The following is a 368,943-nucleotide window of genomic DNA, read 5'->3' as shown; positions in this document are numbered from 1 at the left end:
CGCAAGCCGTTTTAGCCGATCTCCACAGGCCAGCTGCGCTTAGAATCTTCCTTCACATTATGATCTGCTGCTGATTACTGGAGGTGTTGAGCGAGGACAATCGGGCCATCGTGCGTGCGGCGTCGCAGGCGAGCAAGGCCGCGGATTATCTGCTCGGCTTCGTCGGCGATTTCGTGTCAGCAGCAGCCGCGGAAGTGAGGGTGGGTGACCACGAAGCCGCGTGACGTCGACCATCCTTCCGGGAGGCCTTCGCGAGAGTGAGAGGAGCGCTGGTTTTTCGCGACGGGTTGGAAGCTGAGAGAGAGCCTCCCGGCGGCCCGTCGTGGAGAGTGCAAATGACGAAAGTCCAGAAGATCACGCTGTCGCCTTCGCGCGACATTCCCTTCAACAAGCTGGTCCTGAGCCAGGCCAACGTGCGGCGGGTGAAGGCCGGAATCTCGATCGAGCAACTCGCCGAGAGCATCGCGCGGCGCACCCTGCTACAGAGCTTGAGCGTTCGAGCGGTCCTTGACGGTGAGGGCAACGAGACCGGTATGTTCGAGGTGCCTGCCGGCGGCAGGCGTTATCGCGCCCTGGAGCTTCTGGTGAAGCAGAAGCGCATGGCGAAGACGCAGGCCGTGCCTTGCGTCGTACGTGAGGGCGGCATCCCGGAGGATGACTCGCTCGCTGAGAATGACGAACGGGTCGGCCTGCATCCACTGGACCAGTTCCGGGCGTTCAAGACTCTGAGCGATGCTGGCCTCAGCGAGGAAGACATCGCGGCACGCCATTTCGTGACACCGGCAATCGTCAAGCAACGGCTCCGGCTCGCGTCGGTGTCGCCGAAGCTGCACGAGGTCTATGCCGAGGACGGCATGACGCTCGAACAGCTCATGGCGTTCTCCGTCACGGGCGATCAGGCACGCCAGGAGCAGGTCTGGGATAATGCGTGTCGCTCAAGCCATGATGAGCCGTACCAAATCCGGCGAGCGTTGACGGAAAATACTGTCCGTGCCTCCGATCGTCGTGCCCGCTTCGTTGGCGTTGACGCTTACGAGCAGGCCGGCGGCGCCGTCGAGCGTGACCTCTTTCAGCACGATGACGGCGGTTGGTTCCAGGATGTCGCCTTGCTCGATCGTCTTGCAATCGAAAAGCTCACCGCCCAGGCCGAGACGGTCGCCAAAGAAGACTGGAAGTGGATCACGGTCGCCGTGGACTTCCCGTTCGGCCATGCCACGGGTCTTCGAGAACTCGACGGTAGACCTGCCGATCTCACCGCGGAGGAGCAGGCGACCGTCGACGCCCTCAACGCCGAACATGCCAAGCTGGAGTCCGACTACCAGGACGCAGACGAACTGCCGGACGACGTCGATCAGCGCCTTGGCGAAATCGAAGCTGCCCTGATGGTGTTCGAAGAGCGCTCGATCATCTATGATCCCGTCGACATCTCCCGCGCCGGCGTCTTCGTCAGCATTGATTCCGAAGGGCGGCTCCTGGTGGACCGGGGTTATGTTCGCCCTGAGGATGAAGCGCCGCGGGAAGATCCGGCTGTGGGGCAGGGCGCCGATACATCGTCGAGCGACGGCCAAGGGTCTGGTGGTCCCGGAGTGCAGCGGACGGCTATCTCGGTTGCTGGCGGTGCCGCTGATACCGAGGATGATGACGACGATGCCGCGCGACCGCTGCCAGATCGTCTCATCATCGAGCTGACGGCGCATCGGACGCTGGCATTGCGCGATGCGCTTGCGGAAAACCCCGCGATCGCCTTCCAGGCGGTGCTGCACAACTTCGCCCTGACTGCCTTCTACCGCTTCGCCAGCTCCGGGAGCTCTCTCGAGATCGGACTGCGTACGCCAACGTTTCCTGCTCAGGCTCCCGGTTTGAGGGACAGCGCGTCCGCGAAAGCCGTCGAGGCGCGGCATGAGACCTGGAAAGCCCGACTGCCCAAGGACGAGAAGGACCTTTGGGATGCACTCACGGCGTTGGACGGCACGGCCCAGGCGTCGCTATTCGCCCACTGTGCGTCGTTTGCCGTGAACGCTGTGTATGAGCCGGCCAACCGCTATAATGAAGGCCGGGTATCCGCGCACGGAGTCCGCACTCGGCTCGACCAGGCCGACGTGCTGGCGCGGGCTGTCGGTCTCGACATGGTCCATGCCGGTTGGAAGCCCACGGTCGACAACTATCTCGGCCGTGTCACCAAGCCACGCATCCTCGAGGCGGTTCGGGAAGCGAAGGGCGAGCCGTCGGCTCAGCTCATCGACCATCTGAAGAAGGGCGAGATGGCCAAGGAGGCCGAGCGTCTTCTCGACGGTTCCGGTTGGCTGCCGGAGCCCTTGCGCCTGGTCGATGTTGCATCGCAGCCGGCCGAGCCGGAGGGGCAAGCGGGAGCGTTGCCCGAATTTCTCTCCGATGACGAGGAGCGGGAGCCTGCGGCCGACGAAGACCGGCCGCAACAACTGGACGCTGCCGAATAGCGTCCGGTCTGGGGACGGCGGTAGTCGTCCTGCGTTCAAGACAGTGCATGGGGATCGGCGCGCGGCGCCGGTCCCCATTTTTGTTGGCGAGACCGAAGAGGAAGAGTGGGGCCGGGAAGGGTTTGGGTCGCCGCGGTCGTGAGAGCGCCGGGCGGTTCAGCCCATTCCCGCTCTCCGAAAGCAATCCCCATGACCGAGTCTTTCCTCGGCGCCGCAAGTGGCGCGCCGCTCTCGATGCGTGCCACCGCGGCTGTCACCTCCGCCGTTGTCAGGGCGGCGCGGCACATCATCATCGATCTCGAGCGCGGCCGCCGCATCGATGCGGCTGGCTTGCGCCAGGCCATGGAGGCGGCGTTTGGCGCCTCCGACGCAAGTGGCGCGTGGAATTGGAAGACGGCCTATGGCGCCTGCGAGGCCGCCACCGTCCTGTTCCTGCGACGGTATGGCACCGCCATGCGTACCAAGGCGGCTTCGCCTGCCGCCATGCTGCCGATGCTGACCAGGATTACGAATCTCCTTCCGACCCACACGCGCAGGTCCGAGGAAAGTGAAGCGTTCCAGCAGTTCTCGACACCCGTCGGGCTGGCATTCGTGGCCAGCGTCGCTGCAGCGACCACTCCTGGCGACGTCGTTCTGGAACCGTCCGCTGGCACCGGCCTTCTCGCCATCTTCGCTGAACTGGCTGGCACCTCCTTGGTGCTAAACGAGCTGGCTGACGGCCGCGCCGGCATGCTTCGTCAGCTCTTTGCCGGCGTTGCCACGACCCAGTTTGATGCTGCCCAAATCGATGATCATCTCGATGCCGGCATCGTGCCGAGCGTCGTGCTGATGAACCCGCCATTCTCGGTCGCGATTCATGTCGAGCAAAAGGTGGCGGATGCAGCTTTACGACACATTGCCTCGGCCCTCGCACGCCTTGGCGAAGGTGGGCGGCTGGTGGTTATCACGGGCGCGAACCTCGCGCCGCACAACCAGGTGTGGGCAGAGTCCTTCAGGCGGTTGCAAGAACGCGGGCGGGTCGTGTTCTCGGCGGCGATCGACGGCGCCGTCTATGCCAAGCACGGCACGACCATCGACACCCGCCTGACAGTCATCGACAAGGTACCGGCCGACGACGTCGCGTCTTTCCCGCCATCCCCTGGCATTGCACCTGACCTGCCGACTCTGCTCGCCTGGGTCATAAATCGCGTGCCGCCGCGCCGCCCACTTGCCGGCAAACCGACCGCTGTAGTGCCGGCAATTGCCAGCTCACGAACCGTCCACGCCCATGTTAGCCAGCCTCTGCCGGCGGCCGCGCCGGCGATCGTCGTGGCGACTGAAGTCGCCTACGAGCGGCTGGATTGGACGCCCACGAATGCCAGCCAGATCAGCGACGCGCTTTATGAAAGCTATGCGCTGCAGTCGATTCGCATCCCACGCGCGCAGACGCATCCGACCAAGCTCGTGCAGTCGGCTGCGATGGCATCAGTCGCCCCGCCGAAGCCGTCCTATCTGCCGCACCTGCCAGCCAATGTTGTAGCTGGCGGCATCCTGTCGGATGCGCAGCTCGAGAGCATCATTTATGCCGGCGAGGCGCACTCGGAGCTTCTGAACGGATCGTGGACGGTCGATGCGACCTTTGACGTCGTGGCGGCAGCGCGTGACGACGCGGAAAATGCCGTTCGGTTTCGTCGGGGTTGGTTCCTGGGTGATGGGACCGGGGCTGGCAAGGGGCGGCAGGTTGCCGGCATCCTGCTGGACAATTGGTCGAAGGGGCGGCGCCGTGCGGTCTGGATCAGCAAATCCGACAAGCTGATCGAGGATGCGCAGCGCGATTGGTCGGCGCTTGGCATGGAGCGACTGCTTGTTACGCCGCTTTCGCGTTACCGGCAGGGTGCGCCCATCAGGCTCGCGCAAGGCGTCCTATTTGCCACCTACGCTACGCTGCGCACCGACGAGCGCGGAGAAAAGCTTTCACGCGTCCGGCAGATCGTTGAATGGTTGGGCTCCGACTTCGACGGAGTGATCGTCTTCGACGAGAGCCACGCCATGCAAAACGCGGTTGGCGGCAAGGGCGAGCGGGGTGACCAGGCAGCCTCTCAGCAGGGGCGCGCCGGCCTGCGGCTCCAGCACGCCCTGCCGAATGCCCGTGTGGTCTACGTCTCGGCGACGGGTGCCACGACGGTGCATAACCTGGCCTATGCGCAAAGGTTGGGATTGTGGGGCGGCGACGACTTTCCCTTCGCCACCCGGGCCGAATTCGTCGAGGCGATCGAGGAGGGCGGTGTTGCTGCAATGGAGGTGTTGGCGCGCGACCTCAAGGCGCTCGGCCTCTACGCTGCGCGGTCCCTGTCCTACGAGGGCATCGAATACGAGCTCGTCGAGCATCAGCTGACGCCTGAACAGGTTCGCATCTACGACGCTTACGCCGGCGCATTCGGGATCATTCACAACAATCTCGATGCGGCCATGCGGGCGGCCAACATCACGGGCTTGACGGGGACACTGAACGGACAGGCAAAGTCCGCGGCACGATCCGCGTTCGAGAGCGCCAAGCAGCGCTTCTTCGGTCACCTGCTGACCTCGATGAAGACGCCGTCGCTGATCCGCTCAATCGAGCGCGATCTTGACGCAGGACACGCCGCCGTCATCCAGATCGTTTCAACCGGCGAGGCATTGATGCAGCGCCGATTGGCCGAGATCCCGACCGAGGAATGGGGTGACGTCCAAGTCGACATCACGCCGCGCGAGTACGTTCTCGATTACCTCGCCCATTCCTTCCCGGTCCAACTCTACGAGCCCTTCACCGATTCGGAGGGCAACCTCTGTTCCCGTCCCGTCTACCGCGATGGCCAGCCAGTCGAAAGTAGGGAGGCCGTCGCGCGCCGAGACCGCCTCATCGAAAAGCTGGCGTCGTTGTCGCCGGTGCCGGGCGCCTTGGATCAGATCGTCCAGCGATTTGGTACCGACGTGGTCGCTGAGGTCACTGGCCGCTCCCGCCGTATCATCAGAAAGGGCAGCCGCCTCGTCGTCGAGAATCGCGCAGCGTCGGCAAACCTCGCCGAGACCGCGGCGTTCATGGATGACGCCAAGCAGATCCTTGTCTTCAGCGACGCCGGCGGCACCGGACGTTCGTACCATGCCGAACTGTCGGCAAGGAACCGTCGTTTGCGGGTTCATTATCTTCTCGAACCCGGCTGGAAGGCCGACGCCGCCATCCAGGGGCTCGGCCGCACCAACCGGACCAACCAGGCACAGCCGCCGCTGTTTCGGCCGATCGCAACGGACGTGAAGGCGGAGAAGCGCTTCCTCTCCACGATCGCTCGCCGGCTGGATACGCTGGGCGCCATCACCCGTGGTCAGCGGCAGACCGGAGGGCAGGGCCTATTCCGGCCCGAGGATAACCTCGAAAGCCAGTATGGCCGTGACGCGTTGCGCCAGCTCTACATGCTTCTTGCGCGGGGCAAGGTCGAGGACTGCTCGCTTGAGCTCTTCGAAGGCGCCACGGGTCTGAAGCTGGTTGATACCAATGGGCTGAAGGATGAGCTTCCGCCCATCACGACCTTCCTCAACAGGTTGCTCGCCCTCACCATCGAGCTGCAGAACGTCCTCTTCACGGCGTTCGAGCAGCTGCTGACCGCCCGTATCGAAGGCGCCATCACGTCCGGCACCTACGATATCGGGCTGGAAACGCTCTGCGCCGAAAGCTTTGTGGTCACCGACCGTCGCGCGATTTACGTTCATCCGGCGACGGGCGCCGAGACAAAGCTTCTCACGATTACCCAGCGCGAGCGCAATCGTCCCTTGAGCCTTGAGGACGCGCTGGGCCGTCTCGGGGATCATCGTGCCGTCCTGCTGCTCAACGAGCGCTCGGGCCGGCCCGCTCTGCAGATCCCTGCGCCGAGCGTCATGCTCGATGACGGCGAGATCGAGGCTCGTGTTCGCCTGATCCGCCCGATGGAGCAGCACTGCATTCCCCTGAAGATGATGGCGGAAAGCCATTGGCTCGAAGCCGAACGCGAGCGCTTCTCTGCCGCGTGGCTGGCGGAACTAGCAGTCATTCCAGAGTTCTCGGAAAGTACAATCCATATCGTGGCGGGCCTGCTGTTGCCGATCTGGAAGCGGCTTCCGAACGAGTCAACGCGGGTCTACTGCCTTCAGACCGACGCCGGCGAGAGAATCATCGGTCGGAAGGTTTCGGCGACCTGGGTCGCAAGCGTTCTTGCGGGCGATGCGCCCGAACTGGCTCCGGATGCAGCCTTTGCCGCGCTGGTCGAGGGGAAGACCGTCCTCGAACTCGCCGAAGGCCTCCAGCTTCGCCGGGTCCGTGTCATGGGCGCACACCGCATCGAGCTGTCCGGATTTAGCGATACGATGCGCGATCGCCTCAGAACCTACGGCCTCTTCGGCGAGATCATCTCCTGGAAGCTGCGTATGTTCGTGCCGCTCAATGCCAGCGGCATCGCAGTGCTGACAAAGGTCCTTGAGCACTACGCGATCGAGCGCGTCGCCGAACGGGAGGCCGCGTGATGAGTCGCGACGCCTCCGAACTGGCACAACGCCTCGCGCGCGAGGCCGAGGCGGTGTGCCGCCACTACCTCTCCAACGGGAAGCGAGAGGGGCGATACTGGCTCGTCGGCGACGTGCACAACATGCCGGGCCGTTCCATGTTCGTACGCCTCCAGGACTCGACGAAGGGACCAGCCGGCAAGTGGACTGATGCGGCGACCGGCGAGCATGGCGATCTCCTCGACATCATCCGCGAAAGTCTCGGACTTCGCGAGTTCCGCGAGGTCGCCGAGGAGGCGAGGCGGTTTCTGAAGCTGCCCCGCCCTGAACTTGAAATCGTCCCGAAAGTCACCCGTTCTGCTGCACCTGCCGGCTCGCAAGAGGCCGCACGGCGACTGTTTGCTATCTCGGGGCCGATCGAAGGCACCGTCGTTCAGACTTACTTGCAGCATCGCGGAATAGCGCACGTGCATCATGGCGGTAGCCTGCGCTTCCATCCGCGTTGCTACTACCGGCCAGAGGAGCACCTGCCGACCGAGACCTGGCCTGCGATGATCGCTCGCGTCACCGATCTCGATGGCAAAATCACCGGCGTGCACCGCACCTGGCTCGATCCGAACGGCTTTGACCGGGTGCGATTGGGCAAGGCCCCGATCGATACCCCACGACGAGCCATGGGCGATCTGCTCGGCAACGCCGTGCGTTTTGGTGCGGTCGACGACGACGTTCTTGTCGCCGGCGAAGGCATCGAGACCATGCTGTCGCTGCGCTACGTGCTTCCAACCTTGCCGATGGCTGCTGCACTGTCGGCCAACCATCTCGCAGCCATGGCACTGTCGTCGAGTTTGCGTCGGCTCTATATCGCGCGCGATGACGATGCAGCTGGAGACAATGTGCAAGCCGTTCTGCTGCAACGCGCCGAAGCTGCCGGCATCGAAGCGATCCCGTTATCGCCCCGCCTTGGCGACTTCAACGAGGACCTGCACGTCTTCGGCCTCGACACCCTCCGAGCAGCGATACGGATCCAGCTGGCACCGGAGGACGTCTCCCGCTTCTTGTTCTTGCCGGCCACTGTCGACTAGGCGCGGGCGGCTTCCATCAAAGTCGACAGCTCGCTCGCGCGACGGTCCAGTGCCAGAGAGGCGCGACCAGGGCCTTCTAGAGGGCGATCGGACGGCAAGCGGCTCGGGCCGGCAATGGCTGCGGCCAGCTATTTTCCGCCGCGCGCCAGCGAAAGGAAGCTCACATTATATATGGGTGCCAGCGCGCTTTGCATCGCGAAGCAAAATAGCCGGCCTCCACCATCCTCCGCTGGCGCTGCGGCCCTCCGCGTTGCTCCGGGTGCGGGCCCGTCCCGCCCGCCGTCTGGTGATCGCCACGAAGGCCGCGATGGACGCGGCCGATCCGGCAAAGGACACCTCCCTATGAGCGATCACGACGACATCGAACCGCCGCACGCCTCGTCTTCCACCGACATCGTCCTCAACGAATTGCAGCTCTTTGGCTACCGTCCCTTCGACGACCAGCCCGATCCCAGACCACTGCCCGAAGGAAAGATGATCGCGGCCGCAGTTGCCGACATATTCGATGCGCTGGTCGCCACGCTGAACGACACCCGGCTCGAGCCGGACCTGCCGGACCTGCTCTGGTCGACGGTCAACCTTTTCCACCGGGCAACAGACCGGATTGGTCGTCAGCTCGACGACAACGAACAGGCTCAGCGCAAGAGCCAGCGCGAGCAGAATGGCTCGGAGGTGCGATCGGTCGAACTCGAGCGCTTGACGGCAGAAGGCATCACACTGATCGAACGACGCAATTGCCTTGAGCTCTTTCGCGATCAGGCCATCGAACGCTTTCAGGTCCACACTGGCTCGGCCTGGCATCCTCGATCGGGATCGATCGTGAACCACCGCACGCTTACCGCGGCCATGATCGATTCCCGGGACTTTATCGCCGCCAAGCGCCGCACTGAGGCGGAGGTCATGTTGCCAGCCGGGCCGAAAATTGCACTCACCGGCGGCCTCGACTTCAACGACCACGTCCTGATCTGGGATCGCCTCGACAAGGTTCATGCCAAGCATTCCGACATGGTCCTGATCCACGGCGGCTCGCCGAAGGGTGCGGAACTCATTGCCTCGAAATGGGCGACCACTCGGAAGGTACCACAGATCGCATTCAAGCCGGACTGGACCAAGCACGCCAAGTCAGCACCGTTCAAGCGCAACGACGCCATGCTCGAACTGCTGCCCATCGGCGTCATGCATTTTCCGGGCACGGGGATCCAGGACAACCTCGCCGACAAGGCAAGGCGCCTCGGCATCGCCGTCTGGAAATTCGGCGCCTCGTAGGCGCCGACCTGCCATCTTCCACCACCGAGGCTGAGTTGCATCGCCGCAACTCCGCCTCGTTTCGATTGCATCCTCGAATTTGCGCCGCGGTGGTGGTGGAAGGCGCAACCATACCCCTTTGCATATGGAGCCACCACCATGCTCGCCCTCGGACTTCTTCTGAACATCGCTTGCATCGGCTTGTTCTGCTGGTTGATCGTCACGCTGGCGGTATACGCCTTGCCATTCTTTGTCGGTCTCAACGTCTTCATGCTTGCATTGCACGGCGGCGCCGGCCTCCTTGGAGCGCCGATTATCGGCATTGCCGCCGGCGGCATAACTCTTGCGATCGGTCAAACGGCCTTCGCAATGATACGCCCCGTGACCACCCGCGCCGTCATTGCCGCCCTGTTTACGTTTCCGGCGACACTTGCTGGCTATCAGGTCGTATTTGCGATGTCGCAAATCGGCGTGCCGTCATTGCTATGGCGCGAGATCTTCGCCTGTGTCGGCGCGGTCTTTATTGGTGGCTCGGCGTGGATGAGGTTGACCGTCTTCACCGAAACCCGCCCGCGCGATTCGGGCAGGTCGCTGGAGAGCGATGCTCAACCGGTTCTCACAGCCGCAGCGCATCAGCAATAATCTTGCGCCGCCTGTCGGTCGAACTGGTCAGCTCAAGCGGCGCACCGAACGCGGGTCCACGCATTTGAACGAGAGATAGTCGCGGCCTTCCCTGGAGCGCTTCGACGAGGTGGTATTGATCGCGTCCAGCGCACATAGATGCGGCGGCTGAAGCCGTTGTTTCGCGGTTGGCTTTGTGCCGACGACTACCGCTTTTGCCTTCCTTCGCTTCTTTTCCTACGCCCAATCGTTTCGACCTCTTGCCTGACTGAACCGAGACCCGCCATCTTCTCCCGGACTTGTGGTTCAGCACGCGACGCACGTGGCCTCTGTGATGGCTCGATCTGGCCGAAGATCGGCTGCGCCTCGATCGTCTGAGCCGCAACGCCGTCGCTCAAGACTTTCTTCCCCTGGGCTGAAGCCCATTCCTCGCGAGGCAAGAAAGTCTCTACGACGGCGTCCTCCGCTGCGCTGCGGCCCAAGCGGGTGCGTCGCCGATCGTCTTCTGCCTTCAGGTCGCCATCGAGGCCGCGGTGGTCGCGGGCTCGAAACACAACAGGAGAAGTAGCATGGCTAACATCGGTTCTTTCAAGAAGGTCGGCAACGATTTCCAGGGCGAGATCGTCACCCTCAGCCTGCAGGCCAAAGGCGTCCGCATCGTCGCAGAATCCAGCCCCTCCAACGACAAGGCTCCAAGCCACCGCATCTTCGTCGGCCGGGCCGATTATGCGAAGCGTGGCGTTATGCGGAGTGGTGGCGTCTGAGTGCAGGTTTTCCGCGGGTTTCGGGCTCGCCGCGCTCCACATAATCCCGAGGGAAGAGCCGCGACGGCTCGGCGGGCGAACCGTCGCGGTAGCGGTCGGTCAGCGTGACCAGACGAGGGTGTAGTCGGTCTCGCCCTTGAAGAGGTTGGCGTAGATCGGCGCCGGGAAGGACGGATCGTCGAGCTTGACCGAGTGGTACTCGGTGTTCTCCTTCGAGGTGCGGTGCCACGCGGCACCTATCTCGACGTTGCCCACCAGCACCCGCAGGTCCGGGGCCTTGTCGTTGGTGGATTCGTCGGCTGGGACGAGGCGCGCTTTGACGTTGAGCGAGAGGGTCTTGATGGTGCCGGCGAACACGCCGTCTTCGCCGCGGGTGAAGGTACCGATCTGGGCCATGATAATCTCCGTTTTCTGTTTCAAGCCCGCGACCATCGCGGCCTTGATGGCGATCCGAAGCCCCGGGACGGCCGACCCGCAGCCGTAAGGCCCGCAGCGCAGCGCAGGACGGCTGAAGGCAACTTGTTTGTCGCGCGAGGAAGCTGCGCAGCAGCGGGGAAAGAAGTTGCTGCAAGCGTTGCGGGGATCAGGCCGGGAAGCGCAGCGACCGCATCCCGGGGCGTGATCCGACATCAAAAGGTCCGCGTGTTCGCAGGCTGCGCACAGCAACGGAGATGATGGCCCAGTATACCAACACCACGGCGATGATGGCGCTGCCGCATCGTCAACGATCACGCACGGCTCAAGGCATTCGCTCGCCGGTTTGCGATCGAACGACAACTGCCGGAACTGGGTGGGCAATGCAAGCGAGCAAGGGCTGCACCGAGGATATCGACGGACCGCGACCACTCGGTGAAGCTCGGCTTTTTCACGCCGGCGGCGGCGATGTGTCCGCTAACAGAGAGGCGATCAACGCATCCGGCGCTCTGAACCGTCCGCGCCGCAGCTCCGGCGGAACGACCGCTTCAACCGCCTCCAGCTTTTCGGAGGGATCCATCCGCAGGTAGACCTCCGTGGTGCGGATATCGGCATGGCCCAGCCACAAGGCGACCTTTCGGATGTCGTGTGTGGCCTGCAACATGATCACCGCGCAACTGTGGCGCAGCTGATGAGGCGATATCGAACGGTTGCATAGGGACGGACACGTCTCGGCCGCCGCCCGAGCATGCTTCTCCAGCACGTACTCGAAGCCGGCCCGCGTCATCGGCGCTCCTTCGGCATTGACGAAGAGCTCGGGCACACGAACCGAGCCCCGCAGGGTCAACCACGCCCGCAGATCGGCTGCGGTTTCTTTCCAAAGCGGAAGACATCGCTCCTTGCGACCTTTGCCCAGGACCAGAAGGCTCGGCGGCCGCTGCAGGGATAGATTCGCCATCATGGCCCCAACCAGTTCCGAGACACGCAGTCCGGCCGCGAAGCAAAGATGCATCATCGCCCGATCGCGTACGCCCAGACGTGTCGTGAGGTCCGGCGCATTCAGGATCGCGCGCACCTCCACCATGACCAGGTGACGGATAAGCTTCTGATCGTGGCGCTTGACGGGGATGGCGTGGATCTGACCGATCTGCTCCAGAGCCGAAGGCACCTGGTATTCAACGTAGCGCATGAACGTCTTGATCGAGGCAAGGCGCAGATTGCGGGTGGCGGCTCCATTGCCGCGCTCGCGCTCGATGTGACCAAGAAAGTCCAGGATCAATGCCGCGTCGAGCTGTTCGATAAGAAGCTGCGAGGGTTTTGTCTGGATGCGCTTCGCCGCGAAGGCGAACAAGAGCCGGAAGCTGTAGGCATAAGCCTCGCAGCTATGCGGACTATAGCCCCGCTGACGGGGCATGTAGTCGCGCAGGAAGCCGGTGATCAGAGGAGCAAGGAGGGTCATATGGGCTCCCCCATGATCAACGTTTCGGCCGCGGCGGCGATGTCGGTCATCAGTTCCGGTGTCGCCTGTAGGTACCAGTAAGTGTGCTTGATATCGACGTGGCCCAGATAGGTCGCCAGCGCGACGAAGTGTCGGGCGACCGCGTCGCGCTCGGTGTTGCATTGCTCCAGAACATGCGTCGCGAAGCTATGGCGAAGGTCATGAATGCGCGGCCGCCGGGGCCGCTCCGGAGCAATATTCGCAAACCGCAGGACACAGCGGAATGTATAGTTCACCGTGCTGGAGGCGAGTCTCTTGCCCTTCGCCGAGGGGAACAGGTGATCGTCCGATCCCGCGACAAGGCGGCGCCTGTCGAGATAGCGGTCGAGAGCCTCCACCACGGTCGGGTGCAACGGCACGAGCCGGCTTTTGCCGAACTTGGTGTCGCGGATATGCAAGACACCGTCGGCCAGTAAGTCGTCGAACCGAAGGTCGAGCGCCTCGGATACGCGCAGCCCCGTGGCGGCGATCAATCCGAACAGCATCACATAGAGCTGCCGACGTAAGGGGTTGGGCTTTTGCCGGCGGAGTTGGCCGGCGCCCTCAAGGATCCGAGTCAATTCATCCGGCGTGTAGATATAGGGAACGGGCCGCGATGCGCGTTCGGCAAAGAGAATGACCGGCACCTCATGAGCGGTATTCTCGGCCCGCAAAAAGCGCGCGAACCGCACCACGTCACCGAGGCGGCGATGCCGGGTGCACCGAGTTGGCGCCATCGTCGCCCATTCCAGCGCTGTGGCGGCGCTGACATAACTCTCGCCCTTTTCCGTCGCAAAGCGCGCAAAGGATTGAAGGTGTCGCGACGGCTTTCGGAGCTTGAAGCCAAGAGTCCGGCGAAGCTCGATGTAACGTTCCGCGTCATCGCTCAGCATGGCAGCCTCCCGATCCAGGGCTGCGTGATCTCCGACAAGAGGGCGAAGTCCACCTTGGCGTAGTGCATCGTCATTGCCGGCGATCGGTGACGCAGGACGGCGCCGACGCCTGTCAAACTGACGCCATGCCGAAGCATCGTCGTGGCTGCGGAATGGCGCAACACATGGGCTCCTTGATGGGCACTTTTGATCCCGGCTCGGAGCAGCGTGCGACGCACGATGCATTTGATGGCGATGCGGGTCAGCGGTCGAACCGGGGCGGCTTCGGTGATGAACAAACGGGGCGTCGACAACGGTGGCCTGACTCGCTCGATGTAGGCAATCATCGCATCGCCGACCTCCTGGGTCAGCGGAAGCCACTCCTCGCGTCTGGATTTGCCGGCGACGGTAATGCGCCCATTCCGCCAGTCGACGTCGGCCAATTTCAGATCGGCCACCTCGCTGGCCCGTAACCCGAGACGGGCAAGCAGCAGAACGATCGCCTTGTCGCGCAACCGCCCTTCGCCCTCGCAAGCTGCGATGGCGCGGGCGATATCGTCTGCGGCAAGGAATCTCGGAACCGACGCCAATTGCCAGTTGGCGAAGCCGGGGACGGCATAATCGCGTCCTACCGGGCTTTGTCCAGTCGCCACCAGGAAGCGGAGGAACGCCCGTGTTGCAGCGGCAATCGATTTAGCGCGCCCGCGGCTGTGCGGCTTGGCACGTTCAAGGACAAAGGCTCGGATTGCATGGGCGGTAAAGGCTGTTGGATTGTCGCCGAGCGCTTCGAGAAGATCGACCAGGGTCGACTGATAGGTATCGAGCGTTGAGTTGACCACACCACGCTGGTCGCGCATCCAGCGCCGGAATGCCGCAAGGAGCGGCCAGATCTCTGTCGGCGATGGCGGTGGTGCCGATCTGGGAAGGGTTTCTCGATCTTGAAGATAGCGGATGAACAGCCGACCTGCGCCGGCGTAGGCGCGGATGCTCTTCTTCCCTTTGAAGGCAGCCGCGGATGCAGTGAGCCCGTCCAAAACATTGTCGAGCGCAAAACCCGCCGCATGCATCCAGTCGGTCCAGCCTGCGAGTAGTCTCACCTTCTCTTCAATGGTGCTCGGCGTGTATCCATGGTCTTGAAGCCAGTTCTCGAAGCCATCGACATACGGTTTCGCAAAGTGCAGCCGACTCTCTACGCTGTTCCAATGCTTGCGTTTCTGCTTCGACATGATTGCCTCCTTTGTTGCTTGGAGGCCACAGCATGCGGCGTTCTGCGACGGTCCGAGCGCTTGGCGTCACGACAAGGCCGTCTGTCCACAGAAGATCGGGGCTGTTTGGACCGAGTCGGCGCACCTCACTCGGCGGCGTCATTTTGTCCTGCGCGTGCCGCATTCTCGCTGTTGCTGCCAGCGCGCATAGGCCGGTTCTTCGCGTTCTTACGGGTGAGGCTTAATGGCGCTCAATTGCACCGGGAGAGCGGAATGCTGCCGTGACGCCGCCGTCATTGCCGCAGTTGTGAAGTGCCTTTGAGCCGATGCTCTCCTGTGGGGCTGCTTCCGCCTAAACCATAGCGGCCTTTTGCTGGCAGATCACGCGCCACAATACGCTCGCTGCGCTCGCCGACCTTTACCCGCAATGGCTCGTTCGCGATCTTCTTCCCCTGCCGCCAAGCGGCGGCATTCCTCGCGAGGCAACAAGATCGCTCAGCCCGCCATCCTCCGCTTCGCTGCGGGCCAAGGCTGCGGGCCGGTCGTTGCGGCGCTCAAAGATCGCCATCAAGGCCGCGATGGTCGCGGGCTTGGATACAACAACAGGAGATCACCATGGCTCAGATTGGCACCTTCACCCGCGCCGAAGATGGATCCTACAGCGGCACCATCAAGACGCTCTCGCTCAACATCAAGGCGCGCTTCCTTCCGGCCGAACCGTCCGAGAACGAGAAGGCTCCGAGCCTGCGCGTGATGGCCGGCAACGTCGAGATAGGTGCCGCGTGGCAGCGGACCTCCAAGGAGAACACCGTCTATCATTCGGTGAAGCTCGACGACCCGTCCTTCTCAGCGCCGATCTACGCCAACCTCGTCGCGGTCGATGACGGCTACGCGCTGGTCTGGTCGCGCTGACCCGCAAGCTTGCGGCGCCTCGCCCTGCGCGAGGCGCCGCTGCTTCTCTCACGATATTATGCGGAGCGCGGCGGTCCCGAAACCCGCGGAAAACCTGCACTCAGACGCCACCACTCCGCATAACGCCACGCTTCGCATAATCGGCCTTATGTGGTGCACCACATAACACCGAGATCGGCGCCGCCTGGTCGAAGCGCTCCGAGGAAGGTCGCGACTATCTCTCGCTCAAGCTCGACGATCCCTCCTTCAACGCACCGATCTACGCCAACCTGTTCGACGACGAGGGTGGCGAAGGCTACACCCTGCTGTGGTCGCGGCCGCGGAAGAACGGCGAGTAAGTCTCGCCGCGAGGCCCCGCCCGAGCGAATCGGGCGGGGCTTCGACGAATCTTCCCCCAACGCGCCGCCCCCTTACAGACGACCGTATCGTCGTCATAAACCCGCAAAAACGGGCTAGACACGGGACCAAGGCGACTATTATAGTCGTTTCCATAGCGCTTGATCGGCTTGCTGTGGATGTGATCATGCATGATCACATCCCGCCAAGTGCGGGCCGCACGCGCGCTTCTCGGTTGGACACAAGAGACGCTCGCTGACAAGGCCTTGGTCGCGTTAACGGCGCTGAAGCGCTTCGAGTCCGAGAACGGACTTCAGGTGCGCGAGGATACGCGCGACCGCGTTCGCGCTGCCCTTGAAACATCTGGAATCATGTTCCTGGTCTCGGAGCGCGGCGAGGGAGTAATGCTGGTGAGCAATCGGGGAGACACTCGCAAGCCAATTCGGAAGCGGCCTTAGACAGATCGTAGAGAGCAACGCTCGGGAATTCTGCTGACAGCGGCAAAAGAAGGGCTACAATCGGTCCGCATTTTGTTTTCTGGCAAGTTAGAATTATTCGTTCTATGATTTTCTCATGAAGAAACCACCTCGAGATCCAGACGTCGCCGACGCTGCGCCCACGGATCCCGTGCTCACTGTCTATGACGAAGAGCACGTCATAACTTATTTGCGCATACTTGATGCAGACGCGGAGGGAGCCGACTGGCGGGAGGTGGCGCAAATCGTGCTGCACATCAACCCAGACCTCGAGCATGATCGCGCGAAACGTGCTTTTGACACGCACCTGACCCGCGCGAAATGGATGACTGAGCACGGTTATCGACATTTGCTGCGCGGCGGAGCGTCGAATCCAAATCTTTAGCTCTGATTTTCATTTTCAGTAGCAAAACTTTCTACGGCTTGGACCGATCGATCCGCTGCATCACGCGATGCGCGATCTGGGGCTTCCTGCAACCATGACTGCTCAGGATTATCGCGCCGCAATTTTGCAGTGCGACGGGGACGCGTATGTCGAAGTTCAACTGGAGGTCGTCGGATGACTACTATAACCGCGTTGAAGAGGGGCTTCTGACTGGCCTTGCCTGGGAGTGTCTGCGCCGCAACCCCGATTTCCAAAGCGATTGCCGAGCTCGTCCGCCCTCGGCCGGCATCCGACATCATTGGGGGTTAGTTTTTCGTAGCTGATCCCGCTCGACCTTTCTTTGAACAAACAATCTTCTGGGCGCCCGAGGTTCTTCCGACGGTCATCCCAGTAAGACCCGTTGAGTTGTCGCCCGGCGTGGATTCCCACGTCAGTCTCGATCTCAAAGATCTCAATGAAGCTCAGCTGCGAGAAGGCCCTGATGGCTGGCACGCTGTGCTGCATCTGCACGGTATCGAGCACCGCGTGTGGTTGAAAGAGGCGCCCATCATCGCCGCGACCTATCGTGTCGAAATTTCGTTCGATCAAGACTACGAGTATCGAGCAGATGCTGGCCGCCGCCTGTTTCGGGCACTTAATGGCAAACCGGTTGGGAAGCCTCTCCATGCGCTTTCTGCTGCTCAGCGGCGCCGAATGACGCTGGCTCTGCGCGTGCTAGACGGACGAATGGACGGAGCCACGTACCGGGAAATTGCCGAAGTCCTGTATGGCCCCCAACGGATTTCCGAACGCGACTGGAAAACCCATGATCTACGCAATCGGATCATCCGCTTGGCTCAGAGCGGCTTTGCGCTGATGCGTGGCGGCTATCGCAGAATACTGCGTCCGCCGTCCCGAAAAAAATAGGAGTATGCTGGGGGTATCGAAATTAGCCCCCCTTAACTTCGGCATCCCCCTTCGCGGATCGACTCCGCCAATGTGCTCGTGGATGCGCGACCTACGCCGGTTGCGCGCCAATGCACACGGAGTCTCCCAAATGTCCGATCCCGGCGCCGGCATACCGCAGCGATACTTGCGGACGGCCGAAGCAGCACGATTTCTCAGCCTTTCCGGCCGAACGCTCGAAAAGCACCGGACCTATGGCACCGGTCCCGCGTACCGCAAGATTGGCGGACGGGTGGTCTATGCGCTCGACGATCTCAAGGCCTGGGCCGACCGTGGCACCAAGTCATCAACCAGCGATCCCGGGGCCGGGACCGTTCTGCCTGCGAAACGCCATCCGCCTGCGCCGTATGCCGGAAAGGAGCGCCGCTGACGATGTCGGACAATCAATTCACTCCGCATCGGCGCCGACGTTCTGAACGGGATCAACTCGAATTGTTTCGAGCGCTGCCCGGCGATTTGGCTGCACGCGATGCGCAAGACCTCATGGCATATCCGTTCTTCTCGCTGGCGAAGACCAAACGCATTGTGCCGATCGACTTTCGTGCCGGCACCATCACAATCCGTGTCGAAGCCGTTGCCGAGCATGGCATGGCAACGATTTGGGACGCGGACGTTCTGATCTGGGCTGCGTCTCAGATTGTTGAGGCGCGTGACGGAGGTTTGAAGACCTCGCGCCTGATGGCGACCACGCCATATGAGATTTTGACCTTCATTGGCCGCAGCACCAGCATTCGCGACTATGACCGCCTCAAGGCTGCGCTCGACAGGTTACAGGCGACGACCGTCATGACGTCGATTCGACAACCGACAGAGCGTCGACGGCATCGCTTTTCCTGGATCAACGAATGGAAGGAAACGTCCGACACGCACGGGAAGCCCCGCGGACTTGAGCTGATCCTGCCGGATTGGTTCTACTCAGGTGTTTTGAACGATGCGCTCGTCCTGACAATCGACCGCAGATATTTTGATCTGACAGGCGGCCTCGAGCGTTGGCTTTATCGCCTCGTCCGCAAGCACGGCGGTCGTCAGAACGGCGGTTGGAGCTTCGAAATTGTGCATCTCCACGCCAAGTCGGGCAGCTTATCTCCCGTCAAACACTTCGCTTACGACCTGCGCCAGATCGTCCGTCGGCAAACACTGCCGGGCTACGAGCTCGTCATTACACAAGATCCGACCGGTGCAGAGCGTCTGAATTTTGCGCCAACCCTCATCGATCCGTTTGAAGCGCGCCTGCGACGACGCGGCCTCATTCCTGACGCGGGGGACAAGCTGTGAATTCTCTCGTGCTATCGGGGACCAGAATTATCGTGCCATCGGGGACCGGATCCTCGTGCTATCGGGGACCGAAATCGCGCTTAAACCTTTGGTGCGCGGCATGTTTCTCCTCCCGTAACTCTACTAACAGGGAATCCTTCGGATTCCCTCTAACGGACCACATCCGTTCAGCGCCGGCGACACGGCTCCCGTCGAGCGCCCACCTTTCCTTCCCGGAAAGGCGAAGAGCGTTTGGGCTGCGTCTAGTCGCGCAGACTCAATCCGATCCATCACCTCGAGGTGTGTCATGAGCGAACTCACGACAGTTGAGATCCTGTGGGTCGAAAAGCGCATTGAGAACCGGATTCGGTTCGGTCGTCACGCCTCCGAGCGCATCCTCGACCATAGTCGTCGCGTATTGTCTTTCGAACCAGGCAGCATCTTCGCGTTCGTACGTTGGTCGTCAAACGACTTCGGAACAGTTCTGTCTCGCATCGACATCCTGCGTGCGGTCATGCCCGGGCAACGCTACGCGACCGTTCCATGGGTAAGCCCTGGCGGCGAAATCTTGCTGCGCCTGTCTGGCTGGCCGAAAGTCGAGCGAGTGCTGCAATTGGTCGATGCTGTCGAGGCTCTCGACATCGATCCCGCAGACGCAGCACCAGACTACTGGCACCACGTCCACAACCGTTTGTCGGTCAACGAGACGCCCAAGCCATACACCCGATCGCGACACCAGGCTTGGCTCCATCGCCGGAGAATAACCTCATGAGCGCACGCTGCCCAACGATCTTGAGCACATTCGGAGCCGTAGCTCTCCTGCTTTCAACGCTTGGTGAGACGTCGCCCCGTTATATTTGGAACGCATCAAGCAGCGTGCCGATCGGTCTCTATCGGATTCAGTCGGCCGGCCCGCTGACTGTCACTGAACTCGTCGCCATTCGTCCGCCCGACATGCTTGCCGCATTCCTCGATCTGAACGGCTACTTGCCCGTGGGCGTTCCCATGCTCAAACGCGTCCTTGCCCTTCCCGGGCAGACCGTATGCCGGACCGGACCGTTGATCGTCGTCGACGGCATTGAGATTGGGCAGGCTCGCGAGCGCGACGGTCGCAATCGCCCCTTGCCCACCTGGCAGGGATGCCGCGTACTCGACGAGGGGCAAATCTTTCTGATGAACTGGCAATCGGAAGACTCGCTCGATAGCCGGTACTTTGGACCGCTACCCATCTCCGCGGTCATTGGACAGGCCGTACCTCTGTGGACCGCGGAGGAGTAGACATGCACGCCGTTTGCTTCCGATCCACCGTCTGCGGCTCCGCTGATACACCGTCCGACCTTCCGTCCCGGCCTGCTCAACAGGCCCTGGACTCGCCTTTTTCAGCATTTCCTCCGCTTTCGCCAATGCTCCGCGTCCTCGTTGCGCTACTAGCGTTCGCGATAGCGCTTCTACAGTCAGCCCTGTGCGACACAGCGTTCGCCGCGGATACGCCGCGTTCCGAACCGGCATCTCAGTACACTGAATTCATCACCGAAGCGGCACAGCGCTTCGCCATCTCGGAGCGATGGATTCGCGCCGTGATGAAGATCGAGAGCGGGGGTGAACGACGTGCAACGTCGCCTCGCGGCGCACTAGGCCTGATGCAACTCATGCCCGGCACTTGGGTCGAGCTCAGCGCCCGCTATCGTCTCGGTCTGGATCCGTTTGACGCCCGCGACAACATACTGGCAGGCGCCGCCTACCTCAAGGAGCTGCAGGATCGCTTTGGATCGGCGGGTTTCCTTGCTGCCTATCACGCCGGTCCGGCGCGGTACGAACAACACCTGGCGACGGGTCGGCCGCTTCCTCCGGAAACTACGGCCTACGTTGCGGCGGTCACACCATTGCTGGACAACGAGCAGCGTGAACATGCCGCAGCTGACGGCAGGCGTGCACTTCCTTGGCGGGAGGCTCCCCTGTTTGTTGACCGGATAGGCGCACCGTGACGGACATTCGGTTTGCATTCGAAACGCTGCAACACGATCGTGATGTTGAGACTTTCGGGTTTGGTGCTGAGGGAGCCTGGCTCGCACGGCAAGGGTTCGCGGAGGGGTGCGATCTTTACGGGCTGCCGGCGTACGGGCGATGCCTTCGGCCCGCGCTCTACTCGTCGCTTCGCTCCTCACCGAGCCACCCTACGGGTGTCTCGGCCCTCCGGGTAACGATCGCTATCGCAAGCGCTCGCTTCGCTCGCACCGCATCTTGTCGCAAATCGCCGCGCGTACCGAGACACTGTTGGCCTGGAAGTTGGGCGCTCGGAACCAGCGACAGAGGAGGGCAGGATAAAAGCCGCAAGGTGCGGCCGGTCGGTCGGTTGGGAAATGTTAGCAAATTCAAGCATGCGCTAAACATTGCGAGGGTACCGCGCAATTTGTCATTCGCGATAGGCCATTGTTCTTTCTCAGTTTTCGACACCTTGCGGCGGGCACAATGAGCCGCAACGACGATTTCCGCATCCGTCCAGGCCGTATCCGCTCGACCCGCGCGCCCAAAGCAAAGTCGTTTCTCGCGCAGGCCCTCAAAGCCGCTCAGAAAGCAGGCGGTCTCCCAGGCGGCCGAGCCAAGAGAGGCGGCTCGTTCGGTCGCGGCCGGGCGGCGAGCCTTGCCGCAGCGCGGCTCCTCAACAACCGCGCTCGCGGCGCTATGGTCAAGGCGCGTGTGGTACGCCGGATGCGCTCGCCCGGAGCACTGCGAGCCCATATCGGTTATCTCAAGCGCGACGGCGTCACCCGCGACGGATCGCCGGGTAAACTCTTTGATGCTGCTGGCGATGATGCGGATGGCCGGGCTTTTGTGGAGCGATGCGACGGGGACCGGCATCATTTCCGGTTCATCGTTTCGCCGGATGATGCCGACGAACTGGAAAGCTTGCGGAGTTGTACCCGCGAACTGATGGACCAGGCATCGCGCGATCTCGGTACGCGGCTAGACTGGGTCGCCGTCGATCATTGGAATACCGAACACCCCCATATTCATATCCTCGTGCGAGGCCGCACTGATGATGGTTCAGATCTCGTCATCAGCCGCGATTACATCGGGATCGGCTTGCGGGCGCGTGCCGGAGATCTTGTTACCCGGGAACTCGGCCCGCGATCGGAGCTCGAGATCCGGCGCGGCCTTGAAGCGGAGGTCACAAGCGAACGCTGGACCAAGCTTGATCGGGTGTTGGGCCGGGAAGCGGGAACGGCGGAAGGGGTTATCGATCTTCGGCCAGGAGGCGATGGCGGACGCGATCCGCTGCGGGAGATTCGGATCGGCCGCATGCGGACCCTCGAGCGGCTCGGGCTTGCGGAGCCGGCCGGTCCCGCGCGCTGGGTTCTGGCCGCCGACGCGGAACAGCGCTTGCGGGCGCTTGGGGAACGCGGCGATATCATTAAGCGGCTGCACAAGACTCTTACCAAGGACGGCGTATCTCGCGCGCCATCAGCCTGGGCGCTTGAGGGCGAAGCCCACGGCGAACCCGTGATCGGCCGTCTCATCGCCCGCGGGCTTGATGACGAGTTGAGGGGAACCGCGTTCGCTGTTGTCGACGGAGTTGACGGGCGTGTGCATCATCTCAAACTCCCCGACCTCGATACGGCCGGCGACGGTCCGATCGGCGGCATTGTGGAGTTGCGCCGGTTTGAGGATGCGAAAGGCCGCCAACGCATTGCGCTTGCCGTCCGCTCGGACTTCAATCTCGACCAGCAAGTAGCGGCGGACGGGGCGACCTGGCTCGACCGGCGCTTGGTTGCCCGCGAACCCGCCGATCTCTCGCACTCTGGATTCGGCGCCGAAGTCCGCACCGCGCTTGATCGGCGGATCGACGTGTTGGCGGAGAGGGGTCTGGTCCGCCGCGATGGAGACAAGGTTGTTGTCGGCCGCAATCTGATCGGGACCTTGCGCAACCGAGAACTCGACAGCGTGGGTCGGCGCTTGGCGGAGGAAACGGGGTTGGCGCATATGCCGGCTGAGTCCGGCGAGGCCGTTTCAGGGGTCTATCGCCGAAGACTGTCGCTGGCCTCCGGCCGGTTTGCGATGATCGACAACGGCCTGGGCTTCCAACTCGTGCCCTGGATACCGTCCCTTGAGCGTGAACTTGGCAAGCATGTAAACGGCATCGCCGGTCCCGGCGGCGTCGACTGGAGTTTTGGACGCAAGCGCGACCTTTCCCTTTGACCGACCGATCTCTGCGCCAGGATGCGAGCGCCTGCTACACGAAGAATATGATCGTTGCACGGGTCCGAATTGCGGAGCATGTGCCCTCCCATGTCCGCGACCAAAATTCTCTGGGGGCAGTTATTTCTCGTCTCCATCGTCGTGCTTGTATTCCTCTGGGGTGCCACCGAGTGGACGGCCTGGCGTCTCGCCTTCCAGCCGCAACTCGGCCCAGCCTGGTTCACGGTTGGGCACTGGCCAGTGTATCAGCCGGTTGCGTTTTTCATCTGGTGGTTCCAGTTCGACGCCTACGCGCCCAGAATATTCATCGAGGGCGCCTGCATTGCCGCAGGCGGCGGATTCTCTGCTGTCATCATCGCCATCGCGCTGTCGGTCTGGCGCGCGAGGGAAGCCCAACAGGTCACGACATACGGCTCGGCGCGCTGGGCCGATACACGGGAGGTCAAGAGAGCCGGCCTTTTGGGACATGACGGGGTTGTGCTCGGCCGCTTCGATGGCAGATATCTCCGACACGCCGGCCCCGAGCACGTCCTGTGCTTTGCGCCGACCCGTTCGGGCAAGGGCGTAGGTCTGGTCATTCCGACGCTCCTGACTTGGCCGTTCTCGACGATCGTCCACGATATCAAGGGCGAAAACTTTCAGTTGACCTCCGGTTGGCGGGCCCGCTTTGGACCGGTGCTGCTGTTCGATCCGACCAATCAAGCGAGCGCGACCTATAATCCGCTCCTTGAGATCCGCAAGGGCGACTGCGAGGTCCGGGACGCCCAAAATATCGCCGACATTCTCGTCGATCCCGAAGGCGCGCTCGAGCGCCGGAACCATTGGGAGAAAACCAGTCACTCCCTGCTCGTTGGCGCAATCCTGCATGTTCTCTATGCGGAAGCCGACAAGACGCTCGCCGGCGTCGCCAACTTCCTGTCCGACCCGTTGCGCCCCATCGAGACGACGCTGAATGCAATGCTGGCGACACCGCATCTCGGAGAGCGCGTCCATCCCGTGGTGGCTTCGGCGGCACGGGAACTTCTCAACAAGAGCGAGAACGAGCGCTCCGGGGTGCTGTCGACCACGATGAGTTTCTTGGGGTTATATCGCGATCCCGTTGTCGCCAAGGTCACGGGACGGAGCGATTGGCGCATTCGCGATCTCGTCGACGGGTCCCGTCCCATCTCGCTCTACCTGGTGGTGCCGCCATCCGACATCGCCCGCACGAAGCCCCTCATGAGACTGGTCCTGAACCAGATAGGGCGGCGACTGACAGAGAGCCTGAACGTCGACGGAAAGCGACAAAAGTTGCTCCTGATGCTCGATGAGTTCGCTGCCCTCGGACGACTCGACTTCTTTGAAAGCCAGTTGGCATTCATGGCAGGTTATGGAATCCGCAGCTTCCTGATTACTCAGAGCCTCAACCAGCTTGAACGCGCATATGGGCCAAACCACGCGATCCTCGACAACTGCCACATCCGCATCGCGTTCTCGACCAACGACGAGCGCACGGCCAAGCGGGTATCCGACGCGCTTGGGACCGCGACCGAAATGCGTGCGATGAAGAACTATGCCGGGCATCGCTTGAGTCCGTGGCTTGGGCATCTCATGGTCAGCCGTCAGGAAACATCCCGGCCGTTACTTACGCCCGGGGAAGTCATGCAGCTCCCGCAAAACGATGCGATCGTGATGATCTCGGGGGTGCATCCGGTGCGCGCCAACAAGGTGCGATACTACGAGGATGCACAGCTTAAGAGTCGGATCATGAAGCCGTCCCACGGTAGCTCGCTCGCTTTGGTCGCGCAGCCGGACGATTGGTCCGGCCGGACGAAAATTGCGCCTTCATTCGAACTGCTAGGGAAAGCGAAGCGGAGAGGCAATATTCCCGAAGGGGGCATTCGCCGCGAGCCGGAACTGCCGCAACACGAGGATGTCGTGATCAGCGCACCGCTTGTCGAGAACGAATTTGATGCTGATCCGGATGATGGCGACGCCGATGCCGTGCAAGCGAGGACTCTGAGCCGTTCAATGCAGGGTGTTGCGCGTTCCGTCAGTATCGATCCGGACGATCCGATGGATCTCTAGGCTCGTCGACATGAAAAAGACCCAACTCAGCATCTACCTTGATCCTGAAACGTATGCCAGCCTTGAGGCCTTCGCAAAGCGTCAGGGCAAGCCCAAATCGCTGATTGCGGAAGCTGCGATCGCGTCGTTTCTTTCTCCCGACGACGCCGACCGCCGAGAAGCCGCCATCGCGAAGCGGCTAGACCGGATCGTGCGATTGCTTGAACGGCTTGAGCGCAACGATACAGTCTCACTCGAGACGACCGCGCTGTTCATCCGCTTTTGGCTAACGTCGACGCCGGCGCTGCCGGAGCATTCAAGCGCTGCGGCGCGCGCGAAAGGCGCTGAACGCTACGATCGTTTTGTCGAAGCGCTCGGGCGGCGGCTATCCAGCGGATCGACCATGCTCAAGGAAGTGAGCGCCGATTCCCAGGATCTCGAAATCGCGCTCCGAAGCAAAGGCGACGCCGAGGGGAATTGATCGACCCGCCAATCCCTTCTTTCGCTACGCCAGAGTACGATCGAGGTCGTCGAAGGTTGCGACCTCCATGTTGCTGCTCTTCTGTACTCTCCATCGGAATCAATCACCCCATGGCAAACCTTTGCGATCGTCGTCGCGGTGCCGATCGGTGCGCCTGAGCACGGAGAAGAGCGAAATGCAGTTCGACGGTGAAGTCGATCTAGAAGCAGCGGGCCGAGCCGCGGGGCCCGCGCCATCGCTTCGCAAACGCATTTCCTCGGGAACGCGCAAAGTGACTATCCGGCTCAGCGAGAATATTCATTCGCAACTCGAAGCTGCGACCGAACGTCCAGGCGTGGGCAAAAGCATGGTCGTGGAGGCGGCGCTAGCGCAGTTCATGAACCCGCAGCCATCCGTCGAAAATGCAGCGCAGAAAAGCTTTGAAGCTATCCATGCCCGATTTGATTCTCTGGAGCGCGATTTGCGAACAATCGCAGAGACGGTCGCGCTGCATGCGCGATATCACCTCGCAGTGATGCCACCTCTGCCTCAACAGCAACAGCATGAAGCCTGCCAGCTCGGTGATGAGCGCTTCAAGGTCTTGGCAGAGCAAGTCGATCGGCGTGTCCGGCAAAGCCGTCCGCTTTTGCAGGAGACGATCGATCGTCTCAACGCCACGCCCAACCAACCTGAATCCATAGTCGGCCGGCAAGGACAGCGCGGTCCCGAGCCGGCGCAGATTCGCCGGGACATTGGTTCGAACGCAGATATCGGCCACGAAATGCCCGCTGCCGCCGGGGAGGGCGGCAGCAATCCCAACTTTCGACACCTGCCGAACTCGTTTTGCTGACCGACTTGAACTTGCTGAGGTAAAAGACCCGTACGCCAAACGACCGGCGAATGGGCCGCCGCATACAGTTGAACAGCAGGATCGCGGCGACCGCCACCCCAAAGGTTGGCGCCTGGTCCTTGCCGTCTTCCTGCCATTTGCCGCTGGCTACTATCTCTCTTTCCTCTTCCGAACAATCAATGCCGCAATCTCTCCGACCCTGGCTTCCGAATTTGGGCTAGATGCCGCGAAGATCGGGCTGTTGGCATCGGTGTACTTCCTCGTCTTCGCAGGCGCCCAAATACCCATTGGCGTTCTTCTCGACCGCTTTGGCCCGAGACGCGTCCAAGGCGTGTTGCTGGTTATGGCCGCTGGCGGGACCTCTCTGTTTGGTACCGCGACGGGGTTTTCGGAATTGCTTGCTGGCCGTGCCTTGATAGGACTTGGTGTTGCAGCCTCATTGATGGCAGGGCTCAAGGCGATTGTGATCTGGTTTCCAAAGGAACGTATTGCGCTCGTCAACGGCTGCATGATCATGCTGGGGTCGCTTGGCGCAGTCACCGCAACGGCACCAACTGATTGGATGCTGGAGTGGGTCGGTTGGCGCAGCCTCTTCGAATTGCTGACGTTGGCAACGGTGACATTCGCCGGCGTGGTTTATTTCACGGTGCCGGAAAAAGCTGCTGCCTCTGCAGGCTCCACCACCTTCCGTCGGCAGCTTACGGTATGGTCTGTCTTTGCTGATGCTCGGTTCCTAAGACTTGCTCCGCTTTCTGCTGCCTGTATCGGCTCATCTTGGGCTCTTCAGTCGCTATGGGCTGCGCCTTGGCTTACGGATGTCGAAGGGTTGGATCGGCCAAGTCTCATAAAGCAGCTGCTTATCATGGCCCTTGGGCTGAGTTTCGGAGCTTTGGTGCTGGGTGTAATAGCCGATCGACTGCGCAAACGCGGCGTAACGGCCGACGTACTGGTGGCAGTCCTGGGAGGGCTATTCATTGCGGCTGAATTTGCACTTGTACTCCGCGTACCGCTGCCATCACTGCTGCCCTGGTGTATCGTGTCAGTTACCGGAGCGGCAACGGTCCTCAGCTATGCGATGATCGCGGAGTACTTTCCGCAGGAACTTGCCGCGCGTGCGAACGGCGCCTTGAACCTTGTGCATTTCGGTTGGGCGTTCGCGATCCAATATGGGGTGGGGCTCGTCGTCGGACAATGGTTGCCTCAGGACGGTCACTATCCGGTTGTGGCGTACCAAGTGGCGTTTGGTCTCAGTGCGGCCTTTCAAGCTGTCGCATTACTCTGGTTCGCCGGGCCTTGGATCCGAAATTTGAGCATGAATCTGTACGCTTGGTTTGCGCGTCCGCGTACAGATCGCGAAATAGCATTTGTTGCGATTCCGATCCAGGGCGCGATGTTCGATACTCACGAGGCGACAGAATGGTGATCAAGTAGCGAACAGTAATCTCTAACTCCTTCGGCGCATTTGCGCCATTTTCACCTTTCGCAGGCTTCGGCGGAAAAGTGGTCCGAGTGAGAATAGATCGCTGTCGTGCCTCTGACGCCCCCCAAAAGAGCGTCGGCATCATTCACACGGGACGATTCTCAGGAAGTATCATCCACCCATTTGAAGCACCTCTGGGTTGATGCTTGCCTCAGTCTTCTGCGAGGAACAGGAATCCGCGACAAACGACTCATCCCGACATTTCCTTTTCTGCGCCAGGCTACGACCGCCCTACGTCAGTTGTTGCGTTGAGCCGGGCTCTGGCATTTCTAGTCAACCCACTGAGAGCGCTTGAGGCGACCTCAGTTGGGGGGCAGCGGTGGCAATCCATTCCTATCAGTCCGAGGCGATCTCTCGCGGGGCGCGAATGCTGCGCACTGCGCTTGTCCCCGCTATCGCGCGTTTCCTCGAAGATGAGTCGGTTGTCGAGGTGATGCTCAACCCCGACGGCCGGTTGTGGATTGACCGGCTGTCGAGTGGTCTGATGGATACGGGTGAAACCCTGTCCGCTTCCGACGGCGAGCGCATCGTACGGCTGGTCGCCCATCATGTGGGTGCCGAAGTCCATGCCGGCGCGCCCCGAGTGTCGGCCGAACTGCCAGAGACCGGCGAACGCTTCGAAGGTCTATTGCCTCCGGTCGTCGCTGCTCCGGCATTTGCAATCCGCAAGCCGGCCGTTGCTGTGTTCACCCTCGACGACTATGTCGCGGCGGGAATCATGACGCCGAAGCAGGCTGTAGAACTGCGACAAGCTGTTAGCTCACGCAAGAACATCCTGGTCGCCGGCGGAACGTCAACCGGAAAAACCACCCTCACAAACGCCTTGCTCGCGGAAATCGCGAAAACGTCGGATCGCGTCGTCCTTATCGAAGACACCAGAGAACTCCAGTGCAAGGCGCCGAATGTTGTGGCCCTGCGAACACGGGATGGCGTGGTCTCGCTTTCGGATCTTGTCCGCTCATCTCTTCGTCTCCGTCCCGATCGCATCCCGATCGGCGAGGTGCGCGGGGCAGAGGCTCTCGACCTGCTTAAGGCTTGGGGCACGGGCCATCCCGGAGGAATCGGTACCATCCACGCAGGCAGCGCGCTCGGAGCTTTACGTCGGCTCGAGCAACTCATTCAGGAGGCCGTCATCACGGTGCCGCGCGCTCTGATCGCCGAGACCGTGAACGTCATAGCCGTTCTCAATGGTCGTGGCGCCGATCGCCGTCTTTCCGAACTTGCTCACGTCACCGGGCTCGGGACGTCGGGTGACTACAGCCTTTCAGCATTAGGAGACCAACCATGAACCACCGATTACCTCTCGGCCGCAGTGCCGTTTCGAGCGCGACATTTGCGATATTCTGCCTGCTTTCTGGGCCGGCCTGGTCCGCGGGCTCGAATATGCCATGGGAGCAGCCGCTCAACCAGATCCTGCAGTCGGTCGAGGGGCCGGTCGCCAAGATCGTCGCCGTTATCATCATCATCGTGACCGGGCTATCGCTGGCATTCGGTGACACATCGGGCGGTTTTCGTCGGCTCATACAGATCGTATTCGGTTTGTCGATCGCGTTTGCCGCATCCAGCTTCTTTCTGTCGTTCTTCTCGTTTGGCGGCGGAGTGGTGATCTGATGGATGAGCAGATCACAGGATTTGTCGCCCCCGTGCACCGAGCGTTGACCGAACCGATTCTCATGGGCGGCGCGCCGCGAGCCGTTGCCATCATAAACGGCACATTGGCCGCGGCACTCGGCCTCGGTCTACGCCTTTGGCTCGCCGGTCTTCTCCTCTGGTTCATCGGTCATATGGCGGCTGTCTGGGCCGCCAAGCGCGATCCAGAGTTCGTCGAGGTCGCGCGCCGACACGTACGTATTCCCGGTCACTTGTCTATGTGAGTTCTCCCATGATGAATCTTGCCGAGTATCGCTCCTCGAATGCGCGCTTAGCCGACTTTCTGCCCTGGGCCGCCCTGGTCGACGAGGGCATTATCCTCAACAAGGACGGCTCGTTTCAGCGGACCGCAAAATTTCGAGGACCTGATCTCGACAGCGCTGTACCTGCCGAGCTTGTTGCTGTCGCAGCACGTTTGAACAACGCCTTGCGTCGCCTTGGGTCCGGTTGGGCGCTCTTTGTCGAGGCCCAACGCCATGCCGCAGGGCCCTATCCTCCGAATACGTTCCCGGATGTAGCATCCGCCCTGGTCGACGCCGAGCGCAGGGCACAGTTCGAGGAAGCCGGCGCCCACTACGAATCAAGCTACTTCCTGACCTTGGTCTACCTGCCTCCCGCGGAAGGAGCCGCCCTAGCGGAACGGTTTCTCTACGAGGGAGGCAACCAGACCATTGGTGCGGACGCGCGAGAGCTTTTGGCCGGATTTGTCGATCGCTGCAACCGCGTCCTGCAACTCATCGAAACCTTTATGCCGGAATGTGCCTGGCTCGATGATCAGGAGACGTTGACCTACCTGCACTCAACGATCTCGACTAAACGCCAACGCGTCCGGGTACCTGAGATACCTATGTATCTCGATGCACTGCTTGCCGATCAGCCATTGACCGGCGGCCTGGAGCCGATGTTGGGCACGGCCCACCTGCGTGTGCTGACGGTCGTCGGATTTCCAACGGCGACAGTGCCTGGAATTCTGGATGACCTGAACCGTCTGGCATTCCCATATCGCTGGTCGACGCGAGCGCTCATGCTCGACCGGACCGACGCCGTGAAGCTTGTAACGAGGATCCGGCGTCAGTGGTTCGCCAAGCGCAAGTCAGTCGCCGCGATCCTGAAGGAAGTGATGACCAACGAGGCGTCGGCGCTTCTGGATACCGACGCCCATAACAAGGCCCTCGATGCCGATGCTGCTCTGCAGGAACTTGGCACCGATCAAATTGGAGAAGCTTTTGTAACCGCAACGTTCACGGTCTGGGACGGTGATCCCCGCGCGGCGGATGAAAAACTACGGTTGGTCGAAAAGGTCATCCAAGGGCGCGATTTCACCTGCATGATTGAAACCGTGAATGCGGTCGAGGCGTGGCTCGGCAGCCTGCCAGGACACGTCTACGCCAACGTCAGACAGCCGCCGATCTCGACTCTCAACCTCGCGCACATGATTCCCTTGTCGGCGGTATGGGCTGGTGAAGTGAGGGATCATCATTTCAAAGCGCCCCCTCTATTCTTTGCCAAAACGGAGGGAGCGACGCCATTCCGCTTCTCGCTTCATATCGGCGATGTCGGACATACCCTGATCGTGGGACCGACCGGCGCCGGCAAATCCGTGCTCCTGGCGCTAATGGCCCTGCAGTTCCGCCGCTACCCGGAGGCACAGGTTTTCGCCTTTGATTTCGGTCGGTCCATGCGAGCGGCTGCGTTGGCCATGGAGGGCGACTGGCATGACCTCGGCGGTGCGATCGCGGGCGAATCTGCCGATTTCGTTTCGCTGCAACCTCTTGCAGAAATCGATGACATTTCCGAACGGGGCTGGGCGGCAGAATGGGTCGCCTCGATTCTATCCCGCGAAAAGATCGACGTTACCCCCGAGACCAAGGAGCATGTCTGGACCGCGCTGACTTCGCTGGCATCGGCACCGGTCGAGGAGCGGACCCTCACCGGCCTTTCTGTGCTGCTCCAATCAAACGTCTTGAAGCGGGCGCTACAACCCTATTGCCTCGGTGGTCCATATGAGCGACTGCTCGATGCCGAAAATGAGCGCCTCGGCACCTCATCGATTCAAGTCTTTGAAACAGACGGATTGATCGGAACCGCGGTCGCTCCGGCCGTCCTGTCTTATCTCTTCCACCGGATCGAAGCCCGCTTCGATGGCCGGCCAACGCTGCTCATCATTGACGAGGGCTGGCTCGCTCTCGATGATGCAGACTTTGCCGGCAAACTCCGCGAATGGCTGAAGACGCTGCGTAAGAAGAATGCGTCTGTCGTGTTTGCGACTCAATCGCTTGCCGATATCGATGGCTCGGCGATCGCGCCGGCCATCATCGAAAGTTGCCCAACCCGGATCTTGCTGCCCAACGATCGCGCCATTGAGCCGCAGATCATGGCGATCTATCGGCGGTTTGGGCTCAACGACCGTCAGATCGAAATCCTGGCCAGGGCGATCCCTAAACGAGACTATTATTGCCAGTCGCGCCGGGGCAACCGCCTGTTCGAGCTCGGTCTTGGCGAGGTTGCTCTCGCTTTCACGGCGGCTTCCTCGAAGGCCGACCAGGCCTTGATCGACCGAGTTCTGACCGAGCACGGACAATTAGGTTTTGTGACTGGTCTGCTCAAGGCCCGGGAACTCGCCTGGGCGTGTGACCTCATCCCGCAACTGGCAAAGCAGGAGGTCCTCCCGTGAGGCGTCTTACAGTATTTGTCGCAGCTAGTCTGATTGCTCTCACCGCGGCCCAGACACCTCGAGCCGCGGTCGCGCAATCGATTGTGTTTGATCCCAACAACTATGCTCAGAACGTTCTGACGGCGGCGCGTGCGCTACAGCAGATCAATAACCAGATCACATCGCTGCAAAATCAAGCGTTAATGTTGATCAATCAGGCGAAGAATCTTGCGAGCCTGCCGTATTCATCGCTGCAGCAGTTGGAGCAATCGTTCCAGCGTACGCAGCAATTGCTCACCCAGGCTCAGCGTATTGCGTACGACATCCAGCAGATCGACCGCGCATTCTCGACCACGTACGCGCCGGCGGCATCGAACGTCTCGGACCAGGCACTGATCGCCAATGCACAATCACGCTGGCAGAACTCGGTCGCCGGCTTCCAGGACACCATGCGAGTGCAGGCTACCGTCGTCGGTAACCTCGACAGCAATCGTGTCCAGATGTCCGCGCTCGTCAATGCGAGCCAGGGCGCGACGGGCGCACTGCAAGCGAGCCAGGCGGGTAATCAGCTTCTCGGGCTTCAGGCACAGCAACTTGCCGATCTCACGGCAACGGTCGCCGCCCAGGGACGTGCTCAGAGCTTGGACTTGGCTCAGCGAACGGCCGCTCAAGATCAGGGCAGGGAACAACTCCGGCGCTTCCTGACGCAGAGCCAAGGCTATCAACCCTCGACAGTGCAGATGTTCCACTAATGCGCGAAGTCAACGCATTCAAGGCGCTGTCTCTGTGCACGACAATCTGTGTCGGGATATTGGCCGTTGCCGCCTGCACGATCCACCTACGCGGCGATGAAGATCACCCCGAGTCCGCCACATCGGTCGTTCGGGATTCCAATCCCGTGGCGGCAGAACTCGAGCGATGCCGCACGATCAGCTACGAGCAAAAAGAAAGACTCGCCGAGTGCCGTAAGCTGTGGGCCGACAAACGTCGCCAATTCTTGGGGTTCGACAGAGGGTCACCAAGCAATCCCGAGCAGTCCGATTCAGGGACCCGGCCGCCTGCGTCCGCAAAGGATCAGAGTCGGATGCCGTCAGGTTTGTTCCCGGCACCATTGGAAAGCGAGCGATAGATGGGCGGTACAGGCATCATCGACCAGTTTCTGGAGACCTTTACCCGCTATATCGACTCCGGGTTCGGCCTGGTTGGAGGGGACGTTGGTTATCTTGCGACCACGCTCGCGGCTATCGACATCACGCTCGCAGGCCTTTTCTGGGCTTGGGGCACCGATGAGGACATTATCGCGCGGCTGGTCAAAAAAACCCTGTTTGTCGGAGTCTTCGCCTTCCTGATCGGCAACTGGAATAACCTTGCCCGTGTCGTGTTCGAGAGCTTTACCAGCCTAGCATTACAGTTGCCCTTTATGGAAATTTCTGAATCCATGGGCAACCATGATTCGAAGATCGTGGACGCAGGCTGCGTCGATTGAAGAGACGCTTGCGTTATGGGCGGTGTCGCTTCGTGAGATCAAGAAGCGGATACGTCCGTTGTTCAATCAAGATCGCGTTGCGAGGAACGCGGGTTTGTTCCTGGAAGGTCTGCTGGGCGCAGAGCAACGCAAGACCGGGTGGATGCGGGCGGAGGCGGCTGGCGATCCCGGCCCTTGGCGGCAACAGGCAATCCTGGGGCGCAGGGATTGGGATGCGGATGGCTTGCGGGATATTGTTCGCGACTATGTCATCGAGCATTTGGCGGACGACGACGCGGTCCTCGTCATCGACGAGACCGGTTTTCTCAAGCAGGGCAAGGCGTCATGCGGCGTGGCGCGGCAATACACCGGTTCGGCAGGCAAGATCACGAACTGCCAGATCGGCGTCTTCGCCAGCTACGTTTCGCGCCACGGTCATGCGTTCATCGATCGCGCGCTGTATCTTCCGAAGCAATGGACCGACGATCCCGATCGTCTGGAAGCCACATACGTGCCTGCCGACACAGGTTTTGCGACCAAACCGAAGCTTGCGACGAGAATGATCGCACGCGCGATAGCAGCGTCCGTCCCATTCAAGTGGGTTGCCGGCGATACGGTCTACGGTGTTGGCGACATCGAACAGCAACTACGCCAGGCAGGAAAAGGCTATGTCCTCGGAGTCAACAGCGCTCACGTATTCAATTCCTGGGGCAAGCGGCGATCAATCTCTGGCACCGCCGCGGACATCGCCGCGACGCGGCGCTCGTCCGACTGGAAACGACTGTCGGCAGGGGACGGAACCAAAGGACCGCGGCTGCATGATTGGTGCTATCGCGAACTGGCCGATCTCGATGCCGGGCAGTTCAACAGCGCCAATGACGGTTTGTGGACACGCGGCCTGCTGATCCGTCGCCGCATCGCCGATGGCGATCTTGCCTTCTTCACGACCTGGTGCCCGGCAGGGACAACCATCGAAACGCTGGTCGCAGTCGAAGGCCATCGCTGGGCGATCGAGGACAGCTTTGAGACCGCCAAAAACGAGTTCGGGCTCGACCACAATGAGAGCCGGTCCTGGCATGGCTGGCATCGCCACGTTTCCATGGCCATGCTCGCCTTCGCCATGATGGCGGTGATCCGCCATCATGCCAATCCGCCGCAGCCCAAAAAAACACAACGCCGGACCACGGCAAAAGCAAAGCCAGTGCCGCCCCGTCGTTGATCCGATGGTCAATCCAGGAAATTCGGCGCATCGCCATCAGGCTCGCGCGAAAGCGGATCAAGCCCGCCCACATCATCGCATGGTCACTCTGGCGCAGAGCTCATCAGGCGATCGCTCGGCGCGCCCACCTCAAAACAAAACGGCAACTGTAATGCTAGGGCTCAAGGCCTCGGGAACGGGTCTGTCGTCAGCCGACTTCCTGAGGCCCGGGAGGATCGCTCAGGTCGGCCTCGATGCTGGTCGGCCGATCCTCGACTCCATTTCCGGGCTGATGGGCTACGTCAGCTTTTTCGAAAATTTCGTTCAGATCGTGGTGCTGCTGTTTGCCTGGATCGTGGTGCTGCTCGCATTCTTCATCGTCGCCATACAGCTCTTCATCACCCTGATCGAGTTCAAGCTGACGACGCTGGCAGGCTTCGTTCTGATCCCTTTCGGTCTGTTCGGAAAGACCACCTTCGCCGCTGAACGGGTTCTCGGGAACGTCATCTCGTCGGGCATCAAGGTCTTGGTGCTCGCGATCATCGTAGGCATCGGATCGACCCTGTTCTCCCAGTTCACGTCTGGGTTCGGTGGCAATCAGCCCACCATCGAAAATGCGATGGCGCTGGTGCTGGCGGCCCTCTCTATGTTGGGCCTTGGCATCTTTGGCCCCGGTATTGCCAATGGCATTGTGTCCGGCGGACCACAGCTTGGCGCTGGTGCTGCGGTCGGTACGGCGATGGCGGCAGGTGGCGTGGTTGCTGCCGGCGCCGCTCTCGCGGCAGGCGGGGCCGGCCTCGCCGCCGGCGCAGTCGGGGGAGCGGCTCGGGGAGGGAGTGCTTTGGCTGGCGGCGCCGCGTCCGCAATCCGATCGGGCGGGCTATCCGGTGAGGCGAGCGCCTCCAGCGCGGCCAGTCCCTTGCGAGGGGCCGCGGCTCAATCTGGAAAGGAAAGCGGTGCCTCGGGCGATGCCGGCAATGCCGATGCGCCTGCCTGGGTACGTCGCATGAAGCGCGCACAAACGATCAGTCATGGGGTCTCAACGGCCACACAAGCGGTTCGCTCGGGCGATCACGGCGGAGGCGGCGCCTCCGTCGATCTCTCAAATCCTGATCATTGAAATCGAGGTTTTGAAGCTGCCGCCCGAAACGCATCACCGGCCCGCCGGCAATCACTCTTCTTTCTTTCAAGAGGTCAAGCATGTTCAAACGATCGGCTGTTCATTATGGCCGCACACCAGAGCCGACTACTCCTTATCAAAGAGCCGCTCAGGTCTGGGACGATCGGATCGGCTCTGCCCGCGTCCAGGCCAAGAACTGGCGCTTGATGGCCTTTGCGTGTCTGGCGCTTGCCGCAGGATTCGCCGCTGCTCTCGCCTGGGAGTCGTCGCAAGGGACGATTACTCCATGGGTGGTTGAGGTTGATCGTCTTGGGGAAGCTAGGGCGGTCGAGCCGGCGAGTTCAACCTATCAGGCGTCCGATTCTCAGATCGCCTTCTACCTCGCTCGCTTTATCGAGCACGTTCGCGGCCTTCCCATGGACGCCATCGTCCTGCGCGAAGATTGGCTCCGCGCCTACGATTTTACAACGAATCGGGGCGCCGCTGCGCTGAACGATTTCGCGCGTAACAACGATCCGTTCGCGAAGCTTGGCAAAACCCAGGTCGCGGTTGAAGTGTCCAGCGTCATCAGAGCATCACCCGACAGCTTTCGCCTGGCCTGGACGGAACGTCGCTACGAGAACGGCCAGCTTGCCGCGACCGATCGCTGGAGCGCGATCCTCGCCGTCGTCATCCAACCGCCGCGCGATGTCGACCGACTGCGGAAAAATCCACTCGGCATCTACGTCAACGCCATCAATTGGTCAAAGGAGCTTGGACAGTGATACTGACAGCCCTCATGTCACCGCCAAAGAAAACTGGAAAGAGGCTCTCAGCTCTTCTGATCTGCGCCTATACTCTCTCGGGCTGCACAACATTCAAGCCGCCGCAAATCAGTTATGACGACGAAATCCCGGCGCCTCCCGATCAGCCGCAGTTGGCGGACGATCGTCCGCGATCACTTCACGTGCCGCCCGCCTGGACACCCGCGCGCGGCGGCAAGGAAAAGGAAGCCAGGGAGCCGATTGAGCGGATTGACAGCGCCAATGATGCGGCTCGCGTTCAGCCCAGGAAGGCAGGCTACTTCAACGCCGTTCAGGTATTTCCATATAGCTCCGGCGCGCTTTATCAAGTTTATGCCGCACCAGGACAGATTACCGATATTGCGTTGGAGCCGGGAGAGCAGTTGATCGGCTCGGGACCTGTTGCTGCCGGCGACACAGTGCGTTGGGTCGTCGGCGATACCGAGAGTGGGAGCGGGGACACACGGCGGGTCCATATCATGGTCAAGCCGACCCGGGCGGCCATCGAAACCAACCTAATTCTCAACACAGATCGGCGGACCTATCTGATCGAACTCCGCTCCCGTGAAAAGCCATACATGCCTTCAGTCTCCTGGTTCTATCCTGAGGATCGAGCTGCGCGCGATCGTGCTCTCTCGCTGAAGCCGTTTATTCCGGGTCCTGCCCAGCGGCGCTATCGCTATCGCTTCGAAGGAGACAACCCGCCCTGGCGCCCTGTCAATGCCTATGACGATGGACGCAAAGTCTACATCGAATTGTCGCCTGGTATTGGCCAAGGCGAGATGCCGCCGCTGTTCGTCATCAACTCGGACGGCAAAACGGCGCTCGTCAATTACCGAGCGTTCGGAAATGCACTCATCGTCGATCGGCTATTTGCAGCCGCCGAACTGCGGCTAGGCGGTGAAGATCAACAAAAGGTGCGCATCATCCGAACAGATGGGAGGCCTCAATGACTGATGCTGAGGGCAAGGTCGCAAGCCGCACCAATGATAAGCCGCAGCCCGAGGTGGAGGTTGAGAACTCCTTCCGGCTTCGGCCCGATCGTGCTCGGGTTTCGCGCCTCTCGCGCAAAGCTCTGGTCGGAGGCACGGCTGTGGCGCTTACCTTCATCTCTGGTGCTATCTTCTGGGCCCTGCAAACCGGTCAAAGGCGTGCGCCTGCCTCGGATGATTCCTACTCGACCGATCACCACAACGTAGCAGATCAACTCTCCAGCCTGCCAAAAGACTACGCCGGAATGCCCCGGGAAGCTCCGCGACTCGGACCGCCGCTGCCGGGTGATCTCGGCCGTCCGATTGTCGCTGCACAAAACCAATCCGGTCCGCTCGCAGTTGATTCAGAACAGCAACGAGTGAACCAAGAGTCGGAGGCGGCTCGTACTAGCAAAGTATTCGCCGCCACGAATATTCGGCCATCGGGCGCGAACTCTACGTCCAATGAAGCATCAGCAAACGCAGCGTCGTCGTCGGACGAGGTTTTCTCTCAGAACGGTCAGGATCGGAAGCTCGCATTCGTCAACGCGCCTGTCGATCGCCGAACCACCAGTCCCGATCGCTTGGCGAGGCCGGCGTCCCCCTTCGTGGTCCAAGCCGGCACAATCATTCCGGGCGCTCTCATCACCGGGATCCGCTCAGATATGCCGGGCCAAATCACCGCGCAGGTTACAGAAAATGTTTATGACACGCCGACCGGGCGAGCGCGGTTGATCCCACAAGGCGCCCGATTGATCGGGATCTACGACAGCCAAGTCGCCTTCGGGCAGTCACGCGTCCTCCTGGTTTGGACCCGGCTCTTAATGCCAAATGGTCGCTCTATTGTGCTCGAACGCCAACCCGGAGCCGATGCTGGTGGTTACGCTGGCCTTCAGGATGAGGTCGACAATCACTGGCTCGAACTGTTCAAAGGCGCGGCGCTCTCGACTTTGTTGAGCGTTGGCACCGAACTCGGTTCTAGCGGTAACGACAGCAATATTATTCAGGCGCTGCGTCGTGGGGCAGGAGACTCCCTAAATCAAACGGGACAACAGGTGGTTCGGCGAAATCTCAATATCCAGCCTACCCTCGCTATTCGGGCGGGTTTCCCAGTCCGTGTGATCGTGAACCGCGATTTGGTGCTTGAGCCGTATAAAGGATAGGGAGATGGCAAAACTTAAACTCGGCTCGATCGTAGACGACAAACCAGTAAAGTTAGCGGTAGAACTTCCGGCGGCCGTGCACCGTGACCTGCTCGCTTACGCCGATGCCCTTGGAAGAGAAACCGGACGGTCGATTGCTGACCCGGGCAAACTGATCGCGCCCATGCTCGCGCGATTTATGGCGACCGATCGCGCGTTTGCAAAGACCCGCCGAGCGACCCAGCAACTGGCGGGTACCGGATAGCGCACGCTCGGCAGCGTGAGAAAACTGCTGGTTTGGACTCGCCTGGTTATGCCGAACGGTCGTTTCATCGTGTTGGAGCGTCAGCCTGGCGCTGATGCAGCCGGTTATGCGGGTCTCGAGGATGAGGTCGACAATCACTGGGACGCTTTGTTCAGAGCGGCACTTCTCTCCACGTTGCTCCGCGTTGGATGTGCAATGGGTGCGGGCTCGGATACGGCAACAACGGCGATATTATCCAGGCGCTTCGCCGCGGCCCCAGCGAGAGCTCGCCCGCCGTGCATCGCGATCTGAGTGCCTATGCCACCGTGCCAGCTCGTGAAAGCGAGCAGCCAATCGCCGATCCCTCCAAACTCATCGCACCGATGCTGGTGCGGCTCATGGCCGTTGACCGCGCCTTCGGAAAAGCTCGGCGCATGAATCAAACGGCTTAGGACGGTGAAGGATAGCGCTCTCCGAGAAATCTAAGAAAACTCGCCAGCGCCGGGTTGTCGTTATCTGACCTCCAATGAGCAGAATAGCCGATTCGGCTCGCTCCGGCGCCATCGCGTAGGTCCCGATAAATCAGTCCCGAAAAGCTTGCGCCAATGTCAGATTCAGTCACTAGGCTGATGCCGAACCCCACACTCACGAGGCTCTTAATGATCGCACGGCTGACGTCATGGCGTTCGATTTTAGGGCGGTCCTCAGGGGAGACGAGCTTCGACATCAGAAGGTCCTCAAGTTCTCGGCCCGGATCGTATTGACTCAGCAGAACGATCTTACTCCGAAGGTCGGTCCAATAAATTGTGTCTCGGTCTGCCAGGGAATGATTTTCCGGCAATGCGACCAAGACACGTTCGCTCCATAGCGGCAAGACGTTGTTACTTTCGAGAGCCGCCTCGCCGGTGACGATCGCAATATCCAATGCGCCATGCCGCAACGAGGTGACGAGTTGCATCCGTGATCTCTCGACTGTTCCAAGTTCGACCTGCGGAAACCGCTGTTTGAAATCCAGTAGGGTCGCGCGCAGGTTCCCGGCCGAGAGTGATGTATAGAAACCGATCGTGAGTCGCCCTGCCTCGCCACGCCCGCTGGTTTGTGTGGCCGCGATCAATGCGTCCAGTTGTCCCAGGATCGATCGGGCCTCTCGAAGAAAAGTACGACCGGTTTCAGTGGCTCGAACGCCACCGCTTGACCGGTCGAAGACCACAATACCAATTGAGCCTTCGAGCTGGCGAATACAGCGACTCAAGGTTGATTGCCGGAGCAGCAACGCATCCGCCGCTCGCCGAAAACTGCCGTGATCTGCGGCCGCTACGGCATATCGGAGATGTTGGAGACCGACGGTCGATGCTCGCGCAACAAAGGGTGTGCTTGGTAGTCTCGAGTCATTGTCCATGCTCTACCATCACCTCTGCCTTCGAAGGGAAGTGCACAACGTTTGAGTTAGCTCTCAGTTGTCTTCTACCCTTGCCGATTGACGCCGCCAAGTATTGATGATGGGTACGGCAAAACGCTTCGGCATGGATTACTAACCCTCGCTGGAGAAAGATGGCCAGGTCTGACGGCGCCGACGTGTAAAGGATCTTTGCAGGGCGCTCGCATAGCCGCCGCCAATCAGATGTAAATTATCTTTGCTGTGAAGAGCGTAAGCGAAAGTCGGGATTGGATTGCGGCGCTCGTTCTCTTCGCGTAACTGCCTGATGGTTCAGCCAGATAGGTTGTCAATACATCTGCGTGGCCCGCTCTCGAACATACCTGACGGAGGCTGCGTTAGTCGTAAAGCGAATACGTTTACCCAAACAGCTAACAGCCCTTGTGACCGCATTCAAATGTGCCGCTCTTGCTGAACAGGTCGCTCCGTTGTGAATACCTTGAATTCGGTTAGAGATAATTCGTATAACGTCGCCTATGACGCTAGTCTCTAGTGGGCGAAAATTCTGCAGTTCGACCTTTGAAGGCTGGCACATGCGCCTGCGCTACCAACGGTGGCCGAACGCTAGCAGCGGGAAACGGTAACGCTTGATGAATTGTTTTATGCGATGGCATTCGAAATCGTATAGCGGAACGCCGTTGTGAGTGACGTTGTCTCTATTGGCGATAACAATGCCGTCGGCTTAACGACCCATCCGTTGCGCGCGGCGGTTTTAAGTGAGTTGCACGCTCGGCCGTTCACATCGATTTCTGTTCCGAGCCGAATCCTTCACTTTGCGTTCGATACCTCGGGCGGACGTGCGCAGACAGATAGAGCGAATTTTGTTGAATTTTGCGTAGTGCACGGCATCGCCGCACCGTCGCCAGAAGAAAAATACCATCGCGTGTCGTTCGGAGAGCTTCGCTTGCGCTGGGAGCAGCATTCCGAATTCACGACCTATAGCTGGGAAATCTCGTCTGAAGCCGATACGAGACCATTCGAGCCGAGTGCTGCATCGCTTGCATCGCCGATGGCGCTTGTTCCTCAGCCCGGCCCCTTGTTGGTGGCGGTCAATCTGCACCTTCTGTCCGAAAATGCCGAACGCACTATCCCGCAGCAATTGTTTCAGCGTACAAGCCTTGCAGTTGCCGAGAATTCTGACGGTAAGGCTGTTTATGCCACGGATTTTCAAACTGAAACTTCGGGCTTCGTGCGTATCCTTATCATCGACCGCGGGATGAGTCCGGAGCGCGCGGGAGCGCTCGTTCAGCGCGTCATCGAGATTGAAACCTATCGCACACTTGCCTTTCTTGGTTTGCCGGAAGCTCGACGGCTCGCGCCTTCGATCAGTATGATCGAACGGCGGCTCGCCGAGGTGACCGATGAGATGCGCAATGCAAATGATCTTTCCAGTAATCGCCATTTGCTGAACGAATTGACTGAACTCGCTGCGGAAGTTGAAGCAGGTGCTGCGGCGAGCGTGTTTCGTTTTGGTGCCAGCCGGGCCTATGAGGAAATCGTCCAACAGCGGCTAGTAACGATCGGCGAGCGGAAGCTCGGTGAATTCCCGACATGGTCCTCGTTCCTGGCGCGCCGAATGGCGCCGGCCATGCGTACATGCGTCACGCTGGAGGCGCGGCAGGCCAATCTCTCGGCCAAGCTATCGCGTGCCGCCAATCTTCTGCGAACCCGCGTCGATGTTGAACTTGAGCAGCAGAATCAGGAATTACTGCAATCGATGAACGCCCGCACCCGCCTGCAGTTGCGCTTGCAGACCACGGTCGAGGGGTTGTCGGTCGCTGCGATCACATATTATGTCGTGGGACTATTCGGATATCTCGCCAAGGCTGCACACGACACCGGAAAGCTTCCGGTCGAGCCGAATCTTGTCATCGCCACCTTTGTGCCGATTGCGGCGTTGACGATCTGGTCCGTGGTGCGGCGTATCCGCCGGAAGCATATAGGCGGCGAGGGATGATCGCGCGACGGGAGCCGGAAGTTTTCCCGTCGTCGCGCGAACACCGAGGCATAGGGTTGGCCGGACATCAGCGGTGCCGATGGTTACTTGCTTTGCGAGTTGAGGCGGTCTTCTTGCCATCCTCGGTCGGTATCATCACCAGCCGGCCGTAACGCACACCGCGCTCGGCGATGATGTGTTCGGCGAAATGCTGAACTTCTGAGCCAATACCCTTCAAGGCAGTTACCTCCATGCAGTTGTCGTCGTCGAGGTGAACGTGAAGTGTCGCCATCGAGAGATCGTGGTGCCCGTGGTAATTCTCCACCAGGCGGCGCGACAGATCGCGCGCGGCATGGTCGTAGACGTAGACCAATGCGGCGACGCATTCTCCGGAGTTTCCCATCTTTTGCGCGGCCTGCTGCATGCCGGCGCGGGTGAAATCGCGGATCGCCTCGGAACGGTTCTGATAGCCGTGTTCGGCGATCATGCGATCAAGGTCGTCCATCAGGTCGTCGTCGAGAGTGATCGTGATGCGCTGCAATTCGATTCTCCTGCCGGTTGCAAAGAGTATGCTGAAGTATTGACAATATCATACTCGCTATGTCAGCGTGCGGTTCGTGTCGGGCCAGAACACGGGCCTGACATCGAGGATTCATACATCAAGTCGGCCATTGTCACGCAAATAAGACGCCGATCCTTGTGTGTTTCTCGTTACGGGAGGCTACGATTGGGGACGGCTATGCGGGCATCTTCGAGCGGGTTCACTTCGGTTGGGGAGCCGATCCGTTCATCGCGCCGGTCGCCGACGGCGCTTCAAGTGATCCATCGGTGTGCATGCGGGTGCGGCGCAGTGTTGATGGCTTGTCTGGCTGACGTCGTATCGAGCGCATCGGCACAGAACGCCAGACCCACTGAGCTTCCTGCCATTGAGGTCAACGCACCTCGGTGGCGCCAGGACACCAATCTTAAACGAAAGAACGACGCCGCTAAACGCGGGCAATCAAAGCGTAACCCGATCCAAAGCCCGGTCGCCGCTGTCTCCAACGCCGTTCCTGTCGCGAACGGCCTGGGGGCTGCGGCGCCGCCGATCACATCGTCGAGCGCAAAAAATGTCAGCGGCGAGGAGGTCAATGCGCGGCCGTTTTCTCGGCCTGTCGAAGCGCTTGAAGTCGTGCCCGGCCTGATCGTCACGCAGCACAGCGGCGACGGCAAGGCCAACCAGTATTTCCTGCGCGGCTTCAACCTCGATCATGGCACCGATCTGGCGATTTCGATCGACGGCATGCCCGTCAACATGCGTACACACGCGCACGGGCAGGGCTATGCCGACCTCAACTTTCTGATTCCGGAATTGATCCGCTCGGTCGATATCCGGAAAGGCCCTTATTTCGCCGACGAAGGCGATTTCTCTTCAGTCGGCTCGGTTCACATCAACCTACTCGACAGCATCAGGACCATGGCGTCGATGACCATTGGCAGCTTCGGCTATCGCCGGGGTCTTGGCGTCACCTCCGCCAAAGTGGGTGAGGGCACCCTGCTGGTCGCGGGTGAGGTCAACACCTACAACGGCCCGTGGGACAATCCGGACAATCTGCGCAAGCTGAACGGCGTGATGCGCTACAGCCAGGGCACTTTCGAGGACGGCTTCTCGCTGACCGGCATGGCCTATGCGAACAAGTGGAATTCCACCGACCAGATACCATCGCGCGCGGTGGCATCCGGGCAGATCGGCCTCTATGGCGCGTTCGATCCCAGCGACGGCGGCAATTCCGACCGCTTCTCGCTGTCGGGGCGCTGGGCGCAAACCGACGCCGGGGGGGCATCGAAAGCTAATTTCTACGTCATTAAGAGTTCGCTCAATCTCTGGAACAACTTCACGTATTTTCTCGCCGATCCCGTCAACGGCGATCAATTTCATCAGCACGATGACCGCATCCTGGGCGGCATCAACGCGTCGCACACCTTCAAGAACCAGTTTGCCGGCCTGCCGATGGAAACTGAATTCGGCGTGCAGAGCCGCTACGACGATATCAGGCTGGACCTGAATAACACCGTGCAGCGCCAATTCCTGTCGCCGATTCGCAGCGATGCGGTGCGCGAGGGCAGCGTCGGCGTGTTTGTGCAGAACACGCTGCACTGGACCGACTGGCTGCGAACCAATGTCGGCTGGCGCGGCGACTTCTACCAGACCTCGGTCAATTCCTATTTCGCCCCGGCCAATTCCGGCAATGCCAGTGCGGCGATCGGCAGCCCAAAATTCGGTGTCGTGCTGGGCCCATTCGCCAAGACCGAATTCTTCGTCAACGCCGGCGAGGGATTTCACAGCAACGACGCCCGCGGAGTGACGATCACGGAATCGCCCACCGATGGTTCTGCGTTGCAGGCCTCGCCGTTTCTGGTCAAGACCCGTGGCGCGGAAGTCGGCCTGCGCACCAAGGCCATCCCAGGCCTGACCAGCGCGGTCAGCCTGTTCATGCTCGACTCGGCATCTGAAATCCTGTTTTCCGGCGACGCCGGCGACACTGAGGCCAGCCGGCCGAGCCGCCGCTATGGGATCGAATGGACCAACGATTTTCGGCCGGTGTCGTGGCTCAGCCTGGAGGGGGACATTGCCATGACGCATGCGCGCTTCCGGGGCGACGATCCGGATCAAGCCGCCCTGTATGCATCGCTGGCCGGCTTCCCCGCGGCGCAGATTGGCAACGCGCCCGGCAACTACATTCCCGGCGCTCCCAGCATGATCGCTTCTGCGGGTATCACGCTCGGCGAGAAAACCGGGTGGTTTTCCGGCCTACGCTATCGTTATTTCGGACCACGACCTCTTACGGAGGACCGAGCCTTTGTATCTCCGGCAACCGGGCTCCTTAACGGAAGGCTGGGCTACCGCTTCGAGAACGGATGGCGCGTGCAACTCGACGGTTTCAATTTGCTCAATAGCCGATCCGACCAGATCACTTATGCCTATGGTTCGCTGATCAAATCGGATTCGTTATTTGCAATGTGCTTTCCTGCCGCGGGGGCGCCGACGGCGCCGGCTGTGGTTTGCCAGACCGGGGTGATGGACCGCGTGCTGCATCCGGTCGAACCGCTGGCGATTCGCCTGACGCTCGCCGGACAATTCTGAGGGCGTTATGCTGCGGTTCCCTTCTCGGCCATCGCACTTCTAGTCTAAAGCGCTTTTCCCGGCATCCCGGGAAGAAAGCGCGAGCCTTCAGCTCTCAGAAAATCAAGCATAGCTTGTGCCGGAGGTAGCAGCACCTTGTCTTGCCTCCTGACCACAAACCATTGCCGAACGACGGGCAAGCCAGCGACATCAAGAGCCACCAACCGTCCGTCTTCAAGTTCAGTCGCGACGGTATGCGCGGAGATGAACGCAATCCCGAGACCGGCGATCACCGCCTGCTTAATTGTCTCATTACTGCTCATCTCCATACCGACAGTCGGCTGAAGCTCCGTGTCAGAAAACAGTTGTTCCATGAGCATCCTCGTCCCCGAACCCTGTTCGCGCGTGAGGAAGGTTTCGTGGGTGAGATCTACTGCGGCCAGACCGAAATCCTGCGCGAGCCAGTGCCCCCTCGGCGCAACGATGATGTGGGGGTGATCGCCGATCAGATGAGTTTCCACCTCAACGTCCGGCGGCGGGCGGCCCATGATCGCGAAATCGAGTTCGTAGCCGCGCAGCGCTTGACGGATCTCCTGACGATTGCCGATCGACAGGCTAATATCGATCTTGGGATGAAGTTTTGAAAATGCGGCGATGGCAAAAGGGACGAAATATTTCGCAGTGCTAACCGCGCCAATCGATACGCGACCACCGGTTCGGCCTGCAATCATATCCAGTGAGGTCGCACAGGACGACATGGCAGCCTCTATGCGTCCATGCAACGCAAGGACCTCTCGCCCTGCTCCGGTGAGCAACATTCCGTCGCTGGTACGTTGAAGCAACGGCAGTCCCGCCAGATCTTGAAGTTTGCGCAACTGCAGCGTCACCGCAGGCTGCGTGAGATTGAGCTTGTTGGCAGCCGCCGTGATGCTGCCGTTGGCCGATAGTGCCGCAAGCGCCCGCAATTGCCTGATCGTTAGGTCGAGCAGCCCAGACATATATTAAAAACTTTGCTCACACCAAACATAATGAAATTTTACTTATTTAGCTGACGCAGTCAACCTCGATCTACGGCTTCAACGAGGGACGGGCACCCGATTCCCTCAGTTGCAGCGTCGGAAGGGGAGGCGAACTAATGAATCCGGGCCTGAGTTTGCGCCGATCATTAAATGATTACGCCGGCATGGACCCGCTTCGCCGAGCCGTGACCGAAGTTATCGATGCTCTCGCGCAGGCCTCGATCGAGATTTCCAATCTGACGGGTTGCGGTGCGCTGGCCGGCATTACTGGGCAGCCTCAGGGACGCAACACCGACGGAGACGTCCAGAAGGATCTCGATATCCGCGCTGACCGGATCATCCGCGCAGCCCTTGAGCCGCTTCCGATCGCAGCTTTGGCATCAGAAGAAGCGACGGACCCAGAGATATTGTACCCGGCTGCACCCATCAGCATTGCCATCGATCCGTTGGATGGTTCATCGAATATCGACACCAACATGTCGGTCGGCACGATTTTCTCGATTCTACCGACACCGCGAGACATTCGCTCCACCTTCCTTCAGCGTGGCGACGCTCAGCTTGGTGCAGGCTTTTTTGTCTACGGTCCGCAAACATCACTCGTTCTCACGCTCGGCTGCGGCGTCGATATCTTTACGCTGGATCGCGGTGAGAACGAATTCAAGCTGATCAGATCGGCCGTACAGATCCCAGCGGATACCGCGGAATTTGCGATCAACGCGTCGAACCAGCGGCATTGGGAGCCACCGGTGCAGGCCTTTATTGAGGATTGCCTGGCTGGCGCCAACGGAGAACGAGGCAAGGATTTCAACATGCGCTGGATTGGATCGCTGGTGGCGGAAGCCTACCGCATCCTGACGCGCGGCGGGATATTCCTCTACCCTGCAGACGCGCGAGAAGGCTACGGCGAAGGCCGCTTGCGCCTCGTCTACGAAGCCAACCCAATGGCGTTGATCATGGAGCAAGCCGGAGGCGCCGCCTCTACGGGCCGTAAGCGGATACTTGATCTCTCGCCAAACACGCTTCATCAGCGCGTGCCGTTGATCATGGGCTCCCGAGACAAGGTGCGGCGCCTCGATCGCCTACACATGAGCCCGGATATCAAATCCGAGAAAAATGCTCCGCTCTTCGCCCACCGTGGGCTGTTTCGCAGCTGACCCGAAGGACTGACCTATCGTGTCCAGGAAGCATCCCATCATATCGATTACCGGCTCCTCCGGGGCAGGTACGACATCCGTCAAACGAACCTTCGAGCAGATATTCCGCCGCGAGAATGTGGCGGCCGCCTATATCGAGGGAGATGCTTTCCATCGCTACAACCGCCTAGAAATGCGCAACCGCATGGCCGAAGAAACCGAGCGCGGCAACAAGCATTTCAGTCACTTCAGCCCCGAGACCAATCTGTTCGAGGAACTGGAGGCCGTCTTCAAGGCCTATGGTGAAACCGGATCGGGCACGACACGGTACTACGTCCACGACGACGAGGAAGCCGCGCTCCACGGAAGTTCTCCTGGGACCTTCACCGATTGGCGCCCTCTCCCGGATGCTTCCGATCTGCTTTTCTACGAAGGACTCCACGGCGCTGTCGTGACCGAAAAGGTCAATGTTGCGCAGCATGCTGATCTCAAGATCGGAGTCGTTCCCGTCATCAATCTTGAATGGATCCAGAAGCTGCACCGTGACCGCAGCGCGCGCGGCTATTCCACCGAGGCGGTGACCGACACGATTCTTCGCCGCATGCCGGATTACGTCAATTATATCTGTCCGCAATTTGCGGAGACCGACATCAATTTCCAACGCGTCCCGACCGTCGATACCTCAAACCCGTTTATTGCGCGATGGATCCCAACACCGGACGAGTCGATGGTCGTGATCCGGCTCAAGAACCCGCGTGGCATCGATTTTCCTTACCTGCTGTCGATGATCCCAAATAGCTTCATGTCGCGGGCGAATTCGATCGTAATTCACGGATCGAAGCTGGATCTCGCGATGCAGCTAATCTTGACGCCATTAATCCTGCAACTGATCGACCGAAAGAGACGTGCATGACGAGCGATCTTATTGCCTTTCCGCAAAGAGCAACGTTGGATATGTCAAGCCGTATCGAAGCGAGGGACCTCAATGTCTCGCACCGGCAGATGGCCAATGCCATCCGTTTCCTTGCAATCGACGCGGTAGAAAAGGCGAACTCTGGGCACCCAGGTATGCCAATGGGCATGGCCGACGTCGCAACTGTTCTGTTCTCGCGCTTTCTGAAGTTCGACCCGAAGAATCCGGATTGGCCCGATCGCGACCGGTTCGTTTTATCCGCAGGTCACGGTTCGATGCTTCTCTATGCGGTCCTGTTCCTGACTGGCTATGAAGACGTCACGCTCGAGGAGCTCAAGGCGTTTCGGCAATGGGGATCGAAAACCCCTGGCCATCCCGAATACGGTCACACGGCAGGGGTCGAAACAACGACCGGGCCGCTTGGTCAGGGAGTTGCGACCGCCGTTGGCATGGCGCTTTCCGAGCGACTGCTGAATTACCGATTTGGCAATGACCTCGTCGATCATTTCACTTATGTGATTTGTGGAGACGGCTGCTTGATGGAAGGCCTCAGTCATGAGGCGATATCGCTGGCGGGCCACCTGAAGCTCGGTCGGTTGATCGTTCTCTATGACGACAATGAAATATCGATCGATGGACCCACGTCTCTTTCGTGTTCCGACGATCAGATCGTGCGTTTTGCCGCGTCCGGTTGGTCAGTCCGCCGCATTGACGGTCATGATCCTCAAGCTATCGCCAAGGCCATCGAAGAGGAGCGGCTAATTGACCGTCCATCCCTGATCGCCTGTCGAACCGTGATCGGTTTCGGCGCGCCGAAGCGGCAGGGCACTGAGAAGGCGCATGGTGCCCCACTTGGTGCTGAAGAACTTGAAGCAACGCGCGCTGCCCTGCACTGGCCGCATCCGCCATTCGAAATCCCGGCAGCCGTGCTGTCCGCGTGGCGGGCGGTCGGCGCTTGGGGACAAGTGGCCTATGAGGCGTGGGCCCAACGTGCTCTGCAGCCCGATGCTATCGCTCGCTGTCGTTTGCTGGATGTCTTGGCAGGAAAACTGTCGAACGAATACGATGAAGCCTACCGATCGATCCGCGCTCGTTTTGGAACCGAGCGTCCTATGATTGCCACGCGGCAGGCCTCGCAACTGGTTATCGACGCGCTCGCTATGGCGCTGCCCAATCTGCTTGGCGGATCGGCCGACTTGACGCATTCCAACCTGACCCAAGCGAAGACACAGAAGCCCATCAAGCCTGGGTGCTTTCAAGGCAACTATGTGCATTACGGCATCCGCGAGCACGGGATGGCCGCCGCAATGAATGGCATCGCCCTCCACGGTGGCTTCATTCCTTATGGCGGGACCTTCCTGACGTTCTCAGATTACAGCCGGCCCGCGATCAGGATGGCCGCACTGATGGGCTTGCGCGTTATTCACGTGATGACGCATGACTCGATCGGCCTCGGCGAAGATGGTCCGACCCACCAGCCGGTTGAGCATTTGGCGTCGCTGCGAGCGATTCCGAACTTGCTTGTATTCCGCCCTGCCGATTCGGTTGAAACCGCCGAGGCCTGGGACTGCGCCCTGCGGGCTGAACATAGTCCGTCCGTTTTGTGTCTTTCGCGCCAGGCGCTGCCGACTTTCCGCAGCGATGCGAGAGGCGTGAACAAGGTCGCTCTCGGCGCCTATCTAGTGACTGATCCCGAGGGCCCGCGTGACGTGACTTTGATAGCAACGGGATCCGAAGTCGCCATCGCGATCGATGCCGCTCGCCTGCTCGCAAAGGACGATGTCCGTGCCGCAGTGGTTTCGGCTCCATGCTTCGAGCTTTTTGAGAAGCAGACTAGCGAGTATCGATCAACTGTTCTTGGCCGCTGCCCACGCGTCGGCGTTGAAGCGGCTGTTCAGGGAGGTTGGGCTCGCTGGATCGATGCAAACGGTGAATTTGTAGGGATGACCGGATTCGGCGCATCCGCCCCGGCAAGCGTGCTCTACCGCGAGTTCGGCGTGACACCGGAAGCTGTTGCGGTGGCGGCGATGCGCTCGATCGCGCGTTCTCGAATGGAAGGACTGAGATAGTGCCGGTCAAAGTAGCTATCAACGGATTCGGGCGTATAGGTCGAAATGTGCTGCGCGCAATCGTGGAGTCCGGGCGCCGCGATATCGTAGTCGTCGCCATAAATGATCTTGGATCAGTCGAGGCGAACGCTCACCTGCTGCGCTTTGACTCCATACATGGCCGCTTCCCGCACGAAGTGAGGGTTGCTGGAAACACCATCGATGTGGGCCGAGGGCTAATAGAGGTGACGTGCGTAAAGGATCCCGCGACGCTGCCCCATACAGCGTTGGAAGTCGATATAGCGCTCGAATGCACGGGTGTCTTCACAACACGCGACAAAGCTGCGGCGCATTTGAGGGCAGGAGCCAAACGCGTTATCGTTTCGGCACCCGCTGATGGCGCCGATTTCACAGTCGTCTACGGGGTGAATCACCAAAATCTGAACGACAAACATTTGGTGGTTTCGAATGCGTCCTGCACTACGAACTGCCTTGCGCCGGTCGCCAAAGTCCTGAACGACGCCGTCGGAATCGATCGGGGGTTCATGACGACAATCCACTCGTACACCGGAGACCAGCCGACGCTGGATACCTTGCACAAAGACCTCTATCGCGCGCGCGCCGCTGCGACTTCGATGATTCCGACCTCCACAGGAGCGGCGAAGGCCGTCGGTCTTGTACTACCTGAGCTGAATGGCCGCCTTGACGGGGTTGCTATCCGTGTACCGACGCCGAATGTTTCGGTCGTCGACTTCAAGTTCATTGCCAAAAGGTCGACATCGATCGCAGAGATCAACGCAGCGATCGATGAGGCGGCGAATGGCCACTTGAAGGGCGTCCTCGGCGTCACATACGCTCCAAACGTCTCAGTTGATTTCAATCACGATTCAAATTCGGCTGTGTTCCATATGGACCAGACCAAGGTCATCGATGGCAACTTCGTGCGTGTGATGAGTTGGTACGATAACGAGTGGGGCTTCTCTAGCCGCATGAGCGACACCGCGGTGGCGCTGGGGAGGCTTCTTTGACAGCATCTCTGCGAACACTCGATGGAATTGACGTGGCCGGAAAACGGGTCGTCGTTCGTGTCGATCTTAATGTGCCGATGAAAAACGGGCGTGTGACTGACGATCTGCGTATAAGGCACATTGCTCCGACGCTCGCGGAGCTGGCAGACAAGCGGGCGATTGTCATCGTGCTCTCCCACTTTGAGCGGCCACGAGGCAGGGTCATTGCCGAGTACTCGCTTGCCCCGCTACGCCCGGCTCTCGAACGATGCTTGCAGAGGCCCGTACAGTTCGTGGCCACAGACTGGAGAAACGGCCCGCATCGCGCCGCAGTGGCTGCGGCGGAGCCGGGCGACATACTGCTGATGGACAATACGCGATTTCATCCTGGCGAGGAGAGCAATGATCCGGCGTTCATCCGGACCCTTGCAGGCCTCGGCGACATCTTCGTCAACGACGCGTTTTCCGCCGCCCACCGTGCCCACGCCTCCACCGAGGGTATTGCTCATTTGCTGCCGTCTTTCGCCGGTCGCGGAATGCAGGCCGAGCTGTCGGCGTTGGATCGCGCACTCGGCAGTCCACTTCGGCCGGTAGGGGCGATCGTTGGAGGCGCCAAGGTTTCCACGAAGATTACCCTGCTCGAAAATCTCGTCAAACACGTCGATGACCTCATCATTGGCGGTGGCATGGCAAATACGTTCTTGCATGCGCAGGGGATTTCGGTTGGTCGGTCGATTTGCGAACCCCAGTTAGGCGACCTCGCCGAACGCATTCTTCGCCAGGCCGAAAAGCACAGCTGCAACATCGTCCTGCCACGCGACGCGGTTGTTGCCCGCGAGTTTGCGGCAAACACGGAGCATCAGACCGTAGACATTAGAGAGGTCCCGGAAGACGCGATGATTCTCGACATCGGTCCAGAGACCGTCGCCGACATCAAGGAACTCTTCGGCGATCTAAAGACGCTGCTGTGGAACGGTCCGGTCGGCGCATTCGAAACTGAGCCATTCGACCGCGGTACGAGCGCGCTGGCGAAGGCGGCCGCAAGATGGACTCTGTCCGGAACGCTTCAAACGATTGCCGGCGGCGGGGACACAGTCGCTGCGCTTTCGGCTGCGGGCGTCAGCAACAGCTTCACCTACGTCTCAACGGCCGGCGGGGCGTTTCTTGAATGGCTAGAAGGACGCGTGCTTCCGGGCGTGAATGTTCTCAAGACCAGTAAAATGTGAGGTAGCCGATATGGCGCGAATTACGCTGAGACAACTACTCGATCACGCGGCCGAGCACGGCTACGGCGTGCCGGCGTTCAACATCAACAATATGGAGCAGGGGCTGGCGATCATGGACGCGGCGGCGTCGGTCGACGCGCCCGTCATCATCCAGGCCTCGCGTGGCGCGCGCTCCTACGCCAACGACATCATGCTGGCGAAAATGATTGATGCGCTGGAGCAGATGTACCCGCAGATTCCGCTCTGCATGCACCAAGACCACGGCAACGAGGAGTCGACCTGCGCCACCGCGCTCCAGCACGGTTTTACCTCGGTCATGATGGACGGTTCGCTGAAGGCCGACGCCAAGACGGCAGCGGATTACGACTACAATGTCGATATCACCCGCCGCGTGGTCGACATGGCGCACTGGATCGGCGCCTCGGTGGAAGGCGAGCTCGGCGTGCTCGGCTCGCTCGAACATGGCGGCGGCGAACAGGAAGACGGCCACGGTGTTGAGGGCAAGGTCAGCCACGATCAGCTCCTGACCGATCCGGACCAGGCGGTCGATTTCGTCCGCGCCACCAGGGTCGATGCGCTAGCGATCGCGATGGGCACCTCGCACGGCGCCTACAAATTCTCGCGCAAGCCGGATGGCGACATCCTGGCGATGAATGTGGTGGAAGAAATCCATCGCCGGCTGCCGAACACCCATCTGGTGATGCACGGCTCGTCCTCGGTGCCGCAGCCGCTACAGGACATGTTCAACGCGTTCGGCGGTGAGATGCCGCAGACCTGGGGCGTGCCGGTCGAGGAGATTGCCCGCGGCATCAAGCACGGTGTCCGCAAGGTCAACATCGATACCGATTGCCGGCTGGCGATGACGGCGGCTTTTCGCAAGGTAGCTACCCAGACGAAGAGCGAATTCGATCCGAGAAAATTCCTGAAGCCGGCGATGGATGCGATGCGCGACCTCTGCCGCGAGCGTTTCGAGCAGTTCGGCACCGCGGGAAACGCAACGAAGATCAAGGTGTTGCCGCTCGCGGAAATGGCGAAACGTTACCGTAGCGGCAGCCTCGATCCCCGGATCGGATCGATGGCCGATGCTGCCGAATGAGATGAGACCTTTTCGATCACTTGAGCCGCGCCGCCAAACCGAACCTGAGGAGACCAGCATGAACGAGATCTCGATGACCGTCCGCGGCAAGGATCGCTACAAGTCCGGCGTGATGGAATACAAGAAGATGGGCTATTGGGAGCCGGACTATGAGCCCAAGGACACCGACATTATCGCACTGTTCCGGGTGACGCCGCAGGATGGCGTCGATCCGATCGAGGCGTCGGCAGCGGTCGCCGGTGAATCCTCGACCGCGACCTGGACCGTGGTGTGGACCGACCGGTTGACAGCCGCGGAGAAATACCGCGCCAAGTGCTACCGCGTCGATCCCGTGCCGAACTCGCCGGGGCAATACTTCGCCTATATCGCCTATGACCTTGATTTGTTCGAGAACGGCTCAATCGCCAACCTCTCGGCCTCGATCATCGGCAATGTGTTCGGGTTCAAGCCGCTGAAGGCGCTGCGGCTCGAGGACATGCGGCTGCCGGTGGCCTACGTGAAGACGTTCCAGGGACCGGCGACCGGCATCGTGGTCGAACGCGAGCGGATGGACAAGTTCGGCCGGCCGCTGCTCGGCGCCACCGTGAAGCCGAAACTCGGATTGTCCGGCCGCAACTACGGCCGCGTGGTCTACGAGGCGCTGAAGGGCGGTCTCGACTTCACCAAGGACGACGAGAACATCAACTCGCAACCCTTCATGCACTGGCGCGAGCGCTTCCTCTATTGCATGGAAGCCGTCAACAAGGCGCAGGCCGCCACGGGCGAGATCAAGGGCACCTATCTCAACGTAACCGCCGGCACCATGGAGGACATGTACGAGCGCGCCGAATTTGCAAAGGAGCTCGGCTCCGTCGTCATCATGATCGACCTCGTGATCGGCTACACCGCGATCCAGTCGATGGCGAAATGGGCGCGCCGCAACGACATGATCCTGCATCTGCACCGGGCAGGGCACTCGACCTATACAAGGCAGCGCAACCACGGCGTCTCGTTCCGCGTGATCGCAAAATGGATGCGGCTTGCGGGTGTCGATCATATCCATGCCGGCACGGTGGTCGGCAAGCTGGAGGGCGACCCCGCCACCACGCGCGGTTATTACGACATCTGCCGCGAGGATCATAACCCGATGCGGCTCGAACACGGCGTGTTCTTCGAGCAGAATTGGGCGAGCCTCAACAAGTTGATGCCGGTGGCGTCCGGCGGCATTCACGCCGGCCAGATGCACCAGTTGCTCGACCATTTGGGAGAAGACGTCGTGCTGCAGTTCGGCGGCGGCACCATCGGCCATCCCATGGGTATCCAGGCAGGCGCCACCGCCAACCGCGTCGCGCTGGAAGCGATGATCCTGGCCCGTAACGAAGGCCGCGACTATCTGCACGAGGGACCGGATATCCTCGCCAGGGCAGCGCAGACCTGTACGCCGCTGAAAGCCGCGCTCGAGGTCTGGAAGGACGTCACCTTCAATTACGAATCGACCGACATGCCCGACTACGCCCCCACCGCCAGCGTCTCGATATAAGGAGCAGGACCATGCGCGTTACCCAAGGCTGTTTCTCTTTCCTGCCCGATCTCACCGATGCGCAGATCTCGGCGCAGGTGCAGTATTGTCTCGGCAAGGGCTGGGCGGTGAACATCGAATTCACCGACGATCCGCATCCTCGCAACACGTTTTGGGAAATGTGGGGCCTGCCGATGTTCGACCTGCGCGATGCTGCCGGCGTGCTGATGGAGCTCAACGAATGCCGCAAGGTTTACGGTGATCGCTACATCCGGATGTCGGCGTTCGATTCCAGCCATGGCTGGGAGTCGGTGCGGATGTCCTTCATCGTCAACCGGCCGAAGGACGAACCCGGCTTCCGGCTTGAACGGCACGAGGTTGAGGGCCGCAACATCCGCTACACAACCAAATCCTACGCCGCTGATCGCCCTGAAGGCCGACGCTATGGTGCGTAATACCATCCGGACCGGAACGCACCATTTACCTCCCTGGTCGCGGTTTCTCCCGGGTGTACTGCTCCGTCACCGCCGAAGCGGTGACGGAGCTTCCTTGTTCTTGCCGAAACCTGCACGCGAGACGTGCGCGTCGGAATTTGTGCGATGCTACTAGACGGTAAGCGATGACAGATAGCGTCAGTCTTCGAGAGGAACTTGAGGTCGTCGGCATCGACGAGATTCTTGAGCAGCTCAATCGCGAGCTGATTGGTCTCCAGCCCGTCAAGACCCGCATTCGAGAGATTTCGTCACTGCTGCTGATCGAGCGTATCCGCAAACGAATGGGGCTGAGTTCGGAGACGCCCACGCTGCATATGTCGTTCACCGGCAATCCCGGTACTGGCAAAACGACCGTGGCGCTGAGGATCGCGGGAATTCTTCACAAACTTGGTTTCGTGCGCCGGGGACAAGTGGTGTCAGTCACGCGCGACGAGCTGGTGGGCCAGTACATCGGGCATACGGCTCCCAAGACCAAAGAGATTCTCAAGAAGGCGATGGGTGGCGTCCTGTTCATCGACGAAGCCTACTATTTGCATCGGCCAGACAACGAGCGCGACTACGGACAAGAGGCGATCGAGATATTGCTGCAGGTCATGGAGTCACAACGTGAGGATCTTGTTGTGATCCTCGCAGGGTACGGCGACCGCATGGACAAGTTCTTTGCCAGCAATCCCGGCTTCCGGTCCCGCATCGCGCATCACATCGATTTCCCGGACTACTCCGAGGACGAGCTACTCGTGATCGCCGAGCTAATGCTGGACGGTATGAATTACAAATTCAGTGTGGATGCGCGCGCGGCATTCATTAGCTACATAGCGCTGCGCAAGACGCAGCCATTGTTTTCCAATGCACGATCGATCCGCAATGCGCTCGACCGAATGCGGTTACGTCAGGCGAACCGTCTCGTTGCCGATATTGATCGAGTCCTCGTTGTCGATGACATCAAATCGATCGAAGCGTCTGACGTGTTGGCGAGTCGAGTGTTTGCGAAATCCCGCCCCGCATCCGTCGAGCGTCTAAAAGTCGAGAGGAAATCCTGAGCCGATGCCTAAACCTATCGTTATCGCTCCGTCGATCCTCTCCGCCGATTTTGCGCGCCTGGGCGGCGAAATCAATTCCATTGACGCAGCTGGCGCGGACTGGATCCATTGCGATGTGATGGATGGACATTTTGTTCCTAACATCAGTTTTGGTCCCGACGTTATCAAGGCCGTACGTTCACGTACCACCAAGATCTTCGACGTCCATCTGATGATTGCGCCGGTCGATCAGTATTTGGAAGCCTTCGCTAAGGCTGGAGCTGATATCATTACGGTGCATGCGGAAGCCGGCGCGCATCTGGACCGTTCACTCCAGGCGATCCGGGGGTTGGGCAAGAAGGCGGGTGTCACGATTTGCCCGGCTACGTCCGAGCAGGTACTCGTGCATGTCCTTGACCGGGTCGACCTCATCCTCGTAATGACGGTGAATCCTGGATTTGGCGGGCAATCGTTTATTCAGTCGCAACTGGATAAGATCCGCTGCATTCGGGGAATGATTGGTGAGCGGTCGATCCGATTGGAGGTTGATGGAGGCGTCAACGTCGAGACCGCGGCTCAGGTTGTGGCAGCCGGCGCCGACACGATTGTCGCGGGGTCGGCCGTGTTCCGCGGCGGTACGGAGGAAGCGTATCGGGCAAACATTTCAGCGATTCGGGGTGCCGCTGAGGCCGGACGGCGATGCTGACGGCTGGTGATAAGCACTATCGGAGAGGGAAGGGGCGGTGGCCCGGCGCTGTTGTCTTCGATCTTGACGGTACGGTCGTGGACAGCGTCGGGGACATCACTTCCTCGATTAACAGCCTCTTGGTCGCCAGGGATCTGTCGCCATTCTCGGAGGGATCAATTCGCACATTCATAGGCGACGGTCTTGATGTCCTTGTCGAGCGCGCCTTTCACGCGCGGGGAATCGTCTTCGGCGTAGAAGAATTGCGGGCCATCGTCGAATCCTACGAGGTGATATACGGGGCTCGGCTTACCGAGACGACCAGAGCTTACGCCGGGGTCGTTTCTGTTCTTTCCGAGCTGAAAGCGTACGGCGCTGCTATTGGTATTTGCACGAACAAGGTGGAGGACAAGGCTGTCGGCGTGGTCGAGGGTCTGGGGTTGGACAGATATGTTGACGTGATCGTCGGAGCCCGCAGTGGAAGGCCTGCAAAGCCGTCACCTATTCCGCTGTTTGATACGCTCGGGTACCTGGGCATCAACACAGAGGATGCGATCATGGTAGGCGACAGCATTGTCGACGTGCAATGCGCGCGGGCCGCTGGTGTCGCGGTGATTGGCGTTTCATTTGGCTACTCTAAAATTCCTATGCGCGAGCTTTGTCCCGACGTGACCATCGATGGTTATGCCGAATTCCGAGCGGCGTGCGCGACACTTAGCTTGAATTTGCCATGAAACGATTCCGTGCCCTCATCTTCGATGTTGACGGCACGCTGGCTGAAACCGAAGAGCTGCACCGCCGTGCCTTCAACGAGACTTTTGCGTATTTTGATTTGGATTGGGAGTGGAGCGTTCCGGTCTACACGAATCTTCTGCAGGTTGCGGGCGGCAAGGAGAGAATTCGCCACTTTACCCGTCTTACCTCAGGTCGGATCGACATCTCGTCCGACGAGCTCGCAGAACTCCATCGCTTTAAAACTGCACGTTACGCACAGCTCATGGCCTCCGGAGCGTGTTCGCTACGGCCAGGTGTAGTTGAGGCAATTCACGCGGCCACTCTCCGTGGGCAGCGTCTTGCAATCGCGACGACGACATCGCGGCACAATGTGGAGGCGCTATTTTCAGCGACGCTTGGCGAAAACGGAATAAAGCTATTCAGCGCCATCGTCGCAGGTGACGAAGTCGAAAGGAAGAAGCCAGCGCCCGATGCTTATCTGAAAGTCCTAAACCTGCTCGGATTTCGGAACTGTGACTGCCTGGCTATCGAGGACTCGCGCAATGGATTGTTGGCGGCATCTCGCGCTGGGATCCCGGTCCTGATTACCCGAAGCGCGTATTTCTGGGGAGAGCAGTTCGACGGCGCTTTTGCAGTCATCGACGGGCTGGATGAGCTCGTAGATTTCGATGTTCCTGTGGAACCGAGACAACGCGGGCGCGCGAGATAAAAGAGCAGGCGTCGTCGGTCTTGCTCCATCGCGCGTGCGCCGATCGTCTTGGAAGGGAATGCCGGCCCGCGACGGCGTTCGGCATCGTTTCGATCAGCTCTGCGGCCGCGCGCGAAAAAGGAGTTGAATGGTCTCCGCGGTGCTGCTAAGTAGGTTTTCAATTTGAAAAGAATATTGCATGGAAACGCTCGGAACGGTCCTCATCTTGGCGCGAGGTGGTCCGCAATGGTCCGCTACAGCCGATGTCTTGTCCGGAGAGTATGATTACCGGGTCCTAACTGCTCGTTCGACTGAAGATGCGGCCAGCGCACTGTCCGATGCCCATATCGATATCGTTTTGGCGGAACATGGCCCAAGTGGCGACGGATTGAGTTTTCTCGCCAATCTGCGTGTTACCCATCCCGACGTCATTCGCGTGCTGGCGCTTGACGCCAAGACCGAGCTGACCCAGCAGGCCATTTTGCCCGCGGCTATCTACCAATTTGTGCGCAAGCCACTCGATGCGAAGCAAATAGGTTTGGTCGTTGAACGCGGTCTGGAATCACGCGAACTTGCACGCCGCCATCGAATGCTGACACGTGAGTTCAAAATTCCAGCAGACTCGATGAGACTCCATGTACGCAGCGGGATATCTTTGCATCCCGAGAGCCAGCGGTTCGAGAAACTCGTCTACGTCAGCGAAAAACTAAGCGAGCTTTGTGATCTCTCTCGTAAGGCTGCCCGGACGGAACTACCGATCCTGATCCAGGGCGAAACCGGGACTGGCAAGGAGTTGCTAGCACGCGCGATACATTATAGCTCGAACCGCAAGGCCAGCCCCTTGATGGTTCAGAATTGCGGCGGTATGTCCGATGAATTGCTTCAATCGGAATTGTTCGGGCATAAGCGCGGAGCGTTCACGGGTGCAATTTCCGACCGCCTTGGTCTATTTCGCGCCGGGGATGGTGGAACAGTTTTCCTTGATGAAATCTCCGAAGTGTCGGCGTCTTTCCAGGTGAGTCTCCTCCGTTTCCTTCAGGAAGGCGAGGTCAAGCCACTCGGTTCCGACAAGACACAGACATGCAACGTTCGTATCATTGCGGCGTCCAATCGACCGCTAAAGACACTCGTTGCTGAGGGAAAATACAGACAGGACCTGTATTTTCGCCTCAAGGGTTTCGAGCTAGAAGTGCCGCCGCTTCGAGACCGTCCTGACGACATTCCAGCGCTCGCGGAATTTTTTGCCGCCAAGCATAGTGATGCGATCGGTCGGAAAATTCTCGGCATATCTGCGGGAGTCCTCGAGAAGCTGTCCGCATTCGAATTTCCCGGCAACGTTCGTGAACTCGAAAATGAAATCCGTCGCATGGTCGCCTTGGCTGAGGACGGCGAATATCTGACAACAAAATACATATCGCCCGCAATACTCGCGGCCGCCCCCCGGCAGCATTCTGGTGTGGCCAACACCTATATGCCTCAGGGAGCGACTTTAAAGGACAAGGTCGAGAGTCTCGAGAAATACATTCTCCATGAGGCTTTGGTGCGCCATCGATGGAACCAGAGCCGTGCGGCGAACGAATTAGGCCTTTCGCGCGTTGGTTTAGCCAACAAGATCAAGCGATATAGTCTTAACGAACCCAACTAGGGTGTAGCGATGGCTGACGATGCGGATTCAAACGATGACCTAGGTTCTGGCGAGGCTAATTCGCCGGCGGAGGTCGTTCGTTTTCCCCAATCGCGCGTTTCACCTGCGGGAAGTTCTGAGCCGTTCCGAGAACTCGGCATGAGCACGCTTTCGAAGAGTCTCGGCTTTCCCGAGCGTCAGGCGACCGGGCATTGGTGTAGCCGCTGTCGCGGAATCTGGTTCGGATATCTGCTCGAGGTATCTTGCCCGGTTTGCGGAAATCGTCACGGTTAGTGCCGCGCGGCCCGACGTTGCAATTTGGCTTTGGCCCTCCGTCGTGGAAGTCATTTTCCCTTCTGATTGGCATCTTTTGGCCGCCGTAGCAGCCCTTCCGGAACAGACAGCCTGGGTTGGAATGGATAGAGCCAGGTGGTTTGCGAACCTCGTCATAGGCACGCGCCCAATAGTTTCTGCTGCCATTCTCGGCGGCGAGCTGCGCTATCTCAACGTGCCTTTCGGAAGCCGGTCGAAATCGATACTTCGATGCTGCTCGCTCCTGTCGCGCCCCGATCGCGCTAGTCTGTCATTTGATGCTCCAATATCTGCGCGATACCCGGCGTGGTGGTGAATCTTCCAACCGCAGAAGGACGTCAGCTGACAACGTAGTTTGCTGCTACAAGGTAGGTTTGCTCGATCTAGCGCTCCTGTACTCGGCACCAAAAATCGTAAATTGTTCTAAGCCACTCGAGCAAATGAATTTTTTTCCTTTTCTAGATTAGGCACGCTAGTTGCAACGCTCGATCAAAAGAAAAAGAAGACGTTTGGCAGCGCAGCCAATTCGGCTTGCGTCGAGGAAACAGATATTGGATGGGGACGTCATGAAAAGATTCTATCTTGCAGTCGCAATGGTACTCAACGCTGTTGCCGGCTTGCCTGCCGAGGCTTCTGCAGCCGACCTTACGTATCCGGTCAAGGCCCCCGCTCCCGTGCTCTATGAGGAGAGTCCGTGGATGCTTCGCGTTCGCGCCATCGCCGTTGTCCCTGACGCGTCGGCGACTTTGAGCGCGGCCGGCGCGCCGATCGCTGGGGCTTCCGTTGACGTGAGCACTTCGGTCGTGCCGGAGGTCGATGTGACCTACTTCTTTACGAAAAACATTGCTCTTGAGGTCGTTGCAGCCTTCTCGCCGCACACCGTGACTGGGTCGGGTACGATTGCTCCGTTGGGACAACTGGCACACTCGGTTCTGTTGCCTCCGGTCGCAACCCTGCAGTACCACTTTACCAACTTCGGCGCATTCAGGCCTTATATTGGCGTTGGCGCGAACTACACTTGGTTTTTGGACCAAAGCCTGAGGCAGCCCGCTCTGCTGAATGTTCACATCAGCGATTCCGCAGGCATCGTTGGAAATGTCGGGTTTGACTACATGCTTGACAAGCACTGGGGCTTCAATGTTGACGTCAAATATGTCGACATGCAGCCGAGTGTCAGTTTTGCCAACGGCAATATTGTCGGCAAGGTAAGAATTAACCCCTGGATCGTCGGGACGGGTGTGAGCTATCGCTTCTAGAACCGGAGGCTTACTTTCCGCCTCCAAGGTTCCTCGTTTACTTCAACGGGTGAAGCAATACCTTCTACTATTGCACCTTCCGGTCGACGAAATGTTTGTCGGCCGGCACCGCATTTCGATCTATCCTAAAACGCGATGACGCAACGACAACATGTCGGCTTGGAGCGTACCAACATGCGAAACGAGCGATTTCGCCAACCCAGATAGGTCGCCGGCGCTCTTTTTGGCGTGGCTGTTCATCGCCTCCATCGATCCAATCGATTCAGTAACCGCCTGTGCGAACCTAGCGGCGTCGGAGATGTTCCGGTTAATTCTGCGCGTAGCGTCCCCTTGCTCCTCGACCGCTGCGTTTATGGCGTGCCCGACGGCTGCGATCTCGCCGATTGTTCGGCACGTCAATTCTCCGTCTTCGACTGAAAGTGAGGTTGCTTGCTCCACGGCGTTGATTTGCGCTGCGATCTCTGTGGTCGCGGTCGATGTCTGAACCGCTAGAGCCTTCACCTCCGTCGCAATGACCGCGAAACCATTGCCCAAAGCGCCAGCTCGACTGGCTTCGATTCGGGCGTTCAAGGCAAGCAAGTTTGTTTGCGCAGCGATCTTGGAGATCGTCCCGACGATTGATCCGATTTGTCCAACGGCATTAGCTATCGTTTGCGACGTGCTCCGGTTGCGTTCGACTGCTTCGGCTGCCACGTCCTGGGTGCTGACGCCTTGTCGAGCGATTCCGGACATTGAAGTCAGTACCTCCTTGATGACTTCTGCGCCCTTCTCGATCCGTTTGACGATTAATCCAGACACCTCGTTGGCATAGCTCGCCTTCTCAATGGTAATCCCTGCTTCATCGTCGAGAACTTCAGCAATGTTTTTGAGCATAGTCGATGCCTCCAAAAAAGCACCCGTCGCCGGTGCAACGCGGTCTTCGAAGTCCGTGATAGCTGCCTCGATTTCGAGCTTCCGTTGCTGTTCGAGCTCCCGCTGACATGCGAGGTAGTCGGACATAGCAATATCCACGTCGAAGATGATCGTCTTTATCAGCGCATGTATGGCTCGATCCCGTCGAGCATGCGCGAACCGGTGCTTGCCTGCAAGGATCGCAGCAAATCCTTGTTGGCAAAAATTTGCGACGGTCATGGGCCAGTGGGACGAGAGCCCGGCCTCCATGACCGCCAACGTCATCCTGCGTGTGCTTTCAAGATACTCGTCACGAAGGTTGGCGGTAAAAACGAGCTGCCAGTGCGCAAGCTGTTCGGCAACCAAAGCGGTCTTTTGATCAGAGCCGATCCGTGCGAACGCTGGTTCGTCGACGCAGTGTGTCAAAAATTCTACCAGTATGCGTTCTGCGTGGGGTTCGATGGCAGGCCATGCTTGCTGGAGGCAATGCCAGGTCTCTGCGTTCAATGTGTGCAGTTGCGCCACTCGCTTAATATCTTCGATCATTTGTTGAGTGCCCCGCGGTCATGGAATGCCTTGCTTCTATCAAGCCTTGATAAAAAATATCTTAGTACGTGCCGCAGCCAAATACGGGCTTTGATGCGGCCGCTTTCGCGCGTATTTCTGAATACCAACTTTGCACCGCTAACTTCGTTTGCATTCACGTTCAGCCATGGTGTGCGGTGCCAAAAGTACCCCGTGACGGTTAAGCTGCTGAGATACCGTAGTCATTTAGCTCTCGACCAAACCGGCACGCGATTTGCTAATCAGTATGCGACGCCCTTCTGGTTGGCGACAAAACAATGTTGGAGGAAACTGATGGCTAATCTTCTTTGGCTCCAGGGCGGAGCGTGCTCCGGAAATACGATGTCGTTTCTCAATGCGGAGGAGCCGAGCGCCTGCGATCTTGTGACGGACTTTGGCATCAATGTGCTCTGGCATCCGTCACTTGGCATGGAGCTGGGAGACAATCTGAAGAAGTTGTTGAACTCGCTGACTTCCGGCGAACTCGCGCTCGATATCTTTGTGTTTGAGGGCACTGTCGTCAACGCACCAAATGGCACCGGTGAATGGAATCGATTTGCAGGCCGTCCGATGAAGGATTGGGTCGCGGACCTCGCAAAAGTGGCGAGCTATACCGTGGCCATCGGGGACTGCGCGACATGGGGCGGTATTCCAGCAACGGCGCCCAATCCGTCGGATAGCGAGGGCTTGCAGTTCTTGAAGCGCAAGCATGGCGGTTTCCTGGGGGCAGGGTACAAGTCCAAGGCTGGCTTGCCCGTCATCAACGTACCTGGATGTCCCGCACACCCCGACTGGATCACGCAAATCGTGGTCGCGGTGGCTACGGGGCGTGGCGGCGATCTGTCGCTCGACGAATTCCAGCGGCCGAAAACCTTCTTCACTAGTTTCACGCAGACGGGTTGCACCCGCAACATGCACTTCGCCTACAAGGTTTCGGCGACTGAATATGGGCAGCGCAAAGGTTGCTTGTTCTATGATCTCGGATGCCGAGGTCCTATGACGCACTCGCCCTGCAACCGCATCTTGTGGAATCGGCAGTCGTCGAAAACGCGTGCGGGCATGCCGTGCATGGGATGTACGGAGCCAGAATTCCCGTTCTTCGATCTTATGCCAGGTACCGTCTTCAAGACTCAGACCGTCATGGGCGTTCCGAAGGACATGCCGTCGGGGGTCGATAAGGCAGGTTACATCAAGCTCACCGCGGCCGCAAAAGCTGCATCTCCGGCCTGGGCCGAAGAAGACATGTTCGTCGTTTGACGGAAATACTCGCCAGACCAATTACGAATGCATCTTCGCGCCTTCATGCCAAATAGGATAAATTATCATGCCATCAGCAGTCCAAACCCTCGATATCTCACCCGTCGGTCGAGTAGAAGGGGACCTTGACGTTCGTGTTAACATTCAGGACGGCGTCGTCGTTGACGCCTGGACCCAGGCCGAGTTGTTTCGCGGCTTCGAGGTCATTTTACGGGACAAGGATCCGCAAGCCGGCCTCGTCGTCACGCCGCGCGCTTGCGGCATCTGCGGTGCCTCGCATCTGACATGCGCTGCGTGGGCCCTCGATACCGCGTGGCAAACCGAAGTGCCCCGTAATGCGATCCTGGCGCGCAATCTCGGACAGCTCGTCGAAAGTCTCCAGAGCTTGCCGCGCCATCACTACGGCCTCTTCATGATCGACTACACCCACAAAAATTATGCGAAGTCCAAGTATTATGAGGAGGCCGTGAAGCGATGGTCGCCGTACACGGGCAGCAATTACGAAATCGGCGTCACCATCTCCGGCAAGCCGGTTGAGATCTACGCGCTGTTGGGGGGGCAATGGCCGCATTCGAGCTACATGGTGCCTGGCGGTGTGATGTGCGCCCCGACTTTGACCGACGTCACCCGTGCATGGTCGATTCTCGAATATTTCCGCCGTGATTGGATGGAGAAGATCTGGCTGGGTTGTTCGTTGGAGCGTTACGAGGAAATCAAAACCCTCGACGACTTCATGGCTTGGCTGGACGAGAAGCCGGAGCATGCGAATTCGGATCTTGGCATGTTCTGGCGCATGAGCCTCGATTGCGGAATGGACAAGTTCGGCAAAGGCCATGGTCGTTTCGTTTCGTGGGGTTACTTGCCGCACGAGGACAAATACCAAAAGCCGACGATCGAAGGCCGCAATGCGGCGTTGATTATGAAAAGTGGCGTTTACGACGGCAAGACTGATCAGTTCAAGTTGATGGACCAGAAGTTTACGCGCGAAGACACGATGCATTCCTGGTACGACGAGCCGGGCGGCTTGCATCCGTTTGACCGCAAGACCGTGCCGACACAGAAAAACACCGTGAACATGGACGGTCAGTATTCTTGGTCGACTGCCGTGCGCCATGATGAAAGCGGCCGCCTTGAGGCCGGACCACTATCGCGTCAGTTGATCGCGGGCGGCAAGCACGGCGAATCTTGGCAGCACTACGATCCGCTGGTTCTCGATATGTACAAGAAGCTCGGCGGCGCCAGCGTGATGCTGCGTCACTTTGCGCGCATGCATGAGGGCGTAAAGTTGTATCGCCAGGCTGAACACGCGTTGCGCGAATTCAAGTTGAACGATCCTTGGTACATCAAGCCGACCGAGAGGGACGGCCGCGGCTGGGGCGCGACTGAGGCGATCCGCGGCGCGCTGTGTCATTGGATTGAAGTTAAGGAGGGCAAGATCAAGAATTACCAGATTATTGCCCCGACAACGTGGAACGTCGGACCGAGGTCGTCGGACGGTATTCGCGGGCCGATGGAGCAAGCCCTGATCGGAGCCCCCATCAAGGACCCGCACGATCCCGTTGAGGTCGGTCACGTCTGTCGTTCCTATGATTCCTGTCTCGTTTGCACCGTCCATGCCCACGATGCAAAGACGGGTGAGGAATTGGCTCGCTTTCGGACGGCCTAAGCAGTCATTGTCAATCTAAAGTCGTTGGCCCATCGTGGGGAAGGTGGGCTTGCGACTCCAAGGCCTTGAACTGAAATATTCATCGCGAAAGGCGGTCGCATATGGCGTCCGATAACGGGGTTTTGCTCAAGACGATCGCCGACATGCTTGAGAAAGGGCTTGAGACGCAAGTCGAGCCTTTTCCCGAGACCGATAAAGAGTTCGCCGACATTCTTCTCCAGCTTCGCCAGCTTGATCCGAAGGATCTTAAGGGCAAGCTCGTTGTCGGTGGCTTTGTGAATCATCCATACGGACCGGAAAGACAGCGTTGCCTGGAGTGCATGTACTACCTCGTGCATCGAAAATGGTGCGACCTGCCTGAACTTGCAGTTCCGGTCGAACCGGAATGGTGGTGCCGATTGTGGCGAATCTGACGTTCCAGTTCGACGGACGGTGACCCGGGAAGATGGGGTCTATGAGCGACGAAGAGCTTCGCGATGAGATTAGATGTCTCCTTGAGGGCGGCTTCAAGACCGAAGTGTTTCCTCGTGCCGACACACATGAGGAAGTTCAGTCAATCGTGTTCCGGCTCAAGGCAGCAGGCCTTGATCTGAAGGCAAAGCTCGCAATCGGAGGGTTTACACTCGCACCGATTGAGCACGCGGAGATCGAGCAGTTGTGCGAAACCTGCATGTATTACAAGGTTCACCGGCAATATTGCGAGTTGCCTGAACTCGATATACCGGTTGAACCTAAGTGGTCATGCAGGCTCTGGCGTATCTGAGGCCTGCTCACGAAGTCCTACGGCTCCCGCGGCATGGCTAACGCCTTCTAGACCGTGTATCCCGCCAGGTGGCCGAAGAGGATGCCGGCGAGGACGGCTGGCTCGAAGTGCCCTCTATCGGGTATCGGATGTCTCAGACCGATCCCGGATGATGCAATGCGACATCGATTGGTGAGTGCAATCCGGCTGCAGAATGGTAATGCTTCGAATCCGGGAGGCTCCTCATGATTGTGGTTGTCGGGTGCGGAAACCCAAATCGCCTCGACGATGGAGCGGGCATCGAGGTTCTGCGGATGCTGGAAGCTCGCGGCGTCTGCCGCGACGCGCAAAATGTTCGGCTGCTTGCTGCAGGTACCGACGGAATGGCGACAATGTTTGCGGCCCGTGGTTGCCGCACATTGATCGTTGTCGATGCTTGCCGCTCCGGTTCGGAGCCGGGCGCAGTCTTCGAGGTGCCGGGCAACGAACTCGAGCAAAGTTACAAAGCGTCTCTCAACCTGCATGACTTCCGTTGGGATCACGCGCTGTTCGCGGGTAAAAAGATCTTTCGTGAAGACTTTCCTTCTGACGTAATGGTGCTGCTGATCGAGGCGGCGACGGTGGATCTAGGGATGGGTTTGTCGCCAGCCGTCTCAGCCGCAGTCGCGAAAGTCGCTGACCGCATCAGCGGACTGATCCAAGCGCGCCTGTTCGAGCGGCGGGCAACGTCGTGACGGCGGCTGCGACCGTCACACTCAGGCGCGGGGCGCTCTACCTGAGTTGCGAGATTTACGATCGCTATTTCACGGCGCTAGAGGCCGTCATTTTAATCCGCCGCGAACGCGACCTTTGCGTCTTGCCCGTCCGGCACGCGGCCGCGGGCGGCTATCTTCTCAAACTCCGCAACAAGCTTGGTGATCGCGTTGTTCATGCCCCCGATTTCTTCCGTGAACATCGCGTCAACGAAGATATCGCGCTGCAACTGTCCGTCGTCTGGTCGGCAGAACAGGGCGCGCTGGTCGCGGCTGACACATTCGACATGTAAAGTAAGTTTGCAATTAGAAAAACAACTAGACATTTGCGACTCGTTCCGGTTAGCATGGATCGCGAAATAAAAACATGCAGCCGAAAAGGCGCGATTGGGGGAAACGAGTGAATACAAGTCTTGTCGGAGATGAAGTGCGTGCAGCACTCGCGGCTGCAGAGGATGCGGACGCGAGTCCTTCCGAGCGCGCTGAAATGCTCATGGAAATCGCGATGGGTCTGCAGCAGCAACCCAAATCACCCGATCAATTGCGCGCCTCGGTTACGCTCTATGACAAGGCGCTTTCAATCTGTCCGGAAGAGATGCAGCTTCTGGCGGCGCGAATCCTGGCGCGCAAAGGCACTGCGCTGCAGGCCATTCCCGAAGAGGGAACGGCGTCGCTTGAGCAAGCGCGCGCGACGTTCGAGCAAGCCATCCCGACGTTGATCGATTTTGGAAAACCGGAAGAACTAGCTGAGGCCGAAATGAACCTTGGCCTTGCGCTGCAAAATCTGGCTGGCGTTGGGCGGGCGCGTATCACCGACGCGATTTCGGCCTACCAGCGTGCCCTTCGAACTTTCACCCGGGCCAAGTATCCGCATGAATTCGTGATCCTGCAGAATAATCTTGCGACTGCATTTCTTTCAATACCGATGACCGACGAGCGTGGAAAGATGCGCGAAGCGCTTGCGGTGCAGGCTTTCGAGGAAGGTCTCAAGGTTGTCACGCTGATCGACAACCCGACCGAATACGCGATGTTGCAGAACAATCTCGGCAATGCGCTGCAATACGTTTCATCGAGTCACACTCTTGAGAACAACATTCGCGCGATCGAGGCCTACGACGAAGCCTTGAAAGTACGTACACGGCAGACGACCCCGCTGGAATACGCGAACACCATCTCGAATAAGGCAAATTGCTTATGGAATTTGCCCGATGATCCCGCGGATCCGGAGAGCGGAAATCGGATCAATCTCGCGCAGGCGCGCGCCTATTACGCCGAAGCGCGCGAGATATTCGTGGCGCACAGCGAACCTGAAAAGGCGCGTCTCGTTGCGGAAGCATTCAACCAGATCGAGCGCGAGATGTTAGCTTTACCACCGACCAACGGCCATGATGGCCGCCAATCCATGCGATCCCGAACCAAGTAAAGAGGAGTTTGTTGAGCGATGAATCTACCCTATTCCCCCGAAATGCTGGCCATTTCCTTTGTGTTCGGCGCGGTTGCGTCGATTGTGGGCGGAGCCGTCGGTGGCATTGCCGTCGGCGGCAAGGTACTGGGAAATGAACTCGCCGCAATGTTGGGAGGATTTTACGGTCCGCTCGCCGGCGTCGCCGGCGTCGTCATCGGACTCTTCGTCCTTACGGTCACTGGTTGAGGAAAATCTCATGTTCGCTATGGCTCAAAATTCAATCGTTTTGTTTTTTCGCGGCAAGTTATTCGCGGAACCAGGCAAGGCCTTTCAGAAGATTCTGATCGGTATTGCCGTTACGGCATTGTTACTGATCGCAATCGCGAAGGTGGGCGCGCCGCTGTGGATAGCGGCGCTCGTGGCCGCGCTGCTAGGAGGCGGATTGCAGCCGTATTTGTTTCGGAATCTCCGCTATCGATGAGGCATGCGGATCGTGCAAGTGAGAACAAAATGAACGCTCACGATCAGGATATGGTATCGACCACGCGTGACGATCTTGCCGGCTTCGTCGGTGATATTGAGCGGCTGGAGGCCTTATTCGCGACATGGGAGGAGACACACCGGGCCGCCGTTGGAGCCTACAAGCTCTCGATTGAGGCCCTTAATGCCGAGGCCTTGCGTCGTCTGGTCCGGTCCTTGAAAACGGATCCTGCGGCATTCGCCGCCATGAAGAGCGCTATTGCAGACGAAGTGGTCTATGCCGTCCTGCGGCGGCACGACATCGTCAAGCCGAGCTTGAATGAGCGCGTTGAAGTTGCACTTGAAAGCATTCGCCCCATGTTGGCTTCGCACGGTGGAAACGTCGAACTCGTCAAGGTGAAGCCGCCCGCCGTCGAAGTTCGGTTTATTGGGGCCTGCGATGGCTGTCCGGCTTCAGCACTGACTTTCCACGCCGGCGTGAAAAAGGCGGTTCAGGAGGCATGTCCCGAGATTACCAACATCGTGCAGGTCAAGGGTCTCGCCGGCTCAGAAGATAGCGGCGTCCGCTTCGTTAGTCCGTTCGCGCTCGGTGCAAAAGGTAATTGGCTCGCTGCTGGCTTGCTGTCAGAAATACCCGAAGGGTCGATCCGCTCAATGGAGCTGGGCGGCGAAAAGGTTCTGCTGTCGCGTAATGGCGCCACCGTTACCTGTTTCCAGAACGCTTGCGCGCATCTTGGTTTCCCGATCCATGACGGCGATATCGAGAATGGCATTATCACCTGCCCGCATCACGGCTTCAGGTACGATCTCTCCAGCGGGGAATGCCTCACTGCGCCGGAAGTTCAGTTGCAGTCGCATGCCGTGCGCGTCGTCGGCCAGCGCGTCGAAGTCAGGATGTCGAAATAGCCATGCAGGTCTCGTTTGCCGCCAGACGGTTGCAAAAGGCTCTACCCCGGGCCGGCGACAACCATGTGGCGCTGCCGCTGCTGTCTGCCGCAGGCGCGCGCGTGGTGCTTGGCGGCGAGGCGCTCGCGAACGGGCTGGCCCGATCGATCGTACCCGGCGCGGATACGTTGTTCGGCCCGCGCGGCGCCTGCCTTGCAAGCGAGCGTGGCCCGCTGTTTGTTTGCGACACCGGGCATCACCGGCTGATGATCTGGCGCAAGCCTCCATTGGACGATCAGGTGGGGGCCGACATCGTGATCGGCCAGCCGGATTTTTCGCGCGAAGGCCGCAACGCCAAGGGCGAGGTTGGCGCCGCTACGCTCAACATGCCGACCGGTGTCGCGGCTTGCGACGGCATTCTCGCGGTGGCCGATGCCTGGAATCACCGCGTGCTGATCTGGCACAGCTATCCCGAGACGTCCAACCAACCTGCCGACGTCGTACTCGGTCAGGCTGATTTCACCGGCGGGATCGCCAACCGCGGAGCAAGCCTGCCCACCGCGGACACTTTGAACTGGAGCTATGGCGTCGCCGTCGCCGACGGCAAGCTCGTTGTCGCCGACACCGGCAATCGCCGTGTGCTGATCTGGAATACGATTCCGCACGCGAACGGCACGCCGGCCGATGTGGTTCTCGGCCAGCGCGATTTCGTCACCCGAGACGACAATGCGGGGCAGGCCGGTGGCGCATTGGGAATGCGATGGCCTCATGGCATCGCAGTGGCGCGCGGCATGTTGTTCGTGTCCGACGCCGGGAACAACCGCATCATGGCGTGGCGGAATTTTCCGCAATCGACCGGCCGCGCTTGCGACTTCGTGCTCGGGCAGACCGATTTCATCGGGCTCGATCATAACCGCGCCTCCTATTATCCGAACTCGAGTGCGCTCAACATGCCCTACGGGCTGACCGTTCAAGGCGGTATGCTCGTCGTGGCAGACACCGCCAATTCCCGGCTGCTCGGCTTCGAGCTCGACGGCCTTGGAATGGATTCGCCCGCGATCGCGCTTGCCGGGCAGCCGCTGTTTTCCGACAAAGGCGACAACCGTTGGCGTGCCGCCAGCCGCGATAGCGTGTGCTGGCCCTACAGCGCCGCGGCGTCTGGCAAGCTGCTTGCGATTGCCGATGCCGGCAATAACCGAGTTCTGCTCTGGGAGGCCGCGTCGTGAGCCGTCGCAGCAACATCGTCGAACTGGACGAGCGGGTCTCGGTCGAAATCCGGGTGCGCGGTCGCGTGCAAGGGGTCGGCTTCCGGCCGACGGTCTGGCGCTACGCGCGTGAGCTCGGCCTGGCTGGCGAGGTGCTCAACGATTCCAACGGTGTTCTGATCCGTGTCTTCGGCAACGTAGCCGCCATATCCGAGTTGACCAGTCGCATTGAGCGCGAGCCGCCACCGCTCGCCCGCATTGATGCCATGGCGTCGCACCCCTATTTCGGCGATCTGCCGGCCGAGTTTGCGATTGTCGATAGCCTTGGTGGCGCTGCGCATACGCAGGTTGCGCCGGATGCCGCGATCTGCGGGGCCTGCGCGGAGGAAATCGCCAGTCCGTTCGAGCGGCGATACCGTTATCCCTTCACTAATTGCACCCATTGCGGGCCGCGGCTGAGCATCGTTACGGGCATTCCCTATGATCGCGCCAATACCGAGATGGCGCCGTTCGCGATGTGCCCGATATGCCGCGCGGAATACGACGATCCGGCCGACCGTCGCTTTCACGCCGAAGCCATTGCCTGTCACGTCTGCGGTCCCAAAGCGAAGCTGATCCGCTTCGATCGTCTTCCGTTCAGCTTCGATCAGTTTTCGATGATGGACGATGTCGATGCCGCCTGCGGACTTATGAAGAACGGCGAGATTGTCGCCATCAAGGGAATCGGTGGCTATCAGCTGGCGTGCGATGCCAGCAAGGCCGAAGTGGTTGCCCGGCTACGGCATCTGAAGAAGCGCGACGCCAAGCCGTTCGCACTGATGGCGCGCGACCTGGATGTGATCGGGCGTTATTGCAGCGTCTGCCCAGAGGAGGTGGCGTTGCTGACCGGTCCGTCTGCGCCGATCGTGCTGCTGCGCGCCGATGGCGGCGAGAAGCTGCCGGATGCGATCGCGCCGGGTCTTAGGACGCTGGGCTTCATGCTACCGACCACGCCGATGCATCAGATCATGCTGCGGCGGATGAGCCGGCCGGTGGTGATGACGAGTGGCAATCTGTCCGACGAACCACAGGTGATCGACGATTCAGAGGCGGGCGAGAGGCTCGGCGGCATCGCGACCTATGCGCTGATGCACAACCGCGAGATCGCCAACCGGATCGATGATTCCGTGGCGCGTGTCGTGATGGGACGCCCGCGCGTGATGCGACGCGCCCGGGGTTATGCGCCCGGCTCCATCCGGTTGCCTGGGGGATTCGAGACCGCGCCGGAACTTCTGGCGATGGGCGGCGAATTGAAATCGACGTTTTGCCTCGTCAAGGATGGTGCGGCGATCCTGTCGCAGCATCAGGGCGACCTCGAGGAGCTCAGGACCTTCGACGATTACCGCAAGAACCTCGCGCTGTATCAAAAGCTGTTCGATCACAATCCGGTCGCGCTGGTCGCTGATCTGCACCCGGAATATCTGTCGTCGAAACTGGCGCGCGCGCGCGCCGCCGCCGATACGATCCCCTTGCTGGAGGTCCAGCACCATCACGCCCACGTTGCCTCGTGTCTCGCCGAGAACGGTCATCCACTGGACGGCCCCCCGGTTCTCGGTATCGTGCTCGACGGCTTGGGATGGGGCGGCGACGATTCGCTGTGGGGCGGCGAGTTCCTGCTTGCCGACTATCGCCGTTATCAGCGGCTCGGCACCTTCAAGCCGGTTGCGATGCCGGGCGGCGCGCAAGCGGCACGCGAACCGTGGCGCAATCTCTACGCCCATCTGATGGCTGAAATGGCCTGGCCGGCGTTTGCGATGAATTTCGAGGAGCTGGAACTGCACGGCTATTTCGAACGAAAGCCGCGCGCCACGCTCGACGCCATGATCAGGAACCGCGTCAACGCGCCGCAAGCCACCTCATGCGGGCGGCTGTTCGATGCGGTTGCGGCCGCGCTGGATGTCTGCCGGGAACGGCAGGGTTATGAAGGCGAAGCGGCGGCGCGGCTGGAAGCCATCGTCGACGAGGACACGCTGCGGCACGAGGACGATACGCTCGGCTACCCCCTCAGCATCCCCAATCTCAGGGGTTCCGGACTACCCTATATCGAGCCGCTGGCGATGTGGCACGCGGTGCTCGGCGATCTCATCCTGAAGACGCCGGCCCCTGTCATGGCGGCGCGGTTTCACAAGGGGTTGGCAAAATCGATCGTCGCCATGACGAAGAAGTTGGCCAGCGGCGAGGACGAAACCGGCCCGCGGCGGTTCGACACTGTGGCGTTGTCCGGCGGCTGCTTCCAGAACCGAATCCTGTTCGAGGAGGTCGGCCACCGACTCGAAAGCGATCATTACACGGTGCTGTCGCACGCGCTGGTGCCCGCCAATGACGGCGGCCTGGCACTCGGTCAGGCGGCGATCGCCGCCGCGCATCTCATCGATTCCAATAGCCAACAGATAAGAAACCAGTCGGAAGGAAACGCGTCATGTGTCTTGGCATTCCCGGACGGATCGTAGAGATCAACGACGTTACCAGGAAGCTTGCGACCGTCGATGTCGGCGGCGTCAAGCGGCTGATCAACATCGCCTGCATCGTCAATGACGAGCACTTGGTGGAGTCTTGCGTCGGCGACTGGGTGCTGGTGCATGTCGGATTTGCCATGAGCCGGATCAACGAGGAAGAGGCCGCGCTGACACTGCAAATTCTCACCGAACTCGGCGAAGCCCAGGCCGAGATCGAAGCGATGCGGTTATCGGCGGCCGAATAGGGAGGTTCGTGTCATGTCCAACGATGGTGACCTCAAGGCGCTCTATCCGTTCCTGCACGGCCAACCGCAGGCCCCGGCGCGGCTCGACGCCGCACTGCTGCATTCCGTCGAGGAGAAGGCCCGAGATTCCCGCGAGACCAATACGCGCTTTTTCGGCGAAAACGCCGCGGTCCTTGTCGCCGCGGCCAAATCGCTCGCTGAGGTCTATCGCCGCGGCGGCCGGCTGTTCTCAATGGGTAATGGCGGTTCGAGCTGCGATGCGTCCCACGTCGCGGTGGAGTTCGTCCATCCGATCACCGCGGGGCGTCCGGCGCTGGCCGCTACCAATCTGGTGGCGGATCTCGCGATGATTTCCGCCGTCGGTAACGATCTCGGCTTCGACCATGTGTTCGTGCGCCAGTTGTTGGCGCAAGGCAGGGCGGGGGACGCCTTGATCGGTATCTCCACCAGCGGCAATTCGGCGAATCTGATGTCGGCGTTCACCAAGGCCAGGGAAATGAACATTGTCACCATCGGCCTGGCCGGTGGCGACGGCGGTAAAATGAAGTCGTCGGGCGTGGTGGATTTCTGTCTGGTGGTGCCGACTTCGTCGATCCACCGTACCCAGGAATGTCACGTCGCCGCCTATCACATCCTGTGGGATCTCGTTCACACGCTGCTAGCCGATGACCGTGGATCGGCAACGACCAAGGGAGCTGCGGCATGAAATATCTCGACGAATTTCGCGACGGCGACAAGGCGCGCGTCCTGATCAAGGAGATCGAGGCGCTGGTCGCGACCATGACGATTCCGGCGGAGCGCCCGCTATACATCATGGAGGTCTGTGGCGGCCACACCCATTCAATATTCCGCTACGGCCTCGAAGGCATGCTGCCGAAGGAAATCGAACTGATCCACGGACCGGGCTGTCCGGTCTGCGTGCTGCCGATGGGACGGGTCGACGACTGCGTGTCGATCGCCGAGAATCCGAACGTGATATTCACGACCTTCGGCGACGCAATGCGTGTGCCCGGCTCAAAGAAGAGCCTGTTGCAGGCCAAGGCTGAAGGTGCGGACGTGCGGATGGTGTATTCGCCGATGGATGCGCTGGCGCTGGCGCGCAAGAACCCAGATCGCGAGGTGGTGTTCTTCGGACTCGGCTTTGAAACCACGATGCCGTCGACGGCACTCACTATCCTCCAGGCGGAAGCCGAAGGTATCCGTAATTTTTCTGTGTTCTGCAATCACATCACGATTGTGCCGACCATCAAGGCGATCCTCGATAGCCCAGGGCTGCAGCTCGATGGCTTCCTGGGTCCGGGGCATGTCTCGATGGTGATTGGCACCGCGCCTTACGAGTTCATCGCGAACTTTTACAGAAAGCCGATGGTGGTCGCCGGTTTCGAGCCGCTCGATATTCTGCAGTCGATTTGGATGGTGCTGAAGCAAATCAAGGAGGGGCGCGCTGACATCGAGAACCAGTATGCGCGCATTGTCCCAGACGGTGGCAATGCGCCCGCACTGCAGGCCGTATCGCGCGTCTACGAACTACGTGAGTTCTTTGAGTGGCGCGGGCTCGGTTCGATCGACCATTCCGGCGTCAGGCTGCGTGATGAATACTTGCATTTCGATGCCGAGCAGAAGTTCGCAATTCCGAACCTGAAAATCGCCGATCCGAAATCGTGCCAGTGCGGCGAAGTTCTCAAAGGCGTGATCAAGCCATGGCAATGCAAGGTTTTCGGGTCGGCCTGCACACCGGAAACTCCACTGGGCGCACTCATGGTGTCGTCAGAGGGCGCATGCGCGGCCTATTATCAATATGGCGGCGTCAAGCGCTACAAGGAGGCGGTATGAACGTCGCGCCCTTTATCCGTACAAGGCGGCTCGGCAAGGTCAGTGTCGGCACCGTGACGCTTGCTCATGGCGGCGGCGGCAAAGCGATGAAAGACCTGATCGACGACGTGTTCGTTGCCGCGTTCGATAATCATGTGTTGGCGCCGCTGGAAGACCAGGCGCGCTTCGATCTGGCCGAACTGGCACGCCATGGCGACCGGCTGGCGTTCACTACGGATTCCTTTGTGGTCGATCCGCTGTTCTTCCCCGGAGGTGACATCGGTGAACTCGCGGTATGCGGTACCGTCAACGACCTTGCGGTCGGCGGCGCGATCCCGCTCTATCTGTCCTGTGCCGTGATTGTCGAAGAGGGCATGAGCGTCGATATGCTGCGGCGGATTGCCCGCTCGATGGCGAAAACCGCTGGAGATGCAGGAGTCCGGATTGTCACCGGCGACACCAAGGTGGTGCAGCGGGGCGCTTGCGACAAGTTGTTCATTACCACGACCGGCATTGGCGTGATCCGCAACGGAAGCACGCTCGGTGTCGACGCCGCGCGACCTGGCGACCTGGTACTTGTCAATGGCCTGCTCGGTGATCACGGCGCGGCGATCCTGTGCGCGCGGGGCGATATGGCGCTCGACACCCTGATTGAAAGCGACTGCGCTTGTCTTCACGGGCTGATCGAAACGCTGCTGGCGGCGGCGCCCGGGGTGCGGTTCATCCGCGACGCCACTCGCGGCGGTCTTGCGACAGTACTCAACGAGATTGCAGATGCATCGCAGATCGCGATCGAGATCGACGAGGGGGCCACGCCGATCCGCGAGGAGGTCAAGGCGTTTTGTGAGATCCTTGGGCTCGATCCGCTTTATCTGGCGAATGAAGGTAAGATCGTCGTGATCGTGCCGCCCGAGCAAGCCGAGGCGGCGCTTGGCGCAATGCGTTCCCATCCGCTGGGCGGGGGCGCCGGCATCATCGGGCGCGTCAATCAGGGCGAGGCCGGGCGCGTGACCATGCGCACGGTGTTTGGCGGGCGGCGGATCGTCGACATGCTGGTCGGCGAACAGCTGCCCCGGATCTGTTGAGGGCGTTGTTATGCATGAGCTCGGCATTGTCAGGAATATTGTCGCAATCGTCGGCGATGCCGCAAAAGGGCGCAGGGTCCGCCGCGTCACGCTCGAGGTCGGAAACCTGTCCGGCGTGATGCCGGACGCCATCGCCTTCTGCTTCGACACGGTCGCGCGGGGGACGGCGCTCGACGGTGCGACTCTGGAGATCAGGCCGATCGTCGGGCGCGCTCGCTGCGACGCATGCGGCACCGAGTTCGTCGCCGACACCCTGTTTACGCCATGCGGCTGCGGTTCGCGGCAGTTCAAGCGGCTGCAGGGAGAGGAATTGAACATCAAGAACATGGAACTCGAAACGGAGGTCGCCTGATGTGCGGACATTGCGGGTGCGGAGACAAAACCGGCGCCACCATTCTCAATCTCCAGACCGGAAAGGAAACGACGATGGGCGGCCATTCCCACGACCATGATCACGTCCACGCCGACGGCACCCGTCACAATCACGGTCATGACCACGGCCATGACCATCATCACGGCCATTCGCACGAGCATGAGCACGTTCACGCCGATGGAACGCGCCATCGCCACGGACATGGTCATGATGACGGTGCGCACGACCACGGCCACGATCCCGCGCACCATCATTCGCATGACCATGTCCATGCCGACGGTACCGATCACTGCCACGAGCACGATCACGGCCATGATCACCAGCATGGTCATACCCACGAACATGACCATGTCCATGCCGACGGTACCAGGCACAGCCATGCCCACGATGACGGGCATCATGATCACAGCCATGGCCACGATCACGGGCCGCGCACGACGGACGCCGTGATCGAGCTGGAAACGCGCATCCTGGCCAAGAACGATGCCCTGGCGGCCAAAAACCGGGCCTGGTTCGCTGGGCGAGACATTCTGGCGCTCAACCTCGTCAGCTCGCCGGGCTCCGGCAAGACCACGCTGCTGGAGCGCACCATTCGCGACCTGAAGGGCGAACTGAAACTCTATGTGGTCGAGGGTGACCAGGCGACGGCCAATGACGGCGAGCGTATCCGAGCGGCGGGTGCGCCCGCGGTACAGGTCAACACCGGCACGGGATGCCACCTCGAAGCCGACATGGTGGCGCGCGGTCTTGCAGAACTAAAGCCGGCTGCCGGCTCCGTCGTCATGATCGAGAATGTCGGCAACCTCGTCTGTCCGGCGATGTTCGATCTCGGCGAGCGCGCCAAAGTGGTCATCCTCTCGGTGACTGAGGGGGAAGACAAGCCGCTGAAATATCCGCACATGTTTCGCGCCGCGGAAATCATGATCCTCAACAAGACCGATTTGCTGCCGCACGTCGATTTCGACGTCGCGCGGGCCGTTGCAAATGCGCGCGAGGTCAATCCGAATATCGGCGTCCTGCAGGTCTCGGCGCGGAGCGGCGAGGGGCTGGCCGGCTGGTATGCCTGGCTCCGAAATGAAGCCGCCAAAGCCCGCGAATCTGCTTTTGCTTGAGATTTGGTGACGGTAAATGAAACCGGGGAAAGCATGTTTGGGATCGTGGGGTTGGGCTTTCTGCTCGGAATGCAGCACGCTCTTGAAGCCGATCATATAGCGGCGGTATCCAGCATTGCTGCGCGACGGACTAACGTCGGCGATATCGTCAGGCACGGCCTGACTTGGGGGCTCGGTCATACGGTCACGCTTTTCGTGTTTGCCGGTGCGGCGATCCTATTCGGCCAGGCGATTCCCGAACATCTTTCGCGGCCGTTGGAAACGGCGGTCGGCATCATGCTGGTTGGGCTTGGCTCGCACGTGCTATGGCGATTGTGGCGCGACCGAGTGCACTTCCATCAGCATCGGCACGACGACGGCTCCGAGCACCTCCATCTCCACGGCCATGCTGGGGACAACATTGCCCATCGGCGCAGTAGTCATGCGCACTATCACGGCTTTCGGTGGAAATCCTTGCTCGTGGGCCTGATGCACGGAATGGCGGGGTCGGCTGCGCTTCTAGTGCTCGCAGTTACACAGGTCGCGGATCCAGTGTATGGCGTTCTCTACGTTTTGTTGTTCGGATTAGGTTCGATGCTGGGCATGGGTGCGTTGTCAGCCGTGATCGCGGTGCCGCTCGTGGCGTCAGCGCGTTGGCTGACCTGGGCCAATCGCGGTCTTCAGGGGTCTGTAGGGGTTATCACGATCGCGATCGGTGCAACGACGATCTATTCGACATCGCTTATATAGAACCGGTATAGATCCGGGTTGCATTTGTTCGTTAATTTATTGATTTTGCTTGATTTTTTGTGATTTATGATTCTCATAAATCATCACTTAGCGGTAGGTAAGTCATGTGTTGCGTAACGTACCAAAACCGGTTCTCGGACCAAGGCAGCGTACTCGCCGCCGAGGTGTCCGGATTTGAACTGGGCGGGGGGCGAGCGCCTCTCTCGACTAGAAGCCTCGACCCCTCGCGGGCTAGCTTGAACTAGGAATGGACCCAGGCTGCCTCGTGGAAGAAATCAGGATGAGAGCCGGCGCCAGCACACCCCGGCTTTTGGGCTGGTAAGGCCGCGACGTGTTCTGCCCAACGTTCGAGCGCCTCGCGCATCTCGGCCGCGTACCGCGCGCGGTTATAGACACCAGCTACGCCAGCCCGGTGGCCGCTGACGTGGTTTAGGATCGCCTCCACGATGTGTGGCAGCACGCCAAGCCGGTCGGCCATCACAGTGGACGCCGATCTGCGAAGATCATGAACGGTCCAATGGGGTAGGGATTCACCCAGGGCTTCCGCAATGCGCGCATCAAGCGCCGACTTCGACTTTGACCAGCCTGAAAACCCGCGATGCGGGTCACCGCTGCGTCGGGGTCCGTCACCAAAGAGGAAGTCTCGACCATCTCGGCGGGGTGGGAGTAGGGCCAGGGCGGCGGGAACCAATGGCAGCAAATGCTCGCGATGGTTCTTGGTCCGGGTGCCTGGCAGCGTCCATAGCCCCGAACTGGTGTCAAGTTCGGCCCATTGCATACTGCCCACTTCATCACGGCGTTGGGCTGTGAGCAGCAACAAACGCACGATGCGTCCGTAGTCGTCATCTTCACAGGCGTGCCAGATGGCTGATAGCTCCGTCTCCGTTAGGACCCGTTCGCGGCTTCCCGGCTGCGCCGGTCGGTTAGTGCCGAGAACCGGGTTCGCAGCGATCTCAAGGCCCTCGCGTATTGCCCAGTTGAACATTGAGGACAGGGCTGTACGGGCGCGGGCTGCTGAGACCGCTCCATGAACTGATGCGAAGTCAGCGATACGAGCCGAGATATGGCGGCGAGTGATCTGGAAGACCGAGACCGAATGCAGGGGTTTCCAACTGACCAACAGGTAGCGTTCTATTTCCGAATAGGTCCTGGGCTTCAGCCTTTGTTTGGCGGTCCGCAGATATTGATCCGCAATGGTTCGGAGGGTGTCGGCCGCCTGTAGGCGCGCCTTGGCTTTCTCGTCCGCCGGGTCTTTGCCATTGGCAACCACGCCCAGAAGCCGCTTGGCCTCCTTGCGTGCGAGCTCCGGCGTCCAAGGGGCGCCGTGAGCACCGATGGTGACGAAGCGCTGCCGACCGAACACTCGATATTTGAGAACGTAGGTCGCCCGGTCGCGTTGGCGGCGAACGCCAAAGCCCCGCACCGCCTCGCGGTGGTCTGCGTCCCAAATTGTCTCGCCTGGCTTGAGTGCTTGCACTGCGCGGATCGTGATACTCGAAACAGCCATCGATCGCCTCTGTAGCTACCACGTAGCTACCACCATAGCGCAAATTGCAGCGCACGTAAGGCGGGGGGCGGCGATCTTACTAATTGATAAGACTATGATTTTCGTACAAAAGGCGGGAGTTGCGTAGCATCGGCGGAGCCCGTGCGGTGTCTGTGGAACAGGAGGTCGGTGGTTCGAGCCCACCCAACTGTACCATTACAACCAACCCTTAGCTGCGCCCGCCGTCCCCCCAAAAATCAAATAGCTACGGCCTCGCTACCAAGCGCCGTGCTATTGGTTGCAGCCAGTCATGGCTTTCTTATGCCCTCATCGAATGACGGAGGCCATATGCAAGTTTCTGCCAAGAACCTGAATTTCATTTGGCTGATGAGACGAACGGTAGTGGCGGCCGTTGTCGCCGCGGGTATCGTGTCGGCCAATCCTGTTTCCGCTTATGAGCGTCCGGCCCAGAGCATCAAGCCGGCCGGTGTGACGATCAACCTCGCGCAGGTCCTCGGCTGGATCGGTGATGGCGTCTTTGCAGTGGGACGTTGGGATGGGACGATCTCGGTGTTCAGAACTCCGGTGCAGAACGAGTACGGTCCAGCAATCCTGCAGGCGATGTCAACTCCCTCTGGACGTGGGATCGAAATGCTTGCATCAACTGACGATTCGAGTTTCTTCACGTCCGACGGTCCAAGCCGTTTGGCACTCTGGAGGCGCAAGGGCGCCGGCGCTCCGTTCGAACTCGCGGCCAATCCCGGCTATGATCTGGCGGTCGGTACTGCTAACAGTGGCTTGGCTCTGACAGCGAATGGGGCCGAATACTTTGTTTCAGGTCACGAGAGCGGGCGCGTGCTGATATGGCGCCGGGAGTCCGACGGACAATATCGGCTTACTAACACGGTCGATGTGAGTTCGCCCGATAAGCCGGCTAATCCATGGGATTTGCGTAACATCCGCGGCTTGGCTGCTTGGCGGGGGGATCGTGTGATTAGCGGCTCCGAGGACGGTGACCTGGTCGCGATCAGTGTTCCAGATGGCAAGTTGTTGTTCCGACATCGCTACAATGCCAGCGCACAACGCGGTATCAACGCGCTTTCGCTTGCAGGAGAAATATTAGCCGTTGCAAACTGTGCAGTCGGAGCAGCCGACAAGAACATCTGGCTGTTCGACCTGAGTGCCGGCAGTCCGAAACTGGTCGATGCCGAAAACTTGGCAATCGATCCAGGCCGGTCGCAGACCTTTAATTTCGACGTGGACCTGATTTCCGTTCCAGGAAAGACTGGCGCACCGGCCGTGAGTTTCTTTAGTAGCACCGAAGAAGGGTTGATCTGGGGCGGGCGCATCGACGACAACCAACTGATCGTAACGGGAGTTACCAAAGTTTCGCCTGAGGGTGGTGCTGTAATGGCCGTCGCGCCGAAGGGCGGCTTTGTCGCCGTAGCTGCCTATGCGATCCGCCTTTTCAAGACGGACTGATCGTTCCAGCTGTTGCACGATCGATAAACATCGCCAGATCATCTTGAAGCTCGTAGGATGGGTTGAGCCGCTCGCGAAACCCATATTTCCTTCGCAACCGGTCCTCGTAGGCGCGGCGATGAATAAGCAGCATCCGCGCGGCCGAAGTCACGACGGTAGGCTGCGCGATGTGATGTTACCAACAAAATTGGCTAGATGGGTTCGCAAGGGCTCAACCCATGCTACGCGGCTGATGGCTGTGAAGAGTCTTGCCTTAGGGTTCGCCGGGGCCGGCACGTCCTTTGACGCGGCTTAGCGTCCGCCTGGCAGCATTGCGGCGGTGAACCCGAGTGCGAACATACTTGAATACATCCGTGCATGTGCTTAGATGCCAACTGGCCAAGTCAGCTGGGCATTTGGCATAACGGTCGCCGGATGTAATCTCATGGGTAAGAACCAGCGTAGTGGCAAAGGTATTGCTCGAGCCTCTTCGGGTGGCGGCCGCGTCCACGACTCGTTGAGCACCAAGCAGATCAAGGCCATTGCAGCGTCGGCCCTTACTCAGCGGCCTGACCAGAAACAGTCGTTGAGTGCGTCTCGCAAATCTCCTTTAGACAAACCCCGCAAGTCGGCTGCGGCTGAGTTCCTGTCCGCCGCCGAGCCGGACCAGACTTATCAACCGCACCCTGGCGCGGTTGTCGTGCGGGGGCATTTCGATGCGGTCACGGGGCTCTCCACCGTCACCGATGCGCCGTCGCTCGGGGTCGGCAGGACGGCGGATGAAGCGCAGGCCTCGGTCGAGCTGTTCGATGTCGTGATCGACGGCAACAGTCTGTTTCGCATCGAACCCGCTGCGCTCAAGCGCCTCTCGAATTACAGCGACGACGAAATCCATGCCCTCGTCGTGCCGAAACGCACGCTGGCGCGGCGGCTGTCGGATGGCGAGCCGCTGACGGTCGAGGAGACCGACAAGGCGGTGAGACTGGCCCGGGTCGACCGGCTCGCTGCAAAGGTGTTCGGCGATGCCGCGAAGGCGCACCGCTGGCTGCGCAAGTCGAAGAAGGCGCTGGGCGGGGAGACGCCGCTCGCATACCTCGCGACGGAGGCGGGCGCGCGCGTGGTCGAGGAGATGTTGCATCGGATCGATCACGGCATCCTCGCTTGAGGATTCGGCGTGAGGATCTGGCGCATCTCCAACTTTGACGATCTTTCCGGCATTGGCGGTCTGAAGACCGACGGCCGGTGGCATGATCGCGGCCGGCACGTGGTCTACGCCGCGGATCATCCGGCTTCGGCGCTGCTCGAAGTGATGGTGCATCTGGAGATCGATGTGGAGGACTTGCCGACCAGCTATCAGCTGCTTTGTATTGACGTGCCTGATAACCTCGCTGTCGAAAAGGTAAGCTTGAGCGACTTCGAAAAAATGTCGCCGAATTGGGCCGGCGATCCCAGGGTGACACGTGATATGTTGAGGCCATGGTTTGACGAGAAACGCACCGCTGTGGTGTCGGTGCCGTCTGTCATCGTGCCGTTTGCGCAAAATTATCTCATCAATCCGAGACACGTGAATGCGGCGCGCATCCGCGTGTCGCATGTCGGGCGCTACCCTCACGACGAGCGGCTGTTTGGGATACGGACGGGATCACGGTGACGGTGTATGAAATTCTACCGTCGCGTCCTCACGCAATCATCATCTTCACCTGCGCCGTATCCGCAAACTCGATCAACTCGACGATCTTGCCGTCCTGAAACTTGAACAGGTCCAGGATCTCGGTGCTGAAAACCTTTCCGGTCGGACGATACCGAACATCGACACGGGAATGGATGGCGATCCTGTCTCCATCAACCAGCTCGGCCAGGATCTCGCGGCCTTCGAAGCCGAAGTCTTCAATGAATTTGCTGAAGGCACCACGCAGGCTTGCGTGTCCCTCCACGCTTCCAGTCAATTCGAGTGCGGCCTTGTCGCCCATCAGGGCGAACTGACCCCTCGGATGAAAAGCGGCGACCAGACCCTCGGCGTCATCGTTGTCGCGTGCGGCATAGGCGCGCCGGACCAGTGCGAGCATCTCTTCGCGTTGTGCCATGTTACCCTCCCTGAACGTATCAGGAGAGACTAGCGACCTTTGCGTGCAAAGGCAAAATGATCGCGCGGCTCCCGCCCGGCGAACAGGATGGTCGGTTTTCGTTCCCGGCTCCCGGCGGAAAACCGCGGGATGTCGGCGGCGAACCTTTCACGACCCCGGGTGTTTGTAGCTGCGGCAGGACTGACAACGCTGAGGAGCTGAGCTATGAACGGTATCATCTATATCATCGGGTTGATCGTCGTGATTGCTGCGGTGCTCTCGTTCTTCGGCCTGCGCTGATCGGCAATTGGGCGCGGGGAGGCCGTGCAGCGTCGCTGGTCGACACCTCACCGCCACCCAGACCATTACCGGCAAACGACACCGCCGCCAGCATCGTCCCCGGCGCCATTACGCTTGACACCGGGTTGACAGCCTTTGACCGTTGCCGGGCTTTCAGCGTGAAGCGGGGCAGGTTGATGCCAAACGATCGGTGCGCTCGAAGCGGCCAATCCGCCGATTCCCAAAGCCAGCTTTGTCCGCCGCCCGTAGCTCCTCCGTTGGCAATGCGCTATCGGTAGCGAGCCGATGACGTGTGATGGACAAGCAAGCAGGCGGACAAGATCGTGAGTTTTTTCGAGCGTCTCAAGGCAGCCGCGGCCAGTGAGTGGCGGGCCTATACGGAGCATCCCTTCACGAACGGATTGGCGGACGGCTCGCTCCCCGAAGCTGCGTTTCGTCACTACCTCGTTCAGGACTATCTTTTCCTCATCGAGTTTGCGCGCGCCTACGCGCTCGCGGTCTACAAGTCGCCGAGGCTTGCCGACATGCGTGAAGCCGCGACCGGCCTGTCGGCCATCCTCGATGTCGAGATGAACCTGCATGTGAAGCTTTGTGCCGATTGGGGCCTGTCCCCGGACGACCTTGAACAAGCTCCTCCGGCGGCCGAGATGCTGGCCTATACGCGCTACGTGTTAGATGCGGGAATGCGCGGCGATCTGCTGGCGCTCAAGGTGGCGCTTGCGCCTTGCGTGATCGGATACGCGGAGATCGCAACGCGGCTCGCCGCGGATGCCGCGACGAACGCCTATCGCGTCTGGATCGACGAATATGCCGGCGCGCCATACCAGGAGGTCGCCGCCAGGGCGCAGGCGCATATGGAGCATCTCGCCGGTCGCTACGCCACGCCGGCCCGCGAGGCCGAGCTGATTGCGATCTTCAAGGAAGCCACCCGCCTGGAGGCAGACTTCTGGGAGATGGCCTGGCGCGCCGGCCAGGCTGTTGCATAGCGGTGTCTGCAATCGACGGGCCGCCTACTTCCCTCCCGCCACCATCCACACCACCACGGGCAACGTGATCGCCGCCAGCAGCGTCCCTAGCGCCACCGCACCCGACACCGGGTTGACCAGCCGCTGATACTGCACCGCGAAGATGTAGGCGTTCGCGCCGGTCGGCATCGCCGCAAACAGCACGATGACGCCGGCCGCCACCGGCGGCAGGTCGAGCAGTCTGGCCAGCACGAACGCGGCTGCCGGCATGGCCGCGAGCTTGAGCGCGCACATCACGAGGATGCTCAGCTTCTCGCCCTTCACCTCGAAGCGGAACAGGTTGATGCCGAGCGCGATCAGCGCCGTCGGCGAGCCCGCTTGCGCCAGCAGCTCGATGGTGCGGTCGACGACGGGGGTGAGGCCAAGTCCGGTAAGGCGCCAGATCACGCCGAAGCCGATCGCCAGCATCAGCGGGTTGCGCGCGAGGTCGGCGAGCACGGGGCGGATCACCGTGAGCGGCGAGCCGGTGCGCTTCTGGTTGACCAGCTCCATCTGCAGGATGCCGCAGAGCCAGAGCAGCGGCGTGTTCACCGACAAGATCAGCGCCATCGGGCCTGCCGCCTCGTTTCCCAGCGCGGAGAGCACGAGGGGGATGCCGAGCATCACGATGTTGCCGTAGACCGAGCCGATCGCGAACACGACGCCGTCCTCGCGGCTGCCGCGCGGGGTTCGCAGCAGCGCCGAGACCGCCATCGCCGCGATCCAGGTCAGCGCCAGCGCGCCGTAATAGGCGCCCCACATCCGGTAGGGGCTGACATCGGGGAATTCCGAGACGACGATGGTGCGGAACAGAAGCGCAGGGATCGCAATGCTGAAGGCGAATTCCGAGATGCCCTTGTGCGCGCCCTCCGAGACGAAGCGAAACATGACTGCGGCATAGCCGGCCGCGATCAGCGCGAACACCGGCGCGACGATCAGCAAGGTTGCCATGCGCGCTCAAGACTCCAGGGTGATCGCATTTGAGAGCTATTCCTGCGGCCATCCTTCGAGACGCCCGCTTTAAGCGGGCTCCTCAGGATGAGGACGGAGTGCGTGGTTGCAGTATTATAAAGGCACCGACGCTGATTAGCCTCATCCTGAGGAGGCGCTTCAGCGCCGTCTCGAAGGACGAGGCGTGCGCACCGGCCGCTACAAGTCATATGCGAGAACCTTGCGCTACGTCCCCAGCTCGATGATCCGCCTCGCCATCCGCACATTGGCGTAGTCGATCATCTTGCCGTCGAGCGTCACCGCGCCCTGGCCTTGCGCCTCGGCCTGCTCCATCGCCTCGACCACGCGCCGCGCCTGGGCCAGCTCCTCGGCCGAGGGCGTGAATGCGCGCAGCGTCGGTTCGATCTGGTCGGGATGGATCACCTGCTTGCCGTCAAAGCCCATCGCTGCGGCCTTCTGCGCGCTGGCTTCGGTCAGCCTGATATCGCGGAACGCGCCGCAGGGGCCGTCGATCGCGCGCAGGCCGCATGCGCGGGCGGCGACGAGCAGGCGCATCATGGGATAGGCGAACAGGTCGAGCGGCGCGGAAGCGTAGCCGCTCTGCGCGGAGCCGACGTGGCGGTAGCCGTCCGGCGAGATGCCGACGTCGGAGGTGCGGGCACCCAGCGAGGCCGCGAGATCGCCGACGCCGAGATGCAGCGCGGCGATGCTGGCGTGGCAGGCGGCGAGGGCGTCGACATTGACGAGGCCGAGTGCGGTCTCGATCAGAAGTTCGAGCACAACAGGCGCGGCGCGCTCCGGCGCGGCCGCACGCAATTGCTCGGCGATGGCGACGATGTCGCCGGTGCGCTCCGCCTTCGGCACGATCACGGCATTCAGGCGCGGCAGGGACGCCAGCGCGCGAATCTCGACTGCGATGAACGGGCTGTCGACGGCGTTGAGCCGCACCGTGACATGCTTGTTGCCCCAGTCGAGCGAGCCCAGCGCAGCGGCGGCTTCCGTCAGCGCAAGAGCCTTCTCGGCGGGCGGCACCGCGTCCTCGAGATCCATGAACACCGCATCCGCGCTAGAAGCCGCGGCCTTGGCGACGAGGCGGGCGCGATGCGCGGGGACGGCGAGGTAGGCCCGGGTGGGCCGCTGCAAGCCCATCATCACGCGTCCTTCGCCAGGCCGAGTTCACCGAGGATGGCCTCATTGTGCTGCCCCACGTCCGGCACCGGATCCATCCGCGGCGTCACGCCGGGAATGGTCAGCGCCGGCAGGAAGCTCATCACGGGGCCGCAGGGCGATCCCAAGCTTTGCACCCGGCCTCGCGCATGCAGCTGCTCGTGCTTCAGGAAAGCTTCGACCGAGTTCAGACGCGCGTTCGCGATCGCGGCCTCGTCCAGCAGCCGCAGCACCTCCTCGCCGCTCATCGATGCAAAGTGCTGCTCGATATGCGTCTGCAACTCGTCGCGGTTCTCCATGCGCAGCGGATTGGTGCGGAATCTCGGATCGTCGGCGAAGCCGGCGTCGCCGAGCACGATGCGGCACAGCGCGCGCCATTCCCGATCGTTCTGGATTCCGAAGAAGATCGTGTTGCCGTCGCCGACCCGGAACGGGCCGTAGGGCGCGATCGTCGCGTGCTTCGCGCCGGTGCGCGGCAGCGGCCGGCCGGTGCTCTCGGTGTAGAACGCGGGATAGCTCATCCAGTCCGTGATGGAATCGAACAGCGAGGCCTGAAACGCCGTGCCCTTGCCGGTGCGCTCGCGCCGAAACAGCGCCATCAGCACGCCGTTGAGGATGTACATGCCGGTGGCGATGTCGACCACGGATAGCCCGACCTTGGCCGGCTCCGCCTCGGTGCCGTTGATCGCGAGCACGCCGGCCTCGCATTGCACCAGGAGATCATAGGCTTTCTTGTCGCTGTAGGGACCGCCCGTGCCATAGCCCGAGACGTCGCAGGCGATCAGGCGCGGAAATTTGCGCAGCAGCGACGCGGCATCGAGCCCGAGCCGCTCCGCCGCGCCGGGCGCGAGATTCTGGATGAACACATCCGCCTTCGGCAGCAGGGCGTCGAGCACCTTGCGGCCGTCCTCGCTCTTGATGTCGATGGCGAGGCTCTCCTTGGAGCGGTTGGTCCAGACGAACTGGCTCGACATTCCGTTCATCACGTGGTCGTAGTCGCGGCAGAAGTCGCCCGCGCCCGGCCGCTCGATCTTGATCACCCGCGCGCCCCAGTCCGCGAGGTGCCGGCTGGCCAGCGGCGCCGCGATCGCCTGCTCCAGCGAAACCACCGTCACGCCCGCAAGCGGCAGCTCCGCCTCATTCCCACCCATGTCGCCTCCACGCCCGCTGCTTCTTCTGATCAAGCGCAGGAGAACGAGCCCGCCATCCCGCGCATTTTGATGGTGCCATCATGCCCCTGTTTTGCCCGACAAGTCAAATTCGACTTCGAAAAATCCTAAGATTTGGCGACGTGAGTGTTTGCAATGACTTGGCTACTGTGCATGGGGTTGTTTTCGCAGTTTGTGTTTTGGAGGGCTTGGAAGCGTGGGCTTCCATGACCGCTCGACGGGAGGAAGCGCGGCAGGGTCCTCGCCTGCGGCCATCCTTCGAGACGCCCGCCTCCGGCGGGCCCTCAGGATGAGGACCGAGTTCGTGGCACTTGTTCCAATTGGCACCAATGCTGCCTAGCCTCACCCTGAGGAGACCGCGGAGCGGTCGTCTCGAAGGGCGAGGCGTGCGCTCAGCCGCGCCAAGGTTTTGCTCAATCACCGCCCCTGTTGCCGAGACCGCACAGCGCCGACCTTTCGCATTCCCCCTCGGTTGCCAACGAACGCCCGTTCACCCACTATTCCCTCCTGTTCGACATTTGGGGGAATCGATGCCGGCGTTCCGCTTCAAGACATCCTTGGCCGTTGCTGGCCTCTCGCTGGCCCTGGCCGTCCTGGTGCTGCCGCGCGCCGGCCTCGCCTACACCCAGGAGGAGCAGCAGGCCTGCACGCCCGACGCGATGCGGCTGTGCAACGAGTTCATCCCGAACGTCGATGCCATCACCGCCTGCATGATCAAGAAGAAGGCGCAGCTGTCGCCGCAATGCGCGGTGTTCTTCCGCCGCGGACCGGCGGCGGGCGAGCAGCGCGCCGGCAAGCCGACCCAGATCGCCCCCAAAGCCGCGAAGAAGACCGCCAAGCCCGCCCCGAAGAAGAAATCCACCCAAGGCTAGGCGCGCCGCAAAGCGCGTTCCCGTCCTGAAACTCCGGCCGTGCCGGACGGCGTGCGTCGCGCGGCAGCCAGGCTGCGGGCCAAGCATCAGCCTCGCGACAGCCACCGGACTCGTTTTGTTCGCGGGCATTGCCCCGAGCAGACGCGCGGAGAGGGGTCGGCCGACATGACCTGAGACGCTGAGGATTTACGCGGGCAGGTTGCGTTCCGTTTTCTCCCGTCCGTTGCTCAAAAAATGCACGATCGGCAGGGCCCCAAACGTCTTGTCGCGATTTGTGCGCGGCGTCACAGCTTGCAGTGTGACTCAAAAGCCAACACGACTTGTTATTTCGTGGCGTCGGCGCAACCTTCGATAAATTTATCTTTCACGAATCAGCGCGCTGATTCATTTTCGCGGCCTGGGGTCAATCTGGAGGCCGAAGGTATGAACGTTATTGTTTTTGCATCACGTAAAGGCGGTTCGGGCAAGAGTACCCTCGCCGCGCATCTTGCCGCGCAGATCAAGGCGAGCAAGCAGGTCATGCTGGTGGACGCGGACCCGCAGGGCTCGCTGACGCTGTGGCACAAGCTGCGCGGCACCAACGAGCCGCCGATCAAGTCTGCCGTCAACTCCGTCAGCGGCATCGTCTCCGCGGCCAAGCGCGACGGTTATGAATGGGTGTTGATCGACACGCCGCCGAACCTGTCGGCCGTCGTCGACGACGCGATCAAGAATGCCACCATGGTGGTCATCCCGGCGCGTCCCGGCGTGTTCGACGTCAACGCCGTGCAGGAAACGATTCAGATGTGCCGCGCGGCGCGCAAGCCCTACGCGGTCGTGCTCAACGGCGCCCCGGCCAAGCGTGACGAATCCGAAAGCCCGATCGTCACCATCGCCCGCGAGGCGCTGGCGAAGTTCCGTGCTCCGGTGTGGGGCGGCCAGATCACCAACCGTTCGGATCTCTTGATGGCGCTGAGCCACGGCGAGGGCGCGCGCGAGTATCAGGCCGAGAGTCGTGCGGCTCAGGAAATTGCGAGACTGTGGGCGGCGATCGAACGTTCGGTGAAGGCTATTCGCGGCACGGCGTCGGCGTCGGGAGCAATGCACAAGCAGGCGGCTTGATTTTCATCATTCGTTCCCCGGACGACAAACGCGCGGAAGAGCCGCGCGTTTTGCGTTTCCGGGGTCCCGCGTCATTCCGGGATGGCGCGCAAGCGCCAGACCCGGAATCTCGAGATTCCGGATTCGCCCTTCGGGCGCTCCGGAATGACGGGATGAAACCTCACGCCACCATCAGCATGTAGAACACGATGACCGGCGACAGAGTGAGGATCACCGACCAGATGCCGACGGCCCAGAGAATGTCCTCGGTGGTAAAGGCCTGCTGCCCGGCGTCGTAATGCGACGCCAGTTCATTATGATTGTTCACAAACGCCTCCGCGATTTCTTCGCTTATGGGCGTCGGTGATAGCAGCGATGTTTTAAGATCCGGATCGCAGCCGTCGGTGCTTTTTGAACACAGGTGCTACCACGGATTAACCATCCCGCGGTGTCCTGGCTCAGCCGGCGAGCCAGACGCGAAGCAGCAGCACCGGCATCAGGCCGAGCATCACCGCCCAGAACCCGAACGACGAAACGACGAGAATTCCCTGCAAGAGATCGGCCGGCGCGAATTGCCGCGCAGCCGTCGGCTGGATGCGATGCCCCATGGTTGTTCCCTCTGTGGAAGCCTTTGAAGAAGAACGATAGGCGCGGTCGCGTAAACGAGGCGTGGATGCGGATCGCGGCGCGCGCGAAGGCCGTTGGGGCGATGTTAACCACGGGCGCGCGGTGCACCGCCTCTCCATCGTCATTCCGGGGCGCGACGAAGTCGCGAGCCCTGAATCGATTCATCCACCAACTCCGCTGCCCGATGGATTCCGGGCTCGCGCTCCGCGCGCCCCGGAATAACATTGTGGGGAAGGAAGCCCGCTACGCCGCGACCCTCGTCCGCCGCTCGATCTCGCGATCGATCGTCGCGGCAAGCTCGCTGCTCACCTCGACCATCGGCAGGCGCACTTCGGGACTGTCGATCAGGCCGCATCGCCACAGCCAGTACTTTGCCGGGGCGGGACTGGGCTCGGCGAACAGGAGGCGCGTCAGCTCCGCGACGTCCTGCCAGCGTGCCTGCGCGGCGTCGAGGTTGCCGCGCTTCAGCTCGGCATGGACGGCGGCGAAGGTCGCGGTCTCGACATGGGCCGACAGCACGATGCCGCCGTCGGCGCCGTCACCGAGCGCCTCGAAATAATTGGCGTCCTCCCCGGTGAGCACGCGAAAGCCCTTCGGCCGGTCGCGCAGCAGCGCGATCGACTGCTCGCGGCTGGCGCCGCAATCCTTCAGGCCGACGATGTTGCTGTGCGCGGCAAGCCGCAACATGGTCTGGTTGCTGATGTTGACCGCGCAGCGATAGGGAATGTTGTAGAGCGCCAGCGGCCAGGCGGCGTGGTCGGCGAGGGCCTCGAAATGCGCCAGCAGCCCGCGCTGCGACGGTCGCACATAATAGGGACTGGCGATCAGGTAACCGTCGATCGGCCAGTCCGCGGTTTCGTCGAGGCGCTCCTTGAGACGCGAGGTGTCCGCGCCGGAGAGCCCGAGGCTAACAGGCAAGGTGCGGCCGCCGGCCGCCATCTCCTCGCGCACGACGGCGACGAGGCGTTCGAGCTCGGCCTCGCGCAGCGTCATGCCTTCGCCCGACGTCGCCCCCAGAATGAAGCCGTCGACGGCCTGTCCGCAATAGTGCCGCGTCAGCCGCCGCAGCGAGGTCTCGTCGAGGCGCCCGTCGCGAAACGGCGTCACCAGCGGCAGCCACAGTCCGTGCAGATGATCTCGTAGTCCGGTCATGTTTCCATCTCCTTCTCGGGAAAAATGCCTGAGACGGAGGGCACATGAAAAAACCCCGTCCAGGCGGCGGGGTTTTCGGGATTTTGTACGCGATGACGAAGTCAGCTTAGTGCGCGCAAAAATCCGAGGCCCCGGGATGGGGACCTTTTTTCGAAACGATGGCGCACGACTTCGTGATCATTGCCAAATGATGCGGGGTATGCGTGGAACTGTCAATACACGCGCAAGGCGAAGCGCGTCGTGACGAAAAAAAGCCGGACCCGAAGGGCCCGGCTTAGGTATTGGCCACGTGAGGCCGACACAATCACCTTCCAAGAGGGATTACTGAACTCCCGCGCCACTGGAGGAGGGGGACAAATGCGCAACGCGAAGGCTCAGCGTGCAAACATTATGGGCTTGCCGAGCGCCTTGCAGCAACAGCCGAGGCCGCATGTCAGTCATGCGGAAATCAGGACGGCCAGCGTTGTGCCTTGCTCACCACGAAGTCGCGGAACACCTGCACGCGCGCGACCGTCTTCAGCTCCTCGGGATAAACAAAGTAGGTGTCGAGCTGGATCGAATCCGACTCGCCGAACAGCTGCACGAGTTTGCTCTGTTCCTCCACGAGGTAGTCCGGCAGCGCGGCGATGCCGAGACCCTGCTGGCACGCGCGCACCAGACCGAGGATGTTGTTCACCCTGAAATAGGCCTCGCGCGGACCCGAGCCGTTGCGGCCCGCTTCGACCAGCCAGTTGCGGTTCTGCAGATGCGGCGCGAAATTGCCGTCCGAGAGCGTGATGATGCGGTGGGAGTCGAGCTCCTCCAGCGTGCGGGGCGTGCCGAAGCGTTTGATGTATTCCGGCGAGCAATAGGCGTGGAAGCCCATCGCGAACAGCTTGCGCTGGATCAGGTCCGGCTGCGTCGGCTTGCGGGTGCGGATCGCAACGTCGGCCTCGCGCATCGAAAGATCGAGCTCCTCGTCGGTGACGATCAGTGAGATGCGGATCTCCGGATAGAGCCCGGTGAACTCACCGAGCCGCGGGATCAGCCAGTTGATGCCGACGCCGGGGGTGGTGGTGATCTTGAGGTCGCCGCTGGGCCGCTCGCGGCTGTCGGTGAGCTTGGCGCGCGCCGCCTGCAGCTGCATGAACACGTCATGCGCGGTGCGGAACAAGAGGTCGCCCTGTTCGGTAAGGATCAGGCCGCGCGCGTGGCGGTGGAACAGCGAGACCGAAAGCTCCTGCTCCAGCGCCGAGACCTGGCGCGACACCGCCGATTGCGACAAGCCGAGCTGCTCGCCCGCATGCGTGAAGCTGCCCGCTTCCGCTGCTGCGTGAAACACCTTCAGCTTGTCCCAATCCATATCCGTAAATCCGTCGCGTGTTCGAGGCATGATTCTATTCCGCTGCCGCGCGCTCGCTGGCGCGAAGGGCCAAGAAACGTTCGGCTTCGAGTGCGGCCATGCAGCCGAGGCCTGCGGCCGTCACGGCCTGGCGATAGGTCTCGTCGGCGACGTCGCCGGCGGCGAACAGGCCGGGCACCGAGGTTGCGGTCGAGTTGGGCGCGACTTCGACATAGCCCGAGGGTTTGAGCTTGACCTGGTCTTTCACGAGTTCGGTCGCCGGCGCGTGGCCGATGGCGATGAAGACGCCGTCGGTCTTGACGTCCGTCAGCGCGCCGGTCTTGACGTTCTTGAGCCGGACATGGGTGACCTTGTTCGGGCTCTCGGTGCCGCAGATCTCATCCACGGCGGAGTCCCAGATCACCTTGATCTTCGGGTGCTTGAACAGGCGCTCCTGCAGGATGCGCTCGGCGCGGAAGTGATCGCGACGATGCACGATCGTGACCTGCGAGGCATGGTTGGTGAGGTACAGGGCTTCCTCGACCGCCGTATTGCCGCCGCCGACCACGATGACGTCCTTGCCCCGGTAGAAGAAGCCGTCGCAGGTGGCGCAGGCCGACACGCCCCCGCCCTGGAACTTGGCTTCGGACGGCAGCCCGAGCCAGCGCGCTTGCGCGCCGGTGGCGAGGATGACGACGTCGGCGAGATAGACGTCGCCGCTGTCGCAAGTGAGGCGGAACGGCCGCTGCGACGTATCAAGCCGGGTGACCAGGTCGGTGACGATTTTGGTGCCGACATGGACCGCCTGCTTCTCCATCTGCTCCATCAGCCAGGGACCCTGGATCACGTCGGCGAAGCCGGGATAGTTCTCGACGTCGGTGGTGATGGTGAGCTGGCCGCCCGGCTGGATGCCTTGGATCAGGATCGGCTCCAGCATCGCGCGCGCCGCGTAGATCGCCGCCGTGTACCCGGCGGGGCCGGAGCCGATGATGACGACCTTTGCATGAACAGGAGCGGACATTTCGATGGACGCCTTTCACGGGGGATTTGCAGCGCGGGCGCGGAAAGTGCCGGGAGGCCTCGCGGAGGCGCTGAAATGTCAGAGCTAATCTAAGCCTTCTGGTGAGCTATGCAAGAATTGCATTCCCTCTCGGCGGATTTTTCCAACAGGGAACAAAACTTGGTTGTGCTGTTCGCGCAATAAAATTGCGCTGCCGGTGCGTACTGGGCTATGAGGATTTCGACAAATCACCCAATACCGCCGCAAAGGCCAGGAGTTCCAATCACGTGTCGCGGAACCTAGACGAGATCGACCTGAAGATTCTCACCGAGATCCAGGCCGACGGTCGAATCACCAATGTCGAGCTGGCCAAGCGCGTCGGCATCTCGCCACCGCCTTGCCTGCGCCGTGTCCGGGCGCTGGAGGAGGAGGGCTATATCCAAGGCTATCGGGGCCTCCTGGATGCCCGCAAGCTCGGTTTCGACGTCACCGTGTTCGCCGCCGTTCACCTGTCCAGCCAAGCCGAGGCGGATCTGCGCGCCTTCGAGGCGTTCGTCCGCGCCGAGCCCCTGGTACGCGAATGCTGGATGCTGTCGGGCGAGGTCGATTTCATCCTGAAATGCGTCGCTCCTGACATGGCAACCTTCCAGGATTTCGTCACGCACCTCACCGCCGCGCCCCATGTGCGGAATGTGCGCACGTCATTGGTGCTGCATAATTCCAAATACGAGGCGGCCGTGCCGCTCGAGGTGAAGGGAAGAAGGTAGGCGGGCCAAGCGGTCTATCAGCTCCCTCACTCCGGGACTTGGACGCGCCGTCCCCAATGACGCGTGGTGAGAGTGTGCCTCCACCACAAGCCCAGCAATCCGCAGAAGCAAAAAAGGCCGCGCATGCGCGGCCTTTTCAAAACGTCTCAACGCGACGGCGAATCCTTACCGCCACTCCACCTTGGTGATCTCGTACGCCTTGGCGCCGCCCGGTGCGTTGACCTCGACGGTCGATCCCTTCTTCTTGCCGATCAGCGCGCGCGCGAGCGGCGAGGTGATGGAGATGCGGCCCTTCTTGGCGTCCGCCTCGACCTCGCCGACGATCTGCCACACCGTCTTCTTCTCGGTATCCTCGTCGACCAGCGTTACGGTGGCGCCGAACTTGATGGTGTCGCCTGAAAGCTTGGAGATGTCGATGATGTCGGCGCGCGCGAGCTTGTCCTCGAGCTCGGCGATGCGGCCCTCATTGTGGGACTGCTCTTCCTTCGCGGCATGATATTCCGCGTTTTCCGACAGGTCTCCGTGCGAGCGCGCCTCCGCGATATGCTCGATGATCCGCGGACGGTCCACGGACTGGCGCTGCTTCAATTCTTCCCCGAGCGCGACAAAGCCGGCCTGGGTCATCGGAACCTTTTCCATCGTCTCTCTCGTCCTTCGATCGTGCGCCCCGGAACACGGTGGGGCGACCAACCTTGATTCGTTGTGCTTCCGGAGCCCGATCCCGAGCGGCCGGAACTTTGACAGATATGGGCTTGGCGCCGGAACAGAACAACCGTCTGGCCGGACAGTTCCTCCGGCCATTGTACCTTCATCGCCAACCACTTAGCGGAAGCTTCGCCGCCTCCAGCGATCAGGTTTCCGAAAAGTAGCTCTGCAGGGTCCGAACCTCAAGGTCCCCGCCCAGATAGGCGCGGATGCCCTGCGCGGCCGCCACGGCCCCGGAAAGAGTGGTGTAATACGGTACTTTATGCAAGAGGGCCGCGCGCCGCAGCGAACGGCTGTCGGCCAGCGCCTGCGGCCCTTCGGTGGTGTTGAAGACGAGCTGGACGTCGCCGTTGGTGATGGCATCCACGATGTGCGGTCGCCCCTCCAGCACCTTGTTGACCTTCTCGGTGGGGATGCCCTGATCGGTCAGGAAGCGCTGGGTGCCCGACGTCGCCAGCACCTTGAAGCCGAGCGAGTGCAGTTCGCGCACGGCTTCTGCAATGCGGGTCTTGTCGCTTTCGCGCACAGAGACGAACACCGTGCCCTTGCGCGGCACCCGCGTGCCGCCACCGAGCTGGCTCTTGGCGAACGCGATCGCGAACGAACGGTCGATCCCCATGACCTCGCCGGTGGAACGCATCTCGGGTCCGAGCACGGTGTCGACACCGGGAAAGCGCGCGAACGGGAAGACCGATTCCTTGACGCCGACGTGTTTGAGCTGTGCCTTCTTCAGCTTGAAATCGGCGAGCTTCTCGCCGGCCATGATTCGCGCGGCAATCTTTGCGACCGGCGTGCCGACCACCTTGGCGACGAACGGCACGGTGCGTGAAGCGCGCGGATTGACCTCGAGCACGTAGATCTCGCCGTCCTTGATGGCGTATTGCACGTTCATCAGGCCAATGACGTCGAGGCCGAGCGCGAGGTCGCGGGTCTGCCGTTCCAGCTCCTCGATCATCTCAGGCTCAAGCGAGTGTGGCGGCAGCGAGCAGGCGCTGTCGCCGGAATGGATGCCGGCTTCCTCGATGTGCTCCATGATGCCGACGATGAAAGTGTCCTTGCCGTCGGAGAGGCAGTCGACGTCGATTTCGGTCGCGTCGGACAGATAACGGTCGAACAGCAGCGGATTCTTGCCAAGTACGGTGTTGATCTGCCCGGTCTTGTCGTTGGGATAGCGCGCCTTGACGTCGGCCGGCACCAGTTCCGGCAGCGTGCCGAGCAGATAGTCGTTGAGCTGGTTCTCCTCGCGGATGATCTGCATCGCGCGACCGCCGAGCACGTAGGACGGGCGCACCACCAGCGGCAGCCCGAGATCGGCGGCGACGAGACGAGCCTGCTCGACCGAATAGGCGATGCCATTCTTCGGTTGCTTGAGACGAAGCTTGTCGAGCACGCGCTTGAAGCGGTCGCGGTCCTCGGCGAGGTCGATGGCGTCGGGCGAGGTGCCGAGGATCGGCACTTCGGCGGCTTCCAGTGCGCGCGCCAGCTTCAGCGGCGTCTGCCCGCCGAACTGCACGATCACGCCGTGCAGCGTGCCGTTGCTGCGCTCCTTGGCGATGATCTCCAGCACGTCCTCCGCGGTGAGCGGCTCGAAATAGAGCCGGTCGGCGGTGTCGTAATCGGTCGACACCGTCTCGGGATTGCAGTTGACCATGATGGATTCGTAGCCGGCATCGTGCAGCGCGAAGCAGGCGTGGCAGCAGCAATAGTCGAACTCGATGCCCTGGCCGATGCGATTCGGCCCGCCGCCGAGAATGATGACCTTCTTCTTGTCCGACGGGGTGCTCTCGTCCGCGGGCAGGCCTGCGAACGGCGCCTCGTAGGTCGAGTACATGTAGGCGGTGGGCGAGGCGAATTCGGCCGCGCAGGTGTCGATGCGCTTGTAGACCGGGCGAACGCCGAGCGCGTGGCGCTTCGCCGTCACCTCGGCTTCCGTGGTCTCGGCGAGCACGGCGAGACGTGCGTCCGAGAAGCCCATGCTCTTGAGGGTGCGCATGCCGAACGCGTTGCCGGGCAGGCCGTTCTTGCGGACCTTCTCCTCCATGTCGATGATGCCGCGCATTTCGCCGAGGAACCAGGGATCGATCTTGCAGGACTTGAAGATGTCATCGTTCGACCAGCCGAGCCGCATGGCCTGGGCGACCTGGAGAATGCGGTTCGGCGTCGGCGTGCCGAGCGCGGCACGGATCGCGTTCTTGTCGTCGTCGCGGCCGAGGCCCTCGATCTCGATCTCGTCGAGGCCGGTCAATCCGGTCTCGAGGCCCCGCAGCGCCTTTTGCAGGCTTTCCTGGAAGGTACGGCCGATCGCCATGACCTCGCCGACCGACTTCATCGAGGTGGTCAGCGTGGTCGAGGCGCCAGGGAATTTCTCGAAAGCAAAACGCGGCACCTTGGTGACGACGTAGTCGATCGTCGGCTCGAACGAGGCCGGCGTGGCACCGCCCGTGATGTCGTTGGCGATCTCGTCGAGCGTGTAGCCGACCGCGAGCTTGGCGGCGACCTTGGCGATCGGAAAGCCGGTGGCCTTGGAGGCCAAAGCGGAAGAGCGCGACACGCGCGGGTTCATCTCGATCACGACCATTCGGCCGTCCTCGGGATTGACGCCGAACTGCACGTTGGAGCCGCCGGTCTCCACCCCGATCTCGCGCAGCACCGCCAGCGAGGCGTCGCGCATGATCTGGTATTCCTTGTCGGTGAGCGTCAGGGCCGGCGCAACCGTGATGGAGTCGCCGGTGTGAACGCCCATCGGATCGAGGTTCTCGATCGAGCAGACGATGATGCAATTGTCATTCTTGTCGCGCACCACCTCCATCTCGTACTCTTTCCAGCCGAGCACGGATTCTTCGATCAGCACTTCGTTGGTGGGAGAGGCGTCCAGGCCGCGCTCGATGATGTCGAGGAACTCTTCCTTATTGTAGGCGATGCCGCCGCCGGTGCCGCCCATGGTGAAGGAGGGGCGGATGATCGCGGGCAGGCCGATCTCGGACAGCGCCATCATCGCCTGTCCAAGCGCATATTCCTGGTAGCGCTTGCGGCGCTCGCTCTCGCCCAGCACCCATTGCCGGTCGAGTTCTTCGAGCTCGGCGCCCGAAGCTTTGGCGCGCGCGGCCTGATACTTGTCGCGGAACGACTTCTTCAGCTCGGAGGCATTGGCGAGCCGCGATCTCGGCGTTTCGAGCCCGATCTTGGTCATCGCCTCGCGGAACAGCTGGCGGTCCTCCGCCTTGTCGATCGCATCGGCGGTGGCGCCGATCATCTCGACGTCGAACTTCTCCAGCGTGCCTTGGCGGCGCAGCGACAATGCGCAGTTCAGCGCGGTCTGGCCGCCCATGGTCGGCAGCAACGCGAAGCCGCCGGGAATGACGTGACGTTCCTTCTCGATGATCTTGGCGACGATCTCGGGCGTGATCGGCTCGATATAGGTCGCATCGGCCAATTCCGGATCGGTCATGATCGTCGCCGGGTTGGAATTGACGAGGACGATGCGATAGCCCTCTTCCTTCAACGTCTTCACCGCCTGGGTGCCCGAATAGTCGAACTCGCAGGCCTGGCCGATCACGATGGGACCGGCGCCGATGATGAGGATGGTCGAGATGTCGGTTCGTTTGGGCATCACCGCTCACGGGCTGGGATCTGGGCACAAAAAAAGGGCGCGCTTGCCGCGCGTCCCCATTTGGCGAGAGCGCGGGGTCTCCCTCGCGCGCGGGTGGGTCTTAAACCAGTTTTTGGGGCGGCGAAACCCCGAAAACGCCCATCAACCGGCAATTTTGGCGGGTTTTGGCGTGGTCGGCTACCGCGCGTGCCCGGCTTCGCCCCTTCGAGCTTCGCCGCGGCAGCCTTCGCCACGAAAGGGCTTGCCGAGCCGACGCTGGCGGAGGCAGCGAAGGCTGGAGACCCGGCCTGGACTTGAACCAGGATGAAGAGCGATGCATCGCCCCCGCGTAGACACTTCCGCCACCGGGCCGTCGAGATTATTCCCGATCAGCCTGCGACAGGCCACCACAGCTGGCCGTTATGCTTAACGGTCCAGAGGCGGCCGGGCGATGAAGGTCATTCGCCAGCGATTATGGCCGATATTGCCGTGGGCGCGCTGCGCCGCGAAGCCGGCAGCCTTCAGCTTGGCCGTGATCTCGTCCTCGCTGTAGCGCTGCAACCCGATCTTCGAGCGCAACTGCCGGTAATCCGACAGTGCGGTGCTGATCAGCCCGATCAGCGCGTCCTTCAAGAAACCGTGACGAAGGCCGAAGCTGAGCAGCGCCGTCACGTCCCTGACCATGCCGACATGGGGCTGGAGAATGTCGCCCAGCACCAGCTTGCCGGAAGGCTTCAGGATGCGGCGGATGTTCAGCAGCGCGGCATCGAGCTCCTCTGGCGTCATGTATTGCGCGACCGAGTTCATCACGACGAGGTCGATCGACTGGTCCTGCATCTTGCGGACGTCGTCGAGCGAGCGGACGCGGATCTTCGTGTTCGGGGCAAATCGGGCGATCAGCCGGCCACGCACGCCGGGCGCGGGCTCGGCCAGGATCAGCTGGCCGCAGGCGGCTGCCACCTGGTTCGCCGACAGCGCTTCTCCGCAGGCATAGTCCAGCACGACCGCCTCGGGCGAGGGGATGTAGCCGATGATGTCCCGTGCAATGATCTGGAAGTGCAAGTCGCGATGCAGCTTGCTGACATAGATCGTATGCGTGGAGTCGTAATAATCGATCCAATCGTCCATGGTATCCCGCCCAGCGGTTCCTATCTAGGAACCGCGCTGCCCACCCTTGCGTTAGGGGTGCGACGGCGCGCCGTCAATGTCCCGCGTCCTAACAGGAAGGTTTCCCGTGAGCAAAACCAACAAGGTCTCGCCCGATCTCGATACCCCCACTGATCTGTCGCCCGATGGGGTCAAGAAGGTCTCGGAGGCGCTCAACGTGCTGCTGGCCGACGCGTTCGCGCTGTATCTGAAGACCAAGAATTTCCACTGGCACATCAGCGGCCGGCATTTCCGCGACTACCACCTGCTGCTCGACGAGCAGTCCGACCAGATCTTCGCCACCACCGATCAGCTTGCCGAGCGCGTCCGCAAGATCGGCGGCACCACGCTGAAGTCGATCGGCCAGGTCGCAAAGCTCCAGACCATCAAGGACAACAACGAGGACTACGTCCCGCCGCGTGAGATGCTGCGCGAACTGATGCAGGACAACAAGCATGTCGCGGCCGCGATGCGCAAGGCGCACGACGTCTGCGACGAGGCCGGCGATGTCGCCAGCGCCAGCATCCTCGAAAACTTCATCGACGAGACCGAGCGCCGCACCTGGTTCCTGTTCGAGGCGACGAGGCCGGAAGGCGGTAACGAGGCGTAAGGCCCGGGTAAGGCCCGGCTGCATCATCCGGGACAGGTCCCGTAGGATGGGCAAAGGCGCGCTCTTCGCGCGCCCTGCCCACAACCTTTCGCTACGGCTTGAACTTATTGGTGGGCACGCTGTCGCTTTGCCACCCTAGGGCACTGCGCTTGCGGCTACCGCCACAACCGCATCAATGCGCCGTTCCTCCCCGTCACGGGATCAGCGGGCGGCAACGCCACTTGCGGAATCGTCTTCAGCGCCTCCGCGTGATTCTCCGGCGTCGCCCGCGTAATCTCCATCTTTGCTCCGGGTGGATAGGCGCCGATCACGCAGAAATCGTGGCTGGCCTCGATGCATTGATGCCCAGTGCCGGCGGGCAGAATCGCGACGTCGCCCTCCTTGATGTCCAGCTCCCGGCCGTGGTCGCCGCCGAAACGGACGCGCGCGCTGCCGCGCGCGACGCCGAGCACTTCATGCACCGTCGCGTGATAGTGCAGATAGTCGTAGATGCCGTTGCGCCACGTCCCGCCCCAGCCGTTTGCCTCGAACAGTTCTTCGATGGTCTCCTCGGCTCGTTTCGGATCGAGCTTCACCGCGCCCTGGTAGGCCACGAACGGAAGGATGTTGTTCGGCACGAGCCCGTCATCCTCGAACACGATGGCGAGCGGTTCGGCATTGTCGCGGACGGCTGGCATGGCAGGGCTCCGGGTCACAATTGTCCGGGAATCAAGAAGGCGCTCGCCGCCTTGTTCCAGCACCAGTCGATACGCCGGCTTGACGGAGATCAAGGCGCGGGCGGCCGAGGGCGGGCACGCACATCAAAGCGAAAGAGAGGGAACGCCATGTCCGCATCCGAGGTAGCGCAGCGTCATTTTTCGGCAGCCGTCGACGAGGCGGAGACGTCCGGCCTCGGGCACGAAGCCGTCTGCCGCGCCTTGCTCAACCTGGTGATCTCGAAATATCTCGAGACGAGGTCGGTGCCCGACATCCAGGCGGAGCTGCGCTTCATCGCCGAAAATTGCGACCCCGACACGGACTTCATGTTCATGCGTCCGTGACGGCGCAGCCCGGCGGGCTCCCGCCGGGCCGCCGAGTGCTTACGCGCTCTTCTTCTGCCGCATCAGATCGGCGAAGCGCTGAAACAGATAGTGCGAGTCGCGCGGGCCCGGTGAGGCCTCGGGATGGTACTGCACCGAGAACACGGGCTTGCCGTCGAGCTGGATGCCGCAATTGGACCCATCGAACAAGGAAATGTGGGTCTGCGTCGCGCCCTTCGGCAGCGTCGTCTCGTCCACGGCAAAGCCGTGGTTCATCGAGGTGATCTCGACCTTGCCTGTGGTCTCGTCCTTGACGGGATGATTGGCGCCGTGGTGGCCCTGATGCATCTTCTTGGTCCTGGCGCCGACGGCAAGGCCGAGCATCTGGTGGCCGAGGCAGATGCCGAAGGTCGGCGTACCCGACTTGATGACGTCCTGGATCACCGGCACGGCATATTTGCCGGTCGCAGCCGGATCTCCCGGACCGTTGGACAGGAACACGCCGTCAGGCTTCATCGCCAGGATGTCCTCGGCCGAGGTCGTCGCCGGCACCACCGTCACCTTGCAGCCGACGCCTGCGAGCAGGCGCAGGATGTTGCGCTTGATGCCGTAATCGATGGCGACGACGTTGAACTCCGGCTTCTCCTGGCGGCCAAAGCCCTTGTCCCACAACCAGGGCGTCTCGTCCCAGGTGAAACGCTGGCCGGACGTGACCATCGGTACGAGGTCCATGCCTTCGAGGCCCGGCCATTCGCGCGCCTCTTCCTTGAGGCCGTGCAGGTCGAACTCGCCGGTCCTGGAATGCGCGATCACGGCGTTGGGCATGCCCTTGCTGCGGATCAGCGCGGTCAGGGCGCGGGTGTCGATGCCGGAGAGACCGATGATGCCGCGGGCCTTGAGCCAGGCGTCAAGGTGCTTGGTGGCGCGGTAGTTCGAGGGATCGGTGATCGCGGTGCGCAGGATCACGCCGCGCGCGCCCGGCGTCGCGGCCATGTTCACCGTCTCGATGTCGTCGTCGTTGGTGCCGACATTGCCGATATGCGGGAAGGTGAAGGTGATGAGCTGGCCGGCATAGGATGGATCGGTGAGGATCTCCTCATAGCCGGTCATCGCGGTGTTGAAGCAGACCTCGCCGACGGCGTGGCCTTCGGCGCCGAGACCGAAGCCTTCGAGCACCGTGCCGTCGGCAAGCACGAGTAGCGCGGTCGGTTTGTGGTCCGGCCAGGCGGGATCGTTATCATGTTGTGTCATGAGCGCGTTTCATAGTCCCCCCGCGCGCGCCCGTCAAAGCGGGAGAGGCCGGATTCACATGCGTTTTTGCATATTTGACAGGCCTCCTCCCGCCCTTAAGCTCCGCCGCACAATTTCCGGCAATTTCCTGGGCTTGCGAGGCAATAATGGACCAGACGACCCCGATTCTCCTGGTTCCAGGGCTGGCGTCCTCGGCACGGATCTATGCCACCGTGATCCCCGCGCTGTGGCGGTTCGGCCCTGTGATGGTCGCCAACCATATCCGCGACGACAGCATGGCCGATATCGCCGCCCGCGTGCTGCGCGAGGCTCCGCCGCGTTTCGCGCTCGCCGGCCATTCCATGGGCGGCTACATCGCGCTCGAGATCATGCGCCAGGCGCCCGGGCGGGTGGCTAGGCTCGCGCTGATCAACACCCAGGCGCGGCCCGATACGCCGGAGGCGACTGCGCGCCGGCTGGGCCTGATGGCGCGCGCCAGGCGCGGCGAGCTTCGCGCCATTCGCGACGAGAGCTTTCCGGAGCTCGTGCATCCGTCGCGGCGCAACGATGCCGAGATCCTGAAGCTCGTGCATGCGCAGGACGAGGATGTCGGCGTCGACGGCTATCTGCGGCAGCAGACCGCGATCATCGCGCGGGTGGATTCGCGGCCGACCCTGGCGACGATCAAATGCCCCACGATGGTGCTGACGGGCGATACCGACAACACCATCCCCAATACGCTCTCGAAGGAGATGGCTGAGGGCATCGCCGGCGCAAGGCTCGTGGTCCTCGATCGCTGCGGGCACCTGCCGCAAGCCGAGCAGCCGGAAGCGACCGTGCGGGCGCTCACCGAATGGCTCGGAACCGAGGTTGTCTGAAGGCCACGAACGGCCTAGATCAGGCCTTGGATATGCGAAGGGATCAAGATCATGCTGCGCGACGACATCAACAATGCGGTCAAGGAGGCCATGAAGGCCAAGGACGAGCGCAAGCTGTCCACGCTGCGCATGGTCAACTCCACCATCAAGAACGCCGACATCGACGCGCGCGGACAGGGCAAGCCGCCGCTGTCGGACGCCGACCTGCTCGCCGTGCTGCAGAAGATGATCAAGCAGCGCCAGGAGTCGGTCGAGCTTTACGACAAGGGCGGCCGCGCCGAGCTCGCCGCCCAGGAGCGCGAGGAGATCGCGGTGATCTCGGCGTACCTGCCGAAGCAGATGGCGGATGACGAGGTGAAGAAGGCGATCGCGGATGCGATCGGCGAGACCGGCGCTGCCGGCATGAAGGACATGGGCAAGGTGATTGCCGTGCTGCGCGCGAAATATGCCGGGCAGATGGATTTCGGCAAAGCGTCGGGCCTAGTGAAGGCTGCGCTGTCTGGCTGAGCCGTCATTCCGGGGCGTGCGAAGCACGAGCCCGGAATCCATCGGGCCGCCAACTCTGCTGATCAATGGATTCCGGGTTCGTGCTCCGCACGCCCCGGAATGACAAGAAGAACAAGGGGAGGCACGATGACCGCCATCAAGCCGTTTCGCATCGCCGTCAGCGACGACATCCTCGCCGACCTCAAGTCACGCCTCGCCCGCACGCGCTGGCCGGAGGCCGAACTGGTCGACGACTGGAGCCAGGGCGCGCCGCTCAAATGGATCCAGGAGATCTGCGCATACTGGGCCAACGGCTACGACTGGCGGGCACGCGAAGCAAAACTCAATCGCTTCGCGCAGTTCACCACCGAGATCGACGGGCTCGACATCCATTTCATCCATGCGCGCTCGAAGGAGCCGTCAGCGCTGCCGCTGATCATCACCCATGGCTGGCCGGGCTCGATCGTCGAATTCCAGAAAGTGATCGCGCCGCTCATCGACCCCGCTGCGCATGGCGGCAATCCCGCCGACGCGTTCCACGTGATCTGTCCCTCGCTGCCGGGCTTCGGCTTCTCGGAGAAGCCGAGGACCACCGGCTGGGGCGTCGACCGCATCGCCGCGACCTGGGCCAAGCTGATGGAGCGGCTCGGCTATGCGCGCTACGGCGCGCAAGGCGGCGACTGGGGTTCGGCGGTGACGACCTCGCTCGGCGCGCAGGACGCGGAGCATTGCGCCGGCATCCACATCACGCTCGCCTTCAGCGCGGCGCCGAAGGTCGAGGGCGAGCCGACGGCGGAGGAGAAGCGTGCGCTCGCTGGCCTCAAGCACTATGCCGATCTCGACTCCGGTTATTCCAAGCAGCAATCGACGCGGCCGCAGACGCTCGGCTATGGCCTGACGGATTCCCCGAGCGGGCAGGCCGCCTGGATCCTGGAAAAATTCTGGGCCTGGACCGATTGCAACGGCCATCCCGAGAACATCTTCAGCAAGGACGAACTGCTCGACAACGTCATGCTGTATTGGGCAACGGAGACCGCGACCTCCTCGGCGCGGCTCTACTGGGAGAGTTTTGGCAAACGCCGCACCACGCCGGTGGTGAAGGTGCCGACGGGTGTCGCGGTGTTTCCCAAGGAGATCATCACGCCAGTGCGGCGCTGGATGGAGCCGAACTTCCACGATATCACGCATTGGAGCGAGATGGAGAAGGGCGGCCATTTCGCCGCCTTCGAGCAGCCGGAGCTGTTCGTGCGCGATGTCAGGAAGTTCTTTGCAACGGTGCGGTAACTCACTCGCTGTCATTCCGGGGCGCCCGCAGGGCGAACCCGGAATCCATCGAGCCGCAGGAAATGCCGTCCGATGGATTCCGGGCTCGATGCTTCGCATCGCCCCGGAATGACGAGAGGGACTTGTCCCAGCATTGGCCGCCCTAGACTGGTGATAACAACGAGACATCGTGGAAACGCCTTACATGCTGACCGAAGCCGCGACCTACGACGAGCTCTATCGCAACTTCCGCTGGGACATCCCTGCGCGCTTCAACATCGCCGAGGCGTGCTGCGATCGTCATGCCGACGGCACGGGCCGGCTGGCATTGATCTATGTCGACGAGCACGGCGCCACCAGCCGCACCTCCTTCGACGAGATCGCCGAGATGTCGCGCCGCTTTGCCAATGTGCTGAAGGCGGACGGGCTTGTCCGCGGCGACCGCGTCGCCGTGTTCCTGTCGCAGTCGCTGGAATTGCCGATTGTGCATATGGCGGCCTTCCGGTCCGGCCTGATCTCGATCCCGCTGTTCGCGCTGTTTGGCGAGGACGCGCTGGAGTTCCGCCTGTCGAATTCGCAAGCCAAGGCGATCGTGACCGATGAGGGCGGCTGGGAGAAGCTCGCCAGGATGCGCGACCGCCTGCCTGACCTGAAGACTGTCTATGTCGTCGGCGGGCGTGTGCCGTCGGGCGCGACATCGTTTTGGGGTGCGGTGAAGGCGGCTTCGCCCGACTTCACGCGCGTGGATACCTCATGCGACGATCCCGCGCTGATCATCTACACCTCGGGCACCACGGGCAATCCGAAGGGCGCGCTGCACGCGCACCGCGTCGTGCTCGGTCACCTCCCGAACGTGGAGATGTGCCACGACTTCCTGCCGAGGCCTGGCGATCTCATGTGGACGCCGGCCGACTGGGCCTGGATCGGCGGGCTCATCAACGGGCTGTTCGCGTTCTGGTACCACGGCATTCCTCTCGTCGGCCACCGCGCACGAAAATTCGAGCCGCTGGCGGCGATGCAGATGATGGCCGATCTTTCCGTGCGCAACGTCTTCCTGCCGCCGACCGCGCTGAAGCTGATGCGGCAGGCCGGCGTGAAGCATCCGGGCGTCAGGCTGCGCAGCATCTTCACCGGTGGCGAGTCGCTCGGCGGCGAGTTGCTCGGCTGGGTGCGCGAGACCTTCGGCATCGACGCGCACGAGGTGTTCGGCCAGACCGAGTGCAATCTCGTGATCGGCAGCAACTCCAATCTGTTTCCGATCCGCCCGGGTTCGATGGGCAAGGCGACGCCGGGGTTCGACGTCCGCATCGTCGACGATAAGGGCGAGGAATTGCCGCGCGGCCAGCGCGGCATCATCGGCGTGCGCCAGCCATGCCCCGTCACCATGCTCGAATATTGGCGCAACGAGGAGGCGACCGCGAAGAAATATGCCGGCGACTTCCTGCTCACCGGCGATCTCGGCGTGCAGGACGAGGACGGCTATTTCTGGTATGTCAGCCGCGAGGACGACGTCATCACCACCGCGGGCTATCGGGTCGGCCCGTCCGAGATCGAGCACACCTTGATGAAGCATCCGTCGGTGGCGATGGCCGCGGTGGTCGGCATCCCCGATCCGATCCGCACCGAGTCGATCAAGGCCTGGATCGTGCTGCGGCCCGGCTTTACCGGCACCGACGCGCTCGCCCGCGAGATCCAGGACTTCGTCAAGGTGCAGCTCGCCGCCCACGAATATCCGCGCATCGTCGCATTCACAGAGACGCTGCCGATGACGGCGACCGGCAAGGTGCTGCGCCGCGAGCTGCGCGCGAGGGGATAGCTTCGCATCCTGATCTTGGCTGAAGGGCCAGACCAGGGCAGCAGGAGGATACCAGAGTCATGCTAGCTTGTCGGCCACGATAGTTCGACACATTTTGGTTTTGCGTTGATCACGCCGCTCAATCCCATTCCATCCCGCCAATGACGCCAAGAAACCAGCCGCCGAGGAATGCGGCAGTAAACGCCGCGAGATCGAGTGTCACAGAGGGACCGAATTCCTGCTTATCTTGAATATGATGAAATGCGAGCAGCCCGAGCCCAAAAATAGCCGCGCAGAGCGCCGGCCAAAGCGCCCGCCGCCGCGCTGCGAGCCTTTGGGCCGGGCCGGCCCCCCGAGAGTTGCTCGATAGATTCCTTGATCGACGAAGCGATACCACCGTGCTCAAGACTATTACGATCAGAAAGGCAGTAAAGTACACCAGGCATGTCCTTTTGTACCAATCGTTACCACCGTGAAGGTCGGACGAACCAATAGCGTCGATCGGTTGCCTCGACCTAAGGAGAGATCAAAATGCGGCCGTATCGGAGCGCTGTTCCAAACACGTGTCCACGTCCTACCGCTCCGGCTCCGAAAGCGCGGCGCGCAGCATCGCGGCGAGATCCTTACGGCGGAACGGCTTGGTAAGAATCCGGGCATCGCCAATTCCGTCGGACGCCTTGACGGGATCTTGGCTGTAGCCGGAGGTGAAGAGCACCTTGAGACCAGGCCGCAATTGCATGGCCTGCTTCGCCAGCTCTGGCCCGAACATGCCGCCGGGCATCACGACATCGGTGAACAGCAGCTGGATGTCCCCCGCTTGGCGCAGCACGTCCAGCGCGGCGGGCCCGTTCGACGTCGCGATGACGCGGTAGCCGAGCGCCTTCAGCTCGTTCTCGACATAGGCGCGCACCATGTCGTCGTCCTCGACGACGAGAATGGTCTCGTGCCCGTCGGGTGCGGTGGCACGCTCTTGCGGCAGCAGCTCTTCGCTCGGCGGTGTCGCGAGGCGGGGAAAGAAAAGCCTGACGACGCTGCCTTTCCCCGGTTCGGACTGGATCTGCACCAGCCCGCCGGATTGTTGCGCAAACCCGTAGACCATGCTGAGGCCAAGGCCCGTCCCCTTGCCGACCTCCTTGGTGGTGAAGAAAGGCTCGAACGCGCGCCCCAACACTTCGCTGCTCATCCCGGTTCCGGTATCCGTCACGGCCAGCATGACGTAGTCGCCAGGCCGCGGCTCGCCATTGACGTCGAGGTCGGATTCACCGAGCGATACGTTGTGCACCTCGACCGTCAGCTTGCCGCCGTCGGGCATCGCATCGCGCGCGTTGAGCACGAGGTTGAGCACGGCCGTCGCCAGTTGGCCGGGATCGACGCTGGCGAGCCATAGATCCGGCGCGAACTCGAAGCTGGACTCGATGTGCTCGCCCAGGCTCCGCCGCAGCAGCTGCGTCATGCCGGTCACCTGCTCGGCAATGTCGATCTCCCGCGGCCGCAGCGGCTGCTTGCGGGCGAAGGCCAACAGGCTCCGCGTCAGGTCGGAACCGCGCTCGGCGGCAGTCGCGACGTCGTTCGCTATCCGGTGCAATTCCTTGTCGCCCGCAAGCCTGTCGGCGAGGTGTTCCGCATTGCCGAGAATGACGGTCAGGAGATTGTTGAAATCATGCGCCACGCCGCCGGTGAGCTGGCCCATGGCTTCCATCTTCTGGGACTGGCTGAGCTTGTGGCTGAGATCGGCGATGGCGGCGCGTTGCTGCTCGAGCGATGCGGCCGTGTTGTTGAGCAAACTCATCAATCCGCCGAGTTCGCCGCTTGGATGGGGCTCCGGAATGCGCGCACGGAGATCGCCGTGTCCGAGGCTCTTTGCCATGGCGGCGAGCCGCCCGACCTGCCGTCCGATGCTCACGGTCGTGAGCATCCACAGGCCGGCGAGCAGCAGCAGCGAGGCGACCGCGAGGATCGCCATGTCCTCGTAAAGCCGTCGGCTGGCCGCCGCGACAAGTCCGTCCTTGGATCGCCCGACCAGGATGTAGAGGCCGGCCTTGCGGATCGCGGGCGAGCGCGCAACGCCCCAGATCTGCGTGCGGCCGTCGCGGTCGGTGATTTCCCGAAATGGCATGCCGTCGGGCGACGCCGCAAAGCGGAACAGCTCGGAGCTGGCGATGGACCCGCCGACGGGCTCGCTCCAGCCGCCGCCTTTGGGAGCCGCCAGGACCGTGCCCTTGGCGTCGACAAACAGGATGTCCTTCTCGGCGGGTAGCCGCTTGTCGTGAACTTCCGCGAACTTGTTCAGGTTGAAAGACGCCAGCAGCACGAATTTCAGCGCACCCGCCTCCGATCGCACGGGATAGGCGATCTGGAGCACCGACAATCCGGTGAGGCGGCCGAACACCGGCTCCACTGCGACGACGCCTTGAAGGTTCTTGACCTCTTTGAAATAGGCGCGGTCGTTCAGGTCGAGTGTGCGGTTGGTCCGCAGCGAGTCACAGAACAGGCGGCCGTCCGGATCGATGGTCAGGATACCCGTGAACTGCGGATATTCTTCGCGGACATCCGACAGGAAGGCCGAGCAAGCCGCCTTGTCGCGCGTGTCGAGATCGCGGGCGCGGGCGAGACCATAGTGAAGTTGGGCGGTGCCCTGGATCTTCTCGTTCAGATCGCTGGCGATGTCGTCGGCGGAGGCGGCCAGATTGGCCAGCGCCGCGTCGATCTCGCTCGTCCGGTTCTGCACGAAGCGCAGCCCGACCAGAATTGCCGGCACGAGCATGGCCGCAATGACGAGGATCAGTAACCGGGTACGCAGGCTCATCGGTGAACGATCCGCTCTGGGGCGACGGTGCTCGGAGGTACAATTTGAGGCACGATCATGTGCCTCGTCCATAAACATCGGCGCAAAAATCGCAACAAACGCTAAAGATTTCGCATTGCGAGCATAGTCGTGCCGCCGCCACGCGTTGTGCCGGCCGGCGTCAAGTTGCGCCTCGGCGCGGCGGCGCTAATATCGCCGCATGCGCGCGACGAACGATCGCGTCGGAATACGGAGGAAGCTGATGTCCATCTCGGGCAAGGTCGATCCGGTGGTGCGTCGCGTGGCGGCGGTCGACATCGCCGAGTCGCTGGTCGAAGGTCTGCGCGATTTCCAGGCTCTGCCGCTCTACGGCCTCTGCTTCGGTGCGCTCTACGCCGCCGGCGGCATCGTCATCATGCTCTGTCTCACTGCCTTCGGCATGGTCTATCTGGTCTATCCGCTTGCCGCCGGCTTCGCCCTGATCGGCCCCTTCGTGGCGATCGGTCTGTACGAAATCAGCCGCCGCCGCGAGCGCGGCGAGCCGGTCTCATTCGGGGCCATCTGGTCGGCGATACGCTCGCGTAGCGAGATCGGCTGGATGGCTTTCGTCACGCTGTTCGTGTTCGTGGTCTGGATGTATCAGGTGCGGCTCCTGATCGCGCTGCTGCTCGGCCTCAACGCCTCGTTCTCGAGCCTGCAGGAATTCATGACGGTGGTGCTGACGACCAGCGAGGGCCTGCTGTTCCTCGGCATCGGCAATGCCGTCGGCGCCGTGCTGTCGCTGATCCTGTTCTCGCTGACCGTAGTGTCGTTCCCGCTGCTGCTCGACCGCGACGTCGATTTCGTCACGGCCATGGTGACGAGCGTGCGCGCGGTGGTGACGAGCCCGCTGCCGATGATCGGTTGGGCCGCCGTCATCGTGATGCTGCTGATCGTCTCGGCGCTGCCCTATTTTCTCGGGCTGGTCGTGACGCTGCCGGTGCTCGGGCACGCGACGTGGCATCTGTACCGACGGCTGGTGGCGCCGGTGCCCGTCTAGTCGTCATTCCGGGGCGCCCGAAGGCGAACCCGGAATCCATTGATCCGCCAACTCTGCCGCGAAATGGATTCCGGGCTCGCGCGACGGGCGCCCCGGAATGACACGGCGTCTACGGCGTCTCGATCCCCATCGCCTTCAGCGCTTCCAGCAGCTTCACCGGCGGAGCCATCTCGATCTTCGGCGCCTTGCCGGTTTCCAGCAGGCTCTTTAATCCGGACAGGATCGCGGGCCAGCCGGTGCGGCCGCCGGAAAGGATGTCGTCGCTTAGCTCGCGGTCGTGCCGCTGACTCAGGGTGAGGCGGACGGCTTCGCCGGCCGGCTCGATCTCGTAGGTGACGACGGTGATGCCGAGTTTTTCGACGAGACCCGGCCAGTTCACGTTCCACGTCACCGTCAGCTTCCTGGGCGGATCGTATTCGAACACTTCGCCACGGATGTGCTCCGAGCCATCGGGGGCGCGCACGATGAAGCTGCCGCCGAGCTTCGGCTGCATCTCCACCGCGAAGCCGGAAAAATACGCGCGGCTGAACTCGGCCGAGGTCAGCGCCTCCCACACCTTCTCCGGCGTCGAGGCAATGTAGATGGTGTAGACGGTGAGAGGCTTGAACTGGTCGAGGTTCATCGTGCATCAAATCCTTCGTTGAGCGGGCTTACTCGTCGCCCTTCTCCAACTGCCTTTTCAGCTCGCCGAGTGCGGCGAGCTTGCCGCGCTCGAATTTTCTGATCCAGCGTTCGCCGATCTGATGGATCGGCACCGGGTTGAGGTAGTGCAGCTTCTCGCGGCCGTGCCTGATGGTGGTGATGAGGTTCGCGTCCTCCAGGATGGCAAGGTGCTTGGTGACGGCCTGTCGCGTCATCGCGAGCCCCTCGCAGAGCTCATTCAGCGTCTGGCCGTTCCTGGCGTGAAGCCTGTCGAGCAACGAACGTCGCGAGCCGTCCGCGAGCGCCTTGAAGACCTCATCCATGGCGGCGATAATAGGCAACTAAATGGTTGCATGTCAACAAGCGCCTCAATGCCTGGAACGACTCACGTGGCTTTCGTTCCAGGCGTCGCCATGCATTAATGCGCTTGAACCGCAGTGAGTCTTTCCATGATGTCCATGCAAGCCTTTCTTGCCTTCGTCGCCGCCTGCATTGCGCTGGCGCTGCTGCCGGGGCCGATCGTCACCCTCGTTATCGCCAATGGCCTGCGCCACGGCACGCGTGCGGCGCTCATCAACGTTGCCGGCGCGCAAGCCGGGCTTGCCATCGTCATCGGCATCGTCGCGGTCGGCCTGACCTCGCTGATGGCGACCATGGGCTACTGGTTCGACTGGGTGCGCTTTGCCGGTGCCGCCTATCTGATCTGGCTCGGCATCAAGCTGATCTGGGCGCCGGTCGAGGGCGTCGATGTCGACGCCCCGCCTCCGCCGCCGCGCGGCGGCTTCTTCCTGCAGGGATTTCTGGTGCTGCTGTCGAACCCGAAGGTGCTGGTGTTCTTCGGCGCCTTCATCCCGCAATTCATGGACATGAACCAGCCGCACTTTCCGCAGGTCGCGCTGCTGGGCGCCACCTTCATGGTGACGGCAGTGATGACGGATGCGCTCTATGCCATCGCCGCCGGCCGCGCCCGAAAATTCTTCTCGGCGCGCCGCACCCGCATGATATCGCGCATCTCCGGCGGCTTCATGATCGGCGGCGGCATCTGGCTGGCGCTGACCCGGGCGAAGTGAGCCTTACGGCAACAGCCTCGGCCGCAGCTCGCCCTCGATCTCGCGCAGGATCCGCGCCAGCCGCTCGGCCCATTGCTGCTGGCCCGTAGGGTCCGCGATCAGATCCTGCCGAATCTCGATGCCGGTGCTGACGAGGCCGCGCCCTTCGCCGTGGACGGGAATGGTGTAGTCGGTCAGGTCGCTTACGGCATAAGGCTCGTTGTCGCCGACGACGAGATCGCCTTCCCCGTGCAGGTGCTTGAGCAGCAGATGCGGCAGCACGGCGTCGCGATTGTAGAGCGCCCCGACGTGCCAGGGCCGCGCGACGCCGGCATAGACCGGCGTGAAACTGTGCAGCGACACCAGCACGGTCGGCCGCTTCGCGTGCAGGCGGGCGTCGATCGCAGCGTCGATGCGATCATGATAGGGCTCGAAGATCTCGCGCCGACGCGCCTCGCGCTCCCGCTCCGAAATGTTCTCGTTGCGCGGGATCGCGGTCGCCTCGGAGATGACGGGGACCGCGCTTACTGACGCGGGCGGGCGGTTGCAGTCGATCACGAGCCGGGAGTAGCGCTGCGCGATCAGATGCGCGTCGAGCAGGTCGGCAAGCCGGTCGGCGACGCCGGCGATGCCGATGTCCCAGCCGATGTGCCTGGCAAGCTCGCTTTCCGCGATGCCGAGATCGCCGAGCGCGCGGGGCAGCGCCCGTCCGTAGTGATCCGAGGTGAGCAGGAAGTGCGAGCTCCCGCTCGCATTCACCTCATGAACGGGCGGACTATCCCCCTCGCCGAGCAGGTGTTCGGTCGTCTCGGCCGTGTGAAGGTCCATCCGGATTGCCTATGAAAGGATAATTTGGCTAAACGGAGTAACGCTATTGCACCGACGTCGCAACATCAGGGCAGCATGACCACAGATCGCCTCTTCGTCTACGGCACCTTGATGCGCGGCTTCGACCATCCGATGGCGCGGCTGCTGGCGGGCCATGCGGAATTTCTCGGTGAAGCCACCTGCCGCGGCCGGCTCGTTCTGGTGAAGCACTATCCGGGATTGCTGCTCTCCGACGCGCCGTCGGACGTCGTCCACGGCGAACTGTTTCAACTGCGTGTGCCGGACGAGCTGTTGCGCGAGCTCGACATGTACGAAGCCTGCGGCGAGGGCTTTCCGGAGCCGACCGAATATCTGCGGCTGCTGGTCGACGTAGCGCGCGCGGATGGCGCCACGCAAAAGGCCTGGACCTACGTCTACAATTGGCCCGTCACCGATCTGCCGCGCATCGCGTCCGGGCGCTTCCTGGATGGCTAAGCCGACAACACTTCCTTCACCACGCGCACGTCGACCTCGCGCTCTACATAGGTCCACTCCTCGGTTCGCCGCAGCATCGCCACCAGCTCCTCGAACAGCGAGGCGTCGGCGGGGGCGTATTCGAACCAGGTCAGGAAATCGAAGGGCTCGCCGAGGTCGCGGCAGTGATAAAGCTGGCGCGCGACCGCGGGCAGGAAGCGCAGGCTGCTCGCGATGTGGTGCGACTTGTCCTCGAAAATCTTGCGGCGCTCCTCCTGGGTCAGCTCCCACCAAGCCTGCGACTTGCGGATCGGGATCAGCGCCGCTGACGTCGCCTCCGGACGGCCCAGGCCCGCCTGCACCGCCACGAGTTGCTGCTTCTCGGCCCGCTCGGTGTAACGCAGGCTGCTTGCGACCCCCACCAGCCGCCATCCACTCCGCGAGGGGACAAGCGGCAATGACACGGCGTCGCTGTCGGTCACCGACAGCGCCGGCATGAAGGGCAGGGGCTCGCCCGTCACGGCTGAAATCGAGATCACGCGCCAGCCCCCGCTCTGGCCGCCTCGAAAGGTCCTGAACATGGGGAGCTATGGAAGCGTGGAACCGGGCGGGGTGCAAGTGGCTCGTCATTCCGGGGCGCGCCCCTTGGCGCGAGCCCGGAATCCATCGCGCCGCCGGAATGCTGTGAGCAATAGATTCCGGGCTCGCGCTACGCGCGCCCCGGAATGACGGAGCAATGACTGTCGGGCCTGTGCATAGGTCGAATAACCCGGATAACCCTCCCAAACCTGGCCTTTGGCAGCGCCGCACCTATATCCCTGATCCTTCGCCCGTTTCACGCTGATTCGCGCTAGACCCCGAGCCCCATGCGCTTCACGCCCCAGTTCCTCGACGAGCTTCGTGCCCGGCTTTCGGTCTCCGAAGTCGTGGGCAAGCGCGTCAAGCTGAAGAAGGCGGGGCGGGAGTGGAAGGGGCTGTCCCCGTTCCAGCAGGAGAAGACGCCGTCCTTCTACGTCAACGACCAGAAGGGCTTTTACCACGACTTCTCCTCCGGCAAGCATGGCGACATCATCACCTTCGTGATGGAGACCGACGGCCTGCCGTTCGCCGAAGCCGTCGAGCGGCTCGCGGGCATGGCGGGCCTGCCGCTGCCGGCGGTGACGCCGGATGCCGCGCGGCACGAGCAGCGGCGCAAATCGCTGCATGACGTCATGGATCTCGCGGCCAAGTTCTTCGCGGAGACGCTGGCCTCGCGGGTCGGCGCCAAAGCGCGCGGCTATCTCGCCGACCGCGCCATTTCACCGGCGACTCAATTGCAGTTTCGCCTCGGCTATGCCTCGCCCGATCGCTTCGCGCTGAAGGAGCATCTCGGCAAGCTCGGCGTTTCCGTCGAGGACATGGTCGAAACCGGGCTGCTCGTGGCCGGCGACGACATCCCGGTGCCGTACGATCGCTTCCGCGACCGCGTGATGTTTCCGATCACCGATTTGCGCGGCCGCGTCATCGCCTTCGGCGGGCGCGCGTTGGAGAAGGACGTACCGGCAAAATACCTGAATTCGCCGGAGACGCCGCTCTTCCACAAGGGCGACAATCTCTACAATCACCAGACCGCGCGCAAAGCCACGTATGACGGCAGCCCGCTGATCGTGGTCGAAGGCTATGTCGACGTCATCGCCATGGTCACCGCGGGCTTTGCCGGCGCCGTGGCGCCGCTCGGCACTGCGCTCACCGAGAGCCAGCTCGCGCTGCTCTGGAAGATGGCGGACGAGCCGATCCTCTGCTTCGACGGCGACCGCGCCGGCCAGAAGGCGGCCTATCGCGCCGCGGACCTGGCCTTGCCCTTCCTCGCGCCCGGCAAGAGCCTGCGTTTCGCGCTGTTGCCGGAAGGGCAGGATCCCGACGATCTCGTCCGCTCGGGCGGGCGCGGCGCGGTCGAGGAGGTGATCGCTGCGGCCCGTCCGCTCGCCGACATGATCTGGTCGCGCGAGCTCGAGGGCGGAAATTTTGCGACGCCCGAGCGCCGCGCCGCGCTGGAGGCGCGCATCAGGGAGCTCACCAACGGCATCCGCGACGAGGTGGTGCGGCGCTATTATCGCGACGAGTTCGTCGAGCGGCTGCAGCGCACCTTCGCGCCCGAGGGCGGGCGCGGCGGCTTCGGCGGCCGGGGCAATTTCCGCCCGGGCGGTGGCCGCTCGTTCCAGCCGCGGGCAGGCGCGAATCGATTCGGCGGCCAGGGATTCGGCGGAGGCCGCCGCGGCACGCCCGGTTCCATCCCGCTTCCCTCCGGCCCCTACCAAGCGGCGAGCCCCCAGCTGGCGGCGAGCCCGATCATGCGGGGACAGCGCAGCGCGATCTCCCGCCGGGAAGCCCTGATCCTGCAATGCCTGATCAACCACCCCTGGCTGCTGCATGAGCATCTGGAGGAGGTCGCCGCCCTGGAACTCGCCCATCCCGAGGCGCACAAGCTCAGGGCCGGCATCATCGCCGCCTTCGCCAACGACCATCACCACTCGCCGGACCCCGGCGAGCTCGCCGAAAAGATGCGCAGTGATCTCGATCGGGGCGGTTTTTCCCAGGCCCTTCAACGGGTTGAGGGCGCCATCACGACCCAGGCGGTGTGGGCCGCTCTGGAGGGCGCGGCACGGGACGACGTTCTTGCCACCTGGCACCAGCTCGTTGCCTTGCATCGGCAGTGGCATTCACTACTTAGAGAGCTGAAAGACGCCGAGCTGGCCTTGGGGGAGGACCCCAGCGAGGCCAATCTGGCATGGCTGCGTGATGTCAAGGCTCGGATCAGCGAAGTCGACGGCACCGAGGCCCTGATCGAGGGTTTTGGCGAGCTGTCGGGCCGGCTCCAGAAGAGCACGTGATGAAAGAATCATGCGGACGGCCGCGGCCGGAACCGCTAAAAGACTCGCCAAATCCTAGGTTTGGCGGCAAAAACAGGGTTAATCGAGGCTTAACGGTCTTGTAGCACTTTGGCCCAGAGGCGGCCGCAGGCAGAACAGACGCGTCAGGAATGAATCCGCGCAATCACTGTTGGCAATATACCTGCATCCGCCGCGACAAAGAGGCTGACGAAGCGTTAGGCAATTCCGGCGAGAGAAAGTTGGGGGTGGCGAGAGGTTTGTGCGCCGCCCTTTCCGTGTCGAGAGCTGCCGAAGCGAGAGCGTCGAGCAACAGGTTCATGTGAATTCACGCGAAGGCGCGGCGGGCGTCTCGCATGAAGCGCGTTTAGGAGCAATGGATGGCCACCAAGGCAAAGACGCTGCAGGCGAAGGACAAGGAAAAGGACGACAAGGCAGCGGATGCGCCGGAGAAGGACTCCCAGGACGCGCCGTCTCCCTTGCTCGACCTGTCCGACGCGGCCGTCAAGAAGATGATCAAGCAGGCCAAGAAGCGCGGCTTCGTGACCTTCGATCAGCTCAACGAAGTCCTGCCGTCCGACCAGACCTCGCCCGAACAGATCGAGGACATCATGTCGATGCTCTCGGACATGGGCATCAACGTCACCGAAGCCGACGACAGCGAAGGCGAAGAGGAGAAGGACGAGGGCGAGGACGAGACCGACAACGAGCTCGTCGAGGTCACCCAGAAGGCTGTCACCGAGGTCAAGAAGAGCGAGCCGGGCGAGCGCACCGACGATCCCGTTCGCATGTATCTGCGCGAGATGGGCACGGTCGAGCTGCTCTCCCGCGAAGGCGAAATCGCGATCGCCAAGCGCATCGAGGCGGGCCGCGAGGCGATGATCGCGGGCCTGTGCGAAAGCCCGCTGACCTTCCAGGCCATCATCATCTGGCGCGACGAGCTCAACGAAGGCAAGATCTTCCTCCGCGACATCATCGATCTCGAAGCCACCTATGCCGGCCCCGACGCCAAGGCCGGCATGAACACGGCGATGATCGCAGGTCCCAATGGCGAGAACGGCGAAGCCTCGGCCGAGGGCGGCGAAGCCACGGCATCCGGCGCCGCGCCCGCGCATGTCGCACCGCCTGCAGCGCCGCCGGCGCCGACCCCGTTCCGCGCGGCCCCCGCGGCCGCCCCCGAGGGCGAAGAGAAGGATCCGGGCGAGGCCGCGGCCGAGTCCGACATGGACGACGACGAGTTCGAGAACCAGATGTCGCTCGCGGCAATCGAGGCCGAGCTCAAGCCGAAGGTGGTCGAGATCTTCGACCGCATCGCCGACAGCTACAAGAAGCTGCGTAAGCTTCAGGAGCAGGACATCCAGAACCAGCTCCAGAACGAGTCGCTCTCGCCGCACCAGGAGCGCAAGTACAAGAAGCTGAAGGACGAGATCATCGTCGAGGTGAAGTCGCTGCGCCTCAACCAGGCGCGCATCGACAGCCTCGTCGAGCAGCTCTACGACATCAACAAGCGCCTCGTCTCGCACGAGGGCCGCCTGATGCGCCTCGCCGACAGCCACGGCGTCGCCCGCGAGGACTTTTTGCGCAACTACACGGGTTCTGAATTGGATCCGCGCTGGCTCAACCGCGTCTCGAAACTCTCGGCCAAGGGCTGGAAGAACTTCGTCCACCACGAGAAGGACCGCATCAAGGACCTCCGCCACGAGGTGCATCAGCTCGCCGCGCTGACCGGCCTCGAGATCGTCGAGTTCCGCAAGATCGTGCACTCCGTGCAGAAGGGCGAGCGCGAGGCCCGCCAGGCCAAGAAGGAGATGGTGGAAGCCAACCTCCGCTTGGTGATCTCGATCGCCAAGAAATACACCAACCGCGGCCTGCAGTTCCTTGACCTGATTCAGGAAGGCAACATCGGCCTGATGAAGGCGGTCGACAAGTTCGAGTACCGCCGCGGCTACAAGTTCTCGACCTACGCCACTTGGTGGATCCGGCAGGCGATCACGCGCAGCATTGCGGATCAGGCCCGCACCATCCGCATCCCCGTGCACATGATCGAGACGATCAACAAGATCGTGCGCACGTCCCGCCAGATGCTCAACGAGATCGGCCGCGAGCCGACCCCGGAAGAGCTCGCCGAGAAGCTCGGCATGCCCCTGGAGAAGGTCCGCAAGGTCCTCAAGATCGCCAAGGAGCCGCTGTCGCTGGAGACGCCGGTCGGCGACGAGGAGGATTCACACCTCGGCGATTTCATCGAGGACAAGAACGCGATCCTCCCGATCGACGCCGCGATCCAGTCCAACCTGCGCGAGACCACCACGCGCGTTTTGGCCTCGCTCACCCCGCGCGAAGAGCGCGTGCTCCGCATGCGCTTCGGTATCGGCATGAACACCGACCACACGCTGGAAGAAGTGGGACAGCAGTTCAGCGTGACGCGCGAGCGTATCAGGCAGATCGAAGCCAAGGCGCTGCGGAAGCTGAAGCATCCGTCGCGGTCGCGGAAGCTGCGGAGCTTCTTGGATAATTGATCGCATGCAGCGATCCAAAGCAAAACGGCGGGCCTTGGCCCGCCGTTTTTTGCTGTGCCGTGCTTGCTAGCGCGCCGAAACAATCCAGAGTGTTTCCGCGGAGGCATTGCTGGACTGCTTCGCGGCGCTCGCAACGACGTGGAGCAGTCACACCCTACTTCTTCTTCACCCCCACCCGTTCGATCCGCTTGATCTCCAGCGGCGGTCTCCCGCTCTTCTCGGCGATCTCACGGTCCTGTTCCCTGATGAAGCTGCGCGCGGGTTCGTCGCCGTCGAGGCCGCCGAGGAGCTCGGCGGGCACGCGGCGGTTGGAGCGTTGGGAATCGTCTTCGTAGACGACGTTGAAGAAGGCGAATTCGCCTTTCGGGTTGGTTCCGGGTTTTTTGGCCATGGCGGCTTGTCCACGATCAGGACGCCGCAGTCAAATGACTTTCGGGCTTATGGCTTTCGGGCTCGTCGCCATGCCCTTAAATACATGCCCTTCAAGACATGCCCTGCAATAAACGGCGGGCCGAAGCCCGCCGTTTATCTCTTCAGCGTCGCCCGGGGCTGGCGGGGCGACAACCTAAAATAGAAGGCTATAGAAGGCGTCCTGCGATGGCAAGCAAATCGTGACGGCGCTGATGTCGCAGCGAGCGCATCAGATATGCGCTGGTTGCGACAGGCGGTGCCTACACGCATCGAAGCAATTGTTTCGGTTCGTTGAACCACATTATTCGTCCTCGCAATTGCACAACGCAGCGCGGGCAGCGCGCTGCGCAGGAAGGTGCGCCAAGCTGCAAATCTTCCCGACTGCGTGCAGATGATGTGATCCGGTATGTGCGGCGGCTGGCTTTGCCCGTCGCGGCGGGCGCGTCACTGCGCGCGCGGGCGTTGCACTTCCTGCAATGCCAGCGGCGATCCGTGACCGCTGTCCCTGTCGCCGTCTTTGCCGCTGTCCTCCTTGCGCCCCTGCGCCATGATCGCGCTGCCCATCGCGGCCGAGCCGAACGTGATGAGGAAGGAGGCCAGCAGCACGGCGAGCGCGATGCCGGGGGAACTGTCGGCGAAGATCAGCTCGCGCAGACGGCCGGGGTTGAGCCAGAGCAACCCGCCGACGAGGATCGCCGCGGCGCAGGCACCGATCGCGAGGTTGATGGCGAGCAGGCGGAACAGGGGGATGCGGAGCAGGGAGGGGCGAGGCTGCTGATGGCTCGACATGGCTGGTCGTTTCATACGGGCTTAATGGAGTTACCGATCGCGCGGAGGTGCGGCGCACGCAAGGTTATCATGGCGCCCCAGCTCTCCCATCCGTCATTCCGGGGCGCGACGAAGTTGCGAGCCCGGAATCCATCGGGCGGCAGAGACGGTGGAGGAATGGATTCCGGGTTCGCGCGTTGCGCGCCCCGCAATGACGAGGGGAGGGCTTGGCGATACCATCCGCCTCACGCCGCCGGCGCCGCCCGGCTGTCCGCCACGCGCGCCGCCTGCTGCCGCTCCATCATGGTCTGCCATAGCGTCGCGATGCTCGCTTGCGTCTGCGGTGCGATCAGGCAGTGGCCTTCATTGTCGAAACCGCAGAACCGCACGGACGGATCCTTCTTCACCTCGATCAGCGCCTGGTTGATCATCTCCAGGCAGGTGAGGACGCTGCCGATATCCGGCAGGCGGGTGTGATGCAGGATGTCCATCAGGCGGAAGGTCATCACCGCGGGCCGGCCGATGCTGATGCCGGGGCGGCCGAGCTCGAGCAGCACGTTCACGGCCGGAAGCACGCCCCTGATATGTTCCAGCACGCCGGCGACGTCCTCCACGCTGCAGGCGACGAGGTGGGCGGCCTGCGGCGGGATCGTCGCGGGCGCGCGCGGGCTGAGGCCGAGCGAATGGATCACCTCCTGCTCGATCCATTGCCGCACCGCTGCAGGAGCATTGCGGATCTGCTCGGTGCTCAGGGTAATTCCGGTCATGGATTCATCTCCTCGGCGGCTCGCCTGTTGGCGTCCCAATCTAGAAAGCAGGCGCGTGAGACAGTTTGATGCGGATCAAGCCCTCTTCTGATTCAAGTCTTGCGCTTTGACGCTCGCTGCTTTCCCGGGCATGATCGCGCTGCTTCCAGGGATTTTCGGGGATTGCTCCACATGCTGAGACTGCTGCTCGCCGCCGCCTTCGTCGTCTCTCTGGCCGGCGGATCGGCGCAGGCCGCGCGCTGCGGCGGCGACTTCAACAGCTTCATCGCCAGCATGACGCAGGAGGCGCAGTCGGCCGGCGTCTCGGCCAGCGTGACCAGCGCCGCGCTCGGCGGCGTCACTCCCGACCCTGCGGTGCTCGCCTTCGACCGGCGCCAGCGCTACACCTTCAACAAGACCTTCGAGCAATATGTCTCGACCCGCGTCGGCCCCGGCCGCATCAATGCCGGCCGCGCGATGCTCCAGCGCCATGCCGCGCTGCTCTCGCGCGTCGAGCAGAAGTTCGGCGTGCCGCGTTACATCCTCGTCGCGATCTGGGGGCTGGAGAGCGATTTCGGCAAGGGCGACACCGGCAAGCTGCCGGTGGTCCGCACGCTGGCGACGCTGGCGCATGACTGCCGCCGCACCGATCTGTTCCAGGGCGAGCTGCTCGCCGCGCTCAAGATCGTGCAGCGCGGCGACCTGCAGCTGCGCGACATGATCGGCGCCTTTGCCGGCGAGATCGGCCAGACCCAGTTCCTGCCGTCGTCTTACATCAAGTACGGGGTCGATTTCGACGGCGACGGCCATGTCGACCTCCGCCACAGCATCCCCGACGTGCTCGCCTCGACCGCGAATTTGCTCCACACCAGCGGCTTCAAGATGGGCCAGCCCTATGGCGAGGGCACGCCGAATTTCGAGGCGATGCGCGAGTGGAACAGGGCGGTGGTCTATCGCAAGACCATCGGCTATTTCGCGGACCGGCTGGCGGGGCAGTGACTTCACCCTCCCCTGGAGGGGGAGGGTCGATCGCGCGAAGCGCGAGCGGGGTGGGGTGATCTCTCCAAGCGGGCAGTGTCGGATGTGGAGAGACCGTCACCCCACCCCGCTACGCATTCCGCTTCGCTACATGCGTAGCGACCCTCCCCCTCCAGGGGAGGGCTATCGCATTTGGCTCGTTGCGCGAGCTGAGCGCGCGCCTCGTCCTTCGAGACGACCGCTTCGCGGTCTCCTCAGGATGAGGCTAAGCGGCATCGGAGCCCGTTGAAACAGGCTCAACGTCCTCGATCCTCATCCTGAGGGCCCGCCAACGGCGGGCGTCTCGAAGGATGGCCACAGGCGAGATCGCGCCACATGCGATTGCCCTGCCCTTCATGGGAGGGTGAAGCGAGCGCCACGCGCCTACGTCCCCTTCGCCATCTTCTCCAGTCGCCGCTGCAGCGGCGCCCAGTATGTCCCCGGGCGGAAGCGCTGCAGCAGGTCGATGAAGCGGGCGTCGTTGCCGATCAGGATGCGCGGCTCGTTTCGCTCGATGCCCCTGATGATGCGCAGCGCGGCTTGCTTCGGCGTCGTCTTCGCAGCGGTCTCGAACCGCTCGATCGATTGCGCGCGGCGGGCATTGTCGGTGACGCCGACGCCGGTGCGCGCGTTGCGCGCGATCGCGGTGGCCACGCCGCCGGGATGCACCACCGACAGCTTGACCGGGCTGTCCGCCACGCTGAGCTCGTGCCGCAGGCTCTCGGAAAAGCCGCGCACCGCGAACTTGGCCGCCGCATAGGCCGCCTGGCCCGGCGGCGCGATGATGCCGAAGATCGAGGAGAGGTTGACGATGTGCGCCTCGGGCCTCGTCTTCAGATGCGGCAGGAAGGCCCGCGTGCCGTGCACGACGCCCCAGAAATTGATGTCGAACAGCCAGTCCATCTGCGCCTGGTCGATCTCCTCGAACGAGCCCATCAGCGCCACGCCGGCATTGTTGACGACGATGTTCAGCGCCGGATGGGCCGCGACCGCCTCGCTCGCGAACTGCGCGATGTCATCAGCCTCACCGACGTCGACGCGGTGGACGCTGACCTTGCGGGCCGGGCCGATCTCCGCGGCCAGCGCCTTCAGTCCCGCCTCGTCTCGGTCGGCGAGCGCGAGATCGCAGCCGCGCTGTGCAAGTTCGATGGCCAGCGCGCGGCCGATGCCGCTGGCGGCTCCCGTGATGGCGGCGGCGCCGCGAATCGTCGTCATGATGCTCCCCGTCAAGCCTTGATGCGGGAACTATGCTTTACATTTTTTCAGAATGGAACCGAACCTCGGGCGCCCCAGGTTTTTAACATTCGTTACTAGGCATGCATTGGGAGCCGCCGATGGGACAATCGAAACCATTTCGCGCGACAGCGCTCATCGTTGAAGACGACATCATGCAGCGTGAGATGCTGTGCGTTCTCCTGGAAGAGAGCGGTTATCAGGTCATCCAGTGCGAAAGCGCCGAGGCCGCCGAGCGCGTCCTCGACAAGAACGCCGGCGTGCTCTCCCTGATGCTGACGGACGTGCAGCTTGCCGGCCGCATGAACGGGGTCGAGCTCGCTCACGTCGCCAAGGATCGCAATCCCAGGCTCGACGTCGTCGTCACCTCCGGCCGCCCCCTGATGCAGCCCTTGCCAGATGGCGCCAAATTCTGGGCCAAGCCCTGGGCGCCGCTCGACGTGCTGCGCGAGGCCGAGCTCGCGCAGCTGTCCTGAGACGAGAGCTTCGCCTGTTGCGAAGCAAATCCACTATCAATCCCGTCATCCTGAGGTGCTCCCACGCGACGCAACGCGTCGCGCGGGAGCCTCGAAGCATGCAGGGCCGAGATGCCGCGATAGCCGGGCCGTCGCCCTTCGAGGGCCGCTGAAGAAGCGGCCACCTCAGGGTGACGGTCTGGGATCGAAACCCGGCTTCCCCACCGCGAAGGGCGGTGATAGCGTCGGTCCATGACCTGGTCCTTCCTGCTCACCTCGCTCATCGTCGTCGCGTCGCCTGGTACCGGCGTGCTTTACACGCTGGCGGCGGCGCTGACCCGCGGCTCCCGCGCCAGCGTGGCGGCCGCCTTCGGCTGCACGCTCGGCATCGTGCCGCACATGGCGGCGGCGATGCTGGGGCTTGCCGCCGTGCTTCACACCAGCGCGCTCGCCTTCGCCGTGCTGAAATGGTGCGGCGTCGCCTATCTGCTCTACATGTCCTGGCAGGCGCTGCGCGAGACGGGGGCGCTGGCGGTCGACGGCGAAATCCGCGAGCGCTCGAACGGCCGCGTTGTCGTCACCGGTATCCTGATCAACATCCTCAATCCAAAACTGTCGATCTTCTTTCTCGCCTTCCTGCCGCAGTTCATCGCGGCGGACGAGGCCCATGTGCTGGCGCGCATGATGGAATTGAGCGGCGCGTTCATGGCGATGACGTTCGCGGTGTTCGTGGTCTACGGCCTTTGCGCCGCCGCGGTGCGCGAGCGCGTCATCTCCCGCCCGCAAGTCATGGCCTGGCTGCGCCGCAGCTTTGCCGCGGGCTTTGCCGCACTCGGCGCCAAGCTCGCTTTGTCGGAGCGGTAGGCTCTTCGTCAGCTCTCGAAAAGTCTCGTCATGCCCGGGGCCTTCGCCGCGCCGAAGCGGCTTCGGCCGCGCAGGCGGGACAAGCCCGGCCATGACGCCATCAGAGCGGGGGCGCCTCGAATACTCACTCAACAAAAAAGCGGGCCTTGCGCCCGCTACCTTCAAACTCTTCGACCCGACGCCCGGGCGGAGCTCAGTCCACCCGGGCAAAAGAAACAGAAGCCTCGTTACTTCTTCTTCGCCTTCTTGGCCTTTTTCGCCTTCTTCTTCACCGCCTTCTTCGCTTTCTTAGCCATAGTATCCTCTTAGGGGTTAATGGTGGAACGCGACACGAGGGATGCTCGGCGGAGGGCCAGCCTCGCAACATCCTCGACGACAAACTCAGCAGATTCGCAGGTCTCTGCCCCGCACCGTCATATCTCCGTCATCACGTTATCCACAGCTCAGATGCATTTTCGGGTGATTTTGCCGCGCGAATCCGCTTGGCGCGCGCCCGTTGCACCGCCCTCGCGCCCGTCGCAGGCTTGCTTAATGCTTCCGGAATCCGTCCGCAGGATTCATCAATCCAAAACCAATGCCCGAGTTTACGCGATCGCGGTGAGACTCCATTAAGCGCGTCGCGCGCATGATCCACCACAAGAACACGGGGGCGGGTATGTACGGGCAGTTGCCAAACGAAGAGGGCGGGATCATGCGCGTCCCGCAGTCGCCATGCTGAGCGTGCCGACACTCTGGACCGTCATCGTCATCAACTTCCTGGCGCTGGGCCTGATCTGGGCCTACGTGTCGCACGCCTATCCCAAATTCGAGGCGGCGCGGTACTGGACGGCGGCGGCGGTGCTGGCTGCGGCAGGCGCGGCGGTCTCGATGCTGCGCGACGTGATGGATCCGGGCTTTCCGCTGATCGGCGGCGGCGCCCTGATGATCTTTTCGTCGTGGCTCGCCTGCATGGGCGTCGCCCGGTTCTATCACCGGCCGGTGTCCTGGCCGGCGGCGGTCGCCAACTCCGTTCTGTGCAGCGCCGGTCTCGCCTTCTTCCTGCTCGTCACCGACAACATGCCGATGCGGGTCCTGATCTACTCGCTGGGTCAATCGACACCGATCGTGTTGACGCTGCCGCTGCTTCTCGGAAGGCAGAGCGGCCGGGAAAACCCGGGCGCGCGCCTCGCTGCGATCGTCGGTTTCCTGCTCCTGTTCATTCACGTGGTCCGCTCCGCCGCGGCGCTGCTCGGCTATGGCGGTCCCATCGTCGCCACCAGCTTCAACGGCTTGCAGGCGCTGATGATCCTGCTCCTGGTGTTCCTGGGCATGGGCTGGAACTTCGCCTGCCTGCTGATGGCGATCGAGCGGTTGCGCAACGAGGTCGCGGACCTTGCGCTGCTCGACGATCTCACCGGCGTCGCCAACCGGCGGCATCTCCTGCAGCGCCTGACCGAGGAATGTGCCCGCTCGGGACGCAGCGGCGCGCCGTTCTCGCTGCTGGTGATCGATCTCGACGGCTTCAAGGCCATCAACGACACTCACGGCCATGCCGCCGGCGATGCCTGCCTCAAGCACTTCACCCTGATGGCGCAGACGCGGCTGCGGCCCGGCGACATGCTCGCCCGCACCGGCGGCGACGAGTTCTGCGTCGTGCTGCCGTCCTCGTCGCTGCGCGAAGCTGCCACCATCGCCCGCCGCGTGCTCGAGGCCTGCCGTCAGGATGCCGAGGCTTGCACCCCCGGCGACATTCCGATCGCGATCTCGATCGGGGTCGCGGAGTGGGATCGCAGCATCGGCGATTTCCCCGACCGCCTGATGGCCAATGCCGACCACGCCCTGTATGCCGCCAAGAAGAACGGCAAGAACGATTTTGCGGTCTATGATCCGGCCCCGCCGCCGCTCTCGCCCGAGACGATCGAAGCGCTGCGCAAATTCGCGTAAAGTGGGCTTGCCTCGGTTGCATTGGACGTGCCTGATGATGTCTCGCCTGGCTGCGGCTGCGTTCGCCGCGCTCCTTCTTGTCGCTCCTGCCGCCGCTGACGATGCCGAGCTTGCAAGGCTCGCGCGCGCCTCCGGCACGCCCGACATTCCCGGCCTGAAGATGGTCTGGCTGGCGCCCTGGGGCGACGTCCGCAACGCCAACCCCTGGCGCAACATCATCGTGCACCAGACCGAGGGACCCGCGGGCTCGGCGCGCGGCGGCGCGCTGGCGCAGGCGAAGAACCCGACGCGGCGCGGCGTCACGGTGTGGGTCGAGACTGACGGCACGGTGTATTGGGCGGTCGCCGAAAACCTGGTGCCGACCCATGGCGACGGCGCCAACCGCAACGACAACAAGTACATCGACAACAAGTCGACCTATCGCCAGGTGGTGCGCGACAATTCGATCGGCGTCGAGTTCGCCGGCAACTATCCCGATGTCACGACGGCACCGACCGAGGCGCAGGTCGCGGCGTGGAAGATCCTCGTCAAGGTGCTGCGCACGCGCTACGGCATCCCGCTCGACCGCGTCTATGCGCACAACTGGATCGACTACAAGGACGCCCGCTATTGCGAAGGCTGCACGCTCGCGACCATGGCAAGGCAGTGGGGGGAGTAGTTGGTTGTCATTCCGGCGCGCCTCTTGGCGCGAACCCGGAATCCATCTTGTGTCAGAGTTGGTGGATAAATGGATTCCCGGCTCGCGCTGCGCGCGCCCCGGAATGACGGCGGAGTGCCCACCCTCCTCCTTCACGGCAACAAAAAAGCCGGCGTTGCCGCCGGCTTTTTCGCTCTTTCGATCCGCCAATCTCTCGTGCTGGACGTCGCTTAGTGCGCGGCTTCCAGCGCAGCCTGTTCGGCCCTTGCGATCGTGCCCTTCACCGCGGACTGCACCTTCTCGAAGGCGCGGACCTCGATCTGGCGGACGCGCTCGCGCGACACGCCGAACTCGGCGGCAAGGTCTTCCAGCGTCATCGGATCATCGGCGAGGCGGCGAGCCTCGAAGATGCGGCGTTCGCGCGGGTTGAGCACGCCCATGGCGCCGTTCAGCGCGTCACGGCGGTGATCATACTCCTCGTGCTCCGCCATCATGGCTTCCTGGTTGGGCGTATTGTCGACCAGCCAGTCCTGCCATTCGCCGGCTTCGCCGTCGTCGCGGATCGGAGCGTTCAGCGACGCGTCGCCGCCGAGGCGGCGGTTCATGTCGATGACGTCCTGATCGGTGACGCCGAGGCGCTTGGCGATCGTCTTCACCTGGTCGGGGCGGAGATCGCCCTCGTCCAGTGCGTTGATCTTGCTCTTCGCCTTGCGCAGGTTGAAGAACAGCTTCTTCTGGTTCGCGGTGGTGCCCATCTTCACGAGCGACCAGGAACGCAGGATGTACTCTTGAATCGACGCCTTGATCCACCACATGGCGTAAGTAGCGAGACGGAACCCCTTCTCGGGCTCGAATCGCTTCACCGCCTGCATCAGGCCGACATTGCCTTCCGAGACGACCTCGGAAATCGGCAGGCCGTAGCCGCGATAGCCCATGGCAATCTTGGCCACGAGCCGGAGATGGCTGGTGACGAGCTGATGCGCCGCGTCCCGATCGTCATGCTCGCGCCAACGCTTGGCGAGCATGTACTCTTGCTGGGGTTCCAGCATCGGGAACTTGCGGATCTCGGCGAGGTAGCGAGATAGGCCGGATTCTCCATTGAGGACCGGCAACGAAGCGGTACGGGCCATAGTGCGCCCTCCAAATGGTTCAGGCCCCCGATAGCGGCGGGCCAGGCAGACGACCGCTGTGTCAAAGCCGGCCGGGCTGCGATGTTCCGCGTTGGTCATTTCAACGCACGCGCAATATACCTCATTGGGGGTCAAAAAGGGAAGGATTGCTGACGTCACGTCCCCGTGTGGCAGCTATAACTTTTTGTAATGTAAAGCCTTTCTGAAGCCGGCTGCGTCATAGCGCCGCTTTGAGGGCGCTTTCCAGGAGAACCAAATCCTCCGGCAAAGGCGCCTCCCAGTGCAGAAGTTCTCCCGTCCTCGGGTGCTCCAGCACCAGCAGGTAAGCATGTAAGGCCTGCCGTCCCAGCGCCGCCAATGCTGATTGCGACTCAGGGCCCAGCTGGTTCGCCTTGGTCTTGAAATGCGGGCCATAGACCGCATCCCCCATCAGCGGATGGCCGATATGGGCAAGGTGGACGCGGATCTGGTGCGTGCGGCCGGTCTCGAGCTCGCAGGCGAGCAGGGCGGCCACCGGCTTGCCGTCGCGGCCGGCAAAGCTCTCCAGGATGTCCCAATGCGTCACCGCCTCGCGGCCGCCCTGGCGCACGGCCATCTTCTCGCGCGCATGCGGATGGCGGTCGATCGGCGCATCGACGGTGCCGCGGTGCCGGTGCGGCACCCCCCACACGAACGCCATGTAGCCGCGCCGCATCTCGCCGGTCCGGCCGTGGTCGGCGAATTGCGCCGACAGCGCGGCGTGGGCGAGGTCGTTCTTCGCCACCACCATCAGCCCCGTCGTGTCCTTGTCGAGCCGGTGCACGATGCCGGGCCGTCGCACCCCGCCGATGCCCGACAGCGAGCTGCCGCAATGGGCGATCAGCGCATTCACCAGCGTGCCGGTCTCGTGGCCCGCCGCGGGGTGCACCACGAGGCCCTTGGGCTTGTTGATGACGACGATGTCGTCGTCCTCGAACACGATATCGAGGGCGATCTCCTCCCCCTTGGGCTCGGCGGGCGCCGCCTCGGGCACGTCGATTATGATCGTATCGCCGGGACTGACGTGATAAGCGGGGTCGCGGACCGCGGCGGCCTTCAGCTGCACGGCGCCCGCCAGGATCAGGGCCTTCAGCCTCGATCGCGACAGGTCGGTGAGGCGCGCCGCCAGCACGCGGTCGAGCCGGGCCGAGCCCTCGTCGCCCCCGACCACGACCTCCAACCGCTGCGCTGACCCAGAGCTTTCCATGACGACGTCTGATACCGCTGTTCCCGAACCGACCCCCGAGCAGGCCGCGCTGTTCGCGCGGGTGCGGCGGATGATGCTGATCGCGGGGTTGACCACGGCGCTGGCGTTCTGCGCCGTGCTGATCGCGGTGGGCTACCGCCTTTTCAAGTCCGAGGGAAGGGCGGTGGAAGCCGGCGGCGACGTCATCGCCACCCTGCCGAAGGGGGCTCGAATCGTTTCCACCGGGGTCGCCGGAGACCGGGTGGTGGTCACGTTGGACCTCGGCGGCGTGACCGAGATCCGCACCTTCGACGCCCACACGCTCAAGCCGGCCGGAAAGCTGAAATTTGCCAACGAGCCGTAAAACGGCGGTTCGGGTCCTTGCGGCGGACAAATTTCGAGGCTATTGGCTAACCCTCACGCTCCCTTCGTCTAGCGGTTAGGAAGATAAATACCCCCCTCCGACCATACCATGTATGTAGGTGATAGGGTTTTTGCCTCGGTATATGTACCGAAAGGGAGTGTAGAGAGCCTATTTTGGTAGGTTCGCAAAGACTAGTAGAAGGCCCGCTTCGCGGACCTTGCTCCGTTCGTCTATCGGTTAGGACAGGGCCCTCTCAAGGCTCAAAGAAGGGTTCGATTCCCTTACGGAGCGCCACCGTTCAGCATCATCTCATCCGGGCGCAAGAGCGCCTATGCCGCGCCAAGCGGATGCCGCACTGTTCAATGCAGTGATCCTCGAAGCTGCTTGATGATCTCCCGCAGGTCATCTGCGTACTCCTCGATCATGCGAAGCATCTCTGCCGTGCGCCGCGACGCCGGGACAGGGAGCCTTTTGCCAGGCTGGCTCTCACTGGGTGATTTCATTCTTAAAGCATCGGCCGACGCCCGTGTCTGTCTGTTGATTCAGATCAACGGTCCCACGCGAGCCGACGAAGTCCCGGACTGCTCATTCCGGCAGTTCGTAGCTTTTCGAGATCTTCCGGAGTGCCGAGAGGAAGCCCGGGTCCGCGACCGCCTGCCCATCGACGGTGTGAACGCCGTCGTCCTTAGAGGGCTTCAGGTGTTTCGCCTTCATCTTCTTGGGGTTGATGAAATCACGGACAGCGTCGAGTTCGGCTGAGGTAAGAACAAGGTCTTCTCCGCCGGTCAGGCTTCGATGCTCCGGCCCCTCCGAGAGCCTGATTTCACGCTCCTTCAAGAGCTTTTTGAGGGTGTTAATCTCGTTGTACCGGCCCTTATTCTGAGCGAACACCAGCGTGATTTGGTGCCTCAGGACGGGGTCCTTGATGCTGTGGAGGTCGCTCTCGGTCAGTATCTGGACGCCCTTGCGCGGCGAGGGACGGTCGGCCGCGATAAAGGCATCGGCCACACGCTCCCATGCGCGAAATACGTGCATGTAGCGGTTGCCCTTGGCGCCTCCGTTGCGGATCGTCTGCTCGCTCAGGTCGTTGTGACGACGAGCAACCTCGGCGATGGTGAGCGGCTTTTCGCCAGGCGTGGTCGCGAGCCTCTCGCAGATGCCCGACAGCACGTCGAGCTTCCGCTTGACGCTTTCGTTGGAAGTCGTGGCTTTCTGGTCGGCAAGGCAGGCCTTCGCTGCCTCGGTCAACTGCGCAATCAACTGCTTGCTCACGATGTCCTCCTCAAATTCTCGATTTCAGAAGAATTCCGCTCGGGCTCACCAGGGATCAATCGAAGGATCCCGTCCGCCCTCTCGCTCAAGACCCTGCCGCCGCCGTGCTCACCTGCAAGGGACGCTTCGCTCTCCGCCCTTGCAGTTTGCGCGCGTCGTCGCCGGACGGGTCGCGCGAGGGCGGCTCCGGGGATCAATCGAACGAACGTCGGGAGCCCGGATGAATTCCTTGTTGTCACGGCCATTGCAGCCCCGTTTTCCTGAAGGTCGCAGCGGGAGGCTTCGCTACGGCGGTACCGAACACGTTCCTGTCGCCGATCAAGACGACCTGCTCCTCGGCGCGCGTGACCGCCGTGTAGAGCCAGGACCGGTCGAGCAGGCGGGTGCCGTAGATCGGAACGACGACGCGCCTGGCGCTCGATCCCTGACACTTGTGACAGGTGACCGCATAGGCCAGGTCGAGGTCGACGAGGTGTTCGTCCCCAAGCTTCTTCGGCTCGCCGTCGCCGTCGAACAGGACGCTGACAGCGCGACTCTCGAAGTCGAGCTCGATGACGTGCCCCAGCAGTCCGTTGAACAGGCCGGCGCGGTAGTCGTTGCGGCCGAAGATCACCGGCTCGCCTACCGAGAAACGCCGCCCGAAGAAGCCCCGAAGCTCCTCGCGACCAACAGCGACGTGGCGGGCGTGCCGGCGTTCGTTCACGGACTCCACGCCGGCCGCGCCGCCGATGGTGGCGGTCACCACGAGAACGTCGGCAGGACCGCCCAACCGCTCGATGACGTCGTCGAGGGCGCCAGCAAGGTTTTCTGAAGCTACGTCGACGAACGAGATGCCGTGGGTCGGACCGGCAAAGGGCGAGAAGTCGGGCAGACCGCCCGTCCGGATCGCCGAGGCGGCCGCGGGGATGCCGGTGGCGGCCGCTTGGCGATGAACCTGCGTCAGGCGGGAAGTGATAGAGGGGTCGCCGACGAGCTTGTGAAAAACCAAGCCAAAACCGATCGGCGGCAATTGAGCCTCGTCGCCGACGAGCAGCAGCCGGCTGCCGGGGCGGAGCCGCTTGGCCAGCTTGTCGAAAGTCGGGAGATCGACCATGGAAGCCTCGTCGACGACGACGAGCGTGCTGTCGGTGATCCGGCTGAGGCCGTCCAGCTTCAGCTTGGCCTTCTGCTTTTCGTCTTCGGACGCGTTTTCGTCGACGAGAAGGGCTTCGAGGTCGTCGCGCTCGGCGAGCTCCGCCAATGTCCTGGACAGGGTTTTCGCCAAACGGCCGGTCGAACGGGACAGCCGCAGCGCCGCCTTGCCGGCGAGGGCGCACAGGAGCACGTCTCCACCGAAGCGGATCCACAGGTCACAGATCAGCTTGCAGGTGAACGTCTTGCCCGTCCCCGCGCCGCCGACCAGGCACGCCAGAGGGCGGGACATGATCTGGACCGCAGCGGCGTTCTGTTCGGGCTGGAGAGCCCGCCCGGGACCCGCTAGGTCGGCCAGGATCTCGGCCCAGCGACTTGGCGCCATCGCCTTCAGGCGCGGCTCCAGCGGCCTGGAAGAGAGGGTCTTGAGGCGTTCGACGAGATCATCCTCGAGAGCCGCGGCCCCGGGAGCCCGCAGTTGGTCGCCGGCGCGCAGTGCCGCTCCGTTGCCGAGAGCGGCTTTCAGCGCCAAATCGCAGTCGGCCAGCGCCCCCAGCAGCGCGCCGAGTTCGGCAGTGAAGTCTGCGAGCGATGCGGCCGTATCGCCCCGACGGAGCATCCGTTTGACCGCCTCGTCGGCGGCGCCCACCCAGCGCCTGGCATTGCTTGAGGGTTCGCGCCCATCCTCGCGGAGAAGCCGCCTGCCTAGCTCGTCCATCTGCTTCCACGACAGCAGAGGGGTCATGACGTAGGGGTTCGCCGCGACAAGCTCCATGGCGGCATTTCCGAACACGCGATGGATTTGGCGGACCACCCGGAGGTCGTGTACTCCAAGCCGGTCCAGCCAGGCGACGAGCGCTGCTTCGCTGCTCGCAGTGCGCCAGGCAGAGACGGCCAGCACGGCGAGGCGCTTTCCGAGAACCGGCTTCTCCGGCGACATGGCCGCAGCGATCGCGTCCAGCATGTCGTCGGTGGAAAGCACTTCGGGCAGGTTCTCGCCGAAGGCGTTCCACAGCCGATCAGCGCGCTCAGTCCCGACGCCGGGCACGTGAGAGGCGAGAAATTGTTTGACCAGGCGGCCAGACGAGAGAAGACGACGACCCGTGCGGACCGACAGCTGGGGGCCGTAGGAAGTCTGCAGGACGTCTCCGTCGATCTCCCAGGTGTCCCCGACTGTCGGCACACCGAGCAGGTGCCGTAGCTCGGCCCGCACGCGCAGCCGCTGTCCATGCCGACGACTACCTTCCTCGGCCACCGTGGCGGAAAAAATTACCCCGTACGGCTTCTCCGAGACGATGCTGTCGACCATCACCCTCATGTGCGCACCGGTGCGGTCCTGAGCACCTGACCGGTCTCCTCGAAGATCCTGATCTGCTCACGCAAACCGTCGATGGTGCGGCGCTGCTTCTCGATGACGGAAGCCTGCTCCGCGACCGTCTTGGCCAGTTCGTTCGACCTAGCTTCCGTCCTTCGCATCCGGTCGGCGATGGCTTTCTCAACATCGCTCCGCGATCCGATCGGCTTCAGCCCCTGCTCGATGGCCACAGCGTTGATGGCCGATTTGAGCTCGGGCTTGTTGAAGAGATGCTGCTCCTGCGACTGCGCACGGCCGAGCGCCAGGATGATGGCGCGCACGTTGACCTTGCTGTCAGGGTTGGCAGGCAGGGTGGGCACGCGGTCGTGCTCGGGCTGCCGCTGCCACTCGATAGCCTGGCGGTCGAGGTAGAGCTCCAGGTCGCGGAGCAGTTCGGGGAGGATGGAACGCGTCACGTGGCTTCCTCTGCCGTTGCGTCGATGGTGGCCGGCGTTCCCGGGCGCGGCAGCGCCAGTCGTTCGATGGGGCGTCCGATCGCCTTTTGGGCGACGGCCTCCAGCCGCTCCCGTAAGCCGCCGTAGTCGGCAAGGCTCTTCCTGCCGTCGATCAGGTTCTGCGCCTCCGTTGCCTGCAGTTCGACGAGGATTAGGGCAGCAAGAGCATCCGCCGCCCGCCGGCGCTCCGCATCGCTCAGGGAGGAGAGGGTGATGGGAGCGTAACCATTCCGATAGAGTATCTTGTCGAGGGAGCTATCTCGCTCCATCTCGAGACCGTCGTCGGCGATCGAGGGAAACCAGCGGGAGGCCTGGACCACCGCGTCGACGAGCTCGAACCTGGTCGATTCCCGTCCGACGACCTCAGGCGACATGTCGTCGGCGAGCAACATGGGCAGCTTGCTGTCACCGTCGGCGGAGGCACCGTCGATCACCCGGATCTTCTCGATCAGGAGCATCGTCGCCTCGGCATCCGCCAGCGCCTGATCGCGCATGACCGCATCGGTCATCCAGGCCTCTTCAAGCTGCCGGATCCGCTGCCGCATGCTGCGCGGGGCCTGCTCGCCGGCGGCGTTCAGCCGCTTGCACTCGACCTTAAGCTTCTCGGTCTCCTTCTGGCAGGCGTCCATCTTCTTCGCGACGCGGTCGATCTTGGCGAAGATCGCGTTGGCGTGAGACCAGAGCGGGATGAGGAACGGCAGGCCGGTCACGAAGAACCGGCAGCGCACGCAATTGCGGTCCCCGCCGGGCACGCGGGCGTATTTAGACCTGTTCTTGCCCTTGTCGTTGCGCTGGACCACGACCGGACCGCCGACATGGCACTGAGTGCCCCCGTTCGGACAGATGCCGATGTCGAGCCTCGCCCAGATGCTGGCTTCGTCGTAGGGGCCCTTCATCTGCCGGACGCCGTCCTCGGTCAGTCGGGCCGTCATCTGCATGGCCTGCTCGAGCGAAGCGCTCTTGAGCAGGTCCGGGAATTCGTCCCGCGCGGTCGCGAGCGCCTGCATGCGGGCCTTGGTCAGGATCTCGTTGACGTGCACCGGCTCGAACTTGGTGTACTTCAGCGTCATCAGGATGGTCGCGTGTCCGGCGACGACCTTGCTCAAGATCTCGATCGGCACCCCCGCCATGTACAGCGAGGTCAGATTCGCCGAGCGCATGCCGTGGATGGTGAAGATGGCGGCCTTCGGAGAATCGCCCTCCCACTTGGTGATGATGTTGACCGGAAAGTCCGGATCTTCCTCCTTCAGGCGGCGCTCGAGCTCCGCCAGCGCATCGTGGAAGAACTGATAGAAAAGCTTGTAGCCTACCGGCGCCTCGTTGCCGCGCGGTCCGGAGTTGTCCGGGTAGCGGAAGAGGTAGAAGCGCGCCGGCAGCATGGTCTTGACCAATTGCGACGGGTCGTCGTCAAAGGCGTTGGAAGGCAGATTCTCGTGCTCCAGCGGCCCCTCGACGGGATTATACTTTTCCTGCCAGGCGCGCATCTCGGCGAGGTTGCGTAGCGCCTCTTCGTGCTGCCACGGGATTTCGTACCCGCTGTTCTCGCCGAACAGGCCGCCGCCGTCCTGGGTCTTGTTGCTGTTGACCCAGAAGCCGGTGATCTGCCCGGTCAGGGTCTGGATTTCCCGGAAGACGCCGCGGCGAGGATTCTTTGCCCCGACGCCTTCCCAATAGCCCGCATGCGGGCCGGTCGCCGCCTTCCAGCGACCAGTTGCGGGGTCCCACGCGCGGGAGTCGCCTTCGCCGCTGTCGAGGCGGCGAACCTGCACGTTGCGTAGCGGCAGATCGAGATGGACGAGCAGCATGCGAGGTAGAACCTCGCAGAACACGGGTTCGGTGGTGCCCTTTTCGGGGTTGAACCAGGTTATCCAGTGGACGCGTTTTTCTTGCCGCGTGAACTCCTTCGCCCACTTGAAGTCCTGCTCCCGGATGATCTCCTTCAGCATCTGGTGGTAGCGGGGCGGCATGGGACGGGCCCGGACGTCGCTATGCGCCGAACTCGGGCCCTTAACCGCCTGGCTCGACTTGAAACGGTCGAGGTCGGCCTCACGGAAACCAAGTTCAATCTTCTTGCCGCCGTTCGCGGCAATTTCGTCGGAAAGATACCTGCAGAAGTGATGGATCTTGGCCACCGCATTGATGCGCGCGGACGCCGCCGACCACTTCTTCGCGTACTCGAGGAGCGGGCGCAGCACCGGCTCGGAAAGAAGCTCCAGATGGTCGCGCGCAGGCTCCGAGGGCAGCCCAGCCAGGTAGGTCAAAAGCAGCCGCAGGCCGTCCCTGTAGTTGTCCTTGGTGAGCACGTTCTGCTGGTCGATCCAGAGTTCGAACTGCTCCTCGATCCACTTCAGGTGTGGTGCGTGGCGTAGGATGTCGGTCAGCCGCGCCGCCGCCTTGGACTTGCGCAGGTCCTGCCGAACTGCGACTGCAAACAGCGGATCGCCGCGAAGGTCGCCGAGCAAGCCTGCGAGGTAGCGCAAATGCTTCCGGGTGGCAGACGGCACCCACGATTTCCAGCCACCGTCGACCCTGAAAGCTTCGGCCATCTTGACCAGGTGAACTTCCTGGATCATCTCGATGCCGTCGATGCCCTCGCCGGCAAAGTGCAAGGCCGCGGCAAATTTCCAGAACACGAAGCTGCGATTGGCCTTCTCTTTCTCGGACCACTTCGATTCCTGGAAGTGCTTCGTTTCCAGGATGACGTTCCTGACGTCATAGAGGCCCGGATCATGGTCGAGGACGCTGCGCGCGAAGCGCTGCTCATTTACTTCGCCCATGGCTGACCGGCCCCACAGCGCGCCCAGCGGCCACAGGATGAGGCCCTGACGATGCAGGTCCATGAGTTCGGAAACGACCTCGTTCTTGGTGTCGAGATCGTCGGTTTCCGCGTGTTTGCGGATGTGAGCTTCCACGATCTGCTGCAATTCGAGGGGCTCGTCGGCCCGGCTCGGAATGAGCGCGAATCGGTCCTCGCTCGAATTGAAGTAGCGCCCCTCGATCAGCTCGTTCGTCATGAAGGTCAAATCGCTGTCAGCCAAAGGGACCTCCCGACATGAACTCGCGGATCTTGAGCAGCGCCTCGGCAGTGGAGCTCGCGAGCGGCGCAACCGCGCGGATTTCTCCTTTCAGTATCTTGTCCTGGGCCTCCCGAAGCTTCTGGCTGATCTTGTTGTTGTCCGGCACGGTGTAGGGCACCTGCGACAAGTAGTTGCGATGATGGAGTCCCTTCTTGATGACCTGCGGAGGGAGCCCCTGCGCTTCGAGCGTCTGGCCGTACAGGTGGCGCAGCGCATGCGTCGTGGTGCCTGCGTATTTCTTGTGTTCGAGACCGATACGCTCGACCGCAGCCGCGTGGCTGCGTTCGTACGCGCCTTCCGAGTACGGTTCTCCGGGGAAAGCTGACCCCTCGCCGTTCTCATCGCCCTTGATGGAGACAAACAGGAACGGATGGTCGCCGCCGCCGGCTTTGATCCGCTCCGCCATGATGGGCGTGCGCACGTAGTTGAGGTAGCCCCAGTAGAGCGCCCAGAACAGCCTGCCGGCGTCGGGGTCGATCCAGAAGACGCAGGACTGGTACCGCGGATCGAGGTCCATTCCCTTCCAACCGGCGTGGAAACCGCCCCGCGTAACGTCGTTGCGCGGCAGCAACCCATACTGCCGCTTCAGGAATTCGCGCCGCGTCATGGTCTCGACCCGGAGGCTGATCGGATCGGTGAATTCGACCTTGGACTCCGCGGGATGGTTGAGCACGACCAGCGCGTGGTCCAGGTTGTTGGGATCCTCGACGACGTCCTGAACCCAGAGATGCAGCCCCTCGGAGCGGCGGAGGCCGCCCCACCCGTCGAGGAGCGCGATCATCATGTTGCGCACGTTGTAGCGATGGAAGACGTTCGCCTCGAGCTCGGCCCCGGGGATCTTGTAGCCCTCCCAGATCAGGCGGGCGGCATGCTCCGGCGGGAAGAACTTGACCGGCTCGGCGCTTCGTCCGGCGGGCTCGCGCCCGTGCTCGACGATGCTCTTCGGCTGCGAGCGCGGAGCGTGAGCGATGTGCTTCAGCATCGATCCCTCGCGCAGCCGGCTCCAACGGATCATGGCAGCCACGTGCTCGCCCGTCTGCGGGATCAGCGGGACGTAGTCCGGAGCGAGCGGCGATCCGCTGCCGGCTTCGTAGTCGCACCAGCCGGCGAACTTCTCGATGGCCTTGATGAGCCCTTTGCAACGCGCGTACGGCGTCGAAGGCCAGTACAGTCCGGTGGGATCGGTGCAGTCGGTCGCGATGGTGCCTTTCGCCAGCGATAGCGCGAAATCGCGGAACAGGTCCCGCGCGCCGCGGTTCGGTCGAGTTTCCCGGGTCGCGACGCTGTAGTCCCAAAGGAGCCCGATGGCCTGCGCGGCAGTGTCTTGCCACGAACTGGACCGGGTCGGGTGCGCTTTGAAGTATTTCAGCAGCGGGCGGAAAACCTCGATCTCGCCGCCGGGATGCTGCAGACAAAGCACGCGTGCCGTCCAGCCTTCCATGCCTTCCACGGGCATTGGAACGGTGACGTGATAAAGCGGCTGCGGCGCCGTGGGGCACCGCACTGTGGCATTTCGAGCCATGTGACGGGCTGTACGGAACGACAAGGGCCGCTCCGCTCCTGATGAACTCTGAACTGCCGACAACATAAACGCACCGACTCTGAACAATACCTAAGCGCCCGCCACATCCTGAGGTGGCGGTAAACGAATCCTTGGAATAGAGATGCCGCTACAGTCTTGGCGGGGGCGGAAACTCCTCTCCCTCGAGAGCATCACGTAACGGCCCGAAGCCGTAGATTTCCTCGGAAAACGGCTCCGGCCAACGGTCCTGGATCATGCGCGCGGTCGTCGAGATGAGTTCGGTCGAAGTCTCGCGGCGGCCCACCGACATCTCGTCCATATCGAGCACGACACAGCGCAGGATCGCCCAGGCCCGCGGCTCCAGCACCGAGACGGAGGCGGCCCGTCCAGACCGGTCGATCACCACCGAGCGGATCGGCGTCTGCTCGGCAGCCCATCGCGGCGCCTGGCCGGCGGAATAGCTTTCGTAGTCGTCCACCATCCGATCGATCGAGGACGACGTGAACAGCCGGATCGTCAGGTTCTCCTCGGTCCGCAGTTCGGCGGCGTCCCGCCCCCGGGCGCGGCCCGGACGGACCGGGATCTTGGCCCGCCGCAGCACCGCGACGAGCTCGTCGATCGAGTCCACCGCGCGCACACCGGCGACCAGAAGGTCGAGACCCTCGTCCGGCAGAACCTCGCGGGGCAACTGGGATGTCATCTCGTTTTCGTAGGCGTAGACCGCAGCCTCGCCGACCAGCGTCACGTGGTCGATCAGGTCCGACGTGCCGATCGCCCGCAACACGCCGCCAACCTCGGAAGGAGCGCGCGACAGCCTGAGAGCTTTGGCCATCCTTGCCTGTTCGGCCATGGCAGGCCTGAGCTGGGCGATCCGGCCGTCGAGCTCGGCGCGCTCCTTCATGAACGCGTCGTGGATCTTCTCGGTCTCAGGGGTCCGACGGCCGAGCGAAACGGCCTTCTTGTCTCCGGAAACAGGGTCGTAGCGGTACCGCGTCAGGTATTCGCGGCCTTTCACCGTCAGCCACTGCATGCCGCCCGCGTACGCGTCCCGAGAGCGCAGCACGTCGCCGTAATCGCTCACGGTCGAGCGCATGGTCTCGACCAATCGACGCTGTTCTCGGCTCATCGCGGTATGCACGGCGGTTTATTCCCTTATTGGAAATGAACATCTGGTAGTATAAACTGCCAAATACAAGGCCGAGAGTCGAGGATCTTGTTCCACATGGTTAATTTGGACAGGCGGACCGGTGCCGTTGCGCCCGGCCGGGATGCGGCCGATATTGATGGAACGAGCGATTTCGCGATGGAGACGGTGATGGCTGCGCCGAGACGAAGTGCGGCAGTGATGACGGAGGTCGTTAGCGACCCGACGGTGATGAGCGGGGACCCCGTCGTTCGCGGCACACGTATCTTGGCAGAGACGATCCTGAGCTACCTGCGGGCGGACTGCTCGCCGGAAGAGATCTTCCGCGACTACCCCAGCCTTCCGGTGGACGGGATCGACGCAGTCGCGCGCTGGGCCGAGACCACCTACGGCCCCGGGTGGAGGTCCATGGACGCGCCGGCGCCCCAGCACTGATGGATCGCTTTCTGATCGACGAATGCCTGAACGCCGACCTCGTCGCCATCGCCAAGGCTCGGGGCTACGACGCTGACTACGTGCCGCACATCGGCAAGGCGGGCTGGCAGGACTGGAATCTGGTGCCTTTTGCGGTGGACAACGATTACATCGTCGTGACCCTGAACCGTCGCGATTTCCTGAAGCAGCACGCCGCGATCGAGATCCATCCCGGCCTGGTCATCTTGATCCCGCAAGCGCCGAACAACCGCGGACAGCACCACGCCGCCCTTTTCGAGAAAGCGCTCGACGCCTACGCCGCCATGAACGACGATCTGGTCAACAAGGTCATGGAAGTGTTAGCCGACGGCAGCGTGCATGTGCGCGACTGGGGCGCCGACGACCACGACATCGGCCATATCAACAATCCGAAGTGGCCTTGATGTTCACGGGAATTGCTCGCGCTGGCCTTTTGCACGGTGGCGATTCAAACTGCTGATCGAACACATTCGATCGCAGGTCGTCAGATGAGAGAGTTCGAGGCGAGACAAACAGCCATTACCGGGCTTCAGAAGGTGCGTCGGCTGGGCGGTAGCATCGTCGATGACATTCCGCCCGGCTCGTTGGCTGAAATCCTCGACGATGTTCGTCAAGGTCATCCCTACGAACATGCACTGGCCCGGTTTCTCGTTGAATTTCACACCGACCCCGACCCTGAAAGCCGGCGGCGCCGCATCGAGGACGAGCCGGATCTCGCACCCAATCCAGTGCTGAACGCGCTGCTCGGGGCCGCGGGAGAGCACCTCGCGAGGCGGTGGGATCTCGGCGAAGTGCCGGCCTGGACCAACCGGCCCGAACGCTATCTCGATCGGCCGTACTTCATGAACGTCGGCGTTCCGAAGAGCGAGCTCTTTCAGCAAAGCCCGCCCGCCTTCCGCCGCCGTCGGATCTACACGATCGCCGAACCGCTCCGCTGCTCCGACAGCAATCTCAGCCTCTGGACCTTCGATTACGTCGAGGCCGATCCAGAGATTGCGATGCAGCCGCGCTTCTGAACTACGGCGGTAAGCCTCGACCAGGCGCCGAACCGCTTCGATCATTCTAAAATTGGTATAGTAGATGAGGGGGGTATATCAGAAGCCCTTCCCATCTTTCCGCCCTCGATTCAGGTCAAAACCGGCCCTTGTTGGTATAGTTTGGTAGATGTCGAGAGGGGGGTATTTGGACGCGGCCCTCTCAAGGCTGAAACAGGGGTTCGATTCCCCTAGGGAGCGCCAAATCGCCGCCATTCAGAATGTGACTGCGAACTCGGGGCCTGGGATCGGCCCTCTCATTGCTCCACCCGCGTCTGTTTAGGCCGCTAAGCTCGGTTGGTTTGCTCGTAAGTGTTCTTAAGCAAGCCAATTCTCGACGTTCAGGCCGACGATACGTTTGAACTCGCTGGTATTGGCGGTCACAATCGTGGCGCCAGTCGCATAAGCATGGGCGGCGATCAGCAGGTCGTTGCCGCCGATCGGCTTTCCCGCCGCCTCCAGTTTGGCGCGAATTCCGCCGTATTCGGTGTCGGCTGGCACTTCGAACGGCAGCACATTTATCTCGCCGAGCAGGTCTTCGACAGCTTTGAGCAGTCGCTTCGATCCGCTCTTCGCGCAGCCGTAGCGCAGTTCGGCCGCCACGATAATGCTGATACAGATCTTGTCCTCGCCCAGTTTGGCGATCCGCCTTGCAACTTTGCCCTGCGGATTTCTTATCAGGTCGGAAACGATGTTCGTGTCCAGCATGTAGCGCGTCAAAACACGCTCTCCGGCGCGGGCGCGGGATCGTCGATTTCAGGAAAACTCTCGTCCAGCGGCTTCATTGTTTTGAGCAGGCCGACCAGTCCGCGCTTACGCACCGGCTCGATCACCAGACGATCGCCGTCGCGATGCATGATCGCTTCGTCGCCGGGCAACTCGAACTCGACGGGAATGCGAACCGCCTGATTGCGACCGTTGCGGAATAGTCTGACGTGTCTACGGTCAGGCACGGTTTATCTCCAAGGCATAGGCCTCAAGCATATGCCGATATATGCCAAATTTCAAGGGCTGCCCAAGCCGGATAGTTCCCTCGCAGCCTGATGCCAGGATCGCCCGTCTCTTGCCATTGGGTGCTCACCGCTTCGCGAACCCGTAGCTCCGAGGTCAGAGTCGACCGCGGTCATCAAAATACCCCATGCGATCCATGACGCTGCCCGCGAGGGCCACCTTGTAGACGGCTTCGGCGAAGCGCCTGTCGTCGACTATCCGGCTCAGCCTACTGTTGCCGAGGTTCTGCGGCAGCAGCCTGCAGACCGGATCGAGCATTTCAATTTCAAACGGGATGATTGCGCCGGCCGTCATCAAGAACGTCCCAGGTGCAAATCGTACGCCGCAACGCCGGGAGTTGCGCTTCAGCCGAAGCGGAGATCCCGGGATCGAGGCGTCATACCGGACACATCGGGTGTCGCCGCAACTCTCCGAGGCGAAGCGCGAACGCCTGGCGGAGAAGGCGAGCCGCGCCCCGGAACTGGTGGTGATCCAGCCGTTGAACCAGGAGTGGACATGCCATCGCTGCGGCGGCTCCGGTGGTCTCCTGATGATGGAGCCTCCTGGCCCGGCCTGTCTGCACTGCGTTGGCCTCGATGATCTCGAATTTCTGCCGGCCGGCGATGCCCTGCTCACGCGGCGCGCGAAGGCGAACAGTGCCCGATATGCGGTCGTCGTCCGCTTCAGCAGGACTCGCCGCCGTTACGAACGACAGGGCCTGCTCGTCGAGCCGCGCGCCCTTGCGGACGCGCTGTGATTGTGAATGGCGCGCACCCGCGGCGGGATCACGTCATTCGCCATATGACGAGCCAACCATTCGCTGAACGCGCGAAGCTCAGGCAACCCGCCCTCCGCTCATTGCCTCTCCCCTTGATAGAATCGAATCCGATAGTCATGCGGCAGCACGTTGAGGCGGCGGCGGAACGCGCGGCGCAGATGCTCCTCGTTTTGAAAGCCTGTGCGCGCGGCGATCTCCTTGATGGGAGCGGCGGACTCTTCCAGCGCGCGGCGGGCGGCCTCGACGCGAAGCTCTTCCACCGCCTTGCCGGGGGTGCGGCCGGTCTTCTGGCGAAAGACGCGCGCGAAGGTGCGGGGGCTCATGCCAGCTCGTTCGGCGAGACTTTCGACGCGCAGATCGCGGCCGAGATTTTCCTGCATCCAGTTCGAAATCTTCTCGAGCGCCCGATCTTCCGAGGCCTGCATTGACAGCGGCACGCTGAATTGCGCCTGCCCGCCGGGCCGCTTGAGGAAGACGACGAGGCGGCGCGCGATGCGCATGGCCTCGCGATGGCCGAGATCGTCTTCCAGCAGCGTGAGCGCCAGATCGATGCCGGCCGTCACGCCGGCGGATGTCCAGATGCCGCGATCATGCACGAAGACCGGATCGACCTGAACCGACACGTCGGGATGTTTTGCGCGAAGCAGGTCGCAGGAGCCCCAGTGGGTGACCGCGCGCCGCCCGTGCAGCAGCCCGGCCGCAGCCAGGACGAACGTCCCGGTGCAGACCGAGCAGACGCGCCTTGCCTTCGGCGCCGCCAGGCGAAACCAATCGACCAGCGCGGCGTCTGCAGCGGCGCGGTGGACGCCGGGACCGCCACCGACCATCAGCGTGTCGATGGACTTGCGGTCGCAGTCGGCGAGGGCGGTCGTCATGACCTCCAGGCCGGACGAGGTTTTGACCGGCCCGCCCTTCAACGAGCAGATCTGCCAGACATAGGGCGCGCGTCCGGCTTCGAACGTTTCGCAGGCCAGCTCGAAGGCCTGCAGCGGCCCTGCGAAGTCGAGCAGCAGGCAATCGTCGAACAGGACGAAGACCACACGGCGGGCGGCGGAACGGGCCATCGGCAGCGCCTTTTTGCCAGGGAAGGCTTGGCAGGAATTGCGTGTATTATGACATTTCGGCAAACAGCCTCCGCTGTCAACATCGGTCCGTCCAACGCAGGAGGGCCACATGACCGGCAAGCGGATCGAGATCGGAATTCTGTACTATCCCGGGATGACGCAACTGGACGTCACCGGCCCCTTCGAGGTGTTTGCCCGCCTGCCGAACGTTCGCATGCACCTGCTGTGGAAGCGGATCGAGCCCGTGGTCAGCGACGTCGGTCTGCCGTTGCTGCCGACCACGACCTTCGCCGATTGTCCGGATCTCGACGTGTTCTGCATCGGCGGCGGCCCGGGGCAGGTCGCCATCATGGACGATGACGAGGTGATTGCCTTCGTTCGCGACAAGGGCGGATCGGCGCGCTACATCACCTCGGTTTGCGCCGGTTGCCTGGTCCTCGGCGCCGCGGGCCTGATCGACGGCTACAGGTCGGCCTGCCATTGGCTGATGAGCGACCAGCTCGCCGCCTTCGGCGCAATCGCCGTCGATGAACGCGTCGTGGTCGACCGCAACCGTATTTCCGGCGGCGGCGTCACCGCCGGTATCGATTTCGGCTTCCAGGTCGCCGCCGAACTGTGCGGCGAAGACGTCGCGAAAAACCTGCAGCTGATGCTGGAATATCAGCCCCAGCCGCCGTTCGACATCACCGTGCAGAATGCGCCGGATGAGCTGATTTCCCGCATGCGCCGCGAGGCAGAACCCTGGCTGCAAAGGCGCGCGGCCGCGGTGCAGAAGGCGGTTTCGAAACTCAAGGCAAAAGCGACGGCGGCTTAAGCTCGTTCGCGACAGGGAGGAAGGCCACAAGCGTCATTATTGGAAAGGTGTTCGCATGATCTGGCACGGCCGTATCGCTACCCTTCTCGTCGTTTGGACTTTCATCGCATCCTTGCCAGCCGCTCGGGCCGCCGAACTCTCCGGCGGTGTGGTCCGGATCGGCATCATCAATGACCAGGCCGGGCCATTGTCCGATCTGTCGGGAGCGGGCTCCGTCGCGGCGGCCAGGATGGCGGCGGAAGACTTTCAGAAGCTGGCGCCGTCGATCAAGGTCGAGATTCTGACCGCCGACCACCAGAACAAGCCCGATATCGGCGTCGGCATCGTCCGCAAATGGTTCGACGTCGACGGCGTCGACATGGTCGCCGACGTGTCCAATTCCGCGGTGGGGCTGGCGATCCAGTCGCTGGCACGCGACAAGAACAAGATCGCGGTCTATTCGGCGGTGGCGACCACCGAGCTGACGGGCAAGCAGTGTTCGCGAACCGGTCTGGCCTGGTTGCACGATTCCTACAATCTGGTGTCGGGACCGATCCGCACCCTGGTCAGCCAGGGCTACGAAACCTGGTTCTTCATCGCGGCCGATTACGCGTTCGGCAAGAACATGGTGTTGGAATCGCAGCGCGTGCTGGCGGCGGCTGGCGGCAAGTCGCTGGGCGCGGTGTATCACCCGATCGGCAACGCGGACTACAGCTCGTTCATCCTGCAGGCGAAGGCGTCGGGCGCGAAGGCGATCGCCTTCGCCAATGCCGGCGACCAGCTCGTCAACCTGATGAAGCAGTGGAACGAGTTCGGCATGAACACGGGAAGCCAGAAGCCGGTGGCCGAACTGATGTTCGACACCGACGTTCATGCCATGGGCCCGAAAATCGCGAAGGGCCTGACCACGCTGACGGCATGGTACTGGGCGCTGGATGACGAGAGCAGGGCGTTCGGCCAGCGCTTCTTCAAGCTTCGCAACGCCATGCCCACGGCACCGCAAGCCGCGGTCTATTCCGGCGTCAGCCACTATCTGAAAGCGGTCGCCGCCATCGGCACGGATGCAACGGATCCGGTGCTGGAGAAGATGCGCGCGACGCCCGTCGACGATTTCTATGCACGCGGCGCGACCTTGCGCGAGGACGGTAAGCTCGTGCACGACTTCTACCTGGTGCAGGTCAAGGATCCGTCTGAGGTCAAGGCGCCCTGGGAGTACTACAACGTGCTCGAGAAAATCCCGAGCGGCGACGTCTATGCCTCGCTGTCCGACAGCGAATGCCCGCTGGTCAAGCGGGGCAATTGAGTTTCACCAGGGAGCACCATAGCCAAGCGCTTCCCCGCCAGCGCGATCGCATGTGATATGCAGACCGCCGCTATCGCATCACTCGTGATGCCATCACCTCCTACCGCGGCAGCAGATTCGACTTCGCGAGGTCCAGCACCTCGTCGCCGCGGCCGTTCATCACGGCACGCAGGACCCAGAGGCTGAAACCCTTGACCTGCTCGGCCGTGATGGTCGGCGGCATCGACAGCTCCTGCTTGGCGGTGACGACGTCGAGCAGCGCCGGCCCATTGTGCGCCAGTATTTCCTTCATCGCGCCGGGGAGCTCGCCGGGATCCTCGACGCGTTTGGCGAAGATACCCATCGCACGCGCCATTGCGGCGAAGTCCGGGTTCTCCAGGTCGACATTGGTGTCGACGAAGCCGGCCGCCTTCATCTCCAGCGCGACGAAGCCCAGCACGCCGTTGTTGAAGACGACCACCTTCACCGGCAGCTTCTCCTGCGTCAACGTGATGAGGTCGCCCATCAGCATGGTGAAGCCACCGTCGCCGGAGAGCGTGATGATTTGGCGGCCGGGCTGCGACGCTTGCGCCCCGATCGCCTGCGGCATCGCATTGGCCATCGAGCCATGCACGAAGGAGCCGATCAGGCGGCGGCGGCCGTTCATGTCGAGATAACGTGCGGCCCACACCGTCGGCGTGCCGACATCGGCGGTGAAGACCGCGTCGTCGGAGGCATGGTCGCTGATGACCTTGGCGAGATATTGCGGATGGATCGGCTTGCTGCCAGGTGTGCCCTTCGCCAGCGAGTCCAGCCCTTCGCGCGCCTTCTTGTAATGCGCGACGGCGTCGTCCAGATGCCTGCGCTGCGTCTTCGCCTTGAGCAGCGGCAGCAGCGCCTCGATGCTGAGCTTGACGTCGCCGACCAGGCCGAGATCGATCTTGCAGCGCCGCCCGAGATTCTCGGGTCGGATGTCGATCTGCACGATCTTGGCGTCGGTCGGGAAGAACTGCTTGTAGGGAAAGTCGGTGCCGAGCATCACCAGCGTATCGCAGGCGTGCATGGCGGCGTAACCCGAGGAGAAGCCGATGAAGCCGGTCATGCCGACGTCGTAGGGATTGTCGTATTCGACGTGCTCCTTGCCGCCGAGCGCATGCACGATCGGGCTCTTCAGCGTCTCGGCGAGCTGCATCAGGGGCGCATGCGCGCCGGCGCAGCCGCGGCCGCAGAACAGGGTGACGCGCTCGGCGCCGTTGAGGAGATCGGCCAGCGCCTGCAGCTCGTCCGCCTGCGGCACCACCTTCGGCGCCGCCACATGGATGCCGCGCGCCGTCGACAGCGCACGCTTCGGCGGACTGCGGAAGGCGACGTCGCCGGGCATGGCCACGACCGCGACGCCACGCAGGCCCACGGCCGCACGAATCGCGTTCTCCAGCACGAAAGGAAGCTGGCTTTCATCCGAAACCAGCTCGCAATAATGGCTACATTCACGGAACAGATTCTGCGGATGGGTCTCCTGGAAATAGCCGCCGCCGATCTCGGCGGACGGGATCTGCGCCGCGATTGCCAGCACCGGGACACGGCTGCGATGCGCGTCGAACAGGCCGTTGATCAGATGCAGATTGCCGGGACCGCAGGAGCCTGCGCACACCGCGAGGCTTCCCGTCATCTCGGCTTCGCCGGCGGCCGCGAACGCCGCGACCTCCTCATGGCGGACGTGAATCCATTCGATCGTGCCGCGGCGGCGCAGTGCCTCCGTCAGCGCGTTCAGGCTGTCGCCGACAATGCCGTAGATGCGCTTGACGCCGGCCTGTTCGAGGGTTGCCACGAACAGATCGGCCACGTTGTTGATCGCCATGTCGGTCTCCTGCTGCGCCAGTCAGAATATGCGATGCATCAACATCAGCATCGCGGCAATATGAGGCACAATAGGCTATGACAGGTTCACGGCTAGTTTATTACGGTCTCAGCCTTTCGCAATCGCCCGATCGTAGGCCGCAACCGTTGCTTTCGCGCGCGCCGCCACATCGGCAGCCGACATGCCGGGCTTGTAGAGGCTGGAGCCGAGCCCGAACGCGGTCACCCCGCCCTTGACGTACTCGGCAAAATTCTGGTCGGAGACGCCGCCGACGGCGGCGATCATCACGCCCGCCGGCAGCACGGCGCGGATCGCGGCGATGCCGGCGGCTCCCAGCACACTGGCCGGAAAGAACTTCAGGCCCGATGCGCCGGCACGCGCCGCCAGCAGCGCCTCGGTCGGGGAGAACACGCCGGGCAACGTCACCATGCCGTGCTGATGCGCGCGTGCCAGCACCTCGGTGTCGACATTGGGCGAGACCATCAGCCTGCCGCCGACATCGTCGAGACGATCGACATCCGCTGTGGTCAGCACCGTGCCGGCCCCGATCAGCACGCCCGATGGCGCCAGCTTCACGGCGGTTGCAATGGAGCGGAACGGATCGGGCGAGTTCAGGGGAATCTCGATCGCGGTCATGCCGGCCTCGATCAGGACGGCGGTGATCGCCTCGGTTTCCTCCGGCTTGACACCGCGCAGGATCGCGACCAGCGGCCGCTGCATCGGCGGAAAGGCAACGCTCATCTCAAAAATCCCTCTTCGTCCAGATTGCGGCGGCCGCCATGGACAGTCCGCGGCGGACGGCTTCATCCGCATCGAGCGGCCGTACCAGGACGGACAAGGCGTCGAAGGCGTACCGATACAGCACCGCAAGCCGCCCCGACGCAATCAGCGTCACACCGGCTCGCGGCACGTTGCCCGACAGGCCCGCCGCAAGCTCGGCGCCTATCAACGTGCCCGACAGCGTCTCGCGCGCGGCAGTCGGCGTGCCGCCGAACAGCAGCTGGCGCGAGCGTGCCGTGAACAGGAGGTTGGCGGCGAAGGCCGGCGCGTCATATGCGGCCTTCACCGCCGCCTTGAAGCCTGCAACATCCTCGGCCTCGTCGGCGCCGGCCACGGCGAGCGACAGGATCGTCTGACGAGAAACCACGCTGAACAGCTCGCCGGTCATGAAGGTTGAGAATCGCTCCACGGTACCGTCCTTCATCCGCACCCATTTCGAATGCGTGCCGGGCATGCAGACCAGCGCCTCGCCGGCGGCCTCGAGGCCGAGCGCGCCGAGCAGCTGCGTCTCCTCGCCGCGCATGACGTCCGGGGCCGCTGCATCGCGCTGCGCGATACCCGGCAGGATGCGAATGTCGCGCGCTTCACCCGGCACGCGCACCGCCTTTTTCAGGACGTCCGCAAGCGGCGCCGGCGTGTCGACATAGCCGGCCTCGACCCAGCCAGTCCTGGCGCCCGCCATGCCGCAGACGAGAACCGGCAGATGATCCGGCGCTTCGACCGCCGCGAGGTGCGCTTGCAGCACGGCGGGAAAGCCGTCTTCAGCGGCCGTCAGCATGCCTTCGCCGCTGCGGCGCTCGGCCAGCACCTCGCCGACGCGATCAACCAGCCAGAGCCGGAAGCTGCTGGTGCCCCAATCCACCGCGACATAGGCGGGCTCGGTCATCTCGACGTTATCCTCGTCTCATCGCCGGTTTTCGTCTCACCGACAAGACACCGTCTCGCAACAATGAGACGGCGATGCGGAAATTTGCCCCGGGATATCGACTAATGCCGCGGCAAACCAGCCTTTTCTCTCAGAAACGGACGCCCGTTTCGCTGGCACACCGCTTGCTGAAACCGTCCTACTCACATCCGTGAACCGCGCACAAGACGCGTCAATTGTGGAGAGGAAACCCATGGAGATCGGCTATTTCACGATGCCCTCGCATCCGCCGGAGTGCGGCCTGAAGGAGGGGCACGACTGGGACCTGCAGGTCCTGCGCTGGCTCGACGAGCTCGGCTACCAGGAGGCCTGGATCGGTGAGCACCACACCGCGCCCTGGGAACCAAATCCCACCCCGGATCTCTTGATCGCGCAGGCCTTGATGCAGACCAAGAAGCTGCGCATCGGGCCGGGCGGCTTCCTGCTGCCCTATCACCATCCGGCCGAACTCGCCAACCGCGTCGCGATGCTCGACCACCTTTCCGAGGGACGGCTCAACTTCGGCGTCGCGGCTTCAGGGCTGCCGAGCGACTGGGCGATGTTCAACGTCGACGGCATGAGCGGACAGAACCGCGACATGACCCGCGAGGCGCTTGAGATCATTCTCAAGCTATGGACCGAACCGGCGCCCTTCACCCACAAGGGCAAGTTCTGGACGGTGACGAAGCCCGACACGATGTTCGACTTCCTCAAGCCCCACATCAAGCCGCTGCAAGCTCCGCATCCGCCGATCGGCGTCGCCGGTCTCTCCAAGAACTCGGACACGCTGAAGCTCGCCGGCGAGCGCGGCTTCATTCCGATGAGCCTCAACCTCAATCCGGCCTATGTCTCCAGCCACTGGGATTCGGTCGAGATCGGCGCCGCCAAGACCGGGCGCAAGCCGAACCGGCAGGACTGGCGCCTGGTCCGCGAGGTCTTCGTCGCCGATACGGACGAGGAAGCCTGGAAGCTCTCGACCGGCGACATGATGGGGCGCATGATGAGCGAGTACTTCCTGCCTCTGCTCGGTCATTTCGGCTTCAAGGACTATTTGAAGCACGCCCCCGACGTGCCCGACAGCGACGTCACCGTCGAATATTGCGCCAAGCGGAACTGGATCGTCGGCTCGCCCGCGACGGTCGCCGAGAAGATCGAGAAGATCTACGACGAGGTCGGCGGCTTCGGCGTGCTTTGCGTGTTCGGCTTCGATTACAAGCACAAGCCGGAAGCCTGGCATCACTCGCTCGCGCTGCTGAAGAACGAGGTGATGCCGCGCCTTGCGCATCTCGGCTCCGCCAAGAAGGCGGCTTGACCGAATGCGGGTGCGGCGCAATCGTGCTGCACCCGCAATCATTCCGGAGATTTCTGCGTGACGGTCGACGCGAAGGATTTCAAGCAGGCGATGCGCCAATGCGCAGGCGCTGTGGCGCTGGTGACGGTCGGCGCCGAGCACGGCAAGCGCACGGGCCTGACGGTGACCTCGGCCTGCTCACTGTCCGACTCGCCGCCCTCGCTGATCGTCTGCGTCAACCGCAACGCCAGTGCGCACGGGCGCATCCGCGAGGAAGGCGCGTTTGCCATCAACTTCCTGCACGAGGACCACGCGGTGCTCGCGCTCACCTTCAGCGGCCAGAAGGGCATCAGCGGCGACGATCGCTTTGCGTTCGGTCAATGGAGGCGGGGCGTGACGGGCGCACCGGTCCTGACCGACGCGGTCGCCGCCTTCGACTGCACGCTGGCGAAAGAGTTCGAAACGACGACCCATTCGATTTTCGTGGGCGAGGTCCGCGGCGCCTCGCATTCCGCCGCGGCCACGCCGCTGGTGTACCTGCGCAGCAATTTCCACACGCCACGCGAGATGCGCGAGGGCGTGACGATCGGCGACCTCGACGCGCGGCATCTGAGCTGGACGGATTTTTCGTGAGGGACTTCTTCCCTTCTCCCTTGTCGGATAAGGGGTCTCTCTCCGCCTATCGAAACAAGTCTCGTAGGGTGGGCAAAGCGAAGCGTGCCCACGCACTGCGGCATTCGGTTGGAGATGGTGGGCACGGCGCAATGCGCCTTTGCCCACCCTACAATTCGCGCTCGCGGAGATAAAGAGCTCTCACCCGTCTCGCCCTACGATGCCGTCGCAATCTTCAGCAGCTTGATCTTCCGATACAGCGTGGCGCGACTGAGCTTCAGCGCTCGCGCCGCCTCCGTCACGCGGCCGCCGTGCTTGCGCAGAGCCTCGACGATGGTGGCGCGCTCGGCCGCCGCGAGGTCCGGCTCTGCCGCCCGTCCGCCGAACGGAGGTAGATCGAGATCGGCAGCCGCGATGACATCGTCTTCCGCGGTGCAGCCGGCGAGCCGCAGCACGTGGCGGAGCTGGCGCATGTTGCCGGGGAACGGATAGGCCGCGAGCTGTGACCACGCCTCGTCCGACAGGCGACAATTGGGCGCTTCTTCGCGCGCGATCTGGCGGATGATGTCGGCACGGTCGGTACGCTCGCGCAAAGCGGGGAGACGCACCTCCATGCCGCGCAGACGGAAGTAGAGATCGGCGCGGAAGGCGCCCTCTTCCGCCATACGGCCGAGATCGCGATGCGTGGCGCTGATCAAGCGGATGTCGACCGCGACGGGCTTGAGCGCGCCGAGCGGCCAGACCTCGCGATTCTCCAGGACGCGCAAGAGCCGCGTCTGCAAGCCGATCGGCATGTCGCCGATCTCGTCGAGGAACAGCGTGCCGCCGTCGGCCTGCACGATCAGGCCCTTCGAGCCGTCGCGCCGCGCGCCGGTGAAGGCACCGGCCTCGTAGCCGAACAGCTCGGCGTCGATCAGGCTCTCGGGCATGGCCGCGCAATTCAGCGCGACATAATTGTTGCGCGCGCGATTGCTCGCGGCGTGAATGGCGCGCGCGAACACGTCCTTGCCGACGCCGGTCTCGCCATGCAGCAGTACCGGCAGGTCGTGGTCAGTGACGCGCCTGAGCCGCTTCACGCTTCGGATCAACCCGGGATCGCGGCCGGCGAGTTGGTGCAGGGCATCGAAACGATCGACCGGCGCATCGCGGCGCGGCGCAGGCGACCTTGCCCGCAGTGGCGGAGCTACATGCCCCCGTCTCGACGGACCGCCGTCCGCGCGACGCAGCGCGACAACCTCATCCGCGCCACGGGTAGACTGACGATCGAAATCGACGTAGCGGGACAGATCAATCCCGGAGGCGATCATGCCGTCGGTGAAGCCAAGCAGTGCACGCGCGGAGCGGCAGGCGCCGACGACGCGGCGGTCATCGTCGTAGGCAATGAGCACGCTGCCGCCGTCACCGGGCACGGTGGCGATCCAGGCGTTGCGGAAGTGAGCACGGAAGATCGCGTTCTCGATCCGCCGGGCCGCCTGGATCGTCACCGCGAGTGCGAGCTGATGCGCGGCGCGCTCCAGATCTTCGCGGCAGGAAGTGATGTTGATCGCACCGGCGAGCCGGCCGGCCTGGTCGAACAGGGGCGCCACGGCACAGGAGAACATGTGCCATTGGGCGCGAAAATGCTCGTCGCGATGCACCAGGATCGGCTTCTGCTCCGCGAGGGCGGTGCCGAGCCCGTTGGTGCCCTCAAAGGTCTCGGCGAAGTTCGAGCCGGTGTAGATCTTCCAGTCCAGGAACATCTTTGCATCGGCTTCGCCCGGCAGGCGGCTGAACAGCATGGTCGCTTTCGCATCCGCGAGATTGACGCAGTAACCGGCCTCGCGCAGCACACGGGCGAGATCGTCGAGCTCGGGCGTTGCGAGCCTGATCATCTCCTCCATCGGCTCGGCGGCATGGCGGATTTCGGCTGCCGTGAGCGTCTGCGGCGGGCCGCGGCGGGCGGGATCGAGCTTGTGATCCACGAGGCATCGCCGCCAGGAACTGGCAATCCGCGAAGAGGCGTCGACGTCGGCCAAACGGTCCGCGACCTGGTTGGCGACGGACAAGACACGGGCGACATGATTCGAGGCCGAAAGGCTGGCCATCGCGGACGTCTCCACCCTGTATTATTGTGCAAAGTCTGGCACCACGGGCGGGGATGTCAATCGGGAACCGGCGAGGCGATACTCTCGCATCGTCGTCATGGCCGGGCTTGTCTCGGTCACCCACGCGTTGCCGCGATTGCGAAAGAACGTGGATGCCCGGGGCATCTAGCGCGAAGACGCGCTTCGCGCTTCTGCCCGGGCATGACGATGTGGATACAGACTGCCTCAGGCAAGGCCGATTTGCTGCACCGCCCTCACCACGTGTCGATGCATGGCCGCTTCTTCCCCGTCCGCGGCGGCGGCTTCGGCACCGTGCGGAGTCCCGCCATGATCCAGCGTCGGGTTTCGGCGGGGTCGATCACGTTGTCGATCTCGAACACGGAGGCGATCGAAACCGCCTTGCCGTTGGCGTAGAGCTCGGCGACCTTGTTGCGATAGTAGGTCTCGCGCTCCTCGGGGTCGGCGATCGCTTCCATCTCCTTGCGGAAGCCGAGGCGAACATAGCCTTCGAGGCCCATGCCGCCGAACTCACCGGTCGGCCAGGCCGCGGTGAAGAACGAGGCGTGGAAGCCGCCGCCGATCATCGACTGTGCGCCGAGCCCATAGCCCTTGCGCAGCACGATGCCGAACAGCGGCACGGTGAGGCTCGCCCCGGTCACGAACATGCGGGAAACGTGGCGCACGATCGCGGTCTTTTCGGCCTCGGGGCCGACCATGAAGCCGGGCGTATCGCACAGCGAGACAACAGGCAGATCGAAGGCATCGCAGAGCTGGAGGAAGCGCGCGGCCTTGTCGCCGGCATCGGCATCGATCGCGCCGCCGAGATGGCGCGGGTTGTTGGCGATCAGGCCGAACGGCTTGCCTTCGATGCGGATCAGCGCCGTGATCATGCCGACGCCGTAGTCACGGCGCAGCTCCAGCACGCTGTCCTTGTCGGCGACGAGGTCGATCACGCTGCGGATGTCGTAGACGCGCAGCCTGTTCTCCGGGATGGCGCGGCGCAGTAGGCGCTGATCGGCGGCCTCCCAGTCCGTCACCGCGCCCTGGAAATAGGACAGGTATTTCTGCGCGACTGACGTCGCCTCCTCCTCGTCCTCGACCAGGATGTCGATGACGCCGTTCGGCGACTGGAACGAGGCAGGGCCGACCTCGGCCGGGTGATAGACGCCGAGGCCGCCGCCTTCGATCATGGCAGGGCCGCCCATGCCGATGGAGGCGTTCTTGGTGGCGATGATCACGTCGCAGCAGCCGAGCATCGCCGCGTTACCAGCGAAGCAATAGCCGGAGACCACGCCAACCACCGGCACGAGGCCTGAGAGCCTTGCGAACTGCACGAAGGACGGCCCGTCGAGCCCGGTCATGCCGAGCCGGTCGGTGTCGCCCGGCCGCCCGCCGCCCCCTTCGGCATAGAACACCAGCGGCACGCGCCAATCTTCCGCCAGCGTCAGCATGCGGTCGATCTTCTTGTGGTTCATGTGGCCCTGCGTGCCCGCGAGCACGGTGTAGTCATAGGCCACGACGATGCAGCGTGCGCCCTCGGGGCCAAACTGCCCGGCGTTCACCGTGGCAACGCCCATGACGAGGCCGTCGGCGGGCGTGTTCTTGATGAGGTCGTCGAGCTTGCGCCGACGGCGCTGCGCCGCGATCGCGAGGCTGCCATACTCCATGAACGAGCCGTCGTCGACGAGCTGCGCGACATTCTCGCGCGCCGTGCGCTGGTTGGTGTTGCGGCGGCGCTCGACGGCGGCCGGACGGTTCTCGTCGCGCGTATTGGCCTGCCGCGCGATCAGCTCCGCGAGATCGGGACGGATGTGGTCGAGATCGATCTCGGCTTCCGAAGCCGTGCTATCGGCGGCAATGTCGAGCGGCTCCAGATACAGGATCGGCTCGCCATGCATCAGCGTGACGCCGTCGCCGGCAACGAGCTTCATGACTCGGCCGCCCTGCTCGGCCATCACTAGATGCTCCATCTTCATGGATTCGATCACGGCGAGTTGCTGGCCGGGGCGGACGATCTCGCCTTCCCTCACCTGGATGGTGACGATGGTGCCCTGCAAGGGCGCCGCGACCATCACCGCGCCTTCGGGCACCACTTGCGCGACATGTGTCTCAGCGCCGTGCGCGCCACTGCGTTCCGCCGCCGCGAAGTAAAGCGGCTTTGCCGCGCCGTCGGCGGCATCGACGAGCCTGGCGATGTTGCGATCGATGAAATCGGTCGCGATGCGGTTGGTCCTGAAATCGGGATGCGCGAGTACCGCCTGGAGGAAAGCGATGTTGGTGACGACGCCGTCGATCCGGAATTCGCGCAGGGCGCGCGAAGCCTTCGCAACCACGTCATGCCAGGCCTCGCCCGGCGTGTGCACGATGACCTTGGCCAGCAGCGAGTCGAAGGCCGCACTGGTCTTGTAGCCGGCATAGCCGAAACTGTCGACGCGCACCCCGGGGCCCGACGGCGGCTCGAACAATGCGAGCACGCCGCCTGTCGGATGCGTGGCGCCGGACACATCCAGCGTCTCCATGTTGACGCGTAGCTGCATGGCATGGCCGCGCGGCTTCGGGATCGATCCCTGCGCAAGACCGAGCGAAGCCAGCGTGCTGCCCGCGGCGACCGCGAGCTGGGCGCGGACCAGGTCGAGGCCGAGCACCTCTTCCGTGACGGTGTGCTCGACCTGGAGCCGCGGATTGGCCTCGATGAAGGCGAAGCTGTCCTCGGCCGTGCCGTCGACTAGAAACTCGAAGGTGCCGAGATTGTCGTAAGAGGCCGCAGCGGCCAGCTGCTTCGCGGCCTCGATGATGCGGCCGCGCAGCGCATCACTCAGCGAAGGGCTCGGCGCCACCTCGATCAGCTTCTGGTGACGGCGCTGGATGGTGCATTCGCGCTCCCAGAGATGGGAGATCGCGCCATGGCGGTCGCCGATGATCTGCACCTCGATATGGCGTGCCTGCCGGATCAGCCGCTCGGCATAGACGCCGTCGAAGCCGAACGCGGCCTTGGCTTCGGACTGGCAACGCGCATAGGCTTCGGAAAGATCGGACGCGTTCTCCACAACGCGCATGCCGCGGCCGCCGCCGCCCGCCATCGCCTTGATCACGATCGCCGCGTTGCTGCCGAGAGAGGTGAAGAACGCCGCAATCTCCTCCAGCGCGGACGGCCCGCTGGTGCCGGCGATGATGGGGACGCCGCAGCGTTTCGCCAGTTGCCGTGCCGCGACCTTGTCGCCGAACAGCTCGAGCGCCGTCGCCTTTGGACCGACGAAGGTGATACCTGCGTCGGAGCAGGCCTTTGCGAACGCGGCATTCTCGCTGAGGAAGCCGTAGCCGGGATGCACGGCATCGCAACCAGCGCTCTTTGCCGCCCTCACCACGGCTTCGATGTCGAGATAGGCCCGCGCGCCGCGGCCGGGGACTTCGACCGCCTCGTCCGCAACGCGCACATGAAGCGACAGCGCATCGTCCGCTGGATGGATCGCGACGGTCGCGATGCCCGCGTCGGCCGCCGCGCGTGCGATGCGAATGGCGATCTCGCCGCGATTGGCGATCAGGAGCTTCTTGAACGACATGCGGCGTCTCCATACCGCGCAACGACGCGCGGGTCGGCAGGTGAGATGACCCTGCTTCCGCACTTTAAGCGCAGTCGTCAAGAGTGAGGAGGCCGCTGCGCCGGTCGTTCCCGTCCGCCGGAATATGAGCCAGCCACGCGTGCCGTCATATGGCCGATCTTCCACGCGGCGGCAGACGGGATCCGAGCGATGGCCGGCACGTTGGAGAAAAGATTGCGCGCGGCCTCACCCAGCGCGATGACGGCCTCCGCGTGATCCTGCGACGCGGGACTCAGCCGCCACGCGTCGCACGCCGTCGCGCTCCCGCATCAGCTCTCGTCCATCGCCCTCAGCGAAGCGAACGGCGGTATGGATCGCAATCCCAACGGTTAGGACAGGGCGTCGATCTTCGCGACCAGCAACGGCGTCGTGGTCGCCACGTGCCTTTCGGGCAAGTTGCTCCCTCAGGCCGCGCGGACGGAGGACAGGAAAGAGGAGACCTTTTGCTTCAGGCTGCCGCTGTCGGCGGCAAGCGATTGGGCCGCGGACAAGACCTGCGACGAAGCGGCGCCTGTCTCCGACGCACCACGCTGAACGTCGGAAACGCCCGCGGACACCTGCTGGGTTCCGTGCGCAGCCTGCTGGACGTTGCGCGAGATTTCCTGGGTGGCCGTACCCTGCTCCTCGACCGCGGCGGCAATCGCGGATGCGATTTCCGAGAGGCCGCCGATCGTATCGCTGATCTCCTTGATCGCTGCGACGGATTCGCCGGTCGCTGTCTGCATTCCGTTGACTTGTTCGCTGATCTCGCCGGTGGCCTTGGCGGTCTGCTCCGCCAGCAGCTTCACCTCCGAAGCGACGACCGCGAAACCACGGCCTGCGTCGCCTGCGCGCGCAGCCTCGATCGTGGCGTTCAGCGCCAGCAGATTGGTCTGCGCGGCAATGCCGTTGATGAGCGCGACGATGTCGCCGATACTGCTCGCAGCTCGCGCCAGCTCGGTGACCCGCTCGTTGGTTTTGTTCGCCTGCGCGACCGCCTCGCCCGCCATACGGGCGGAGGTCTGCACTTGCCGGCTGATCTCCGTGATCGAGGAGCTCAGCTCTTCGGTCGCGGCGGCCACGGACTGGACGTTGGTCGAGGCTTCGCCGGAGGCGGCCGTCACCGTCCTGGCAAGCTCCTGGGACCTGTCGGCACTCGATGTCAGGGTCGCTGCGGAGTTCTCGAGGTTGCCGGCCGCCTGCGACACCGTTTCAATGATCGCACCGACCGCATGCTCGAAATCGTCGGCGAGCCGGTGCATGTCATGCCGTCGCTGGTCGGCGGTGTCCGATCGGAGCTTTTCCTGCTCGGCCCGCAGCTTCTCGCTCTCCACCATCCGATCGCGGAAATACATCGTGGCGCGCGCCATCTGCCCGACTTCGTCGGCCCGCTTCGCTTCGGGCAGCTCGATCGACAAATCGCCATCGGCCAGCGCCTGCATCGCAGCGCCGACGCCGCGAATGCTGCGGCTGACGGCGAACCCGACCAGCCCGACAAGACTGATGGCCGGAAGCGCGAGCAGCGCGATGATGCCGACGATCTTCCAGACCATGGCCATGAAGTCGGTCCAGATATCGTCGACGAAGACACCCGTACCGATGAAGATGTTCCAGGGTGCAAAGCCTTTGACGTAAGACAACTTCACCGCGGTGGTCGGATCGTCCTGCCGCAACGGCCAGTCGTAGGCATAGGTTCCCTCGTTCTTCTTGCGCACGATCTCGACCAGGGCCGGGATGACGGGAACGCCCTTGGCGTCCTTGATGCCCGAAACGTCCTTGCCCATCAATTTCGGACTGGGATGTGCGAAGCCCACCTGATCGTAGGTATGGGCAAACAGATATTCTTCACCGGAGTACCGGATCTTGAGCAGCGCATCCTTGAAGCGTGCCTGCGCCTCGTCCCGCGTCAGCTGGCCTGCCGCCGCAGCGGCCTCGTACTTTTGCGCAAGGCTATAGCCTGCCTCGACCATGGCTTTCAGGACATTGACCCTGTCCTGATACATCCGCTGGTACATCGACCACAGCGCGACGCCTGTCACGCAGCAGATCGCGACCGCCATGGCAAGCACGGCACTGAGAAGTTTGGAACGGATCGAAATCTGGTTCAGCACAGTCGTTCTCTCTGGAGATGGGGCGCGCAACACACGGATGGCGCATGCAATCAACTTGGGGGCGACTTGAGCATCGCTCGAATAGGCCTGATATGCCTCGATTCCGCTTAAGGTGTCGTAAACCGGATGCGCGCGCACCGGTTATGAGTGAATGTGCCGCAATATGGTACGGCCGCCCGCCGCATCCGCATGAACTGCCGCAGCAAAGAGCATGAGCCCGCTGCACATTCTTTGCGCACGTTTGAGCAGTACCGGCGTGTCCCCAACTCTAGAAGACCTCGATATCGGCCCTCGCAGCGTTGACTTGCGCGAGCCTGTGGCAGAACGATCGGCGCAGATCATCCGCGCCAGCTCTGGCGCGCTCGCAGCCAAAGGTCACAGGCTCAATGCATCATGCGACACATACCAGGCCCCTCGATCTCCCTACGCTGAGCGCGGCGGAGCGGCTCTTCATCTGGGGATTTCGGGCGAAGGCACGCAGCGGCGGCGCGGTCCCGACCGCCGCCGACATCCAGGAGGTGTACGACCATTTTCGCGTCGGCGACGCCGTGCTCTCGTTGGATTCCATCATCGAGGTCTTCGCGTGCACGGCGCATACGGCCATCGAAGTGCACTGCCCGACCTGCCCTCGGATGTCAGACAGCGAGCACGGGATCTTGCGGGCGATTGCCGCGGCCCAGCAGGACCGCGTCGATGTCGCGCGCGAGCAGTTCGAGCGCTGGCTGCCGCCGCTCGGCGCCGATTGGGCGCTCGCGCCGGTCCGGGGGCTTGCAACGATCTTCCGCATGGCCGGCCTCATCCTGCCCGACCGGCATGCGCAGTCTTTCGACCATCACCGGATCATGGCGATGAAGAGCTGGTTCGTGGGCAGTCCCACATTGCATTGACGAGATCGTTCATGATGCAGGATGCATGTGGGTCTGTGGCCGCGGACGCCGGCCAATCGCAGCCCTGTCCGCTCCAGGCCGCGCTGGCGACGCCACGGAGCGTCGAAGGCTGCGACGATTTCTGCCGCGTCGCGCTGTCGCTGCTCCGGTTCATCGGAGCAGCCTACGCGACCGGCGCCTCCGATTGCTGGGAGGCGGCCTATCGCTTTGCCGACGAAGCGCCCGGCATCGCCGACAGCCCACTGCTGGTCGCACGCGCCGCCGCTCTCGTCAGGATCCTGCGCGGCGGCCGGCCCTGCGAACTCTGCTTCATGCCGCCGTCCTGCAAGCGCCTGTCGAAGGACGAGGCGGAATTGATGCGGCTGCTGGCGATCGCACGCCGCCGGCAGCCGGGCGAGCTCGAATCCGTGGTCTGCCAGTTCGTCGGCTCCGGAAGCCAGGATGCGGCAACGCGCGCGGTCAACGCGCTTGCGCTGTGCTGATACCTATCCGCCTTTGCTGCCGAGCACGAGATCAATCGTGTGCGCGGCGATCTTGCGCAATTGGGGCTCGTCGTCGAACGCTCGCTCGAGCACGGCGAGGCCACGCGTCACGGTGACGATGTGCAGCGCCGCAGCCACGGGATTGCCGCTAAACTCGCCCCGCGCCGCGCCGGCCGTCAACGTGTTCTGAAGCAGTGCGGTGATGCGCGAGATCAGGCTCGCAAAAGCCAGGCGCGCCTTGTCATCGAGCCCCTCGCCCTCGGCGGCGCCGAGCTCCATGAGCCCGCGCGTCGTCGGACAGCCGCGCGGCGGCGTGCCCGAGCGGAAATTGGTGATGGTCAGATCGAAGAACGCGGTGAGGCGCTTGCGCAGAGAACCCGCCCCGAGCGCCTTTTCCAGCGCGGCGAGATAATCCCCCGCGTAGCGTTCATAGGCCTGCAGGAATAGCGCCTCCTTGCTGCCGAATGCGTTGTAGAGGCTTCCGCGCTGGACTTCCGCATCGCGGGCGATGTCGGACAGCGAGGTGCCGCGCACGCCCTTGCGCCAGAACTGGTCGAACGCGATGCGCAGCACCTCGTCATGATCGAATTCGCGCGGCCTCAAGCTTCCTCCACAAAGTATTTGACACGACGTCAAGAATCTGCTTTCTGGACATCGTGTCAAAAATTGATCGGGATTGATAGCCCTTTCCTCAATCGGCCAGCCGGCGGCGTTCACGGCGCCGTTCCGGTCGGGACCGCATGCAAAGGAACGCACGATGCCTCTCCTCCACATCTCGATGCGCGCCGGCAAGCCTCAGGCCTACCGGCAGGCGATTCTCGACGGGCTTTACCGCGCCATGCGCGAGGCCCTGAACGTGCCTCAGGACGACGCGTTCATGACCATTACCGAGCATGAGCCAGCGAATTTTCGCTGCGGCAATGCTTACGGCTTCGCGCGCAGCGACGACGCGTTGCTGATCCAGATCACCGTGTTCGCCTCGCGCACCACCGAGCAGAAAAAGGCGCTGTACCGGCGAATCGCCGACTTGCTCGGCGAGAGCCCGGGGATCCGGCCCGAGGACGTGTTCGTGAACGTGCTCGACGCGCCCAAGGAGAACTGGTCCGTCGGAAACGGCATCGCGCAATTCGCGTGAGCGTGCCGGGCGCGGAATTGCCGTGCCCTCTTGAGCATGACCGCTGGAAAGGTCTGACCCGGCCGGAAACCGCGCTGATCGGAGGGGGAGTGACATGGCCGCGTTCCGCGGGAGCTGGTACGCGTGCGATCGGTGCGGATCGCGCTACTCACCCACAACGCACGTCTCCATGATCGCATCGAGCTCCGCCTGCGACAGCACACCAAGCTCGGCAATGAAGACAATCCGCGTCCGCGGCACGTCTGTCACTGGCGCATCGCCGGGCGCCAGCGTGGCGCGGCCGGCGGCGAACTGAAATACCATCTGGCGGCCGGGCTGCTCGACGGTCTCGAACAGGCCTTTGGCGCGCGCGAGCTTCGGCGCAAGACGACTGATGGCCTGCTGCAAGCGGGGCAGCGACACCGGCTTGTCCGAGGTCCAGCTCAGTGTTTCGAAGCGCTCCTCCGCCGGCCGGCGAGGACCGGGATCACGTGGCGGCGCGCGATCGACGTTCCCAGGGAACAGCAGCGCGGCAGCAATCTCGCCGTGGTTCGCATCGACCACCACGGCAGGTACGCGCTGCGCGCGGATGGCATCGCGCATCCGCGCTCCTGCTCCATCGTCCGCCAGATCCAGCTTGCTCAGCGCCACGATATCGGCGACGCGGAGCTGCGACCGGTGCAGCGCATCCTCGAGGGCAGCCGGCGGCGCGGTCGCGTCCATCACGCAGAGCACCGTCTCCAGCGGCGCCTCGCGCAGGATCACCGGATCCATCAGGTTGCGCACGATGTCGGCGGGATCGGCGACGCCGCTGGTCTCGATGACGATGTATTCCGGCTTGGGATCACGCCGCAGCAATGTCGAGAGCGTGCGCAACAGATCGCCCTCGAGCGAGCAGCAGATGCATCCATTGGCGAGGCTGACCACGCCCTCGCTGGCGCCAGCGATCAGCTCCGCATCGATGTTGATGGCGCCGAAATCGTTGACCACGGCGGCGATGCGCCGTCCCTCTGCGTGCGCCAGCAGATGATTGACGACCGTGGTCTTGCCCGCCCCCAGAAAGCCGGTGACCAGCAGAATGGGGACCGGCATGGGTCAGCTCGCGACCACGGGACGGCGCACGGGTTTTCCCGGCCGCGCCTCGACGTCGAGAATGCCGTCGCGGATCAGCACCTGGCCGCTGACGACCAGATGCCGTACCCCTTCGGACGCACGGTTCATCGCAGTGAAGGTCGCGCGATCCGAGAGCTTCTCGTAGTCGAACACGACGATGTCGGCATCCGCGTCCTTTGCAAGCCGGCCCTTGGCGCGCATCGCGGGCGTGCTCTGTGACAGGATCTCCGCCGGGATCAGCGCGCATTTGCGCACGCCTTCCAGCAGCGACACGGCCTTGCGCTCGCGCACCCATTCGCGGATGAATTTCGTGAAGCAGCCGGCCGAGCGCGGATGCGAGGTGGCGTCATCCGGCAGCGGCCAGGCCTCGCCGGTGTAGGTGGTGCCGTCGGAGAGCGTCCACGGCATCGCGTCGGAGGCGATCGCGCCGCCGGGATAGAGCACCGACATGTCGAGCAGGTCGCGGTGATGCGCGTTGTTCTCGGTGTCGAGGATGTGCCAGAGCACCAGCGAGGACGGCTCCTCGGCCTGCGCCTTGAGCAGCTCCTCGCGATCGTGGAAGCGATAGCCGTCGGTGACGCGCTGCACGGAATCGTATCCGGTGCCGTTGCGCTCGACGAACTCCGGGTCGCTGAAGAAGGCGGCGGCCAGCACCGTCGAGCCGGTGCCGTAGGGGTAGGCCTCGACGGTGATCGGCAGGCCCTGTCCTTGCGCCTTTTCGATCAGCGCGCGGCAGCGCTCGACGTCGGTCTTGCTCGACGAATTGAAGTGGCAGATGTGCATGTGCGCGCCGGTGGCGCCGGCATAGCCGATCAGGCGGATATAGGCTTCCGCCGCGCTCTCGGGGTCGATGCGCGACATGAAGGCGACATGGGTGAAGGTCGGCACGTCCTTGGCTGCAGCCAGCTGGCACACCGCCGTCAGCTCCTGCACGCCGGCACCCGGCGCATACGCGTTGAGGATGCCGATGCCGATGCCGCCCTCGTTCAGGCCGCGCGATAGGCGCTCCAGGATACCGGCGACCTCCGAATCGGTCGCGACATTGTCGATCCAGCGGCGGTCGCGCATGGCAGCGCCGAATGCTTCCAGCGAGCTCTCCGCATTGGAGCCGGTCATCGCGCCGATGCGGGCAAAGGCCCAGTTGGTGGCGGCGCCGTAATTCAGCACGCGCCCCTTCCTGGCCTGCCGTTCATACCAGGACGCAACCGGCAGCACGCCTGCCTCGAGATCGAGCGTGGTGGTCACGCCGTCGAACGCCTGCATGCGGTCGGCCGGGACCGACTGGCCATGCGCATGCAGATCGATGAAGCCGGGCGCGACGACGAGCCCGGTTGCGTCGATCACCCGCTCTGCGCCGCCGAGCGAGGCGCCGACCGCGGCGATCCTGCCGTCTACCACCGCGACGTCGCCGATGGCATCCATCCCGCTGGCTGGATCCACCACCCGGCCGCCAGAGATCACCAAGCCGCTCATTTAGTCACTCCGAAAAGCTATTGCAAAAAGCCTCCAAAGGCCCGGCAGCAGCTCCGGAGGCCGAGACCGGCCGCTTGGCGCCCAGTCCCGGCGCGCATGATGCAGATTTTCAGGAAGCCGACCACCTCTGTCGATGCCGATGCATCATGCGTATTCGCGCGCGCGTCACAGCCCGTCGAACCAGGATTTCCATTTCGGCACCGCCGTGGCGAAGGTGCCGCGATGGCTGGTGCTGCCGGTCGAGACCGCCTCCACCGCCTGGTTGCCACTGCCGATTGCACGCTGATAGGTCATGGCGAGCTGACCCAGCCCGACGCTGATGGCTTCGTCGCTTTCACCGTAATAGTTGCGGACCGGGCTCTTGACGATCCAGCGATACGCCTGGGTCTGCGCGACCAGGCGCCCGTAGGCTGATGCGGCGAAGAACTGCGGATCGAAATAGTCTGCGCGGATCAGCTTGTGCAGGTCGGTGGGGACGTCGGCCGGATTGAAGGGTTCGCGCATATAAGCCTTGCGCGCCACGTCGTAATAAGCATCCGCGATCAGCGAGCGCGCGAGCCCCGGCACGCCGTAGTAATTCTCGAAGGAGAACGCCGTCAGGATGAACAGCGAATTCACCCAGCTCGCATCGTTCTTGCGCGGGAAACTGAGAAAGCCGTTGAGCGCGACGAACGCGTCGACCGGCGCGCTCGCGGTTGCGGCGGCGTCGACCTTGACGCCCGATTGCTCGAGCTTTTCGAGCATGGCCATGGTCACGAAACCGCCTTGCGACCAGCCGGCGAGGAACAGCTTGGTCGTGGTGAGCTTGAGGTGATCGAGCACGGCGCGGCTCGCCGTCAGCATGTCATAGGTCGCCTGCTGATGGCTCGCCTTCACCATGTAGCCTTCCGGCTCGGCCGACGTGCCGAGCCCGAAATAGTCGGCGCCGATCACGATATAGCCCTGGCCGGCGAACTGGGCGATCATCAACTGCGTTTCCGGCGATTGCTGCGGAAAGGACGGAACCTCCTGCTTTCCGTAGACCGTGCCGTGCTGGTACGACACCAGCGGCAACGAGGTGCCGCTGTCCTCGGGGATCGCCAGCAATCCGGACGCGATTGTCGGCTTGTTGCCGCGCTCGGGTATGACGGACGAATAGGTCACGCGATAGAGCCGAACGGCATTGCGCGCCGGGCTATAGGCTGTCGTGATCCCGGCGAAGGCGGGCGTATCGACCTTCAGAATCTTGTTGAGCTGATCGGCATCCCAGCGCGCAACGCGCTGATATGCGATACTGGCTGATAGTTTGACGACTTCGCCCTCCTGCGCCTGGGCGGAAACCCCCACGAGGAGTTGAAGGAGAAGCAGGAGAGAAAAACGCCAAGCCGATTTCATGCAAGCGACCCGTGGAACGAGACGGTAACAGGCCTACAGAGGTTAGGTTGAAATTGTGTTGCCTTGGGCGTCACGCAATTCGAAAACCAGCCCGTCCGTGCGGTATTGTCGAACTCGGTCGCGACACGCATCCGCGATCTCGCGACCTCGCTGCCCGAGTCTTGCTGGTCTCCAGGTAAGGCCGCGCGCCGGACTGGGTGACAGGAAATTGGTGTATCGCCTGCCGATCGATGCGTCGCCGATGACGGTGGGACGCGCTGATCTGTGTCGGGTCAGCCAGTTGACAGCCCTTTGCAAATAAAACTAGGGTGACTGCGACGGTTCTCCTTCGGGGGATCAATAGGGAATACGGTGCGGGGATTTCCCCAATGCCGTGGCTGCCCCCGCAACTGTAAGCGGTGAGCCTTCGCCAAACGCCACTGGGCCTGCGGGCTTGGGAAGGCGGCGACAGGCAACGACCCGCGAGCCAGGAGACCTGCCGTCAGTCGTGGTCACACGCGAGCACATTGGGCGGGGTGTCCTGGTGAGTGTTGAGCTGTCTTCTTGAGGCAGCGGCCAAACTGCGTTCGCGGTGACGTGCCACGTTATCGCGAGTCGATAGATGATCTCCCGCATAGTTTTCGCGCCACGACATCGCCGCGCGTTGCTCCGTTCAGTTGCATTCTCCTGCCTCATATTGTCGACGGACGGCTGGGCACAGTCGGAAAGGCCGGCCCAGACGCTCGATCCTGTCGTAGTGCAGCCGCCAGCGGCGCCGCCGAATGCTCGCAGCACCCGGCGTAGCGATGCAACGCGCCCCTCGCGCTCTCGTCATCAGCAGCGAAGCGTAGCTTCGGACACGCGTGCTCCGACGGCCGACCGGACGGGTCCCGCGTTCGCCGCACCCACGCTCAATCTCACCGGCGCGAGCACCGCCGGCAGCCGGCTCGGGCTGACGCGGCTGCAGACGCCGGCCAGCGTGGAGGTGATCTCTGCCGAAACCATCGCCGAACGCGGCCAGGAGGACATCTTGGACGCGGTGACGCAAAACGCCGTCGGCTTCACCGCGAGCCCGGCACCGGGCAACGGCGGGGTCTCGTTCAATACCCGCGGCTTCACGGGCCTTGGGTCCGTCATGACGCTCTATGACGGCACCCAGCTTTACATCGGCGCCGGCACGGTCACCTTTCCGTTCGACACATGGTCGACCGAGCGCATCGAGGTGCTGCGCGGCCCTGCATCGGTGATGTATGGCGCGGGTGCGGTCGGCGGCGCCATCAACATCGTGTCGAAACTGCCGTCCTGGATCCCTCGCAACCAGGCCGAAATCTCGCTGGACAGCAACATGAGACGGCGAATTGCGGTCGACAGTGGCGGTCCGATCAGCAAGGACGTCGCCTATCGCATCACCGCTACCGGCAACATGTCGGATGGATGGGTCGATCGTGACAACACCTCGAACGTCGCGCTTCATGCCGTGGTCCAGGTCAAACAGAACGAAGACGTCACTTGGACACTGTCCACAGACTACGGCGACCGCAACCCGTCGCGCTACTTCGGCACGCCGCTGATCAACGGCAGGCTCGAAGAGTCGCTACGCTTCAAGAACTACAATGTCAGCGACAGCCACATCCGCTACCAGGACAGCTGGAACCAGGTGAAGACCGATTGGCAGGTCGCCGATGGAATCTCGATCCACAACACGCTGTACTACTTGAACTCCAAGCGGCACTGGAAGGACGTCGAAAGCTACGCCTACAATCCCGCTACCGGCCTCATCAACCGAACCAGCTATATCGAGATCTTTCACGATCAGCAGCAGGTCGGCAACCGCATGGACGCGAAATTCCGCGGGCATGTCCTTGGGATGGCCAACGAGTTCCTGGCGGGCTTCGACGTCAACAGCATCGATTTCACCCACACCAACAATTCACCTTATGGCGGCTCGTCGTCCGTCAACCCCTACAGCTTCGATCCAGGCGTCTTCAACAGCCCGAACCCCACCATTCCCGGTTACGGCAGCGTGACCAATCAATACGCTTTGTTCGCCGAGAACCGGCTCTCGGTCACCGAGCAGCTATCCATCATCGCTGGCGTTCGACAGGATGAACCGACGATCACGCGCACCGACTATGTCACGCCCGCGAACAGTTTCGAAAAATCGTTCTCCTCGACGACATGGCGCGCCGGCGCGGTCTATACACCCGTCAAGGACCTCGCTTTCTATGGCCAGTATGCCACGGCGGTCGATCCGGTCGGAGGCCTGATCTCACTGTCGTCCGCCAACAAGAATTTCGACCTTGCCACCGGCAGACAGATCGAGATCGGCGTGAAGCAATCGTTCTGGGGCGGCCGCGGCGAATGGACCTTGGCCGGCTATGAGATCGTGAAGAACAACCTGCTGGCCCGCGATCCCAACATTCCCTCGCTGACGGTCCAGGTCGGCCAGCAATCATCGCGCGGCGTCGAAGCTTCAGTTGGTTTTCTGCTCGACTATGGCTGGCGGATCGATGCCAACACCGCGTTCCTGCGCGCGAGGTATGACGACTTCGTGCAGTCGGTCGGCGGCGTCGCGGTGAATTTTGCCGGCAATGTCCCGGTCAATGTCCCGCAGACCGTCTCCAACATCTGGGCGACCTGGGCCTTTGCGCCGAACTGGTCGGTCAATGCCGGCGTGCAGATCGTCGGCAAGACCTACGCGGACAATGCCAACACGATGACGCGCCCAGCCTACAACATCGTCAACGCCGGTGTGCAGTGGAAGCCCGATCTCAACACCACCGTGTCGTTCCGCGTGTACAATCTGTTCGATGAGGTCTACACCACGTCGGGCGGCACGACCCAGTGGCTGCTCGGCATGCCGCGCACGGCGCGAGTCGCAGTCAACGTGAAGTTCTGACCGTGTCGCGCGTGAAACGCACACTCCGGCGGTGGCTGTATATCGGCCACCGCTGGGTCGGAATCGTCACCTGCCTGTTCTTCGCCATGTGGTTCATCTCCGGCGTGGTGATGATGTACGTCGCGTTTCCAGGCCTTTCCGAAAAGGAGAAGCTGGCAGCGCTCCCTGACATTCAGTGGGCGAGAGTGACGCTGTCGCCGGACGACGCAATGAAGGCGGCGGGAGCGACGCAGTATCCACGCGACCTGCGGTTGTCCATGCTGGCGGACGAACCCGTGTATCGGATCACCGGCTGGGACGGCAGGCGGCAGGCGATCTCCGCCGCCGACGGCCGCGTCATCACGGGTGTTTCCGAACAGCAGGCGCTCGCGGTTGCGCAGCATCATCCCGCGAGCAGATCGCCGCACCTCGAAGAAATGGTCGACCGCGACCAATGGAGCGTAACGGCGCGTTACGATCCGCTGCGCCCGCTCTACCTCATCGGGCTCGGCGACGATGCCGGCACCAGGCTCTATGTGTCCTCGCGCTCCGGCGAGATCGTACTCGACACCAACCGCACCGAGCGTGTGTGGAACTGGCTCGGCTCGATCCCGCACTGGATTTACCCGACCGTCTTGCGCAAGGATGGCCCGTTGTGGCGGCTCGTCGTACTCTGGATCTCCGGCATCTGCCTCATCGTCGGTGTCACCGGAATCTGGATCGGCATCCTTCGCGTACGGCTGAAGCGGCGCTATGCGAGCGGCAGGATCACGCCCTATCGTGGCTGGATGGCGTGGCACCACGTCACGGGCCTGATCGCAGGCATCTTCGTGCTGACCTGGATGTTCTCCGGCTGGCTTTCGCTCAATCCCGGCGACTATTTCACGGGTCGCAACACGGGCCGCGAGGTGCTGCAACGCTATGCCGGTCATGATGCGCCGACGATTGCGACGAAGTCACCTACGCCGCAACTCTCCGTGGTCGAAGCGCGCTTCGTCTGGCTCGATGGCAGCCCGATGATGATCGCCGCATCGCGTGACGGCACGCAGAGGCCGCTGGACGTGGCGTCGGGCCAGACGACCGCAATTACGCAGGATCGCCTCTGGACCGCCGCAGCGAAACTGCTGCCGCTAGCCCGCGTGGCGGAGCGGACGGTCCTCGAAGAATACGATGCTTACTGGTATGCGCATCATCACCACCGCGAGTTGCCGGTTCTGCGCGTCGTGTTCGATGATGACGCGAAAACATGGTTTCACATCAGCCCCGTCACCGGCGACATCATTGGCCGCGCAGACAGCAGCCGTCGAACATATCGCTGGCTGTTCAACGCGCTGCACAGTTTGGATTTCGCCTGCTGCTGATGTATCGCCCGGCCTGGGACGTCGTGGTGTGGCTGCTCTCGATTCTTGGCACCATCGTCTCGGTGAGCGGTGTCGTCGTCGGCTGGCGCTATCTGCGCCGTTGAAGCAGATTGCCGGTCGCCGCAGGTTCCGGACGACTCACGCTGGCGCCGTGATCATGATCCACTGGAAGCAGCTCCGCCGTCTTCTCGCCCCCATTGTCATTCAGGAGCTGTGTGGGGCGGCGTTATGGTGGGCAAAGTTCCCGAAGGTTCCTTGTGATCGTCCGACCTCTTCTACGACGCGACTCCAACTTGATTTCGCGCCGGGCTCTCCTCGGCGGATTCCTGTCGGCAGGGAGCGCGCTTGCGCTCGGCGGATGCGCCGGGCTCGGCGCGACCGGCGCGCGCTACGACGCATCGTCCCTTTCCGCCGATCCCACGTTGCTCGTCACCACCACGCGCAAGCCCGTGAACGGCGGCCGCACCAAACCCTGGTTCGGCCCGGAGCGCGCGACCAGCATGACTGTCGCGCAGGTGAAGCTGTCGGCGCCGGACGAGAGCCGCCTTTCCCTGGCCTCTGTCGGGCTTGGCACCTGGCGACTCGATCGTGTCGAACCGGTGCCGGCCGATGCCGGCGATCTCGCGGCGCAGGCGGGCGAAGGAGACGTGCTGATCTACGTCCACGGCTTCAAGCAGACATTCGAGACGGCCGTGTTGGATGCCGCTCATCTCTCAGACGGCATCAGGTTCCGCGGCCGGACCATGGCGTTCTCCTGGCCCTCCAGGGCAGGATTGTTCGACTACGCCTACGACCGCGACAGCGCGATGTGGTCCCGCGACGCTTTCGAACGCGTGCTCTCCTCGCTCGTGTCGTCGCCCGGCGCCGGCCGCGTGCATATCGTCGCGCACAGCATGGGAACCATGCTGACGCTGGAAAGCCTGCGTCAGCTCTACGGCCGCTATGGCGATACGGTCACCAGCAAGATCGGCGGCGTCGTGTTTGCCGCGCCCGACATAGACATGGATGTGTTCTCGTCTGCGGTTCAGCGCATCGGCCCCCTCGCCGGCAAGATCACCGTGATCGCCTCGACCAACGATCGCGCTTTGGCGCTGTCGGGGCAGCTCGCAGGCGGCATGACCAGGGTCGGCGCCGCAGAGAAAGCCGCGATCGCGCGGCTCGGCGTGCGCGTGGTCGATGCCTCGGCGGAAGGCTGGGGCATCATCAACCACGACCTGTTCCTGTCGAATGCGGAAGTGCAGCGGGTGATCCGCCGTTCGATCGACGGCACGACGGCGTGAGAGAGCGGATGCGCTGCGTCAGGCGATCAAGCGCTGCACCAAGGACGACTCGTTCGAATAGGTCAGCAGCGCCTCGTGAGTCGCGCGGGTCACACCGACATAGGTCAGCCTGACGCATTCCTCGACGGTCTCGCCGTGGCGGCCGAGCGCGCCCAGGCCGGCAATGGCGACGCAAGGAAACTCCAGGCATTTCGCGCTGTGCATGCTCAGGAACCGCACGGCCACCCGCTTGACCGAGATCCTGTTGCGATTGTCCTTGGCGATGTCGATCGGCAATCGCTCGTCCCGCTCCAGCGTGCGCTCGACCTCGAACGTGTACCTGCGGGCCTGCTCGAGCGGATTGCTCTCGCGTACGACCCCACGATCCGTTAGCAGCTCGACCTTGGTCTTGTCCGCCGAGACGATCGTCTCCAGCCGCCAGTCCTTGACCTCGAGGACGAGCAGGCTGCTCGCGGGATGGACGATGATGAAGTCCGGATGCCGGTTGAGCGGGCCGACCGGGAGGTTGTGCCAGACGACGGCGTTCTCCTCGAGGAAGTCCTTCAGCCGTTCTGCCAGTCGTAGCTCGTCACGGCTGTCGAAGCGCGCGAAGCCGAGACTCGGGATCAGGATAGCCATGTGACGACAGCGAACGCCATTGTGGACCACGCCGTGCGCCAAGTCGGTCGCAGGGTGGTCGCTCCAGAACCCTCACCCGCGCGCGGGACGATGCTTCGCATCGCCCGGAACGCGCGACCTCTCCCGCAAGCAAGCGGGATAGGTGAAGGCGCCGCGGCAATGGGGTCAGACTTGAGCATTCTGTACTAGCCCGCTTCGGCGAAGGCGCGGGCAACTGCTCGTGGCGGCGCTGGAGCGGGCAGGGCGCCGAGCGCGATCAGGAAATGCGGCAGGCCCGTCGGCGAGACGAAGGCGATGGCGATGTCCGAGATCAGCCACAGCGCGGCGAATATCAGCGCGAAATCCAGCCGCGGGCAGTTGAAATAGTAGAACACGACGGTGACGAGGATCGCGGGCCCGATCGCAACTGCAATCATGACCGCGGTCAGCTCCTTCGGCGTGAAGGCGTCGAGCACCATCGATGCCAGCAGCCAGAGCGCGGCGAACATGGCGACGATGTCGAGCGGATGCCGCGATCCAATACCTCTCGTGGGGGCGCGCTATTCGTTGTGGCCGGGGACTGCGGCCGTCAAGTCGAGATGCGCTCATTCCTCGTCACTTCCTCGCGTCGGCCGCAGCATGAAATGGCCGAATGCGGTGGCGATCGGCTTGTCCGCATCGTCCTGCCAGGCCCGCGCCTCGAAGGCGACGATGCGCCGGCCCTGTTTCACGATCGAGACGTCGGCAAACGTGTCGAGCGCGCGCCCCGATCGCAAATAGTTGACGGTCAGTCCGATCGGCTTGGGTGGCGCGGCAGCGCCGAGTTCGCGCGCCACGCCGACGATCGCGGTGGTCTCGAGGAAGGCGCCCGTCATGCCGCCGTGGATCGCGGGCAGGATCGGATTGCCGATGATCTGGGGCGAGAAGGGCATCGTCAGCGTGCCGTCGTCGTTGACGCGGATGCCGAGCGCGCGGGCGAACGGGCTGCGTGCGAACGGCCCGTCCGGATGCTCCGGCGCCTCCAGCGTGGGGATGCTGCGCGCATCCATCAGGCGGTCGGCGAGCATATTGGTGCGGTTGGCGCCGATCATGAAGCAGGCGGTCGCGGTTGCGACCGGGTCGTCCTCGGACTCCTGATAGGCGGTGGAGCGCACGAAGGCGATCGAGCGCGTGGTGCGGTAGCACACCGAATGCGCCTTGATGTCGAGGCCGGGGGTCGCCGGCTTCTGGTAGTCGATGCGCAGGTCCAGCGTCGCAATCGCGCGTGTGCCGTCGAGCGCAAGTTGCACCGCCATGCCGCAGCTTTCGTCGAGCATCGCGGTGACGACGCCGCCATGCAGCACGCCGGTCTCGGTGTCCCCGACGAAGACGGGTCGGTAGGGCAGGCTGGACCAGGCCTCGCCAGGCGCGAATCGGTCGAGCTGCAGCCCGCTGATCTGGCCATAATCCGAGCGGCGGCCCTTGATGGCCTCGGCGAGTTCCTCGAACAGGTGCGTGGCAGGTGAAGTGGACATGGCGCTGTTCTAGACCAGTGCCCGCCGTCGCGCAAAACCCGGAATGGGCGCTGCCGGACGGCCCCGGGTGGTTGGCCCTCGACAGGGCGGACCGAAGCGACGATGGTGGGGCTTCGTTCGTTTGACTCGCAAGGAGTGCCCATGGCCGATTCCGAAATGCCCTCGACCGCCCAGGGGCCCGTCACCATTTCCACCTCCAGTGCCGAACGGGCGCCGATCATCTATTTCGACGGCGCATCCTGCTTCGGCCATCACAACGGCGCGATCCAGATCGAGCTCGCCGCGAACCTGTTGATGCCGGTCGGCGCCGCCGTCAGGGTCGACGTGGTCCAGACCGCGCACTTACGTTGCAGCGTCGCCGCAGCGCTGGCGCTGCGCGAAGCCCTCGAAAAGGCGCTGGCGATGTACCAGCAGGGTCAGAAGCAGCCGGTGGCGGAGGAGATACCGGCGGTAAAGAACTGAGGCGGTTGCGATCGCGTGTCGATGCGATCGCACTTTTGCTGAAGCGGAATGGCTTTGGCTTGAATCGATGCCACGGGCTCGGTGCAACCTCTCCCGTTTGCTTGCGGGAGAGGTCGCGCCGAAGCCGCGGGTGAGGGCTAGCTCCTCTTGGGGATTGTCTTACCGCGGAAAACACCCTCTCCTCAGCCCTCTCCCGTAAGCGGGCAGGGCAATCGCATCTGAAAGACCTGAGCGCGCGCCTCGCCCTTCGAGACGACCGCTTCGCGGTCCCTCAGGGTGAGGCTAAGCGGCACCGGTGCCTGTTGGAACCAGCGAAACGCATGCGGTCCTCATCCTGAGGGCCCGCCAACGGCGGGCGTCTCGAAGGATGGCCACAAGCGAGATCACTCCCGTATGCGATTGCCCTGCGCAAGCGGGGGAGGGAGTGCATCTGTCACGTGGAAAGCGATTAAACCCAATCGCATCGCGCTCTAAAGCAGGACGCAGCGATAGTTCACGCCTTCGCCACATGCACCTTCGCGGTCTTGCCGCCATTCCACTTGCCGTCGAGCGCGCGCTCGATCTGGGCGGCGAGCTGTAGCAGCAGGCCGTCATTGGCCTGCTTGGCGATGGCCTGGATGCCGAGCGGCAGGCCGTGATCCTGGCTCGCCATCGGCATCGAGATCGCCGGAATGCCGCAGAGATTGGCGAGCGGCGTGAAGGCGAAGAAGCGCCAGAGATTCTCGAACCAGTCGCGCACATCGGGATTGTCGGAGATGGTGAGATACTCCCTCGTGCCGACCTTCGGCGTCGGCAGCGCGGTGATCGGCGTCAGGATGACGTCCCACTGCTCGAAGAAGGCGCCGAAGCCGCGCGAGGTCGTGTTGAACACGGCCTGCATCTTCGCCCGCTCGGCGAAGCTGGTGTGCCGGCCGGCTTCCCAGATCCGGATGTTCATGGGCTCGATCAGGTCTTCCGGCGGGCTCGTGAGCCCGCGCGCGGCGAGCATGTTGGAGATCACCACTGCGAAATTCGAGATGTAGCAGGTGGTCTGCGCTTCGAACGCGGCGGGGAGGTCGATCTCCGGCAGCGCGTAGTCGACGTGATGCCCGAGACCTTCGAGGAAGCGTCCGGCCTTCTCCAGCTCGGCGGCGAGCTCGGGCGCCGCGGTGTAATTGCCCCAGGTGTGAGACAGCGCAATACGGAGCTTGCCGGGGTCGCGCTTGATCATCTCCGAATAGGGCTGCGCCGTGGTCCAGAACGGCATGAACTCGCCGGGCGCAGGCCCGCGCGCATGATCGACGAAGGCGGCGGTGTCGCGCACCGAGCGTGACTGGCAGCCCTGGATCGAGACGAGGCCGGTGAGGTCGGACATGTGCGGCGCCAGCGAGAACACGCCGCGCGAGACTTTCAGGCCGATATTGCCGTTGACGCCGGCGGGAATGCGGATCGAGCCGCCGCCGTCGGTCGCATGCGCGATCGGCACCACGCCCGCGGCGACCATCGCGGCGCTGCCCGCCGAGGAGCCGCAGGTGGTGTAGTCGGTATTCCAGGGATTGCGCGTGACGTAGACGGCGGGATTGTCGGCCGACGAGCACACGCCGAATTCCGGCGTCGTGGTGCGCCCGATCAAATTGAGCCCGGCCTGCCGGAATTTACCGGTGAGGAACGTATCGGCGCTCGCGCGATTGCCGCGCATCAAGAGCGAGCCCATCTCCTGCAGCCGGCCCTTCATGGTCGGCCCGAGATCCTTCATCAGGAACGGCAGGCCGGCGAACGGACCTGCCAGATTGGCGCCGTCCTTGGTGGGATCGGCGATCACGTCCTCGAACAGCTCGACCACACCGGACAGCGCCGGATTGACCTTGGCGACGCCCGCGGCGGCCTGGCGCGCCAGCTCCTTCGCCGTTAGCTCGCCCTTGCGGACGCGCCCGGCCAGCGCCACGCCATCGTGCTGCGCCCATTCGTTCCAGCTCATCGGCAAAGTCATGAAGTCAAATCCCCTTAAGGTCGCGGCGTCAGCTTTTTCGCAACGGCCCGTGTGAATCAACCGAGCCGCCGCGAGGGGCAGGGTTGCGTGGGGCGGACAGGTCGTACGATCGCGGCTGGGACTCGCTCATTCCGACAGTCGCGCGATTACCGCAACCGGCCCGCCGCCGGCCGGCCCCTGATGCTCGGCGCCGCCGGACACGTAGACTGCGCCGGTGCCGGCAAGGCCCGCGATCAGGCCACCGACCGCTGCGCGGGCGTGGCGTGTCGCGCTGATGTCGGTGTCCTCTAGCATGGTGTGGCGGAAGCCGCGCACGGCGCCGTCAGGCGAGGCCTCCGCCTTGGCGAAGATGTTGACGAGCGTGCGGCCCGCGGCGGTTTGCGGCGCCGCACTGAGCCCGACGCTGCTCAACGCCGATACCACCGCCGCGGCGTCGATGGCATCCTCCATGACAGCATGCCCGATCACATATTCGCTTGCCGATGACGCCGAATTGCCGAGCACGATGACGACATTGTGCATCAGCTCGATCCCCGACGAGGTCGAGGCCACCTTGGAGAAGAGATCGTAGCGTCGCAGCACGTCGTCGTCGCCGAGGTCGGAGCCGATCTCGCCGAGCGCGACGGCAACTCCCAACGCCGAAGCGCCGCGCGAATAGGCCATCGAGCTGTACGCGCTTGTCGTCGCCGTCTTGTTGCCGCGCGCGTTTGCCGCCGCAACGCGCTCGCTGGTCAGCAGCGGGCACTTGATCTGCACGAAATGGACGTCCGCGGGGTCGCTGATGCCGGCATCGGTCATCGCGGCTTGCACCGCCTTCGCCGTCTCGGTGATCTGCGCGGAGCGGCCGAGCTCCTCGGGCAGGAAATCCCGCGTGTGCGCCATGCCGATGCCGAGGCGCTTGCCGGACGGGCCCGGTCGTGCAGCCTCGCTGCGCGTGAACACCGTGATATGCGGGCTCAGCACGCCCTCGGTGCCGCCGGACATCACGAAGGCGATACGTTGCTCGACTGCCTCCGGCGACACACTGAGCTTGGGCGCCAGCGCCGTGCACAGCGCGGCCACCGCGTACTCCCGGGTAAAATCGTTGACGCCGCCATTGCCCTCGGTCTTGCCGAGAATGGCGAGGATCGAGTTGGGATCGATCGCGCCGGAGCCGATCAAGTCCATCAGGCCGGAGACGTCGCCGGGACCCGCGGTGGCGATCCTGAAGACGCCGACCGATGTCTTGGGCATGATTGGTCCTCGCGTGGAGTTCAGTGGTCCGGCGAAGCAAGCAGGCACGGAACGCAGGGTTGATGTCAAGCCGTCGCGCGCCTACGATTGTGGCGAGATCGCATCGGTCTGGCAAAAAAATCCTCTGTCGACGATGCTGCTTCGTACCTTGATGAATCAACCTTGGTTGGTCCATAAGCGGCGTCCCGCGACCGGTGGTTCGCCCCTGCGCCCGCGGACTTGAATAGAGGGAGTCTCGCGTGGCAAATATCAACCAGAAGATTGCGCAGGAGCTTGGGGTTCGCGCCGAGCAGGTCGAGGCGGCGGTGACGCTGCTCGACGGCGGCGCCACGGTTCCCTTCATCGCGCGCTACCGCAAGGAAGCGACCGGTGCGCTCGACGACGCGCAATTGCGCACCCTGGAGGAGCGCCTGGTTTACCTGCGCGAACTCGAGGATCGCCGCAAGGCCATTCTCGAATCGGTCCGCGAGCAGGGCAAGCTCGATGCCGCTCTTGAAGCCTCCATCATGGCCGCCGACAGCAAGGCCCGCCTCGAAGACATCTATCTGCCGTTCAAGCCGAAGCGTCGCACCAAGGCGGAGATCGCCAAGGAAGCTGGGCTCGAACCGCTCGCCAATCAGCTCATGGCTGAGCCCGGCAACGATCCGAAGGTCGTGGCCGAAGGCTTCATCAACGCGGAGAAGGGCGTCGCTGACGCCGCCGCCGCGCTGGACGGCGCCCGCGCCATCCTGGTCGAGCGCTTCGACGAGGACGCCGACCTGATCGGCGCATTGCGCGAGGAGGTGTGGAGCAATGCACGCATGGCCTCCAAGGTGCGCGACGGCAAGAAGACCGAGGGCGAGAAGTTCGCCGACTATTTCGATTTCTCGGAGCCGCTGACCAAGCTGCCCTCGCACCGCATCCTCGCGATGTTCCGCGGCGAGAAGGAAGAGATTCTCGATCTGCAAATCCAGGCCGAGGCCGAAGCGCCGCCGCCGGGCGTGCCGAGCGCCTATGAATTGAAGATCATGAAGCGGTTCGGCATCGCCGACCTCAAGCGCCCCGGCGACCGCTGGCTGGTCGACACCGTGCGCTGGGCCTGGCGCACCAAGATCCAGGTGCATCTCAATATCGATCTGCGCATGCGGCTGTGGAATTCGGCCGAGACCGAAGCCGTGCGCGTGTTCGCCTCGAATTTGCGCGATCTGCTGCTGGCCGCGCCCGCCGGCACCCGCGTCACCATGGGGCTCGATCCCGGCTACCGCACCGGCGTCAAGGTCGCGGTCGTCGACGCCACCGGCAAGGTGGTCGACACCATCGCGATCTATCCGCACGAGCCGCAGCGGCAGTGGAATGAATCGCTGGCGACGCTCGGCCGGCTCGCAATCAAGCACCGCGTCGAGCTGATCGCGATCGGCAACGGCACCGCCTCGCGCGAGACCGACAAGCTCGCGACCGAGCTGGTCAAGGGCCTGCCCGAGCTGAAGATGAACAAGATCGTGGTGTCGGAAGCCGGCGCCTCCGTCTATTCGGCCTCGGCCTTCGCCTCGGAGGAGCTGCCGGGCCTCGACGTCACCCTGCGCGGCGCGGTCTCGATCGCGCGACGGCTCCAAGATCCGCTCGCCGAGCTCGTCAAGATCGAGCCGAAGGCGATCGGCGTCGGCCAGTACCAGCACGACCTCGGCCAGGCCAAGCTCGCCAAATCGCTGGATGCGGTGGTCGAAGACTGCGTGAACGCGGTCGGCGTCGACGTCAACACCGCCTCGGCGCCGCTGCTCGCCCGCGTGTCGGGCGTCGGTTCTGGCCTGGCGCAGAGCATCGTCGCGCACCGCGACGCCAATGGCCCGTTCAAGTCGCGCAAGGCGCTCAAGGACGTGCCCCGGCTCGGGCCGAAGGCGTTCGAGCAGTGCGCGGGCTTCTTGCGCATCCTCGGCGGCGAGGACCCGCTCGATGCCTCCGGCGTGCATCCGGAAGCCTATCCGGTGGTGCGCCGGATTCTGTCGGCGACCAAGAGCGACATCAAGGCGCTGATCGGCAACAGCGAGATCGTGCGCACCCTGAAGCCGAAGGATTTTGTCGACGAGACCTTCGGCCTGCCGACCGTCACCGACATTTTGAAAGAATTGGAGAAGCCCGGCCGCGACCCGCGTCCGGCGTTCAAGGCCGCCGTGTTCAAGGAAGGCGTCGAGGAGATCAAGGATCTCAAGAAGGGCATGATCCTCGAGGGCACCGTCACCAACGTCGCCGCGTTCGGCGCCTTCGTCGATATCGGCGTGCACCAGGACGGCCTCGTGCACATTTCGGCGATGTCCAAGACCTATATCAAGGATCCGCGCGAGGTCGTGAAGCCCGGCGATATCGTCAAGGTCAAGGTGCTGGACTTCGAGGTCGCGCGCAAGCGCATCTCGCTGACGCTGCGCCTCGACGACGAGGTCGGCGCCAAGAAAGACGCCCCCGGTATGCAGCGCGACAGCGGGCCACGCAATCCCGCCCGCATGACCTCGTCGGCCCCGCGCAAGCAGGAGGCTTCTTCCGGCGGCGGCGCCCTCGCCGAAGCGCTGCGCCGCGCGGCGGAGAAGAACGGCGGCAAGCGGGCGTGACGTCTTTTGTCTCTCTCCGCTGTTTCGGCAGGGGAGTCGCATAGGGAAGCGATCTCGCCTGTGGCCATCCTTCGAGACGCCCGCCGTTGGCGGGCCCTCAGGATGAGGTCGGAGTGTGCGGCACCCGCTTCAACGAGCACCGACGCTGCTTAGCCTCATCCTGAGGAGACCGCGAAGCGGTTGTCTCGAAGGACGAGGCGCGCGCTCAGGGCCTGCGAAACGCCTTATGCGTTGACGAGGAGAGAGCAGCCTTCGTTCACAGCTCGATCACGCCGCGGCGCGCGGCGTGCGCGACCGCATCGGTGCGACCGGTGGCGTCGAGCTTGTCGAGCAGCGAGCCGACGTGGAATTTCACGGTGTGCACGGAGATGCCGAGCTGCCGGGCGATCATCTTGTTGGAGGCGCCCTCGGCCATCAGTGCCAGCACGTCGAGCTCGCGCTGGGTCAGTGCGATGTCATCAGGCATGTTGCGGGGGTCGCGCGCGACGATCGTCGCTGCGGCAGCTTCGCCAGGCGCGGCCAGCCGCAGCCCCGTGACGTTGCCGAGCAGCTTCGCCAGGCGCTCGGCGAGAGCGGGATCGTCGATCTCCAGGGCGAGCACGATTTCCGGGGAGCTGCCCTCGCTCACGTCTCCAGCCTCTCGCCGACGGTGACCTTGAAGCCGGCCGGCTCGCCGCCGCGGCGCACCGCGAGGTCGATCACGGCGCCGACGCTCGAAGGTCCGAGCGTCCGCGCCAGCGCGCGCACGCCGGAGAGCTTTTGGCCGTCGACCGCGACGATCACATCACCCTGGCGGATGCCAGCCGCCGCCGCAGGCCCGGCCTTGTCGACGTGCATCACCATGGCGCCGACGCCGTCGTCGAGCCGCACCGGCTGCAGCCCGAGGCCGAGATAGCCGCGCGCGACGCGCCCGCGTACCTCCAGCTGCGCCGCGACGCGCTCGATCGTCGTAGTCGGAATGACCAGCACGCGCCGCGGGCCGAGCACGGCCATGCCGAACGCTTGCCCCGAGGCATCGAGCGCGAGGCCGCCCTGCTGGGCGGGGCGCAGGCGGACGTCGAGCTCGATCCGTGCATCGATGTCGCCGCCGCGCAGGGATCGCCAGCTCTTGCCGGAGGTCGACACCATCCCGAGCGCTGCGCTCGGCGTGTCGCGGTCGGTGGCGACCACGATCGCCAATGCGCCCAGCGGCGGAACGGTTGCCGCGAGCGTGGCTGGCGCCGATGCGATGTCGGCACGCAGCAGCGCGATATCGGTGGTGTGGTCGCGGCCGGCGATGCTGGCCGGACACGTGCGGCCGTCGGGCAGGCCGATCTCGACCTCGCCCTCGTCGGCCAGCGCCTCGTCCGCCGTGACGATCAGGCCCGTGTTCCAGACGAAGCCGGTCGAGCGAAAGCGGTGCGAGTGCACGGAGACGATCGAGGGTGCAGTGCGCGCCACCGCCTCCGCGAGGGCGGACGACAGCGAAGACAGGGGACTGGGATCGGTCATGGCGTGCTCCTGGGGTTGCCCTCAATCTGGGATGTCAGGGGCGTTGGCGAAACTGGCCGGGTGGCCAGGACATGACGGATGGCCGAGCCCGTAGGACCACGGCCGACGAACATGTGATTGGGAGCGCCTCACGGCAACGTGTAGCAATCCCGCGATTGCGCCCCATGGCCCAAGGATTGCTGCAAGGATTGCGAGCCCTCATGACCATCGACCTCACCCGCCGCACCCTGCTGCAGCTCGCCGGCGCCACCTCGCTCGCGGCGGCGGCCGCCGCCGCGGCGCGCGCCGAGGGCACGCCGCAGGGCGGCGGCCCGACCTTTGCCAGTCGTACCCCGATGCGGGTCGGCATGGTGACGCTGCGGGTGAAGAGCCTCGACAAGGTCGCCGACTATTACCGCGACGTGATCGGGCTCACCGTGATGGAGCGCTCGGGCATCGCGGCAAAGCTCGGCACATCAGGCATCGCGCTGCTGGTGCTGGAAGCCCGCCCCGAGGCGGCCATCGAGCCGCGCAACGCCGCCGGCCTCTATCACACCGCCTTCCTGATGCCGACCCGCAAGGACCTGGCGCGCTGGCTGGTTCACGCCGCCTCGCACCGCGTGAAGCTGTCGGGCTTTGCCGATCATCTCGTCAGCGAATCCGTCTATCTCGACGACCCAGAAGGCAACGGCATCGAGGTCTATGCCGACCGCGATCCCTCGCAATGGCAGTGGAGCGAGGGCAGCGTGAAGATGGCGACCGACGAACTCAACATTCCCGACCTGCTGTCGCTGACCAATTCGCGCGTGCCCGATTATGCCGGGGCGCCGGAGGGCTTGCGCGTCGGTCACATGCACCTGCGGGTCGGCGATCTCGCGCAGGCCGGCAATTTCTATCATGGCGCGATCGGTCTCGATCCGACCCGCAGCCGCAGCGGCGCGGCGTTCCTGTCGTCGGGCCGCTATCATCATCACCTCGGCATCAACGTCTGGCAGAGCCAGGGCGCGGGCCAGCGTGACGATCAGATGACCGGCCTGGCCTGGTTCTCACTGGTGACGGAAAAGCCGGACATTCTCGCCGCGCAGGAGCAGCGCCTGCGCAAGGCCGGTGCGAAGGTGACGGCGCTCGCAGGCGGCCTCGAGGCCGTCGATCCCTGGGGTACGCGCGTGCGGCTGCTCAAGGCGTGATCGAAGGCGGCTGCTTCAGCCTGCCGCGCGAAGGTCGGCGTGCTCGTCCGACCAGACGCAACATCCGCCTCCCGCGCGCTTGGCCGTATAAAGCGCACGGTCGACCCGTTCCAGCAATTGCGAGGCCGAGCCCGCGCTGACGGCATCGGTACTGACGAGAATGCCGGCGCTTGCGCCAATGCATACCGGAATGTCCGTCAACAAGAAGGGCATCGACAGCTCGGCAATGGCCTGACGCGCCAGTGCGAGCGCCTCCTCACGACCGGCTTCGCCCGCTGTGACTGGTCGGAGCATCATGAACTCGTCGCCGCCAAAGCGTGCCGCGATGCCGCTGTCGCCGATGCAGGACGACAGACGCTGGGCCACCTGGCGCAGCAGATCGTCTCCGGCCTGATGGCCGTGACGGTCGTTGACCGGCTTGAAGCCGTCGAGATCGATGGCGACGATCGCGAAATCGCCGCTCGTCTCGGCCAAGGCCTGGAAGAACGCGGCGCGGTTCGGCAATCCCGTGAGAAAGTCGTGCGTGGCCTGCCGCGCCAGACGATGCTTGGCCTCGACGCGTTCGACGAACGCGGCCGACAGATGCTTCGAGGCCTCGCGCAGGGTCAGCCAGAAGAACACCAGCATGATCGCGCCGATCTTGTAGGCAAATTCGGGTCGGAGCAGGCCGCCGACGATCGTCGGCAGCAGGAGGATGGCGGCTGTGTTCAGGATGATCCACGGCCGGATCGCGGCGCGCGAGACCATGCCGACGCAGAACGACATCGAGAGGCCGAACGCGATCCACGCGCCGGGGTCGTCGTCGAGCGCGAGCGCGCGATAGGAGAGCAGGCCTAGCGCAAGGCCGAACGCCGAGGCCCCGGCGCCGTAAAGCCGCTCCCAGCGAACCACGTCTGCGTCGGACAACTGGGCCGCGCGAGCCTTGTAGCGAAGCAGGGAATAGACGCGGGCGGTCGCGGTGACGAAGATCAAACCCGAAATGACGGCATAGCCGGCGTCACCGCTCATGGCCGTCAGCGCCACGGCGCCCGTCACGGATGTCACGCCGATGGCAAACACTTGCGGCAATGACGTGTACAGGAGATCGACCAGCTCGCGCCGGATGCGCGGATCGGGATGCAGATACCTGGACAGCATTGTGAGAGGCATGCGGGCACCATCACCATCACTCCCTAAAACCGAGTAGGGGATGGGGCGCGTCATGATGGCCAGTTCGCAACATCCTTAAGGAGTCGTCAAAGCCCGGCTTGCTGGCGATTTTCTCACATGATAGCAGCAATCGACGGGGCCTTGCCGGGTTCCGATGCTGGGACCTTCGCGCACATGTCCGAATTCCACGGTGTCTTCCCCTATCTCGTCTCGCCCGTCGATGCCGGTGGCAATGTGCGCACCGAAGTCCTCGGCAAGCTCTGCGATGACCTGATCGGCGCCGGCGTGCACGGGTTGACGCCGCTGGGCTCGACCGGCGAATTCGCCTATCTCAATGCCGCGCAACGCAGCGCTGTCGTGCAGACCACGATCGAGGCCGCGAAGGGCCGGGTGCCTGTTGTGGCGGGCGTCGCCTCCACCTCGACCGCGGACGCGGTGACGCAGGCGAAAGCCTACCAGAAACTTGGTGCCGACGGTGTCCTCGCGATCCTGGAAGCCTATTTCCCGCTGGCCGATGCCCAGGTCGAATCCTACTTCCGCGCCATCGCGGATGCCGTCGACATTCCCGTCGTCATCTACACCAACCCGCAATTTCAGCGTTCCGATCTCACCCTCGACGTCGTTGCGCGCCTCGCCGAACATCCGCGCATCGGCTACATCAAGGATGCCTCGACCAATACCGGCCGGCTGCTCTCGATCATGAACCGCTGCGGCGATGGCTTGCGTGTGTTCTCGGCCTCCGCCCACATTCCGGCGGCGGTGATGCTGATCGGCGGCCGCGGCTGGATGGCGGGACCTGCCTGCATCATCCCACGCCAGAGCGTTGCGCTTTACGAGCTCTGCAAGGCCGGACGGTGGGACGAGGCCATGGCGCTGCAGCGCCGGCTGTGGCGCATCAACGAAGCCTTTGCCCGCTTCAACCTCGCCGCCTGCATCAAGGCCGGGCTTGCGATCCAGGGCTACGACGTCGGCGACCCCGTCCCGCCGCAGGCACCTTTGACCGCCGAGGCGCGCAAGGTCGTGGAGACGGCTCTGCGCGATCTGACATAATTGCTCGTTACGCGGCAATTCGTCCCGGCACCCGTGCACGGCAGCAAATGCCCCTTACCTGACCGAGAAACTTCCGCTCGTCTGCGACGTTTCTGCCTGAGCAAGGCCCTCCATGCATGTGCATCTCAGAGCCCCGCATTCAGCATAACAGATGGTGATCCCGATGAATCGTCGCTATGCGCTTGCCGCAGCAGCTTTCGCCGCCCTGCTGCTTGCCGTCACCGCCGCGAAGATCCTGCAGGTCCCCTGGACCACGCCCGCCGCGCGCGCCGTCGAGCAGCGGGGGCCGCTGTCCGAAGGCGAAAAGGCCACCATCGACATCTTCGAGCGCGTGTCACCTTCGGTCGTCCAGGTGGCAGCCAAATCGGCAGCCAGTCCCCTCATGGGTGAGGAGAGCCAGGGCAATGCGTCCGGCACGGGCTTCGTCTGGGACCGCGACGGTCATCTCGTGACGAACAATCACGTCATCGCCAATGGCGGCGAGATCGCGGTGAGGTTTGCGTCGGGAGAGGTGGCCCAGGTGGACCTGGTCGGCACGGCTCCCAATTACGATCTCGCCGTGCTGCGGATCCGCAGCGTGCGCGAGCTTCCGGCTCCGATCGCGCTCGGCAGCTCGAACGACCTGAAAGTCGGGCAATCCGCCTTCGCGATCGGCAATCCCTTCGGACTGGACCAGTCGATGACCTCCGGCATCATCAGTGCGCTCAAGCGCAGGTTGCCGACCCATGGCGGCCGGGAGATCGCCAACGTCATCCAGACCGATGCCGCGATCAACCCGGGCAATTCGGGCGGGCCGCTGCTGGATTCCGCGGGCCGGCTGATCGGCGTCACCACGGCGATTATCTCGCCGTCCGGCTCGAACGCCGGCATCGGCTTCGCGGTCCCGGTCGACGTCGTGAACCGGATCGTCCCGGAGCTCATCCGCAACGGCCGAGTGCCGACGCCGGGCATCGGCATCGTGGCCGCCGGCGAGGATGTTTCGACCCGGCTTGCTGTCGAGGGGGTGATCGTGGTGCGGACGGCCCCCGGTAGCCCTGCCGAGCGTGCCGGGATTCGCGGTGTCAATTTTTCCACGGGAGCGGTGGGAGACATCATCACTGCGGTGGAAGGCAAGCCGGTGCGGCGCCTTGCCGACCTGACCGATGCGCTGGAGCAGGCCGGGGCCGGAAAAACCGTTCGGCTCACGGTCAAGCGCGGCTCGGACACCCGTGACGTGAATGTGGGCATCGTCGATATCGACCGGTCCTAGGCAGCCCATCGGCGCCAGCAAGGGGTTCTGACGCGTATGGCCGATGTGCCGGAGCTCGGTTGTCTGGACCGCAAAATCCGCTAAAACCGCCACGGTCGCCTTTGCGGATTTCGAGGACATACGGAATGAACATTCTTCCCGGCAATTTGCGTTTCGGAGCGGGACAACCCGTCAAGCGTTTGGAAGACCAGCGGCTGCTCACCGGGAAGGGGCAATTCATCGACGACAAGCCGGAGGAGGGCGCGTTGTGGTTGCACGTGCTGCGCTCGCCGCACGCCCACGCGAAGATCGTCTCGATCGACACCGGCGCCGCGGCGTCGATGCCCGGCGTCACCGCGATCTACACCGGCGCCGATCTCGTCAAGGACGACATCGGGACGATCCCGACGCTGAACATCTTCAAGCGCCCCGACGGCAAGCCGATGACGGTGCCGCCGCGCCGGCTGCTGGCCCACGAGGTCGTGCGCTATGCCGGCGAGGCCGTGGCCGCAGTGGTGGCCTCCTCGCGGGTGGAGGCGCAGAGCGCGGCCGAGGCGATCGTGGTCGAATACGACGTGCAGCCCGCGGTGGTCGATCCGGTCGAGGCGGTAAAGCCCGGCGCGCCCGTCGTCTGGCCCGAGGCACCGGACAACATCGTCGGCGCCATGGCTTACGGCGATGCCGCCAAGGTCGACGAAGCCTTTGCCAAGGCCGCGCATACGGTCGAGCTCGACATCGTCAGCCAGCGCCTCGTTCCGTCCGCGATGGAGCCGCGCTCGACCATCGCGGAGATCGACAAGAAAACCGGCCGTCTCCTGCTGCACGTGCAGTCGCAGACGCCGGCCTCGACCCGCGACGTGCTGGCGGAAGCCGTGCTGAAGCGCCCGAAGGACAGCGTCCGCGTTCTGGTCGGCGACATCGGCGGCGGCTTTGGCCAGAAGACCAACCTTTATCCGGAAGACGGCATCGTCGCCTATGCCGCGACCAAGCTGAACAAGAAGATCCGCTGGCGCGGCGACCGCACCGACGAATTCGTCGGCGGCACCCACGGCCGCGATCTCACCTCGACCGCGTCCTTCGCGCTGGACGAGAAGGGCAAGGTGCTGGCCTATCGCGTCAAGTCGATCGGCTGCACCGGTGCGTATTCCTCGGGTGCGGCCAACATCATCCCGCTGGTGCTCGGGCCGTTCGTCCAGACCGGCGTTTACGATCTGCCGCTGGTGCATTTCGAGGTGAAGTCGGTGATGACCCACACCGCGCCGGTCGGCGCCTATCGCGGCGCCGGGCGGCCCGAGGCGGTGTTCATCGTCGAGCGCCTGTTCGACGCTGCTGCACGAAAGATCGGCATGGATCCGCGCGCGATCCGCAAGGCCAACTACATCAAGCCGGCGCAGCTGCCCTATACCAATGCCGCCGGCCAGGTCTACGATTCCGGCGCCTTCGCCCACATGCTCGACCGTGCCGTGAAGCTGGCCGACTGGGACGGGTTTGCCGCGCGCAAGAAGGCGGCCAAGAAGAAAGGCCTGCTCTACGGGCGCGGTCTCACCTCCTACATCGAATGGACCGGCGGCCGCGCGCATACCGAGAAGGTCAGCCTGCACGCGACCTCGCAAGGGCGCGTCGTGCTGCATTCCGGCACCATGGCGATGGGGCAGGGCCTGCAGACCACCTACACCCAGATGATCTCCGACACGCTCGGCATCCCCATGGACAAGATCGACGTCGTGCAGGGCGACACTGATCTTGCCACGGGTTTCGGCAGCGTCGGCTCGCGCTCGCTGTTCGTCGGCGGCACCGCGGTTGCGGTCTCCTCAAACGATCTGATCCAGAAGGCGCGCGAGAAGGCCGCGAACGTGCTGGAGACCTCGGTCGAGGACATCGAGTATCAGGGTGGCATGCTCACCGTGGTCGGCACCGACCGCCGCATCAGCCTGTTCGATCTCGCCGAGAAGGAGAACGGCGCCAAGCTCAGCGTCGATTCCGAAGGCGAGGTCGACGGTCCCAGCTGGCCGAACGGCACGCACATTTGCGAGGTCGAGATCGATCCGGAGACCGGCGTCTCCCGCGTCGTGCGTTACACCACAGTCGACGACGTCGGCGTCGCGGTGAACCCGATGCTGGTCTCGGGCCAGATCCATGGTGGCGTCGCGCAGGGCATCGGTCAGGCGCTGTACGAAGGCGTCTCCTACGATGCCGACGGCCAGCTGCTGACCGCGAGCTACCAGGACTACTGCATTCCGCGCGCAGACGACGTGCCGCCGATCGTGGTGACGCTGGACGATTCTGCGCCCTGCCGCACCAATCCGCTTGGTGCAAAAGGCTGCGGCGAATCCGGTGCCATCGGGGGCCCGCCTTGCGTTACCAACGGCGTGATGGACGCGCTCGCCGAGCTCGGCATCACCCAGCTGAACACGCCCCTGACGCCGCAGAAGATCTGGCAGGCGATCCGGGACGCGAAGGCGGCGGGGTAGTCCCCGCGTCACACTCGGCTGTCGTCCCGGGGCGCGCGAAGCGCGAGCCCGGGACCGATAACCACAGGGCGTGGTTGTGGCGCGAAGGTTGTGGCGCGAAGCTGGCAACTCCGAGTCCCCGTAACCACAGCCGCCTGTGGTTATGGGTCCCCGCCTTCGCGGGGACGACACCGATGATGTGGCGCCGGTTCGTCGTCAAATCCCCAGCATCATCTTCGCGATGATATCGCGCTGGATCTCCGACGTGCCGCCGAAGATGGTGTAGGCGCGGCCGTTGAGATATTCCGGCATCACGGTCAGCATTTCCTCAGGGATAACAGGCTCGTGGTTGAGCTTGTAGAGCGGTCGCATCGGCTCGACGTGAAGCGCGTCGTGGCCGATCACGTCGGCCCCTAACCGCGTCACGGCCTGGCGGATCTCGCTGTTGCGCAGCTTCAGGATCGACGACACCGCGCCGGGATTTTGCCCGGTCTGCAGCGCGGAGAGCACGCGCAGCTCGGTCATCTCCAGCGCGTCGATATCGACCTCGACCTCCGAGATGCGCGTTGCGATGTCGGGGCTGTCGATGGCGCGGCCGGTGAGGTCGGACTCGGCGAGATCCGAGATCGCCTTCAGCCCTTCGCGCAGCTTGGCCGAGGCGATGCCCGCGCCGCGCTCGAACTCGAGCAGATATTTGCCGTAGGTCCAGCCCTTGCCTTCCTCGCCGACGCGGTTGGCGACGGGCACGCGCACGTCGTCGAAGAACACCTGGTTGACCTCGTGGTCGCCGCCGATGGTCAGGATCGGGCGCGTGGTGATGCCCGGCGTCTTCATGTCGATCAGGATGAAGCTGATGCCGTCCTGCTGCCGCGGCCCGTCGCTGGTGCGCACCAGCGCGAACATGCGGTTGGCGTGATGGGCATGCGTGGTCCAGATCTTGGTGCCGTTGATGATATAGTCGTCGCCGTCGCGCACCGCGCGCGTCTTCAGCGAGGAGAGGTCGGACCCGGAGCCGGGCTCGGAATAGCCCTGGCACCAGTAATCCTCTCCGGAGAGAATCCGCGGCAGGTAGAAATTCTTCTGCTCCGGCGAGCCGAAGCCGATGATGACGGGCCCGACCATCTTCACGCCCATCACGTTGACATTGGGCACGCCGGCGCGTGCGCATTCGGTCTCGAAGATCCAGCGCTGTGCGGGCGTCCAGTCCGGCCCGCCATATTCGACCGGCCAGCCCGGCGCGCCCCAGCCTTGGGCGTGCAGCGCGCGCTGCCAGGCCATGCCGATATCGGGGTCGGAGAACACCGACGGCGTCAGCGCGGTCGCGCGCTTCATCTCCTCGGTGAGGTTTTTGGCGATGAAGCTGCGCACCTCATTCTGGAAAGCGCGCTCTTCTGCGTTGAACGACAGGTCCATGAGGCTCTCCCGGTGTCAGGCCATGCGGCCGAGTTCGGCGTGGCGGGCATAGTGATGCGCGCTGCCGCCGAACAGCGTGTCGAAGGCGACGAGGCGCTTGAAATAGGCGCCGACCTCGAGCTCCTCGGTGACGCCCATGCCGCCATGGAGCTGGATCGACTGCTCGCCGACGAAGCGCGCGCATTTGCCGATCTTGGCTTTTGCGCCGGACGCTGCCCGGGCCCGTTCGGTCGGCGCGCTATCTGCCTTCAACGCCGCCCGCAGCGCCATCGAGCGCGCCTCGTCGACCTGCATGGCCATGTCCGCGAGGCGGTGGCGGATGACCTGGTTGGCGGACAGCGGCCGGCCGAACTGTTGTCTGATCTTGGTGTAGTCGAGCGTGGTGTCGAGCAGCGTCTGCATGATGCCGACGGCCTCGGCGCCGAGCGCGGCCATGGCGCGGTCGACCGCCCATTCGATCGCGGGCAGCGCGTTGCCGCCGTCTCCGAGCAGCGCGTCTTCGGGCAGGTGCACGTCCGACAGCTCGATATTGCAGGCGCGCCCGCCGCCGAGGCGCGCATAGTCGGAGATCGTGACGCCCTCTGCCGTTGCCGGCATCACGAACAGTCCGATCCGCCCCGAAGGACCGTGATGATCGTGCAGGGTTGCGGAGACGATGATCTCGTCGGCGGCGTGGCCGTCGAGCACGGTGATCTTGCTGCCGGACAGGCGCCAGCCCTGCGCCGTCTTGGTCGCCGATGTCGCGACCTTGGCGAGATCGAAGCGGGCCGCGCGCTCGGAATGCGCGAACGCAAGCTTCAGCGATCCGTCCGCCACCTTGGGCAGGCTCGCCTGCTTCTGCTCCGCGGTGCCGCATCTGGCAATCAACGCGGCTCCCAGCACGACGGTGGCGACATAGGGCTCCGAAACCAGGCCCCGTCCGAAGGCTTCCATCAGGATGCCGACATCGACCGCGCCGCCGCCCAGCCCGCCGAACTCCTCGGGCAGCGGCAGCGCCAGCCAGCCGAGCTCGGCGAACTGCTTCCACACCGCGGGGCTGAAGCCGAGCGGATCGTTCGCCATCTTGCGGCGGTGAGCGGCATCGTAGCTGCCGGCTACGAAGCGCTCCGCGCTGTCGCGCAGCAGCTTTTGCTCGTCGCTGAGATCGAGGTCCATCGCGTCTACTCCGCCGCCGCAGGCGGCTTGCGCACGGAAGGATGCAGGCCGGAGGGATCAACGATCATGCCGAACTCCTGCAGATTGTGGGCGTGGCAAAGCTGATGCAGTGCGAAGGCCTGGTCGATGGCGGCGGGCTGGCCCATCACGTCGACCGAGCGGTTCACCGCCTCCTTGGTCATCTTCAGCGCGAAGGACGGTTTTGCCGCGATCCTGCGCGCCAGCTCCAGCACGCGTGAGGACAGCGCCGCGCGCGGCACCACCTGGTTGACCATGCCGAGCTGGTGCGCCTCCTGCGCGCTCCAATTGTCCGCGGTGAACAGGAACTCCTTGGCCTTGCGCGCGCCGAGTTCCCAGGGATGCACGAACCATTCGACGCCGCAGACCCCCATGGTGACGACGGGGTCGCAGAACTGCGCATCGTCGCTGGCGACGATGAGGTCGCAGGCCCAGGCCAGCATCAGACCGCCTGCGATGCACTTGCCGTGCACCTCGGCAATGGTCGGCTTGGCGAGATTGCGCCAGCGCCGGGTGATCTGGAGATATATTTCCTGCTCGCGGGCGAAGCGACCATGGGCATTGGGCTCGGCAAAGCCGCCCCAATTTCCGATCGGCGGAAAGTCGACGCCCGCGGTATTCTTGCCTCCGGGACGGAGGTCATGACCGGACGAAAAGTGCGGGCCGTTGCCGGCGAGGATGATGACCTTGACCGTATCGTCCTGCACGGCCGCGTCGAAGGCGGCGTTGAGGTCGTAGGTCATTTGCAGGTTCTGCGCGTTGCGCGCGTCGAGTCGGTTCATCACGACGCGGACGATCGCCGGCTCCGGCCGTTCCACGAGAATGGTCTCGAACGAGCTCATCGCGTTTCCCCTGGCGTTTCCGCTTTTGTTTCGCGGAGTTGACTATGTCAGCCTGCGATAGGCAAGAGGCTTGCGTCAGCCGGCTGCTTTTCTCGAGCGCGTAATCTGATAGCTTGCGCCCGATTCCACCGGGAGAAATTTGATGCGCAAGATCCTGACCGTGCTGGCCGCCCTGGCCTCGCTGAGCCTGACCAATTGCGGCTACAACGCGATCCAGAGCGAGGACGAGCAGATCAAGGCCGCCTGGTCCGAGGTCGTGAACCAGTATCAGCGCCGCGCCGATCTCGTGCCGAACCTCGTCAACTCGGTGAAGGGCTTTGCGCAGCAGGAGAAGGACGTGCTGCTCGGCGTCACCAATGCCCGCGCCAAGGTCGGCAGCATCCAGGCCACGCCGGAGGTGCTGAACGATCCCGCCGCGTTCCAGAAATTCCAGGCCGCCCAGGGCGAGCTCTCCAGCGCGCTGTCGCGGCTGCTGGTCGTCACCGAGAACTATCCGCAGCTGAAATCGGATGCCCTGTTCAAGGACCTGATGTCGCAGCTCGAAGGTACCGAGAACCGGATCACCGTGGCGCGTAACCGCTACATCAAGTCGGTGCAGGACTATAACGTCACCATCCGCTCGTTCCCGAGCAACCTCACGGCGATGATGTTCGGCTACAAGGAGAAACCGAACTTCTCGGTCGAGAACGAGAAGGCAATCTCGACCGCGCCGAAGGTCGATTTCAACCCGGCACCGGCGCCGTCGAAGTAAGCGCGCGCCGTTTTGCGAATGGTCTTCACCCCACCCACCACTGTCATTCCCCGCGAAAGCGGGGAATCCAGTACGCCGCGGCTTCTCGGTTCAGGCACGGCTGCCTCTGGGATACTGGATCGCCTGCCCCAGTGCGCAAAGCGCACAAGGCGGGCGATGAGACCGAGTGTGTGGCGGGCGTATTCCGTGGCGGCCTCATGCGTCCTCGCTATCGCCCTCTTCTTCACCTTCACGCTTCCCACCCACGCCGACGTCGCTGTCCCCGAGCTCACCGGCCGCGTGGTCGATCAGACCGGCACGCTCTCCAGCAGCGACGTCGCCGCGCTATCGCAGAAGCTGCAGGATTTCGAGAGCCGCAAGGGCAGTCAGATCGCCGTCCTGATCGTGCCGACCACCCAGCCGGAGACGATCGAGCAGTTCTCGATCCGTGTCGCGGAGGCCTGGAAGATCGGCCGCAAGAAGGTCGATGACGGCGCGATCCTCGTCGTCGCCAAGAACGACCGGCATCTGCGCATCGAGGTCGGCTATGGCCTCGAAGGCGCGCTGACCGACGTCATCTCGCGCCGGATCATCGACGAGATCATCACGCCGAAGTTCCGGACCGGCGATTTCGCGGGCGGCATTTCCGATGGCGTCGACCGCATGATCCGCGTGATCGACGGCGAGCCGCTGCCGGCGCCCTCGCGCACCGTCAACTTCGCCCACAATCTGGACGATCTCGCGCCACTCTTCATCGTGACGCTGTTCGCCTCGATCGGGGTGGGCGGATTCTTCCGGGCCGTGTTCGGGCGCCTGCTCGGCTCGCTCGCGGTCGGCGGCATCATCGCGGCGCTGACCTGGCTCATTCTCGGCTCCTTCGCGCTCGCCATGGCGCTCGGCGCCGTCGGCTTCGTCATCGGCTTCATCGCCGACCTGTTTTCGGCGATAGCGCCGGGCACCGGGCGCTCCCGCGGCGGCTCGTGGTCCAGCGGCTCGTCCGGAGGCGGCTGGAGCAGCGGATCGTCGAGCAGCGGCGGCTTCAGCGGCGGCGGGGGCAGTTTTGGCGGCGGCGGCGCCTCGGGGAGCTGGTAGCGGTCATGAGCATCAAGCGCATTGCCAGACATCTCGTGCAGCATCCTTGGCGGGCAAGGCAGATCTTTCCGCCTGACGTGCTCGCCCGCATCGAGCAGGCGATCAAACAGGGTGAGGCGACGCATTCCGGCCAGGTCCGTTTCGTTGTCGAAGGCGCGCTCGACGGCGCGCCGCTGTTTCGCAACCAGCCGGCGCGCGAACGCGCGCTCGACCTGTTCTCGCATTTGCGCATCTGGGACACCGCGCACAACAACGGCGTCCTGGTCTATCTCCTGCTGGCCGACCGCGACGTCGAGATCATCGCCGATCGCGGCATCGATGCCGTCGTCGGCGCAGCCGGCTGGGAAACGATCTGCCACGCCATGGAGGCCGAGTTCAGATCGGGCCAGTTCGAGCGCGGCGTCATCGCCGGCATCGAAGCGGTGTCGAAAGAGCTGGCAAGGCACTTTCAGCCGGGTACGTCGCATTCGAACGAGCTACCGGACGCGCCGGTCGTGATGTGAATGCCGCCCCCTAACTCTCTCACCGTCACCCTGAGGTGCTCGCCCTTTCGGCGAGCCTCGAGGGGCGACGGCCCGGGTGTTGTAGCTCGGCCGTTCATCCTTCGAGGCTCCCTGCGCGGTGCAGCGCACCGCGCCACTCGCGCCTCAGGATGACGGAAAGCTACAGAGACGGCATTCCGCCGCCGTTCATCTTCCCACGATTACGAATTGTTTCACGCCGCCACACCGGTTCCATTTTCCCGGCCCAATTCGGCCCCGGATAACTTCCTAAAATTTCGGTAAGCGGGTCCCGAAGTAAGGAATTCGCAAGCAATGAAAGTTACCAAAAAGTCAACCGAGACTGGAGTATTTGCGCCGTGAGCGAACCATTGTCCGAGCAGGCTGCCCAGGAGTCCGGTGCTGTCGACGTCGCAGCGCCGCACGACGTCGTGGCTGCCGCCGGTATTGACGCCCCCTCGATCGCCCCCGACCACGAGGCGCCGCCCAAGCCCGATCCGATTAAGGAGACCCCGAGGGTCGAGCCGCCCCGGATTGAGGCGCCGAAGTTCGACGCCAAGACAGAGGCCAAAACGGAGGCCAAATCCGAGGCCAGGCCCGAGCCGAAGCCCGGCAAGCTCATCGTCATGCCGCCCGCCGACCGCGCCTGGGAGCGCGAGGATTTTGCTCCGCATGTGAAGGCGGATGAGCCGCGCGAAACAGGCGGCAAGCGCCGCCTGTCGGCGATGGCCGCGGTGGTGGCGATTGCGGCGAGCGTCGGCGCGATCAGCGGCGCGCTCGCGACCGCGGGCATGATGCATTTCGCCGCACCCGCCCAGGCTCCGGTGCAGGTCGCCGACACCAGCGCGCTGGATGCGTCCGTGGCACGGATCGATGCCGATCTCGTCGCCCTGAAGGCCAATGTCGAGCAGAGCTCCAAGACCGGCATCACCCAGTCCAATCGCGCCAACGACCGCCTGGACAAGCTCGAGAAGGCGCAAGCCGAGCCGCTGGCGAAAATCGCAAAGCTGTCCGAGGCCGTCGACAAGCTTCGTGCCGCGCCTGCGCAGGCCGCCGCCGCTCCTGCCAAGGAGACCACCGGCTCGATTGCGCCGACCCAGGTGGCGACCGCCGCTGCGCCGGCCCCGGCACCTGCAGCGCCAAAGACCGAGGTCGGGCGTCTGCCGACGATCGACGGGTGGCGGCTGCGTAGCGCCGGCAATGGCGGTGCGCTGATCGAGGGCCGCGACGGCCTCTACGAGGTCTATCCCGGCGACCCCATTCCCGGCGTTGGCCGGGTCGATGCGATCCGTCGCCAGGACGGCCGCTGGGTCGTCGTCACCGGCAGGGGGCTGATCGTCGGGCGCTGACGGCTCAGATCCAACCATTCGAAGAGGCGCTTCACCACCATGTGAGGCGCCTTTTTACTTGAATAGGCGTCCCCACGCGGTGTTACCTCAGGCATGAGCCGCGCGTTGCGAATTTTCCTTGCTGCCGTCGCATTGCTGGGCGGTGACGTTTCGCTTGCGGCAGCGGAGAACGCGCCGCTGACGCGCGGCACGGCGATCATCGATCCCGCTCTCCTGCGCCAGCTCGACAGGGACAATACGCTAGCGATCTCGCGCCTTTTGTCGCCGGAGCAGAGTGCCGAGGTCCCGCTCACGACCGAGCTGATGTTCTCCTCGCTGCCGCAGCTGAAACACATTCCGCCCGCGATCGATAACGAATTCGACCGCTACATCGCGCGCTACAAGGCGACTTATCCGGGTGAGACCATCGGCGCCGGCGAAGGCTTTGACGTGCAGCTGTTCGACCTCGCCAATCTGAAATCCCGCGACACGCGCTTCGTGCTGGCGGGCATCGTCAACCGCATGGACCGCGCCTATGTCTTGCAAGAAGCCTGCGGCGAGATCCGGCTGATCTATCGTCTCGCGCGGTTCGACAACGGGCCGGATGGCGGCAAGACCGCCACGCGCCTGCCGATGACGCTCAATCTCGTGATGAAGGCGCGCGATCCGCGTCAGGCGGATGCGAGCCGCAAGCCGGTCGGCTGCGCCGAGATTGCGCGGCGCTGGCTCGACAACGGCGATTGGCAGGGGCTGCTGCTCGGTCGAGGCGACGCCATGCTCGACCGCATCGAGACCAACATCCAGGTCTCCGTCGCGCCGAAATCGGCGCTGCACGATTTCCGCTCCGACTATCTGCTCAAGGTCTTCAAGTACGACGCTGCCACGAAGACGTTCGAGGAGGCGGCGCTGGAGAACCAGATCGACCGCGACCGCATCCTGGGCGACGCTGCGCTTCGGCGCGACTTCAAGGCCTGGCTGCTTGCGTCCGAGAACTTGCGCGAATTCGATCGCGGCACCGTGTTGATCCCGGAGGAATTCCTGGCCAAGGCCGCTGTAGTGCCGACCCCCGCCGGCCTCGATGCTTCGGCATTGCAGCCGGAGTTCGGCTTGATGCAGGGGGAGGGCAAGGGCAACCCCGTCTTCACCGACAATGACGTGGTCGGCGCGCTGCAACAGGCCGCGGCGCGTGGCATCGACATGCATAACGTCCGTTCGGTTGCAGGCTTCCAGCGCCGTCTCAACGATATCACCTGCGCCGGCTGTCACCAGACCCGCGGCATCGGCGGCTTCCATTTCCCGGGGGTCGACTGGCTCGCGAACAAGCCGTCGAATTCCAGCATCGTGCCGGCCTCGCCGCATTTCTTCGGCGACCAGCTCCGCCGCCGCGACATCCTGGCCGCCTTCGCTGCCGGCAAAGATCCTGATTTCTCACGCGGATTTGCCAGCCGGCCGCAGACTCGCGGCAGACGCGAGCTCGCCGGCACCGAATACCAGGACGGCTGGGGCGCGCATTGTTCCCTGCCAATTCCTGGATCGGGAACGCCGGACAGGAGTTTTACGTCATGGAGCTGTGCTAACGGTCTCACCTGCCAGGCCGCCGCGGCCTCGCGCCGTATCGGCATGTGCTTCATCAAGACGCATTAGCGCATCAGGCCCACGAGCGATTTGGGGTGATTCATGACGAATACCGGCGAGGCCAATAAAGAGCGCAACCGCGAGATCGCGCGCAATGAGGAAGCCAAGCAGGTCGCCGGCAGCACCCGCGTCAGCATCTGGGCCATCGCGACGGCCGTGATTGTCGGCGGGCTCTTGTTCACGCTGGGCTGGCTGGCGCTGCGCTAGGCGGCGCTCTCACTTCGCGTAGTTCGTCATCCGCTGTCCCGGCAGCAGCTCATAGGCGGGCTTCCAGCCAGCCAGCGCGGCCATGCGGCCGAGCCAGGCATGAATGGCGGGATGGCTCGCCGCGAAATCGAAGCCGTGCTCGTCGCTCGGATAATGCAGATAGGCCATCATCGAGATGTCGGCGACGGTCGGCCTTGCTCCGATCGCGAAGGCGTTGTGTTGGAGGTGGCCGTCGAGAATGCCGAGGAAATCCTCGAGCCTGCGTCGGAAATACTTCAGCACCTGCGGATCGTTCTTCTCGGTGAAGGCGCGCATGAAGCGATACGTCGCCATGTACCCGGTGAGCTTGTGGTTGTCCCAGAACAGCCAGCGCAGCAGCTCGAACTTCTCGTCCTCCGTCTCGGCGCCGAAGCGGCCGTATTGCTCGGCCAGTTTCAGCAGCAGCGGCGCGGTCTGCGTCATCTTCACGCCGTCGATCTCGAGCACGGGAATCTCGCCCATCTCGTTCACGGCCTGGCGCCATTCCGCCGTGCGCGTGACGCCGCCGGCGAAATCGGTCCAGACCGGCTCGAACGTCTCGCCGCACAGCGTCAGCATCAGCGCCAGCTTGTAGCTGTTGCCTGACTCGGGGAAATAGTGGAGGCGGTAGCGGGGCATTGAACGCTCCTTGCCTTCGGGGAGGCGGACAGCGATATTACATATGATCCGCATAACGGAACATTTGTTCTGCCGTTGGTCAAGAGCTGGATGTTAGGCGCCGGATGAGCAGGGATTCAAAAACAGAGTCGGGCGAGCGCGAGCGGTCCCTGATGCAGGCGACGCTCCGCATCATCGGGCGACATGGACTGGACGGCGTGACTCACCGGGCGGTTGCGACCGAAGCCGGGGTTTCGCTCGGTGCGGTCACGCATCATTTCGGACCCCGTGACGCGCTGGTAGAGGCGGCGCTGCAGTTCGCCCTGGCGCGCGAGGTCGGTCGGCTGCGTGCGCTGGCCCTCAGCCTTCAGGACAAGGCATTCGAGGTCGAGGCCTGGATCGATGCGCTGGTCGACTTCTACGTCCGAGAGCTCGGCAGAGAAGCCGAGACGCATATCGCCTGCTATGAGGCCTTCCTGGCTGCCGCGAGGCAACCCCGCTATCGGCCCGTGGTCGCCGAGTGGTTTGACACGTGGCGACAGAGTGCGGAGCTTGCGCTGAAAGCCGCGAAGTCACCAAGCCCACGCCGCCACGCCGAGTTGTTCGTCTCGGCGTTGATCGGCTTGCTGTTTCGTCAACTCGCCGCGCCCAGAGCCGGCTTCCGCCGTGAGGCGAAGGCGGAGCTGTTGGAGTTGGTGGGCGGCTTGATCGCGCGGAAGTAACGCCGCCGCGCCGGCATCACCCCACCGCCCCCTTCGACCGCAACTGCTTGATCGCCGCTTCATCGTATCCCGCGCCGCGTAAAATCTCGTCACTGTGCTCGCCCACGGCCGGCGGCTTGCGCGGCTGTACCTTCTTGGCGCCGTCGATCCAGATCGGGCTGTTGATGGTGAGCATGGTGTCGTTCTCGAACGGCACCAGCACCTCGTTGTCGATCATCTGCTTGTCGTTCGGGATGTCGTCCAGGATGGCGACGACGCCGAACACGAGGCCGTTGCCGTCGAGGATTTTTCGCCATTCGGCGAGATCCTTCGTGGCGAAGGTTTCGTCCAGGATCTTGATCAACTCGACCGAGCGGGCGTGACGGTCGGCCTTGGTGACGAAGCGGGGGTCGTTGATCAGGTCCTCGCGGCCCAGGCATTTGGCCAGCGTCGGAAACTGCTTCTCCTCGTTCAGCAGCGACAGGATAAGCCAGCGGCCGTCCTTGCACTGATAGTGATTGGCAACTGCGTTCAGCGCGCGCTCGCGCGGGCGCCGCTCGCCGAATTTGGCGCCGCACAGCTTGGCTTGAGCCAGCACGCTCGCGGCCCACACCCCGTTCGCCATCAGGTTGGAGGCAACGTGCGAGCCCTTGCCCGTCTTCTCGCGCTGATACAGCGCGGTGACGATGGCGCCGTAGAACGCCATGGCGCAGGGATGGTCGCCCATGCCGGCGACCGAGCGGGCCGGTGTGGTATCGGTGTCGGCGCGGACGAGGTCCATCAGGCCGGAGCGCGCCCAATAGGCGTTGCTGTCGAAGCCGGGCTTGTTGGCTTCCTCGCCCTTCTCGCCGTAGCCGGTGAAGGAGGCGTAGATCAGCCGGTCGTTGAGATGGGCGAGGTGGTCATAGGTGATGCCGAGCTTGGCGCGCACCGGCGGCGGCATATTGGTGATGAAGACGTCGGCCTCCGCCACCAGCTTGTACAGCACCGCCTGCGCCTCGGGCTTGGCGAGGTCGAGCGCGATGCTCTTCTTGTTGCGCGCCTCGAGCAGCCAGGCGAAATTGTGCTCGCCGGTCGGGTATCCCGGCAAATTGGGCAGGTTGCGGTAGGGATCCCCAGTGCCGGGCGGCTCGATCTTGATCACGTCTGCGCCGAAATCCGACAGCACGGTCGCCGCCGCCGGTGCTGCGATGAAGCTGGCGCAGTCCAGAACCTTCAGCCCCGCAAAAATGCCCTTGTCCATCGCAGCGTCGCTCCCTCGCTTCAGTCGTTTCCCGCGCGCTGGAATTGGCGCGGGCCGGTCATGGAAGCATTAGATCGATGTTTTGCCGGGATGCAACGGCGCCTGACGCAGGGCCTCACTCCTCCCCCGCAAGCAACGCGGCATTGCCGCCGGCAGCCGCGGTGTTGATCGTCACCGTCTGCTCGGTGGCGAAGCGCGCGAGATAGTGCGGGCCGCCGGCCTTGGGGCCGGTTCCGGACAGGCCGCTGCCGCCGAACGGCTGCACGCCGACCACGGCGCCGATCATGTTGCGGTTGACGTAGATGTTGCCGACCTGGACGCGGTCGATGATGGCCTCGATGGTGTCGTCGATGCGGGAATGGATGCCGAGGGTGAGCCCGTAGCCGCTGCGCGCGATCGATTCCAGCACATGCGCAAGGTTCTCGGCGCGATAGCGCACGACATGAAGGATCGGGCCAAAGACCTCCTCGGTGAGCTGGCCCGCGTCCTTCAGCTCGAAGATGTGGGGTGCGACGAAGCAGCCGTCCGGCGCCTGGCCTGCAAAGTGCAGCCGCGCCTCGCGCTTCATCAGCGCGACGTGCGCATCGAGGCGCTGCTTAGCCTCCTCGTCGATCACCGGTCCAACATGGGTTGCGACGTCAGAGGGATCGCCGATCCTGAGTTCACGCGCCGCGCCCGCGATCATCTCGATCATGCGGTCGGCGACGTCCTCCTGCACGAACAACAGCCGCAATGCGGAGCAGCGCTGGCCGGCGGATCGGAACGCGGAGGTCACGACATCGTCGGCGACTTGCTCGGGCAGCGCGGTCGCATCGGCGATCATCGCGTTGATGCCGCCGGTCTCGGCAATAAGCGGCACGATCGGACCGTCCTTGGCGGCGAGCGTGCGGTTGATCAAGCGCGCCACCTCGGTCGAGCCGGTGAAGACCACGCCGGCAACATCGGGATGCGCGGTCAGCACCGCACCGATCCTGCCGTCGCCGGGCACGAGATGCAGCGCGCTTGTGGGGATGCCGGCCTCGTGCAGCAGCGCGACGGCCGCGCGCGCGATGCGCGGCGTCTGCTCGGCCGGCTTAGCGACCACGCTGTTGCCGGCCATCAGCGCCGCCGCGACCTGACCCAGGAAGATCGCGAGCGGAAAATTCCACGGCGAGATCGCGACGAACACGCCTCGGCCGCGCAGGGCGAGGGCATTGCTCTCGCCGGTCGGCCCCGGCATCGCGACCTCGACACCGAACAGCTTGCGGCCCTGCGCGGCGTAGTAGCGGCAGAAGTCCGTGGCCTCGCGCAGTTCCGAGAGCGCATCGTCGAGCGTCTTGCCGCCCTCGGCTTGCAGCAGCGCGATGAAATGCGCGCTGCGACTCTCCAGCAGATGCGCGGCCTGCTCCAGCGCCGCCGCGCGCGTGCCTGCAGGCGTTCGGCTCCAGGCCGCAAAGCCGGCGCGCGCAGCCGTCACAGCCGCGTTGGCCTGATCCGGTGTTCTATCTGTGACAGGCTCGAGATCGGCCGCCTCGGCCTTTACGTCCGTCAGGAGCTGGTCGAGTGCGGCGCGCTCACCGAACTCGACGCCGCGCGAGTTGCCTCGCTCCGGGGCGAACAGATCTGCCGGCAACGGAATCTTGGCATGAGCTGCCTGTGGCGGCCGGCCAATGGCATCCGCCGGGCGCTTCAGCAGCGCTGAAACCGGTACGCGATAATCGGCCGCCTGCGCCACGAAGGAGGAGTTGGCGCCGTTCTCGAGCAGCCGCCGCACCAGATAGGCGAGCAGGTCGCGGTGGCTGCCCACCGGCGCATAGGTGCGGTAGGCAATGTCCGGGTGATCCTTGGCGAGCTGCTCGTACAGCGCCTCGCCCATGCCATGCAGGCGCTGGAACTCGAAGCCGCCGTCATCAGCTGCGAGCTCCAGCACGGTCGCGACCGTCAGCGCGTTGTGGGTGGCGAATTGCGGGAAGACGCGCGGCCGCAGGGCGAGAAGCTTCGTCGCGCAGGCGATGTAGTTCAGATCCGTCATCGCCTTGCGCGTGAACACGGGATAGCCGTCGAGCCCCCGCTCCTGCGCGCGCTTGATCTCGGTGTCCCAATAGGCGCCCTTGACGAGGCGCACCATCAGCTTGCGGTCATGCGCGCGGGCGAGTTCATCGACATAGTCGATCACCGCGCCAGCGCGCTTCTGATAGGCCTGGATCGCGAGGCCAAATCCGTCCCAGCCGGCAAGCGAGGGATCGGCGAGCGTCGCAGCGATCACGTCGAGCGACAGCTCCAGCCGGTCGGCCTCCTCGGCGTCGACGGTGAAGTTGAGGTCATACGTCTTGGCCCGCTGTGCGAGGTCCAGCAGCAGCGGCACCAGTTCGCGCATGACGCGGCCGCGGCTGATCGCCTCGAAGCGCGGATGCAGCGCCGAGAGCTTGACCGAGATGCCGGGCCGGTCGGGCAGGGGATGGCGGCCTGCCGCCTTGCCGATCGTATCAATGGCACTGGCATAGGCATCGAAATAGCGTTTTGCATCCCCCGCGGTGCGCGCACCTTCGCCGAGCATGTCGAAGGAATAGCGCGGCTTCTGGCCGGAGCGCGGCTTACCCCGCTCCAGCGCCTGCTCAATGGTCTCCCCAAGCACGAAATGATTGCCCATTAGCCGCATCGCCTGGCGCGTGGCGGTGCGCACCGCCGGTGCGCCGAGCCGTTTGACCAGCCTGCCGATGGTGCCGTCGGGCGTCTCGCCGGGCTGGATCACCCGGGCCGACAGGCCGAGCGCCCAAGCCGAGGCGTTCACCAGGAACGCCGTGGACTTGGTCTCATGATGGATGAAATCGCCCTCGCCGAGCTTGTCCTCGATGAACTGGTCGGCGGTGCGCGCGTCGGGCACGCGCAGCAGCGCCTCGGCCAGCACCATCAGCGCCAGCCCCTCCTTGGTCGAGAGCGCGAACTCCCGCAGCATGTCCTCGACCCCGCCAAGACTACCTGCAAGCCGGTCGTCGCGCTTGCGGATCGCCTCGATCAGCCGCGTCGCGGTGCGGTCGATCCGCGCCTCCTGCGGCGGGGCGAGATGCGAGGCTGGCAACAGGCGCGCGGCGATCTCGCCGTCGTCGGGTGCGTAGGGGGCGGAAAAGGGTGGCGGGGTGCTCGGCATGGCATGTCCTGTGGTTGAAATCCAGGATAAGGCCCGCGTGACCGTAGTTCGATAGACAATTTAGCCTTTTTGCCTTAGAAAATGAAGTATCTTGGGCATTCGGTTAGATAAGATATGGAACTGGATCGAATAGACCGGAGAATCCTCTCTATCCTCCAGGAGGATGGCCGCATCGCCAATGTCGAGCTCGCCGAGCGCATCGGGTTGTCGCCGACCTCGATCGGCGAGCGGCTGAAGCGCCTGCAGCGCGAGGGGTTCGTCGAAGGCTATGGCGCGCGGCTCAACCCCCACCGGCTTGGCCTTGGCCTGCTGGTGTTCGTCGAGGTGCTGCTCGACAAGACCACGCCCGACAATTTCGAGCGCTTTGCCCGCGCGGTGAAGCTCGCCCCCGAAGTGCTGGAGTGTCACATGGTTGCCGGCGGCTTCGACTATCTTGTGAAGGCGCGGCTTGCGGACATGGCCGCGTATCGACGCTTTCTCGGCGAGACCCTGCTGTCGATGCCGGGCGTGCGCGAGACGCGGACCTATGCGGTGATGGAGGAGATCAAGCGCGACGCACCGTTGCCGGTGGGCTGACGACGTGCCGTCGCGATTGTCATTGCCGTGGCGTTGAATGAGCGGTCTTCAAAGGGAAAATAGCTATCCTCGTGCAATCGCAACGCCTGTCGTCGAGTGCACTGGCCATCTTCTGAAATTTTCTTGGCCCCGCTCCCGGACAGGTCCGGGAGGCAGCAAAGGCTGGCGCGGGCTTATACTTTGAGGTTCTCTGCGGAGGTCTTGCCCCGGTTTGCGATCTCTTCGTATTCCACCGTCTGTCCTTCGTTCAGCGTCGACAGACCGGCCTTCTGCACTGCCGAGATATGCACGAACACATCCTTGCCCCCCGACGCAGGCTGGATAAATCCATAACCCTTCGTCGGGTTGAACCACTTGACCGTACCTTTAGCCATCACGACTTCTCCGCGGGTCTTCCTCCGAAATCTCCGAGCCGCCAGTCCCCGCCAACCGGCCGGTTCGGTCCTAACAGGATACGCGGAATGTGGCGGGCTTGGTAGCGCAAACCACATCGGCATTTCGCCGAATTCCGCTCAACTTCGCGGCGTTCTTGCCGGTTTTGCCCGTTTCGCGGTCAGTTGACCCGCGCGCGTCGGGCCGGGTTCCTGCGTGACACCTATGCCGCAACGCGCTCGCTGCTCTCGACCAGCGCCGCCAGCTCCCGCGCGTCCGCCACCACGCGCACGGCAAGCGGCTCGTCGCGGCCGCGGATGGCGACCTCCTGATGCGGCAGGGCATCGTCGGCAAGGCCGGCGGTGTGGTGCACTTCCTCCGAGACGACGGCTTCGCAGGCCAGCGTCTTCGTCATGTCCTGGAGGCGGGCGGCGACGTTGACGGCATCGCCGAGCGCGGTGAAGACGACGTGATCGCGATAGCCGATGTCGCCGATGATGACTTCGCCGCCGTGAATGCCGATGCCGAAGCGGATCGGCTGCCGCAGATCGTGGCTCAGGAGTTCGTTGAGCTGGTCGATATGGGCCGCGATTCCCGAGGCGGCCTTCAGCGCCTGCCGGCAGGCTGTTTGCGGATCCGCAGACAACCCGAACAGCGCCAGCATGCCGTCGCCGACGAACTGGTTCGGCTGGCCGTCGTTCTCGATCACCGCCTGCGACACCGCGCCGAGGAAGCGGTTGACGATGAAAACCGTGTCGAACGGCAGCCGCTTTTCCGCCAGCTGGGTCGAACCGCGCATGTCCACGAACAGGCTGACGAGATAGCGCTCCTGGCCGATCGCGGCCGATGTCGAGGCTCCGTCCGCCGCATGCATGTGAGGCGTGAAGAGCTGGAAGAAGGAGAGGTCGGAGGTCGGCCGCAGTTGGCAGGCCAGCCGGATCGACGGATCGGCAGTGCCGACGCGGGTGAGAACGAAGGCTTCACGCTGTGACGGCGTCGGCAGCGCGTCATGATCGCCGATGACGCGGATGCGGCAGGTCGAGCAGCGGGCGCGGCCGCCGCAGACGCTGGCATGCGGCACATTGTGGCGCAGGCTTGCTTCCAGCACGGAGAGGCCCTTGGGGACCCGCACCGTCTTGCCGTTGCCGTAGGACAGCGCGATCATGCCGCCACGCCGTTCGCGCCAGGCCCGGACGCCGCGCGCCGCCAGCACCAGCCCCAGCAGTCCGAAATATCCCATGGTGAGACCACCGGCGATACGGTCGAGCGTATTGTTTTCCGCGACCGTGCCGACCTGGCGGCGGCCGAGATTTTGCGTACGCCAATCCCGATCGTCGCTCTCGATCTCGATGCTGCGGCCGCCCTGGTAGATGCCGAGCAGGGACAATGTCGGAACGAGGACTGCGGCCGCCAACAGATAAGGGGCTGCGCGCGGGAAGAACGGCTTGAGGCGGAGCCAGAAATAAATCCCGATGCAGCCGTGCACCCAGGCGATGAGGAGCAGGATCGTCATCTGCCACAGCACGCCGGGCGCTACGACGAAGAACAAGTAAAGCTCCTGCGGATAGAGCTTCTCGTGTCCGTACAGCGTGTAGCCGAGCCTCACCCCGATCACGTGTCCCATGACCAGAGCGGGGATGCTCAACCCCAGCACCAGCTGAAGCGGCTCGATCGCCCGCCAGCGGAACTGGCGGCGCTGATACAGCGCATAGATGCCGAGGCTCATATGGGTCAGCGCAGCCGCGTAGAACACGATCGAGACCGGCAGGAACTGCCAGAACAGGGTGTGGTAGATGACCCCCGCCTCCATGGCCTCGACCGAGATGTTGCCGAGCGCATGGTTGAGGAAATGGCTGACCACGTATGCGAACAGGATGATACCGCAGATGAGTCGCACCTGCCGCATGCCGGTGGCGCGGACGACGGACATCTGGATCGGAGCGGCGGCCATGATTCGATTGTATCAGTTCATGAAAGAGAACGGCCAGCCCAGCGTTCGATTCCCGATGTGGACAGGTTGCGGAGGTACCTGCCCGGGAAGGCGCCTGACACTCCGCTATCGTCCCGGACAAGGGCGCCCCTAGGCGCGCGCCGATCCGGGACGACAGCGCTGTTGCGTCACGATCCCCACATTGACTCCCCCTCCCAGTTTGGGGAAAAGCGCCGGCGTGACGATCGCTGCCGACATCTCTGCGAAGCCCGACGGCGCCGAACGCCGGCTCCTCCTTGTTGCGGTGCTCGTCGTCGCCGCGATGACGTTGCTGCGCATCGTCTACGCCTCCGCGATCGATCTGCGCACGGATGAGGCCTATTACTGGACGTGGTCGCAGGAAGCGGCGCTCAGCTACCTCGATCATCCGCCGGGCATCGCCTGGCTGATCCGTATCGGTACCGCGATCTTCGGCGATACCGCGCTCGGGGTCCGCTTCGGTGGCATCGTCGCGATGCTGGTGACGCAGCTGCTGCTCGCCGACATCGTCCGTCGCCTTACGCATGATGCGCGCGCGGTCGTGCTCGCGGTGCTGATGCCGGAGGCCGCGCTCTATTACGGCTTGCTGATGGCCAAGGTCGCGCCCGATGTCGCGATGATCCCCTTCGCAACGGCCATGGTGTGGTCGCTGGTGCGGCTCGCGCAAGGCGGCGACGGCCGCTGGTGGCTCGCGGCCGGCTTGTTCGCAGGCCTCGCGATGCTGTCGAAATTTACCGCGATCATGTTCGCGCCGGCAGTTGCCGCCTTCCTGCTGGTGCCGGATTGGCGCTGGCGTTGGCTGCGCAGTCCTTACCCCTATCTCGCGGTGCTGGTCGCGACCCTGGTGTTTTCGCCCGTGCTGATCTGGAACGCGCAGCATGACTGGGCCTCGTTCCGATTCCAGGGCGTGCGCGCCACTGCCAATTACGGCATCTCGCTGCGCACGATCGGCGATTACATCGGCCTGCAATTCGGCCTGGTCGGGTTCGTCATGCTGCCGGTGGTGTTGTCGGGATTGGTGATGACGGCGTGGCGCGGCTATCGCAGGCGCGAGCCGGTCGCGATCCTGCTGTCGACTGCGGTACTGGTGCCGTTCCTCTATTTCTTCTTCAAGTCGCTGACACTGCGGGTCGGCGACACCTGGCCGATGTTCATGTGGCCAGTCGGTTTCGCGGCTACTGCCGTGAACCTCGCCATCATGACGAAGGAGGGATGGTCGGCCCGGATGCTCAGATCGTCGCTGTTCTGGGCCAAGACGGCGATCGTCTCGGGCATCGCCTTCGTCGTGATCGTGTTTCTCTATTACGTCGCCGCGCCCTGGAATTTCCTTGGCAAGATCGATCCGATCGGCGCGGAGGCCGGCTATGACCAGGTCGCCGCGCGCGCGCAGGCGGCGCTCGACGAAACGGGTGCGACCTGGATCGCCACCACCGACTACCGTACCTACGCCATGATGCGCTGGCTATTCCGCGGCCGCGTGCCCGTGATCGAGATCAACGAACGCGGCCGCTTCCAGGATTTCGCCGATCCCGGCATGGACAGGATCAGGGGTCACGCCGGCATCTATGTCGGCCGCGAGCCGGATGATCGTTCACCATTGTGGGAGCATATCCCGGCGACGCGCGAGCGGCTCGGCCAAGCCGAGCGCCGCTGGCGCGGCCTCGTGATGGACACCTACGCGATTGAAAAGCTCACCGGCTGGACGCCGGAATTGTCACCGCCAAAGGACTCGCCGTTGTTCCAGTGGAAGGTGCTGGCGGGCGCTTACCCTCCTCTGGAGGGGCCCTCCAGGGAAGGGTAGGCACGGCGCCCGCTCCGACCTATTGCACCAGATCAGCCACCGTCGTCGCCGCCTTCAAGCCGGTGCCGGTGACGACCGCGACCGTGGTCTCGTTCGGCTTGATCGATCCTGCCGCCGCGAGCTTGTCCAGCGCCGCCGCTGCGCTGGCCGAGGTCGGCTCGGCAAACAGGCCCTGATGCGCGAGGCGGCGCAAGGCGGTGACGATCTCCTGCTCCGTGAGCGCGATGGTGCCGCCGCCGCTTTCCCGCAAGGCACCGATGATCTCGCGCAGGCGCAAAGGGTTCTTGATCGCGGTGCCCTCGGCGATGGTCTTGCTCACCTCGCGCGCGACGGGCGTATCGACACCGGCCTGAAAACTCGCATCGATCGGCGAGCAGTTTTGCGGCTGCGCAGCGAACAGGCGCGGCAGCTTCGCTATCTGCCCGGCCTTCAACAGCTCGCGGAAGCCGAAGGCGCAGCCGAGCAGGCTGCTGCCGGCACCGACGGGAACGATGACGTTGTCGGGCGCGCGAAAACCAAGATCTTCCCAGATCTCGTAGGCCAGTGATTTGGTGCCCTCGAGAAAGAACGGCTGCCAATTGTGGCTGGCATAGAAGGTCTGGCTCGACTGGCGGATGGCCTCGGCTTCGGATTCCTCGCGCGGGCCTTCGACGAGCTGCACCGTGGCGCCGTAAGCGCGGACCTGCGCGATCTTGGCCGGCGAGGTCGAGGCGGGCGCAAGGATCTTCACGCCCATGCCGCCGGCCGCACCCAACCCCGCCATCGACGAGCCGCCATTGCCGGAAGAGTCCTCCAGAATGGCCGAGATACCGATCTGGCGCAGGTAGGACAGCATCACCGCAGAGCCGCGATCCTTGAAGCTGCCGGTCGGGTTGAACCATTCGAGCTTGAACAGCGGGCGCAGCTCGCCCCAGCCCTGCTGCACCAGCGGCGTGCAGCCTTCGCCGAGCGTGATCGGGTTCATGATCTCGACCGGCAGCGCCGCCCGGTAGCGCCACAGCGAGCGCGTGCGCGTGTCGACATCGTCGCGCGAGATTCCGGCCCCCGGCGTCACCAGCAGCGGCGTTCGCTCGTCCGAGCACCAGCGCGGCTGGTCGAGCGGGTAGAGCCGTCCGTTGCGGGGGTCGACATAGCTGGCGGCGCGCATGGCAGTCTCCGGGCAAGGGGCGGTGCTTACGGACCTCGCCGTCCGCACGGCCAAACCAATCGCCCCCTTGAAAGCACGAGAACCGACAATATTTCAATCTCTTGAACTGGCCGCGCAGGCCGAGATGGGCCGGTGTATGAGCGCACGCGCTCAAGACGCGCCGCCGCGACGACCGCAATGCGGCACCCAAGCGCCCCTCCACGATTAACTTGTCTGTCGTCGTCGGCCGCTACAATATGTTGGATTGAGTTTGCGCCGCCGGTTCGGCGACGCAAGCGAGCCAGGCCCGTCCGAGCGGCGGGCCGTTGGCTTTTTGGGAGCCTGGACATGAGCCGCGCGAACCGTACCGACCACATCCGCCTGACCTCCCATCCGGAGCCGGGCCGGACCTCCGCCTTCCCGATCCATTGGGGCGCGGCGGATGCCCGCGCCCGCGGGCCCATCATCGGCACGGTGTCGCGCACTGGTGATCGCAACGTGATCGGCAGCCACGGCGGGTCCTACGCAATGTACCGCGCGCTCGCAGTGTCCGCCGGCGCGCTCGATCCGATTCGCAGGCCCGACCTCACCAACACCTTTCCGGCCGCGACCATCGGCCCGTTCGAGCAATGGCGCGATCCCGCCAAGATCGTCGCGCTCGATCCCTGGGGGCACCTCGTCGCGGAAGACTTCCGCCAGGAGATCGCCGAGGGCGCCGACATCCGCCCGAGCATCGCGGTGACGCGGGCGCGGCTCGACCTGCCGGAGATCCGCGAAGCACTCGCCGCAAAGCGGTTGCGCGCCGACGGCGAGGTCGTGCACGCCAATGGCAGCGTGTCCGTGGTGAAGATCGCGATCGATCCGGTCTGGTACCTGCCGGGCCTTGCGGCGCGCTTCGGCACCGGCGAGACCGAGCTGCGGCGCACGCTGTTCGAGCAGACCGCGGGCATGTTTCCCGAGCTGGTGACGCGGCCGGACATGAAGGTGTTCCTGCCGCCGATCGGCGGTACCACGGTCTATCTGTTCGGCGACGTGACGAAACTGCCTGATCATCGCACCAGGATCACCTGCCGCGTGCATGACGAGTGCAACGGCTCCGACGTGTTCGGCTCCGATATCTGCACCTGCCGGCCCTATCTGATCCACGGCATCGAGGAATCCGCGCGCGGCGCACAGGAAGGTGGGCTCGGGCTCGTGGTCTACAACCGCAAGGAAGGCCGCGCGCTCGGCGAGGTCACCAAATTCCTGGTCTACAATGCGCGCAAGCGGCAGGAGGATGGCGATGCCGCCGCCGCCTATTTCGAGCGCACCGAATGCGTCGCCGGCGTCCAGGACGCGCGCTTCCAGCAATTGATGCCGGATACGATCCATTGGCTTGGCCTCAAGCGCATCGACCGCTTCCTGTCGATGAGCGACATGAAATACGACGCGCTGACCTCGCAAGGCATCGACATCGTCGAGCGCGTGCCGATCCCGCTGGAGCTGATTCCCGCCGATGCCCATGTCGAGATCGCCGCGAAGAAGGCAGCCGGCTATTACTCCACCGACATCGCGCCGGAAAAGGACGTGAACGGCGTGGTCGGGCGTTCGCTGGAAAAATATTGATCGCGATGGCGGACGCTTCGGAACGACAAGCCCGCTCGCTGCTCGCCGCAAGCGCGGTGCGCGCGCGGGCGGAGCAGATGCTCGAGATCGGCCTCGCCGGCGCACTCACTCATTTCACGGTTGATCTCGGCCGCATCGACGGCGTCGCGGAGGCCGTACTTGCGGTGACACGCAAGGCCTACCCGGCGCTCGATATCCCCTTCCACGCGCGGTGGCGGCATTTCGTGCTTGGCGGCGTCGACCGCTGGGCGCGGCTTGCCGACGCTGCATCCTGGCCGGACCGCGCGGCGCGGGCGCGCGCGGAGTTCGACCTCGCCATCGTCAGCGTGCTGCTCGATGCCGGTGCAGGTGCGGCGTGGCGATACCGCGATGCGGCGACGGGACAGGCCATCGGCCGCTCGGAAGGGCTTGCGATCGCGAGCCTCGACATGTTCGCGAACGGGCTCTTCTCGCGCGATACGCACATGCCATTCAGGGCCGACGCGGAAGTGCTCGCAAAGCTGCCGCCCGCTGCGCTGAGTACATCTTTTCAGGTGACCGACGCCAATCCGCTGCTCGGCCTCGACGGGCGCACCGATCTGCTGCAGCGTCTAGGCCGGCTGGTCGCTGCGCGGCCGGAGATCTTCGGCGCGAATGACACGCCGCGGCCCGGCGGCTTGTTCGATCACATCGCGGCGCAGGCGGATGGCGATGTCATCGCCGCGCCCGCAATCCTGTCGGCGGTGCTGGACCAGCTCGGACCGATCTGGCCCTCACGGCTCGAGCTCGCAGGGATTCCTCTCGGCGATTGCTGGCGTCATCCGGCGATCAAGGCCGACGATGCGACCGCGGGCCTCGTGCCGCTGCACAAGCTGTCGCAATGGCTGAGCTATTCGCTGATCGAGCCGCTGCAGCGCGCCGGCTTTGCCGTCACCGACATCGACGGCCTGACCGGGCTCGCCGAATACCGCAATGGCGGCCTGTTCGTCGATCACGACGTGCTGCGCCTGCGCGATGCTGCCGATGCCGAGCGCGCACATGCGGTGGATTCACTGCTCGTCGTGGAGTGGCGCGCGCTGACGGTGGCGCTGCTGGATCGTCTTGCCGAACTGGTTCGCGCCAAGCTCGGTCGCACGCCGGAGACCTTGCCGCTAGCGAGCATTTTGGAAGGCGGCAGTTGGGCAGCAGGCCGCGCCATTGCATTTTCGCGTCGTCCCGATGGCTCGCCGCCGCTCAAGGTGATCAGCGACGGCACGGTGTTCTGACCCTCGCCCCTTGTGGGAGAGGGTGGCTTCGCGACAGCGAAGCCGGGTGAGGGGTTCTCTCCGCGAGCCCATCTCTCAGTTCGAGTTCGCGGAGACAACCCCTCATCCGGCGCTTCGCGCCACCTTCTCCCACCAGGGGAGGAGGGAAGAAGAGAGCATCCCATGGAAGGCGTCACGATCGTCGATCATCCACTGGTGCAGCACAAGCTGACGCTGGTGCGGGACAAGTCCATCTCGACCAAATCCTTTCGCGAACTGACGAAGGAGATCGGCATGCTCCTGTGTTACGAGGTGACGCGCGATCTGCCGCTCACCGACACCGTCATCGAGACGCCGCTGGCGACGATGCACTCGGCCAAGCTCGCCGGCAAGAAACTGGTGTTCGTGCCGATGCTGCGCGCCGGCACCACCTTCGTCGAGGGCATGATGGACCTGGTGCCGACCGCACGCGTTGCCCATATCGGGATCTACCGCGAGCCGCAGAGCTTTGCCGCGGTGGAATACTTCTTCAAGTCGCCGTCCGATCTCGGCGAGCGGCTGGCGATCGTGGTGACGCCGGTGGTGGCCACGGCCAACACCGCCGTCGCCGCCATCGACCGGCTGAAGGAACGCGGGGCCAGGGACATCCGCCTCGCCTGCCTGATCGCCGCGCCGGAAGGGCTCGAACGGCTGCGCGGTTTCCACCCGGACGTGCCGATCTGGACCGCGGCGGTGGACGAGGGCCTCGACGAGAACGGCTTCATCCTGCCCGGTCTCGGCGATGCCGGCGACCGCGCCTACGGAACGAGGTAGCATTTCGCGGCACAGCGGCCGCTCGTTCGGCTCCCGCCTCAGGCTCTTGGAACAGCTTGCGGCGCGCGAGGTTCTCCTCATTGCAATGGAGAGCAACAATGACCAATCAGAATGACGACCGCAGGAGTGACAGTGCGCGCCGCAATAGCCCGGTGGGCTGGGCGGTCGGAGCCCTCTTCGTGATTGCGGTAGTCGCGACCGTCTTCCTCTACAATGGACGCGAGTTCGGTCCCCAGACCACGACCCAGGATGCGAACACGGCGCCGAACGTCACCACCGGGTCGAATCCGCCTCAAGCCCCGGCGAAGTGACACGCTGAGGGTGGGTGGTCACACCTTACCGCTGCGGCAGATCCCCTTCAGCGCCTGCCACTCCTTGTCGGTCAGCAGCGGCGGGCCGCTGACGGGACGATCTTCCCTCGTCATGCGGGCGAGGCGATCTTCGGTAAGCGGGTGACTGGCGAGGATATTGGTCAGACCGGAACCGCCCTCCTTGCCGGTGATGCGGAACATCAATTCGGCTGCGGGCTTGGGCGAGCGGCCGAGCTTGTGCATGATCTCGATCGCGAAGGTGTCGGCGTCCGTCTCCGCTTCGCGCGAATAGGAGGCTTCGACCAGGCTGCGCGAGGCGAAGATCACGGCCGAGGACCCGGTGACGTCGCCGAACAACAGGCCGATCAGGAACGAGGTGCCGCCGTTGTAGATCAGGCCGCGCATGTTGTCGTGATGCTTGAGATGGCCGAGCTCGTGGGCGAGGATGCCGGCGAGTTCGTCGGGATTCTCGGCCTTGTCGAGCAGGCCTTTCAGCACGAACACCTTGCCGCCGGGCAGCGCGAAGGCGTTCGGTATAGACGTCGGCAGCACGCCCGCCGTGGTGGTGTCGTCGAGGCCGGCCGCATCGCGCAGCCGGTTGACGAGCTTGATGAAGGCGGCCTTGCCTGCGGGATCTTCGCACACGCTGCGGCCGAAGAGGGTCTTCATCTGCACTTCGGCGGCATCGCCGATGCGCCGCTCGACCGGCTTCGGCACCAGCGGCGCGAGACGATCGGCGGCAAGCGGCACGCCGAACAGCACGACGCAGACGATGGAGACGGCCGCCGCCACCGACCAGCCGACGATCCTGGCGACACCGCCGCGCGTGGTCCGATGCTCGTCCAGGCGCATGCAATGGGCGGTCACGTCGGCGGCGAGAGCCGCGTCGCGGATTTCCAGCCGAGCCAAGGGCGGCGCGGACGTCGCAGCCAAACGCAGGATTCCGGGCGGACTGTCGGCGCGGCGAATGTCGGCATAGGGCCACCGAAGGGGCGTTCCGCCCTCTTCGTAAATCTCGAGCGCATCGCCGAGGGTCAGCGTCACCGGCCGCCTGCGGCTTGAGACGCCGTCGAAGAAGATCGTCGGCTTGACGGACTGCGTTGGAGCGTCGGTCGACAACTCACTCACGGCTCAAAATCCTGCAACATCCAGTCCGTCGGCAAAACCTTCGCCGAGCGCGCCGGCGAGCTGGCCGCTGCCGCGCACATCCGCCGCAGCCGCGATGTCGTGCACCTCGACGGTCTCCAGCACCTTGGCCCAGAGATCGCGCTGGAGATAGACGCGCATGACGATGTTGATGGCAAGGGCGACCGCGAAATACCCGATCACCATCATGACCACCATGGGGATGCTCTTGCCGGCATTGTCACCCGCGAACATCTCCTCCGCTGAAAGGCCGCTCAGCGTGAGCACGAGCATCGTAGCACCGACCATATAGGCACCGAAAGCGCCCGATAGCAGCGTCCACCAGCCGATCACTTTCCAGTACAGGCCGTAGAACGCATCGTGCGGCAATTGCGAGGACAGGCTGACGCCGCCGATGCGGATGCCGTCGAGCCACCAGCGCCATTGGCGCGCCTTGAACTCGGCATACAGGAACGGGGCGAGCGGGAAGATGACGATAGCAACCGGGCTGAGCAGCCACAGCCACCAGCCGCGCTTGAAGAAGGTCCAGCCGTCGCCGTCGAAATCGCCGCGCAGATCGCCGTAATGGGTGTGCTGCATCTTGTAGCGTTCCAGCGCCGCCTCGCGCCAGGGCAGCGCCAGGCCGAGCGTCAGTAGCACGAGCAGGCCCCACAGCACGGCGCGGAGGGAATAGGCCCAGCCCGAGCCGTCCATCCAGAAGCGGACGCCGCGCCAGACCGTGCGCGTCAGGCGGTAGCGCCGCGCGCGAAAGATCGCGAACTGGCCGAAGGCGTAGAAGGCGAGGAACAGCGGCGTCGAGGCAAAGCCCTGCCAGCGCTCGAACTCGATGCCGACCAGGAAATAGGCGAGATAGATCGGCACCAGGATCGCGAGCGCGAACAGGAAGCCGACCAGAAGCTCCTTGGCCCGGCCGGTATATTCGGCGGCATCGCCGTCGATCGCGGTGTGTGTCCACAGGTGACGGCGGATGTCGGTGACGAGCCAGAACCGGTAGAAGCCGAAGGTGACGAGCTCCAGCAAGGCGCCCTTGGTGACCAGCTTGCGAAACTCGGAACGGTTGCCGGAGAAGTCGACCCGCGTCGGCGGCAGGGGCGGGGGTAAAGGTTCGGAGCCAATGGGGGCCCACTGCATGTTGTTCACGGCAACCTCGGGATGCGAATTTGTTCCGGGCAAACTATAGATCAGAGGTTAGTCGGTCCCCAAGATGGGCGGGTTCGATTTAGCGCGATTCCGGTCCGCTTTTGGCATGATTTCGCGACAATCGATGTGCGGAGGATCACGCGGGAGGTTCATGGCCAGTCCTGTAGCCCGGGTGAGCGGGAGCGATACCCGGGAACGCGAGCAAACTCCCGGATGTCGCTTCGCTCATCCGGGCTGCTCATTTCCCTTTCGCAAGGGTTGGATGTGGCAAAACTCTCCCTTGCCCCGGCGCACACAACCGGCTGTAATTGCGCATCAAATACCGTAGCGCAGAATTCAACGACGCGCGGTTCACGTACAGGGAGAGAGTGGTCATGCATGGGACCATCGAAAACGCGTCCAAGCTCGACGCGCTACGCGCACGTGCCAATTCGTTGCCGCTCGAGCAGTTCGATCCGGGCGACCCTGAATTGTTCAGGACCGATACGTTCTGGCCTTATTTCGATCGCCTGCGCCGGGAAGACCCCGTGCACTATTGCAAGGACTCCATGTTCGGCCCGTATTGGTCGGTGACGCGCTACAACGACATCATGGAGATCGAGACCAACCACGCGGTGTTCTCCTCGGCCTCCGCACTCGGCGGCATCACCATCCGCGACATCGATCCGGACCTGCGCCGCGAGAGCTTCATCTCCATGGACCCGCCCCGCCACGCGGCCCAGCGCAAGACCGTGGCACCGATGTTCACGCCGACGCATCTCGACAATCTCGCGATCAACATCCGCGAGCGCTCCGCTGAGTGCCTGGACAACCTGCCGCGCGGCGAGGTGTTCGACTGGGTCGACCGCGTCTCGATCGAACTCACGACGCAGATGCTGGCGGTGCTGTTCGATTTTCCCTGGGAGGACCGCCGCAAGCTGACGCGCTGGTCCGACGTCGCCACCACCATTCCGGGCCCCGACGGCCTCGTCGCGACCGAGGACGAGCGGATGGCCGAGCTGACGGAATGCGCAGCTTACTTCTCCCGGCTCTGGAAGGAGCGCATGGCCCAGCCGCCGAAGAGCGACCTGTTGTCGATGATGGCGCACAGCGCCGCGACGCGCGACATGGACGCCAAGAACTTCCTCGGCAATCTCATCCTTTTGATCGTCGGCGGCAACGACACCACGCGCAACACCATGTCGGGCTCGCTTCTCGCGCTGAGCCAGCATCCGGAACAGTATCGCAAGCTGCGCGAGAACCCCGCTCTGCTCGACAGCTTCGTGCCGGAGGTGATCCGCTGGCAGACCCCGCTGGCGCATATGCGCCGCACCGCGCTGTCCGACTTCGAGTTCCGCGGCAAGCAGATCAGGAAGGGTGACAAGGTCGTGATGTGGTACGTCTCGGGCAACCGCGACGAGGAGGTGATCGAGAAGCCCTACGAGTTCATCATCGACCGCGCCCGCCCGCGCACGCATCTCTCCTTCGGCTTCGGCATTCATCGCTGCGTGGGCCTGCGGCTTGCCGAACTCCAGCTCAAGATTATTTGGGAAGAGATTCTTAGGCGTTTCGACCATATTGACGTGGTCGGCGAGCCCAGGCGGGTCTATTCCAGCTTCGTGAAGGGCCTGGAAGAGCTGCCGGTGAAGATTGCGGCGTGAGTTTGAGCTATAACGGCAGGGACGCTGCGTTCCCTCTCCCGCGTGCGGGAGAGGGGTGGGGAGAGGGTCTCTCCGCAACGGGACAGCCCCCGAGAGGATAAAACCCTCACCCGCGCTTCGCGCGACCTCTCCCGCAAGCGGGAGAGGTGAGACAACAACTGGAGCAACCACGATGAACATCCAAGCGCCGGTTAAAGTGGACAAGGCCGAACGCATGCGCAGGGCCCGCGAGGAGGCCTATGCAACGCCGTTGGCGCAATTCCACCCCGGCGCGCCACGGCTGTTCCAGGACGACACGCTGTGGCCCTGGTTCGAGCGGCTGCGCAAGGAAGAGCCGGTGCACTACTGCACCAACGCGCCGATCGAGCCTTATTGGTCGGTGGTGAAGTACAACGACATCATGCATGTCGACACCAATCACGGCATCTTCTCCTCGGACTCCAAGCTCGGCGGCATCTCGATCCGCGACGTGCCGGAGGGCTACGACTATCCGAGCTTCATCGCGATGGACCAGCCCCGGCATTCGGCGCAGCGCAAGACGGTCTCGCCGATGTTCACGCCCCAGCATCTGGACGAACTGGCCAAGCTGATCCGCCAGCGCTCGCAGACGGTGCTGGACAATCTGCCGCGCAACGAGACCTTCAATTTCGTCGAACGCGTCTCGATCGAGCTGACCACGCAAATGCTGGCGACGCTGTTCGACTTCCCCTGGGAGGAGCGACGCAAGCTGACGCGCTGGTCCGACGTCTCGACCGCGCTGCCCAAGAGCGGCATCGTCGCCTCGGCCGAAGAGCGCCGCCGCGAGATGGACGAGTGCTATGCCTACATGTCGAAGCTCTGGAACGAGCGCGTCAACTCCGCGCCGCGCAACGACCTGCTGTCGCTGATGGCGCACAACGAGGCCACCCGCCATATGGACCCCGACAATCTCATGGGCAACATCATCCTGCTCATCGTCGGCGGCAACGACACCACGCGCAACACCATGACCGGCTCGGTGCTGGCGCTGAACGAGAACCCCGAGCAGTACGACAAGCTTCGCGCCAATCCTGCCATGATCGACTCCATGGTGCCCGAGGTGATCCGCTGGCAGACGCCACTGGCGCATATGCGCCGCACCGCGCTCCAGGACACCGAGATCGGCGGCAAGCCGATCCGCAAGGGCGACCGCGTCGTGATGTGGTACGTCTCCGGCAACCGCGACGAGGAGATGTTCGACAGGCCCAACGAGTTCATCATCGACCGACCGCGCCCGCGGACCCACCTGTCCTTCGGCTTCGGCATCCACCGCTGCGTCGGCATGCGCCTCGCCGAGTTGCAGCTCAAGATCGTTTGGGAGGAGATGCTGAAACGCTTCGACCGTATCGAGGTGGTCGGCGAGCCCAAGCGGATCTATTCGAGCTTCATCAAGGGGTATGAGACGCTGCCGGTGCGGATAGCGGGCTGATTACGCTTCCCCGGCAACTGATCTCTACATCCTCACCCTGAGGAGCCTGCGGAGCAGGCGTCTCGAAGGGCGAGGCCACCGGCCGGGCCTTCATCCTTCGAGACGCACGCAAGAGCGCGCTCCTCAGGATGAGGGCAGGCATCCCAGCTATAAAATTCCGGCATGACAGCTCGCGCCAGATGCGAAGGCACGATGGCGCCCGGCTGTTCTACCACACGCCGTCTAACTCAATTTGATGTCCCACACGCCGTCCTTGCGGCAGGCGGCGACCTCCTCGCGCAGGAGGGCGGTGACGGCGAGCGAAGCCGTCGAGACCGGCCGGTCGATTGGAGAAGCGAAGATGAGCTCGCGCGTCATCGGCCTGGATACGGGCGTGGTCTCCAGCCGTCCGTCCGCGACCTCGCCGTGGACCGAGGACGGCGGCAGCAGCGCGAAGCCGAGGCCCTCCTCAACGAGGCTCGTCAGCACGCGGAAGGAATCCGCCTCGAGCTGGACGTCGAGCTTGATCTTACGTTGGGCGGCCGCGTGCTCGATCAGCGCGCGAAGGCCGTGCGAGTGAGAAGGCAGCACCAAGCGTTGCCGCAGCAGCCAGCCGATATCGACGCTCTTCTTGCGCGCCAGGCCGCAGCCGCGCGGGCCGACCGCGACGATGTTGTCGCGCCCGAGGCTCTGGACGTTGAGGTGCAAATCGGCGGAGCGGCCATAGAGGATGGCGAGGTCCATCTCGCCGCGATGCAGCCATTCGACCAGATGGCCGCTGTAGCTCTCGACGATGCGCAGCGAGATGCCGGGAAACGTCTCGACGCAACGCCGCGCAAAGCGCGCCGACAGCACGCAGCTCACGGTCGGAACCAGGCCGAGCACGACCTGCCCGGACGGCGGCCCCTTGGACGACTGGATGTCGTCGCGGATCTGGTCGATCTGCCGCACGATGCCGGCGGTGCGCGCCAGCAGCAGGCGCCCGGCCTCAGTCAGCACCATGCCGCGGCCGTTGCGCGTGAACAGCTCGGTGCGCAGCTCGTGCTCCAGCAGCTTGATCTGCCGGCTCAGCGCCGGCTGCGCCACGCGCAGCGTGTCGGAGGCCTTGGACAGGCTGCCGAGCTCCGCCACGCAACTGAAGGTCCTGAGCTGCCGGAAATCCATGCTTGCCAATCCTGGAAGGCTACTCCATACGCTATAACAAATGAGCATAGGGGGAGGGCGTTGTTTTCACAACGCCTGGGGATCGGCCGGCGTTATCTTAACTGCCGCTACCAACGGGAAACGCCATGAGTGAAGATCACCACACCGAAGATTACGCCGACATCCGCGACGCCGTCGCCAAGCTGTGCGCGCAGTTCCCCGGCGAATATTGGCGCAAACTCGATCGCGAGATGGCCTATCCCAAGGCGTTCGTGGATGCGCTGACCGAGGCCGGCTATCTCTCGGTGCTGATCCCCGAGGAATATGGCGGCGCGGGCCTGAAGCTCTCGGCCGCCGCGGCGATCCTGGAAGAGATCCAGCGCGCGGGCTGCAACGGCGGCGGCTGCCATGCCCAGATGTACACGATGGGCACGGTGCTCAGGCACGGCAATGCCGAGCAGAAGGCAAAGTACCTGCCGAAGATCGCGAGCGGCGAACTGCGCCTGCAGGCGTTCGGCGTCACCGAGCCGACCAGCGGCACCGACACCTCCTCGCTGAAGACCTTCGCGCGCAAGGACGGCAACGACAGCTACATCGTCAACGGCCAGAAGATCTGGACCAGCCGCGCCGAACATTCCGACCTGATGGTGCTGCTGGCGCGCACCACGCCGAAGGACCAGGTCAAGAAGCGCACCGACGGCCTGTCGGTCTTCATCGTCGACATGCGCGAGGCCAAGAACAACGGCCTCGAGATCCGGCCGATCCGCACCATGATGAACCACGCCACCACCGAAGTGTTCTTCACCGACATGAAGGTGCCGGCGGAGAACCTGATCGGCGAGGAAGGCAAGGGCTTCCGCTACATCCTGTCCGGCATGAATGCCGAGCGCATCCTGATCGCCGCCGAATGTGTCGGCGACGCCAAGTGGTTCATCGCCAAAGCGACGAACTATGCCAAGGAGCGCAGCGTGTTCGGCCGGCCGATCGGCCAGAATCAGGGCATCCAGTTCCCGATCGCCAAGGCCTATGCTTCGATGCGGGCGGCCGAGCTGATGGTGAAGGAAGCCACACGCAAATACGAGGCCGGGCTCGATTGCGGCGCCGAGGCCAACATGGCCAAGATGCTGGCGGCCGACGCGTCCTGGGAAGCGGCAAATGCCTGCATCCAGACCCATGGCGGCTTCGGCTTTGCCGAGGAGTACGACGTCGAGCGCAAGTTCCGCGAGACGCGGCTCTATCAGGTGGCGCCGATCTCGACCAACCTCGTGCTCTCCTTCGTTGCCGAGCACGTGCTCGGCATGCCGCGCTCGTACTGAGGTCGCGGCCATGGGAGCACTTGACGGGATCAGGGTGATCGCGGTCGAGCAGGCGGTCGCGGCGCCGTTCTGCTCGTCGCGGCTGGCGGATGCCGGCGCGGAGGTGATCAAGATCGAACGGCCCGAGGGCGATTTCGCCCGCGGCTACGACGCGGCGGCCAAGGGCCAGAGCAGCTATTTCGTCTGGCTCAACCGCGGCAAGCAATCGGCGGTGGTCGATCTGACCACGAACGAAGGCCGCGCTGAGCTGGAAAAGCTGATCGCCAGTGCCGACGTGCTGATCCAGAACCTCAAGCCCGGCTCGATGGACAAGCTCGGCTTCTCGCGCGAACGGCTCTTGAAGGACTATCCCAAGCTGATCTCGTGCACCATCACCGGTTATGGCGACACGGGTCCCTACGCGCACCGCAAGGCCTATGACCTGCTGATCCAGGCCGAGAGCGGCCTCGCCTCGATCACCGGCAATCCCGACGGCGCCTCGCGGGTCGGCATGTCCATCGTCGACGTTGCGACCGGCGCCACCGCGCATGCGGCGATCCTGGAGGCGCTGATCGGGCGCGGGCGTACCGGCAAGGGTGCCGATATCCGCATCTCCATGTTCGACGTGATGGCGGACTGGTGCACCGTGCCGCTGCTCAACGCGGAAGCCGGCAATCCACCCAAGCGCATGGGCTTGCGCCATCCCTCGATCGCGCCCTATGGCGTGTTCACCTCGAGCGACGGCAAGGACATCCTGATCTCGATCCAGAGCGAGCGCGAATGGAAGACTCTGTGCGCGAATGTGCTCGATCAGCCCGACCTGCCTGCCGATCCCCGCGTCGCCAACATGGTCGAGCGCGTGCGCAACCGCGACTTCACCGACACGACGGTGGCCGATGCCTTCGCCGGGATGACGCGCAACGAGCTCTTGAAGCGGCTGTCGGATGCCGACATCGCCTTTGCCGAGGTCAACACCATGGCCGACCTCACCAACCATCCGCATCTGCGCCGCATCGAGGTCGACACGCCGAACGGCCGCGTCAGCTATCCCGCGCCGGCGCCGATCATCGTCGGCGAGACGCGCTCTTATGGCGCGGTGCCCGCGATCGGCGAAAAACCAAACTCCCGGACATAACAAGAGCGAGGCGTCATGACCGAGAAGCTCGACATCGACCATTTGCGGCAATGGATCGGCCGCAGCACGGAGGCGACCGACATCGTCACCGCGCAGCTCGTGATGGGGCTGCGCGCGACGCTGTTCCAGGAGGTCGGCGAGCCCAGGAAGGGCGACGCCGCGCCGTTCACGGTGCATTGGTGCCTGGCGCAGCCGGTGTTTCCGATGTCGATGCTCGGTCCTGACGGCCATCCGACCCGCGGCGGCTTCCTGCCGCCGGTGCCGCTGCCGCGCCGGATGTGGGCCGGCGGCGAGATCGAGTTCTTGCAGCCGCTTTGCGTCGGGGATGAATCGACGCGGACCTCGCGCATCGCCGATGTGCAGGTGAAGACAGGCTCGACCGGCACGCTCTGTTTCGTCTCGGTCGAGCACAGCATTTCCTCGCCGCGCGGCACCGCCATCCGCGAGAGGCAGGACATCGTCTACCGCGAGATGACGAGCAGTGCTCCTGCGACCGCCAAGGCCCCGCCGCCGCCGCCGAAGGCGCAGCACCGGGAGACCCACGTCTCCGATCCCGTGCTGCTGTTCCGCTACTCCGCGCTGACCTTCAACGGCCACCGCATCCATTACGACCGCGACTACGTCACCAAGGTCGAGGGCTATCCGGGCCTGATCTTCCACGGCCCGCTGCAGGCGGCGCTGATCATCGAGATGGCGGCCAAGCTTCACGGCGGCAAGGCGCCGAAGAAGTTCACCTATCGCGGGCTGCAGCCGCTGTTCGAGGGCAGCGAGTTCTCGGTCAATGCCAACGAGATAGAGGCAGGCATGGAGCTGTGGACCGCGAACGCGGAGGGCCAGCCGACGATGAAGGGCACGGCGGTGTGGTGAGCCACCGTTGTTAGACCCTCACCCTGAGGAGCCGCGCAGCGGCGTCTCGAAGGGCGAGGCCACCCGCCGGGCCTTCATCCTTCGAGACGCGCGAAGACGCGCTCCTCAGGATGAGGAATGAAGAGGGACGGAAACCAATGGCCAAGAACGGCAAGACCGGCAGCAAGTCCGTCACCGTCAAGCAGGCGACGCTCGACCTGCTGCGATCGTTCGGCATCACCAAAGTGTTCGGCAATCCCGGCTCGACCGAGCTGCCGTTCCTCAGCGACTGGCCCGACGACATCGACTACGTGCTGGCGCTGCAGGAGGCCTCCGCGGTCGGCATGGCCGACGGCTATGCGCAGGCAACGCGCAATGCCGGCTTCGTCAATCTGCATTCGGCCGCCGGCGTCGGTAACGCGCTCGGCAACATCTACACCGCGCACCGCAACCAGACACCGCTGGTGATCACCGCGGGCCAGCAGGCGCGCTCGATCCTGCCGCTGCAGGCGTTTCTCTACGCCGAGCGGGCTTCCGAATTTCCGCGGCCCTATGTCAAATACAGCGTCGAGCCGGCGCGGCCCGAGGATGTGCCGGCCGCGATCGCGCGGGCCTACTACACCGCGATGCAGCCGCCCTGTGGTCCCACATTCGTGTCGATCCCGGTCGACGACTGGGCGCATGCGTGTGCGCCGGTCGAGGCGCGCAAGGTGAGTCGCGAGATCGGCCCCGAGCCTGATACGATGAAAGCGCTGGCGGCGGCACTCGGCGCGGCAAAGCACCCGGCCCTCGTGGTCGGCCCCGGCATCGATCGCGCCGGCGCGGTCGAACTGATGGTGCGCGTCGCCGAGAAGGCGAAAGCGAGCGTCTGGGTCAGCCCGTTCTCGGCGCGCTGCTCGTTTCCCGAGCGGCATCCGCAATTCGCGGGCTTCCTGCATGCCTCGCCGGCGCAGCTCTCCGATGCGCTGCGCGCGCACGATCTCGTCGTCGTCATCGGCGCGCCGGTGTTCACATTCCATGTCGAAGGCCACGCCGCGATCTTCGACGGCGGCGCGACCATCTTCCAGATCACCGATGACCCCGACGCGGCCGCGGTCACGCCATCAGGTACCAGCATCATCGCGACGATGAAGCCGGCGCTGAGCCTGCTGCTCGACCTCTTGCCCGAAAGCAAGCGCGCGGCACCGAAGGGCCGCACGTTGCCGCCAGCGCCGCAGGCGGCCGATCCGCTGCCGGTGGAATTCCTTCTGCACGCGCTGTCGCGAGCGATGCCCGAGGGCGCCTCGCTGGTCGAGGAAGTGCCCTCGCACCGGCCGGCGATGCAGAAGTTCATGCCGATGCCGGGCCAGGATAGTTTCTACACGATGTCGAGCGGCGGCCTCGGCTACTCCCTGCCGGCTGCCGTCGGCATGGCGCTCGGCAAGCCGAAGCAGCGCACGGTTTGCCTGATCGGCGACGGCTCGGCGATGTATTCGATCCAGGCGCTCTGGACCGCCGCGCAGCGCAAGCTGCCGCTGACCGTCGTCGTCATCAACAATTCCGGCTACGGCGCGATGCGCTCATTCAGCCAGGTGATGCAGGTGCGCAACGTGCCCGGGCTGGAGCTGCCGGGGATCGATTTCGTACGGCTCGCCGAAGGCGTGGGATGCGATGCGGTGCGGGTGACGAAGGCGGCCGAGCTCGACGAGGCGCTGAGGCGCGGGATGGCGTTCGATGGCACCAGCCTCGTCGAGGTCGTCGTCGATTCGGCGGTGCCGGTGCTGTACGGCCAGAAGCATTGAGGCGCCACGGCACCATTAACTACGACGCCAGGAATCCCCCATCCGCCGCCAGCACGTGGCCGACGACGTAGGACGAGTCATCGGACGCCAGCCACACCACGGCCTCTGCCACCTCCTCCGGACTTCCCATCCGCCGTAGCGGCAGGCCGGCGCTGACGGTTGCGACGTCGCCGACGCCGGCGCGCAGCATCATGTCGGTGACGACGCGGCCGGGGGCGATGGCGTTGATGCGGATGCCGCGCGGCGCGTTCTCCATCGCCGCCGAGCGCGTCAGCGAGATCGCGGCAGCCTTGGAGGCCGAGTAGAGCGAAAAGCCGGGATTTGGATTGCGCACGCCGCTGACGGAGGCGTTGACCACGATGCTGCCGCGCCCCTGTGCCAGCATCGCCGGCAACTGATGACGCAGGCATAGGAACAGCGCGCGGACATTGGTGTCGAACACGCTGTCGTAGATCTCCGTGCCCTGTTCTTCCAGCGGTGCGCGGCGCTCCTGGAAGCCGGCATTGTTGAAGGCGACGTCGAGCCGGCCGCAACGCGTGACGGCTGTGCCGACGAGGCGCGCGACGTCGTCTTCCTTGGTGATGTCGGTCTGAATCGCGATCGCGTTCGCGCCGAGCTCGCGGCACGAGACGGCGGTTGCCTCGATCTCGGCCTCGCGCCGGCCCGCGACCAGGATCGCCTCGGCGCCCTCGGACGCCATGCGTAGCGCGGTGGCGCGGCCGATGCCGCTGCCGCCGCCGGTGACGAGGCAGACCTTGCCGCTCATCCGCTGACCTGCCGGCAAAGTCCCGCTCATCGCCCACTCCAGACACTTGCGCGCGGCGTTGCGCCCATATAGTTGTATGATACAACTATATGCCGGGAGTCAAGATGGCCGAGCTTTCGCTGATCGACGATATTCGCGCCGCCTCGCGCCTGATGGTGCGCGAGCTCGGCTTCATGGACGCGACGGTCGCGGCATCGGACTATCCGCCCTCGGCGGTGCACACCATCCTGGAGATCGGCATCCGCGGTCCCATGACGTCGGGCGAGCTCGGTGATTTCCTGCGTCTGGAGAAATCCAGCGTCAGCCGCATGGTGCGCAAGCTGATCGATTGCGGCGAGCTCAGGGAGACGCCGGACGAGGCGGATGCGCGCAGCAAGCTGTTGTCACTGACGGCGAAGGGCCGCCGCACGCTGGAAGCGCTGCATGCCTTCGGCCGGCAGCAGGTGCGCGGCGCGCTGGCGACACTGACGGGAGCCGAACAGCGCAAGGTGCGCGAGGGCATGATGCTTTATGCGCGGGCGCTGCGGCAGAGCCGGGTGGGGGACGAGGTGGAGTCAGCTGCTTGACCACCGCTGTCGTCCCCGCGAAGGCGGGGACCCATTCCGCGTGATCTATCGGCTAGACACCGGTATCAGTACCGAACAACTGCCAATCTTCGCCAAACGTCTCCCTGTGGCTATGGGGTCCCCGCCCCCCGTGCGCAATTGCGCACTAGGCGGGGACGACAGCGAGTGTTTGGCGCAAATGCGCTTCAACCGCCCCGGGATGACCTAGCCGTCACTTCCCGAACTCCTCCCGCATCTTCGCCTGGATCTTGGCCATGCCGCCGATCCAGCGATCATAGTTCTCGGTCTTCTTGCGCATGTAGCCGAGCACTTGCGGGTGCGGCAGGATCAGGAAGGTCTCCTGCTCGAGGCCGGCGAGCACGTCGTTCGCCACCTGCTCGGGCGTCAGGTCGCCGTCGCCGGATTGCGGACCCTTGGGGATCGAGCGCAGCATGTTGGTGTCGACGCCCTGCGGGCAGAGGATCGAGACCTTGATGTTGTGGGCCTTGTGCGAGATCGCGAGACTTTCGGCAAAACCGACCGCGGCGTGCTTGGTGGTGGAATAAGCGGGGCTGCCGACCTGCGACAACAGGCCGGCGGCCGATATGGTGTTCAGGAAATAGCCGCCGCCGCGCGCTCTCATGCGTGGCACGAGATGCCGCGCCGCATAGACATGGGCCATGACGTGGATCGCCCAGCTGCGCTGCCAGGGCTCGTCCGAGGCGCCGCCGGCGTTCTCCGACATCGGATCGAAGCCGCCGCCGATTCCGGCATTGGAGCAGAACAGCGCGATCGGCCCGAACTGCCGCTCGGTTTCCTCGATGACGTGGGCGATGTCCTTTTCCTGGGCGACGTCGCATTTGAAGGCCGCGCCGTCCACCGTGGCGGCGACCGCCCTTGCATTGGCGGCGTCCATGTCCGCGACAACGACCTTGGCTGCGCCCGCATTGTGAAAGGCTTCGCACATAGCCTTGCCGATGCCGTTTGCGCCGCCCGTGACGACCACGACCTTGCCGGTCACCTGCATGCGACGTCTCCTCTCGCCTTATACCGCTTCGCGGAAAACTTATGAGCTCAACACGAGGTCGAGCACCGCGGTATAATGGCATGCCGCCCCGGCCAAGACAAAGCCGTGCCAGATCGCGTTCTGAAAGCGCAGCCGCCGCCACGCGTGGAAGATCACGCCGAAGCTGTAGAGCAGACCGCCCGCCAGGATGAAGCCCAGAACCAGCGCGGGCAAGGCCTTGACGACCTGGCCATAGAGCATCACGCCGCTCCAGCCCATCGCGAGATAGATGCCGACCGAGACGCGGTCGAACCGGCCGGGATAGAACAGCTTCAGGACGATGCCGAGGATGGCCACGCACCAGACGCCGGCGAGCAGCACCAGCGCGAACACGCTGTCCTTCAGCTCGAGGATGAACGGCGTATAGGTCGCCGCGATCAGGAGATAGATCGCGGAATGATCGAAGCGGCGCAAGAGCCATTTGGCCGGCGACACCGGCCAGAGATTATAGGTCGCTGACAACACCAGCATCGACAGCAGGCCGGCGACATAGATCGAGACGCCGACGACGTCGGTGGCCTCGGCATAGATCGCCGTCAGCACCACCAGTACGGTCGCGGCGACGATGCCGGCCAGCACGCCGATCGCATGGATGACGGCGTCCGCGATCATTTCGGCGCGGTCGTAATTCCAGCCGATCACGTCGGCGGCGGCATGGACGGAGGTGGAGGCAAGCTGCTTCAGTTGGAAGACGGTCATTTCAATCCGCACACGCTGAGACGAGGTCCTCTTCGATGGGTCTTCCAGGGTCGGCACGTCGTTCAAACGGTTGATTTGCCGACAATGGCGGTGGAAGTATGAAAGCTTGATTTTCGGCACGCAATTGCCACTTTTGTGAACGGCCGCACATCCCGCCCGCCCGAGATCCGTTAACGTTCAGATGGCATTCAGTTTCCATGACATGGTCGAAGAAGCGCGGCTGTCGGCGCGGGCGCTGATTGACTATGGCGAGCATTTCTTCAATCCGACGGTGCGGCTTGGTGTCACCGGCCTGTCGCGTGCCGGTAAGACCGTGTTCATCACCGCCCTGGTCCATGGGCTGACGCGCGGTGGCCGGTTTCCGGTGTTCGAGGCCTATGCCTCGGGCCGGATCGCGCGAGCGCACCTCGCGCCGCAGCCCGATGACGCCGTGCCGCGCTTTGCCTATGAGACCCATCTGCGCGTGCTGACCGGGGAGCGGCGCTGGCCGAACTCGACGGTGGACATCAGCGAGCTCAGGCTCGTCATCGAGTACCAGCGCCCGAACGGCGCCGACCGCACGCTGACGCTCGACATCGTCGACTATCCCGGCGAATGGCTGCTCGACCTGCCGCTCCTCAACAAGAGCTACGAGCAATGGTCGGCGGAGAGCATCGCGCTGTCGCGCGAGGCGCCGCGCGCGCATCTCGCCGCCGACTGGCATGCGCATCTCGCAACGCTCGAGCCCGAAGCGCGCGAGGACGAGCAGGCGACGCTGACGGCCGCGAGGCTGTTCACGAATTATCTGCGCGCCTGCCGCGATGAACGGTTTGCGATGAGCCTGTTGCCGCCCGGCCGCTTCCTGATGCCTGGCAATCTCGCCGATACGCCGGCGCTGACCTTCGCTCCGCTCGACGTGCCTCCTGGGCGGCAGGCGCCAGATGGATCGCTGTGGGCGATGATGGTGCGCCGCTTCGAGGCCTACAAGGACGTCGTGGTGCGGCCGTTCTTCCGCGATCATTTCGCGCGGCTCGATCGCCAGATCGTGCTGGCCGATGCGCTGTCGGCGTTCAACGCCGGCCCCGAGGCGCTGCACGATCTCGAAGCCGCGCTGGCCGGCATCCTGGATTGCTTCAACATCGGCCGCAGCACGCTGCTGTCCAACCTGTTCCGCCCGCGCATCGACCGCATCCTGTTTGCGGCGACCAAGGCGGACCATCTGCATCATTCCAGCCACGACAGGCTCGAGGCCGTGCTGCGCCGCGCCGTCTCTGGCGCCGTTGCGCGCGCGGAGAATACCGGCGCTGTGATCGACGTCGTCGCGCTCGCCGCCGTACGCGCCACCCGCGAGGCGCAGGTGGCGCATGGCCGTGACAAGCTGCCGTCGATCCTGGGAACGCCGGCTGCGGGCGAAAGCGCGGGCGGCGAGTTCTTCGACGGCAACACGGAAGTGGCGACCTTTCCGGGTGACCTGCCGCTCGATCCCGAGCCGCTGTTCAACGGCACGGACGCGTTCCGCGGGCTCTCGACGCAAGCCGCCGGGAACAGCGATTTCCGCTTCCTGCGCTTCCGTCCGCCCAAGCTCGATCGTGAGGGAACGGACGAGCCGACGCTGCCACACATCCGCCTCGACCGTGCCTTGCAATTCCTGATCGGAGACAAGCTCGCATGAACGACCGATCGAAGCCACGGCGGCCGGCAACGTTCCGGCTCGACGATCCCGGCGTCGTCGTCACCGAGGCGGACGAGACGACACGGCTCGGCCGCGCCACCATCCAGATCACGCCGGAGCCGGATCCGGCGCTGCTGCCGGTGCCGATCGAAGCTGTCCGGCCGGCACGGCGGGGTTTTCCCTGGGGCACGCTGTTCTGGTCCGGGCTCGCCGGCCTGACGCTGCTGGGCACCGGCCTCGGCGTCGTCCATCTCGTCGAGGATTTGTTCGCGCGTAACGAAACTCTGGGCTTCGTCGGACTTGCCTTCGCTGTCGTCACCGCGGTGGCGCTCGCGGTGGTGATCGGACGCGAGGCGTTCGGGCTCGCGCGTCTAGCCACGATCGAGAAGCTGCATGCGCGCGCGGCAGCCGTGCTCGCCAGCGACGACCGCAAGGAAAGCCGCGTCATCGTGCAGGACCTGCTCAAGATCGCGCACCAGAACCCGCAGCTGGCGCGCGCCCGCGCCTCGCTGGAGAGCCACACCGATGAGATCATCGACGGCGCCGACATGATCCGGCTCGCCGAGCGCGAACTGATGTCCCCGCTGGATGCCGAGGCGCGGCGGCTGGTGTCGTCAGCTGCGCAAAAGGTCTCGATCGTCACGGCGGTGAGCCCGCGCGCGGCGATCGATGTGCTGTTCGTGTTTGTCGCCGCGCTGCGGCTGATCCGGCAGCTCGCTTTTCTCTATGGCGGTCGGCCCGGCGCGTTCGGCATGATCCGCCTGCTACGTCATGTCATCGCCCATCTCGCCATCACCGGCGGCATGGCCGCGAGCGACAGCCTGGTGCAGCAGATGCTCGGCCACGGCATCGCGGCGAAGCTGTCGCAGCGGCTCGGCGAAGGCGTGCTCAACGGATTGCTGACGGCGCGGCTGGGCCTCGCCGCGATCGACGTCACGAGGCCATTGCCGTTCGCCGCGCTGCCACCGCCGAAGCTGTCGGATCTGGCGACGGATCTGCTGCGGAAGAAGGACGGGGACGAGTAGCGGGTTTTGCGTGGCCTCCCCGCAGGCGGCAGGGCAATCGCACATGGGAGTGATCTCACCTGTGGCCATCCTTCGAGACGCCCGCCGTTGGCGGGCCCTCAGGATGAGGACCGCATGCGTTTCGCTGGTTTCAACGGGTGTCGGTGCTGCTGAGCCTCACCCTGAGGGACCGCGAAGCGGTCGTCTCGAAGGGCGAGGCGCGCGCTCAGGTCTTTCAAAAACCCGTATGCGATAGCCCTGCCGCAGGCGGGGGCCTGGAGAGGGAGGGCAAGACCGCCTCACTGCTTCAGGTCATTCACCCGCTTCACCCAGGCGCGGACGTCCTTGAGCACGGCGGGCAGCACCGCCTTGACCTCCGCCACGGTCATGCCCGCCTTGATGCGGGGGTCGTAGAGCAGGTTGAGAATGTATTGGTCGTAGACGTCGAAATAGCCCATCGAGACGTTGTCGTTGAACATCGTCCACGGCACGCTCGCGGTGTCGTTGATCGGCCCGAGCGCTTGCAGCAGCTCCTCATAGGCGCAGTCGAGGAAGGTGAAATCGCCGTTGTCGACGGTGAGGATGACGTCGGAATGCTCGATCTCGAAATTGTCGTTCTTGCGGAAGCCAGACAGGCATTGCGGATCGAGCGAGGAGCGGATCTCGCGCGCCTTCTCGGCGCCGTAGAAGCTTGTGAGGGTGCGGAAGAGGTCGCGGTCGCGCACCAGCTTCACCCGCACATTCGCCGCTTCATTGGTCTCGATCATGGCGATGTCGAGATGCTGCACGCGCCTGCCGATGTCGGCCACGACCTTCGAAAGCTGCGCCTTGCGATCGGCTCGGTCGCTCTCGGCGTAGACGCGCACCGGCCCGTCGAACTTGCGGATGCGGTCGACCCGGCCGGCGAGGTGATATTCGGCGCCGAACGCGGTCTTTAGGAAGCCTTCGACGATCTCGCCGTCGGTAAAGCTCTTCTTCTCCGCGCGCTGACGCGAGGTGATCGCAGGCAGTTCGCCCGCCCCGGCCGCGATAGCGGTGTCAGCCGCGCAGGCGAATGCCGTGTACGCCAGCAGTGCGACGCGAAGAACAGCCGAAGATTGATTCAATGCGCTCATCGTCGCGCGACGCTGCCGCATTCGCCTCTCGCGCACAAGACCGCAGATTCACGCGGCCTGCGAGGGTCCTGCGCCTTCACGCGCGGTGCCGTAGGGTGGGTAAAGGCGCGAAAGCGCCGTGCCCACGATCTCTCGACGACAGCCGACAATTCGTGGGCACGCTTCGCTTTGCCCACCCTACAAGAGTTCGCCGGGTCAGTTGTTCAGCACAACAACCGTGGTGCCGACGCCGACGCGGCCGTAGAGGTCGGTGACGTCGTCATTCGTCATGCGGAAGCAGCCCGAGGACACCGCCTGGCCGATCGTCTCCGGCTCGTTGGAGCCGTGGATCCGGTACAACGTCGAGCCCAGATACATCGCACGTGCGCCGAGCGGATTGTCGACGCCGCCCTTCATGTGGCGCGGCAGGTCGGGCCGGCGCGCCAGCATCTGCGATGGCGGGGTCCAGTCCGGCCATTCTTTCTTGGCGGTGATCCTGTGCACCCCGCCCCAGCGGAAGCCGTCGCGGCCGACGCCGATGCCGTAGCGCAGCGCCTGGCCGTTCGGGAGCACCAGATACAGCCGGCGCTCGCCGGTGTTCACCACGATCGTGCCGGGGGCGTAGTTGCCGTTGTACATGACGGTGGTGCGGGGAACGGGATTGGCGCCGGACCGGAAGAAGTTCGGGCCGCCGCCCATGACGTCGCGGCTGTCGAACTCTTCGGCGAAGGCGCCGCCCGCCATGGCCGACAGCAGTGCGATGGTGGCAATCGGCGCGGCAAAAAACCGGATCATTGGTCTCCCCAGCAAGAAATCGATTCAATGAACGTCACAGGCCATATTTGGGGGGATTCCGCAAGCCACGGCGCCGTGAGGCGGGTCATCTCAACCGATTGGCGTTACCAATTCGGCAACCACGATTGGCCGCGGACCATTAGCCAAACCGGCACATGCCCGCGCGGGGCAGGGCGGCGATGGCGGCTATTGCTTTGACGGGACGCGCGAACAATGATTGATCGGACGGATCACCCTCAAAAGACCGATTGCGGAGCAAAAAGAATGAACGGCGCGGAAAGCCTGGTGCGGACGATGGTCAAGGGTGGGGTGGACGTCTGCTTCACAATCCGGGCACCTCCGAGATGCATTTTGTCGCGGCACTCGACCGCGTCCCCGGCATGCGCTGCGTGCTCGGCCTGTTCGAAGGCGTGGTGACGGGCGCCGCCGACGGCTATTTCCGCATGAAGGGAACGCCGGCTTCGACCCTGCTGCATCTCGGCCCCGGCCTCGCCAACGGCCTGGCCAATCTGCACAATGCCAAGAAGGCCAATTCCGGCATCGTCAACATCGTCGGCCAGCACGCGGTCTACCACATCGGCTACAACGCGCCGCTGACCTCCGACATCGAGGGGCTGGCCCGGCCGATGTCGTCCTGGGTCCGCACCTCGCCGGACGCCAAATCGGTCGCCGCGGACGGCGCCGCCGCCATTGCCGCCGCGAAGAGCGCGCCGCCGCAGATCGCAACCCTGATCCTGCCCGCCGACACCGCCTGGAACGAGGCCGACGCCATTGCCGAGGTTCCGGCCGAGCAGCAGCGCGCCAGCTATTCGCCGCAGGCGGTCGAGCAGGCCGCGAAGATCCTGCATGGCGACGGCGAGGGCACGCTGCTCCTGATGACCGGCAGCGCGCTGAGCGAGCAGGGCCTGGCGCTGGCCGAGCGCATCGCCGGCAAGACCGGCTGCACCGTGATGGGCCCGACTTTCCGCCCGAAGATGGCGCGTGGCCGCGGCCGCTTCTCGATCGACCGCATCCATTACGTCATCGACCAGGCGCTGCCGATGCTGGCCAAGTTCCGCCACATCGTGCTGGTCGAGTCCGACGATCCGGTCGCGTTCTTCGCCTACCCGAACAAGCCGAGCGTGCTGCGGCCCGAAGGCTGCGACGTGCATCGCATGACCTCCTGGGGCGAGAACTCGGTCGCGGCGCTCGAGGCGCTTGCCGGCGCGGTCAAGGCCAGCGCCAACGACGTCAAGCCGCAGGCCTTGGCCGAGCTGCTCAAGCCGACCGGCGCGCTGACCCACGCCTCGATCGCGCAGGCGATTGCGTATGCGATCCCCGAGAATGCGATCCTGGTCGACGAATCCCTCACCACCGGCCGCGCCTTCTTCCCGCCAACGGCCGCCGCCGCGCCACACGACTGGCTGCAAAACATGGGCGGCTCGATCGGCTTCTCGACGCCGCTGTCGATTGGCGCTGCCATCGCCTGCCCGGACCGCAAGGTCATCACCATGGTCGGTGACGGCAGCGCGATGTACACGATCCAGTCGCTGTGGACGCAGGCGCGCGAGAACCTCGACATCGTCACCATCGTTTTCGCCAACCGCATCTACCAGATCCTGCGCGGCGAGTTCGACAATGTCGGCGCCGGCGAGCCCGGCCAGCGTGCCAACGACATGCTCCGGCTCGACCGCCCGACGCTGGATTTCGTGGCCCTCGCCAAAGGCATGGGCGTGCCCGGCCGCGCCGTCACCAACGCCGACGAGTTCAACAAGGCGCTGGCCGAAGCCGTTGCAGAGCCGGGCCCGCGCCTGATCGAAGTCCAGATGTAGGACGCCAGCAGCCAGAGCGCCGCGAGTTCGGAGGCACCATGCAGACCGAGCTGAACAAGGTGATCGCGGCTGTCAGGGACTTCTACGCCCAAGAGACTTTCCTGTTCGAGAAGGACGTCGGCGAGCGGGCGGTCACGCACCGTTTCGCCGTGCACCTGGAGAAGCATTTTCCAGGCTGGTCGACCGACTGCAATTACGACCGGCTCGGCGAACGCACGCTGCACCTGCCGCACGGCACCATCATCTCGACCGACGACCATCTCGGCAAATCCATCTATCCCGATGTCGTCGTGCATCAGCGCGAGATCCCGAACAACCTGCTCGCGGTCGAGATCCGCAAGGCCAGCAATCACACGCCGCTGGAGCACGACCAGCACAAGCTGAGGGCGCTCACCGACGTGCATGTCTGGTTTCCGTTCTGGATTGGCTTGCTGCTGGTGCTGGACCGACATTCGGTCACGATGTCGGAAGTCTATGTCAGCGCGGCCCTCGACGAGGCGCAGTCGCGCTGGTTCGCAAGCCGGCTGCGGGAGAGCGGCTTAGCGGCCTCTTAGACCCTTGCCTGCGTCGCTGTCTTCCCAATCCCGAACTCAGTGATCCTTCGGTCCGCGCAGGCCCTTAGGCGCATCTTCTCGTCATCGCGCATCAGACAGAAGTAATCCTCTTTCGACCGGCGCGCATTTGCAAAGTGGTTCCATTGCCGAGAGGGCGGCCGCATAGCATTTATTCAATGGTCTACCGCGGCAAGTTCCTGGGCGACGTGCAGCCAAACGGACGTGCGGGCTTGTCGAACTCAATGAGGATTCCTGCTGTGCGCTTCGTTCGATCTCTTGCCTTGCTGGCCGCATCCGTCCTGACCGCATCGGTACTCGTGAATGCGAGTGCTGCGAGCGCCAGCGCCTGGCCCAGCCGCACCATCAAATTGATCGTGCCGTTTCCTCCCGGGGGCGCCGCCGATACCGTCGCACGCATTTACGCGGACAAGCTGAGCGAGGCGCTCAAGCAGCCCGTCGTGATCGAGAACAAGGCAGGCGCCGGCACTGCGATTGCGGCCGAAGCCGCCGCCACTGCGGAGCCCGATGGCTACACCCTGTCCCTCGCTCCCGCCGGCCAGCTCACCATCCTGCCGCACATCAACAAGGAGATCAGGTACGATCCCTTCAAGAGCTTCGTTCCGGTGTCGAACCTGGCTACGGTTCCCTACGTGCTGGCGGTCAGCCCGGACACGCCGATCTCGAACGCCAAGGATCTCGTCGCCGCCGCGAGCAAGGATCCCGGCAAATTCACCTACTCGTCCTGCGGTCCTGGCACCCTCTGCCATCTGAGCGGCGAACTCTTCCAGCGCCAAACCGGCACGAAGCTTCTGCATGTGCCGTTCAAGGGTAGTGCCCCGGCGGTCAACGCACTGCTGGGCAACGTCGTTAACCTGTCGTTCGACACGCTGACCGTGCTCGCGCCACAGATCCGTGACGGCAAGGTCAAGGGCCTGCTCGTCACCAGCCGCGAGCGTTCGTCACAGCTGCCCGACGTCCCCACCGCAGCCGAAGCCGGCGTGTCGGACTTCGTCGTCGATTCCTGGTTCGGCCTGGTCGCGCCGGCAGGTACCCCGGCCGAGATCATCCAGCGCCTGAATGCGGAAGTCGTACGCATCGGAGCTCAAGCCGATGTTCGAGCCCGCCTGGAGACTCAGGGACTGCTCGTCACCACGTCGACGCCCGAGGGATTCACGGACATCATCAAGGCCGATTACGCCCGTTGGGGCAAGGTGATCAAGGATTCCGGCGTCGAGGTTTTCTAAAGCACGACTCATAAAGGCGCGCCACCTGGGACGCCAACCTTCACCGTCGGGAGAGTGAGTGCCGCGGGGTCGCTCGCAGCAGCGAGCGGTCCCTTCCGCCGAAGATGGCGCGGGGCCGTCGAGCTGCCTCGCTCAGAACTTGAAGCTGCTCTGGATGAAGGTGCCGTAGCGGTCGACCTGATAGGTCTGCGCCTGCCCCGGTGCTCCGCTCGCAGGCTCGGTGAAGTCGTTGATTCCTGTGTGCCAGTACCGGGCGCCAATACCCACGCTCGCGTTGGGCGTGACGGCATAGGACATCACTGTCTCGAGCTGGAAGCCATGGCCGTAGCCGCGAGACGGCTCGGTGCCGAAGGTGAAGTAGTGCGTGTCGAAAGCCCTCACGTCGGAATACGTGTAGGCGGCATCGACGGTGAGCTTGAGCGCCGGCGTAAACCAGAGATCGGCCACCGCGCCGGCGCGGACCGCGTGTAGGATGTCGCGCTCGGTGATGACCTTGACGCTGCCGGCGAGGACGCCGGCGCCTTCGCAGATCTGGCCGCCGGGCACCGTCTGCCGGCATCCCCATGCATCGGCCAGCTCGCCGCGGTAATGATAGCCGACGAAGCCGCCCAGGCGAAGGCGCGGCTCCGCATTGACGGGACGTGACTCGTAGAAGGAATAGCCGACATCGAGGTTGGCGTAGCCCAGGAAGCCGCGGGTCTGGCTCTCCGTCTTCGTGTACGGCCCGTTGAAGAAGGGCGGAAAATCCTCGTCGTTCATGGTGCCGCCGGTGATGCCGCCAAATCCTCCGTAGCCCTTGACGAAGAACTTCATCGGGCTGTCGAGCCGGAAGAAAACCTCTCCCGAATGCGTGCTCATGTTGTGATAGTCGAGCCGCGAGATGACCGGAGAGTATCGCGATCCGGTGCTGTGCAAGTCGTAGGCGGTGCGGCCGATGCTGTACCAGTACCGTGCGCCGACCTCGACCTGCCAAAGATTGAGCGGCTCGGGAGTCCTGACGGCCTTGATCGGCAGGTCGGCGGCGATTGCCGGTGCGGCGAGCATGAAGCAGCTGAATGCGATGAATGCGGCCTTGTGCACGATGTCCCCAACCAGCCTGTCCTGAAATGCGAATCGGAATGAGTACTTCGAGTCGAATTGTCGGGACTTGCTGCAGACGAGCAATCCGCATCTTCGCCCGCGCGGCGGATTTGCGGCCAGTTGTGGCAACTTGGCACCACACGCGAGAGTTCGGGGACGATGCAGCTGCAAGGCGCATGAATAAAATGCGGAGCCCCGGCGTTGATCCGCCGAGGCTAGACGTGCGCTGTCGCGCACGCCGCACTGTCTTCAGCCGCGCTCCCGTCAGTAATAGTAGGGCTGCGAATAGGCGTAGCGCGGGTTGATGCCGCAATAGGCCGACGTGCCGGAAGCCGTGGCGGCACATTGCTGATAGGTGGCGAACTGGCAGTTGCCGGGATAGCCCCAGCTGCGGCCTTGCAGGCAGAACCTGTCGTTCGCGGCCTGGGCCGGCGCCGCCGACAAGGACGCGGCGATCAGGGTTGCGAACGATGCAAGCGTGAGGATGGTGCGACGCATTTCAATCTCCTTCGATGGGGTCGAACCGCCGTGCCCAGGCGTTCCGGGCGACGGATGCACGGTCATGCCTGTTGGTGTCGGCATGGCGCGGTGCGTTCGAGGTGAGGCACATCATGACGCAGGCCCTGGTTTGCAATGTGATCCCCACCACAGTTCCGGCGTGGGATCGGACCTATCGTAGACGGACTTGCACGCGTCGATGCCGGAGGCCTAGGTTGGCCCATTCGGATCAAGCATTTTTTGGAGGTTCTGATGCAGAAATCATATTTGCTGGCCGCGGCGGCAGCGCTCGTGTTCGTGATGCAAACGCCGCTTGCCCTGGCGCAGGGAGCGCCGGCCGCCGGCGGAACCGCGGCGCCTGCCGCGACAACCACTGCGCCGGCTGCGACAGCGACCGCGCCAAGCGCCACCACCGACAGTTCCACGACCGACGCCAAGAAGGGCGCCGCGAAGAAGCCGGCCAAGAAGAAGATGACCCGGCAGCAGGAGATCGATCATTCGGTCGACACCGGAACCGTGCCTTCGCGCTACCGCAGCTCGGTCCCCAAGCAGTACCAGCAATACATCCCGTTCGATAAGCAATAAGGGCTGCATGGTGGGGCGGCGGTCGCACCGGCTGCGGCGCCGTTGCCCATTGAAGGATGGCCCTGGCCATGGGATCAAGCCACATACATTGTGGCGATCCGAAGCGTTATTGAGCGAGGCGAATGTCGCTTCGCTCCAAAGGCCAAAGTCCGGGGGAAGGAATGAGCGAGGACGGGAAGGATGCTGGTCTGGTGGCCATGATCACCAGCATCCTGGGCGGCAACAAGCGCGCAGACACCCCGCCGCCGCTCACTGAAGCGCCCCCGACGGCCCCGGCGAACGAGCCCGAGACGGTCGAGGCGCCCGCCGGCGACGCTGCGCCGGCTGAGCCCGAGATCAAGTCCGAGCCTCCACCCGTTACCGCGCCGGCCGAAACGAAGACGGTCGAGCCGCCGGCAAAGATCGCCACAACGCCGGATGGCCGTAAATTGCTTCCCGCCGAGGCCATCGCCGACCTCGTGCTCGGCGAGTTGCGCAAGATGGACGGTTTTCCGGCCTCCGGCGTCTCGGTCACGGTCTATGGCTACCGGAACTGGAACGCCATGCTGACCTTCGCGCCGTTCTCGACCAGTTTCCAGAACGCGACCCGGTTCCGCCAGGCCTTGCCGGATCTCGTCTTCAAGCTCCGTCGTTTCGTCGAACTTGAGATATAGTTCGATATTTCGCGGCGCCTGGCGCCGCCATCGAAACAGCTCGACAGGATCTTCAATTGAGCGTCGCCTTCACCAAGGAAGAGAGCGCCGAAACCGCGTCCGAGACGCTGTTGCCGGATCGCCCCATCTCGCCGCATCCCAACCTCGTGACGGAAGCCGGCCTTCATGCGTTGCAGGCGCAGCTCGCCGAGGCGCGCAAGGCCTATGAAGCCGCGCAGGCAATCGAGGACGTCAACGAGAAGCGCCGGCAGTCGGCCGTGCCCCTGCGCGATTCGCGCTATCTCACCGAACGCTTGCGCACGGCGCAGGTGATGCCCGACCCTGTCGCGACCGACACCGTCGCCTTCGGCAGCACCGTGACCTTCAGCCGCGCTGACGGCCGGGTGCAGACCTACCGCATCGTCGGCGAGGACGAAGCCGATCCCAAGGCAGGGACGATCTCGTACGTCTCGCCGGTGGCGCGTTCGCTGATGGGAAAGGCGGTCGGAGACGTCATCGGTTCGGGCGCGCAGGAGATCGAGATCCTGTCGATTGTGTAGGCGTGGTCAGGCCGATCGCGATGATGGCTATCGACAGGAGCGATGCCGTTCGCCTAAAGCATGCGCCACGGGTTTCCTCGATATCGATGGTCTGCGCCTTGTCCGCGAAACAAAGCTCGGTTGAATGAGACGGTTTCTGTCCGGCGCATTGCCATTCTACGCGCTGGCCGGACTGGCCATGTGCATGTACCTCGTCCTGTACAGGACGAACCTGTTCGACCTGAACGCAATCGTCCAGGGCGCGAGCGGCTCGTGGTGGTTTCCCGCCTTCATGTTCGTCTGCGTGCTCATGGAATCGGTCTTCCCCTATTTCGGCTATTTTCCCGGCACGGCGCTCATCCTGATGTCCGTGGCGCTCAATCCGCAGTCCGCCGACGTCTCGGTGTTTGTCGTGGCGTGGCTCGCCATCATCCTGGGCGCCGTCGTGAGTTACGGACAGGCGCGCTTTTTCAGGCCGCTCTTGCAGCGGGTCGCCTCGAAAGCGGCACTGCGCCGCTGCGAGTCGCTCCTCCACGCCTATGGTCGCTACGCGCGGATTGCCTTGTTCGTTCATCCCAACGCATGTGCGATGTATTTCACCGCACTCGGACTTCTCGGCGGCAAGCTGTGGCGCGAGCTCGCTTATCTCTGCGTGGGTGCAACGGCTGCCGTGGGCGTTCTGTTTGTCATCGTGACCCGGATCGTGTCGGCGGTCGGCCCCACCGACAACGGCGAGTTGCAGGTGCTGCTCGCGGCCGCGCTGGCCGCGATCGGGACCCTGGTCGGTCTCTACGCGGCGTGGCGGCCGGAGCGGGCGGCGTGAAGCCTGCTCCGTCATTGCGCCCTGTGCGCTACACCTCCGGTAGCGCGACGCCCGTCAGCTTGCTCAATCTGGCAATGAGCGCGTCCTGAAATGTCGGATCGGTTGCCTCGCTCGCCGGCTGCTCCTGCCGGAGATGATGCCAGTAGCGCCCGCTGACCATGGCGGCGGGATCATCGCTCACCGCCAGCCAGGTTTGCGTCCGTTGCCCGGTGTCGATATCGACCGGCGCGCCCGCGCCGCCCATCCTCGTGCGTACCCAGCCGGGATCGACGGCGTTGCAGAGAACGTTTGGCCAGCGTCGTGCCAGCGCAAAGGCGAGCGCGACGACATGCAGCTTGCTCTCGGCATAGGCCTTGGAAGCATTCCAGGCCCGCTTCGTCCAATCGAGATCGTCGAGCGAGCCTTCTCCTCCGCGGTGCAATCCGCTGCTGAGATACACCAGCCGGCCGGGCCGCGCGATCAGGGCCGTCAGCATGTACGGCGCAAGCGTGTTGATGGCGAGCGTCTCGGCATGGCCTTCCGGCGTCGCGCCGCGGCTCGGCCGCGTGTAGACGCCGGCATTGTGGATGACCGCGTCCATGCGCCCGATCGCATTGACCTGGTCCGCGATGCTTCTCGTCTCCGCGGCACTGCTGAGGTCGCCAACCACCAATCCCTGGGCACGCGAGGTGAGCCCGCCGAGCGATGCGGCACGATCGGCCGAACGCGCATGCAGCACCACGCCGTGGCCTTGATCGAGCAGCGATTGCGCTGCCGCGCGGCCGAGGCCGTCCGTGCTGCCGGTGATGAAGATGGTCGCCATGCGTTGCTCCTCCGGATGTTCAAGACGGACTCTCACGATCTGGCCACTTGATTACCTCCAATGGATAACCGGTTGCCAGAGCTTGGATCCTTCGCCCTCCCATCAGCGACGCACGCCGGCGCGGGGCGTTCCTGAGGCAATTGAATCCCAAGGGCTTTCCCAAAGGGCCATGCCGACGCTGCAACTGGCGCGCAACTTGCTCATGCGCGTATGACGATCGACTCGAATTGTCATACTAAGATATGATCATCTGACGGGATCGTCATACGGCGTGCAAGGGCTCATCAAGCGCCGTGACCGACGATGGGGGGTAAATTGCGTAGAAGTTCATGGCGCCTGGCGCTGGCAGGCATGACATTGTCCGGGTTTGCAGCCGGCGAATCCGTCAACGCGCAAACCGGCCCGGCCTCGACCGTGTCAGCCGCGTTGCCGCCGGTCACGGTGATTGCGCCGGAGCCGACGCCAAAGCGTGCGCGGCAATCCAGGCCGTCGCAAGCCCGGACTGCCGCGCCCGGCGCGCAGCGCACGCGCCCCGCGCAGCCGGCATCCTCTCCGGGGCTTTGGAATGCGAACGGCGCGACCGTCGGCCGCGGCGACGTGTCGAGTTCGGTCACCGCCCTGCCGGCGGGCGTGACGGTGGTCGACGCGCCGGCGATCAGCCGGCTCGCGGTGTCGACCTACGGCGATCTGTTCCGCTCGCTGCCCGGCTTCAACGTCGCAAATTACGGGCAGGGGGCCGTCGGCTACGGCTTGTCGCTGCGCGGCTACACCGACGCCGAGCACGGGCGCGACATCGCCTACTCAATCGACGGCGTGCCGCTCAACGAAGTCTCCTCGCTGCACACGCCGAACTATGCCGACCTGAACGTCCTGTTGCCGGAGACCGTCAAGAGCATCGAGATCGTGCGCGGGCCGTTCTCGGTCGAATACGGCGATTCCAACATGGGCGGCTCGGTCAACATCACGACCAAGCAGGCCGAGCCGTTCGCCAGCATCGGGGTGTCAGGCGGCACGCAAGGGACCGGCCGTGGCGTTGCGACCTACAGCACCACGCAGGGCGCGTGGTTGCCCTATCTCGCGCTCGAGGGCTATCACACCGACGGCTACCGCGATAACAGCTTCGTCAACCGCTACAACTCGTTCAACAAGGTCACGACGACGCTGCCGGACGGCGCCACCATCTCGTTCCGCGCGCAGGCTTACGGCACCGAATATGGCGCGCCCGGCTATGCCAGTCGCGATGCCATCGCCGCCGGCACGATCTCCGAGCGTTCGGCGACCAACCGGACCGACGGTGGCAACAAGCAGCTCGAAAACTTCGTCACCAACTACGCCTCCGGCGCACAGGACCAGGAACTGAAGGGCACGCTGTTCGTCAGCCATCAGTTCTCCAACCGCTTTGCCGACTTCGGGGGCGGCCAGCGCGTGCAGCACGACGACCGCACCATGGTGGGCGGCCGGCTCAGCAAGGTCTGGACCGGCGCCATCGGCGACGACATTCCCGTGCAGGTGCTGCTCGGCGGCAACTGGCGCACGGATGTCATCGAAGCCTTCCAGGCGCCGACCACCGCGCGTGCCGTCACCGGTCCGGCGGTCGTCAATGTCGGACTGACGCAGACCAACGTCGCCGGCTTCGGGCAGGTCCAGGTCAAGCCGCTGTCGTGGCTGAAATTCACGGCGGGCGGACGCTACGATCAATTTTACTACGACATCGACGACCGCATCACGCCGGGCGGCACGCCGAACATCTCGAACGGCATTGCCAGTCCGAAGCTCGGCGTCGCGATCACGCCCGTAAAATGGCTCGAGTTGTTCGCCAATTATGGCCAGGGCTTCCGCAGCATCGACGTCCCTGCAGAGCTGATCGGCAATCCCGGTATCCAGCCGTTCCGGATCGTCAGCCGCGAAGGCGGCGTCCAGTTCACCTTCGACCGCGTCAGGTTTCTTGCGAGCTACTGGACCACGGATTCCGCCAACGAGGCGTTCCAGGCGGCGCCCGGCCTGCCGGTCACCTTCCTCGGCAAGGCGCAGCGCGACGGCTACGATATCGATGCGCGGGTGTTCGTTGTCGCCGATCCCGTCAGCACCGTGTCGCTGTTCGCCAATTATGGCGGCGTCCGCGCACGCCTGGTCGATGCCGCGCCGTCCTACTTCGTGCCGAACGTGCCGAACTACGTCGCCAATGTCGGCATCGATTTCAATGTGGCGACCGGCAACGCGCAGATGCTTTCCGGCTCTGCCTACGTGACGTTCGTCGGCAAGAAGAACTTGACGCAGGACGGCCTGATCACGACCTCGCCCTACTCGCGCGTCACCGGCAAGCTGGCCTATAGCTGGCCGGAGGGCTGGACCGCGTTCAGCCAGGCGACGTGGTATCCCGGCGACCGCCTCAGCGAGATCGCCATCAATTTCGGCGATCCCACCGGCGCCAATTCCTCTGACATCTTCGTCAGCGCGCAACCAAGGCTGGCCGTGCTTGCGGGCCTCACTTACCGATTCCCGACCGCAACGGCTGTGGCAAACACTGGACTGGTGATCAAATGACTCCGTGCTTCCCGTTCGTCCAACGCGCTCTCGTCTCGGCCGCTCTGCTGTTCGGCTCGGCCGGCCCGTTGCTGGCCCACGACGTCTGGCTGAGCCTGTCGGGCCCGGCCAGTGCGCGCCGCGTCATCGTCAATTACGGTCATCCCGACGACCGGCCGCCTGCCTTTGCCGACAAGGTCGTGGACCTCGTCGCGATCACGGCGAGCGGACGCCGCTCGCTGCTCGACGGCTTGGCGGCGGCATCGGAAGGCGGCGTCCAGGTCGCGCGCTCGAAGCCGTTCGCAGACGGCGGACACACCCTGATCGCGGGGCGCTACGACAACGGAGTCTGGGTCAAGACCGCAAGCGGCCTCTACCGCAATGCCACGCGCCGGCTGGTGCCGGACGCTGCTGAAAGCCTATGGTCGGGAAAATTCGCGAAGGCGATCTCGGGCCCCGGTTCGCCCTGGCAGGAGGTGCTCGGACACGACCTCGAGATCGTACCTCTCTCCGATCCGGCCGAGGTGCAGCCGGGCAGTGCGTTGCGGGTCAAGGTGCTGTTCAAGGGCAAGCCGCTGTCCGGCGCCGAGGTCGAACGCGGAGACGCCAGAACCGCGCTTCCCGAGAAGGACATCCCCAAGTTCAAGACCGACGCCGACGGTGTCGCATCAGTCCCGATCGCGAAGCCAGGCCCATGCCTGCTCGTCGTCGATCACCGCGACGTGCCGCCGGCGACGCCGAACCAAGTGACCGCCGAGCTCACCAACGCGACCCTGTGGTTCGTCGTCGCGCGAACGCGCAAGCGGTGAGGGGACGATCCGGCCTGTGCTTCCCGGGTCCGTAACTCGTGACTGGTCCTGTCGCGCTCTACCGAGCGGCGCGGCCGCGCGTTGGATCTAGTTCTACTGATCATCTTTCCTTTGGAAGATCTCAGCAGATGGATCGACATCCGCAGACGAGAGGGACTCCTCTGCCGCAATTACGATGGCAGGCTCCAAGAGTCGGGGCTTGAACTTACGCGGCGGCACGAACAGCGAGGGCTTGTCTGGGCTGCGCTCGTCATTTGTCTGCCACGCTGCTCGGGATGGCGGCTGATCGATGCAGATCGGACAAATGGTCAACACATCGCCGACAATGCGCATTCTCAAGAAGTGCCGGTGAGTATCGAGTCGCATTGCACTGAAGGCATCGTTGTGACATCGGTTCAAGTGCAGGCAAGCAAGCTGTAGATATTTGCCAAAAATCCAGCCCCCAATGCGAGCGCCCAGAGGGAGCACGGGGAACGCCACGACCAGAGCCCAAAGAAGCCAGTGACTCCCGAGGATCAACAGGTTCTCTCGCACAAGCCAGAGAACGGTGCTCAAGATCACAATTGCAGCGAAGTGAACCAGCGCATGCGCGGCCGAGTACAGCATAGTTGCGGCGCTGAAACGACCCTCCTGGTATCCGAAATAGCCCCAGAACGCCAGGAAGAGCATAAGCCAGGTCCCGACAATGGTCTCTGGGATTGGCGCTTGTGTCAGCACAAAGCAACACATCGCGTAGAAACTGCCAAGAACGTACGAGAGTCCAGGATTTTTATGGAAAAACCTGCTCTGCTCGCGAAGAAGTCTTCTGCTCTCCTCCTTCGACGGATATTCGGCCTGCAACGAGAGAGTTGCGTCTCGCTCTTTCAGCCAGTCCGTACTGATTGAATCCTTCAGTTCGAGAGTGCCGTGGACAAACGCGCCGCCTCCACCCGATGTGATAAACTGACTGTTGGCACCCTGATAGCGAGCATAATGGTGTGAGTCACCCGATAGCACGAGCGGAATACGAAGGTGCTTGTCAGCGTTCTCCGCGATCTGCGAAGCATATCCAAGGGTCCGAAACGAGTCGCCTTCCTTCTCGGCTTCGTACCAACCAGGTTCTGCACTGCAGAGAATGATGTTGGCGCCGTCAGGCATGTTGTTTGCGGCATCAACGAAGTAGTCAGCCTGAGGCTGATCCATTTCGCGCACGAGCGCGATGTCTATACCCCAGATATACCAGTTGTTGGTGACTCGGGCGGAGAAGTAGCTCCTGCGCTGCCTCGTTGCCCAGTTTCCAATCCTTGTCGATTTAGATCGACAGAAGAGGGCTAGAAAAACCACAAGCCCGTCATACCAATCGTGGTTGCCGGGGAGTACGAGCAGGGGGCGCGGCTTCTCAGAATCACTTTTAGGCCACGCAAATTCGTAGGGGCGCCGTAGCCTGGCGATATACTCGTCGCGCGCAGCTGTAGGATAGACCTGGTCGCCGCCCATCACCAATACGTGGGCGCGAGGAAGCGGTCTTTCGAATTCGGGCAGCGTTAGCGAGGGCTGTGCAAGTGCATAAGCGACGGCATAGGTTGCATCGAACCCGTCACCCAGGTCGGCGACATAATCGATCAAGACCTCTCCTTGGTCATCACCGATATCTTTTCTCAAATCCGTGGTACTGCGGCTCTCTTCGAAAGTTTGCTTATCGAGGGCCGCATGTGTCAATCTGCGGTCCGCGTACTGCCCAAACAGTTTCGATATGATGACATTGAGAAGCAGTTTCAGAAGGAGTGTGGGCTCGAACCACCCGGTCATGGCCGGAAAGAACTTGAGGTGCTTCAGTTGGACTTCGGAGGCATCGAGTTTCAACACGTCTTTCAGGTCGCGCGGCTCTTTGGAATTTATCATCGACCGACCTCATTCGCTCAGCGATCACTTTATCGGAGCAGTGTCGTGCACGCTGGTATCGCAAAGAGTGGTAAGCCAAAAACTGTCGGCATCCTCCTTGCAGCTGATGCGGTGAATAGCTGGAAGACCTTGGCGATGAATGCGCAAATTGCGCAAAGACCCATTGCCCCCAATGAAGCTCTATCGCGAAAATTATAGTTCTCCGCTGCTCAGCTCAGCAGGGCCGAAACTCGCATAAGGCACGCTCTGGAGCTGTGAACTACTTCACAAGCGACGGCTTGTTCGTATGGCGCTGAAGCCCGAGCTTCGCGGTCCGCGCCGCAGCAATGTCAGCGCTCAAGGAACCCAGCCGCCAGAAGCGGGAAGATCGTTCCCACAACGAACTGCGAAGCGGCTCGGGGTTTTGCCCGACGCCTCAATCAAAATTCGGAAAAGTCGTGGTTTCTCGCTTTCGCTCGCGCCCGCTACTGTGCATGGGGTTGTTTTCGAGTTTCGACAGAGCGGAGGCAATACCCCCAGTCCGTCTACGCTCTTCGAGCGACGCCGGACACGCTTCGCGAAGATTGGGCGTGGCTGTGCCACGCGAAGCCTTTGGCGAAGCGTGGTGGGCGCACAAGGGATCGAACCTTGGACCTCTCCCGTGTGAAGGGAACGCTCTCCCGCTGAGCTATGCGCCCGGGACCATCATGCAGGCGGCCGGACCTTTCGGCCGGCCGGTGCCTTGGAGCCCGCGATTTAGAAGTGCGGGCTTGAGGTGTCAAGTTTCCCGGCGCCGCGAGGCCGGAAAACCTCGCCTCGGTGGCCTCATTCGCGGCGGAGGCGGCGATTTGGGCCGCTTACGCGCCCTGCTGGCGGGCGCGGGAGGCGTGGGCCTGGAGCGCGCGGATGCGCTCGGCCAGTGTTCCGCCGCCTTCGGGCAGGCGGGCCGCGGGTGCGCTGCCCGTCGCGGCATCGTTGGCCGGGCGTGGGGCCGGCTTCGGCGGTGCGCCGGCCTCGGCCGCGAGCAGCGCCTCGATCGGCGAGTTCGGGCCTTCGAGCTGCATGGCGAGCTTGGCGACTTCCGCCGCGATGTCGTTGATGCGCTCGCGCAGCAGCGCGTTCTCCATGCGCTCGGTGGCCCAGGAGCTTTCGGCCTGCTGCTGGATCGCGTTGACGTCGCGCTGGAGTTTCGCGCGCTCGTCGCGGGTGGCGCGGAGCTGCTCTTCCAGCGCGGCCTTTTCCGCGCGCAGCGTTTCCACGGCCGCCGACGACCTGCCGCCGCTGAGGCCAGCGATCTCGACGCGCAGCTCCTTGATGGTGTGTTCGGCCGCGTCGTTGGCCTGGCGCAATTGATTGTTCTCGTAGTCGCGCTCGGCGAGCAGCTTGCCCTGCGTGGCGAGGCGCCCCTCGAGGTCGGCGACGCGGGCCGACAGCATCTCGGCTTCCTTGACCTGCACCATGAGCTGGCGGTCGAGGTCGGTGACGCGCTGGCTCAGATTTTCGACGCGGCCGCGTGCCTCGGCGAGCTCGCGCGAGGCGGTCTCGGATTCTGTCCGCTCCTGTGCCAGGCGCGCCTGCGTCGCGGCAAACTCCTTCTCGGCATCGCCGACGCGGATCTTCAGCGCCTCGATCTGCGCGCGCACCGCGACCAGCTCGACCTGCCGGCTCTCCGCCATCATCGAGCGGTCGGAGAGCTCGGAGTTGATCTTGGCGAGCTCGGCCTGCTTGTCGGCCAACGCGATCTCGGCCTCGCGCAAGGCTGCGGTCTTGGCGTTGAACTCCTCCTCGGTGGCGCGGAGCTGCTCCTTGACCGCCTTCTCGCGGGCTTCGAGCGCGAAGATGGTGGCGTTCTTTTCGCCGAGCTCGATCTTCATCCGGTTGATGGCGTCGCTCTTCTTGCCGAGCTCGGCGAGCTGGCTCGTGGTCTTGTTCTTGAGCTGCTCGACGCTCATCTCGAGCCGCCGCGCCGACATGGCGAACTCGGCGCGGAGCTGGTCCTTGTCGGCCTGGATCTCGGCCATCGACAGCGGGGTGGCGGCCTCGAGCCGGCGCGTGGTCAGGCGCACCGCGCGGTTATGCACCAGCGGCACGATGGCAAGCCCGCACAGCATCGAGAGCAGGAAACCGATCGCCAGGTACATGATCGGTTCGACCATGGGCCAGAACTCCCAAGCTTAAGGAAAAATTCACCAACGACCATGCCATGGCGGGCCGGCAAAAAGCCAGCCCCGCTCTGCCGTTAACCTTGATCGCTAGCCGGTTGGGAGGAGGGGACCTAGAACGGGTTCCAGGTCGCGCGCGGCGTGTATTTGAGATAGCCGATATTGGCGCCCAGCCGCAGGCCGAGCCCGGAGCGGATCGGCACCAGCACGATGTTGTTGGCGGTGAGCGCCGTCATGCCGAAGCCGCCGATGATATAGGCCGAGCCGTCGAGACCGGCGAAGCGCTGGTAGATCGCGTTGGTGGCGGGAAGGTTGTAGACGAGCGTCATGGTGCGCGCGCCGTCGCCGCCCCAGTCGAAGCCGAGCGAGGGGCCCTGCCAGTAGACTCTGAGGTCGCCGGCATTCTTGGTGTAGAGCGTGCCTTCGCCATAGCGCAGGCCGGCGACGAAGGCGCCGGAGCCTTCCTCGCCCAGGATGTAGCCGTTGGGCAGGCCCCATTGGCTGACCGCCTTCTCGATGATCGAGGCGAGCCCGCGCGAGACGTTGCCGAAGAAGCGGTGGCCGGTCGTGACGAGCTCGTCCGGCCCATAGGTGTTCGGCGTCGGGGCACGCTGCGGCGGCGGCAGGTCCGGCGCCGGCGCCGGTTGGGCCGAGGCCGGCACGATCCAGCCGACCAATCCGGCAAGCGCGAGCGCAGCAAGGCGTGATGCGAAAGTCATAAAAAACCCCTGGTACCGAATCCGGTCGCTTCCTTAACCTGACGCCAACAGGCACGGCTCTAGGTTCGCCGGACGTCCCCTCGACTCGAATGTTATCCGCAGCAACTATGACGGCACAACGGCAGGAAGATAGCCCTTTGCGCCCCGGAATCGCCTTGATCGGCCTCCTCGTCTGCTTGCTGTCGGGCATGGGGCTCATCGGCGCGCGGCAGCCGGCGGCGGCTGCCACCACCGAACGGGTCGTCGTCAACCGCTTCAGCGGCGTCGCCATCGAGGGATTCGACCCCGTCGCCTATTTTGTCGACGGCCAGGCCGTGCAGGGCACGGCGGAGTTCGAGGCCAACCTCTGGGGCGCAGTCTGGCGCTTTCGCAACGAGGGCAACCGCGCGTCGTTCCTGGCCCATCCCGAGATCTATGGACCGCAATTCGGCGGCTATGATCCGGCCGATATCGCCCGCGGCGTCACCGTCGCAGGCAATCCCCGTTTCTTCGCGATCGTGGCGCAGCGGCTCTATCTGTTCAACCGGGAAGCCACGCGGGACGCTTTCGTCGCCGATCCCGACCGTATCCTCTATGAGGTGGGCAAGCGCTGGCCCGCCTTGCAGGAGAAGCTCGGCCAGTAGGGCGGCCGGTCAGTAGCCGCCTGCCGCCTGCGCGTCGCCGAAGGCGATGAACGCCGGGATGATGAACCCGGTGCCGCCGTGCTGGCCGAAGCGGAGCTCGCCGCCCTTGCCGTCGGTCACCTTGCCGCCGGCGGCGGTCACGACCGCGCAGCCGGCCCCGACGTCCCATTCGGAGGTCGGTCCGAAGCGGGGATAGATGTCGGCGCTGCCTTCCGCGATGCGGCCGAATTTCACCGCCGAGCCACAGGTCATCCTCACGGCGTTGGGCCTTTTGTCGATGAACGCCTCGGTCCCGGCATCGCCGTGTGAGCGGCTCACGGCCGCGACCCAGGGCTCGCCCCGCGCCGGCAGCTTGCGGGTGCGGATCGGCTCGGCGGCCCTGATGGTCGCCCCGTCGAACGTCACGCGCTCGGCACCGCGGCCGACGATGCCGCGCCAGAGCAGCCCGAGCGCGGGTGCGGACACGATGCCGAGCAGCGGCACGCCTTCCGTCACCAGGGCAAGATTGACGGTGAACTCGTCGCGGCCGGCGACGAACTCCTTGGTCCCGTCGAGCGGATCGACCAGGAAGAAGCTGCCCTGGAACGGCGGGGAGGCGAGCTGGGTCCGCTCCTCCGACAGCGTCGGCACCTCGCCCGCGAGCTGGGCGAGGCCGTCGGCGATGATGCGGTCGGCGGCAAGGTCGGCCTCGGTCACCGGCGAGCCGTCCTGCTTGCCGTCGACCCGCATGGCGGCGCGGTTGACGGCAAGGATCGCTTCGCCGGCCTTCACCACCAGCGCGGTGAGCGGCTCCATCAGGCCGGCTGCGGCCGCTCCGTCGATGATCCGCTTCACCTGGATGCCTCATTCGTCGGCAATTTGGTTCCTCCTCGACCGATTCGCCTCGGTTGATTCGCCTTGATCGTTTCGCCCGGGCTTATGGCCGCTTCGATCCGATCGCAAGCTAGCTGCCGCAGGCTTGCGAATGTTAGAAGTCGCGGCATCCGTCAAGCATGCGTGATTCGCGGCGTCCAGCGCCGTGCAATTCCAGGAACCCTCCAGGACCCCCTTTTATGTCTGACGCCTCGTCGCCCGCGCCTACCACTGCCCCCGACATGCTCGAACTCGCCGCGCTGCTGTGCTCGCGGGTCTGCCACGATCTCATCAGCCCGGTCGGCGCCATCGTCAACGGCCTCGAAGTGCTCGACGACGATCCCAAGCCCGAGGACCGCGAGTTCGCGCTCGACCTGATCCGCAAGAGCGCCAAGACCGCCTCCGCCCGGCTCCAGTTCTGCCGTCTGGCGTTCGGCGCCGCCGGCTCCTCCGGCGCCCAGATCGATCTCGGCGATGCCCAGACCATGGCGAAAGGCCATATCGAGGACGGCAAGTGCTCCATCACCTGGAATCTGCCGCGGCTGCTGCTGCCGAAGAATCGCGTCAAGCTGCTGCTCAACATGCTGGTCGTGGCGCAGCATACGATTCCGCGCGGCGGCATGCTGGTCGTCGATCCGATCGGCGAGGGTGAGACGATGAGCTTTCGCATCACCGCGACCGGGCATAATGCCCGCCTGCCGCAGAACATCTCCGAGCTCCTGAGCGGTGAGCGCGGTCCTGCTGCGGATGCGCATGCGATCCAGCCTTATTATACGCGGCTGCTGGCGCAGGCCTGCGGGCTCACCGTGACGCTCAAGCCGGAAGGCGAAGCCATCATCGTTACCGCTTCGTAAACGGCGCGTTGCGCCCAGCCTCTTAACCAATTCTTTACGAGGCGCTTCGGCTTGTCCGGAGCGCCTTATCTCTTTGTTGGTTCCGTTCTTTTGCACATACTCAACCAATATTAAACGCTTTGCGGTGAAGCTGGCTCCATTCCGAAATGGCGCATCACGCCTCGTGCGCGCCCTTCCTGTATGAAGGCCTGTTTTCATGGATGATCTGTTGCGGGAGTTTCTGACGGAGACCAGCGAGAGCCTGGACACCGTGGACAATCAGCTGGTGAAGTTCGAGCAGGAGCCGAACAACGCCAAGATTCTGGATAACATCTTCCGCCTGGTCCACACCATCAAGGGCACCTGCGGCTTCCTCGGGCTGCCGCGGCTGGAAGCGCTGGCGCATGCCGGCGAGACCCTGATGGGCAAATTCCGCGACGGCATGCCCGTGACCGCCGAGGCGGTGACGGTGATCCTGTCCTCGATCGACCGCATCAAGGAGATCCTCGCAGGGCTGGAGGCGACCGAAGCCGAGCCCGAGGGCAACGACCGCGACCTCATCGACAAGCTGGAGGCGATGGTCGAGCAGGGCATGGCCGCCATGGCTGCCGGCGCTGCTGCTGCTCCCGTTGCCGATGCGCCTCCGCTGGTGCCGGAAGCGCCGGCCGCTGCACCGGAGCCCGCCAAGGAGATGACCACGGGCACGCTGATCGATCAGACGCTGGAGCGTCCATTGCGTCCGGGCGAAGTCTCGCTCGACGAGCTCGAGCGCGCCTTCCGCGAGACCGCGATCGAACAGCCCGCGCCGGTTGCCGAAGCAAAGGCCGAGCCCGCGCCGGCTGCTGAAGCCCAAATTGCCAAGGACGCAAAACCCGCCAGGGAGAAGGCCGCGCCGAAGAGGGCGATGAGCGAGGAGATGGCGGGCGAAGGCGACCGCATCGCCAACCAGTCGATCCGCGTCAACGTGGATACGCTGGAGCACCTGATGACCATGGTCTCCGAGCTGGTGCTGACCCGCAACCAGCTGCTGGAGATCTCCCGCCGCAACGAGGACACCGAGTTCAAGGTGCCGCTGCAGCGCCTCTCCAACGTCACCGCCGAGCTGCAGGAAGGCGTCATGAAGACGCGCATGCAGCCGATCGGCAATGCCTGGCAGAAGCTGCCCCGCATCGTCCGCGATCTGTCGTCCGAACTCGGCAAGCAGATCGAACTGGAGATGCACGGCGCCGACACCGAGCTCGACCGCCAGGTGCTCGACCTGATCAAGGACCCGCTCACCCACATGGTGCGCAACTCCGCCGATCATGGCCTGGAGACCCCCGCCGAGCGCCTCGCCAGCGGCAAGGGCGAGCAGGGCACCATCCGCCTGTCCGCCTATCACGAGGGCGGCCACATCATCATCTGCATCGCCGACAACGGCCGCGGCCTCAACACCGAGAAGATCAAGGCCAAGGCGATCTCGTCAGGCCTCGTCACCGAGGCCGAACTCGAGAAGATGAGCGAAGCCCAGATCCACAAGTTCATCTTCGCGCCGGGCTTCTCGACCGCCGCCGCCATCACCTCGGTCTCGGGCCGCGGCGTCGGCATGGACGTGGTCCGCACCAATATCGACCAGATCGGCGGCACCATCGACATCAAGTCGGTCGCCGGTGAAGGCTCGTCCGTCACCATCAAGATCCCGCTGACGCTCGCCATCGTCTCCGCCCTGATCGTGGAAGCTGCCGGCGACCGCTTCGCCATCCCGCAGCTCTCGGTGGTCGAGCTGGTGCGCGCCCGCGCCAACAGCGAGCACCGCATCGAGCGGATCAAGGACACCGCCGTCCTCAGGCTCCGCAACAAGCTGCTGCCGCTGATCCACCTGAAGAAGCTGCTCAAGATCGACGACGGCGCGGCTTCCGATCCCGAGAACGGCTTCATCGTGGTCACCCAGGTCGGCAGCCAGACCTTCGGCATCGTGGTCGATGGCGTGTTCCACACCGAAGAAATCGTGGTCAAGCCGATGTCGACGAAGCTGCGTCACATCGACATGTTCTCCGGCAACACCATTCTGGGCGATGGCGCTGTCATCATGATCATCGATCCCAACGGCATTGCCAAGGCGCTCGGCGCCGCCGGCTCCTCGGCCCACGGCATGGGTGACGAGAACGGCGCCCATCACGTCGGCTCCGGCGAGCAGACCACCTCGCTGCTGGTGTTCCGTGCCGGCTCCTCGCAGCCCAAGGCGGTCCCGCTCGGCCTCGTCACGCGCCTGGAGGAGCTGCCCGCCGACAAGATCGAGTTCTCCAACGGCCGCTACATGGTGCAGTACCGCGAGCAGCTGATGCCGCTGGTCGCCATGGAGGGCGTCACCGTCGCGAGCCAGGGCGCCCAGCCGATCCTGGTGTTCGCCGACGACGGCCGCTCCATGGGCCTCGTCGTCGACGAGATCATCGACATCGTCGATGAACGGCTCAACATCGAGGTCGGCGGCTCCTCCTCCGGCATTCTGGGCTCGGCCGTGATCAAGGGCCAGGCCACCGAGGTGATCGACGTCGGCCACTTCCTGCCGATGGCGTTCTCCGACTGGTTCACCCGCAAGGAGATGAAGCCGTCGCTGCACTCGCAGTCGGTGCTGCTGGTCGACGACAGCGCCTTCTTCCGCAACATGCTGGCCCCCGTGCTGAAGGCGGCCGGATATCGCGTCCGCACCGCGCCGACCGCGCAGGAGGGCCTGGCCGCGCTGCGCGCCCAGAGCTTCGACGTGGTGCTGACCGACATCGAGATGCCCGACATGAACGGGTTCGAGTTCGCGGAAGTCATTCGCTCCGACAACAATCTCGGTTCGATGCCGATCATCGGCCTCTCGGCGCTGGTGTCGCCGGCGGCGATCGAGCGCGGCCGCCAGGCCGGCTTCCACGACTACGTCGCCAAGTTCGACCGTCCCGGTCTGATCGCGGCGCTGAAGGAGCAGACCGCGGGCGCCGCCGGCGCCTCCGAGCTGAACCGGGCCGCGGCATAGAGCAGGACAGGGAACAGGAGAGACACATGACCAGCAAGACCCAGTCCGCCGAAGGCGCCATGGTCGAATACGTCACCGCGATGATCGGCGGCCAGCTGTTCGGCCTGCCGATCTCGCGCGTGCAGGACGTGTTCATGCCCGAGCGCGTCACCCGCGTGCCGTTGTCCTCGCACGAGATCGCGGGCGTCCTCAACCTGCGCGGCCGCATCGTCACCGTGGTGGACATGCGCTCGCGTCTCGGCCTGCCCAGGGACGAGGACGACAAGACCGCGATGGCGGTCGGTGTCGACCTGCGCGGCGAATCCTACGGCCTCCTGATCGACCAGATCGGCGAAGTGCTGCGCCTGCCCGAGGCCGGCATGGAGGAGAATCCCGTCAACCTCGACCCCCGCATGGCCAAGCTCGCCGGCGGCGTGCATCGCCTCGACGGCCAGCTCATGGTCGTCCTCGACGTCGACCGCGTCCTCGAGCTCGCGCCCGAGATGATGGCGGCCTGATACGGCGGCAACGCCGACGACGTGCCAGTAATTGGAAGTGCCCCGCAAGGGGGAGGAAGCAGAGGTTCACATGCGGACTTGTCTCGTCGTCGATGATTCCAGCGTCATCCGCAAGGTTGCGCGCCGGATCCTGGAGGGGCTCGACTTTCAGATCCTCGAAGCCGAGGACGGGGAGAAGGCGCTCGAGGCCTGCAAGCGCGGTCTGCCCGACGCGGTGCTGCTCGACTGGAACATGCCTGTCATGGACGGCTACGAGTTCCTCGGCCATCTCCGGCGGATGCCCGGCGGCGACCAGCCCAAGGTGGTGTTCTGCACCACCGAGAACGACGTCGCGCATATCGCACGCGCTCTGCACGCGGGTGCCAACGAATACATCATGAAGCCGTTCGACAAGGATATCGTGACAGCCAAATTCCAGGAAGTCGGCCTTATCTGAGCGTTCGTCCGGAGGCTGAACGGATCCTTCGGCGCTTGTTTTCAACTGAACCGTTTCAGCTGAGTTGGTGAGTAATGAGTGTTGCATTCGCAGGTAATTCCACCACGAGCCCGTCGCGCGAAGCCGGACCGCTGCGGGTGATGATCGTCGACGACTCCGTCGTCATCCGCGGTCTGATCTCGCGCTGGGTCGGCGCCGAGCACGACATGGAAGTCGCGGCGTCGCTGCGCACCGGGCTCGAGGCGGTCAACCAGCTCGATCGCATCAACCCGGATGTCGCGGTGCTCGACATCGAAATGCCCGAGCTCGACGGCCTCTCGGCGCTGCCGCAGCTTCTGGCGAAGAAGCGCGATCTCGTCATCATCATGGCCTCGACACTGACCCGCCGCAACGCGGAGATCAGCTTCAAGGCGCTGTCGCTCGGCGCGGCCGATTACATCCCCAAGCCGGAATCGACGCGCGAGGCTTCGGCCGCGGACATCTTCCATCACGATCTGGTCCAGAAGATCCGCCATCTCGGCGCACGGGTGCGGCGCAAGCCCGCGGTCGCGAGTCCGCCGCTGGCGCCCGCGAGCCCGGCTCCGGCCGCGCGCGGCCCCGTTGCGCGGCCTGCGGCGCCTGCGCCCGCTCCGGCCGTGTCTGCCCTATCGTCGGGATCGACCTCGACGCGTCCGTTCTCGAGCCAGGCGCCGAAGGTGCTCCTGATCGGCTCCTCGACCGGCGGCCCTCAGGCGCTGATGGCGCTCGTCACCGAGCTCGGCTCGGTGATCGACCGCTTCCCGGTGCTCATCACCCAGCACATGCCGCCGACCTTCACCACCATTCTCGCCGAGCATCTGGCGCGTTCGAGCCGCCGCCCGGCAGCCGAGGCGGTCGACGGCGAGCCGGTGAAGCCGGGACGGATCTATCTTGCGCCCGGCGGCAAGCACATGCGCGTCGCGCGCAGCGGCGCGGACGTCGTGATCGCGCTCGATGACGGCCCCGCCGTCAATTTCTGCAAGCCCGCGGTCGATCCGCTCTTCACCTCGGCGATCGACATCTGGCACGGCAACATCCTCTCGGTCATCCTCACGGGCATGGGCTCGGACGGCATGCGCGGCGGCAAGGACATCGTCGCCGCCGGCGGCAGCGTGATCGCACAGGACGAAGCCTCCAGCGTGGTCTGGGGCATGCCGGGTGCGGCGGCCAATGCCGGCATCTGCGCGGCGATCCTGCCGCTCAATCAGATCGGCGCCAAGGTCAACCGCCTGTTCGCGGGAGACCGCTCGTGACGCCGACGGATTACGACTACCTGCGCAAGTTCCTGAAGGAGCGCTCCGGCCTCGATCTCTCGGCCGACAAGCAGTATTTGGTCGAGAGCCGGCTGCTGCCGCTCGCCCGCAAGGCAAGCCTTCCCGGCATCCCCGATCTCGTGCTGAAGATCAGGAACGGCGACGGACGGCTCGCGAGCGACGTGGTCGAGGCGATGACCACCAACGAGACCTTCTTCTACCGCGACAAGATCCCGTTCGATCATTTGCGCGACAGCATCCTTCCGGGCCTGATCCAGGCTCGCGCGGCGCGCAAGAGCCTGCGTATCTGGTCGGCCGCATCCTCGACCGGGCAGGAGCCCTATTCGATCGCCATGTGCGTGAAGGAGATGGGCGCGGCGCTCGCGGGCTGGCGCGTCGAGATCGTTGCCACCGACCTGTCGCAGGAGGTGCTGGAGAAATCGAAGGCCGGCCTCTACAGCCAGTTCGAGGTGCAGCGCGGCCTGCCGATCCAGCACCTGATGGAGTACTTCGCGCAAGCCGGCGAGCTCTGGCAGCTCAATGCCGACATCCGCGCGATGGTGCAGTTCCGCCAGCTCAATCTGCTCCAGGACTTCTCCCATCTCGGCACGTTCGACGTGATCTTCTGCCGCAACGTGCTGATCTATTTCGACCAGGACACCAAGGCGGTGATCTTCGAGCGCCTCGCCAAGGCGATGGAAGCCGACGGCACGCTGCTGCTCGGCGCCGCCGAATCCGTCGTCGGCATCACCGACGCATTCCGCCCGATCGCGGACCGCCGCGGCCTCTACCAGCTCAACCCCGCGCGCTCCGGCCGGCCCATGGGCGGATTGATGCCGCCGTCGCTGAAGATCGCCGCGGCAAAGTGAGCTCTCTCGTCATTCCGGGGCGGCGCATAAGCGCCGAGCCCGGAATCCATAACCACATGCCATCGTAACAGGCAGGCTGGGAGAGCCAGCTCCTTTGATCCGCATATGGTTATGGAGTCCGGGCTCACTCGCTTCGCGAGCGCCCCGGAATGACGACCTCACAAAATTGCATGCGGCAGAAACCGCGAGCGGTTGCCGGTGATCGGGCTCTCGTCCTCGCGGATCGACAGGCCGCAGGGCTCGTGGTTGACCAGCCAGCTTCCGATCACCGGATAGAAGCCCGAAAAATTCGGCAGCGGCGCCAGCGCCTGCCGCACGAAGCCTTCGGCGCCGTAGGGGCCTGTCTGCTCGTCGAGCGGCATGCCGCCGGACACCAGCGTAACATTGGCGCCTTCGCGCGACAGCAACGGCTTGCGCACATAGGACGTGCCGAGCTCCGCCGCCCGCGCGTCGTCCTCGAAGAAGGCCGGCAGCAAATGGGGATGGTTCGGAAACATCTCCCACAGCAGCGGCAGGATGCCCTTGTTGGAAAGCACGGCCTTCCACGGCGGCTCGATCCAGCGCGTGCTTGCGTCCTTCAGCTTTGCGCCGAAGGAATCGTGGAACATCCACTCCCAGGGATAGAGCTTGAAGGCGAGCGCGATGTCGGCATCGTCGAGATCGACGAATCCACGAGGCTCGTCGCGCCAGCCGACCTGCTCGATGTCGAGTAGCTTGGTCGAGAGCCCGGCCTGGCGCGCGGTGTCCTCGAGATAAGCGAGCGTGCCGGCGTCTTCCGCATTGCCGGTGATGCCGGTGAGATGGACGTGCCGGCCGCCGGCGATCTCCTTCCACGCCGCGATCAGCCGCTCATGGATGGAGTTGAACTGGTCGGCACGCGCGGGGATGACGCGACGCTCGATCGCCTGTTCGAGCCAGGTCCATTGGAATACGGCAGCCTCGAACAGCGAGGTCGGCGTATCCGCGTTGTATTCGAGCAGCTTGGCGGGTGACTTGCCGTCGTATTTCAGATCGAGCCGGCCATAGAGGCTGCGGTCGTCGCGCGTCCAGCTCTCGGCGATCAGGCCCCAGAACGCGTCCGGAATCTTCAGGCGGCGCAAATAGCGCTCGTCGCCGATGACGCGGCCGGCAAGCTCCAGGCACATGGCGTCGAGCTCGCCGGTCGGCGCCTCGATGCCGCGCTCGATCTCGTCGAGCGTGAAGCCGTAATAGGCACGCTCGTCCCAATAGCGTTCGCCGTCGATGGTGTGGAACACGAAGCCGCAGCGCGCCGCCGTCTCTCGCCAGTCGTCCCGCTCGAGGCATGTGATGCGCTGCATGGATCAGCCGCCGCCCGAGAAGCCGTGGCCGAACGAGCCGAAGCCGCCGCGGCTCACGCTGCTGTGGCTGACATTGGATGACGTGCTCGACGAGGAATGGCTCGAGGAATCGCCGCTGTAGAAGCTCGTCCGCGACGGCCAGCGCGAGCTGCCTCCAGACGAACTGCTGCTGCTTGTGCAGGTCGTGGTCGTCTGTCCCGGCACGGCGCCCGGCGTGGGTTCGCAATTCTGCCGCGGCATCAAGGTGTAGGCGGTGGTGCCGACCGCGAGCGTGCCCATCACCAGCAGCGCGACATGGCCGGAGCGCTTCGCCGGCGTGCGCGGCGGCGCCGGCTCGGCGACCGGCCGGCGCTTGCCGAATTCTGTCTTGGCGGGTTTGTCGGCCATATCACTTCGCTATCATGTCAGTAGATCATGCTGGCGGCGTTGAGCAGGCCCGCGGCGAGCGAGGACAGGCCGAGCCAGATCGCGGGGGCGAGCTCGCCGTCATCGATGCGCCTCGACAGGTCCGGCACCGGAACCTTGACGAGATAGAACACGACGACCTGCACGATCAGCGCGATGGTCGCCCAGATCAGGCAGTCCAGCACGTTGGCCGAATGCGCGATGGCGCTGACCAGCGGCGCCACGAAACCGAGCAGGCTGAGCCCGAGCGCGATCGCCGCGGCCGGCTGGTTGTCGCGGATCAGCTGGAATTCATTGTGCGCGGTGATGCGGGTGTAGACGAACAGATAGGCCACGATCGCGATCAGCCCGGTGCAGAAATAGACCAGGAAGGCGGGCAGGCCGGCGAGTGATTGCAGGATCATCGTTCCCCCATCGTGCAGCGACCATTCGTCGGCAGGGGAAGGCTAGTGGTTCAAAGGTTGGAGAGGGATGAAGTCGTATCGACCGGGTTGTTGCACCGATTTCGCTTGCGGCCATCCTTCGAGACGCCCGCCTTTGGCGGGCCCTCAGGATGAGGACCGCGCGAGTTGCGCCGGTTTCAACGGGCACGGCTGCCTCTTAGCCTCATCCTTAGGAGCGCGCCCTTGCGCGCGTCTCGAAGGACGAGGCGCGCGCTCAGCTCGCGCAAGGTGCCTGGTGCAAGGGAAGGCCCCAAAAAACGAAAACCCCGCCATTTGCGGCGGGGTCCAGGCTGGGAGGAGCGAGCCACCGGCTCGCGACGTAAACCCAGGAGATCAGGCGGGGATGCGCTCGTCGGCTTCGTGCGGCTCGCGCAGCACGTAGCCGCGGCCCCACACGGTCTCGATGAAGTTGCGGCCTTCGGAGGCGTTGGCGAGCTTCTTGCGCAGCTTGCAGATGAAGACGTCGATGATCTTCAACTCGGGCTCGTCCATGCCGCCATAGAGGTGGTTGAGGAACATTTCCTTGGTGAGGGTCGTGCCCTTGCGGAGCGAGAGCAGCTCCAGCATCTGGTATTCCTTGCCGGTCAGATGCACGCGCTGGCCGCCGACTTCCACCGTCTTGGTGTCGAGGTTGACGACGAGGTCGCCGGTCTGGATGACCGACTGGGCATGGCCCTTGGAGCGGCGCACGATCGCGTGGATGCGGGCCACCAGCTCGTCCTTGTGGAAGGGCTTGGTCATGTAGTCGTCGGCGCCGACGCCGAGACCCTTGACCTTGTCCTCGATGCCGGCGAGGCCGGAGAGGATCAGAATGGGTGTCTTGATCTTGGAGACCCGGAGCTGCTTGAGCACGTCGTAGCCGGACATGTCGGGCAGATTGAGGTCGAGAAGGATAATGTCGTAATCGTATAGTTTACCGAGGTCGACGCCTTCTTCCCCCAAATCGGTCGTGTAGACGTTGAAGCTCTCCGACTTCAACATCAGCTCGATCGACTGCGCGACGGCGCTGTCATCTTCAATCAGCAAAACGCGCATGCCAGTTCCCCATAGTCGCCGCTCCTGGGCGTCAGGTCGGCCGCATTCGCGGCACTCAACAAAACGCCTTTGAACAACTGATTCGGATCCTGACAACAGATGGTTAACAAACTCTGATTCTGGAGCGCAAGTCCTCCCGGTGCAATTTTTGTCGAATCGCCCTAAGGTGTTGCGCGTGAAGCAGCTTTCGTCACCCAGCTCCGTTCAAGTTCCACTTTAAGAGACGGGACTAACCGACTCCCGCGACTCAGCCTTCTTCTGAAGGGGAGCCACGCTCAGTCTCAAAGACAGTGACGCAATGATTAATGATGCGGGTAAACACGAAGTTAAGCGCCGTTCAGAAATATGGCGAAACTTAAGAGTTTCTCCGTGATGTCCCGGATGACGAGGGCGGCCCCCTGATGAAGGCTCTTGCCGAACAGATCGGCGACATCGACGGCATCAACATTTATGGCCGCGTGGTCGGCGTGCGCGGCCTGATGGTCGAGGTGGCCGGTCCGATCCACGCGATGTCCGTGGGCGCGCGGCTCGTGATCGAGACCGGCGCCAACCGGACTATCCCCTGCGAGGTGATCGGCTTTTCCGGCAACAACGCCGTCGTGATGCCGTTCGCCGGCCTCGACGGCGTCCGGCGCGGCTGCAAGGCGGTGATCGCCAATGCCGCCAATCAGGTGCGGCCCTCGGCGGCCTGGCTCGGCCGCGTCGTCAACGCGCTGGGCGAGCCGATCGACGGCAAGGGGCCGCTGCCGCAGGGCTCCTCGCCGATGCCGTTCCGCAACACGCCGCCGCCGGCGCATTCGCGCAAACGTGTCGGCGCGCCGCTCGATCTCGGCGTGCGCGCGATGAACACGTTCCTCACCTGCTGCCGCGGCCAGCGCATGGGCATCTTCGCAGGGTCCGGCGTCGGCAAGTCGGTGCTGCTCTCGATGCTGGCGCGCAACGTCGATGCCGCCGTCAGCGTCATCGGGCTGATCGGCGAACGCGGCCGCGAGGTGCAGGAATTCCTCCAGGACGATCTCGGCGAGGAGGGCCTCGCGCGCTCGGTCGTGGTGGTCGCGACCTCCGACGAGCCGGCGCTGATGCGGCGGCAGGCGGCCTATCTGACGCTCGCGGTCGCCGAATATTTTCGCGACGAGGACAAGGACGTACTCTGCCTGATGGATTCGGTGACGCGCTTTGCCATGGCCCAGCGCGAGATCGGCCTCTCCGCCGGCGAGCCGCCGACCGCCAAGGGCTACACGCCGACCGTGTTCACCGAATTGCCGAAGCTGCTGGAGCGCGCCGGGCCGGGCCTGGGGGAGGGTGCCATCACCGCGATCTTCACGGTGCTGGTCGACGGCGACGACCACAACGAGCCGATCGCGGATGCGGTCCGCGGCATCCTGGACGGCCACATCGTGATGCAGCGCTCGATCGCCGAGCGCGGCCGCTACCCCGCGATCAACATCCTCAAATCCGTCTCGCGCACCATGCCGAAATCCGCCGATCCGCAGTTCTGGCCGGTGATCCAGAAGGCGCGGGCGGTGATGGCCACCTATGCCGACATGGAGGAATTGATCCGGCTCGGCGCCTACCGGGCCGGTTCCAGCCCGGAGGTCGACGAGGCGATCCGCCTGCACGAGCCGCTGGAGGCGTTCCTGCGCCAGCGCAAGGACGAGAATGCCTCGCTCGCCGACGGCTACCGCCAGTTGTCGCAAATCCTCGGCAATTTGGAAACGGAACGCTAACTTTGTCCGGTCATCATCCGATCCCACAAAGTAGCAGAGCCGGTCTGGGCCCCCGTCGGGCCCGTGGGGCGACCGGTGTCGTCCCACGTGCAGCGGGGGGACTTCTGGGGAGTACGAGTCGATGAAGTCACGAGATACCCTGATCCGCCTGAAGAAGTTTCAGGTCGACGAGAAGCGCCGCCGGGTCACCCAGATCGAGACCATGATCGCCGACTTCCAGCGCATGTCGGTCGATCTCGAACGCGAGATCCATACCGAGCAGGAGCGCGCCGGGATCAACGATCCCTCGCACTTCGCCTATCCAACCTACGCCAAGGCCGCGATCCAGCGCCGCGAGAACCTGACCCGCTCGGCCGACGAGCTCAAGGGCCAGCTCGACGAGGCCAAGGCCGCGCTGGCCGAGGCCTTCGAGGAGCTGAAGAAGGTCGAGCTGCTCGACGAGCGCGACCAGGCCCGCGAGCGCGCCGAGGAAAACGCCCGCGAGCAGGCCGACCTCGACAGCATCGGCCTGATGCGCGCCCGCATCGGCGCCGTCGCCTGACCGGCGCGCGCGCGCCAGACCATCGGAAAAATCTGAAACCCGGACCCGCAAGGTCCGGGTTTTCGCATCTGCTGTCCACAACGTGGCGCCGCACCCCTTGGTGGTCGGCTTTGCCGCGCGCTATGGTGGTGGAAATGAATGCTGTGCCAGCGACGGCGGTGCCCACCTCTCCCTTGGGAGAGGTCGGCGCGGAGCGCCGGGTGAGGGGTGACGGTCGCCCGTTAATCCTGCGCCCCCTCACCCGATTTGCTGCGCAAATCGACCTCTCCCCGCTGGGGAGAGGTGAAGGGAAGCCGCAGGCCGCGTGTCGGGGGGCTGAATGCTGACGCCAGCAGAGCTGGTCGGGTTGATCGAGGCGGTGGCGAAGGGCGATCAGGCCGCGTTCGAGCGCCTCTACGCCGCCACGCGCGCGAAACTCTATGGCGTCGTGCTCCGTATCTTGCGCCGACAGGATCTCGCGGAGGAGGTCATTCAGGAGGCCTACGTCAAGATCTGGAACGGCGCCGGCCGGTTCGATCCGGCGCTGTCCTCGCCGATCACGTGGATGGTCTCGATCGCGCGGAACCGGGCGATCGACATCGTGCGCAAGAAGTCGGAAGCCTCCATCGAGGAAGAGCCTCAGGCGATGGAGGTCGCGGCCGAGAGCACCGATCCGCTCGCGCGCCGCGAGATGACCGAGGAGCTGAAGCGGCTCCTGGAATGCATCGGCCGGCTCGAGCCGGACCGTCAGAGGCTCGTGCTGCTCGCCTATTACAACGGCTGGAGCCGCGAGCAATTGGCGGAGAAGTTTGCCGCGCCCGTCAACACGGTGAAGACGTGGCTCAGGCGCAGCATGCTGGAGATCAGGGAGTGCCTCGGGCTGTAGAGGATGATGAGAGAGTGTCTATGCTAACGCGGCCTTCTTGCCTCACCTCTCCCGAAGGGAGAGGTCGGATTGCATCGCAAGATGCGATCCGGGTGAGGGATTGCGCACGCTCATGGGACCTGAACCCCTCACCCGATTTGCGCGGGACGATGCTTCGCATCTTCCGGGGCGCATCGACCTCTCCGTTCGGGAGAGGTGAAGGAGAGTGATGGCCTACACGGAGGACCATATCGCGCTCGCCGCTGAATACGCGCTCGGCACGCTCGACGCCGACGAGCGCGCGCAGGTCGAGACCATGATGGCGGTGGACGAGGCGTTCGCCGCGATCGTGCAGGCGTGGTCGTACCGGCTCGGCGCGCTCAATCAGATGGTCGGCTCGGTCGAGCCGCGTCCGGTCGTGTGGGAGAACATCAGGTCCGAGATCGCGCGCATCGCCGTGGCGCAAGAGCCGCCCGCGGCCGCAGAGGCGTCGCCGCCGCCGGTGTCGGAGCCGCCCTCGCCGGAGACGGTGGTATCCTCGAATGAAAGTGCGCCGCCGGCACCGCATTCCGACGCAGAGCAGGGCGAGCCGCCGCGTCCCGAGCCCGACGCCATCTCCGACATCGCGCCGCAATTCATCCCGCAGGTCCACGCTCCCGATCTCGACGTCGTTCGTGCGCCGCCGGCACCTGGGATCGACAACGGCAACGTGATCCGGCTCGAGAGCCGCGTGAAGCGCTGGCGCGCCGTCGCGTCCGTCGCCGGCGCGCTGGCCGCCGCACTGCTCGTGACGCTGTCGCTCCAGATCTTCAGGCCGGAGGCGCTGCCGGGCGCCTTGCGTCCGCCAACGCGCATCCAGACCGTCGAGGTGAAGACCCCGGCCGCGCCGCTCGCCGCCTCCGCGCAATATGTCGCGTTGCTGCAGGACCAGGGCGGCGGCCCCGCCTTCATCCTCACCGTCGACGGCGCGACGCGGAATTTCACCGTGCGCAAGGTCGGCGCGGCGCCGGAGCCCGGCAAGAGCTTCGAGCTCTGGCTGATCTCGGACAAGCTGCCGCGGCCACGCTCGCTCGGCGTGATCGGCGCCGGCGATTTCACCGCGCGCCCGCTGCTCGCCTCCTACGATGCCGACGTCGTCAACGGCGCCACCTATGCCGTCACCGTCGAGCAGGCCGGCGGCTCACCCGACGGCCGGCCGACCTCGGCGCCGATATTTTCCGGCAAGCTGATCGAGACCGTGCCGCCGTCCCAGCCGCAGGCGCCCGCGCAGAAGTAGGGCGCGTAGCCCGGATGAGCGAAGCGACATCCGGGGCGATGCTTCCCGCATGTCGGCCTCCGCCTTCGCTCGAGCTTCGGCGGACAAGCCGCTCATGCGGGGTCCGGCGTCGCCACCGTCCATCCCGGCGTCGCAGCCCGACAAATGCCCCCGAATCCGGCCCCGATTTGAACCTCCGCCCGATCCCGGGCGTCAAATCCCCGGAATTTGAAGTCGGCGATGCCGGAAAGGGCGAGAACATCAGATGGATGCAACGAGAACGCCAGGCATCTTCCGGCACCAATATGCGGGGCTGCCGCACGGTGCGGCATTCGAGCAGTGGCGCGAACGGGCCGTCGGTCCATGCGGCCTCGATATCGGGCCGAGCCATGGCGACAGCGTCGACTGCCGGCTCCAGATCAGCGTCGTCGACAACATCGCGCTCGGCATTGCCGAAGGCGCGTCCGCGCAATATTCCCGCAGCCAAAGCCACCTTTCCGACGGCAGCGACGATCTCATGCTGATCGCGGCCCATGCCGGGCTCGTCCGCGTCGGGCAGAACGGTCACACTGTGGAGCTCGCGCCGGCGCAGATGGTGCTCGTCGACATGGCCGCCACCGGCACCGTCGGCCACACCGCGGAGGACCGCTTCACCACCATCCGCATGCCGCGCCGCGCGCTGCTCGACATCAGTCCGCGCGCCGAGGACAAGCTCTCGCAGGTGTTGTCGGACGGCGCCGTCGCCGAGACCATCTTTCGCTATCACGCGCTCGCCGCCAACCACGCGCCGCATCTCGATGCGGTCGGCCAGCGCCTCACCGCGCAGCACATGGTCGATCTGGTCGGCCTCCTGCTCGGCACCGATGCCGAGCATGCAAGCCTTGCGCGCGGGCGGGGACATGCGGCGGCCCGCCTGGATCTCATGCGCGCCGACGTGATGGCTGCTCTCGGCCGCAACGATCTCTGCCTGTCCGAGGTCGCCGCCAGGTCGGGCCTCAGCCCGCGCCAGGCGCAACGGCTGTTCGAGCAGGCCGGCACCACCTTCACCGAATTCGTGCTGGAGCAGCGCCTGCTCCATGCGCGCAAGCTGCTCGGCGATCCCCGCGCCAGGGCGCGGAAGATCAGCGATATCGCGCATTCCTCGGGTTTTTCCGACCTGTCCTATTTCAACCGCGCCTTCCGCAAGCGCTTCGGCGCGACGCCCTCGGAACTGCGCGAGGCGTAGGGCGCTGCCGCATTTGGCCGGCGCCGCCTGTTGAGCTAGTCTGCCCGCGCGGGCAGACCGCGGGTTTGCTTCGGAAAGCGCGGCGGGCGGACATGGCGCGTATCATCGTGCTCGGCGGCGGATTTGCAGGCCTGTGGGCGGCCATCGGCGCTGCGCGCAAGCGTGAGGAGATCGGCGCGGACGGCGATATCGAGATCCGTCTCATCGACCGCAACCCCTATCACAACATCCGCGTACGCAACTACGAGGCCGATCTCGGCGAGGTCGCGCTGCCGTTGTCGCGATTGCTCGATCCGATCGGTGTCGATCATGGCCTCGGCGAGGTCGAGGCGATCGATCCGGTACGGCGCGAGATCTCGCTGGTCACGAGCGGCGGCGAGGAGAGGCTGGGCTACGACCGCCTCGTGCTGGCGCTCGGCAGCGAGGTGATGCGTCCCGATATTCCCGGACTTGCCGCGCACGCCTTCGACGTCGACACCTATGCCGCGGCGCTCCGCCTCGAGCATCACCTCTTCTCGCTCGGACGCAGCGAGGCATCGCCGGGGCGCTCGACCGTCGTCGTGGTCGGCGCCGGGTTTACCGGCATCGAGGTCGCGGCCGAGATGCCGGACAGGCTCACGCGTGCCGGCATCACCGGCGGCCGACGCATCATCCTGGTCGATCCCAATCCGGCGATCGGCGTCACCATCGGCGCGCATGCGCGTCCCGTCATCGAGACGGCGTTGTCGTCATTGCAGGTCGAGACCCGGCTTGGCGTGCGGGTCGCCTCGGTCGAGGCGGCCGGCGTGTACCTCGACTCGGGCGAGTTCATTGCGGCGCAGACCGTGATCTGGTGCGCCGGGATGCGTGCGAGCCGGCTGGCCGGGAGTTTCGGCAGCGCGCGCGATCGCCTCGGGCGGCTGCCGGTCTATCCCTTCATGCGCCTCGCGGATGTGCCTGGCGTGTTCGCGGCCGGCGATGTTGCCTCGAGCCTGATCGACGGGTTGCATCCGACCGTGATGTCCTGCCAGTTCGCCCGTCCCATGGGCCGCTTCGCCGGCCACAATGTGGTGGCCGATCTGGTCGGCCTGCCGATGCTGCCGCTGCGGATCGACTGGTACGTCACCGTGCTCGATCTCGGCGCCTGGGGTGCGCTCTACACCGAGGGGTGGGACCGCGAGGTCAAGACGACCGGTCAGGCCGCCAAGTCGACCAAGCAGACCATCAACCGCAAGCGCATCTATCCGCCGCTGTCGGGCAGCAAGGACGAATTGTTCGCCGCCGCCGCGCCGACCGTGCAGGCGCCCCCGCCGACATACGGGGCAAGATAGCTCTGAGCATGCGGTGTCATCGTCCGCGAAGGCGGACGATCCAGTATTCCAGAGACAGTAATTGGGACGGAGAAGCCGCGGGGCGCTGGATACCCGCCCGCACGGCAGATGACGACGGTGGTTTTGTTGGTCATCCCGGTACCCCTCTACAAGCCCTTGCGTTGCCCGACGGGCGAAACACCCAGCGCCCGGTCAACCCGCGCCGTGTAAAATATTCCACTTTACCGAAATTCGGAAACGGCGTAGGTGTTGCGGCAACCCGGCCCAAGGAAGAGGGGCGTATCGCGATCGTCACGAACGCGGGTCGGGCGGCGGTGGACGTGAGCAACACCGGCGCGAACGGCTTCGCAGGGCGGGCAACCGTGAGCGGAGACCTCGCGCCAACGACGGGTGCGGCTTGCGTACGGCAAAATCGTGTGGTCCTGGCGCCCGGGGTCTGTGCGCCAAGTGTTGCGGTGATGTGGCGGCCCGACCGGGCACGCGCATCAGCCATCCGCAAGGCGACGGGGGCAATAGTGCATCGCTCCCCGGGGAGAGCACGACATAAGCCGTCAAACCACTGCGCAGGGAAGGCCGGGATGTCCTGGCTACACCTGTATGCCGCTGTGCAGCTTCTCACCACGCAGATTCGCACAGTGGACCTCGGGTGCCTGCGGGCTCCCGGTCTTCCCTGCGCCCTCTTTCATTTCAGAGGGTGAGGCGACAAAACAAAGCTCGGGCAAGATGCGCCGCGAGGCCGCGAAGGCGTGTCTGCGACATGAGCTGCGTGCCACAAGCTCGATCTCGTAGGGTGGGCAAAGCGCAAGCGTGCCCACGCCCTGTGGCTCATCGAAGGAGATCGTGGGCACGGCGCTATGCGCCTTTGCCCACCTTACCCACCGCCGCTGGGATGTACACTGGAGCATCGCTAATGACGACGTGCAGACAGTATCCGCCATGACCCAACTATCGTGCCCCGGACGCAGCGCAGCGCTACTTCAGCGGTGCGCTGCAGAGCCGGGGCCCATGCATCAGCACGTGCCGCGGCTTGCTGGGTCCCGGCTCTGCGCAGCAACGCGAAGAGCGTTGCAGCGCGTCCGGGACACGAGAGCGTCATCTGGGAGTTCGGCAGGTGCTCGCGCAACGAGAAGCTACCCCCAGACATGAGAAAGCGCCCGTGGGGGGCGGGCGCTTTCTGTAGTCGACTTGGGGTTGGGGTCGTCTACATATCCACGTGGCGACTTTGGGGGGCTGGTAAAGAGCCGCGTGAATTCCTGAAACTCATGTCTCCTAGCGAACGACCGAGGTGTTCGCGCTGGTGATGGTGACCGGCTTGCCGGCCTTCATGACGCGTGCAGTCTGGGTGAGGCCTTCGTCCGAGCTGGTCGCGCGTGCAGTGATGCCGAGGCCCGCAACCGCGATGCCGGCAACGAGGGCGACGACCACGATTTTCAGATGGGTCGCGCGGTCTGCACTGTAGATCGAGTGGTTCATGGAAGCCTCCTGCCGCCATCTACCCGAAGTAGTCGCCGGCCGTTTCAGGCAGGTTCATGCTTCCGGTGCCCAACAACCTAGTATTGGGGGGATTCGTTCCCAAGAGGCCATCACAAGAGCGTGAATGGACGTGAAAAGTCGCGATCAGAAATGGGGGCTGATGGCTCGTTTCTATAATTATTTCAAAGCTGTAATGTGCCTTTCGGATGGTTTTTGAGCTTTAGCCTGCACGGCGCCGGGAACTCAAAAACCATTTGCCTGTGACTGAAAAACACACGGCTTCTTAAGGCAAATCAGATGCTTCCGACCGTTTTCAACCTCGCCCTGGGGTGGATTTCCGCCTGCGACAACACGGTCGTCTGAGCCCGGAACCGTTCCACCAGGGACCGCACGAAGGGACGAATTGCCGCAGAGGTGACCAGCACCGGTGCCTCCCCTTCGCGCGCGGCGCGCTCGAAGGCCTCGCGCACGGCAGTCATGAATTCCGACAGTTTCGAGGGCTGCATCGCAAGGCTCCGCTCCTCGCCCTGGCCGATGATGGATTCGGCAAAGGCCTGCTCCCATTTCGCCGACAGCGCGATCAGCGGCAGGTAGCCGGCATACGAGGTGTTCTGCGCGCAAATCTGCCGCGCCAGACGCGCGCGGACGTGCTCGACCATGGTGGCCGGATTGCGCGAAAAGGCGAGCGAGTCCGCGATGCCTTCGAGGATGGTCGAGAGGTCGCGGATCGAGATGCGCTCGGCCAGCAGCAGCTGCAGCACGCGCTGGATGCCGGAGACCGTGACCTGTCCGGGGACGATGTCCTTGACCAGCTCGCTCTGCTCCTTCGGCAGCTCCTTGAGCAGCTTCTGCACCTCGCCGTAGGAGAGCAGGTCCGACATGTTGGCCTTGAGCAGCTCGGTGAGGTGGGTCGAGAGCACGGTGGCGGCGTCGACGACGGTGTAGCCCTTGAGCGAGGCCTCCTCCTTGAGGCTGGCGTCGACCCACGTCGCGGGCAGGCCGAAGGTCGGCTCGGTGGTGTGGATGCCGGGCACCTGGACCTGGCTGCCGCCGGGATCCATCACCATGAACTGGTTCGGCCAGATCTTGCCGGTGCCGGCGTCGACCTCCTTGATCTTGATGATGTAGGTGTTGGCCTCGAGCTGGACGTTGTCGAGGATGCGCACCGCCGGCATCACGAAGCCCATCTCGATCGCGAGCGAGCGGCGCAGCGCCTTGATCTGCTCGGTGAGGCGGTCGGTGCCGTCGGGGCCGTTGACCAGCGGCAGCAGCGCATAGCCGAGCTCGATCTTGAGGTCGTCGATCTTGAGCGCGGCCGAGATCGGCTCCTCGGTCGCGGCGGCGCCCGGCGCACCCGGCGTTCCCGGAGCGGGCGCGGCGTGAACGGCTGCCTCGGCCTTGGCCGCCACCCGGTTGCGGTTGCGCGAGTTCCAGGCCAGCGCGCCGGCGCCGAGGCCAAGCGCCAGGAACGGCAGGGTCGGAATGCCCGGCAGCGCCGCCAGCACCAGCATCACCGCCGAGGACATCGCGAGCGCCTGCGGGTAGCCGGAGAACTGCTTCATCAGCGCCTTGTCGGCGGCGCCGGAGACGCCGGCCTTGGAGACGAGCAGGCCGGCCGCGGTCGAGACGATCAGCGCCGGCACCTGGGTGACGAGGCCGTCGCCGACGGTCAGCAGCGTGTAGGTGCGGCCGGCGTCGGCGAAGGACATGCCCTGCTGCGCCACGCCGATGATGATGCCGCCGACGACGTTGATGAAGACGACCAGGAGGCCGGCGATGGCGTCGCCCCGGACGAATTTGGAGGCGCCGTCCATTGCGCCGAAGAAGCCGCTCTCGTCCTCCAGCTCCTTGCGCCGCTCCTTGGCGATTTTCTCGTCGATCAGGCCGGCGGAGAGGTCGGCGTCGATCGCCATCTGCTTGCCGGGCATGGCGTCGAGGTGGAAGCGCGCGGCGACTTCGGCGATACGGCCCGAGCCCTTGGTGATGACGACGAAATTGACGATGATCAGGATGGCGAAGACGATGATGCCGATGACGAAATTGCCGCCCATCACGAAGTTGCCGAAGGCTTCGATGACGTGACCGGCGGCAGCCGTGCCCTCGTGCCCGTGCGACAGGATCAGGCGGGTCGAGGCCATGTTGAGCGACAGGCGCAGCATGGTCGAGATCAAGAGGACGGTCGGAAAGGCCGAGAATTCCAGCGGCGCCTGGATGAACAGCGAGGTCATCAGGATCAGGATCGAGAGCGTGATCGAGATCGCCAGGAACAGGTCCAGCACGATCGCGGGCAACGGCAGGATCAGCACCACCAGGATGGTGAGAACGCCGAGCGCCAGCGCGATGTCGCCGCGCTTGAGGACGGTGACGATGTCGTTCAGGGAGGGGATCGAGGGTCTTGCGCTGCCTACGCCCTGTCCTGCCGTGACGTCGACCATGGTAGCTGCTCCCCCGCGCGACTGCCGTGCGCGCGCCCCAGACGTCTGCGCGGCGGCCGACGGGCCGCCGTTCCGAAAGTGAGGCACCGCACTTGCGTCCACAGGGAGTCCCCCGTTCTACGCGGCCGACGACACTCGACTTCACCCGGCAATTCTTGCCGGGTGTATGGTTAGCAAAGGGTTAACGGAGGAGGGGGCGTAGGGGTGAAACGGGGGTGTTTGGGAGCCCAGCCGTCATTCCGGGGCGATGCGAAGCATCGAACCCGGAATCCATCGGGCCGCAGATGGCGTGGGGAAATGGATTCCGGGCTCGCGCTGCGCGCGCCCCGGAATGACGGCTCGGGGGAGGCCGCCGCTACTTCGCCTTCTGCATCCTGGTCACCGTGTACCCCGACGCGGCTTCCTCGGCCTCGAAGGTCACCTTGTCGCCGACCTTCACCTGCTTCAGCATCGCGGGATCCTTGACCCGGTACACCATGGTCATGGGCTCCTCCATGCCGAGACTCTTCGCCGGCCCATGCCTGAGCGTGATCTTGCCGGCGCCCTCGTCGATCTTCCTGACCTCGCCGCTGATCGCGGCGCCCTCGGCGGCGACAGTCCCGGTCGCAAGGCCGATGGTCAGTGCCAGCGCGGCAGCGATACGAATGGTGCGGTTCATGAGCTTCTCCATGCTTACTTCACGGTGACGTGGCCGACCATGCCGTACTCGCGGTGGTCGGGAATAAGGCACGAATATTCGAACGTGCCCCGCTTGCTGAACTTCCAGAGGATCTCGGCCGTCTTTTTGGGCGCAAGCCGCGCCGCATTGGGCTCGTCGTGCTCCATGTGCGGATGCTTCTTCATCTCCACCGCATGCGCGAGATTCTCCTTCGTGGTGGCGAGCAGGAATTCGTGGTCCTCCTTGCCGACATTGCGCAGCACGAAGCGGATTTGCTCGCCGCGCTTCACCTCGATCTTCGCAGGCGTGTAGTCCATCTCGTTCATCAGAATTTCGATGGTGCGTGCGGGCTTCTTGGGATCGCCAGGCTCGCCGGCCGAGAAGGTCGGGTGAGCGTGCTTGTCGTGGGCGAGGGCCGGCGCGGCCGAAAGCGCAGCCAGCGCGAGGCCGAGCTTGATCGTGGTCTTCATCGTGGTCTCCGGTTGGCGGTTCATCGAAACGCTCACATCTTGTGCTTCATCGGCCAACTGCCGGATTTCTGCCGCGCCGGCTCCGCGGCGGGGGCGGCCACTTCGTAGGCGACGGTGCCTTGCGGGAATTTGTACGGACCGGGATCGCGGTAATCGTCGCGCGCGAGGTCCTCGCGGATCTTCATCACGGTGAACATGCCGCCCATCTCGATCGGGCCGAACTGGCCGGTGCCCGTCATCATCGGCAGCGTGTTTTCAGGGGTGGGCATCTCCATGTTGCCCATCGCCATGCCGGTCGAGCCCATGGCCATGCCATCGGGCGCGAGCTTGCCGACGGCCTTGGCGAGATCCTTGCGCGACACGCCGATGAGATTGCGCACGTCGTGTCCCATCGCGTTCATGGTGTGATGCGACTTGTGGCAGTGAAACGCCCAGTCGCCGGGATTGTCGGCGAGCACGTCGAACACCCTGACGGCGCCGACCGGGACGTCGGTGGTCGTCTCCGGGATCTGCGCACTCTCCTGAATCCAGCCGCCGTCGGTGCAGGTGACTGCAAAGCTGTGGCCATGCAGATGGATCGGATGGTTGGTCATGCTGAGATTGCCGATGCGCACGCGCACTCTGTCGCCGAGCCTGACCGGCAGCGGATCGATGCCGGGAAACACCCGCGCGTTCCATGTCCACATGTTGAAATCCGTCATCTCGTTGACGTGCGGCAAGTAGGTGCCGGGGTCGACGCGATAGGTGCTCATCACGAAGACGAAGTCGCGGTCGACGGGCCGGAAGCTCTGGTCGCGCGGATGCACGACCACCATGCCCATCATCCCCATCGCCATCTGCACCATCTCGTCGGAATGCGGGTGGTACATGAAGGTCCCGCTCTTCCTCATCTCGAACTCGTAGACGAATGTCTTGCCCGGCTGGATGTGCGGTTGGGTCAATCCGCCCACCCCGTCCATGCCGCTCGGGATGATCATGCCGTGCCAGTGCACGGTGGTGTATTCGGGCAGGCGATTGGTGACGAAGATACGGAGCTTGTCGCCTTCGACGGCTTCGATGGTCGGGCCCGGCGATTGGCCGTTGTAGCCCCACAAATTCACCTTCATGCCCTCGGCGAACTCGCGCACCACGGGCTCGGCGACGAGATGGAATTCCTTCCAGTCTCCGTTCATGCGGAACGGCAGCGACCAGCCGTTCAGCGTGACCACGGGGCGATAGTCCGGGCCGCTGCTGGGATGCAGCGGCGGCTGCATCACCACCTTGTCCATGGTGATGGCTTCCGGAATCGAAGCAGCCTGCACGCGGCCGCTGATGGCCGACGCGCCGGCAAGCGCGGCGCTGCCTAAAAATCCTCGGCGGGAAAACATGCTGGCCTCCGTCTCAATGGCCGCCGGCGGCCGGCGCTGCCGCGGCGATGGTGGTGGGATTGTCGGTGCCGGCCGCCGGCGCGTAGCCACCATTGACGGCGGTCTGCAGATCGGCCTGCGCGAGAAAGAACCGCTGCCTGGCATCGATCGCGCCGCGCAGCGACGCCAGACGCTGCCGCGCCTCGGTGAGTAGCGCGAAGATGTCGACCTGCATGCTGGAGAAGCGCAGCTGCATCTCCTCGGTGATGATCTTTCGCAGCGGGATGATCTCGCGCTGGTAGTGGCCGGCGATGTCATAAGTGGAGCGATAGATCCGATAGGCGTCGCGCGCCTCGGAGCGCACATTCACGGCCCGCTCGGTCAGGCGGTTGAAGGCGAAATTGTAGGTCTCGGCGGCTTGGCGCACGCGCACCTCACCGCCGTCGAAGATCGGAATCTGGAACTGGACGTCGAAGCCGCGCTCGCTGAACGGCGGCCCCTCCGGATCCCTGGTGCGGCGGGAGATGCCGGCGAGATCGAACAGCGTCACGACGCGCGTCGCCTCGGTGAGGTTCAGCGCCTTCGCCAACGCGGCCAGCTCGAGCCGCGCGATCTGCAGGTCGAGGCGATGCGTCACCGCATCGACCTCGATCGTGGGCAGGGCCAGCGGCCGGCGCGGCAACGGCGGCAGTTGATCGGGCAAGCGGAAATCGAGACCTTCGTCCCATAGCCCCATGAGGCGCGCCAGCCTTTCGCGGGCGCTCGCAGCAGCCTGCCGCGCGGTGGCGAGGTCCGCGGTGGTCTCGGCATAGAACACCTGCTCGCGAGCCTGGTCGAGCTTGTTGAGCGAGCCGGTCTCGCCGAGCTTGAGCGCGAGCTGTGCGGTCGATTCCGCCGTCGCCTTCGCGTCGGTCAGCAGTCCCACCATCTCATTGGCGGCAACGGTGCGGATATAGGCACGGCGCACGTCCGCGGCGAGCCGCAGCGTTGCCAGTGCCGCGCGCAACTGGGCGCCGCGGAAACGGTCGCGGGCGATGTCGGAGCGAAACGGTAGGGTGGCGAGCGCGAGGATGTCGCCGACCACCTGGCGCTCGATCTCGCTCGCGCCGTTTCCGGTGATGCGCGAGACTGCGAACACGGGATTTGGCGGCAAGCTCTGCTCGACCAGATCGGTTTCCGCCAGCGCCAGCTCGTTGTAGGCGGCCTGCAGCCCCTTGTTGTTGAGCAGCGCGATCTGCACGGCGGCGTCGACGCTGAGCGTGCGCGAGAGCAACTGGCGGACGCGGGCGTCGACCGCGGCGGCGCCCTCGGCCGAGCGCACGAAGGCGACGTCCTTGTTGATGGTCCGGCTCGTCAGGTCCGAGACATCGGTCATGCCGCCGTCGGGCGAGAACGCGGCGCAACCGGACATGCCGAGCGCGGCGATGACGAGCAGGCCTCGCGCGAGATGGGGTGTCATGGCGCGCTCCTACCGCTCTTGCTTCGGCTGCGGCGTCACCGCCTCGTTGCGGCCACGCCATGGTGCCGGCGTCGCAGGCCGCAGGCTGGTGTAGGGCGCGATGGTCGAGCGATAGACGACGGGCGCAACCTTCGCAGCGGGATCAGCGGGATCTGCGCTGGCCATATGCGTCGTTGCCGGCATGCAGCCGGACAGTGCCACCGCAGCCAAAGCCAGCAGCGGCCAGGTGGAGAGAGCGTGCCGTTCACCCGCCGCGGATGCGGCAGGTTTCGCCCTTGAAAGCGCAAGCATGTCGTAATTCCTGATCTGGAGACCACAGGTTCGCACGCGCAAAAGCGCGCATCGAAACCGACGCCGTCGTGTCAGATCAGGCGATGGGGGGGCGGTAGTGCTGAGGCGGTGCGGCGCTGTGCAGGCTGGGCACGATCTCGGGCGCACAGGTCGATATCGGCCGGGCCGGTGTGGTGATGCTGGGCAGATCGGCCGGCAGCGCGCTGACGCACATCATCGCACAGCACGGGCCCACCGTGCCCTTGCCGTCGTGATGATGCGGAACGGATGCGTCCTGTGCGGCGGCGTGGTGATCAGCGTGGATTCCCGCATGTTCATGCGCGGCGTCGCCATGGCTCGTGGACATCTGGTGATGCACCGGAACGAGATCAGCCAGCACGGCCTCGTTACCGAGGCACGGCGCCGGCGCGCTGCCAAAGGCAAGGCTTGCGGCCGGCGCGAGCACGCAGAACAGATAGGCGAGGGCGATGATCCGTCCCACCTTGATCCGTACCGGTCGCGTCAATCGCAGCAACATTCCGCCGATATGCTCTCCGCGCGGCCAAGGTGCACACGCGGGATGCAAACTAGTGGCAAAACGCGCGTTCGCCAAGCTCCTTCTTACCGCAGTGCACCGCGCATGCCCAACATCGCAGCACGCTGCTTGACCTTGCGGCGACCGGCAGGCCATGTTCCAGCCCGTGCACGCGCCCCATCCTCCAGGACAGACGCCTCATTCATTCACCCCTGATTCGCGTCAGGCCTGGATGCGGCTGGTCATTGCGGTCCTGATCGGGTCGATCGGGGCCGTCGGCATGTGGGCGGTCGTGGTCGTGATTCCGATCGTGCAGGCCGAGTTCGGCGCCACGCGGGGCGCGGTGTCGCTGGCCTTCACGCTGATGATGTTCGGCTTCGGGCTCGGTGGCGTGATTGCCGGCAAGATCACCGACCGGTTCGGCATCGTGCCGGCGATGGCGATCAGCATCGCCTTCCTCGGCGTTGCCAACGTGCTCGCGGCCCTGTCGGGCCAGCTCTGGCAGTTCGTGGCGGCTTATTTCCTCATCGGCCTCGGGACGTCCGCGACCTTCGCGCCGCTGATGGCGGAGGTCTCGCATTGGTTCGAGCGCTATCGCGGACTTGCCGTGACCATCGTCGCCAGCGGCAATTATGTCGCCGGCACGATATGGCCGCCGCTCGTGAACTGGGGCACGCAGGAGATCGGCTGGCGCTATACCCATATCGGCATCGCCATCGTCTGCGTCGGCCTGATGACGGTGCTGGTTCTGGTCCTGCGCGCGCAGATGGGCAGCAACACGGTCCACGATCATGCCAACGCACCGCCGCCGCGAGTCGATCTCAGGCTCTCGACCAACACGCTGACAGTGCTGCTATCGATTGCCGCCATCGCCTGTTGCGTGGCGATGGCGATGCCCCAGGTGCATATCGTCGCCTATTGCGGCGATCTCGGCTATGGCGTGGCGCGTGGCGCAGAGATGCTGTCCTTGATGATGGCCTGCGGCATCGTCAGCCGGATTGGGTCGGGTTACCTCGCCGACAAGATCGGCGGAATTCCCACGCTGCTGGTCGGGTCGCTGGCGCAGGGCTTTGCGCTGGTATTCTATCTGTTCTTCGACAGCCTCACCTCGCTCTATCTGATCTCGGCGATGTTCGGCCTGTTCCAGGGCGGCATCGTGCCAAGCTACGCCATCATCGTGCGCGAGGCGATGCCGGCGAGCGAAGCCGCAACCCGCGTCGGCATCGTGATCTTTGCGTCCGTGTTCGGCATGTCCTTCGGCGGTTGGGTGTCCGGCGTCATCTTCGACGCCACAGGTTCCTATGCCGCGGCCTTCGCCAACGGCGTCGCCTGGAATGCGTTGAACATCAGCATCGTCGTGCTGCTGCTGATCCGCTCGTGGATGGGCGCGGTCAAGACCGGCCCGGGCCTCGCGACTTAAGCCGACTGCCCCGCCTTCAGCAGCGAGCAGCCGGTGATCTTGTAGCTCCCGTCCGCCTGCTGCTCGAGCGTGTAGAGCGCCTCCCAGGCCTCGCCATCGGCATCGATGATATGGACGCGCTGGGCGATCCAGCCGCCATCGGTCTTGCTCTCGCCGAACTCGAAACTCTTGTGGCGATAGACCGGCGCGTAGCCGCTCTGCACCATGGACATGAAAATGTCGGGTGCGGGGAAGATTTCCTTGATCGCCGGTGCGGCATAGGAATAGGCCGCCGCCGCATCGCCGCGAACGAAAGCCTGCTCCTGGGCGCGAATGACGCTTTGGGCTGCCGCGACATCGCCGGCAAACGCTGCATGATGACAGGCAACAATAAAGGCGACCAGCAAGGCTGCGATGCGCATGACAGGCTCCGCGTTGAGATCCCCGGCGGACGCGATCATAGCACATCTGCGGCGCCAGGGGGCCGATGAACCACGCGCCCGGTGTCTCGGAACGGCTCTGGGGCCGCTCCGAGACGATGGAAAGCCAAAAATCAGGCTTGGGCCTTGACCGGGAGCCGAAAGGGCGCCCCCAGCCGGTTGAACGCGTTCATCGCCGCAATCGTGATTGTGAGGTCCACCAAATCCTTTGGCCCGAAAGCCGCGCTTGCGGCCGCATAGGCCTCGTCGGACGCGTGCGTCTCGCTGACGAGCGTGACTTCCTCCGCCCACGCCAGCGCAGCGCGATACTTGTCGGGAAACAGATGGGGCACCTCGGCCCAGACCGGAACGAGGGCGACCTTCTCGAACGGCATCGTCTTCAGGAGGTCCCGGGTGTGCAGGTCGATGCAGTGCGCGCAGCCGTTGATCTGCGAAACCCTGAGTAAGACGAGGTGGATCAGTTCGTTCGGCAGGTCGGTGCCCGTGGTGACGTACTGGTGGACGCCGAAGAGGGCCTTTGCGCCCTGCGGCGCCACCTCGGCCCAGACCAGTCGTTTGTTCTCGCTCATGACGTGTCTCTATGTTCGGAACGCCGGAGATCGGCGCTCGAAGCCATGACGGGCCAAGAGGTCGGGGTGTGACATGCCACGCAGCATTTCCACGCGTAGCGGCCGATGTCACAACCAGGCACGCCCGATCGTCTTATCCTTGGGCCCGGGATGCGCGAGCGACGGGTAAGCGGATATGATTGCGAGGGAGCGGAGCAGATGGCGGCGATGAACGACTGGCGGACCACCGCGTTCGAGGCGGAGCGCAGGCGCCTGACACGCCTGGCCTATCGGATGATGGGCTCGCTCACCGAGGCGGAGGACGTCGTTCAGGACACATGGTTGCGGTGGGTCGGGGCGGAGAGTGTCGTCGATTCGCCTCCCGCCTATCTAACCCGCATCGTCACACGCCTGTGCATCGACCGACGCCGCTCCGCGCGCGCGCGCAGGGAAACCTATGTCGGACCTTGGCTGCCAGATCCACTTGTGGGTTCCGTGGAGTTGGACGAGACGGTCGCCGACGACGTCACGGTCACGTTGATGCTGGCGCTCGAGCGTTTGTCGCCTCTGGAGCGGGCCGCTTTCCTCCTCCACGACGTGTTCGACGTGCCGCTGACCGAAGTGGCCACCACCCTCGGCCGCGAGCCGGCCGCGGTTCGTCAGCTCGCGGCGCGCGCCCGCAAGCACGTGCAGTCCGCACGTCCTCGCTTTGACGTCGAACCCGCGGATGCAGACCGGATCAGCCGAGCCTTCTTCGCCGCGGCACGCGACGGGGACGTCGCGGCGCTTTCCGCGCTGCTGGCAAGCAATGTCGAGATCCATACCGATGGTGGCGGCAAGGTCCTTGCCTTCCGCAATGTTATTCGGGGCATCGAACGGGCCTTGCGACTTTTTGCCAGGCAGCGGCGCAAGCATGCCGTGCCGCCAACGCTGTTACGTGTCGCCACCATTGACGGACTGCCAGGCTACGTCAGCCTCGATGGAGGCGGCATGCTTCAGACAACCGCGCTCGACATCCGCGAGGACGGGATCGCCGCGATCTACATCGTCAAGAATCCGGACAAGCTGTCTCACTTGGCGGCGGAAACCGACTTTCAAAAACGTATCTCGCAGATACCACCAGCCTGATGAGCCTGACGAGGCAATAAGCCCCGTGCGATAGGCAGAATTCCACTCCGCCCTGCCGAGTTGGCATTCGCTCCACGAGTGCGCGCTGCCTACCGCTTGCGCTTCGTCGCCGGCTTCGTCGTCGGCTTCGCTGTTCTGGACGAACGCGCCTTGGCCTTGGCGGGCGGCTGCACCCGCAATCCATCGACAAACACGTCGAGCATCCGCAGCACCGAGGATTGCCAGCCGGGCTGGTCGTGCATGTAGCACATTCCGATGAGCGCCCGCAGCAGGTCCTCTGGGCTGATATCGCCGCGCATCTGGCCGGCGGCGACCGCGCGGTCGAGCAACGAGCCGATCGCCTTGGTCAGCCGCTCCATCGAGAACGCCGCGAGCTCCGACGAGCTTTGATAAGTCAGCGCCAGCGCTGCCGACATCCCCTTCTTGGTGGCAACAAACTCCACCGCTGAGCGCAGCCAGCGCCGCAGCGCCTCGACCGGATCCTTCGCATTCTTCAACTGCTCGGCCAGCTCGCTGAGCTGCTCGACTTCGCGGCGGTACACCGCCTCGAACAAGGCCTCGCGCGTCGGAAAATGCCGGTACAGCGTGCCGATGCCGACCCCGGCGCGCTTGGCCACGGCTTCCAGGCTCGCCTCCGAACCGCCCGCATTGAACACCAGCTTGGCGGCTTCGAGCACGCGCTCGCGATTGCGCACGGCGTCGGCGCGGGGCTTTCGGGTCTGGTCGGTGTGGTCGTCCATGACGCGCAATCTAGATCACGAATTGGTTAGATTGAACCCTCGCCGGACCCGCGCAGGGCTGCATCGCGTTGGGGACGCAGGCGCTTTCGACGAATTCCAGATTTTTCCGCACCGCCCTTGTTAAACGGAGGATGCCTCCGTATCTTCCTACAAGCGTCGGCCGCACCCTGTTCGGGCGGCGCAGTATCGGACGGCGGCCACGGCGGTGGCGCGCTGCACGATGACTCATGTCCAAATCTGATCGGAGCCTTGTATGAACCACTCCATCAGCCTCACCGTGAACGGTGCGCGGCGCGACTTCGTCCTCGACGATCCGCGCGTCACGCTGCTCGATCTCCTGCGTGAGCGCCTCCATCTCACCGGAACCAAGAAGGGATGCGACCGCGGCCAGTGCGGCGCCTGCACCATCCTCGTCGACGGCAAGCGCATCAATTCCTGCCTCGCCCTCGCCATCAGCCACGACGGCGCCGACATCCTCACCATCGAGGGCGTTGCGCGCGGCGATCAGCTCCATCCCGTGCAGGCCGCCTTCATCGCCCATGACGGCTTTCAATGCGGCTTCTGCACGCCGGGCCAGATCATGAGCGCGATCGGCATGATCAAGGAGGCACAGGCCGGCAACGATCCCGAGCGCATCCGCGAATGCATGAGCGGCAATCTCTGCCGTTGCGGCGCCTATGCCGGCATCGTCGATGCCGTGCTCGATGCGCAAGGACATATGGACGAATCCAACCAGAGGCGCTCGGCATGAAATCCTTCGATTACGTCAGGCCTGCGACGGTCGCTGAGGCCGTTGCCGCCGCTGCTCAGCCGGGTGCGGTCTATCTCGCCGCCGGCACCAATCTGCTCGACCTGATGAAGGGCGATGTCAGCCGCCCGGATCGTCTGGTCGACGTCACGCATCTCGACGGGCTCGATCGCATCGAGACTCTCGCCGACGGCTCTTTGCGTATCGGCGCGCTGGTGAGCAACGCAGATCTCGCGCATGACGTTGAATTCGCGAGATCATATCCCGCGGTGGCCGAAGCGCTGCTGTCCGGAGCGTCGGCGCAATTGCGCAATGCCGCGACCGTCGGCGGCAATCTCCTGCAACGAACGCGCTGCGCGTATTTCTACGACACCGCCAGCCGCTGCAACAAGCGCGAGCCGGGATCCGGCTGCGATGCGCGCGAGGGTGAGAACCGCGGCCATGCCGTGCTCGGCTGGAGCGAGAGCTGCATCGCTACGCACCCGTCCGACTTCTGCGTGCCGCTGGTCGCGCTCGATGCGGTCGTGGAGGTCGAGGGCAGGAGCGGCCGGCGCGAGATCGCGCTCGACGAGCTGCATCGCCTGCCAGGCGACGCGCCCGAGCGCGAGACCATGCTCGAGCCCGGCGATCTCATCGTCGCGGTGCGTCTGCCGCCGGCGGCGCGCGCGTTTGCATCGCATGCGCGCTATCTGAAGGTGCGCGAGAGAACGTCTTATGCTTTCGCCGTGGTCTCGGCCACGGCTGCGCTGCGGATCGAGAGCGGCAGGATCGCGGAGGCGCGACTTGCGCTCGGGGGCGTCGCCGCAAAGCCCTGGCGAGCCCGTGCCGCGGAGGACGTGCTCAGGAACGTCGCGCCCACGGTCGACGCGTTCCAGGAGGCGGCCTGGCGCGCGCTTGCCGACGCCAAGCCGTCCGGCGACAACGCCTTCAAGATCGAGCTTGCGCGCCGCATCGTCGTGCGCGCGCTGTTGCTCGCCGCTGCCGGCACGCCTGCGCGTATCCCGGCGCTGCCGGCTTCTCCCTTTGCCTCGACCTCCGGAGTCATCCATGCCTGAGCTCAATTTGACCAGCGCGCCCGCCCATCTCAGGCACGGCTCGAACATCGGCCAGCCGCTGACACGCCGTGACGGCCTCCTCAAGGTCACGGGGCGAGCAACCTATGCCGCGGACAACCATCCGCCCGGCATGCTGTTTGCGGTGATCGCCGCGTCCAGCATTGCGCGTGGTCGCGTCGTTTCGCTCGATGTCGCTGCGGCCAAGGGCCACCCCGGCGTCGTGGATGTGATGACGCCGGACCACAAGCCGCAGCTCGCGATCGATCCGGAGATCAAGACCAACCCGTTCGTGTTCCGGATGGACGCGTTGCACAGCAACGAGGTGCGCTACGCCAACCAGCCGATCGCAGTCGTGATTGCCGAGACGCTGGAGGCCGCGACGGAAGGCGCGAGGCTGCTCGCGCCGCGCTACGAGACGCTGCCTCCGCTGGTTGGTCTCGACGCCGGCGAGAGTTTCGTGCCGCCGGTCGTCGGTGTCGGTAATCCCGCGGAGCATCACCATGGCGATATCGAGGCGGGGCTCGCCTCCGCCGCGAAGCAGATCGATGCGACTTACGAGACGCCGCCGCAATATCACAACGCGATGGAGCCGCATGGGATCGTGGTTCAATGGGATGGCGACAGGCTGTCCGTGGACATGCCGACCCAGGGTCTGATGCTGTCGCTGGCGCGCATTGCCGAACTGTTCGGTATCGCGCACGACAAGATCCACATCCGCAGTCCCTTCCTCGGCGGCGGCTTCGGCTCGAAGGGGCTCATGGGCGGCCCGCCGGTTCTCGGCATCATGGCGGCGAAGCTGGTCGGCAAGCCGGTCAAGCTGGTGCTGCGCCGCGAGCAGATGTATGGCCCGGTCGGCCACCGCGCGCCGACGCGTCAGCGCCTGCGCATCGGCGCCGACGGTGAAGGACGCCTGACCGCGCTCGATCATCACGCGCGGACCGTGTCGAGCACGTTCGACGATTTCTACGAGCCCGCAGCCGATGCCTCGCACACGCTCTACGCGGCTCCCGCAATCCGCACCTCGCACGATGCCGTGCGCGTCAACACCGGCACGCCGCTGTTCATGCGCGCCCCGGGCGAAGCGACGGGCTCGATCGCGCTCGAAAGCGCGATCGACGAGATGGCCTTTGCCTGCGGCATGGATCCGCTGGCCTTCCGGCTAAAGAACTATGCCGAGGTCGAGCCGATCACCGGCAAGCCGTTCTCGTCCAAGGCGCTGCGTGCCTGCTACGAACAGGGCGCCGCGCGCTTCGGCTGGTCGAAGCGCTCGCTCCAGCCGCGGCAGATGCGTGACGATGGCGGCCTTCTGGTCGGCTGGGGCATGGGCACCGCGACCTTCCCGGCGCTGATGTTCCAGGCCGAAGCCCGCGCGGTGCTCCGGCGCGACGGCTCGGGCGCCATGGAGATCGGCGCGCACGACATGGGGCAGGGCGCCTGGACGGCGCTCGCCCAGATCGCGGCCGACGAGCTCGGGCTCGATATCGACCGCGTCGACTTCAAGTCCGGCACGTCCGACCTGCCTGATGCCGGCATCGCCGGCGGCTCGGCGCACACGGCAACCGCAGGTGCTGCGATCCATAGCGCCGGTGCGGCCGTGATCGCAAAGCTCGCTGATCTCGCCACCAATGACGAGCGTTCGCCGCTGTTCGGTGCCGGCAATGCCGGCGTGATTGCGCGCGATGGCAGGCTGATCCGCCGTGACGACGAGAGCCGTGGCGAGAGCTATGCCGACATTCTCGCGCGCGCCGGCGTTGCCGAGATCGAGGCGCGCGGCACCGGCGCGCCGAATCCGGCCGCGATGGAGCAATACGCGATGCATGCGCATGGTGCGGTGTTCGCCGAGGTCAAGGTCGATCCCGATCTCGGCCAGGTCCGCGTCACCCGCATGGTCGGCGCCTTTGCGGCAGGGCGCATCGTCAACCCGCGCATGGTGCAGAGCCAGCTGTTCGGCGGCATGATCTGGGGTATGTCGTTCGCGCTGCACGAGGAGGCCATCACCGACCGGCGCACCGGCCGGATCATGAATGCCAATCTCGGCGAGTATCATGTCCCCGTGAATGCCGATGTGCCGCCCCTCGACGTGATCACGGTCGAGGAGCACGACCCGCATGTGAATGCGCTCGGCATCAAGGGCGTCGGCGAGATCGGCATCACCGGCAGCGCCGGTGCGGTTGCGAACGCGGTCTGGCATGCGACCGGCGTGCGCGTCCGCCGCTTTCCGATCAGGATCGAGGATCTGGTGACGCAGCTCTGAAAAGCTTGATCGGCGCCGGGCGGGGTGCCCGGTGCCGATCAGCGGATCGAGCCGGAGAAATTGCTGATGTCGGGCGAGTCTCGGGCCGGAAACAGCCGTGCCGTCGAGGAACTGTCGAGCCGTCGTCGGCACTTTGCTTCGTCAGCGCTGTCCTTGCCGGAGCGACTCTTGGAGAAAACGTCGTCGAGCCGGTTGACGATCAGCATGGCGTGATCGCGCTCCAGCGTGTCCGGGTTCTTTCGCTGCTCGTCGGAGTGAAAGACGCCACTGACGGCCTTTCCGCTCATGTCGTAGTCGCAGCCGGCTTTCCAATCGCCCTGATCCCACTTCCAGCCTTTTGCCTTGAGGCGTCCGTCCTTGTCGACGGTGATCTTGATGATGGCGTTGTAGGCAAGCCAGACGCCGGCAAGGCCGGTGCGTTCGTCGTCGAAGCCTTCGAGCAGGGCTATGCGCTCGCGCTGGAGGCCGTCGACATGGGCACGCGCATCGGCCGTGGCGTGCATCTCCGAGTCGCGCTTGTCCCAGGCGGGATGTAGGAATTCCGGGAATTCCACGGCCTGGGCATGAACCCAGTTGCGCTGGTCCTCCGTCAGAGCGCGCCGCGTGGCATCGTCGAGCCGCGGCAGCAGCGTCTTCCAGGCGCGGTTCAGTCGCTGGTCATTCTGGGCAAGGTCGGGATCGGCGCAGATTTCCTCGTCCGTCGCGGTTTCCGGACGCGTGCAGTCGAAGGTCGGTGCGACGAAGGAGGTGTCGGCCCTGTCGGTGGTCTCGGCATTCCCGTTCGCGAAGTAGGTGCCGGTGATCTGCCAGAGATAATCGCAATCCTCGCGATCTCCTGTCATCTCGTCGCGCTCGGTTATGACGACACGAAGCGTCTCGCCCTGGCGTCGGAGCTTGACCTCCGGCGGCTTGGCTGGCCTGGTCATGGTCGAGGCGATCTGCCCGTTCAGCCAGCCGTTCGAACGCGTCACCGTCGTGCTCAGCTGGCATTGACGGCGCCGGTTGCTGCCGTAGTCGACCCGCATGTCGATGGCGAGGTGCCAGGCGTCGTCGCCGTCGGGCGTGAGGATGACGCTGCCGAACGCATTGCTCCATTTGCCGGCCAACCCGCTGCGACCAAACCCTGCTGCGATGCCTTCCAACGATACTGCGCGCAGGCGCAGCGTTGTCAGGAAGCTCTCGCGCAATTCGTCGTCGTCGATTTCCTCCACCGTGCCGGCAGCCTGCAGGATCATTTCGTTAAACCAGGCCTCGTCGCGCTTCAGCAGAGGGCGGACATTGGCGGGCGTTCGGGCAAGCGCCCCGCCGAAGGCCCTGTCGATCGCCGCGACCAGAAGATCGTAGCCCTTCTCCTTGCAGACCGCGGTCTTGATCTGGTTGCCGTCGTCGCCGCACAGCGTGATGGCCGTCGGCGCACTGCTGGCCGCACGGAGGTAGCCATCCAATGCGCGGGAGGACGTCGTGGCGAGCAGAAGGCTTCCGATGACGATCCCGATACGGAGGCGAACGAACATGGGCGGCCCCTGGTTAACGCGATGGTGCCTGCCTTTGTCGCCGACGGATTGATCGGGGTTCAGCGGTTATGGAGGGCGGCCGTAATGGCTCAGTTCAGCATCTTGCGGAGCGCCTTGAGCTGCTCTCGTTGCAGCTCGATGTATTCGGAGATGATTTTGCGAAGCTCGTGCGAAAGGAGCTTGTCGGCGTCGCGCTGGACTTCGTTGAGCGCGGCTTCTGCATTGGCGAGCGTGATCTTCATCTGCGAGCCCTGTTACGACGCGGCCCCGGAGTGCCTGGACTCCGGGCGATAACCTCAGCGCCGTTTGCGCCAGGCTGTTCGGCTATGGCTGGCAATATATAGCGGCGCGGCCCGGAGAAATTGAGATGGCTCAAGCTCCTTACGAAACCGGTGCCTCCGTAGGAGTCCGGATGCGCCGATCTCGCTTCAGAACGTCGGCGGCGTGCAGGCCGAGATCACTTCGCAGGGCTTGCCGCCGACGCAGCGGAAGCGATGCGGCCGGCGGCTCTCGAAATAATAGGCATCGCCGGGGTTGAGGATGCGGCGCTCGTCCTCGACAGTGACCTCGAGCTTGCCCGAGATCACGATGCCGCCTTCCTCGCCGTCATGAACGAGGTGCACGCGTCCGGTGTCGCTGCCGGGCTCGTAGCGCTCCTTCAGGATCTGCAGGCTGCGGCCGAACAGATTGTCGCCGATCTGCCGATACGAAATCGGCTTCTTGCCGACTTCGGTGAGCTCTTCGGCGCGGTAGAAGATCTTGCGTCGGCTTTCCGGCTCCAGCGCGAAGAACTCCGCGAGTCCCATCGGGATGCCGTCGAGGATGCGCTTGAGCGCCCCGACCGACGGGTTCATCTGGTTGGATTCGATCAGCGAGATCGTCGAATTGGTGACGCCGGCGCGCTTGGCCAGTTCGCGCTGCGACAGCTTGTGGCGCGCCCGGATGAATCGCAGCCGTCCACCGATGTCGACGCTCATGCCCAAATCCTGTGTTGCAGGTGTTGCGGATCGCGCAAATATGGACCGGCGGCCCCATTGAAATCAATGGGTTGCGGCGCAACAGAAAAGGACTTGTTGCTCATTCCAAACCGTGGCTCTGCTATGGCCTCAGCAAAGGAGCGCGGCCGTGACCCTTCATCAGATTCCGAACACTATCAAGACCGACTCGTTCTGGATGCCGTTCACGGCCAACCGGCAGTTCAAGAAGGCGCCGCGCCTGTTCTCCTCGGCCGAGGGCATGCACTACACGACGGTCGATGGCCGCAAGGTGATCGACGGCTCCGCCGGGCTCTGGTGCGTCAACGCCGGCCACGGCCGCAAGCAGATCGCTGCTGCGGTCGAGCGCCAGCTGTTGACGCTGGATTTCGCGCCGTCCTTCCAGATGGGCCATCCGCTGGCGTTCGACTTCGCCGAGCGTCTCGCCGAGATCGCGCCAAAGGGCCTCGATCGCATCTTCTTCACCAATTCCGGCTCCGAGTCGGTCGACACCGCGTTGAAGATCGCTCTCGCCTATCACCGCGCCAACGGCCAGGCGAGCCGTACCCGCCTGATCGGCCGCGAGCGCGGCTATCACGGCGTTGGCTTCGGCGGCACCTCGGTCGGCGGCATGGTCGCCAACCGCCGCGCCTTCGCCACGCTGCTGCCGGGCGTCGACCACATCCGCCACACCCACGATCTCACCCGCAACGCCTTCGCCAAGGACCAGCCCGAGCACGGCGCCGAGCTCGCCGACGATCTCGAGCGTCTTGTGGCCCTGCACGGCGCCGAGACCATCGCCGCCGTCATCGTCGAGCCGGTGCCGGGCTCCACCGCGGTGCTGCCGCCGCCGAAGGGCTATCTGCAACGCCTGCGCGAGATCTGCGACAAGCACGGCATCCTCCTGATCTTCGACGAGGTCATCACCGGCTTCGGCCGCCTCGGCACGCCGTTCGCCGCCAATTTCTTCGGCGTCACGCCTGATCTGATGACCACCGCCAAGGGCATCACCAACGGTACCATCCCCTGCGGCGCGGTGTTCGCGCATCGCAAGGTGCACGACGCCATGATGATCGGCCCGGAAAACGTCATGGAGCTGTTCCACGGCTACACCTACTCGGCGCATCCGACCGCCTGCGCCGCGGGCATCGCCACGCTCGACATCTACAAGGACGAAGGCCTGCTCACGCGCGGTGCCTCGATTGCCGACTATTGGCGCGATGCGCTGCACTCGCTGAAGGGCCTGCCCAACGTCATCGACATCCGCAATTGCGGCCTGATGGGCGCGGTCGAGCTGTCGCCGCGCGATGGCGCGGTCGGCGCGCGTGGTTATGACGTCATGGTCGACTGCTTCAATCGCGGACTGTACTTCCGCATGAGCGGCGATAGCTTTGCGCTGTCGCCCCCGCTCATCGTCGAGAAGAGCCACATCGACGATATCGTCTCGATCCTGGGCGATGCCATCAAGCGGGTGGCCTGATAATTGCTCTCGCCGTTGCGGGTTGTGTCCTTGCAGCGGCGAGCGCCGCGGGAGTTTGACGAAGCGTGAAAGTTCTGATCCTCGGCAGCGGTGTCATCGGTGTCACCTCTGCCTACTATCTTGCGCGTGCCGGCCACGAAGTGACGGTCGTCGATCGTCAGCCCGAGCCGGCACTGGAGACCTCTTTCGCCAATGCCGGCGAGGTGTCGCCCGGCTATTCCTCGCCCTGGGCCGGTCCCGGCGTGCCGGTGAAGGCGATCAAGTGGCTTCTGATGAAGCACGGCCCGTTGGTGATCCGGCCGAAGCTCGATCCGGTGATGTGGGTCTGGCTGCTCAAGATGCTGCGCAACTGCACCAGTGAGCGATACGCGGTCAACAAGAGCCGGATGATTCCGATCGCGGAATACAGCCGCGATCGCTTGCGCGATCTGCGCCGCGACATCGGCATCCAGTACGACGAGCGCTCGCAAGGCACGCTGCAGCTGTTTCGCTACCAGGCCCAGCTCGACGGCACCGCCGAAGACATCGCCGTGCTCAAGCAATACGGCGTGCCCTTCGAGGTGCTGAGCCGCGAGGGCTGCATTGCGGTCGAGCCGGCGCTATCAGGCGTGAAGGAGAAGTTCGTCGGCGGGCTTCGCCTGCCGCAGGACGAGACCGGCGACTGCCACATGTTCACGCAGGCGCTGGCCAAGCATGCAGAGGCGCTCGGCGTGCGCTTCCTGTTCAACACCTCGATCGACCGTATTGTCACCGAGGGCGCACGTGTCAGCGGCGTTCAGACCAGCGCCGGCCTGTTGCAGGCGGATGCCTACGTGCTTGCGCTCGGCAGCTGGTCATCGCGGCTGGTGGCGCCGCTCGGCATTTCGCTGCCGGTCTATCCGGTGAAGGGCTATTCGATCACGGTGCCGATCAAGGACGCCTCCGGCGCGCCGGAATCCACCGTGATGGACGAGAGCTACAAGGTGGCGATCACCCGCCTCGGCGATCGCATCCGCGTCGGCGGCACCGCCGAAATCTCGGGCTTCTCGGACAAGCTCTACGACGCGCGCCGTGCCACGCTCGATCATTCACTGACCGACCTGTTCCCGCGCGGCGGCGATCTCGCCAAGGCGACGTTCTGGAGCGGCCTGCGTCCGATGACGCCGGACGGTCCCCCCGTGATCGGCCCTACCCAATACGCCAATCTCCACCTCAACACCGGCCACGGCACGCTGGGCTGGACCATGTCCTGCGGCTCGGGCCGCGTGCTCGCCGACATGCTCTCGGGCAAGAAGCCGGAGATCGACGTCAGCGCGCTGACGGTGGACAGGTATAATCATCGGTTCGGGTGATTGACGCTGTCATTCCGGGGCGCCTCGAAGAGGCGAACCCGGAATCTCGAGGTTCTCAGGTGCGCAATTGCGCACCATAGTTCGATGCTGCGCATCGCCCCGGAATGACGGCAATTGCTACCCCGCTCCCGTCACGCAATTCACCCATAGCACGACGGACTTCGCATCCTGCGCCGGGTTCGAGAACCGATGCGGCCTGCGGCTCGCAAATCTAAAGCTGTCGCCGGTTTTCAGCGACCACGTTTGGCTGTCGACCGTCAGCATCATCTCGCCTTCGAGCACGAGGCCGGCTTCCTCGCCGTCATGGGTGTAGAGTTCGTCGCCGGTGGAGCCGCCGGGCTCCAGATGCACCAGGAACAAATTGAGCTTGTTGTCGGCGCTGGCCGGGCTCAGCAACTGTTTTGACACGCCGGTGCGCCAGAGCTTGAGCTCCGGCCGTTGCAGGCCGCGCGTCACCACCTGGTCGGATGCGCCGTCGGCGCTCGGGCTCGCTCCGAACAGTGCGGCGATGCCGACGCCGAGCACGTCGGCGAGCGTTGCCAGCACGCGCAGCGACGGCGACGACAGCCCGCGCTCGATCTGGCTGAGAAAACCGATCGAAAGCTCGGTTTGCGCAGCGACCGTCTCCAGTGAGAATTGCCTGATCCTCCGGAGATCCCGGATGCGGCGGCCGACGGCGACGTCCATCGCCGGCTCGGACGGCTTGGCGACGGCCTTGGCTTTCACCCGCTTGGCCGGCTTCACAGCGGCCGGTTTGCGCATTCTTTTGCCACCGCTCACGTCAAACCGCTTCCTTCATGTGCATGAAAACCGCTTGCATCGTCCGCGAAAGTGTGACCAAATTTTCATATTGGTGAAAATAGGCCGAAACGGCGCGGCCCGCAACGTCTGATCGCGACATGCGCGACTGCCGTACCGGCCAGACCCAAAGGGGGATGCGATGAAGCGTTTTGTTCAGGCCGCGATCGCGGCGCTCGCGATGGCTGCAGCGGTGCCGGCTGGCGCGCAACAGGTGCTGAAGGTCGGCTCGACCCCGACCGGCATTCCTTTCACCTTCCTCGACACCAAGACCAACACCATCCAGGGCATCATGGTCGATCTCATCACCGAAGTCGGCAAGGACGCCGGCTTCAACGTCCAGATCGAGCCGATGCAGTTCTCGGCGCTGATCCCGTCGCTGACCTCGAGCAAGATCGACATCATCGCCGCCGCGATGTTCATCACGCCGCCGCGCAAGGAGGTCGTCGACTTCTCCGACCCGATCTACAGCTATGGTGAGGGCCTCGTGGTGCCGAAGACCGACACCAAGGCCTATGCCACGCAGGACGATCTGAAAGGCGCGACGGTCGGCGCCCAGGTCGGCACCGCCTTTGTCGACGCGCTGAAGAAGTCCGGCCTGTTCGCCGAGGTGAAGGCCTACGACACCATTCCGGACATCCTGCGCGATGTGAACACCGGCCGCCTCAAGGCCGGCTATGCCGACTATCCGATCCTCGCCTACAATTTGAAGCAAGGCGGCTTCCCCGAGGTGCGCCTGGTCGACGGCTACAAGCCGGTCACGGTCGGCTCGGTCGGCATCGGGGTGCGCAAGGGCGAGGCCGCGTTGCTCGGCAAGATCAACGCCTCGCTCACCAAGCTCAAGGCCAACGGCACCATCGACAAGATCCTCGATAAATGGGGCCTGAAGGCGCAAGGCTGATCACGTCTCATCGAAAGCTGCCCGATGAAAGGCTTCTGGCACGACGCCGTCGAGTTCTTCCCGATCCTGATGAACGGCGTCGCGCTGACGATCATCGTCACGATCGGCTCGCTGCTGCTGTCGACGGTGCTCGGCCTGATCTGGGCCATGATGCGGGTCTCCGGCATCAAGGCGCTGTCGATGCTCAGCGCCAGCCTGATCAACGTGATCCGCGGCATCCCGATCATCGTGCTGTTGTTCTACCTCTACTTCGTGATGCCCGATCTCGGCGTCACGCTGTCGGCCTTGCAGGCCGCGATCCTCGGGCTCGGCATCGCCTATTCCGCCTACCAGGCCGAGAACTTCCGTGCCGGCATCGAGGCCATCGACAAGGGCCAGATCGAGGCGGCGCAGTCGATCGGGATGGGCTGGTGGCTCACCATGCGGCGCGTGGTGCTGCCGCAGGCGGTGCGGATCGTGCTGCCGCCTTACGGCAACGTCATGATCATGATGCTCAAGGACTCTTCACAGGCTTCGACCATCACGGTCGCCGAGCTCGCGCTGCAAGGCAAGCTGATCGCGTCGTCGACCTTCAAGAACACCAGCGTGTTCACGCTGGTGGCGCTGATGTATCTCACCATGAGCATCCCGCTGATCCTGCTGGTTCGTCACTTCGAGAAGCGGGCCGGCAAGCGATGATCGAGCTGAGCAACGTCCACAAGAGCTTTGGCGAGGTCGAGGTGCTCAAGGGCATTGATGCCACGGTGCAGAAGGGCGAGGTGGTCTGCATCATCGGCCCCTCCGGTTCCGGCAAGTCGACCATCCTGCGCTGCATCAATGGGCTGGAAAGTTACGACCGCGGCGAGATCAGCGTCGAGGGCCTGAAGGTCAACCGCGATGCGCCCTCGATCGTGGACATCCGCACCCAGGTCTCGATGGTGTTTCAGCGCTTCAATCTGTTTCCGCATCGCACCGCGCTGGAGAACGTGGTCGAAGGGCCGCTTTACGTGAAGAGGGAGCCGCGTGCGCAGGCGCTGGAGCGCGGCCGCGCGCTGCTCGCCCAGGTCGGGCTCGCGGAAAAGGCCGACGCGCATCCGCCGCAGCTCTCCGGCGGCCAGCAGCAGCGCGTCGCGATCGCGCGGGCGCTGGCGATGCAGCCGAAGGCGATCCTGTTCGACGAGCCGACCTCGGCGCTCGACCCCGAATTGGTCGGCGACGTGCTCGGCGTGATGCGCAAGCTGGCCGACGACGGCATGACCATGGTCGTCGTCACCCACGAGATGGGCTTTGCCCGCGACGTCGCCGATCGCGTGCTGTTCATCGACGGCGGCGTCATCGTCGAGCAGGGGCCGGCGAAATCGGTGCTCAATCAACCGCAGCACGCGCGGACGCAGGACTTCCTGCGCCGCGTGCTGCATCCGCTCTAACCGGACTTCGCCATGACTCGCCTGCCTTTGCCGCCCTCGCTCTATGCCGCCACCGCCGTCGCGCCGGTTGCGACGCCCCCGCTCGACGTCGACAGGAATGTCGCGGTCGCGATCGTCGGCGGCGGCTATACGGGCCTGTCCACCGCGTTGCATCTGGCCGAGGAGGGCGTCGAGGCGCTGGTGCTGGAGGCGCAGGAGCCGGGCTGGGGTGCGTCGGGCAACAATGGCGGCCACACCAACCCGGGCCTGAAGCACGACCCCGATCAGATCGAAACCGACTTCGGCGCAGAGCTCGGCCGCCGCATGATCGAGTTCGCCTACGGCACCACGAACTTCACGCACGATTTGATCCGCCGCTACCAGATCCCGTGCGAGGCGCGGCAGAACGGTACGCTGCGCGCGGCCTATCATGAGCCCAGCGCGGCGGCGATCGAAAAGACCGCGCAGCAATGCATTCGCCGCGGAATGCCGATCAAATATCTGAACCGCGAGCAGCTCCGCGAGATGACCGGCACCGACCGCTACATCGGCGCCATGCTGGATACCCGCGGCGGTGATCTGCATCCCCTGAGCTACGCCCGCGGCCTCGCGCGCGCCGCGATCTCGGCGGGCGCCAAGGTGCATGGCGAGACGCCGGCGCTGTCGCTCCGCCGCGAGGGAACGCGCTGGCGTATCGAGACGCCGCGCGCGGTGGTGAATGCCGACAAGGTTCTGCTCGCCACCAACGGCTTTACCGACGATCTCTGGCCGGCGCTCCGCCGCACCATCGTGCCGGTGTTTTCCTCGATCGCGGCCACCGCGCCACTTTCCGACGCAGTCGCCCGTTCGATCATGCCGACGCGCCCCGTGCTCTATGAGAGCGGCCACATCACCGTCTACTACCGCATCGACCAGCACAACCGTCTGTTGATGGGCGGCCGCGGCCCGATGCGCTGGATCAAATCGCCTAATGATGTCGCCTATCTCATGCGCTACGCGGAGCGGCTATGGCCACAGCTCAAGGGTGTCGCCTGGACCCACGGCTGGAACAGCCGGCTCGCCATCACCGCGGACCACTATCCGCATGTGCACGAACCCGCGGAAAACATCCTGATCTCGCTTGGCTGCAACGGCCGCGGCGTTGCGCTCGCGACTGCGATGGGCGCCCAACTCGCGCGCCGTCTGATCGGCGGCGCCAAGGCCGAGATCGACATGCCGATCACGGGCATCAAGCCGATGCCGATGCACGCGTTCTGGCCGGTCGGTGTGACGGCCGCCGTGATCGCAGGCCGCGTGCGGGACCGGTTGGGGATTTAGTGCAGTGTGCTCCCTCTCCCGCTTGCGGGAGAGGGTTGGGGAGAGGGTTCATCAACAGGCGAGAACCCCCGAGAGGCGCAAGCCCTCACCCGGCGCTCCGCGCCGACCTCTCCTGCAAGCGGGAGAGGTTAAGGAGCCCGTGGCGCGATCGAGCTTCCTCAGGATTCCGCCACCGCATCGGCCCAGGGCTGGAAGATCTCGACCGCGCCCGAATTCGTTTCGCCCTCGCGCATCACCACGCTCGGGCAGGCGAATTTCTGCGGCAGCGTCTGCACCCGGCTCTCTTCATAGTCGAAGCGCGCGGCCAGCGCTTCACGGACGTCCGCCGGCAGGCGGGCATCGCCGATCACCACCGCGCCCTCGCTGGCGTCGATGCGCGGTTGATGGATGGCGGCGTCGAGGTCCATGCCGTAATCCATTGCAAAAGAGACGAGCTGCATCACCGACGGCAGGATGCGGCGGCCGCCGGAGGCGCCGATGGCGAGGCGCTTGCCGTCCACGGTCTCGGCGATGACGGGCGTGTAATTGCACAGGCAGCGCTTGCCGGGCGAGAGCGAGTTGGTCGTGCCCGGCGTCGGATCGAACCACATGATGCCGTTGTTCATGGTGATGCCGGTGTGCGGGGTCACATAGCGTGAGCCGAACGACGAGAGCAGAGTCTGCGTCACCGCCGCGATGTTGCCGTGGCGGTCGACCACCGAGAAATGCGTGGTGCAGGCCGGAGCCAGATATTCGGCGCCGAGCGAGCGCTTGCCGTCGGCATCGCCCATGTCCTTGAGCCGCTCGCGGAAGGCCGCTTGCAAGGCGAGCGCGTATTCGACATAGGCGCCGGCATCCGGCGCGCCAGCGGGCCTCAGGCTCTGCTGCAACAGGCGCAGCGCGTGCGCCATGGTGGGGCCGGCCGTGAGCTCCGGCGTCGCATACACCTTGCCGTCGCGGTACGGAATAGCCAGCGGCTCGCGCAAAAGCGCGCGGAAGGCGGCGAGGTCCTCGACCGACAGCGAGCCGCCGTCAGCCTTGATGTCGGAAGCGATGCTCCTGGCGAGATCGCCCTGGTAGAAATCGCGCGGTCCGGCTTCGGCGAGATGCGACAGCGTCGCCTTCATCATGTCCTGCGGGAGCCGCGTCTCGGCCTTGATGCCCCATGGCGCGCTCGGCGGCAGGCCGTCCTTCAGGTACGCCGCTGCGCTGGCCGGATAGCGCCTGAGATCGGCGGCCGACCCCGCAATCGTCGCCGTGGTCCACCAATCGACCAGGAGGCCTTCGCCGGCGAGCCTGGCCGCCGGCGTGACCAGATCCTTCCACGGCATCCTGGCGTAGCGGCGATGCGCCTCTTCCATTCCGGCGACGACGCCGGGGACGGCAATCGCACCGGGACCATGGATGTTGCGATCGTCCTTCACGCGGGGCCAAGGAAACAGGTCCGAGACGGCGCCCTCGCCACTCAGCGGATAGTCGGCAGCGCGAAGGCTCTGCGGCGCGGACATGCCGTAGTCGATCACCTCGTAGCGATTTTCCTTGGCGCGGTAGAGCACCATCGCACCGCCGCCGCCGAGACCGCTGTTCCAGGGCTCCAGCACGTTCAGCGCCATGGTGGTTGCCACGATCGCATCGACGCAGTCGCCGCCCGCCGCCAGCACCTGCGCCCCGATTTCAGCCGCGCGCCGCGATTGCGAGGCGACGATGCCGCCCTTGGACGTAACGGCGGGCTTGCGGACGGTTTGATTGAGGCTGAACTGATGAGGCATGATGTCGTCTTGATCTCTGGATTCAGTTGCGTCGATGCACTGAGGTTGGAAGCTCCGCGATTGGCGAAGCCCGCGGACAATGGCACATTGCCGCCAACGAGAACATGGAAAGGGAGGCGCGGCATGGCTGGTGTGAAACAGGCGCGGGATGGCGCGGTCGGAATTCTGACGCTCGACGAGCCGGCAAGCCTGAACGCGATGACGCCGGACCTGCTCGGCGCGCTCGCCAGCGCCGTCGGCGAGATGACGGGGGACGAAGCCGTCCGCGCGCTGATCCTCACGGGCGCCGGCCGGGGATTTTGCTCAGGACAGAATTTGAAGGCATCCGAAGCGCTCGGCGAGGACATCGCCGGCGGCGTGATGCGGTTCTACTGGCCGGCTTTCAAGGCATTGCGCGAATGTCGCGTGCCCGTGGTGGTGGCCGTGAACGGGGTTGCGGCCGGCGGTGGCTTCAGCCTCGCCATGGCCGGCGACATCATCGTCGCGGCGCGGTCGGCGAGTTTCATCCAGGTGTTCAGCCGCATCGCGCTGGTCCCCGATCTCGGCTCGACCTGGCTCTTACCGCGGCTGGTCGGCCGGCAGCGCGCGCTCGAGCTGATGCTGCTCAACGAGCCGCTGACCGCGGAACGGGCCCAGGAGATCGGGCTGGTGCGGCAGGTCGTCGACGATGCCAAGCTGATGGATGAGGCCCTTGGTCTGGCGCGCCGCCTGGCGGAAGGGCCGACGCGCGCTTTGGTCGCAACGCGCGCGCTCGTCGAGGAGAGTGAGCACTCCACCTATGAAGCCCAGTTCCGCCGCGAGATCGAGCTTCAAGCCACGATCCGCAAGAGCGCGGACGCCATCGAAGGCCGCAATGCGTTCATCGAGAAGCGTAAGGCGAAGTTTACGGGGAAGTGAGGTGGGGCGCACTTTCTCCCCTCGTCATGCCCGGGCTTGACCCGGGCATCCACGTCTTCGTATCCGCGCCCCAAAACGTGGGTGGCCGGGCCTTCGCCGCGCCGAAGCGGCTTCGGCCGCGCAGGCGGGACAAGCCCGGCCATGACGACGATTAGTGCGGTTTCTAAGCCGCTGCGCTCAGCGCATGCGGTCCAGCCGGCTGGCCTGATACTTGGCGCGCCATTTCGGGCCGGGGCCGCGCATGTAGTGCAGCTCGGGGCGATAGGGATTGCCTGCGACGCGGATCAGCGTCTGCCATTTGGCGGCAACGATGCTCAGCGGCTGGCGCAGCAGGCTCAAGGAAGCGAGCAGCATGACATCACCTCAATGCGGCTTGCCGAGCATCGCGGTGAAGGGAAGATCGAAAATCTCCTCGCCGTCGTCGCCGCTGACATGGATCACCCAATCGCGCCAGTCTTCATTGCTCGGCGTCAGGATCATCGACTGCATGATCTGGGCGGCACGGTCGCGGGCCTCGGTCAGGTTGGACACAGCCGCGCCGGCGCGGTCGATCAGCGTGCCCTCGGTGTTGGAACAATGAAAAAAGACCTGGACCATATGCGTCTCCTATTGGGAGCGATTGGGAGCGGCAAACCGATACCACCCGAGGCATTCGCGAAACATTCGGGTTGAACCCGGTCAGGGAATTTACGGAGATTGGTCGCCGCCAAGCCCGTCACCGGTTTAATCACAGGCGGGTGATGGCTGGCCGACGCCGCGGCGTCTTGGAACAAGGTCGAGGGTGGCGTGAGAGAGTTCACATTCGAGCGCGAACGGAGAAGCCTGCGCTTGCGGGCGGCGGTCGTCCTTGCAGCTTTTTTGGCTGCCGCACTGCCGGGTTTCGCTCCGGCCCGCTCCGAGCCGATCAGGAAGAGCGGCTATGCGATCGGTCCGGACATGTGCGGCAGCGGCGATCTCGCCTTTCCCAGGATCCAGATCGACATGAAGGCGGGATTTTGCGCCGGCCTCGTCGCCAGCGAAGAGGATCGACTCAGATTTCCGCGCTCGATCGTCCAGGTGCCCGGCCGCGACCTGTTCGTGGTCGCCGACATGGGCGGTTGGGGCCGCACCGATGGCCGGCTATTGCTGCTCGATCCGCGCGCTGCGCCGGGGCAACGCTTCAAGGAGCTGCTGACGGGCCTCGAATATCCGTTCGGCCTCGTCATCGGCCCGGACAGGAAGCTCTATGCCTCGACTGCGGAGACGATCTTCCGGTTCGATCCGCTCGCGGACAATCCACGCAGCACGGTCGAGACCATCATCCGTCACATGCCCGGGCGGCGGATCACGCTGCCGGATGGTACGAGGCTCGACGAGAGCGCGCATCCTCTCAAGCAGTTCGTGTTCGATCGCGACGGCCGGCTGTTCGTCAATCTCGGCTCGCACAGCGACGACTGCGTCACGCCCGCGCCGATCACAAGACCCTGTGCGGCGGCCGAGGGCGCCTCGGCGCTGGCCTCGATCTGGCTGTTTACGCCGCCGGCGGGCGGTGTGTTTCCGGCCTTGAAGCCGGGCGACCCCGACCCGCCGCACACCGTCTATGCGCGCGGCCTGCGCAACTCGATGGCCCTGGTGCTGCACCCGATGTTTCCGGATGCTGGTTACGCTTTCCTGCAGGCTGAGAACGGCCGCGATCTGCCCGACATCTTCGAGCCGAACGAGGAGATCAACGCGATCGAGCAGGGCAGGCATTATGGCTGGCCCTATTGCTACGACCTGTCGAGCCCGAGTCCCGAGTTCAAGCGCGTGCTGCAATCCGGGGTCTACAAGTCGCTCTGCACAACCAATCCGCTCTACAAGGCGCCGCTCTCGCTGTTGCCGCCGCACGGTGCGCCGCTAGCGATGCTGTATTATCGCGGCGCCAGATTTCCGGAGCTCGAGGGCAAGCTGCTGATCGGCCTGCACGGCTATCGGCCGACCGGAAGCCGGCTGCTCGTCTATGACGTCGACGACCGCGGCTTCCCCAAGCCTACCCCCGCCCCGGTGAGCTATCACGTCAGTTGCGCGGCCGATCCGACGCGCAGCTTCCAGACCGATGCCGGCGAGGTCGCTGCCGCCCCGTTCGAGGAGCTGATTGCCGGCTGGCACCGCGTCAACGGCGCGCGGCCGCAGGGTGCGCCGGTCGGCATGGCGGTTGCGGAGGACGGCGCGATCTGGCTGGTCGAGGACAAGAACAAGACCGTGATCCGCATCGATCGCGCCGTTGGCGAAGCGCCGGCGCCGCTGCCGTGCGATGCGCGCAGCCAGGCGATGATCGACCAGCTCGCGGCCTTCGTCGCCAGGGACACGCAGAACAGCGCCCGGCTCACCGGCTTGCGCAAGGGCCTGGTCGAGAAGCACTGCGTCGGTTGCCATTCCGATTTCGGCTTGAAGCCGGGCCAGTCGGAGGCGGAGAAGGACGGGGCCGTGCTCCGTTTCATGCTGTCGCAGGACGGCTGGATCTATCCCGGCGATCCCGAGGCCGGCAAGCTGCGCACGCGCCTGCGCGGCTTGGGCGCGGAGAAGCTGATGCCGCCAGGTGGCGAGGGCCTGCCGAAGACCGAGCCGGGTTACACGCGGCTGCTGGATAATGCAGACCTGCTGGTCGCAAGAATGGTTCCGGGCACGCGGATGCGGATCAAGCCCGGCCCGCCGCAGCGCAAGTTCTTTGCCAGGACCAACAAGGAATGCGGCGAAATACCGGCCGCCAAGGTCGTCGTCGTGACACAAAGGAGCGCTGTAGACAAACCCGGCTTCAGCCGATTCTTCCGGCCGGCCGATCACTATCTGAACGGCGAGTGCACCGACGGCGATGGCTACTACATCCGGCAGGAATTTCTGGTGCCTGTGCAGTAGCATCGTTCTCGTCGTCGCGGCGGCGTCCGCGCAGGCGGAGACGAAGCTGTTCGAAAGCGCGCAGGTATCGCCCGCGGGCGAATACACCTTCGGCATCGAGGGGCCTGCCGCCGACCTCGACGGCAATCTCTTCGTCGTCAATCTCGCCAAGCCCGGCACGATCGGCAGGCTGCCCGCTGGCGGCATTGCGTCGGAGCTGTTCACGACGCTCCCCGAAGGCAGCATCGGCAACGCCATCAGGTTCGACCGCAGCGGTACGATGTTCATCGCCGACTACAAGAAACACAACATCTTCGCGATTCCGAAGGGGGCGACCTTGCCCGCCGTCTGGTTCCGCTCCGACGAGATGAACCAGCCCAACGACATCACCATTGCGCGCGACGGCACCATCTATGCGAGCGATCCGAACTGGAAGGGCAGGGAAGGCCACATCTGGCGGATTGCGAAGGGTGCGGACGGCACGGTGCAGGGACAAGTGATGTCGGCGCCGCGTGCGATGGGCACCACCAACGGCATCGATCTCAGCCCCGATGGCAAGACACTCTATGTCGGGGAATCCAGCAGCGGCCAGATCTGGTCCTATGCGATCAACGGCAACGAGCTGACGGGCGCCAAGCTGGTCAAGGCGTTTCAGCCCGACACGGTCGACGGCCTGCGCACCGACGTGACCGGCCGTCTCTATGTCGCGCGCATTCTCAAGGGCACGATCGCGCTGATGAAGCCCAATGGCGCCGTCGAGCGGGAGATCGCGCTGAAGGCCAAGGAGCCGACCAACCTCGCCTTCGGCGGCAGCGACGGCAAGACCGTCTTCGTCACCCAGCGCCAGGGCGGCTTCATCGAGGCCTTCCGCACCGACCAGCCGGGCCGCGAGCATTGCCTCCAGCGCGGACGTTGCTAGAGCCGGCTTGAGTCTGGCGCGGCAGGTACGGCATTCTTCTTGCTTGCATCTGGCCGCCGCGGGGATCAAGACTTTCGTGGCATGTCGAGAGAACCTGCGACCACGGAGTGTTTGAGTGAAAGCCGTCCATACCGAACTGCACCGCAGCCACGATCCGCAATTCTTCCTGGTGCGTGGTGTCGTCAAGCGTACCACTGAGCAGCCGGAACGCGCCGATCGCCTGCTCAAGGGGCTGAAGGAGGGCAAGCACCAGCTGGTCGAGCCGACCAAATTCGGGCAGGGGCCTCGCGCGCGCATTCACAGTCCGGAATATCTGTCGTTCCTGAGCGAAGCCTGGGACGCCTGGACCGCGCTCGGCGATTCCGGCCCGGAGATGATCGGCAATATCCACCCGGTGCGACATGCCGCGACCTATCCGACCCACATCGTCGGCAAGCTGGGCTGGCACACCGCCGATACCGCCGCGCCAATCGGCCCGGGCACGTGGGCGGCCGCCTGCGCTGCCACGGACGTCGCGGTCACCGCCGCGCAGATGGTGATGGATGGCGAGGACGCGGTCTACGCACTCTGCCGTCCGCCCGGCCATCACGCCTATCGCGACATGGCCGGCGGCTTCTGCTTCCTCAACAACAGCGCGATCGCGGCGGCGCATCTGCGGCAGCAGCACGAGCGCGTCGTCATCCTCGACGTCGACGTCCATCATGGCAACGGCACGCAGGGCATCTTCTACGCCCGGCCCGACGTCTACACGATCTCGATCCATGCGGATCCGGTGGCGTATTATCCCTACGTCTGGGGCTACGCGCATGAGCGCGGCGAAGGACCCGGCCTCGGCACCAATCTCAACATTCCGCTGGCCATCGGCACCGGCGATGACGGCTACATGCAGGCGCTGGACCTTGCGCGCAAGGCGATCGAATCCTTTGCACCCGGCGCGCTCGTGATTGCACTCGGCCTCGATGCCTCCGAGCACGATCCGCTGAAGGGACTTGCGGTCACCACCCCCGGCTTCCGCCGCATCGGTCAGGCCATCGCGAAGATGGGGCTGCCGACCGTGTTCGTGCAGGAGGGCGGCTATCTCTCGGATATTCTCGGCGCGAACCTGACGTCGGTGCTGGCCGGCTTCGAAGAAGCGCGGTGAGGTCTCTTCGCCTCTCCCGGCAAGCGCGAAAGAGGTGCGGCCGAAGCCGCGTCATTCCGCCGCTTCCCGGAGCGGCCAGGCATGACGGCTGATTGGAAGGCCGCCGTGCGTGCGGGAGCCATCGGCGATCGCGAGGCGGTGCGAGGGCGACGGCGAGCTGAGCGAGAAGCGCCAACCGTCCGGATCGTCGGCGATGTCGGGCTTGAAGCTGATCTCGATGGCCTCGCGTGACACCTGCATCGCGAAGGCGTCGAGCGGCAGATTCAGGCCAAAGCCCCTGGCCTTCAGATAGGCCTCCTTGAGCGTCCAATAGTCGAAAAAGCGCTCGATCGCCGCGGGCTCCGGCAGTTCGCGCAGCGCTTCGACCTCCTCCGGCGCGAAGAAGCGAAGCGCGGTGGACAGCGGCGCGACGCGCCGCGACACGGTTTCGACGTCCACTCCGACGGCCTCGTGCCGCGACACCACGCATGCGACGCAGCCGTCGGCATGCGACAGGCTGAAGTGCAATGCGGCCGAGGTGGCTGGCGCTGCGACGAAAGGGCGGCCGTAGCGGCCCGCGCCGAACGACCAGTCCGTGGGCGCGACGCTGGAAGCGACCTGCGACAGCGCCAGGCGCAACATGGCGTGCGCGAAGATATATTGCCGCCGATGCCGCTCGAACACGAAGCGATCGGCCCGGGCCCGTTCGTCGACCGAGAGCAGGCGTCGGCAGGCCTCGACCGCGCCCGGCGCGTCAATGGTCTCGATCAGCCCGACAAAGAGTTCGATTCTGTCGTCTGCCATCAATTGGGCCCATGGCGTCAGGCGCGGCAAAATCCCCGGTCCCGACGGAAGAAATAGCTGAGCAAGAATCAGCCGGAAGGACCGTTCCTAGCGGTCCATCCAGGCGACTTCTTGTCGATTTGCAGGCCGGTTTACAGGCGCAAGCTTGTGCGAGACCCCAATCTCGACAAGCAACGGCCGATCCGCAACGAATCGTGCGGCGTCCCCGACCGACGAATCTTACTTCTTCTTTTTCTTGGATTTCTTCTTGGGCGTACGCAGGGCCTTAAGGCTGTCTTCGACATCCTTCAGCGCGAGCTGAAGTTTCTCCTTCTCGAAATTGAGCAGGTCCTGCAGCGCCTTGCGGTCCTCCTCGCTGAGCGAGGTCTTCTTGGTAAATTTGCTGAAACCCATAACACTCCCCCGATTCAAAATAATCGTCCAAATCAAAACGTGCGAATAATCTTGCGCGGTGACGCCAAATAATCAAGGTGCAACTTGAACATTCACAGCTTTGGCGCACGAGACCGTGGTCGTCCGCACCGAGCCCGGGTCACGCGGCCCTGCGTGCGAGCAACCGGCCGAGCGGTGCGTTGGCTTGCGCGATGGCCGCCGTCAGCAGCGCGACGAGATCCTCCATCCATTCGCCGACCTCCCGGCCGTCTAGCAAATCACGCTTGTAATTGCACGAGCCGGTGACGCCGGTCGGACGTTCCTTGAGCATCAGCGATAACCAGGTCTGGTCGATAGGCAGCACCGGTTGGCCTTCGCGTGCGACGTTGCCCGTTGAGGTTATCGCGAGATCCGGCAGGTCGAGCGGCCGGCGCAGCGGATTCTGCAGCGTGAAATAGACCTGGAGCAGCGAAGCCGGATCGATCCCCTGCTGTTCCAACCGGTCGGCCAGGACCTCGAACGGCAGCTCCTGCCGCGCATGCGCCTCGAGCACGCTCCGGCGCACCCGCGCCAAACCTTGCGCGAACGACAGATCCGGCGTGAGTGTCGTGCGGACGATCACCGTGTTCTCGAACGGGCCGATGATCCGCTCGGTGTCCGGCTGGGCGCGATCGGCCATGGCGGTTGCGACCACAATGTCGGTGCGGCCGGTGCGGGCCAGCAGCATCGCCTTCAGGCCGGTGAGCAGGCACATGAACAGCGTGGCATTGTGCTGTCCGGCGAACGCCGTCAGCCGGCTGATCAATCCGTGATCGAGGCTGATCGGATGGTGTCCGGTCGACGCGCGCGGGCTCGATTCGCCGCCGAAGACAGGGCCCGCTTCGCGCAAATTCTCGACCCAGTCGGCAGCCTGTCGGCGCGCGGCGTCGGTGCCGCACCACCAGCGCTGCCAGCGTGCGACATCCGAAAAGGCCGGCGGCGGCTTCGGCAGCGGCGCCGAGGCGTATCCGGCCAGTGCCGCATAGCGGTGCGACACTTCCTCGAACAGAACGCCGATCGACCAGCCGTCGACGATGGCGTGATGCAGCGTCAGCAGCAGCACGTGATCGTCGTCGTGGAGCCGCAACAACCGGGCGCGCAGCAGCGGCGCCCGCGTGGTGTCGATCGCAGTGTAGGTCTCCCGCTGGATCAGGAGATTGACCTTCTTGAGTTCGAGCGCCTTGCGCCGCTTGTTGTTGTGGGGGTGACCGTCGCCGATCGTCTCGATGGCCAAGACCTGGCGAAGAGTGCGCGGTGCGGCGATGCGGCTTACGGGCTCATCGCCGGTCCAGGCGAATGCGGTCCGCAGCGATTCGTGCCGGCGCACGACGTCGTCGATCGCCTTGGCGAGGGCGACCCTGTCGAGCGGGCCCTCCAGACGGAAGGCGAAGGGCAGGTTGAACAGCGGCAGCCCCGGCAGCTTCCGCTCGATCCGCAGCATCTGGTCCTGCGCAATGGAAAGCGCGGGAAGCTCGCCTGCAGCCGGGCGCGGAATGCTTGCGGCAGGCTTTTGCGGTTTCGCCGCCACGGCCTCGTCGACCCGCAGCGCGAGCTCTGCGATCGTCGGCGCCTCGAAGACCACCTTGATCGGCAGCGACACGCCGAGCGCACGCGCGACGCGCGCCATGACCTGGCCGGCCAGCAGCGAATGGCCGCCGAGATCGAAGAAATTGTCGGTGACACCGATGCTCTCGGCCTTCAGCAGGTCGATCCAGATGTCGGAGAGCACCTTCTCGGTGAAGCGCCGCGCCGGGACTGCCGCGGCGGAGCCGGACGTTTCCGGCTGGACGGGCGCCAGCAGCGCGGAGCGGTCGATCTTGCCATGGGCGTTGAGCGGCACTTGATCCAGGAACAGGAAGGCGGACGGGATGGCGTAGCCGGGCAGCCGGGACTTCAGGAACTCGCGCAGCTCGCTCGCGCTACTCCGGCTGTCGGGCTTTGCGACGACGTAAGCGATCAGCCTGACGTCGCCGCCGGCCTCGCGGCGCGGTTCGACGATGCCGGCGCGCACCCCTGGGTGCCCGGCCAGCACGTTCTCGATCTCCTTGAGCTCGACGCGATAGCCGCGGACCTTGACCTGATGGTCGGCGCGGCCGAGGCATTCAATCGTCCCGTCAGCGCGGCGTCGGGCAAGATCGCCAGTCCGGTAGAGCCGGCCGCCGGCCTTGCGCGAAAAGGGGTCGGGCAAAAAGCGCTGCCGGCTCTGGGCGGGGTCGTTGATGTAGCCGCGGCCAATTCCGGCGCCTGCGATGCAGAGCTCGCCGGTCACGCCGATCGGTTGCGGCTCAAGCTGTGCGTCGAGCACATGGAGCTGGGTGTTCGGCAGCGGTGCGCCGACCGGAACGTTGGTCGTGGCGATCGCCGGCGCCTTGGTCAGGCGATAAAGGGAGACGTCGTCAGAGCATTCCGACGCCCCATAGGCATTGATCAGCGGCACCCCAGGGCAACGGGCGAACCAGGTACGGCAGAGATCGACGGGCAACGGCTCGCCGGTCGAGATCAGCAGCCGCAACCCCGCGAAGGCGCGCCGGACCTGCGCTTCGTCCATGCGATCGAGAATGACGCGCAGCAGCGAAGGCACGATCTCGAGCACCGTGATGTCCTCGCGCTCGATCTCCCGCGCCAGCAGGATCGGGTCCTGCACGATCGCGTTGCCGCAGATATGCACGCGAGCGCCGACCATCGGCCCGGCGAGGAATTGCCAGACCGAGATGACGAAGCTCTGCGGCGCGGTCTGTGCGATCACGTCCCTGGCCGACAGCTTCAGCTCGGCAATCAGCGAGGCCAGGTGGTTCGAGAGACCACGCTGCTCGATCATGACGCCCTTCGGCGCGCCGGAGGAGCCGGACGTGTAGACGAGATAAGCGAGGCTGGAGGTGCCGCGCCGGGCCGGACGGGCCGGCTTCGTCGATCCGGATGCGAGAGCGTCCTCGAGCTCGGCGACCTGGATGCGCTCGACCAGCGGATCGAGCAGCGCCTCGGCCATGGCGGATTGGGCCCGTCCGGACAGCAGCACACGGGCACAGCTCGATCCGAGGATGGTCGTAAGCCGTGCCGCCGGCTGCTCGGGATCGAGATTGAGGAAGGCCGCGCCGACGCGCTGCACCGCAATCATCGCGGCGAGCAAATCGGGCCCGCGATCCGCGAGCAAGGCAACCACGCTCTCGGCGCCGATGCCCTCGCGGGCCAGCCAGTGCGCGACGGCTCCGCTGCGGCGCGCCAGTTCGCGATAACTCAGGGACGTGCGACCATCCGAGACCGCGACGGCGTTCGGCGTCTTGCTGGCCTGGCGGTCGAAGCGCTGGCTCAAGTTGCCGCGCATGGTGAAATTGGCCGGCACGCCCCGGCCTTTCGCCAGCAATTGCCGGCGTTCGGTCCCGGTCAGGAGCGGCAGGCGCGAGATGCGCTGCTCCGGATCGACGATGGCGGCTTTGAGCAGGGTCTTGAACTGGGCGGCCATGCCTTCGATCGTCGCGGCGTCGAACAGATCGGTGGCGTATTCGAAGAACCCGCTGAAGCCGCCGTCGGCCTCGACCAGTTCGAGCGTGATGTCGAAGCGCGCCACTTTGGGATCGACTTCCAGCCGCCGCGTAGAGAGGCCGGGAAAGCGTGCCGTCTCGATCGAGGCGTTCTGGAGGATGAACATGATCCGGAATAGCGGATTGCCATCGCTGCGGCGCGCGATCTGCAATGCGCGCAGCACCTCTTCGATCGGGAGGTCCTGGTTGCGGTAGGCGTCGAGCGTGACCTGCCGCACCCGCCGCAACATCTCGCCAAAGCTCGGATCGCCGCCAAAATCGTTGCGCAGCACCAGGGTGTTGGCGAACAGCCCAATCAGCCGCTCGGTCTCGATCTGGTTGCGGTTGGCGATCAGCGATCCGGTGGCGACGTCCTCATGCCCGGTGTGGCGGAACATCAGACACTGGAAGGCCGCGAGCAGCGTCATGAACGGTGTGACGCCCTGGTCCTGGCTCAGCGCGCGCAAGTCGCTGGACAGCGTGTTGGAGAGTTCGAGGTAGTGTCGCGCGCCGTGCCCGCTCCAGACCTCAGGCCTCGGCCTGTCTGTCCGGAGCGGCAGCATGGTGACGCCCTCGAGCTGTGTGCGCCAATAGGCGAGCTGTTCGTTCGCCGCAGGCGTCTGCGCCCAGCCTTGCTGCCAGAGCGCGAAGTCGCGATACTGGAAGGCGGGCGGAGGCAGGGCGGCCGGGTGCTTCTTGCGCGCCGCGGCATAGTGGGCGGCGAGCTCCTCCCAGAACAGCCGCTGCGACCAGCCGTCGGTGGCGAGGTGATGGACGTTGACCACCAGCGCATGACTGCTCTTGTCGAACGACAGCAGCGTCACCTGCAAGGGCGGCTCGCGCGTCAGGTCGAACGGATGCTGGGCAAGCTCGAGCGCCTTGCGCCGGATTATCGCGGGCCGCTTGTCCTCAGCGCAGGGCTTGAGCTTGATGCGGCCGACCCGCGGCGGCGATGGCAGCACATGCTGCACCGGCTCGCCCTGGCGCTCGACGAAGACCGAGCGCAGCACGTCGTGGCGTGCACAGACCGCCGCGACGGCCGTGGAAAGCGCCGCGACGTCGATGAGACCTTTGAGGACGGCGACTTCGACGACATTGTAATTGTAGCGGGTCGGGTCGAGCCGCGACAGCACGTACATCCGCTGCTGCTGGAACGACAGCGGCGCGTCGGTGCCCGCAAGCCGGCGCCAGGCCGGCAGCGCCGTCTCGTGCCGGGTTGCGGCAGTCTCGATCCGGGCCGCGAGCGCTGCGACCGTGGGGCAATCGAAGATGTCTTCGAACGAGAAGTCGACATGGAAGCGGTCGCGCAGGCGCGAGCGCATCTGTGTCACCGCCAGCGAATCCGCGCCCAGCGCGAAGACGTCCTGGTCGGCGCCGACCTGCGGCAGCTCCAACAGGCCAGCCCAGATCCCGGCGAGCTGGGTCTCCAGCGCGTTGCGCGGCAGCCGGGTCTCGTCGCGCATCTCCACGCTTGTGATCAGCGCGGCGAGGGCGTTGCGCTTGACCTTGCCGCTGGCGCCCTTCGGCAGCGCCGCCACGCTGCGGATCACGCTCGGGACCTTGTAGGCTGCAAGCCGCTTTCGTGCGAACTGGCGCAACTGGTCGGAGGTCGCCTCGGAATTCGGCCGCAACACCACGACGGCCGCGACGTTCTCGCCGAGCTTCTCGTGGGGGAGAGCGAACACGCCGGCTTCCAGCACCGCCGGATGGCTGAGCAGGACGTCCTCAACCTCCAGCGGCGAAATCTTCTGACCGCCGCGATTGATGACGTCCTTGATACGGCCGACGATGAAGAGATAGCCGTCGGCATCGAGGTAGCCGAGATCGCCGGTGCGAAACCAGCCGTTGCGGAAGGCGGCCCGCGTCGCGGCCTCGTCATTATAATAGCCCCGGCTCATGTTCGGCCCGCGCAGCATGATCTCGCCGTGCGCGCCGCTTGGGAGCGTGCGGCCCGCCTCGTCCATGATCGCGATCTCGGGACCTGCGGCGCGGCCGACCGAACCGACCTTGCGCAGCTCGAACGGATTGGCCGCAATCTGCGAGGCCGCCTCGGTCATGCCGTAGGTTTCGAGCACGGGAACGCCGAACGTCGCCTCCAGCCCTGCGAGAATCGCAGGCGCGAGCGAGGCCGAGGCCGAGCGGATCACACGCAGCGACGACGGCCGGGCGCGGTCCGGGTTCGCCTCCGCCGCCGTCAGCAATGCGCGGTGAATGGTCGGCACCGCCGTGTACCAGGTCGGCTGCAGCTCCCGCATCCAGCCGAAGAAGGACGAGGCGTCGAAACCCTCGGTGCAGATCACGCTGGAGCCGGCCGCCAGCGCCGTCAGGAGGCCGGAGATCAAGCCATGCGCGTGAAACAGCGGCAGAACGTTGAGCAGGCGATCGTGCGAATTGAGCGTCAGCACATGGCCGGCATTGTAGGCGGAGAGGCAGACGTTGCGATGGGCCAGCGGCACCATCTTCGGCCGCGCCGCCGTGCCCGACGTCAGCAGGATGAACGCATCGTCGTCGCCGCGCGAACTGCCGCTGGCATTCGCCGACCCGATGGCGGGAGCGATGAACGCGCAACCGCCGAGATCGTCGAGCGGGCCCGGCACGAAATCGATCACCGCGATATCGAGCGCCCTGGCGACGTCGCGGCTCGGCGAGTTCATGTCGGCCCGGGTCACGAGCGCCTTCAACGTCAACTCGCTGAAATAACGTTGCAGCTCGTCCGCGGTCAGGTCGGGATTGACGGGCACGCAAGCGCAGCTCGAGGCGACCGCGATCAGCGCCAGCGCGCTGTCCGCGCCGCGCGGTAGCGCGACCGCGACGCGGTCTGCGGGACCGATGCCGAGCTCACGCAAGGCCCGGACCAGTTGCCGGATCGATTCCCCGAGCGCGCCATAGCTGAGGACCGGCCGGCCGGGGGCGAGGAGTGCGGGCGCCGCTGGTGTCTTGCGGGCGTAGAATTCGAGAAGGCCGCCGATATGCGCGAATATCTTCGTTTCGGCCGTCGTGGCGGCTGATCCTTCGCCCGTTCCGGATGCAATCTCCGACAACGTCATTCCCTTTTGATCCGATTGAGCTATTCTTCCAAGAAGTTTGGGAACGCGTCCAGTCCGAGGTGAAGTTTTGGCCCCAAAATCTGTGGTTGAGGGGGCGCTGGAGCCCTTCTACGGAGTGATGGTCGGGCGGAATCACCATGCTGGAGAATGAGCCGGGGACGAGTTTGGAAGGCGGGCTCAAGCGCTGGCTCGAAGATGTCGGTCTCGGCCGCTACATCGATCTTTTTGCGCAACACCGTCTCGATCTCGACGTCATCGGCGATCTCACCGATGCCGACCTGGCCGAGCTCGGATTGCCGCTCGGCGATCGCAAGCGGCTTCAGCAGGCGATGGCGGCGCTGCTTCAAAAGGCAGAGGCTCCGGCCGCGGCGATGCATCCGCAAGCACGGGTGGGCATCGGTGCCGAGCGGCGCCAGCTCACCACCATGTTCTGCGACATGGTGGATTCCACCTCGCTATCCGCACAATTCGATCCGGAAGACGTCCGCGACATGATCGCGGACTTTCGCGAGACCTGCGTCCGCGTGGTGAAGCAGTACGAGGGCTTTGCCGCCCGGTTCGTCGGCGACGGTATCCTGGTCTATTTCGGCTATCCGACCGCACATGAGGACGATGCCGAGCGCGCGGTGCGCGCCGGGCTCGAGATCGTGCGGGTGTTGTCGACCGCGCGCGAGGTCGAGCCAAGCGGGGCGCTCCACTCACCTGCCGTCCGTATCGGCATCGCGACCGGGCTCGTCGTGGTCGGCGACCTGATCGGACAGGGATCCGAAGAACGCGACTCCGCCACCGGAGAGACCGTCAATCTCGCGGCGCGCCTGCAAGCCCTGGCGCCGCCGAACGGCGTGGTGATCTCCGCCTCCACGCAATCGCTGCTGAAGGGGAAGTTCGACTACCGCAACCTCGGCGTCCACGTCCTGAAGGGGATATCCGGGAAAGCACAGGCCTGGCACGTGTTGCGTGCCTCGCGGATGGAGACCCGCTTCGCCGCCGCCATGGGCACGCGGCTGACGCCGCTCGTCAATCGCGAGGAGGAGATCGCGCTGTTGATGGGACGCTGGCAGCAGGCCAAGGACGGCGATGGCCAGGTCGTGGTCAAGTTCGGCGAGCCCGGCATAGGCAAGTCCCGCGTCATCCAGGAGATTTTCGAACGGATATCGGGCGACCGTCATGGGCATGTCTCGCTCCAGTGCTCGCCCTACTACACCTCCACCGCGTTTTATCCGTTTGTCGAGCAGCTCACATTCTCGCTCGGCCTCGATCGCGAGGATCCCTCCGCGCTGTCGCTGGCGAGCCTCGAGACCGCAATTGCCGCAGCTCATGGCGACATCGAGCAGGTCACGCCGTTGTTTGCCGGGCTGCTGTCGATCCCGACCGGGGACCGCTATCCGCCGCTCGACCTGTCGCCGCAGCAGCAGAAGGATGCGACCGTCGCGGCGCTGGTCAACCATTTCCTCGGCCTTGCGCGGGGGATGCCACTGGTGATCGCGTTCGAGGATCTGCACTGGATCGATCCGACCTCCCGCGAGGTGATCGATCTGCTGGTCGAGCGGGTGCAGAACCGGCCGATCCTGGTCATCATCACGGCACGCTCGGAATTCCAGCCGAGCTGGCATGCGCATTCGCACATCACGACGCTGGTGCTGAACCGCTTGAGCCGGCCGCTCCGTACCACACTGGTCGAGCGCGTCGCGGGGCGCGAGCTGCCCAAGGAGGTCGTCGAGGAGATCATCGTCAAGACCGACGGCGTGCCGCTGTTCCTGGAGGAGCTGACCAAGACGGTTCTCGAATCCAACCTCCTGACCGAGCGGCACGGGCGCTATGTGCTGTCGGGGCCGTGGCGGCAGCTCGCAATCCCGGCCACCCTGACCGACTCGCTGATGGCGCGGCTCGACCGGATGGGCCCGTTCAAGCGCATCGCGCAGATCGGCGCCACGATCGGCCGCGAGTTCTCCTACGAGACCCTGCACGCCGTCGCCGATACGCCGGCCGAGCAGATCGAGGCGGCACTCGATCATCTGGAGGCGGCAGGGCTGATCGTCCGGCGCGGCGAGCCGCCGGACGCGCTCTACGCGTTCAAGCACGTGATGATCCAGAACGCCGCGCATGCGAGCCTCTTGCACAGCGAACGGCGTAAGCTGCATTCCCGGATCGCCGAGGCGCTCGCCCGGATGTATCCGGAGCAGGCCGAGCGCGAGCCGGAGCTGCTCGCCCATCACCTGACCGAATCCGGCCACAGCGAGGGCGCCGCGAGCTTCTGGCTCAAGGCCGGCAAGCGGGCGGCCAGGAGCGGCGCCAATCTGGAGGCGATCGGCCATCTGCGCCGCGGCCTTAGCGTCGTGCAGGCCAATGCGCGCATGCAGGGCGCGGACGAGATGGAGCTCGAGCTGCGCATTGCGCTCGGCAACGCGCTGATCGCCGCCAAAGGCTATGCGGTGCAGGAAGTCGAGGAAAACTATATCCGCGCGCTGGAGCTCGGCCGTCAGCTCGACGACGACGAGAAGGTTTTCGCTGCCACGCGCGGGCTCTGGGTGTGCCATTTCATCCGCGCCGATCTCACGCGCGCGCACGACCTCAGCGTGGAGCTGTTGAAGTTCGCCAAGCGCGCGCGGCTGAACGACCGGACCCAGCCGGCACAGCAGACCGGCTATCTGATCGAGGCGCACCGCGCCATCGCGATGACCATGCTCTATCGCGGCCGCTTCGCCGTCTCGCAGCACCATTTGCACCGCTGCATCAATCTCTTCAGTTCCGATTTGCACTCCGACCTGATGGAGCGGCACGGCATCGATTCCGGAGTGGTCTCGTTGTCCTATCTCGGTTACCTCCTCTGGTTCCTCGGCCGGCCCGACGCGGCGCGTCAGCACAGCGAGCAGGCGATCGCGAACGCCGAGAAGATCCGCCACCCCTTCACGCTCGCCTTCGCGCTGGTGTTCGGCGCCTACCTCCGCCAGCATTTGCGCGACGTGGAAGGCACGCGCGACCACGCCAACCGCGCCATGATCCTGTCTACCGAGCACAATTTCCTGCATTGGAAGCAGCAGGCGACCATCCTGCGCGGCTGGGCACTGGCCCAGCTTGGCGAAGCCGACGAAGGCCTCAGCCAGATGCGCTTCGGCCTCGACGAGTACGAGGCGATGGATTCCTGGCTCGCCGGTTGCTGGTTCCGCTGCCTGCTGGCGGGAGCCTATGCCAAGGTCGGGATGCGCGACGCCGCCTTGCGCGCGCTGGATGGCGCGCTTGCGACGGCAAGGCGGACCGGCGATCACTCCTATCTCGCCGAGGTCTATCGCCTGCAAGGCGAGATCACGTTGTCCAATGGCGAACCGGCCTCGGTGCAGGAGGCGGAGGAACTGTTCGGTCTGTCGCTGGAGATCGCGCGCCAGCAAGGCGCGCTGTCCTGGGAGCTTCGCACCGCCGTCAGCCTCGCGCGCCTGTCGCATCAAGCCGGCAAGCGCGAGCATGCGAGGCTCCTGATCGTGCCGATCGTCGGCCGATTCAGCGAGGGCTTCTCCACGCCGGACCTGATGCAGGCGATGCATCTCGTCAACGAGATCGGCCAGGACGCGCCCGCTCGCGAGCAGGCCGATCTGTGACATGAACGATCTGGCCGCCGCGCGTGCGCGTTATGTGGAATCGATCGCCAGGCGCGAGCGGATCTCGTCAAAGCGTCTGATCGACGCGCTCGCCGCCGTGCCGCGCGAGGATTTTCTCCCAAGAGGACCCTGGCGGATCAAGGACGGGGCAGCGCGTAGCTACCGGCTGACGCCCGACGCCGATCCCGTTCGCCTCTACGACAATGTGCTGGTTGCCATCGACGCACGCCGCAAGCTCGACACCGGCCTGCCGAGCCTGTGGGCGCATTTCATCGACATTCTCGACGTCAAGCAGGGGGACCGCGTCGTCCAGGTCGGCTGCGGCCTCGGCTATTTCTCGGCGGTGCTGTCGATCATGGTCGGTGCAAAGGGCGGGGTCCGTGCGATCGAATTCGATCAGCGGCTCGCGGCCCAGGCGGCAAACTATTTGCGCGGCTACGGCAACGTCACAATCGTCCAAGGCGACGGATGCAAGGACGTGGGCGAGCCCGCCGACGTCATCATCGTGCACGCCGGCTTTTCCCACCCGCATCCGCTCTGGCTGCAATCGCTCCGTCCGCGCGGCCGTCTGCTGGTGCCGCTGACCCAGCGCGACCGCGAAGGCGCCGCCCTCAAGATTACGCGGAAGGCCAAGGGCTTCGAGGCAGAGGCAATCCAGCAGATCCGGATCTTCCCCGGCCGCGGCCGCGGTGTGACCGCCCTCGACGACCGCGTCGCCGACTGGTGGCAGCGCGCCTCCGCCCTGGCACCGATGCGCTTCCGCGCGCTGAAGCGGGGACTGCCGTCGGATGACTAATGCTTCATTCATTTTACCTTGATTGCGAATGGACGTATCCAACGCGCTTCGATGCCGCTATGACTGCGGCTCGACTGCCATCCGAGCGCGCCCATGCATTCCGTTGCCCTGCTGACTGCCAGCTACGCCAAGGATATCGAACGCTTTTCGCTGCTCGCCGAAAGCATCGATACCTGGCTGACGGGGTATACGCGGCATTATGTTCTCGTTAACGATGAGGACGTGCCGCTGTTCGCGCGGTTCGCCTCCGACAAGCGGGTCATCGTTCCGGCCTCGCGCTGTCTGCCGAAATGGTTGTTCGCGCTGCCGTCGTCGCTCCAGTTCCTCAGCAAGCGGCGCGTCTGGCTGTCGCTGCTGTCGTCACCGGTGCACGGCTGGCACATCCAGCAGATCCTGAAGATCGCCGGCGTCCTCAACGCGCCCGAGCAGCGCGTCTGTATCCTGGATTCGGACAATCTGTTCTTCCGCGAATTCGACGTCGGTCAATATGCCGGCGGCGAAAAGACACCGCTGTTCGTCACGCCGAAGGACATCGGCGCCGATCATCCCCTGCACCGGCTGTGGCTCCGCACCGTCGATCAGCTTCTGGGCATCCGAGAGCGATCGTTCCCGGCGGACGATTATGTCGGCAACGCGCTGGTCTGGGACAAGGACGCGGTGCGTGCGATGACGGACGCCATCAAGTCGGCGACCGGCTCGAACTGGGTGCTCGCGCTGTGCCGGAAGAAGAAGTTTTCCGAGTATCTGCTTTACGGAAACTTCGTCGCGAATTCGCCCGAACATCTGGCGAGACATCGGATCACCGAGGACAGCATCGCGGTCTCGCACTGGGACGACACGCCGCTCGACCGCCCCGCCATCGAAGCGATGATGCGCGCGGCCTCGCCCGGGCAGGTCGCGCTTTGCATTCAGTCCTATTCGTCGACGTCGATCGACGACATCCGGGACGTGTTCCGTCTCTCGTCGCGCGAACGTCGCAGTCCGGGCCTGGCTCCCGATCACATCGCGGACCAGTGCGCGTTCGAAACGCCCAAGACGCGGTGATCTCTAGGCGTCCCTTGTGAATTTGCTGATGACGTCCATGAACGGCTTCGGCTTGAATTCGCCGTCGAGCGGCAGCGGACGGTTCGGCTGCTTGTCCTTGCGGGTGAAGGTGCCGTTGATCCAACTGTAGCGGTCAGAGATGCCCCAGGTCAGGATCGAGCGCACCGGGCCGCTGGCTGAGATCGCCGTCAGCAGGTCGTCCACGCGCTTGGCGACGATGGCGTCGCGCTCTGCCGCATTGCCCGCCAGCTTCTGGTCGTCGACGTCGAGTTCGGTGACGAGCACCTCGAGTCCCCAGGAGCGCAGCTCGGTCGCGAATTCGGCGAGCCCGTGCGTGTCGATCTCGAGCTCGGCGTGCAGATGCGATTGCAGCCCCACGGCATGGAGCGGGACGCCCTGGTCGAGCAGCTCCATGATCAGGTTGCGATAGGCCGCACGCTTGGCGATGAACGAGTCTTTCGCCGACTCGATGTCATATTCGTTGATGGCGAGCTTGACGAACGGATCGGCCGCAGCCGCCGTGCGGAATGCCAGCGGAATCCAGCCGTTGCCGAGATGCTGCGACCAGAACGTGTCGCGCCGGTCTTTCGGACTGCGGGGATTGTCCGGGATCGGCTCGTTGACGACGTCCCAGGACGTCAGCTTGTCCTTGTAATAGGAGACCACGGTGCCGATGTGGTCGCGATAGGCGCGCTCGACGCCCCTGGTGTCCTTGATCTGCTTCGTCCAGTCCGGAATGTCGTGATACCAGGCGAGCGCGTGGCCGCGCATGGTCAGGTCGTTGTCGCGCGCGAAGTCCAGGATCGCGTCGGCGCGCTCGAACGCGAATGTATGCGCGTTCGGCCGCAGCATCGGCCATTTCAGCTCGAGCACCGGCACGACCTGCGTGCAATAAGTGCTGATGGCCTCGCCGAGCCGCGGATCGGCTTGCAGGTCCCACAGCGTTGCGGCTGCGCCGTAGCCCGGGCGGCGCTGGGCGCGCTTCGAAGCCGGCACTGCGGACGCAGACGCGCTCGCCGCGAGCGCTGCGGCGCTGCCGAGCAGGAATTCGCGTCGGTCGAGCCTGGTCACGCGTGACGCTGCATCGCGGCTTCCGCGATCTCGTAGTAGTGCAGCGCGCCCTTCTCCAGCGTCAGGTTGTCCAGCACATAATCGCGCGGCGTGAAGCCGCCCGCGTCGACCTCAGACCAGAAGCGGCCCCAGCCGGCCGCGAAGCTGTCCGCATCGGTGAAGGTCATGCCGCAACGCGCGTCGAAATAGGGCACCGAGGACACGTTGCCCTCGTATCTCACCTTGTGCGGGAAATATTTCGGATCCTGCCAAGGCCCGCCGCGATCCCAGGCGAAGACCGGCACGCCGCTCGACAGCGCCTGCTGGCAGGCAATGCCCTGGCTCTCGTGCTCGCAGAGGAAGACCATGCTGCGGCAGCGCGCCAGCGCGGCTTTGTAATCCTCTTCCTTGTAATGGCCGTAGCGGATGATTTCGACGGTGCGGCCGCGGGCTTCGAGAAACTTCCGGATCGGTTCGATCAGCTCCGGCTGGTGCCGGTCGTAGTCCCAGCGGATCTTGTCGTAGAGCAGCACGTCGATGGTCTTCTGTGCGCCCGGCGCCGGGACCCACAGATCCGTCTCGATGCCGACGGGCCAGGCGCCGACGTGGGGCCAGTGCGGACGGAACATGTCGGCATACCAGGCGCACGGCACCAGCACGCGCCTCACGTCGAGGTGCTCTAGAGTCTCCGGTGCGTCGATCGGATGGTCGTACATGGCGACGCCGAGCAGCAGCGGATTCTTCCACTTGAACCAGTCGAGCACGAACGGCCGGCCGATGATGCAGGCCAGTTCCTCGGGGTGCTTGCGGATGTGGCGATAGTCGTTGACGCGGTAACGGATGCCGAGCCGATCGAGGCCTGCGCACAGGTTGAGCAGGACGCGCCGTTGCCCGCTGATGAAGGACTTGCCCAGCAGCAACCGGCGCAGCAGCGGCCGGAGATGACGGTCGCCGGGAAACCAGCGGTCGTCCCGTTCTTCGAAGAAGAGGTTGAGGACCATCCTGTCGCGGTCTTTCGCGCCTGGATGTGCCGGAACCGAGGGAGCAGTGGCGTCTCCGCGCGGAAGCGAGGCCGATTTCGCCCGTGTTCGTTCGGCAACGTCCATGTCAGTCACATCAGTGCGTCGGAGGAGTCGGGCGACGTTTCGCTATCATACCTCTTTTCCGTGATCGTGCCGGTCACTTCAAGAACAGGGCAAATTTAACGCTAACGCGCGATAACCGCGCGCGCGCTCCATTGGCGATCCGATTTGCAGGCTTGTGCGGCTATCTTTGACCTATCCTCGGCAATGCCAGCGGCGAGGCCGATCGTCACACCCAATCGTCTTAACGACCCGTTAATCCTGATGGCCGCCCACGGTCCCGTGATCGCATGCTGAACCGCCATTTCTCGATCTATCTTGTCGCCTACATCCTGCCCGCGGCGGTGGGCTTCTTCGCCGTCACCGCCTATACGCGGCTCTTGAGCCCGGCGGAGTACGGCGTCTACGTCGTCGGCATCAGCCTTGCGGGCATCCTGGGCGCGATCTTCTTCGCCTGGATCAAGCTCTCGGTGTCGCGCTATCAGGCGATGTCCGCGGAGGTCGATTTCCGCGGCACGGCGATGGTCGCCTTCGCGCTCACGACCGCGGTGCTCTGCGCCACCACGCCGCTGGTTGTCCTGTTCCGCAGCGACGTCAGCGCCGAACTGCTGCTCGCCAGCATGTTCGTCGCGATCATGGCCAATGCGGTCGATGTCGGCCAGGAGTTCGAGCGCGCCAAGTTGCGCCCCTATCGCTTCGCGGCGATCTCGATCGTGCGCAGCGTGGCGAGCGTCGGTTTTGGGCTCCTCGGCATCTGGCTCGGCTGGGGCGGCATCGGCCTGCTCGCGGCGTTTGGCCTGGGTTCGCTGGCTGGCATCGTCCTGAATCTCGTCGGCGACCGCACGGGCATCGCACGCTTCCAGCGCAGCCAGTTCATGCAACTGGCGCGCTACGGCCTGCCGCTCACGCTGGCAGGATTGTCCGTCGCCGTCTACTCGGCCTGCGACCGGCTCATCGTCGCCTATCTGCTCGGCAAGGACGCCGCCGGCATCTTCGGCGTTGCCGCCGATCTGCCGCGCCAGTTCATGGTGATGATCGCCTCCAGCGTTGCCGCGGCGACCGTGCCGCTGGTGTTCCGGTCATTGTCCGAGAACCACGGCGAGACGACGCGGGAGCGGCTGACCGAAAGCCTCGAGCTTCTGCTCGTCGTCGTCGCACCCGTTGCGGTGTGGCTCGCTCTCGCGGCGGACCAGGTCGCCGGCACGCTCGTCGGCATCGACTTCCGGGCCGGCGTCTCGGCGTTGCTGCCGACTTTGGTGCTCGCCCGCTTCTTCGGCATCGCCAATCAATTTTACGTGCAGATCAGCTTCCAGCTCGCCGAGCGACCGTTCATGCTGGCCATGCAATCCTTTCTCACGCTGCTGGTCAGTGTGATTCTCATGTTCGCGCTGATTCCTGCCTACGGTCTTTACGGCGGCGCGCTGGCGACGCTCGCCACCGAGGCGATCGGCTTCCTCGTTGCCCTCGTCCTAATGCGCCGGGCCCACCCGGTCCCGTTCGAGCTCAATCGCATCGCCGGCGTTGCCGTGTCCGCAGCGGCGATGGCGGCCGCGATTCTGACGGCACGATCGCAGGCCGGCGGCACCGGCTTGGTGTCGCTGGTCATCGTCAGCCTCGCCGGTGGCCTCGCCTATGCCGCCGCCGCCTGGCTGCTGAATGTCGCCAACGTGCGGACGCTGTCGCTGCGCTTCCTGCGAACGCTGAACCGCAAGGCTCTCGGCGTCTAATCGCGCCTCGGTGGGCATCGCCGAAGCTGGCCGGACATTCTGCCGCAGCGGTCGATGCTGGCTTCGGCCCTGCCTCGGCCGGAGGCCGCCTTCCGCCTGCACGAGCCGTCGTATATGAGAGAATTGTCGCCGGCACGTGCCGAATCTCGCCACAGACGGAACTTAAAGGCGGCTGCTATATCTTAACGCAATGATTCCAATCTGGCATTTGAGCGGCACCAGCGGACTGGCAGTTCGACCGAGGATGGCATGAAAAACCGATCGACGACGACGCAATCCACCAAGACGGTGCGGCGTTGGGGCCCTGCCGGAATCATTGCGCTCGCGACGGTCGCCACATTGGCGGCAGCGGTCCCGGCGATGGCGGCCAAGCAGTCGCGCCAGACGGCCGAGGCGGTGGCGCCGCGTCAGGCCGGCGACCCGGTTATGGCGATCGTGTCGATCAAGAGCCAGCAGGTCACCTTCTACGATGCCGACGGCTGGATCGTCCGCGCACCGGTGTCGACCGGCACCACGGGTCGCGAGACCCCGGCCGGCGTTTTTGCCATCCTCGAGAAGAACCGGGAGCATCGCTCGAGTCTGTATGACGATGCCTGGATGCCGCATATGCAGCGCATCACCTGGAACGGGATTGCACTGCATGGCGGACCGCTGCCCGGCTATGCCGCCTCGCACGGCTGCGTGCGGATGCCGTTCGGCTTTGCCGAGAATGTGTTCGACAAGACCTATATCGGCATGCGAGTGATCGTCTCGCCGCACGACACGGTCCCGACCGATATCTCTCATCCCTCGCTGTTCGTGCCGAAGCCCGAAGCCATCGCGGCGGTGCCGAGCCGGGCCGACAAGCTCTCCGCCGAGGAGGCGGAGGCTATCAGGGCGGCCGACGAGGCCAAGAAAGCTGCGTCCGTCGCCGCGAAGGAGGCCGCCGCGCTGCCGGCCGCGTTGCGCAAGCTGGAACAGCAGAAGACCCGCGCAGATGCCGCGCTCGCCCTTGCCGACAAGACGCTCGCGAATGCGAAGACGGATCAGGCGCGCGCCAAGGCCGAGGAATTGAAGCAAAAGGCTGCAAGCAAAGCTGCCGACGCGGCAACGGAACTCGACGCGGCCAGGGCTGCGGCACAGCCGAAGCGCGATGCGGTGGCGGCCACGAAGGAAGCCGCGAAAACCGCCGCGGCCAAGAAGGCCGACGCCGTCAAGGCGGCGACCGACGCAAAGCTCGCCGGGGAGCCGGTTTCGGTTTACATCAGCCGCGCGACGCAGAAGCTCTACGTACGGCGGAACACGCACAAGCCGGCGCCCGACGGCGGCGGCGAGGTGTTCGACACCAGCATCGAGGTCCCCGTCACGATCCGCAACCCCGAGCAGCCGATCGGCACGCATATCTTCACGGCGATGGCGAAGACCGATACGGGCCTGCGCTGGAGCGTTGTCACGATCGAGAACGGCGACGAGGCCCGCAACGCGCTCGACCGCATCACCATCCCGCAGGACGTGTGGGACCGCATCGGGCCGACGGCCTTGCCGCGCTCCTCGATCGTCATCTCCGACGAGCCGCTGAGCAGCGAGACCAATTATCGGACCGAGTTCGTCGCCGTGCTGAGCAACGAGCCGCAGGGCGGCTTCATCACGCGCAAGCCGACCGCGCCTGCCATGGTCGCGAGCGACGATGGCTGGGACAATGGCGGAAACGGTTTCGGCTTCTTCTACCAGCGCGATCCCTACATCCAGCAAGTCAATCCGCGGCGACGCAGCCAGTATCAGTACTACCAACCGGCGCAGCCGATGCAGCGGGGCTTCTGGTAAGGCGGCGCGGCGCGCTTCGCCACTGCGATTCGATCTCGGGCGCTCGAGTTTCGCTGAAGTGGCTACTGGCCCTGGGTTCGGCCGCCCACCTCGCGGATCGGCCGCGTACCGTCCCAGTTCAGCGCGGCCTGCCGGACCTTTTCGAAGAAGGGTCCCTTGGTGCCGCTGATGTCGGAGATCTCGATGATCGTGCCGGGATGGGCTTGCGTGTCGAAATAGGCGAAGCGCCCCTTGTCGCCACCGATCTGGCCCTCATGGCCGATCCTGTAGCCGAGCCCGAGCGCTTTGTCATAGAGCGCCTGGTAGTCGTGGCTCCAGTACGACATGTGCTGGAGCCCTTCGTGCCCGGCCTCGAGGAATTCCCTGTAGAGCGAAGGCGCGTCGTTGCGCTGCTGGATCAGCTCGATCTGGAGATCGCCGGAATTGGCGAGCGCAATGCTCATCTCGACGGCGGAATCCCGGCCGCGATGGCGGAACCAATCGGTCTTGACCCGGTCCATGTAGTACCATGGCCCGACCCCCATCACCTCGATCCAGTGCTTCATCGCGGCGTGGATGTCCCGCACAACATATCCGTTCTGGCGCACCGCGCCGAAGATGCGGCTCATGCCCGCGCTCCTGTTCTCGATCTATTTCATTGCTACGGTAGCGGGACTGCGCACGAGCGCGGCCTCCATGGTTCGAGACGCCGGCTTTGCGGGCTCCTCACCATGAGGGTTTGATATCTCACCACGAGACGGGACCTCATCCTGAGGGCCCGCCGCAGGCGGGCGTCTCGAAGGATGGCCGCAAGCAAGCTGTCCGCCACTTACTCACTTGACCTCGATGCCCGCGTCCTTGGCCACCTGCTTCCAGGCAGCGATGTCGCGGGCATTGATGTCGCGCTGCTCTTCGCCGGACACGAATTGCGGCGTGATGCCCAGCGCCAGCAGCTTCTGCTTCACGACCTCGTCGCCGAGCGCCTCCTTCAGCGCCGCCGACAGCTTCTGGGCGATCGGCGCGGCCACGCCGGCCGGCGCGTACATCGCCCAGGACAGGCTGCGGTCGAACGGCACGCCCTGTTCCTTGTAGCTGGCGACGTCAGGCAGGCTCGGCGAGCGCTCGCCGCAGGCGGCCAGCGCCTTGATCGAGCCCTCCTTGACCAGCGGCGTCGCGGTCGCGACGTCGAGCGTTGCCAGCGAGATGTGTCCTCCGAGCAGATCGCCGGCCAGCTTCGCAATGCCGTTGAAGGGCACGTGATCCATCTTGATGCCGGTCTGCTGCATCAGGATCTCCGCGCAGAATTGCCCGGTCGACCCGACACCCCAGCTGCCGTACTGGATCGCCTCGCCCTTCTTGGCCATCGCGACTAGGCCCTTGATGTCGTTGGCGGCGAAATTCTTGGTGGCGACCAGCATGATCGATGAGGTGCCGACGCGGCCGATGGTCGTGAAATCCTTGATCGGATCGTAGGACAGCTTTGGGTAAATCGCGGGCGCCAGCACATGCGTTGTCATGCCGCCGACGGTGATGGTGTAGCCGTCGTTCGCGGATGCTGCGACCATTTTCGTGCCGATCGTTCCCGCGGCGCCGGTGTGGTTCTCGATATAGATGCTCTGTCCGAGCGTCTTGCTCATGCCGTCGGCAAGCAGCCGGCCGACCACGTCACCGCCGCCGCCGGCCGCATAAGGCAGCAGCATCCTGATCTTGCGGGTGGGGTAGGCCGAGGGGTCCTCGGCGCGAGCCGGTAAGATCGCCGAGAGCAATGCGAGCAATGAGAGTGTGGCGGTGCGGAGCTTCATGATGGTCCCCCTAATCCTCGAAACGAAATCGATAGGCGTCGTCGTGTCGGATCACGCGGCCCGCGGTCGGCGCCGGAAAATGGCCGGTGAGCAGATAGCTCGGCGTGTCCGCGAGTTCCTCCAGCAGAGCCATTCGGGTCGCGAGGGCCACGGCCGGATCGGCGTCGGCGGCGTTCGATAGCCACGGCGCGGCGCACTGGATCGGATGATGGATGACATCACCCGACATCACCGCGTGATCGTGGCCGCCGTTGAGATGGATCTGCATGTTGCCGGCCGTGTGCCCCGGCGCCGGCGCGAAGCGCAGGGCCGCGTCGCGATCATCGAACAGGCGATGGTCGGTCTCGACCAGTTCGGCGAGGCCGGCCGCGACCACAGGCAGCACGGAATCCTCGAACGAGCCGTGGTTCACGGGGACTTTCGGCGCAGCGTTATGCGCGGCTTCGAAATGGCGGTATTCCTCCCGCCCCATCAGATAGCGCGCATTGGGGAAGGTCGGGACCCAGCGACCGTCGAGAAGACGCGTGTTCCAGCCGACGTGATCGACATGCAGATGCGTGCACATCACGAAGTCGACCTGCTCGGGGGTGATGCCCAGCGCCTGCAAGTTCTTGAGATACGGCTGATTCAGGTTGTTCCACGCCGGCACGCGCGGCCGGTTCTTGTGATTGCCGCAACAGGTATCGACGATGGCGGTCCAGCGCGGCGTCCGCACCAGGTAGGAGTGATGGCTGAGGATGAAGCGGCCGGTCTCCGGCTCGATATAGCGGTGATCGAGCCAGCTCCGGTTCTCCGCGATCACCGCGTCGGTGACGTTGGCGAACAGCCAGGTCTTGTCGAAGGCAAGCGCGGCGATCTCGCTGACGAGATCTATCCGCATGCTGCCGATCCTGACCTGCCGCATGCTTCAGTTCTTCAGGAGATCGCCGAACGGCACCCAGCGCGCGCCGTCGAAACGGATCAGCTGAAGGCTCGTCATCGGCGTATGACGCTCGGGTGAATTGTTCACCGTCGTGCCGTTGATCAGCATCTGCAGCCGCACGTCCTTCATGGTCGTGGCCTGCTTCATGACGTTGGCGCGGGTGAGGTCGTTGCCCGAGGCCTTCAGCACCGTCACCAGCGTCTGCGCGATGGTGTAGCCATAGACGTTGAGCCAGTCGGCCTTGTTGGCCTCGGGCATGTACTTGTCCATGAAGGCCAGCCACTCCTTGTAGCCGGCATCGTCCTTGTTGGCGGGGTCGGTTGCGTCCTTCAGGTACTGGCTGGAGATGACGCCGGTGGAATTGTCCTTGCCCGCCGGCTCCAGCACGCCGCTGATCGAGGCCGAGACATTGGAGATGATGGTGATCGGCTTCCAGCCGATCTCCCCGATCTTGCGAATCGCCTGCGCCGCGAATTTCGGCGTGGCCGCCACGAGCACGACATCGGCGCCCGCCGTCTTCAATTGCAGGATCTGGGTGTCGATCGTCGGCGCCGAGGTCTCGTAGGCCGCGCGGGCGACAATGGCTTCGCCGCCGCCGAGCCCTTCCTCCAGCGCTTTCAGATAGTCCTTGCCGAGATCGTCGTTCTGGTAGAGCACGCCGATCTTCGCATTGGCGTGGCTCGCCTTGATGTATCTGGCGTAGGCGATCGCCTCGTCGCGATAGGTCGGCTGCCAGCCGACGGTCCAGGGGAAATTCTTCGGGTCATCCCACTTCGCTGCGCCGGACCCGAGGAAGAGCTGCGGCACCTTGCGGTCGTTGAGATATTTGTGCACGGCGCTGTTGGTCGGCGTGCCGACGCCGCCGAAGATCAGCAGCACTTCCTCGCTCTCGACCAGGCGGCGCGTCTGCTCCACCGTCTTCGGCGGACTGTAGGCATCGTCGGCGATGATCATCTGGATCCGCCGGCCGTTGACGCCGCCATCGTCATTCACCTTGCGGAAATAGGCCTCGGCCGATTTGGCGATCTGCGCAAAGGCCGAGACCGGGCCGCTCAGCGGCGCGGTGGTGCCGATCTTGATGGTCTTGTCGTCGGCGCCGGGATCGTACTTGCTTTGGGCAGAGGCGGCGCCGGCTGTGAGCAGAGGCAACAGGATGCAGGCCGCAGCGAGGTCGAGGCGGGTTAAGCGCGCCATGGATCGTCTCCCCAAAATTGCTCTCCGCTTCTCGATGGAGCGGAGTTGAAACGCGATAACAGCGAACGAAGTGGACTTGCCGGCCCTGACACTTGCCGGCAGACTGGCAAACGAACGATCGTTCGTCTGGTTGACTAGCTAACGATCGTTCGTTAGTCAAGCGGTCATGGCTGTCCACACTTCCAGCGCGGCGCAGGCCGCTGCGCCGACCACGCGAGAGCGGATTCTTTCCGAGGCGCTCAATCTTTTCGCGCAGAGCGGCTATGGCGGCGCGTCCATGCGCGAACTCGCGCGCCGCGTCGGTATCCGCGAGAGCAGTCTCTACAATCACTTTCCCGGCAAGGCCGCCATCCTGGAGGCGATCGTGGCCGAGCACGGTCCGGCCAGCTCGGCGAGCCGGCTGGAGGAGCCGCGCTACAGGCAGCTGGCGCGGCAGCCCGCCGCGTTCTGCCGGCAGTTCGCGCTGGACCTCGTCGAGCAATGGTCCGACCCGCGCGAGCACCAGTTTCAGAAGGTCATCACCGCGGAACGCAACCGCGTGCCCGGCATCCGCGCAAAGTTCGCCGATCATTTCTACGCGCGCGAGCAGAGCCTGATGACGGATTATTTCCGCGGCTTCGCGCTCGCCGGCCTGATCTCGACGCCGGATCCGCGGGAGACCGCGCGCCTGTTCGCCGCCGGCCTGATCTACATCCGCCTCGAGCACTACGTGATGGGCGCGGCGCCATCGCCGCGACCGAAGGTCATCGAGGCGATCGATCGTTATCTCGCCTTCTTCCTGTCGCTGATCGCGGCAGGCCACGACGCCGACAACAAGAAACGAAAGCCCAAGGGAGAGAACCGTGGCAAGGCTGCCCCTGATTGATCCGGAGACGACGAGCGGCGACATCCGCGCCTCGTTCGACCGCATGCCGGTCAAGCTCAACATCTTCCGCATGATGGCCCATGCCGAGGCCAACATGATCCCGGCGATGCGGCTCGGCAACTCGATCCTGCACAAGCAGAAGCTCTCGGCCGTCAACCGCGAGCTCCTGATACTGCAGGCCGCGCAGCTCGAGGGCGGCGCCTATGAATGGCGCCAGCACGTGCCGATCGCGCTCGGCGTCGGCTGCACGCAAGGACAGATCGATGCCGTCGAGCGCGCGGATTACGACGCGGATGCGCTGAGCGAGGCCGAGCGCGCGCTGCTGAAATTCGGACGCGAGGTGGTCGAGAACGTCCGCGTCGCAGAGGCGACCTTCGCGTCCGCTCGCGCGCATTTCAGCGACCAGGAGATCGTCGAATCCATCGTCGCGCTCGGCTTCTACATGATGATGGCGCGCCTCACCGAGGCCACCGAGACCGATCTCGATCCCGCCGCCGGCATGAAGGTATATGACGGCGGCAAAAAACAGGACGGCTGAGATGGCGGACACCGAGAGCAAGCCGGACCGTTACGTCCGCCCGCCGAGCGCGGAATCGCTGGGCGAGGCGCAGGGCAGGGGGCGCATGAAGGGCCGCCGTATCCTTGTCGTCGGCGGCGGCCAGCGCGTCTTCGAGGCCGCCACCGACCCGATCGGCAACGGCCGCGCCATGAGCATTCTCTGCGCGCGAGAGGGGGCGAAGGTTGCCGTGGCCGATCTCAACCGCAGCTCTGCCGAACAGACGGTCAAGCGCATCACGGATGAAGGCGGCGAGAGCTTTGCCATCGCGGCGGACGTCACCTCCGAAGCGGACGTTCGGCGTATGATCGAGGAGGCGCATCGCGCGATGGGCGGACTGGACGGCATGGTGCTCAACATCGGCACCTTCGGCAAGGTCGGGCTCGACGCCGTCAGTCCCGAGGAATGGAACAGGATCTACGACGTCAACGTCCGCGGTCCCATGCTGTGCTGCCGCGCCGCGCTGCCGAAATTCGACGATGGCGGCGCCATCGTCTTCATCTCTTCGATCGCCGCGTTGAAGGCGGGCTCGCAGATGGCGGTGTACGATTCGTCCAAGGCCGCGCTCGGCGGGTTGATGCGCAACATCGCGCATCTGGGATCGCGCCGCGGCATCCGCGCCAATCTGGTCTATCCCGGCCTTGTCGACACTCCGAACGGCCGCGAAGCCGGTGCCGGCCGCCCCAATCGCGGCAAGGGCCACATTCCGTTCGGCCGCCAGGCCACCGCCTGGGAGATCGCCTATGCCGTTCTGTTCTTCCTGTCGGACGAAAGCGTCTATGTCACCGCGCAGACCCTCGCGGTCGATAGCGGCTTGAGCGGGATGTGAGGGTCGAACGACGTTAAACACGCACTGACGTCATCCTGAGGTGCTCACCTGGCGATGCATTTCGCATCGCAAGGTGAGCCTCGAAGGACGGGCCACGGGCGCTCGTAGCCCATCCTTCGAGGCGCACAAGGGCGCGCACCTCAGGATGACGGCGTGCTCGTGGATCGATTGGATCGCGTCTTTAACTCGCGGCCGATCGCGCGCGGCAAATCAGATGGTCGAGCGAGACGTTCCCGGGTCCGTACGCCATGATGCCGAGCGCCATCGCCGCCCAGGTGAGGTGGACCGGCCAGCCGTCGGGCACCGTAAGCTCGACGATCATGGTCATGCCCAAAAGCCCAAGCGCGGCGAACCTCGTGCCGAGCCCCAGCACCAGCAGGATCGGAAACATGATCTCGCCGCAGCCCGACAGGAACGCCATCACCGTCGGCGCCGGGAAGTGATAGGGCCCGCCCGGCAGATGCAGCATAAATTCGTCGCTGAACAGCGTCACGGCCGTGTCGCTGAGTCTTAAGAACCCGTCCCATTTCAGCAGGCCCGAGCGCCAGAACGGCACGGCCAGCGCAAAGCGCAGCACGAGCTGGACGAGCGACGGCGTCGCAAGCGTCTGGATCAGACGATTGGCCTTGTCGATGAGTACGCCGGGGGACGGCAGGCCGCTGGCGGTCGTCATGTTTTGGTCCGTGATCACAATGGGTCTCCGTCAGCGATCGAAGTGAAGGCGCCGGCATCGACCAGCCCGGCAATGTTCGCGGCAATGTCGAATTGGTCTGAAGCTTGCAGCGCCAGCGCCGCGGCTTCGCCCAGCGGCCGTCCTGACAACAGATGCTCCGCAAACACCGCCCCGCCCGGCGGCAGGTGGCGCAACGCGACGTCGAATTCGGGGCGCGTGATCAGGGCGTCTTCCGGTCTAGAGGCATCGATGCGCGAGGCCTGTGCATTGTCGCGATTGGCCGCGAAGATCGTCACGGCCGCGTAGTCCGAGCGCAGGCAGCGCGCGGCCGGATGCGGAATGAACACCAGATCGGCCAAGCGATCGGGCGGCACGGCCGATAGCTGGGTCGGCGGCAGTGGCGCTGCGTCGGCGGCGTGATAGGCGTCCAGCCAGGCCCGCTCGATGCGCGCGACATCGGCAAGCCAAGGCATGGCCTGGGCATGTTCATATTGCGCGATGAACGCCGGGAAATCGCGACCGTACTCGAATAGCAACGGTGAGGCCGGCGGATTGCTGCGCACGTGGAAGCGCGCCATGGCGCGGAAGAACTCGGTGCCCGTGATGCGCTGCACTGCCGGATAGACCGCGGCGAGTGCATCGATCAGGCTGACCGTGACGTTGTTGCGGTAGACGTCGTAGCGTCGGCCGGCGGCCTTGCCGTTCGGGCCAGTCACGCCGTCGGGCGTGCTCCGCGCCGGATCGAGCAGCGCCGGCGCGAACGCAGCGGCAAAGGACAGGCCGGGTTCAGGCGGCATGACGGTCTCCCGCCGGCGCAGCGGACTGGTGACGATCGAGGATCGCCTGGGCCGCAGCGGCTTCCGCCTGCAGCACCGGCCAGTCCGGAATCTTGCTGTCCCATTCGATCAGCGTCGGCACGGCACCGCGGCGGCTGATGACGATCTCGTAGAGCTTCCAGACCGCGTCCGCGACCGGGCCGTCATGGCTGTCGATCAGCAGCAGGTCACCTTCGTCGTCGGCCTGCTCGGCATGGCCGGCGAGATGAATCTCTTCGACCTGCGCCAGCGGAAAGTCCCGGAGATAGTCGAGCGCCGCGTAGCCGTGATTGGTTGCGGAGACGAATACGTTGTTGACGTCGAGCAGCAGGCCGCACCCGGTGCGCTCGGCGACGGCGCGGATGAAGTCGGTCTCGCGCATCGACGATTCGCGGAAGGCGACATAGGTCGATGGATTTTCCAGCAGCAGCGGCCGGCGGATCGCCTCCTGCACCTGGTCGATGTGATCGCAGACGCAAGCCAGCGTCGCTTCGGTATAGGGCAGCGGAAGAAGATCGTTGAAGAAGCTGGTCTCATGCGTCGACCAGGCCAGATGCTCGGAGACCAGCGCCGGCTGGTAGCGCGCGACCAGGGCGCGGAAGCGCGCCAGGTGCGCCTTGTCGAGCGGCCGCGGCCCGCCGATCGACATGCAGACGCCGTGCAGCGACAGCGGATGGTCGCGGCGGATCGCCTCCAGCGCGCGATGCGGCGGGCCGCCGGCGCCCATGTAGTTTTCGGCGTGGACCTCGAAGAAGCCACGCCGAGCTCCGCCATCGAGGATTGCCGGGAGGTGCTCGGGCTTGAAGCTCGTCCCGGCCACGCCGCCGATCGGCGGCGCGAAGCGGAGCGGCATCGCGGCTGGCGGGATGGAATTGATCACCGTGCTCATCGTGCTGCTCCCTTCGTGCGTCCTGCCGACCTCGCGTCGATTACACGGGCTTGAGCGAACCCTTCTTGCCGTTCGGCAGCTCGATGCTGGTGCAGGTGCCGCCCTGCACGAATTTCCAGGCGTTGCCTTGGAAGTCCACGGTGGAGGTGCCCTGGCAGGTCGTGCCCGGACCCGCCGCGCAATCGTTCTGGCCCTTCAATGCGACGCCGAAGCACTTTTCCTTCTTGGCGGCGGCAGCCGCCTCGCCCTCGGCCTTGGTCAGGGGGCCGGCGGCGGCAAGGGTCGCGAGCGCCGTCGACACTGCACCGGCGAGGACGAGGGAGGCGACGGTATTTTTGGCAGACATGGAATTCTCCTGTTTGAGATGACATCGCCTGGCAGGCGATACGCGCATGGTCTCCTTCGCTCCGCGCATCGCCGCGTTACCGGCAAGAGTGCTCACGAGTTCGTGAAGACCGGTTGGATCGGCGCAAAAGGGTGCGCCCGGCCACGGATTTTCGGGCAGGAGGCAGGCTCAATGCCAATGCCTATGCTCTATCGAGAAGTTAGCCGCCGGGCATTGGCGCGGTGCGCGCGCTCCGGCCAGAGTAACGAACGCGCACCTCGTGGCGTAGGCCTCGTCAGTGATCCGCGTGACACGCAGGCGAAGGCAGCGATGAAGATTGATCCCGAACGACGGCTTCATGCGAACGCGAGGATGACGTTCAGCATCCGCCTGGCGGTGTCCGCGCTGGTACTGGCGGCGATCCTGCTGACGGCCGCGCTCTCCAGCCTGTTGTGGTGGCGCACGGCAGAGGCCACCAGCCGGCAGCTTGCCTCCACCATCAACGAGCAGATCGTCGCCGCGGTGCGCAAGGAAGTCGCGGCCATCGTCGACGAGGCGCGCGCCGCGCATACCGCGATCCGCACCCTGTTCTTGCAGAACGTGCTCGACACCCGCGAGGCCGACAAGCGCGAGTTCGTGTTTCTGTCTCAATTGCAGTCGCAGGCGACGATCTCCTGGGTCGCCTTCGGCTGGCCCGACGGCTCCTTCTTCGCTGCCCACAAGCTCGGCGATCGTCGCCTCGAGATGATGGAGATCTCGTTGACCGATCATGCCGGCGAGCGCCGCGTCGATGAATATGACGTGGTGCCCGGCGACATCGAGTTCGCCAATCGCCGCTTCGAGCCGACCTCATTCCGCGTGGCCGATCAGGCCTGGTTCAAGGCCGGTCTCGCGTCGGACGAGCCGCAATGGTTCAGAGTCGCGGACCATGCGACCGGCGAGCGGCCGTCGATCGCCTACGCCGGCCCGATCGACGTCTATCAGGAGCGGCAGGGCGTGCTCGCGGTGATCATCGAATATACGCGGCTGGCGCGCTTCCTCTCGCAGCTCGAGGTCGGCCGCACCGGGACTGCCTTCATCATCGGCGATAGGGGCGAACTCATCGCTGCGCCGGACAAGGCGGCCGACGAACTCCACCCCGCGCGCGGGGATACCACGCTGCTGCCGCTCGCGCGCGCAGCGCTCGACAAGGCGGGCGAGACCGGCCGCAAGGAGGCCTGGCGCAGCCGTCTCACCTCGGGCGGCGCGGCTTACGAAGTTGCGTTGACGCCGCTGCCGTTTCCCGGCTGGTCGCTCGCCACCGTGATCCCGGAAGCCGAATTTCTCGGGCCGGTCGAGACGACGCTGCAGCGCCTGATCCTCGGTCTTGCCATCGGCGCCGTGCTTGCGGCCCTCGTCTCGGCCATGCTGGCCCGGTCCGTCATCGCCGCGCCGCTGTCGCGCGTCGTCGGCGAGCTTCGCCATGTCGAGGCCTTCGCCCTGGAGCAGGTGCGCCGTCATCCGTCACGGCTCAAGGAGATCGCGAGCCTGTCCGGTGCGATCGCCGAGATGGCGGCCGGGCTGTCCGCGTTCCGCAAGTTCATCCCGGCCGATCTCGTTCGCGGGCTGCTGCGCCAGGGCGTCGAGGCGAAGCCCGGCGGCAGCGTCCAGGAGCTCAGCGTGATGTTTATCGACATCGCCGGGTTCACCGGCCTGTCCGAGCGGCTGGGCGATCGCGTGGTGCCGCTGTTGTCGCGCTATCTCGACATCACCTCGGAGATCATCGTCGCCAATGGCGGGACCATCGACAAGTTCATCGGCGATGCCGTCATGGCGTTCTGGGGCGCGCCGCAGCCGCAGGCCGACCACGCCGCGCGATGCTGCCGCGCGGCGCTTGCCTGCCGAAGTGCGATCGAACGATCCGGCCTCGTCGACGATCTCGGTCAGCCGCTCCAGATCCGGATCGGCATCAATTCGGGCCGCATGCTGGTCGGCAATATCGGTTCGGAGCTGCGGCTGAACTACACCGTGATCGGCGATGCCGTGAACGTCGCCAGCCGGCTCGAAGGCGCCAACAAATCCTACGGCACGCAGATCCTGATCGGTGCGGCCACGGAACGCCTGGCGCGCGGTGCCGTCATCACGCGCGAGCTCGACAGCATCGCCGTCTACGGGCGCGAGGAGGGAATCTCCGTCCACGAGCTGATCGGGACGGCGGACGAGAATGCAGCGGGCTTAGGCTGGATCGCGGACTACGAACGCGGCCTCGCCGCCTATCGCGCGCGCCGCTTTGGCGAGGCACTCGCCGATTTCGAAGCGGTCTTGAAGCAGCGCGGCCATGATCGGCCGGCCGCGCTGATGCGCGACCGGTGCCGGCAGCTTTCGTCAACCGCGCCGGATGCCGCGTGGCGGGCCGTGGCGGCATTGGCTTCGAAATAGCGGCGCGTAGTCTGCGACGTCAGCTCGTGTCCGCGCATTCCGCAGCCTGGGCTCTTGAGGTCGCGGAAGGCCTATAATAAAGGATCGCTTGGTCTGCAGTTCGCCTAGGCGCACCGTCCAGCGAGGGTTCTGCGTCATCTCGAGGCCGCCGCACTCGGACGTTGGGAAGGCGCGACATGACTGCAAATCCGGATAGCCTGCCGCTCGCCGGGCCTGCTCCGGTCTCGGTGCAGACCCCACGCGGCGCGGTCCAATGCGCGGTCGCAGGCGAGGGGCCGGCGATCCTCGCCATCCATGGCGGCATGGGCGGCCACGACCAGTCGTGGCTGCTGGCGCGCGCCCTCGCTGCGACGCTCAGCGACAAGCGGGTCGTCGCCGTGTCCCGTCCGGGCTATCTCGGCTCGCCCCTTGCGCTTGGCGCCTCGCCCGACGAACAGGCTGACGTCTATGCAGCGCTGCTCGACGCGCTCGGGATCTCGGCTGCGGCAGTCGTCGCGGTCTCGGCCGGCGGTCCCTCGGCGCTGCAATTCGCCGCCCGATATGCCTTGCGCTGCCGTTCGCTGGTGCTGATCTCGGCCTGCACGGGACAACTGCAAACGCCGCCGGAGATCGCCGCGCGCCTGCGCATGATGCGCCACCTTGCGCGTCTTCCCGGGTTGCCCGCAATCCTGAAATGGCGAGCTGAGCGGAACCCGCAGGCTGCTGCGCGCCGTGCGATTCCCGACGACGCCTTGCGCGAACGTACCTTGCGTCATCCGGAGGCAGGCCTGCTGCTCCATGCCTTGCAGTCGAGCGTATTCGCGCATCTGCACGCCCGGATTCCTGGAACGGTCAACGACATCACCCAGTTCGCCGCGCCGGGGAAGTTGGCCGTGGCATCCGTCTCCGCGCCAACTCTCGTCGTGCACGGCCGCGCCGACAACGTCGTGCCCTTCTCGCATGCTGAGAACGTCTGCCGGGAGATCCCGCAGGCCCAGCTGCTGGCGCTTGCCGACGGCGGTCATGTCTCGCTGTTCACGCATCTGGACGCGGTGCGCAAGGAGGCCGAGCCGTTCCTGAACGCGCGCGAACGCGCTTCCCCGCATCCCCGTCGCATCGAGGATCTCCATGAAAGCCACCCTGCTAAGACCTGACAACTACACCCGCTCGCCCTGGAAGAACGGCGGCGGCGTTTTCACCGACATCGCGGACGCCCATCGGGCCGATGCATCGCAGAAGGACTGGGACAGCCTGCTCTGGCGTTTTGCCTCGACGCCGATCGTGGCGCCCGGCCCGTTCTCCTATATGCCCGGGATCGACCGCTTGCAGATGGTCGTCGCCGGGCGCGGGCTGGTGCTGAAGTCGCCGACGCAGGAATTTGACGAACGTGAACCTTTTACGACGGTGCGCTTCACGGGCGAGCTCGATATCGTGACCGAGCTGGAGGCCGGTCCTGTCGAAGTCGTCAACCTCATGGCGCGGCGCGGAGCGGCGGAGATCGAGCTCCTCGCGCTCGGGGAGCCCGGCGAGCGGCCGCTCGCCGCGGGCACGCATCTCGTCTACGCCGCGCGCGGCGATTGCTCCATCCGGCTTGACGGCGAGGTTCTTGCGATTCCCAAACAGGGCACGCTGAAGGTGGAACTGAGCAGGACATCGCAGCTCGGGCTCGTCTCGGGCCTGGCCGTGCTGGGATCGATCCGGATCGTCAACTAGATTCATCCGATCTCATCGCGATTTGGGAACCGCACGCGCTGCGTACAAACCGGGCAATTGGGCAGGTTGACGCGGTGAGGTGGAGCACGATAACTGCCGCGAACGCAGACCGTCGCTCGAGGGCAGGACATGAACGCGCTTCCCGATTACGCCGCCACGCCTGCCGATTGCGTCATCGACTGGCTCACCAACGGCACGCGCGACGAGCGCTTCATCGACGACATCTTCGCGCAGATGTGCATCCGGCTTCAGCAGGCCGGCATTCCGCTGAAGCGTGCCACGCTCCACGTGCTGATCAACCACCCGCAATGGCTGGGCGCGCGCATGATGTGGTCCGACGGCAGGAGCGATGCCGAGATCGCGCTGGTCGACTATGAGGTTCGCGAGCGGTCGGAGTATATCGGCAGCGCAGCCCACGAGATCCAGGACGGCGGCGCGGAGGTGCGCGAGAGGCTCGAGCAGGATCCCTCGCTCGGCCGCAAGCACGCTCTCTACGACGAGATGCGGGCCAAGGGTTTGACCGACTATGTCGCCTGGCCGCTCTACCACACGCTGGGCAAGCGGCATCTCGTCACCTTCGCGACCGACCGGTCCGGCGGTTTCGACGACGCGCATATCGCAGGACTGAAGAAGCTGCTGCCGCTGCTGGCGCTCGTCAGCGAGATCCGCATCAAGAACCGTCTGGCCCGCACGCTGCTGGAGACCTATGTCGGCTCCCACGCCGGCGAGCTCATCCTCGCCGGCGCCACAAGGCGCGGTACCGGCACCACGGTACGCGCGGCGATCATGATCTGCGACCTCAGGGATTTCACCAAGATCTCCGACAATTGGCCGCGCGACGACGTGATCGATCTGCTCAACGACTATTTCGAGGCGATGTCGGAGCCGATCGCGCGGCGCGGCGGCGAGATCCTGAAATTCATCGGCGACGGCTTGCTCGCGATCTTCCCGCTCAGCCAGCCCGACGCCTGCGCCAACCTGCTGCATGCCGTGACCGAGGCCCGGCAGGCCATGGCCGCGCTGAACGAGCGCAACAGCGGGACCGGCCGTGCGCCGCTGAACTACGGCATCGGCGTCCATGTCGGCGACGTCATGTACGGCAATATCGGCTCATCGAGCCGGCTCGACTTCACCGTGATCGGCCCCGCCGTCAACATGGCCTCCCGCCTCGAGGCACTGACCAAGACTATCGGCAAGAAGGTGCTGCTGTCGCGCGCCTTCGCCGAGCTGGTGGAGAAAGAATTCGCGCTGGAGCATGTCGGCCGGCACGAGGTGCGCGGCTTCAGCAATCCGATCGAGCTGTTTGCCTATCCGGACTGACGACAGGGCTGGCGCATGCGCGCTCCATCCTCATCCTGAGATGGATTTGACGGCTTCTGCAAAATTCAATGCGATTGAATTGCCGCCGCAGGCGGGCGTCTCGAAGGATGGTGCGCGGGTGACTGTCCACCACGCCTTCATTCATCCGTGACGCGCTATTTGCGCTGGGTGCCGGGTGCGTTCGAATCGGCCTGCCGAACGCCCTGGGTTTGCCGTGCGGGATCGTTGTCTCCGGGCCGCATCGTCGACGACTTCGCCGGCGCGCTGGCGCCGCCGCGATTGTTGTCCGAGGACGTGTTGAGGCCGGATGCTCCTGCCCCGGTCGTCCCACCGGTCCCGGTCGAATTGATGCTGGAACCGGTCCCGGATGCGCCGGTGCCGCCCTGGGCAAATGCGGTGAGGGGCGAGGCAAGAGCCGCACGCTGCCAGAACGAGTGCTTTCATGTCGGCTCTGTGGCTGAGGTAAGGCAGCCCCGGCCCGGCGGTCCGGGGGTGGGGGTCGGGCCGAGGCCGCCATGCGCCGGGATCGTGTGACCCTGGCAGAGGGCAAATGCGCGGGAATGCAGGGCGTTCCAATTTCGGCCGCGGTCCCCGCTACGCCGACCAGCGATCCTGCTCTTCCTTGTGAGCTTGCTCGTTGAGCCGATCTGCGATCTCATCGGCAATCTGCTCCGACTGCGCCTCGGCGACGGTCTCGCCCTTGTGTGTCTTCAGCTTGTCCTTGTCGGCTTCGATCGGGAAGTCTTCGGGCTTCAGCTTTTCCTTGCTCATGGCGCGCCTCGCGGTTTTCTCCGCAGGGAAAACGCGCGTGACGGCAGATCGTTGCTTCAAGGATGAAGCTTCGATCGTGAAAGATCAGGCGCCGCCAATGGCCCGGGTGATCGTCCCACGCCCTCCGCAGGTGGCACAGGGAGCGCCGTCAATGCGCCCCTTGCCCTGACAGATCGTCACCGGTACCCGGTGTTCCCGGCGAGGCTTCATCGCCGGGATTGAGCACGGGCTGCGTTCCCGTCGCCGCGCCTTGTGGATCGGACGCCTTCGTTCTGGTCATCAGCAGCTCCTTCGATGGGAGCGCAACGCGCCCTGCGCAGGAAGTGCCTATCGGAGCCCGCAGCGCAGGCGGTGGAACCGCGCGGCCGTTCCTCCTATTTCTCGACCGCCCCGCTCCAGTCCTTGAAGCCGCCGACGTTGTAGACGGTCTCGTAGCCCATATCCTTCAAGAGCTTGCCGGCGAGCGCCGATCTGCCGCCGGACGCGCAATAGAGAATGACGGTCTTGCTCTTGTCGAACGCCTTGTCGTGATAAGGCGATTCCGGGTCGGCGCGAAACTCCAGCATCCCGCGCGAGACGTTCACGGCGCCGGCGATCTTGCCGCTGGCGGCGACTTCCGGCGCGTCGCGAACGTCGACGACCAGCGTGTTGCCGTTTCTGATCATCTCGGCAGCCTGTTCGGACGTGATCTTCGGGACCGCCGCGTTCGCAGCTTCCAGCATCTGCTTGACACTCGTTGGCATGGGTTCTCTCCGGGTTTGTTTCCTGCCGCCCCGCGAGAGGATAGCACATCGATCTGAAGGTCGCTCCGGGATGCGATTGCCTTGCGGCGCCGACGTCGGGCAATCGCATATGGCCTTCTTGACAGACCTAAGCACACGCCTCGTCCTTCGAGACGACCGCTTCGCGGTCCCTCAGGATGAGGCTGAACGGGCATTGGCGCCCACCGAAACAGCTGCCACACACTCCGTCCTCATCCTGAGGGCCCGCCGGAGGCGGGCGTCTCGAAGGATGCGCCGCAGGGGACGTCATCATATGCGATTGCCCCCGCGGGCCGAGGGATGACTTGCGCAAGTGCGGTTGCCAACGCCGGATCGTGCGACTAGCTTTCGCGGGATCTACGCGCAATCGGTCTCTGGCCGCACCTTCATGCCGAAATTTCTCCGCATCGGAGTCCATCAATCCAACGTCTCCGGGTACACGTCGAAGGCGTGGTGCGTCAGGCGCGTCGGCTCGGCAGTCTTCCTGAAATGGGGCGCCGTGGAAGTGCAGGGCGCCGGCGCCGGGCGCAAGGTCTACTGGTCGCGGTCGCCGCAGGAGAAGATGATCCGTTGCCGCACTGCGCAGCGCGCGCAGGAGTACGCGAAAGCCGCGATCGCGCGGCGCCGCAACCACCGCTATGAGCCGCTGACCGGAACGATCGCGAACCGCCGCCGGTCGGCCGCCCGCACCGCCGAGCTCAAGCAGGCGCTCGCCACCATCCTCATCGTGGACATCGTCGGCTCCACCGCGAAGGCCGCCAAGCTCGGCGATGCGCGCTGGACCAAGGTGATGGGCCATTACTACGCGGCGGTCCGCAAGGAGCTGAAGGCGTGCCGCGGCAAGGAGGTCGTGACCACCGGCGACGGCGTGCTGGCGACTTTCAGGAAGCCCGCTGCCGGCATCGCCTGCGCGGCGGCGCTTCAGAAAGCCGTGCGCACGCTCGGCCTCGAGATCAGGGTGGGCCTGCACGCCGGCGAGTACACCATCAGCGGCGGCGAGATGGTCGGTCTCGCCTTCCACATCTGCACCCGCGTGGCGGCGAAAGCACGCGCGGGCGAGGTGCTGGTGTCGAGCGCGGTCAAGGAGCTGATGACGGCGCAATCCGCGATCAGCCTGAGGGATCACGGCCAGCACCGGCTCAAGGGCATCCCGGAAAGGTGGCGCCTGTACCGGGTGGAGCGGTGAGGGCGATCGCGATGGTCCTGGCGGGAATACCGCCCAGCCAGCAAGCCCTGGATATTCAGACTTCCGCTTTCATGTTGGCGAAACGGTCATGCAAATAGGCGGCAAAGGGGCGCCTTCCCTCGTCCTGGCTCCAACTGTCGATCGCAAGACGAAAGGCTCCGATCGAAACCATCGCGACCATGCGGAGCGCCGTTTGCCGCTTGGGCTGCGGCCATAGCACGCTGAGCGCGTCAAAGACAGCCTGCTCCTGCTGGGCGTATTTGGTGGCCTCCCGGGCGCGAAGCGTCTCGTTGCTGCGGATGAAGCGGTCGATCTCCATCATCTGCTTTCGGGCCCGAAGGTCCTCGTAGGACGCGGTGAGCTCGACCAGTGCATTCTTGACCGCCTCGAGCGGCGTCTGCTTGGTGGACTGCTCCAGAACGGCGCGCCCTATCGCTTCGGCGAAACCTTCTTGCCAGGCCAGGATGATGTCTTCCTTCGACTTGAAATAATAGAAGAAGGTCCGGCGCGAAATTCCCGCTGCCTCGGCGATGGCATCGAGCGTCGTCGCCTCATAGCCGTTTCGAAGAAAGAGCCTCAGGCCGGTGTCTGTGATCCGTCGCAGCGTTTGGCGGCGCTTTTGCTCTCTCAGTCCTTCGCTTTTTGGTGATGCGTCGTCTCCGTCCTGTTTCGACACACAACCGCCTCATTCAAATTTACACTCAGTGCGATAAAATTCCGCATCAAGTGCGAAATTACCGCATGCGAGGCCGGCCGGCAAGGCTCGGCCGAGGTCGAGACGTTCGAAAGCGAACTGGATCAAGATGACTGCAGACAGGGACGGCCCGGCGAGCGACCGGGATGCCGACGCCTCGCATTGCGATGCCCGCGGTGCCGAGCCCGGCTCGCTGCACGCGGCCGGGAAGGACCGGCCCATGCGCAGCTCCGGCCATATAGAGCTTCTTCGCCGCAGCCCAGGCCTTTACGTCACCTCCAGCCATCGCCAGAGCGCGATGCACCGGTCCCGCCGTGCACTCGGCAGATCTCACCGAAGCTTGCCGACCGTCCCCCGGGTGATCCGTGACGCGCGAACCGGCCATGTCGCCAAGCAGCGCCTCGATCGCGCGGCGCAAGCCTCGCCCGGCGAACCAGACCAGCGTCGATTTGTCGCTCGGGCCCTCGCTCGCGCGGTCAGGGCCGTACGGTCGCCGTATCTCGGCAATATCGGCGTCCTCATCCTGCTGTTCGTCATCTCGTATCAGCCATGCTTCGATCTGGCGAACGCCGTTTCGAACAGCGTCCTCTGTCTCGGTGCGAAGACGGCATTCGCCGCGACCGTCAATCTCGTCGTGGATGACTGGACGCCGACGATCCAGGCGTTCCTGGCCGGACGCCTTCTGCGCTGGATCGGCCTCAGCCTCCTGCTAGCGCTGCTTCCCGCGCTGACCATCATCCGCGCCGGGATGCTGGCGAAGCTGCGGTCGTTCGCCGCGCTCTCGCTGGCCCGGTTGCGCGGCATTCCGAGAAATTCGCTCTGGCCACAGAAGCAAGGCCGCGGCGCACGCGCCATTCACGAGAAGGTCAACACGCCCGGCCGATGCGACGCTTGAAAATTACACTCAGTGTAATTTAATAAGCGGACATAATGGTTGTGCCGTGGGAGATGGCCCGATGCCCGGTTGGAGTGCGAACGATATTCCCTCACAGCGGGGGCGTTGCGCCGTCGTCACGGGCACGGGTGGCCTGGGTTACCAGGATGCCCTGGCGTTGACGCGTGCGGGCGGCGAAGTGATCATTGCCGGCCGCAACGCATCGAAGGGAGCAGCGGCCGTCGCGCGGATCCGATCCCGTCAGCCGGACGCGAACGTCCGGTTCGAGCCGCTCGACCTTGCCGATATTCATTCGGTGCGGGCATTCGGCTCGCGCTTGCGCGGCCAGCGGGACAGTCTCGATCTGCTCGTCAACAATGCCGCGGTCATGACGCCTCCTTCCCGGCAAGTGACGGCCGACGGGTTCGAAGTGCAGTTCGGCACCAACCATCTCGGCCATTTCGCGCTGACGGCCGAGCTTCTGCCGCTGCTGAGAAAGGGCGTCGAGCCCCGCGTCGTCACCGTGTCCAGCCTGGCTGCGCGCAGCGGAACGATCGAGTTCGATAATCTGCAGGCCGAGCGTCGCTACCAGCCGATGCCGGTCTACAGCCAGTCCAAGCTGGCGAACCTGATGTTTGCCTTCGAGCTGCAGCGGCGGAGCCGGAGTTTCGGCTGGGGCATCACCAGCGTTGCGGCCCATCCCGGCATATCGCGGACCGACCTCATTCCAAATGGGGCCGGCAGAATGAGCCTGTCCGGTCTGGCGCGCAGCGCGCTCTGGTTCCTGTTTCAGCCGGCGGCGCAAGGCGCGCTGCCGACGCTGTTCGCGGCGACCTCGCCGGACATTGTGCCGGGCGGCTATTATGGTCCGGACAAGTTCGGGGAAACGCGCGGCTCGCCCTCCGTGGCGCGCGTGCCGCCGCAAGCCGATGACGACGCGGTGGCGTCTCGTCTGTGGGACGTCTCGGCAAGACTGACCGGCGCACGCTTCGCGACGGAGTCGCCCCGCACCAAGGCAGGCGCCGTGCAGGCATGATACGCCTTGCGCTATCCGGGCTCGGCGCCTGCTGGGTCGTGCTCGTCATCGCGGGCCCGGCGGCCGCGGATGGCGACATCCGCGCATCCTATGACGTCACGCTCATCGGCCTGCCGCTCGCGAACGCGACGCTCGACCTGGCGGTTCGCGGCACCGTCTACACCGTGCGCGTCACCTATCAGAGCGCCGGTGCAACCAGGCTGCTCAGCGATGCGTCCGGCGTGGCGACGTCCAACGGCGCTTACAAGGACGGGCGCCTGCTTCCCGCAGTGTTCGACCTCGATCATCGCAACGGTCGACGCAGGCAGAAGGTCAGCCTCGGCATGAGCGAGGGCGTCGTCAAGACGATGACGATCGATCCTCCGCTCGAGCTGACATCGGATCAACCCGCCATTGAAGCAAAGCACCTGAACGCAGTTGCCGACCCCCTGAGCGCACTCCTCATCGCCCCTGGGCGCGGCGTGGACAAGACGCAGATCGATGCCTGCGATCGCACCGTGTCGATCCTCGACGGCTTGCGGCGCTATGATGTCCGGCTCGAGCGGCAGGCGACGGGGTCCACCGACCGGAAAGGGTTCTCCGGGCCGACCACGACCTGCCGCGTCGTGCTGAAGCCGCTGGCCGGGATGATCGGCGGAGGCGCAAACGCAAGCGCGTCAGGCGCGGACCCCGGTCAGATCGAGGTCACTTACGGCCGAACCGCCGCGCTCGACCTGCACGTCCCAATCTCGCTTCGCGCCCAAACGCGGTTTGGCGCCGTCAGCGTTGCCTTGAGGGAATTTGCCGAAGGCGACGCGAAACCCCGCAGCCCGCGATGACGTTGACGAGACGGCCGCGGGGCAAGACGAAGCAGAGGACTGCAACATGACGCGTCGAATTCTGATGCTGATCGCCCTTGGAGCCTCCCTGATGAGTGCTCCGGTGAGTGCAACGCCGCCGAACAAGGTGCTCGGCACCTGGAGAATGGTCTCCGCTCAGATCGATCCCGAAGGCAAGAACCTGCCGGCCTATGGTGCGCGGCCGAACGGGCTGCTGACCTTCACGCCGGACATGCACTTCATCGAGGTGCTGACCGATTCGGACGTCCCGCGTTTTGCCTCCAGCGTGCGGGGCGAGGGCACGGATGCTGAAAACCGCGCCGCGATGGCCGGCAGCATCGGCTTCTTCGGCACCTATACCGTGGATGAGAACGGCGAGTTCAGCGGCAACACGGTCGAAGGCTGCACCTTCCCGAACTGGATCGGCAGCGTCCGGACGCAGAAGGAGTTGCGTCTGGTGGTCGACGGCGACACCATGACCGAGAATTTCCAGCGCCCTGACGGCACCAAGATCCGCATCACGTTCGAGCGGGTCCGCTAGCGCCGTCCACGCCGCCGACGTGACTTCGGCTCCGAAAAGGGGAAGGGCAATCGCATATGATGTGCAGGATGCAGCGGCATTGGCAGTAGGCTCCTTCCCCCGCTTGCGGGGGAGGGTTGGGGAGAGGGTGTCTCCGCGCTGGGATTATTGAGAGTAACCGAGGATTTCCCCTTTGCGGCGAGAGCCCTCACCGGCCGCGCTCTGCGAGCGCGTCGGCCTCTCCCGCGAGCGGGAGAGGCGGAGAGAAAGGGGCTCGGCCCGACCGTGGCCGCCTTGATGTTGACATTCGGCTTCAACCTGCTGACGAGTCTGGGCTGGGCAAACCCGCCAAGACGCGAACGGATGCGGCCGCCGCCGCGAAGACAATGGGAGAGATGACATGACCGAAGTGATGGCTGGAGCCGAACCTTTCTTCATGCAGGGCAAGGGACCCGCGGTCCTCGTGCTCCACGGCTTCACGGGAACGACGCAAAGCATGCGTTATCTCGGCGAAGAGCTTCACCGGCGCTTCGGCTTCACCGTGAGCGGCCCGCGCCTGCGGGGCCACGGCACATCGCCCGACGACATGGAAACGACCGGCTATCTCGATTGGCTCGCGTCGGCGGAGCAGGCGCTTCACGAGCTGGCAGGCCAGGGCAACAAGGTCTTCGTCACCGGCCTCTCCATGGGCGGCACGCTGACGCTCAACCTTGCCGCACGATTTCCGAACATCGTGGCAGGCGCCGTGCCGATCAACGGTGCGGTCGGAATCTTCGACGGCGCGATGGCCGAGCTCGTCTCGGATGGCACGGCGCCGAAGCGCGTTCCGGGGATCGGATCGGATATCAAGGCCGCCGGCGTCAAGGAGCTGGCCTATCAGGAGGTGCCGGTCGCCTGCCTCCGGCAGATCCACGTCCTGATTGCCGCGACCGAAAGCCTATTGCGCAAGGTCAGCTGTCCGACTCTGGCCATTCATTCCAGGGAGGACCACGTCGTGCCGGCGGCCAATGGCAAGCGCATAGCGCAGGAAATCAGCTCCAGCGACGTGCGCCTGCTCTGGCTCGACAATTCCTATCATGTCGCCACGCTCGACAACGACAAGGACCTGATCGTCGAGCGCTGCGGGCGATTCATCGCGGAAATCGCCGGCGCGGCACCTGGATAAGCCAGCGCTTCCTTCTGGCTCACTCAGCCCTCGAACCGCCAGCTCGCCGGCACCCAGCGGAAGCCGCCGTCCGTTGTCCTGATGTTGCCGATGCCCGGAAACGGGAAATGAAACCCGAGCACCGGGATGCGGTCCGTCGCGGCGCGGTCGAACAAGCGCCTGCGTGACTGCACGGCGGCATCAGGGTCGAGATCGGGGCCGGGCCGCCAGGCATTGTCGATGTTGAGCAGCGGGCTATAGGCGGCATCGGACGTGATCAGCAATGCTTGAGCGCCGGAATGCACCAGGATTGCCGACATGCCCGGCGTGTGGCCGCCGGCGGCGATCGTCGTGATGCCCGGCAGCAATTCGCTGCCGGGCCGGTAGAGCACCGCAGACCTGCCGACCGGCGCCACGCTGCGCTTGATATTGGCGATGAAGGCGCGCCGGAAGTCGTCAGGCATGGGCAGCCGCGACAGGTCCGGCTCGTTACGGATGAAGAACGCAAAATCGTCCTCGGGAATGTAGACGGCCGCCTTCGGAAAGGCGCTTGATCCGTCGGCGCGGCTGAGATTGCCGACGTGATCGGGATGGGTATGCGTGATCACGATGGCGTCGATGTGTTCGGGCTCTACGCCGATCGCGGCAAGATTGCGGAACAGGTGTCCGCCATCGGGGCCGAGCGTTTGCGCCGCACCGGCCTCGATCAGGATTCTCCTGTCACCAATTTCCAGCAGGAGCGTGTTCAGGTTGAGCCTGAAAGTGTCGGTCGGCAGGAACGCATCGCTGAGCGTCCTGCCGAGTTCCTCCGCCGGCGCGGTCGAGGCGTAGATGCGCGGATTCCCGCTCAGCGTGCCATCGCTGACGACGGTCGCCTTGATATCGCCGATCCGAAAGCTGTAGTGGCCGGAATTGCTCCTGGGCGCCGGCGTTTGCGCGATCGCGGTCGGCATGCCCAGCAGCGGCGTCATCGCTGCGGCCGTGCCGCCGGCGAGCAGGAGGCGGCGATTGATGTTCGGATGGAACGGCATGACTACTTCTCCTGCCTGGCGGCGATGGCAGGCTGGTGTACGCCGACCTGGCATCATCCACAAATATCATGATAGAATTTGCATTATGCGCTCAGTGGATTTGGCAAAAGTCGATCTCAACCTTCTCGTGGTGTTGCATGCGCTGCTCGAGACCGGCAGTGTCACGCGCGCCGCCGAGCGTCTCGGCAGCAGCCAACCGGCGATCAGCCGTGCGCTGGCGAAGCTGCGGCGCCTGTTCGGGGACCGGCTGATGGTGAAGGCGGCCAGCGGCATGATGCCGACGCTGCGCGCCGAGGCGATGCGCGAACCGCTGGCGACCTTGCTCGGCGGCGTCGAGACATTTCTCCACAAGCCGAAATTCGATCCTGCCGCCACCGACCGCGTCTTTCGCATCGCGACGACCGATTATGGAGCGCTCGCCATCCTGCCCAATGCCGCCGCCCGCTTTGCGCGCGAGGCACCCGGTGCGGCGATCGAAATCGTCAGCTTCTCGCGCGATGTGTTTCGCATGCTCGCCGACGGCCAGGTCGATTTCGTGCTGTATGCCGACAATCCGGTCTCCGGCTCGTTTCGGGCGCGCGAGCTGTTCCGCGAAAGTTTCGTGACGCTGGTTCGGCAGGGGCATCCCTTGCTCGAGCAGATGCGCGGTTCAAAGGACGTGCTGCCGATCAAGCTGTTCACGGCCTGGCCGCACATCGTGGTCAGCATTTTCGGCGGGCAGGGCGGGCCGATCGATACGGCGTTGGCGGAGCGCGGCTACAAGCGCCACGTCGCGCTGCGTGTTCCATACTTCGCAACGGCCGCGGTGATCACGGCAGCGTCGGACTACCTGGTGACCATGCCCTCGCGGGCGGCCCGGCAGCTCGCGCCGCGGCTCGGCCTCGTGATGCTGAAGCCGCCGGCGCAGGTGACGCCCTACGGCTATCGCCTGCTCTGGCACGAACGAAGCCACGACGACCCCGGCGCGGTCTGGCTGCGCCGGCTGGTGGTCGATTCCGTCAAATCGGGCGGCGCCTGAACCCAAAAATGGAGCAAGACGCCGCAAGGCGTGCCTGTCGTGAATGTTGCTCCTGATGTCGGAACCCGGGCCGGCCGTTCGTCTTGAATCCGAGCCACCTCGAACCGGAGTTCTGCGTCAATGGCCCCGCGCGCCAACTGGAAAGGCTTCCTGAGACTGTCCCTCGTCACCTGTCCCGTGGCGCTCTATCCGGCGACGTCCGAGGGCGAGAAGATCTCGTTCAACCAGCTCAACCGGCAGACCGGCCACCGCATCAAATACGTCAAGGTCGATGCGGAAACCGGCGACGAGGTGCCGAACGAGGACATCGTCAAGGGCTACGAGCTGGACAAGGGCCAGTACATCGAGGTCTCCAAGGAGGAGCTCGAGGAGATCGCGCTCGAGTCTACGCGCACCATCGAGATCGACGAGTTCGTCGACAGGTCGGACATCGACCCGCGCTACCTGATCCGCCCCTACTACATCCGGCCCGACGGCAAGGTCGGCCACGACGCGTTCGCGGTGATCCGCGAGACCATCCGCGAGATGAACAAGGTCGCGATCGGGCGCGTGGTGCTGACCAACCGCGAGCACATCGTCGCGCTGGAGCCGATGGACAAGGGCCTCGTCGGCACCCTCCTGCGCTACCCCTACGAGGTGCGCAGCGAGCAGGACTATTTCGACGACATCCAGGACGTGAAGGTCACCAAGGACATGCTCGATCTAGCCCGGCACATCGTCAACCAGAAGGCCGGACGCTTCGCGCCCGAAAAGTTCGAGGATCATTACGAGACCGCGCTGATCGAGCTGATCAACGAAAAACGCGCCGGCAAGGTGATCCGGCCGAAGGAGCGGCCGAAGGGCGAGAACGTCGTCGACCTCATGGAGGCGCTGCGCCGGAGCGTCGGCAAGGACGCCGGCAAGGAAGCCGCGCCTGCGAAAGCGGGCAAGCCGGCGAAGAAGCCGAGGAAAGCCGCGGCCGGGCAGAAGGAGATGCTGATGCCGATCGCGGGCAAGAAGGCGGTCACCAAGGAAACGTCCGCGAAGAAGCCGGCGGCCGGGTCGCGGCGGAAATCCGCATGAAGCATCCGGTGACCCCGGACGGACGCTACTTCGTCGTCCGCGGTCGCCTGTGGCGCATGGCGAGCCCTGATCTCCCGGAAGACGAGCGCGCAAGCCTGGTGAAGCGGCTGATGGCGGCAAGGCGCGCGGTCCGCGATGCCAAGGCGGACAAGGACCCGGACGCGGAGGTGGCCGCGCATCGCGCCGTGGACGAGGTCAAGCGCGCGCTGGGGGAGCGGGGGCCGGTCTGGTGGAACGACGGCACGCCGGACTTCAATCGCCACATGGCGAAGAACACGCCGTATGCCGACTGGTACGGCAAGGTCCTTGTCGCGGGCCTCACAGGCCCTCGTCGGGACACTCCGGACACGCATCGCCGATCGAATCGAGCACATCGTTGATCTCGGCGACCGCCTGATCCGCGGAGACGCCATCCGGTGGATGCTGCCGCGCAAGCGCGATGGCGTGTTTCCGCGCGTGCGGGTCGGCGCGATCCCTGGCCCAGCCATGCGCCTCGCATTCGCAGATGGCGCCGGCCTCCTGCAGCAGGTGGATGGCCCATCCCCGCAGGGTGCGGATCGCCGGCCGTCTTTCCCTGGTCATCAGCATGAGAACCGCTCCTCTCGAGACGAATCCACACCGCCCCTGCCCGTTCCCGGCGGTTAGCACGGGTCAGGGATTCCCAATCGGCAGGGCTTGGCATTGTCCACGTGTTCCCTAGAGCATGATCCGGAAAAGTGCGAAGCGGTTTTCCGGAAAGATCATGCGCAAACAACAACCTAAAGCGCGATGACGATTCATCCAAATCTCATCGCGCTTTAGGGGCTGTGGAGAAGGCGACGTGTCGACGCGGGGTCGCGCGCACGCGACGCATCAAGGTGAGTCTCTTGCCGGGAACTTGGTGTTGAGAGGCGACTTGAGTGGTCATCGTTTCGGAGGAAGAGCCATGGCCATAGATGCGTTCGCCGGCACCACGCCGGTGTTTCTCCCTGAGAAGTTCCTCGTCGGCCGCTTGGAAGGATGGGCGGTGGTCGAGAGCCTCGTCGGCGGGCTGTTGAAGCGGGCGGCGATCACGGCGCATGGCGAGTTTGACGCCGACACCGACACCGTCGTCCTGACCGAAACCTACAGCTTCGATGACGGCCACAGCGACACGCTGCGCTGGACCATTCACAAGCTCGGCGAAGGCCGATACACCGGCCATGAGAATCGCCTGGAAGGCGAAGCCACCGGCGAGCAGGCCGGCTGTGCATTCCATTGGATGTACACGCGCGACACGCCCCAGGGCGACGGCAAGTCGTTCAAGTTGAACTTCGATGACTGGTTCTACGCGATCGACGATCGCGCCTGCATCGTTCGCGGCAGCGCCGGGCGCGCGGGCATTCCGTTCGCGACGGCGCACGTGACTTATCGGAAGCTCTAGGTGCGCCTGACGCGGGCTGCAGCCCCGCTCCCCCTGCGCGCGCAGGGCTATCGCATTTGGTTTGCGGCGGCGGTCTGCGCGCACGCCTCGTCCTTCGAGACGGCGCTGACGCGCCTCCTCAGGATGAGGCTAATCAGCCTCACTGCCCTTTAAATCTGCAGCCACAAACTCCGCCCTCATCCTGAGGAGCCCGCTTCAAGCGGGCGTCTCGAAGGATGGCCGCAAGAAAAGCTCTCAAACGCGATAACCCTGTCGGCACGCCCTTCTTCCTCGCGATTAACATTTGCGAATCGCTAAGGCACCGAAGCAAAGTACGCTAGGCGTTTCGCGGGGTGGATCTCTGGCGCTGACTGATCCAGAGCGGGGCGCGGGGCGTGAATTTCCAGGTGACGGTATTGAAGATCCTGGTGAGCTATCCGGACGGCTTTGCCGTCATGGAAGACCTCAAGCGCGACATGGCCATCCTGGCAACCAGCGGCCGCGATTGGGCCGACCGGACGAAGCGTCTCGCCAGCCGGGTGCCGGACCTCGACATCTTTTCACAAGGGCTGGTCGAGCGCATCAGCGGTGGTTGGCGATTGACGTCCAAGGGGCGGGAGATCCTGGCGTTCATGGAAGCCCGCCCGGCACCCAGCGAGCCAAGCCCGGCGTCCATGGTCGATGAAGCGTCCCAGCCGGCAGTGGAGATTGCGCCGCTTCCCCCGCTGCCGCAGCTAGCCGACCGCGCCAAGCGGCGACGCGAGCGCCGAGAGCGCCGCCGCGAAGCCCGCGAGCGGGCGAGGGCGAATGCGTCTTGAACGGGGATTGAGGTCGGCACCGATTGGCGGTCGATCGCTATCGATATTTGCACTTGGCAACCTCGCGGCCCCGAGGGGGGCGATTACGGGCCGTCTATCCCTGGTCATCAACCCTGGGTTCATCGAGAAGGACGCAGAAGACCCGGCCAGACCACCTGACCCGTGTGCCCCGTAGAAGCCGTGAGTCTGAGCAATGAAGGAGGCCACCGCAAAGGGCACCACGCTCGATAACGTTCTGGGAGAGTAAGCAATCCGGCCTAGCGCATAAAGACCTCGCGCAGCCAGATCGGGCGCTTGCCCACCCAAAGGACGGTTACGTCACGCTAACCACCCTGCAGCGCGCCCCGCGGATGGTCGGACGGTCGTTGAGGTTGGAGTTGGTCCGAGCAAGCGGTCAATCGAGTGTCCGAAGACAAGTTCGATTGAGAGTTGACATTCCGGTCTATGGCTCCGAATGAAGCCATTTTATTTCTGCGTTCTTTGCTTCGGAGCGGTCGGGCATGAGCAAAGCCTCAAAAATAGTTGAGAAGATGCTTGCCGGATTGGCAGAGGCCCAAGGCCTATCATCCCTGGCGTTGATCGAGGATGACCATTTCAAGTTCCCGCGACTAATTCCTGCTGGGGACGGCGGAACGCTTCAAATCACGAAGGAAGTCGATGATCTGATTACGAAGCTCGCGCACGAGCTTAAAGCGGACCGTCCGTCTCTGGCACTCAATGCTAAAGAGAGTGAGTGGCGACACTGGGTTCGCGGTGCCGTAGGACCACTGGTCGCCAGCACTCCGCTTTCGGATCCGGTAGGACAGGCGCCTGGCTTGCTGACAAAGCTTGAAGATGCGCTCAACGCCATCGTCGCCAATCTGGACGCGCGTGAATACGCCTTCGGAACAACACTGTTCTCCAGGGGAGATATTGCGCGGTTCTCTTTCGGTCCGGTGACGTTTGAACCGCGCCAGGTATGGCTTGATCGCAAAGTAGCTGAGGGCGGTGTTACGCCGGTTACCCAGCGGCGTGCAAATCGCCTATGGACGGGTGGCCGGGTCCGGCCACGAAAAAGCAATCGCGAGAAGCTGCTTGAAGACAACATATTTCAGGCGATAGGGCCCTGCGAATATGTCTGCAGCGTGGAGCTGTCTTCCGCCTTTGCGCCCGAAGCCGGTCTTGAGACGGCGTTGACGGCGGCGCGACTCGCGCTCGCGTGTTCAGCCTTAGCCTTTGAGAGGCCATCGGAAACGTTACGGGGATTCAATCTGAACTATGATGGACCCATTCATAGTCAAACATCTCTCCAATTCGTTCCCGGAAAAACGATACTGTCCGGATCGCGATTGAACCACCACCCTTTTGGACCGTTTATTAAGCCGAGCGATTGGCTGGAGGAGTTGGTTCGCCTGAAGGAAGTTTATGTGGCGTGCGGCGAAGTGCTCGACAACCTCGTGGACCCCAGCAGGAGTACCGCACGCCGGGAGATACTGGAGGCGTTGCTGCAGGCACTCATTTGGTTTGAGAAAGGATGCCGAGAGACCGGCGACCTCATGGCGACGGTTGGGTTTGCCGCATCTCTCGACGCCTTGGGCAAGGGTACTAAGGCCAAGGGCATTCTCACGATGCTCGAAGCAAGGCTCGGCATAAAGCGAACTGATCCCATTAATGTTGAAGGTCCAACGTTCCAGTCCATTCTCGATACCATCTACAGTGAAGGGCGCAGCCGGACCATTCATGGTACGAATGAGAAGATCGGGTATGACTGGACCAATACCCGCGTGATCGCAGAACAGCTCGCAAGGTACGCCTTGATAGCCTGCCTCGATTACGTCGCCAAAGCACCAACGGCGTCAAAGACCGACGACTTGAAAAAGTAGGCGTGGTGCCTGCGGGAAGAGTCTCGAAAAGATCACGGGACTTCACGGAAGATTTGCGTATCGATCAAGAACTTTCATCAGGATGCGATTGGCGTTTGTGAAATTGCCTAATTGGTCTGCGAGTGAGTATTCCCACTTTTCGCCATGAAACAGATTGTTGCGGTACCGAAAGATAATGATAAGCGCCGTTGCGAAGCACTGGCGGGGCGAGGTCTCAGCCCCGCTAAGCACGCCACGCACCATTGGAGCGCGATCACGCGGCCGCAGATGGAGGCCGTCAAAGTGATGCGAAAAATGGCCACCCGGATGATATCGCTGTTTGAAATAAACGAGTTCCTCATCGAGCAGATCAGGCACGAGGATGCCGGCCGCGTCCCAGGAATCAACGGTGACGCAGATCGCTGCAGCGCTGCCGCTTCTGTTTAGAATGCGGCTCTCGAAAAAAGTCCAAAGCAGCGAAAAGTCCCTGACGGCGTTTAGTTCGTCTTTCGAGAGTTGGTTAAAGCCCGGCGCTTTTGCCTTAAGCCATTCTATCGCTTGAGTCATCTGGCAACGTGATCTGGTGAGTTACTTGGGGGATATTGATTGCAAACGAATGAGGTGCTTCATGAACGAGCTTGTAATCTCGAAGACGAATTCGACCTCGGCTTCATTCACCTGATCGTCGTGCTTGACGTATGTGTTCTGAAACTTCGCATAATAATCGGCCAGCTTTACGAACATGTTCGCGAGTTCGGGCGAACCGCCATTCGATTTGATAAATGTTCCAAGGCTATTGATCTGGTTCTCGAGCGACTTTTCGTTGCTAAAGAGTCCCCGTAAAAGCTTTTCCAGCGACAGCCGTAAGTCATCGAGCAGATTTCGATGGAATGAGCCCGTTTCCAGTTTGGTGAAGGCCTGATTATAGAGCGACAGGACTTCAGGGTGTTCCCGCAGCCAGTGACGTGTTTCTTCGATGAGCGTTTCGTTTACTTCCGAACTCGGATGCTCCGCCAGATGCCCATAACGCGTTGCCAATCGCTGTTTGAGCTCTGTGCGCTTTGCCGAGCGGGTTAGGCCAAATGATCGATGATCACAAAGCTCGCGAAGGATTCGATATTGCTGGGGACCTGAAAATGCTCGTAGGTTCTCGTAAAAGGCTGTCCGCTTGTTGGAAGCCTGGAAGGGATAAGTTGGATGCGGCAGCGACACATCATACTCGACCGCATAGCCAGCCATTTCCCTAACTATCTCGGCTCCGCTCAATCCGCCATTAGTCTCGGCGAGTACGTCAGCCGCGTATTGCAGAAAATTGGGTGGGATCTCGTTTTCGTTCAGCATGCGTGCTTCGGAATGTTTGCGGGCTCCGAGCAGACGGTGTCAATGGCTACACGGAACATGACCGTAGACCGATCGAGTGTTGGCGAAGAGACCAGAGCAGAGGTTCTCGTTAGCCGGTAGGGACTTTTCTCTGAATCTTGAGTTCGGCAACCACGTTGCGGGTGTCCTCAAACCACGCATCGACTGCCACGACCAAGTCCCGTTGCATGACACGCGACCATTCCTGAATTGTCGCGTCCAACGCCTGACCATTTGCATGTACAAACTCGGGTCGGTCGAGCCATTCCTCGCCTTTACTAATCAGATAGTCTATGGCAACGCCGCCTGCCGCGGCCAGAGCCCAGCCCGCGGCCGTACCGAGACCTGGTTTAACCATCGTCCCTGCGGCGGCCCCAATGATCTGCGGCCGCATTGCTCTAACAGCTTTGGTAGCGGCTTTCGCGAAGATGGGAGAGACAGCCCGCTGAACAGCCGGCGCGGTGCTCCGGGCTAGAAAGGCCGATATGGAAACCGCCCCCGCTCCCCTCAGAAGGGTCCGCAATGGTTCGTCATCTACCGCGGTTCGCGGTGCTTTCCATTTTTGCTGGTCCCATGCCAGCGAAACGTCCAACTTGGCCAGCGGATTGAGCCGTTCAAGATGCTTGGTTTCGCGATTTAGATAATCTTGAACGCGGTCATCAAGCGCCGTAAGGACGGTGAGATACTCTTTTTGTGCCGTGGCCAGAATGCGGGCGAGACCGGCTTCCAGGACAGGATTTCGGAACTCAGGTCTAAGCACGAACCTCTGATAATTCCGGGTTAGATAGGCCTCGACCGCGTTACGGCTGCCCTCTAGGATTCCTTGCACGTTGCTAGGTAGAGCGCCCGATAAGCCGCCTACAGACGCTTCCTTGAGTAGGGCCCAGGATCGGCTCCACGCAAAGTACCAATCCGCATAGGCCGCAATGCAAGCATCGCGATCCCCGAAGGCCTCAGCAAGAAGCGCATCAATCCGAACCGCCGTATTCGCCCTTATTCGCTGACTCTCCGTGTCGAGGTAGATCAGCGTGTCGTTGACGAACTTGTTGGCGCCATCCTCGTCAGCCAATAGCAGGTGCAACGTCCCGTGCACGTCGCGATAGTGGAGAAGGACAGAGCGCTTGAACTGTGTGGTTACACCAGTGCGGACGACGCTGTCGTCGCGGTGCACGGCCGCTCGGTGCAGCGCGCGTTGCTGGATCGAGTCAAATATTCCCGGCATGACCTGAAGAGCAGCGTACCCGAAAAGCACAAATACGGCTGTCCTGGACAATCGCGTCAAGACGGATGCTCGCCATTGAGAACGAACGGGCTTCGATCTGAGCCCCAACAGCACTCGAGATAAACGCCGCAATGACTGTACCTCACTGCGGTCATTGCGCATCTCGACAAGGTTTGAGTTTGGATGCGTTGTCACATTATTCTCCATCGCGGTAGGCCGCACGATCGAGATAGGGTTTTATACCCTAAGCGATTCCGCCGCTGCGGGCAATGAAGTGCACTCGGCCATCCCGGCGATCCGGAAACGCAAGAGTTAGACTGTCTTTACCCCTCTCCCGGATTCAATGGTGCGAGAGACCTAGATCGAGAGGATAGCGCGCAGCAGGCCTCTGCTCGTTAACGTTCCTACCTGGATGAACGAGCTGAGCGAGCATCGAGCCGTCACGGTCAGAGGGAACTTGCTGCCGACGATCAACTATCGGACCGGACGGATCTCGAAATTCTCGGATGTTTCATGGATCGTAAATCTGACTGGACCTCGGGAGTCCTTCGGCACCTTGGCCCACAAGTAAGCGGAGCCCTCGTCAAGTGTCAGGGATTCGACCACGAACCCTCCGCGAATGACAAGATTTGTAAGATCGCCAGGCGGTATCAAGCCGTAAAACGAGTGCCCACGCAGTGAATCCATAACGAAGCCGTTGTCGTACGGTTGGCAGTTTGGGAGGCGCTGCATCCGAGTGAAGTCGGAATTTCGGTAGAGCACTACGAACAAGCAGGTGCAACCGGGCTTCAGTTTGGCCCTCATGAGCTGCACAATTCCGAGACGAACGCTTCTCGAGGGGATAACCGAGAGCACGTTCAGGCAGAAGCCGCGATCGAATTTCCGGTCTAAGGCCGCGAATTGACTGGCAGTGTAGGCGTTGACGTGGTTGGACCTCCCGACATGGTCGCGGAGCGTAGTAGAACGACCGCGGATGATTTGAGTTCTTGAAAGCTGCACCTCCGAGTCGATTAGCGCCAATTCCTCGGTAGTCCTGGCGATCGCTCTTTCGTAACGCAATTTTCCGCATCCAAAGTCAAAACTGGAGCGCACCGGATCGAGATGCGAGATCAGTTTGTTAAGGTAGGCTGAACTCTGTGTTTCCGGCTTGGCCGCGTTCTCGCTCCGGATGATGATATCTCTCCCAATCTTGTATCGCATCAGTTGGCCGACTCTGCGAATGCTTTGCGGTTAGCGGCGTTTGCCTCGGCATTCCCGGCGATCTGCTGGATCTGGGGATCCGCCCTTCGTTCCAGTAGACCATAACGAACGTGTAGGAATAAAAGCGCGCTCATCGAGGCAACCCAGAAAATAATAAGCAACCAATCCGCCCTGGCGAACGTGGACAAGATCGCGAAGCAGGTAAGTATGAAGATCCACTCCAAAGCCACCCAATACATATGCCAAGCCTCCAAAGCGCTTTCGATGTCGTGCTTGTCGACGAGGGGCTGCTCGCTCCGGCTGGATGCATATTTGTAGAACGTCTCTCTCATAAGCGGGTGACGGTCGCGCTTAAGATTTACGATCTGGCGTGCAGTCATTTGTGCGCCCGACATAACCGCGAGCGGAAGAAGGATATTCGCCCGATCGAATCGGGCCCTGATCTGGAAGAAATCCGAAATTCGATCGTGGAAGCGCGTGACTCTGCTGAAGATGAGCATCAGCAGAGCGACTGCAAAACCGCTAATATTCACTTCGGGAGCTTTAATGGCGGTAGCGAATTCCTTGAACCCAGGCAGATGCTCAAGTCGCAAGAAAAGACTATTGATCCAGGGGTCGTATCTCACGACGAAAGTGCTGGCCAAGGTCAACCAGAAATCGGCTAGTGCGATCTTCCAAAGCATCTCCGAATAGTTCTTCGGCCCGAAGAAGGGCATCAGAACGCGAAGTATCGAATCCATAGCCGCCCCTGAGTTGATAAAATCGGTCAACTATCGGCTTGATTGATTCAGAAAAGCTACTTCCGGTCAATCGGCACCACGCGTGTTTCTGGGGGCAACGGAAAGCGATCCCCTCCCGCTTTTAAATGTCCTCATGTTAGTGAAACGACTGGTGGGCCCGGCAGGACTCGAACCTGCAACCAGACCGTTATGAGCGGCCGGCTCTAACCATTGAGCTACAGGCCCCGCCGCGAGGCGGCCGCGTCAGGGGCGGCCGGCAACGGTGCGCGGTTCGTTTACAGGGCCTGAGGCGGGGGTGCAATCCTCAAGCGTTTTCAAGGCGATCCAGGGGAACGCCAGGCTGCGCGAACGCGTGGCGCGGTGGTGGTCACTGAATTCGGAATAGTCGCATTATGCCACTGTATTGCCCGACGAGTCAAAGGATTCGAGGCGTTCGGCGGGGCCTGTGTGTGGCGCTTCGCTAAGCCCCTGCGAATGTTCAAGTCTTCTACTGTGCATGGGGTTGTTTTCGCAACTTTGTTCGAGAGGGCCTGTTGGCCCCCTCGAATCTTGTGCCGGCGAGCGGCGCCTAGTCCACCGAGACCCCGGCGAACTCCACCACCTTGCGCCACTTCGCGGTCTCGTCCGCGACCAGCTTGCCGAACTCGGCTGATGTCATCGGCTTGGGGATGCCGCCGGTCTCGGCGAGCTTGGCCACCAGCTTGGGGTCCTTCAGCGCTTCGCCGACGGCCTTGTTGAGGGTCTCGATCACCTCGGGCGGCGTGCCCTTCGGCGCGGAGATGCCGTAGAAGCCGACCGATTCGAAGCCCGGCACGGTCTCGGCGATCGCGGGCACGTCGGGCACGGTCGGCCAGCGCTGCGGCGAGGTCACCCCGAGCGCGCGGACGTTGCCGCCCTTCACCTGCTCCATCGCCGAGGGCAAATTGTCGAAGATCAGTTGCACCTTGTTGGAGATGATGTCGGGGAAGGCGATGGCCGAGCCGCGATAGGGCACGTGCACCATGTCGCACTTCGTCATCACCTTGAACAGCTCGGCCGACATGTGCACCGAGGTGCCGTTGCCGGAGGAGGCATAGGAGATCTTGCCGGGGTTGGCGCTGCAATAGTCGATGAACTCCTTGACCGACTTCGGCGGGAACGCGTTGGAGACGACCAGCATGTTGGTGAGCTGCATGATGCTCGCCACCGGCACGGTGTCGCGCAGGAAGTCGAACGGCAGCTTCTTGTAGAGCGAGGTCGAGATCGCGTTGTTGGGCGCGACGAACAGCAGCGTGTAGCCGTCCGGCGGCGCGTTGACCGCCGCGGCGGCGGCGATGTTGCCGCCGGAGCCGGTGCGGTTCTCGACGATGACCTGCTGCCCGAGCCGCTCCGATAGCCACTGCGCCATGATCCGCGCCACGATGTCGACCGGGCCGCCGGCGGAGAAGCCGATCAGCCAGTGTATGGGACGGTCGGGATAGGCGGCGGAGGCGGGAGGGGTAGTGCTGAAAAGACCAAACAGGACTGCGAGCCCGAACAAACCGCGACGCAAAATTCGCACCATGACGTCTCCCATTGCTTTATTGTCGTTGGCTCCATGCTTTCACAAAATCGGGTCGCTGCCTATATCGCCGCAAGTCGGTGTTGACGCAGGTCCGCCGGGAGCGACCATGAGATTCGCGATCCTCATCAGCGCGGCGCTGCTCGCCGGCCCCGCCGCCGCACAAACCGGAGGCACGGCGATTCCGACCACGACGATCAGCCTGGGAACAGCGACGCCGGGCGGTGGCTTTCCGCTCTACGGCAACGCCTTTGCCGAGCTGATGAACGCGGCCGATCCGCTGGCGACCATCGTTCCCCGCAACACCAAGGGCAGTTCCGAGAACATCCCGCTGCTGGAGAAGGGCGAGCTCGATCTGGCGCTGGTCGCGGGCGAGCCGGCCTACGAGGCCTTCGCCGGCATCGGCCGCGCGCCGGTCCGCCTGAAGATCCTCACCGCGATCTATTCCAACCCCGGCCTGTTCGTGGTGCGCGCCGACAGCCCCTACAAGACCATCCGCGATCTCGTCGGCCAGAAGGTGGCGTTCGGCGCGAAGGGCTCGGGCCTGCCGATCCTGGCGCGCTATGTGCTGGACGGTCTCGGCCTCAAGCAGGACGAGGACTTTGGGGCTGTCTATCTCGACCGCGCCGGCGACGGCCCGGCGATGGTCGAGGACGGCCGCGTCGCTGCGCTCTGGGGCGCCGGCATCGGCTGGCCCGGCTTTGCCGCGGTGGCCGCGAGCGCCTCGGGCGCGCGCTTCATCGCGCCCAGCGCGGAGGAGATGACGCGCATCCGTGCCAAGCACGCGTTCCTCAAGCCGCTGCTGGTGCCGGCGAACAGCTATCCGAACCAGACCGCGCCGATCGCCTCGCTGGGGTCGTGGAGCTTCGTCCTGACGCGCGAGGACCTGCCCGACGATGTCGCCTATCGCCTGGCGAAGACACTGCACGGCATCGAGGCCGCATTCTGCAAGAAGCTCGCGCAGGCCTGCGAGACGACAGCGTCGAACACCGTCGCCGCCGCGCCGAGGCCGGAACTGATCCATCCCGGCGCGATGAAGTATTTCCGCGAGATCGGGCTGGTGAGATGACGGTCGCCTCAAGCGGCCGTCATTCCGGGATGGTCCGAAGGACCAGACCCGGAATCTCGAGATTCCGGGTTCGGTGCTTCGCATCGCCCCGGAATGACGATCGCTTCAAGCGATCGTCACTTCTTCACCAGCGGACACGCCGGGTCCGGCGGACCGAACGCCTTGTCGCCGGAGATGGTCGTGAGGATCTTGTAATAGTCCCACGGATATTTGCTTTCCTCCGGCGTCTTCACCTGCACCAGCCAGAGGTCGTGCACCATCAGATTGTCCTCGCGCAGTTTGCCGTTGCGGGCGAAGAAATCCTCGATCGGCTTTTCCCGCATCTTGGCGGCGACCTTGAGCGGATCGTCGGTGCCGGTCTCCTTGATGGCGTTGAGATAGTGCATCACGCTTGAATAGACGCCGGCCTGCCACATCGACGGCATCTTGTTCATCTTGGCGAAATAGCGCTTGGACCATTCGCGGGTCTTGTCGTCCATGTCCCAGTAGAACGAGGTGGTCAGGAGCAGGCCCTGCGCGGCCTGCAGGCCGAGGCCGTGGATGTCGGTGATCAGCGCGAGCAGCGCCGCCATCTGCTGGCCGCCCTTGAACACGCCGAACTCGGCGCCGGTCTTGATCTCGTTCATGTTGTTGGGGGGACCTGCGGCAATGCCGATGATCTTGGCCTTGGAGGCCTGTGCCTGCAGCACGAAGGAGGAGAGGTCGGGCGTTGCCAGCGGCGGCCGCACCGAGCCCAGCACCTTGCCGCCATTGGCCGTGACGACGGCGGAGGCGTCGCGCTCCAGCGAATGGCCGAAGGCGTAGTCGTCGGTGATGAAGAACCAGCTGTCGCCGCCGCGCTTGACCACGGCATCCGCGGTTCCGACCGCGAGTGCGCGGGTGTCGAACACCCATTGGATCGCGTAAGGCGAGCAGAACTTGCCGTGGAAATCGGCGGTGCCGGTGGAGTGGGTGATGAACAGCCGCTTCTTCTCGTTGGCGATGTTCTGCACCGCGAGCCCGACCGCCGAGACCGGAACGTCGACGATCAGATCGACCTGCTCGATGTCGTACCACCGCCGCGCCAGCGAGGCGCCGATGTCGGCCTTGAGCTGGTGGTCGCCGATCACGACGCTGATGGGCTTGCCGAGCACGGTGCCGCCGAAATCGTCGATCGCCATCTGCGCCGCCGTCACCGAGCCCTGGCCGGTCGGCGCCGAGGCCGGGCCGTTCATGTCGGTGAGCACGCCGATCTTGACGACGTCGTCGGAAAGCTGCGCCATTGCGGCACCCGGCAGCAATGCTGTCACCAAGGCAGCCGCGACCGGCAGCCCAAATCTGGTTGGATTCACGTTTCTGCTCCCTGAGCCGGCGCGTTGGCCGGTGTTGCATCCGGGTGTGCCCCCGGCTGAATTGGTTTCTTTTGCAACTATTTGGGGGCGGGCGTCAACGTCAGGCCGCGAAGCGGATCAGCCCTGCGGGCGAGGGATCGTAGCCGGTCAGTTCCTCGGCGCGCTGGCGCAGCCGCCGTTCGTTCAGGAAGCGGAGCAAGGCCTGCATGGCGGGGCGGAAATAGCTGCGCTGCCGCATCGCGAGGTCGAGATTCTCCCAGGCCAGCGGCACGAAATCGAGCCCGGCCGAGCGCGCCGCGGCGCGCGTCGCGATCCCGCAATCGGCCTGGCCGGCGCGGACGATTTCGGCAAGGTCAGGGCCGGTCAAGGCCGGCGTCTCGATGCGGCGAAGATCCCGCATCGAGGCGCCCGCGCGCTTCAAGAGCACCTCGAGCAGCATCTGCGCGCCCGTGCCCTGTTGCCGCATTGCCATCCGGGCGCCGGCTGCGAGCACGTCGGTGAGGCAGTGCAGGCGCTTGGGATTGCCATGCGGCAGCACCAGCCCCTCTTCGCGCCGCACGAACGCGACCAGCACCGCATCATGCAGGTCGGGAGCGGCCCGCAATGTTTCGACGCTGGCATCGCTGGCGAGATTGTCGGAAGCGTCGAGGGCGTGGAAGTGCACCGCCGCAGCCACGACCTCATTCCGCTGCAGGCGCTCGAGCCCGCGTGCGCTGCCCTCGCTCATCGATCCGAGCCCTGAGCCGGATTCGCGCAGGCTCCAATCGAGCAATTCGTCGTGGCTGCCGCCGACGACCGGCGGCGGTTCGGCGATCAGCATGCCGGCCGGACGCGCGAGGCCCGACAGCACCCAGAGGTCGAGCTCGTGCCGAGGGAACAGCCATTTGCCCGTCACCTTGCTGCAGGGGATCGCACCGGTGGTCACGAGCTCGTAAAGCTTGCGTTCGCCGAGCCGAAGATAATCGGCGGCCTCGCTGGTCGTCAGGAATTCCATTCTGCATTCCTATGCAAATTCTTGCTTCTTTTTGACGTCCGACGCAGGTGGAATTCTGCATTTCAGATTTTTGCCCGCGGTGACCATGCCCGATCATCTCGCTGCTTTGCAACACATCTGCGCACGCGATTACCGCCTTTGGTGAATGATCCCGAAGCTGCCCGTTGCCTATATTTCCCGGACAAACAGTGCAAAGCGCGTCACGAGTGCGGCGCAATCGATCATCATGATGACGTCACAGCCAATGGGAACTTGATCATGGCCCGCCTGTCCGTCGCCTTCGCGCTTCTCTGCGGCCTCGTCGCGGGGGCCGCGACGTCGTTGGCCGACGACCGCAGTATCGTGCTTGCCACGACGACCGCGACGCAGGAGTCCGGTCTGCTCGACTATCTGCTGCCGATCTTCCGCGACAAGACCGGCATCGAGGTGACCGTGATCGCGCGGCGCGCCGACGAGGTGCTCGACGGGGCGCGACGGGGCGAGGTCGATGTCGTGCTGATGCACGCGCGGCCTGTGGAGGAGAAATTCGTCGCCGACGGGTTTGGCGTGAGACGCTACGACGTGATGTACACCGACTATGTGCTGATCGGGCCGAAGAGCGATCCCGCGGGTGTCAAGGGGAAGGACATCGCGACGGCGCTGAAGGCGATCGAAGCCAAGGGCGCGCCATTCGTAACGCGCGGCGATCGGTCAGGCACCCACGCCGCGGAACTCGCGCTCTGGATCGTCGCGGGGATCGACATCGCCGCCGCCAAGGGCGCCTGGTATCGCGAGGCCGGGCAGGGCATGGCCTCGGCGCTCCACGCAGCGCGCGCCGCAAATGCATATGTGCTGGCGGATCGCGGCAGCTGGATCGCCTTCAAAGATCGCGGCGATCTCGACATTGTCGTCGAAGGCGACAGGCGCCTGCTCAACCAGTACGGCGTGATGCTGGTGAACCCTGCGAAGTTCCCCAACGTGAAGAAGAACCTCGCGCAGGACTTCATCGACTGGCTGACATCGCCGGAAGGGCAGACGGCGATCGCCGGCTACAAGGTCGACGGGCAGCAGCTGTTCTTCCCCAATTCGGACAGGTCCGGCGGCTGAGTCCGGGATCGCCGACGGTTGCCAAAGCAGGCGATGCATGGTCCATCATGGCGCATGACCCAGCGCCTGCCGCCATCGCTGACGCCGCTCGACACCGCGCTCGCTGCATTGCTGCGAGGCGTTGATCCCGTCGCGCCGGTGGAGGTGCCGCTGGCGGACGCGATCGGCTGTATCGCGACGGGCACTCCGCTGCTCGCGGCCTGTCCGTCACGCGACGTTGCCGCCGCGGACGGCTGGGCGCTTTCCGCTAATGATCTCGTCGGCGCGTCCGCTTACGCGCCGCTGCTCCTGAAAGAAGTACCGCCGTGGGTCGAGGTCGGTGACGCGATGCCGGCGGGATGCGACTGCGTGCTCGATGCCGATGCCGTGGAGGTGTCGGGGCCGCTTGTCCAGGTGCTGGTGGATGGTGTGCCCGGACAGGGCGTCCGGCGTGCCGGCAACGACATCGCGGAAGGCACGCCGGCCGGCGCCGAGGGCCGTCCTATTGCTGCGGCCGATCTTCTGATTGCGCGCGTTGCGGGCCTGGACAAGCTTCGCATCAGGCGGCCGCGGCTGCGCATCGTCAACGTGCCGGGCGGAACGGCAACGATGCATATGATCGCCGGGATCGCGCGCGCTGCGGGACTGGACGTGGAGATGCGACAAGCTCGGGCACGCGATGACGCAGCGATCGCCGATGCGCTCGATGCGTCCTCTTGCGATCTCCTCCTGACGGTCGGCGGCAGCGGCGTCGGTCGCCGGGACGCTGTTATCACGGCCCTGGCCCAGCGCGGCGAGGTGATGGCGCACGGCCTTGCGCTGCAGCCGGGACGCACTGCCGCGGTCGGGCGGCTCGGGCAAGTTCCCGTCGTCGCCTTGCCCGGTTCGCCCGATTCCGCGCTCGCGACCTGGCTTGCGCTCGTGCTGCCGCTCGTCGATCGCCTGTCGGCACGTCGGCCGCGCCAACGCGTGATCTTGCCGCTTGCGCTTAAGATCGCATCCGGTGTCGGAATCGCCGAGGTCGCTTTGCTGGCCGAGGAACATCGTGCCTGGGTTCCGCTTGCCGTGGGCGAATGGCCGCTTCAGGCGATCGCCCGTGCGGATGCATGGCTACTGGTGTCCGCCAGCGACGAGGGATTTGCGGCGGGAACGCCGGTCGATGCCCATCCCATGCGGGCATGATATGGGTCGTGGCATGACGATGATCCCGAGATCACCACACCGCAGCGAGCTCGAACAGGAGCAGTTTCTCAAGATCCTCTCGCGCGAGGAGGCGCTGGCGCGCTTCGAGGCGGCCTTGTTCCCGCGCGCTCTTCTCAGCGAGAAGCGCAAGCTCGCTGCTGCTCTGGGCGCTGCGCTCGCCGAAGACATCACCGCACCGATCGATGTGCCGCCGTTCGACCGCTCCAATGTCGACGGCTTTGCCGTGCGTTCCGCCGATCTTGCGGTGGCCGGCGAAGGCAAGCCCGTTCGCCTGACGCTGAACGGCGAGACCATTCACTGCGGCACCGCGCCGACGCTTCAGGTGGCGGGCGGGACCGCGACGCCGATCGCAACTGGTGGTCCGCTGCCGCGCGGCGCCGATGCCGTCGTCATGGTCGAGCACACTCAGCCGGCCGGCTCGGAGGCGATCGATGTCCGTCGCGCCGTCTCGCCGGGGCAATTCGTCTCCTACGCCGGATCCGACATCGCGCGCGGCGAGGCGCTGCTGCGCGCCGGCACCATCATCGGCTCGCGCGAGATCGGCATGCTCGCGGCTTGCGGCATTGCCGAGGTGAGTGTCGCGCGCAAGCCGCGCGTCGCCGTGATCTCCACCGGCGACGAACTGGTCCAGCCCGGCCAGCCGCTCGGGCCAGCCGAGATCTACGACACCAACGGCGCCATCGTCGCGGCCGCCATCGACGAGAATGGTGGTGAGGCCGTCTTCCTCGGCGCTGTTCCCGACGATGAGGCCAGGCTCGAAGCTGCCATGCGCAACGCGCTTGCGGACGCCGACATGCTGGTGCTATCGGGCGGCACCTCGAAAGGCGCGGGCGATCTCTCCCATCGCATCATCGGGCGGCTCGGTGCGCCGGGCATCATTGCGCATGGCGTTGCGCTCAAGCCCGGCAAGCCGCTGTGCCTTGCGGTGTGCGACGGCAAGCCGGTGGTGATCCTGCCGGGTTTTCCGACCTCGGCGATGTTCACCTTCCATGACATGATCGTGCCGGTGCTGCGCAGGATGGCCGGCCTGCCGCCTCGCTCCGATGCCAGGGTGAACGCGACCGTGCCGGTGCGCATCGCCTCCGAGCTCGGCCGCACCGAGTTCGTCATGGTCTCGCTGGTCGAAGGCAGGGATGGCCTGATCGCCTATCCCTCCGGCAAAGGCTCCGGTGCGATCACGTCATTCGCACAGGCCGACGGATTCCTTCGCATCGATGCGCTGGCTGACCAAATGCCGGCCGGGACCGAAACCGAGGTGACGCTGTTCACGCCGCATGTGCGCGTGCCCGATCTCGTCATCGTCGGCAGCCATTGCACCGGCCTCGATCTCGTCACCGCGCAGCTCGCGCATGCTGGCCTGACCGTGCGCACGATCGCCATCGGCAGCCTCGGAGGATTGGCGGCGGCCAAGCGCGGCGAGTGCGACCTCGCGCCGATCCACCTGTTCGACGACAAGAGCGAGACCTACAACGCGCCTTATCTCGTCGATGGGCTTGAACTCGTGCCGGGCTGGCGGCGGATGCAGGGCATCGTCTTCCGCAAGGGCGACACTCGCTTCGAGGGTCTCAGTGCGAAGGACGCGGTTGCCGCAGGACTCGCCGACCCTGCCTGCATCATGGTGAATCGCAATCAGGGCGCCGGTACGCGCATTCTGATCGATCGCCTGCTCGCCGGCGCGCGTCCGGAAGGCTATTGGAACCAGCCGCGTTCGCACAATGCGGTCGCCGCGGCCGTCGCGCAGCACCGCGCCGATTGGGGCATGACCATTGCGCCGGTTGCCCACGCGGCCGGCCTCGGCTTCATTCCCTTCGCGGAGGAGCATTATGACTTCGCGCTGGTAACGGCGCGCAAGGACCGGCCGGCCGTGCGGGCCTTTCTCGACGCGCTTGGCTCGGCCGCGGCGCGCGTGGCACTAGAGCGCGCGGGTTTCCGGCCCGCGTAGAGACCAGTTCTCGTTCAAGACGTCATGAACTTGTGCGACCGCCGCCGCGACCAAGCAGCATGAGCCAAGCCATGACTGCGTCCACACCCCTCAATTTCCGCAAGTTTGCTGCCCTCGTCGCGGCGACGGGGACGCTGTTCTGGCTCTACACCTTCTACCACATCGCGAATGTCCCGCCCGGGGACGGCACTGGCTTTCAATGGCTGGCCGTCTTCCCGCTCGGCATGGTGTTCGGCCTGTTCTTCCTGCCGGCCTGGTTGCTGGTGGCGATCGGCCGACTGCCGCGGTTCAGCATTGTCGTCGGCCTCTGTGGCCTGATCGCCTTCGCGATCATCTGGGCGCAGCTGCTCAACGAGTTCCCGAAATCGTGAGATCGCTAGAAGGCGTCGTCGAGTGCCGCGAGCCGCTCCGCCTCGGCGATATCCTCGACCGTGTTGGCGTTGAAGAACGGATCGAGCGGCTCGGTAGGCCATGTCACCGTCGCCAGCCGATAGCGCGCGGTCCAGCGGTCGATCTTGCGGAGGTCTTCGACCACGAGCGCGTGGCGCAGCTCCTCGCGCAAGGCGACGCGCCACAGCCCGATCACCGGATGCGACTGCTCGCCTGACGCGGCCACCGCAAGCTGCGCGTTCTCGCCCGCGCGCGCCTCGTGCAGCCGCGCGACGAGATCGCGCGGCAGGAACGGACAGTCGCCGGCGGCGCTGAGCACCCACTCGATTTCCGGCCGGTTCGCCGCGCTCCAATCCAGCGCCGCGAGGATGCCGGCGAGCGGGCCCGGGAAGTCCGGGACGTCGTCAGCGACGACTTGCAGGCCAAACGCGGCAAAGCGGACGGGATCGCCGTTGGCGTTGAGGATCAGCCCGCTGCACTGGGGCGACAGGCGCGCGATGACGCGCTCCAGAATAGTGCGTCCACCGATGCTGCGCATCGGCTTGTCGCCGCCGCCCATGCGCCGTGCGAGGCCGCCGGCCAGCAGCACGCCGAGAGTCGGCGGAACATGCGTGGTTGGAATCCTAGTCGTCACCGCTTTCGCCCTTGCGCTTGTGCTTGGCCGATTCCTCCTCGACGTAAGCGAGGTTCTGGTCGTAGACGATGCGCTCCTCGCCTGCGAGTGCGAGAAAGCGCTTGCCGCGGGTGCGCCCGACCAGCGTCAGCCCGACCTGCCTCGCGAGATCGACGCCCCAGGCGGTGAAGCCGGAGCGCGACACCAGGATTGGAATGCCCATGCGCACGGTCTTGATCACCATCTCGGAGGTGAGGCGTCCCGTGGTGTAGAGGATCTTGTCGGACGCGTCGACGCCGTGGCGGTACATCCAGCCTGCGATCTTGTCGACGGCGTTGTGGCGGCCGACGTCCTCGGTGTAGCAGAGCGGGGTGCCCTCCTTGCACAGCACGCAGCCGTGGATCGCGCCGGCCTCGAGATAGAGCGAGGGCATGGTGTTGATGGTCTGCGTCATTTGGTAGAGCCAGGAGGTGCGCAGCTCGGCCTTGGGCAGTGCGACGCTCTCGACGGCCTCCAGCAGGTCGCCAAAGGCGGTGCCTTGCGCGCAGCCCGAAGTTTGCGTGCGCTTCTTCAGCTTGGCCTCGAAATTGGTGTGGTGCGAGGTGCGCACGACCACCACCTGGAGGTCGTCGTCGTACTCGACCTCGGTGACCACGTCGTTATATTTCAGCATGTTCTGGTTCAGCAGATAGCCGAGCGCGAGATATTCCGGATAGTCGCCGATCGTCATCATGGTGACGATCTCCTGCGCATTCAGGTAGAGCGTCAGTGGCCGCTCCATCGGCACCTTGATCTCGACCTTGGTGCCGGTCTGGTCTGTGCCGGTCACGCTCTGGGTCAGGCGGGGGTCGTCCGGATTGGGGACGATCAGGGACACCGGGGCTTTGTCGATCTTCATCATGGCCGCGACGTTAGCATGACATTCGGGTCAAGCCGATATAAGCATGCTCAAGACGATAGAGAAGGCGGTTCCGGTCGCGGGGTGCGACTGGCGGAGATCGAACAGTTATGAAGGTCATCGGCCTTGCGGGCTGGAGCGGTGCGGGCAAGACCACGCTGTTGACGCGGCTGATCCCGCATTTCAACGCGCAGGGCCTGCGCGTCTCCGTGATCAAGCATGCGCATCATCAGTTCGACGTCGACGTGCCAGGCAAGGATTCCTGGCGCCATCGCGAGGCCGGTGCGGCGGAGGTGCTGGTGGCTTCGTCGAACCGCTGGGCGCTGATGCATGAGCTGCGCGGGGCGGCGGAGCCGCGGCTGCCGGAACTGCTCGACAAGCTCTCGGCGGTCGATCTCGTCGTGGTCGAGGGATTCAAGCGCGAGCCGCATCGCAAGATCGAGGTGCATCGTGCGGGCAATGACAAGCCGCTGCTGTTTCCGGACGATCCCGGCATTGCCGGGATTGCGAGCGACGTCGCGATTGACACAAGGCTGCCGACTGTCCATCTGGACGACATCGCGGCTGCCGCGGCCTTGATGTTGCGTGCGGCGATGCCGGTCGAGGAAGCTTTGGCCAGAAGCGCCGCGATACGCTGACGAGGCACCATGGCGCAACTCTCGGACGATTGCTTTGCCTTCGGCGGCCCGATGATGTCGGTCGACGAAGCCGTTGGCCTCATCACGACCCGCGTCAACGCGATTGCCGACATCGAGACGGTGGCGCTGGTCGAGGGCGACGGACGCGTGCTCGCGGGCGATGTGGCGGCGCCTTTGCCGCTGCCGCCGTTCACCAACTCCGCCGTCGATGGTTACGCCGTGCGCAACGCCGACCTTCCGGCAAGCGCGGAGCAGGCGTTCTCGCTGGACGGCCGCATTCAGGCCGGCGGCCTTGCGCAAACGCCGATCAAGCCCGGCCACACTGTGCGTATCTTCACCGGCGCGCCGATGCCGCCGGATGCGGAGACCGTCTTCATGCAGGAGGACGTCCGCGTCGATGCTTCAGGCAGGATCGTCTTGCCGCCGGGGCTAAAGCGTGGGGCCAATGTTCGTCCCGCTGGCGAGGACATTCCGCATGGTCACGTCGCGCTCCGCGCCGGCCAGCGCCTGCGACCGCAGCACGTCGCGCTTGCCGCAGCGTTCGGCCTGACCAGGCTAGACGTCGTCAGGCGCATCCGTGTCGCCGTGTTCTCGACAGGCGACGAACTGGCGTCACCCGGCGAGCCGCGCGCAGCCTCGCAGCTATTCGATTCCAACCGCTTCATGCTGCTGGCGATGCTGCGGCGGCTCGGCTGCGAGATTAGTGATCTTGGTATTCTCCGCGACGAGCGCACCTCGCTCGCGAGCGGCCTGAAGCAGGTTGCAGGCAGCCACGACCTGGTCCTCACCACCGGCGGTGTCTCGACCGGGGAGGAGGACCACGTCAAGGCTGCGGTTGAGAGCATCGGCTCGCTGGTGCTGTGGCGGATGGCGATCAAGCCGGGCCGGCCCGTGGCGATGGGCATCATCGACGGCACGCCGCTGATCGGACTTCCCGGCAATCCGGTCGCGAGCTTCGTGACATTCGTCCACGTGGTGCGACCGACGGTGTTGGCGCTGTCTGGCGCCTTGCCGGAGCCGCTCTTGCCCATCCCGGTGCGTGCGGCGTTTGCCTACAAGAAGAAGGCCGGCCGGCGCGAATATGTGCGCGCATCGCTGCGGCGCGCGCAGGACGGCGGGCTCGAGGCGGTCAA

Annotated in this window: 338 protein-coding genes, 4 tRNA genes, 7 pseudogenes and 1 riboswitch (1 of these 350 running past the window's edge); of the genes and pseudogenes, 210 read left to right on the top strand and 139 right to left on the bottom strand. The window is 64.1% G+C overall.

The genetic code is table 11. From position 1 onward, the window contains the following. Positions 1-77: 77 nt before the first annotated feature. The 7 genes and pseudogenes from AC3WLX_RS30370 to AC3WLX_RS30340 form a co-directional block, all read left to right on the top strand. A pseudogene (locus AC3WLX_RS30370) lies at positions 78-224 on the top strand (antirestriction protein ArdC); the annotation flags it as partial. Positions 225-335: 111 nt separating this feature from the next. Further along, positions 336-2,456, top strand: coding sequence for a ParB/RepB/Spo0J family partition protein (locus AC3WLX_RS30365; protein ID WP_061030179.1), 2,121 nt, complete (start codon positions 336-338; stop codon positions 2,454-2,456). A gap of 189 nt (positions 2,457-2,645) precedes the next feature. Continuing rightward, a complete protein-coding gene (locus AC3WLX_RS30360) occupies positions 2,646-6,965 on the top strand; it encodes a strawberry notch-like NTP hydrolase domain-containing protein (protein WP_061030178.1) in 4,320 nt (1,439 codons plus the stop codon). Next, positions 6,965-8,026, top strand: coding sequence for a DUF7146 domain-containing protein (locus tag AC3WLX_RS30355; RefSeq protein WP_061030176.1), 1,062 nt, complete (start codon positions 6,965-6,967; stop codon positions 8,024-8,026). The genes AC3WLX_RS30360 and AC3WLX_RS30355 overlap by 1 nt, the downstream gene beginning before the upstream one ends. Positions 8,027-8,368: 342 nt before the next feature. After that, the gene (locus tag AC3WLX_RS30350; RefSeq protein ID WP_061030174.1) at positions 8,369-9,292 is read left to right on the top strand and encodes a DUF2493 domain-containing protein; all 924 of its coding nucleotides are present in this window, start codon (positions 8,369-8,371) and stop codon (positions 9,290-9,292) included. 138 nt (positions 9,293-9,430) lie between these two features. Then, the gene (locus tag AC3WLX_RS30345; protein WP_061030173.1) at positions 9,431-9,913 is read left to right on the top strand and encodes a hypothetical protein; all 483 of its coding nucleotides are present in this window, start codon (positions 9,431-9,433) and stop codon (positions 9,911-9,913) included. Between the two features lie 548 nt (positions 9,914-10,461). Next, positions 10,462-10,644, top strand: a pseudogene (locus AC3WLX_RS30340) (DUF736 family protein); the annotation flags it as partial. Positions 10,645-10,755: 111 nt separating this feature from the next. Here AC3WLX_RS30340 and AC3WLX_RS30335 read toward each other — a convergent pair. The 4 genes from AC3WLX_RS30335 to AC3WLX_RS30320 all read right to left on the bottom strand — a co-directional run bounded on the left by AC3WLX_RS30335 (position 10,756) and on the right by AC3WLX_RS30320 (position 14,645). Further along, positions 10,756-11,052, bottom strand: a complete 297-nt coding sequence (locus tag AC3WLX_RS30335) for a DUF736 domain-containing protein (RefSeq protein WP_021075716.1) — start codon at positions 11,050-11,052, stop codon at positions 10,756-10,758. Between the two features lie 469 nt (positions 11,053-11,521). Next, a complete protein-coding gene (locus AC3WLX_RS30330; RefSeq protein WP_021075715.1) occupies positions 11,522-12,529 on the bottom strand; it encodes a tyrosine-type recombinase/integrase in 1,008 nt (335 codons plus the stop codon). Beyond that, the gene (locus AC3WLX_RS30325; RefSeq protein WP_021075714.1) at positions 12,526-13,440 is read right to left on the bottom strand and encodes a tyrosine-type recombinase/integrase; all 915 of its coding nucleotides are present in this window, start codon (positions 13,438-13,440) and stop codon (positions 12,526-12,528) included. Before AC3WLX_RS30325 ends, AC3WLX_RS30330 begins: the two co-directional genes overlap by 4 nt. Next, positions 13,434-14,645 carry a tyrosine-type recombinase/integrase gene (locus tag AC3WLX_RS30320; RefSeq protein WP_021075713.1) on the bottom strand — a complete coding sequence of 404 codons (1,212 nt, stop codon included), beginning with the start codon at positions 14,643-14,645 and terminating at the stop codon, positions 13,434-13,436. Before AC3WLX_RS30320 ends, AC3WLX_RS30325 begins: the two co-directional genes overlap by 7 nt. Before the next feature lie 594 nt (positions 14,646-15,239). Between AC3WLX_RS30320 and AC3WLX_RS30315 the strand changes: the two genes are divergently transcribed. From AC3WLX_RS30315 to AC3WLX_RS30165, 31 genes and pseudogenes are all read left to right on the top strand, one after another. Further along, entirely contained in the window at positions 15,240-15,536 is a 297-nt protein-coding gene (locus AC3WLX_RS30315; RefSeq protein ID WP_021075712.1) for a DUF736 domain-containing protein, read from the top strand. Between the two features lie 170 nt (positions 15,537-15,706). Beyond that, positions 15,707-15,874, top strand: a pseudogene (locus tag AC3WLX_RS30310) (DUF736 domain-containing protein); the annotation flags it as partial. Between the two features lie 189 nt (positions 15,875-16,063). Further along, complete coding sequence (locus AC3WLX_RS30305; RefSeq protein ID WP_061023398.1) at positions 16,064-16,330, top strand: helix-turn-helix domain-containing protein; 267 nt, start codon at positions 16,064-16,066, stop codon at positions 16,328-16,330. A gap of 115 nt (positions 16,331-16,445) precedes the next feature. Continuing rightward, entirely contained in the window at positions 16,446-16,733 is a 288-nt protein-coding gene (locus AC3WLX_RS30300) for a DNA -binding domain-containing protein (RefSeq protein WP_061023400.1), read from the top strand. Between the two features lie 146 nt (positions 16,734-16,879). Beyond that, positions 16,880-17,056 (top strand): transcriptional regulator domain-containing protein, encoded by a 177-nt coding sequence (locus tag AC3WLX_RS30295; RefSeq protein ID WP_245325143.1) that lies wholly within the window; start codon positions 16,880-16,882, stop codon positions 17,054-17,056. Positions 17,057-17,150: 94 nt separating this feature from the next. Continuing rightward, a complete protein-coding gene (locus AC3WLX_RS30290; protein ID WP_245325144.1) occupies positions 17,151-17,639 on the top strand; it encodes a DUF2285 domain-containing protein in 489 nt (162 codons plus the stop codon). A 130-nt stretch (positions 17,640-17,769) separates the two neighbouring features. Then, a complete protein-coding gene (locus AC3WLX_RS30285; protein WP_061023404.1) occupies positions 17,770-18,048 on the top strand; it encodes a helix-turn-helix transcriptional regulator in 279 nt (92 codons plus the stop codon). Positions 18,049-18,050: 2 nt separating this feature from the next. Then, positions 18,051-18,953, top strand: a complete 903-nt coding sequence (locus AC3WLX_RS30280; protein ID WP_061023406.1) for a replication initiator protein A — start codon at positions 18,051-18,053, stop codon at positions 18,951-18,953. A 286-nt stretch (positions 18,954-19,239) separates the two neighbouring features. Then, positions 19,240-19,704 carry a DUF2840 domain-containing protein gene (locus AC3WLX_RS30275; RefSeq protein ID WP_061023408.1) on the top strand — a complete coding sequence of 155 codons (465 nt, stop codon included), beginning with the start codon at positions 19,240-19,242 and terminating at the stop codon, positions 19,702-19,704. Further along, a complete protein-coding gene (locus AC3WLX_RS30270) occupies positions 19,701-20,210 on the top strand; it encodes a S26 family signal peptidase (protein WP_061023410.1) in 510 nt (169 codons plus the stop codon). Before AC3WLX_RS30275 ends, AC3WLX_RS30270 begins: the two co-directional genes overlap by 4 nt. A gap of 302 nt (positions 20,211-20,512) precedes the next feature. Continuing rightward, positions 20,513-20,917, top strand: coding sequence for a lytic transglycosylase domain-containing protein (locus AC3WLX_RS30265; RefSeq protein WP_492338708.1), 405 nt, complete (start codon positions 20,513-20,515; stop codon positions 20,915-20,917). Between the two features lie 484 nt (positions 20,918-21,401). Next, on the top strand, positions 21,402-23,129 hold the full coding sequence (locus AC3WLX_RS30260; RefSeq protein ID WP_492338698.1) for a relaxase/mobilization nuclease domain-containing protein: 1,728 nt from the start codon (positions 21,402-21,404) through the stop codon (positions 23,127-23,129). A gap of 90 nt (positions 23,130-23,219) precedes the next feature. Further along, complete coding sequence (locus AC3WLX_RS30255) at positions 23,220-25,196, top strand: conjugal transfer protein TraG (RefSeq protein WP_061028001.1); 1,977 nt, start codon at positions 23,220-23,222, stop codon at positions 25,194-25,196. Positions 25,197-25,206: 10 nt separating this feature from the next. After that, positions 25,207-25,656 carry a TraB/GumN family protein gene (locus AC3WLX_RS30250; protein ID WP_061028000.1) on the top strand — a complete coding sequence of 150 codons (450 nt, stop codon included), beginning with the start codon at positions 25,207-25,209 and terminating at the stop codon, positions 25,654-25,656. A gap of 175 nt (positions 25,657-25,831) precedes the next feature. Next, a complete protein-coding gene (locus AC3WLX_RS30245; protein ID WP_082770588.1) occupies positions 25,832-26,485 on the top strand; it encodes a hypothetical protein in 654 nt (217 codons plus the stop codon). After that, positions 26,388-27,908, top strand: a complete 1,521-nt coding sequence (locus AC3WLX_RS30240) for an MFS transporter (protein WP_245325477.1) — start codon at positions 26,388-26,390, stop codon at positions 27,906-27,908. Before AC3WLX_RS30245 ends, AC3WLX_RS30240 begins: the two co-directional genes overlap by 98 nt. A 424-nt stretch (positions 27,909-28,332) precedes the next feature. After that, the gene (gene trbB, locus AC3WLX_RS30235; RefSeq protein ID WP_492338697.1) at positions 28,333-29,253 is read left to right on the top strand and encodes a P-type conjugative transfer ATPase TrbB; all 921 of its coding nucleotides are present in this window, start codon (positions 28,333-28,335) and stop codon (positions 29,251-29,253) included. Then, positions 29,250-29,576 carry a TrbC/VirB2 family type IV secretion system protein gene (locus AC3WLX_RS30230; protein ID WP_061027996.1) on the top strand — a complete coding sequence of 109 codons (327 nt, stop codon included), beginning with the start codon at positions 29,250-29,252 and terminating at the stop codon, positions 29,574-29,576. The genes trbB and AC3WLX_RS30230 overlap by 4 nt, the downstream gene beginning before the upstream one ends. Then, the gene (locus AC3WLX_RS30225; protein WP_061027995.1) at positions 29,576-29,839 is read left to right on the top strand and encodes a VirB3 family type IV secretion system protein; all 264 of its coding nucleotides are present in this window, start codon (positions 29,576-29,578) and stop codon (positions 29,837-29,839) included. The genes AC3WLX_RS30230 and AC3WLX_RS30225 overlap by 1 nt, the downstream gene beginning before the upstream one ends. An 8-nt stretch (positions 29,840-29,847) precedes the next feature. After that, the gene (gene trbE / locus AC3WLX_RS30220; RefSeq protein WP_061027994.1) at positions 29,848-32,289 is read left to right on the top strand and encodes a conjugal transfer protein TrbE; all 2,442 of its coding nucleotides are present in this window, start codon (positions 29,848-29,850) and stop codon (positions 32,287-32,289) included. Next, the gene (gene trbJ, locus AC3WLX_RS30215; RefSeq protein WP_061027993.1) at positions 32,286-33,020 is read left to right on the top strand and encodes a P-type conjugative transfer protein TrbJ; all 735 of its coding nucleotides are present in this window, start codon (positions 32,286-32,288) and stop codon (positions 33,018-33,020) included. The genes trbE and trbJ overlap by 4 nt, the downstream gene beginning before the upstream one ends. After that, the gene (trbK-alt, locus tag AC3WLX_RS30210; protein WP_082770586.1) at positions 33,020-33,397 is read left to right on the top strand and encodes a putative entry exclusion protein TrbK-alt; all 378 of its coding nucleotides are present in this window, start codon (positions 33,020-33,022) and stop codon (positions 33,395-33,397) included. Before trbJ ends, trbK-alt begins: the two co-directional genes overlap by 1 nt. Continuing rightward, positions 33,398-33,671, top strand: a pseudogene (locus AC3WLX_RS30205) (type IV secretion system protein); the annotation flags it as partial. A gap of 45 nt (positions 33,672-33,716) precedes the next feature. After that, positions 33,717-34,952, top strand: a complete 1,236-nt coding sequence (locus tag AC3WLX_RS30200; RefSeq protein ID WP_061027991.1) for an IS701 family transposase — start codon at positions 33,717-33,719, stop codon at positions 34,950-34,952. Continuing rightward, the gene (gene trbL, locus AC3WLX_RS30195; protein ID WP_245325476.1) at positions 34,876-36,051 is read left to right on the top strand and encodes a P-type conjugative transfer protein TrbL; all 1,176 of its coding nucleotides are present in this window, start codon (positions 34,876-34,878) and stop codon (positions 36,049-36,051) included. The genes AC3WLX_RS30200 and trbL overlap by 77 nt, the downstream gene beginning before the upstream one ends. 80 nt (positions 36,052-36,131) lie before the next feature. Next, a complete protein-coding gene (gene trbF, locus AC3WLX_RS30190; RefSeq protein ID WP_061027990.1) occupies positions 36,132-36,815 on the top strand; it encodes a conjugal transfer protein TrbF in 684 nt (227 codons plus the stop codon). Between the two features lie 14 nt (positions 36,816-36,829). Further along, positions 36,830-37,786 carry a P-type conjugative transfer protein TrbG gene (gene trbG, locus AC3WLX_RS30185; RefSeq protein ID WP_156457302.1) on the top strand — a complete coding sequence of 319 codons (957 nt, stop codon included), beginning with the start codon at positions 36,830-36,832 and terminating at the stop codon, positions 37,784-37,786. Further along, entirely contained in the window at positions 37,783-38,967 is a 1,185-nt protein-coding gene (locus AC3WLX_RS30180) for a TraB/TrbI/VirB10 family type IV secretion system protein (RefSeq protein WP_061027989.1), read from the top strand. Before trbG ends, AC3WLX_RS30180 begins: the two co-directional genes overlap by 4 nt. A 4-nt stretch (positions 38,968-38,971) precedes the next feature. Further along, positions 38,972-39,211, top strand: a complete 240-nt coding sequence (locus AC3WLX_RS30175; protein ID WP_061027988.1) for a DUF2274 domain-containing protein — start codon at positions 38,972-38,974, stop codon at positions 39,209-39,211. 3 nt (positions 39,212-39,214) lie between these two features. Further along, positions 39,215-39,528: pseudogene (locus AC3WLX_RS30170) on the top strand (TrbI/VirB10 family protein); the annotation flags it as partial. Then, positions 39,517-39,642 (top strand): DUF2274 domain-containing protein, encoded by a 126-nt coding sequence (locus AC3WLX_RS30165; protein ID WP_422867776.1) that lies wholly within the window; start codon positions 39,517-39,519, stop codon positions 39,640-39,642. The pseudogene AC3WLX_RS30170 and the gene AC3WLX_RS30165, both read left to right, overlap by 12 nt. Here the strand turns inward: AC3WLX_RS30165 and AC3WLX_RS30160 are convergent. Then, positions 39,639-40,589: a LysR family transcriptional regulator gene (locus AC3WLX_RS30160; protein ID WP_061027987.1), complete on the bottom strand. Its 951-nt coding sequence runs from the start codon at positions 40,587-40,589 to the stop codon at positions 39,639-39,641. The two genes, AC3WLX_RS30165 and AC3WLX_RS30160, sit on opposite strands and share 4 nt — an antisense overlap. A 676-nt stretch (positions 40,590-41,265) precedes the next feature. Between AC3WLX_RS30160 and AC3WLX_RS30155 the strand changes: the two genes are divergently transcribed. Then, positions 41,266-42,582 (top strand): DUF3422 family protein, encoded by a 1,317-nt coding sequence (locus AC3WLX_RS30155; RefSeq protein WP_061027986.1) that lies wholly within the window; start codon positions 41,266-41,268, stop codon positions 42,580-42,582. A 67-nt stretch (positions 42,583-42,649) separates the two neighbouring features. Here AC3WLX_RS30155 and nikR read toward each other — a convergent pair whose 3' ends face one another. Beyond that, positions 42,650-43,102, bottom strand: a complete 453-nt coding sequence (gene nikR / locus AC3WLX_RS30150) for a nickel-responsive transcriptional regulator NikR (RefSeq protein ID WP_061027985.1) — start codon at positions 43,100-43,102, stop codon at positions 42,650-42,652. Positions 43,103-43,417: 315 nt separating this feature from the next. Between nikR and AC3WLX_RS30145 the strand changes: the two genes are divergently transcribed. Continuing rightward, a complete protein-coding gene (locus AC3WLX_RS30145; RefSeq protein WP_082770583.1) occupies positions 43,418-45,685 on the top strand; it encodes a TonB-dependent receptor in 2,268 nt (755 codons plus the stop codon). Positions 45,686-45,729: 44 nt separating this feature from the next. Here the strand turns inward: AC3WLX_RS30145 and AC3WLX_RS30140 are convergent, their stop codons facing one another. Further along, a complete protein-coding gene (locus AC3WLX_RS30140; RefSeq protein ID WP_061027984.1) occupies positions 45,730-46,662 on the bottom strand; it encodes a LysR family transcriptional regulator in 933 nt (310 codons plus the stop codon). A gap of 137 nt (positions 46,663-46,799) precedes the next feature. Between AC3WLX_RS30140 and AC3WLX_RS30135 the strand changes: the two genes are divergently transcribed. From AC3WLX_RS30135 to AC3WLX_RS30070, 14 genes are all read left to right on the top strand, one after another. Then, entirely contained in the window at positions 46,800-47,837 is a 1,038-nt protein-coding gene (locus AC3WLX_RS30135; RefSeq protein WP_061027983.1) for a class 1 fructose-bisphosphatase, read from the top strand. Positions 47,838-47,856: 19 nt separating this feature from the next. Then, a complete protein-coding gene (locus AC3WLX_RS30130) occupies positions 47,857-48,729 on the top strand; it encodes a phosphoribulokinase (RefSeq protein WP_061027982.1) in 873 nt (290 codons plus the stop codon). A gap of 41 nt (positions 48,730-48,770) precedes the next feature. Continuing rightward, complete coding sequence (tkt, locus tag AC3WLX_RS30125) at positions 48,771-50,798, top strand: transketolase (RefSeq protein WP_061028007.1); 2,028 nt, start codon at positions 48,771-48,773, stop codon at positions 50,796-50,798. After that, positions 50,798-51,805, top strand: a complete 1,008-nt coding sequence (gap, locus tag AC3WLX_RS30120) for a type I glyceraldehyde-3-phosphate dehydrogenase (protein WP_061027981.1) — start codon at positions 50,798-50,800, stop codon at positions 51,803-51,805. The genes tkt and gap overlap by 1 nt, the downstream gene beginning before the upstream one ends. Beyond that, a complete protein-coding gene (locus AC3WLX_RS30115) occupies positions 51,802-53,010 on the top strand; it encodes a phosphoglycerate kinase (protein ID WP_061027980.1) in 1,209 nt (402 codons plus the stop codon). The genes gap and AC3WLX_RS30115 overlap by 4 nt, the downstream gene beginning before the upstream one ends. A 10-nt stretch (positions 53,011-53,020) precedes the next feature. Next, positions 53,021-54,106 carry a class II fructose-bisphosphate aldolase gene (fba, locus tag AC3WLX_RS30110; RefSeq protein ID WP_061027979.1) on the top strand — a complete coding sequence of 362 codons (1,086 nt, stop codon included), beginning with the start codon at positions 53,021-53,023 and terminating at the stop codon, positions 54,104-54,106. 58 nt (positions 54,107-54,164) lie between these two features. Then, positions 54,165-55,625: a form I ribulose bisphosphate carboxylase large subunit gene (locus tag AC3WLX_RS30105; protein WP_061028006.1), complete on the top strand. Its 1,461-nt coding sequence runs from the start codon at positions 54,165-54,167 to the stop codon at positions 55,623-55,625. Between the two features lie 11 nt (positions 55,626-55,636). After that, positions 55,637-56,059: a ribulose bisphosphate carboxylase small subunit gene (locus AC3WLX_RS30100; RefSeq protein ID WP_061027978.1), complete on the top strand. Its 423-nt coding sequence runs from the start codon at positions 55,637-55,639 to the stop codon at positions 56,057-56,059. A 164-nt stretch (positions 56,060-56,223) separates the two neighbouring features. Further along, positions 56,224-57,138: a CbbX protein gene (gene cbbX / locus AC3WLX_RS30095; RefSeq protein WP_061027977.1), complete on the top strand. Its 915-nt coding sequence runs from the start codon at positions 56,224-56,226 to the stop codon at positions 57,136-57,138. A 4-nt stretch (positions 57,139-57,142) separates the two neighbouring features. Continuing rightward, the gene (gene rpe, locus AC3WLX_RS30090) at positions 57,143-57,823 is read left to right on the top strand and encodes a ribulose-phosphate 3-epimerase (RefSeq protein ID WP_061027976.1); all 681 of its coding nucleotides are present in this window, start codon (positions 57,143-57,145) and stop codon (positions 57,821-57,823) included. Next, entirely contained in the window at positions 57,817-58,536 is a 720-nt protein-coding gene (locus AC3WLX_RS30085; RefSeq protein WP_061027975.1) for an HAD-IA family hydrolase, read from the top strand. The genes rpe and AC3WLX_RS30085 overlap by 7 nt, the downstream gene beginning before the upstream one ends. After that, complete coding sequence (locus AC3WLX_RS30080) at positions 58,533-59,246, top strand: HAD-IA family hydrolase (protein WP_061027974.1); 714 nt, start codon at positions 58,533-58,535, stop codon at positions 59,244-59,246. The genes AC3WLX_RS30085 and AC3WLX_RS30080 overlap by 4 nt, the downstream gene beginning before the upstream one ends. 178 nt (positions 59,247-59,424) lie before the next feature. Next, positions 59,425-60,870: a sigma-54 dependent transcriptional regulator gene (locus tag AC3WLX_RS30075; RefSeq protein ID WP_061027973.1), complete on the top strand. Its 1,446-nt coding sequence runs from the start codon at positions 59,425-59,427 to the stop codon at positions 60,868-60,870. Between the two features lie 857 nt (positions 60,871-61,727). Continuing rightward, entirely contained in the window at positions 61,728-62,417 is a 690-nt protein-coding gene (locus tag AC3WLX_RS30070) for an OmpW/AlkL family protein (protein ID WP_063817316.1), read from the top strand. A gap of 120 nt (positions 62,418-62,537) precedes the next feature. Here the strand turns inward: AC3WLX_RS30070 and AC3WLX_RS30065 are convergent, their stop codons facing one another. Further along, on the bottom strand, positions 62,538-63,854 hold the full coding sequence (locus AC3WLX_RS30065; RefSeq protein WP_061027971.1) for a globin-coupled sensor protein: 1,317 nt from the start codon (positions 63,852-63,854) through the stop codon (positions 62,538-62,540). Between the two features lie 312 nt (positions 63,855-64,166). Between AC3WLX_RS30065 and AC3WLX_RS30060 the strand changes: the two genes are divergently transcribed. The 19 genes from AC3WLX_RS30060 to AC3WLX_RS29970 all read left to right on the top strand — a co-directional run bounded on the left by AC3WLX_RS30060 (position 64,167) and on the right by AC3WLX_RS29970 (position 80,115). Then, complete coding sequence (locus AC3WLX_RS30060; RefSeq protein ID WP_061027970.1) at positions 64,167-65,129, top strand: NADH-quinone oxidoreductase subunit B family protein; 963 nt, start codon at positions 64,167-64,169, stop codon at positions 65,127-65,129. Positions 65,130-65,196: 67 nt separating this feature from the next. Then, positions 65,197-66,795: a nickel-dependent hydrogenase large subunit gene (locus AC3WLX_RS30055; protein ID WP_061027969.1), complete on the top strand. Its 1,599-nt coding sequence runs from the start codon at positions 65,197-65,199 to the stop codon at positions 66,793-66,795. 101 nt (positions 66,796-66,896) lie between these two features. Beyond that, on the top strand, positions 66,897-67,208 hold the full coding sequence (locus AC3WLX_RS30050) for a hypothetical protein (RefSeq protein WP_061027968.1): 312 nt from the start codon (positions 66,897-66,899) through the stop codon (positions 67,206-67,208). Positions 67,209-67,249: 41 nt separating this feature from the next. Beyond that, on the top strand, positions 67,250-67,558 hold the full coding sequence (locus tag AC3WLX_RS30045; protein WP_061028005.1) for a hypothetical protein: 309 nt from the start codon (positions 67,250-67,252) through the stop codon (positions 67,556-67,558). A gap of 224 nt (positions 67,559-67,782) precedes the next feature. Then, positions 67,783-68,271, top strand: a complete 489-nt coding sequence (locus tag AC3WLX_RS30040) for a hydrogenase maturation protease (RefSeq protein ID WP_061027967.1) — start codon at positions 67,783-67,785, stop codon at positions 68,269-68,271. Then, positions 68,268-68,582: a hypothetical protein gene (locus AC3WLX_RS30035; protein WP_061027966.1), complete on the top strand. Its 315-nt coding sequence runs from the start codon at positions 68,268-68,270 to the stop codon at positions 68,580-68,582. Before AC3WLX_RS30040 ends, AC3WLX_RS30035 begins: the two co-directional genes overlap by 4 nt. A gap of 134 nt (positions 68,583-68,716) precedes the next feature. Beyond that, entirely contained in the window at positions 68,717-69,712 is a 996-nt protein-coding gene (locus AC3WLX_RS30030; protein ID WP_245325475.1) for a tetratricopeptide repeat protein, read from the top strand. A gap of 18 nt (positions 69,713-69,730) precedes the next feature. Beyond that, positions 69,731-69,940 carry a hypothetical protein gene (locus AC3WLX_RS30025; protein ID WP_061027964.1) on the top strand — a complete coding sequence of 70 codons (210 nt, stop codon included), beginning with the start codon at positions 69,731-69,733 and terminating at the stop codon, positions 69,938-69,940. Positions 69,941-69,950: 10 nt separating this feature from the next. Beyond that, the gene (locus AC3WLX_RS30020; protein WP_061027963.1) at positions 69,951-70,175 is read left to right on the top strand and encodes a hypothetical protein; all 225 of its coding nucleotides are present in this window, start codon (positions 69,951-69,953) and stop codon (positions 70,173-70,175) included. A gap of 29 nt (positions 70,176-70,204) precedes the next feature. After that, positions 70,205-71,080 carry a NifU family protein gene (locus AC3WLX_RS30015; RefSeq protein WP_061028004.1) on the top strand — a complete coding sequence of 292 codons (876 nt, stop codon included), beginning with the start codon at positions 70,205-70,207 and terminating at the stop codon, positions 71,078-71,080. Positions 71,081-71,082: 2 nt separating this feature from the next. Then, positions 71,083-72,285 carry an NHL repeat-containing protein gene (locus tag AC3WLX_RS30010; protein ID WP_061027962.1) on the top strand — a complete coding sequence of 401 codons (1,203 nt, stop codon included), beginning with the start codon at positions 71,083-71,085 and terminating at the stop codon, positions 72,283-72,285. Continuing rightward, entirely contained in the window at positions 72,282-74,753 is a 2,472-nt protein-coding gene (hypF, locus tag AC3WLX_RS30005; RefSeq protein ID WP_063817314.1) for a carbamoyltransferase HypF, read from the top strand. The genes AC3WLX_RS30010 and hypF overlap by 4 nt, the downstream gene beginning before the upstream one ends. Beyond that, complete coding sequence (locus AC3WLX_RS30000; protein ID WP_061027961.1) at positions 74,723-75,004, top strand: HypC/HybG/HupF family hydrogenase formation chaperone; 282 nt, start codon at positions 74,723-74,725, stop codon at positions 75,002-75,004. Before hypF ends, AC3WLX_RS30000 begins: the two co-directional genes overlap by 31 nt. 13 nt (positions 75,005-75,017) lie before the next feature. Beyond that, positions 75,018-75,710, top strand: coding sequence for a D-sedoheptulose-7-phosphate isomerase (locus AC3WLX_RS29995; protein ID WP_061027960.1), 693 nt, complete (start codon positions 75,018-75,020; stop codon positions 75,708-75,710). Continuing rightward, positions 75,707-76,837, top strand: coding sequence for a hydrogenase formation protein HypD (hypD, locus tag AC3WLX_RS29990; protein WP_061027959.1), 1,131 nt, complete (start codon positions 75,707-75,709; stop codon positions 76,835-76,837). The genes AC3WLX_RS29995 and hypD overlap by 4 nt, the downstream gene beginning before the upstream one ends. Further along, positions 76,834-77,901, top strand: a complete 1,068-nt coding sequence (gene hypE / locus AC3WLX_RS29985) for a hydrogenase expression/formation protein HypE (protein WP_061027958.1) — start codon at positions 76,834-76,836, stop codon at positions 77,899-77,901. Before hypD ends, hypE begins: the two co-directional genes overlap by 4 nt. Positions 77,902-77,911: 10 nt before the next feature. Then, positions 77,912-78,253, top strand: a complete 342-nt coding sequence (locus AC3WLX_RS29980; RefSeq protein ID WP_061027957.1) for a hydrogenase maturation nickel metallochaperone HypA/HybF — start codon at positions 77,912-77,914, stop codon at positions 78,251-78,253. Then, positions 78,253-79,386 (top strand): hydrogenase nickel incorporation protein HypB, encoded by a 1,134-nt coding sequence (hypB, locus tag AC3WLX_RS29975; protein ID WP_082770580.1) that lies wholly within the window; start codon positions 78,253-78,255, stop codon positions 79,384-79,386. Before AC3WLX_RS29980 ends, hypB begins: the two co-directional genes overlap by 1 nt. Positions 79,387-79,419: 33 nt before the next feature. After that, a complete protein-coding gene (locus AC3WLX_RS29970) occupies positions 79,420-80,115 on the top strand; it encodes a HoxN/HupN/NixA family nickel/cobalt transporter (RefSeq protein WP_061027956.1) in 696 nt (231 codons plus the stop codon). Positions 80,116-80,356: 241 nt separating this feature from the next. Here AC3WLX_RS29970 and AC3WLX_RS29965 read toward each other — a convergent pair whose 3' ends face one another. Further along, complete coding sequence (locus tag AC3WLX_RS29965; protein ID WP_245325474.1) at positions 80,357-81,622, bottom strand: tyrosine-type recombinase/integrase; 1,266 nt, start codon at positions 81,620-81,622, stop codon at positions 80,357-80,359. A gap of 327 nt (positions 81,623-81,949) precedes the next feature. Between AC3WLX_RS29965 and AC3WLX_RS29960 the strand changes: the two genes are divergently transcribed. The 3 genes from AC3WLX_RS29960 to AC3WLX_RS29950 all read left to right on the top strand — a co-directional run bounded on the left by AC3WLX_RS29960 (position 81,950) and on the right by AC3WLX_RS29950 (position 84,713). Beyond that, positions 81,950-83,083: a WD40 repeat domain-containing protein gene (locus AC3WLX_RS29960; protein ID WP_492338696.1), complete on the top strand. Its 1,134-nt coding sequence runs from the start codon at positions 81,950-81,952 to the stop codon at positions 83,081-83,083. A gap of 424 nt (positions 83,084-83,507) precedes the next feature. Next, a complete protein-coding gene (locus AC3WLX_RS29955; protein WP_492338695.1) occupies positions 83,508-84,227 on the top strand; it encodes an Xre family toxin-antitoxin system antitoxin in 720 nt (239 codons plus the stop codon). Positions 84,228-84,236: 9 nt separating this feature from the next. Further along, positions 84,237-84,713, top strand: coding sequence for an RES family NAD+ phosphorylase (locus AC3WLX_RS29950; RefSeq protein ID WP_492338694.1), 477 nt, complete (start codon positions 84,237-84,239; stop codon positions 84,711-84,713). Positions 84,714-84,741: 28 nt separating this feature from the next. Here AC3WLX_RS29950 and AC3WLX_RS29945 read toward each other — a convergent pair whose 3' ends face one another. Beyond that, positions 84,742-85,146: a nuclear transport factor 2 family protein gene (locus AC3WLX_RS29945; RefSeq protein WP_492338693.1), complete on the bottom strand. Its 405-nt coding sequence runs from the start codon at positions 85,144-85,146 to the stop codon at positions 84,742-84,744. Positions 85,147-85,748: 602 nt separating this feature from the next. Between AC3WLX_RS29945 and tenA the strand changes: the two genes are divergently transcribed. Further along, the gene (tenA, locus tag AC3WLX_RS29940) at positions 85,749-86,411 is read left to right on the top strand and encodes a thiaminase II (protein WP_492338692.1); all 663 of its coding nucleotides are present in this window, start codon (positions 85,749-85,751) and stop codon (positions 86,409-86,411) included. 24 nt (positions 86,412-86,435) lie between these two features. On the opposite strand, the gene AC3WLX_RS29935 is transcribed toward tenA, so the two are convergent. The 3 genes from AC3WLX_RS29935 to AC3WLX_RS29925 form a co-directional block, all read right to left on the bottom strand. Further along, on the bottom strand, positions 86,436-87,380 hold the full coding sequence (locus AC3WLX_RS29935; RefSeq protein WP_492338691.1) for an AEC family transporter: 945 nt from the start codon (positions 87,378-87,380) through the stop codon (positions 86,436-86,438). A gap of 225 nt (positions 87,381-87,605) precedes the next feature. After that, positions 87,606-88,532: an HpcH/HpaI aldolase/citrate lyase family protein gene (locus AC3WLX_RS29930; RefSeq protein WP_492338690.1), complete on the bottom strand. Its 927-nt coding sequence runs from the start codon at positions 88,530-88,532 to the stop codon at positions 87,606-87,608. Further along, complete coding sequence (locus AC3WLX_RS29925; protein ID WP_492338689.1) at positions 88,532-89,698, bottom strand: CaiB/BaiF CoA transferase family protein; 1,167 nt, start codon at positions 89,696-89,698, stop codon at positions 88,532-88,534. The genes AC3WLX_RS29930 and AC3WLX_RS29925 overlap by 1 nt, the downstream gene beginning before the upstream one ends. 548 nt (positions 89,699-90,246) lie before the next feature. Here AC3WLX_RS29925 and AC3WLX_RS29920 point away from each other — a divergent pair. After that, complete coding sequence (locus AC3WLX_RS29920) at positions 90,247-90,588, top strand: hypothetical protein (protein WP_492338688.1); 342 nt, start codon at positions 90,247-90,249, stop codon at positions 90,586-90,588. 423 nt (positions 90,589-91,011) lie between these two features. Beyond that, positions 91,012-91,689 carry an AAA family ATPase gene (locus AC3WLX_RS29915; RefSeq protein WP_291624576.1) on the top strand — a complete coding sequence of 226 codons (678 nt, stop codon included), beginning with the start codon at positions 91,012-91,014 and terminating at the stop codon, positions 91,687-91,689. A 160-nt stretch (positions 91,690-91,849) separates the two neighbouring features. On the opposite strand, the gene AC3WLX_RS29910 is transcribed toward AC3WLX_RS29915, so the two are convergent. The 5 genes from AC3WLX_RS29910 to trxB form a co-directional block, all read right to left on the bottom strand. Continuing rightward, entirely contained in the window at positions 91,850-91,996 is a 147-nt protein-coding gene (locus AC3WLX_RS29910) for a hypothetical protein (RefSeq protein ID WP_291624567.1), read from the bottom strand. A 130-nt stretch (positions 91,997-92,126) separates the two neighbouring features. Continuing rightward, positions 92,127-92,276, bottom strand: a complete 150-nt coding sequence (locus AC3WLX_RS29905) for a hypothetical protein (protein ID WP_291624566.1) — start codon at positions 92,274-92,276, stop codon at positions 92,127-92,129. 262 nt (positions 92,277-92,538) lie between these two features. Next, positions 92,539-93,447: a 4-hydroxy-tetrahydrodipicolinate synthase family protein gene (locus tag AC3WLX_RS29900; protein ID WP_291624565.1), complete on the bottom strand. Its 909-nt coding sequence runs from the start codon at positions 93,445-93,447 to the stop codon at positions 92,539-92,541. Between the two features lie 448 nt (positions 93,448-93,895). Next, positions 93,896-94,819 carry a LysR family transcriptional regulator gene (locus tag AC3WLX_RS29895; RefSeq protein WP_492338687.1) on the bottom strand — a complete coding sequence of 308 codons (924 nt, stop codon included), beginning with the start codon at positions 94,817-94,819 and terminating at the stop codon, positions 93,896-93,898. A gap of 4 nt (positions 94,820-94,823) precedes the next feature. Continuing rightward, the gene (trxB, locus tag AC3WLX_RS29890; RefSeq protein ID WP_291630000.1) at positions 94,824-95,789 is read right to left on the bottom strand and encodes a thioredoxin-disulfide reductase; all 966 of its coding nucleotides are present in this window, start codon (positions 95,787-95,789) and stop codon (positions 94,824-94,826) included. Positions 95,790-96,055: 266 nt separating this feature from the next. Here trxB and AC3WLX_RS29885 point away from each other — a divergent pair, with 266 nt between their 5' ends. Beyond that, positions 96,056-96,535 carry an Lrp/AsnC family transcriptional regulator gene (locus AC3WLX_RS29885; RefSeq protein WP_291630002.1) on the top strand — a complete coding sequence of 160 codons (480 nt, stop codon included), beginning with the start codon at positions 96,056-96,058 and terminating at the stop codon, positions 96,533-96,535. A gap of 165 nt (positions 96,536-96,700) precedes the next feature. Here AC3WLX_RS29885 and greA (AC3WLX_RS29880) read toward each other — a convergent pair whose 3' ends face one another. The 3 genes from greA (AC3WLX_RS29880) to AC3WLX_RS29870 all read right to left on the bottom strand — a co-directional run bounded on the left by greA (AC3WLX_RS29880) (position 96,701) and on the right by AC3WLX_RS29870 (position 101,957). Beyond that, on the bottom strand, positions 96,701-97,174 hold the full coding sequence (gene greA / locus AC3WLX_RS29880; protein WP_035710309.1) for a transcription elongation factor GreA: 474 nt from the start codon (positions 97,172-97,174) through the stop codon (positions 96,701-96,703). 211 nt (positions 97,175-97,385) lie between these two features. Beyond that, positions 97,386-100,850, bottom strand: coding sequence for a carbamoyl-phosphate synthase large subunit (carB, locus tag AC3WLX_RS29875; RefSeq protein ID WP_492338686.1), 3,465 nt, complete (start codon positions 100,848-100,850; stop codon positions 97,386-97,388). 405 nt (positions 100,851-101,255) lie between these two features. Next, on the bottom strand, positions 101,256-101,957 hold the full coding sequence (locus tag AC3WLX_RS29870) for a class I SAM-dependent methyltransferase (protein WP_492338685.1): 702 nt from the start codon (positions 101,955-101,957) through the stop codon (positions 101,256-101,258). 106 nt (positions 101,958-102,063) lie between these two features. Here AC3WLX_RS29870 and AC3WLX_RS29865 point away from each other — a divergent pair, with 106 nt between their 5' ends. Then, a complete protein-coding gene (locus AC3WLX_RS29865; protein WP_492338684.1) occupies positions 102,064-102,585 on the top strand; it encodes a Dps family protein in 522 nt (173 codons plus the stop codon). Between the two features lie 155 nt (positions 102,586-102,740). On the opposite strand, the gene AC3WLX_RS29860 is transcribed toward AC3WLX_RS29865, so the two are convergent. Beyond that, entirely contained in the window at positions 102,741-103,262 is a 522-nt protein-coding gene (locus AC3WLX_RS29860; RefSeq protein WP_492338683.1) for a cupin domain-containing protein, read from the bottom strand. Between the two features lie 147 nt (positions 103,263-103,409). Here AC3WLX_RS29860 and AC3WLX_RS29855 point away from each other — a divergent pair, with 147 nt between their 5' ends. Continuing rightward, a complete protein-coding gene (locus AC3WLX_RS29855; RefSeq protein ID WP_291622368.1) occupies positions 103,410-103,625 on the top strand; it encodes a hypothetical protein in 216 nt (71 codons plus the stop codon). A 39-nt stretch (positions 103,626-103,664) separates the two neighbouring features. On the opposite strand, the gene carA is transcribed toward AC3WLX_RS29855, so the two are convergent. Next, positions 103,665-104,855, bottom strand: coding sequence for a glutamine-hydrolyzing carbamoyl-phosphate synthase small subunit (carA, locus tag AC3WLX_RS29850; RefSeq protein ID WP_492338682.1), 1,191 nt, complete (start codon positions 104,853-104,855; stop codon positions 103,665-103,667). Positions 104,856-105,001: 146 nt separating this feature from the next. Here carA and AC3WLX_RS29845 point away from each other — a divergent pair, with 146 nt between their 5' ends. The 4 genes from AC3WLX_RS29845 (at position 105,002) to AC3WLX_RS29830 (ending at position 109,277) form a co-directional block, all read left to right on the top strand. After that, entirely contained in the window at positions 105,002-105,712 is a 711-nt protein-coding gene (locus AC3WLX_RS29845) for an alpha/beta fold hydrolase (protein ID WP_291622365.1), read from the top strand. A 51-nt stretch (positions 105,713-105,763) separates the two neighbouring features. Further along, positions 105,764-106,219 carry a GatB/YqeY domain-containing protein gene (locus tag AC3WLX_RS29840; RefSeq protein WP_291622363.1) on the top strand — a complete coding sequence of 152 codons (456 nt, stop codon included), beginning with the start codon at positions 105,764-105,766 and terminating at the stop codon, positions 106,217-106,219. A gap of 126 nt (positions 106,220-106,345) precedes the next feature. Continuing rightward, positions 106,346-107,482 (top strand): epoxide hydrolase family protein, encoded by a 1,137-nt coding sequence (locus tag AC3WLX_RS29835; protein WP_492338681.1) that lies wholly within the window; start codon positions 106,346-106,348, stop codon positions 107,480-107,482. 184 nt (positions 107,483-107,666) lie between these two features. Further along, positions 107,667-109,277: an acyl-CoA synthetase gene (locus AC3WLX_RS29830; RefSeq protein WP_492338680.1), complete on the top strand. Its 1,611-nt coding sequence runs from the start codon at positions 107,667-107,669 to the stop codon at positions 109,275-109,277. A 118-nt stretch (positions 109,278-109,395) separates the two neighbouring features. Here AC3WLX_RS29830 and AC3WLX_RS29825 read toward each other — a convergent pair whose 3' ends face one another. Then, positions 109,396-109,695 carry a hypothetical protein gene (locus AC3WLX_RS29825; RefSeq protein ID WP_492338679.1) on the bottom strand — a complete coding sequence of 100 codons (300 nt, stop codon included), beginning with the start codon at positions 109,693-109,695 and terminating at the stop codon, positions 109,396-109,398. 135 nt (positions 109,696-109,830) lie between these two features. Then, positions 109,831-112,062: an ATP-binding protein gene (locus AC3WLX_RS29820; protein WP_492338678.1), complete on the bottom strand. Its 2,232-nt coding sequence runs from the start codon at positions 112,060-112,062 to the stop codon at positions 109,831-109,833. Positions 112,063-112,303: 241 nt separating this feature from the next. Between AC3WLX_RS29820 and AC3WLX_RS29815 the strand changes: the two genes are divergently transcribed. Next, positions 112,304-113,080, top strand: a complete 777-nt coding sequence (locus AC3WLX_RS29815) for a DUF2189 domain-containing protein (protein ID WP_492338677.1) — start codon at positions 112,304-112,306, stop codon at positions 113,078-113,080. 109 nt (positions 113,081-113,189) lie between these two features. Here the strand turns inward: AC3WLX_RS29815 and AC3WLX_RS29810 are convergent, their stop codons facing one another. Both AC3WLX_RS29810 and AC3WLX_RS29805 read right to left on the bottom strand, forming a co-directional pair. Next, a complete protein-coding gene (locus AC3WLX_RS29810; protein WP_492338676.1) occupies positions 113,190-113,702 on the bottom strand; it encodes an SRPBCC family protein in 513 nt (170 codons plus the stop codon). A gap of 28 nt (positions 113,703-113,730) precedes the next feature. Then, positions 113,731-114,045, bottom strand: coding sequence for an ArsR/SmtB family transcription factor (locus AC3WLX_RS29805; RefSeq protein ID WP_291622371.1), 315 nt, complete (start codon positions 114,043-114,045; stop codon positions 113,731-113,733). 126 nt (positions 114,046-114,171) lie between these two features. Between AC3WLX_RS29805 and AC3WLX_RS29800 the strand changes: the two genes are divergently transcribed. Then, complete coding sequence (locus AC3WLX_RS29800) at positions 114,172-114,792, top strand: LysE family translocator (RefSeq protein ID WP_291622350.1); 621 nt, start codon at positions 114,172-114,174, stop codon at positions 114,790-114,792. A gap of 3 nt (positions 114,793-114,795) precedes the next feature. Here the strand turns inward: AC3WLX_RS29800 and AC3WLX_RS29795 are convergent, their stop codons facing one another. Next, on the bottom strand, positions 114,796-115,599 hold the full coding sequence (locus AC3WLX_RS29795) for an N-formylglutamate amidohydrolase (RefSeq protein WP_492338675.1): 804 nt from the start codon (positions 115,597-115,599) through the stop codon (positions 114,796-114,798). 75 nt (positions 115,600-115,674) lie between these two features. On the opposite strand from AC3WLX_RS29795, the gene AC3WLX_RS29790 reads away from it, so the two are divergent. Further along, positions 115,675-116,073 (top strand): gamma-glutamylcyclotransferase family protein, encoded by a 399-nt coding sequence (locus AC3WLX_RS29790; protein WP_492338674.1) that lies wholly within the window; start codon positions 115,675-115,677, stop codon positions 116,071-116,073. Here AC3WLX_RS29790 and AC3WLX_RS29785 read toward each other — a convergent pair. Then, positions 116,070-116,633 (bottom strand): chlorite dismutase family protein, encoded by a 564-nt coding sequence (locus tag AC3WLX_RS29785; protein WP_492338673.1) that lies wholly within the window; start codon positions 116,631-116,633, stop codon positions 116,070-116,072. The genes AC3WLX_RS29790 and AC3WLX_RS29785 overlap by 4 nt on opposite strands. 285 nt (positions 116,634-116,918) lie before the next feature. On the opposite strand from AC3WLX_RS29785, the gene dnaG reads away from it, so the two are divergent. Further along, positions 116,919-118,922, top strand: a complete 2,004-nt coding sequence (dnaG, locus tag AC3WLX_RS29780; protein ID WP_492338672.1) for a DNA primase — start codon at positions 116,919-116,921, stop codon at positions 118,920-118,922. 377 nt (positions 118,923-119,299) lie between these two features. After that, positions 119,300-121,435: an RNA polymerase sigma factor RpoD gene (gene rpoD / locus AC3WLX_RS29775; protein ID WP_492338671.1), complete on the top strand. Its 2,136-nt coding sequence runs from the start codon at positions 119,300-119,302 to the stop codon at positions 121,433-121,435. 154 nt (positions 121,436-121,589) lie between these two features. Here the strand turns inward: rpoD and AC3WLX_RS29770 are convergent, their stop codons facing one another. From AC3WLX_RS29770 to AC3WLX_RS29760, 3 genes are all read right to left on the bottom strand, one after another. Then, entirely contained in the window at positions 121,590-121,826 is a 237-nt protein-coding gene (locus AC3WLX_RS29770) for a hypothetical protein (protein WP_492338670.1), read from the bottom strand. A gap of 464 nt (positions 121,827-122,290) precedes the next feature. After that, on the bottom strand, positions 122,291-122,635 hold the full coding sequence (locus tag AC3WLX_RS29765) for a hypothetical protein (RefSeq protein ID WP_492338669.1): 345 nt from the start codon (positions 122,633-122,635) through the stop codon (positions 122,291-122,293). 224 nt (positions 122,636-122,859) lie between these two features. After that, positions 122,860-123,381, bottom strand: coding sequence for a hypothetical protein (locus tag AC3WLX_RS29760; RefSeq protein WP_492338668.1), 522 nt, complete (start codon positions 123,379-123,381; stop codon positions 122,860-122,862). 171 nt (positions 123,382-123,552) lie between these two features. Between AC3WLX_RS29760 and AC3WLX_RS29755 the strand changes: the two genes are divergently transcribed. Continuing rightward, positions 123,553-124,359: a lytic murein transglycosylase gene (locus AC3WLX_RS29755; RefSeq protein WP_492338667.1), complete on the top strand. Its 807-nt coding sequence runs from the start codon at positions 123,553-123,555 to the stop codon at positions 124,357-124,359. Between the two features lie 402 nt (positions 124,360-124,761). Here AC3WLX_RS29755 and AC3WLX_RS29750 read toward each other — a convergent pair whose 3' ends face one another. Next, positions 124,762-125,592, bottom strand: coding sequence for an SDR family NAD(P)-dependent oxidoreductase (locus AC3WLX_RS29750; RefSeq protein WP_492338666.1), 831 nt, complete (start codon positions 125,590-125,592; stop codon positions 124,762-124,764). Positions 125,593-125,711: 119 nt separating this feature from the next. Here AC3WLX_RS29750 and AC3WLX_RS29745 point away from each other — a divergent pair, with 119 nt between their 5' ends. The 5 genes from AC3WLX_RS29745 (at position 125,712) to AC3WLX_RS29725 (ending at position 129,723) form a co-directional block, all read left to right on the top strand. Continuing rightward, positions 125,712-126,086 carry a response regulator gene (locus tag AC3WLX_RS29745; RefSeq protein WP_492338665.1) on the top strand — a complete coding sequence of 125 codons (375 nt, stop codon included), beginning with the start codon at positions 125,712-125,714 and terminating at the stop codon, positions 126,084-126,086. 231 nt (positions 126,087-126,317) lie between these two features. After that, a complete protein-coding gene (locus AC3WLX_RS29740; protein WP_291629010.1) occupies positions 126,318-126,929 on the top strand; it encodes a LysE family translocator in 612 nt (203 codons plus the stop codon). Between the two features lie 711 nt (positions 126,930-127,640). After that, entirely contained in the window at positions 127,641-128,852 is a 1,212-nt protein-coding gene (locus AC3WLX_RS29735) for a GGDEF domain-containing protein (protein ID WP_492338664.1), read from the top strand. 34 nt (positions 128,853-128,886) lie between these two features. Beyond that, a complete protein-coding gene (locus tag AC3WLX_RS29730) occupies positions 128,887-129,510 on the top strand; it encodes a peptidoglycan recognition protein family protein (RefSeq protein WP_291629014.1) in 624 nt (207 codons plus the stop codon). 69 nt (positions 129,511-129,579) lie between these two features. Next, positions 129,580-129,723: a hypothetical protein gene (locus AC3WLX_RS29725; protein ID WP_492338663.1), complete on the top strand. Its 144-nt coding sequence runs from the start codon at positions 129,580-129,582 to the stop codon at positions 129,721-129,723. On the opposite strand, the gene rpoH is transcribed toward AC3WLX_RS29725, so the two are convergent. Together rpoH and AC3WLX_RS29715 are read right to left on the bottom strand one after the other, a co-directional pair. Beyond that, positions 129,720-130,619, bottom strand: coding sequence for an RNA polymerase sigma factor RpoH (rpoH, locus tag AC3WLX_RS29720; RefSeq protein WP_291629016.1), 900 nt, complete (start codon positions 130,617-130,619; stop codon positions 129,720-129,722). The two genes, AC3WLX_RS29725 and rpoH, sit on opposite strands and share 4 nt — an antisense overlap. 217 nt (positions 130,620-130,836) lie before the next feature. Beyond that, entirely contained in the window at positions 130,837-131,844 is a 1,008-nt protein-coding gene (locus AC3WLX_RS29715; protein ID WP_492338662.1) for an RluA family pseudouridine synthase, read from the bottom strand. On the opposite strand from AC3WLX_RS29715, the gene AC3WLX_RS29710 reads away from it, so the two are divergent. Both AC3WLX_RS29710 and AC3WLX_RS29705 read left to right on the top strand, forming a co-directional pair. Further along, positions 131,843-132,187, top strand: coding sequence for a hypothetical protein (locus tag AC3WLX_RS29710; protein ID WP_492338661.1), 345 nt, complete (start codon positions 131,843-131,845; stop codon positions 132,185-132,187). The genes AC3WLX_RS29715 and AC3WLX_RS29710 overlap by 2 nt on opposite strands. 219 nt (positions 132,188-132,406) lie before the next feature. Further along, positions 132,407-132,481 (top strand) — tRNA-Glu (locus AC3WLX_RS29705). A gap of 291 nt (positions 132,482-132,772) precedes the next feature. Here the strand turns inward: AC3WLX_RS29705 and gmtX are convergent. From gmtX to AC3WLX_RS29675, 6 genes are all read right to left on the bottom strand, one after another. Then, the gene (gmtX, locus tag AC3WLX_RS29700) at positions 132,773-133,459 is read right to left on the bottom strand and encodes a gamma-mobile-trio protein GmtX (RefSeq protein ID WP_492338660.1); all 687 of its coding nucleotides are present in this window, start codon (positions 133,457-133,459) and stop codon (positions 132,773-132,775) included. Positions 133,460-133,694: 235 nt separating this feature from the next. After that, the gene (locus AC3WLX_RS29695) at positions 133,695-135,899 is read right to left on the bottom strand and encodes an AAA family ATPase (protein WP_492338659.1); all 2,205 of its coding nucleotides are present in this window, start codon (positions 135,897-135,899) and stop codon (positions 133,695-133,697) included. A 5-nt stretch (positions 135,900-135,904) separates the two neighbouring features. Further along, the gene (locus AC3WLX_RS29690; protein ID WP_492338658.1) at positions 135,905-136,360 is read right to left on the bottom strand and encodes a hypothetical protein; all 456 of its coding nucleotides are present in this window, start codon (positions 136,358-136,360) and stop codon (positions 135,905-135,907) included. Further along, the gene (locus tag AC3WLX_RS29685) at positions 136,357-139,437 is read right to left on the bottom strand and encodes a VPA1269 family protein (RefSeq protein ID WP_492338657.1); all 3,081 of its coding nucleotides are present in this window, start codon (positions 139,435-139,437) and stop codon (positions 136,357-136,359) included. Before AC3WLX_RS29685 ends, AC3WLX_RS29690 begins: the two co-directional genes overlap by 4 nt. After that, positions 139,430-140,980, bottom strand: a complete 1,551-nt coding sequence (locus AC3WLX_RS29680) for a hypothetical protein (protein ID WP_492338656.1) — start codon at positions 140,978-140,980, stop codon at positions 139,430-139,432. Before AC3WLX_RS29680 ends, AC3WLX_RS29685 begins: the two co-directional genes overlap by 8 nt. Before the next feature lie 166 nt (positions 140,981-141,146). Further along, positions 141,147-142,124 (bottom strand): GSU2403 family nucleotidyltransferase fold protein, encoded by a 978-nt coding sequence (locus AC3WLX_RS29675; RefSeq protein WP_492338655.1) that lies wholly within the window; start codon positions 142,122-142,124, stop codon positions 141,147-141,149. A gap of 96 nt (positions 142,125-142,220) precedes the next feature. Between AC3WLX_RS29675 and AC3WLX_RS29670 the strand changes: the two genes are divergently transcribed. From AC3WLX_RS29670 to AC3WLX_RS29655, 4 genes are all read left to right on the top strand, one after another. Continuing rightward, positions 142,221-142,577 carry a DUF433 domain-containing protein gene (locus AC3WLX_RS29670; RefSeq protein ID WP_431206511.1) on the top strand — a complete coding sequence of 119 codons (357 nt, stop codon included), beginning with the start codon at positions 142,221-142,223 and terminating at the stop codon, positions 142,575-142,577. Beyond that, positions 142,577-142,999: a DUF5615 family PIN-like protein gene (locus AC3WLX_RS29665; RefSeq protein WP_431201374.1), complete on the top strand. Its 423-nt coding sequence runs from the start codon at positions 142,577-142,579 to the stop codon at positions 142,997-142,999. Before AC3WLX_RS29670 ends, AC3WLX_RS29665 begins: the two co-directional genes overlap by 1 nt. 12 nt (positions 143,000-143,011) lie before the next feature. Next, complete coding sequence (locus AC3WLX_RS29660) at positions 143,012-143,611, top strand: hypothetical protein (RefSeq protein WP_492338654.1); 600 nt, start codon at positions 143,012-143,014, stop codon at positions 143,609-143,611. Positions 143,612-143,742: 131 nt separating this feature from the next. Further along, positions 143,743-143,833 (top strand) — tRNA-Glu (locus AC3WLX_RS29655). Positions 143,834-143,947: 114 nt separating this feature from the next. Here AC3WLX_RS29655 and AC3WLX_RS29650 read toward each other — a convergent pair. From AC3WLX_RS29650 to AC3WLX_RS29640, 3 genes are all read right to left on the bottom strand, one after another. Continuing rightward, on the bottom strand, positions 143,948-144,337 hold the full coding sequence (locus AC3WLX_RS29650) for a type II toxin-antitoxin system VapC family toxin (protein ID WP_291630864.1): 390 nt from the start codon (positions 144,335-144,337) through the stop codon (positions 143,948-143,950). An 8-nt stretch (positions 144,338-144,345) separates the two neighbouring features. Beyond that, entirely contained in the window at positions 144,346-144,582 is a 237-nt protein-coding gene (locus AC3WLX_RS29645) for an antitoxin (RefSeq protein ID WP_492338653.1), read from the bottom strand. Between the two features lie 154 nt (positions 144,583-144,736). Further along, a complete protein-coding gene (locus AC3WLX_RS29640; protein ID WP_291630860.1) occupies positions 144,737-144,934 on the bottom strand; it encodes a hypothetical protein in 198 nt (65 codons plus the stop codon). 100 nt (positions 144,935-145,034) lie between these two features. Between AC3WLX_RS29640 and AC3WLX_RS29635 the strand changes: the two genes are divergently transcribed. Then, positions 145,035-145,376, top strand: coding sequence for a hypothetical protein (locus tag AC3WLX_RS29635; RefSeq protein WP_291630858.1), 342 nt, complete (start codon positions 145,035-145,037; stop codon positions 145,374-145,376). Positions 145,377-145,474: 98 nt separating this feature from the next. On the opposite strand, the gene AC3WLX_RS29630 is transcribed toward AC3WLX_RS29635, so the two are convergent. Further along, complete coding sequence (locus tag AC3WLX_RS29630) at positions 145,475-146,461, bottom strand: GlxA family transcriptional regulator (protein WP_492338652.1); 987 nt, start codon at positions 146,459-146,461, stop codon at positions 145,475-145,477. Positions 146,462-146,570: 109 nt separating this feature from the next. Between AC3WLX_RS29630 and AC3WLX_RS29625 the strand changes: the two genes are divergently transcribed. Both AC3WLX_RS29625 and AC3WLX_RS29620 read left to right on the top strand, forming a co-directional pair. Further along, positions 146,571-147,275, top strand: coding sequence for a DJ-1/PfpI family protein (locus AC3WLX_RS29625; RefSeq protein ID WP_492338651.1), 705 nt, complete (start codon positions 146,571-146,573; stop codon positions 147,273-147,275). A gap of 55 nt (positions 147,276-147,330) precedes the next feature. Continuing rightward, complete coding sequence (locus tag AC3WLX_RS29620) at positions 147,331-148,557, top strand: ABC transporter substrate-binding protein (protein WP_492338650.1); 1,227 nt, start codon at positions 147,331-147,333, stop codon at positions 148,555-148,557. 100 nt (positions 148,558-148,657) lie between these two features. On the opposite strand, the gene poxB is transcribed toward AC3WLX_RS29620, so the two are convergent. The 3 genes from poxB to AC3WLX_RS29605 form a co-directional block, all read right to left on the bottom strand. After that, on the bottom strand, positions 148,658-150,394 hold the full coding sequence (gene poxB / locus AC3WLX_RS29615; protein WP_492338649.1) for a ubiquinone-dependent pyruvate dehydrogenase: 1,737 nt from the start codon (positions 150,392-150,394) through the stop codon (positions 148,658-148,660). A 108-nt stretch (positions 150,395-150,502) separates the two neighbouring features. After that, positions 150,503-151,135, bottom strand: coding sequence for a 2-dehydro-3-deoxy-6-phosphogalactonate aldolase (locus tag AC3WLX_RS29610; RefSeq protein WP_492338648.1), 633 nt, complete (start codon positions 151,133-151,135; stop codon positions 150,503-150,505). Position 151,136: 1 nt separating this feature from the next. Then, a complete protein-coding gene (locus AC3WLX_RS29605) occupies positions 151,137-152,060 on the bottom strand; it encodes a 2-dehydro-3-deoxygalactonokinase (RefSeq protein ID WP_492338647.1) in 924 nt (307 codons plus the stop codon). 232 nt (positions 152,061-152,292) lie between these two features. On the opposite strand from AC3WLX_RS29605, the gene AC3WLX_RS29600 reads away from it, so the two are divergent. Both AC3WLX_RS29600 and AC3WLX_RS29595 read left to right on the top strand, forming a co-directional pair. Next, positions 152,293-153,390 (top strand): LLM class flavin-dependent oxidoreductase, encoded by a 1,098-nt coding sequence (locus AC3WLX_RS29600; RefSeq protein WP_291627495.1) that lies wholly within the window; start codon positions 152,293-152,295, stop codon positions 153,388-153,390. A 57-nt stretch (positions 153,391-153,447) separates the two neighbouring features. Further along, positions 153,448-154,002 (top strand): flavin reductase family protein, encoded by a 555-nt coding sequence (locus tag AC3WLX_RS29595; RefSeq protein WP_492338646.1) that lies wholly within the window; start codon positions 153,448-153,450, stop codon positions 154,000-154,002. Between the two features lie 194 nt (positions 154,003-154,196). Here the strand turns inward: AC3WLX_RS29595 and AC3WLX_RS29590 are convergent, their stop codons facing one another. The 3 genes from AC3WLX_RS29590 to AC3WLX_RS29580 all read right to left on the bottom strand — a co-directional run bounded on the left by AC3WLX_RS29590 (position 154,197) and on the right by AC3WLX_RS29580 (position 161,754). Further along, positions 154,197-156,065: a sigma-54-dependent Fis family transcriptional regulator gene (locus AC3WLX_RS29590; protein WP_492338645.1), complete on the bottom strand. Its 1,869-nt coding sequence runs from the start codon at positions 156,063-156,065 to the stop codon at positions 154,197-154,199. 254 nt (positions 156,066-156,319) lie between these two features. Continuing rightward, positions 156,320-159,625, bottom strand: coding sequence for an acetyl-CoA carboxylase family protein (locus tag AC3WLX_RS29585; protein ID WP_492338644.1), 3,306 nt, complete (start codon positions 159,623-159,625; stop codon positions 156,320-156,322). 443 nt (positions 159,626-160,068) lie between these two features. Continuing rightward, positions 160,069-161,754 (bottom strand): methyl-accepting chemotaxis protein, encoded by a 1,686-nt coding sequence (locus tag AC3WLX_RS29580; protein ID WP_492338643.1) that lies wholly within the window; start codon positions 161,752-161,754, stop codon positions 160,069-160,071. Positions 161,755-162,140: 386 nt separating this feature from the next. Between AC3WLX_RS29580 and AC3WLX_RS29575 the strand changes: the two genes are divergently transcribed. Then, complete coding sequence (locus tag AC3WLX_RS29575) at positions 162,141-162,641, top strand: hypothetical protein (protein ID WP_492338642.1); 501 nt, start codon at positions 162,141-162,143, stop codon at positions 162,639-162,641. Between the two features lie 11 nt (positions 162,642-162,652). Next, the gene (locus AC3WLX_RS29570; protein ID WP_492338641.1) at positions 162,653-163,123 is read left to right on the top strand and encodes a hypothetical protein; all 471 of its coding nucleotides are present in this window, start codon (positions 162,653-162,655) and stop codon (positions 163,121-163,123) included. 3 nt (positions 163,124-163,126) lie between these two features. Here the strand turns inward: AC3WLX_RS29570 and AC3WLX_RS29565 are convergent, their stop codons facing one another. After that, positions 163,127-163,726: a TetR/AcrR family transcriptional regulator gene (locus AC3WLX_RS29565; RefSeq protein WP_492338640.1), complete on the bottom strand. Its 600-nt coding sequence runs from the start codon at positions 163,724-163,726 to the stop codon at positions 163,127-163,129. A gap of 154 nt (positions 163,727-163,880) precedes the next feature. Between AC3WLX_RS29565 and AC3WLX_RS29560 the strand changes: the two genes are divergently transcribed. Then, entirely contained in the window at positions 163,881-164,258 is a 378-nt protein-coding gene (locus AC3WLX_RS29560; RefSeq protein ID WP_492338639.1) for a tautomerase family protein, read from the top strand. Between the two features lie 144 nt (positions 164,259-164,402). On the opposite strand, the gene AC3WLX_RS29555 is transcribed toward AC3WLX_RS29560, so the two are convergent. The 3 genes from AC3WLX_RS29555 to AC3WLX_RS29545 all read right to left on the bottom strand — a co-directional run bounded on the left by AC3WLX_RS29555 (position 164,403) and on the right by AC3WLX_RS29545 (position 168,197). Next, complete coding sequence (locus AC3WLX_RS29555; protein WP_492338638.1) at positions 164,403-165,329, bottom strand: CobW family GTP-binding protein; 927 nt, start codon at positions 165,327-165,329, stop codon at positions 164,403-164,405. Positions 165,330-165,332: 3 nt separating this feature from the next. After that, complete coding sequence (locus AC3WLX_RS29550) at positions 165,333-166,823, bottom strand: amidohydrolase family protein (protein ID WP_492338637.1); 1,491 nt, start codon at positions 166,821-166,823, stop codon at positions 165,333-165,335. A 165-nt stretch (positions 166,824-166,988) separates the two neighbouring features. Then, on the bottom strand, positions 166,989-168,197 hold the full coding sequence (locus tag AC3WLX_RS29545) for an alpha/beta hydrolase family protein (RefSeq protein ID WP_492338636.1): 1,209 nt from the start codon (positions 168,195-168,197) through the stop codon (positions 166,989-166,991). 301 nt (positions 168,198-168,498) lie between these two features. Further along, positions 168,499-168,694, top strand: a riboswitch (cobalamin riboswitch). Positions 168,695-168,798: 104 nt separating this feature from the next. Between AC3WLX_RS29545 and AC3WLX_RS29540 the strand changes: the two genes are divergently transcribed. The 3 genes and pseudogenes from AC3WLX_RS29540 to AC3WLX_RS29530 all read left to right on the top strand — a co-directional run bounded on the left by AC3WLX_RS29540 (position 168,799) and on the right by AC3WLX_RS29530 (position 173,695). Next, positions 168,799-171,075, top strand: coding sequence for a TonB-dependent receptor (locus tag AC3WLX_RS29540; protein WP_492338635.1), 2,277 nt, complete (start codon positions 168,799-168,801; stop codon positions 171,073-171,075). Positions 171,076-171,077: 2 nt separating this feature from the next. Next, a pseudogene (locus tag AC3WLX_RS29535) lies at positions 171,078-172,519 on the top strand (PepSY domain-containing protein). Positions 172,520-172,708: 189 nt separating this feature from the next. Next, on the top strand, positions 172,709-173,695 hold the full coding sequence (locus AC3WLX_RS29530) for an alpha/beta hydrolase (protein ID WP_291621187.1): 987 nt from the start codon (positions 172,709-172,711) through the stop codon (positions 173,693-173,695). 18 nt (positions 173,696-173,713) lie between these two features. On the opposite strand, the gene AC3WLX_RS29525 is transcribed toward AC3WLX_RS29530, so the two are convergent. The 3 genes from AC3WLX_RS29525 to AC3WLX_RS29515 form a co-directional block, all read right to left on the bottom strand. Continuing rightward, entirely contained in the window at positions 173,714-174,313 is a 600-nt protein-coding gene (locus AC3WLX_RS29525) for a nuclease-related domain-containing protein (RefSeq protein WP_492338634.1), read from the bottom strand. 185 nt (positions 174,314-174,498) lie between these two features. Further along, positions 174,499-174,801: a hypothetical protein gene (locus AC3WLX_RS29520; protein WP_492338633.1), complete on the bottom strand. Its 303-nt coding sequence runs from the start codon at positions 174,799-174,801 to the stop codon at positions 174,499-174,501. 96 nt (positions 174,802-174,897) lie between these two features. Beyond that, positions 174,898-175,806 (bottom strand): PaaI family thioesterase, encoded by a 909-nt coding sequence (locus tag AC3WLX_RS29515; protein WP_492338632.1) that lies wholly within the window; start codon positions 175,804-175,806, stop codon positions 174,898-174,900. A 141-nt stretch (positions 175,807-175,947) separates the two neighbouring features. Here AC3WLX_RS29515 and AC3WLX_RS29510 point away from each other — a divergent pair, with 141 nt between their 5' ends. Further along, positions 175,948-176,268, top strand: a complete 321-nt coding sequence (locus AC3WLX_RS29510; protein WP_291621196.1) for a hypothetical protein — start codon at positions 175,948-175,950, stop codon at positions 176,266-176,268. A gap of 493 nt (positions 176,269-176,761) precedes the next feature. On the opposite strand, the gene AC3WLX_RS29505 is transcribed toward AC3WLX_RS29510, so the two are convergent. Both AC3WLX_RS29505 and atzD read right to left on the bottom strand, forming a co-directional pair. Further along, entirely contained in the window at positions 176,762-178,237 is a 1,476-nt protein-coding gene (locus tag AC3WLX_RS29505; RefSeq protein WP_492338631.1) for an amidase, read from the bottom strand. Positions 178,238-178,363: 126 nt separating this feature from the next. Continuing rightward, entirely contained in the window at positions 178,364-179,470 is a 1,107-nt protein-coding gene (atzD, locus tag AC3WLX_RS29500; RefSeq protein WP_291627893.1) for a cyanuric acid amidohydrolase, read from the bottom strand. Positions 179,471-179,709: 239 nt separating this feature from the next. Here atzD and AC3WLX_RS29495 point away from each other — a divergent pair, with 239 nt between their 5' ends. Further along, entirely contained in the window at positions 179,710-182,049 is a 2,340-nt protein-coding gene (locus AC3WLX_RS29495) for a Tex family protein (protein ID WP_492338630.1), read from the top strand. Positions 182,050-182,305: 256 nt separating this feature from the next. Here the strand turns inward: AC3WLX_RS29495 and AC3WLX_RS29490 are convergent, their stop codons facing one another. Together AC3WLX_RS29490 and AC3WLX_RS29485 are read right to left on the bottom strand one after the other, a co-directional pair. Further along, positions 182,306-182,677 (bottom strand): response regulator transcription factor, encoded by a 372-nt coding sequence (locus AC3WLX_RS29490; RefSeq protein WP_492338629.1) that lies wholly within the window; start codon positions 182,675-182,677, stop codon positions 182,306-182,308. Next, the gene (locus AC3WLX_RS29485; RefSeq protein WP_492338628.1) at positions 182,674-183,540 is read right to left on the bottom strand and encodes a S1C family serine protease; all 867 of its coding nucleotides are present in this window, start codon (positions 183,538-183,540) and stop codon (positions 182,674-182,676) included. The genes AC3WLX_RS29490 and AC3WLX_RS29485 overlap by 4 nt, the downstream gene beginning before the upstream one ends. A 200-nt stretch (positions 183,541-183,740) precedes the next feature. On the opposite strand from AC3WLX_RS29485, the gene AC3WLX_RS29480 reads away from it, so the two are divergent. Then, a complete protein-coding gene (locus AC3WLX_RS29480; RefSeq protein ID WP_492338627.1) occupies positions 183,741-184,706 on the top strand; it encodes a VOC family protein in 966 nt (321 codons plus the stop codon). A 15-nt stretch (positions 184,707-184,721) separates the two neighbouring features. On the opposite strand, the gene AC3WLX_RS29475 is transcribed toward AC3WLX_RS29480, so the two are convergent. Continuing rightward, entirely contained in the window at positions 184,722-185,855 is a 1,134-nt protein-coding gene (locus AC3WLX_RS29475) for a diguanylate cyclase domain-containing protein (protein WP_492338626.1), read from the bottom strand. 174 nt (positions 185,856-186,029) lie between these two features. On the opposite strand from AC3WLX_RS29475, the gene AC3WLX_RS29470 reads away from it, so the two are divergent. From AC3WLX_RS29470 to AC3WLX_RS29460, 3 genes are all read left to right on the top strand, one after another. Continuing rightward, a complete protein-coding gene (locus AC3WLX_RS29470) occupies positions 186,030-186,905 on the top strand; it encodes a dihydrodipicolinate synthase family protein (RefSeq protein WP_492338625.1) in 876 nt (291 codons plus the stop codon). A gap of 163 nt (positions 186,906-187,068) precedes the next feature. Then, on the top strand, positions 187,069-188,154 hold the full coding sequence (locus AC3WLX_RS29465; RefSeq protein ID WP_492338624.1) for a S1C family serine protease: 1,086 nt from the start codon (positions 187,069-187,071) through the stop codon (positions 188,152-188,154). A gap of 125 nt (positions 188,155-188,279) precedes the next feature. Continuing rightward, positions 188,280-190,604, top strand: a complete 2,325-nt coding sequence (locus AC3WLX_RS29460; protein ID WP_492338623.1) for a xanthine dehydrogenase family protein molybdopterin-binding subunit — start codon at positions 188,280-188,282, stop codon at positions 190,602-190,604. Positions 190,605-190,799: 195 nt separating this feature from the next. On the opposite strand, the gene AC3WLX_RS29455 is transcribed toward AC3WLX_RS29460, so the two are convergent. From AC3WLX_RS29455 to AC3WLX_RS29445, 3 genes are read right to left on the bottom strand one after another with little or no spacing between them, the layout of a single operon-like run. Next, on the bottom strand, positions 190,800-191,996 hold the full coding sequence (locus AC3WLX_RS29455) for an acyl-CoA dehydrogenase family protein (protein ID WP_492338622.1): 1,197 nt from the start codon (positions 191,994-191,996) through the stop codon (positions 190,800-190,802). A gap of 15 nt (positions 191,997-192,011) precedes the next feature. Continuing rightward, positions 192,012-193,151, bottom strand: a complete 1,140-nt coding sequence (locus tag AC3WLX_RS29450; protein WP_492338621.1) for an acyl-CoA dehydrogenase family protein — start codon at positions 193,149-193,151, stop codon at positions 192,012-192,014. Between the two features lie 5 nt (positions 193,152-193,156). Then, positions 193,157-194,011 (bottom strand): enoyl-CoA hydratase, encoded by an 855-nt coding sequence (locus AC3WLX_RS29445; RefSeq protein ID WP_492338620.1) that lies wholly within the window; start codon positions 194,009-194,011, stop codon positions 193,157-193,159. A gap of 142 nt (positions 194,012-194,153) precedes the next feature. Between AC3WLX_RS29445 and AC3WLX_RS29440 the strand changes: the two genes are divergently transcribed. The 6 genes from AC3WLX_RS29440 to AC3WLX_RS29415 all read left to right on the top strand — a co-directional run bounded on the left by AC3WLX_RS29440 (position 194,154) and on the right by AC3WLX_RS29415 (position 199,503). After that, the gene (locus AC3WLX_RS29440; RefSeq protein ID WP_024342221.1) at positions 194,154-194,762 is read left to right on the top strand and encodes a LemA family protein; all 609 of its coding nucleotides are present in this window, start codon (positions 194,154-194,156) and stop codon (positions 194,760-194,762) included. Positions 194,763-194,918: 156 nt separating this feature from the next. Beyond that, positions 194,919-195,833, top strand: coding sequence for a TPM domain-containing protein (locus AC3WLX_RS29435; RefSeq protein ID WP_492338619.1), 915 nt, complete (start codon positions 194,919-194,921; stop codon positions 195,831-195,833). 5 nt (positions 195,834-195,838) lie between these two features. Continuing rightward, on the top strand, positions 195,839-196,336 hold the full coding sequence (locus tag AC3WLX_RS29430) for a TPM domain-containing protein (protein ID WP_492338618.1): 498 nt from the start codon (positions 195,839-195,841) through the stop codon (positions 196,334-196,336). Between the two features lie 368 nt (positions 196,337-196,704). Further along, positions 196,705-197,682, top strand: a complete 978-nt coding sequence (locus AC3WLX_RS29425; protein ID WP_492338707.1) for a hypothetical protein — start codon at positions 196,705-196,707, stop codon at positions 197,680-197,682. A gap of 93 nt (positions 197,683-197,775) precedes the next feature. Continuing rightward, a complete protein-coding gene (locus AC3WLX_RS29420; RefSeq protein ID WP_492338617.1) occupies positions 197,776-199,305 on the top strand; it encodes a hypothetical protein in 1,530 nt (509 codons plus the stop codon). A 33-nt stretch (positions 199,306-199,338) separates the two neighbouring features. Next, a complete protein-coding gene (locus AC3WLX_RS29415) occupies positions 199,339-199,503 on the top strand; it encodes a hypothetical protein (protein ID WP_291623446.1) in 165 nt (54 codons plus the stop codon). Positions 199,504-199,512: 9 nt separating this feature from the next. Here the strand turns inward: AC3WLX_RS29415 and AC3WLX_RS29410 are convergent, their stop codons facing one another. Then, complete coding sequence (locus tag AC3WLX_RS29410) at positions 199,513-200,160, bottom strand: glutathione S-transferase family protein (RefSeq protein ID WP_492338616.1); 648 nt, start codon at positions 200,158-200,160, stop codon at positions 199,513-199,515. A 152-nt stretch (positions 200,161-200,312) separates the two neighbouring features. Between AC3WLX_RS29410 and AC3WLX_RS29405 the strand changes: the two genes are divergently transcribed. Then, on the top strand, positions 200,313-200,861 hold the full coding sequence (locus AC3WLX_RS29405) for a TetR/AcrR family transcriptional regulator (protein ID WP_492338615.1): 549 nt from the start codon (positions 200,313-200,315) through the stop codon (positions 200,859-200,861). Positions 200,862-200,877: 16 nt separating this feature from the next. Here AC3WLX_RS29405 and AC3WLX_RS29400 read toward each other — a convergent pair whose 3' ends face one another. Together AC3WLX_RS29400 and putA are read right to left on the bottom strand one after the other, a co-directional pair. Further along, positions 200,878-202,083, bottom strand: coding sequence for a CaiB/BaiF CoA transferase family protein (locus tag AC3WLX_RS29400; RefSeq protein ID WP_492338614.1), 1,206 nt, complete (start codon positions 202,081-202,083; stop codon positions 200,878-200,880). A gap of 115 nt (positions 202,084-202,198) precedes the next feature. Continuing rightward, positions 202,199-205,210: a bifunctional proline dehydrogenase/L-glutamate gamma-semialdehyde dehydrogenase PutA gene (gene putA, locus AC3WLX_RS29395; RefSeq protein WP_492338613.1), complete on the bottom strand. Its 3,012-nt coding sequence runs from the start codon at positions 205,208-205,210 to the stop codon at positions 202,199-202,201. Between the two features lie 114 nt (positions 205,211-205,324). Here putA and AC3WLX_RS29390 point away from each other — a divergent pair, with 114 nt between their 5' ends. Next, entirely contained in the window at positions 205,325-205,786 is a 462-nt protein-coding gene (locus AC3WLX_RS29390) for an Lrp/AsnC ligand binding domain-containing protein (protein WP_028182007.1), read from the top strand. Between the two features lie 173 nt (positions 205,787-205,959). On the opposite strand, the gene AC3WLX_RS29385 is transcribed toward AC3WLX_RS29390, so the two are convergent. Both AC3WLX_RS29385 and AC3WLX_RS29380 read right to left on the bottom strand, forming a co-directional pair. Further along, on the bottom strand, positions 205,960-206,160 hold the full coding sequence (locus tag AC3WLX_RS29385; RefSeq protein WP_008563500.1) for a cold-shock protein: 201 nt from the start codon (positions 206,158-206,160) through the stop codon (positions 205,960-205,962). A gap of 221 nt (positions 206,161-206,381) precedes the next feature. Further along, positions 206,382-208,109: an adenylate/guanylate cyclase domain-containing protein gene (locus tag AC3WLX_RS29380; RefSeq protein WP_492338612.1), complete on the bottom strand. Its 1,728-nt coding sequence runs from the start codon at positions 208,107-208,109 to the stop codon at positions 206,382-206,384. A 301-nt stretch (positions 208,110-208,410) separates the two neighbouring features. On the opposite strand from AC3WLX_RS29380, the gene AC3WLX_RS29375 reads away from it, so the two are divergent. Then, on the top strand, positions 208,411-209,928 hold the full coding sequence (locus tag AC3WLX_RS29375) for a glycosyltransferase family 39 protein (protein ID WP_492338706.1): 1,518 nt from the start codon (positions 208,411-208,413) through the stop codon (positions 209,926-209,928). A 19-nt stretch (positions 209,929-209,947) separates the two neighbouring features. Here the strand turns inward: AC3WLX_RS29375 and AC3WLX_RS29370 are convergent, their stop codons facing one another. Continuing rightward, positions 209,948-211,075: a threonine synthase gene (locus AC3WLX_RS29370; RefSeq protein ID WP_492338611.1), complete on the bottom strand. Its 1,128-nt coding sequence runs from the start codon at positions 211,073-211,075 to the stop codon at positions 209,948-209,950. Between the two features lie 327 nt (positions 211,076-211,402). Between AC3WLX_RS29370 and AC3WLX_RS29365 the strand changes: the two genes are divergently transcribed. The 4 genes from AC3WLX_RS29365 to AC3WLX_RS29350 all read left to right on the top strand — a co-directional run bounded on the left by AC3WLX_RS29365 (position 211,403) and on the right by AC3WLX_RS29350 (position 215,006). Then, positions 211,403-212,659, top strand: a complete 1,257-nt coding sequence (locus tag AC3WLX_RS29365) for a GTP cyclohydrolase II (protein WP_492338610.1) — start codon at positions 211,403-211,405, stop codon at positions 212,657-212,659. 5 nt (positions 212,660-212,664) lie between these two features. Next, the gene (locus AC3WLX_RS29360; protein WP_492338609.1) at positions 212,665-213,903 is read left to right on the top strand and encodes a URC4/urg3 family protein; all 1,239 of its coding nucleotides are present in this window, start codon (positions 212,665-212,667) and stop codon (positions 213,901-213,903) included. A gap of 162 nt (positions 213,904-214,065) precedes the next feature. Then, positions 214,066-214,695, top strand: a complete 630-nt coding sequence (gene upp, locus AC3WLX_RS29355; protein WP_291619159.1) for a uracil phosphoribosyltransferase — start codon at positions 214,066-214,068, stop codon at positions 214,693-214,695. A 98-nt stretch (positions 214,696-214,793) separates the two neighbouring features. After that, complete coding sequence (locus tag AC3WLX_RS29350) at positions 214,794-215,006, top strand: hypothetical protein (protein ID WP_291619157.1); 213 nt, start codon at positions 214,794-214,796, stop codon at positions 215,004-215,006. Positions 215,007-215,024: 18 nt separating this feature from the next. Here the strand turns inward: AC3WLX_RS29350 and AC3WLX_RS29345 are convergent, their stop codons facing one another. Both AC3WLX_RS29345 and AC3WLX_RS29340 read right to left on the bottom strand, forming a co-directional pair. Beyond that, positions 215,025-216,134 (bottom strand): M48 family metallopeptidase, encoded by a 1,110-nt coding sequence (locus AC3WLX_RS29345; protein WP_492338608.1) that lies wholly within the window; start codon positions 216,132-216,134, stop codon positions 215,025-215,027. A gap of 3 nt (positions 216,135-216,137) precedes the next feature. Next, positions 216,138-217,283, bottom strand: coding sequence for a DUF898 family protein (locus AC3WLX_RS29340; protein ID WP_492338705.1), 1,146 nt, complete (start codon positions 217,281-217,283; stop codon positions 216,138-216,140). 383 nt (positions 217,284-217,666) lie between these two features. On the opposite strand from AC3WLX_RS29340, the gene AC3WLX_RS29335 reads away from it, so the two are divergent. After that, on the top strand, positions 217,667-218,932 hold the full coding sequence (locus AC3WLX_RS29335; RefSeq protein ID WP_492338607.1) for a cytochrome P450: 1,266 nt from the start codon (positions 217,667-217,669) through the stop codon (positions 218,930-218,932). Positions 218,933-219,104: 172 nt separating this feature from the next. After that, complete coding sequence (locus AC3WLX_RS29330; RefSeq protein WP_492338606.1) at positions 219,105-220,379, top strand: cytochrome P450; 1,275 nt, start codon at positions 219,105-219,107, stop codon at positions 220,377-220,379. Positions 220,380-220,601: 222 nt separating this feature from the next. Here the strand turns inward: AC3WLX_RS29330 and AC3WLX_RS29325 are convergent, their stop codons facing one another. Further along, the gene (locus tag AC3WLX_RS29325) at positions 220,602-221,522 is read right to left on the bottom strand and encodes a LysR family transcriptional regulator (protein ID WP_492338605.1); all 921 of its coding nucleotides are present in this window, start codon (positions 221,520-221,522) and stop codon (positions 220,602-220,604) included. 125 nt (positions 221,523-221,647) lie between these two features. Between AC3WLX_RS29325 and AC3WLX_RS29320 the strand changes: the two genes are divergently transcribed. From AC3WLX_RS29320 to mdlC, 4 genes are all read left to right on the top strand, one after another. Beyond that, positions 221,648-222,817 carry an acyl-CoA dehydrogenase family protein gene (locus AC3WLX_RS29320; RefSeq protein ID WP_291619147.1) on the top strand — a complete coding sequence of 390 codons (1,170 nt, stop codon included), beginning with the start codon at positions 221,648-221,650 and terminating at the stop codon, positions 222,815-222,817. Positions 222,818-222,827: 10 nt separating this feature from the next. After that, positions 222,828-223,931 (top strand): CaiB/BaiF CoA transferase family protein, encoded by a 1,104-nt coding sequence (locus tag AC3WLX_RS29315; protein WP_492338604.1) that lies wholly within the window; start codon positions 222,828-222,830, stop codon positions 223,929-223,931. A gap of 15 nt (positions 223,932-223,946) precedes the next feature. Further along, positions 223,947-224,798 (top strand): HTD2 family dehydratase, encoded by an 852-nt coding sequence (locus AC3WLX_RS29310; protein ID WP_492338603.1) that lies wholly within the window; start codon positions 223,947-223,949, stop codon positions 224,796-224,798. A gap of 137 nt (positions 224,799-224,935) precedes the next feature. Continuing rightward, positions 224,936-226,558 (top strand): benzoylformate decarboxylase, encoded by a 1,623-nt coding sequence (gene mdlC / locus AC3WLX_RS29305; protein WP_492338602.1) that lies wholly within the window; start codon positions 224,936-224,938, stop codon positions 226,556-226,558. A 19-nt stretch (positions 226,559-226,577) separates the two neighbouring features. Here mdlC and AC3WLX_RS29300 read toward each other — a convergent pair whose 3' ends face one another. After that, positions 226,578-227,354: an SDR family NAD(P)-dependent oxidoreductase gene (locus tag AC3WLX_RS29300; RefSeq protein ID WP_492338601.1), complete on the bottom strand. Its 777-nt coding sequence runs from the start codon at positions 227,352-227,354 to the stop codon at positions 226,578-226,580. A 74-nt stretch (positions 227,355-227,428) separates the two neighbouring features. Between AC3WLX_RS29300 and AC3WLX_RS29295 the strand changes: the two genes are divergently transcribed. Then, a complete protein-coding gene (locus AC3WLX_RS29295) occupies positions 227,429-227,890 on the top strand; it encodes a MarR family winged helix-turn-helix transcriptional regulator (protein WP_492338600.1) in 462 nt (153 codons plus the stop codon). A 211-nt stretch (positions 227,891-228,101) separates the two neighbouring features. On the opposite strand, the gene AC3WLX_RS29290 is transcribed toward AC3WLX_RS29295, so the two are convergent. Both AC3WLX_RS29290 and trhA read right to left on the bottom strand, forming a co-directional pair. Further along, positions 228,102-228,896: an SDR family oxidoreductase gene (locus AC3WLX_RS29290; RefSeq protein ID WP_492338599.1), complete on the bottom strand. Its 795-nt coding sequence runs from the start codon at positions 228,894-228,896 to the stop codon at positions 228,102-228,104. A 39-nt stretch (positions 228,897-228,935) separates the two neighbouring features. Next, on the bottom strand, positions 228,936-229,634 hold the full coding sequence (gene trhA, locus AC3WLX_RS29285; protein WP_291619218.1) for a PAQR family membrane homeostasis protein TrhA: 699 nt from the start codon (positions 229,632-229,634) through the stop codon (positions 228,936-228,938). A gap of 181 nt (positions 229,635-229,815) precedes the next feature. On the opposite strand from trhA, the gene AC3WLX_RS29280 reads away from it, so the two are divergent. Further along, a complete protein-coding gene (locus AC3WLX_RS29280; protein WP_492338598.1) occupies positions 229,816-231,285 on the top strand; it encodes a YcjX family GTP-binding protein in 1,470 nt (489 codons plus the stop codon). Further along, the gene (locus tag AC3WLX_RS29275; RefSeq protein ID WP_492338597.1) at positions 231,282-232,310 is read left to right on the top strand and encodes a YcjF family protein; all 1,029 of its coding nucleotides are present in this window, start codon (positions 231,282-231,284) and stop codon (positions 232,308-232,310) included. The genes AC3WLX_RS29280 and AC3WLX_RS29275 overlap by 4 nt, the downstream gene beginning before the upstream one ends. 278 nt (positions 232,311-232,588) lie before the next feature. Here AC3WLX_RS29275 and AC3WLX_RS29270 read toward each other — a convergent pair whose 3' ends face one another. Beyond that, positions 232,589-233,404, bottom strand: coding sequence for a DUF2927 domain-containing protein (locus AC3WLX_RS29270; protein WP_492338704.1), 816 nt, complete (start codon positions 233,402-233,404; stop codon positions 232,589-232,591). 195 nt (positions 233,405-233,599) lie between these two features. Then, a complete protein-coding gene (locus AC3WLX_RS29265; protein ID WP_291630189.1) occupies positions 233,600-234,178 on the bottom strand; it encodes a L,D-transpeptidase in 579 nt (192 codons plus the stop codon). Between the two features lie 264 nt (positions 234,179-234,442). On the opposite strand from AC3WLX_RS29265, the pseudogene AC3WLX_RS29260 reads away from it, so the two are divergent. The 3 genes and pseudogenes from AC3WLX_RS29260 (at position 234,443) to AC3WLX_RS29250 (ending at position 237,787) form a co-directional block, all read left to right on the top strand. Next, positions 234,443-235,989 (top strand): annotated as a pseudogene (locus AC3WLX_RS29260) (acetolactate synthase large subunit). 38 nt (positions 235,990-236,027) lie between these two features. Next, positions 236,028-236,543: a hypothetical protein gene (locus AC3WLX_RS29255; RefSeq protein ID WP_291626093.1), complete on the top strand. Its 516-nt coding sequence runs from the start codon at positions 236,028-236,030 to the stop codon at positions 236,541-236,543. 281 nt (positions 236,544-236,824) lie between these two features. Beyond that, positions 236,825-237,787, top strand: a complete 963-nt coding sequence (locus tag AC3WLX_RS29250; protein ID WP_492338596.1) for a Bug family tripartite tricarboxylate transporter substrate binding protein — start codon at positions 236,825-236,827, stop codon at positions 237,785-237,787. Positions 237,788-237,919: 132 nt separating this feature from the next. Here AC3WLX_RS29250 and AC3WLX_RS29245 read toward each other — a convergent pair whose 3' ends face one another. Together AC3WLX_RS29245 and AC3WLX_RS29240 are read right to left on the bottom strand one after the other, a co-directional pair. Further along, positions 237,920-238,867 (bottom strand): hypothetical protein, encoded by a 948-nt coding sequence (locus AC3WLX_RS29245; protein ID WP_492338595.1) that lies wholly within the window; start codon positions 238,865-238,867, stop codon positions 237,920-237,922. Between the two features lie 264 nt (positions 238,868-239,131). Then, a complete protein-coding gene (locus tag AC3WLX_RS29240) occupies positions 239,132-239,365 on the bottom strand; it encodes a DUF3551 domain-containing protein (RefSeq protein ID WP_291626099.1) in 234 nt (77 codons plus the stop codon). A gap of 252 nt (positions 239,366-239,617) precedes the next feature. Between AC3WLX_RS29240 and AC3WLX_RS29235 the strand changes: the two genes are divergently transcribed. The 4 genes from AC3WLX_RS29235 to AC3WLX_RS29220 all read left to right on the top strand — a co-directional run bounded on the left by AC3WLX_RS29235 (position 239,618) and on the right by AC3WLX_RS29220 (position 241,944). Next, the gene (locus AC3WLX_RS29235; protein ID WP_492338594.1) at positions 239,618-239,950 is read left to right on the top strand and encodes a hypothetical protein; all 333 of its coding nucleotides are present in this window, start codon (positions 239,618-239,620) and stop codon (positions 239,948-239,950) included. 161 nt (positions 239,951-240,111) lie between these two features. Then, complete coding sequence (locus tag AC3WLX_RS29230) at positions 240,112-240,603, top strand: hypothetical protein (protein WP_492338593.1); 492 nt, start codon at positions 240,112-240,114, stop codon at positions 240,601-240,603. 56 nt (positions 240,604-240,659) lie between these two features. After that, positions 240,660-241,142, top strand: coding sequence for a transcription elongation factor GreA (gene greA / locus AC3WLX_RS29225; RefSeq protein ID WP_492338592.1), 483 nt, complete (start codon positions 240,660-240,662; stop codon positions 241,140-241,142). Positions 241,143-241,266: 124 nt separating this feature from the next. Then, positions 241,267-241,944, top strand: coding sequence for a hypothetical protein (locus AC3WLX_RS29220; protein WP_492338591.1), 678 nt, complete (start codon positions 241,267-241,269; stop codon positions 241,942-241,944). A gap of 28 nt (positions 241,945-241,972) precedes the next feature. Here the strand turns inward: AC3WLX_RS29220 and AC3WLX_RS29215 are convergent, their stop codons facing one another. Continuing rightward, complete coding sequence (locus AC3WLX_RS29215; protein ID WP_291626108.1) at positions 241,973-242,746, bottom strand: SDR family NAD(P)-dependent oxidoreductase; 774 nt, start codon at positions 242,744-242,746, stop codon at positions 241,973-241,975. A 351-nt stretch (positions 242,747-243,097) separates the two neighbouring features. On the opposite strand from AC3WLX_RS29215, the gene AC3WLX_RS29210 reads away from it, so the two are divergent. Both AC3WLX_RS29210 and AC3WLX_RS29205 read left to right on the top strand, forming a co-directional pair. Beyond that, on the top strand, positions 243,098-245,290 hold the full coding sequence (locus AC3WLX_RS29210; protein ID WP_492338590.1) for a TonB-dependent receptor: 2,193 nt from the start codon (positions 243,098-243,100) through the stop codon (positions 245,288-245,290). After that, positions 245,287-246,078, top strand: coding sequence for a DUF4198 domain-containing protein (locus AC3WLX_RS29205; protein WP_492338589.1), 792 nt, complete (start codon positions 245,287-245,289; stop codon positions 246,076-246,078). Before AC3WLX_RS29210 ends, AC3WLX_RS29205 begins: the two co-directional genes overlap by 4 nt. A gap of 93 nt (positions 246,079-246,171) precedes the next feature. Here AC3WLX_RS29205 and AC3WLX_RS29200 read toward each other — a convergent pair whose 3' ends face one another. From AC3WLX_RS29200 to AC3WLX_RS29185, 4 genes are all read right to left on the bottom strand, one after another. Beyond that, complete coding sequence (locus AC3WLX_RS29200) at positions 246,172-247,959, bottom strand: metallophosphoesterase (protein WP_492338588.1); 1,788 nt, start codon at positions 247,957-247,959, stop codon at positions 246,172-246,174. Between the two features lie 602 nt (positions 247,960-248,561). Next, a tRNA-Val gene (locus AC3WLX_RS29195) sits at positions 248,562-248,636 on the bottom strand. Between the two features lie 159 nt (positions 248,637-248,795). Beyond that, on the bottom strand, positions 248,796-250,094 hold the full coding sequence (locus AC3WLX_RS29190) for a hypothetical protein (RefSeq protein WP_492338587.1): 1,299 nt from the start codon (positions 250,092-250,094) through the stop codon (positions 248,796-248,798). A 119-nt stretch (positions 250,095-250,213) separates the two neighbouring features. Next, positions 250,214-250,819 (bottom strand): DUF1134 domain-containing protein, encoded by a 606-nt coding sequence (locus tag AC3WLX_RS29185; protein WP_291631142.1) that lies wholly within the window; start codon positions 250,817-250,819, stop codon positions 250,214-250,216. Between the two features lie 137 nt (positions 250,820-250,956). Here AC3WLX_RS29185 and AC3WLX_RS29180 point away from each other — a divergent pair, with 137 nt between their 5' ends. Continuing rightward, entirely contained in the window at positions 250,957-251,442 is a 486-nt protein-coding gene (locus AC3WLX_RS29180) for a YHS domain-containing (seleno)protein (protein WP_492338586.1), read from the top strand. Between the two features lie 9 nt (positions 251,443-251,451). Here AC3WLX_RS29180 and AC3WLX_RS29175 read toward each other — a convergent pair whose 3' ends face one another. Beyond that, positions 251,452-252,276 carry a 3'(2'),5'-bisphosphate nucleotidase CysQ family protein gene (locus AC3WLX_RS29175; RefSeq protein WP_492338585.1) on the bottom strand — a complete coding sequence of 275 codons (825 nt, stop codon included), beginning with the start codon at positions 252,274-252,276 and terminating at the stop codon, positions 251,452-251,454. A gap of 218 nt (positions 252,277-252,494) precedes the next feature. On the opposite strand from AC3WLX_RS29175, the gene chpT reads away from it, so the two are divergent. From chpT to AC3WLX_RS29145, 6 genes are all read left to right on the top strand, one after another. Further along, positions 252,495-253,148, top strand: a complete 654-nt coding sequence (gene chpT, locus AC3WLX_RS29170) for a histidine phosphotransferase ChpT (RefSeq protein ID WP_291632054.1) — start codon at positions 252,495-252,497, stop codon at positions 253,146-253,148. Between the two features lie 196 nt (positions 253,149-253,344). Continuing rightward, positions 253,345-256,125, top strand: a complete 2,781-nt coding sequence (locus tag AC3WLX_RS29165) for a hybrid sensor histidine kinase/response regulator (protein ID WP_492338584.1) — start codon at positions 253,345-253,347, stop codon at positions 256,123-256,125. 26 nt (positions 256,126-256,151) lie between these two features. Next, positions 256,152-256,622: a chemotaxis protein CheW gene (locus AC3WLX_RS29160; RefSeq protein ID WP_492338583.1), complete on the top strand. Its 471-nt coding sequence runs from the start codon at positions 256,152-256,154 to the stop codon at positions 256,620-256,622. 70 nt (positions 256,623-256,692) lie between these two features. After that, positions 256,693-257,058, top strand: a complete 366-nt coding sequence (locus AC3WLX_RS29155; protein WP_007600538.1) for a response regulator — start codon at positions 256,693-256,695, stop codon at positions 257,056-257,058. A 74-nt stretch (positions 257,059-257,132) separates the two neighbouring features. Next, the gene (locus AC3WLX_RS29150) at positions 257,133-258,329 is read left to right on the top strand and encodes a protein-glutamate methylesterase/protein-glutamine glutaminase (RefSeq protein ID WP_492338582.1); all 1,197 of its coding nucleotides are present in this window, start codon (positions 257,133-257,135) and stop codon (positions 258,327-258,329) included. Beyond that, positions 258,326-259,198 (top strand): CheR family methyltransferase, encoded by an 873-nt coding sequence (locus AC3WLX_RS29145; protein ID WP_492338581.1) that lies wholly within the window; start codon positions 258,326-258,328, stop codon positions 259,196-259,198. The genes AC3WLX_RS29150 and AC3WLX_RS29145 overlap by 4 nt, the downstream gene beginning before the upstream one ends. Before the next feature lie 158 nt (positions 259,199-259,356). Here the strand turns inward: AC3WLX_RS29145 and AC3WLX_RS29140 are convergent, their stop codons facing one another. The 4 genes from AC3WLX_RS29140 to ctrA form a co-directional block, all read right to left on the bottom strand. Continuing rightward, on the bottom strand, positions 259,357-260,517 hold the full coding sequence (locus AC3WLX_RS29140; protein WP_492338580.1) for a glutathionylspermidine synthase family protein: 1,161 nt from the start codon (positions 260,515-260,517) through the stop codon (positions 259,357-259,359). Positions 260,518-260,520: 3 nt separating this feature from the next. Further along, positions 260,521-260,904, bottom strand: a complete 384-nt coding sequence (locus tag AC3WLX_RS29135) for a hypothetical protein (protein WP_492338579.1) — start codon at positions 260,902-260,904, stop codon at positions 260,521-260,523. Positions 260,905-260,921: 17 nt separating this feature from the next. After that, positions 260,922-261,326 (bottom strand): DUF350 domain-containing protein, encoded by a 405-nt coding sequence (locus AC3WLX_RS29130; RefSeq protein ID WP_291630679.1) that lies wholly within the window; start codon positions 261,324-261,326, stop codon positions 260,922-260,924. Positions 261,327-261,698: 372 nt separating this feature from the next. After that, the gene (gene ctrA, locus AC3WLX_RS29125) at positions 261,699-262,400 is read right to left on the bottom strand and encodes a response regulator transcription factor CtrA (RefSeq protein WP_016848562.1); all 702 of its coding nucleotides are present in this window, start codon (positions 262,398-262,400) and stop codon (positions 261,699-261,701) included. A gap of 401 nt (positions 262,401-262,801) precedes the next feature. Here ctrA and fliI point away from each other — a divergent pair, with 401 nt between their 5' ends. The 6 genes from fliI to AC3WLX_RS29095 all read left to right on the top strand — a co-directional run bounded on the left by fliI (position 262,802) and on the right by AC3WLX_RS29095 (position 269,302). Then, positions 262,802-264,127, top strand: a complete 1,326-nt coding sequence (gene fliI / locus AC3WLX_RS29120; RefSeq protein WP_492338578.1) for a flagellar protein export ATPase FliI — start codon at positions 262,802-262,804, stop codon at positions 264,125-264,127. Positions 264,128-264,248: 121 nt separating this feature from the next. Next, positions 264,249-264,668, top strand: a complete 420-nt coding sequence (fliJ, locus tag AC3WLX_RS29115) for a flagellar export protein FliJ (RefSeq protein ID WP_492338577.1) — start codon at positions 264,249-264,251, stop codon at positions 264,666-264,668. 319 nt (positions 264,669-264,987) lie between these two features. Then, positions 264,988-265,533, top strand: a complete 546-nt coding sequence (locus AC3WLX_RS29110) for a sigma-70 family RNA polymerase sigma factor (protein WP_492338576.1) — start codon at positions 264,988-264,990, stop codon at positions 265,531-265,533. A 208-nt stretch (positions 265,534-265,741) separates the two neighbouring features. Beyond that, complete coding sequence (locus AC3WLX_RS29105; RefSeq protein ID WP_492338575.1) at positions 265,742-266,788, top strand: anti-sigma factor; 1,047 nt, start codon at positions 265,742-265,744, stop codon at positions 266,786-266,788. A gap of 244 nt (positions 266,789-267,032) precedes the next feature. Continuing rightward, the gene (locus tag AC3WLX_RS29100; RefSeq protein ID WP_291630576.1) at positions 267,033-267,992 is read left to right on the top strand and encodes a helix-turn-helix transcriptional regulator; all 960 of its coding nucleotides are present in this window, start codon (positions 267,033-267,035) and stop codon (positions 267,990-267,992) included. Positions 267,993-268,084: 92 nt separating this feature from the next. After that, a complete protein-coding gene (locus tag AC3WLX_RS29095; protein ID WP_492338574.1) occupies positions 268,085-269,302 on the top strand; it encodes an NAD(P)/FAD-dependent oxidoreductase in 1,218 nt (405 codons plus the stop codon). A 1,269-nt stretch (positions 269,303-270,571) separates the two neighbouring features. Here AC3WLX_RS29095 and AC3WLX_RS29090 read toward each other — a convergent pair. The 8 genes from AC3WLX_RS29090 to AC3WLX_RS29055 form a co-directional block, all read right to left on the bottom strand. Beyond that, entirely contained in the window at positions 270,572-270,775 is a 204-nt protein-coding gene (locus tag AC3WLX_RS29090) for a hypothetical protein (RefSeq protein ID WP_291631821.1), read from the bottom strand. A gap of 293 nt (positions 270,776-271,068) precedes the next feature. Next, a complete protein-coding gene (gene flhA / locus AC3WLX_RS29085) occupies positions 271,069-273,210 on the bottom strand; it encodes a flagellar biosynthesis protein FlhA (RefSeq protein ID WP_492338573.1) in 2,142 nt (713 codons plus the stop codon). Between the two features lie 355 nt (positions 273,211-273,565). Next, positions 273,566-273,868: a copper-binding protein gene (locus AC3WLX_RS29080; RefSeq protein ID WP_291631942.1), complete on the bottom strand. Its 303-nt coding sequence runs from the start codon at positions 273,866-273,868 to the stop codon at positions 273,566-273,568. A 14-nt stretch (positions 273,869-273,882) separates the two neighbouring features. Then, positions 273,883-274,338 (bottom strand): cupredoxin domain-containing protein, encoded by a 456-nt coding sequence (locus AC3WLX_RS29075; protein WP_492338703.1) that lies wholly within the window; start codon positions 274,336-274,338, stop codon positions 273,883-273,885. A 32-nt stretch (positions 274,339-274,370) separates the two neighbouring features. After that, entirely contained in the window at positions 274,371-275,705 is a 1,335-nt protein-coding gene (locus tag AC3WLX_RS29070; RefSeq protein ID WP_492338572.1) for a copper oxidase, read from the bottom strand. 13 nt (positions 275,706-275,718) lie between these two features. Further along, entirely contained in the window at positions 275,719-277,143 is a 1,425-nt protein-coding gene (locus AC3WLX_RS29065; protein WP_492338571.1) for a TolC family protein, read from the bottom strand. A gap of 9 nt (positions 277,144-277,152) precedes the next feature. Next, positions 277,153-277,434: a hypothetical protein gene (locus AC3WLX_RS29060; RefSeq protein ID WP_291625092.1), complete on the bottom strand. Its 282-nt coding sequence runs from the start codon at positions 277,432-277,434 to the stop codon at positions 277,153-277,155. A 76-nt stretch (positions 277,435-277,510) separates the two neighbouring features. After that, positions 277,511-277,951: a hypothetical protein gene (locus tag AC3WLX_RS29055; RefSeq protein WP_291625090.1), complete on the bottom strand. Its 441-nt coding sequence runs from the start codon at positions 277,949-277,951 to the stop codon at positions 277,511-277,513. 151 nt (positions 277,952-278,102) lie between these two features. Between AC3WLX_RS29055 and AC3WLX_RS29050 the strand changes: the two genes are divergently transcribed. Continuing rightward, the gene (locus AC3WLX_RS29050) at positions 278,103-279,368 is read left to right on the top strand and encodes an MFS transporter (protein ID WP_492338570.1); all 1,266 of its coding nucleotides are present in this window, start codon (positions 278,103-278,105) and stop codon (positions 279,366-279,368) included. Here the strand turns inward: AC3WLX_RS29050 and AC3WLX_RS29045 are convergent. Continuing rightward, complete coding sequence (locus AC3WLX_RS29045; protein ID WP_492338569.1) at positions 279,365-279,769, bottom strand: DUF4864 domain-containing protein; 405 nt, start codon at positions 279,767-279,769, stop codon at positions 279,365-279,367. The two genes, AC3WLX_RS29050 and AC3WLX_RS29045, sit on opposite strands and share 4 nt — an antisense overlap. 131 nt (positions 279,770-279,900) lie before the next feature. After that, complete coding sequence (locus AC3WLX_RS29040; protein ID WP_492338568.1) at positions 279,901-280,356, bottom strand: carboxymuconolactone decarboxylase family protein; 456 nt, start codon at positions 280,354-280,356, stop codon at positions 279,901-279,903. Positions 280,357-280,554: 198 nt separating this feature from the next. On the opposite strand from AC3WLX_RS29040, the gene sigJ reads away from it, so the two are divergent. Then, positions 280,555-281,463, top strand: coding sequence for an RNA polymerase sigma factor SigJ (gene sigJ / locus AC3WLX_RS29035; RefSeq protein ID WP_492338567.1), 909 nt, complete (start codon positions 280,555-280,557; stop codon positions 281,461-281,463). Between the two features lie 89 nt (positions 281,464-281,552). On the opposite strand, the gene AC3WLX_RS29030 is transcribed toward sigJ, so the two are convergent. Next, positions 281,553-282,203: a TetR/AcrR family transcriptional regulator gene (locus AC3WLX_RS29030; protein WP_492338566.1), complete on the bottom strand. Its 651-nt coding sequence runs from the start codon at positions 282,201-282,203 to the stop codon at positions 281,553-281,555. Between the two features lie 253 nt (positions 282,204-282,456). Between AC3WLX_RS29030 and AC3WLX_RS29025 the strand changes: the two genes are divergently transcribed. The 3 genes from AC3WLX_RS29025 to AC3WLX_RS29015 are packed head-to-tail and all read left to right on the top strand — an operon-like array spanning position 282,457 to position 286,260. After that, positions 282,457-282,954: a (2Fe-2S)-binding protein gene (locus AC3WLX_RS29025; RefSeq protein WP_492338565.1), complete on the top strand. Its 498-nt coding sequence runs from the start codon at positions 282,457-282,459 to the stop codon at positions 282,952-282,954. Beyond that, a complete protein-coding gene (locus AC3WLX_RS29020; RefSeq protein ID WP_492338564.1) occupies positions 282,951-284,006 on the top strand; it encodes an FAD binding domain-containing protein in 1,056 nt (351 codons plus the stop codon). The genes AC3WLX_RS29025 and AC3WLX_RS29020 overlap by 4 nt, the downstream gene beginning before the upstream one ends. Next, positions 283,999-286,260 (top strand): xanthine dehydrogenase family protein molybdopterin-binding subunit, encoded by a 2,262-nt coding sequence (locus AC3WLX_RS29015; protein WP_492338563.1) that lies wholly within the window; start codon positions 283,999-284,001, stop codon positions 286,258-286,260. Before AC3WLX_RS29020 ends, AC3WLX_RS29015 begins: the two co-directional genes overlap by 8 nt. Before the next feature lie 38 nt (positions 286,261-286,298). Here the strand turns inward: AC3WLX_RS29015 and AC3WLX_RS29010 are convergent, their stop codons facing one another. From AC3WLX_RS29010 to AC3WLX_RS29000, 3 genes are all read right to left on the bottom strand, one after another. After that, positions 286,299-287,774, bottom strand: coding sequence for a lysozyme inhibitor LprI family protein (locus AC3WLX_RS29010; protein WP_492338562.1), 1,476 nt, complete (start codon positions 287,772-287,774; stop codon positions 286,299-286,301). Positions 287,775-287,863: 89 nt separating this feature from the next. After that, the gene (locus AC3WLX_RS29005; RefSeq protein WP_291623680.1) at positions 287,864-288,016 is read right to left on the bottom strand and encodes a hypothetical protein; all 153 of its coding nucleotides are present in this window, start codon (positions 288,014-288,016) and stop codon (positions 287,864-287,866) included. A gap of 186 nt (positions 288,017-288,202) precedes the next feature. Then, positions 288,203-288,751, bottom strand: a complete 549-nt coding sequence (locus AC3WLX_RS29000) for a cupin domain-containing protein (protein ID WP_008561958.1) — start codon at positions 288,749-288,751, stop codon at positions 288,203-288,205. A gap of 148 nt (positions 288,752-288,899) precedes the next feature. Here AC3WLX_RS29000 and aptA point away from each other — a divergent pair, with 148 nt between their 5' ends. Both aptA and AC3WLX_RS28990 read left to right on the top strand, forming a co-directional pair. Continuing rightward, a complete protein-coding gene (gene aptA, locus AC3WLX_RS28995) occupies positions 288,900-290,228 on the top strand; it encodes an omega-aminotransferase AptA (RefSeq protein WP_492338561.1) in 1,329 nt (442 codons plus the stop codon). 65 nt (positions 290,229-290,293) lie between these two features. After that, a complete protein-coding gene (locus AC3WLX_RS28990) occupies positions 290,294-291,559 on the top strand; it encodes a D-amino acid dehydrogenase (protein ID WP_492338560.1) in 1,266 nt (421 codons plus the stop codon). Between the two features lie 117 nt (positions 291,560-291,676). Here AC3WLX_RS28990 and AC3WLX_RS28985 read toward each other — a convergent pair whose 3' ends face one another. Then, positions 291,677-292,321, bottom strand: a complete 645-nt coding sequence (locus AC3WLX_RS28985) for a helix-turn-helix domain-containing protein (protein ID WP_492338559.1) — start codon at positions 292,319-292,321, stop codon at positions 291,677-291,679. A 178-nt stretch (positions 292,322-292,499) separates the two neighbouring features. On the opposite strand from AC3WLX_RS28985, the gene AC3WLX_RS28980 reads away from it, so the two are divergent. Genes AC3WLX_RS28980 through AC3WLX_RS28965 form a run of 4 tightly spaced genes read left to right on the top strand, consistent with a single transcriptional unit; the run spans position 292,500 to position 295,960 of the window. Further along, positions 292,500-293,258 (top strand): ABC transporter substrate-binding protein, encoded by a 759-nt coding sequence (locus AC3WLX_RS28980; protein WP_492338558.1) that lies wholly within the window; start codon positions 292,500-292,502, stop codon positions 293,256-293,258. A gap of 24 nt (positions 293,259-293,282) precedes the next feature. Next, positions 293,283-293,936 (top strand): amino acid ABC transporter permease, encoded by a 654-nt coding sequence (locus tag AC3WLX_RS28975; protein WP_492338557.1) that lies wholly within the window; start codon positions 293,283-293,285, stop codon positions 293,934-293,936. Next, on the top strand, positions 293,933-294,664 hold the full coding sequence (locus AC3WLX_RS28970) for an amino acid ABC transporter ATP-binding protein (RefSeq protein ID WP_492338556.1): 732 nt from the start codon (positions 293,933-293,935) through the stop codon (positions 294,662-294,664). Before AC3WLX_RS28975 ends, AC3WLX_RS28970 begins: the two co-directional genes overlap by 4 nt. A gap of 12 nt (positions 294,665-294,676) precedes the next feature. After that, a complete protein-coding gene (locus AC3WLX_RS28965; RefSeq protein ID WP_492338555.1) occupies positions 294,677-295,960 on the top strand; it encodes an NAD(P)/FAD-dependent oxidoreductase in 1,284 nt (427 codons plus the stop codon). A gap of 158 nt (positions 295,961-296,118) precedes the next feature. Here AC3WLX_RS28965 and AC3WLX_RS28960 read toward each other — a convergent pair whose 3' ends face one another. Continuing rightward, positions 296,119-297,708 carry a gamma-glutamyltransferase family protein gene (locus AC3WLX_RS28960; protein WP_492338554.1) on the bottom strand — a complete coding sequence of 530 codons (1,590 nt, stop codon included), beginning with the start codon at positions 297,706-297,708 and terminating at the stop codon, positions 296,119-296,121. Between the two features lie 123 nt (positions 297,709-297,831). Between AC3WLX_RS28960 and AC3WLX_RS28955 the strand changes: the two genes are divergently transcribed. Then, entirely contained in the window at positions 297,832-298,605 is a 774-nt protein-coding gene (locus AC3WLX_RS28955) for an enoyl-CoA hydratase-related protein (RefSeq protein ID WP_492338553.1), read from the top strand. Between the two features lie 177 nt (positions 298,606-298,782). Here AC3WLX_RS28955 and AC3WLX_RS28950 read toward each other — a convergent pair whose 3' ends face one another. Both AC3WLX_RS28950 and AC3WLX_RS28945 read right to left on the bottom strand, forming a co-directional pair. Continuing rightward, positions 298,783-298,959 (bottom strand): hypothetical protein, encoded by a 177-nt coding sequence (locus AC3WLX_RS28950; protein ID WP_291623705.1) that lies wholly within the window; start codon positions 298,957-298,959, stop codon positions 298,783-298,785. 9 nt (positions 298,960-298,968) lie between these two features. Then, entirely contained in the window at positions 298,969-299,202 is a 234-nt protein-coding gene (locus tag AC3WLX_RS28945; RefSeq protein WP_291623707.1) for a DUF6894 family protein, read from the bottom strand. A gap of 189 nt (positions 299,203-299,391) precedes the next feature. Here AC3WLX_RS28945 and AC3WLX_RS28940 point away from each other — a divergent pair, with 189 nt between their 5' ends. From AC3WLX_RS28940 to AC3WLX_RS28930, 3 genes are all read left to right on the top strand, one after another. Beyond that, entirely contained in the window at positions 299,392-301,479 is a 2,088-nt protein-coding gene (locus AC3WLX_RS28940) for a PQQ-dependent sugar dehydrogenase (RefSeq protein WP_492338552.1), read from the top strand. Beyond that, positions 301,436-302,377 (top strand): SMP-30/gluconolactonase/LRE family protein, encoded by a 942-nt coding sequence (locus AC3WLX_RS28935; protein ID WP_492338551.1) that lies wholly within the window; start codon positions 301,436-301,438, stop codon positions 302,375-302,377. The genes AC3WLX_RS28940 and AC3WLX_RS28935 overlap by 44 nt, the downstream gene beginning before the upstream one ends. A 115-nt stretch (positions 302,378-302,492) precedes the next feature. Further along, complete coding sequence (locus tag AC3WLX_RS28930; RefSeq protein ID WP_291623906.1) at positions 302,493-303,518, top strand: histone deacetylase family protein; 1,026 nt, start codon at positions 302,493-302,495, stop codon at positions 303,516-303,518. Positions 303,519-303,569: 51 nt separating this feature from the next. Here the strand turns inward: AC3WLX_RS28930 and AC3WLX_RS28925 are convergent, their stop codons facing one another. The 3 genes from AC3WLX_RS28925 to AC3WLX_RS28915 form a co-directional block, all read right to left on the bottom strand. Continuing rightward, positions 303,570-304,331 carry a 4'-phosphopantetheinyl transferase family protein gene (locus tag AC3WLX_RS28925; protein WP_492338550.1) on the bottom strand — a complete coding sequence of 254 codons (762 nt, stop codon included), beginning with the start codon at positions 304,329-304,331 and terminating at the stop codon, positions 303,570-303,572. Positions 304,332-304,520: 189 nt separating this feature from the next. After that, a complete protein-coding gene (locus AC3WLX_RS28920) occupies positions 304,521-304,694 on the bottom strand; it encodes a hypothetical protein (protein ID WP_291623910.1) in 174 nt (57 codons plus the stop codon). Positions 304,695-304,833: 139 nt separating this feature from the next. Next, positions 304,834-311,277, bottom strand: coding sequence for an amino acid adenylation domain-containing protein (locus AC3WLX_RS28915; RefSeq protein ID WP_492338549.1), 6,444 nt, complete (start codon positions 311,275-311,277; stop codon positions 304,834-304,836). Positions 311,278-311,414: 137 nt separating this feature from the next. On the opposite strand from AC3WLX_RS28915, the gene AC3WLX_RS28910 reads away from it, so the two are divergent. The 3 genes from AC3WLX_RS28910 to AC3WLX_RS28900 all read left to right on the top strand — a co-directional run bounded on the left by AC3WLX_RS28910 (position 311,415) and on the right by AC3WLX_RS28900 (position 316,710). Next, on the top strand, positions 311,415-314,870 hold the full coding sequence (locus AC3WLX_RS28910; protein WP_492338548.1) for an ATP-binding protein: 3,456 nt from the start codon (positions 311,415-311,417) through the stop codon (positions 314,868-314,870). Position 314,871: 1 nt separating this feature from the next. Next, positions 314,872-315,666 carry a protein-L-isoaspartate O-methyltransferase family protein gene (locus AC3WLX_RS28905; protein ID WP_492338547.1) on the top strand — a complete coding sequence of 265 codons (795 nt, stop codon included), beginning with the start codon at positions 314,872-314,874 and terminating at the stop codon, positions 315,664-315,666. A gap of 93 nt (positions 315,667-315,759) precedes the next feature. Then, positions 315,760-316,710, top strand: coding sequence for a DUF6492 family protein (locus AC3WLX_RS28900; protein WP_492338546.1), 951 nt, complete (start codon positions 315,760-315,762; stop codon positions 316,708-316,710). Positions 316,711-316,713: 3 nt separating this feature from the next. Here AC3WLX_RS28900 and AC3WLX_RS28895 read toward each other — a convergent pair whose 3' ends face one another. Together AC3WLX_RS28895 and AC3WLX_RS28890 are read right to left on the bottom strand one after the other, a co-directional pair. Further along, positions 316,714-317,781 carry an endo-1,4-beta-xylanase gene (locus tag AC3WLX_RS28895; protein WP_291622308.1) on the bottom strand — a complete coding sequence of 356 codons (1,068 nt, stop codon included), beginning with the start codon at positions 317,779-317,781 and terminating at the stop codon, positions 316,714-316,716. Further along, positions 317,778-318,866 (bottom strand): glycosyltransferase, encoded by a 1,089-nt coding sequence (locus AC3WLX_RS28890; protein WP_492338545.1) that lies wholly within the window; start codon positions 318,864-318,866, stop codon positions 317,778-317,780. Before AC3WLX_RS28890 ends, AC3WLX_RS28895 begins: the two co-directional genes overlap by 4 nt. A gap of 266 nt (positions 318,867-319,132) precedes the next feature. Between AC3WLX_RS28890 and AC3WLX_RS28885 the strand changes: the two genes are divergently transcribed. Then, positions 319,133-320,569 carry a lipopolysaccharide biosynthesis protein gene (locus AC3WLX_RS28885; RefSeq protein WP_492338544.1) on the top strand — a complete coding sequence of 479 codons (1,437 nt, stop codon included), beginning with the start codon at positions 319,133-319,135 and terminating at the stop codon, positions 320,567-320,569. Positions 320,570-320,818: 249 nt separating this feature from the next. After that, on the top strand, positions 320,819-322,372 hold the full coding sequence (locus AC3WLX_RS28880) for a L,D-transpeptidase (protein WP_492338543.1): 1,554 nt from the start codon (positions 320,819-320,821) through the stop codon (positions 322,370-322,372). Between the two features lie 62 nt (positions 322,373-322,434). On the opposite strand, the gene AC3WLX_RS28875 is transcribed toward AC3WLX_RS28880, so the two are convergent. The 4 genes from AC3WLX_RS28875 to AC3WLX_RS28860 form a co-directional block, all read right to left on the bottom strand. Continuing rightward, entirely contained in the window at positions 322,435-322,980 is a 546-nt protein-coding gene (locus tag AC3WLX_RS28875) for a VOC family protein (protein WP_492338542.1), read from the bottom strand. 204 nt (positions 322,981-323,184) lie between these two features. Next, positions 323,185-324,153, bottom strand: coding sequence for a Bug family tripartite tricarboxylate transporter substrate binding protein (locus AC3WLX_RS28870; protein ID WP_492338541.1), 969 nt, complete (start codon positions 324,151-324,153; stop codon positions 323,185-323,187). 10 nt (positions 324,154-324,163) lie between these two features. After that, positions 324,164-325,057, bottom strand: a complete 894-nt coding sequence (locus tag AC3WLX_RS28865; RefSeq protein WP_492338540.1) for an MBL fold metallo-hydrolase — start codon at positions 325,055-325,057, stop codon at positions 324,164-324,166. Positions 325,058-325,060: 3 nt separating this feature from the next. Then, positions 325,061-326,269, bottom strand: coding sequence for an ABC transporter substrate-binding protein (locus AC3WLX_RS28860; protein WP_492338539.1), 1,209 nt, complete (start codon positions 326,267-326,269; stop codon positions 325,061-325,063). A 166-nt stretch (positions 326,270-326,435) separates the two neighbouring features. Between AC3WLX_RS28860 and AC3WLX_RS28855 the strand changes: the two genes are divergently transcribed. The 3 genes from AC3WLX_RS28855 to AC3WLX_RS28845 are packed head-to-tail and all read left to right on the top strand — an operon-like array spanning position 326,436 to position 328,519. Next, positions 326,436-327,134, top strand: coding sequence for a TetR/AcrR family transcriptional regulator (locus AC3WLX_RS28855; protein ID WP_492338538.1), 699 nt, complete (start codon positions 326,436-326,438; stop codon positions 327,132-327,134). Next, a complete protein-coding gene (locus tag AC3WLX_RS28850; protein ID WP_291622289.1) occupies positions 327,112-327,672 on the top strand; it encodes a carboxymuconolactone decarboxylase family protein in 561 nt (186 codons plus the stop codon). The genes AC3WLX_RS28855 and AC3WLX_RS28850 overlap by 23 nt, the downstream gene beginning before the upstream one ends. A 1-nt stretch (position 327,673) precedes the next feature. Continuing rightward, positions 327,674-328,519 (top strand): SDR family NAD(P)-dependent oxidoreductase, encoded by an 846-nt coding sequence (locus AC3WLX_RS28845; protein ID WP_492338537.1) that lies wholly within the window; start codon positions 327,674-327,676, stop codon positions 328,517-328,519. Positions 328,520-328,700: 181 nt separating this feature from the next. Here the strand turns inward: AC3WLX_RS28845 and AC3WLX_RS28840 are convergent, their stop codons facing one another. The 4 genes from AC3WLX_RS28840 to AC3WLX_RS28825 are packed head-to-tail and all read right to left on the bottom strand — an operon-like array spanning position 328,701 to position 331,242. Next, positions 328,701-329,210, bottom strand: a complete 510-nt coding sequence (locus AC3WLX_RS28840) for a DoxX family protein (protein ID WP_492338536.1) — start codon at positions 329,208-329,210, stop codon at positions 328,701-328,703. Further along, a complete protein-coding gene (locus AC3WLX_RS28835; RefSeq protein ID WP_492338535.1) occupies positions 329,207-329,989 on the bottom strand; it encodes an HvfC/BufC N-terminal domain-containing protein in 783 nt (260 codons plus the stop codon). Before AC3WLX_RS28835 ends, AC3WLX_RS28840 begins: the two co-directional genes overlap by 4 nt. Continuing rightward, on the bottom strand, positions 329,979-330,896 hold the full coding sequence (gene bufB, locus AC3WLX_RS28830; protein WP_492338534.1) for an MNIO family bufferin maturase: 918 nt from the start codon (positions 330,894-330,896) through the stop codon (positions 329,979-329,981). The genes AC3WLX_RS28835 and bufB overlap by 11 nt, the downstream gene beginning before the upstream one ends. 40 nt (positions 330,897-330,936) lie before the next feature. Then, entirely contained in the window at positions 330,937-331,242 is a 306-nt protein-coding gene (locus tag AC3WLX_RS28825) for a BufA1 family periplasmic bufferin-type metallophore (protein WP_492338533.1), read from the bottom strand. Between the two features lie 309 nt (positions 331,243-331,551). Between AC3WLX_RS28825 and AC3WLX_RS28820 the strand changes: the two genes are divergently transcribed. The 4 genes from AC3WLX_RS28820 (at position 331,552) to AC3WLX_RS28805 (ending at position 336,651) form a co-directional block, all read left to right on the top strand. Next, positions 331,552-333,639 carry an adenylate/guanylate cyclase domain-containing protein gene (locus AC3WLX_RS28820; protein ID WP_492338532.1) on the top strand — a complete coding sequence of 696 codons (2,088 nt, stop codon included), beginning with the start codon at positions 331,552-331,554 and terminating at the stop codon, positions 333,637-333,639. A 176-nt stretch (positions 333,640-333,815) separates the two neighbouring features. Then, the gene (locus tag AC3WLX_RS28815) at positions 333,816-334,772 is read left to right on the top strand and encodes an alpha/beta fold hydrolase (RefSeq protein WP_492338531.1); all 957 of its coding nucleotides are present in this window, start codon (positions 333,816-333,818) and stop codon (positions 334,770-334,772) included. After that, positions 334,747-335,331, top strand: coding sequence for a HutD/Ves family protein (locus AC3WLX_RS28810; protein WP_492338530.1), 585 nt, complete (start codon positions 334,747-334,749; stop codon positions 335,329-335,331). The genes AC3WLX_RS28815 and AC3WLX_RS28810 overlap by 26 nt, the downstream gene beginning before the upstream one ends. A gap of 129 nt (positions 335,332-335,460) precedes the next feature. Further along, positions 335,461-336,651, top strand: a complete 1,191-nt coding sequence (locus AC3WLX_RS28805) for an adenylate/guanylate cyclase domain-containing protein (RefSeq protein ID WP_291626481.1) — start codon at positions 335,461-335,463, stop codon at positions 336,649-336,651. A 594-nt stretch (positions 336,652-337,245) separates the two neighbouring features. Here the strand turns inward: AC3WLX_RS28805 and AC3WLX_RS28800 are convergent. The 3 genes from AC3WLX_RS28800 to AC3WLX_RS28790 form a co-directional block, all read right to left on the bottom strand. Continuing rightward, positions 337,246-337,422: a hypothetical protein gene (locus AC3WLX_RS28800; protein WP_492338529.1), complete on the bottom strand. Its 177-nt coding sequence runs from the start codon at positions 337,420-337,422 to the stop codon at positions 337,246-337,248. Between the two features lie 148 nt (positions 337,423-337,570). Then, entirely contained in the window at positions 337,571-337,702 is a 132-nt protein-coding gene (locus AC3WLX_RS28795) for a hypothetical protein (protein ID WP_492338528.1), read from the bottom strand. 94 nt (positions 337,703-337,796) lie between these two features. Beyond that, positions 337,797-338,165 (bottom strand): rhodanese-like domain-containing protein, encoded by a 369-nt coding sequence (locus tag AC3WLX_RS28790; RefSeq protein ID WP_492338527.1) that lies wholly within the window; start codon positions 338,163-338,165, stop codon positions 337,797-337,799. Positions 338,166-338,571: 406 nt separating this feature from the next. Here AC3WLX_RS28790 and AC3WLX_RS28785 point away from each other — a divergent pair, with 406 nt between their 5' ends. Then, a complete protein-coding gene (locus AC3WLX_RS28785; RefSeq protein ID WP_492338526.1) occupies positions 338,572-339,369 on the top strand; it encodes an adenylate/guanylate cyclase domain-containing protein in 798 nt (265 codons plus the stop codon). A gap of 55 nt (positions 339,370-339,424) precedes the next feature. Here the strand turns inward: AC3WLX_RS28785 and AC3WLX_RS28780 are convergent, their stop codons facing one another. Next, on the bottom strand, positions 339,425-340,045 hold the full coding sequence (locus tag AC3WLX_RS28780; protein ID WP_492338525.1) for a TetR/AcrR family transcriptional regulator: 621 nt from the start codon (positions 340,043-340,045) through the stop codon (positions 339,425-339,427). Positions 340,046-340,172: 127 nt separating this feature from the next. Here AC3WLX_RS28780 and AC3WLX_RS28775 point away from each other — a divergent pair, with 127 nt between their 5' ends. The 5 genes from AC3WLX_RS28775 (at position 340,173) to AC3WLX_RS28755 (ending at position 344,476) form a co-directional block, all read left to right on the top strand. Then, complete coding sequence (locus AC3WLX_RS28775; RefSeq protein WP_492338524.1) at positions 340,173-340,958, top strand: hypothetical protein; 786 nt, start codon at positions 340,173-340,175, stop codon at positions 340,956-340,958. 61 nt (positions 340,959-341,019) lie between these two features. Further along, entirely contained in the window at positions 341,020-341,973 is a 954-nt protein-coding gene (locus AC3WLX_RS28770; protein WP_492338523.1) for an SDR family oxidoreductase, read from the top strand. Further along, a complete protein-coding gene (locus tag AC3WLX_RS28765; RefSeq protein ID WP_492338522.1) occupies positions 341,970-342,791 on the top strand; it encodes a DUF3108 domain-containing protein in 822 nt (273 codons plus the stop codon). Before AC3WLX_RS28770 ends, AC3WLX_RS28765 begins: the two co-directional genes overlap by 4 nt. 46 nt (positions 342,792-342,837) lie before the next feature. After that, positions 342,838-343,332, top strand: coding sequence for a lipocalin-like domain-containing protein (locus AC3WLX_RS28760; protein WP_492338521.1), 495 nt, complete (start codon positions 342,838-342,840; stop codon positions 343,330-343,332). Between the two features lie 379 nt (positions 343,333-343,711). Then, positions 343,712-344,476 carry an alpha/beta hydrolase gene (locus AC3WLX_RS28755; RefSeq protein WP_492338520.1) on the top strand — a complete coding sequence of 255 codons (765 nt, stop codon included), beginning with the start codon at positions 343,712-343,714 and terminating at the stop codon, positions 344,474-344,476. Positions 344,477-344,499: 23 nt separating this feature from the next. Here the strand turns inward: AC3WLX_RS28755 and AC3WLX_RS28750 are convergent, their stop codons facing one another. Further along, the gene (locus AC3WLX_RS28750; protein WP_492338702.1) at positions 344,500-345,426 is read right to left on the bottom strand and encodes an MBL fold metallo-hydrolase; all 927 of its coding nucleotides are present in this window, start codon (positions 345,424-345,426) and stop codon (positions 344,500-344,502) included. 145 nt (positions 345,427-345,571) lie between these two features. Here AC3WLX_RS28750 and AC3WLX_RS28745 point away from each other — a divergent pair, with 145 nt between their 5' ends. The 3 genes from AC3WLX_RS28745 to AC3WLX_RS28735 all read left to right on the top strand — a co-directional run bounded on the left by AC3WLX_RS28745 (position 345,572) and on the right by AC3WLX_RS28735 (position 347,946). Continuing rightward, positions 345,572-346,504: a LysR family transcriptional regulator gene (locus AC3WLX_RS28745; RefSeq protein ID WP_492338519.1), complete on the top strand. Its 933-nt coding sequence runs from the start codon at positions 345,572-345,574 to the stop codon at positions 346,502-346,504. Positions 346,505-346,624: 120 nt separating this feature from the next. Then, positions 346,625-347,566 (top strand): non-homologous end joining protein Ku, encoded by a 942-nt coding sequence (gene ku, locus AC3WLX_RS28740; RefSeq protein WP_492338518.1) that lies wholly within the window; start codon positions 346,625-346,627, stop codon positions 347,564-347,566. Continuing rightward, positions 347,563-347,946, top strand: a complete 384-nt coding sequence (locus tag AC3WLX_RS28735; RefSeq protein WP_492338517.1) for a hypothetical protein — start codon at positions 347,563-347,565, stop codon at positions 347,944-347,946. The genes ku and AC3WLX_RS28735 overlap by 4 nt, the downstream gene beginning before the upstream one ends. Here the strand turns inward: AC3WLX_RS28735 and AC3WLX_RS28730 are convergent. Next, positions 347,885-348,154 (bottom strand): hypothetical protein, encoded by a 270-nt coding sequence (locus tag AC3WLX_RS28730; RefSeq protein ID WP_492338516.1) that lies wholly within the window; start codon positions 348,152-348,154, stop codon positions 347,885-347,887. The two genes, AC3WLX_RS28735 and AC3WLX_RS28730, sit on opposite strands and share 62 nt — an antisense overlap. Before the next feature lie 337 nt (positions 348,155-348,491). Between AC3WLX_RS28730 and AC3WLX_RS28725 the strand changes: the two genes are divergently transcribed. From AC3WLX_RS28725 to AC3WLX_RS28715, 3 genes are all read left to right on the top strand, one after another. Next, a complete protein-coding gene (locus AC3WLX_RS28725; RefSeq protein WP_492338515.1) occupies positions 348,492-348,968 on the top strand; it encodes a DUF3833 family protein in 477 nt (158 codons plus the stop codon). 374 nt (positions 348,969-349,342) lie between these two features. Then, complete coding sequence (locus AC3WLX_RS28720; RefSeq protein ID WP_492338514.1) at positions 349,343-349,765, top strand: hypothetical protein; 423 nt, start codon at positions 349,343-349,345, stop codon at positions 349,763-349,765. A 500-nt stretch (positions 349,766-350,265) separates the two neighbouring features. After that, positions 350,266-351,627: a hypothetical protein gene (locus AC3WLX_RS28715; protein WP_492338513.1), complete on the top strand. Its 1,362-nt coding sequence runs from the start codon at positions 350,266-350,268 to the stop codon at positions 351,625-351,627. Between the two features lie 42 nt (positions 351,628-351,669). Here the strand turns inward: AC3WLX_RS28715 and AC3WLX_RS28710 are convergent, their stop codons facing one another. From AC3WLX_RS28710 to AC3WLX_RS28685, 6 genes are all read right to left on the bottom strand, one after another. Further along, entirely contained in the window at positions 351,670-352,173 is a 504-nt protein-coding gene (locus AC3WLX_RS28710) for a hypothetical protein (RefSeq protein WP_492338512.1), read from the bottom strand. 21 nt (positions 352,174-352,194) lie between these two features. Then, the gene (locus tag AC3WLX_RS28705; RefSeq protein ID WP_492338511.1) at positions 352,195-352,947 is read right to left on the bottom strand and encodes a hypothetical protein; all 753 of its coding nucleotides are present in this window, start codon (positions 352,945-352,947) and stop codon (positions 352,195-352,197) included. 109 nt (positions 352,948-353,056) lie between these two features. Beyond that, positions 353,057-354,247: a hypothetical protein gene (locus AC3WLX_RS28700; RefSeq protein WP_492338510.1), complete on the bottom strand. Its 1,191-nt coding sequence runs from the start codon at positions 354,245-354,247 to the stop codon at positions 353,057-353,059. A gap of 1,139 nt (positions 354,248-355,386) precedes the next feature. Continuing rightward, positions 355,387-356,157, bottom strand: coding sequence for a hypothetical protein (locus AC3WLX_RS28695; RefSeq protein ID WP_492338509.1), 771 nt, complete (start codon positions 356,155-356,157; stop codon positions 355,387-355,389). A 119-nt stretch (positions 356,158-356,276) separates the two neighbouring features. Beyond that, a tRNA-Ile gene (locus AC3WLX_RS28690) sits at positions 356,277-356,352 on the bottom strand. Between the two features lie 343 nt (positions 356,353-356,695). Beyond that, on the bottom strand, positions 356,696-357,670 hold the full coding sequence (locus AC3WLX_RS28685; protein WP_492338508.1) for a Bug family tripartite tricarboxylate transporter substrate binding protein: 975 nt from the start codon (positions 357,668-357,670) through the stop codon (positions 356,696-356,698). Between the two features lie 106 nt (positions 357,671-357,776). On the opposite strand from AC3WLX_RS28685, the gene AC3WLX_RS28680 reads away from it, so the two are divergent. Further along, the gene (locus tag AC3WLX_RS28680) at positions 357,777-358,736 is read left to right on the top strand and encodes a TAXI family TRAP transporter solute-binding subunit (RefSeq protein ID WP_492338507.1); all 960 of its coding nucleotides are present in this window, start codon (positions 357,777-357,779) and stop codon (positions 358,734-358,736) included. Positions 358,737-358,852: 116 nt separating this feature from the next. On the opposite strand, the gene AC3WLX_RS28675 is transcribed toward AC3WLX_RS28680, so the two are convergent. Continuing rightward, on the bottom strand, positions 358,853-360,067 hold the full coding sequence (locus AC3WLX_RS28675) for an ABC transporter substrate-binding protein (protein WP_492338506.1): 1,215 nt from the start codon (positions 360,065-360,067) through the stop codon (positions 358,853-358,855). A gap of 100 nt (positions 360,068-360,167) precedes the next feature. Further along, the gene (locus AC3WLX_RS28670; protein WP_492338505.1) at positions 360,168-361,061 is read right to left on the bottom strand and encodes a substrate-binding domain-containing protein; all 894 of its coding nucleotides are present in this window, start codon (positions 361,059-361,061) and stop codon (positions 360,168-360,170) included. A 258-nt stretch (positions 361,062-361,319) separates the two neighbouring features. Between AC3WLX_RS28670 and AC3WLX_RS28665 the strand changes: the two genes are divergently transcribed. The 4 genes from AC3WLX_RS28665 (at position 361,320) to AC3WLX_RS28650 (ending at position 365,642) form a co-directional block, all read left to right on the top strand. After that, a complete protein-coding gene (locus tag AC3WLX_RS28665; protein ID WP_492338504.1) occupies positions 361,320-362,147 on the top strand; it encodes an ABC transporter substrate-binding protein in 828 nt (275 codons plus the stop codon). A 54-nt stretch (positions 362,148-362,201) separates the two neighbouring features. Then, entirely contained in the window at positions 362,202-363,308 is a 1,107-nt protein-coding gene (locus tag AC3WLX_RS28660) for a molybdopterin-binding protein (RefSeq protein ID WP_492338503.1), read from the top strand. A 13-nt stretch (positions 363,309-363,321) separates the two neighbouring features. After that, entirely contained in the window at positions 363,322-365,271 is a 1,950-nt protein-coding gene (locus AC3WLX_RS28655; protein ID WP_492338502.1) for a molybdopterin biosynthesis protein, read from the top strand. Positions 365,272-365,342: 71 nt separating this feature from the next. Beyond that, entirely contained in the window at positions 365,343-365,642 is a 300-nt protein-coding gene (locus AC3WLX_RS28650; protein WP_291619315.1) for a hypothetical protein, read from the top strand. Between the two features lie 5 nt (positions 365,643-365,647). On the opposite strand, the gene mobA is transcribed toward AC3WLX_RS28650, so the two are convergent. Beyond that, on the bottom strand, positions 365,648-366,283 hold the full coding sequence (gene mobA, locus AC3WLX_RS28645; protein ID WP_291619344.1) for a molybdenum cofactor guanylyltransferase MobA: 636 nt from the start codon (positions 366,281-366,283) through the stop codon (positions 365,648-365,650). A gap of 1 nt (position 366,284) precedes the next feature. After that, positions 366,285-367,175 carry a formate dehydrogenase accessory sulfurtransferase FdhD gene (locus AC3WLX_RS28640; protein ID WP_492338501.1) on the bottom strand — a complete coding sequence of 297 codons (891 nt, stop codon included), beginning with the start codon at positions 367,173-367,175 and terminating at the stop codon, positions 366,285-366,287. A 107-nt stretch (positions 367,176-367,282) separates the two neighbouring features. Between AC3WLX_RS28640 and mobB the strand changes: the two genes are divergently transcribed. After that, positions 367,283-367,810: a molybdopterin-guanine dinucleotide biosynthesis protein B gene (gene mobB / locus AC3WLX_RS28635; RefSeq protein ID WP_492338500.1), complete on the top strand. Its 528-nt coding sequence runs from the start codon at positions 367,283-367,285 to the stop codon at positions 367,808-367,810. 9 nt (positions 367,811-367,819) lie between these two features. Next, positions 367,820-368,943 carry the 5' portion of a molybdopterin molybdotransferase MoeA gene (locus tag AC3WLX_RS28630; protein WP_492338499.1) on the top strand. 133 nt of this gene lie beyond the right edge of the window, so 1,124 of the gene's 1,257 nt are visible here — the first part of the coding sequence; its start codon is at positions 367,820-367,822; its stop codon lies off the right edge, out of view.

The sequence above is a fragment of the Bradyrhizobium sp. FW305-F6 genome (assembly GCF_058782905.1).
The sequence above is the reverse complement of the archived record's forward strand: the minus strand, read 5'-3'. Positions and strand labels throughout refer to the sequence as shown.

Bases quoted from the DNA above. Each gene is read 5' to 3' on its own strand.
- AC3WLX_RS30365 (WP_061030179.1), top strand. From the start codon at position 336: ATGACGAAAGTCCAGAAGATCACGCTGTCGCCTTCGCGCGACATTCCC.
- AC3WLX_RS30360 (WP_061030178.1), top strand. From the start codon at position 2,646: ATGACCGAGTCTTTCCTCGGCGCCGCAAGTGGCGCGCCGCTCTCGATG.
- AC3WLX_RS30355 (WP_061030176.1), top strand. From the start codon at position 6,965: ATGAGTCGCGACGCCTCCGAACTGGCACAACGCCTCGCGCGCGAGGCC.
- AC3WLX_RS30350 (WP_061030174.1), top strand. From the start codon at position 8,369: ATGAGCGATCACGACGACATCGAACCGCCGCACGCCTCGTCTTCCACC.
- AC3WLX_RS30345 (WP_061030173.1), top strand. From the start codon at position 9,431: ATGCTCGCCCTCGGACTTCTTCTGAACATCGCTTGCATCGGCTTGTTC.
- AC3WLX_RS30335 (WP_021075716.1), bottom strand. From the start codon at position 11,052: ATGGCCCAGATCGGTACCTTCACCCGCGGCGAAGACGGCGTGTTCGCC.
- AC3WLX_RS30330 (WP_021075715.1), bottom strand. From the start codon at position 12,529: ATGACCCTCCTTGCTCCTCTGATCACCGGCTTCCTGCGCGACTACATG.
- AC3WLX_RS30325 (WP_021075714.1), bottom strand. From the start codon at position 13,440: ATGCTGAGCGATGACGCGGAACGTTACATCGAGCTTCGCCGGACTCTT.
- AC3WLX_RS30320 (WP_021075713.1), bottom strand. From the start codon at position 14,645: ATGTCGAAGCAGAAACGCAAGCATTGGAACAGCGTAGAGAGTCGGCTG.
- AC3WLX_RS30315 (WP_021075712.1), top strand. From the start codon at position 15,240: ATGGCTCAGATTGGCACCTTCACCCGCGCCGAAGATGGATCCTACAGC.
- AC3WLX_RS30305 (WP_061023398.1), top strand. From the start codon at position 16,064: ATGATCACATCCCGCCAAGTGCGGGCCGCACGCGCGCTTCTCGGTTGG.
- AC3WLX_RS30300 (WP_061023400.1), top strand. From the start codon at position 16,446: ATGAAGAAACCACCTCGAGATCCAGACGTCGCCGACGCTGCGCCCACG.
- AC3WLX_RS30295 (WP_245325143.1), top strand. From the start codon at position 16,880: ATGTCGAAGTTCAACTGGAGGTCGTCGGATGACTACTATAACCGCGTT.
- AC3WLX_RS30285 (WP_061023404.1), top strand. From the start codon at position 17,770: ATGTCCGATCCCGGCGCCGGCATACCGCAGCGATACTTGCGGACGGCC.
- AC3WLX_RS30280 (WP_061023406.1), top strand. From the start codon at position 18,051: ATGTCGGACAATCAATTCACTCCGCATCGGCGCCGACGTTCTGAACGG.
- AC3WLX_RS30275 (WP_061023408.1), top strand. From the start codon at position 19,240: ATGAGCGAACTCACGACAGTTGAGATCCTGTGGGTCGAAAAGCGCATT.
- AC3WLX_RS30270 (WP_061023410.1), top strand. From the start codon at position 19,701: ATGAGCGCACGCTGCCCAACGATCTTGAGCACATTCGGAGCCGTAGCT.
- AC3WLX_RS30265 (WP_492338708.1), top strand. From the start codon at position 20,513: ATGAAGATCGAGAGCGGGGGTGAACGACGTGCAACGTCGCCTCGCGGC.
- AC3WLX_RS30260 (WP_492338698.1), top strand. From the start codon at position 21,402: ATGAGCCGCAACGACGATTTCCGCATCCGTCCAGGCCGTATCCGCTCG.
- AC3WLX_RS30255 (WP_061028001.1), top strand. From the start codon at position 23,220: ATGTCCGCGACCAAAATTCTCTGGGGGCAGTTATTTCTCGTCTCCATC.
- AC3WLX_RS30250 (WP_061028000.1), top strand. From the start codon at position 25,207: ATGAAAAAGACCCAACTCAGCATCTACCTTGATCCTGAAACGTATGCC.
- AC3WLX_RS30245 (WP_082770588.1), top strand. From the start codon at position 25,832: ATGCAGTTCGACGGTGAAGTCGATCTAGAAGCAGCGGGCCGAGCCGCG.
- trbB (WP_492338697.1), top strand. From the start codon at position 28,333: ATGCTGCGCACTGCGCTTGTCCCCGCTATCGCGCGTTTCCTCGAAGAT.
- AC3WLX_RS30230 (WP_061027996.1), top strand. From the start codon at position 29,250: ATGAACCACCGATTACCTCTCGGCCGCAGTGCCGTTTCGAGCGCGACA.
- AC3WLX_RS30225 (WP_061027995.1), top strand. From the start codon at position 29,576: ATGGATGAGCAGATCACAGGATTTGTCGCCCCCGTGCACCGAGCGTTG.
- trbE (WP_061027994.1), top strand. From the start codon at position 29,848: ATGATGAATCTTGCCGAGTATCGCTCCTCGAATGCGCGCTTAGCCGAC.
- trbK-alt (WP_082770586.1), top strand. From the start codon at position 33,020: ATGCGCGAAGTCAACGCATTCAAGGCGCTGTCTCTGTGCACGACAATC.
- AC3WLX_RS30200 (WP_061027991.1), top strand. From the start codon at position 33,717: ATGATTCGAAGATCGTGGACGCAGGCTGCGTCGATTGAAGAGACGCTT.
- trbL (WP_245325476.1), top strand. From the start codon at position 34,876: ATGCCAATCCGCCGCAGCCCAAAAAAACACAACGCCGGACCACGGCAA.
- trbF (WP_061027990.1), top strand. From the start codon at position 36,132: ATGTTCAAACGATCGGCTGTTCATTATGGCCGCACACCAGAGCCGACT.
- trbG (WP_156457302.1), top strand. From the start codon at position 36,830: ATGTCACCGCCAAAGAAAACTGGAAAGAGGCTCTCAGCTCTTCTGATC.
- AC3WLX_RS30180 (WP_061027989.1), top strand. From the start codon at position 37,783: ATGACTGATGCTGAGGGCAAGGTCGCAAGCCGCACCAATGATAAGCCG.
- AC3WLX_RS30175 (WP_061027988.1), top strand. From the start codon at position 38,972: ATGGCAAAACTTAAACTCGGCTCGATCGTAGACGACAAACCAGTAAAG.
- AC3WLX_RS30160 (WP_061027987.1), bottom strand. From the start codon at position 40,589: ATGGACAATGACTCGAGACTACCAAGCACACCCTTTGTTGCGCGAGCA.
- AC3WLX_RS30145 (WP_082770583.1), top strand. From the start codon at position 43,418: ATGGCTTGTCTGGCTGACGTCGTATCGAGCGCATCGGCACAGAACGCC.
- AC3WLX_RS30140 (WP_061027984.1), bottom strand. From the start codon at position 46,662: ATGTCTGGGCTGCTCGACCTAACGATCAGGCAATTGCGGGCGCTTGCG.
- AC3WLX_RS30135 (WP_061027983.1), top strand. From the start codon at position 46,800: ATGAATCCGGGCCTGAGTTTGCGCCGATCATTAAATGATTACGCCGGC.
- tkt (WP_061028007.1), top strand. From the start codon at position 48,771: ATGTCAAGCCGTATCGAAGCGAGGGACCTCAATGTCTCGCACCGGCAG.
- fba (WP_061027979.1), top strand. From the start codon at position 53,021: ATGGCGCGAATTACGCTGAGACAACTACTCGATCACGCGGCCGAGCAC.
- AC3WLX_RS30105 (WP_061028006.1), top strand. From the start codon at position 54,165: ATGAACGAGATCTCGATGACCGTCCGCGGCAAGGATCGCTACAAGTCC.
- AC3WLX_RS30100 (WP_061027978.1), top strand. From the start codon at position 55,637: ATGCGCGTTACCCAAGGCTGTTTCTCTTTCCTGCCCGATCTCACCGAT.
- cbbX (WP_061027977.1), top strand. From the start codon at position 56,224: ATGACAGATAGCGTCAGTCTTCGAGAGGAACTTGAGGTCGTCGGCATC.
- rpe (WP_061027976.1), top strand. From the start codon at position 57,143: ATGCCTAAACCTATCGTTATCGCTCCGTCGATCCTCTCCGCCGATTTT.
- AC3WLX_RS30085 (WP_061027975.1), top strand. From the start codon at position 57,817: ATGCTGACGGCTGGTGATAAGCACTATCGGAGAGGGAAGGGGCGGTGG.
- AC3WLX_RS30080 (WP_061027974.1), top strand. From the start codon at position 58,533: ATGAAACGATTCCGTGCCCTCATCTTCGATGTTGACGGCACGCTGGCT.
- AC3WLX_RS30075 (WP_061027973.1), top strand. From the start codon at position 59,425: ATGGAAACGCTCGGAACGGTCCTCATCTTGGCGCGAGGTGGTCCGCAA.
- AC3WLX_RS30070 (WP_063817316.1), top strand. From the start codon at position 61,728: ATGAAAAGATTCTATCTTGCAGTCGCAATGGTACTCAACGCTGTTGCC.
- AC3WLX_RS30065 (WP_061027971.1), bottom strand. From the start codon at position 63,854: ATGATCGAAGATATTAAGCGAGTGGCGCAACTGCACACATTGAACGCA.
- AC3WLX_RS30060 (WP_061027970.1), top strand. From the start codon at position 64,167: ATGGCTAATCTTCTTTGGCTCCAGGGCGGAGCGTGCTCCGGAAATACG.
- AC3WLX_RS30055 (WP_061027969.1), top strand. From the start codon at position 65,197: ATGCCATCAGCAGTCCAAACCCTCGATATCTCACCCGTCGGTCGAGTA.
- AC3WLX_RS30050 (WP_061027968.1), top strand. From the start codon at position 66,897: ATGGCGTCCGATAACGGGGTTTTGCTCAAGACGATCGCCGACATGCTT.
- AC3WLX_RS30045 (WP_061028005.1), top strand. From the start codon at position 67,250: ATGAGCGACGAAGAGCTTCGCGATGAGATTAGATGTCTCCTTGAGGGC.
- AC3WLX_RS30040 (WP_061027967.1), top strand. From the start codon at position 67,783: ATGATTGTGGTTGTCGGGTGCGGAAACCCAAATCGCCTCGACGATGGA.
- AC3WLX_RS30025 (WP_061027964.1), top strand. From the start codon at position 69,731: ATGAATCTACCCTATTCCCCCGAAATGCTGGCCATTTCCTTTGTGTTC.
- AC3WLX_RS30020 (WP_061027963.1), top strand. From the start codon at position 69,951: ATGTTCGCTATGGCTCAAAATTCAATCGTTTTGTTTTTTCGCGGCAAG.
- AC3WLX_RS30015 (WP_061028004.1), top strand. From the start codon at position 70,205: ATGAACGCTCACGATCAGGATATGGTATCGACCACGCGTGACGATCTT.
- AC3WLX_RS30010 (WP_061027962.1), top strand. From the start codon at position 71,083: ATGCAGGTCTCGTTTGCCGCCAGACGGTTGCAAAAGGCTCTACCCCGG.
- AC3WLX_RS30000 (WP_061027961.1), top strand. From the start codon at position 74,723: ATGTGTCTTGGCATTCCCGGACGGATCGTAGAGATCAACGACGTTACC.
- AC3WLX_RS29995 (WP_061027960.1), top strand. From the start codon at position 75,018: ATGTCCAACGATGGTGACCTCAAGGCGCTCTATCCGTTCCTGCACGGC.
- hypD (WP_061027959.1), top strand. From the start codon at position 75,707: ATGAAATATCTCGACGAATTTCGCGACGGCGACAAGGCGCGCGTCCTG.
- hypE (WP_061027958.1), top strand. From the start codon at position 76,834: ATGAACGTCGCGCCCTTTATCCGTACAAGGCGGCTCGGCAAGGTCAGT.
- AC3WLX_RS29980 (WP_061027957.1), top strand. From the start codon at position 77,912: ATGCATGAGCTCGGCATTGTCAGGAATATTGTCGCAATCGTCGGCGAT.
- hypB (WP_082770580.1), top strand. From the start codon at position 78,253: ATGTGCGGACATTGCGGGTGCGGAGACAAAACCGGCGCCACCATTCTC.
- AC3WLX_RS29970 (WP_061027956.1), top strand. From the start codon at position 79,420: ATGTTTGGGATCGTGGGGTTGGGCTTTCTGCTCGGAATGCAGCACGCT.
- AC3WLX_RS29965 (WP_245325474.1), bottom strand. From the start codon at position 81,622: ATGGCTGTTTCGAGTATCACGATCCGCGCAGTGCAAGCACTCAAGCCA.
- AC3WLX_RS29960 (WP_492338696.1), top strand. From the start codon at position 81,950: ATGCAAGTTTCTGCCAAGAACCTGAATTTCATTTGGCTGATGAGACGA.
- AC3WLX_RS29955 (WP_492338695.1), top strand. From the start codon at position 83,508: ATGGGTAAGAACCAGCGTAGTGGCAAAGGTATTGCTCGAGCCTCTTCG.
- AC3WLX_RS29945 (WP_492338693.1), bottom strand. From the start codon at position 85,146: ATGGCACAACGCGAAGAGATGCTCGCACTGGTCCGGCGCGCCTATGCC.
- AC3WLX_RS29935 (WP_492338691.1), bottom strand. From the start codon at position 87,380: ATGGCAACCTTGCTGATCGTCGCGCCGGTGTTCGCGCTGATCGCGGCC.
- AC3WLX_RS29930 (WP_492338690.1), bottom strand. From the start codon at position 88,532: ATGATGGGCTTGCAGCGGCCCACCCGGGCCTACCTCGCCGTCCCCGCG.
- AC3WLX_RS29925 (WP_492338689.1), bottom strand. From the start codon at position 89,698: ATGGGTGGGAATGAGGCGGAGCTGCCGCTTGCGGGCGTGACGGTGGTT.
- AC3WLX_RS29920 (WP_492338688.1), top strand. From the start codon at position 90,247: ATGCCGGCGTTCCGCTTCAAGACATCCTTGGCCGTTGCTGGCCTCTCG.
- AC3WLX_RS29915 (WP_291624576.1), top strand. From the start codon at position 91,012: ATGAACGTTATTGTTTTTGCATCACGTAAAGGCGGTTCGGGCAAGAGT.
- AC3WLX_RS29905 (WP_291624566.1), bottom strand. From the start codon at position 92,276: ATGGGGCATCGCATCCAGCCGACGGCTGCGCGGCAATTCGCGCCGGCC.
- AC3WLX_RS29900 (WP_291624565.1), bottom strand. From the start codon at position 93,447: ATGACCGGACTACGAGATCATCTGCACGGACTGTGGCTGCCGCTGGTG.
- AC3WLX_RS29895 (WP_492338687.1), bottom strand. From the start codon at position 94,819: ATGCCTCGAACACGCGACGGATTTACGGATATGGATTGGGACAAGCTG.
- trxB (WP_291630000.1), bottom strand. From the start codon at position 95,789: ATGTCCGCTCCTGTTCATGCAAAGGTCGTCATCATCGGCTCCGGCCCC.
- greA (WP_035710309.1), bottom strand. From the start codon at position 97,174: ATGGAAAAGGTTCCGATGACCCAGGCCGGCTTTGTCGCGCTCGGGGAA.
- carB (WP_492338686.1), bottom strand. From the start codon at position 100,850: ATGCCCAAACGAACCGACATCTCGACCATCCTCATCATCGGCGCCGGT.
- AC3WLX_RS29870 (WP_492338685.1), bottom strand. From the start codon at position 101,957: ATGGACGATTGGATCGATTATTACGACTCCACGCATACGATCTATGTC.
- AC3WLX_RS29860 (WP_492338683.1), bottom strand. From the start codon at position 103,262: ATGCCAGCCGTCCGCGACAATGCCGAACCGCTCGCCATCGTGTTCGAG.
- AC3WLX_RS29855 (WP_291622368.1), top strand. From the start codon at position 103,410: ATGTCCGCATCCGAGGTAGCGCAGCGTCATTTTTCGGCAGCCGTCGAC.
- carA (WP_492338682.1), bottom strand. From the start codon at position 104,855: ATGACACAACATGATAACGATCCCGCCTGGCCGGACCACAAACCGACC.
- AC3WLX_RS29845 (WP_291622365.1), top strand. From the start codon at position 105,002: ATGGACCAGACGACCCCGATTCTCCTGGTTCCAGGGCTGGCGTCCTCG.
- AC3WLX_RS29840 (WP_291622363.1), top strand. From the start codon at position 105,764: ATGCTGCGCGACGACATCAACAATGCGGTCAAGGAGGCCATGAAGGCC.
- AC3WLX_RS29835 (WP_492338681.1), top strand. From the start codon at position 106,346: ATGACCGCCATCAAGCCGTTTCGCATCGCCGTCAGCGACGACATCCTC.
- AC3WLX_RS29830 (WP_492338680.1), top strand. From the start codon at position 107,667: ATGCTGACCGAAGCCGCGACCTACGACGAGCTCTATCGCAACTTCCGC.
- AC3WLX_RS29820 (WP_492338678.1), bottom strand. From the start codon at position 112,062: ATGAGCCTGCGTACCCGGTTACTGATCCTCGTCATTGCGGCCATGCTC.
- AC3WLX_RS29815 (WP_492338677.1), top strand. From the start codon at position 112,304: ATGTCCATCTCGGGCAAGGTCGATCCGGTGGTGCGTCGCGTGGCGGCG.
- AC3WLX_RS29810 (WP_492338676.1), bottom strand. From the start codon at position 113,702: ATGAACCTCGACCAGTTCAAGCCTCTCACCGTCTACACCATCTACATT.
- AC3WLX_RS29805 (WP_291622371.1), bottom strand. From the start codon at position 114,045: ATGGATGAGGTCTTCAAGGCGCTCGCGGACGGCTCGCGACGTTCGTTG.
- AC3WLX_RS29800 (WP_291622350.1), top strand. From the start codon at position 114,172: ATGATGTCCATGCAAGCCTTTCTTGCCTTCGTCGCCGCCTGCATTGCG.
- AC3WLX_RS29795 (WP_492338675.1), bottom strand. From the start codon at position 115,599: ATGGACCTTCACACGGCCGAGACGACCGAACACCTGCTCGGCGAGGGG.
- AC3WLX_RS29790 (WP_492338674.1), top strand. From the start codon at position 115,675: ATGACCACAGATCGCCTCTTCGTCTACGGCACCTTGATGCGCGGCTTC.
- AC3WLX_RS29785 (WP_492338673.1), bottom strand. From the start codon at position 116,633: ATGTTCAGGACCTTTCGAGGCGGCCAGAGCGGGGGCTGGCGCGTGATC.
- dnaG (WP_492338672.1), top strand. From the start codon at position 116,919: ATGCGCTTCACGCCCCAGTTCCTCGACGAGCTTCGTGCCCGGCTTTCG.
- rpoD (WP_492338671.1), top strand. From the start codon at position 119,300: ATGGCCACCAAGGCAAAGACGCTGCAGGCGAAGGACAAGGAAAAGGAC.
- AC3WLX_RS29770 (WP_492338670.1), bottom strand. From the start codon at position 121,826: ATGGCCAAAAAACCCGGAACCAACCCGAAAGGCGAATTCGCCTTCTTC.
- AC3WLX_RS29765 (WP_492338669.1), bottom strand. From the start codon at position 122,635: ATGTCGAGCCATCAGCAGCCTCGCCCCTCCCTGCTCCGCATCCCCCTG.
- AC3WLX_RS29760 (WP_492338668.1), bottom strand. From the start codon at position 123,381: ATGACCGGAATTACCCTGAGCACCGAGCAGATCCGCAATGCTCCTGCA.
- AC3WLX_RS29755 (WP_492338667.1), top strand. From the start codon at position 123,553: ATGCTGAGACTGCTGCTCGCCGCCGCCTTCGTCGTCTCTCTGGCCGGC.
- AC3WLX_RS29750 (WP_492338666.1), bottom strand. From the start codon at position 125,592: ATGACGACGATTCGCGGCGCCGCCGCCATCACGGGAGCCGCCAGCGGC.
- AC3WLX_RS29745 (WP_492338665.1), top strand. From the start codon at position 125,712: ATGGGACAATCGAAACCATTTCGCGCGACAGCGCTCATCGTTGAAGAC.
- AC3WLX_RS29740 (WP_291629010.1), top strand. From the start codon at position 126,318: ATGACCTGGTCCTTCCTGCTCACCTCGCTCATCGTCGTCGCGTCGCCT.
- AC3WLX_RS29735 (WP_492338664.1), top strand. From the start codon at position 127,641: ATGCTGAGCGTGCCGACACTCTGGACCGTCATCGTCATCAACTTCCTG.
- AC3WLX_RS29730 (WP_291629014.1), top strand. From the start codon at position 128,887: ATGATGTCTCGCCTGGCTGCGGCTGCGTTCGCCGCGCTCCTTCTTGTC.
- AC3WLX_RS29725 (WP_492338663.1), top strand. From the start codon at position 129,580: ATGGATTCCCGGCTCGCGCTGCGCGCGCCCCGGAATGACGGCGGAGTG.
- rpoH (WP_291629016.1), bottom strand. From the start codon at position 130,619: ATGGCCCGTACCGCTTCGTTGCCGGTCCTCAATGGAGAATCCGGCCTA.
- AC3WLX_RS29710 (WP_492338661.1), top strand. From the start codon at position 131,843: ATGACGACGTCTGATACCGCTGTTCCCGAACCGACCCCCGAGCAGGCC.
- AC3WLX_RS29715 (WP_492338662.1), bottom strand. From the start codon at position 131,844: ATGGAAAGCTCTGGGTCAGCGCAGCGGTTGGAGGTCGTGGTCGGGGGC.
- AC3WLX_RS29695 (WP_492338659.1), bottom strand. From the start codon at position 135,899: ATGGTCGACAGCATCGTCTCGGAGAAGCCGTACGGGGTAATTTTTTCC.
- AC3WLX_RS29675 (WP_492338655.1), bottom strand. From the start codon at position 142,124: ATGAGCCGAGAACAGCGTCGATTGGTCGAGACCATGCGCTCGACCGTG.
- AC3WLX_RS29670 (WP_431206511.1), top strand. From the start codon at position 142,221: ATGGTTAATTTGGACAGGCGGACCGGTGCCGTTGCGCCCGGCCGGGAT.
- AC3WLX_RS29665 (WP_431201374.1), top strand. From the start codon at position 142,577: ATGGATCGCTTTCTGATCGACGAATGCCTGAACGCCGACCTCGTCGCC.
- AC3WLX_RS29650 (WP_291630864.1), bottom strand. From the start codon at position 144,337: ATGCTGGACACGAACATCGTTTCCGACCTGATAAGAAATCCGCAGGGC.
- AC3WLX_RS29640 (WP_291630860.1), bottom strand. From the start codon at position 144,934: ATGACGGCCGGCGCAATCATCCCGTTTGAAATTGAAATGCTCGATCCG.
- AC3WLX_RS29630 (WP_492338652.1), bottom strand. From the start codon at position 146,461: ATGGCCCGTTCCGCCGCCCGCCGTGTGGTCTTCGTCCTGTTCGACGAT.
- AC3WLX_RS29625 (WP_492338651.1), top strand. From the start codon at position 146,571: ATGACCGGCAAGCGGATCGAGATCGGAATTCTGTACTATCCCGGGATG.
- AC3WLX_RS29620 (WP_492338650.1), top strand. From the start codon at position 147,331: ATGATCTGGCACGGCCGTATCGCTACCCTTCTCGTCGTTTGGACTTTC.
- poxB (WP_492338649.1), bottom strand. From the start codon at position 150,394: ATGGCGATCAACAACGTGGCCGATCTGTTCGTGGCAACCCTCGAACAG.
- AC3WLX_RS29610 (WP_492338648.1), bottom strand. From the start codon at position 151,135: ATGAGCGTTGCCTTTCCGCCGATGCAGCGGCCGCTGGTCGCGATCCTG.
- AC3WLX_RS29605 (WP_492338647.1), bottom strand. From the start codon at position 152,060: ATGACCGAGCCCGCCTATGTCGCGGTGGATTGGGGCACCAGCAGCTTC.
- AC3WLX_RS29600 (WP_291627495.1), top strand. From the start codon at position 152,293: ATGGAGATCGGCTATTTCACGATGCCCTCGCATCCGCCGGAGTGCGGC.
- AC3WLX_RS29590 (WP_492338645.1), bottom strand. From the start codon at position 156,065: ATGGCCAGCCTTTCGGCCTCGAATCATGTCGCCCGTGTCTTGTCCGTC.
- AC3WLX_RS29585 (WP_492338644.1), bottom strand. From the start codon at position 159,625: ATGTCGTTCAAGAAGCTCCTGATCGCCAATCGCGGCGAGATCGCCATT.
- AC3WLX_RS29575 (WP_492338642.1), top strand. From the start codon at position 162,141: ATGCATCATGCGACACATACCAGGCCCCTCGATCTCCCTACGCTGAGC.
- AC3WLX_RS29570 (WP_492338641.1), top strand. From the start codon at position 162,653: ATGATGCAGGATGCATGTGGGTCTGTGGCCGCGGACGCCGGCCAATCG.
- AC3WLX_RS29560 (WP_492338639.1), top strand. From the start codon at position 163,881: ATGCCTCTCCTCCACATCTCGATGCGCGCCGGCAAGCCTCAGGCCTAC.
- AC3WLX_RS29555 (WP_492338638.1), bottom strand. From the start codon at position 165,329: ATGCCGGTCCCCATTCTGCTGGTCACCGGCTTTCTGGGGGCGGGCAAG.
- AC3WLX_RS29550 (WP_492338637.1), bottom strand. From the start codon at position 166,823: ATGAGCGGCTTGGTGATCTCTGGCGGCCGGGTGGTGGATCCAGCCAGC.
- AC3WLX_RS29545 (WP_492338636.1), bottom strand. From the start codon at position 168,197: ATGAAATCGGCTTGGCGTTTTTCTCTCCTGCTTCTCCTTCAACTCCTC.
- AC3WLX_RS29540 (WP_492338635.1), top strand. From the start codon at position 168,799: ATGATCTCCCGCATAGTTTTCGCGCCACGACATCGCCGCGCGTTGCTC.
- AC3WLX_RS29525 (WP_492338634.1), bottom strand. From the start codon at position 174,313: ATGGCTATCCTGATCCCGAGTCTCGGCTTCGCGCGCTTCGACAGCCGT.
- AC3WLX_RS29520 (WP_492338633.1), bottom strand. From the start codon at position 174,801: ATGTTCGCCGCGCTCTGGCTGCTGGCATCGATGGTGCTCGACGCCTTC.
- AC3WLX_RS29515 (WP_492338632.1), bottom strand. From the start codon at position 175,806: ATGTCCACTTCACCTGCCACGCACCTGTTCGAGGAACTCGCCGAGGCC.
- AC3WLX_RS29510 (WP_291621196.1), top strand. From the start codon at position 175,948: ATGGCCGATTCCGAAATGCCCTCGACCGCCCAGGGGCCCGTCACCATT.
- AC3WLX_RS29505 (WP_492338631.1), bottom strand. From the start codon at position 178,237: ATGACTTTGCCGATGAGCTGGAACGAATGGGCGCAGCACGATGGCGTG.
- atzD (WP_291627893.1), bottom strand. From the start codon at position 179,470: ATGCCCAAGACATCGGTCGGCGTCTTCAGGATCGCCACCGCGGGTCCC.
- AC3WLX_RS29485 (WP_492338628.1), bottom strand. From the start codon at position 183,540: ATGACCGATCCCAGTCCCCTGTCTTCGCTGTCGTCCGCCCTCGCGGAG.
- AC3WLX_RS29480 (WP_492338627.1), top strand. From the start codon at position 183,741: ATGACCATCGACCTCACCCGCCGCACCCTGCTGCAGCTCGCCGGCGCC.
- AC3WLX_RS29475 (WP_492338626.1), bottom strand. From the start codon at position 185,855: ATGCCTCTCACAATGCTGTCCAGGTATCTGCATCCCGATCCGCGCATC.
- AC3WLX_RS29470 (WP_492338625.1), top strand. From the start codon at position 186,030: ATGTCCGAATTCCACGGTGTCTTCCCCTATCTCGTCTCGCCCGTCGAT.
- AC3WLX_RS29465 (WP_492338624.1), top strand. From the start codon at position 187,069: ATGAATCGTCGCTATGCGCTTGCCGCAGCAGCTTTCGCCGCCCTGCTG.
- AC3WLX_RS29460 (WP_492338623.1), top strand. From the start codon at position 188,280: ATGAACATTCTTCCCGGCAATTTGCGTTTCGGAGCGGGACAACCCGTC.
- AC3WLX_RS29455 (WP_492338622.1), bottom strand. From the start codon at position 191,996: ATGGACCTGTCGTTCAACGCAGAAGAGCGCGCTTTCCAGAATGAGGTG.
- AC3WLX_RS29450 (WP_492338621.1), bottom strand. From the start codon at position 193,151: ATGGACCTCGATCTCAGCGACGAGCAAAAGCTGCTGCGCGACAGCGCG.
- AC3WLX_RS29445 (WP_492338620.1), bottom strand. From the start codon at position 194,011: ATGAGCTCGTTCGAGACCATTCTCGTGGAACGGCCGGAGCCGGCGATC.
- AC3WLX_RS29440 (WP_024342221.1), top strand. From the start codon at position 194,154: ATGCGCAAGATCCTGACCGTGCTGGCCGCCCTGGCCTCGCTGAGCCTG.
- AC3WLX_RS29435 (WP_492338619.1), top strand. From the start codon at position 194,919: ATGAGACCGAGTGTGTGGCGGGCGTATTCCGTGGCGGCCTCATGCGTC.
- AC3WLX_RS29430 (WP_492338618.1), top strand. From the start codon at position 195,839: ATGAGCATCAAGCGCATTGCCAGACATCTCGTGCAGCATCCTTGGCGG.
- AC3WLX_RS29420 (WP_492338617.1), top strand. From the start codon at position 197,776: ATGAGCCGCGCGTTGCGAATTTTCCTTGCTGCCGTCGCATTGCTGGGC.
- AC3WLX_RS29415 (WP_291623446.1), top strand. From the start codon at position 199,339: ATGACGAATACCGGCGAGGCCAATAAAGAGCGCAACCGCGAGATCGCG.
- AC3WLX_RS29410 (WP_492338616.1), bottom strand. From the start codon at position 200,160: ATGCCCCGCTACCGCCTCCACTATTTCCCCGAGTCAGGCAACAGCTAC.
- AC3WLX_RS29405 (WP_492338615.1), top strand. From the start codon at position 200,313: ATGCAGGCGACGCTCCGCATCATCGGGCGACATGGACTGGACGGCGTG.
- AC3WLX_RS29400 (WP_492338614.1), bottom strand. From the start codon at position 202,083: ATGGACAAGGGCATTTTTGCGGGGCTGAAGGTTCTGGACTGCGCCAGC.
- putA (WP_492338613.1), bottom strand. From the start codon at position 205,210: ATGCCGAGCACCCCGCCACCCTTTTCCGCCCCCTACGCACCCGACGAC.
- AC3WLX_RS29390 (WP_028182007.1), top strand. From the start codon at position 205,325: ATGGAACTGGATCGAATAGACCGGAGAATCCTCTCTATCCTCCAGGAG.
- AC3WLX_RS29385 (WP_008563500.1), bottom strand. From the start codon at position 206,160: ATGGCTAAAGGTACGGTCAAGTGGTTCAACCCGACGAAGGGTTATGGA.
- AC3WLX_RS29380 (WP_492338612.1), bottom strand. From the start codon at position 208,109: ATGGCCGCCGCTCCGATCCAGATGTCCGTCGTCCGCGCCACCGGCATG.
- AC3WLX_RS29375 (WP_492338706.1), top strand. From the start codon at position 208,411: ATGACGTTGCTGCGCATCGTCTACGCCTCCGCGATCGATCTGCGCACG.
- AC3WLX_RS29370 (WP_492338611.1), bottom strand. From the start codon at position 211,075: ATGCGCGCCGCCAGCTATGTCGACCCCCGCAACGGACGGCTCTACCCG.
- AC3WLX_RS29365 (WP_492338610.1), top strand. From the start codon at position 211,403: ATGAGCCGCGCGAACCGTACCGACCACATCCGCCTGACCTCCCATCCG.
- AC3WLX_RS29360 (WP_492338609.1), top strand. From the start codon at position 212,665: ATGGCGGACGCTTCGGAACGACAAGCCCGCTCGCTGCTCGCCGCAAGC.
- upp (WP_291619159.1), top strand. From the start codon at position 214,066: ATGGAAGGCGTCACGATCGTCGATCATCCACTGGTGCAGCACAAGCTG.
- AC3WLX_RS29350 (WP_291619157.1), top strand. From the start codon at position 214,794: ATGACCAATCAGAATGACGACCGCAGGAGTGACAGTGCGCGCCGCAAT.
- AC3WLX_RS29340 (WP_492338705.1), bottom strand. From the start codon at position 217,283: ATGCAGTGGGCCCCCATTGGCTCCGAACCTTTACCCCCGCCCCTGCCG.
- AC3WLX_RS29335 (WP_492338607.1), top strand. From the start codon at position 217,667: ATGCATGGGACCATCGAAAACGCGTCCAAGCTCGACGCGCTACGCGCA.
- AC3WLX_RS29330 (WP_492338606.1), top strand. From the start codon at position 219,105: ATGAACATCCAAGCGCCGGTTAAAGTGGACAAGGCCGAACGCATGCGC.
- AC3WLX_RS29325 (WP_492338605.1), bottom strand. From the start codon at position 221,522: ATGGATTTCCGGCAGCTCAGGACCTTCAGTTGCGTGGCGGAGCTCGGC.
- AC3WLX_RS29320 (WP_291619147.1), top strand. From the start codon at position 221,648: ATGAGTGAAGATCACCACACCGAAGATTACGCCGACATCCGCGACGCC.
- AC3WLX_RS29315 (WP_492338604.1), top strand. From the start codon at position 222,828: ATGGGAGCACTTGACGGGATCAGGGTGATCGCGGTCGAGCAGGCGGTC.
- AC3WLX_RS29310 (WP_492338603.1), top strand. From the start codon at position 223,947: ATGACCGAGAAGCTCGACATCGACCATTTGCGGCAATGGATCGGCCGC.
- mdlC (WP_492338602.1), top strand. From the start codon at position 224,936: ATGGCCAAGAACGGCAAGACCGGCAGCAAGTCCGTCACCGTCAAGCAG.
- AC3WLX_RS29300 (WP_492338601.1), bottom strand. From the start codon at position 227,354: ATGAGCGGGACTTTGCCGGCAGGTCAGCGGATGAGCGGCAAGGTCTGC.
- AC3WLX_RS29295 (WP_492338600.1), top strand. From the start codon at position 227,429: ATGGCCGAGCTTTCGCTGATCGACGATATTCGCGCCGCCTCGCGCCTG.
- AC3WLX_RS29290 (WP_492338599.1), bottom strand. From the start codon at position 228,896: ATGCAGGTGACCGGCAAGGTCGTGGTCGTCACGGGCGGCGCAAACGGC.
- trhA (WP_291619218.1), bottom strand. From the start codon at position 229,634: ATGACCGTCTTCCAACTGAAGCAGCTTGCCTCCACCTCCGTCCATGCC.
- AC3WLX_RS29280 (WP_492338598.1), top strand. From the start codon at position 229,816: ATGGCATTCAGTTTCCATGACATGGTCGAAGAAGCGCGGCTGTCGGCG.
- AC3WLX_RS29275 (WP_492338597.1), top strand. From the start codon at position 231,282: ATGAACGACCGATCGAAGCCACGGCGGCCGGCAACGTTCCGGCTCGAC.
- AC3WLX_RS29270 (WP_492338704.1), bottom strand. From the start codon at position 233,404: ATGAGCGCATTGAATCAATCTTCGGCTGTTCTTCGCGTCGCACTGCTG.
- AC3WLX_RS29265 (WP_291630189.1), bottom strand. From the start codon at position 234,178: ATGATCCGGTTTTTTGCCGCGCCGATTGCCACCATCGCACTGCTGTCG.
- AC3WLX_RS29255 (WP_291626093.1), top strand. From the start codon at position 236,028: ATGCAGACCGAGCTGAACAAGGTGATCGCGGCTGTCAGGGACTTCTAC.
- AC3WLX_RS29240 (WP_291626099.1), bottom strand. From the start codon at position 239,365: ATGCGTCGCACCATCCTCACGCTTGCATCGTTCGCAACCCTGATCGCC.
- AC3WLX_RS29235 (WP_492338594.1), top strand. From the start codon at position 239,618: ATGCAGAAATCATATTTGCTGGCCGCGGCGGCAGCGCTCGTGTTCGTG.
- AC3WLX_RS29230 (WP_492338593.1), top strand. From the start codon at position 240,112: ATGAGCGAGGACGGGAAGGATGCTGGTCTGGTGGCCATGATCACCAGC.
- AC3WLX_RS29220 (WP_492338591.1), top strand. From the start codon at position 241,267: ATGAGACGGTTTCTGTCCGGCGCATTGCCATTCTACGCGCTGGCCGGA.
- AC3WLX_RS29215 (WP_291626108.1), bottom strand. From the start codon at position 242,746: ATGGCGACCATCTTCATCACCGGCAGCACGGACGGCCTCGGCCGCGCG.
- AC3WLX_RS29210 (WP_492338590.1), top strand. From the start codon at position 243,098: ATGACATTGTCCGGGTTTGCAGCCGGCGAATCCGTCAACGCGCAAACC.
- AC3WLX_RS29205 (WP_492338589.1), top strand. From the start codon at position 245,287: ATGACTCCGTGCTTCCCGTTCGTCCAACGCGCTCTCGTCTCGGCCGCT.
- AC3WLX_RS29200 (WP_492338588.1), bottom strand. From the start codon at position 247,959: ATGATAAATTCCAAAGAGCCGCGCGACCTGAAAGACGTGTTGAAACTC.
- AC3WLX_RS29190 (WP_492338587.1), bottom strand. From the start codon at position 250,094: ATGGTCGAACCGATCATGTACCTGGCGATCGGTTTCCTGCTCTCGATG.
- AC3WLX_RS29185 (WP_291631142.1), bottom strand. From the start codon at position 250,819: ATGACTTTCGCATCACGCCTTGCTGCGCTCGCGCTTGCCGGATTGGTC.
- chpT (WP_291632054.1), top strand. From the start codon at position 252,495: ATGTCTGACGCCTCGTCGCCCGCGCCTACCACTGCCCCCGACATGCTC.
- AC3WLX_RS29165 (WP_492338584.1), top strand. From the start codon at position 253,345: ATGGATGATCTGTTGCGGGAGTTTCTGACGGAGACCAGCGAGAGCCTG.
- AC3WLX_RS29160 (WP_492338583.1), top strand. From the start codon at position 256,152: ATGACCAGCAAGACCCAGTCCGCCGAAGGCGCCATGGTCGAATACGTC.
- AC3WLX_RS29155 (WP_007600538.1), top strand. From the start codon at position 256,693: ATGCGGACTTGTCTCGTCGTCGATGATTCCAGCGTCATCCGCAAGGTT.
- AC3WLX_RS29150 (WP_492338582.1), top strand. From the start codon at position 257,133: ATGAGTGTTGCATTCGCAGGTAATTCCACCACGAGCCCGTCGCGCGAA.
- AC3WLX_RS29140 (WP_492338580.1), bottom strand. From the start codon at position 260,517: ATGCAGCGCATCACATGCCTCGAGCGGGACGACTGGCGAGAGACGGCG.
- AC3WLX_RS29135 (WP_492338579.1), bottom strand. From the start codon at position 260,904: ATGGCCGACAAACCCGCCAAGACAGAATTCGGCAAGCGCCGGCCGGTC.
- AC3WLX_RS29130 (WP_291630679.1), bottom strand. From the start codon at position 261,326: ATGATCCTGCAATCACTCGCCGGCCTGCCCGCCTTCCTGGTCTATTTC.
- ctrA (WP_016848562.1), bottom strand. From the start codon at position 262,400: ATGCGCGTTTTGCTGATTGAAGATGACAGCGCCGTCGCGCAGTCGATC.
- fliI (WP_492338578.1), top strand. From the start codon at position 262,802: ATGAAGGCTCTTGCCGAACAGATCGGCGACATCGACGGCATCAACATT.
- fliJ (WP_492338577.1), top strand. From the start codon at position 264,249: ATGAAGTCACGAGATACCCTGATCCGCCTGAAGAAGTTTCAGGTCGAC.
- AC3WLX_RS29110 (WP_492338576.1), top strand. From the start codon at position 264,988: ATGCTGACGCCAGCAGAGCTGGTCGGGTTGATCGAGGCGGTGGCGAAG.
- AC3WLX_RS29105 (WP_492338575.1), top strand. From the start codon at position 265,742: ATGGCCTACACGGAGGACCATATCGCGCTCGCCGCTGAATACGCGCTC.
- AC3WLX_RS29100 (WP_291630576.1), top strand. From the start codon at position 267,033: ATGGATGCAACGAGAACGCCAGGCATCTTCCGGCACCAATATGCGGGG.
- AC3WLX_RS29095 (WP_492338574.1), top strand. From the start codon at position 268,085: ATGGCGCGTATCATCGTGCTCGGCGGCGGATTTGCAGGCCTGTGGGCG.
- AC3WLX_RS29090 (WP_291631821.1), bottom strand. From the start codon at position 270,775: ATGAACCACTCGATCTACAGTGCAGACCGCGCGACCCATCTGAAAATC.
- flhA (WP_492338573.1), bottom strand. From the start codon at position 273,210: ATGGTCGACGTCACGGCAGGACAGGGCGTAGGCAGCGCAAGACCCTCG.
- AC3WLX_RS29080 (WP_291631942.1), bottom strand. From the start codon at position 273,868: ATGAACCGCACCATTCGTATCGCTGCCGCGCTGGCACTGACCATCGGC.
- AC3WLX_RS29075 (WP_492338703.1), bottom strand. From the start codon at position 274,338: ATGAAGACCACGATCAAGCTCGGCCTCGCGCTGGCTGCGCTTTCGGCC.
- AC3WLX_RS29070 (WP_492338572.1), bottom strand. From the start codon at position 275,705: ATGTTTTCCCGCCGAGGATTTTTAGGCAGCGCCGCGCTTGCCGGCGCG.
- AC3WLX_RS29065 (WP_492338571.1), bottom strand. From the start codon at position 277,143: ATGACACCCCATCTCGCGCGAGGCCTGCTCGTCATCGCCGCGCTCGGC.
- AC3WLX_RS29060 (WP_291625092.1), bottom strand. From the start codon at position 277,434: ATGCTTGCGCTTTCAAGGGCGAAACCTGCCGCATCCGCGGCGGGTGAA.
- AC3WLX_RS29055 (WP_291625090.1), bottom strand. From the start codon at position 277,951: ATGTTGCTGCGATTGACGCGACCGGTACGGATCAAGGTGGGACGGATC.
- AC3WLX_RS29050 (WP_492338570.1), top strand. From the start codon at position 278,103: ATGTTCCAGCCCGTGCACGCGCCCCATCCTCCAGGACAGACGCCTCAT.
- AC3WLX_RS29045 (WP_492338569.1), bottom strand. From the start codon at position 279,769: ATGCGCATCGCAGCCTTGCTGGTCGCCTTTATTGTTGCCTGTCATCAT.
- AC3WLX_RS29040 (WP_492338568.1), bottom strand. From the start codon at position 280,356: ATGAGCGAGAACAAACGACTGGTCTGGGCCGAGGTGGCGCCGCAGGGC.
- sigJ (WP_492338567.1), top strand. From the start codon at position 280,555: ATGGCGGCGATGAACGACTGGCGGACCACCGCGTTCGAGGCGGAGCGC.
- AC3WLX_RS29030 (WP_492338566.1), bottom strand. From the start codon at position 282,203: ATGGACGACCACACCGACCAGACCCGAAAGCCCCGCGCCGACGCCGTG.
- AC3WLX_RS29025 (WP_492338565.1), top strand. From the start codon at position 282,457: ATGAACCACTCCATCAGCCTCACCGTGAACGGTGCGCGGCGCGACTTC.
- AC3WLX_RS29020 (WP_492338564.1), top strand. From the start codon at position 282,951: ATGAAATCCTTCGATTACGTCAGGCCTGCGACGGTCGCTGAGGCCGTT.
- AC3WLX_RS29015 (WP_492338563.1), top strand. From the start codon at position 283,999: ATGCCTGAGCTCAATTTGACCAGCGCGCCCGCCCATCTCAGGCACGGC.
- AC3WLX_RS29010 (WP_492338562.1), bottom strand. From the start codon at position 287,774: ATGTTCGTTCGCCTCCGTATCGGGATCGTCATCGGAAGCCTTCTGCTC.
- AC3WLX_RS29005 (WP_291623680.1), bottom strand. From the start codon at position 288,016: ATGAAGATCACGCTCGCCAATGCAGAAGCCGCGCTCAACGAAGTCCAG.
- AC3WLX_RS29000 (WP_008561958.1), bottom strand. From the start codon at position 288,751: ATGAGCGTCGACATCGGTGGACGGCTGCGATTCATCCGGGCGCGCCAC.
- AC3WLX_RS28985 (WP_492338559.1), bottom strand. From the start codon at position 292,321: ATGCGCAAACCGGCCGCTGTGAAGCCGGCCAAGCGGGTGAAAGCCAAG.
- AC3WLX_RS28980 (WP_492338558.1), top strand. From the start codon at position 292,500: ATGAAGCGTTTTGTTCAGGCCGCGATCGCGGCGCTCGCGATGGCTGCA.
- AC3WLX_RS28975 (WP_492338557.1), top strand. From the start codon at position 293,283: ATGAAAGGCTTCTGGCACGACGCCGTCGAGTTCTTCCCGATCCTGATG.
- AC3WLX_RS28970 (WP_492338556.1), top strand. From the start codon at position 293,933: ATGATCGAGCTGAGCAACGTCCACAAGAGCTTTGGCGAGGTCGAGGTG.
- AC3WLX_RS28965 (WP_492338555.1), top strand. From the start codon at position 294,677: ATGACTCGCCTGCCTTTGCCGCCCTCGCTCTATGCCGCCACCGCCGTC.
- AC3WLX_RS28960 (WP_492338554.1), bottom strand. From the start codon at position 297,708: ATGCCTCATCAGTTCAGCCTCAATCAAACCGTCCGCAAGCCCGCCGTT.
- AC3WLX_RS28955 (WP_492338553.1), top strand. From the start codon at position 297,832: ATGGCTGGTGTGAAACAGGCGCGGGATGGCGCGGTCGGAATTCTGACG.
- AC3WLX_RS28950 (WP_291623705.1), bottom strand. From the start codon at position 298,959: ATGCTGCTCGCTTCCTTGAGCCTGCTGCGCCAGCCGCTGAGCATCGTT.
- AC3WLX_RS28945 (WP_291623707.1), bottom strand. From the start codon at position 299,202: ATGGTCCAGGTCTTTTTTCATTGTTCCAACACCGAGGGCACGCTGATC.
- AC3WLX_RS28935 (WP_492338551.1), top strand. From the start codon at position 301,436: ATGGCTACTACATCCGGCAGGAATTTCTGGTGCCTGTGCAGTAGCATC.
- AC3WLX_RS28920 (WP_291623910.1), bottom strand. From the start codon at position 304,694: ATGGGTTTCAGCAAATTTACCAAGAAGACCTCGCTCAGCGAGGAGGAC.
- AC3WLX_RS28915 (WP_492338549.1), bottom strand. From the start codon at position 311,277: ATGACGTTGTCGGAGATTGCATCCGGAACGGGCGAAGGATCAGCCGCC.
- AC3WLX_RS28910 (WP_492338548.1), top strand. From the start codon at position 311,415: ATGCTGGAGAATGAGCCGGGGACGAGTTTGGAAGGCGGGCTCAAGCGC.
- AC3WLX_RS28905 (WP_492338547.1), top strand. From the start codon at position 314,872: ATGAACGATCTGGCCGCCGCGCGTGCGCGTTATGTGGAATCGATCGCC.
- AC3WLX_RS28900 (WP_492338546.1), top strand. From the start codon at position 315,760: ATGCATTCCGTTGCCCTGCTGACTGCCAGCTACGCCAAGGATATCGAA.
- AC3WLX_RS28890 (WP_492338545.1), bottom strand. From the start codon at position 318,866: ATGGACGTTGCCGAACGAACACGGGCGAAATCGGCCTCGCTTCCGCGC.
- AC3WLX_RS28885 (WP_492338544.1), top strand. From the start codon at position 319,133: ATGCTGAACCGCCATTTCTCGATCTATCTTGTCGCCTACATCCTGCCC.
- AC3WLX_RS28880 (WP_492338543.1), top strand. From the start codon at position 320,819: ATGAAAAACCGATCGACGACGACGCAATCCACCAAGACGGTGCGGCGT.
- AC3WLX_RS28875 (WP_492338542.1), bottom strand. From the start codon at position 322,980: ATGAGCCGCATCTTCGGCGCGGTGCGCCAGAACGGATATGTTGTGCGG.
- AC3WLX_RS28870 (WP_492338541.1), bottom strand. From the start codon at position 324,153: ATGAAGCTCCGCACCGCCACACTCTCATTGCTCGCATTGCTCTCGGCG.
- AC3WLX_RS28865 (WP_492338540.1), bottom strand. From the start codon at position 325,057: ATGCGGCAGGTCAGGATCGGCAGCATGCGGATAGATCTCGTCAGCGAG.
- AC3WLX_RS28860 (WP_492338539.1), bottom strand. From the start codon at position 326,269: ATGGCGCGCTTAACCCGCCTCGACCTCGCTGCGGCCTGCATCCTGTTG.
- AC3WLX_RS28855 (WP_492338538.1), top strand. From the start codon at position 326,436: ATGGCTGTCCACACTTCCAGCGCGGCGCAGGCCGCTGCGCCGACCACG.
- AC3WLX_RS28845 (WP_492338537.1), top strand. From the start codon at position 327,674: ATGGCGGACACCGAGAGCAAGCCGGACCGTTACGTCCGCCCGCCGAGC.
- AC3WLX_RS28835 (WP_492338535.1), bottom strand. From the start codon at position 329,989: ATGCCGCCTGAACCCGGCCTGTCCTTTGCCGCTGCGTTCGCGCCGGCG.
- bufB (WP_492338534.1), bottom strand. From the start codon at position 330,896: ATGAGCACGGTGATCAATTCCATCCCGCCAGCCGCGATGCCGCTCCGC.
- AC3WLX_RS28825 (WP_492338533.1), bottom strand. From the start codon at position 331,242: ATGTCTGCCAAAAATACCGTCGCCTCCCTCGTCCTCGCCGGTGCAGTG.
- AC3WLX_RS28820 (WP_492338532.1), top strand. From the start codon at position 331,552: ATGAAGATTGATCCCGAACGACGGCTTCATGCGAACGCGAGGATGACG.
- AC3WLX_RS28815 (WP_492338531.1), top strand. From the start codon at position 333,816: ATGACTGCAAATCCGGATAGCCTGCCGCTCGCCGGGCCTGCTCCGGTC.
- AC3WLX_RS28810 (WP_492338530.1), top strand. From the start codon at position 334,747: ATGAAAGCCACCCTGCTAAGACCTGACAACTACACCCGCTCGCCCTGG.
- AC3WLX_RS28805 (WP_291626481.1), top strand. From the start codon at position 335,461: ATGAACGCGCTTCCCGATTACGCCGCCACGCCTGCCGATTGCGTCATC.
- AC3WLX_RS28800 (WP_492338529.1), bottom strand. From the start codon at position 337,422: ATGAGCAAGGAAAAGCTGAAGCCCGAAGACTTCCCGATCGAAGCCGAC.
- AC3WLX_RS28795 (WP_492338528.1), bottom strand. From the start codon at position 337,702: ATGACCAGAACGAAGGCGTCCGATCCACAAGGCGCGGCGACGGGAACG.
- AC3WLX_RS28790 (WP_492338527.1), bottom strand. From the start codon at position 338,165: ATGCCAACGAGTGTCAAGCAGATGCTGGAAGCTGCGAACGCGGCGGTC.
- AC3WLX_RS28785 (WP_492338526.1), top strand. From the start codon at position 338,572: ATGCCGAAATTTCTCCGCATCGGAGTCCATCAATCCAACGTCTCCGGG.
- AC3WLX_RS28775 (WP_492338524.1), top strand. From the start codon at position 340,173: ATGACTGCAGACAGGGACGGCCCGGCGAGCGACCGGGATGCCGACGCC.
- AC3WLX_RS28770 (WP_492338523.1), top strand. From the start codon at position 341,020: ATGCCCGGTTGGAGTGCGAACGATATTCCCTCACAGCGGGGGCGTTGC.
- AC3WLX_RS28765 (WP_492338522.1), top strand. From the start codon at position 341,970: ATGATACGCCTTGCGCTATCCGGGCTCGGCGCCTGCTGGGTCGTGCTC.
- AC3WLX_RS28760 (WP_492338521.1), top strand. From the start codon at position 342,838: ATGACGCGTCGAATTCTGATGCTGATCGCCCTTGGAGCCTCCCTGATG.
- AC3WLX_RS28755 (WP_492338520.1), top strand. From the start codon at position 343,712: ATGACCGAAGTGATGGCTGGAGCCGAACCTTTCTTCATGCAGGGCAAG.
- AC3WLX_RS28750 (WP_492338702.1), bottom strand. From the start codon at position 345,426: ATGACGCCGCTGCTGGGCATGCCGACCGCGATCGCGCAAACGCCGGCG.
- AC3WLX_RS28745 (WP_492338519.1), top strand. From the start codon at position 345,572: ATGCGCTCAGTGGATTTGGCAAAAGTCGATCTCAACCTTCTCGTGGTG.
- ku (WP_492338518.1), top strand. From the start codon at position 346,625: ATGGCCCCGCGCGCCAACTGGAAAGGCTTCCTGAGACTGTCCCTCGTC.
- AC3WLX_RS28735 (WP_492338517.1), top strand. From the start codon at position 347,563: ATGAAGCATCCGGTGACCCCGGACGGACGCTACTTCGTCGTCCGCGGT.
- AC3WLX_RS28730 (WP_492338516.1), bottom strand. From the start codon at position 348,154: ATGCTGATGACCAGGGAAAGACGGCCGGCGATCCGCACCCTGCGGGGA.
- AC3WLX_RS28725 (WP_492338515.1), top strand. From the start codon at position 348,492: ATGGCCATAGATGCGTTCGCCGGCACCACGCCGGTGTTTCTCCCTGAG.
- AC3WLX_RS28715 (WP_492338513.1), top strand. From the start codon at position 350,266: ATGAGCAAAGCCTCAAAAATAGTTGAGAAGATGCTTGCCGGATTGGCA.
- AC3WLX_RS28710 (WP_492338512.1), bottom strand. From the start codon at position 352,173: ATGACTCAAGCGATAGAATGGCTTAAGGCAAAAGCGCCGGGCTTTAAC.
- AC3WLX_RS28705 (WP_492338511.1), bottom strand. From the start codon at position 352,947: ATGCTGAACGAAAACGAGATCCCACCCAATTTTCTGCAATACGCGGCT.
- AC3WLX_RS28685 (WP_492338508.1), bottom strand. From the start codon at position 357,670: ATGGTGCGAATTTTGCGTCGCGGTTTGTTCGGGCTCGCAGTCCTGTTT.
- AC3WLX_RS28680 (WP_492338507.1), top strand. From the start codon at position 357,777: ATGAGATTCGCGATCCTCATCAGCGCGGCGCTGCTCGCCGGCCCCGCC.
- AC3WLX_RS28670 (WP_492338505.1), bottom strand. From the start codon at position 361,061: ATGGAATTCCTGACGACCAGCGAGGCCGCCGATTATCTTCGGCTCGGC.
- AC3WLX_RS28665 (WP_492338504.1), top strand. From the start codon at position 361,320: ATGGCCCGCCTGTCCGTCGCCTTCGCGCTTCTCTGCGGCCTCGTCGCG.
- AC3WLX_RS28660 (WP_492338503.1), top strand. From the start codon at position 362,202: ATGACCCAGCGCCTGCCGCCATCGCTGACGCCGCTCGACACCGCGCTC.
- AC3WLX_RS28655 (WP_492338502.1), top strand. From the start codon at position 363,322: ATGACGATGATCCCGAGATCACCACACCGCAGCGAGCTCGAACAGGAG.
- AC3WLX_RS28650 (WP_291619315.1), top strand. From the start codon at position 365,343: ATGACTGCGTCCACACCCCTCAATTTCCGCAAGTTTGCTGCCCTCGTC.
- AC3WLX_RS28640 (WP_492338501.1), bottom strand. From the start codon at position 367,175: ATGATGAAGATCGACAAAGCCCCGGTGTCCCTGATCGTCCCCAATCCG.
- mobB (WP_492338500.1), top strand. From the start codon at position 367,283: ATGAAGGTCATCGGCCTTGCGGGCTGGAGCGGTGCGGGCAAGACCACG.